Origin of the sequence: Castellaniella sp. (genome assembly GCF_034675905.1) — a bacterium.
Classification (GTDB): domain Bacteria; phylum Pseudomonadota; class Gammaproteobacteria; order Burkholderiales; family Burkholderiaceae_B; genus Castellaniella.
Genome location: NZ_JAUCCV010000002.1, coordinates 50,404 through 503,833 on the forward strand (window position 1 = coordinate 50,404; position 453,430 = coordinate 503,833).

The following is a 453,430-nucleotide window of genomic DNA, read 5'->3' on the forward strand; positions in this document are numbered from 1 at the left end:
AGTGGCGCAACGAACTCGCCCGCATTGCAGGATACGAAGACGCGGGCGAAAAACGATACGACCGCGGTTGCTGGGCCAAAGGCATTGGGCCGTTCCACGAGCTGATTGATTTCAGCGACTGCGAAGGCGTCATTGGCGCCGATGTCGCGAAGCGTCTTGCTGTGGACTTTTGCGACTTCGCGGGCAGCGCTATGCAGCAGAACAACGACTTCACCAGGACATACCTGGACTTCATGCATGTGTTTCGAATGGCTGAGCATGGTGGTGTCGTCATTTTCCACTGATCGTTCCTGGGTCTGAAACCCACAATAAATCATCACACAACGGGAGAAAACCATGGGTCTGGATATGTATGCGTTTGCGGTCGATCAAGCGGTTGTCGGCGACAAAAAAGTTGATACACAAGTCATCATCAGTGACGACGACGAAAATGGTGAGGAAATTCACTACTGGCGCAAGCATCACGACTTGCATGGCTGGATGCAGCGTCTCTACCAATCCAAGGGCGGACAAAGCGAGAGCTTCAACTGCGATCAGGTCGTTCTGACCAGCGAAGACCTTGATCGCCTCGAAACCGACATCAAAGAGGGGAAGCTGCCCCGCACCGAAGGATTGTTCTTTGGCAACAACCCGCCCGACGTTGAATCCCACGCGGACGACTTCGAGTTCATTCGCAAGGCACGCGAAGCCATCGCTGATGGCAAGGCGGTCATTTACGACAGTTGGTGGTGAGCCATGAGCCAATACCCTGAACATGACAAGCTGAAAGCGCTGAACGGCAAGAACCAGATTGTCGGTAATTTCCTTGGATGGCTGTTCGAAAGTAACCGGCTTATCGCTCAATGGGGCGAAGACGATCAACTCTTGCCAGACATGCGATGCATCGAGGAAATCATCGCCGACTACTTCGGTATCGACCGCAACGAGCTGGAAGCGGAAAAATATCAGATGATCGAAGCCATGCGTGCCGCCCAGCAACCGTAACAATCAAGCATCGCAACTACAAAACGAGAAACGCCATGACGAACAACCAACAAACGATTGAACCTGACGACCGAGACAGTTTGGCGGCAATGGCAACCAAACAAATGATCGAAGACCACGGCGAAGTCACCACCGAGGCGGCACTGTTGCTGCTTCAGTCACGCACCGTGGTCGACGCAATCATGTCGCTGGACGCATCCCTGGAACAGCGTCGGGAAATTGCGCTCTGGGCTGCGCAGTTGTTCTCTGAAATTTTTGCCCTCATGCACAACAACATCGACGCGCTGGGTCACCCGAAGGATGTGTGCGCCATCGCCAGCGCCATTGGCGCGCTGATGGAGCCCAACGAAGACGCGCAGGAAGCTGCTTAAACCGCGCCATGCTCCATTTTTCTTTTTTTCTAACCCTCCCAGCAGTGTTTCTAACCATCCCAGCGCCCGTCAGCGCGGATGAAGATGGTAAGACGCAGCGGGAAATCGCCCAGGGCCACGATGCCGCACCAAGACGCTGGCGATCATGAATCGGGGCGGCCGCCATGACGGTGGTCGCTGTCCCGCCCAAAACACCCGCAACCTGGAACTTGAGAATCGTGTGCGCCTCCCCCTGGGGCGCACACTTATTACATCAACAAACAAAAGGTAAGCGCCATGTTCTACGTCAAATTCTCCCGCAACACCGGCAAGATCGGGCCCGACAGCCAGCGATTCGGACCCTACAAAACAGTAGAAATGCTGGTGGACAGCGACGAAGGGTTTTCGCCGATTCTGACTTGCACAACGCTCGACGGAGCTGTGATCGAGCTTGCCTGGTATGACTACGGTGGCTGGTATTGCGATTACGACGGCGACGTCTACCGCGCATTCGAAATTACCCACAAGGACTGAATCATGAAACCGTCAGAACGCTACGCCTGGATCGAGGAATACCTTCACGGCAAACTTGTGGGCGAATCGGTCGATGTATTGGATAAACATTTCTTTGATGCCTACATCGAGGCCACCGGCGCCAAGTGCAGCATAATGATTTATGGCGCAGACAAATGCCAGCAGCTTGGGCGTGATCTGAGTGGGATGCACAAAATGGGTCGCCTTACTCGACACGCCACCGGGCTCGAAGGCATGGCGGGCATGGGTTTTCCCCGATGGGTCTATGTGTATCGCCTGCCCCGCTGACGCACCATAACCCTACACTAACAAACAAGAGGTAAACGCTGTGGACCACCTGACACTGCTACGCGACACAAAACGAATCGCGCTCCTTGCGGACACCATATACCGAGACGTGGGTAAATGGAACCCGCCATCCGCGTTCACCATCAAATGGGTGGCAAACGAAGCAATGGCGCTGGCCGAACTCGCTCGAAAGCTCAGCGCTGACGCAGAGAGTGAGCTGGCCCGACGCGCCGGTCAATGGACACCAGAATAACCCTACACCAACAAACAAGGGGTAAACACCATGCACGCACGAACCGCCAAGGCACTGATCGAACTGCTGACCACCCAGGCGATCAACCTGGATTGCATCCACCCCGATGACGCGGACACACTGTTTGCGATCAGCATGACCGACCCCGAGGAAGATGGGTGGCGCAAGCGTCGCCTGTGGCTGCTGGAACGCGCCATTGTGCGCAAGATCGTCACCGACGCCGCGTCGATGGGCTACACCATGAACCATTTCGACGGCGAATACGAGTCGGAAGACAACACCAACAATCCGTTCGAGATCATGAAGGCGATCATGGCGTCAGACGAAGAAAGCATCACGTTCTTCAATGGCGACAGAGCGGTCGGAACCGTCCAGCTCGTCTACGGCAACGATGGCTACGACGTCATTGCGGACAACACCGAAAACGACGAAATGAATCGCATCCTTGCGGGCGCGACAGCGATGTCCGAAGCCATCTGCGAAATCATGGAGTGAACGACGTGCCGAGACACGACGCATTCTCTGTCGAACGGACAATGCCCGATGGCAGCACCAGGCGCACCCCGGTTCCTGACGCGCAACTGTTCTACGCCACTATCGCGGGCGAACGCACGTTACTGGCGGTTCACCCCGACCAGGAAGACCCGGAATCGCTTGCGGTTTCGCACGTTTCGACGGGCAAGCGCGTGACTATTGTCACCGCGTTTGAACGACTCCGGGCGCTGGATATTTGGCCCGAGGCAGCGCGCTTAGCCCTGGCCCGACTGGCCCGCGAAGTGGGCGCAGGCAAGCTGGCGTATCGCCTCGTGTGCGCGGACCTCGAAGTCGCGGAAAGTGGGCGAAGCACCGCCGCCACAAAGATTCGCGCCAGCGAAGCGCTGCGATATTGACGCCGCACCATGACGCGCACCATGTAGCTATCGAAACAACAATGGCAAACGTCATGGAAAACAGAGCGTTAAACGCGCTGCGCCGTCACGTCACGGGCGCAATCGAGCGGGGCGAAAAACAGCCCATTCTGGAACAACGCGCCGACTGGCAAACGCAAGCCAGGGGCACGAACGCGCAGGAATACGAAATCTACGTCGCTGCGGCAAAGTCGCTCGGCTGGCGCGTCAAAACCTACGACGAATGGGTGAACTCATGAACTCGGAAAACGACTGGGATACCCCGCTGCGTGAAGGCGGACAGACATATCGGGAATACCTCGACACCATTGAGGCATACCACTTCTGCCCAGCTTCCTACAAGGTCTGGGCCGCGTGGCAGCGCCACTACGCGAAGGTCGCCCAAGAGGGCGCCGCCAACTGACGCGCACCATGTAGTTATCAACAAACACGGGTAAACATCATGATCAAAGAAATTGTCGCTTTCGCGGGCAGCTATCGCCTGAAAAACCTGAAGTCTTGCAACGGGAGCGATGGCCTCGCGTGGTCCGCAACGCTCTACAAAGACGGACGCAAGCTGGGCGAAGTGCGCGACGGCGGTCATGGCGGGCCGGTAGAGTTTAATCTGAGCGCGAGCGACCTTAATGCGTTGACCGCCTACTCAGTAACCAAAGTTGACCCCAGCTTTGAGCCAGAAGGAAGCTTCGTGGCGGCGCTGGCTGACTACACCGAATCCATCAAGCGCATCAAGCGCATGGGCAGTAAGTCCGTGGTCGCGATCATCGAAGGGGACACCGATGACTACGGTGTGCCGCAAAGAGTGTCGCAGTTTCGATGCGCGCCGACACCTGCCAACCTTGCGGCAATCAAAGCAAAGTATCCAGGATACCGCCTGCTTGCTGACGAAATCGCGCTTTGGTAAGTGTGCGCCGCACCGTGACGCGCACCATGTAGTTATCGACAACAAACAGGGGCAAACATCATGGGGTGGATGTATTCGCCGTCGTGGCGCACCAAGCAAGAACTGGTAGCGCACTTGGCGGAAAACAGGGGCGGGAAATGCACCGTCATCAAGCACTCGACTGTCGGAAACCACTGGTGGGCGGTATTCGAGTGGAAGGAGACAGGCCGTCGCTTCATCGTGCTGTGTCTGCTATCGAGTGGGCGCGAAGATGGCTGGGGCTACAAGGACATGGACGAGTCGATGGGGCCGTTCTACTACGACTGCCCGCTGGGGTTCCTGAAGATCGCCGGCGAACCCGCCAATAACAACGCGAAGTTATGGCGCGAAAAGGTCATCGAGTATCACGCGAACAAAGCTCGGATTCGCGCGGCAAAGCCCTCTGTTGGCGATGTGCTGGAAGTCTACGGGGTTGAATACCGTCTGACGACCAATGTGGGGCGCCGGGGGTGGAACGCCCGTCGCGTGTCCGATGGCGTTGGGCCGTATCGCTTGACGTGCGCACAGGTCAACCAGGCGGTCGCAACAAAGCTGGCTCTGGCATAGGCGTCGCGTGGGTCACTGGGGCTGCAATCGCAGCCCTTTTTGTTATCACCCCCTCCTGCCCGCTACCGTCACTATAAAGACTCAACGACCTCACTGGTAACCGACATGAAAAGCCAAGAAATTTTCAACCGCGTTTTGACGCACCTGCGCAAACAGGGCCGCGTATCAATGAAATTTACTCCCGGTCATGGCATTACCTGCGCATATCGCGGCTATGCCGGCAGCATGTGCGCTGTCGGGTGCCTGATTTCAGACGAGGCGTATGACCCCGACTTTGAAGGCGAGAGCGTCAACGGCGAGCGCGTGGAAGCGGCGCTCAAGGCGTCGATTGGGCGCGTCACAGAGCGCCAATTTGATTTGCTGCTCCGGCTTCAAACTGCCCACGACGACTATATCGCCAAAGGCATGGGCGAGTGGGAAAAGCAAATGCAGCAAATCGCCAATCAGTTCAACCTGAAATACGCGCCGCCCGCTTGAACCCAGAATAACAACATCAACAAAACAAATAGGTAAGCGCTATGACGCAAGCGAAAGAACTGGTGCGGGTGAAGGAAATCACCTTCACCTTCAAAGAAGGTTTAACCTACACCTGCAACGCGTTGCCCCTGACGGTGCGCTCCTGGGCGCAGGCGAACGCACTACTGCACACTTGGTCTGATACCGCGCCCAAAAACGGCGGTTACGATAAGGTTGATTTCAGCGTTACGTGGAGCGACGCGAGCGAGCCTGCATACAAGGGTCGCTACGACCTGAAGCATTGGGAGTGCCCAGGCGAACAGTGCGACCTCGCCGCTCACGTCCGCGAATACCTGGAATTCTACGCGGGCATCGCGCACCCCGCTCACCTGACCGAAGAGCAATACCGCAAACACGTCGGCGATGGCGACCCTGCTGCCAAAGACATGCTCGATACACTTTCTTTTGAGGATTAACCATGCCCCAGTTCGACGAATACTCGCAGGCGCAAGTTGACCAAATGCGCGACATCGGCAACGCCCTGCTCAATGGCGCCGACGCGATTGAGCAATGTTTTTTCCTGCAAAAACAGGTCGATGAATGGCGGGCCAAATACGTGCAGCTGCTTGACGACGACCTCAAGCACAGCCAAGAAATGGTCGGCCAGACCCTGAAGGGCTTGCTGGCTAAAACGAACGAGGACTAGACCATCATGACGCAAAACATCGAAACCATCGTTGCGGCGCACCGCATCGCCGCCAACCTGCGCGCCCAAGGCAAAGACCCCTGGACATACCGCGTCCGAATCAAAGACCTGTTCGTTGAGAACCCCAAAAACGAAGACATGAGCGAAATCGCCCAGGGTGCCGCCAAGCGTTTGCGGGCTGCGTTGCCTGCGTCCATGTTCGATGTCACCCACCAAGACTACGACCCCGAAATCGACTGCATTGTTGAGGCGTTCGAGTGCATCTGTATGGGCGACGATCTGGACGATGGCGAACTGGTTGAAGAGTTCAATACGATCCTTGACGATCTCTACAACTGGGCGGACATCAACCGCCTGTGGGTTAAGTAAGCGCGCGGTCTCAGCCTTATAATGGCGCGACATCGAACGCCATTCCACAGCCATGCCGCTTCCCAGCACCCTTGTCGCCACGCTTGACCGTGGCGTTGTCCTTGATGTCACCCTTGAAGGACTGCCCTTTCGCTTCTACGTCGCCCAGCGCCCCGCTGATGTCGAAGAGGTCGCAAGCCTCGTCCCGGAAGCGCAATTCCGGGGCGCAGGCGACGTCCATGTGCTTGCCATCCACGACGGTGACGACGCATCAGAGCAAATCCAGGACGCCCTCTTCAACCTGAGTCCTGGCGACGCGGTGGCGCTGCTCTGCACCGGCGCACAGGCATACGACGACGCATTGGCTGAACTCAGACAACCCGCCATGACAAATGAATCCCACACCCCAGGCCACATCTTCATGGTGGTCGCGCCCAGCGGCGCAGGCAAATCAACCCTGGTTAACGCCCTACTCGCTCAAGACACCACGCTGACGCTATCGGTATCATGCACCACGCGAGAGCCGCGCCCGGGCGAAGTCGACGGCAAGCACTACCGCTTCGTCTCGGTCGATACCTTCAACGCGCTGCGCGACCGTGGCGATATGCTCGAATGGGCAGAAGTTCACGGAAACCTCTACGGCACTCCCCGCGACCGCATCGCCCAAGCAATCACTGCTGGCACCGATGTCCTGCTGGAAATCGACTGGCAGGGCGCACGACAAGTCAGAGCGCACTACCCTCAAGCAATCGGCATCTTCATCCTGCCACCTTCCATCGAGGCGCTGGAAACGCGACTGAACAAGCGCGGGCAAGACGCGCCCCGGGTCATCGCTCGACGCCTACTCGCTGCGGGCGGTGAAATGGCACACGCTTCTGATTGCGAATATATCGTTATAAATCAAGACTTTAGCGTTGCATCACAACAATTGCAGGCAATTGTCACTGCTGCCCGCCTGCGCTACACAACACAATCCGTCCGCCACGCTGACCTCTTTATGCAGTTGGGCATACGCAAGCCCATCAATCCCTAACCACCCTCAGGAACCACACTATGGCCCGCATCACCGTTGAGGACTGCCTCGAACAAATCCCCAATCGCTTCGATTTGACGCTTGCCGCGACCTATCGCGCCCGAGAGCTTGCCCAGGGCCATGAGGCACGCGTCCAAAGCCACAACAAGCCCACCGTGACCGCACTGCGCGAAATCGCCCAAGCAGCGACTGGCGTCGAAATGCTGCGCAAGGTTCCGAGCTAAGACGCGCACAATCACCATATCGAAAGAGACAGAGAATCCATCATGGGCACCGTCACCACCTATACGATCAATGAGCTTGGCAAGGAAGCGATCAAGGCATTCATCGCTGAGCATCACGAGTTGGGCGATGACGGCATCGCTGACGCCTTGATTGCTACAGTGGTGACACGCGCTGAAGATTTATTGAGCATCGGGTATGCCTACCCGATCATACTCGAAAGCGGCGAAACCAAGACAGGGCGCGGGGTTGATATGCCGCTTAGCCGCGAACATTACGACATCAAGACCGAAGAAGTCCCAAAAGTGGACATCATGGGGTTTCCGATCACTGACGCGCATCATCCAAGTATCGAAACAGAACCGAGAGCGACCATGAACATCACGCAAGCATTTGTCAATCCCGCAGACCTTTTGTCTGCGTTGCGACGCATGGACCAAGAAGGCGAACCCTACCAATTCGTTGGGTCAGCACCCCCGCACGGCAGCAGCAAACCGAGCGTTGCGTTGAGCGTGACGAAGCCCGCCTATCTGACGCTGTGGATTGACGGCGCTGAAACCCAGCACACAGTCACCCTGAACGATGATGGCACCTACCAGGTGTATACAGCAGTGGAGCTGTAGGCGCTCGCGTCTGAAGTTAGCTCGACGACGCAGTCCCGACAGAACGGTTTCTATACTTCGGGCCCAATCACCCTTCTACAGGAAATCGAAATGAACAAAGACATCACCATCACGATCAGCGGCCCCTTCTGCAGCGGCAAATCAACCCTCGCGGTCGCCATCGCTGACCTTCTGAACAACGCAGGCGTCGCGACTGAAATCAAGGACGACGAAGAAACCGACGCTTATGCGCGGGCGGTCATCCGCAGTGAAATGCAAGCGCGACTGGGTGGGTTTGCCGCAGACGAGCGAGTTGTCACCATCAAGACCGCGCACACACCGCTGACGCGGTCGATCCTGCGCTAAGCGCGCACACTGTCTGTTCTCTGTTATTCTCTGACCCACACCATCATGGTGTTTACCTAGGTGCTTCGCACCCTTCGACCCCGCCCTGTGCGGGGTTCTTTTTGTCCCGGCGATTTGCAAAGGCTAAACCAGTCTCGTAAGTAATTGATTTTAAAGTCTTTTCTTTGAAGGCAAGTCAGTTGAAGAAGCCCCGGCAAACCCTCCCCGAGTCGCTAAATCACATAGGTGATTGATTTTAAAAGACTTTCTCGACCCACAAAAGCGAAACGCCCCAAGAACGAATCAAGGGGCGCTTCAGGTGGTCAACGCTTGCGCGACTGACAATGTCTTTTAAGGGACAAAGCAATATACCGCAATGCGAAGAACCACGCTAACAAAGAGGCGGGAAAAGACAGCGAATCGTCAAGGGCAACCACGGTCAAGACGAATGCAAACCATAAATAGTCTACAAGCACGAAAAAGACTGCGGATAAGAGAACCCGTCAGACAGACAGCAAGAGACAATCAGTCGCGGATGATCTATAGAAAACAACGAGAGGTAAGACAAACAACCAGGTAAGCACTTAGACAAGGGAAGCCATACGTAAGCGTAAGACATTAGGCGCGGTAAGAAGCATGCCATGCGTAAGGTATAGGTAAAGGCAATGTAAGGTAGAACCCTTAAGTAAACGTAAGGTAAGGGGCGACGTAAGGTAAGACCCTTAAGTAAGCGCAAGGTATAGGTAAGCGTAAGGTATAGGTAAAAGACCCTTAAGTAAGGAAAATTTTGGCTTCCCTCCGCTTTAACGTCCGCCCTGCCTGACTCCGCGTAGCCTGATTCCCCCGCCGTTACTGGCCTTTTTCGCCTTTTGCCCGCCCACGCTTTGTTCGGCCCATGTTCGGCTACACCCCGGCCCCCGTATTCGGCTGCATCGCCATCAGGCACATTCGGCCCCGCTCCTGTCTGGGTGTAGAGGCGCGTCAACCAGGCTCCCGCAGCACCCACCTCTTCCCGCCTCTTTCTCATTGCTGCGGGCCTTCTTGTGCCTAAATCGGGGGTTGGGGGCGCCTGAAATCGTCGTTTTTGGTCGAATTCAAACGCTGCCCTTTTCTAGCGTCATGCCACCCCTTAGGCGTTGGGTTCACAAACCCCTGCAAACATTGAAGATCACGTTTTGGTCGGAATTCAAACACCGCCCTGGTTTTCCTCTTTTTCAGCGCCTTTTTGCCCCGTTTTGACCCACATTTTGAGCGGAACCGCTGCTTCAGAATAGGCGGAACAGGAAAGAGGACTCATTTTTCTGTTTTTCTGACATTTCTTAGCAGGAAATATCACTGCCCACGGGAACGAATAGAATTTTCTATCGTCTCCTTCGAGGGTGAACAGAAGAAAATTCCAAATTGACGCCTTTTCAGTGGTTATCACTGCTGTGATTTCCTCTAACCGGGGCAAACAATACTGGCATACCAACAAACCACAGGTAAACGCCATGAACTACCTCAAAGCCCACGACATTTCCAGCATCGTATGGGGTGCGTTCAACCAGCGGGCTGGTGCCCTGACGTATCTCGGGGCTGATGGCGCCCGCCGCTTTCATATCATCAACGCCCGCCCCCGCAGTAGCACGAACATGCTCGCAGTGGACGTGATCGACGACGCCACTAGCGCGGTCGTAATGGTTGTGATCGCCAGCGACATGAATGAAAACGAGGGGCGGTATCAAGAAGAAAGCGAAAGTGGGAATCTGTGGTTCTGCAATCTAGAAATTGCAGTATCGAAGCTGGATGACAGCGCCCTTGAAGAATTTTTGATGATTGCGACCGCTGAACTGGTTGCAGACGTAATGGACGCAGTGATTGCGGTCTAAGCAAACGCGCATCCTCAGTGCGTGGCTCACCATATCGACATTCCAACCACAAACCACGGTAAATACAGCATGGAAAACCAGACGATCGTTCTGAATGGCTTGACCCTCGACCCCCGCGTGCAAGCGATCATGCCCGCACTGGAACAGCCCGACGAAGACGCGCACGACGGGATTGTGCTGGATCAGCTATACCTTTCGCAGTTCAGACAGCAAGCCAGCGACGAAAGCCCCGTGGCGCGTCATACGTTCGTCTATGACCTGCGACGCGGGGATGAAGATATGCAGGTGCGCATCACCTATCAGCCCGTCGATGAAGACGAAGGTGGGGTCTATTACGATGTCGAAATCCAGACATTCAGCGACACCAACAACGCGATGGACAGCGCCCTTGCGGTGCTTGACGCGGTTCGTCATCACAAAGCAATGGGGCATGACGTCTTGGACGTCAAAGCGTAATTCACCCCAGAAACGACCAAAGCCCCGAAAGGGGCTTTTTGTTTACCTGAAAATTCAGGAAAGTTACTTGCTTGTTGCGACGTAAACTTCGAGGAAGTTTAAATTTAAAATCAGCCCCTGTCAAGTCGACGAATCAGGACAGACGAATACCGGCGAAGTTATCTCGTTTTTGGCATATAGGGTCCGACTTTCCTCCACTCAATGCAAATAAGCCCCGTCAGGGGCTTTTTCTTTGTCCACCCATACCAACCCACCACCCTCCCCTGTCGGACCCCCAGCTGGGCGTTTAGGGGTTTCCTGACCCCATGAGTGATAGTTACTACTCACCATCATTCATTCCAGGGGCAAACCATGAAGCAATCGACCAAAGAACTGATTCAAGCCGCGATTACAGGGGTCATTGTGGGCTGCGTGTTCTATGTCGGACTGGTGATCGGAGTCAGTTAAGCGCTTGTCATGTTAGTTAGCGGTAACTACAATGTCCCCAGGTCAGCGAGATAAGTTTGTGCTTGTTGATCTATTCTTGATTCTTCCGGGCAGTGGTTCAACGGTTCGGGTCAAGTCTTATTGATGCTAGAACGGAAATCCAAAGCATCAGCGTCGGAGCGGGCGGTGCCAGAAAAACAGTAAAGTATGGCGTTCGTAACCCCCAACAGCGCGGATTAGGTCTTCTCACCAGGGTATGCGGACTCAACCGTCCTGGTGATACACAGGCTAAATGTTGGGATGGGTTGAGAGTAGTGGCAAAGACACAGGCCATTGATTAGCAAAGTCTGGGTGGTTGCAGTTTATACCTGCAACCCCTAGGCGAAACTTTGCTTCTCCTCCACAGGGCCACCGCCTTCGGCGAAAACAAATTACACGGTTTTTCCTTTTATACACGCGCACGCGCGAGGCAAAACAACCGGTCCTTTTCTTCCCAGCAAAGTCGTGATAACCCAGGCAAAGCAAGTCGTTCGTTTTCAGGCAAGCCAACCAGGCGCGGGACAGAAAAAGTTATCTCGCTTCTGGCACCTGATGTCCGCCCCTCCCCGCCCATACTGTGATTATTCCAAAACAACATCACGGTAAACATCATGCAAGAAATCACGAACTTCAAGCACATTGAAGAACTGCACGAAGACGGGCAATGCAACCATCGGTTTTTCGTTATCGCTGGCAAGCTCTATGAAGTCCACAACCTGCCCTACCACACCGGGATGCACAATGTCGTCGAAGTGTATGACCTGGGCGAAGACGCTTTTAACTTCGGGATGCACTGCTGATGTGCGCGGGCTTCAAATACGGGGAAAGCTTCATCATCGCGTATGACTTCGGGAAGACTACAAATCGCGGGATGAATTCGTTATCGAACTGCTGTCGAAAGAACTTCGGGAATTTGACTCAGGTCTGAATTAACCCACCCAGAAACGAAAAATAAGCCCCTTCTTGGGCTTTTTTCATGCTTCCCTATACCGACCTAGCCACCTACCTCCCGGAACGCTTAAAACGCCCCTAATCGAGGCGTGATAACTCAGGGGCCTTCTTCCCGCCGCTTTCCTTTGTTCGTTTCGGTCCTGGTTCAGACCCACCGAATCGACGGCGCGTATTCGGCCAGAAGGCTGTTCGGCTATACGGCTGGAAAATGGTTCAAGGCGCGCCTGCCCGCTTCCCCTGCGCGGGACGGGCGAAACGCGGGTTTTCCCTGATGATTATTCGGGTTTTCCCTTACCGCTACGGGTTTTCCCTGACCCGATCTGGGCTAATAGGGTTCGTTTATCGTCTTCTGACAACGATAGCAGCACTTTATCGGCGCTTGAAAGCTTGCTGGGTCCCGGTTTGCCCAGCGGGTAACGATCATCAGCGACCGGGATTAGCTTGCTGATGATCGCGTCAGCGCGATCGCTGTCGATTAAAGACAGCGCGGTAATGATGCGCCCGACCGAAACCCCATGTCGGGCGCTGATCGCGCCAAGCGTTTCAATTACCGGGACTGGTAAGCGCAGATTGATTGATTTGTATTGCGTCATAGTTGTATGCCATATGTTGTTGTATGCGCTCATTATAGTGATGCGCGAACAATGATCGGTGGCATACGTATTTATCTGCGCCCATACCATTGTATGCGCTTACAACATTTTACAAACGATACAGGTTGAAATGCGCCCAGGTAGATAAATACGCGTATGATGTTAAACATGCACTCAACGATATAGGTGCATACAACATAACTTCCATAGGTGAACATCATGACTAAGCAAGCCAAAACCCAAGCCCCGAAGACCAGCGCCAAAGCGACCCCGAAAAAGCCCGCGCACATCAGCATTGAAACGATCAAATCGCAGCTGTCGCAAGCCATCACGCAAGCAAACGCGAATTACCTTGCTCGCAGCAAGAAACCGAACTTGGGCGAAGACGGTCTGAACCCGAACATACGCGAAGCGCTGGCGCTGATCCAGTCGATTACCGATGCGCAATACAAGGTTTTGCGCGACGATTTTGAAATGAATTTCGACCTGATTGCAAAAAATTTCAGCACTACGGGCGACATTAAAAACCCGCTTCGTGCCCCGCTTTTCATGGCTTTTATGGCGTCAGGTGATGCGGGATACCTTCGCGCTAGTGCCAAAACCGCCCTGCTGGCTTTCGCTAGTGCAATTTGTGGGGCAAAGACCCGCGCGGGCATCATGTTTTCCCTGACCGGGAAAGCGCATGGTAAAGCGTCTGATCCAGCGATTGATAATCCCGGTTACGAGCAAGCAAGTAAGCTTGTTGACCTGTTGAATGACGGTCGCATGAATAAGCTTCAGCCATCTACTGCGCTTCGTCAGATTGAAGTCGCCATGGGTGATACGGGCATTTTCCCGACGCTGGGCATGGCAAAACCCATGGCACGTAACGGGATTGCGGGGGAATTCATCCCATGCCCCGCGACGCTGGCGTTGCAAGCCATGATTGCCAGCGCATCAAACGGTCTGATTGAACAATGGGCTAAATAATTAACGATAACCGGGCGGGGCAAACCCGCCCGCATCCAAAAGGTAAACACTATGAAAATGCAATTCGATGTTCAAACCGCGCTGAAATCTTCTCGCGCTGCAACAATTCCCGCAAAGCTCATTACCCGCACGGTAACGCTGGGCGGGGTAACGAGCATCACGACGCGTAAAGGGCATGACATCACGCGCATCATTGATGATATGAGCGCATGGTCTGATGATGTATGCGACATGCCCGATATGGCTGATGGCATGATTCAGATAGCACAATGACGCGGGACGATACCCGATAGGGATAACTTATCGGGTATCAGATTTGATAGGGACTGTCAGGGTAAGGGACCTTAGACAGGAGACGCTGGGGGTGGGATGGCCTTCCCGCCGTTTTTCCGAAAATTCGACCCATCCTTACGTTTCAGACCCCCAAGCATAAGGCAGAACCGTTTTTCCGGTTCCCAAGTCATCCTTACGTTTCAGAACTGCATCCTTACCTTTTCTAGGTTCGATCCTTACGTATTGACTACCACAACCCCCACAGAGGGTTCAGCGCAGATACTGCGTCGTTTTTGAGTGGCAGGGGATCAACCCCCAAGTGAACTTCGCACACTCCCTGCACTATATCGACGCTGCCTGTGACGCGCTGCAGTGCAGTGTATGGCGAACAGCCATCAAACGGGGCTTCGCTATCCAGATAGCAGATTTTCTCTCTGTCAAAATGCAGACTGCCCTGGTAAATCATCATGACGTGTCCGTCGCGAACAATCGTCACTGACCCGTCGCCATACACGAGCGCGCGAACAGGTTCTTCGCTTGGAATCTCGAACGTCTTCTGTTTGTCGCCCTCAAAGACCTTCAGTTGCTTAATTGGAAATGCGCCCACCAGATCGTCAGAATCCATTTTGGGGTTCACCACGACCCCCACTGCGCGCTTTGCGCTGACTCGGGCGTGAATGTGACCTTTTGCGTGGGCGCAGCGACACTTACCAAGTTGATCTGAAGCATCGTGCGGTTGGTGTCGAGAAATTTGCCTTTGACGCCATCAAGACGAAATTGCAGGTTTGCGTCGTTTACGTATTCAGTCATGTCGTGGCAAACAAACGCGCGCTCTTTTCTGTTCTTGGGAACCACGATTCTGACGAAGCACCCAAGCTTTTCGATTGAGTATCTCTTGAAGCCATGCTCTACGACGGTGTATTTCGATGGCGAAGCGAGCGTCATAAGGGGTTGGCCATCCAGTAGAACGGTGATTTGTTCGACGCTCACCACGACCCCCACCGCATGTCATGCGCTGACTCGGGCGCATACTGCGCCGTCACTTTCGTGGGCGCTTGCTGCGGGTTGTCGACGAACACATATAGCGTGGTGCCATTCAGGGTCGCTCGAACGTGGTGAAGCAACAGGGATTCGAATTTCACGGGCGAAGCGTCTTCTTTGGGGTCCCAAGACCAAGACGACGCTTCGCCCAAAAGCGCCATTCGCATCGGCGCACCCCGTCGATCAACGACCGACCATCTGGCGTCTTGGTGTCTTTTTGCGACCGCGTCTGGGACTTTTAATTCTTGCTTTTGCGCGAAAGCGCCATCAACTTCGTTGACGACGACGATCTTGGCTATTGGGTATGCCCGATCCATCGCGTTCACCACGTCCCCCACAAGGGGTCTTTGGACGATTCTGGCGCATCGCCTGCACGCTCCTGTTCAACACCCGCAGCGGGCAAGCTGAATGATATGGGGTCTCCCCAGTCGTCAGTCGACTTTGCGCCAGATTTCAGAAACGCGCTCAGCCCCGCAGCAAGCTTTTTGCTGGTTGCAGACGATACGGGGGCTCCATCCCAGGGGGTGGGCGTGATGATTGATTTCATGGTTGCGGGCGTTGTGCTTGTTGACGCTGTTGTGGTGAATGTTGACGCTTTTTTATAGGAATACGTCATCATTTCATCCCTGAATTTTTCGAAGTCGTCGCTGCTTATGGTTAGGTTCTTGCCGAGCGCGTCCCAGTCGATGTTTTCGATTTTCTTGGTCGCCATTACCACGTTCCAAAAAGTGGGTTACTAGAGGACTCAATAACGAAAGGTTTTGACTTCGCGTTCACCACATTGTCAAGAAACCTTTCTTCGTCGCACAACAGCACCAGTGGCTTGACCGCGTCAGGGTGCGTCATATACGCAATGACGGGGGTGCGAATTCCAAATGTCAGTTGGTCCCAATCGAGTTCGCGTTCGAGCGCGCGAATGTTCGTATCTTTTGGCGATACCACAGATACGCACCAGTCATCCCTTTGCGGGATGGTGCCTATTACCGACCCCCTCTTTATGAAGAGGGGACGCGTCTGCTCTCTGTGCGTAAGCCCCCAAGCTGGCGGGACATCAAATAACTGAAGGGTGAGGGCGCGGGCGTAGAAGTCGCACGGCACAAACCCAGCAGCAACGAGTATGGCGATTGACTTTCCCGGTCTGCGCGCCCGCGACATCGTGGCGTTATTCGCCACACATTCCATGCGCCTGGGGTCTAGAAGGCGAAGTTCAACGCGGTCTGCGATTTCGTTAATGATGGCACTGTTCAGACAGTGCTTCAGCGTGTAGCTCAAGTCTCCTGGGCACCCAATGCGTGTCAGGAATTTTTCTATTTCGAACCGGGAATCGGTCGCGAATAAAAATTCTTCGACGACGCTTCGCCACGGCAGTCCAACCCAGCGCTTGGTCGACTTGGAAGCTTCGGCGTTGATGTTGTGTGCGCAACGTCGCCCCAACCGTTCGATATATTCGTCTTCTTTCATCATGGCTCAATTCTCAACACACCGCGTCGGCGCGCGTGAACCCCATGCCTGCGTAGTCGAAGTCGTCGACGATGTTTTCGCCAAATCCCGGCGTCGACTCAACCAACGCTTTGCGCGTCTTGTAGTGTTTGTTCAGGTGCGTGTTGCCGGTGTCAGCGAAGTCAGCGACAAATGCAACGTTGGGGCCAAACTTCTTTGCCCGCAGTCCACGACCGATGCGCTGACGCAGTGCAACTTCCGCTTTTCCCCCACCAGCGAGAACGATGACCCCCACCGACGGGACGTCGACCCCCACGTCCAGAATATTTGTGCCAATTAGCACATCAATGTCGCCCCGCCCTAGACGCGCCAGCGCTGCTTCACGCTCGTCTTGGTCGTCTGAACCCTGAATGAATTCCACACGCATCCCCGCGCGCGTCAGCACGTCTTCCAGCAGCGCACCATGCTCCTTGCGCCCCACAAGAATCATCGTCGTCAGCTTGTATCTGGCGGCGCGCATGGCTTCGACCGCAATGCACTTGTTGCGGTAGTCGTAGTGGACAATGCCCAGTTCAACCGCGCGCTGCCAGGGTGTTGAGCGATAGAGCTTCGCTGCAGGCATGCGCAACTCGATGTATTTGAAGTAGGGTTTGGCCAAGATGCCCCGGTCAATCAGCAGCTTTTCGCTGACTTGGATGCCGACATGACCCGACGACGCCATGAGACGCATGTTCGCCTCTTCGTCGTCTTTCATGAAGGGCGTCGCGGTCAGAGCCAGACGGTAATGCGCGTTGACGCAGTTGCGCATGATGTCGAAAAAGCTCTCGCCACTGACCTCATGGGCTTCTTCCAAGATGACCAGCTCGAAGCGCGACAGAATTTCAATCATCTTTTTCTGCTTGGCGCGCTGTTTTTCGTATTTTTCGCTTCCCGGTGACGTCTTCTCGGGATCAGGGTCTTTCAGCCACGCAGCGACGCTTTGCGTCATCGCGCAGGTGACCTCCTTTGACACCTGCAAGCTGCCGTCGCCCAGAATCGCGACCTTTTTGCCCATTTTCTTGAACTTCTTCGCCATCTGATACATCAGAACGCTGCGGGTTGTCAGAAAAAGCGTTGGGCGGTTGATTCTGGCGACCGCCATTTGGGCGATTCGACTCTTGCCACCCCCGGTTGCGATTTGGGCGATCATTTGGCCGTGTCGCAGCAATAGGCGCACGGTTTCTGGTTGATAGTCGTAGCGGGGGTCGCCATTCCCGAACTCGTCGACAACGGGGTCTTCGGGACCGAGCGGTTCGGGCAACAGCTTCTTGACCATGCGAACCTGGAACCCAGCTTTGGATAGCGCGACATGCACATATTGCACAAAGCCACGCGGGAAGGTTTGTGTCGCGTTATCAAAGAATGTTGAGCGACCATCCCAGCGGTGCGCCTTGAACGCAGCGGTGTGTTCAGCGCCTGCTTGCATATAGCTCAGTGCAGCCCGCACTTTTGATTGAGCTTCGTCTGAAGCCCCTACCAGTTTTGCAGTGACTGCGTTATATGCGACCGTGACTGTTTCTGACATGTGACATTGCCTTAAGTATTTGAATCGGCTAACATTGTTAGTAACCGCTAACTAACATTCTATCAATGACCGGAAACCAAACGAGTTTAGTAATTCGCGACGTCACAATTGACGCGCTTCGTGCTAACCCATGGAATACAAACCGCGTCAGCCCAGAAAATGAAGCCAAGATCGAGGCAAGCATCAACCGCTTCGGCTTTATTCGCCCGTTGTTGGTGCGCACCACCGCTGACGGCCTGGAAATCCTCGGGGGGCAACACCGCTGGGAGATTGCTGCTCGACTGGGACTTGCCACGGTTCCGGTCATCGACATGGGCGCTCTGCCCGACAAGACCGCGAAAGAAATTGGCCTCGTTGACAACGGTCGCTATGGCGAAGACGACACCTTGGAGCTTGCTGAGCTGTTGAAGGAACTTGGCAACCCCGACGATCTTGCTCAGTTCTTGCCATACACCGGGGCTGATATTGAGCAGATTTTCTCGGCGACCGACATTGACCTAGAGTCCCTGGACATCCCAGAGCAGAAATTAAGCACCGAAGACCTGAGCGCAGCGATGGCTGCGCCAACAAGTCAGGTCATGCGCTTCAAGGTTCCGATTGGTGATGTGCCAATGGTCGAACGACTGATCGAAACCGCAATGAAAACGCAGGGCTTTACGAAGGGCGATTCGCTATCGAACGCCGGCGACGCCCTGGTCTACATCCTTCAGGGCCGCGCGCATGGCTAAGAAGCAAGACGCCCCGGTCACGCTCAATCTGAACGCGCCCACGCTGCGCGACATTGACACGATTCACCCCTACCCTGGCAACGCCAAAAAGCACGACGAGCGAAGCACCAAAAAGCTCGCTGAGTCGATCAGACGCTTTGGTTGGCGGGGCAACCCCATCTTGGTTGACAAGGACGGGGTCATCATCGCGGGCCACGGACGCAGACTCGCTGCATTGCACTTGGGGCTGAAGAAAGTCCCAGTGTCGGTGGAGCAAGACCTGAGCGCTGCGCAAGCGCGCGCCTTCCGTCTGGCTGACAACCGCGCGGCAATGACTGACCTTGACGGCGATCTGCTGGAAAAGGAACTCACCGAGTTCCCCGACCTCGCGGTTGACCTGACCGGCATCTTCGACAAGAAGGAGTTGGACTTCGCGGTCACTGACCTGATGACAACCGACGAATCCGTCTTCGAGACAGACCTTGCTGACGCGGTGCGCGAACAAGCGGGCCAGCTCGACGAACGTATTGATGGTGCTGACGGCAAACGCATCACCATCGCGAAGCTGCTTGGCTTCAAGGGCGTGGTGGGTAAAGACGCTATTTTTGTCACGCGTCTGATGGCCAAGATCGAGGCGGACACCGGGTTGGTGGGTGAAGATGCGTTTGTTCAATATGCCCGCGAACATGTGGAGTTGTGATGGGAAAAGCTGACGACCGCGAACATTACGTGCCGCTACCAGACAAGCGCATTCCTGTCGTGTTGGATGTCGACGACCACTACGTCGTTGATGTGCGCTTCGATACGCGGGTTGAGCGAACCCCAAGGGTGCTGGAAATTGCTGAAGCGTTCGGTATCGGCCTGGACGACAAGGAATTCGTGGTCTTCGACAAGCTCGACATCCAGGTCAAACAGGGCGACATCGTCTACATCACGGGCCAATCTGGCTCGGGCAAGTCGCAGATGTTGTATTCGCTGGAACGTCAGATGCGCGAGCGCGGTCTGGCGGTATCGAACATCAGCGCGACCAAGCTGGAAGACCTGCCGATCATCGACACGTTGGGCGTCGACACGAATGAAGCGATCAAGCTGCTGTCGTCGGTCGGCATCAACGACGCCTACCTCTACGCCCGTCGTCCGTCCGAACTGTCTGACGGGCAGCGCTACCGCTACCGCTTGGCCCTGGCAATCGAACAGAAAGCAAAGGTCTGGGTTGCCGACGAATTCATGGCGGTGCTTGACCGGGTCGCAGCGAAGGTTATCTCGTATTCGCTGCAGAAGCTGGCGCGTCGTCTGGGCGTGACACTGTTGGTAGCGACCACCCATACCGACCTTGTGCCTGACCTTTCCCCTGACCTCGTTGTGGTCAAGCGCTTCAGGGAAAAGCTGCGCATTGACGCCATCGAGAATGCCGCGAAGCTCGCGGGTGAACGCGTCATGACCACAGCAGAAGTCAACGAATTACTTTTGAAGGTGATGTGAATGTCTGGAATTTCTGGCTACAAAGTGCTGGTGTTTAGCTCGCCCAAGTGCGGGCCGTGCATGCAGCTCAAGCCAAACATGCAGCGACTGCAAGAAAAATATGGGTTCGACATGGAAGTGATCGAACTGTCTGACGAGACCCGCCCGCAATTCGATCAGAAGGGTGTCAGAACGACGCCTACGTGCATCGGACTGGACACCGAGGGTAATGAGGTGGGCAAGTTCGTCGGCGCCCAGGCGCTGCCCATCCTGGAACATCACCTGATCAAGTGGCGGGTCATTTGAGTCGCGTCGTGCGCTGCGCATACAGCCACTGCCAGGAACCCCCGGTGGTGTTCTACGGTCAGCAGCGTCTGGTCGCCCTGTGTGCCGATCACTTTCACCTGTTCGACGTGACGTTGGAACAGATGGCGCTGTGGGACATGGAGCCCCGCAAAGAAACGTCGGTGATGCGCGCGCATGTGCTGGATTGGGCGCGACACGCGGGCGACGCCACCCCCAAGGGTGCGCAATCAGCATACCAGCGAGAGGGTTGGGATGACTGACGTCCTGGTCGACAACGATGATGTGTTGATCGCTCGCAATCCTGGCGCGGGCCGGCACACGCTGTCGATTCTGAAAGACGTCTACGTGGAGTTCGGGGACAAGCACGACTGGGATGTGCTTGCAGAACTGCACTACAAGGGCCACACGCTTGCCGCAGCACCGCGCTTTGTTCGGTGTATCCATGCGCCAAAAAATGGCCCAGAAGAGCTTATTGGGATTCTGGTGTTCGGGAACCCGATGACTCTGAATAAAGGTCGTAGTCGCGTCTTCCCGCACCTGAAGCAAAACCAGAGCGGGGGCAAAGACACGCGCTTGATGAACAAGCGTCGCATGCAGATCGTCAACCGCTTTCTGACGTGGAACAACCGCACCGTCGTTGACACCATGTATCGGTCAGCAGGCATCGCGTATCGGTTCAAAAACATTGCCTACCGCATGTTCTGCGCCAAGTCTGGCTGCACCCACGTTGAGTCGAATTCCAGCATGGGGCGCTTCAACCCGTTTTCGATCAAAGCAGGCATGAAGTTCATCCGACCGCAGGCACCCGGCGCCCAAGAGGTGGGCGTGGATTTCTTCAAGCACCACTTCACAAGCCACCCGTGCGACACGACCGCCATGCTCCACGAGCTGGAAGCCATGCCAGAAGCCCAGCGCGCGCGCATCGAAGAGCGTCTGCGAAAGTTCTACCGCACCATCAGTGCGATGGAAAAGACGGGCGACAAGATGCACAACGGCATGACCCGCGTGAACGCGCTGTCGACCGAATACGTGTTGAAGCAAGCAGTGCAGCTGGTGTTTGGCGCGACGATCTACTGGATTTGGGGGCCGAACCCAGACCACGGCAGAAAGCTGCCACCCCGAATCCCACTGCTGGCGTTTGATCGCCAGGGGTTTGATGACCCACTGCAACTAACCGACGAGGAACTTGCGCTATGAGCCACAGCTACCGTCGCGTCGCCCCGCACCGAAGACCCGCTGACACGCACCGTCTGACAGAAAAGCAATACCAAATCATGTCCACCATCGTTGATGGGACGCACGACGCTGCTGGGAACCCGTGCGCGCTGGACATGGAACAGCTGCTGGACCGCCTGCCCTACCGCACGACCCGCGAATCCATGCAATTTTCACTGCGCAAGCTAGAGGGTCGCGGGCTCATTACCCGCGACTATGAAAAACGAAGAGGTCGCTGTCGTGCGCTGGTCTACCCAACAAAGCTGGGTCTGACCGCGCTGACGAATCAGTTTTCACCGCGCCCCAGCACAGCGGTTGCAGAAATCAAGTTGGAGCTGGACTTGGGATAACTTTGCCGCCAGCCCTTAACTTAGTTGTTTAAGGTTTTGAAAGTTGTAGATATAGAGGGGAAGCCAAAATCGTGATAACTCCCATTTCTAAGTTCCGAAATCAAAGTGGCGGGAAAGCTGCGGGGATTTTTTTTTCTTAAAATCGTTAGTTACCACTTACGAACATTTGTTTTTTGTGGGATACTGTCTTTGTCACCCGCTCGTGACATAAACCTCCAGAAGGGTTGGGTCGGCTCCGCCCGTAGTCGACCCATTTTTTTTTGCTCGAATGAGCGCTGGCGGCGCGAATGACTAAGTCGCCCAGCAAACGCAAAACCCCCGGTCGTAAACCCCGTGTAAAGGGTCGTCACATGACGACCACTGAGCGGGCTGAAGCGGTTGCGCTTTGGGCTGCCGGTGAAGCAACGCTTCTTGAACTTGCCAAGAAATACGGCAAAGATATTTCCACCATCAAGAGCCTGATGTCCAGAGAGGGCGTCAAAAAAGGCCAAGCGGTCGAAGAGCGCAAGGAAGTTGTCCAAGAAGCCATCCAACAGCGCATCGCGTCAGAAGCTGAAGAAATCGCCAAGCGCGTCGTCGAGACCAAAGAAGACCACTACAAAATGGCTTCCGGTCTGGCAAAGCTGATCTGGAACGAAATCGCGGAAGCCCGCAAGAACGAAAAGCCAATCGCGACCGCGTATCACAACGTCAAGACCCTGAAGACCGCAGCAGACGCACTTAAAACACTGCGGGACGAACGCTACACACTGCTGGGCATTCGCGCTGACGAAGACGACGGCGACAAGACGCCGCCAGAGTTGGTCGTGAAGGAACTGACGGTCAAAGACATTCAAGAAATGCAGCGCAAAGCCGCGCTCGAAGCTGCAGATGGGCTGGGCGTCCCTGACATCAAGCTGGGCGACGAAGACCTGCTCGACGACAAAGACCCGGAAGATTTCGATGACAGGGTCGAAGAAGGCGGCGATGGCAGCGATTAACGAGCTTTTTCTGCATGAAAAGCAGATGGAGGTCTACAAGGCGAAGTCGCGCTTCAAAGTCGTCGTCGCTGGGCGCCGTTTCGGAAAAAGCGCCCTCGCCGCTGTGATGATGATTCGCTACTCGCGGGTCAAAAACCGCTTGATCTGGTATGTCGCGCCATCCTATCGCATGGCCAAGCAAATCATGTGGCCCATGATTTTAGCCGCGTTGCCGCGCAAATGGATTGTGAAGATCAACGAGACGTCTTTGACGATCAAGTTGATCAATGGCACGCGAATCGAACTGAAGGGCGCCGACAACCCAGACACGTTGCGCGGCGTGGGCGTCCACTACCTGGTTATGGACGAGGTCCAGGACATTGATCCAGACGCGTGGACCAAGGTGTTGCGCCCTACTCTGGCCAGCACGGGTGGGCACGCCCTGTTTATCGGCTGCGTCAAGGGCAATACAAGGGTTTTGAAGAAGAACGGTCTGGCGACTATCGAAAGCCTATCGAAAACAAAAGACCCGAAAACGCTTGAGCCAATCGACTTAGACCTATACGGAATTAACAGATCGTTCCACAAAGCAGACGGCTTTTGGAATAACGGCGTCGTCGATACCAAGCGAATCAAGACCGGCAAGGGATTCGAGCTTGAAGCGTCGCACCCGCACCCAATTCTTGTCCAGTCAGAAAGCGGCAACCCCATGTGGAAGCGAAGCGACCAAATCTGCGTCGGCGACAGGGTCGCAATCGCGCGCGGCATGGACGTGTGGGGTGACGAAGATCCTTTGGCGAACTACGACGAACACGCCGCGTTGTGGGCGCACCAATACGAAGGCAAGCGCGGAAAGCAGATTGTGAGGTTGCAGAACAATGCGAATGACTAACGACATCGCGTATTTCATGGGTCTGTGGATCGCGGAAGGTTCGTTCGAGGAAAAAATCGGGCGAATCTCAATCACATGCGGCGACAACGTTGGCGAAATACTCAATAGTGGAAAAATTCTTGGCCTAACGTTCAAAGAATCGAAAAAACCAAACTGTGATGCGTCCACATGGCGCGTTTGCTCGTATGAGCTGATGGAGCTATTCCGGTATCTGAAGATGCCACTCGTGAAGGCGCCAGCAAAGTGGATTCCAGAGTGGGTGTGGCGCGGCAAGAAAGAGTGGGCGTGTGAGCTTCTTGCTGGGATGCTAGATGGTGACGGCTATGTTCTGACGAACGGACGCAATAAGGTTGGCTTCACCACCGCGTCTGAGCGACTGGCGAAAGACATTCAGCTCCTTTTGACGAATCTTGGCATTGTCGCCAGTCTTACTTCGGTTGAGTCGCGGCCCACAAAGAAGGTTCGCGTGTCGTCTGTTCAGTATCGCGTTGAACTGTTAGGGAAGAACGTCGCCATCCTTCGAGCGCTGGTTCGTCCGCGCATCACCAGAAAAAGAATCGCTCTCGACGCGATGGACCTAGGCGGGATTTTTTCTCGTCGCGACGGCATTCCACACGCGCTGTCGCACCTGGAAAGTATCAAGAGCGTCTACAAGGGTGTCAAGTTGCGCCACCTTGACTCCGCAATTCAAACCGCTAGGAATGGCAGCGTCATCACCTATGAAAAGGTTGACGCCATTCTCGAAGAGTGTTCGTTTGCCGAACCGACAATGGGCTATCAAGCCCTGAAACGTCTGCGAAACGAGTGGTATTTCTGGGACAAAGTCGAATCAGTCGAAGACTCAAGGGCAGAGACGTTCGACTTCACGATTCCAGACACCCACAGCTTTTGGAGCAACGGCTTCATCAGTCACAACACCCCAAAAGCCTTCAATTTTCTTTACGAGCTATACGTTCTCGGGCAAAAAGAGGAAAACATCAGTCGCGGGCGCTGGATCAGTTGGCAGTTCCCGACGTCGTGTTCTCCATTTATCCCGCGCCAAGAAATCGAAGAAGCCAAACGCGATATGGACGAAAAGTCCTATCGCCAAGAGTTTGAAGCGAGCTTTGAAGCAATGTCTGGTCGCGTCTACCATGCGTTCGACAGAAACTTGCACGTTGCACCAATGGCTTTCGATCCCACTAAGCCAATCTGGATCGGTCAGGACTTCAACATCGACCCCATGTCCAGCGTCATCATGCAGCCCCAGGAAGACGGCTCCGTTCACGTCATCGACGAAGTGGTTCTGCAAGGATCAAACACAGAAGAAACTACCGAAGAGTTGGAAAAACGCTACTGGCGGTATGTGAAGCAGTGTGTTCTTTTCCCCGATCCTGCAGGCCAATACCGACAGCACGCGCGGGGCGAAACTGACTTGGACATTTTCAAAGAGAAGGGGTTCAAGCGTCAGAAGTATCACCGCAAGCACCCCGCTATCGCTGACCGCGTGAACTCAGTCAACAGAATGCTGAAGTCAGCGGACGGCAGAATTCGTCTACGCGTCGACCCCAAGTGCAAGCACCTGATCGAATCGTTGGAGCAAACGATCTATAAGCGCGGATCGCGCGATGTCGATAAAGACGCAGGTGTCGAACACAGCGCTGACGCCCTGGGCTACTGCATTCAATACCAGTTCCCGATCAAGAAAATTGAACTCGCTGGGGTTTCAATTTGAGCTTGATTGTTAGTTACCACTTACTTACAATTACGATATGGCAAAAAACCGCCTGAAGACCAAAGCGGTGGACAAACCCACCGCGCAGCAGACCTACACACAGAACCAACTTTCTGTGCTGATCGGTCGCCGCCATCCAGACTATGTGCGTCTCGCTGACCACTGGGATTTTCTGGAACAGACCTACAGCGGCGGTCGCGACTGGTTCAACTCGAACAATATCTTCCAGTATTACAAGGAAGGCAACAAAGAGTTCCAAGCACGCATCAAGCGCGCCTATCGCTTCAACCATACCCGTGAAGTCGTCGACCTAGTCGACAAGTATCTGTTCAAGATGCCTATCGAGCGCGCGACAGACGCCCCCGAGCATATTTTGCGGTTCTGGGAAAACGCAACGCTGGATGGCAAAAACATTCGCGACCTGATGAAACAAATATCCAACAAGACGTCACGTAAGGGACGTCATTGGATTGTCGTGGACACGAACAAGGGTGCGTCCATCACCACGATTGCTGACGAAAAGGCGTCGAACACGCGCGTCTACGCGTATGTCGTCGACCCCGAAAACGCAATCGACATGAGCTATGACGACAGCGGTGAACTGATCTGGATTCTGATCCATGAACAGGTGCGTGACGACGCTGACCCGATGAACTCCACGGGCGCGATGATTGACCGCTTTCGCTTGTGGGAGCGCAACCAGTCAACGGTCTTTACCGTTATGTCTGGGCAGCAAGCTGCTGCGGGGGTGCGTGCCGCAACGAACGCCATTGCTGCGGGCAAGATTGGCGACGTTGGAACGATTGACCCTGGCGCGGTCTCTGCAGGCGAGATTCGCGTGCATGTTGGCGATCCCATCGCGCACGGATTCGGTGCGGTCCCGGTGTTTGCTGCAGACCATGTGATTTCTGACGAACTCTACTGGTCGCCGTCCATGATCGACGACGTGGCATACCTTGACCGCGCAGTCGCCAACTACCTGTCGAACCTGGACGCCATCATCCAGGATCAGACGTTCAGCCAGCTTGTGATCCCCGCTGGCGGCATCCCCGACAGTGATGGCGTCGAAGAAGACGAGCCGCTAGAAAAGAAGATGATCGCGCTGGGAACCAGTCGCATCTTCACCTTCAATGCGGATGCGGGTGGAAAACCCGAATTCATCAGCCCCGACGTTAAGCAGGCAGAGCTGATTCTTGCCGCAGTCAACAAGATCGTCGCTGAGATTTATCACACCACCGGGTTGTCTGGCGAACGCACCAAGGACGACAACAGCCAGGGCATTGACAACAGCTCCGGCGTCGCCAAGGCGTATGACTTCGAGCGCGTGAACTCCATGCTTGCCGCCAAAGCGGACTCCCTGGAATTGGTCGAGGCCAAGCTGGTGAAGTTTGTCGCCCGCTGGTCTGGCGTCGACCTCGTCGAGGGTAAGCGCTATGTCTCTTATCCAGACAACTTCGATGTGCGCGGGCTGCGCGACGAATTCAATATCGCCAGCAACCTGAGCTTGATCGGCGCCCCCGACACCGTGCGTCGCCAGCAAATGATCACCCTGATCGACAAACTGTTCCCGCAGCTATCTGACAAGTTGCTCGCGGCAATGAAGACCGAACTGAAGGCATGGCCCCCCGAGCCAGTGGAGACACCCTCTGGAAGTTCACAGCCACAAAACGACTTCAAGAAAGCTGCAGCAAACAGCGCGGCAAACAAAGCAGTCAAGCAGTCCACTTAACTAACCACCCAAGAGAAAGGGAAAACGCATGAACCTTCTGCAACTTAAGCGCCATCTGAGACTGCATCGTCTCTGCGAAGGCACTGACGGCGGCGACGCCACCACGCACACAGGCGCCGATGACCCGGCGTCGAAAGCCGACCCTGACGACGGACAAAAGCCAGACGACGACCCAAGCGACAAGAAGCAGATCGACCCCGACGCAGGCAAGCACAAGCCCACCGACGAAGAAGCGAAGCTGCTGAAAGACGTCATGGCGAAGAAGCGTGAAAACGAACGTCTTACCACCGAGCTGGCTACGCTGAAAAAGGAATTCGACGGCATTGACGCCAACGCGGTGCGCAAGATTCTGCAGGAGCGCCAAGACGCTGAAACCCGCAAGCTCGAAGAAAAGGGCGAGTGGGAGCGCCTGAAGGGTCAAATGGTCGACGGATTCAACAAAGAGCGTGAAACGCTGTCTGCTGATCTGGCGAGCAAAAAGACGCAGAACGAAGCGCTGCAAAAACAGATCGCCGACCTGACTGTTGGCTCCGCGTTCTCACAGTCGAAGTTCGTCAGTGACGAAATCCCGATGCCGGTATCGAAAGCCCGCGTGGTGTTCGGTTCGCATTTTGAATTCGTTGACGGCAAGGTTGTGGGCTACGACAAGCCCGCTGGTGCAGCTGAGCGCACGATGCTGGTCGATAGTTCTGGGAACCCCCTGGACTTTGACGCCGCGCTGGAAGCCATCGTCGACGCTGACCCCGACCGCGATTCGCTGCGCTATTCCAAAATGAAGGATGGCGCTGGATCACGCACCGCTCCAAAAACGAAGAAGCCGGTCGCGCCCGCTAAAGAACTTTCCGCTATCGAGAAGGTTCAGCAGGGGCTTGATGCTTTTCTGAAGCAGTAAAACATTTCGGCGAATTTTGTTGGTTACCGCTTACTAACAAAATTCGCCGAATTATGTTATATTTCAAGCGTGCATCTTGCTCTAAGGGAATTGAGTGAGTTGATCGAAACCGATTAACGAGCAAATTCCAAGGAGCTAATATGCCATTGCTCAAAGTCGAAGCCGACAAGCTGTCTAACAACACGCTGCTGTCGGGTCTGATCGAAGAAGTTTTCTACAGCGACGACCTGTTTCGCATTCTGCCGTTCGTCAAGGTCAATTCCAAAGCCTACGTCTACAACCGCGAAGTCGAAGCCACCGAAGGCCAAGACCCGCAGTTCGTCGACCCCAACGACACCATCGTTGAAGGTGCTGCGAAGTTCAAAGAAGTCACGACTCGTCTGCGCATTCTGGCTGGCGACGTTGACGTCGACAAGTTCCTGGACGAAACCGAGTCCGACACGAACAACCAACTGGCGACCCAGGTGTCCCAGAAGGCGAAGCGTGTGGCCAAGATTTTCCGCGATGCGGTGATCAACGGCGACTCCGCAACCAACGCCAAGGAATTCGACGGCCTGACTCGTCTGACCGAAAATGCCGACGCCAATCTGGATCAAACGATCAGTGCTGGCGTCAACGGCGCTCCGATGACGCTGTCCATTCTGGACGAACTGCTGGATACCGTCCCGCAAGGCGCCAATGTGCTGATGATGCGTAAAGGCACGATGCGGGCTTTCCGCACTCTGATGCGTGCCGCTGGCGGCAACACCGCCGCTGACCTGATGGTCGAAGCATTCGGTCGCCCGATGCTGACTCACAATGGCGTCCCCATCATCGCCAACGACTTTCTGCCGAAGGACGAAGTCCAAGGCTCCGCCACTAACACCTGCTCCATCTACGCCCTGCGCGTGAATGAAGCTGATGGCCTCCACGGTCTGTATGGCGGCTCTGCCGCTGGCATGCGTGTGGAAAACATCGGCACCGTGCAGAACAAGGACGCCACCCGCATTCGTGTGAAGTGGTATGCCGGTATGGCGCTGAAGTCCACGCGCTCCATCGCCCGTCTGAAGGGCATCGTTAACGTCTAATTTGTAAGTTACCACTTACTAATGTGGCGTCGGGGTATGGTTTGCGCCATACCCCGCTTTCATTTCAAAGGCACGACATGAAACTGAAAATTATTGAGCGCGGCTACGAAAACTTCTCTGGCTTGCTGGGGATTACGTTTTTCACCGACGCCGTAAGTGATGACGACGTGAACCACAAGGAAGCTGTGTTGCTGGCGTCCCTGGTCAGAGTGGCTGACGCTGAAACTGGGCAGCCGGTTAGCGCATTTGATCAAGAACGCGCGGTCTGGAACACAGCGGTCTCGCAGCCCGCGCCGCTGCAACCCGCAAGAACGCAGCCAAAAGCTGCACCTGTCGCGAATACGCCTGTCGCGACCGTCAAGCAATACACCCGCGAAAACCTGGAAGAACTGGCTGACAAGGGCGGGATCAATGCGCTGCGCAAGGTCGGCAACGAGTTCAACGTCAAGAACGCCTCTATCGCTGGGTTGATTGACGAAATCCTGCAAGCTCAAGACGCCAAGGTGAACTAAGATGGACGCCTATCCAGCGGGTCAGGACATTTTCTTTGCGGTCGATTTCGCCCAATTGATGATCTATGACTCGGTGGATAGCGCGTCTTACCGGGTGCTGGACCAGTCTGGCGCAGAGCTGCTTGCCGAGACCCTGGTCGACCCAGCAGACCTAACCGCTGACGGCTTTTCTGTCACTACCACTGCAAGCATCAATGCCCTGCCCGCAGATGCCAAGCGCGCCTTGCGCATGGTTGAAATCAAGATGCGCAGCACGATTGGCAACATCGTGCGAACCATCGAATACGTCATCGAGGCAGAACACGTCCTGGTCGCGGGCGAGAACAGCTTCGTTGGGTATGGCGACGCAGTCATGATCGCGTATGACATTCCCGCCCTGGAAGGCTGGAACAACGTCGACCGCAGCGTGCGTATCAGCGCCCTGCTCTTTGCCAAGCGCATGATCGCCCGCGTTGTGTTTCGTGACCCCGTGGCGCGTCAACCGATCCCCGACCTGCAGGGCATCAGCCAGACCGACTGGAACGCCCTTCCTGGCGATTTCAAGCAGACCCTGGCCCGCGCCCAGGTGCTGGAAGCGAACGAAGTCTGTGGGGGCGATCCGGTGGTCGATTACCGACGTCGCGGCATCCAGTCGATCACAGTGGGCGAAGCGAAAAACTTTCTTCAGTCATGGAAGCCATCTGACGAGCGCACCATGCAGTCACTTGGCATTTCGCCTGCTGCTGCACGCGAGCTGAAGCCCTACCTTGCCTCCACCACTGTTCGTATTCGGAGGGGCTGATGGCTGGCATTCGCACCGCTGTCCCAATGCCTCACAAGCTGCTGGTCTCCAAAAACATCGGATTCGACTTATACGCGAACCCCATGTATGGAAAACCAGCGCACAGTCGCTGCGCAATTCTGAAGTTGGAAAAGACCAGCAAAGACACCACCGTCAGGGCTGACAGCTCTGCCACGCGCGGTCACGCCCAAGAGGTGCTTTCTGACGCATGGTTGCTGGTCCCGCACAACATGCAGGTGGGTCTGGGCGACAAGCTCGAACTGAAGGGTTTCACCCTGAAGGTCACGGGATTTCGCGCCCGCTTCGGTGCGTTTGGCGACCACGATCACAACGAAGTCATGGCGGACATCAATAATGGCTAAATCCCGCATCATTGGCGACCCCGCAGGGCTTGGCATTCGACTGAGCCAGCTGGGCGACCGCGTGGTCAAACACGTCGCTGATGTGCTGCGCGACGAATCTGAAAACATCCAGCAGCTCGCTCGTGATAATGCGCCGGTCGACAAGGGTAACCTGGAAGAAGCGATTAAGCTCGAAGAGGATCGGGGCGGTATCAACCGTCGCTTGCGCGTCACCGTCTACGTCGACCCCGACTTTCCCGCCCCCGAGGGTTCAGACATCGGGCGCACCGTAGGGCGCTACATGCTGATGATGCACGAGGGCTTAGCGCCCTATGGCTCAGGCGCGTTTAAGCTCGGGGATAAGTCGCAAGCCAAGGCCAATGCGGGCTTCAACGTGGGCGGGAAGTTCTTCGAGCGCGCATACCTCGAACGCAAGCCCCACATCCAAAAGCGGGTCGCGGCAATGGTCAAACGCGCGCGTAAAGCGGGAAAACTATGATGGATCGGGAAGAATCAATCGCTTGGGTGCTGACCACCCGCATCCCCGCCCTGAAGGGCAAGCTCTTCATCAACGACCTGCCCGCCTCAGCAACTGCAGGCGTGCTGATCAAAGAGGGCTACTCTGGCGCGCAGATCGACCCCGAAATCAAGGGTAGGCGCCAAGCACGCTTCCAGATCGCCATTCGAGATGTGCGCGCAAAAACCGCAGCGTCAAAAGCGCTTGCACACCAGATCATGGACGCGCTAGACATCCCAGGCGATGTGCCAATCACCAACGGCATCTTCATCAAAAGCTGTCGCCCTCTGACCGAGCCCATTTCATACCCAATCACTGACGGCGACAACATCGAAGTCACTTTGAATTTTTTGATCCACTACTTTGTTTGACCCGCTCAAGCACAGTCATCAGTGGTCGAAAGTCCCAGTCTTTTTTCTTACAGTCATGCGTAAACTTGACGGTTAGCGCCGGGCTTGTGTATGACCCATACGTTTCGTATACAAGGTGCGCGAGAAGAATAGCGTTATCGGCGGACAGAACAAAATTTTCTTGTTCGTCGTAAATGTTCTTCTGCAAACTAATCGCATACCCCCTTTCGTCGACCCCCTTCTCTAGATAGTCTTGAACTCCGTCCGCCGTTTCTAGCGATGCCAGTTCACAGGCCCTTTCTCGCGTCATTTCTGTCGCCGAAGCACTGGCGCCAACTGCCAATCCCAACACCACTCCTGCAATCCACTTCATCCGTTGTCTCCCCAGTTAGGCTTCATTAAAAATGATTTTTGATTGTAGGCGACGCAACGCTTGAAACGTAAGTCTTCTTTTTGATAGTATTTTTTGTAAGTTACCACTTACCAACATATTGCAAGGAGCCGACATGGCTGTGAATGCCAAAAACGTGAGATTGGGGGTTTGCGCCATCAGCTTTGGCGGAACCGATTTGGGCGCGACCAAAGGTGGCGTCGAACTGACCGTCGAGACCAGCACCCACGAAGTTCTGGTCGACCAGACAGGCGAAACCCCGATCAATGAATACATCATGGGTCGCAAGGTCAATGTGAAAGTGCCGCTGGCTGAAACGACGCTGGAAAACCTTGTGAAGATCATGCCGGGTGCCACTCTGGTTGGCGGCGCATTGCCCACCGACCCCAAGCGCGTCGACGTCGCCACCGGCGTCGGTATCAGTCTGCTGGATGGTGCGCAGGAATTGATTCTGCACCCCATTGGGTTGCCAGTGACCGACAAGTCACAGGACATTGTGCTGCACAAGGCTGCAACCCCGGGGCAGATCAACTTTGCCTACAAGGTTGACGAAGAGCGCATCTTCAACGTCGAGTTCAAGGCATACCCAGACCCCGAAAACGACGATCACTTGCTGGGGTTTGGCGACCCCGCAGCGGTTTAATTTTGCCCGCAAATGTTAGTTACCGATAACTAATATTTGCGGACCGACATCCCACGACAGAAGACCAACCGGGGCTCGCATCGTTGAGCCCCCGCTACACCCAAGGAATTCCATGAAAGTTCTGAACATTGACGCAATCGTATCGACCACGGAACGCACGATCAAGTTTCGCGGGGTCGTCCACCCCGTCGTCGAAATGAGCGTCGAAAACTTCGTCGTCACCACGACAGACGCAGAGCGCCTGGAGAAGGAAGGTGTCGGGATTCGCTCCCAGGTGATCGGGACTGCTGACGCGATTCTGCGCTCGGTGCCATCGCTGGACAAGGAAACCCTCTACGGCATGTCGCTGAACCAGTTGACCGTCATCTATCGCTTCATTAGCGGCGAAGACGAGTTTGAAGACTACGAAAACGTGGTCTCTGACGAGGAAGGTGGCGAAAAAAAGTAATGCCAAGCGCCCTGGACTTTGGTTTTTATTTTGATCGAGTCCTGCACTTCTACGGGGGACTGAGCTATCGCGAATTGCTGAGTCTCCCGATCAGAACCTTTTGGCGCTTGAGCAACAACATCAACCGAATTCGCGCAGAAACAGACATTCGGTCATTCCACATTGCCCTTGCTTCGCAAAGCAGGCAGGCACACGAGTTCAAAGACAGCCTGGTCATCGAAATGGGTGAGCCCACGACGGTTGACCCGATTGCGTCTGCCATCCCGGACAAAGACGCCATTGCCCAGCTGAAGCAGTTGATGGGTCAGGGGTAAGCGGCATGAAAGAGACGATTGGCATTGAGTTGTTGCTTGAAGACGGCGGGTTTAGCGCCAACATCAGGCGCGCTGACGACTCGCTGCAGAAGATCACCCGCTCTTTCTCCAACACCGTCACTGCTGCACAGCGGGCCGAGACAGGCATTGCTCGTGCCGCACGATCGTTTCGTCAGGTCAGTGTCACCATTGCAGCCCTGCGCTACACGGTCGGGGACATCGCGGATGTCTTCGTAAGACTCCCCAGCTCGATCATGAACGTCGCCAACAAGTTTGAGCGACTTCAGGTCATGTTGGAGGGGCTGAGCAAGAAATCCAGTGCCGCTGATCGCACTCGCGAAGCCGCAGACAACATCAAGTATCTCGTTGACATGGCGAAGAACGCGCCGTTCAACATTGAGTCGTTGTCTGATGCATTCGTGAAGCTGCGGGTCGGCGGCGTCGACCCCTTGAACGGTTCGCTGCAAGCCCTGGTTGATGCAAACGCCCGCTTCGGTGGTTCGTCAGACACGCTCAAGCGCGCCGCCGTGGCAATCCAACAGATGGGCGGCAAAGGCGTCATTTCGATGGAAGAGCTTCGCCAGCAGTTGGGCGAAGCCATCCCAGACGCTATCCACAACATGGCAGTCGGCGTCGGCGCATCCATCCCTAAGCTGACGAAAGCGATTTCGCAGGGTTCTGTTCGGTCGCAAGAAGCGCTTTCTCGCATGTTCACCGTCATGCGCTTTGAGAACGAAGGCGCTGCAGAACGCATGATGAAAACCTGGGGCGGCATGACGTCCCGGATGAAGACAAACTGGGATTTGCTCGTCAACGATTTGGCCAAGTCCAAGTTTGGCGACGAAGTCAAAAAGCAGGTCGGAGACATCACTGATTTTCTCGGCAGCAATGAAGGGAAACGCTTCGCTAAGGACTTGGGCGAAGCAATGGCATCCCTGACCACGATCTTGTCTACGACCGCGAAGCTGCTGGTCGACAACATTGGTTTGGTCAAAGCGCTGGGCGCTGCGTTCGCGGCAACCAAAACCATGACCTTCCTGGGGTCCGGGCTGAAATCGCTTCGTTCTGGCGCGATGCTGGCAGGAACCATCGTTGGGGGCGCGCGGTCTGCGGTTCTGGGTGATGTAGAAAATTCCCGTCAGCGCCAGAAGCGCATTGCTGACATCCAAAACAAGTCAATTCGCGACTACGTTGCATTCAAGACGTCGGAAGAGCGCCAGCGCAGAGCGTTTGCGCTAAAGGCTGCACGCGATAGACAGATCGAGACGGCAAAAGAGCTTTCTGACAACAAGACCAAGCTGAACGCCCTGCTGGCTCAATATACCGAGAACAACCGACAGATTGCTGTAGCCAAAGCAGCGCTGAACGCGTCAGCGTCCACGACCGCAATCATCCCATTGGCGAGTCGAGCAGAAATGCGTCGCCAAGCGCGCCAAGCGACAGAATCGCAGTTCAGAATGAACCCGGTGTCTGCAGCGGTCTCAGGCGTGTTTGCTGGCGCGGGCATGAGCGCGGCACAAATCGCTGGGACAGAGAAGGCAAGCGCAGCCCTGGGTCGCCAAATCGACGCAACTAAGCGTCTGAACGTCGCCCTCATGGACAACCAGGGCAAAGCCCTTCTAAACGTCCGAACACAAGAAAAACTGGCTAAGGCTTCTGGTTGGGCAACAACGAAGTTTGCAGCCCAAGCGACCGCAATGAAAGCGGGCGGCGCGGTTCTGTCCCTCATGGGTGGTTGGGTCGGCGTTATCAGCGCAGCCCTGATCGCGGGCGTGTGGGCGTGGGATAAGTGGGGTAACGCAGCCAAGAAGGCACGCGAAGAAGCTCTTCAGACGCTGGAATCTGGACTGGCGACATCGCAGACGGTGGCGCAGTTCGTTGCTGAAGCGACGGAAGCGCAAAAAGAGCTTGACGAAGCGTTGGCGCTTGTTGCGAAAAATAAGGCGGAAAAACCCAGACAGTTAGGCGGTGGGTATAGTCTGTCGCAGGATGACATAGATAAGTCCGTGTCTGGGGCGGAGAAACGCGTCGTCGAAGCGCAAAAAAAATTAAAGCAAGCCCGCGACAACATCGCGAAGGGACGAAAGCAGGCGGTCGACAACGACGCCACGAATGTTCTCGCAGAACAGAGTCGCAGCATTTCCCAAAACCTGTCTGACGTCTCTGAAAAATACCGCGTCAAGATCATCAAGAACGCCGCAGACCAAGAAGAAAAGATTAAGCAGATCAAGCTGAAGGGCGCGAAGGACGCCAGCGCCCAGATCGAAAAAATCTCAGCCGAACGCACAAAATTCGACCGGCAGCAAATTCTCGCGGCTGACCAAGAGCATCTTGGCTACCTGCAGGCACAAAGCGTAGAAATTGACGAACAACTGCGACTGGCAAGACAGAAGAATGCGAGCCAGGAAGACCTCAATAAGCTGATCGCCCAAAGCAGAAGTCTGCACGAGAAAGTCGTTGATCAGCAAGGCAAGGTCGACGGCTCCACGATGCTGCAGTCAGACATGGACCTGACTGGCGGAAAGCCCAAGAAGAAGGCATCCAAGACAGACGCTCAGCGACTGGAAGACAAGATTCAGGGGATTCTGGATCGTGCGCGCAATCTGCGCGAACAGTTCGACGAGTCGGGCGACAACCTTTTTGGTGCCCTGCTTGATCCCGCCAAGGCAAATCTGGCAGGCACAAACCTTGCCAGCATCACGCAACAAGTTCTTCGCCTTAACCAGGCGATGGAGAACAAAGGCGGGGGCGAAGGTGGGCTTGCTCGTCTGGCGAACGAAGTCAAGGGGCTGAAGTCAGACGCTGCGCTGCGCGACCTGACCGACATGGCGCTGAAGATGCGCGATTCGACCCGCGAAATCAGGATCGGGCTGATTGGCAACTCCCGCGCGCAAGCCCAGGCTGAATACAACTACGAAATGGAAGTCGTGAGCGCGAAGTATGCCGCGCTCATGGACGAGGTGCGTGGTCGGGATGACGCGTCAGAGAAGATCAAGCAAATCGAAGCTGACAAGGCGCAATACATTCTGGCGCGCACTGCCCAGCTGCAAAAAGACATGCGCGCCCCGATCCAGCAGATGGCTGATGACTGGCGCGACAACTTCGTTGAGACCACCAGCAACACGATGGTCAGTTGGGCAAACCAGAGCATTGACGCAATTGCAGAAGTGACCGAGACAGGGACGTTCGCTTGGCGCGAAATGACCGTGTCGTGGCTGAAAGACCTAAACCGCATGGTGCTGCAGAAGACGCTTGCCACGCCATTTGAAGGCATGTTTTCGAGCATGGGCGACGGCATCAAATCTCTGCTGTCTTCGATAGGCATCGGCGGTTCTGGTGCGGCAGCTGGCGCAGGCGCGGTGACCGAGGGTTTGGTATCGACCGCGAACGCGTCAAATCTGGCGTCTCAAGCAATGGAAACCCTGGCCCAGAGTGGCGCAGACGAAGCGACCAAAGCATTCGCCAAGAACGCCATCCAGACCGCACTGAATACCGCGACCCAGGGTTCTGCGTCGTCCACTACCGTGACATCCATGCTCACCGTAGCTGGCGCAGCCCAACTGGCAGCCCAAGCACTCTTGCAACTCGCTGCGTCCCAAGGTGGGTCAGAGACTGGCGGGATCATCGCGTCAGCCCTCAAGATGGCAGGCGGTGCGCTACTGGGTGGTGGCGGTGCAGCGTCAGGCTCTGACGTTAGCGGCGACTACCTGAATGGCACGATTGACGTGCCGACCGACTACATGGCGACCAGCGACTTTGCCAATGGCGGAATCATGACCCGGTTCGGTGCAGTCCCGCTGCGCAAGTATGCCAACGGCGGGATTGCCAACGCCCCGCAACTGGCCCTCTACGGCGAAGGCAAAAAGCCAGAAGCCTACGTTCCCCTGCCCGATGGGCGAACCATCCCCGTCACGATGGACGGCGCTGGTGGCGACGTCACCCCCGTCAACATCACGATCAACGTCACCCAGAACAGCAACGGGTCTGAATCCAAGACCACGACCGGCGACGTCGAAAGCATGTGGAGAGGCGCTGCAGACAAGATGCGCGCCATCGCCCTCGACGAAATCGTTAAACAGAAGCGCGCCGGTGGCGTGCTGGGGCGATAAGCATGGCTACTCAAGTCTTCCCCGGTCGCCCGAACCTTGGCGCGCCCCAAAAGAAGAAGCCGCGTATCAACAGCGTTCGCTTTGGCGACGGGTATGAGCTGCGTAGCCAAGACGGCATCAACGCCAGCCCTGCTACCTGGGCAGTCACGTTCACTGGAAATTGGGCCGAGCATCAGCCCCGCATTGCAGTGCTGGAAGCGTGCGGTGGTGTGCAGTATTTCCGCTGGACTGACCCGCGCGGCAGAACCGCGAACTTTATCTGTCGCGAATGGGAAGACCGACAGGTTGAGTTCGGGGTCTACGAAATCACCGCTGAGTTTGAAGAGGTGTTTGACCTATGAGTTCGGTCATCCCAAGAGAAGTCGCGATTGAAATCCAGTCGCTATCCCCTAGCGCGATCATCCAGCTTTTTGTGCTTGATTCGACTGCGCTGGGCGGCGACATCCTGTATTTCCACGCCGGCACAAACTTCGTGCAGGCGCCGCTGGTGTGGCAGGGCCAAACATACGCGCACTTGCCCATTGATGTCGACGGGTTCGACATTGCCACCCAAGGCAGCGCCCCGCGCCCCAAGATTCGCATCGCCAACGCTGACGGCATGTTCTCCAAAGACGTGCGCGACATGGACGACCTAGTCGGCGCCAAAGTCATTCGTAAGCGCACCTTCGCCCGATTCCTTGACGCTGTGAACTTCCCAGACGGCGTCAACCCAACCGCGAATCCAGCGCACTGCTTTGAAGACGATATGTTCTTCGTCAATCGCAAGATCAGTGAAAACCAGCTGGTGATCGAGTGGGAATTGGCCTCTGCGTTCGACGTTGAGGGTGTTCAGCTGCCATTTCGCCAAATTATCCAGAACTCGTGTCCGTGGATTTATCGAGGCGCTGAGTGCGGCTACACCGGCACCACATACTTCAACGCTGAAGATCAACGCGTCTACAACGCGTCAGAAGACGTCTGTGGCAAGCGTCTCACGTCTTGCAGCAGACGCTTCGGTCAAAACTCTGTGCTGCCCTTTGGTGGCTTCCCTGGGGCTACGCGCTATGAATGACCAATCAACGCTTCGCGACTTGGCAGCCGCACTGCGAACGCATGGCGTCTGTGCCTACCCCAACGAAGCGTGCGGGCTGGTGCTGGGTCTGCCCACAGGGAAAACCGAAATCGTCCAGTGCGAGAACACCCACGACACGCCAAGCCAGTTCTTTCGCATCAGCAGAATCGAATACACCAAGCAGGCAGATCGCGGAAAGATTGTCGGCATCTGGCATACCCATCCCAATGGGCGACACGACTTCAGCGAAGCTGACAAAGTGGGCTGTGAGGTCTCTGGCGTGCCTTGGTATGTCATGAGCTTGCTGAAACGCAGCGACGACGACACGTTCGACTATGGCCCCATCAAGCATATGGAGCCATCGGGTTTCAAGATGCCCTACACGGGTCGCCCCTACGTTCCTGGCGTGTTCGATTGTTGGACGCTGGTGATCGACTGGTTCGCCCGCGAACACGGGATCAAGATTCGCAACTACCCCTACACCCTGGCGGATGGCAGTCCGGGGGCGACCCTGTTTGCTGCGCACTATCGAGACGAGGGATTCGTTCGGGTCATCAACGAAACGCCCCGACCGGGCGATGTGTTTTTCATTCAAGACCCATCGTCACTTGTCCCGAACCACGCAGCGATCTTCGTTGGCGACGACCGCATTCTGCACCACACGCTGAACCGACTGAGCAAACACGACGTCTATGGCGGCTACTACCTGAAGCACACCGTCATTCACGCGCGTCACAAGGAGCTGATGTGAAGACAAGGGGTGGAATCGTTGACGCATACGGGAACCCATCGCCGACCCCCACAAAGGTCATTCTGGAAGGCGCGATGGGGGAAAAGTTCGGTCGCGAATGGAATCTGTGCATTCACAGTCCCGCGCACGCGCTGAAGCTGATCAACGCGAACAAGCCAGGGGTAGACGCTTGGGTGCGTGAAAACGCCGATGTCTATTCGCACTATCACATCGTCATCGAACACGAAACCGGTGCCATGGAAGAAATCAGCGAAGAGACGCTGTCCATGAACGCAAATATCAAGTCGATTCGGTTCGTGCCTTTGATTGAAGGTGCCGGGAACGTTGGGCGCATCTTGGTGGGCGCAGCGCTCGTGGTTGCTGCCGTCGTGTTGCAGCAATACGAGCTGTTGCCGACTTTGGCCAGCGTCATGCTCGGCATGGGCGTCAGCATGGTTGTCGGTGGGGTGATCGGCATGTTGACCAACACCCCAACAACGAAAGCCCTTGGCGAACAGGGCGAGTCGCGAGTCTCGTATTTCTACGACGGCCCAATGAACACCGTGGGCCAAGGCGACCCGCTTGCGTTGATTTATGGACGCGTGCTTGCGGGGTCAAACACGATCCACGCGTCCCAGTCTGTAGAACAGTTGATGTAGGCGCACATGAGCGAACAGTTGATCCCCAACGACGTCGTAGGCTCCGGTGGCGGATGCTTCCCCGCTGGCGCGCAGGTTCTGATTGAGAACGGGAAGACCGTCGCCATCGAATCGCTCAGGGTGGGCGACACGGTTCTGTCGTTTGACGAGCGCGGTGACGTCCATCGCGCCAAGGTCACGAAGACTCATTACCACGCAGACCCGCAGCCAGTCATCCATGTGCGCCACTGGAACGGCCACATTTCCCTAACGCCCAATCACTGGGTTTTAAACCAATACGGTGCGTTTGTGGAGGTCGGGACGCTGGGTGTTGAAGACGCCCTTGTTGACCAGCTCGGACACCTACGCCCCATCATCGAGAAGAACTTCGAGGGCAGACACCCCGTCTACAACCTGACCGTTGAACCACACCACACATTCATCTGTGACGGCGTGCGTGTCCACAATGGCGGGCATCGTCAACGACACCCATTGATTGTTGAGGACATTCAGGGCGCAGGTGGCGGTGGCGGTGGCGGAAAAGGTGGCGGTGGCGGCAGAACCCCAATACTCTCTGCCGACAACGCTGCGTCCAAGCAGATGGTCTCGATTTTGGACGCCCTGGGCGAAGGTGCCATCGGCGGCCTGGTTGATGGCGCGAAGAGCATCTTCTTCGCAGACGTCCCGCTGCAGAACCAAGACGGAACCTACAACTACCAGGGCGTGCAGTGGGAACAACGTCTTGGAACCCAAGACCAGGAAATCATCCCTGGGTTCGCCAGCGTAGAGACCCCGCGTCGAATCGGGGTGCGAGTCAAGCAAAACCAGCCCGCCACGATAACAGTCACGAACCCGAACGCTGACCGGGTTCGCGTGATTGTGCTGTTCCCGTCGCTGCGCGCCCAAGACGCCACAAATGGCGACGTCTACGGGACCACCGTAAATTTCCACTTCGACATTGCTGAAGGCAATGGCCCGTATGAAACCGTGACGTATGGTGTCGCGAGTCGTAAGAGCAGTTCGCGCTGGCAGCAAGAGTATGTGCTGACGCTGCCAAAGCCGTTCTTTGACAATGACGGACCAGAATCCCAAAACCTGTCGTGGCGCATCAGAATGGTGCGCGACACTTCAGACTCGAACTCTGACACCCTCAACAACGAGACCTACCTGGACTCTATCGTTGAAATTGTCGACACCAAGCTGCGCTACCCCAACACAGCGTTGATCGGTCTGAAGGTCGACTCTTCATACTTCGCGCCCAACACCACGCGTGGGTATCTTGTCGACGGGCTATTCATCAAGATTCCATCGAACTATGACCCCGTCAAGCGTGCCTACGACGGGATTTGGGATGGCACATACAAACTCGCTGTCAGCTCGAATCCTGCGTGGATTCTGTTCGACGTTCTGACAAACAAGCGCTACGGTCTGGGCCAATACATTGCGCCCGCGATGGTCGACACGACAGAGCTATACCAGATCGGGCGATATTGCGACGAGCTTGTTCCTGACGGGCGTGGAGGCATGGAGCCACGCTTTGAAATCAACACCCAGATTCGCTCCCGCGTTGACGCGATGCGCTTGGTGTCAGACATTTCGTCTGCTATGCGCGGGATGATTTACTGGGCTGGCAGTATGGCACGGTTCACCCAGGACCGCCCGCGCGAACCGTCTATGCGCTTCACGCCGGCCAACGTGGTCGGGGGGCAGTTCACACGCTCTGGCTCGTCCCGCGCTGATCGCCACAGCGTTGTTTGCGTCACATGGAATGACCCAGCGCAAAGCTACAAGCAAGTCATTGAATACGTTGAAGACCGGGAGCTGATTGAAAAGTTCGGGATTCGACAACTGGGGGTCGTCGCGTTTGGATGCACCAGTCGTGGACAGGCATACCGCGTCGGCAAGTGGATTCTTTACACCGAGCGCTACGAACCGAATCTGACATCGTTTAAGGTTGGTCTGGATTCAGCGAATGTGCTTCCTGGCGATGTCGCCGAAATCCACGAACCTGTGCTGGCAGGCAGGTCCATGGGTGGTCGACTGCGCGACTGCACCCTGAACGTCGCTGACCTGGATCGGGAAATAGAAATTACGTCGTTCGGCAGCGCAAAAATTGCCATTCGCATGCCAGATGGTGAGTTCGCAACGCGCTTCATTGACAACAAGCCGGGAAAGACGACGCGCATCACCTGGGCGTCTGACCTGCCAGACGTGCCGCTGCGTGGGGCGATCTACGTTGTCAGCGAAGAAACCCTGCAGGCTCAACTTGTAAAGATTGTGGGGATCAAGCAGGGTGAATCAGCGTCTGAGTTCGAGATCGCAGTTCTTGATCACAACGAATCAAAGTTCGACGCCATCGAAAAAGGGCTAACGCTTTCAGACCCAATTGTGTCCACGCTGGACACTAGACGCGTCAATACGCCATCTGACTTTCGGGTGGAGGAACTAACCATCGAGACCGCCCCAGGCGTGGTTGGCATGTCGCTCGACTTATCGTGGTTTTCTGCGAGCGCGCAGAGCTACGAAATTCGCTGGCGTCGCATGGGCGAATATGCAACCAACTGGAAGACAGAATTCTCAGGCTACCCAGGCATTCGCTTGGACAACGTGCGGGCGGGTCAGCATGAGTTCCACATCGTCGCAATCAACGGCTTTGGCGTCCGCTCCAAGCCCTTGCTGACGAACTACACCACACAGGGCAAGACCGCAGCGCCCGGTGACGTCCCGAACTTTAAAGTCAAGAAACGCACGAACGACTTGGTGATCACCTGGGATGAAGTAACCGACATTCGCGTGTCCGGCTACGAAGTGCGGGTTGGCCCAGACTGGGAAGGCGCACAGATCGTCACCGAGAATTTCCAAGGCACGATGATCACCCACGATCAGAGCGAAGCTGGGACGTATCACTACCACATCAGATCGGTCAACGCGCAGGGAACCTACTCAGACAACGTCAGCACCTTTGAGCTGGTGTTGAAGGCACCCCAGACGGTCAAGAACCTGAACATCATCCAGAGCGGGACGCGCCTGGAAATCCACTGGGACTCGAACCCTGAAACCGACGTCGTCTATTACGAGGTTCGGGAAGGCGATGCGTGGCCGACCGGGACGCTGCTGTCGCAAGTGAAAGCGACGACGCTTACTAGCCCCGCTGGGTCTATTGGTTTGCGCAAGTTCTGGGTGAAGGCGGTTTCAAGCCCGGGCATTTATTCTGACGAAGCAGCATTCATCACAAATCAGGTCGCGATGCTGCCCGACCGCAACATTGTGTTCACCGCTGACGAAGCGGCAATGGGCTGGCTGGGTCACATGGTCGGCATGCACCGCGTTGGCAACGACATCATGATGGATAACGGCGTTTCGCGCGGGGAGTATTTTTTCGACGTTGACCTGCTGTCCCGATACCGCTGCGCGAACTCGCTCTACCCACAGCTTTCGTCGATTGTCCAAGACTCTGACAGCATGACCTGGGACACGTCCCTGTTCACCTGGGATGACAACGAAGCGCTGCGTCACTGGGCTCCCAGCGGCGACATTGACTCCGTCATCGGGCGCTACCAGATCGCGACAGAAACGGGGCTGCGCCAGGGCGACATTGAGGGCTGGCGTCTGAACGGCAACCTAGTCGCGGTATCGGGTCAGAACGGCGCCACTGAACAGGGCGCGGCGCTAACTTTCGGGACGGGGCGCTATGGCGATGGGCTGGTTCTTAAGTCGGGCCAGGGCGCGGTGACATGGGATGGCATCCAATTCCCCGCTACGTTCAGCTATTCGTTCTGGATGACTCCCCAGACTGTCTCGAAAGGCGAATTTGAACGCCCCGTCATTGAAATTTCAGGGACAGACGGGAAATTCCTGCAGGTGATCTACAACGACGCGTCTGAGTCGCTGGTGATGACGAGCGACGTCGGTGAGCGTCTGGATGTCCGCGCGCCCTGGAAACAGGGTGGTCCAATTCTGGTCACGATTTCGCAGTCCGGCACAGAACGAAAGTTCTTTGCGGCGCAGCTTGGAGCCGAAAGCATCTACGAAGCATCGGGCGCATACGCCCCGCGCGGGAGCTTCGACACAGTGGCGCTGAACTGGATCGGCTGAGCTTGATTGTTAGTTACCACTTACGATAAAATGAAAACATAAATCTATGTAATTGGCGAATTTGCGCCTTGAAGTGTAAGTTACCACTTACCATCATTAACCGGAGAACGCCTTGCGCGGCACTGAAAAACTCAAACTGCATGGTTCGATGACGGCAACTTTGATCAAGCCAAGCGGCGAAGTGATGGTTACGCACAAAAACAACATGGTTGTCGACGTGGGCTTTGACTTCATTGCTGACGCCATGTGCAAGTCGCCTTCGCGCCCTGACATCATGGGGTATATCGGCGTCGGCAAAGGCACCACCGCTGTAAGCGGCACCCAAGCCGCGTTGGTTGATGAAATCGGGGTCAGACAGTCTGCGGTCTACGCGCACACTGCAGGCACCAAGTCGTTCACCCTCAGCACGTTTCTGGACGCTGGCACAGCGACCGGCCCCATCACGGAAGCTGCGGTATTCAACGCGGCTGTTGCAGGCGCCATGCTCGACCGCGTTGTGTTCGACGTGATCAACAAGGGCGCAGCTGACACGCTGACTGTCGCCTTCACGTTCAACATGCAATAACGGGCAGGCAGACTCGTGGGGTCGTCCACTACAGTCGCTCGTCAAACAGGGGTCAATTACACCTGGGAGACTGCTGATGTGACGTGGAGCGACCCAGCATATTCTGACCTGCAAATTGGGGAGTTCGGTGCTGGCGAGTGGTCACTCGCCCACGTCGCTGACATCATCGTCGACAGCGTCGGGACAGCAAAGAGACACCTATTCGCCGAAATTGCAGAACTGTTCTCTGTCAGCGCTGCATCGCGCAAGCAGGTCACCTCGAATCACCCCGGGTCGTTAACGGTTGCTGACAGCATGACGCGCTCATGGGCGTCCATCTTTGGCATCGAGGAGTCGATTCAATTCGACGACACTGCGGCACGTCACATCGAAAAAAATCGTCAGGAATACTTGGCTGTCCGCTCCTTGAACAACAAGAAGGTTGCAAAGAACAGTGCGGACAGCATTTCCATCGCAACAGAGCTTTCCCGTCGCGCAAAATTTACTGCGCACATTGCAGAAATTATTGCGGTCGCAGACAGCAGCCAAAAGCATTCATTCAGGGAGTTCATTGACTCGTTCAGTGTTTGGGGCGCCATCGTTCGATCTGACGGTTTGGCGATCAGCGACATGTTGCTCTCAGCAAAGAGCGTGGGGCTGGAAGAGTTCAAACAGATGCTGGCGTTCGGGAACATCCCCGGATACTCAGACTGGCGCGACTTCATCGCTGGCGACTATGACTACAAAAAGGCAGTGTTCCGCGCGTCGCTGACGTCGAACAACAGTGACCGTGGCTTGCTAACTAACATACAGGCGGTCGTGGACGTGCCTGACATTGACGACAGAGGTAGTGCCACCGTCCAGCTGGCATCCATCGGTGTGCGAGTAAATTTTTCTCGCGAATATCACGTCATCCCAGAGGTTTACCTGACAACCAAGGGCGGGATGGGCGAAGAAATCATCATCCCATTCGTCCAAGACGTGGACTTGCTTGGGTTCACTGCGTTCATGAAAAGACAGACCGGCGAACTCGTTGAGGGTGTTTTCTCGTGGTCGGCAAAAGGTATTTAAATGCAAAAATTCTCCGTCGTCGAGCCAACAACAAAAGTCTCTGATTCGCTGACCGCGTTGATGGACAACGACAAGACTGCGCTCTCGAATAATTCGGGGTCAGCGTTTCCGACCACGAATCTTGTTGTCGGTATGCAGTGCTGGCGCGATGACGAAGGGGTTATGTATGTGCTTAAAAGTGTATCGCCGGTAATTTGGGAGCCGACAACGTCGGCACCAAAGGCAGACGAAGGTGGGACACCCACGGGGTTGGCCATCAAAGCGAACAGCTACGGTGACGTAGAGTTTTCTTGGAGCGCGACCGGCGATATTAGCGGTCGGGTTTTTCGTGTCGATGTTTTGACGACTGGCCCACAACCAAGTGTGATTCGCACAATCCGGGTTACCGGGCAATCATTCGTTGACTATCCAGTAGAGTTGTCGGTGGTCGATTTTGGCTTTCCTCCAGGCTACCTGAAGTTTCGCGTAAGAGAAGAATCCCCGACCGCGTATTGGGCGGGCGCATACGCAATCACAGACGGCAATACGGTTGTCTCTGATTCTGAGTTGGTAAAACTCTGCGTGGTGTTTGCGGGACAAAGCAACGTAGGCGCTCACTTCAACACGTTAAGCGGTGCCACGAAGGCGACACAGTCCGCAACGACGTTTAGGGCAATGCTTGCCAAACAGCGTGGCTTACGAGCCATTGAAGTGCTGCCAATCAATCTCTCGGTCGGCGCCTCTACCGCAGACAAGGCGGCGCAAATCGACATGGCCACCTACCCAGACTACTGGTATGACCTTGAAAGTGATGTCGCGGGGCCATCACTGAATGCTTGGTTGAGCGGCGTGTTGACACTTGGAATACCCGTCGACGTTATCGTTTGGGGACAGGGCGAGAGCGACATCAACGGCATAGCATTTCCTGGCTCTGCAAACCCAGTGCCGTCAATCGGGCGCACTCGCGCGGCATGGCTCAAGATATTCGCAAAGATGCGCTCGGTCACAAAGGCGAACATAAGAATCGTTATTCAGGGACTGCACCACGGCTTCTATGGCGATCCCCCGCAAGCGATAGGCAAGCAGGTTGGGGACGCGTTATTTGAGGTGCAGCGAGAGATTGCAAGCGACCAAAACACGACGCTTATCAAGCCCCCCGCGACACTTGCGGCGGATTGGCTGGCTGAAGGACTTAATTATTCGCACTACAAACCGGATGCCTACCACCGCGCTGCGCGAAGCCTTGTGTCGAACATCGTCCGAGACCTTGACACTGCCGGGGTTGCAACCGGCGTTACCGCAATAGATACAGAAAGAGTATCTGATTTCACCGCTGAGACAGGAGGCACTTACTGGCTTCGCAGCAGCATCGTAGTGATACTACCTGCAGTGGCAGGGCTTGAAATCGGCGCGTCAGTGACCCTCTCGAAATCGCTTTCCGCAACGCCGACGATTCAGGTCGGGGTCGGAGCGGCGACCATCAGAACCGCCAAGGGTAGCGACACATCGGTCATCTTCGACGTTGACGCGGAACTGACGTTCGTGTTCAACGGCACCGACTGGGAGGTGTGACATGCCAATCAGTCTGAAGAGCGTTGTGGGCGGTGGCACCGCCGTCGAGTTGGGTGAAGTTGTCTGGATGCAAGATCAGCCGCAACCCCTGATCGAAGTCGACGGAATGTCATTCTTGAAATCTGGCAACGTGCTGACCGATGAAGAAGCGAATTATCCCGAGGCGTTCGAGAAATTTGGGGAGGCGAAAGCTAACCCAATGGTGTGGACTCTCGCGCCCACACCATTGGGCGCATTCCAGTCCGTAGCTTATGGAAGCAACGTCTTTGTTGCGGTCGGGGCACAAAAGATTCTTCGCAGCACAGATGACGGGCTCACTTGGGTTCAAACAACCGTTCCTTTTAGTAATGGCTGGAAGTCGATCACGCGTGGTCCTAACACATTTGCGACAGTTGGGGGCACGAAAGTAAATTACTCAAATGACGATGGACTAACGTGGAATCAAGTTGTCCTACCCACAACGGTCGACTGCAGATCAATCGCCTATGGCGACGGGGTGTTTGTCGTTGTCGGGGAAATCGCCACTAACGAAGCTAGTTATTCTACTGATGGCTGCAAAACATGGAACATGGCGACGCTTAAATCTGTCTCCAGTTGGCAGTCCGTGGCTTATGGGGGTGGAGTATTTGTCGCGGTTGCATGGAGTCTTCTGAAAGCGAATTACTCTGTAGATGGCGGCAAGACATGGAATGAAGCCACACTTCCTGCTGTCTCTAGTTGGTATTCGATTGCATATGGCAACGGAGTGTTTGTTGCTGTCGCCCAAAATTCAGACCAAGCGGCGTATTCAACCGATGGCGGCAAAACGTGGGCCGCATCAACGATGCCTTCGAGTGCCAAGTGGGTGTCTGTTGTATACGGCAACGGAGTATTTGTTGTGGTCGCGCAAAGTTCTGATCAAGTAGCTTACTCCATTGACGATGGAAAAACCTGGGCCACAGCGACCTTACCCATTAATTCATATTGGTTTTCCGCCGCCTACGGTAACAATGTTTTTGTCGCCGCAACCTCCTACGGCGATCAATTCGTTCGCACCCTCCCCGCCGCACTCCTTGGCCTGCCAACCGAAACCCATGATGGTCTGTCAGTTCAATACATGAGAGTGAAATAATGCCCACCAGCCTGAAAAAACTACTGGGCGGTTCTGCAGCCCGTCCAATCGGTTCACATGTTTGGTTCCCTGACGTTGACAATAGCGCGGTGAACCCGCTTTATGACACAGGTAGTGCGGTGTATTTGCGGTCAGGCAACGTGTTGACCGATGAAGAGACGACATACCCAGAAGCGTTTGAGAAGTTTGGGTCACTGGAAAGCAATATTGAGGTATGGGTGCCTTTAGTTATTTACCTTAGCGTCATCGGGTTCGGCAACGAGAGATTTGTCGGGCTAAGTCCCAGCGTGGCAGTTTACTCAGACGACAGCGGTGAGACCTGGGGTGTGTCGAACACGCCAGTTAATGGCGTTTGGCAGTCAATAGCGTTTGGCAACGACGCCTTCGTCGTCACGCCATACAATTCTGATATCTCCTTTTACTCCCTTGATAACGGTGAAACGTGGACTGCATCCACACTGCCATTTAAGGGAAATTGGCGTGGGATCGCTTTCGGAAATGGTGTTTTCGTTACGTTGGCAGAATCAACCGACAAGACGGCGTATTCCGTCGATAACGGCAAAACGTGGACCCAAGCAAATTTGCCAAGTAGCAGTAACTGGAGTGGAATCGCTTTCGGAAATGGCGTTTTTGTTGCCGTCTCATATACCAGTTACCAAGCTGCCTATTCATACGACAACGGGCAAACATGGACGCTTTCAAGCCCTCTTGCCGCAGCACCATCCAGCGTTGCATTTGGGGGAGGGATTTTTCTAGCGCTTAAGCAAGGCAGACCATTTTATTTTTACTCTGTCGACAACGGACAAACGTGGACGCAAGAATACTTTCCGTCAGGCACCAACAATCAATGGTATAAGGCCGTTTATGCTGACGGGAAGTTTGTTGTTGTTTTAATAAACGACGAAAGGGTGCTTTATTCCGCAGACGCCTTAACCTGGGGAACAGCGGTTACGCCGTCCATTTATGGCTATAAAGATATCGTCTACGGAAACAATACCTTCATTGCAGCGCAGGGGAATACCTCATTCAGAACCCTCCCATCATCGCTACTGGGCCTGCCAGCGGAAGAAATCAAAGACAGCGCCGTCAAATACATGAGAATCAAATGACAATCATCAAAGTCCTACAACCAACACGGCGCGCCCCATATTGGGAATTCGCGCCAGCAAATTATTTTTGGCTCGAAGTCGGCGCGTTCTACGACCGTTTCGGCCCCGCCAAGGTGCCTGTGCTGGCGAATCCAGACGCAACCGTCCAGGCGCTGGTGCGAGATTCACAGGTTCGCAAATACATCGACCTGAAGCGCCCCGACATTGCTCAGTTCGTTGCATACCTAGCGACCAAGGTTCCCGAGTTGACGCCTGAAATCAAAGCGACGGTGCTGGCGATGCAAACAATCAACGAAGAGCGAGTTGTCAAAGACCTTCCACAGCCAATCCCTGCGCCGCCAGAAGTGCTGGCAATGCTGGAAGAAATGCCGTGACGCGACGCAGCTATTTCTTGCAGACAGCTATAGCGGCAGACCAACTTGCCAACGCCCTGCTTGCCGGTTATGCCGACGAGACGCTGTCGTCAAGAGCATGGCGCTGTCGAAACGATAAGCGACGCTGGGCAATCGCGCGGGCAGTCATCGACGTCATATTTTTCTGGCAAGAAGACCACTGCATGAACGCATATCTAAGCGAGCTGTTCAGAAAGCAGCTACCAGCGGACTATCAAGAAACGGCGACATCGCGTAATTTTTCAACTAGAATGTAAGTTACCACTCACGAACAAAGAGCCATGCAAAGTTATACTCAGATTCAGTCGTCAAAGTCCATTCAAAGCTCGCTGGCGTTGCTGCTGAACAATGACCGCACTGCGCTCTCGAACAGTTCCGGCACCGCGTTCCCTACTGTCGGCATCGAAGTGGGTATGCAGTGCTACAGAGTTGACCAGAAAAAAATCTACCTGCTGACACGCACGTCCCCGCAGCCAGAGTGGATGCTGACGATGGATTTGTCAGCAGTGACCAACTTGGGCGACGAACCGCAAGCGCAAGCGCCACAGATCGCCTACATGGGCTTGGCGCGCAGAACCTCTGGCGACGACGGGGGCGCAATCTCGCTTGAGCGTCCCGAGTCTGGCTCCACACTGGCGGGCAACGTCGCGCTGCGCCTGAAGAAAGATCGACTGGAAATCTACGACCGCGGCACCAACACACGCGGCTTTTTCCTGGACTTCGACCAGGCGACGGCAGAAATCGCGGCAAAGATTTGGCACTCTGGCAATATGGGCGCAGCCAGCGGCCTGGACGCAGACTTGCTGGATGGCAAACAATCAGGCAACGCCGATGGCAACATCCCAGTAAACAATGGCGCGGTGAACAAAAACCTGAACGCCGAAATGCTTGACGGGCGCAAGTCGAACTTGTATGCCCTGCTGGCGAACCCGTCATTCACAGGCGCCCCCACAGCCCCCACAGCAGCAGCAAGCAGCAACACCGATCAGCTCGCCACAACGAAGTTCGTTCAGCGCGCGATGGCGTCTGTTGACTTGGGCTCAAAGGTCGCAAAGTCTGGCGACTCCATGCAGGGGCCACTTGACATTGAAGCTGGTTCGCTGGGTGTGTTTGGGTTCAACGGGAACTCAAACACCGGCGTTATCTACCTGAACGCCACGAAGAACAAATACCTCTACTTCGATGGCACGAAATACAACCTGCCAGACGCAGACCTGTGGGTGAAGGGGTCGCCAGTGCTGACGCAAGTCATCCTTGGCTTAGGCCCTGACAGAACGCAAGGCAGCGGCAACACCGGCTCAATAACCTACGAAACCTACAGAACCGGAAATGCCGTTCAGTTGCGCCGCGTCATCAGCTACAGCAATTGCAATTGCGCGTGTGCGTGCGATTGCAATTGCGGGAACAACTGACGATGAAAATTGCCTTCACAATTTGCGGTGATCGCACCCCCCGCATCGAGTCGATTCGCGTCGGAAAAGACGAGTTGCAGTTTACCGTCGACGGCGTGGTCCGCACCTTGACAAACGCACTGCTGTCTGAGTTCATTGGGCACAACGAGCGCTCAGAAATCAACAGTGTGTATGTGTTTTTGGGAGAGCATGGCGAGCTGATCCTGCGCAACAAGATGATGGAAAGCGAAGCGTCGCGCAGACCAGGTATGGTTTACCTGAAAAATCTGCAAACCAAGCTGCCAAACATTGGGCAGGTCTACCTCCCATTCACGAATGGCACGCTGAAAGACGCAGCAGTTCGCCTGAATGTCCCAACCCAAGCAGACATCGACGCACTAGGCGTCAAGGACTATACGCTTGTTGAGAACGACCACCACGCATATGTTGCCTTCAGCAACAGTGTCTACCCAAGCGTCACGACACGCGCTGTCAAGAGCAAGAACTACACGACCATTTTTGCCAAGGTCGTGCGTGGTGGAAAGCCGCTGAAGCGCTCGGGCATGAAGGTTTACGCTAAGACAGACGCGGGATACTTGAACCGCAGGTATGCAGTCACCGACAAAAATGGTGTTGCAGAGTTTAGGTTCGCCCCGATGCTGCTTGACCCAGGCGACAAAGCCACCGTGAAGATTGGCTTTCGCTACTACTCGAACCTGGACTCTGTCGAAATCACCGCATGATCAAATACAAAGACATTCCTGGCCAATACACGGTCGACAAGTTCCTTGCCATGCACTTTGGCGAAGACGAAGCGCGCCGCAAACTGGGCGGGCTGGATCGCAAGATCGACTACACAAAAAAGATTGCCTACGATCACGAAGCAATTCACCGCGAAATTTTCCAATTCTACGAGCGCGTCGGCGCACAGTTGTGGCGCTCCCGCGCAGATGCGCTTGCTCTTTACGGCGCGTCGCTCTACTACAACCCAGACAGCCCACAGTCAGAGTGGCATCGCGAAACGTTTGGCGCACCCAGATACCGGGAAATGACAAACGAGCAGTATTTCGGCGCGCCCTGCGCTGAGCGTGCTGCGGGCAAGCCGAAAAGCGACTACGTCGACCAGTTCGCGTTCAGACGTCGTCACCCCTATATCGAGAGCCACCTGCCGACGCTTAACGCCCTCTTCGACTCATTCAACTTCCCCATCGCGCGGGTCGCATCGCGAACCCTGAATGGGCTGTGCCAGATTGGCAATGGCTGGCACGTTGACTCTGCAGATTCGTATGTGCTGCAGCTCAACCTGTGCATCAACAACAACGGCATGTTTGGTCTGGAATACAAGACGGGCGAACTGTTCATCCCCGAGTCGGGCGAACTGTGTATCGTCAACACGTCGTTCTTGCACTCCACATACTGTCAGCAACGCTGCAACTACCAGCGCACCGCCCTGGTCATCAACATTTTGCCTTGGTATCACTACGACCCCACCGAGGACGGCTGGGAGCCCAATGAATACTTCGGGAAAATTCATCCATTCGACATGGTGACGCAAGGCATCATTCGCTTCGGGGACTAACATGCGCTTCACGCTACAGACCAAACACGCCAAGACAGGGCGTGAGAAAACATTCGTCTACGACAACATGGCGGGAACGCTGCACTACGAAAACGGGGCGCGAGTCCCCGTCGCGTCGATTGAAGACAGGCGCTTCAACAGAGATAGCAAAGCCACCGTGTTTGACCACGATAGCCCTGTAGGCAAAACCGCCAACGTGCAGGTGCTGAAAATCCAACTTGGACTATCGTGCAATTACTCGTGTGACTACTGCAGTCAGCGGTTTGTGCCGCGTGCAGACGAAACGTCGCGCAAGCAGGTTCAGCCATTTTTGGACAGTTTGTCGAAGTGGATGGTGGGCACGCCGCAGCGAATCGAGTTCTGGGGTGGCGAGCCACTGGTCTACATTAAGACGCTCGTTCCACTCGCCGAAGCACTGCGCGAGCAGTTCCCGAATACCACGTTTTTAATGATCACCAACGGATCGTTGTTGACCCCAGAAATCAACGAGTGGCTGGACCGCACAGGGTTCAACGTAGGTGTGTCGCACGACGGGCCTGGGCAGTTTGTGCGCGGGCCAGACCCGTTTGATGACCCCAAGAAGAAAGAAGCGATTCTTGACCTTTACAAGCGCTTGCGCCCGCAGGGTCGCATGAGTTTCAACTCGATGGTTAGTCGCAGCAACCTAGACCGCGCGGCGATCCAGCAGTTCTTCGTCGATCTGACCGGCGATCCAGAAGTCCCCATTGGGGAAGGCTCATTCATCGACGTCTACGACGAGGGTGGCGCACAAACAAGCATGAAGCAGACCGAGGAAAAGGCGCAGTTTCGCAAAATGACCCTCGATCAGCTTCAGGCGGACGCAATCGACAACTTTAGCATCACCAGAACCCGCCTAGATGAATGGGCTGACAGCATGGCATACGCCAGACCTGCGGAGGTTCTGGGCCAGAAGTGCGGGATGGATCGCCCAGGCCACATCGCGGTTGACCTGAATGGGAACATTCTGACTTGCCAAAACGTGTCCATCGTATCGTTCGCGCCCAATGGTGAGGGCCACAAGATCGGTCACGTCGACGACATCGAACACGCAGCGCTTGATACCGCCCGCCACTGGGCGACACGCCAGGAATGCTTGGAATGCCCTGTGCTACAGCTTTGCAAGGGCGCGTGCATGTTTCTTGAGGGTGACTACTTCTACCTGAGCTGCGAAAACGCGTATTCAGACCACGTCCCGTTCTTTGCCCGCGCGGTTGAATTGGCAACTGGCGGGTATGTCCCATATCGCATTGAATCCCCCACTCTGCCAGAGCATAGAAAGAATCTGTTCGAGGTCACCGAAGCAAAACCGGGCGCACCAAGGGTTGTCCCTAGAGTTTTGGGTTGAAATGTAAGTTACCACTTACTTACAATGGCCGTATTATTGATATGGATTAAACATGGCCAAGATCGTAATCACCGCAGGACATGCGACCGTCGACAGACCAGACTCAGGCGCGGTCTACAACGGTCGCAAAGAAAGCGAGGTGATGACCGCGTTTCGCAACATCGTCGCGCTCAAGCTGCGCCAAGCGGGCCACGAAGTCATCACTGACGGCGAAGGCAAAGAGAACCAGACGCTGAACACAGCGATCAGACTGATCAAAGCGCACAAGCCCGACTACGCCCTGGAATTCCACACGAACGCATCGACGAGTCCTGCAGCATCTGGCGTCGAGACGATTTCCCTCCCGAAAGACAAAGACATTTCGCGCCAGATCAGCCACGCAATCAGTCGCGTGCTGTCTCTGCGCGTGCGTGGCGACCGTGGCTGGATCGACCAGTCTCAGTCCGCGCGCGGCAAGCTCGGCTACGTCAACGCTGGCGGCATCATCGTCGAGACGTTCTTCATTTCGAGCCGACAAGACCTAGCGGTTTGGGAAGAAAAGCAGTGGTTGGTGGCAACCGAAATTGCCAAGCTCTTTGACGACAAACTCTAAGGTGACGCACATGAGCGGCTTATTTGACGTTTGCGACAGTCTTTTCGATGCAGGGTTTGACTGGTTATTCGCCACGAAGACTCGCGTGTTTGAAGTCTTCAACTTCACCCTCTTCTTTGCGTGGGCTGTCGCCGCGATGGTTGACCCCCGCATGTTTGCGTCTGCTGCATACGCGGGGTTCGGGGTTGCGGGATCGTCAGTTCTGGCAACGGGATTCCTAGCGATGTCGCTCATGTCATTGCTGGGCATCTTTAGCGCAAAGACTGATTCGCGCTTTCTTGGCGGCTACTCCCTATTTCTGTCTTCATTCGTCTGGGCGCTGGTCAGCGCTGGTTTCATCGTTGCATACCCCCCCCTTACGACTGCAATGGTTTTGTATCCACAGCTTTCGTTGCTGTGCTTCCTGGTCGGCAGAAAAGTAATCGCTGACAGCGCAAGGTATCGGGAAAAATGAACGAATCTCTGACGCCACAGGTCATTGCAGCATTACTGGGCGGCGCGGTGGGTTCGGTGCGCAACTTCACTCGCAAAGGCGAAAAACCGCGTCTCACCGAGGGCCTGATGAACCTGCTGGTGGGCGAAATTTTCGCTGCCGCTGCGGGGGTTTACTTCACCGGCAACGCGCATGTCGCGATGGCTGCGGTTGTGGGCTTGGGCGCCGGTGCTGTTGGTAGCTACGCCCTAGATGCACTGCAGGCAAGCATCCCAGAGGGCGTCAAGCTCGTTGTGACGGGGTGGGCTGAACGCATGGGCGGCAAGCAAAAGGATGAAGAGACGTGATCCCAAGTCTGTTATCTATCAAGACAGTCGCGCTGGTGGGCCTCACAGCCCTCGTGGTGGGTTTTTCTGCGGGGTATGTCACGAAGGGTCGCTTCGAGAGTGCGGAGCGCACCAGCGCCCTTTCTGACGCCCGCCAGGGCGATGTGAAGATTGTCGCCAGCGCAATTCAACGCGAACAGAGAATCGCTGATGCCATGCGCGGCAACGACACATTCTTTGCGCTACAGGACGAAGCCCTGGCGTCGCTTCCATCGTTTGTTGAGGTTCCCCATGAAAGTGCAAAAGTGGTTTGCCCTCGTGATCCTGTGCTTGACGACAGTCTTGTCGGGGTGCTCAACACCCGTCCCGACTGAACCCCTGCTAATTCCCCCGTCGCGGTCTATGGAGCGCAGCGTAGACGCGCCCAAGCTGCAACCAGGCGCAGATGGCAAAGTCAGGGTCTCTACCTTGGCGAAGGCATACAAGCAGCTGCAAAAAATGTATGCAGACCTGCAAATTCGAGATAACGACAAAATCGACTGGATCAGTGAGCGCGTCGCAGAACAACGCAAGCGCTTTGGCGTATCAACCAACTCCATAGGCAGCACGCATGGCTCGAAAGCAGCAGCAGAAAGTCCCGGCACTAAACAGAAATCGTCGTCAGCAAGTCCAAGCTGAAAACGACCCACGGTTTCGCCAAGACGAGCCAAGACCGATCCACCCAAAACGCAACACCGCGCCACTGATCGCCCAAACCGCGAAGCAGAAGCAATACATCGCGGCAATCCAAAACTTCGACGTCACCTTTGGGCTTGGCCCTGCAGGCACCGGGAAAAGCTATGTGGCAACGATGATCGCTGCAGACATGCTTGATCGGGGCGAAGTGGATCGAATCATCATCACCCGCCCAGCGGTTGAAAGCCAAGAAGAGTTTGGTTTTCTGCCGGGTGAGTTGGCCGACAAGTATGAGCCATACCTGGCTCCAATCAAGGAAATCCTTTACGAGCGTCTTGGTAAGGGGGCGACCGACTACTTCGTTAAATCCGGGCGTATTGAAGCTATCCCGCTGGCGTTCATGCGTGGCAGAACGTTCCGTGATGCCTTCGTGATCTTCGACGAAGCCCAAAACGCCACGCCAGGACAAATGAAGCTGTTCCTGACCCGCATCGGTGATAACTGCAAAGTTGTGATCGACGGGGACGCAGCACAGTCAGACATTCCCAACTCGGGACTCGTCGACGCGGCGAACCGCGTCTCCCACATCCCTTGCGTTCGGGTGATAACTTTTGACCGCAGTGATGTGGTTCGTTCCGGGTTCGTTTCAGAAGTGCTTGCAGCTTACGCAAGTGATTGATTTAAATAAACAAAAGAGGGACGCTTCGCTGTATCCGCACCCTCTTCCATTAGCTGGGCGGCAAGAGGAAAGCCAGAGTTATCACGATTTTGGCTTCCCCTCTATATCTAACCCTTCTTAAAACCTTAAACAACTAAGTTAAGGGCTGGCGGCAAAGTTATCACCGCCCTGTCAGCCTACTTGGCGTCTATACATTCCCTGCAATCACTTTGGGGGTGAAATGGAAATTCAAAAAGCGGTGCTTGGTGCGCTGCGCCACATACCGCCAGAAATCAGAGCGCTGGAACCAGAGCTTTACCTGTCGCGCTGGTGGGACTATCGAATGGAGCTGCCAGCGCGGGCAACAGAGCTGTTTATGCTGGCGTATGAGCGTGCATACAGGGATCAGTATGCCAAGGTCCAAGACGCGGTTACGGCGCCCACCGTGCCAGTTTTTGGCGTCACAGAGCTATTCGCGTCGGGTGGACTGATGCACTTTTGGCGCGCACGCCAGGAGGCTGACCGTCTCTGTTGTCGCTACGACTATTACCTGCGGTTCGCATTCAATCGAGCGTTTGAGCGCGGTTCGCGCTACCTGTTGCGCCCGAATCAGATTCTGTCAGAAGAGCTATCACTAGACTTGGAGGTGGCGTGGCTGGAAACCAAACGGCTGACGCTTCAGCTTGCCACGCACCCAATATATCTCCCGGGAAATTATTGCGGCATGCCAGAGCAAGATGACTACTTCCTATACTTGGTTGGTCAGATTCAGAGACGGTCGGTTCAAGACAGACTTCTGGCCCGCCTAGTCTTCAAAGACAGACTGATTCCCGCTGAAATCGCTGCCCAACACTTCGATGCAGAAGTTCTTGAGCGGGCTAGTTTTATCCAAAATTGTTAGTTACCACTCACTTACAAGAGGTCCAAATGTCCACACCTAACCCTACGTCAGTCGACAGCGTCCGCAAAGACCAACAAGCGGAACACCGTCGTCGCCTTACCTTGCCGAAAGACCCGTCCAGAAATACCGGTCACAAGCAGCCCTTCGTCGCCAAGGGCCACGACGCGATCTTGGAGCGCATTCAGAAGTCGGGCAAGACCGTCTTTATCCGTCTGATTTCAGGCGATCAATTGGCGGGAACGATCAAAGCGCGCGACCGCTACACCGTGACCGTTTTCAACGCAGCTAAAGGGACGGCAACAACCGTTTTCAAGCATGCTATTGAGACCTTCGAGGAAAGCAAAACCGTCGAGCAGGAGTAAGGGCGGATGTCGGCAGTTCCGGTTGCGACGTCGTCGCCAGCAGCGTTACCAACGATTTACGAATTCGACGAGGACTTTCAATCAAAGATTACCGCCCTGGTGCTGCGCGACACATCGTTCATGCAGCAGGTCGAGGGACTGATTCTCCCCCAGTATTTCGAGTCTGAAACCAACGCCGCCCTGGTCAACATGGGACTGCGGTATTTCGACAAATACCGCAAGTGCCCAGGCGACAAGACCATCATCGGCGACCTGATCAAGCACGACATCATATCTAAGGTCGTGTCCAAAGAGGTCGCGGCTGCGTCCATCATGTATGTCGCGGGCAAGGGTCGCACAGGCCTGTTCGACATCGACATTTCTGACCGCGACTACGTCATTGAGCAGGTTGCCCAGTTCGCCAAGCATCAGGCCATTAGTGCGGCGATTCTGGACTCTGTGGGCTTTCTGGACGCCCGCGACTTCGACCGTATCGAGGCGGCGATCACCAAGGCGGCGAACGTCGGGCGCAACGACGACGGTGGGTCATACGACTACACCGAAATGATCGAATCGCGCACCGAAGAGCGTCTGCTTCGCGCTGCCGGAAAATTGCCGCCAACCGGGGTCACTACAGGCTACCCAGAGATTGACAGGCTGCTGCACCAGCGCGGATGGGGTCGCAAAGAACTGTCTGTGCTGATGGGGCCAGCAAAGGGCGGGAAATCGACTGCCTTGCTGAACTTCGGGATCGCAGCGACAGCGGCAGTCCAACGCTACAACGTGCTGTATGTGACCCTGGAAGTGTCAGCAAAGATCACCGCTGAACGGGCTGACGCGCGGATCGCAGAAGTGGCGATGAACCAGCTTGGCGCGAACACCCACGCGATCAAAGCGGCGGTAGAGAAATTCAAGCTGAACTCAGGCAAGTTCATCATCCACGAATACCCAACCGGCGTCATGCGGGTATCTGACTTGCGTCGCTTACTTGAGCGCTACAAGGCAAAGGGGATCAAGTTCGACCTAGTGATCGTCGACTACGCGGACCTGATGCAGCCCGAGCGCGTCACTGACAACACCATCGAGAATTCAAAGAGCGTCTACGTCAACCTACGCGGCTTGGCCATGATGGAGGACGTTGCGGTGCTGACCGCCACACAGACGAACAGGGACGGCGCGAAGAAAGCTGTAGCGACGATGACCGACGTCGCCGAAGACTTCAACAAAATTCGCATTGCAGACGTCGTCATTTCCATCAACAGAACAGAGGAAGAAAAAGCGCTCAAGCAGGCCAGACTGTTTTTTGCCGCGTGTCGCAACCAAGCAGATGGGTTCAGTGTGCGTATCGCCCAGGAACTGGACAAGATGATCTTCATCAGCGAAGTGATCGGGGAAGAGTAATGGCGCTCAAACCCGAAATTCTCGAAGCCATCGAAGCACTACCAATCGAGGCATACCTTGACCGTGAAGGCATTGAGTATCGGGTTACGCACGGGTCGAGCGGAGAGCAGCTAAACCTAAAGGAATGTCCAGCGTGTGGGACAGCCAAGTGGAAAGTCTTTTTGAACCGCGACACGGGATTGGGCAATTGTTTTAGCGGAAGCTGCGAGGCGCGCTTCAACAAATTTTCGTTCATTCGCTTCAGTTCAGGGCTGGGCGGCAAGCGGCTTGACGACCATATCCTGCAGGTGGGGCGCGAGATAGGCTGGCGCCCCGCCCGAAAGTCCCTGGCTGTCGTCGCTAACGACCCGAAGACTTTGGTTCTGCCTGCGTCAGTCCCGCTGCCCGTCAACGGGCGCAATCTTGCGTATCTGACCAAGCGCGGGATCACCAAGGAAGCGACTGAATACTTTCACCTTCGCTACTGCCACGATGCGTTTTGGGATGCAGGCGACTACCTGATCGACTTTTCCAAGCGCGTCATCATCCCGGTCTTCGACCTGGACGGGAACATGGTGTCGTTTCAGGGGCGTGACATCACCGGGACTGCAGAGAAGAAGTATCGGTTTCCGAACGGGTTTTCGTCTACCGGCGAACACCTCTACAACGGTCACAACGTCGTCAGGGCGTCGCGGGCATGCGTGGGCGAAGGTGTGTTCGATGTGATCGCGACGAAGATCGCCTTGGATGCAGAGCCAGAATTACGTGATGTTGTCCCGGTCGGGACGTTTGGCAAACATATCGCTTTTGGCCAGATCAGCAAGTTCAGACAGCTGATGAAGCGTGGCCTCAAGCAAGTGACCATCATGTGGGACGGTGAGCCACAAGCGCTGATTGACGCAGTCAACGCAGGGTTAGAACTGCGCAAGATTGGTCTTGCAGTGCGTGTTGCTCAGCTACCGCTTGGTAAAGACCCAAATGAGGTATCGGAGGGCGAGATAATTCGCGCTTTCTATACTGCAATCAACCTAACACAACAAAGCGCAGTTTCCCTGCTCTTACGTTTCCAAAAATTGTTAGTTACCGCTAACTTACAATGACCTACAACCAATAGGATTTCACATGACAGATACCGCCCAGATTGACCAGATTGACGATGAAGTCGTGCAGGCAGCAGCGCATGGACTGATGGCGTTCCAAGACGATTTTCGCCGCAGTGTGTCGGGGTTGCTGGTTGAACATCACGTCCACCCGTTGATCGCGGCGCACATGCTGACCAGAGAAGCGTTGGTGCTGATCTGTTGCGCAATGTTCGAGGCGGAGGATTCGCCGTCGAACGATGACGTTCGCACGTTCTGGTCGACGATGATTGAACGGGTGCGATCCATCGAGTTGACCGACGAGGCGCTGAATGAATCGCGGGACAACATCGAAAAGATCATCGCCGACCAACCGACCGCATAATTTTCACACTGGCTGTAGCGCAGCTTGGTAGCGCATCTGTTTTGGGAACAGAGGGTCGCAGGTTCAAATCCTGCCAGCCAGACCAAGTTCATGGGGGCGTGTGCATCATCTAACTGCCGATGGCAGGTCCGTATGGCACCATCGGAACGGGTAACTATGTAGTCCCGTCGCCTCCACCAATTTCGAGAGAACAACGACATGGAAAAACTGCAATCCACGGGACAACCCAAGCTCACGGGCTACCGAGAGCTGTCTGAAGCCGAAGTTGACTTGATGAACGACATCAAGCTGACCGGCGAAGACATCGGTGCCCTTGTGGCAACCGTCGCTGCCCATCCCGACGCAGACCAGCGCTGGGTCGCAATTGCCCGCACTGAACTCCAACAGGGGCTGATGGCCCTGACGCGGGCGGTTGCACGCCCCACCAGCTTTTGACGTTCGATTTTGTGGCCACCAGCCAGTCTATCTGACCCGAGACTGCGGCCATGCAAGCACCCGAGCTGGAAGGTGATCTTGCCCTCTACCATGCAGCGAAAATCATCGGCGACTCGCGCCAGGGACATGGAAACTCGGAGAGACGCTTCGGAGAGACGAAGACTTGTTTGGTAGTCGCTTTCGTTGATGTCGGGTTAGCGCCGACACAGTCCTACGAGTTCACCTGATGTTAATACGCTGCTTTATGCGAACGACGAGGGCGACTACCAAACAGGGTTACAGAAATCCGCCCTTAGCTCAGTTGGATAGAGCAGTTGCCTTCTAAGCGACAGGTCGCAGGTTCGAGCCCTGCAGGGCGGGCCAAATGGAGAAAGCAATGAAGCCCCTCTACATTTTCGATCTTGACGGCACGTTGGCTGATCTGAGCCACCGCAAGCACTTCATCGGGTGTTCGCGCGGCGAACAGAAGTGGGATTCGTTCTACGCGCACTGTCACGCAGACGAGCCGATCTGGCCCGTGATCGACACGCTGAACGCGCTGAAAAGCAGTGGCGCAGACGTTTGGATTTTCAGCGGGCGCAGCGATTGGGTGCGTGAAGAAACGCGCTACTGGCTTGAGCTGAACACTGCGCTTACGGGGCGCGAGCTTGAAACCTGTCTCATGATGCGTCGTGACGGCGACTACACGCCCGACGATAAGCTGAAGGAATCGTGGCTGAACAACATGCTTGAAGTCGACCGCCAGCGTCTGGTCGCGGTATTCGATGACCGTGACCGCGTTGTCGCCATGTGGCGCGCCAACGGGGTTCGGTGCTTCCAGGTTGCGCCTGGATCGTTTTGACAAAATTTGAAGTAATCGCTCACTACAAGACGACTATGAACTCAATCGAAATTTTCGACGCCATCGAAGCAATCGCTGCGGTGTCTGGCAAGAAAGACAAAGAAGCGCTGATTGCCAAGTATGGCCAGGACCACGAATTCATGTGGGTCGTCAGGGCTGCGCTGGACCCGTTCGTGACCTATGGCATGCAGAAGGTTCCCGTTCGGACGCTCTTTGACAGCGAGAACGACGCTGCATGGCCGCGCGCCAAGGTGCTGCTGGGCGCGTTGGCATCGCGTCAACTGACCGGCAACGGCGCACAGGAGCAGACCAGACAGACTCTGGATGCGCTGGACGCGAAGAGTGCCGAGCTTCTGACACGCATCATCAAGAAAGACCTGCGCGCGGGCTTTGGTGCGTCTACGGTCAACAAGTGCTTCAAAGGTGCCATCGCGACATTCCCCTACATGCGCTGTTCGCTGCCCAAGGACACCGACTTTTCTAAGTGGGACTGGGAACGCGGTGTGATCAGCCAAGAAAAGGCTGACGGCATGTTCGTCAACATCAATGTCGAATCGACCGGAGTCACGCTAACTTCGCGCCAAGGCACGCCAATCCCGCAGGACTGCATCCAAGAGCTTGCCAAGGAAATGTTCGACCTGCTGCCGATGAACTGGCAGGCTCATGGCGAACTGCTGGTGCTGGACCCTGGCGGCAAAGTCTGTCCACGCGAAATCGGCAATGGCATTCTGAATAGTGTTGCCCAAGGCGGCGCAGTCCCAGAGGGCCACACGGTCATTTGCCATGTCTGGGACGGAATCCCGTTGTCAGAGGTCAAGTCGAAGAACAAGTTCAAGACTCCCTACATCAAGCGCTTCATGGGGTTGGCCAAGTCTGCTGACCACTGGCGCGGCACGCTGGTGTCCCCCATTGAAACCCGCGTGGTCAATTCGTTGGAAGAAGGGCTCGCCCACTACCGCGAACTTCTGGCCAAGGGCAAGGAAGGCACGATCCTGAAGAAGAAGGATGCAATCTGGAAAGATGGCACCAGCAAAGAGCAAATCAAGCTGAAGCTGGAAGTCGACGTCGAACTCAAGGTGGTGGGCTTCGAGGACGGCAAGGGCAAGAACGAAGCGACGTTTGGCTCCATCATCTGCCAAAGCAGCGACGACGCCCTGGTCGTGTCGGTGTCTGGCTTCACCGATGCTGAGCGCCAGCGCATTCACGATAATCGCGAATCGACGCTGGGCAACATCATGACGGTGCGGGCGAACTCGATCATGTTCTCCAGCACCGAGGGTAAGCCACACTCCCTGTTTCTGCCCCGCTTTGTAGAGTGGCGCGGAGACAAGACCGAGGCTGATTCCCTGCAGCGCATCAAGGATCAATTCGAGAGCGCCATCGCCGCATGACAATCAAGGAAATCAGGCAGCAACACCCGTTCCCCTGGACTGAGCTAATCGTCGGGGGAACAATTGTTGTAAAAGACGCGAACGGCATGCAGGTGGGCCTGTTGACCATCATCGAGTTCGTGAAACAGGTAACGGCAGGCATGGCAAAGGTGGCAAAGAGTGATGAACAGAGCGCAGCGTAGGGCGTCGGGAAAGCAGCACAAGCGCCCCATTCGCACGGGCGGGCGCATCCCCGCAGTGGTGAGGTTTGAAGCCATGTTGGGGCCGATTGAGCGTCTGCTGGACGAAATTGAATCTGATGGGACGGTCGCGATGGTAGGGTCGACGCCCGTTTTCCAGCCAGCGGGGCAATCCGAAGTCTGGTCGATCCCGTCAACCCTGCGCGGCATTGGCGAGAGCTTCGCGCACTGGGCCAAAGAGCGAAACCAAGACGCCCCGCTTGGTGGGCTTCGCCAATTGGCGAACAAGCTGGACGCCCAGATGCCGCTGACAGAGGGTGACATCACCAGGGCGCGGGCAGACTTAGGGATTGTCAGGCGCGCGGCGCTCTTCATCAAGCCGTCAGAAATCGAGTCGATGGTTCGCGCCGCACAGATCAAATCAGAGTTGAGTCTGGGGGCGACAAGAGGGTCGCAAAACACAGGGAGAGAGTCATGAGCCAGAAACCTTTTGCTTGGATGTATGCCGATGCGTTTGACGAACACTTCACGCGGGATCGCGCAGAATTTGAAACCCAGCCCGGTATCGAATCCTTTACGCCACTCTACGACCACCCACAAGAAGCTCCTTTCTGTGTCGAATGTGGCGATCAGATCACTGCGCACGATCCCGGTCTGTGTGGGGTGTGCAGCTCAACTAAGCGTGGTTACCGATGAAAGACTACGTTGCTGGGCAGGCTTATTGGCGCTACGAGGTTCCGCCGGAAAGGGGCGCGAAGTGTCTGCTACTGACCGTGGGCGGCGTCTGCATCGTGGGGCGTTGGTATGGTGAACTAGGCGAGAATTTTGTCGCTTGGAGCCCCATGCCGAAGAAGTAGTGGGCGGCAAAGAATCTTGGGACAAATTTGGGACACTTGGACTTCAAGGTCGTGGTAATTCGGGGTAGATTTTGGGATGGCATTTTTCAAAATTTCCCTATAAAATCAACGCAAGCCTAGTGTTTATACGGGTGGGTCGCGCCTTTACACGGCGTAGGTCGGGGGTTCGAGCCCCTCAGCACCCACCATCCCGGATGGCCGATTTACAATCTCCCCCATGAATCGCCCCGCCCATCCCCCTGGCTCGCTGCGTTGCGGCCTGGATACCCTCGATCAGTTCGACGAAATCATCGACGTGCGCACGCCGGCAGAATACGCCGACGACCACATCCCCGGTGCCATCAACGCCCCGGTGCTCAGCAACGAGGAACGCGTCCTGATCGGCACCATGTACGCCCAGGAATCACCGTTCAAGGCCACCCGCCTGGGGGCGGCCCTGGTCGCCCGGCATATCGGCGACTATCTGGAAACCCTGTTCGCCGACCGCCCGCGCAGCTGGCGGCCGCTGATCTACTGCTGGCGCGGCGGCAAACGGTCCGGCGCCATGACCACCTGGTTCAATCTGATCGGCTGGCGGGCGCGGCAGCTCGACGGCGGCTACAAGACCTGGCGGCGCCACGTGATCGACCACCTGGCCGATCAACCCGCCCGGCTGAACTGCATCGTGCTGACCGGCCCCACCGGGTCAGGCAAGACCCGTCTGTTGCAGGCGCTGGGACAGGCCGGCGCCCAGATACTGGATCTGGAAAGCCTGGCCTGCCATCGCGGGTCGCTGCTGGGCGATCTGCCCGCGCAACCACAACCCAGCCAGCGCGGCTTTGAATCCGTGCTGCTGCAGACCCTGGAAAACCTGGACCCTGACCGCCCGGTCTTCGTCGAGGCGGAAAGCCGCCGCATCGGCCAGTTGAGCCTGCCTGACAGCCTGCTGCAGGCTATGCACGGCGGGCGCTGCGTGCGCATCCAGGCGGCCCTGCCGCAACGCATTGCCTTTCTGCTGCAGGACTACGAACACCTGTTCCACGCCCCGGATGCCTTCAAGGACGTCCTGAGCCGCCTGATCGGCCTGCACAGCCGACAGACCATTCACGCATGGCAAGCCCTGATCGATACCGACCGGCGCGCCGAACTGTTCCAGGCGCTGGTGCAGGACCACTACGACCCAGCCTATCAGCGCAGCAGCCACGGCCACTATGCGGGGCTGACTATGGCGCCGACCTTCGACTACGACCCGACCGACCCCGACGGCCGCCGCCAGGCTGTCCAGCTGATGCATCAGCTGGATCTGGGCCACGCCGTCCTGGCCGATTGATTCCCGACATACCCGACCGCCCGCCTCCGCGAGGCGGCCGCCCTGGAGATTTCCTGATGACTGACCCCTCCATTCCCCGGCTGACATCCCTCTCGCACGGGGGCGGTTGCGGCTGCAAGATCGCGCCCGACGTCCTGGCGGATCTGATGCGCCATGCGCTGCCTGTCGGGCCGTTCCCCGATCTGCTGGTGGGCACGCAATCCTCGGATGACGCCGCCGTCTATCGCTTGAACGACGAACAGGCGCTGATCGCCACCACCGATTTCTTCATGCCCATCGTCGATGACCCGCATGATTTCGGACGCATCGCTGCCGCCAATGCGCTCTCCGATGTCTACGCCATGGGCGGACGCCCCATCATGGCTCTGGCCCTGGTTGGCATGCCGCTGAAATCCCTGCCGCACGAGACCATCGCCGCTGTGCTGGCGGGCGGCGCCGCCGTCTGCCAGCAGGCCGGTATCCCGATCGCCGGGGGACACTCCATTGACTCGGTCGAACCGATCTACGGCCTGGCAGTCATGGGCCTGGCGCACCCCGACCACATCAAACGCAACGATCAGGCGCAAGACGGCGACGTCCTGATCCTGAGCAAAGCGCTGGGCGTGGGCATTCTGTCGGCTGCCCTGAAAAAAGACTGCCTGGACGAGGCCGGCTACCAGGCCATGATCAGCAGCACCACCCGCCTGAATACCCCGGGCGCGCAGCTGGCTCTGATGCCGTCGGTCCATGCCCTGACCGACGTGACCGGCTTCAGCCTGCTGGGCCATACCCTGGAAATGTGCCGGGGGTCGGGACTGCGCGCCGAGCTGGACTACGCCGCCCTGCCCTGGCTGGAACCGGCCCCCGCCCTGGCGCGCCAGGGTATCCAGACCGGGGCGTCCGGACGCAACTGGACCGCCTGCGGGGCCAATGTCACGCTGGATGCCGCCCTGCCCCCTGAAGCCCAGGCCCTGCTGACCGATCCGCAGACCTCCGGCGGATTGCTGGTCGCCTGCGCCGCCGATGCCGCTGACGACATCCTGGCCCTGCTGCGCGCCGATGGCTTCAGCCAGGCCGCCCGCATCGGGCGCTTGACTGCCGGCGCACCGCATATTCAGGTATCCTGAAACCCGTTCCCCGTACCAGGAGCCCTCATGGCCGAGCCTTTGATCATTGCCCGCAACACGGATTTCCAAGCCGGATTGTTGCCTCAGATGGCCAATCGGCACGGTTGCATCACCGGCGCCACCGGCACCGGCAAGACCGTTACCCTGCAGGTGCTGGCGGAATCCTTTTCCCGCATCGGCACGCCGGTCTTTCTGGCCGACGTCAAGGGTGATCTCAGCGGGATTTCCCAGGCCGGGGCGCCCTCTGACAAGCTGACAAAACGCCTGCAGACGCTTGGGCTGCCGGAACCGATCTGGGGCGCCAGCCCGGCAACGCTGTGGGATATCTTTGGCGAACAGGGCCATCCAATCCGGGCCACGGTCTCGGATCTGGGCCCCCTGCTGCTGGCGCGCATGCTGGACCTGAACGACACCCAGGAAGGCGTGCTGAACCTGACCTTCCGTGTGGCCGACGACGAAGGCCTGCTGGTGCTGGATCTGAAAGACCTGCGCACCATGCTGCAATACGTGGCCGATCATGCCAGCGAACTACGCACGCGTTACGGGCAGGTATCGTCCGCCTCGGTCGGCGCTATCCAGCGCAGCCTGCTGCGTCTGGAATCCGAAGGCGCCGAACAGTTTTTCGGCGAACCCATGCTGGACGTCTTCGACTGGATGCGCACAGACGCCCAGGGGCGCGGCATGATCAACATCCTGGCGGCCAACCGGCTGATGCAATCCCCGCGCCTGTACGGCGTCTTTCTGCTGTGGATGCTGGCCGACCTGTACGAACGCCTGCCCGAAGTCGGTGATCTGGACAAACCCAAGCTGGTGTTCTTCTTCGACGAAGCCCATCTGCTGTTCAAGGACGCCCCCAAGGCCCTGCTGGAAAAGATCGAGCAGGTCGTGCGCCTGATCCGCTCCAAAGGCGTGGGCGTGTATTTCGTCACGCAAAACCCCGGCGATATTCCCGATACGGTGCTGGGCCAGCTGGGCCATCGGGTGCAACACGCCTTGCGCGCCTTCACGCCCCGCGACCAAAAAGCCGTGCGCACTGCCGCACAGACCATGCGCCCCCGCTCCGGCCTGGACATCGAAGCCGCCATCACCGAATTGGCGGTGGGCGAAGCCCTGGTATCCATGCTGGACCCCAAGGGCCAGCCCACGCCGACAGAACGCGTCTGGATGGCCGCGCCCGGCAGCCGCATCGGCCCCGCCTCGGATGCTGAACGGCAAGCGCTGCGGGCGGCTTCCCTGCTGGGCGGAAAATACGATCAAGCCCTGGACCGTGAGTCCGCATATGAAGTCCTGCTGGCCCGCGCTCAAGGCGCCACGCCTGCCGCCGGACAGGATGAACAGCAAACACCGAATGCTGGTGGCGGCGGTGGAGGCATGGGCGGGATGCTGAGCGACTTCCTGTTCGGCTCCACCGGCCCCCGAGGCGGCCGTCGCGACGGCGTCGTGCAGTCCGTCGCCAAAAGCATGGTACGCAACGCCGCCAACCAGATGGTGCGCGGTCTGCTGGGTTCCCTGGTGGGCCGGCGTCGCTAAGACGCGCAGCCGCACCGTCCCAACCGCACAAGGCCGACTGTCATGTCCATCCATTCCCTGTCTGTGGCCGCGCCCGACAGCCTGTCTCGCTGCCGCTGGTGCACCGGCGACCCGCTGTACGTGAGCTATCACGACCAGGAATGGGGCGTGCCGTCCCGCGACCCCCTGCACCTGTTTGAAATGCTGATCCTGGAAGGCTTCCAAGCCGGCCTGTCATGGCTGACCATCCTGCGCAAACGAGAAGCCTTCCGTGCAGCCTTCTACAATTTCGACCCCCAAGCCCTGGCGCAGACCGATGCCCCCTGGGTCATGGGTCAGATGCAGAACGCCGCCATCATCCGCAACCGCCTGAAACTGCAGGCTGTCGGTATCAATGCCCACGCCTGGCTGGCCCTGGCCGACCCCGTAGCCCTGGTCTGGTCGGTGGTGGACCAGGCCCCGCGCATCCATCGCTATACACCGGAAGACGCTATCCCCACGGCAGGCCCCGAGGCCCAGGCGCTCAGCCGCTTGCTGAAAAGCCACGGCTTCACCTTTGTCGGCCCGACGATCTGTCAATCCTATCTACAGGCCATCGGCTGCCTGATGGACCATACAACCGACTGCCATCGGCATGCGGCGCTATCTGGTGACTGAGCCCCAACCGACCGATCCCGTACCCGCCGTCCTGGCACAGGCTTATCGGAATGCGCTTTACCGCATCGATACGGTGCCCGCAATCACCCTGCGCATCAACCAGGCGCACCCGGATCTGGCCCGCCTGCACCAGCAGTACCACTGCGGCCACAGCCTGATTCTGACCGCCTGCAACCCGCGCAGCCGCCGCCTGCGGCCCGCCGCCAATACCCGACGGGTGCAGGCGCTGCGACAGGCCGTCGATACGCTGGGCTTTCCCTGTCTGCCCGCTACAGGACTGGATCCGCAAGGCATCTGGCCGGACGAGGCCAGCCTGTGGATTCCCGGCATGCCCCTGGCGGCGGGGCTGATCCTGGCCCGCCGATTCGGCCAAAGCGCCCTGGTGGAATGCCCGGAAAACACGGTCGCATGCCTGATCTGGACCGCAGTCTGCTAAGGTAAGCGCTGGACACCCACCAGACGGAGCTTCCATGCGCCAACTGTTTACCCGCTACACCACCTTTTACGTCGTCATTGCCCTGACCCTTCTGTGCGCCGGGCTGGCGCTCAGTCTGAATGCCGCCTGGTGGCTGCCCTGTCTGGCGTTCCTGGCCTTGTCCACCCTGGGGGTCTACGATCTGAACCAGACCCGGCACGCCATCCGCCGCAACTACCCGGTGATCGGCAACCTGCGCTTCCTGTTCGAATACATCCGTCCCGAAGTCCGCCAGTATTTCTTCGAAGACGATACGCTGAAGATGCCGTTTTCACGCGTGGACCGGTCCCTGGTCTACCAGCGGGCCAAAAAACAGATGGATCAGCGCCCCTTTGGCACCCAGGGCGATGTCTACGGCAGCCAGTATGAATGGATGAACCACGCCATGGTGCCGCTGCATGTCCCGGACACCGATTTCCGCATCACCGTGGGCGGACCGGACTGCAAAAAACCCGTTGACCTGTCGGTCTTCAATATTTCGGCCATGAGCTTCGGCGCCCTGTCGGCCAATGCCGTGCGCGCCTTGAACAAGGGTGCGGCATTGGGCAATTTCGCCCACGACACCGGCGAAGGCGGCGTCAGCCGCTATCACCTGGAACACGGCGGCGGCCTGATCTGGAATGTCGGCTCGGGCTATTTCGGCTGCCGCAACGCGGATGGCAGTTTCTCTGCGGAACGTTTCGCCGAGATGGCCTGCCGCGACAATATCCGCATGATTGAAATCAAGCTGTCCCAAGGCGCCAAGCCCGGCCACGGCGGCGTGTTGCCCGCGCCCAAGGTCACGCAGGAAATCGCCGCCGCCCGCGGCGTGCCTGCAGGCCAGGACTGCATCTCGCCGTCCAGTCACAGCGCCTTCTCAACCCCTATCGAATTGATGCACTTCATCGTGCGCCTGCGTGAGCTGTCCGGCGGCAAACCGGTGGGCTTCAAGCTGTGCATCGGCCACCCCTGGGAATGGTTCGCCATCGCCAAGGCCATGCTGGCCACCGGCATCACACCGGACTTCATCGTGGTCGACGGCGCCGAGGGCGGCACCGGCGCAGCCCCCATCGAATTCGTGGACCACGTGGGCACGCCCCTGCGCGAAGGGCTGCGACTGGTGCATAACACCCTGGTGGGCGTCGGATTGCGGGAAAAAATCCGTCTGGGGGCCTCGGGCAAGGTCATCAGCGCCTTTGACATGGCCCGCATCATGGCGTTGGGCGCCGACTGGTGCAACAGCGCCCGCGCCTATATGTTCGCCATCGGCTGCATCCAGGCCCAGACCTGTCATACCGGGCGATGCCCGACCGGCGTCACCACCCAGGACCCGGAACGCCAGAAAGCACTGGTCGTGGCGGATAAATCCGTGCGCGTCGCCAACTATCATGCCAACACCCTGAAGGCCCTGGGCGAACTGCTGGGCGCCGCTGGCCTGCAGCACCCCAGCGACCTGCGCCCGCATCACATCGCCCGACGCATCGCCAACGGCGAAGTCCGCGTCTTGTCAGCCCTGTTTCCCGACCTGCAAAAAGGCGAACTGCTGGAAGGAAAATTCCGCAATACGATCTTTCGCACGGCTTGGCCCATGGCCCAGGCGGAATCCTTCGAGCCTCTGTATAGCCTGAGCGCTGCTCTGTCGGGACACACGGACCAGAGCATCCCCGACATGCCTGCCCCAGCCGCTGGCTGACGGCCGGACACAGGCAACGCACACGCAAAAACGCCACCCCGAAGGGTGGCGTTTTTTATCCTGTTAGTACAGGAGTACTGCTGTCTGAGCTACTTAGAGCACGACGATTTGCGTCGCGCAGGGACCTTTTTGGCCCTGGCCGACCACGAAAGAGACGCGTTGGTTCTCTTCCAGGGTCTTATGACCAGTGCCTTGAATTTCGCTGAAGTGCGCGAAGAGGTCTTTCCCGCCATTTTCCGGCATGATGAAGCCGAAGCCCTTGTCGTTGTTGAACCACTTCACGACACCTGTTTCTGTTTTCAAAGTAAATCCTAAATGTTGTATAGGGGCAAATTTCCCCGGTGGATAGTTTGGCTGATATATCCCTACAAAGATAGCACTGTTTCAAAATAATACATCTTGCTCGAACAGCGCACTGGCATTGGATATCAGCTGCCTGACCGATATTATTCCACCAACAGCAGCGCGTCCAGATCCAGGATCTCGATCTTGCGCTGGCCGGTCTGCCGGATCCAGCCGCTGTCTTCGAATTCCCCCAGCCTGCGGCTGACGGTTTCCGGGGTAGTCCCCAGGAACGAAGCAAGGTGCCTGCGGCTCATGGGCAGACTGAAGCGGCTGGCGTTTTCCTGTTCTGCCTGATCCGCCAGATACTGCGCCAAACGGGCATTGATGGATTCGATGGCGATCGCGGCGGTCTGCTTTTCGCTGGCGCCCAGACGACGGGATAGTTCGATCAGCATATGCAGGCTGATGTCCGGGTATGTGAGCAGCAGCCCATGCACATCTGCCTGATAGATCGTACAGACCTCGGATGCTTGCATCGCCTGGGCGTAGGAATCGTGATCGGTGGCTGAAAACAAGGCCAGCTCGCCGGCGAAGTCTCCAGCATGCAAAATACGCACCAACTGTTCTTTGCCGGTATCGGAAAGGCGATAGATCTTGATCTTGCCTCGGTGGACGATGAAGAGCTTGTCGGACGGGTCGCCGGCGCGGTGGATGAACTGCCCACGCTCATAGACCCGCATGGACGCTTTGTCGGCAATGACTGCAAGCTCTTCAGCAGGCAGGTGATTGAAGATCGGCACGTGCGAGACACAGACGACCGGTATGTGCTCGTTCATTTCCGTCGATGGTCGGGGTTGGGAAGGAAAGGTCATGCCGATCACCCTCGTTCAAGCTGCGTGACAAGCCGTGTCGCGGGTGCTGGGGCCAGAGGCCTTCCGGCCAGCGTTACCCCGCACACGATAGCGTATGAGTCTAACCGCATTCAACGTCACCAACAGTACGCTCAGCTCGTGGACCAACATGCCGGAGGCCAGGAAAATCTTGCCCAGCAGCACGCCGGCCAACAGCAACACCACCGTTCCCACCGCCAGCACCGTATTCTGCTTCATGTTGCGCACGGTAGCCTTGGCCAGAGAATAGGCATGCGCAAACTGATCCAGCCGGTCGGACATCAGGACGATATCCGCCGTCTCCATCGAGATATCCGTGCCGCCGATGCCCATGGCCAGCCCGACGTCGGCCGTGGCCAGCGCCGGGGCGTCATTGATCCCGTCGCCCACCATCGCCACGCGATAACCCTGGCTCTTGAATTCATTGACCCAACGCACCTTGTCCCGCGGCAGCAATTCGGCATGCACTGCATCCAGGCCCAGCTCGTTGCCGACCAGCTGCGCCGTATGGCGGTTGTCGCCAGTCAGCATGATCGTCTTGTGCACACCGGCGCGGCGCAGCTGGCGGATGGCCTCCTTGGCTTCCGGCTTGATCTGATCGGCGATTGAAATGACGCCAGCCAGACGCTGATCGACAGCGATCAGCACAGCGGTATTGCCGGCCTTTTCGCGCATCGTCGCATAGGCTTCGGCCTGATCGTCGATGGAGACACCGTAATCCGCCATCAGCTGACGATTGCCGATCACCAAATGCTGGCCCGCCACCCTGGCGACCATGCCCCCGCCCTTGATGATCTGTACGTCCTGCGGGTCTTCGGTCAGGGACAATTCGCGCTGGTTCGCCTCGGCCACGATGGTCTGCCCCAGGTGATGTTCCGAGACCTTTTCCGCCTGGGCAACCAGCCGCAGTAGCGTATTTTCATCCATACCCCAGCTTTTGACCTCGGTGACCGCGGGCTTGCCCTTGGTCAAGGTGCCAGTCTTGTCGAAAATGACCAGGTCGATCCTGGACAGTTTTTCCATGATCTCGCCGCCCTTGACCAGCACGCCATGACGCGCGCCGTTGCCGATGCCCGCCACCATGGAAACCGGCGCCGAAATCACCAGCGCGCCCGGACAGGCAATGACCAGAAACGTCAGCGCCAATTCCACATTACGTGAGAAGGCATACACCAGAACAGACAGAACCACGATGGTCGGCGTATAGATATTGGCAAACCGATCCAGGAATTTCTGCGTCGTGGTCTTGGATTCCTGGGCGTCTTCCACCATCTCGATGATCTTGGCGAAGGTGGTGTCATCGCCCACACGGTCCGCGCTGACCTCGATAAATCCATGATCGACAATCGTGCCGCTAAAGACCCGATCACCCGGTGTTTTGCTGGCTGGGACGGATTCGCCCGTAATGGCGGCCTCGACGATCAAGGCCTGCCCCGACACGATGGCGCCGTCCACGGCGATTTTTTCACCGGACCGGATCAGCACGCGATCGCCTTTCAGCAGTTCCTCGACCGGCACCCGCACATGGCCTTCCGGACGCACGACCGTGGCTTCCGTCGGCGTCATGTCGATCAGATTGCGTAAGGAAGAGCGGGTCTTTTCCAAAGTGCGCGCTTCCAGGTACGCACCGAAAATAAACAGGAACGTCACCACCGCTGATTCGACATATTCGCCGATAATCAGGGCGCCCACGACAGCGATCGTCACCAACAGCTCGATGCTGAAGGCCCTCATGCGTAGCGCTTTGAATGCCTTGATGGCGATGAAATAGCCCGCCACCAGGGTAGAGGCAATCAGGGAATATTCTTTTGGCTGTGTCAGCCCTACCCAATGCAGCGCCAAGGCAATCAACAGCATCAGGCCGGTGACACCGGCAATATGGGAATTCTTGATAGCATGCATATCGTGCTCCGTGTATCCGCTTATTCATTTCCGCCTATCGGCTGCGGATGACAGCCGATAGGCGAATATCGATCAGGACATTTTTCTGGATAACACCGGATACCCAAGCCGCACGATGACATCCTGCAAGGCATCGACATTCGTTTTCAATTTATCGAATTCAGCCCGGATGCGCCCCGAATTGAACAGCACCTTGATGTCGCGCACGCCGTCGATTCTCCCGACCGTCTGCTCGATTTTCTTGACACAGGAAGGACAGGTGAAAGGTTCCATGTTGAAAACGACTTTTTGCATTTTCTTGCTCCTAGCTGATGAAAGGACGATTTCATGGTAAGAGAGCAAGCCGCTTTCATACATTGACGGCCGACAAGTTTCAAAAATCATGGCAGGCGATCAAACACGGACGATCGGTGTCATTTTCGTGACGATCTGATGATTTGATAATCTTGCGCCATTCATACACGGCACATTTTCACCGGAGCGCACTATGGAATACACGGCCGGCAGGCCCGCGTGGCAGGATATTCTTGAGTTCTGGTTTCCCGAAGGCCGGTCACTTCAGATCGATGCGACCACACATCAAGAAAACTGGCGCTGGCGGATGCAGGGCGGTGCAGACAGCGCCATCACCTCTCGCTTCCTGGCCATCACCGACCAGGCCGCCGCTGGCGAACTCGACCACTGGGCAGCCGCCCCCGAAGGCCGGCTGGCGCTGATCATCGTGCTGGATCAATTCTCGCGATCCGCCTGGCGCAACAGCGCGCGCGCATTTGCGCAGGACACCGCCGCACTGGCCTGGGTCATGGAAGGCCTATCAAACGACCACTACGCCGCCCTGCCCGCCCCCTGGTTCAAAGCCGTCTATGGCCTGCCATTGGGTCACTGCGAAGGACCAGACCATCTGGACCGCCTGGACTTGCTGATCAAGCTGCGCACCGCCATCGCAGCGGAAGCGCCGCCGCCACTGCAAGCAACATATCAATCGCTGGTGCGGCAGGCCCGCGACGTGCGGCAGGTCATCGCCGCATTTGGTCGGCATCCCCACCGCAATGCAGTGCTGGGGCGCACGTCCACGCCTGATGAGCAGGCGTACATAACGAAGGGCCGGTTTCCCCATTTACGGGCGTTTCGAGGATAGCGCCCACTGCCTTGGCGCGACAATTGGGTGTCGGCACCCAAGCCGCAGACAACAAAAAAACCACCGCAGCGGGTGGCTTCAATGTCCTGATTGAACAGGGGAAAATCTGGTGGCGCATCAGGGACTCGAACCCCGGACCTGCGGATTATGATTCAGTCTGAAAGTATAGCATTAGCGTAGCTTTGCCTTTGCAATCAAGCGTTTGGACATCAGCCCGCTATAAAGCGCTTTGTTCGCTAGCCGTTGACGTTTTGTGACACGGACGAGGCGATGACTTAGACCCGCACCCCCGAGGGCTTGGGAGCCCGGCTGCACCCCGCGTCCGACCTTGCCGGACGGTGGGGGGAGGGCGTCGGCGTTGCCCCTCCGCTCCCTGAAGGCTAGGCGCGGAGAAAGGGTAAAGCCCCGCCTGGCCGTGTCCTGCGGGGGCGCGCAGCAGCGGGGCCGCCGCGCCCGACGAGCCCACGCTCAAAGCACCGAGAAGCGTTTACCGTAAAACAAAAACCTCGAAAAAAGGTAAAAGGTAATAACCAGCAAGGGGCGCTCACGTAGGTAAGCTTGCTGGCAGCGCGGCAAATAAAGGCGGCAGGAGAAGTCTTGAAGCGACAGCCGCTGCGCTTTGAGCAGGCCCGATAAGGGCAGATAGCGCGGGCGCTACGAACTGGGCGTGAGTTAACAGTTTTTAAGCGTTGGCCCAAAACCCCCTAAGCGCAGTCATTATAAAAGGCGCACAGACCGTTTTCTTGAGCCGCCCCGCCTAAAACAACCTAAGCTCTAAAAGGAGACAAATAACCGCGAGAAACGCAAAACATGAGGAAGGCCCAGCGAAGACAAGGAAAGAAAGATGATAAAAAGTAACTTTGTGGAAATATAACATGTTAAAGATGACGAGAGGAGCGACGGGGGGAGAAGAAAAAGGAAAGGAAAAGAAGGGAAGAAGGCAGAGATAAAAGGACGGACGAAGAACACGGTAGAAACAGTAAATAGAACACGATGAAACGCACAACATGCGCCGAAGGGGGTGGTCGGCGGGCCGCACGGCAGCGCGGGAATGAGGTCGGGAAGAAGAGGAAAAATGGCGTCGACCAACCGCCTGGTGGGGCGACGAGACGCACGAACACCGACGGAAACCCGGAGGGGGCGGGACACCGGCGGACGAGGCGGCAAAAAGGATGCAGAGGGGCGGCGAAACACCGAAGCCGGCCACGACGACCGGCGAACCTCCGGGATAGGAGGAGGGAGGCCGCCCCACGGACGGCCCCACGAACGAAGAGGGGGGCACGACACGGGGCCTCAAGATGTTGCAATGAATGATGGATATTGAAGTAAGGAAATGCGGGCGAGCCGACACGCTACTTTAAACTCCATGAAAGGATGGGGGAACGCCGAGCTAGCCCCAACAAGGCCGCCCACCGACGGAGAAGAGAGACGGACCACCGACCGACAGGGAGCGCCGCCGCGCGCGGGCGGCCCCCCCGCCCCCCCGGGGCCCGGAGCCGAGAGGGAAAGGGAAGTGAGGGCGGGGGGGGGCCGCGCCCCGAAGCACAAAAAGGCGACCGCGGGCGAAAGGCGGGGGACCGAGAGGCGGGGGGGGGGGGGGGGCCCGGCAGTACCGGGGGTTGGCGCGCGGAAGGGGCGGGAAGGGGGGGGCGGCGGCCCCCCGCGGGGGGGGGGAAGAAAGGGGGGGGGGGGGCGGGGGGGGGGGGGGGCCGGGGGGGGGGGGGGGGGGGGGCGCGGAGGGGGTGGGTGGGGGGGGGTGGTGGGGGGGGTGGGGGGGGGGGTCGGGGGGGGGGCAGGTGGGTTGCCGGGGGGGGGAGGGAGGGTTGTGGGTTAAGCCCGTGGGTGGGGGGGGGGGGGGGGCCGGGAGTGGGCGCTCGTGTGGGGTAAGGGCTGGGTTGGTTGTTGCTGGGGTCGTGCTGTCCGGTTGTGGCGGTCGGGGATGGCGGCGAAACGATGGGTGGCCCGCGGGGGGCTCGGGGGGGGGGAAGGGTTGAAGTGTTTTAATTAGGGTGCGGGAAAAAAAGGGTGATTTGGGTTGGAAGAGGTCGGTCGTCCGAAAGGTATGTGGAGATAAGGGAATGGTTAAGAGGAGTGGGGGTTGAAAATAGTGGGGGTGATGGATTGGTGTGCGACAGGCCCAAGGCTGGGTCTGAGATGGTGGTTAAGGCGCACGAAAAAGAAGGGCGAAGTCTCGTCGGGGCGGTCAGTAGATTGAAAAAGGTCGGTGTTTTTGGGATAACATGGCCCAGCTCGGCTGGGTTTTTTTGCGTCTGTTTAGAGGAAGCTGTGCCAGAGCTTTCTCATCCATATGGCCGCACAATCCCGCGTTGACACTTGGTTGACACTCAAGTGGCAGACAACAAAAAAGCCACCGCATCGGGTGGCTTCAATGTCCTGATTTAACAGGGATAATTCTGGTGGCGCATCCCTGATTCGAACAGGGGACCTGCGGATTATGATTCCGTCGCTCTAACCAACTGAGCTAATGCGCCAAAGCACGAGATTATAACAAGAAAATTTTCGACTGCAATCGGCCCCCTGCAAGCAGTGGTTCAGGCATCCTGGATGGTGTAGGCTTGGACCATCAGCAGGACCTGCAACAATATGAATTCAATACACAAAGGAGCCTCTCGGCATGCGGATCCGCCAGCCTTCCCGCATCACTTTACGCCAACTGGTGCTGGTGCTGTCGATCGGCAGCGTGTTGGCCATGCTGGTGGCGGGGATGGCAGGGGCCTACCGCATACAGCGCGATCAGCTGATGGAAGACACGCTGGCGGCCAACCAGGCATTTGCTGAAAAACTGGCAGCCTCGACTGCCGATCTGCTGGAACAGGCGCAGCAGGATCTGGCCTATTCCGCCGAACGGATCATCCAATCCAGCATGGATCCCGCCGTGCTGCAGTCTGAAGCCGACCGCTTGCGGGCGCAAGGAGCAGGCTTCAACAGCGTGTCGGTCACTAGCAGCCAGGGCCTGATCATCACAACATCGCCCCACACCCTGGGCATTCTGGGCCGCCGGGTGGAACCATCACTTCCGCTGCCCGCCCTAAGACACCGGGCGCCCGAGATCAGCAGCCCTTTCACGACCATCCTGGGCAATCTGGCGATCCGCATCATCCAGCCATTGCGCACCGCAAAAAATCAATACCTGGGCTATCTGGCAGGCACCGTCTACCTGAAATCCGAGGGCAGCCTGGCGCGCCTGATCGGGCAGCATTATTTCCGCAACGACACCTATGTCTATGTGGTGGATAGCACCCGCCACCTGCTGTACCACCCCAAAGCCGACCGGATCGGCACCAAGGTCACCTACCAGAATTCCGCCATCGACACGGTCCTGCAGGGACAATCGGGCGCGCTACGCGTCACCAACAGCCAGGGTATCGACATGCTGGCGGGATTCGCCTATGTCCCCCAGGCAAAGTGGGGCATCGTCGTCCAGCGCCCCACCCAGGCGACGCTGGCGCGAGTGGAGGACCTGATGCACCGGGCGCTGTGGCTGTCACTGGTCCCTGTGGGGCTGCTGCTGGCCCTGCTGTGGTTTCTATCGGGCTGGGTATCCCGCCCGCTGGGCGAGCTGGCGCTGATCGTGCAAGACGGCTACGAAGACAGCATGGTGCGCCGCCTTCAATCGGTGCGTTGCTGGTATTTCGAGTCGCAACGCCTGCAGCGGGCCTTGCTATCGGGGCTAAACACGGTCGGGGCGCAACTGGGACAGCTGCATGACGAAGCCTATCAGGACCCCCTGACCGGCTTGGGCAACCGGCGCGGGTTGGGATTGGCCCTGCAGACCTGTCAGGCGCTGGGGCAGGCCTTTGCCGTGATCACGCTGGATATCGATTTTTTCAAACGTATCAACGACACTTACGGCCACGACACAGGGGATGAGGTGATCCGCCAGATAGGCGACTGGATGCGAACCCAGGCCCGAGAAGGCGACACCTTGTTCCGCATGGGCGGTGAGGAATTCCTGGCACTGCTGCCCGGCGCGCATCAGGACACGGCATCAGGGATCGCCGAACGGCTGCGGGCCGGCATCGAGCAGGCAGCCATTTTGCCGGGGGAAACCGTGACAGTATCGATCGGGGTGGCCGCCTGGACGCCAGAAGACGCAGCCGACATGGCATCCGTTCTGAAAGCCGCCGATCAGGCCCTGTACCGCGCCAAGCAGACAGGCCGCAACCGCGTCGTGCTAAGCGACGACGGCGACAATTCACACGCATAGCAGCACATGGCACAGCAGAAATGCAAAGGCCCCACCTCTTGGTGGGGCCCTACTGCCACTGGAGCAGTAAACACTGCATGGGCGCAGTGCAAAGTCAACGCCGTTAAGGCGAAGAAACACTACCACTTGGTAGTGAGTCCAGTATAGGTATCCGCCGACCCAAATACAAGCCCCGGAATTACCCTGAGATCAATGCGCCCGTGCGTAATCCAGGGCGGCCCGCACCGCTGCTGCTTGCGCAGCGTTGCATTGTTCCGCCGTCGCTTGCGGGCTGTCGGGGTAGACCTCGGTGGTCGTCCGGTAGGGGGCGTCCGTGATCCCGGCGCACAGCCCCAAAGGCCGCAAGTCGTAGCGGATCACACCGGGGGAGACGACCGGCGAGCCGATGATCAGTCCGTGTTCGTCAGCGGGAGCGATATGCGTGATCCGGGCGACAGCATCGATGATGGCCTGCTGAAAGGCCGGCTGCGGGGTGTGTTCGTCATCCACCAGATAGAAGCCATCGGGAATGCCGCCCGGCATGAAAGGCTTGCCATCACGCGCCGCCAAGGCCGGACGGAATTCGGACTCATCCGTATCGGTCGTCTCGTGCAGATCGATATGTACCCGTACTCGCGCCGCAAAGGGTTCCACCAGACGCATCAGCGCAGCGGATTCAGGCGCCGGACTGCTCGCGCGGAAAGACCGGTTGGGATCCAGCGCCAGCGGATTCCATCGATGGATGCGTTCGAACCCCCAGGGGCTGACGCAAGGCGCAATCAGCAGGTCGAAATGGTCTTCGTAATCGGCGGCATACTGTGCGGCAAACTGCAAAGCCCCCATCACCCCGCTGGTTTCATAGCCATGCACCCCGCCCGTGACCAATGCCACCGGACGATCACCCTGCCAGCGGCGGCTGCGCAAAGCCATCAGAGGATAGGCGTCGGGGGCGTAGTCCAGTTCACCGTACTGCACGACATCAAAACGATCACGCAGGGTATCCACCTGGTTCAGCACCAGGTCCGCATAGCTGCGCTGTCGTTTCTGATGCCCCAGCCAGGCGGCGACTTCCGCCGCCCCCCAAGGGACGCCGGGTGTGCCGATAGGATAAAAAGAGGACGACATGCGGAGACTCCAGGGAAAATCTGGCCGTCACTGTAGCATAGGCCCCATAGGGCGGCGAAGGGCTCAGACCCCCAGCCCGCGCCGTTGGCGGGCTTTGCTGAACGCCAGGTACCACGGCAGGCTGTCGGGGTTGGCCATGGCACCCGGACTGATCACCTTGTCCAGAGGTTCACCCAATAACAGCCGCTTGATGGGCAATTCCATTTTCTTGCCGCTCAGGGTGCGCGGCACGGCCGGGACGACCCGAATGTCATCGGGCACATGGCGGGCCGACAGGCTTTCCCGGATGGCTGCCTTGATCCGCGCGCGCAGTTCGTCTGTCAGCACCTGTCCACGGCTTAGCACGACGAACAGCGGCATATAGGATTCGCGTTCCAGGTATTCCAGATCAACCATCATGCAGTCCAGGATCTCGGGAAAGGATTCCAGGATCCGGTACATTTCGGCCGTCCCCATCCGGATGCCATGGCGGTTGATGACCGTATCCGAACGACCATAGATAATGGCCCCGCCGCGCGGTGTGATGCGGATCCAGTCGCCGTGACGCCAGACGCCGGGGAACACGCCGAAATAGCTGTCGTGATAGCGGCTGTCTTCCGGGTCGTTCCAGAAATACAGCGGCATGCTGGGTATGGGCTCGGTAATGACCAGCTCACCCACCCCTTCGTCCAGCGGGCTGCCGGCATCGTCATAGACCTGCACCGCCGTTCCCAGATAGCGGCACTGCATCTCGCCCGCATAGACAGGCAATACGGGGCATGGCCCGACATATCCGGCAGCCACATCGGTGCCGCCGCTCAGGGGGGCGATCAGCACACCCGGAAGCTGCTGCGCCAGCCAGTGATAGCCTTGATCGGAAAGCGGCGAGCCCGTCGAGCCTACTGTCTTCAGACGGCCCGGGCGCACTCGTTGTCCGGCCTGAACGCCCGCCTGCCGACAGGCCTGGAAATACGCCGCACCAGCCCCGAAAAACGTCAGATCCGCCTCGCCGGCGAAATCCCACAGCACCTGCAGATCCGGATACGCAGGATCGCCGTCATACAGGCAGATCGTGGCGCCCGCCAGCAAACCCATCATCTGGACGTTCCACATGATCCAGCCGGTGGTGGTGAACCACATGAAACGATCCTGCGGCCCGATATCCATCTGCAAGGCCATGTCTTGCAGGCCCTTCACCAGGACGCCGCCATGACCATGCACAATGGGCTTGGGCAGACCCGTCGTGCCCGAGGAATACACGATCCACAAAGGATGGTCGAACGGCAGCTGCTCGAACTGCAGGGGGGCGGCAGTATCGGCGGACAGTTCTTGCCATGATAGCGCCCGGTCCAGCTGCGCATCAGGATTCAAATAGGGCAGCAGGACCACCTTGTTCAGGGTCGGCAGCGCGGCACGCAATTCCGCGACCGCCGCCAGGCGATCAAAATCCTGACCGCCATACCGATAGCCGTCGACCGCCAGCAGGACCTTGGGCGCAATCTGGCGGAACCGATCCAGCACGCTGGGGGCGCCCATGTCCGGCGAACAGCTGGACCAGACGGCCCCCAGGCTGGCGACCGCCAGGAAAGCAACCATGGTTTCAGGCAGATTAGGCAGACAGGCGGCCACCCGGTCTCCCGGCCCTACGCCCAAGGCCCGCAGCCCCTGGGCCACGGCGGCGACCTGCGTACGCAAGTCTCCCCAGGACAGGACCTGCAGGGGGCGGATTTCCGAACGCGACACAATGGCCGGGCGGTCCGGCTCATCCAGATGAAAGCGGAATACCTGTTCGGCCAGGTTCAGACGGGCGCCTTCGAACCAGCGCGCCCCCGGCATCGTGCGGCGATCCAGGACGCACTGATAAGGAGCAGAACTGCGCAGATCGAAGTATTCCCAGATCGACTGATAGAAGTCTTCCAGGTGATCAACAGACCACTGCCACAGGGCCGAGTAATCCTGAAAGGCCTTGCCCTTTTGCTGATGCAGCCAGCGCTGATAATCCGTGATGCGAGCCTGGGCGATACGTGCGGCGTCTGGCACCCACACGGGGCCGGAATCAGTGCTGCTCACCGGAAGCCTCCTCGCATTGCGCACGACGGACAAGTTACCAGCTTATACCGAATAGCCGCCTCTCGTCTTCACCTTGCATTCGCTGCCGCGCCCGCCGCATACTGAGCTTCTCATCAATCGGCTCGGAATCCGGCATGACACACGCAGACATCACTCTGGAACAGCGCGCCAGGGGTGCGCTGATGGGCGCCTACATCGGCGACGCGCTGGCCCTGGGGCCGCACTGGTACTACGACCTGGATGCCCTGCACCGCGACTATGGCAGCTGGATCACGGACTACACCGACCCCCGGCCCGAGCGCTACCATGGCGGCCTTCGGGCCGGGCAGTCTTCGCAGGCCGGCTGCATCCTGGATCTACTGGCGCAATCCCTGGTCGAACGTGGCCGCTATGACGAGCCCGATTTCTGCCGACGCCTGGACCAGGATCTGTTCCCGCAACTGGACGGCACACCGATGAACGGGCCGGGCGGCTACACCAGCCAGTCGATCCGCGAAACCTGGCGGCTGCGGGTCGGTGCGCGACGCCCCTGGGGGCAGGTATCAGGCCTGGCCGACACCACCGAAGCCGCCGAACGCATCCTGGCGCTGGCCATCCGCTACGCACTGCAGCCATCAGCGCTGGCCCGGCAGGTATCGGCCAATACGGTGCTCACCCAGCATGACACCACGGTCATGGCCATGACCGTGGCTTATGGCTGCGTATTGGGCAGTCTGGTGCGCGGCGAGCCGCTGGACACGCAGACGTCCGGACGCCTGATGGCCTTGGTGCATGACGGCGCCCTGCCCTTTCACGCAGTCACATCAAGCGGCGAACAGACCCCGCCGCCCGGCCCTGAAGCTCCCCGGCACGCGGGCCAGTTCCCGTCCCCAGACGCTTTGCTGACGGCATCTTGCGTATTGCAGGCGGCAAGCGACCCCGACATCCGCATCGAACCCGCCTGGAAAGCATCCCTGGTCTACGGCATGCCCTGCGCCGTCTACCATCAGTTTCCCGCCGCCTATTACCTGGCGGGCCGTTTTCAGGGGGATTTTGAATCTGCCGTGCTGCACGCCGTCAACGGCGGCGGCCAGAATCAGGCCCGTGCCATCCTGACCGGGGCGCTGGCCGGCGCCATCGGCGGCATCCAGTCCATCCCGGATCGCTTTCTGAGCGGACTGGAGCACAGCGATCGACGCCAGGCCTGGGCGGAACTGCTGGCGCGGCAAGCAGCTAGCGCACCGGCAGAAAATTGAAGAACAGCAACCCCTGCAGATAGTTGATGCCGATGCGCCGGACGCTCTCGTCCTGCAACTCGGCCACCAGATCCAGACGGGCGATCATGCGGCCGAATTCCCGCTCGAAGCTCAGATTGGCGACACCGTCGCCCAGCTCATTGGACAGCAGCAAGGGCCGGCCCTGGGCATCGCGGCGGCTGGCCAGCATCCAGGCGGCGATCTCCAGGTTGCGGGCGGCATTGAACACGTGCTGTGCATCTACCGAGTCAGTGACATGGAAACGGACGCGCCCGCCATGGGCCGTGATGATCATATCGGACAGCCCCAGCACAAAGGCTGCCACCCGGTCGCCGGGATAGCGAGGGTCCATGGCCACGGACAGGACCTCGATATCCTGCAGGCCGTCCAGTTCTTTGGGGACTTCGCCGGTGCGTATCCGCGCATCCCCCTGAGCCAAAGCGGATTTCAGATCAGTGAAGCCCGATTTGCGCCATTCTCCAGGATTACGCCGGTAGAGCTTTTCCAGCAGCCGGACCAGGCTGTCCATATTGTCCCGCATCGCCAGGGTCTGGACGCGGTTGATGTCATGCTGCATCAATTGGTCGGCGGAAAATGACTCGCCTTGGGGGCCATCACCCGGCGGCGCCGCGCAAGCCCCCAGCACCAGCGCCAGCATCACGACCAGAGCCCCTTGCGCAAGCTGGCGCCAGATGCCCGCGATGATCATCAGTACTGCCGCATCCGGTCCACGATGCCGGTAATGGGTTCGCCCCGCACCACGGCCCGGACCTTGCCGGCGATCTGCTGCACCGTCAAAGACATCAGGCTGGCGCCGGCGATGTGCGGCGTCACCCGGATGCGCCGGTCCGACCAGAAGCGATGTCCGGGCGGCAGCGGTTCACAGGAAAACACGTCCAGCGCCGCCCCGCGCAAACGGCCACTGTCCAGGCAGGCCAGCAGGTCGGACTCGACCAGATGGTCTCCCCGGGCGATATTGATCAGATAGGCATCGGGGCGCAATTGATCGAATACGGCGCGAGACAGAATGCCCTGCGTGTCCGCCGTCAATGGCAAAGCATTGACCAGCACCCGGGTTCGCGCCAGAAAATCAGCCAGCTCGTCCTGTCCATAGGATTGCGCGCCCGCCACCGGACGGCCGCTGCGCGACCAGACAGCCACGGGGTAATCCAATGCCGCGCACACCTGGGCGATCCGGGCGCCCATCACGCCGCCGCCCATGACACCGACCGTCCAGGCATCCCGATCGATGTCCTCCAGAGGCTGCCAGCGGGCCTGCGCCTGCAAGTCGGCGTACTGCCCCAGATCCCGGGATTCGCGGATCAGGTAATGCAGCACGTATTCCGCCATCTGCACCGCCATGCCACCGTCTTCCATGCGCACCAGCGTGATATCGGCAGGCAGATCCGGAATCTGCAGCAGGGCATCGACCCCCGCCCCCAGATTGAAGAGATGTTTCAGCTGCGGTTCGTGCGCGAACAAATCAGCAGGCGGCGCCCACACGACGGCGGCATCGGCCTGCCCCCGGGGCTGGCATGCGTCCCACAAGCGCACCTGATGTTCAGGCAAGGCCTGTTGCAAGGCGGCCACCCATTCCCGGGGGTTCGATTCGTGGCGAGAAGCGAAGACGATTTCCATAGGCAGATGAGCAGGCGCACCGCCCGGCCGGTCTATGACCACCGGTCCGCCGCGCCGAACCAAGCAAGCAAGCAGTGATGAACGACCCTAGGGAATGTAGCATAGGGGTATGCCGCATCCGCTAGACTGTGCCTGGATTGCAAACGATAGGTCAGGAGACCGGATTGACAGACAAAACCATCAACATCGCCTACACATCCGACGACTGGCGCGGCATCGCCCTATCGAATTTCAGCCTGTCGCCTTTCCTGTTGGACGACATGCTGCTGGCGTCGGTGGAGGGCTTCATTCAAGGCATCAAGTTCCCGGAAGGCCACCCTGCGCGCGCGCAGGCGTTTGCATCGACCGCCTGGCAGGCAAAGGACTGCGGACACGGCGCGCACAAAGACTTCGTCCACTGGCGTGATCGGCAGATTCCCTTTGGATCGGCGGATCATCACCGACTGGTGGAACGCGCCCTGAGGGCGAAATTCGCCCAGAACCAGGGGCTGCGCCATGTGTTGAAAACCACTCAAGGGCTGGAGATCCTGCACCAGACCGGTGAAGGCGCCGAACCTGCACTGACGTCCATCCCGGCAGCAGAATTCTGCCGGATCCTGACGGACATCCGCACAGCGCTGGATTGATCCGGCACCCCGCACGACCGGTGTATCGCAACGTCGTTCAGGGGGCGAATGACCGCCCTATCGGCCTCGCGCCGAGCCGCGGCCCGTCAGCATGCGGCCATGCACCGATTTGGCATTCTTGATCCCTGAATTGCCGCCCAGGCCGGGCCAGCGCGGCTGCTTCAGCGCAGGCTTGGAATTATTGGCAGGCTTCGCTGCTTCTTGGCCCGGCTTCTGATCTTTGTCTTTCGTGTCCATCTCATCCCCGCTGTCAGACGGCCGCCACAGAACTGTGACGACCAACCCAGCAGCATAGGCCACATCCCGAAATATTGCTCGGTGCGCCTTTGGCGCAGTCAGCGCCCGCAGACAAAAAAAGGACGGCTCTACATCATTAACGGGGGACACCCGCATTCATTAGACTTGTTTTTGCGAAGAACACGTTTAATGGAGCAATGCCGATGTCCCCAATCGATTCTATCCTAGGCATCCAGGGTCTGGTGGTACAAGCGGTCCAGCGTCACGAAGACATCCATGTCTGGGCCAAACCCAACAAACGGGCAAGCTGCCCTCGCTGCGCGGGCGACCAGGTACGCATCAAGGCCACCCACCACCGCACGCTCAAGCACACCCGCCAGGGCAATCAGCTCATGGTCCTGCACCTGACGGTGCCCAAGTACCATTGCACCGACTGCAATCGCTACTTTCGCCAGCAGTTCCCCGGCATCCGTCCCCGGCGACGGGCCACCGAGGCCTACCGCCTGGAGGTCTTCGAGGCTCATGACGGGGGCGTCAGTCAGCGCAAGCTCACCCTCACCCACCAGATCGCCAGCGCCACCGTCGAGCGCTGGTATCAGTCGTTTGTGAAGCAGCGCGTCTCCGAACTCTCGGGCAGGTCCTGCCCCCAGGTGCTAGGCATCGATGAGCACTTCTTCACCCGCAAGAAGGGCTACGCCACCACGCTCGTCGATCTGAAGAACCACAAGGTGTTCGATGTCGTGCTGGGACGCTCGGAAGCCAGCCTGCGCAGCTACCTCAAGCGCCTGCCGGGCAAGGAGCACGTGCGAGTCATCGTCATGGATCTGTCCGAGACCTACCGGCGGATCGCCCAGCAATACTTCCCCAATGCCCTGATCGTGGCCGACCGCTTCCATGTCGTGCGCCTGGTCAATCAGCATTTCCTCAAGCTCTGGCAGCAGCACGATCCCGAAGGTCGCAAGAACCGGGGCCTGCTCAGCCTGATGCGCCGCCATCACTGGAAGTTGTCCGCCGTGCAGAAGGAGCGGCTACACCGGTATTTGGCCCAAACACCCGTGCTGCAGGCGCTGTACTTCGCCAAGCAGCAGCTCAACGGTTTTCTAGTGCTTAAAGCTCTGAAAGCCAAGCGGGCCAGGAAGATGCTGCCCAAGTTCCTGGCGCTGATCCGTCAGTTCGAGCAAAGCCCCGCCAGGGCGCTGGCTACTACGCTAACATCGTGGCTGGAGCCCATCGTACGCATGTGGCGCTTCTCCAAGTCCAATGGAATCACCGAAGGATTCCATACGAAAATGGAGATGCTCTCGCGCAGAGCCTATGGCTTCAGAAATTTTGAGAATTACCGCATGAGAGTCTTGGCTCAATGCGGTTGGAACGGTGTCATCAACCGGGTCTGATGAATGCCCATCCCCCGTTAATGGGGTAGAGCCAAAAGGACCTGGATTTTCATCCAAGTCCTTGATAATCCTGGTGGGCTGTGACAGACTCGAACTGTCGACCGACGGATTAAGAGTCCGCTGCTCTACCAACTGAGCTAACAGCCCTTCGCAAATTTCGCGAAGAACGAAACTATACACCCATTCACGATACGGCGCAAAAACGTCGTGTGCCGTATCGGATCAGTGCTGTCCGCGCAGAATCAAATGGCCCGGGCCAACTGGGCAGCCAGGCCGATATAGCTGCGCGGCGTCATCGCCAACAAACGGGCCTTGGGTTCCGCCGGCAGATCCAGGCCCGTAATGAATTCACGCAAAGCATCCTGGGTGATGCCCTTGCCGCGTGTCAGCGCCTTGAGCTGTTCATAGGGGTGCGGCAAACCATGGCGGCGCATGACGGTCTGAACGGGTTCGGCCAGGATTTCCCAGCAGGCGTCGATGTCGGCATCGATGGCCGCAGCATTCAGTTCCAGCTTGCCCAGGCCGCGCAGGCAGGCATCGTAGGCGACCAGGCTGTAGCCCAGGGCCACACCCAGATTGCGCAACACGGTGGAATCGGTCAGGTCGCGCTGCCAACGCGAGATCGGCAGTTTTTCCGACAGATGCCGCAGCATGGCGTTGGCCAGCCCCAGATTGCCTTCGGAATTCTCGAAATCGATGGGGTTGACCTTGTGCGGCATGGTGGATGAACCGACCTCGCCGTCTTTCAGGCGCTGCTTGAAATACCCCAAGGACACATAGCCCCAGATATCCCGATTCAGGTCCAGCAGGATGGTATTGGCGCGAGCGATGGCGTCGAACAGCGCCGCCATCCAGTCGTGCGGCTCGATCTGGATCGAATACGGATTCTGGGTCAGGTCCAGGCCGCCCAGCACGCCGCCGGCAAAGGCGGGCCAGTCGATATCCGGGTAGGCGGCCAGGTGAGCGTTGTAATTGCCGGTGGCGCCGTTCATCTTCGCCAGCGGCTGCACGGCGCGAATGGCGTCCAGCGCGCGGTCCAGGCGGGCGACCACATTGGCGAATTCCTTGCCGATGGTGCTGGGCGTGGCCGGCTGGCCGTGCGTGCGCGACAACAGGGGCTGATCCGCATGCTGGCGGGCCAATTCACGCAGCCGTTCCACGACCGATTCCAGCGCCGGCACGACCGACTGCGAACGCGCCCGGCCCAGCATCAGGGCGTGCGACGTATTGTTGATGTCTTCCGACGTGCAGGCGAAGTGGATGAATTCAGCAGCCTGCGACAGTTCCGCATCATCGGCCACCTGCTCTTTCAGCCAATACTCCACGGCCTTGACGTCATGGTTCGTGGTGCGTTCGATGGCCTTGATCCGGGCCGCATCGCTTTCCGAAAAACTCTGCACCAAAGCCTGCAGCCGCGCGCGCGCCGCCGGCGAAAAAGCGGACAGCTCCGGCAGGCCGGCATCCGACAGGCCGATCAGCCAGGCGATTTCCACCTCGACGCGATGCGCCATGAAACCGGCTTCCGACAGAAAAGGCCGCAAGGAATCGGCTTTCGCCGCATAGCGCCCATCCAAGGGCGACAGCGCATTCAGAGCGCTCAGGGAGGAATCGATCTGCATCTTGAACCAGTGGATGATGGGCGCCGGCAAGCAGCCCCCATAGGAACGGCAATCTTGCCGCAGAGGGGTCAAGCAGCGATTCTAACATTTGACTCTGGTGTCAAGACTTTGGGCGGATATACCACACCCATCGGCCGAATCAGCCCAAAAGAGGACTGGACCGACCTGACTTCCCGGACCGCCGGTCCAGCCCTGATATACTTTTTGAGCCTTAGACTTTCCCCGGTTTGCCATGAGATTGATTGCTTCCCTGTCCAGTCCCTACGTCCGCAAAGTCCGGATTGTGCTGGCAGAGAAAAAACTCGACTACGAACTGGTTCTGGACGACCCATGGGCGGCCGGCGGGCAGACTGCCGTCCATAACCCTCTGGGCAAGATCCCCTGCCTGATCCTGGACGAAAACGAAGCCTTGTTCGATTCACGAGTGATCGTGGAATATCTGGACACGCTCTCGCCGGTCGGGCGCCTGATCCCGCCGCCAGGGCGTGAACGAATCGTCACCAAACACTGGGAAGCCACGGCCGACGGCATCATGGATGCCGCCACCAGCATCGTCCAAGAAACCCGTCGCCGTCCCGCAGAGCAACAAAGCACTGCCTGGATCGAGCGCCAGACCGGCAAGATTCATGCGGCTCTGGACTATATGGACAGTCTGCTGGGCGAACAGCCCTACTGCGTCGGGGTCAATCTGTGCCTGGCCGACATCGCCGTCGGCGCCGCCTTGGGCTACCTGGATTTTCGCAATCCCAATCTGGACTGGCGGGCGCAGCACGCCAATCTGGCCCGTCTGGCTGAAAAGCTGGATGACCGGCCATCCTTCCTATCCACCCGCCCCCCTGCCAACTGATATGCATCAGGCCCCGATGGGGCCTGATGGTTTGACGCCGACTGAACGCTCCATTGCAAGACTAGGCGATCACGCCGCCCCCCAGGCAGACGTCCCCGGCATACAGCACAGCCGACTGCCCTGGCGTCACCGCCCATTGCGGCGTCTCAAACGACAGATCGAAAGCGGCCGCATCGCGCACTGCCAGCGTGCAGGCGGTGTCGGTCTGCCGATAGCGGGTCTTGGCCCCATAGGCGCCGGGCGCAGGGGGCTCTCCGGCCACCCAGCTGGCATCCTGCGCCGCCAGGGTCGGCGTCAACAGCCAGGGATGGTCATGACCTTGCACGACGTACAGGGTATTGCCGGCCATATCCTTACGGGCTACATACCAGGCATCCGCCGTTCCGTCAGCACGCTGGGCGCCCTGTATTCCGCCGATCCCCAGGCCTTTACGCTGGCCCAGCGTATAAAAGGCCAGCCCCTGATGCGATCCCAGCACCAGGCCTTCCGGTGTGCGCATGGGGCCGGGCTTGGTCGGCAAATAGCGGTTCAGGAATTCCCGGAAAGGCCTCTCGCCGATGAAGCAGATCCCGGTGGAATCCTTTTTGGCGGCATTGGGCAAACCGATCTCAAGAGCGATCCGCCGCACCTCGGTCTTGTGGATTTCCCCCAAGGGGAACACCGTGCGGGATAGCTGCGCCTGATTCAGACGGTGCAGAAAATAGCTTTGATCCTTGCTGGCATCGACCGCTTTCAGCAACTGGGTGCGCAGGCCGGCTGCCGTGTGCACACGCCGCACCCGGGCGTAATGGCCTGTAGCGATATAGTCCGCCCCCAAGCCCATCGCATGATCCAGAAAGGCCTTGAATTTGATTTCCGCGTTGCACAGCACGTCAGGATTGGGGGTCCGGCCCGCTGAATATTCCCGCAGGAATTCCGCAAAGACGCGGTCCTTGTATTCCGCGGCGAAGTTCACGGCCTCGATATCGACTCCAACCACGTCGGCCACGCTGGCCGCATCCAGCCAATCCTGGCGTGACGAGCAATATTCGCTGTCGTCATCGTCTTCCCAGTTCTTCATGAACAGGCCGATGACCTGATAGCCCTGCTGTTTCAGCAACCAGGCCGTCACGGAAGAATCCACGCCTCCGGACATTCCCACCACGATGCGCGCACCGGGGGCGGGCATGCCGGAGGCCGTCATATCCACATCAGCCATGCATGGCCTCGTCCACGGTTTCGATCCAATGCCGCACCGGCGTGTCTGTGCCGCTTTGCAGGTGGCAGATGCAACCGATGTTCGACGACACGATGGTGTCGGGCAAGGCCGTCTGGATCGCCTGTAATTTGCGATCCCTCAGAGTCTTGGACAGCACCGGCTGCGTAATGGAGTAGGTACCAGCCGAACCGCAGCATAGATGGGCTTCGCCGAAGGCCTGCAGATCAAAGCCCAGATCCGTCAGCAGGCGCTCGGTCAGCGGGCGCAGGCCTTGCCAATGCTGCAGGGTACAGGGCGGGTGAAAAGCGCTGCGCCCAGGCGACTGGCGCATCTTGGCGCGCACATCCGCCGCCAGGGGCGCCAGGAATTCGGCGATGTCCTTGACGTAGTCCATCAAGCGCGCAGCGCGCTCGGCATAGGCGGGGTCATGCTGCAAATGATGGGCGTAGTCCTTGATCATGCCGCCGCACCCGGAGGCATTGACCACCACGGCCTCGACCTGACCTGATTCCAGCAGCGGCAGCCAGGCATCCACATTGGCCCGCATCTGCGCACGGGCGGCTTCCTGGGCATCCAGGTGAAAATTGATGGCCCCGCAGCAGCCCGACCCGGCGGCAAAGCGTGTACCGACGCCAACGGCATCCAGCACGCGCTGCGTCGCGGCGTCGATGGACGGCATCATGGCGGGCTGCACGCAATTGCTGAGCATCAACACCTGGCGGGCATGACGCTGCGGCTGAACGGGCAAGGCCCCTGCAGGCCGCGCCACGGCGATCTTGCCCTGCAGAACCGCCGGCAAGACCGGCCGCACCCAGCGGCCTACGCGATACAGGGGGCCGAAGGCCGGCGACAGCATCAGATGCCGCAAGACGCTGCGCAACAGGCGCTGGTGCCAGGGCCGCTCGACCCGTTCACTGATCAGCTGCCGGCCGATATCCACCAGCTTGCCGTATTCCACCCCCGAAGGGCAGGTGGTCTCGCAATTGCGGCAGGTCAGACAGCGATCCAGGTGCTGCTGCGTGACATAGGTGGGCTGGACGCCTTCCAGAATCTGCTTGATCTGATAGATCCGGCCGCGCGGGCTGTCGAGCTCGTCCCCCAGGATCTGGTAGGTGGGGCAGGTGGCCAGACAGAAGCCGCAATGCACGCAACGCCGCAGGATGGCATCGGCCTCCTGGCCGATGTCCGTGCCTTGCGCCCATTGGGCAAGTTGGGTTTGCATGATGAGTCCTTAGAATTCCGGCACCAGGCGGCGCGGATTGAAAACGCTGCTGGAATCGAATTCCTGTTTGAGCCGCCGGTGGATCTGCATCACGCCGGCTGCCAGAGGATGAAAAGTCGCCACATCGCGGGAGACGCCGCCGCGATGGTACAAGCAGGCGGAGCCGCCCAGGGCTTGGACCCTGGCCCGCAAGGCGGCGGCATCCTGATCGCCAGCCAGCCAGCGCAGGCCGCCGCCCCATTCATGCAGGGTCGGCCCCAGGCCCAAGACCGACACGCGCGGCGGCAGACTCAGGCGCCACAAAGGCCGCTGATGGAAAAACACATGGCTCTGATCCCGCAGACTCAGCCAAAAGGCCTGCGCCTGATCGTCCGGCAGGGCTTCGCCGCCGATCGTGGCCTGTCCCTGCCGCACCGCCGACTCGTTGCCCGACAGCCGGATCAGCAGGCGCCCTGCCCCCCCCGTCTCGTCCGGCGTCCAGGCCGTGGCCGATACCGGAATGGGCCGGGATCGCCACAGCAGACATTGGCGCAAAGCGCCTGCCTCGTCCAACTCCAGCACACGGGTCGCTTCGCACCGCGGCCGAGGCACGACCTTGATGGAAATCTCCACCAAAGCGCCCAGCACGCCCAGGGATCCGGCCAGCAGACGGGATACGTCATAGCCGGCCACGTTTTTCATGACCTCGCCGCCAAAGCGCAGGATATTGCCATCGGCATTGAGCAGTCGCGTGCCCAGGACAAAATCCGCCAGCCCTCCCGCCGCCAGTCGGCGCGGACCGGACAGACCGGTCGCCACGCAGCCGCCCAGCGTGCCGGCAGCCCCAAAACGAGGCGGTTCGAAAGCCAGCATCTGGCCTTGCGAGGCCAACAGATCTTCGATCTCGGCCAGCGGGGTGCCCGCCCGTGCGGTCAATACCAGTTCGGACGGTTCGTAACCCACGACGCCGTGATAGACCGACAGATCCAGCCAGCCGGCAGAGCCATCGTCGGCCAGCGGCTCGCCATAAAACAGCCGGGTGCCGCCGCCTCGGATCATCAGGGGTTTTTTGGCGGCACGCGCCGTCACCACCTGCTCACTCAGTTCAGACAGGACGAATTCCATAGGATCGCTTCAGAAACGGGGGATGTCGGGAAAGCGCAGCTCACCCTGATGCACATGCATTTTCCCGTACTCGGCGCAACGCACCAAGGTAGGAATGAGCTTCAGGGGATTGAGCAGGCCATAGGGATCGAAGGCGCGCTTGAAGGCCGAAAAGGCGTCCAGTTCCTCGCGAGAGAACTGTGTGCACATCTGATTGATCTTTTCGAGACCCACGCCGTGTTCGCCCGTGATGGTGCCGCCGACCTCGACGCACAATTCCAGGATGGCGGCGCCGAAGGCTTCGGCGCGCTCGACCTCGTCGGGCTGATTGGCATCGAACAAAATCAGCGGATGCAGATTGCCGTCCCCGGCATGAAAGACGTTCGAACACCGCAAGCCGTATTCCGTTTCCATCTGGGCGATGGCGCCCAGCACCCGCCCCAGATGGCGGCGCGGAATGGTGCCGTCCATGCAGTAGTAATCGGGCGAAATGCGGCCGGCAGCCGGAAAAGCGTTCTTGCGCCCGGCCCAGAATTTCAAGCGTTCCGCTTCGGATGCGGATATCTGCAGGCGGGTGGCGCCGACCTCGCGCAGCAAGGTCTCGACCCGGGCGATTTCTTCCGCCACTTCGTCGGGCGTGCCGTCGGATTCACAGAGCAAGATGGCCTCGGCATCCAGGTCGTAGCCGGCCTGCACAAAGGGCTCGACCATGTGCACGGAACGCTTGTCCATCAATTCCAGGCCCGCCGGGATGATGCCGTCGGCGATGATGCGCGTCACCCCCTGCCCCGCCAGTTCCACGCTGGGGAAACTGGCCATCACGACTCGCGCCAGCTGCGGACGCGGAATCAGGCGCACCGTGACTTCCGTTACCAGACCCAGCATGCCCTCGGAACCGACAAAGGACTGCAGCAGGTTCAGCCCCGGCGCATCGGGGGCTTCACCGCCCAGCTCGATGACTTCGCCCTCGATGGTGACCATGCGCACCCGCAGCACGTTGTGCACGGTCAAGCCGTATTTCAGGCAATGCACCCCGCCAGAATTTTCGGCGACGTTGCCGCCGATCGAGCAGGCGATCTGGCTGGACGGGTCCGGCGCATAGTACAGACCATATGGGGCGGCGGCCTCGGAGATCGCCAGATTGCGCACGCCGGGCCCGACCACGGCGGTGCAGGCCTGCGGGTCCAGGCGCACGATATGGTTCAGCTTGGCCAGGCCGATGACCACACCCTGCGGGTGCGGTGTGGCGCCGCCCGACAGACCGGTGCCCGACCCCCTGGGCACCACCGGAATATTGTGTTCGCGGCAGGCCTTCAGCAAGGCGATGACCTGGGCCTCGTTTTCGGGCAACACCACCACCGGCGGCAATTCGCGGTACAGGGACAGGCCATCGCACTCGTACACACGGGTCTGATCCACGCGGGTCAGAATGCAGTGGGCCGGCAGATCGGCGCCGACCTGGGCCAGGAATCCAGGAAAATCCGGCACAAGCGCCTGCGCTTCGACTGCCGGGATAGCGATGTCCATGAAAGATCCTTGGGGTTCAGGCTGCCGGAGCCGGGGGCAGCATTTTGCCCGGATTGAGGATATTGCGCGGATCGAGCGAGGCTTTCAACGACCGCATGATGTCCAGCGCATCGGCGCCGTGTTCGGATTGCATGAAGACCTGCTTGTGCAGGCCCACGCCATGTTCACCAGTGCAGGTGCCGTCCATGGCAATGGCGCGTTCCACCAGACGATGGTTCAGGCGTTCGGACTCGGCCCACTCATCCGGGCGATCAGGATCGAGCAGCATCAGGACATGGAAATTGCCGTCTCCGACGTGCCCGACGATGGTGTAGGGAAACGGCGCCTGATCCAGTTCGCGTGCGGTTTCCCCGACGCATTCGGCCAGACGCGAAATGGGCACGCAGACGTCGGTGGTGCTGGCCCGGCAGCCGGGCCGCAAGCCCAGGCCGGCGAAATAGGCGTTATGGCGGGCAGTCCACAGGCGGCTGCGGTCTTCGGGGCGTTCCGCCCAGTCGAAATCCTGGCCGCCGTGTTCATGCGTGATCTGCTGGACGGATTCCGCCTGCTCGCGCACGGCCGCAGGGCTGCCGTGAAATTCGAACAGCAGCAGCGGGGATTCGCGCAGCGTCAGGTGGCTATAACGGTTGGTCGCCCGCACTGCGCCGGCATCCATGAACTCCACCCGCGCGACAGGAATGCCCATCTGGATGACGTCGATGACGCTGCGCACGGCGGCATCCAGATCCGGAAAATTGCAGATGGCTGCTGAAACCGCCTCTGGCTGGGGATACAGGCGCACCGTGACCTCCACGATGATGCCCAGCGTGCCTTCACTGCCTACGAACAGGCGCGTCAGGTCGTAACCCGAGGAGGATTTGCGCGCCCGGTTGGCAGTCTCGATCACCCGGCCATCGGCCGTGACGACCTTCAGCGACATGACGTTCTCACGCATCGTGCCGTAGCGCACGGCATTGGTGCCCGAGGCCCGGGTCGCCGACATGCCGCCCAGGCTGGCATCAGCCCCCGGGTCGATGGGAAAGAACAGACCGGTGTCCCGCAAGGACTCGTTCAGCTGCTTGCGGGTGACGCCCGCCTGCACGGTAGCGGTGAAGTCTTCCGCATGCACCGTCAGGATCCGGTTCATGCGCGACATATCCAGGCAGACCCCGCCCTGCACGGCCAACAGGTGGCCTTCCAGGGACGAACCCGCCCCATACGGAATCAGCGCAATGCGGTGCGCATGGCAGTGCCGCGCCACCCAGGCGACATCATCCACCGACTCGGCGTAGACGACGGCATCGGGCGGCATGGCCGGATAGGGCGATTCGTCGCGTCCGTGGTGATCCCGCACGGCCTGCGCCGTCGAACAGCGGTCCGCGAAGCGGGACTGCAAGGCATCCAGAAAACCTGCCGGCAAGGGACGCGGCTGCGGCGCAAACTGCAAGATATCCATCATCGATCCTGAAAACAGCGGATTTTCCCCGGCGGCCGGCAGGCCGGCCAGGCACGAATCAGGCGGCGCTGCCCACGGATTCCGACCGCACCGAAGTCAGGCGCTGGCGGCGAGTCTGGACAGCGGCGGACAGGCGTTCCAGCAACGACACGGAAACATCCCAATCCACACAACCGTCGGTAATGCTCTGACCATACACCAGCGAACGGCCAGCGACCAAATCCTGGCGCCCCCCGACCAGATGGCTTTCGATCATGACGCCGAACAGCCGGGCATCGCCGCCCTCGACTTGCTGGCAGATGTCTTCGATGACTTCAGGCTGACGGCTGTAGTCCTTATGGCTATTGGCATGGCTGGCGTCGACCATGACGCGCTGGCGCATACCCGCTTTCTCCAGGGATTCGGCAGCCGCCTGTACGAATTCGGCCTGGTAGTTGGGCGCTTTGCCGCCGCGCAGGATCACATGGCAGTCGTCGTTGCCGCGCGTGGCCACGATAGCGGAATGACCGCCCTTGGTCACCGACAGGAAATAGTGGGAATTGGCCGCCGCTTTCAGGGCGTCGATGGCGATGCGCGTGTCGCCGGTCGTGCCGTTCTTGAACCCCACCGGGCAGGATAAGCCCGACGCCAGTTCGCGGTGCACCTGGCTTTCGGTGGTGCGCGCGCCGATCGCCCCCCAGGACACCAGATCGGCGATGTACTGCGGCGTGATCATGTCCAGGAACTCGCAACCGGCGGGCAAGCCCAGGGCGTTGACGTCGATCAGCAATTCGCGCGCCGTGCGCAAGCCCTGATTGATATCGAAACTGCCGTCCAGACCGGGATCATTGATCAAGCCTTTCCAGCCTACCGTGGTGCGCGGCTTTTCGAAATACACCCGCATGATGATTTCCAGATCGGCGGCAAAGCGCTGGCGCTGCTCGGCCAGACGGCCGGCATATTCCAAAGCGGCCTTGGTATCGTGGATGGAACACGGGCCGATCACCACCACCAGGCGGTCGTCCTGACCGACCAGCACATCGTGCACGGCATGCCGGGCGTCATGCACGGTGCGTGAAATCGCCGGCGTGCACGGAAATTCGCGCATCACGTGGGCAGGCGGGGCGAGTTCGCGGATTTCTCGGATGCGGATATCGTCGGTATTGTGTGACACGGTCTTGCTCCAATCATGAACCGGATGTGCGAGGCGACAACAAAAAAGCCGCCTGGCAGGGCCGGCGGCTTTTGGGGAATTTGTTGACTACCTGAATGTACAGCGATTCCCTTCCTCCACCAGCGGCGTTGGAAACGTAAAAAAATAAAAGAAATAGGGAATCGAGCGCATTCGTGAATCCTAGCACAGCAGGAATGGAGTGGCAAGAATCTGCTCCCGAGAAATTCATTCCTCATGAATTGATTAGCACACCAATCATTCTATAATGCATCGTTCGTATATCAATCATTTGATATGAATACATAATGTTGCATACACAGAGCCGTACAGGATCAGGCTTCTATGCGCATTCCTTACACATCAGGAGACTCGCATGAAAAAGACACTGCACACTTGCCTGCTGGCCGCGGCCGCCGGCGCCCTGGGGCTGACCGCCGCCGCCCAGGCCGCCGATCTGGCCGCCATCCAGAAATCCGGCACGATCCGCATCGCCGTCGCCAACGAAATCCCCTACGGCTACATGGATCTGAACGGCGAGGCCAAGGGCGTCGGCCCCGACGTCGCCAAGCACATCGCCAAAGCCCTGGGCATCCAGAACATCCAATGGACCACCACCAGCTTCGGCTCGCTGATTCCGGGCCTGCAGGCCGACCGCTACGACATGGTGGCCGCCGAAATGGCGATCCTGCCGCAACGCTGCCAGCAGGTCGCTTTTTCCGAACCGGACAGCTCCTACGGCGAAGGTCTGCTGGTCGCCAAGGACAATCCGAAAAACCTGCACGACTACGCAAGCTTTGCCAAGCCGGGACACAAGATCGCCATCATGGCCGGAGCCGATCAGCTGGAGATGCTGCAGGCGCTGAAGGTACCAGCGGATCAGATCGTGACGATCGCCAGCAACGCAGACGCTATTTCCACCGTCTCGACCGGACGGGCGGACGGCTATGCCGCCACCAGCCTGACCGTCAGCCAGCTGGCCGCCAAAAGCAAAGGCAAGGTTGAAGCCGCCCACGACTTCAAGGACCCTGTTGTTGATGGCCAGCCGGTGCGCAGCTGGGGGGGATTCACCTTTTCCCAGAATTCCGAAGCATTGCGCGATGCCGTGAACCAGGAACTGGCTGCCTTCAAGAAAACCGACGACTGGAAACAGATCATGAGCCACTACGGGTTCTCGGCGGAAGACGCATCCCAATCCTTCGAGCGCAGTACGGCGCAACTGTGCAAGGGCTGAGTCCGGCTGCCCATGGACTGGTTCGCCTATCTGAACCCCTTGATGGCGGGGGCCAGGGTCACGATCGAACTGACCCTGTATTCCACCGCCCTGGGGGGTTTGTTTTCCTTTCTGTTCGGCATCGGACGCCTGTCGCGCAGCCGGTTCTGGCGCTGGCTGTCGATCACCCTGATCGAGGTCTTTCGCGGCACGTCCCTGCTGGTGCAATTGTTCTGGCTGTTCTTCGCCCTGCCCGTACTGGGACAGGCGCTGGGCATCGACCTGCGCCTGCCTGCGGTGGTGGCCGGCGCCCTGGCCCTGAGCCTGAACATCGGCGCCTACGGGGCTGAAATCGTGCGCGGCGCCATTCAGGCGGTTCCGCACAATCAGTATGAAGCCGCCAAGGCGCTGGATTTCACGCCCCGGCAGACGCTGTGGCGGATCGCCCTGCCCCAGGCCATTCCGGAAATGCTGCCCAGCTTCAGCAATCTGGCGGTGCAGAACCTGAAGGACACGGCGCTGGTCTCGCTGATCGGCCTGGGCGACATGGCTTTTCAAGCCGAGCGCATCCGCAATTTCACCCAGGACAGCGTCCCGATCTACACCCTGTTGCTGCTGATGTACTTCGGCATGGCCCTGGTGCTGGCCGGCATGATGCGGATCCTGGAAATCCGCGTCGGCCGCTGGCGCAGCCGGAGGACCTGAGCATGCTGTTCGGTATTGAATGGAACACCGCCAACGACTGGATATTCGCCTGGTCGATTCTGCCCATCCTGCTGCGCGGCATGGTCGTCACCATCCAGGCGACTTTGCTGGGGTTTCTGGTGGGCGCGGTGCTGGGGCTGGTCCTGGCCGCGCTGAAAAGCGCCCGCCTGCGCCTGATCGCCTGGCCGGCGCGCATCTTCACGGAATTCCTGCGGGACACCCCGCTGCTGGTGCAGCTGTTTTTCCTGTACTACGTGCTGCCCGAATACGGCCTGGTGCTGCCGGCGTTTCTGACCGGGGCGCTGGCCCTGGGCGTGCAGTACAGCGCCTACATGTCGGAAGTCTACCGCGCAGGACTGGAATCCATCACTCACGGCCAGACCGAAGCCGCCCGCGCCCTGGATATTTCCCCGCAGCGTACCTTTATCGACATCATCCTGCCCCAGGCCATTCCACGCATCATCCCCGCCCTGGGCAACTATCTGGTGTCCATCATGAAGGACGTCCCCGTGCTGTCCGTGGTGTCGATTCTGGAAATGCTGAACGTGGCCCGCATCATCGGCGACCGCAGCTTCAACTACATGGTGCCGCTGACCCTGGTGGGCGTCCTGTACCTGATGCTGACCCTGATCGCCTCTGCCGGCGTGCGCTACCTGGATGAACACCTGCCCAAGCGCGGCATCCCTCTGCGTGGATAAAGGCATGCTCCAGCACCTATTTTTACCTGCCCCAGGAGCCCCCTGCTCATGACTGTCCCTGATTCCCCTGCGGCGCCGACCATCGGCGCCGAACCCATCATCGTCATGGACAAAGTCGTCAAGCGCTTTGGTGACGCCATCGTGCTGAACGAACTGGATTTCCAGGTCGCCAAAGGCGAAAAAGTCACCATCATCGGCCCCTCCGGATCGGGCAAATCGACGGTGCTGCGCATCCTGATGACACTGGAAAAGATCGATGGCGGCCTGATCCACGTGGCGGGCAAACCGCTATGGCACGAATACCGCGACCAGCAAGCCGTGCCGGCCAGCGAAGCCCATCTACGCACCATGCGCAAGGAAATGGGCATGGTGTTCCAGCAGTTCAACCTGTTCCCGCACATGACGGTGCTGCGCAACATCACCGAATCGCCTATCCACGTGCTGGGCCTGTCGCGCGCAGAAGCCCGCCAGCGGGCCTATGAATATCTGGATCTGGTCGGCATGACGGAGCACGCCGAAAAATTCCCCAGCCAGCTATCCGGCGGACAGCAGCAGCGCGTCGCCATCGCCCGCGCGCTGGCGACCCGCCCCAACATCATGCTGTTCGACGAACCGACATCCGCCCTGGACCCCGAACTGGTGGGCGAGGTGCTCAACGTCATCCAGCGCCTGTCGGAAGAACATGATCTGACCATGCTGCTGGTGACGCACGAAATGGAATTCGCCCGACAGATTTCCGACCGGGTGTGCTTCTTCGACAAGGGCGTCGTGGTGGAACAGGCAGCGCCCGAGGCAATGTTCACGGCGCCCAAAGAAGACCGCACCCGGGATTTCCTGAAGAATTTCATGCAGGCCCGGCAAGGAAGCCTCTGAGCACCGGGCGGCACCCCGCAACAAGCGCCGAACCGCCCTGGTCACGCAAAAATGGCTACGCCGCTGCAGACAACGGCGTCAGCGTTTCGGTCCTGTCCCGCGCGGCAATATGTTCCGGTCGCGGCGGCATGCCATGAAACGGCGCGACCAAGCGGTTGTCCACACTGTTATAGACCATGAACACATTGCAGCGCGGCCACGGCGACAGATTGCCGCTTGAGCCGTGCAGTGTGTTGCAATCGAAGAACACCGCCGACCCGGCAGGCGCTGTCGCCGCCTTCAGACCGCCCTGCTCGGCCAGCAAACGCAGGCTGAGGGCATCCGGCACTCCCACTTCCTGGCGGCGCAGGGAGCGCTTGTAATTTTCCTCGGGGGTTTCCCCCACGCAGGCGACGAACTGCCGATGCGAACCGGGAATCAGCATCAACGGCCCGTTGAACGGCGTATTGTCCGTCAGCAGCACGGAGCAGCTCAGCGCCCGCATGGCCGGCATGCCGTCTTCCACATGCCAGGTTTCGAAATCCGAATGCCAGTAGAATTCCTTGCCGTCCAGCGCCGGTTTCATATTGACCCGGGATTGATGGATATAAACCTCGGATCCCAGGATCTGCCGGGCAACCGCCAGCAGGCGCGGATCTCTGGGCAGATCCGCCAGGCGCGCACCCAATTCATGAACCCGGAAGACCGACCGCAAAGCTGTACCTCCCGGTTCGCGGATGACCTCTTCGCCTTCGCGCACGGCCGGATCACGCGCCAACTCCATGGCTTCTTGGCGCAGCGCTTCCACCTCAGCCGCATCAAACACGCCGGGCACAATCAGAAAACCATCCCGTTCGTAGGTCTGCAACCGGGCCTCATCCAAGGCCTGGTCATAGCGACCGCCGTCGTAGACGACGGGATCGCACCGCGCAATCAAAGCCGCCGAACGGCCCGTACGGGATACATAACAATCCTTCATCACAACACTCCTGCCCGATATCGGGCCTGTCCGCCGGGATCGGCTGACAGGCCCGGCATATCGCCTCTTTCAGTGCGCGGCCTCCAGCGGATACACGCCCGACGCATCATGCACCTCGCGCCCTGTCAGGGGCGGGTTGAAGACGCAGATCACGCGCAAGGGCTGACGCCCGCCGCGCAGCCAATGCTCGTCATGCTGATCCAAGGCATAGACCACCCCCGGTCCCAGCGCATATTTCTTGCCATCGGCGATGGTCTCGATCTCGCCATCGCCCTCGACGCACCAGACCGCTTCCAGATGGTTCTGGTAATGGATATGGGTTTCAGTCCCCGGCTTGATGATGGTCTCGTGAAACGAAAACCCCATCCCATCATCCGCCAGCAATACCCGACGGCTGGTCCAGTTATCCGTCACGACTTCCTGGTCCGTGCCGATCACTTCGTTGACATGGCGCACGATCATGAAGCGCCTCCGGCGACCTTCAACACCCGCGGCTGACGGCTCCGTGAAGCCATGACTTCATTGGCGCTGCGCTCGACGATTTCCAGCCCCTGTTCCAGCTGCTCGTACGGGATCGTCAGCGCCGGCAAAACTTTCAGGACCTCATCGTGCGCCCCGGAGGTCTCGATCACGACACCCTGCTCGAAAGCCCTGCGGGCGATACGGTTGGCCAGATCATCGCCCACCGGCGTCACCAGCCCCTGGATCAGCCCGCGGCCTCGCACGCCCAGTCCGGCATGACGGCAGCTATGCGCCAGGTTTTCCAGCCAATCGCGCACCAGCCGTTCTTTGGCAGCCACCGCATCCGACAGCGCCGGGCCAGACCAATAGGTCTCCATGGCCTGTGCCGCCGTGACAAAGGCCAGGTTATTGCCCCGGAAAGTGCCGCTATGCGCGCCGGGTTCCCAGACATCGAGCTCAGGCTTGAACAGCACCAGGGACATGGGCAACCCAAACCCCGAGAGCGACTTCGACAAGGTCACGATGTCGGGCGAAATGCCGGATGTCTCGAAACTGAAAAAATGCCCCGTGCGCCCGCAACCGACCTGGATATCATCGACGATCAGCAGCATGTCGTGCCGCCGGCACAGGCGTTCCAATTCGCGCAGCCAGCACTGGGAAGCGACATTGACCCCGCCTTCCCCCTGGACGGTTTCCACGATGACGGCGGCGGGATGATCCAGCCCGCTGCTGGGATCGTCGAGCATGCGCTCGAGATAGGCCATGGTATTCACATCCGGCCCGAAATAGCCGTCAAAGGGCATGAAGCTGGTATTGCCCAGCGCGACGCCGGCCGCTTTGCGGAATTTCTGGTTGGCCGTGGCCGCCAGCGACCCGCCCGATACGCCATGAAATCCGTGGGTGAATGAAATGATGTTCTGCCGGCCCTTGACCTGACGCGCCAGCTTCAGCGCCGCCTCTACTGCGTTCGTTCCGGTCGGCCCCGTGAACTGCAGGGTATAGTCCAGACCGCGCGGCTTCAGGATCAGCCGGTCCATGGTCTGCAGAAAATACTTCTTGGCGCTGGTCGCCATATCCAGGCCATGCACCACACCATCCGACGCCAGGTAATCCACCATGCGCTCGCGCAGGACCGGATTGTTGTGGCCGTAGTTCAGGGTACCCGCGCCGCTGAAAAAGTCGATGTAGCGGCGTCCGCTTTCATCAAACAGTTCCGAGCCGCGGGCTTTGGCGAAAATCACCGGGAACGACCGGATGTAGCCCCTGACCTCCGACTCCATCCGGTCAAAAATTTTCAAATCCATGTTTCCTCCTTGTTGACGTTGGAATAGACGACAGCAACTCAGCTCACTGCCGACAAGGAAAACGGGCCGATGCGCAACAGCGGTTCCGCCTCATGCGCATCCGCACCGAAAAGCGCTGCGTCAAACAGCGCCGACTCCCGCAAAGGGGCCTGTAAATGGCCCGCCAGACGGGTGAACAAGCACCGGGACGCCTGATTGCCAGGCCCCACTGTGGTTTCCACCCAGCGGACCGGACGCAAGCCACGACGCCGCAACAATTGCCGCAACATTCGCAGCCCCAGACCCAGGCCCCGGGCACGGGGATGAACCGCCACCTGCCAGACAAACAGCACCTCGCTGCGCCCCGGAGGCAGATACGCCGACACCATGCCCAGGACGCCATGGTGGTCCTCGGCGACGATGCAGGTGTGGGGAAAGTGTTCCGTCAACAGCAGATAGAGATAGACGGAATTGAGATCCAGCGGCGGGCAGTGCGCCACCAGAGTATGCAAGGCGGGTCCATCCGCCCTATGGGGCGGGCGCAGCCGGATCGGCGGCGCCCCAGGTAAGTCTGACCCCTGGGTCAAACCACCAACCCGGATTCGGGCGCCACCCCGGTAACAGGCATATCCAGCATGGGAGACTGCGCATCAGCGGCCGGCGCCAGGCCGGTGCCGGATTCCATCAGATCGACGACGCGTTCCAAGGACAAGGTGATCGTCGCCTGCTCCAGTTCCGGCAGCGCCTGCAGGGATTCCGCCAGCTTTTGCTGCAAGGGTGAAGGCGTGTCCTGCGCCAACTGGCGGCCGGCGTCGGTTGCACTGACGAACACGATGCGGCGATCGGCCCGCCCGCGTTCGCGGACAATCAGGCCTTTGTCTTCCAGACGATCCAAAATGCCGACCACGGTACTGGCGCTGACATGAACTTCCCGGCTGATGGCCGTCGCGGTCATCGGCCCTTTTTCGATGACCGTGCGCAGGCAGATGAGCTGAGGGCCTGTGATGTGACTACAGGCCGACAGCTGCCGGGAATGCAGGGCGACGGCACGGGTGATCCGGCGCAACGCCCGCAAGATACGCAGGTCGTAAGCCTGCTGCGCATCCATTTTGGTGTCCATGGTGATTCAGGGTCCTTGAAGAATTCATTTCAATTGAAATGATAAGGCCATGAATCATATCGGTCAAGAACAAAACTGCGGGCAGACCGTTAACTGCCTCCATGGAACGCCACACCGCTGAACATGCCGGATCAGTGCCCCGAATTCGGGTCGATCGCCTCGTCGCTATGGAAGATCGTGTGATCGGCCTTGCCCTTCACGGTCAGGAAACCGGCTACACCTTTTTCCACTCGGGACAAGGCATGGTCCACCAGCAGATAGCGGCCCGGATAATCGGTCTTGAATTCCACCATGGTCGCGCCGCCCGGCGGCACCATCGTAGTCTGCACGTCGGTCAGCGGCTTGCTGGTCAGGGATGCCTGATCATAGACCTTGTCGAATACCTCGCCGATGATGTGGAAGCTGGAGATCAGGTTCGGGCCGCCGACGCCGAAAAAGATGCGCACCGTATCGCCCACGTTGGAGGTCATGTCATAGACCTTGGTCAGCGCATCCATAGAGCCATTGAACATCACATGCTCCGGATTTTCAGCCAGCAGTTTTTCCAGAGAAAATTCCTGCAGCCCGCTGGCGCCATGCGCCTGCGCTGTATAGAGTTCCCCCTGCATGACGTAGAACTCGTGATCGACCTTGGACAGGCCGCCTTCCGGCTCGACCAGAATCATGCCGTACATGCCGTTGGTCACGTGCTGGGCCACCATGGGGGTGGCGCAGTGGTAGACGAACAGCCCTGCATGATTGGCCTTGAAGGTGAACGCTTTCGTCTGCCCCGGCGCCACCTGGGTGACAGCCGCGCCGCCGCCAGGCCCCGTGACGGCATGCAGATCGATCGAGTGGATGTGCGTGCTGTCCTTGGCATTGGTGATGTTCATCGTCACCGTGTCGCCCACCCGGACCCGAACGAACGGGCCAGGCACCTTGTTGTTGAATGTCCAGAAACGGTAGGTGCTGTTGTCGCCCAGACGCCCTTCGACTTCCGTGGTCAGCAGATCGACCGTGACTTTCTGCGGACCGCGCTTGCCCACCGGCGTGCCGACCTGGCTGGGGTCATGCGCAATCTGCGGCGCCTTGGTGACGACCTCGTCGGACGGCTCGCCCACGATGATCTTGCCCACCATCCCGGCCGCCTTATGACCCGGCAACGTGCACAGGTATTCAAAGGTGCCGTTCTTGGTCGCCCGGAACACAATAGCAGTCGCGGCATTCTTGCCCGAGATCTGATCCGATTGCGACTTGAATTCCGGCACAGCAATGTCGTGCGTGGCGCCATCGCCATTGATCAGGTTGATCTGCACCACGGCGCCTTCAGGCACTTTCAAGTCGGGGTTGACCTGGCCTTCCATGTCGCCCCGCTCGCCGATAAAGACCAGCTTGCCTTCAGCAATCGACGTGCGCAGCGTAAAGGTGACATCCGGCTTGTACGTGACGTCCTGGCTGCCGGGCGCCGCAGCGCCATGTTCGGCCCAGGCTGGACTGAACCCCACGCCAAGCCCAAGCAACAGCAAACCAGTCAACAGGTATCGGATCAATGCCATGGTTCCCCCAAAGACGTTCGAAATCGAGACAATTACCATTTCAATGGTACAAATATAAACGTTACGATTCTATACTTTACTGCCACTTCAGAGGCAGTAAAGCGGACAAGGCAGCAGAAAGCCGACAAACCGCAAGATTCCGCCAAGGAATCCAGTGAAATAATGGTGCAAACCCCAAATATCCCGACAGAGAACTTATAATCCTTGTCAAAGTGTAGGGTTTTCCCTCTCATGCTGATTTTTCACGGGTTTTATTTTGCTGGCTGATCCTCCCTCATCCGGGCCGACCCCCAGGACTTCTGTGCTCAGGCGTGTCCCTGTGGCTCCAGAGTCCACCCGGTGTTCCACCTGTATGCTGAATGCCATCTGCCTGCCCCTGGGCATGGCGCGGCAGGATGTCGTCAAAATGGACGAGCTGATCAAGGAACGCATCCGCTTGCCTAAAAGCGGCACCTTGTACCGCCAAGGCGATGCCGCCGAGGCCATCTACGGCCTGCGCTCGGGCTCGATCAAAACCCAGATAGAAGACGCCAGCGGCCAGGTTCAGATCACGGGGTTTCTACTGCCCGGCGAGATCCTGGGCATGGACGGCCTGATGAATTCCCAGCAGGTATCGCATGCTATCGCCCTGGAAGACACCGAAGTCTGCGTCATCCGCCTGGACGAAATGGATACTCTCGCGCCGCAGCTGCCATCTTTGGGCCTGCAGTTGCGACGCCTCATGAGCAAGGAAATCAGCCGGTCCCACCAGCAATTGCTGTCGCTGGGCAGCCTGCGATCCGAACAGCGTCTGGCAGCCTTTCTGCTGAATCTGTCCCAACGCCTGCAGGTCCTGGGCTATTCACCCTATGAATTCATCCTGCGCATGAGCCGCGAAGAAATCGGCAACTTCCTGGGGTTGACGCTGGAAACCGTCAGCCGCCTGTTTTCGCGCTTTGCCCGCGAAGGCCTGATCCGCGTCCAACAGCGCGAAGTCCATATCCTGGACATCGCCAGCCTGCAGGCCCTATCCGGCGCCGATTGCGGCTAACCGTCAACCGCCTGGACATTCAGTCTACCGGGTCGCCGAACTCATCCAATATTTCGCCCCGAGGGGCGATGCGCAGGGTCAAGGCGCTGGACAGCGCCGCCACACCCCAGAACAAAAAGAAACCCAGGGTGTAGACCGTCGGACGGCTGGCGCGAAACTGCCCCAGAAATACCAGATCCAAAGGATCCAGCAGCGCAAACACGACGCCGCTCGCTACCCCGCCCATCAAAAAGGATGGCCATAAAATCCACATCAGATTGCGTGCCTTCAAAGCCGTTCTCCCGGGTTGAAACCTGAATTTACCGCCCTGGCGCCTGCGCCTGCGCGGGCGGCGGCGCTACCACCAGCCCCTGCTTCGCCCCGCCATCCTGGATTTCCTGATTGCCATAAGCCTGAAACGCCAAGGCGATGGTGATGATGCAGCCCACGATGGCCACTGCAGGTCCCAGCAACAGCAGCCAGGGCCAGCGGTGCCGCCACCAGGGGCGGCCTTCGGACAGGTGTTCTTGCGTCATGGATGGCATGATAGCTTCCTGATTACTGAGGGACATAGAAACTGGACTGCTCGACGACCTGGGTGACATCACCGCCAGGCCGCGTGCCCTTCGTTTCAAACCGGATATCGTAGAGTCCCGGCTTCAGTTCACTGGCAGGCGCCTGCAGGACGACCGGCACCAGACGATTGGACGAACCCTCGACCCGCACCTTGTCTGTCCCCTGATCGGCGGTCTGCAAGCGCAGGCCGGGTACGCCGCTGGCGCTCAGATCCAGTTCCACGGGCTCTTCCGCCGAATTGATGATCTGCAGACGATAGACGTTTTCGATCTGGCCGCCCGGCACTTCCCGGCCCAGCGCCCCCCGGTCGCGGATCACGTCCACCCGCAGCGTCGTGCGGTTTGCCAGCGAAAAGACAAAACCGATGGCGATCGCCCCCAACAAGGCCGAATAGGCCAACACCCGCGGGCGCAGCATGCGGTTGCGCACCTGCGGCTGCGTCAGCCGTTCCGTAATGGCGTTGCCGGACGTATAGCGGATCAGGCCCCGTTCGTAGCCCATCTTGTCCATCACCGAATCGCAGGCATCCACACAAGCGCCGCAACCGATGCACATATACTGCAAGCCGTCGCGGATATCGATGCCGGTCGGACATACCTGCACGCACAGGCTGCAATCCACGCAGTCGCCCATGCCGGCTTCCTTGTGGTCGATCTTGCGCGACCGTCCGCCCCGGGGTTCGCCGCGCACGTGATCGTAAGTGACGACGAACGTATCATCATCGACCATGACGCTCTGGAACCGCGCATAGGGACACATGTATTTGCAGACGGCCTCGCGCATGAAGCCCGCATTGCCCCAGGTCGCAAAGGCGTAGAACAGCATCCAGAACCACTGCCAGGGCCCCAGATCAAAGGCCAGCAAATGCGCCCCCAGATCCCGGATCGGAGCGAAATAGCCGATGAAGGTATAACCCGTCCATAGCGCCAGCAGGATCCACAAGGCATGCTTGCTGGCCTTCAGGCGTAATTTCCGGGCATTCCAGGGTTGTTCATCCAGGCGGATACGCGCCAGCCGGTCGCCCTCGACCTTGGTCTCGATCCACATGAACAGTTCGGTATAGACGGTCTGCGGACAGGCGTAGCCGCAGAACAGCCGCCCGGCCATGGCCGTGAACAGAAACAGGGCGAACGCCGACAGCACCAGCAGCACCGCCAGATAGATCACGTCCTGGGGCCACAGCACCATGCCGAACAGATAGAATTTCCGCGCCCCCAGATCGAACAGCACGGCCTGGCGGTCGTTCCACTGGATCCAGGGCAGACCGTAGAACACTGCCTGCGTCAGAAAGACCATCAGCACCCGGATACGGGCGAAATGCCCTTGAACCGAGCGCGGATAGATCTTGGAACGGACCTCGGCCAGGGCTTTTTCAACCTGAGGAGACGTGCCGCCCCCCGAGCCCTTGCGAATTCTTCGTACGGGCTGCCAGGCCGGGTCGTCACGCGGCGGTTGCGTGGCGGCCTGTTGGGAGGGTTCCTTCTGCATGGTGTCCTCTGTGTCGCTGACTGGTCTGTGTGACAGGCCCTTCTGGCTGAAGTAACGATAGTTGCCGGACCCGCCGCCCGGATGAGGGCGGCCGGCACGGGGTTAACGGTTGGAATGCCCCCAGACCCAGGCCGTCAGCAGACGGATCTGCTCGGGCGTCAGGTAGGTTTCCTGGGCAGGCATCTGATTGTCGCGACCGTTCAGGATGGTCTCGACGATGGTGGCTTCGGAACTGCCATACAGCCAGGCGCCATCGGTCAGGTTGGGCGCCCCCAACAGCGGGTTGCCTTTACCCTCGGCGCCGTGGCAAGCCACACAGTACGTATCAAAGCCGCGCTTGCCCGCGTTGACGCGCAAGGGATCATGCGCCAGTCCGGAAAAGGAACGCACGTACTGGGCGATGGCCGATGCGTCTTCGGGCTTGATCACGGCGCCCCAGGGCGGCATCATGCCGTGGCGGCCCTTGGTGATGGTCTCCATGATCTGCTCGGGCGAACCACCCCACAGCCAATCGCCGTCCGTCAGGTTGGGAAAGCCGCGGCTGCCCTTGGCATCCGATCCGTGACACTGCGCACAGTTGTTCAAAAACAGCCGCTGGCCGATGTCGAGCGCCTGAGTGTCGCGAGCGATGTCCTGAATCGGCATCTCGCGAAAGCGTTCGTACACAGGCTGGATCTGCGCGTTCAAGGCGTCCTGCTCCTGCAGGACCTGCTTGCCGGCCGTAAAGCCCAAGGTGCCGGGATTGCTGCCCAGCCCCGGATACAGCACCAGATAGCCCAGCGCAAAGACGCACAGCAGCAGATACATCACCGTCCACCAGCGTGGCACGGGGTTGTTCAGCTCGGTCAGATCGCCGTCCCAGACATGGCCGGTGCTTTCGACCACCTTGACGTCGCGCTTGAGCCAGGCGCGCTGGGAAAACAGCAGGTATACGCACCAGGCGATACCGCCCAGCGCAATCACGGCGATGTAATAGCTCCAGAAACTGCTGATGAAATCACTCATGGGTATCCCCGGCTTTCTTGTCGTTCTGATATTCCTCGGGCAGGGCGAAAGGCAGCTGCGCCGCCTGCTGATTGGCCTCGGCACGATGCGCCGACCAGGCCCACCAGACAATACCGGCAAAGGTCAGCATCGCCAGCCCGGTCACCAGTCCATTGATCATGGCAAGCATTTCACTGCCCCCCGTTTTTCATGGCCTGTTCAGCGGCAGCGCGGCCGCCCACGCCCAGGCCTTGCAGGTACGCCACGATGGCGTCTTCCTCGGTCTTGCCCTTGAGCGCTTCGGGCGCAGCGGCGATTTCCTCGTCGGTATAAGGAACCCCCAAGGTGCGCAGGACCTTCATGCGTTCCTGCACATCGGCGCCTTCCACCGTGTTGTGCTGCAGCCAGGCGTAAGCCGGCATATTGGATTCCTTGACCACGTCGCGCGGATTACGCAGGTGGATGCGGTGCCATTCGTCGGAATACCGCTGCCCCACGCGGGCCAGGTCCGGTCCCGTACGCTTGGAGCCCCACAGAAAGGGATGGTCGTAGACCGATTCCGCCGCGATGGAATACGGGCCATAGCGCTGGACCTCGGACTGCAGCTTGCGGATCTGCTGCGAATGACAGCCGACGCAGCCTTCGCGGATGTAGACGTCGCGCCCGACCAGGCGCAGGGCCTCGTAGGGCCTGACGCCTTCGGCCGCCGTGGTCGTGGAGTGCTGGAAAAACAGCGGGATGATCTGCACCAGGCCGGAAAAGGACACCACCAGGATGCTGAAAATGATCAGCAGACCGACGTTGCGTTCCAGCAGTTCGTGCGAAAAGCGTTTCTTGGTCTTGGTACCAGACATGGTCAACACTCCTTAGGCCGATGCCGGCACGACAGTTGCGGGGGCGGCATGGACGGCATCCGGGCTGTCCAGCGGCACCAGGGGATTGACCCGCTGCTGGCCGCGCACGGTCAACCAGGTGTTCCAGGCCATCAGGCACATGCCCCCCAGGAAGAACAGACCGCCGATCATGCGGATCAGGTAGAAGGGATAAGTGGCCTTGACCGCCTCGACAAAGCTGTAGGTCAGCATGCCGTCGGCGCCCGTGGCGCGCCACATCAACCCCTGCATCACGCCGGCAATCCACATGGCGGCGATGTACAGCACCACCCCCAGCGTCGCCAGCCAGAAATGCAGATTGATCAGGTCCGGACGCGCCATGCTCTCGCGGCCATACAGACGCGGAATCAGGTAGTACAAGGACCCGAAGGTGATCATGGCTACCCAGCCCAGGGCGCCGGCATGCACGTGGCCGATGGTCCAGTCGGTGTAGTGCGACAGGGCATTGACGGTGCGGATCGACATCATGGAGCCCTCGAAGGTCGCCATGCCGTAGAAGGACAGCGCCACCACCAGGAACTTCAGGATCGGATCCGTGCGCAATTTGTGCCAGGCGCCCGACACGGTCATGATGCCGTTGATCATGCCGCCCCAGGACGGCGCCAGCAGGATCAGCGAAAAGGCCATGCCCAACGACTGCGTCCAGTCGGGCAACGAGGTATACAGCAGGTGATGCGGCCCTGCCCACATATAGGTAAAGGCCAGCGCCCAGAAGTGCACGATGGACAGACGATAGGAATAGATCGGGCGCCCGGCCTGCTTGGGCACGAAGTAATACATCATGCCCAGAAAGCTGGTGGTCAGGAAAAAGCCGACCGCATTATGCCCGTACCACCACTGCACCATGGCATCCTGCACCCCGGCGTAGGCGGAATATGACTTCCACATCGACACCGGCAGTTCCAGGTTATTGAAAATATGCAGGATGGCGATGGTCAGGATGTAGGATCCGAAGAACCAATTGGCCACATAGATGTGCTTGACGCGACGCTTGGCGATCGTACCGAAGAACACGACGGCATACGCCACCCAGACCAGCGTGATCAGGATGTCGATGGGCCATTCCAGTTCGGCGTATTCCTTGGTCGAGGTATACCCCAGCGGCAAGGTGATGACGGCGCCCACCAGCACGGCCTGCCAGCCCCAGAAGGTGAACGCGGCCAGCTTGTCGGAGAACAGCCGGACCTGACAGGTGCGCTGCACCACGTAATAGGACGTGGCAAACAAGGCGCTGCCGCCAAAGGCGAAGATCACCCCATTGGTGTGCAGCGGACGCAGCCGCCCGTAACTGAGCCATGGCGTATTGAAATTCAATTCCGGCCAGATCAGCTGCGAGGCGATCAGCACGCCGACCGCCATTCCCACCACGCCCCAAAAAATCGTGGCGATCGTGAACTGTCGAACGACATCGTAATTGAAGGTTTCGGCCGGTGTCCCGGTATGCCCGGTCGTGCCCATAAACGTTCCCCTCAGAACAAGGTTAAAACATGAATTTTTGAAAACCTGAATAATCCATGAAGCACCCGGAATCAGCCTTGATTTAGATCAATCTGACCCGGAACACCCCCGATCATCGTCTTTCAAGATAGCGACTGCCGCATCCCGGGTGTCGTCGAACTGACCGGCGAAGATCGCCCACCAGAACGCCACGCCGATCCCCAGCACAAACAGCAGAGAAATCGGCAACAGTAAAAAAAGAGCATCCATGGCCGCGCCTCAGGCAGGGTCTGCCGCCAGCGGCGCCGCATCCGCGCGGCCGACCTGCGCCAGACGCCAGGCGTTGGCCGCCACCGCCAGCGAAGACACCAGCATGGTGATGGCCGCCAACCAGGGCTGCACCCAGCCGAACGCCGCCAACGGCGTCATCAGCACATGCCAGGCCAGAGATCCCGCCAGGTTTTGTCGGGCGATGCGCCGCATGGCCCGGTCCGCCGGGGACAGGCCATCGCCGTGTTCGATGCCATCGCGCAGGATCGCCGCGCGCCGGGCCGCCAGCGCCGCCGGCACCGACATGGACAACGCGCAGGGACAGCTCATGACCAGCAATGCCACGGTGACCGCCAGCGCCTGATCGGGCTGCACCTGCCACCAATAGGCGCCCACCAGCCCGGCCAGCAGAATCTGGATGCACACGAACCAGAACGCCAGGCGGTCAGCCTGGCGCAGCAGCGCCGCGTCTGCTGCATGGCGTTCTGCCACCGCTTGGCGGGCGCACAGCTCCAGGAAACGAGCGCTTAATAGAAAGGCCACGAACATGGAAACGGAATCGAAATAGACCTCGCCGTGATCGCGCCAAGTGGCGATCACGCTGGGAATGAAGGCGGCCAGAATACCCAACGCGACAGGCACATCCATGCCAACCCGGCCCTGGCGCAGGCTGCACCAGGCGCCTCGCCAGACCGGCCAGGCGCAGTACAACACCAGCGGCACGCACAGAATCAGGCTGAGCCAGTTCATCAATACGATGGCTTGTTCCAGCGCCAGCTGGGAATCCGCCGCCCGCGCCCCATGGCGCAGATAGCCCGGAAAAGCCAGCATCATGACCTGCATCATGATCAGCCACGCCAGCCCGGTGCGCGCCAGCATATGCCGGCGCGTGCTGCGCATGGCATCGGTCATATTAGGCGGCGGCGTCAGCAGGGAATGAGCGTGCATGGCACAGACTATAGCCAGCCCGTTTCCGACGGACTTTGACCCAGATCAAGAAGTGCCATAAAACCATTACTTTTCAATGGTTTTTGAACAAAAAAAGGAAGGCTGACGCCTTCCGAAAGTACATCTCAGGGGAGCCCCTCGTCTCCCCTGTCCTCTCAACTGCGATACTTAAGCAACCTTGGCCGCCGGCGACTGGTCGAACTGGGCTTCCTCGGTCGAACCGCTGAGCGCCGTGGTTGAAGACTGGCCGCCTTCGATGGCCTGCGTCACCGCGTCGAAATAGCCGACACCGACTTCGCGCTGATGCTTGACGGCGGTAAAGCCCTTGTCGGCAGCGGCGAATTCCTTTTGCTGCAGTTCGACGAAAGCGCTCATCTGCGTACGGGCATAGCCGTGAGCCAATTCGAACATGCCGTAGTTCAGGGAATGGAAGCCCGCCAGCGTGATGAACTGGAACTTGTAGCCCATGGCGCCCAACTCACGCTGGAACTTCGCCACCGTGGCGTCGTCCAGGTTCTTCTTCCAGTTGAAGGAAGGCGAGCAGTTGTAGGCCAGCATCTTGCCGGGGAACTGGCGGTGCACGGCCTCGGCGAATTTGCGGGCGTATTCCAGATTGGGGGTGGACGTCTCGCACCAGATCAGATCCGCATACGGCGCATAGGCCAGGCCGCGTGAAATCGCCTGATCCAGACCTGCACGCGTGCGGTAAAAGCCTTCCAACGTGCGTTCACCCGTCACGAAAGGCGCATCGTTTTCGTCGACGTTGCTGGTCAGCAGATCGGCGGCTTCGGCGTCCGTGCGGGCCACCAGCAGCGTCGGCACATTCAGCACGTCGGCCGCCAGACGGGCAGACACCAGTTTGGCAACGGCTTCACGAGTCGGCACCAGCACCTTGCCGCCCATGTGGCCGCATTTCTTCACCGAAGCCAGCTGGTCTTCGAAGTGCACCCCCGACGCGCCGGCTTCGATCATGGACTTCATCAATTCAAAGGCGTTCAGCACGCCGCCGAAACCAGCCTCGGCATCCGCCACGATCGGCGCGTAGTAATCGATATAGTCCGCATCGCCGGGATTCTTGCCTTCCATCCACTGGATCTGGTCGCAACGGGTCAGGGAATTATTGATCCGCTTGACCACGCTGGGCACGGAATTGGCCGGATACAGCGATTGGTCGGGATACATTTCACCGGCGATGTTGGCATCACCGGCCACCTGCCAACCCGACAGGTAGACGGCCTTCAGGCCGGCCTTGACCTGCTGCATGGCCTGGTTCCCCGTCAGGGCGCCCAGCGCATTGACGAAGTCTTCTGTGTGCAACAGATCCCACAGTTTTTCCGCACCCCGGCGCGCCAGCGTGTGTTCCACCACCACCGAGCCGCGCAGACGCACGACCTCGTCGGCGCTGTAGCCCCGTTTGATGCCTTGCCAGCGGGCGTCCTCGGCCCAGCTACGTTGCAGATTGCGCACTTCCGTTTCGCGAGAGGTCATGGTGTTGCTCCTGAGTAGGTGAAAACAAGAAACCGTTGAAAACAGTCTACGCTTATGCTGCAGTGCACACATGACTTATATCTTATATAAGACAGAAAATTTTATCGTTTTAATTCATGCTGTTATTAAGTTTATTTCATGTTATGAAATAAATTTCCTGATCATGAAAACCCATTCAATGCGATGCAACACGGATTTTTCACATCCTAAAACCATGTTTTCATCATATGAAATACAGGGATCTCAGACAGTACAATGCCCCTGCCGCTCATCGATTCAAGACGCCAAGAGAAAAGTCATGGAAATTTCCGCACTCACACACAGCCCCCTAGGGCGCAGCACGGCAGGGTCTGATCACTACGATCCGGCGCTCCTGTGCCCTATCGCTCGCGCTGAGACGCGCGCCGGGCTGGATCTGCCCCAGGCGCCCTACGGCGCCGACATCTGGAATGCCTATGAATTGTCGTGGTTGAATGCCAAAGGCCGCCCGGTCGTGGCCATGGGGCGGTTCACCTTTCCGGCTGACAGCCTGAACCTGATCGAGTCGAAATCTTTCAAGCTCTATCTGAACAGCTTCAATGATGAGCGCTTTGAATATCCGGACATCGTGCGCCAGCGCCTGTACACGGACCTCAGCCGCGCCTGCGACAAACCTGTCCACATTGAAATCCTGTCCGTGCGCCCGGCATTCGAGCTCAGCTGCGCACCGCTGCGCGGCACCTGCATCGACGAACAGGATATCGACTTCGACCCCGTCGCCGCGCCCACCCCGGACACGCTGACCCTGTCGCAGCCGGCGCCTTTCGTGCGCGAGACCCTGGTGACGGAACTGATGAAATCCAACTGCCCCGTCACCGGCCAGCCCGACTGGGCCAGCTTGCAGATCCAGTACGCCGGCTCACGCATCGACCATGCCGGCCTGCTGCGCTACATCGTGTCCTTGCGTCACCATGGCGAATTTCACGAGCTGTGCGTGGAAAAAATCTACGGGGAAATCATGGCGCGCTGCGCGCCGGAAGAGCTGCTGGTCTATGCGCGCTATACCCGCCGGGGCGGACTGGACATCAACCCCTGGCGGGCCAATATACAAGTCCAGAATATCGGGCAGACCCGCACGCTGCGGCAGTAGACCGCTGGTCAGCTACCGGCGGCCCCGATTGGCCGCCGCCATGAACGCATCGGCCGTCGCGACAGGCGCCTGGGTCAACAGGCTGACACCGATGAACAATGCTGCCGACACCGGCAGCACCCACACGCCGGCCGACAAACCCAGCGGCTGGATGCCGGTGGCAAACAGGACCAGCACGATGGCGCTGCCGCCCAGGATGCTGGCCAGCGCACCCGCCGCCGTGCCGCGCCGCCAGTAAAACGCGCCGATGATGGCCGGCACCACGACCGCCAGCCCGGTGGATGCCGCCACCGACAGCACCGCAATCAAGTTCAGGCGCAGTTCCGCAAACAGCAAAGCCAGCACAGCGACGACAGCCAGCGCCCATTTCCCGAAGCGCACCTGGCGCGCCTCGTCGCGATGCCCGGCCGCATGGGCGTAGACGTCGCGCGACAGCATCGAGGACAAGGTCAGCATGATGGAATCGATGGTCGAGATCGCCGCTGCCAGAATGCCGATCATCACGATCTCCGCCAAGACGGGCGGCACCATGTCCGAACCCAACAGCTGCGGGGTGGCCAAATCCGGCGTGGACAATCCAGGCAGCGCGATCATCGCGCTGAAGCCCCAGGTAACGGAGACCAGGGTATAGATCAAGCCGAAGCAAAGGAATCCGATCAGCATGCGGCGCAGCGCCGGCAGATTCCTGGGCATGAACAAGCGCTGGCTGACTTGCGGATTCGACAGACTGAAGAAAAACCAGGGCAGCGTCAGGCCCAGAAAGGTGGCAAATGAAAAGAAGCCTGGACCGGGCACCGTGAGCACGTCGTCCGGCATCTGGCTGAGCCGATCGAACATGACGCCCAGCCCGCCCAGTTCGTGCACCACCAACCAGGCGACAGCGGTGGCCGACACCAGCATGAACAGCGCCTGCAAGGCGTCGGTCCACATGATGGAGCGCATGCCGGCGATATACGAAAAGACCAAGGCCACGACGGTGGCGAATACGGTGCCGGTGGTGAAACTGATGGCGCCATGACTCATGCCGGCCAGCAGGTAGCCGACGCCGGCCAGTTGCACTGCGGCATAGGGAATGAGAAACAGGCAGTTGCTGAGCGCCATGGAGACGGCCACCGGTTTGCTCTGATAGCGATGACCCAACATCTCGCTGGGGGTGATGAAATCGTAGGCCTTGCCCACATGCCAGAATTTCGGCCCGAACACCGCGACCAGCGAAACGCCGACGAAATACACGATCTCAAAGCCGAAAGCTCCCACCCCTGCCTTGTACGTCAGGCCCGCCAGCCCCACCAGCATGAAGGCGCTGTACGTGGTCGCGCTGTAGCTGAGCGCCGAGACGAAACCGCCGAAGCGCCGCGCCCCCAGAAAATAGCCCGACATGCTGACGGAACGGCCATTGGTGGATTCGTCCCGGGACAGCCAGGCGACGTAAAGCGCGATCACCAGGTAAATAGCAACGCCGATCCAGAGCGATACGGCGCTCATTGCTCATGCTCCTGCAAATCGCGGGTAGCCGCCAGATTGAGGACGATCACCAGCACGCCTGTCACGGCCCAGAACAAGAAGCTGCCGTACCAGGCATTGACGCGATCCAGGAACAGATAGGGGACTCCATAGCACAGCAGCGCCAGGACCCAGATGCAGGCAAGACTCAACTTTCTTATCATGACAATAGGGATGGGCGGCGGATCAGCTGCGCCGCTGGATTTCAGGCCAGGCCTTTTTCAGGTAGTAGCACATCGACCAGACGGTCAGGATGGCGGCGACCACAATCAGGACGGAGCCCAGCAGGCGGGTGGAAATGCCTTCGATGGGCTGCCAGTACAACAGACAGGGAATGGCGATCATCTGGGCGGCGGTCTTGAACTTGCCCAGACGATGCACGGCCACGCTGCTGCTGGCGCCGATTTTCGCCATCCATTCGCGCAGCGCCGAAATAGTCAGTTCGCGGCCGATGATGACCAGGGCGATCAGCAGATCGACGCGCCCTATATCCAACAGAATCAGCAACGCCGCTACGACCATGAGCTTGTCGGCCACGGGATCCAGAAAGGCGCCGAAGGCCGAGGTCTGGTTCCAGCGCCGGGCCAGATACCCATCGAACCAATCCGTGATGGCGGCCACGATGAAGGCGATCGCGGCGGCGCTGTCGCGCCAACCGGATGCAGCCCAGGCATCCGGCAAATAGAACAATCCCACGAGCAGCGGGATCATGGCGATGCGCAACCAGGTCAGGGCGATGGGGATATTGAACGGCATAATAAATGTAATACTACCTTAAGGCGTGGTAGATGCGTTCGGCCAATTGCCGGGAAATCCCATCCACGCCCGCCAATTCGTCAATACTGGCGTCCACCACCCCGGAAAAGCCGCCGAATCGGGCCAGCAGATTCTTGCGCCGGTGCTGGCCGACACCTTCGATGTCTTCCAGACGCGACACATTGCGGGCCTTGGCACGGCGCGCCCGCATGCCGGTGATGGCAAAGCGGTGCGCCTCGTCGCGCACTTCCGCCACCAGCATCAGGGCGGCGGATTCCACCCCCAGGGCCACAGAAGGCCGGCCATCGACGAACACCAGGGTTTCCAGACCGACCTTGCGATGATCGCCCTTTTTCACCCCCACGATGCAGCGGGTATCCAGGCCCAGTTCCTCGAAGACCTGGCGCGCCACCCCCACCTGCCCTTCCCCGCCATCGATCAAGACTATGTCGGGCAGCAACACCTCGCCGTCCACGACCCGCCCGTAGCGCCGGGTCAAGGCCTGGCGCATGGCGGCATAATCGTCGCCCGGCTCGATCCCCGCGATATTGAATCGGCGATACAAGGAATGCTGCATGGCGTGGTTCTTGTACACCACACAGGACGCCTGGGTGGCCTCGCCCGCAGTGTGGCTGATATCGAAGCATTCGATGTGCAGCGCCGCCAACGCCGCTTCGTCCGTATCCAGGTCCAATTCCACGGCCAGCGCCAAGGTGCGGGCCTCGCGGGCGCTGGATTCCGACAGGCGCTGCGCCAACGCCATCCGGGCATTGCGCTGCGCCTGTTCCAGCCAGGTCCGGCGGGCGCCTTGCGGACGCGACAGGGCGCGCACCTTATGGCCGTGCTGCTCCGCCAGCATGGGGATCAAGTCGGGATCGGACAAGGCATGCGAACAGACCAGCACCGGAGGCACCGGATTATCGGCATAGTGCTGCGCGACGAATGCCGCGAGCACTTCTTCGGCGGATTCGTCCTGGGCCTGCGTCGGAAACAAGGGCTTGTCCCCCAGGTGACGGCCGGCCCGCACCATGGCCAGATTGACGCAGACCCGCCCGCCGGAGATTTCCACCGCGATGATGTCGGCGCTGTCTTCGCCGACCTGCTCCATGGTCTGCTGCTGCAGGACTTTCGCCAATGCCCGCATCTGATCGCGCAGCACCGCCGCCTGCTCGAAGTCCTGCCGCTCGGCCGCCGCCGTCATCCGCTGTTCGATATCCTGCAGGACTTCGGTAGTGCGGCCTTCCAGAAAGCGGATGGCACGATCCACGTCGGCGCGGTAGTCCTCCAGAGAGATCTTGCCCACACAGGGCGCCGAACAGCGCCCGATCTGGTACAGCAGGCAGGGGCGGGTGCGATGCGCGTAGACGCTGTCTTCGCAGGTACGCAGCTTGAAGACCTTCTGCAGGATCTGGATGGTCTCGCGCACGGCCCAGGAATTCGGGTAAGGGCCGAAGAAATGTCCTTTCCCCTGGGTGCTGCCCCGGTAATAGACGATACGCGGCGCTTCGTGATCCGTGATGTGCAGATAGGGATAGGACTTGTCATCCCGAAACAGGATGTTGTAGCGTGGCTTCAGGCGCTTGATCAGGTTGTTTTCCAGGATCAGCGCCTCAGCCTCGGTACGCGTCACCGTGACCTCGGTACGCACTACGCGGGCCAGCATGTGCGCAATGCGCGGGCCATGCCCGGTCTTCTGGAAATACGAGCTGACGCGGCGCTTCAGATCGCGCGCCTTGCCCACATACAACACGTCCCCGCCGGCATCGATATGCCGGTAAACCCCCGGCAGATGCGGCAGATCAGATAGAAAGGTTTTCAGATCGAAGGCTTCGGGCACGGAGATACCTTGGATCGGACAACAGTCCCGTCCAGTCGGGAGATGGACGGGCCGGCATCAGGCGTCGGATGCGGTGCACCGCCTGCGGATCCAGCGGACGGCCATCCAAAGCAACCAACAGCTCATCGGCCAGATCGGGACGGTTGCAGACCAGCACCATATCGCAGCCGGCGTCCAAGGCGGCGCGGGCGCGGGCATGGATGTCGCCCGCTACGCTGGCGCCCTCCATGGTCAGATCATCGGAAAACACCACCCCATCGTAGGCGAATTGCTCGCGCAGAATGCCCGTCACCCAGCGGCGTGAAAATCCGGCGGGTTCCGGCGCCACCTGCGGGTAGATCACATGCGCGGGCATGACGGCAGGCAGGACCAGATCGCCCAGCCAGCGGTAAGGCGCCGCATCGGCGTCAAGGATCTCGTCCAGAGATCGATCATCCACCGGAATTTCATGATGGGAATCCGCGGCGACGGCCCCATGCCCAGGAAAATGTTTGCCGCAGGCCGCCATGCCGGCCTGGGCCAGCCCCTGGATCAAGGCGCGCGCCAGCAGGGACACCACGGCGGGGTCTTCGTGGAAGGCGCGGTTGCCGATCACCTGGCTGACGCCGGCGTCCAGATCCAGCACCGGCGTAAAGCTGAAATCCACCCCGCAAGCGCGCAATTCGCTGGCCAGCACAAAGCCGGTTTCAGTCGCTCCATGCAAGGCTGCCTGGGGATCCTGGTCATACCAACGACCCAACGCCTGCATCGCAGGCAGCGGCGTGAAGCCATCCGTCCGGAAGCGCTGCACACGACCGCCTTCATGGTCGACAGCAATCAGCAGAGGTTCCTGGCGCGCGGCATGAATCGCGGCACACAAGGCCGTCAACTGCGCACGGTCAGCGAAATTACGAGCAAACAGGATGACGCCGCCTACCTGGGGATGGCGCAGGCGCAATTGTTCGGCGGCCGTCAGTTCCAGGCCGGCGACATCGACCATGACAGGGCCGGGAGGCAAAGGATTCTGCATGAAATCAGTGCTTGGATAAGGGTTGGGCATCGGACGCCGCGGCAGGCGGACGGCCTTCTATGACGACAAAGGCCGCCACCATATCGGACTCATCCGTCATCGACACATGGGCCTGCCCGAAACGGGCATCGTACCAGTCCTTCAGAGGGCCGGACAGATGGACTTCGGGCGCGCCGCCCCGGCGGTTCAGGATCTGCACCCGCGACCACGTCATGGGCATGTGGATGCCCAGGCCGATAGCCTTGGAAAAGGCTTCTTTGGCAGCGAAACGGGTCGCCAGGTACAGGATGCCCCGCCGGGGATCCCGCGCTGTGCGGCGGGCATGGACCAGCTGTTCGTCAGCGCCCAACACGCGCTGCACGAAACGCTCGCCATGCCGCGCATAGATGCGTTCGATGCGATTCACCCGCAATAGATCCGTGCCGATGCCGGCAATGCCTGCGCCTGTCATCAGATTTCCTCCTCGAAGGAATAAAGGACCCCCACGCTGCGCAGGCTTACAGGCGCAGGAAGTGTTCGCGGTAGTGCTTCAGTTCGTTGATGGATTCCTGGATGTCGGCCAGGGCTTCGTGCTTGCTGGCCTTGGTGAAACTGCGATAGACCTCGGGTTTCCAGCGCAGGGACAGTTCCTTCAGCGTGCTGACGTCCAGGTTGCGGTAGTGGAAGTAGGCTTCCAGGCGCGGCATGTACTTCACCATGAAGCGCCGGTCCTGGCCGATGGTATTGCCGCACATGGGCGATTTGCCGGACGGCACCAAGGGCGCGAGGAACTCCAGCAGGATGTCTTCGACCTGGGATTCCGTCACAGTCGAGGCCTTGACCCGCTCGATCAGGCCGCTCTTGCCATGTGTGGACTGATTCCACTTATCCATGCCATCAAGCACCGCATTGTCCTGATGCACCACCAGCACCGGCGCCTGGGCGACTTCGGTCAGGTCGGGTTCAGTGACAATCAGGGCAATTTCCAGAATGCGTTCTTTTTCAGGATCCAAGCCGGACATTTCCATATCCAGCCAGATCAGGCGCTGATCATTCGCAGCCATCACCTATAATCCTTTCAACTGTAAAACCTGATTTTCGCATATTGGCCGGACAGACATGCTGACCACCCTGTTTCTCGCCTGCCTGATCGGCGACCTGCTGATCCGCTATTGGCTGGCACGTCGGCAGATCCGCCACGTGCTGGCCCACCGCGACACCGTCCCGGAGGCCTTCGTCGGCCACATCAGCCTGCACAGCCACCAGCGCGCAGCCGACTACACCGTGGCGCGCTGCCAGCTATCGATGGTCGAACGCATCACAGAAGCCGCCATCCTGCTGGCCCTCACACTGCTGGGCGGATTGCAGGCCCTGGACCTGATGCTGGGTCACCTCATCGAACACGAACTGTGGCGCCAACTGGCGCTGGTCGGCTGCGTGCTGGCGCTGCTGGGTTCTATCGGCCTGGCTTTTTCCGCTTGGCGCACCTTCCGGCTGGAAGCCCGCTACGGATTCAACCGCATGACGCCGCGCCTGTTCATCACCGACGCGCTCAAGATGCTGCTCCTCACCCTGGCGCTGGGCACGCCGCTGCTGGCTGCCATTCTATGGGTCATGGGTGCGACCGGCACGGATTGGGCCTGGTGGGCCTGGGGGCTGTGGGTGGCCTTCAATCTGCTGGTGCTCTGGCTCTACCCCAGCTTTATTGCGCCTATTTTCAACCGTTTCACTCCGCTGGATGATCCGGCGCTCAGCGCCCGCATCCACGCCTTGGCGCAACGCTGCCATTTCGGCCTGTCGGGTCTGTTCGTGATGGACGGCTCCCGCCGCTCGGCGCACGGCAATGCGTATTTCACCGGCTTCGGGCGCCACCGCCGCATCGTCTTCTTCGATACGCTGCTCTCGCGCCTGAATGTCGACGAAGTCGAAGCCGTGCTGGCGCATGAACTGGGTCACTTCGCCCACCATCACATCCTGCGACGCATCGTGGTCAGTTTCATCACCGCAGGTATCTTTCTGCAGCTGCTGGCCTGGTTATCGACCCAGCTCTGGTTCTACACCGGGCTGGGCGTCCTGCCCCAGCTGGGCAGACCCAATGACGGGCTGGCGCTGATGCTGTTCATGCTGACGCTGCCGGTCTTCACCTTCTGGGCGACCCCGATCGCCAGCCTGCTGTCGCGCCGGGACGAGTTCCAGGCAGATCGCTACGCCGTCAGCCAGTGCGGGCCGGCGCCGCTCAGCAGCGCCCTGGTCAAGCTGTACGACGACAACGCCGCCACCCTGACACCGGACCCGATCCATTCCGCCTGGTACGACAGCCACCCCTCGGCCGCCGTGCGCATCGCCCATCTGCACGATGGCTAAAAACTTGCTGCAAGGCCGCGTCACTGCGGCCCACGGACGCCATTATCGGGTGGCCATCGACCACTCCGACCAGTCGCGCCACTGCTACCCTCGGGGGAAAAAAGCCGGCATCGCCGTGGGCGACCACGTGCAGATCCTGCCAGAGGGCGAACACGAAGGCCTCATCACCGAAGTCCTGCCGCGCCGCAATCTGTTCTACCGATCAGACATCCAGCGCAGCAAACTGTTCGCCGCCAACATCGACCAGTTGCTGCTGGTGCTGGCAGCGGAGCCGGAATTTTCCGACGATCTGCTGGGCCGGGCGCTGGTTGCTGCCAGCAGCGCCGGCGTCGCAGCCCATATCGTGCTGAACAAATCCGATCTGCCCGGAACCGCCGCCGCCCGCCAACGCCTGCATGCCACCGAGGCGCTGGGGGTGCCAGTCCATATGCTGAGCGCCCTGGACGCCGCCCAAGTGCACGAACAGCTGATGCCGCTGCTGCAAGACCGCTGCACCCTGTTGCTGGGTCAAAGCGGCATGGGCAAATCCACGCTGCTCAATGCGCTGGTGCCCGATGCCCTGGCAGCCACTCAGACGCATTCCGAAGCCCTGGGCACCGGTCGCCATACGACCACCCTCACCCGCCTGTATACCCTGCCCGGCGGGGGCGACCTGATCGATTCACCGGGTTTCCAGGCCTTTGGCCTGCAGCACCTGGGTCCTCAGGAAATCGAACACGGGTTCCCGGAATTTGCGCCGGCGATCGAGCAATGCCGCTTCTACAACTGCACGCATCGGCATGAGCCGGGATGCGGCGTGCTGGCGGCGGTCGCCAGCGGCGGGATTTCCGCCCAGCGACACGCCTTGTACCTGCGCATCCTGGCGGAAAACGAAGCGGCCAAGCGCTACTGAGCGCGGATCGGCACGCCGGCCGAGGCGGCCAGAAAATAATAGAAATTACGGATCAGGATGGCGGTCGCTCCCCAGATGAAATACGACTGCCAGCTGACGGAAAAATAACAGCGCCCATGCCCCCAGGACGTCTGCAACTGATGCAGATGATGTTGGGTGGGGTCCATCAGCACGCCCAGAGGGACTTCAAAGACCTCGGCGACCTCGGATTGATCCGCAGCGATCTGAAACCCCGGCAGCAATTCCCCCACGACTGGCGTCATCACGAAACGCGTGGTCGTCAGCAAGGCGGGCTGCACTCCCATGATCTGCACAAACCGCTGGTCGACGCCGATTTCCTCGCGGGTCTCACGAATCGCGGCAGCGACCGCATCCGCATCGCTGGATTCGATCCGCCCCCCCGGAAAGCTGATCTGTCCGGCATGATCATGTAAATGGGCCGCCCGCCGGGTAAACAAGACGTGCAGCCCGGTATCGCGCTGCACCAACGGCATCAGCACAGCAGCCTGGCGCGCCTGCGCAAGCGCGGGATTATCCGGCAGGAAGGCCTGTGCAAACAAAGGTTCGACCCGCCAATCGATGGACCGGGCAAACGCCTGGCGGATGTAGTCGAGCTGCAGGCATTCCGGAGGCAAGGGCGGCAGGGGCGCCCCCGGCAAGATCGGCTGGGCAGTGGGATCAAACCCCGCAGGTCGTATCAGACCCGGAGAAGGAATCGGGTGCGTCATGACATCCAGAAAAAATAAGCCGGCCCGTCTTTGTTGCGCCTGCGCGATCCGCACCACCGGCAAGACAGCCAGCGGCCTTGGGATGGATCATGGCATCAAAGACAAAGGCACCCTGACGGGTGCCTTTGAGGTCATGCGATCCAGCCTGATCAGGCGGACTTGCGAACCAGCTTTTCTTTGATGCGAGCAGCCTTGCCCGTACGGCCACGCAGATAGTACAGCTTAGCACGGCGGACATCGCCCCGGCGCTTGACTTCGATGGCGGCGATCTGCGGGGAATACAGTTGGAAGGTGCGTTCCACGGCTTCGCCGGAGGAGATCTTGCGCACGGTGAAGGCGGAATTCAGACCCCGGTTGCGGCGGGCAATGACCACGCCTTCGTAGGCCTGGGCGCGTTTGCGCGTGCCTTCGACGACGTTCACGCTGACGACAACGGTGTCGCCCGGACCGAAGTCGGGGATGACACGGCCTTCGGTCAGGCGTGCGATTTCTTCTTGTTCAATGGTTTCGATCAGATTCACGGTAGCTCCGAAGCATCTTGGATACGGCTATGAAATAGGATTGGTGCCGTCGCAGAGGATGCGGTAAACACGCAATTATATCAGAAGCCTGCGGCCACACCCAGCCACATCATGCCGGGAATCATGGCAGCCCACACCAGCACCATGAGCACGTCTCCTGCGAGCGCCGCCAGACGGCGCCAAGCGATACGCGCGCCGATACGGGGCCGGAGCACCCGGCCGACCGGCGCCGCCAAAGCGGCCTGCCCACGCCCTGTTGTCCGGCCGACGGATCGGCCGGCGCGACGGCCTCCCCATGAACCGCCCGGCACCCAAGGCCCCTGCAAAACGCCCGATACCTGCCAGCAAGATGCCCCTGCGCACCGCCCGGCCCATGTTCCCCACCCTATCGATCCAGCCATGTTGGTCTCCTGTGTGTCCGGCCTGAACAGGCCGTAACTGTGTTTTCATACAGTAATGAATGATACTGTACAAATAAACAGCATTGCGCGCAAGAGGCAAAATAAAACGCCGATCCCCGCTTCGGAGACCGGCGTTTTGCAGCAAGCCGGAAATCAGAGATTCGGCTGCGGAGTCGTCCGCAGATACGAACGCACTTCTTTGTAGCCCTTGGGGAATTTTTCCTTCAGCACGGCCGGATCCTTGATCGACGGCGCGATGATGACGTCTTCGCCCGGCTTCCAGTTCACCGGCGTGGCGACGCTATAGTTGTCCGTCAATTGAATGGAATCCAATGCACGCAGGATTTCATCGAAGTTACGGCCGGTGCTGGCCGGATAGGTCAGGATCAGGCGGATCTTCTTGTTCGGGTCGATGACAAATACGGAACGCACCGTCGCCGTCGTGCTGGCGTTCGGGTGGATCATGTCGTACAGCGTGGCGACCTTGCGGTCTTCGTCCGCCAGGATCGGATACTGGACATTGGTCTTTTGCGTATCGTTGATGTCCTTGATCCAGTCGATGTGGGACTGCTTGCCATCCACGGACACGGCGATCACTTTCGCGCCGCGCTTGGCAAAATCCCCCGACACAATGGCGGTGTAGCCCAGTTCGGTGGTGCAGACCGGGGTGAAGTCGGCCGGGTGGGAAAACAGCACCCCCCAACCATTGCCCAGCCATTCATGGAATTTGATTTTCCCCAGAGAGGATTCTTGTTCGAAATCGGGGGCGACATCGCCCAGGCGCAGCGTAGCCATCAATAACTCCTGTTTCAAGTGACTGCCACCTGGACGATCCAGGCGGCGAATTAGTTTAGACACTTAAGATTCTTGCAGAATATAGGATGCTATTGAAATACAACTAAGTTATAACTATATCTGCGTCTGCTGCACATAGCGATCTGCCAAACCGCCTGCCTGGACCGCCGCATTCAGCGCAGCGGCACGCGGCAGAACATGCACGGCATACTGCACGGCAGTGGCGATTTTGTTCAGATAAAACGCATCGGAAGATCCCCCCTGGATCGCCGCTGCCGCCGCCAACGCCGCGCGTCCCAGCTGCCAGCCGGCATGGGCCGTCCCCGCCAGCATCAGGCAAGGCACGCTGCCGGCGAACACGCCCCGGATATCCTCGCGGATATGGCCCAGCACGCACCCCACGGCAGACTCATACGCCTGGGCCGCATCTTCCAGACGCTGTGCAATCAAGCCCAGCGCCTCTGCATGCGATCCTGCCGCCGCCCTCAAGGACGCGACGGTATCCCGCATGCCGGTGATCTGTTCCTGTGCGATCTTGCCGCCGTCACGCACGATCTTGCGACCGATGAAGTCATTGGCCTGAATGGCGGTCGTGCCCTCGTAGATCGGCAGAATGCGGGCATCCCGGTAGTACTGGGCGGCCCCGGTTTCCTCGATGAAGCCCATGCCGCCATGCACCTGCACGCCCAGAGACGCCACTTCGACGGACGCTTCGGTGGAAAACGCCTTGACGATAGGCACACAGTATTCGTACGTGGCCTTGAAATGCGCCCGAACTGTTTCATCCGACGCATGCGCCGCCTGATCCCGGTAGCCGGCCGCCACATAGGCCACCGCACGGGCGCCTTCGGTCAGGCCGCGCATCGTTCCCAGCATGCGGGCCACGTCCGGGTGGCGGGCAATCGGTACCGGGCCGGCCGAGCCTTCCAGGGCATTGCCCTGCACGCGTTCTGCCGCATAAGCAGCGGCATGCTGCAAAGCGCGCTCGGACACCGCCACCCCCTGCAGACCCACTGCGTAGCGGGCCGCATTCATCATGATGAACATGTACTCCAAACCGCGATTTTCCTCGCCGATCAGGTAGCCGATGGCTCCCTCGCCGACCTCGCCCTTGTCGGACCCGTACAGCAGCACGGCCGTCGGGCTGCCGTGAATGCCCAGCTTGTGTTCCAGCGATGCGCAATAGACATCATTGCGTTTGCCCAGACTGCCGTCCTCGTTGACCAAGCGCTTGGGCACGATGAACAGGGAAATCCCCTTGATGCCCTTGGGCGCATCCGGGGTGCGGGCCAGCACCAGGTGGATGATGTTCTCGGCCAGGTCATGATCCCCATAGGTGATGAAGATTTTCTGGCCGCTGATGCGGTAGCTGCCATCATCCTGATGTACCGCGCGGGTCTTCAGCAAGGCCAGATCGGACCCCGCCTGCGGTTCGGTCAGATTCATGGTCCCGGTCCAGCGGCCTTCCAGCAAGGGCGGGATGAAGCGGGATTTCTGTTCTGCCGTCCCGACCATGGACAACGCTTCGATCACGCCATCGGTCAGCAGCGGACACAAGGAAAACGACAAGTTCCCCGCATTGAGGCTTTCCGTCACAGGCGCAGACACCAGTTTCGGCAGCCCCTGGCCGCCGAATTCGACCTCGTGCGGCAAGCCCTGCCAGCCACCTTGCGCAAAGGCATGGAAAGCCGCCTGGAAACCGGGGCTGGTCTTCACGGCGCCATTCTGCCACTGCGCCGGCTGGGTGTCGCCAATCCGGTTCAGCGGGGCGATTTCCTGTTCGACGAAGCGGGCATTTTCTTCCAGCACGGCGTCCACGAGATCATCCGAGACCTCTTCGAAGCCGGGCAGCGCCAGCACGCCGGGCAGGTCGGCCAATTCGCGCAGAATGAAGCGGATATCCTGGGTGGGAACCTGATATGTCATGACAATTCCTGTGATGCGCAGAACCCGGCCGCCAGCCGATCATTCCGCAATAAGCAGAACGGGCCTCGCAGAGGCCCGTCCATCCGGTTGACGATCAGAGCGCCTTGACCAGTTCAGGCACGGCCTCGAACAGATCCGCCACCAGGCCGTAATCCGCCACCCCGAAAATGGGGGCTTCGGCGTCCTTGTTGATGGCGACGATGACCTTGGAATCCTTCATCCCGGCCAGATGCTGGATGGCCCCGGAAATCCCGATCGCCACGTACAGCTGCGGCGCCACGATCTTGCCGGTCTGACCGACCTGCCAGTCGTTGGGGGCATAGCCCGCATCCACGGCGGCACGCGAAGCGCCCAAGGCGGCGCCCAGTTTGTCGGCCAGGGGGTCCAGAATCTTGAAATTCTCGGCGCTGCCCAGGCCACGGCCGCCCGAGATCACGACGGACGCGGCGGTCAAATCGGGACGATCGCTCTTGGCGAGTTCGCGGCTGACAAACGACGACTTGCCCGAATCCGCTGCCGGGCTGACGGATTCGACAGCCGCGCTGCCGCCGCTGGCCGCCACGGGATCGAACGCCGTGGTACGCACGGTAATGACTTTTTTCGCATCAGCCGACTGCACGGTCGCCAGCGCATTGCCGGCATAGATCGGGTGGACGAACGTATCGGCGGATTCCACGGCGACGATGTCGGAAATCTGCGCGACGTCCAGCTTGGCCGCGACCCGCGGGGCGACGTTCTTGCCTGATGCCGTCGCAGCAAACAGGATGTGGCTGTAGCCGCCTGCGACGGCCAGCACCTGAGCCGCGAGATTTTCCGCCAGCGCATCGGCCAGGGCCGGACCATCGGCCAGCAGGACCTTGGTCACGGAAGCCGTCTGTGCGGCTTCCTGGGCCACCGCCTGGGCGCCGGAGCCCGCCACCAGCACGTGCACATCACCGCCCAGAGCCGCAGCCGCCGCCACGACGTTGCGGGTCGCGGCGCCCAGTTGGGCGTTGTCGTGTTCAGCAATAACCAGAATGCTCATTCAGACCACCTTCGCTTCGTTTTTCAGTTTATCCACCAGAGCCGCCACATCGGGCACGATCACGCCAGCTGAACGGCTGGGCGGTTCCGTGACCTTCAGGGTCTTCAGGCGCGGGGCGGGATCGACGTTCAGATCCGCCGGCGACACAGTATCCAGCGGCTTTTTCTTGGCTTTCATGATGTTGGGCAGCGTCACATAGCGCGGCTCATTCAGGCGCAGGTCGGTCGTGATGACCGCTGGCAGCGCCAGACTGAGGGTTTCCAGCCCGCCGTCGACTTCACGCGTCACCTGGACGCGATCGCCCTGCACCTCGACCTGGCTGGCATTGGTGGCCTGGGGCCAGTCCAGCAGCGCCGCCAACATCTGGCCGGTCTGATTGGCATCGTCGTCGATGGCCTGCTTACCCAGCACGATCAGCTGGGGCTGTTCCTTTTGCGCCAGCGCGGCCAGGATCTTCGCCACCGCCAAGGGCTGCAATTCGACATCCGTTTGCACCAGGATGCCGCGATCAGCACCGATGGCCATGGCGGTGCGCAGGGTTTCCTGGCATTGCGCCACCCCGCACGAGACCGCCACGACTTCTGTGACCACACCCTTTTCCTTCAGACGGGTGGCCTCTTCGACGGCGATTTCGTCGAACGGATTCATGGACATTTTGACGTTGGCAATGTCCACGCCAGTGTGATCGGATTTGACGCGGACCTTGACGTTGAAGTCAACGACGCGCTTGACCGGTACCAGGACCTTCATCGAGCTACTCCAGAATGAAAAGAAAAGAGAATGCAGGCGCCGCGAAACGGCAGGAAATCAGATGCAATACACACCATTTAATACCCCCCCAGCGCCCGCACATGCGCTACCGCGCTGCGCCCCAGCGCGGACAGGTCGTAACCGCCTTCCAGGAAGCTGACGATCCGCCCCTGAGCGGATTCGGCAGCGACTTCGACCAGACGTTCAGTGATCCAGGCGTAATCCGCCTCGACCAGTTTCAAGCTGCCCATATCGTCTTCGCGATGGGCATCGAACCCCGCCGATACCAGAATCAGTTCCGGCTGGAAGCGGCGCAAGGCCGGCAACCAGTGTTGCGTCGCCAAATCGCGCACCACCTGACCATCGGAATAGGCATCCACGGGGATGTTGATCATATTGGGCCCCGGATCATCCTGACGGGTATCAGGAAACAAGGGGTACTGGTAAAAACTGCACATCATCACACGCTTCTCGTGCAGGAAGGCTTCCTCGGTGCCATTGCCATGATGCACGTCAAAATCGACGATCGCAACGCGCTGCATCCCGTAGCGTTCCAGCGCGTAGCGGGCAGCCACGGCGATATTGTTGAAAAAACAGAATCCCAGCGCCTGGCCTGGCCTGGCATGATGCCCCGGCGGCCGGATGGCGCAAAACGCCGTCTGTGCACGACCCGCCATGATTTCATCCAAGGCAGTCAGCCCCGCGCCCGCGGCGGCCCACGCCGCCTGCAGAGTGTCCGGATTCATGATTGTGTCGGAATCCACCGGGAAATATCCATGAGCCGGGGCGTGCTGCCGTAAAAAGGCCAGGTATTCCGGAGTGTGCACCCGCAACACGTCGTCCGGAGACGCGGGACGGGCCTGCTGTTGGGATAGGAAATCCATCAGCCCGCTGGCCGCCAGTTGATCGGCCACCGCATCCAGGCGCTGGGGGGATTCAGGGTGCCACGCACCCATTTCATGCAGGCGGCAGGCGGGATGAGTAATATAGAGCGTCTCCATAAGGGCGATTATGTTCAGACCAACCCGTATTTTGCAAGTTGCCGTAGCGTCGCTGTTCTTATCCGGCTGTGCCAGCAGCAGCAACAATCACACTGTTTCAGATACCGGCAGCACCACAAATCAAACGATCGTTTCAAACGATCGTATTAATTCTAGCAGAAGCAGGAATCCGGGCCAAGCCCTCTTGGCGCAGGGCGATTTCATCGGCGCTGACGGGCAACTGATCCCCGAGGTCCTGGCCTTCGCCCGCCAGACCGCCCAGGCCCACAACATCCCGCCCAGCCAGGTGGAAGCGCTGCTGCGCACGGCGCGCTACAACGCCACGGCCGTACGCTTGATGACGCCGCCTGCCCGCCGCGCGCGCATCCGGCGCGCCTGGCTCAGTTACCGGCAACGCCATGTGGACCCGATCCGCATCCGCCGGGGTGCAGCATTCTGGCAAGCCCACCGCAGCACTCTGGATCAGGTCAGCGCCCGCACGGGCGTGCCGGCCTCGATCATCGTCGCCATCATCGGCATCGAAACCGTATACGGCCAATTCACCGGAGACCACCGGGTACTGGACACGCTGACCACGCTGGGCTTTCGCTACCCCGACGCATCCCGCCCGGAACGGCAGGCCATGTTCCGCACACAACTGGCTGATCTGATCGTACTGGACCACCAGGGGGCGCTGGACGCCCGCACGGTCGAAGGCTCGTTTGCAGGCGCCATGGGGCTGCCGCAATTCATGCCCGGCAGCCTGATGCGCTACGCGGTCGATGGCAATGGGGATGGCCGGGTGGACCTGGCCGGCAATGTGGACGACGCGATCGCTTCAGTCGGCAATTTTCTGAAGGAACATGGTTGGGTGCGCGACGTGCCGGCCTTTGCCCCGGTCACGCTGCCTGCCAGCGCCGACCGGCTGGTGCAGGATGGTCTGGCGCCCACGAGCGACTGGCCGCGCCTGAAAGCTGCCGGCGCCCAGGCCCTGCCGGGCCGCGACACCCGCTGGCAAACCCAGCCGCTGGGGGTGATCGATCTGCAGGATGAAATCCGGGGGACGCACGACTATCGCTGCGCCACGCCGAATTTCTTTGCCATCACCCACTACAATCGCAGCTACTTCTATGCGGCGTCCGTAGTTGAACTGGCCGGCGAAATCACCAACCGGATGGGCTTGTGACGCAACACGCCGCGGGCCACTGAGCTTTAGCCGAACACGCCGGTGGATAGATAGCGGTCGCCTCGGTCGCAGACGATGAAGACGATCGTGGCGTCGCGCACGGTGGCAGCCACCCGCAAAGCGGCGACCGCAGCCCCGGCCGACGATATCCCGCCAAAGATGCCTTCTTCGGCCGCCAGGCGCCGGGCCATGGATTCCGCCTGGTCCTGGGTGATGGGCTCGAAGGCGTCGATCTCTGCGGGATGGTAGATGCTGGGCTGATAGGCTTCCGGCCATTTGCGGATACCCGGGATATGAGCGCCGTCGGCAGGCTGCGCCCCGACGACCTGAACCGCCGGGTTGCGGGAACGCAGGTAGCCGCCTACTCCCATGATGGTGCCAGTGGTGCCCATGGCGCTGACGAAGTGCGTGACCTGACCATCGGTCTGATCCCAGATTTCCGGGCCCGTGGTCTCACGGTGCGCGCGCGGATTGTCTTCATTGGAAAATTGATCCAGCACGAAACCCCGGCCTTCGGCCTGCATGCGCAGCGCCTCGTCGCGAGCATATTCCATGCCGCCCTGATCCGCCGGGGTCAGGATCAGGTCAGCGCCGTACGCCGTCATGGCCGCGCAACGTTCCCGAGAGGAATTGTCCGGCATCAGCAGGATCATGTGATAGCCGCGCACGGCGGCCGCCATGGCCAGGGCGATGCCGGTATTGCCGCTGGTCGCCTCGATCAGCGTATCGCCCGGACGGATATCGCCGCGCAACTCTGCCTGGCGGATCATGCTCAACGCCGCGCGGTCCTTGACCGAGCCGGCGGGATTGTTGCCCTCGAGCTTGGCCAGGATGACATTGCCGCGAGGCGCGCCGGCATCCCCCGGCAGGCGCTGCAAACGCACCAAGGGAGTGGAACCGACGATGTCTTCGATGGTGGGGTAGGTTTTCATGCTCGAAATGATACACCCGCCCCGAACGGCCGACGGCGCATGCTTCAGCTGGAAATAAGCTTATGCCGCCGGCAGGATATAGACCGGCGAAACAGCCCGGACAGTCACGCCGCGGCAGCAGGCGCCACCCGCAGAACGGATCAGCGTTTCGTCGCAGGCGTTCGGCCTGCAGCAGGCCCGGCAAGCGGTGGGGCCGGTTCTCCTTGTCCCGATACGCGCATCCCCCCGCCATCGATGGTCAGGCCCGCCGACTGCAGCGCCTGGGCGCGGCGCGGACCGATACCGCGCACGCGATCTGACAAGTCGGCAAAGGACTGATACCGTCCGCCTCGCGTCCGCTCATCCAGAATGATCTGCGCCGTCTTGGGGCCGATGCCGCGAATCCCCCGCAATTGATCCAGAGTAGCGGTATTCAGATCCACTGCGCCGGCAGCGCCGGCCCAGGTCAATGCCGCCAGGCTGGCTGCCCGAAGTACACGTGAGACACGCGGCGCGGATGGCAGCCGCATCCGCCGCCGGCGCCGGTCCACGGGCAGGGCGACCGGGCTTGTCGCGAACGAGGGCTGAGCAACGGTGCTATGCAGAAAAGGATTCATGACCGGACTCCTGGAAAGAGGAAGGAAGTCCGGTCATGATGCCGCAGGCATGGGCGCCGCAGCGGCAGGCTTGATGGGATTTGTCATACCCCAAATCCGGGGCGCCGCCCAGGCGGTCAGGCGCGCAACTGTCCGCCGTCCAGCAGCCGCCGCACGTAGTCACTGACCCCTGTCTGCACATCGCTGAAGGGATGCGCATAGCCTGCCGCCCGCAACTGAGTGAGGTCCGCCTGGGTATGGCTCTGGTAACGGCCTTTCAGATCGTCCGGAAACGCGATGTACCGCAGCTGCCCGCCGCCTGCCAGTTCTTCCAAGGGCAAGGCCAGTTGGCCCTGATGCACCCTCAGACTGTTGACGACGGTCTGCGCCACATCATTGAACGGCTGGGCGCGCCCCGTCCCGCAATTGAAGATGCCGGAAACATGCGGGTGATCCAGGAAATGCAGATTGACCCTGACGACATCGTCGATATAGACGAAGTCCCGCTGCTGCCCGCCATCCGGATAGCCATCCCAGCCGCCGAACAAGCGCACATGCCCCTGCTCGACGTATTGGTTCATATTGTGGAAAGCCACCGAGGCCATGCGGCCCTTGTGCTGCTCACGCGGGCCGTAGACATTGAAATACCGCAACCCTACGACCTGGGCCGTCAGCCTATCCATACGGCGGCGCAGCACCTGATCGAAGAGCAGCTTGGAATAGCCATAGACGTTCAGCGGGGATTCGTGCGCGGGATCTTCGACATACTGCGGACCGGCGCCATACACAGCGGCCGAAGAGGCATACAGAAACGGGACCTCACGCGCCTGGCAGTACTCGAATAGTTCCAGCGTCACGCGGAAATTATTATCCATCATGAACTGGCCGTCGCGTTCGGTCGTATCCGAGCAGGCCCCCTGATGAAACACGGCTTCCGGGCGAGGCAATTCGCCTGCCAGCACCCGACGGCGGAATTCATCCTTGTGCAGGTAGTCGGCAATCTTCAGATCGACCAGATTGCGGAATTTGTCGCCATCCGTCAGATCATCCACGGCCAGGATGTCATCCACCCCGCGGGCGTTCAGGCCACGCACCAGATTGCTGCCGATGAAGCCGGCGGCGCCAGTTACCACGATCATGATGACAACTCCTCTGCGGTCACGATGGACGTGCCCAATTTACCCACGACGATGCCCCCTGCCCGATTGGACCAGGCCATGGCATCGAACCAATCCAGCCCGGCGGCGCGCATGACGGCCAGTGTGGCCAGCACGGTATCGCCCGCCCCGGACACATCGAACACCTCATGCGCCTGGGCATCCACGTGCTGACGCCCGGCCTCGGTATAGAGCGTCATGCCCTGTTCGGAACGCGTGATCAGCAAGGCTTCCAGGGCCAATTCCCGGCGCAGGGCCTGCGCCCGCCGGGTCAGGTCGTCTTCGGAATCCCAACGTCCGACGGCATCCTGCATCTCGCTGCGGTTGGGCGTGACCAGCGTCGCCCCCTGATAGCGCTGGTAGCGATGGCCCTTGGGGTCGACCAGCACCGGCACGCCGGCATCCAGGGCCACGCGGATCAGGGTCTCGACCCGGCTCAGGGCGCCCTTGGCGTAATCAGACAGCACCAGCAGGTCGTAATCCGCCAAGCTGGCTCGCAAGCCGGCTTCCAGGGCCTGCAGCGCCTGTGCGCCGGGCCCTTGTTCAAAATCCACCCGCAGCAGCTGCTGCTGGCGCCCCAGGACACGCATTTTCAAGGTGGTGTCCATGCCTTCGGCGTCTTCGACCAGGCAATCCCGGATACCGGCTTCCCGGATCAGTGTCTTGACCCGGGCGCCGGCCTCGTCGGGGCCAATAATGCCCAGCAGGCCCACCTGGGAACCCAAGGCGGCGATATTGCGGGCGACGTTGGCGGCGCCACCTAGACGGTCTTCACGCCGGGCCACACGTACGACCGGCACCGGGGCCTCGGGCGAAATACGGTCGACCTCGCCGAACCAGTAGCGGTCCAGCATGATGTCGCCAGCCACCAGTATCCGGGCCGCGCGCGCGGCCGACAAGGGGAATGAGTTCAACGAATTTCCTCCAGGCGGCGGGGCCGGTAGGTCTCCCAGGCATTGCAGCCTGGGCACTGCCAGTAATAGCGACGCGCTTCGAAGCCGCACTGACTGCAGGCATAGCGATCCAGCCGCTGGGTATGTTTATGAATCAGACTGCGCAACAGGCCCAGGTCCGCGCCCGGCACCAGGTGATTATCCGCCGGGGTTTCGCCTTCCTGGGAGAGCTCGACCTCCAGCAGGCGGTCCAGGCCCAGCAGGGACGGGTGCGCCCGCAAGGCCTCGCGGGCGAAGGCCCAGGCCGGGTCGGCGCCGGCCTGGGTGCGCAAGGCGCGAAAAATCACATTGAACAGATCCAGCGTGGGCACACGGGCATACTGCGCCTGCAGCAGCGCCAGGCCCTCGTCGCCTCGGCCCAGGGTGACATAGCAGGCCAGCAAAGGCCCGGCCACCAACCCGGCATAGTCGGGGGCTGCGCCCAGCACATCCTGCAGATAGACGCGCTGGGATTCCAGATCGCCGCGCCGCGCCGACCACTGCGCCCGCAGCAAGCGCACCCGGGTTTCGGATGCAGGCGTCGTGCCGTTCTGCTTCACGGCGTGGTCAGCCGCATCCAGGGCCTGAGCGACCGCATCAAAATTGATGGGATCGGCTTCCAGCAAAGCCTGCGCCTGCTCACAATGGTAATGGGCCAATTGCGGCACAGGCTCGTCCACGCGGCTGCGCAGCTGCTGCACGGCATCGATGGCCCGGGGCCAATCATGCTCGGATTCATAGATGCGGACCAGGGCGCGGATGGCCTCCTGGGCATGCCGGGTATGGATGATGGCCTGAAAGCCTTGTTCGGCACGATCCAGCAGACCGGCCTTGAGGAAATCCTGGGCCAGTTCCAACTGGGCGTTTTCTCGATCCGGCAACGGCAGATCTTCCCGCGACAACAGGCTTTGGTGCACCCGAATGGCACGCTCGATTTCGCCACGGCGGCGAAACAGGCTGCCCAGGGCGAAGTGCAGTTCGGTGGTTTCAGGGTCGAGCTTGGCGACCTCGATGAAGGCATCGATGGCGCGATCAGGCTCCTCGTTGAGCAGAAAATTCAAGCCCTTGAAATAAGAGTCAGGCAAAGCGCGGGTTTCCGACAGCATCTGCCGGAAATCAAAGCGCGCCGCCAGCCACCCCAGTCCGAACAGGACCGGAACGATGATCAGCCACCAGGGTTCAAAATCCACGATGTCCCCATCAGAGCGGCGCCAGCGGCGCCACGGTTTCCGGGATCAGCGGTCCTGATCCGGCGGCCTGCGGATGCGCCAAGGCATCCTGCGCCCGCGACAGTTCGCGCCGCAGGCGATTGATTTCGCGGCGCCGGCGCAAGACGGCGGAAAAAGCCACCAGCAGGCCAAAGGCGACCCCCAGGACAAAAGCGACCAGCATCACGACAATCAGGGGCACCTGGTGCAGCACCTGATCAGAGAAAAACCCGACATCCACCGGCGCGGTGTTCTTCAAGGCAAATAGCAGCACGATGATGAAAATGATCAAGCGCAGCAACCAGACCAGATAGCGCATATGCCAAGCTCCTTGAAAGGGAATGCCGCCATTATAGATAACAGCAACAAAAAAGCGGCCCGAAGGCCGCTTTGAATTCATCCGGTGACGGAATCATTCATTGATGTAATGCATCTGATACAAGTCGGCCGCAGTGGCGGGCTCTTCAGGACTGCCGGTATCGGGGCCCTGATCCACGCGTTCGCGCAATTCCTTGCCGGGCTTGAAGTGCGGCACCAGCTTTGCTGGCACCAGCACTTTTTCGCCCGATTTCGGGTTGCGCCCGACACGCGGCTGGCGCTGCGACAGCGAAAAGCTGCCGAAGCCGCGAATTTCGATGCGCTGACCCTGGGCCAGCGCATCGGCCATCGCGTCCAGAACCGTCTTGACCGCCAAGTCCATGTCGCGGACCGCTAACTGAGGATAGCGACCCGCCAACACGGCAATGAGCTCGGACTTGGTCAGGCCAGGCATCAGTTATCGCGCTGTTGGTCGAGCTTTGCCTTCAGCAGGGCGCCCAGGTTGGTGGTGCCCGACGAAGCGCTGGCTTCGGTCATGCGCTGGATGGTGTCGGCGGTTTCCGCATTGTCACGGGCCTTGATCGACAACTGGATCGAACGCGCCTTGCGGTCGACGTTGATGATCATGGTTTCGATCTGATCACCCGCATTCAACACCGTGGTGGCGTCTTCGACGCGGCCCGCGGAGATTTCAGAAGCGCGCAGGTAGCCATCGACGTCCACGGACAAGGTCACGACAGCACCCTTGGGTTCGACGGACTTGATCGTGCCGGTCAGCACGGCGCCCTTGTCGTAGGTGGCCACGAAGTTGTTGAACGGATCGCCTTCGAGCTGCTTGACGCCCAGAGAGATGCGTTCCTTGTCGGTATCGATGCCCAGCACCACGGCGTCGAGCTCGTCGCCCTTCTTGAAGTTGCGCACGGCTTCTTCGCCGGTTTCCGTCCAGGAGATGTCGGACAGATGCACCAGACCATCGATACCGCCCGGCAGACCAACGAACACGCCGAAGTCGGTGATGGACTTGATGGCGCCGTGAACCTTGTCGCCACGCTTGAAGTTGGACGCGAAGTCTTCCCAAGGATTCGGGCGGCACTGTTTCATGCCCAGCGAGATGCGGCGACGGTCTTCGTCGATTTCCAGAACCATGACTTCGACTTCTTCGCCCAGGGTCACGACCTTGCGCGGATCGACGTTCTTGTTGGTCCAGTCCATTTCGGAGACGTGCACCAGGCCTTCGATACCGGCTTCGACTTCAACAAACGAACCGTAGTCGGTCAGGTTGGTGACCTTGCCGAACAGGCGGGTGCCTTGCGGGTAGCGGCGGCCCAGGCCGATCCAGGGATCTTCGCCCAGTTGCTTGACGCCCAGCGAGACGCGCTGTTTTTCCTGGTCGAACTTGAGGACCTTGGCTTCGATTTCCTGGCCGACGGACAGGACTTCGGAGGGGTGGCGGACACGGCGCCAGGCCATGTCGGTGATGTGCAACAGGCCGTCGATACCGCCCAGATCCACGAACGCGCCGTAGTCGGTGATGTTCTTGACGATACCCTTGATGATGGCGCCTTCGTGCAGATTTTCGAGCAGCTTTTCGCGCTCTTCGCCCATGCTGGCTTCGAGCACGGCGCGGCGCGACAGCACCACGTTGTTGCGCTTGCGATCGAGCTTGATGACCTTGAATTCCAGGGTCTTGCCTTCATAAGGCGTGGTGTCCTTGACGGGACGCAGGTCGACCAGCGAGCCCGGCAGGAAGGCGCGGATGCCGTTGGTCATGACCGTCAGGCCGCCCTTGACCTTGCCGGTGATGGTGCCGTTGACCAGTTCGCCGGATTCCAGAGCCTGTTCGAGCTGCAGCCAGGCCGACAGGCGCTTGGCGCGGTCACGCGACAGGATGGTGTCGCCGTAGCCGTTTTCCAGGGAATCGATGGCCACGGAGACGAAATCGCCGTCCTGGACTTCGAGTTCGCCCTGATCATTCAGGAATTCTTCCAGGGGAATGTAGGCTTCGGATTTCAGGCCTGCATTGACCACGACGAAATTGTGGTCGACGCGCACGACTTCGGCCGAGATGACCTCGCCGGAGCGCATGTTCTGATCCTTGATGCTTGCGGCAAACAGATCGGCAAAGCTTTCACCGCCCAATGCGGCTTCAGTGGTAAGGGTGGACATGAACGATTAATCCATACGCCCCGAGGGGCAATCATGACACGCCAGGGCGAACCCGGCGGAGTGAACAAAAATCCTGCATGACAGCTGCCGGAAATCCCGGCCATGCCCGTCAGGCAGGCCCATGCGCCGATCTGCGGTCAAGCCACAGATCCAGCACCTGATCGACAACCTGATCCACCCCGATATGGGACGAATCGATTGTCATGGCATCAGCAGCCGCGACAAGCGGTGCGTGCGCCCGATCCCGATCACGTGCATCACGTAAGCGAAGATCATTTAAAAGGTCGTCTAGGTTAGCAGAAATTCCCTTGTCCCTCAACTGCTTATGTCGTCTTTCCGCCCGGACCACCACGTCCGCATCGAGAAAGATTTTCAAGGGTGCATCGGGGAACACGACCGTCCCCATATCGCGGCCATCGGCCACCAGGCCGGGCATCTGGCGGAAATCCTGCTGCCGGGCCAGCAATGCCGTGCGCACCGCCGGCCAGGCGGCGACCCGCGACGCCAGATTGCCGATAGCCTCCTGGCGGATGAGATGCGTCACATCCTGCCCGTCCAGACGGATCAGGCCGGCGCCGAACTGCACGTCCAGCTGACGGGCCAGGTGCGCCGCCTGCGATTCATCGCTGCCGTCGCCCCCGGCCTGCCGCACGGCCAGCGCGGTCAGGCGGTACAAGGCCCCGCTGTCCAGCGCGTGCCAGCCCAGATGATCGGCCACACGTTGGGCGATGGTGCCCTTGCCCGAGGCGGTCGGTCCATCGATCGTAATGACGGGAACAGCGGATGCATCCCGCTCGAAAGAAGCAGCATTCATGGCAAGCCTTACGCCTGTAGCAGACGTTGAAAATCCTGAAAATACGCTGGATACGTCTTGGCCACGCAATCCGGATCCAGAATCGTCACCGGCACAGGACCGAAGGCCGCCAGCGAAAAACACATCGCCATCCGGTGATCGTCGTAGGTGCCGATCTGCGCCGAGCGCCATTGATCCGCCGCCAGCGGGTAGACCGTCAGGCTATCGGCATCGGATTCGACGCGCGCGCCCAAGCGAGCCAGTTCAGCATGCATGGCGTCGATCCGGTCGGTTTCCTTGACCCGCCAGCTGGCGATATTACGCAGGTGGCATGGCCCATCGGCATACAGGGCCAGCACCGCCGCCGTCATGGCGGCATCGGGAATCAGATTGAAATCGCGGTCGAAGGCCCGCAACCGCCCGCCTTGCGCCACGACAGGCCCCTGGACGACGAGGGCGTCCGCTTCGCGATGCACCGTTGCACCCATGTCCTGAACGACATCGGCAAAGGCCAGGTCGCCCTGAATGCTGTCCGCGCCCACCCCCTGCAGGCGGATCGGGCCGCCTGCAATGGCGCCCAACCCCAGAAAATAGGAGGCGGACGAGGCATCGCCTTCGACCGCATAGCGGCCGGGGCTGCGGTATCGCGCCTGCGCCGGAATGGTGAACCGTTCCCAGCCGTCGCGTTGCACCGCCACGCCGAAACGGGCCATCAGATTCAAGGTAATCAGGATATAGGGCTTGGAAATCAGCGGCCCATCCAGTTCGATGATGACCGGCTGGCCGGTACGGCCTGCCGCAATCGGCGCCGCCATCAGCAAAGCGGTCAGAAACTGGCTGGAGACCGAGCCGCGCACCCGCACAGGCTGGTCGACGCGCAAGCGGCCCTGCGAGATCTTCAGCGGCGGATAGTTCTCCTGGGCTTCGTACGCCAGTGCGCAGCCCAGCCCCCGCAGCGCATCCACCAGATCGCCGATGGGCCGTTCATGCATGCGTGGCACGCCGGACAGGCGATAGTCGCCCCCCATGACGGCCAAGGCGGCAGTCAGCGGCCGGAACGCCGTACCGGCATTGCCCAGGAACAGATCCGCCTGACGCTGTGGCCATGTCGAAGCCCCAACGACACGCGCCCCGCCCTGTCCATCGGTCTGCACATCAACCCCCAGCGCTTCCAGGGCTGACAGCATCACCCGCGTGTCGTCGGAATCCAGCAGACCGGTCAGCGTCGTCGCGCCTTCGGCCAGCGCCGCCAGCAGCAGCGCCCGATTGGAAATACTTTTGGACCCCGGCAGGGTCACCGTCCCTGCCGCCCGGACGGACGGTTGCAGAGACAGGAAGGGAGTGCGATCAGTCATGGCGTCGGATTGCGCCCGCCCCAGAACCGACGGGCCAGGGCCGATTGTTCGAGCAGGGTTTCAAGGGTTTCAGGATGGGCATCGTCCTGCAAGGCCGCCCGCCAGAGGTCCAGCATCTGGACGAACGCATCAAGTTCTTGCAGGACGGCGGAACGATTGGAAAAAAAGATGTCGCGCCAGACCTCGGGAGACCCGGCGGCGATCCGGGTGAAATCCCGGAATCCGGTGCCGGCCAGACCCAGCCGGGTATCCGCATCATCCGCGCGGATCACCTGGGCCATGAAGGCCGCTGCCAGCAGATGCGGCAGATGGCTGACGCAACCCAGCGCCCGGTCGTGCGCCGCCGGATCCATCAGCTGAACCCGGGCGCCGGTGGCTTCCCAGATGCGGATCAGGCGGTGCTGAACCGCGCCAGGGGTATCCTCGAATGGCGTCAAGACGACTTTGCGGCCGTGATACAGCAAGGGATCGGCGGCTTCGGGGCCGGTCATCTCGGACCCGGCGATCGGATGCCCTGGAATGAACTGCAGGCAGCGATCACCCAGCACATCCCGGGCCAAGCCGGCCACATCGGATTTGGTGCTGCCGGCATCCGTCACCAGGGTCTGCGCCCGCAAGTGCGGCGCCAGCGCCTGCAGGATGCCGGACATCGCGCCGACCGGCGTCGCCAGAAAAATCAGATCAGCCTGGGCGGCCGCCTGTGGCAGCGTGACGATCTCGTCGATCAGGCCGAGTTCGCGGGCCCGTTGCAAAGACGCAGCTTGGCGCCCTACGCCCAGCACACGCCCCACCTGCCCCACCCGGCGCAAAGCCGCCGCAAACGAGCCGCCGATCAGACCGGCGCCGACCACCGCCAGCACTGGCACCAGAGGGTCGGGAACGCTGCTCATGGCTGCAGAATATCGCTCAGCGCTTGAATGAAACGGGTGTTTTCCTGAGACAGGCCGATGCTGACGCGCAGATGCTGCGGCAAGCCATCGCCCGCCACCGGGCGCACGATGATGCCCCGGCGCAGCAATTCGCCATGCACCCGGACGGCATCGCCGACCCGGACCAGGACAAAATTGGTATGGCTGGGCACGTAATCCAGCCCCAACGCCGTAAATGCATCCTGCAATTGCACGCGCCCGTCGCGGTTCAGGGCATACGTCCCGGCCAGGAAATCCGTGTCCGCCAACGCCACCCGGGCGGCTACCTGAGCCAGCGTGTTGACGTTGAAAGGCTGGCGCACGCGGTTCAATAGATCCGTCAAACCCGGCTGCGCCAAGGCATAGCCCACCCGCAATCCTGCCAGACCATAGGCCTTGGAAAAGGTGCGCGTCACGATCAGATTGGAGTATTCCTGCACCCAGCGGGCGCTATCGACCCGTTCGTCAGGATCCAGATAGTCGTCATAGGCCTCGTCCAGCAACACCGTGACCCGATCACCATGGCGCGCGCGAACCGCGTCCAGAAACGCCTGGACCTGGGACGGCGGGACGTGCGTGCCGGTAGGATTATTGGGGTTGGCGATGAACACCAGCCGGGTATCGTCGGCGATCGCGTCCAGCATGGCCGGCAGGTCATGCCCGTAATCACGGGCAGGCACCCGCACGTGCCGAGCGCCGCGCGCCTGCGTGCTCAGGCGATACACCGTAAAGGCATGCTCGGCATAGACGGCGGATGTCCCTTCATCCAGCAAGGCCAAAGAGGCCAGTTCCAGGAGATCATTGGAACCATTGCCCAGCGTGATCCAGGCCGTCGGCACTGCATGATGCGCTGCCAGATCAGTCTTCAGGTCGAAGCCGTTGGGATCGGGATAGCGGCCCTGCAGGCTGCCGGCCGCCTGGCTGAGCGCTTCGCGCACTCGATCCGAGCACCCGCGCGGGTTTTCATTGGAGGCCAGCTTGATGATACCGGCCGGGTCCAGATCGAATTCGCGGGCCAGTTCTTCGATGGGCTTGCCGGGCTGATACGGCGCAATCGCCCGGACGTGTTCCGGAGCCAGGGGCTGAGTCATGACGGAATTACCTCACTGCCGGGGATAGGAACCCAGAATTTTGAAGAAAGCCACCTGCTGACGAAGTTCGGCCAGCGCCTGCCGCACCGGCTCATCCTGATGATGGCCCAGCAGGTCGACATAAAAATAGTATTCCCACTGGCCGGTGCGAGCGGGACGGGACTCGAAACGCGTCATGGACACATCGTGGCGCGACAAGGGCGCCAGCATGTCATAGACCGCACCGGCCCGGTTGGGCACCGCCAGGATCAGGCTGGTCTTGTCGCGGCCAGTCGGCCCTGCGTCCTGCGCCCCGACCGCCAGAAAGCGGGTCTGGTTCTGGGGATCATCCTGGATGCCGCTGGTGACGGAGCTCAGACCCCAGACAGCTGCGGCGGCATCCCCGGCGATAGCCGCACAGGAGGGGTCTTCGGCGGCCATACGGGCCGCCTGCGCATTGCTGGCCACCGGCAGACGTTCCAGGCCGGGATGGTTGCGGCTGAGCCAGGCCTGGCATTGAGCCAGCGCCTGCGGGTGACCCAGCACCCGGCGCACGCCTTCCAGACCGCCGGTCAGCGTCAGCAGATTGTGATGGATCCGGATCGTGCGTTCGCCCAGCACCTTCAGCGAGGAGTTCAGCAACAGATCCAGGCTGCGATTGACCGCGCCCTCGGTGGAATTTTCGACCGGCACCATGCCGACATCGGCCTGTCCTGCCTCGACGGCGCGAAAGACTTCGTCAAAGGATTCGCAGCGCAGCCCGGTGATGGCCCGGCCGAAATGCTCGTAGGCCGCTTGTTCGGAAAACGAACCCTGCGGCCCCAGGAAGGCGACCGTCAGGACGCTTTCCAGCCCACGGCAAGCGGAAATCACCTGCCCCCAGATGGCGGCCACTGCGGTTTCCGGAATGGGACCGCCATTGATGGTCTGCAAACGACGGATGATCAAGGCCTCGCGCTCGGGCTTGAGTACCGGCCCATTGGCGTCGAAGCGCTTTTTGACGTCGCCCACCTGCAAGGCTGCCTGGGCGCGCTGATTCAGCAGAATCAGAATCTGCTCGTCCAGCGCATCGATGCGCGCCCGCAGAGGTTCCAGACTGGCCTGCAGATCCGGTTCAGCCATGGCGCGCCTCGAAATCCTGCATGAAGCCGATCAAGGCCTGTACGCCTTCGAGGGGCATGGCGTTGTACAGGGATGCCCGCATGCCGCCGACTGCCTTGTGGCCCTTGAGCGCCAGCAGGCCCGCTGCATCCGATTCCGCCAGAAAAGCGGCATTCAGTGTTTCGTCACGCAGGAAGAAAGGCACGTTCATGCGCGAGCGCACAGCCGGATGGATACGGCTTTCGTAAAAAGACGAGCCATCCAGGTAATCATAGAGTGCACAGGATTTACGCGTGCTGGCGGCATCCATCGCGGCCACGCCGCCGTTTTTCAACAGCCATTTGAAGACCAGTCCGGCCATATAGATGGCGAAGGTCGGCGGCGTGTTGAACATGGACTGGGCGCCGGCCACCGGTGCGTAATCGAACACCGACGGGCAATGCGCCAGCGCATGACCGATCAGGTCTTTGCGCACAAAGACCAGGGTAACCCCTGCAGGCCCGGCGTTTTTCTGCGCCCCTGCATAGACCACGCCCAGGCGGGAAAAATCAATCGCCCGCGACAGGATGTTGGACGACATATCGGCAACCAGCGGCACATCCGGCGCGCCCAAAGCGGCCATGTCCGGCATCACGGCCTGCTCGACGCCGCCGATGGTCTCGTTGGCGCACAGATGCAGATAGGCGGCATCAGCTCGTACCTGCCACTGGTCCTGCGTCGGCAGCCAACACCAGGGGGCATAGGCATGGCCGTCGAGTTCAGTGGAGGATTCTGCCGTCGCCGCCACGGCGATGTCGCCATAGCGCTGGGCCTCGTTGAAGGATTTCCGCGCCCAATGACCGCTGAGGACGTAATCGGCGCGTCCGCGCCCGTCTCTGCCGATCAGGTTCAGCGGAATCAGGGCATTCTGCGCCGAAGCGCCGCCCTGCATGAACAGCACCTCGAAATCATCCGGCACGCTCAGCAAGGCGCGCAGATCGGCCTCGGCCTCGTCGCGAATGCGGCTGTAGTGCTTGCCCCGGTGACTCATTTCCATGACCGAGGTGCCGCTGCCCTGCCAATCGCACAGGTCCGCAGCGGCCTGCTGCAGCACTTCCAAAGGCAAGGTCGAGGGGCCTGCGGCAAAATTCCAGGGGCGGCTCATGAAGGGTCCTTAGGGGAAGCAATGTCCTCGGGCGCAGACTCGCCGGCCGGCGCATCGCCTGCCGGACCGTCGCCGCCGTCCACATCATCGGCATCGTTTTCGTCGTCATCCACATCGCTTTCAGCGACACGGCGCACACCGATGAGCCGGCTGTCTTCGTCCACATTGATCAGCGTGACCCCCTGTGTGGCCCGGCCCATTTCGCGGATTTCCGCCACCCGGGTACGGACCAGCACGCCGCTGGTAGTGATCAGCATGATCTCGTCTTCGGGCTGTACCAGCACTGCGCTGACGACCTTGCCGTTACGCGCCGAGGTCTGGATGGCGATCATGCCCTTGGTGCCGCGTCCGTGACGGGTGTACTCGACGATGGAGGTGCGCTTGCCGTAGCCGTTTTCGGTAGCGGTCAGCACGCTCTGGGATTCGTCTTCGGCCACCAGCAAGGCAATGACGGATTGGCCTTCTTCCAGGAACATGCCCCGCACGCCACGCGCCGTGCGGCCCATCGGGCGCACATCGTTTTCATCGAAGCGCACGGCCTTGCCGGCATCGGAGAACAGCATGACATCATGCTTGCCATCAGTCAGATCGGCGCCGATCAGATAATCGCCCTCGTCCAGGCCAACGGCAATGATGCCGGCCTTGCGGGGATTGGAGAAATCCGACAGCGGCGTTTTCTTGACCGTGCCGCGCGAGGTCGCCATGAATACGTAATGGTCTTCGCTGAAAGCCTTGACCGTCAGCACAGCGGTGATGTTTTCACCATCGACCAGCGGGAACATATTGACGATGGGGCGGCCGCGCGAATTGCGCGATCCTTGCGGGACTTCCCAGACCTTCAGCCAGTAGACCCGGCCGCGATCCGAGAAGCACAGCAGGAAGTCGTGCGTATTGGCGATGAAGAGCTGATCGACCCAGTCGTCTTCCTTCATGGTGGTGGCCTGCTTGCCGCGCCCGCCGCGTTTCTGCGCCCGGTATTCGGACAAAGGCTGGCTCTTGATATAGCCGCTGCGCGACAGCGTCACCACCATATCCATGGGAGTGATCAGATCTTCGGTTTCCAGTTCGGTGGCATTGAACTCGATCTCGGAGCGCCGGAGATCGCTGCCAGGCGCGGAAAATTCCAGACGGATGGCCGACAGCTCGTCGCTGATGATGGTCGTGACACGATCCGGTCGCGCCAGGATGTCCAGCAGGTCGGCGATGGTATCCATGATCTCGCGATATTCGCCGACGATCTTGTCTTGTTCCAGCCCGGTCAGGCGCTGCAGGCGCATGTTCAGGATTTCCTGGGCCTGGACCTCGGACAGGCGATACTGCCCATCGGCCTGCAAACCGAATTGCGGCTCCAGCCCGTCCGGGCGATACGCCGCCCGCCCGCCGGACGCCACATTGGTATCGGCACGCGACAACATGTCCCGGACCAAAGAGGAATCCCAGCTGCGTTCCATCAGGGCCTGACGCGCCACCGGCGGCGTGGGGGCGGCCTTGATGATGGTGATGAAATCATCGATATTGGCCAGCGCCACCGCCAGACCTTCCAGCACGTGGCCGCGCTCGCGCGCCTTGCGTAATTGGAAAATCGTGCGGCGGGTGACGACTTCCCGGCGGTGCCGCAGGAAGTACTGCACCATCTGTTTCAGGTTCAGCAAGCGAGGCTGGCCATCGACCAGCGCCACCATGTTCATGCCGAAGGTTTCCTGCAGCTGGGTGTTCTTGTATAGATTGTTCAGGACGACTTCGGGGACCTCGCCGCGCTTGAGCTCGATCACCAGGCGCATGCCGTCCTTGTCCGATTCGTCGCGGATGTCGGAAATGCCGTCGATCTTCTTTTCATTGACCAGTTCGGCGATGCGTTCCTGCAGGGATTTTTTGTTGACCTGATAAGGAATCGCATCGATGACGATGGCCTGGCGATTGCCGTGCGGCAGGTCTTCGAAGTGAGCCTTGGCCCGCATGATCACCCGGCCGCGACCGGTGCGGTAGCCCTCGCGCACGCCGGCCATGCCATAGATGATGCCGCCCGTGGGGAAGTCAGGCGCCGGAATGCGTTCGATCAGCTCGTCAATCGTGCAGTCGGGGTTGCGCAGGCAGTACAAACAGCCTTCGACGACTTCGGACAGATTGTGCGGCGGGATATTCGTGGCCATGCCCACGGCGATCCCGGCGCTGCCGTTGACCAGCAGGTTGGGCAGGCGCGAAGGCAGCAGCAGAGGTTCCTGTTCGCTGCCATCGTAGTTGGGGCCGAAATCGACCGTATCCTGGTCGATATCGGCCAACAGTTCATGGGCGATTTTCGCCAGGCGGATTTCGGTGTAACGCATGGCGGCGGCGTTGTCGCCATCCACGGACCCGAAGTTGCCCTGCCCGTCCACCAACATATAGCGCAGGGAAAAGTCCTGCGCCATGCGCACGATGGTGTCATAGACGGCAGAATCCCCGTGCGGGTGATATTTACCGATGACATCCCCGACGATACGGGCCGATTTCTTATAGGCCCGGTTCCAGTCGTTGTTCAGCTCATGCATGGCGAACAGGACGCGCCGGTGCACGGGCTTGAGCCCGTCGCGTACGTCTGGCAGAGCACGTCCTACGATCACGCTCATGGCGTAATCCAGATAGCTGCGCCGCATTTCATCTTCAAGCGAAATGGGCAAAGTCTCTTTAGCGAAGGATTCCATGTATATGTCCGAAACCGATAGGCGTCAAACCGCCAGGGGGGCAATCGGTGATTCTATCATCCGCATCGACAGACCATCCGCGTCCGGACAATGGACCCGGCAAGCCGCCCGATCCCGGCGCGATTCGGCCCCGCGTTGCAAAAATCCCACAACCAGGGGGCTGGTCCCGGATAAATTGCCCTCAGAGTGCTGGGCAAGGCGCTCAATACTTAACCCGAGCGGGGAAAATGCCTTAAGATTTCGGCTAACACGCACCAAGCCCAGCGCAATTGATAGTTTTCCAACTAGACATTGCTATACTGGAAACGTTCTTTCGAGATGCGGCGGGGGTTCGCTGCGGTCACTTTCAAGCATCATGCTCAAACGAGGAGAAACATGAATAAACCCTCCAAAATCGCTATTGGACTCGCCATTGCTGCCATGGCCGCCATGGGTACCGCGTCGGCTTCCGACAACTGGACCAACGTTGATGGCCACGTCTGGAAGAATGCCAGCGGTGAACAGTGCTGGCGCGATGCGTTCTGGACGCCGGCTACCGCTGCTGAAACCTGCGGCAAGCCCGTTGCAGAAGCGCCTGTCGTCGCCCCGACCGCCAGCAAGGTGGTCCTGAACGCCGATACGTTCTTCGACTTCGACAAGTCCACCATCAAACCCGAAGGCAAGCAAGTTCTGGATCAGGTCGCCCAACAAGCCGGCACCATCAATCTGGAAACCATCATTGCCGTCGGCCACACCGACTCCATCGGTTCCGAAGCCTACAACCAGAAACTGTCCGAGCGCCGTGCCAATTCGGTCAAGCAGTACCTGGTCAGCAAGGGCGTTGCCGCTGATCGCATCTACGCCGAAGGCAAGGGCGAACTGCAACCGGTCGCGTCCAACAAGACTCGCGACGGTCGCGCCCAGAACCGCCGCGTGGAAATCGAAATCGTCGGTACCCGCAAGTAATTCTGCAGGCCGTACGAGTCGCTGCGCCTAGGCGCAGCGACAACTCAAGGCTCCGCGCGCGCGGAGCCTTGTTCATTTCTGGAATCCGATATTCATGCAAACCGCCAACGCCGATCCCGCCGAACTCGACAAATTCAGTGCCCTGGCTTCCAGCTGGTGGGACCCCCAGGGGGACCTGAAGACACTGCACGACATCAACCCTCTGCGGCTGGACTGGATTCGCAGCCAGGCGGGCGAATTGGCCGGACAGCGGGTGCTGGACATCGGCTGCGGCGGCGGTCTGCTGACCGAAGCCATGGCTGCCGAGGGCGCGCAGGTCACCGGCATCGATCTGGCCAAGGCATCCTTGCAGGTTGCACGCCTGCACGGCCATGAATCCGGCGTGCAGGTCCACTATGAATGCGTCAGCGCCGAAGACTACGCAGACCAGCAAGCCGGGCGGTTCGACCTGGTGACCTGCATGGAGCTGCTGGAACACGTGCCGGACCCTGCCGCCATTGTGCGCGCGGCGGCCCAGCTGGTGCGCCCCGGCGGGCTGGTCTGCTTTTCGACGCTGAACCGCAATCCGAAATCCTTCATGCTGGCGATCGTGGCGGCGGAATACCTGCTGCGCATGGTGCCCAAAGGCACTCACAGCTACCAGCAATTCATCACTCCCAGCGAGCTGGCCGGCGCTGCCCGCGCAGCAGGCCTTGAGGTCACGGCACTGAGCGGTCTGGAATATCTGCCGCTGACCCGGCAGTACCGCCTGACGGCAGATACCGGGGTGAACTATTTCATGGCGGCCCGCCGCCCGGAATGAACGCTATGCAGCCTTACCTTGTTCTCTTCGATTTTGACGGCACGCTGGCCGACACGGCGCCCGACCTGGCCGCCGCTGCCAATCGTCAGCGCGGCTATCGGGGACTGGATCCCCTGCCCTATGAAGCCCTGCGTCCATATGCCTCGCACGGGGCGCGCGGCCTGCTGAAGGCCGCACTGGACCTGGACCCCGGCACCGAGGAATACGAACGCAGCCGTCGGCAGTTCCTGCAGGATTATGCGCAGGCCATGCTGGTGGATACCCGCCTGTTTCCCGGTATCGAGACGCTGCTGGACCAACTGGCCAAGGCTTCGATGGGCTGGGGCATCGTCACCAACAAGGTCGAATCCCTGGCGCTGCCCATCGTGCGCCACCTGGGCCTGGAGCCTCGCTGCCGCGTCACGGTCGGCGGCGACACGACACCGCATACCAAACCGCACCCTGAACCCCTGCTGCATGCCGCCCGGCAAGCAGGCTTCACCCCGGACCAATGCCTGTATGTGGGCGATGATGAACGCGACATCCTGGCCGGCAAAGCAGCCGGCATGGCGACCGTGGCGGCTGGCTATGGTTATTGTTCTTTAGACGACCCGGACCGCTGGCAAGCGGACGCCATCGCCCGCCAGCCGGCAGATCTGTGGCCGATCATCCAGCGCTGGGCGCGGTGCGAGCCGATCCGGCAGCCGTAAACAACACGTCGGTCGACGAATTCAGGGCGGTTTCTGCTGAATCCTGCAAAACGCCGATAATGAAGCCCACGCCAACGACCTGCATTGCCAGGTCGTTGGAAATTCCGAACAGGCTGCACGCGACCGGAATCAACAGCAAAGACCCGCCCGCCACGCCGGACGCACCGCAGGCGCACACAGCCGCTACGATGCTGAGCAACAGCGCGGTAAACAGATCCACCGAAATCCCCAGCGTATTGGCAGCGGCCAGCGTCAACACCGTGATGGTGATGGCGGCGCCGGCCATATTGATGGTGGCGCCCAGCGGAATCGATACCGAATAGGTGTCCTCTTCCAGACCCAGTTTCTCACACAGCGCCATATTGACCGGAATATTGGCCGCCGAGCTGCGGGTGAAAAATGCCGTCACGCCGGATTCTCGCAGGCAGGTGAAGACCAGAGGGTAGGGATTGGTGCGGATCCGCCAGAAAACGATCAGGGGATTGACCACCAGGGCCACGAAGACCATGCACCCCAGCAACACAAGCAGCAGACGCGCATAGTCCAGCAAAGCGCCAAAGCCGGTATCGGCGATGGTCGCCGCCACCAGCCCGAAAATCCCGATGGGCGCCAGGCGGATGACGATGCGCACGATAAAGGACAGCCCCAAAGACAAGTCGGACATGACATGCTTGGTGGACTCACGGGCGCGGCGCAACGCGATCCCCAGGCCGACGGCCCAGGCCAAAATGCCGATGTAATTGGCTTCCAGCAAGGCATGCACCGGATTATCGACCACGCTGAACAGCAGGTTGCGCAACACCTCGACCACGCCGCTGGGCGGGCTCAGGGTGGCATCCCCCACCTGCAGCTGGATCGTCAGGGGGAACAGAAAGCTGGCTGCCACCGCCACCACGGCAGCGGCGAACGTCCCGACCAGATACAGCACCAGAATCGGCCCCAGCGGAACCTGGGCGCCTTTGCGATGGTTGGCAATCGATGCCGCTACCAGCACGAATACCAGCAAGGGCGCAATCGACTTCAAGGCGGTGACAAACAAGCTGCCCAGCAGGCTGACGGATTGAGCGGCTGCGGGCGAGACATACGCCAGCAGCACGCCGGCCGCCAGGCCGATGAGGATCTGCGTCACCAGACTGCCGCTGCTGACGAACTGCAGCAGGGGATTGGGCTTGAGGGCGGTAGACGCCATAAGGAAACTCCATGATGAACTCCTGGCCACGGACCAGGAAGATCACCATGTACCTACCTCATACCGCCCTGCCCGGAGAAACCCGGCAAAGCGCCGCGCCAGCTTGAAATGGCCGCCATTCTAGCACTAGGGATACAGGGCCCGCGCCGCACAGGCGGCAAGCCGATACAATAAAACCACCACCGCCTCGGGCGGCCCTCAACTGAAAGGAACTTCATGGCTTCATCCCCCATCCGCATCGGCATCGCCGGCTACGGCAATCTGGGCCGTGGTGCGCAGGCGGCAATCGCCCGCCACACCGATATGCAGCTGGTCGGCGTCTTCACACGCCGCGATCCCGCATCCCTGGTGCTGGATGATCCGACGGTGCCGGTCTGGTCCCTGGATGATGCCGCCGCCCGGCGCGACGATATCGATGTGCTGATCCTGTGCGGGGGTTCCAAGGACGATCTGCCGGTGCAGGGGCCGGCGCTGGCCCAATGGTTCACGACCGTGGACAGCTACGACACCCACGCCCGCATTCCCCAGTATTTCGAGGCGGTTGACACCGTAGCGCGCGCGCATGGCAATCTGTCGATTCTGGCCGTCGGCTGGGATCCTGGCCTGTTTTCCATCAACCGCCTGATGGGCGAGGCCATCCTGCCCGACGGCGCCACCTACACGTTCTGGGGCAAGGGCCTGAGCCAAGGCCATTCTGACGCCATCCGCCGCGTGCCGGGCGTTGCTGGCGGGGTGCAGTACACCATCCCGGTACCGGATGCGGTCGAGCGCGTGCGATCCGGCGCACAGCCGCAGCTGAGCACGCGGGAAAAGCACACCCGCGAATGCTATGTCGTGCTGCAGTCCGGCGCGGATGCCCGCCAGGTGGAACAGACCATCGTGACCATGCCGGACTATTTCGCCGACTACGACACCCACGTGCATTTCATCGATGCCGATACGCTGCAACGCGACCATGCCGGCATGCCGCATGGGGGATTCGTCATCCGCAGCGGCCAATCGGGCGCCAATGATCATCAGGTCGTCGAATATTCCCTGAAACTGGCCAGCAACCCCGGCTTCACCTCCAGCGTCCTGGTCGCCTACGCACGCGCGGCCTGGCGCATGAAATCCGCCGGGGAAACCGGCGCCCGCACGGTCTTTGACGTGCCTCCCGGCCTGCTGTCGCCCAAATCGGCGGCGGATCTGCGCCGCGAACTGCTCTAAGCGATCCTGATCATGCATCCTGCCGAATCCGACCACTCCGCCATGCCCCATGCCGCCCAGGCGATGCTGGATTTCTGGCGGGATGCAGGCCCCGAAAAATGGTTTGCGAAAAACGCGGCATTCGACGCGGCTTTTCGCAGCCGCTTTTACGACGCCCATTACGCCGCAGCCCGCCAGGAACTGGAAAGCTGGCTGCAACAGCCTGAATCCGCACTGGCCCTGATCCTGCTGCTGGATCAATATCCGCGCAATGCTTTCCGGGGCACCGGCCATATGTTCGCTACCGACGGCCTGGCGCTGTCCTACGCGCGCCGCAGCCTGGACTTCCTGGGCCTGATCGAACCCGCCCTGCGCAATTTCATCTGCCTGCCCTTCATGCACGCCGAGGACCTTGCCGTCCAGCAGGAAGCCTTGACCATCTATCAGCAGCATGCCCCCGACTCCCTGTACTGGGCGCAGGAGCATCACGACATCATCGCCCGTTTCGGGCGCTTTCCCCATCGCAATGCCGCACTGGGCCGCACCACAAGCGCCGCAGAGCAAGCCTTCCTGGATTCAGGGGGATTCTCGGGATAGGCTCGTAAAGGCCGCCAGACGCCGCTTATGCGCGCCGGCCCGCTTGCCATTGCGCATACCACCCGTAGCCGCTGAGCAGCACGACGCCAGCCACCACCAGCAGGGACCCCAGCAAGAAGCCCGGCCCGATGGGCTCGTCCAGCAGCCAGGCGCCCAATATCACGCCGAACAACGGCGTCAGAAACGAAAATACGCCCAGGCGCGACGCCAGGTATTTCGTCAGCAACCAGAACCAGGTCAGATAACTGAGAAACGCCACGAAAATGACCTGAAAAGCCAGTCCGGCCCAAACCAGCGGCGTGGAATGGAAGGTCGTCTGCCCCATCAGCACGGCCGCCAGCAGCAGCAGCGTCGAGCCCCCGAACAGTTGATACATCAAGGTCTGGCTGGCGGGCAACGACGCCAGCGGCGTCACCCGGACCACGACTGTCGTCGCTCCCCACGCCGCACCGCCCAGCAAAGCCAGCAGGTCGCCCCACAGCATGGCGCTGGCCTGCGCCGGCGCATCGCTTTCGCGTAGCAGAAATGCGATCCCCACCCCGCCGAAAGCCAGGATGACGCCTGCCCACTGGACTGCAGCCAGGCGCTCTTCGGCCAGTTTCCAGTGCAACCCCATGGCGGCGAAAATCGGCGCCGTATACAGCAGCACGACCACATGGCCTGCGGTGGTGAAGCGCAGGCTTTCCCCGATCAGGACGAATTCCAGCGCATACAGAGCGCCCGCGCACAGACCGGGTTTCCAGAGGGCCAGCGCACCACCGATCCGTTCGCGCCGCCAGATCATCACCAAACCGACCAGCACCCCCCCTAGGGCCGTGCGCACGCCAATCTGGAAGACGGGCGCAAAATCATCCGCCGTGGCTTTGAGCGCAATCTGCTGCATCGCCCAGATCAGGCACAACAGCAGCATGAGCCCGGAGGCCCGACCATCCATGGGTTGGCGGTGTTCCACGCAAGAACCTCTTGATCAAAGCCTGTATTGTAGGCGTCCGGCACGATCAGCCGGCTCTGCCGGCTGCTTTGAGCGGCGTTCCCCGCCCCTGCCCGCGACAGGGATTCGCTGGCTCCGGCAAGACGTCGGGTCTATGATGAACAAAGCATCAATCACCGCACCAGGAGCCGCCCATGGATTCGCCCATGTATCCCCACGCCACCGCCGATCTGGCTAAACGCCGCGCCGAGCTGGCCCCCGAACCGCTGGCTGCCTTCAAGGCGTTCAGCAAGGCGGTCTTTGCGCCGGGGGCCCTGGATGCCAAGACCAAACAATTGATCGCCGTCGCGGTGGCCCACGTAACCCAATGTCCATACTGCATCAAGGGCCACACAGAAGGCGCATCACGCGCCGGGGCCACGGATGCCGAAATCATGGAAGCCATCTGGGTGGCTGCCGAAATGCGTGCCGGCGGCGCCTACGCGCATTCCAATCTGGCGCTGCAAACCCTGGACGGCCTGCACGGCAAGGATCACGCCTGATCGCCAGGCCGTGAAACGTTTCCCTGGCCAGCAGCATCCAATGCAGTCCGGGCTTATTGGGGGGAGTAAAGTGGATACTCAAATTCCGCAGGATTTGACGAAAGAAAGCGATCTGTCGCTGATCGCCTGGTGCCGAGCCGGCAAGCTGCAGGCTTTCGACCTGCTGATGCGCCGGCACAACCAGCAGCTGTACCGGGCGGCCCGCAGCATCCTGCATGACGAAGCCGAAGCCGAAGACGCCGTCCAGGATGCCTGGTGGAAAGCCTACCAGCACCTGCAAGACTTTCGCGCCGACGCCCAGCCCGCCACCTGGCTGACCCGCATCGCCGTCAACGAGGCCTTGATGCGCCGCCGGCGAAACAAAACCCGCGAAGCCCACATCCAATCGGCATACCAGGTTTCTACTGACCCAGACAATATGCTTGCGCCCGGCTCCGACCTCCCCGCTTCCGACATCACACGCCCCGACCAATCCGCGTGGCGGGCGGAATTGCGTCACCAGATCGAGCGGCACATCGACGCGCTGCCCGATATCTACCGCACGGTCTTCATGTTACGCGGGGTCGAGGAAATGCCCGCCGCCGAGGTCGCTCAGATCCTGGGCATGCCGGAAGCCACTGTCCGGGTACGTTTCATGCGGGCCCGACGCTTGCTGCAAGACGCCTTGAAGCAGGATTTCGATCCCCACATCGGCCAAGCGTTCTCGTTTGCCGGAGAGCGCTGCAACCGCATCGTGGCGGGCGTGCATGCCAGAATGCGGGCGGCCGGCATCCGGCAGGATTGACCGATAAACGGCTGGCGAGCCAGCCGGTTTTCAAGGCACCTTGGCCAGCCAGTCTTGTGTGCCGAACTTTTCCTGGATCAGGCGTTCGGCTTGGGCCAGTTCATCGGCGGTCAAGACGTCATCCCGCAAGCCGTTGCGCTGCCGGAAAGCATCCAGCATGCGGGCAATGACGGCCTCTCGGGCCAAGCCCGTCTGGCTGCGCAGCGGATCCACCCGTTTGGCGGCAGAGGTCGTCCCTTTGTCCGACAGCTTTTCCCGACCAATGCGCAAGACCTGCAGCATCTTGGCGGCATCGATATCGTAGGCCATGGTCACATGGTGCAGCACCGCGCCGCCCCGGCGCGCCTGGGCGGCGCCGCCGATCTTGCCGCCTTCGGATGTGATGTCGTTCAGCGGTTGATACCAGGCTTTGATGCCCAGATCCCCCAGCGCCTGCAGCACGAAAGCATCCATATAAGCATAGGCGTCACGAAAACTCATGCCGTCCACCAGAGACAACGGCGCATAGATGGAATAAGTGATGGTATTGCCGGGCTCTACAAACATGGCGCCACCGCCGCTGATGCGACGCACCACCTGAATACCGTGCGCCTGGGCCGCATCCGCGTCTACTTCGTTTTTCAAAGACTGGAAGATGCCGATGATGACGGCAGGAGCCGCCCATTCCCAGATACGCAAGGTCGGCGCCCGACGCCCGGCGGCGACTTCGTCCAGCAGCACCTGGTCCAAAGCCATATGCTGCAGCGGCATCAAAGGTGCAGGATGCAGCAGCCGCCAATCGAAATCGGTCCAGTGACTGCGCGCAGAGGTGGTGTCGCTCATGCCAGCGCCCTCTGGATCACGACCGCAATGCCTTCCGCCGTCAGGCCGAACATCTGCACATCGGGGTTCAGGGCCTGGTTCACCGCCTGCGCCAGACCCGCCGCATCGGTGTGCGCCAGCAGTCCTTCCAATGCGGCATTGATGGCGTCCAGCGCCTCGGGGGGTTCCAGGAAGAAATCCCCCGACAAACGAACATTTTGAAGGCGGCCAGCCGCCACCTGCAGATCGACCACGACCAGTTTGCCGCCCGGAATCTTGTATTCACCGTGCCCAGGCTCAGGCCTCAGATTTGCGTCATTCATCTGTTTTCCCGTCTCTTGCGTGGGCTAAGATTGAAGCCTCACTGCACTGCCGCCATTATGACCGCGATCACCCCCGAAAAACAGGATTCCCCCCACGCGCAACCGGCAGAACCCCAGGCAGTCCCGCACCGGGGCTGGATCCTGACGGCGCTGATGCTGACCATGTCGCTGGCGGCCATGGACATCACCATCGTCGCCACTGTCATCCCGCAGATCGTCGGCGACCTGGGGGGATTCGACCGCTTCACCTGGCTGTTCTCCATCTATCTGCTGGCCCAGACCGTCACCATCCCCATCTATGGCAAGCTGGCGGACCTGTATGGCCGCAAGCCCGTGCTGATCGGCGGGTCCGCCCTGTTTCTGCTGGGGTCGGCCGCCTGCGCCCTGGCCTGGGGCATGATCCCGTTGATCGTCTTTCGCGCCATCCAGGGCCTGGGGGCCGGGTCCATCATGGCCACGGTCAATACCTTGGCAGGCGATCTGTATTCGACTCGCGAACGCGCCCGGGTGCAGGGCTGGCTGTCCAGCGTCTGGGGCATTGCCGCCATCGTCGGCCCCACCCTGGGTGGCGCTTTCGCCGAATACGCCACTTGGCGCTGGGTCTTCCTGATCAATCTGCCCATCGGCCTGGCCGCCATTGTCCTGATCGCCCGCTATCTGCACGAACAGGCGCCCGCCCGCCAGCACGCCATCGACTATGCCGGCGCCATCCTGATGATGCTGACAGGCGCCTTCGGTGTCTTCGGCCTGCTGCAAGGCGGCAATGCCTGGGGCTGGCTCTCCGCCCCCAGCCTGGCGACCTTTGCCTTGGTGGCCGTGCTGATGATCGCCACCGTGATGCGGGAACGGCGCGCTGCCGAGCCCATCATGCCCGGCTGGGTCTGGCGCCATCGGCTGATGCTGGGGTCGAACTTGGGGGTGCTGGGCATGGGCTTGGTCATGATGGCGCCGGGCACCTACTTGCCGGTATTCGCTCAATCCGTCATGGGTCTGGGGCCGATCAGCGCCGGTCTGGTGCTGGCCAGCATGAGTCTGGGCTGGGTGGCGGCATCGGCCTGGTCGGGACGCCTGTACCTGAGATTCGGCTTCCGGGACACAGCGCTGTTTGGCGGCGTGCTGATCCTGCTGGCGGTCCTGGGGTTCGTCTGGCTGCCGCCGCAACCCGCAAGCTGGCTGGTCACGGCGGATCAGATCCTGCTGGGGGCGGGCTTTGGAATGCTGTCCACACCCTTGCTGGTCGGCGTGCAGTCTGTCGTCCCCTGGCATCAGCGGGGCGTGGCGACCAGCGCCAATATGTGGTCACGCTACCTGGGCCAAAGCCTGGGGGCCGCCGTGGTCGGGACACTGTTCAACAATGCCATGCGCGACGCGCTGGACGCCGCCCCGGCTGCGCTGGACGGCGCCCTGCCCGGCGTGAATGGCGCGATCACGGCGCTGCAGACAGGACCGGCCGCATCCGCCAGCCGTCACTATCTGCTGGCGGCCTTTGATACGGCGACGCATCAGGTCTATGTGGGGATGATCGGCATTGCGCTGCTGACGCTGCTGGCTGTGCTGCTCATGCCGCGACACATCGACTAGGCGACCTGCTGATCAGGCTGCCTGGCTCACGCACAACAGATCCGGCAGATCCCGCAGCACTGTCTTGGCATCCAGTGAGCGCAGCGGCACGCTTGCGTCAGCCGGAATGCGGCCATCGACCTGCAGCATCTGGTAGCGCAGACAACAGACCCGCAGAAATGAGGTGAAGTTGCCGGTTTCGCCCCGATATTCCAGCAATTCGTCGTACAGGCGCTCGATCAGCTGCGTCACCCGCATGCCGTCGCGCTGCGCGATGTCTTCCAGCACTTGCCAGAACAGATGCTCCAGACGCACGCTGGTCGCCACGCCGTGCAGACGCAGCGAACGGCTTTCACTATCGTAGGACCGGGGATTGGCCCGGATGAAAATTTCACACATAGCACAGGCTCCTGAACAGGCGCTTCATCTCCTGATTGTAGAGACTGGCGCCGGTTCCAGGAATCAGTGCTGGATACGTGTGCCCAACACCGTCAGGAACTGAGCGATCCAGGCGGGGTGCGCAGGCCAGGCCGGCGCCGTCACCAGATTGCCATCCGTATGCGCCTGATCCACCGCGATATCGGCATATTGGCCGCCCGCCAGGCGGACTTCCGCTGCGCAGGCCGGATAGGCAGAACACGTGCGGCCCTGCAGCACGCCAGCCGCTGCCAACAGTTGGGCACCATGACAGATCGCTGCGATGGGCTTATTGGCCTTCTGGAAGTGCCGCACGATATCCAGCACACGCTCATCCATACGCAGGTATTCCGGCGCACGCCCCCCGGGAACGACCAGGCCGTCGTAGCTTGTCGCATCCACGGCATCGAAATCCTGATTCAGCGTGAAGCGGTGTCCGGGCTTTTCGCTATAGGTCTGGGCGCCGTCGAAATCGTGCACCGCCGTCGCAACCCATTCGCCCGCTTTTTTGCCGGGGCAGACTGCATCGACATGGTGACCTACCGCCAGCAAGGCCTGGAACGGCACCATGACTTCATAGTCCTCGACATAGTCGCCTACCAGCATCAACAATTTCTTGGCCATCATCTGTCTCCTGTTTCGAGTTATGGATAACAGGGTCATTGTGATGCTTTCGTTGGGGAGCCGGGTGGTATGCCTGTACCGCCTGCTGCAAAAGAGAAAAGCCATGTAAACATTATTTACATGGCTTCATTTCAATTGGCGGACAGGGTGGGATTCGAACCCACGGTACGGGGTTACCGTACGCCTGATTTCGAGTCAGGTACATTCGACCACTCTGCCACCTGTCCGGGTCACTGCGGTCAAGTCGGGCATTCTAGCACGGAATGCGTGCAGCCAAAATGCGCCGGCCACAACGCTGCCAGCGTCAGCGTCTGATACCAGGATTGTCCAAAGCTGACAAACCGCCTATAGTGAAAGCAGGCATGACAAGCTGCTGGAGGACATCATGAACATCCAAGCATTGCGCTTTGTGCTCGACATCGACGGCAACGGCGCCATCGCCGGTTGGGAAATCATCGATGCCCTGAAATGGGGATTCTCCCTGCCCGGCCGCTTGCTGGTCGAAGGCCTGGGCAACATCCCCATCATCGCCGACACCTTCAACATCCAGGCATCCGCCGCCACGGGCTACGCCAGCTTTCACAGCCTATTGGCCGCCGGCTCCAATCTGCTGTTCTGGGTGCTGCTTCTGTACGGCTTGACCCGCATCGGGGCGCGGCGCAGCACAGAATCCGCCGCCGAACCGCCTGCCACCCCAGGCCGGTCCCGTTACCGGGGTCCGCAGCCTAAAAAACACCATAGCTGACGACAGCGGATCGGCGTACCAGCGTCTGCTTATGCGCCGATCACTTCCAGCCCCCCCATATAGGGGCGCAACACGGGCGGGATGAGCACACTGCCGTCAGCCTGCTGATAGTTTTCCAGCACGGCGACCAAGGCACGCCCTACCGCCAGCCCCGAACCATTCAGGGTATGCAGGTATTCCGGTTTGGCCTTGGGGCCCTCGGGGCGGAAACGTCCCTGCAGGCGGCGGGCCTGGAAGTCCAGGCAGTTGGACACAGAGGAAATTTCGCGCCAGGTGTTCTGCGCCGGCAGCCAGACTTCCAGGTCATAGGTCTTGGCCGACCCGAATCCCATATCGCCTGCGCACAGCAGCACAACCCGATAGGGAAGCCCCAGCGCCTGCAGCACATGCTCGGCATGACCGACCATGTCATCCAGCGCCTGCCAGGACTGTTCGGGATGCACGATCTGCACCATTTCCACCTTGTCGAACTGGTGCTGGCGAATCAGGCCGCGCAGATCACGGCCGCCGCTGCCGGCTTCCGAACGGAAGCACGGCGTATGCGCCGTCAGCTTCAGCGGCAGATCCTGCGCATCCAGGATGCGGTCGCGCACCGTGCCGGTGAGCGGAATTTCCGCCGTCGAAATCAGGTACAGGTCTTCGGCTTGGCCCTCGTCGTCGGGCGTGCTGCCCTGCCCGCCCCGGGTCACCGAGAACATATCGTCCTTGAACTTCGGCAACTGGCCGGTGCCAAACAGCGTGGAACTGTTGACGATGTAAGGCGTATAGCATTCCTGGTAGCCATGCTCGCCCGTCTGCAGATCCAGCATGAATTGCGCCAGCGCGCGATGCAAGCGGGCGACAGGACCACGCAACATCATGAAGCGCGCGCCCACCAAAGACCGGGCCGCCTCGAAATCCAGGCCCAGGGGTTCTGCCAAGGCCACATGGTCCCGCGGCTCAAAGCCCAGACTGGCAGGGTTGCCGGCGGCATCGGCTGCGCCCGGCAGCCAACGCCGCACTTCGACGTTGTCGGCCTCGGAGACCCCATCGGGCACGCTGTCATCCGGCAAATTGGGAATGGTCATCAGCCACTGGGACAATTCCTGCTGCACGTCGCCCAGGTCCTGCTCCAGGGCCTTCAGGCGATCAGGAATTGCCTGGGACTCCGCCAGCACGGCGGACGCATCCTGGCCCTGGGATTTCAATTGGCCGATCTGCTTGGCCAGCGCGTTGCGGCGGGCCTGCAATTCTTCCGTCTGCACCTGGACGGCCTTGCGGCGGGCTTCCAGTGCATGATAGCGGTCCGTATCGAAGCTCAGGCCGCGACGGCCCAAGGCGTGCACGACGCGGTCCAGGTCCTTGCGCAGCAGATTGGTATCTAACATAGTGGTGGGCAGGTAATGGAAATCCCGAGTATTGTATTAAATTAAGCCATCGGCATTCCGATATCCGGTCTGATCACCGCGCAGCAAGCGCCTGACGGGCCAGCCAGCCCGCTATTTGACGGCTCAGAACACACCCCATGCAGGACACCATCCGCTATATCCCCGCTGCAGAATTGACGGCATCCCCCTGGAAAAACGGCGGCGGCACCACACGCCAGATCGCCATTTTCCCGGCGAACGCCACGATGGATGATTTCATCTGGCGCATCAGCGCTGCCGACGTCGCCGCCGACGGGCCTTTTTCCTATTGGGAAGATATCGATCGCATTCTGGTCCTGACCCAGGGCGGCCCGATGCATCTGCACCGGCCGGACACTGGCCAGGACACCGTGCTGGAGACCGGCGCACGGCTGTATTTCGCGGGCGAAACCCCTTATATGGCCACCCTGCGGACAGGCCCAGCCAGAGACTTCAACCTGATGTTGCGCCGCAAGCAGGCGCACGGCTGCGTCGACATGCGCAGCGGCCCCCAGAAGCTGCCCTTGCGGCCGGGCGACACGATCCTGCACTGCGTGCAGGGGCGATTCCAGACCGGACTGCCAGCCCATCTGGGGGGCGATCGCATCCTGGAGCCGGGAGATACCCTGCACATCACGCTGGATTACGTGCCGTTCTTTCCCCTGATCCTGACCCCGCTGACGCCGGATGCGCGTCTGGCCGACGCGCGGGTGAATCTGTATCCTCAGCGATAGACCGGCAAGACATCCAGCACGTCGGGCGACAACAGATGAAAGCCCGCTGCCAGCACGCCATAGATCAGCACGATCCAGACCAAGCCCGCACGGCTGCTGCCCGCCTTGAATTCCATCAAGGCCGGGATGATCACCGACCAGATGGCCGCCGCAAAACCGGCAAAGCCGATCGCCATGATGAAACCATCCGGAAAAACCGCGCCGGCCAGCACCGGCGGAGCAAAAGCCACCAGCGCCGTCTTGACCCTGCCGGACAAAGTATCGTCGAAGGAACAGGCGTCGGCGATATAGTCGAACAAGCCCAACCCGGCGCCCAGGAATGACGTCACCACAGCCAGAAAGGCAAAGACCGACACCGTCCGCCCCAGCCACGCATCGGCGCGCACCTGTTCCACCGCCGCCAGGTAATGGCTGATATTGCCCCCCTGCGCGTACACCTGCCGCATGTCGTCGCGTCCCAGCACCCCGAATCCCATCAGGATCCAGGCGGCATAGAACAGCGCCGCAATCAGCAGGCCATAGGCGATGCAGCGACCGATGCGACGTTCATCGGGGCCGTAGTATTTCACCAGACTGGGCACGCTGGCATGAAAGCAGAAGGACGTCAGGAAATACGGCAGGGTCGCCAACAGATACCAGGCCTTGGGCAGTGCATCGGGCGCTGCGAACGCGGCATCCTGCAAATGGCTGGTCTGAAAGGCGGGCAGCATGCCCGCCAAGGCCGCGACGAAAGCGATCACCATCCCCGCCATCAGCACGACCGAGAGGCGATCCACGACGCGAGTGCTCCAGAAGATGCAGCCCGCCAGCAGCAGACCGAAGCACAGGCTGACCAGCCCCTGCGGCCAGGACAGGCCCAGGCTGTGTTCCAGCGTGGCGCCGCCCCCGCTGGTATAGGCATACATCAGCATGTACAGCACGAAGCCGACGGACAGCCCGTTCAGCAGATTCCAGCCCCGCCCCAGCGTGCCGCGCACGACAGTATCGAAGCTGGCGCCAGGGGCGTAGCGCAGATTCGCCCGCAGGATCATCAAGGCGCTGGCCCGCATCATGCAAAACGACAGGGCCAGCACGATCAAGGTCCATCCGGTCCACATGCCCGCCGCGATGATTGGCAGCGTCAGCATGCCAGCGCCGATCACGGTACCGGCAACGATCATGGTGCCGCCCAGGATGGATGGCGAGGAATGCCCCGGATGCGGGGCGGTCTTGCGATTCAACAGTGTTCTCCAGGGCCTGCTTCCGTCAGGCGAAGGCGGGATTGTAGAGTACCTGGCCGTCGCGCCGCGCTACCCATCCAGCGCCTTATCCGCCGCCGCCTGCGCATGAATCGCCGTCGTATCGAACAGCGGCACGCGGGCGTCCTGCGGGCCGACCAGCAAAGAAATTTCCGTGCAGCCCAGGATGATGCCCTGTGCGCCTTGATCAGCCAGTTTGTGCATCACGGCGCGGTAGGCTTGGCGTGACGTGTCTTCAATGCGGCCCAGGCACAGTTCTTCATAAATGACGCGATGCACCAAGGCCCGGTCTGCGGAGTCCGGCACCAGGACCTGAATGCCGTGCTGATCCTGCAGGCGATCACGGTAAAAGGGCTGCTCCATGGTGAATGCAGTACCCAGCAAACCGATGCGGTCCAGACCCGCCTGGCGGATGGCGGCCGCCGTCGGATCGGCGATGTGCAACAACGGAATTCGGACGGCGGATTCGATGGCGGGCGCAACCTTGTGCATGGTGTTGGTGCACAGTACCAGGAAGTCGGCGCCGGCCCGTTCCAGCATTCGGGCGGCATCCGCCAAAATGGCGCCCGCGGCATCCCAGTCGCCGGCATGCTGCAGCCGTTCAATCTCGGCGAAATCCACGCTATACAACACGATTTTGGCGGAATGCAGGCCGCCCAGCCGCGTTTTGACGGCCTCGTTGATCTGACGGTAGTACGGCACGGTGGATTCCCAGCTCATGCCGCCGATCAGGCCGATAGTTTTCACAGGCTTCGTCACATTTCACCCTGTACTGATTTTTTATTGGAAAGAGCAGCTGCCCGGATCAATCCCGTGTGTCTTCATCCCACTGGCGCAGTTGCGCCAATTTTTCACCGATTTTCAGCTCCAGGCCACGGGGCGCAGGTTGATACCAGCCAGGCTCCGGGATGCCGTCGGGCAGATAGGTTTCCCCCGCCGCATACGCATTGGGTTCATCATGGGCATAGCGGTACGCATGACCATAACCCAGTTCCTTCATGAGCTTCGTCGGCGCATTGCGCAGATGCACCGGAACCTCGCGGCTCTTGTCCTGCTTCACGAAAGCCCTTGCCTGGTTGTAGGCCATATAGCCCGCATTGCTCTTGGCGGCGACCGCCAGGTAGATGACGGCCTGTCCCAAGGCCAATTCGCCTTCGGGACTGCCCAGCCGCTCATAGGTCAGCGCAGCATCGTTGGCAATCTGCAGGGCGCGGGGGTCAGCCAGGCCGATGTCTTCCCAGGCCATGCGCACGATGCGGCGCGCCAGATATCGCGGATCGGCGCCACCATCCAACATGCGGGTCAGCCAGTACAGCGCGGCATCGGGGTGGGATCCGCGCACGGATTTGTGCAAAGCGGAAATCTGATCATAGAAATTGTCGCCGCCCTTGTCGAAGCGACGGGCGTTCAAAGTCAGGGCGTTCTGGATGAAATCGGCATCGATCCGGCTGACGCCGCTGGCGCCTGCCGCCGTCTGGCACTGCTCCAGCAGGTTCAAGAGCCGCCGGGCATCGCCATCGGCATAGCCCACCAGCGTATCGACCGCCAGATCATCAAACACCAGATCGCCCATGGCCTGGGACTGCGCCCGCTGCACCAGATGGCGCAATTCCTCTTCCGACAAAGGCTTCAGCACGTAGACCTGGGCGCGCGACAGCAAGGCGGAATTGACCTCGAAGGACGGGTTTTCCGTCGTCGCGCCGATAAAGGTCACCAGACCGCTTTCCACAAAAGGCAGCAAGGCATCCTGCTGGGACTTGTTGAAACGGTGGATTTCATCGACGAACAGGATGGTGGGCTGGCCCTGCATCTGATGCTGCTCGGCCTGCGCCATGGCGGCACGGATGTCCTTGACGCCGGAAAACACCGCCGACAAGGCGATGAAGGCGCAATCGAAGGCTGTGGCCATCAGCCGCGCCAGCGTGGTCTTGCCCACCCCCGGCGGCCCCCAGAAGATCATGGAATGGGGTTTGCCGGACTGAAAGGCCAGACGCAGCGGTTTGCCCTCGCCCAACAGGTGGGACTGGCCGATGACCTCGTCCAAGGTGCGGGGGCGCAGGGCCTCGGCCAAGGGCGCATGCGCTGAACCGACAGGCGCGCCCCTGCTGCCGCTGCCGGACGGCAGAGGCGCCCCCCCCAGCAGATCCCCCTGGGTCGCCATCAGTTCATCTTGACCAGATCCGCGCCCTGAGGCACCGTGAACTGGAACTGGGAGGCAGGGATGCCGGGATTCGCTTTCAAATCGGTAAAGGTGATGCGCGAAGTCTGACCAAAGGCATCCAGCAATTCCAGGCGTCTGGGCAGGCCATCGGCAAAGCCGATATCCACGTGGGTAAAGCCCGCGTCCGGGGTCTTGGGCGCTGCGCGCAGCCACTGCAAGCCATCGCGGTCAGGCTGGGCCTGCACTGTAAAAGCATCGTCCAGCGACCCGGAACCGAACAACAGCGCCGCCGGCGATGCGCCGATCGCCTGCCCGGCCTTGCGTTCCGTGACCTGCTCCAGGTCCGGATCGTACTGATAGACACGCTGTCCATCGGACACGATCAGCTGGGCATAGGGTTTGACGACCTGCCAGCGGAATTTGCCCGGGCGCTGAAAGGCGAAAGTCCCTGTCTGAACGCGCTCGACGCCATTCTGGGCGGCTTGCGCCTGCTGGAACTGGCCCGTGGCGGACTTGACCTTGTCGACGAAGGTCTGCAGCTGCACCTGAGCCGTATCCACAGCCCAGGACACGCTTGGCAGCCCGGTCAGGCCAGCCACCAAGACAGCCGCCGCCAACATGCGGCGGTGACGCGGAAAATCAATATTCATATTGGTCACTCGTTCTCGGCGGCTTGGGCCGGCACCAGAATATCGCGATTGCCGTTGGGCTGCTGCGGGCTGACGAGCCCGCTGCGTTCCATCTGTTCCAGAATCCGCGCCGAACGGTTGTAACCGATGCGCAGATTGCGCTGCACGAAGGAAATCGAAGCCCGGCGGCTGCGCAGCACGACTTCGACGGCCTGATCGTACAGCGGGTCGTTTTCCTGATCCGCGAAGCCGGTGACGGAGCTGAGGCCATCGCCGGTTTCACCCTCCAGAGCGCCCTCCAGCAGACCTTCGATGTAATCGGGCTCGCCTGCTTCCTTCAGGGAGTCGACCACGCGGTGGACCTCGTCGTCATGAACGAAAGCGCCATGAACGCGGGTGGGTACGCTGGTGCCGGGCGGCTGATACAGCATGTCGCCCTGACCCAGCAGGGTTTCCGCGCCCATCTGATCCAGGATGGTGCGGGAATCGATCTTGGACGACACCTGAAAGGCGATGCGAGTAGGAATATTGGCCTTGATCAGACCCGTGATGACGTCCACGCTGGGGCGCTGCGTCGCCAGGATCAGGTGGATGCCGGAGGCCCGCGCTTTTTGCGCCAGGCGGGCGATCAGTTCCTCGACTTTTTTGCCCACCACCATCATCAGATCCGCCAATTCGTCGATGACCACGACGATCATGGGCAGGGTGCTCAGCGGTTCGGGCGCATCCGGCGTCAAGGAAAAAGGATTGGGGATCGGCTGTTCCTGTTTCTGCGCTTCGCGGATCTTGGTATTGAAGCCGGACAGGTTGCGCACCCCCAGCTTGCTCATGAGCTTGTAGCGCTTTTCCATTTCGGCCACGCACCAGTTCAGCGCGTTGGCCGCATGGCGCATATCGGTGACCACGGGCGCCAGCAGATGAGGAATGCCTTCATAGACGGACATTTCCAGCATCTTAGGGTCGATCAGGATCAGGCGCACCTGACTGGCATCGGCCTTGTACAGCAAGGACAGGATCATGGCATTGATGCCCACGGATTTGCCCGACCCCGTCGTGCCGGCCACCAGCAGGTGGGGCATTTTCGCCAGATCAGCCACGACCGGGTTGCCCGCGATGTCCTTGCCCAGCGCCATGGTCAGCAGCGAGGCGCTGCTGTGGTAGACCTGGGACCCCAGAATTTCGGACAGGCGCACCATCTGGCGACGCGGATTGGGCAGTTCCAGGCCCATCAGGTTTTTACCCGGAATGGTTTCCACCACCCGGATGCGCACCAGACTGAGCGCTCGCGCCAGGTCTTTGGCCAGATTGACGATCTGGCTGCCCTTGACCCCGGTGGCCGGTTCGATTTCATAGCGGGTGATGACCGGGCCGGACTGGGCCGACACCACAGTGACGCTGACACCGAAATCCGACAATTTCTTTTCGATCAGGCGCGAGGTGTATTCGATGGTTTCCGGCGAGACGGTTTCCTGGGCCTGTTCGACGGGATCCAGCAGGGACAGGGCCGGCAGGCCACCCTGGGCCGGGTCCTCTTTGACGGTGAACAGCGCCTGCTGCTTTTCCTGCTGTACGCGCGGGGATTTGGGTACCGTCGTCACGGTGGGCTCGATGCGCACCGGCTGCTCGTGCACCAGCTGCGTCTGGCGGGTCTCGACCAGTTCCTGGCGTTCCGCCTGCGCGGTCATACCGGCCCGGCGGTCCTGCCAGGCGTTTTTTAAATCCAGCAGGCGGCGCGCGCCCGATTCCAGATAGAACCCGACCCGTTCGGACACATTCAGCCAGGAAAACCCGAAGAACAGGCTGGACCCCATGACGATGAAGGCCAGCAGCAACAAGGCGCCCCCTGCCTGGCCCGCTGTTTGGGCCAACAACCCCGCCAGCAGATGACCCAGCTGTCCGCCCGCGCCGGCGGGCAGCGCAGCCCCCCAGCTTTGCAGGCGCAAGGCCTCGATACCCATGCAGCCCAGAAACAGCAAGGTGAACCCGATGCCGACTTCCCAGCGCACCCGCGGCAGCAGTTCGGGGACTTTGGATGGCAGCACCACACGGGTCAGGCGATAGAACCCGGCCGCGACGTGGCGCAACATCAGCAGCACCCACAACCAGGCCGATGCGCCAAACAGATACAGCATCAGATCGGCCACATAGGCGCCGAACGTCCCGCCCCAGTTCTGGGTGGCGCCGATGGTCAGGGAATGCGACCAGCCCGGATCGGACCGGTGCCAAGTCGCCAGGACCAGGATCAGCCAGCCGGCCACTGCCGCCAGCAGGATCCAGCGGGCCTCGCGCAGCAAACCGCTGAGGCGCACCTGCAAGGGTGAAGGGCCGTTGCGCACATTGCGCGAGGAACGGGAGGAGGTCACCGGAATTCTAGCCATCTCGCCATTATAATTGGCAGGTCGATGATGAATGGATTTTCTGTGATGTCTACTGCAAAACACGCGAAAGTGATGATTCTGGGCTCGGGTCCGGCCGGTTATTCCGCGGCGGTCTACGCCGCGCGCGCCAACCTGTCCCCGGTGCTGATCACCGGCCTGGAACAGGGTGGGCAGCTGATGACCACCACCGAGGTCGATAACTGGCCCGCTGACGTAGCCGGCGTCCAGGGGCCTGACCTGATGCAGCGCTTCATGGAACACGCCCAGCGCTTCAACACCGAAATGGTATTCGACCATATCGCCAGCGTCGATCTGTCCAAGCGGCCTTTTGTCCTGAACGGCGACACGGGCGCCAGCTATACCTGCGACGCCCTGATCATCGCCACCGGCGCCTCGGCGCAATACCTGGGCCTGGAATCCGAACAGTCCTTCATGGGGCGCGGGGTCTCCGCCTGCGCCACCTGCGACGGATTTTTCTACAAGAACCAGGACGTGGTGGTGGTCGGCGGCGGCAATACTGCGGTCGAAGAAGCCCTGTATCTGTCCAACATCTGCCGCACCGTCACCCTGGTGCACCGGCGCGACAAATTCCGCGCCGAACCCATCCTGGTCGACAAATTGATGGACAAGGTCGACAACGGCAATATGCGCCTGAAGCTCTTTCATGAGCTGCAGGAAGTCCTGGGCGACGAGTCCGGCGTCACCGGCGCCCGCCTGGTCAGCACGCAGACCGGCCAGACCGAAGACCTGGCCGTCACCGGGACCTTCATCGCCATCGGCCACAAGCCCAACACGGCCATCTTCGAAGGCCAGCTGGCCATGGAAAACGGCTACATCACGACGCGCAGCGGCCTGCAAGGGCTGGCGACCATGACCTCAGTATCAGGGGTGTTCGCTGCCGGCGACGTACAGGATCATGTCTACCGCCAGGCCATCACCAGCGCCGGCACCGGCTGCATGGCCGCCCTGGACGCACAGCGTTGGCTGGAGAATGAAGGACATTAAGCCGACGCTGGCGGATTTGCGCCGCCTGCGGGCGGCGGCACAAGAAGCGGCGTCATCCCGTGCGACCATCCCGCCTGCTGCCTCCAGCAGCGGGACGGCGGCGGCGCATCACCCCGAGAGCCCGCCGCTGGCTGCCAGCGACCGGGCCCTGTTTCGCCAGGCCATGCGCTTCGTGCAGCCCTTGCCGGACCAGGGACCTCGGGCGCGAGTCCTGCTGAGCCATCTTCCCGACGCCCAGCTGCGGACCCGGCGTGAACACGCACAAGGCGGGCCAGAGGTCCCCCAGTTGCCCCTGCCCCCCCGACAGCGGCATCATCGTCAAGCCGCCTTCGATCCGGAGGCCGGAGAATTCCTGCAGGCGGGCTGCGGGCCGGATCTGCTGCGCGGCCTACGACGCGGAAAATGGATCGCCCAGGCGACGCTGGACCTGCACGGCAGTACTGCCGACGAAGCCCGCGAACGCCTGGACCGGTTCCTGCTGTCCTGCCTGGAACACGGCATCCGCTGTGTGCGTATCATCCACGGCAAAGGCATCGGATCGCGCCAGGGAGAACCCATCCTGAAAGCCGCCGTTCGCCAGCACCTCAGCCGCCTGGAAGCCATCCAGGCCTGGGTCCAGGGCGGCGAGCGCGACGGCGGCGCAGGCGCCGTCACCGCCCTGCTGCGCCTACCAGCCCCCTAACCGCAGGCCCGCTGCCCGCCGTTTTCCGCATGCAGCCCTTTCACATCGGACGCTTGATATTCTTATGAACCCCAGCTGGACATACCTGATCATTGCCATCGTGGCCGAAGTCATCGCCACATCCGCCCTGAAGGCATCCGCCGGTTTTACCCGCCTGATGCCGTCCGCCATCACGATCATCGGCTATGGACTGGCGTTTTATCTGCTGGCGCTGGCCCTGAAAACCATCCCCGTGGGCATCGCCTACGCGGTCTGGTCCGGCGTCGGCATTGTCGCCATCGCCGCCATCGGCTATTTCGTGTTTGATCAGACCCTGGATGCCGCTGCCCTGATCGGCATCGGCCTGATTCTGGCCGGCGTGCTGGTGTTGAATGTGTTTTCGGCAGCTGGCGGGCACTGAATAATGAACAGGGCCGGTGATCAGATCACCGGCCCCGCCAGATTTTCTTTTTTATGGATACTGCCTACAAATGAAAGCGCTATCTGCGCAGCGCCATTGCCCCAAAGGGCTGTCTCCTCACCTGCATGAGCAGCATTATGCAGGTTGCAACACCCGCTGACACCTAGGGAAGTCCCTAGGGAATCCCCTGACGGATTATCGTAGCCTGTGAACAGCGCCTTTTCATCCCACTAGGAACACTCATGGACGCCACCTTGCTGATCGACCGCCGCACACATGATCTGGGAGGCGGACTGATCGTCGGCCGCGTGCTGCCCTACCGCAAACGCCGCATGGTCGGCCCCTTCATCTTCCTGGATCACCTGGGGCCGCTGGATCTGGCGCCCGGCATTCCCAAAGCGCTGGACGTCAGGCCCCATCCGCACATCGGCCTATCGACCGTGACTTATCTGTACAGCGGCGCCATCACCCATCGCGACAGCTTGGGGTTTGAACAGGAAATCCGCCCCGGAGAAGTCAATTGGATGACCGCCGGCAGCGGCATCACCCACAGCGAGCGTCTGGAATACGCCCGCAGCCATGGCGCTCACATGCACGGCATCCAGGCCTGGGTCGCCCTGCCCCAGGAAGCCGAGGAAACCGCCCCCTGTTTTCATCATCACCACGGCCCCGAGCAATTACCGGAAGTCCACGAAAACGGCGTCGCCAGCCGCCTGATCGCCGGGTCCATCGATGGCGACACGGCGCGGGTCCAGACCCATTCCCCCCTGTTCTACCTGCATTGGGAGATGGATGCCGGCGCCCGTCGCAGCCTGAGCGCCCAATACCCGGAACGCGCCGTCTACGTCGCCCGAGGCGAAGTCGAACTGGATGGCTATATCCTGCCCGAAGGCCGGATGCTGGTGCTGGCTGCCGGCAGCAGCGCCCAGATTACCGCACGGCAGCCATCCACCCTGATGCTGCTGGGGGGCGACCCCATCGGCGAACGCTTCATTTACTGGAACTTTGTCTCTTCATCCAAAGACCGCCTGGAACAGGCCCGCGAGGACTGGCGGGCGCAGCGGATGACACTGCCGGTCGGCGACGATCAGGAATTCATCCCGCTGCCGGAAGACCCTCCAGGCAGCAGATAAGCCATCAGGACGGCGGCCATTCGTGCGCCGGACCGGGTCTGCCGAACAGGAACCCCTGGGCCTGCACGCAGCCCATGGCCAGCAAAGTGTCGCGCTGGACAGCGGTTTCCACCCCTTCGGCAACCACATCCAGATCCAACGATTTGGCCAGGCTCAGCACGGCGGATACGATCGCCGTGCTGCGCGGCTGTTGCCCCCGCCCCAAGGGATCGATGAAGGACCGGTCGATTTTCAAGGTCCTGAGCGGGAAACGATGCACGTGGCTGAGCGAGGAATACCCGGTGCCGAAATCATCCAGGGCGATGCGAATACCGGCTTCATGCAGATTGCCCAGAATCTTGCCGGCTGCATCCGGGTCCGACAGCAGGGTGCCTTCGGTGACTTCGATGCAGAGCTGATGCGTTGCAATGCCGGTCTGCGCCATCATGTCCAGCAGACGCTGGGGGAAATTCCGGCTGTGAAAATGATGCGGGGAAATGTTGATGTTCAGCACCTGCTGATCCCCCAGAAAGCCCCGCACCGCCTGGCAAGCCAGACGATACATATGCCAGTCGATGGCTTCGATCAGGCCGGTTTCCTCTGCCGCAGGCAGGAAATCCCCCGGCCCCAGCAGGCCCCGTTCGGGATGCTGCCAACGGATCAAGGCTTCATACCCTGTCACGCTGGCATCGGCCAGACGCACGATAGGCTGAAAATAAGGGACGAACTGGCCGTCGTCCAGCGCCGTACGCATCTGCTGTTCCAGATCCAGCACGTTCATGGCGGACGCATGCAGTTTTTCATCAAACAGGACAAAGCGCTGCCGGCCCGCGGCCTTGGCGCGATACAAAGCCGTATCGGCATCATGCAAGAGTTGATCGACCGTCTGATAGCCCGGATGGCTCATGGCAATGCCGATGCTGACCGACACGTGCAGGGTCCGGTCGTCAATCAGAATTGCCTGGGCCATTTTGGCCTGAATGCGCTGCGCCACCTGGCAGGCTGTAGATGGCTGGGGACAATTTTCCAGCAGAATGGCGAATTCATCCCCCGACAGCCGGCCCACGACGTCGGGCGGTCGCACGCAATCGGCTATGCGCGCTGCGACTTCGCGCAGGACTGCATCGCCTACCAGGTGACCCAGCCCGTCGTTGAACAGTTTGAAGCGGTCCACGTCCAGGTACAGCAGCGCAAAGCGCCCGCCGCGCTGCCGGGCGCTCAAGGCGCGTTCCAGCCGGTCGCGCAGGTATAGCCGGTTGGGCAGGCCCGTCAAAGGATCATGCATGACCTGATGCCGCAGCTGCTGCTGCGCCTGTTCCCGCACCGTGATCTCTTGGCGCAGTTCCAGCGTCCGGTCCAGCACCCGCTGTTCCAGCTGGGCATTCAAGGCCTGCAAAGCCTCGTCCTGCTGACGCCTTTGCAAGGTATTGGCGATCTGATAGGACACGAAGGTCAGCAGATCGGCATCCTGCGGCGTGTAATACAGGTTCTCGCGGTAGCTTTGCACCACGACGACGCCCATGACGCCCTTTGAGCTCAACAAAGGCGCACCCAGCCAGCAGACGGATTCCTGGCCGTAGGTGGCGGCATCTACTTCGCTTCGGGCCATCAAGGCGCTGATTTCCGCCCTGTTCATCAGCACGGTCTGCCCGCCCCGGATGGCGTATTCGCTCATGCCGTCCCCCAAGGGCCGGGTCTCCAATTTTGCGCCGGTGTCGTCCACGTAGTAGGGGAAATCCAGCTGCCGGTGATCCTCCGACACCAAAGCGATATAAAAATTTTCAGCATTGAGCAGCTCACCGACCGCCAGATGGATGCTGCGATAGAAAGTCTCGTTGCCTTCCTGACTATGGCTGAGCGCTGCAATGCGATAGAGCGTCGTCTGCAGATGCGCCGCCCGCTCGCGTTCGAACACCTGTTCCTGCAAGCGGGCATTGACGCTGGCCAATTCCCGGGTACGGTCCGCGACCCGGCGTTCCAGAGCTTCCTGACTTAGTTTTCGCTCGACTGCATTGAGCACGTGCTCGGCGACGAACGCCAGCACGTTCTGATCGGACTGTGTATACCCCCGGCCTGCTTCATAGCTCTGCACCGTCAGAACGCCGAACACCTGGCCATCACGGCGCATCGGCACCCCCATGAAATCCACCGAAGGCGTCCCCACCGCACGGCTGCGATCCAGCCCCAGATCCCGGGCGATTTCATCAGATGCGCCCCGCCGGGGCAGCCCATGGCGGATCAGGGCCAGGGTGATGGTGTTGTGCAGCTGTTCCGCCGTGAATTCCTGGTCAGGCCGGTACAGTTGACCATCCATGACATCGGCAAAATAGATGAAACGGATGGTCTGGCCCTGAGGATCGTACAGGGCGATATAAAAATTTTCGGCGTACATCAACTGAGCGATGATGCCGTGCAGAGCCTTCAGCAGGCTTTGCACGTCCAGCTCCGACGCCGCCATGTTGGCGATAGCGAACAGCGCCCGCTGTAAACGTTCGGATTGCTCCAGCCGCAGCACTGAAGCCTGCAAGCGTTCAACGGCCTGTGTATCTGTCAATTCCCGCTGGTCGTCATGCGCCGCCTGGCGCGGGCGGCTCATGGATTTCCCGGTAGCACTGCGGCTGCTTGGCACGACATGTAAATTTCCCTCCCGGAATCAAGTTTTCAGGGATTCTACAAGGCTGGCCGGAAAATGCGAAGAATCGACCACCCCTGCGCAGCCGTCGCCGCGCGTCGATCCCCTGCTACTGAATCACACGACCAGCCGCTCCAAGGCGCCATTGGCCAGAGCCTGCCGGGGAAGGCCGCCACGCCGCTGCTCAAGCACCAGCTTCAGCCCACCCAACCACGCGCCATGGCCAAAGACCAGCACCGGCCCCGGCGCGGATCTTGCACGATCCCGCACCCGTGTGATGCGGGCGATGAAATCATCCATCGTTTCGCCAAGCGGCAGGCTGTGCAACGCGTTCTCCCAGCCCCCTGGGTGAGCGGCCTCCATCTCGCCCCAGGTTTTACCCTCCCATTCGCCGAAAGCGATTTCGGCCAGATCGGGATCCGCCTCGGCATCGGGAAAACCATGCAGGACCGCCGTCTGGCGCGCCCTGCGCAGGGGCGAGGTCAGAACCAGGGCAAACTTCCGGCCCGCCAGCGCCTGCCGGTTAGCAAGCAGCATGGCAAGATCTTGAGAGCCCATCGGGTCATCCAGCGCAATATCGCGCTGACCCTGTAAACGCCCCTGGCTATTCCACGGAGTCCGGAAATGCCGGATGAACCAAAATTCCGCCATTGCTGCTTAATCCGTCAACAGCGGAGCGCTGTGGCTGTCAATCGTCAGAGAAACCGGAGCGCCCTGATCATGAGGCGGCACACCGGTGGCATGCAGCGTATCCACGATGATCTGACCGTCTGAAGTAGCCACCAAGTAGCGGATCTGACTACCCAGGAACTCGCGGTGAACAACCGTCCCCTGAATGGCGCCGCCCGATGTCACCAAACGGATATTCTGCGGACGCAGCACGATAAGGTTGGCCTTGGCAACAGGATTGTCAATCGTCAAACGCTGGCCGCCTGCAGTCAGGAAGTCTTCGCTCTGCATGGCGCCTTTCAGGATATTGGCAGTACCCAGAAAGCCTGCCACAAAGGCATTTGCAGGGTGATCATAAAGCGCTTGGGGCGTTCCGATCTGCTGGATCACGCCCTTGTCCAGCACCGCCATCCGGTCCGAGGTGGTGTTTGCTTCTTCCTGATCATGCGTCACGAAGATCGTGGTCAGCCCCAGCTTACGTTGCAGCGCCAGCAGCTCGCGCCGCATCTGGACGCGCAGCGCGGCATCCAGGTTCGATAAAGGTTCATCCAGCAGCAGCACTTGCGGTTCGATCGCGATGGTGCGGGCCAGCGCCACACGCTGTTGTTGACCTCCCGACAATTGCGCCGGCATACGATCAGCCAAGTGCAGCAAATCCACGGTATCCAGAGCCGCCTCGACCTTGGGACCGATTTCTTGCGCGGACATCTTGCGCTCCTCGAGGCCGAAGGCAACGTTCCTGCGTACCGACATATGAGGCCAGAGCGCATAAGACTGGAAGACCATGCCCACGTTGCGTTTCCATGGCGGCAGCGCAGCGACATCGCGGTCCCCGATCAGGATGCGACCGCGCGGCGTCGGACCAAAGCCCGCGATGGCGCGCAGCAGCGTCGACTTTCCGGACCCAGAGGGCCCTAGGAAGGCAAAAAACTCACCCGGTTCGATCACCATATTGATGCCTTCCAGCACTTTGGTGTCTCCGAAGGACAGGTGCAAATCCTCGATACGGATGCCTGCTTTAGTATGTGTCATTTTTGTCTCCTTCGCCTAATCCTGCCCGCCGCTGGCCATAGCCTGCCGCGCGCGTTCGCGTTCGATGATGCGCTGTGAAAGAAATGTGCCCAGCGCCACAATCACGACGGCCACAATGCCAAGAGCAGCTCCAGGCCCGCGCCCGGCGGGCGATTGCATGTAAAGATAAATACCGTAAGCCAGAGGCGCATCAGAGGATTGGGCAACCAGCATGATCGTCGCTGACAATTCCACCGCCGCCGTGGCGAAGCTGGTGACGAAACCGGCCAGAATGCCCCCTGCCATCAGCGGCACCACGATGCGCCGGATAGTGCTGGTGCGAGATGCACCCAAGCTTTCAGCTGCTTCTTCGAGCGACAGCGCAATCTGTTGCAGCGCTGCCATGCATGCCCGCAGCGCGTAAGGCAAGCGGCGCACCGCCAGCGCCACGATGATGATGCCCCAGAAACTGGACATCTGACCCAAACCGAAGGGGAGTTCGATGCCATGGAACATCCGCAGATAACCGATGCCCAGCACCACGCCCGGCACCGCGAGTGCGGCCGTCGCCATGTAGTCCAGCCATTTGCGCCCGGCCAGTTTGGTACGGATCACAATATAAGCAATGGCCGTACCCAGCACCACATCGATCACTGCGGCCGAACCCGCATACACCAGCGTGTTCCAGACGTACTCTGACGACTGGGTGAAAATCGTGCCGAAATGCTGGAGGGTAAATCCGTCAGGCAGCGGTGAAAAAGACCAGATCGTCCCGAAGGCAAGCAGCAGCAAGCCGATATGCGGCGACAGCACCAGGGCCAGGATCAGCCCGATCACGCCCCACGCCAACCACGTCTCGCGCGGCTGCAAGTCGCGGCGCGACAGCCCCCCGCCGCCCTTTTGCACGGTCGCATAATCCTTGCCGCGCATGAACAGGAACGAAGCCCACAGCGAGAAGATCGAGAACGCCACAAGGATGAACGAGATGACATAACCCATCGGGTCATTGATCCCCACGCCGGTGATGCGCAAGTAGGCCTGCGGCGCCAGCATATTGTTGACGTTCAGCAACAAGGGCGTACCCAGATCGTCGAAAACCTTGATAAAGACCAGCGCTGCACCCGCCAGATAGCCCGGCATCGCCAGCGGAAAGACAATACGGCGAAACATCCTCATCCCATGAGAACCCAGGTTCTGCGCCGCTTCCTCCATCGAGCGATCGATATTGCGCAAACTCGCCGACAAGTTGATCAGGATGAAAGGAAAGTAATGGATGGACTCGACCAGGATGACGCCATTCAGGCCATCCATGAACGGAATACGAAAACCGAAATACTCGTTCAACAGCAAGTTGATCGAGCCGTTGCGGCCAAACAGCAGCGACATCGCCACCGCCCCAACGAAGGGCGGCATGATCAAGGGGATGATCCCCAGTGATTGGATCACGGCGGTGCCGGCGAAATTGAAACGCGTAGTGATATAAGCCAGCGGCAGAGCAATCGCGGTTGCCATCACCACCGACACTGCCGAGACATAGAAGGAGTTCACGAAACTTTCGCGAAACAGCGTCGTATTGAAGAAGTCCTGAAAATGCTGCAGCGTAAAATTGCCGGTACCCGCGTCCAGAAAAGCCACATAGATCACCTGCGCCACCGGCAGGATCAGAAAAGCCATCAGAAAAATGGCGATCAGAATGCCGGCCATCGCGGCGCCCGATAGTTGCGGAAACAACGTGAACCGGCGCAGGACGGCGCCCTGGGAAGTAAAATCCATCGTACTTGTCCTAAAAAGGATTGGCGTACACGCAGGGCCCACCCTGCTCAGAAAGCGGACCCTGGCTAGCCTTCGACCAGCAGACTGTTACAGCGCTGCTGCCTGCTCGGCCAGTTCGCGAGCCTTGCGATAGTTTTCAACCGCAAAGCTATCCCAACCCTGCTCGACTTCAGCCTGGCGGCCAACGACCTTGGTGTCGGGTTTGGCGCGCGAAGTCGTGAACACCTGCGTGAACGACGGATCTTTGGACTGCGCTTCAGTGATCGGCATGGCTTCGACCAGCTTGCGGGCCTGGGCAATCAGCTCAGCAGCTTTGGCATTGCCGCTTTTCGCATGAGCGACCTCGGCCTTCTGAATAGCAGAAACGGCAGCGCGCAGATCATTCAGGCGATAGGTCACCAGCACATCAAACAGCGAATTCACGAGGGTATAGCGTTCCCCTGACAGATCGACGTCAAACGCGATTGCTCCCGGGGCGAAATCCTTGGAGAAGGGATTGGGGAAGCCTGCCGGCGCGTTCTTATAGGCGGCGGGATTGACCGGCAAGCGCATGATCGCCGGATTCAGCAAGATTTCCTGACCCTTGGGCGACAGCAGGAATTCGACGAATTTCACCGCGCCAGCCTGATTGGGGGCGTTTTTGATGACGCCGATATTTGCGGGCACGATGGCGGTCACGCTGGGATAGACCAGATCAACCGGAAAACCAGATGCTTTCGATGCCAGGCCAAAGAAATCAATCACGATGCCGAACCCCGTCGCGCCCGAATTCACGGCATCCGGAACACCGAAGCTGCGTTCCGTCACGGTGTTCATATTGCCCGAGATCCATTTCCAGGTAGCCCAGCCCTTATCCCAGCCTTCGCCCTGCAACACAGTTTCCACCGTCAGGTGGGTGGTACCGGAACGCGAAGGCGCGGACATGGCGACATGGCCGTAGTATTCGGCGCGCTTCAGATCCTCCCACTCTTTGGCGATGGGCAGGTCGTTGGCCTTGATGTAGCGGGTGTTGTACATGATCCCGTAGCCCGAGGCGGCAAAGCCGAAATAGGTGCCATCAGAATCGTTGATCGGGTAGCCGCCGATGGCATCGGGAATGCCGTCGGCCTTCACGGAGACCTTGGCCAGCAGCCCATCGGCCTTCAGCACTTCAAAGGCGTCGGGGGCGGAAGCCCACATCAGATCTACGGCATTGGCGCTACGGGTTTCCTGCAGATACGACACTGCAGCATTGGTATTGCGGCTGACCACCTCCAGAGTGGTGCCGGGATGAGCGGCTTCAAAGGCGGTCTTGAACGGATCCGTCATGTCGCGCGGAAACGAAGTCACCACCGTCACGGTATCTGCAAAGGCCATGGCGGATGTCACCATCAGCGCGGCGGCAGTGATGCCTAGGGTCAAAGCTTTCTTCATGTCTTCCTCCTGTGTTGTGCACTTATTGTTCCCACATTCACCAGATGGATCGCGGTTTTCAATGCACCGGATTCCAACAGGGAAGGGAAACTATGCATGAGCAATTAAAATCATGCAAGTGTTTGTTTTTTAAGGAGAAATTGAGTCAATAACGACACACGGAATGGGTCATTATTGACTCGGATCAGCCCTGTCCAGCAGCTTGTGATGACGCAGCCGCAGATACAGCCGTTTACGCGGAATGCCCAGCAAGCTGGCAGCCTCCGTCTTGCGGCCTCCGGTTTCGATCAGTGCGGCGCGCAGCAAACGGGACTCAAAATCATCCATGGCAGCGTCATAGCCGGGGCGGGCGGTTTCGCGGCTGTGTCCGTCCTGATCCGGCAGCCCAGGATCCATTCCAATAGACAGGCGTTCGGCCAGATTACGGACTTCACGAACGTTTCCGGGCCAGTCGTGCCAGGCAATTCGCCGCCGCAGCGCATCGTCAATATGGACCTTGGGCAGATCGTGACGTGCCGTGGCTTGGGCAAGAAAATGAGCGAGCAGCAACGCAGCATCATCGCTACGATCGCGCAAAGGGGGCAGATGCAATGCGGCGTTGAAGCGATGAAACAGATCAGGCCGCAGCACTCCGTCAGCCAGCAACGCATCCGGCGACCGCTTCACACTACCGAAGATGCGTATATCTACCGGGCGCGGCGCAGCGCCAAGGGGTGTAATCTCGCGCGCGTCCAACACACGCAGCAAGCGCACTTGAAGCGCATCCGGCATGGACTCCAACTCGTCCAGATACAGTACTCCCCCCTCGGCCCGAGCAATCAGGCCGGGATTGTCACCGGTACCGAATAATTCACGATCCACCTCGGCTTCATTCAATGCCCCGCAATTGATGGCGATCAAAGGGCCATTGGCGCGCGAAGACAGATCGTGCAACACACGAGCCACCAGTTCCTTACCAGCGCCGGTTTCGCCCACGATCAGCAAATCCAGCGACAAGCCGGCCAAGGTCCGCACTTTCCGACGCAGTTCCTGCATGGCAGGGGAGCGTCCGATCAACAGTTCCTCAGGTGTTGCATTGCGTTCCAAGCGATCGCGCAAGCGCACGTTTTCCAGATGCAGACCGCGCATAGCCTGTGCGCGCCGCAATACATCCAACATCAGTTCGGGCGGACAGGGTTTTTCCAGAAAATCATGCGCACCGCCGCGCATGGCGCGCATCGCGGCAGGCACATCGCCATGCGCGGTGATCAGGATAAAGGGCACATCTGGCGCAAGCGCGCGCGCCCTATCCAGGAAATCCAGGCCCGACAGACCCGGCATCCGCAGATCCGATAGGATCACACCGGGAAAATCGGCGGTCAGCACTGCCAGCGCGGCAGTCGCGTCCGCAAAACCCAGCACCTGAAACCCAACCAGCTCCAGCGTCTCGATCGTGGCCAGCCGCAGGTCCGCGTCATCTTCGACCAACATCACGTGTTGCACATCACTCATCTTCGTCTCCTTGCCAGCGCTTCAGGCGCAGCCGCACGACAGCCCCGCCCTGCGCCTGCTGCTCGATCTCCAAGTGCCCGCCCATATCCTGCATGACGTTAAATGAGATCGACAACCCAAGCCCCAGCCCCTTGCCCGGCTCTTTTGTCGTCACAAAGGGATCCGTCAGGATTTGCCCGCTCTGCCCGCCCAGGCCCACGCCATTGTCGCGGATCAACAAATTGACCGGATCGCCGCCATCCCGCTCGATCCGGATGAGGCCTTGCGCGGATGCCTCCTCGCGCGCGAGGATGGCGTCCAGCGCATTGCCCAGAATATTCAACAAGACCTGTTCCAGCAGAATCTCATCGGCAGCGACCGCCAGCCCGTCCAGATCATCGCATTGCACTGCCACCCCTTCGGTGCGGAAACGGTGATCCAGCAGCTCCAGCGCGGCGTTCATCGGCTCGGCCACCAGCACACGGCTGTTGCGATGAGCGGATCGACGGGCAATACGGCGCAGATGGCCGATCGTGCGGGTGATCCGCTCGAGCAGCGCGTCGATTCGCGACAGCGCCGGACGGATCTCAGGATGAGCCACGCCGAGATTGTGCAGCCGATAGCCGATGGCAGCCAGCGGCTGGTTGATTTCGTGGCTGATGGCAGCGGACATCTGGCCCAGCGCGGCCATCTTGCCTGCCTGCACCAGATCGCGCTGTGTCAGCTCCAAGCGCTCGATCGCCTGTTGGCGCTCACGCACCGAAGCGCGAAACACATCCACCGCCCGCGTCATGTCGGCGATTTCGTCGTCAACATCCGGTCGGGCATGCGCCAGATCGAGACTGGCCTTTCCCGCCGTCAGATCGCCTCGAGCAATGCGCCGCAAATCCTCTGACAAGGCCTCGATCCGCAATAGAATGCGGCGATGGACGCCAAGCACCAAGATAAGGGTTGTCGCAACCACTCCCAGCAATGTCACCACCGCCAGCCAGATTGAACCGCTGCGAATGGCAGAGGCAGCCGCATCGGCACTGTGCTGCGCTCCGATGCGTTCGGACCGCCCCAGCTCGGTCAGCGCCGCCTGCATCCGCGCCAGAGCCGCCTGCGCGGCATGCAGCTGGGTCACGGCGGACCGGTGCAGATCCAGCCGCTGCGCTTGCTGCGCGAAGACGTTCCCCTCCCCCGTCGCCAGGGCTTTCAAGCGATCCAGGGCCTGGACCAGCAATCTGATTCCCACTCGCGGCGCCAGATTCAGCTGCGCCAACGCCAGCCTGTCCAGCGTGTCGCGGCCCAGCCCACGTGTCTGTTCCAGCACATCCAGGCTGCTGGCCGAGCGCGCCTGCAATAGCAGCGCCGTCAGGGTGGCAGCCTCGGACCCGATCTGCTGTACCCGGTCGCGCAGCAGCCAGTCGCGCGACAGAGCCTGTTCCGCCGCGCGCCGCACCCCCAGATCGGTTTCGACGACCAGCGCGGCAAGCTGCGTATCCATATTGAAGGACAGGTCGCTGAGAATCCCCTGCACCTGATCCTGCACATCGGCATGGATCCAGCGCAAGTCGACACCCGCCTGGGCTTCCTCGCGTGCATGACGAGCCAGATCCGCGCCGATCCGGCTGAAATGATTCAAGGCCTCGCGCAGATCGCGTTCCGCCGCCCCCGTCGCCACGCGGGTCGCGGCGCGTTCCGGCACGGCCTGCAGCACAGGCGAAGCCAGCACCGCCTGGACTCCCCGTGTGGCCTTGTCGATGGCCTGAGACACCTGCGTAGCGGGCATGGCAGGATCCGCAACCACCTGCATGGCAAGCGCAGCCAATTCACCCGTAGCCTCGGCCAATTCGCCCGCCAAGGCAACCGCCGGAATCCGATCCTGGGCCAGCATGTGGAAATCGCGCTCGGCTCGCAGCATCACGGCCATCCCCACCGCCAGCACGCCAGCCGCAATCACCACGACCAGCAGCAGTACGGCCAGCACACGGCCTCTGATCGAGCCTCGCCATCGTCTCATGGCAATTCCAGCAAACGGATGTACGCCTCGGCCTCGAGCAGCATCGTGTGAGACCGCTCGGCCCACGCCACCAGGGTCTCGCGTGTCTGAGGGGCTGAGCGCGCCTGGTGTTCGGTCATCGGCATCCAGGTCAGCAAGCGCCGGATGCGAGCGCGCTCAGCCGCCGGAGCCCGATCCAGCGCCCGCAGACGGCGCCACAGATCACGGCGCAACAACAAGTCGCGCGCGACAAAGGCTTCGAAAACCTGATTGACCTGCCAGTACCGCCGCGCAGCCAATTTGGCATCGTACCGGGACCAGCTGAAATTCAAGGCCGCCCGGATCTCAGGCTGCAAGGATTCCGCCAATTCCGCCCGCACGACAGGATCCACAGGAATGCGGCGGATGTCGGGACGCAACAAAGTACGCTGACCTTCTTCGGACAGCAGGAACTTCATGAATGCGAGCGCCGCATCCGTGTGTCGGCCTCCTCGCAACGCGGCGATTCTTGCCGGAATCATCAGCACCGGGCGACCATAGCGAAACGCCAAGCCGTCCACCCCGCGCGTCAGCGCCAGAAAGTCGATGCTCAGCCCGATCTCGGCCTCACCCCTCTGGACGCCTTCCAGCACGCCAAAGCTGCGGGCGGAGATCGTATTCAACTGCCCGGCCAGTTCCAGGATCCATGCCCATCCTGCCCGCCATCCGCGATCCTGCAAAATGGTTTCCAGCAACGAATGCGTCGTGCCCGAGCGCATCGGATGAGACATCACGATACTCTGGGAAAAAGCAGGATCCAGCAGATCGTTCCAGTCCTGCGGCACCTGGAAATCCTGCGCGGCGCCCTGAGCGCTGCGCCACGTCCAACCCACCGCCGACCACGCGAAATCCGCATGCGCCCCCAAGCCCAGATCCAGCAGCTGGCCGGCATCTTCCAGCACGACAAAGGCCTCGGGCGCAGAGGCCCAGAACAGGTCAAAGCGCCGGTCGTTGCCGGCCAGCACTTCATCCACGGCGGCAGGCGTGTTCTTGTTCAGCACCCGGACCTGGATATCCGGGTGACGCTGCGCAAACACCTCGAGGAGCGGGTCGACCATATCGGCCTGGTACGAGGTGATGATCCGCAGTTCCGTCGTCGCGAAGACGACAGGCGGCGCCAGGATCGCCAGCAAAAAGAGCAGCCTGGACATCCAGCCCCGAATCCACATCGGACGGCTCCGGGCTGAGGGCCGCGCTTTACTTGTACGCCGCAATGTTTGCATCCTCCACACTCACGTTTCTGAAGCGCCTTTTTTGATCGTGACAATATACGGCACTCTCTTCGCTGATGACCTTCTTGACAAGCCACGCGGGACAGACAAGACTTGGCAAACATTGAACCAGCAAGGAATCAGGACCGCACCGCGGATCCTCGTCAACATACAGTCGTCTTACACGGAGGCACAGTGCATCACGCGACGCATCGTGAAGAAGCAGTTCCACAAGGTCGTGACACAAGGAACCTGATATTTTCAAGATACCGCCTGAAGATCGCACTGAGCGAGCCGACGGCGCTGATCGGCATCCTGACTGCACTGCTGTTCTCTTACCTGATCGCCGCGCCTATTGTGTCACTGCTAAGCGACGCCTTCCGGGTCCAGTATGCTGATGCAATGCGCACAGGCCAAAAAATCGGGGCCTTCACGTACTACCACCTGGAACGGGTATTCCAGTCCATCGTCGCACCCGATATTTTATGGAACCCGCTGATCAATACACTCAGCATCGCGTTCGGGGCAATGGCCATCGCCCTGGTCGGCGGCGGCATTCTGGCATGGCTGATCAGCAGAACCGACATTCTGGGACGCAAGTGGTTCGCGACCGCGCTCATTGTTCCGTACATGCTGCCGTCGTGGACCATCGCACTGGCATGGAGCTCGATCTTTCTGAACCGCACCGTCGGCGGCCAACCGGGACTGCTGGAATCCCTAGGATTCGAGCCGCCCGACTGGCTTGCCTATGGTCAATTTCCCATCACCATCGTCCTGGCATTGCATTACACGCCGTTCATCATTCTGCTGTTCGGCAACGCCCTGCGCTCTCTTGATTCTCAGCTCGAGGATTCCGCGCGCATGCTGGGCGCGCGCCCCTGGATCGTCGCCCGAAAAATCATTATTCCGCTGATGCGTCCCTCTCTACTCTCAGCCGTCACACTGATTTTCGCAAAGTGCCTGGGAGATTTCGGTGTGGCCTACATACTGGGGGCCCCAGTCAAATACGATGTGCTTGCCACATCCCTGTTTCGCAGCGTCACCGCCAGACAAGGCGGCGAAGCCGCCGTGCTGGCCGGTGTGATCATCCTGATCGGTTCTCTCTCCGTCCTGATCGATGCCCGTCTGGTACGCGAGGCGCGCCGCTTCATCACGATCGGTTCGAAAGGTTCGATGAACCGCACCCAAAGGCTTGGATCCTGGCGATTGCCCATGACCGTTTTCGCCAGCGCCATGTTTACTGTCAGCGTCCTGATCCCCTTGACGGTCCTGTTCCTGAGCACCGTGATGCGCACACCGGGCAACTTTGCGCTCGACAACTTTACCTGGGCTTATTGGACAGGCCACGATCTCCCCACCACGGCGCTACGCACCGGCATCCTGGTCACCCCTGAATTCTGGCAAGCCGCCTGGAACTCTCTCTGGATTGTCGGCATCGCAGCCGTTGGCGCAGGGGTGCTCGGCATGCTGGTCGGATACGTCGTGGTGCGCACGTCGCTCAAATCCATCGGCGCCTATCTGCGATATATCACTTTCCTGCCCTATCTGGTGCCTGGCATCGCATTTGCGGCAGCATGCCTATCGATTTTCGCGGTACCCCACGGGCCGATTCCTGCCCTTTACGGAACGGCGCTCATTTTGATTCTGGCCCTGCTGGCCGACCAGATGCCCTTTGCGTCGCGCGCCGGCATCTCCGCCATGATGCAGCTTGGCAAGGACCCGGAAGAAGCGGCCCAGGTTGCAGGCGCAGGCTGGTGGAAACGCCTGCTGAGCGTGGTGATCCCTATCCAGAAAGGGCCACTGGCCGCCGGCATCCTGCTGCCTTTCATATCGGGGCTTAAAGGATTGAGCCTGGTCATCATGCTGGCAACACCCGGAACCGACTTACTGACCACCTACGCGATACGGCTGGTTGACTTCGGTTATGGCCAAGCTGCCAATGCCGTGGTGTTGATGCTGTCGGCAATCGCATTCTTTGGAACACTGTTTTTGCAAAAAACGACGAAGACAAGTCTGGCGTCGGGACTGGGAGGTTGATCGTGCCGAGAATCATGCTACGGGGAATTGAAAAGCGCTATGGCAGCAGCACTGCTGCATCCGTCAGAAACCTGGACCTCGACATCAACGACGGCGAATTCCTCTGCGTACTCGGCCCTTCAGGCTGCGGAAAAACCACCACGCTACGTATGATCGCCGGATTGGAACACCCCACAGCCGGTGAAATTCAAGTCGGCGAGCAAGTATTCGATTCCACCAAAGCGGGCATCTTCGTGCCGCCCGAAAAGCGCGGCATGGGTTTCGTCTTCCAGAGCTACGCGCTGTGGCCGCATCTCACCGTGCAGGACAATATAGATTTCGGCTTGGCCTTGCGCCGCATGGACCGCAAAGCCAGACAAGCGGCAGCGGGCGAGGTCATGGAAAAGCTGGGGATCGCCCAATATCGCGATCGTTATCCATCGGATCTATCCGGCGGTCAGCAACAACGCGTCGCGCTGGCACGCATGCTGGTCATGCAGCCAAACGTCATCCTGATGGACGAACCGCTGTCCAACCTGGATGCCAAACTGCGGCTTGAGATGCGTGCCGAACTCAAGAAAATCCATCTTGAGTCCGGATCCACCATCATCTTCGTGACCCATGATCAGTGGGAAGCCATGACTCTGGCCACCACGATCGCCGTCATGCGCGAAGGAACACTGCAGCAGCTGGACAGCCCCGAAAACATCTACAACCGCCCTTGCAACCGATTTGTCGCCGAATTCGTCGGCAGTCCGCCCATGAACATCATCGAACTGGGGTCAGGCGCGGACTCTGCGCTATCGGTATCGCTGCGCACCTATCTGGATGGCGCCGGCCTTGGTCCCTGCCAGGGTTCGGCGGGCATACGACCCGAAAGCATGCGCCTTGGGAATTTTTCCGAAGCCGTCTCCGCCACGAGCTATTCCGGGCAGGCCACCGCAACCGGCATCATGCCGACTGGCGGCAATTGGATCATCGAACTCACTGTGGCGGGTGAAAAGCTGTTTGCCACCACCAATATCCCCCCCCCGCCTCCAGGTGGGGGAACAGACCGGCTTCCTGGTTGATCAGGCCGATCTGCATCTTTTCCACGCAGATGGAAACCGATTGCCCTCGTAACGGCCGGACTCTCTGACAGACCGAAGACAGGTAACATCAGCAGTAAACCAGTCGCCACTGGCGCATAACACGATTAAAACAAAGGAGATGACTGTGAGACACTCGACATCGGCTCAGATACACAAAACCTTGTTCCCGGCATCGGCCCTTGCGGCGGCATTGCTGCTGGCCGGATACGGCGCTACCGCCCAGGCCGCATCCGATGGCAGTACTGATCTGGGTATCCCCGATGCTCAGTACAGCCTGGACAAACTGATTGAAGCCGCCAAAAAGGAAGACCCCATCACGGTCGTGGACGCGACCGGCAAGATCAAGGTCATGGCCCAGAAATTCTCCGAAAAATATGGGATCAAAGCGACAGGCGTGAAAATGTCGGCCTCGAACCAGGAAGAAATCCTGGTGCGCGAAGCGCAGGCCCGCAATGTGCGGCATGACGCATTCAACATGAGCAATCTGCCCGACGTCACGGCGCAGTTTCTGCCACAGGGCATTGCCGTCAGCTGGATGCCGCCCGACCTGAAAGACGAAACCCCGACCGAATATCAGCACCCGGCCATCACCAGCCTGAATGCATGGGTATGGGCCTACAACCCCGCCGTCTTTGGTGACAAGTGTCCGGTGGATAATCTGTGGGCGCTGACCGATCGGAAATGGCAGGGCAAGATCAGCATTCCTGATCCCTTACTGCGTAACGAAACGATGTTCTGGTTCAACCAGATTGCGGACAACGCCGATACCAAGATGAAAGCAGCCTACGAGGCGTACTTCGGCAAGCCCATCGAAACCAAAGAACCTACCGCCACGGCGGAATGGGTGAAACGTTTCGCGAACAACAAGGTCAAAGTGCAAAAGAGCGATACGGACGTCGGTCCTATCGTCGGCGCCAGCACAAGCGAGCACCCCGTCATCGGCTTCGTCAGCGCAGCGATCTTCAGCCATGCCAAGAACGAAAACTTCCCGCTGGCCATCTGCAAAGAGATGACGCCCTGGATCGGCCAGCTGACACCCCGCGTGGCCGTCATCGCGGCAGGCACAAAAAGCCCCAATGCCGCCAAACTGTTCGTGCACTACATGATGTCAGCCGAAGGCATGCAACCGCAGATGGAAGACGGTAAAATTTCCACGAACCGTAACGCAAAAATGCCCGACGACGAACCATCCGGTGTAGGCCAGCTCACCGCTCAGATGTTCGTCAACAACTCGGACACCACACCTGAAGATTTCAAGAAACTCCAGTACTGGCGTGATCTCTGGACCGTCAGCAGTCGATAGTCCGACCCCTGCCCTTGTCCGCAGGATATGAAAAAAGCCCTGCCTTCTTTCGAAGGCTGAACTGCACCCCAAAAGTTGGACGCCAATCCCAGCTTTGGGGTGTTTTTCATGATGAAGTACGACGAAGCAATGCACCCCCGAAAGCCTTTGAACTTGTCGTCCTATGACGCTCTGTTTCGAGTCCGCTGGACAGCGCTGACAGCGTCAAGCCGCCCCCATCGGTGCGCTGCAGGACTTGTCCTCCGGCTTCGCGTGGTTGATCCGGGTCGCTGTGAGCGTGTAGTTCACATGTCGCATAGCGGCCTCGTGCAGTGGTACCTCGAAATCCAGGTATTTGAGACATTACGGCATCTTGAATACCTCGTAAATTGCCTCAAAAAATGAGGCATGAATGGATACCACCCTATACGACGTTCTATGAGCAACCAAAAGAAAAAACCCGCAAACCTATGAAGGATGCGGGTTTCGTGTACTACCCGATACGACGGTAGACAGGCTTACATATTGTCGATCATCACCTGACCGAAGCCGGAGCACGACACTTGCGTGGCGCCTTCCAGCAGACGAGCGAAGTCGTAGGTGACTTTTTTCGACAGAATGGATTTTTCCATGCTGCTGATGATCAGGTCGGCTGCTTCGGTCCAGCCCATGTGGCGCAGCATCATTTCCGCGGACAGGATCAATGAACCGGGGTTCACGTAGTCCTTGCCGGCATATTTCGGCGCCGTGCCGTGGGTGGCCTCGAACATGGCGACGGAATCCGACAGGTTCGCGCCCGGAGCAATGCCGATGCCGCCGACCTGGGCTGCCAGGGCGTCGGACACATAGTCGCCGTTCAGGTTCAGCGTGGCGATCACGTCGTATTCGTTCGGACGCAGCAGGATCTGCTGCAGGAACGCGTCGGCGATGACGTCCTTGACCGTGATGTCGCGCCCGGTCTTGGGGTTCTTGAATTTGCACCACGGGCCGCCGTCGATCAGCTGGGCGCCGAATTCCTTCTGGGCCAGGGCGTAGCCCCAGTCACGGAAGCCGCCTTCAGTGAACTTCATGATGTTGCCCTTGTGCACCAGGGTCACGGTGGGGCGATCATTGTCGATGGCGTACTGGATGGCCTTGCGCACCAGGCGCTCGGTACCTTCGCGCGACACGGGTTTCACACCGATGCCCGACGTGCCCGGGAAGCGGATCTTGTTGACGCCCAGGGTGTTCTGCAGAAAGTCGATCAGCTGACGGGCCTTGTCGGATTCGGCCTCGAATTCGATGCCGGCGTAGATGTCCTCGGAGTTTTCACGGAAGATGACCATATCGGTCTTTTCCGGCTCACGCACAGGCGAAGGAACGCCCTTGAAATAGCGCACCGGGCGCAGGCAGACATACAGATCCAACTGCTGGCGCAGGGCCACGTTCAAGGAACGGATGCCGCCGCCGACCGGCGTGGTCAACGGGCCTTTGATGGACACCACGTAGTCGCGGACTGCTTCCAGGGTTTCTTCGGGCAGCCAGACGTCCGGACCGTAGACCTTGGTGGATTTCTCGCCAGCGTAGACTTCCATCCAGTGGATCTTGCGCTTGCCCGCATATGCCTTGGCTACCGCTGCATCCACGACCTTCAGCATCACCGGAGTGATGTCCTGGCCCGTACCATCACCCTCGATGTAGGGAACGACGGGTTCGTCAGGGATATTGAGGGAAAAATCGGCATTGACCGTGATTTTCTGACCACCGGCCGGGACCTTGATGTGCTGATAAGACATGTGTGCTCCAGTGTTGCTGGGGTTGTTGTTCAAAAAGGGGATCTGATAGCGTGGATAGCAGTCTTATATAAGAGTTTAACGTAAACTGTCCTGCAGGGCGTCAGTTGCCCATCGCAGTCCGCATTCGTCGGACGCCAAACCGCTAGAATGAAGATTACGCCCGATCAATCTTTCTGCCCACCCCATGTTCAACCCCTCCAAAGAACAGGTTCGCGATTTCTTTACCGCTGCCTGGCGCAAACGCCGGGAAGGCGGTGTCCTGACGCCGCTGGAAACCATGGCAGCCGATCTGGTCGAACGCCATCCTGAATACCACGACGACCTGCAGGACCCCGATGCCGCTGAGCGCGACTACCCTGTCGAAGCCGGCCGCACGAACCCGTTTCTGCACCTGTCCATGCATCTGGCGATTCAGGAACAGCTGTCTATCGACCATCCGCCCGGCATCCGGGCGGCCTGGACCGGCCTGCTGCAGACGCACGACGAACACGACGCGGCCCACATCATCATGGAAGCCCTGGGCGAGGTTGTCTGGGAAGCCCAACGCCTGGGCAAGCCGCTAGACAATGATCACTATCTGGACCTGATCCGCCGCCACGCCAGCCGCACGGCGTAACCTCAAACAATCCGCATCAATAACAGAGCGGCCCGTGGGCCGCTCTGGACTGCATTGAACCGGCAATCGCCTATTTGCGTACTGCCAGCGGGGTCGGCAGTGTTGCCAGCCAGGATGAGATATTGACGATATCCGTCGCCGACAACTGCATGGCCATGGCCCCCATCACCGCGTTCTTACGTACATTGGCCGAGGCCGGCTCGCCTTTCTGGCCGCGCTGGTAAGCCACCAGGGCGTGCGCCAGATAGTCCTGATGCTGTCCGGCCAGGATCGGATAGTCCGGCATGATGGGCGACTTGGCATCTGCGCCATGGCAGGACGCGCAAGTGAATTTTTCAAAGGCGGCTTTGCCGGCGTTCAGGTCGGCGGCCTGAGCGCCCGCCGTCATCAGACCGCACCCCAACAGGGCAATCCAGAATGCTCGCATGGTGTTCCCCTATTTGAGATTGGAGTAATAGGCTGCAACGTCGGCCATATCCTGTTCGGACAGGGACTTGGCGATGGCATCCATGGTCGGGAAGGCCCGCGCGCCGCTGGCGTATTCTTTCAGCGCAGCGACGATGTAGGGCGCGTTCTGACCCGCAATCATAGGGACATGGTACAACTCGGGATAGGCCGCCTTGTATTCCGGAATTCCATGGCATCCTATGCACATGGAGACCTTCTGGGCGCCTGCTTGCGCATCACCCTGAATCGCCGGGGGGTCCGCTGCCAGGACAGAGCCTGCAAACAGACAGGACACCAGCAAGCCGGCAGCCCCCACACCATGCTTTGTCATTCCTTGTGACTTCATATGGCCTCTTGTCTCGTGTTTCGAATTTTAATGTCGGCATCGACCACCCTCTTACCGGGCCGATGAGGCACATCGATTGTACGATAGTTGACTCGATACAGACAGTCATCGAATATTGAACCCTATAACAACCTGCCAACTCCACGCCTAATCCATGCCTGACGCCGCTGCTTCTCCCGACCCTCAACGCTTCCAAGGCACCGATCGCTACGTGGCCACCGACGCCCTGAAAATGGCCGTCAATGCGGCGCTCGTCCTGCAGCGCCCACTGTTGATCAAGGGTGAACCGGGTACCGGCAAAACCCTGCTGGCCGAAGAAGTCGCCCGCGCGCTGGGCCGCCCCCTGCTGCAATGGCACATCAAATCCACCACCAAGGCGCAGCAGGGCTTGTACGAATACGACGCGGTCTCTCGGCTGCGCGATTCCCAGCTGGGCGATGATCGTGTCCACGACATCCGCAACTACATTGTGCAGGGAGTGCTGTGGCAGGCCTTCGAATCCGAATCCCCCTGCGTGGTGCTGATCGACGAAATCGACAAAGCCGACATCGAATTCCCCAATGACCTGCTGCGCGAACTCGACCGCATGGAATTCCATGTCTACGAGACCCGGCAGACCATCCAGGCGCGGCACAAACCGTTGATCGTCATCACCTCGAACAACGAAAAAGACCTACCCGATGCGTTCCTGCGGCGCTGTTTTTTCCACTACATCGAATTTCCTGATCGCGAGACGCTTGGCGACATCGTCGGCGTGCATTTCCCGCACTTGCGCGAAGACATTCTGGGGGCGGCCCTGGACGTCTTTTTCCGCCTGCGCGACGTCCCCGGCCTGAAAAAGCGCCCATCGACCTCGGAATTCCTGGATTGGCTGCACCTGCTGCTGGCCGAATCGGTAGCGCCGCAAACACTGGCCCAAAGCGACATCCCGCCGCTGGCCGGCGCGCTGCTGAAAAACGAACAGGACCTGAACCTGCTGCAGCGGCTCACCGCCCTGGCGCAGCGCGGACGCTAAGCAACAGACGACCGGCCATCCGCTTGCCCCCGCTGCCGCACCTTTTCCCAACTCCCATTGGACCCCGTCCATGAGCACACACGCCTTCGCCTTGCTACCCGCCCCCGTCACACTGGAAGACCACGGCATCCGCCTGATTCCGCTGACTCCGGAACATGCAGCAGGCTTGCGAGCCGCCGCCGCCGACGGGGCACTGTGGAATCTGCGCGTCACCTCCGTGCCGGAACCGGACCAGACCGATGCCTACATCAGCACGGCGCTGCAAGGGCAATCAGCCGGCCATATGCTGCCTTTCGCCGTGACGGACGCCGCCAGCGGCGCCATCCTGGGCACGACCCGCTACCACGACATCGTGCCCGCGGTGGCGCGTCTGGAAATCGGCTACACCTGGTATGGCCTGTCCCGGCAACGTTCGCACGTCAACACCACCTGCAAGCTGCTCTTGCTGGAACACGCTTTTCAGACGCTGGGGGCAGCGGTGGTGGGCTGGCGCACCGACAACTACAACATCGCCTCGCAACGCGCCATTGAACGTCTGGGCGCCCGCCGCGACGGCGTGATCCGCCACCACGCGCTGCGCCGAGACGGCACGGTGCGCGATACCGTCATGTACAGCCTGACGGCAGGTGAATGGCCCGAGGTCCGCGCCCACCTGCAGTATCAACTGCAGCGGCCACGCGGCTGAACCCGCCAGCCGCTTTGATGTCGATGTCTTCCACCCGGCCATGCTGATCGATTTTTTCACCCGCCTGCGCAGCGCCGGCATTCCCGTCTCCATCCAGGAATACCTCAGCCTGCTGGAACTGCTGCGCAGCCCGGCCGCTCCGACCAGCACCGAAGATTTCTACCATCTGGCCCGCATGGCGCTGGTCAAGGACGAAACCCGCTACGATCGCTTCGACCAGGTATTCGCCGTCTTCATCGGTCAGCTGCAGAAGCAAGCCGGCGGCACATCCATCCCCGCAGAGTGGCTGCAGCAGACATTTCGCAAACACCTCAGCGACGAGGAAAAAGCCGCGCTGGAAAAGCACGGCTGGGACCGCCTGATGGAGATGTTCCGCGAACGGCTGGCCGAGCAAAAAGAGCGCCACGCGGGCGGCAGCAAATGGATAGGCACGGGCGGCTCATCCCCTTTCGGGCATGGCGGCTACCACCCGGAAGGCATTCGCGTCGGCGGCCCGTCCGCTGGCAACCGCACCGCCGTCAAGGTCTGGGAACAGCGCCACTATCGGGACTACGACGATCAGCAAACACTGGGCACGCGCAATTTCAAGATGGCCTTGCGTCGCCTGCGGCGCTTTGCCCGCCAGGGCGCCGACCTGGAACTGGACATGCCCGGCACCATTCGGGGAACCGCCGAACAGGCCGGTCTGCTGGACCTGCGTTGGGTGCCTGAACGCCACAACGCCATCAAGGTCCTGATGCTGCTGGACGTAGGCGGCAGCATGGACGATCACATCGCCCGCATCGAATCCCTGTTTTCAGCGGCCCGCAGCGAATTCAAGCATCTGGAAGTCTTTTACTTCCACAACTGCCCCTACGAATCCGTCTGGCGCCACAACGAACGGCGTCACGGAGCGCGCATCGACACCCAGGACCTGCTGCGCAGCTACGGTGAAGACTGGCGCCTGATCCTGGTGGGCGACGCATCCATGAGCCCCTATGAGCTGCTATACCCCGGCGGCTCGATCGAACACAACAACGCCGAAACTGGCGCCGCCTGGCTGCAGCGCATCCTGAACCACTGGCCGCATGCCGCCTGGTTGAACCCCGAACCCTCCGGTTCGTGGCAGTACCGCCAGTCGATCGCCATCGTCCGCGAACTGATGCACGATCGCATGTATGGCATGACGATGGACGGTCTGGAACAAGCCATGCGATTGCTGTCAAAATGACACCCTTCCCTGCCCGCTGTTGCCGGCGATTCTTTCGTCACTTTCTCTTTCCCGACCATGCGCTTCCCCCTGATCTCCACCCTGCTCACACTGGGCCTCGCCCTGCTGCCGGGGCTGTCTGCCGCCGCATCAAACGGCAAAGCCGCCAAGCACGCCCTGACCGCCAGTGTCCAGCAGGTCGTCATGATCGAAGGCGTGACCGAATACCGCCTGAAAAACGGCCTGACCGTGCTGCTGGCGCCGGACGACTCCCGCGCCCAGACCACGGTGAACATGAGCTACCGCGTCGGTTCGCGCAACGAAGGGTCAGGCGAAACCGGCATGGCGCACCTGCTGGAACATCTGCTGTTTCGCGGCAGTCCCTCACACCCGGACGCGCTGGCTGAATTTTCGCGGCGCGGGTTGGCAGCCAACGGGTCCACCACCACGGACCTGACCAACTATTACGCAACCTTCGCCAGCAATCCGGATACTTTGCAGTGGTACCTGTCCTGGCAGGCAGACGCCATGCTGAACGCTCGCATCAGCCGCGCCGACCTGGACGCAGAAATGCCGGTGGTGCGCAATGAAATGGAACGCGGCGAAAACAGTCCCTTTGGCATGCTGCTGCAACAGACCAATGCCGCCGCCTATGTCTGGCATCCCTACGGCCGCAGTGTGATCGGCGCCCGATCCGATGTCGAAAACGTCGATATTGCTCAGCTGCGGGCCTTTTATCACCGCTACTACCAGCCGGACAATGCCGTGCTGATCGTCACCGGGCGTTTCGATCCCGCGCAGGCGCTGCGCTGGATCGTCCGCGACTTCAGCCCCATTGCGCGACCGGCACGCGCGCTGCCGCCGGAATACACGGTGGAACCCATCCAGCAGGGCGCGCGCGCCGTCACGCTGCGCCGCATCGGCGGCAGCCCTATCGTCATCGCCCAATATCATTTCCCCGAGGCAGGCAGCGATGCCTACACGGCCCTGTCCCTGGGGACGGACATGCTGGCGGACAGCCCGTCTGGCCCGCTCTACCGAGCCCTGGTCCAGACCGGCAAAGCCAGCAGTATCTTTGGCTTCGCCAGTGCCATGAAGCAGCCCGGCCATGTGGTGTTTGGCGCGCAACCGCAATCAGAAGCCGATCCGCAGACGGTGCTGGACCTGCTGACCGATACCCTGGAATCCGGCGGTATCGATCAGCTGGACCAAGCCGCACTGGATCGCAGCCGCACCGCCTGGCTGAACCGATGGAAACAGATCTACAACCAACCCGCCAGCCTGGCCGATGCCCTGTCCGATGCGGTCTCGAACGGCGATTGGCGTCTGTTCTTCATCGAGCCGATGCGCATCCGCGCGCTGACGCTGGATGACATCCGCAGCCAGCTGCATCACTGGCTGCTGCCCAGCAACCGCACCAGCGGCCTGTATCTGCCGACGCCCGATCCGCGCTACGCCCCTGCCGCGCCAGCAGCCGATCTGAAGCCCTGGGTGTCCAAGTTGCAGACCGGTACGCCTCGTCCGGCGGTCGCCAGCTTTGATACCGATCCGCAGGCCATCGATACGGATACTCAGCGCAGCACCCTGATGCTGCCCAACGGCCGGGTTTCACTGGCCCTGCTGCCCAAGGCAACCCCCGGCGAGCAGGTTCACGCCTACCTGCGCCTGCGTTCTGGAACCGCTGAGCAGATGCGCAAACTGGGCCTGACGCCATCGGTCACGGCGGCCATGCTGCTGCGCGGGTCCGAAGGGCTGTCCCGCCAACAGATCGAAGATCAGCTCAATGCCCTGGACTCCGATCTGTCCTTCAGCAGCGCCGGCAATACGCTGACGGTGGCCCTGCGCAGTTCCCGCACCCATTTGCCTGATCTGCTGGCCTTGACCTTCCGCCTGCTGCGCCAACCGACATTCCCGGCCTCTGAGCTGACGGAAATCCAGCACGGCCTGATGACGAATCTCGAAGACTCGGCTTCCAGCCCCGCCTATCTGGTGCGCAACACCTTGCAGCGTCAGGACCAGCCCTGGGAACCGGATGACATCCGCTACACCCCAACGACGCAGGAACTGCTGAAAGCGACCTCGGCCTTGACCCCGGCTGCCCTGAAACAATTCCACGACCGCTTCTACGGTGCGGGCGACATCCTGTTGTCCATCGTCGGCGATTTCGATCCTCAGACCGTCGAATACAGCCTGCGCGAAGGCCTGGCCGGCTGGCAACAGGCGCCTGCCTACGAACGGATTGCAGAACCCTGGTACGCCGTCACCCCTGAAACCTTCAATATCCCAGCCCCTGGCAAGGCCAACGCCAACTACCTGGCCTCTCTGCCCCTGAAGCTGCAGGACACCGATCCGCGCTGGCCGGCGCTGACGCTGGCCAACTACCTGTTGGGCGGATCCGAAGATTCCCGCCTGTGGCAGGCGATCCGCGTCAAGGGCGGCCTGTCCTATACCGTGGGCAGCCATCTGCAGGCGTCATCCTGGGAGCCAGCCGGCAACTGGATGCTGTTCGCCACCATGGCCTCGCAAAACGCCGGCGTGCTGCAAGACGCCATGCGCAAGACGCTGGACAGCACGCTCAAGACCGGTTTCACCCAGGCCGAAGTGGACCAGGGCGTCAAATCCCAGATCAACTACCTGAAACTGGGCCGATCCGACGACAGCTGGCTGGCCGGCCATTGGCTGGACTATCTGGACACTGACCGCAGCTTCGCCTGGCAGCAGCGTCTGATCGAACAGTGGCAGGCCCTGACGGCCGAACAGGTGAATACCGCCATGCGCGAGCTGCTGAAACCCGAGGACTTCAGCATCGCCGTGGCGGCCGATCCCGCTGCCCTGCCCTAAGGGCAAACGAAAAACCCCGCGCTCCCGGAACAGGAGGCGCGGGGCCCGGGCAAGATCTGAAACGGATCAGGAAAAGAAGTTCTTGACCTTGTCTGTCCAGGATTCGCTCTTGGGCGAATGGCGGTCGCCGCCGGTGCTGAGCGAGGTTTCGAACTGGCGCAGCAAGGCCTTTTGTTCGTCGTTCAGGCGCACGGGAGTTTCTACCGCCACATGGCAATACAGATCGCCCGGATAGCTGGAGCGGATGCCCTTGATGCCCTTGCCGCGCAGGCGGAACGTCTTGCCGGTCTGCGTGCCTTCGGGGATGGTGATTTCCCCGCGCCCGGCCAAAGTCGGGACCTCTAGTGAGCCGCCCAGCGCCGCTCTGGTGAAGGGGATGGTCAATTCACAATGCAGATCCTCGCCATCGCGCTGGAAGATGCCATGCGGCTTGATACGGATTTCCACGAACAGATCACCCGACGGCCCGCCATTGACGCCCGGTTCGCCATTGCCTGACGAACGGATGCGCATGCCGTCGTCGATCCCGGCCGGGATCTTGACCTGCAGGGTCTTGTTCTTGCGGATTCGCCCCACGCCTTCGCAATCCGCGCAGGGGTTGGCGATTTCCTTGCCACTGCCATGGCAGGCCGGACACGTCTGCTGCACGCTGAAAAAGCCCTGCTGCATGCGTACGGCGCCGCTGCCCCCGCATGTGCTGCAGGTATGCGGCACCGTTCCAGGTTTGGCGCCCGAACCGTGGCAGGTGTCGCAGGTTTCCCAGCTGGGGATGCGGATTTCGGTATCAAAGCCGTTGGCCGCCTGCTCCAGGCTGATTTCCAGGTTGTATTTCAGATCCGCGCCGCGATAGACCTGCGGCCCGGCGCCACCCCGGCGACCGGCCGCACCGCCGAAAATCTCGCCGAAGATATCCCCGAAGGCATCGGCGAACCCGCCGGCGCCGCCCATGCCGGCGCCACCGGCGGCATTGGGATCCACTCCCGCATGGCCGAAGCGGTCGTAGGCCCCCCGCTTTTCTGCATCGGACAACATCTCGTAGGCCTCTTTGGCCTCTTTGAATTTATCCTCGGCTTCCTTGCTGTCCGGATTGCGGTCCGGATGATATTTCATCGCCAGCTTGCGGTAGGCCTTGCGGATATCGTCATCCGAGGCATTCTTGGCCACCCCGAGGACTTCGTAGAAATCGCGTTTTGCCATTGGTATCGATTACGTTTGCACTGCTGATTGAAGGACATGCGCCCGGACCGGCAAAAAACCGGAACCGGGCAGCGGCAGGCGGATCACCGAGCCGGCTGCCGGCCATCCCGAGGGACAGGCCGGCAGCCGGTGATCGGCGATCAGTCGCGCTTCACTTCCTTGAAGTCGGCGTCGACGACATTGTCGTCCGCCGGCTGGGCGCCGTCAGCGGCGGCGGCGCCCTCGGCAGCGGCCTTGGCCTGCATGTCGGCGTACATCTTTTCGCCCAGCTTCTGGGAAGCCGTGGACAGGGCCTCGACCTTGGCGTCGATGGCGGCCTTGTCGTCACCCTTGGCGGCTTCTTCCAGTTCCTTGATGGCGGCTTCGATGGCGTCCTTTTCGGATGCGTCGAGCTTATCACCGTATTCGGTCAAGGACTTGCGCGTGGCATGCACCAGGCCATCGGCCTGGTTGCGGGCCAGGGCCAGCTCGGCGACACGGTGGTCTTCCTCCGCGTTCGCCTCGGCATCCTTGACCATGCGCTCGATCTCGTCCTCGGTCAGCCCGGAGCTGGCCTTGATCGTGATCTTGTTCTCCTTGCCGGTGCCCTTGTCCTTGGCCGACACGTGCAGGATGCCGTTGGCGTCGATGTCGAACGTGACCTCGATCTGCGGCAAGCCGCGTGCGGCGGGCGGAATGCCTTCCAGGTTGAATTCGCCCAGCGCCTTGTTGCCGGCGGCGACTTCGCGTTCGCCCTGGAACACCTTGATGGTCACGGCTGGCTGATTGTCGTCGGCCGTCGAGAACACCTGCGAGAACCGCGTCGGGATGGTGGTGTTCTTCTTGATCATCTTGGTCATGACGCCGCCCAGGGTTTCGATCCCCAGGGACAGGGGGGTCACGTCCAGCAGCAGCACGTCTTTACGGTCGCCCGACAGCACGGAACCCTGAATCGCGGCGCCAGCAGCCACGGCTTCGTCGGGGTTCACGTCCTTGCGCGGATCGCGGCCGAAGAATTCCTTGACCTTGTCCTGGACCTTGGGCATGCGGGTCATCCCGCCCACCAGAATCACGTCGTCGATCTCGGACACTTTGATGCCGGCGTCCTTGATGGCGATGCGGCAGGGTTCGATCGTGCGCTCGATCAGTTCCTCGACCAGGGCTTCCAGCTTGGAGCGCGTGATCTTCAGGTTCAGGTGCTTGGGACCGGAAGCATCCGCCGTGATGTACGGCAGGTTGATTTCGGTCTGCTGCGTGGAGGACAGTTCGATCTTGGCCTTTTCAGCGGCTTCTTTCAGGCGCTGCATGGCCAACACGTCCTTGGACAGGTCGGCGCCGGATTCCTTTTTGAACTCATCGATGATGTAGTTGATGATGCGCAGATCGAAGTCTTCGCCGCCCAGGAAGGTATCCCCGTTGGTGGACAGGACTTCAAATTGCTTTTCACCGTCGACATCGGCGATTTCGATGATGGACACGTCGAACGTGCCGCCGCCCAGGTCATAGACCACGATCTTGCGGTCGCCGCGTTCGGCCTTGTCCAGACCAAAGGCCAGGGCAGCCGCGGTCGGCTCGTTGATGATACGCTTGACTTCCAGGCCGGCGATGCGCCCGGCGTCCTTGGTCGCCTGACGCTGGCTGTCGTTGAAATACGCCGGCACCGTGATCACGGCTTCGGTGACTTCCTCGCCCAGATAGTCTTCGGCGGTCTTTTTCATCTTGCGCAGAATGTCGGCCGACACTTGCGGCGGGGCCATTTTCTTGTCCTGCGCTTCGACCCAGGCGTCGCCGTTGTCGGCCTTGAGGATCTTGTAGGGCATCAGGTCGATGTCCTTTTGCACGGCCTTTTCGTCGAATTTGCGGCCGATCAGACGTTTGACCGCGAAGACGGTATTCGTCGGATTGGTGACGGCTTGGCGCTTGGCCGGCGCGCCGACCAGGACTTCGCCATCCTGCATGTAGGCGACGATGGACGGTGTGGTGCGGGTGCCTTCCGAGTTTTCAATGATCTGGACCTTTGATCCGTCCAGCACAGCGACACAGCTGTTGGTCGTACCCAGGTCGATCCCGATGATCTTGCTCATGTTTGATCCTGTCGATATTTGAATGAGGGGCGGGCCTTGTCCGCCGATGTTTCTGATGTGGGGCTATCCCCGCCGATTTCAAGACTGGCCGGCTGACACCATGACCAACGCCGGACGCAGCACCCGGTCGGCGATCAGGTAGCCCTTTTGCAACATCTGGGCCACCGAACCTTGCGGATGTTCCGAAGGCACATTGGAAATCGCCTGATGCCGGTGCGGATCGAAGGCCTCGCCCGGCTGCGGCGCGATTTCACGCATTTGATTGCGCTCAAAGGCATTATTGATCTGGCGCAGAGTGGATTCCACGCCCTTTTGCCAGTCTTCCGCCGTCTGGTCTTCCAGGGCCAGAGCGGCTTCCAGGCTGTCGCGCACGGGAATCAGGCTTTCGGCAAAGGATTCCGTGCCGAATTTCCGCGCCTTGGCCACATCATCCTGGGCGCGACGGCGCACGTTTTCGACTTCGGCATGCGCCCGCAGCAACTGATCGTGATATTCGGCGACTTTCGCCTGGGCTTCGGCCAGCAAGGCAGCCAGATCCTCGCCGGGCTGCTCAGGAACATCGGCCGATGGGGTCGCGGGGGCATCAGGGGCTTCGGCCGAACCCTGGGGCGCAGCAGCAGCCTTGGGGTCCAAGTCTTCCTGGGGTGCCGGCATGGTGAATTCTCCAAAAACAGAAATAGACGAATAAAACGATAGATGAGGGAAAAACCGGGAATATCAAGAGGGCGGTTTCAATCGAACCGGGTCGACCCGAACCCGCCACCCAGCAGATCGCAGCAGCGTCACGTCCACCCGGCCAGATTGCGGGCCAACAGGCCGGCAAACCCTTGCACCCAGTCCGGCTGCGCATTCAGACAGGGGATATAGCGAAATTCCCGTCCCCCAGCGGCCAGAAAGGCATGGCGGCAACCCAGATTGATCTCTTCCAGGGTTTCCAGACAGTCAGCGGTGAATCCCGGACACGCGACATCCACCGACGCCACGCCTTCGCGCGCCCAGGACTCCAGCGTCGCCTGGGTATAAGGCTGCAGCCAGGGAGCGGCCCCGAAACGGCTCTGGAAGCTGACGTGCAAGCGGGCGCCGTCCGCCCCCAGGCGCTCGCGCAAGGCGGCGGCTGTCTGCATGCAGTCACGAAAATACGGATCGCCCTGGCGCACACAGGACTGCGGCAGGCCATGAAAACTGAGCAGCAGACGCTCGGCCTGCCCGGCCTGCGCCCAATGCGCTTGAATCGACCCGGCCAGCGTGTCGATATAGACAGGATCGCGGTGAAAGCGATCCAGGAAGCGCACCGTAGGCTGATGCCGCAAGCGCGCCAGATGCGCATTGACCGCATCCACGGCCGTCGCCGTGGTGCTGGCGGCATATTGCGGGTACAGGGGCGCCGCCAGAATGCGTCCACAGCCGGCGGCCCGCAGGCGGTCGATGGCGTCGCTCAGGGACGGCTGGCCATAGCGCATGGCCAATTCCACCCGGACATCCAGCCCCTGCCCATCCAGGGCATCTTGTACGCCGTGCGCCAGATCCTGGCTGTACACCAGCAGGGGCGAGCCGCGGTCCAGCCAGATGTCGGCATATTTGGGCGCAATCGCCGCCGGGCGCCGGGTCAGGACGAACAGGCGCAGGATCACCTGCCATAGCCACCCCGGCAGTTCCACCACGCGCGGATCCGACAGGAATTCCCGCAGGTAGCGGCGCACGGCAGCGGGAGTCGGAGCGTCCGGCGTTCCCAGATTGATCAGCAAAACGCCCAGAGGGCCGCGACCCACGCCGGGCGCATCCGCATCCAGCGCCTGGGGGTCCGGTGCAGCAGAGAGAAAACGGGTCATGGTCGACAGGACATGAGACAAAGGAATGCAAAAAAACGCCGGCTGGCGCAACCGCGACGCGTCATGACGCCGCCTGGCCCAGCGCATTGGACAACATGCGGGCCGTGATGTCCACAATCGGAATGACCCGTTCGTAGGCCATCCGCGTGGGGCCGATGACCCCCAGCGTGCCGATGACCTCGCCATCCACCCCGTACGGCGCAGTAATGACGGAAACATCTTCCAGGGGCATCAGGCGGGAATCCCCGCCGATGTAGATCTGCACCCCCTGGGCATGGCTGGAGACATCCAGCAGATGCAGCAGATCAGTTTTCTGCTCGAACAGCGCAAACAGGCGGCGTAGCCTGTCCATATCGGCGGTCATTTCGGAGATTTCCAGCAGTTTGCCTTCGCCGGAGATCACGACCGCCTCGTCGACCGTGTCGGGTCCGCCGATGCCGGCGTCCACGGCCTGCTGCATCAAGCGGGAAATGTCCGTGCGCAAAGTCGCCAGATCGGCGGTCAACGCAATGCGGACTTCGTGAAAGGAGCGGCCCGAAAACTGCCGATTGAAGAAATTGGAGGCTTCCAGCAGTTCGATTTCCGTATATTCGCGCGGCACGAACAGGATGCGATTCTGTACGTCGCCGTTCGGGGTGACGATGATCAGCAGGACGCGCTTGTCCGACAGGCGGATGAATTCAATGTGGCGAAAGACCTGGGTGCGCTTGGGGGTCAGCACCACCCCCGCAAACTGGGACAGATTGGACAGCAGCGTGGCCGCCGCCATCACGGCGCGACCGGGCTCGGCCGCCGGCAGATAGTCGGCGATCTGCACATCGGGTCGGAAGTCGTAGGGCCGCACGGTCAACAAGGTATCGACGAACATGCGGTAACCCTGCGGGGTCGGGATGCGACCGGCCGAGGTATGCGGGCTGTGGATCAAACCCAGGTCTTCCAGGTCGGCCATGACATTGCGGATCGTCGCCGGCGACAAGTCGAATACTTTCGACAAGGTGCGCGACCCCACAGGCTGGCCGTCCGCGATATAGCGTTCCACCAGCGCCTTGAGCAATGCCTTGGCTCGATCATCCATGTCCTGTTTCACCCATTGTGCGAGACAAGTGCGGCACGCCGATAGCGGCACAGCGCACGCATCCCCCTATAATCGGATACTCCTTATTATTCCATTAAACGCGCGAAGGACCGGCTTCCATGCACTTCAAGACCGTAGCCCTCATTGGCCGCTACCAGGACAGCGGACTGGATGCGCCCTTGCTGCGGCTGGGCGCCGTGCTGCGGGCCGCCGGCTGCACCGTGCTGATCGAGGCCCAGACCGGCCGCAATACGGGCGTGCAGGACTTCCCCCTGGCTTCGTACGAAGACATCGGCAAGCAGGCCGATCTGGCCATCATCATGGGCGGTGACGGCACCATGCTGGCGGCGGCGCGTGAGCTGGCCACTTCCGACGTGGCCCTGATCGGCATCAACCATGGCCGCCTGGGTTTCATCACGGATATCCCCCTGGGCAGCGCCGACGAAGCCATCACCCGCATCCTGAACGGCGCCTACGTGCAAGACGAACGGATCCTGCTGGAAGGCCGCGTCATGCGCGGCGACCAGCTGATGGCATCGGGCCTGGCCTTGAACGACGTCATCATCAACCGCGCCGGGCGCGGCGGCATGATCGAACTGCGCGTGGAATGCAATGGCGTGTTCATGCACAGCCAGCGGGCCGACGGCCTGATCATCGCCACGCCCACCGGGTCCACCGCCTATTCCCTGTCGGCGGGCGGCCCTATCCTGCACCCGCAGGTCCAGGCCCTGGTGCTGGTCCCGGTGGCGCCTCAGACCTTGTCGAACCGCCCCATCACCTTGCCGGAAGACTCCCTGCTGGACATCACGATCCGCGCCCTGGGCCGCGTGGAATCCGGCGCCAGCGTGCACTTCGATATGCAGGCCTTGTCCAATTGCCAGGAAGGCGACCGCATCGACGTGCGCCGCAGTCCGCACCGGGTGCGCTTTCTGCACCCCCAGGGCTATAGCTACTTTTCCACCTTGCGCAGCAAACTGAACTGGAACCGCATGCTGCATCCCTGGGACGATCCCGACGAAAATTCTCTCTGAAGCCTATGCTGCGCACCCTGCACATCCTTGACTTCGTCATCGTCGACCGCGCCGACATCAGCTTCGAGTCCGGCTTCACGGTGTTTTCCGGCGAGACCGGCGCTGGCAAATCGATCCTGATCGATGCGCTGTCGCTGGCGCTGGGCGGGCGCGGCGACGCCGCGCTGGTGCGCGAAGGCGCCCCTCGGGCAGACATCAGCGCGGTCTTCGAAGCCCCCCCATTCGCCGCAGCCTGGCTGGACGAACAGACCATCGAAGGCCCGGAACTAATCTTGCGCCGGGTCATCGACAGCCAGGGCCGCAGCAAGGCCTATATCAACGGCCTGCCCGCCACGCTGACGCAACTGCGCGATCTTGGCGCGCTGCTGGTGGACATCCACGGCCAGCATGCCCACCAAAGCCTGTTGCAGCCGGCCAGCCAACGAGACATCCTGGACACCCAGGGTGGTCATGCAGATCAGGCCCAGGCGCTGTCAGAAGCCTGGTCTGAATGGCGCCATGCCCAAGCGGCGCTGGATGCCGCCCGCGACGACGCGGCCGGTCGGGCACAGGTGATCGACCGCCTGCAACAGGACCTGGCCCTGCTGGACGAACTGGCCCCGGTTGCTGATGAATGGCCGGAGCTCTGCACCCGGCAATCCCGCCTGGCCCATGCCCAGGCCCTGCTGGCAGGCGCCGGGCAGGCCATCGAGGCCCTGGACGGCGAATCCGGATCGGTAGCCGCCGCCCTGCACGCCGCCTTGCAGACCTTGCAGTCCCTGACCCGTCACGACCCTCGCCTGGAAGCACACTGCCAGACGCTGGAATCCGCCCGCATCCTGTGCGCGGAAACCGTGTCAGAGTTGAATGCCTATGCCGACCGCCTGGAACTGGATCCGGACGCCCTGAACCAGGCCGACGCCCGCATGAGCCAGATGTTCACGACCGCCCGGCGCTTTCACGTCGAACCCGACGCCTTGTGTGAACTGCATGAATCCCTGCGCGCTCAGTTGCAGCAGGCCGCCGCCGGCCAGGACCTGCAGGCGCTGACCCAGACCTGCGACCAGGCCCAGGCACGCTATCAGACCATCGCCCAGACGCTCAGCGCGGCGCGCAGCGTGACCGCGCAGCGACTGGCCGAGCAGGTCACGACCGCCATGCAAAGCCTGTCCATGGAAGGCGGTTCCCTGCAGGTATCCCTGGCCGCCTGCAAACCATCGGCGCACGGCCTGGAAACCGTGGAATTCCTGGTCGCCGGCCATGCCGGAGTGGCGCCGCGGCCTTTGTCCCGCGTCGCCTCGGGCGGTGAACTGGCGCGCATTTCCCTGGCCCTGTCGGTCATCGCCAGCCAGGCGGCGCGGGTGCCGACCCTGATTTTCGACGAGGTGGACACCGGCATCGGGGGCGCCGTGGCAGAAGTCGTGGGACGCTTGCTACGTGAACTGGGGCAACGCCACCAGGTGCTGTGCGTCACCCACCTGCCCCAGGTTGCCGCCTGCGCCCGCAACCATTTCCAGGTCAGCAAAACAACCCGCGACCAGCGCACGCTATCCACCATCCAGACGCTGGACGCGCCCGCACGGATCGAGGAAATCGCCCGCATGCTGGGCGGGCTGAAGATGACAGCGGCCACCCGCGAACATGCCCAGGAAATGCTAAGGATGTCGTCAGGCCAACACGCGGCCTGATGACAAACAGGCCGGGCGAAGATCGCACCGGCCTGCCGTGTCCTTGTGTTATACGCCCTGTTTTATTTTTTGCCTGCCGAACATTTGGGGCAGATGCCGTAGAGCATCATGTTGTGGCTTTCCAGCGTGAAGCCGTTTTCCTTGGCGATGCGATGCTGACGTCTTTCGATTTCAGGATCGGAAAATTCGACCACGCGACCACAATTGGTACAGATCAGGTGATCGTGATGATCGCCGTCGTTCAGTTCGAAGACGGCCTTGCCGCCATCGAACTGGCTGCGCAACAAGATGCCGGCCTGCTCGAACTGGGTCAACACCCGGTAGACAGTCGCCAGGCCGATGTCCACGTCTTCGGCGATCAGGGCGCGGTAGACGTCCTCGGCGCTATGGTGGCGGGTCTCCGCTTTGCGGAAGACGTCAAGGATCTTCAGGCGCGGAAAAGTCGCCTTCAGTCCCATATTTTTGAGCTCAATCTGGTCATTCATGATTCAAGTATCCTGAGTCCGGCCAAAGAAAGCAAGTCGGCCCGCTGGCCGGGAAGCCCGCCCTTGCGCATGCATCAATCCGAATTCCCTTTATGATAGCGGTTTTAGCGGCCGCGATCTGCAGGCCGGCCATCGATCACGGGGGCATTTGTGCGTATCCGAGCTAGTCATTTTTCCCGCAGACTGAACGTCTGCCTGGCAACAGGCCTGCTGACCATCGGCCTGGCCGGCTGCGGCTCGACCAACTGGGGCTTTCCCTATCGGGCTACGATCCAGCAAGGCAACTGGATCACCACCGAACAGGTCTCACAGCTGGAAGTCGGCATGACCCGCGATCAGGTCCGCTTTGTGCTGGGCACCCCCACCCTGCAGGATGCGTTCCACGCCGACCGCTGGGACTACCCCTATTACAACCAACCGGGATACGGCAAGGACGAACTGCGCAAATTTACGGTGTGGTTCAAAAACGACCAGCTGGAACGCTGGGCCGGTGACGATCAGCCCGACCGCCAGCCCTTCCAGAAAACCGACAGCGGCAAAGAAGCCGTACCATCCGCCGACAAGGCAGAATGACCATGCGGATCGCCATTGCCGGATCTTCAGGCCGCATGGGCCGCATGCTCATCCAGGCCGTCGTCGAATCTGCAGACCTGACGCTCGCCGTCGCCCTGGACCGTCCAGGCAGCGATAGCCTGGGTCAAGACGCAGGCGGTTTTCTAGGCGTCTCCACCGGAGTGCTGATCACCGACGATCTGCAGGCCCTGGCTCAGGCGGACTGCCTGATCGACTTCACCCGCCCGGAAGGCACACTAGCCCACCTGGACATCTGCGCCGCCCATGGCGTGAAATGCGTCATCGGCACTACCGGCTTTGACGTGCCGGGCAAGCAGGCCATCCGCGCGGCAGCCCAGAAAACCGCCATCGTCTTCGCTCCCAACATGAGCGTCGGCGTCAACGCCACCCTGAAACTGCTGGATATGGCCGCCCGGCTGCTGAACAGCGGCTATGACGCGGAAGTCTTCGAAGCCCACCACCGCAACAAGGTCGACGCGCCGTCGGGCACCGCCCTGGCCATGGGCGAAGCCGTCGCCCACGCCTGGGGTGTGCAACTGGACGATGTCGCCGACTGGGCGCGCCACGGCCATACCGGCGCCCGCGAGACCGGCCGCATCGGCTTTTCCGTCGTGCGCGGGGGCGATATCGTCGGCGACCATACCGTGTACTTCTGCGGTACGGGCGAACGCATCGAAATCACCCACCGATCCAGCAGCCGGGTCACCTACGCCCAAGGCAGCCTGAGGGCGGCCCGCTATCTGGCGCGCAAGGAATTCGGTCTGTTCGACATGCAGGATGTGCTGGCCAGCTGATTGCGCTCGGCTTCAGTCGAGGACGACGGGCTCCTGCTCCAGAGCCACGCCAAACCGGTCCTGCACCGCCTGCTGAACCGCCCGCGCCAAGGCGTGGACGTCTGCCGCCTGCGCACCGCCATGATTGACCAGCACCAGGGCCTGGCGCTCATGCATGCCCACCGGCCCCAAGCGGCGGCCCTTCCAGCCGGCCTGTTCGATCAGCCAGCCTGCCGCCAGCTTGACCCGGCCATCGGGCTGGGGATAGACGCGCAGACCGGGAAAACGCTGCTTCAGGCCGTCCGCCTGAGCAGCATCGAGCACCGGGTTTTTGAAAAAACTGCCGGCGTTGCCCAGCACTGCCGGGTCAGGCAGCTTGCGGCGGCGAATATCGCATACCGCCTCGTAGACCTGATGGGGCGTCAGCGCACCGTCTTGCAGCACAGGATGATCCCGCACATCCGGATAATCCAGGCGCGGCGTCCAGACCTTGGGCAGCGCAAAGCGCACCCGCACGATCAGCCAACGCCCGGCCCCAGCACGCTTGAAGACGCTGTCGCGGTAGGCAAAGCCGCAAGCGGATGGCGGCAAGGTCTGCTCGCGCCCCTCTCGTAGATCCCAGGCCACGACCGAATGCAGACGCTGGTCGAGTTCCAGCCCGTAGGCGCCGATGTTCTGCACTGGCGCAGCCCCGACCGTCCCGGGAATCAGCGCCAGGTTTTCCAGCCCCGGCCACCCTTGATCCAGGCAGTGGGTCACAAAACCATGCCAGGACTCGCCTGCCGCCGCTTCGACAATCCAGTGGTCCGCGGTTTCCTGCCACAAGCGGATGCCTCGCAGAGCGACCCGCAGCACGCAATGCTGCGGCTGCGCCTGCATCACCACGTTGCTGCCGCCCCCCAGGATGAAGATCGGCGCGCCTTGTTCCCGGCATAGCCCTGGGATGGCGGCCTCATCGTCCAGCACAGCCGCCTGGGCCCGCGCAGGCAAACCCAGCGTATTGCACTGCTGCAGAGATTGATCGGTGAAGACAAGCGGCATGATGACAGCGGCACCGGCGTGGCCAGTGCAAAGAGAGACAAAGGCGTAAGCATACAGCGTATGCCAGCCGATTTGACACACTCGCAATCCATGCCGTATAGTTCGGCTCCTGCTTGATTTCGCATCGGCGCGGCGCTTGAAAACAGTGGCCTGCCAGCCTGACAGGAACCGCCAGCGGTTTGACAGACAAAAAAATGCGACATACAATGCATGGCTTAGCTGATTAGATCAGTAACGCGGGAATAGCTCAGTTGGTAGAGCGCAACCTTGCCAAGGTTGAGGTCGCGAGTTCGAGACTCGTTTCCCGCTCCAAGATTTGTCTTGCACAAGGATTGAAAAAAGGCCGAACTTCAGGTTTGGGCCTTTTTGTGGGGGGGGGGGGGGGGGGGGGGGGGGGGGGGGGGGGGGGGAGGGGGGGCGGGGGGGGGGGGGGGGGGGGGGGGGGGGGGGGGGGGGCGGGGGGGGGGGGGGGGGGGGGGGGGGGGGGCGGGGGGGGGGGGGGGGGGGGGGGGGGGGGGGGGGGGGGGGGGGGGGGGGGGGGGGGGGGGGGGGGGGGGGGGGGGGGGGGGGGGGGGGGGGGGGCGGGGGGGGGGGGGGGGGGGGGGGGGGGGGGGGGGGGGGGGGGGGGGGGGGGGGGGGGGGGGGGGGGGGGGGGGGGGGGGGGGGGGGGGGCGTTTGATCGTTGTATTGCCGCCGCCCGACGACGGCATCCGGCTACGGACCCAAGGGGAGAACGCAACGGCCTGTGGGGCGGCGGGGCCGCCCTGCGGGGGGGTGGGGCCGGCCCGCGGGGCGCGGGGGGGCGTGTGGGGGGGGGGGGGGGGGGGGGGGGGGGGGGGGCGGGGGTGGGGGGGGGGGGGGCGGGGGGGGGCGGGCGCGTGGGCTGGGCAGAGGGGGAAAGGGCGCGGGGGGGGGGGTGGGCGGGGGGGCGGGGCGAGGGGGGGGGGGCGTGGGCGTACCGGGGGGGGGGGTGGGGCCGGGCGCGGGGGGGCCGGTGCGTGCGGCGGCGCGGGTGCGGGGCGGGGGGGTGGGGGGCGGGTGGGGGGTGGTCGGCGGAGGGCGAGGGCGAAAGGGTGGGCGGCGAAGTCGCCGCCGGGGGGCCGGCCGCGGCTGGCGGCGCCGCGGCGCGGCGGGCGGCGCCGCGGGGCGCCGTCGGCTCGGGCTGTCCCCAAACGCGCGGCAACATGGCCACGGCGGGGTGGGTCGGCTGGGGTGGCGGTATGTGCCCGGGGTCGGGTGTGAGGTTCCGGGCCGATTCAGTCATTACAGCTGTACAGGCCTCACGAAACGTTCCAAAATTACGCAGGAACCTCCCGCCTCTGCGGGGAACGAACGCTGACTCTGCGCGTCAAACCCCGGCGCAGCACCCGGCCATTCACCATGGAACCAGCATGCCCTCTCTTCAAAAACTGCGCATTGTGATCGCAGACGATCATCCACTGATTCTCATGGGTATCCGCGAACTCCTGTCGCAGGACCTCAATCTGCTCGTCGAAGCGACGGCAAATACACCTTCCGAGCTGGTCCAGCTGCTGGAAAAATCGCCGCCCGACGTCGTCATCACGGACTACTCGATGCCCGGCGACGATCAATACAACGACGGCATCCGCTTGATCACCTACCTGAGGCGGCATTTCCCCGACGTCAAGCTCGTCGTCCTGACCATGATCTCGAATCCCATGATCATTTCATCCCTGTACGATGCGGGCGTTCAGGCCGTCGTGCTCAAGCAGGACGATTTATCCGAAGTGCTTATCGCGCTGAAACAACTCCGCCAGCGCGTGAACTATTATCCCCAAGGCTTCAGGCAAGACGCCCTGAAAACCCGGCTTGAAAGCTCTATTCAGGAACGCCTGGCCTCTCTGAGCCCACGGGAATTCGAGGTCGTGCGGCTGTTTGTGTGCGGGGCTTCCATCAGCGATATCGCGGTGCAGCTGAACCGCAGCATCAAGACCATCAGCACACAGAAAACGGCCGCCATGCGCAAGCTCGATGTTCACAGCAGCCAAGATCTCATCGCCTTCAGCATGAAACACAATCTATTCAGCTAGTGACCGCCGCCTGCGTCATCATCCCGGCGCACTCACACCAAGGCACTGATCACCTGCCTAGGCCTGAACATCATCACCCAGCACCACCTTCAGAGTCTCGATGAAGGCAATGGTTCTCTGCGGCAAAAGACGCCTGCCCGGCGTGACGCACCAGACCGTCATGGGCGGCAAACTCCATTCCGGCAATACACGCGCCAGGAGGCCTAGCTTCACCAGGTTCTCTGTAAAACTGTCCGACAGGCCGACAATACCCAGGCCCTGCATGGACAAGGCCTGCTGCAAGCCAACAGAATTTGCGCGCAGATCGCGCAGCGGCAACCCTTCCCAGATTTCGGCGCCGCGCGACAAGCGCCATGGCCGTTGCTCGCCTCCGCTGCTAAGCAGCGCCAATCCGACGTGATCGAACAGATCATCGGGCGCCTGGGGCGTGCCGTGACGCGTCAGGTATGCCGGGCTTGCGTACAGGCCGCTGTATAGCGTGGTAAGGCGGCGTGCAACCAACGAACTATCATCCGGCAGATGGGTGGCAATCCGCACGGCTACATCGAAGCGCTCGGCAATCAGATCCACGCGCCGCGCCGACAGATCCAGTTCCAGTCGCACATCAGGATACTGCTGCGAAAATTCCGTCAAGACACGAATGATGAACAACTCGTGGAATTCCGGCGGCAGCGACACGCGCAGCGTGCCGTGCGGGGTCATCTGCCGGTGCTGCGCCAGCGCAGCAGCTGCCTCGGTCTCTTCCATCAGCCGGCGGGCGTATTCCAGCATCCTTTCGCCGAATTCCGTCAGCACCAGCCGACGCGTACTGCGCTGCAAAAGCCGCTCGCCAAATGCGTTTTCCAGGCTGCTGAGCCGACGCGACAGCGTCGATTTGGGCAAGCCGGTTTGATTGGATGCACGCGTAAAACTGCCTGCCTCCACGATATGGGCGAACAGGATCAAGTCATTCGCGTGCAGGGTGATCATCGTCATGCTGACCTCTTATTGTTCCATATATGGAAATATCATAGATCAAAAAGCGTATTTTTCTGCACGTTTATTTTCAATAGAATGAACCGCTGATTGAATGGTCAGCCCTTTTCAAGCGCCGTTCGTTCCCATCCTTTCCGGAACCCCAGATGAATCAACGCTATACCGGTACCGCGATATTCCTGCACTGGCTGATCGCCGTGGGCCTGATCGGCGTTTTTGCGCTCGGTTTCTATATGCAGGACCTGCCTTTATCACCCGACAAGCTGAAGCTGTATTCCTGGCACAAATGGGCAGGCGTGACGTTGCTGGTCTTGATCGTGGCGCGCCTGGCGTGGCGTCTCAGCCACCGCGCACCCGAACTGCCTCTGACCATGGGGCCGATCACCAGAATGGCCGCCCATGCGGGGCACTGGCTGCTGTACGGCCTGATGCTGGCGATACCGCTCAGCGGCTGGCTGATGAGCTCGGCACAAGGCTTCCAGGTGGTGTGGTTCGGCGTGCTGCCGCTGCCCGATCTGGTGGCCAAGGATGCCGCTCTGGGCGCGCTGCTGAAAACCACGCACGTGACGCTCAATTACACCCTGCTCGTCGCCGTCATCGGACATGTGGGCGCAGCGCTGCAGCACCACTTCATCCAGAAAGACGCCGTGCTGTCGCACATGCTGCCCTTTGCCGGCAAAGCGTAAGCACACACTCCCCCCGCCCTATCACTCAGACGTCCAGGAAACCTCATGAAGACTTCTTTACTGCGCTCCTTTGCTCTCGCCGCCATCCTGGGCCTGGGCACGCTGGGCAGCGCCGGCGCAGCGGACTATACGTCGCTGAATGCCGACGCAAGCCGCGTCTCGTTTGGCTACAGCCAGATGAGCGTCAATATGGACGGCCGTTTCGGCAACATCAAAGCGACCGAGCTCACCTTTGACCCCGAGCGCCCCGCCAAGGCCAAGGTCACCATCGAAATCGCCTTGGCCGGCATCGACGCCGGCTATGCAGAAGCCAATGCGGAATTGGCAAAGGACGAATGGCTGAACCTGGCGGCGCACCCGCTGGCGACCTTCCAGTCCAGCAAGGTCGAAGCCATCGACGGATCGCACTACCAAGTCACCGGCACGCTGTCGATCAAAGGCAATAGCCAGGAAATCACGGCGCCCTTCACCTTCCGGCAGGACGGCGACGCCGGCATCTTTGAAGGCGCCTTCACCTTTCAGCGCGCCGACTTTGCCATCGGCGAAGGCCAATGGAAAGACTTCGGCATCGTGGCCAATGACATCCAGATCCAATTTCACCTTGTCGCCAATCCATAAACAGCGACCCGATCCCATCCCCTTACTGATTACACATACAGGACTATCATGAAAAAAATCCTTATCGCAGCAGCATTCGCTTCCCTGTTCGCGGGCCAGGCCCTGGCCGCCCCCCAAACCTACGTACTGGACCAGACCCATTCTTTCCCGCGGTTCTCCTATAACCACATGGGCTTGTCCAAGCAAATTCTGCGTTTCAACAAAACCACGGGCGCCGTCGTACTGGACAAGGCGGCCAAGCAGGCCCACGTCGACGTGACCATCGACATGACCTCGATCGATACGGGTTTCCAGGTCTTCGACGGCCACATCCAAGGCGCCGACTTCCTGGATACCGCCACCTATCCCACGGCTACCTTCAAGTCCACCCAGGTCAAGTTTGACGGCGACACACCGGTCAGCATCGAGGGCGATCTGACGATCAAGGGCATCACCAAGCCCATCACGCTGACGGTGACCTCGTTTTTCAACGGCGCACATCCCATGCTGAAAAAGGACGCCATCGGCGCCAATGCCACCGCCGTCATCAAGCGCAGTGAATTCAACGCCGGCAAGTTCGCGCCCGGCGTGGGCGACGACGTCACGCTGGATATCGCGCTCGAAGCCATCGCCGAATAAGCCACCCCATGCTGTTGACGGCGCATCCCCCTGTGGGGATGCGCCGGACCGCACGCTCGCAAATTCGTTATGATCGTCGCCAGCGGCAGGCGCCCGACAGGCCTGTGCAAGATACCGGCCTGATGCGGCGCCAGCGCCTGTCGTCTGATCCAAACGATAAGAGAATGCAAACCATGGATTTTGTCCTGATCCTGCTGGCAATCGTCGTCACATGGCGCTTGCTGTGCCTGCGTTACCAGCGCACCCATATTGCTTTATTGGGACGCCACCTGGCCAGCTTGCAGCTGGAGCGCCACATGGAAACCCTGACACAGGGCTACACCCGCGCCATCCACGAAAAAGACGAGGCCCGCCAGCTGCAGGTGCTGGATACCTTTGCCCCCACCGAACGCGCCGTCGCGACGCAAATCCAGTCGCTGGCCGACGCCATGCAGCAGGAAAACACCCAGGCTACCCGTATGGGCGTGCTGCCGTTTTGCGTACCCCACATCGAACAGTTTCTACCGGCATCGACGCGGGACTTCCGCACCCTGCTGCATATCCATGCCGCCGGCCTGCGCCGCGTCGTGGACAACAAAGACTGCTGGACCCCCAAAGACCGCGCCTATCACCTGTCGGCGGAGCTGTACCTGTTTCAGCACAGCTGCCATTGGTTCTGCAAGTCCCGCGCGGTAGCTGACGCACGGCTGATGCTACGGCATCAGGTCCAGCACCAGAAAGCACTGGAAGCCGTGTCCGCCGAAACTCGCGCAGCCTATCTGCGATGGCTGCAAAACGGCGACGCACAATAGGCCGCGGCGCCACGCTGCCAGATCGCCGCACCCGCTACAACGTCACCCGCCCCTCGATACAGCTCACGACCTCGCCCCCGATCCAGATATCCGCACCCGACTGCCGGACATGCACGCGCCCTGCCCGCCCCAGCGCCGTGCCTTGAGACGCCACATAGACGGCAGGCGCCTGCCCGCTGCCGATCAGCCACTGAGCCAGACCGGCATTCAGGCTGCCCGTCACCGGGTCTTCGGGAATGCCCAGGCCCGGCACAAAGGCGCGGACCTCGAATTGCGCCTCGGCGCCGTCCGCCACGGGATCCCAAGGGGCGACCACGCCCAGCTTGAGATCGCCGAGCGCCGCCGGATCAGGCCTCAGTGCCAGCACCTGTCGGCGCGTTCCCAACAAGACGGCCAACCAGCCAGGACCGTTGTCCACCCATTGCGCCGCCAGGATGTCACTGACATCCACCCCCAACCCTGCGGCAAGGCGCGGCGCCAATGCCGATTCGACCGGGCCGGACCGCACCAGGGGCGGCGCGGCAAACGCCACTTGCGCCCCATCGCGGCGCAGCGTGATCAGACCCGCCTGGCATTCCTGGGTGATCGTGTCGCTGCGCGCCACGCCCCCGCTGGCCAGCCAAACGGCGCAGGCGCCCAGCGTGGGATGCCCCGCAAAGGGCAGCTCGCCGTGCGGAGTGAAGATGCGCACGCGGTAATCCGCCTGCGGCGTCGTAGGATGCAGCAGAAAAATCGTTTCGCTCAGATTGGTCCAATTGGCGAATGCGGCCATTTGCGCATCGGCCAGCCCATCGGCGGCAATGACCACGGCCAGCGGGTTGCCTTTCAGGGGCTCACTGGAAAAAACATCCACTTGCTTGAAATCGAAGACCGGCATGATCAGGCGCTCATCCACACGAGAGGAGGTATTCTCGCACCAATACGGCAGCCGCTGGATGGCCGCGCGGCAAAACGCATGCGACGCCCCAGGTATAATCCCGCCTGCTATTCATTCATGGGTTCCCTCACCCCATTCACTAAAAAGGTCCGTCATGACACCCTTGCTCGTCCCGCCCTCGCGGGTTCCCGCCTGCCTGGCCCTGTTGGTCGGCTTTCACGTCGCCATCATCATCGCCAGCAACTATCTGGTGCAGTTACCCATCACCCTGCTGGGTTTTCACAGCACCTGGGGCGCCTTCAGCTTTCCCTTTATCTTTCTGGCCACGGACCTGACCGTCCGCTTGATCGGCAAGACCCAGGCGCGCCAGGTGATCGCCCGCGTCATGGCGCCGGCCCTGATCGCCTCGTACGTCGTATCGGTTTTGTTCCACGAAGGCCGCTTCAACGGGCTGGATACCCTGGGTGCGTTCGATACCTTTGTGTTCCGCATCGCTTTCGCCAGCTTTGCCGCCTACGTCCTGGGTCAGCTGCTGGACGTGCAGGTATTCGACCGCATCCGCCGCAGCAATATGCCGTGGTGGGTGGCGCCGTCGGCATCCGCCGTGCTTGGGCAGGCGCTGGACACCATCGCCTTCTTTGGCATTGCCTTCTGGCATAGCAGCAACCCTTTCATGGCGGAGCACTGGATCGAAATCGCGCTGGTGGACTATGCCATCAAACTGATCGTCAGCCTGCTGCTGTTCGTGCCGCTCTACGGCGTCGCCCTGAACGCCATCATCCGCGCCATGCAACGGCGCACCGCTGCCCAGGCATCCCCGGCATGACCGCGACAGGACAGTCCCGGCGCCGGGCCCTGGTCCTGTTTTCAGGAGGACAGGATTCCACTACCTGCCTGGCTTGGGCGCTGACGCATTTCGCTCACGTCGAGACCCTGGGATTCGATTATGGTCAGCGCCACAGCGCGGAACTGAGCTGCCGGGCCACGCTGCGTGATCGCTTCCAGACGCTGCATCCCGACTGGTCGACCCGCCTGGGCGAAGACCATCTGCTGGACATGACTGTGCTGAAACAGCTAGGCGCTTCAGCCATGACCGACGATGTGGCTATCGCCACACAAGCCGATGGCCTGCCCAATACATTCGTGCCGGGCCGCAATCTGCTGTTCTTTACCCTGGCCGCCGCACTGGCGTACCGGCGCGGGCTGGATGTACTGGTGGGCGGCATGTCGCAGACTGATTATTCCGGCTACCCGGACTGTCGCGACAATACTCTCAAGGCGCTGCAAGTGGCGCTCAGCCTGGGGATAGACCGCCCGCTGACCCTGGAAACCCCGCTGATGTGGCTGGACAAGGCGGATACCTGGGAACTGGCGCAGCAACTGGGCGGCGCAGCGCTGGTGGAACTGGTGCGCACGGACACCCATACCTGCTACCTGAACCAGCGCGACACCTTGCACGCCTGGGGCTACGGCTGCGGCCAATGCCCCGCCTGCCTGCTGCGGGCGCAGGGCTACCAACAATGGCTGACGCGCCGCTCCGTCAACCGTACGCCCGGATAAAGAACGTCACGGTAATGAAGACGGTCAGGGCCAGCGTGCCGCCGCGGATGATCGGCGCCGGAATCCGCTTGCCCAGCAAGGCCCCCAGATAGCCGCCCAGACTGGCGGTCACCAGCATCACGGCTGTCTCCCGCCATTGCACGGCGCCGGCGCTGATGAAGATGATGACCGCCATGGTGTTGGCCACCGTCACCATCAACACCCGCGGTCCGCTCATGCGTTTCAGATCATGCGCGCCCAGCAGTCCCCAGACCGCCACCATCATGATGCCGACTGCGCCGCCGAAATAGCCGCCATAGATCCCCAGGCCGAACTGCAGCACCATCACGATAGCCGGATGCACTTGGCAATGCGCCCGCACCCACTCGCCGACCCTGCGGCCGAACCCCAGGGCCAGCGTCGCCACCAACAGCAACCAGGGCAAGACGAAATCAAACGCCCGCGACGACGTCAGCAACAGCAGCAGCGCTCCAGCGCTGCCCCCCATCAGCGTGACGAAAAACAGCTTGCGCAAGGGCACGTCGCCTACGCCGCCCAGGCTGTCGCGATACGCCCAGGCGCTGGCCGCGCTGCCGGGGTACAGCGCTACCGTGCTGGAGGTATTGGCCAAGACCGGCGGCACGCCCGCCGCAATCAGCGCCGGCAGGCTGACGAACGAACCGCCGCCCGCCAGCGCATTCATCGCACCGGCCAGCGCGCCCGCGCCAGCCACCAGCATCAAGCTATCCATACCCGCCGAACCCCCTCATCAAGACGCCTGCGCCTCTGGCTACGGGATGGCCTCTGCGCCTGCCCGCTGCATACATTATTTCGCCCGCAGCACGATCTGCGTGATTTCCGATGACCGCCCCAGACGGATCGCCAGGCCATTCCACAAGCCCGTGCCGTTGCTGACGTACAGCGCCATATCTCCCACCCTGTACAGCCCAGACACAAACCCGTTATTGGCCCACTGCGTCAGGAAATGCAGTCCCAGGATCTGCCCGCCATGCGTGTGTCCGGACAGCTGCAGCGCCACCCCGGCCTGTGCATTGGCCGGCGCACCGCCTGGGCGGTGGTCCAGCAGCACGACCCGCACGCCATCGGGAATCCCCTGCAAGGCAGCCTGTAGATCAGGGCGCGGCAGACCAAAGGCGCCGGCCTGCCGATCCGTCACCCCTGCCACCGCCAATTCGGCGCCATCCCGATGCAGCAGGACATGGCTGTTTTCCAGCATGGTCAAACCCAGCGCCCGGTATGCGGCCATCCAGCGGACATAATCGGCGTAATACTCGTGATTGCCCGGAATCGCCAGTACGCCATCACGCGCCCGCAGATCCTGCAGGGGCCGGACATCTGCCGCCCGAGCTTCAGGCATGCCGTCGGCCAGGTCTCCTGTGATGACGATCAGATCCGGGGCCAGTTGATGAGTCCGGGCCACCACGGCTTCTTGCCAGGATTGCGGCAGCAGCCGGCTGGCATGCAGATCTGTCAGCTGCGCAATGCGATACCCATCAAATGCGGCGGGCAGACCGGGAATCGTCACCGCCACGGTACGGATGTGGGGCGTCTTGACGGCCTGCCAGACCCCGATAGCCGATAGGACCAGCGCCAGCCCGCCTATCGTCAAGCCCACCGCCTGGCCCTGCAGGATCACGCGCCCTGCTCCGTGCGCCGGCAGCCACACCAGCACGCCGATGATGTCGCGTACCAGCAGCAAGACCGCCAACAGCAAGACCACGCCAAAGGCCCAGCCCAGACCGATCAGTATCCACTGCGGCAACTCCGGAGACCCCAAGGAACCGAAAAATCGCCCCGTGAACTGATGATACTGAGCGGCCAGCAACAAGACGACCGCCAGTGCCGCCTTGCTGGCAAGCCCCCAGGGCAAGGGCCAGACAAAGCGCCATAGAACATACAGCCAGATGGCGCCAGTGATGAGGGGCAAGAGGGTTCCCATGAAACAGTCCAGTCGCAGGATGAATTGCAGAATACGCAGATAAAGCATCTTAACAAGGCGCCCACCATCACCGCTGCAGCCACCTCTGTCCGACGGACCGGATGCTCCACCGGCATGAACCCTTCCTGAACAGCCGCTTCAGACTCGATTCAGATGCCGGCTTTCATACTGCCTGCATTGCCGATGCCATCGGCGCGCCTAGAGAATGTCCGTATGAACACACGCACCGCGCTGTCCGTTTTTTTGTTTCACGATGACTCCAGTACCGCAATTCGCTGGACTACGCCAAGGCTCGATACAGCAGGTTTATCAATCACTTAGGCGAGTTCAACATATGTCGGTGCTTTCCGAAACTTGACCCGGCTTTCCCTCGCGTGGCTCCCATGCGGCTCTTGGAAACCGGGCTTTCCGAGGAGTCATCATGGCGAAGATCAAGCTCACCAAGTCCGCAGTCGATGCGGCACAACCCCAAGACAAGGCCGTCGAACTGCGGGATACCGTGGTGCCCGGCTTCCTGTGCAAGATCACCCCGGCGGGCCGCAAGGTGTTCATGCTCCAGTACCGCACGAACGCCGGCGAGCGCCGCAAACCCGCCCTGGGCCAGTACGGGGAACTGACGGTCGATCAGGCGCGCACGATGGCGCAGGAATGGCTGGCCGAGGTGCGCAAGGGTGGCGACCCCAGCGCGGCCAAGAACGCCGCCCGCAAGGCACCGACCATGAAGGAGTTTTGCCACACCTTCATGGAGGACTACTCCAAGCAGCGCAACAAGCCCAGCACGCAACGTGGCTATCAGGGCGTGATTGACCGCTGCATCATCCCGATCATGGGCCGGATGAAGGTGCAGGACGTGACGCGCCCCGATGTGGCAGCGCTGATGAAGAAGCTGGCCTACAAGCAGGCCGAGGCCAACCGCACCTTCGGCGTGCTGCGCAAGATGTTCAACCTGGCCGAAGTATGGGGGCTGCGCCCGGACGGCACCAATCCGTGCCGCCACGTCCCGATGTACCCACCCGGCAAGGAAACCCGGCTCATCGTCGATGACGAGCTGGTGCGGATCTTCCGTCACCTGGAGCATCTGGAAGCCGAGGGACTGGAGAACTACGTCATCCCGCTGGCGATTCGCCTGCAATTCGAGTTCGCCGCTCGGCGCTCCGAAATCTGCCCGCTCGAATGGGCATGGGTGGATCTGGAAAAGCGCCGCGTCGTCTGGCCTGACAGCAAGACCGGCGGTATCTCCAAGCCCATGAGCGAGGAAGCCTATCGGCTGCTGTCCACAGCACCGCGCCGGGACGGCTGCCCCTACGTCTTGCCGTCGCCCAATGATCCGACCCGGCACATGACCCACGGTGAGCACTATGGTGGCTGGACACGCGTGCTCAAGGCTGCTGGCGTGCCACACGTTGGAACGCATGGCATCCGCCACCGAGCGACCACCGATATTGCCAACTCGGGCGTGCCGACCAAGGTGGGCATGAAGCTCACAGGTCACAAGACCGTGGCGATGTTTATGCACTATGTTCATACCGAGGACAAGCCGGTGCGGGATGCGGCCGAACTGGTGGCGAGTCGGCGGCTGGCGATTACCGGGGCATCCCGTTCTATGGAGGTGACAGCATGACAAGGAAGACGCCCGTGGCAAAGCGGAAACCTGCGGCCTTACCGGCCGGCTATGCCGGCATCCACGGCGGCATCGTTGAGCTGCTGGATGCCGCGCGTCAGGCAGCGGCGCGCAGCGTCAATGCGCTGATGACGGCCAGCTATTGGGAGATTGGCCGCCGAATCGTCGAAGCTGAGCAGAAAGGCAGGCGACGGGCTGGCTACGGCGAGCAGTTGATGGCAAGGCTGTCCGCCGATCTGACGGCACGATTCGGGCGCGGTTTCAGCCCGGACAACCTGGAGAACATGCGGCGCTTCTTCGCCGCTTACCCCCTTGAAGCAATTTCCGAGACACTGTCTCGGAAATCTGGAGACGGACTGCCCATCGAGAATTCCGAGACGGTGTCTCGGAAATTCGACCTCTCCGAACTGGCCCAGGTCTTCACGCTGCCGTGGTCGGCCTATGTCCGGCTGCTGTCGGTCAAGGATGACCATGCCCGCCAGTTCTACGAGGCCGAGGCGCTGCGCGGTGGCTGGAGCGTGCGCCAACTCGACCGGCAGATTGGCAGCCAGTTCTACGAACGCACGGCCTTGTCCAAGGACAAGGCGGCGATGCTGGTCAAGGGCTCCGTGGCCAAGCCCGAGGATTCTGTCACGCCCAACGACGCCATCAAAGACCCGTATGTGCTGGAGTTCCTCGACCTCAAGGACGAGTATTCAGAATCTGATCTGGAAGCGGCCTTGATCCAGCGACTGGAAGACTTCTTACTGGAACTGGGTGAAGGCTTTACCTTCGTCGGGCGGCAACGTCGGTTGCGCATCGACCAGACTTGGTATCGGGTGGATCTGCTGTTTTTCCATCGCAAGCTGCGCTGCCTGGTCATCATCGACCTGAAGCTGGGCAGTTTGACCCATGCCGACGTGGGGCAGATGCATATGTACTGCAACTATGCCAAGGAGCATTGGGCCTACCCGGACGAGAACCCGCCAGTGGGCCTGATCCTGTGCGCCGACAAAGGCCATGCCCTGGCGCGGTATGCGCTGGATGGTCTGCCGACCAAGGTGATGGCGGCGAACTATCGGACGGTGTTGCCGGATGCCGAATTGCTGCAAAGGGAACTGGAGAACACGCGGCGGCTGCTCGAATCTCGCGGAACGCTGTCACTCAAGGATGACAAACCATAGTCGTGCGTCCCGGCGTACCGCCGTCGGGCTCGCGGGCTATGCCCTGTGCTTCATGTCGAATCACAGCCATCGGGCGCTGATCCCTGACGCCTCCGGCCTGGATCGTTGATCCGGGCCTGCGCGTGCTGCGCACTTGCCAACGGCGGGGGTGTGGCTGAGTGGGGTGTAGGCGGTCTTGCTGTTCCCTTCACCGTATCACGGCGTTCTCGCCGTCAATGACTGCGCGTGCTCGCACGCTTGCGGCCTGTCGGCCGTCTTCGATCTCTGACTGCTTGCGCTGCGCCGTGCTGGCCACGGTTCCGGGCAATTCCGCCCGAGCAACCGGAGCACGATCATGTCGCAATTGTCCTTTTCCTCGTTCGAAGACGCTTTGCTGGTGCGTGACGCCCAAGGGCGCTACCTGCCGGCATCGGTGGATCAAATTCTTGAAGCGGCGCGCCAGGCCATTGAGCTGAAGATGCAGCGTGGTGCTGAGTTCACTTCGCCGACGCTGGTCAAAGAGTACCTGCGCAACAAGCTGGCAGGCTTTGAGCATGAAGTCTTTGCGGTGCTGTTTCTGGACACGCGCCATCGGCTGATCGAGTACCGGGAGATGTTCCACGGCACCATCGACAGCGCATCGGTGTATCCGCGCGAAGTGGTCAAGGAAGCGCTGCGACTCAATGCAGCGGCGGTGATCCTCTCGCACAACCATCCGAGCGGGAATCCTGAGCCGTCTCAGGCCGGCAAGGCGCTTACGCAGAGACTCAATGAAGCGCTGGGGCTGGTAGAAGTGCGCACGCTGGATCATGTGGTTGTGGCCGGTGCCGGCACGGTATCGTTTGCCGAGCGTGGCTTATTTTGAGCTTGGGGCTTCGGCCCCTTCTTTTTTGACTACATTGAGCGAAGGCCGCTTTCGTCTGCGGATTCAACCAGTCGATGCAACAGCTTGATAAAACTGCTGTGCGGGCGTTTCGTAGTTTAGGGTTTTCCTGGGACGCTCGTTCAATCGTCTTGCAATCGCATTGAGCTTGGCCTGCGAGTAGGGGGCTAGATCAAGTCCCTTGGGCAAATACTGCCTGACCAACCCGTTGGTGTTCTCGTTCGATCCGCGTTGCCAAGGGCTCTGCGGATCGCAGAAGAACACCTGGATGTCGGTGGCCAGCGTGAATCGCTTGTGAGCAGCCAGCTCCTTGCCCCTGTCCCACGTGAGCGATTTGTACAGATCCTGCGGCAACTTTCTGGCGTGCTTGATCAACGCTTCGACCACCGTCTCGGTGTCTTTGGCCGGAATCGGCGGCTGTCAAGCTAGTTGTCGCGCGTAGGTGTATTCAGGCCGCCCGCCGGAGGTTGTTTTCGGTATGGATCCTGTCGGCCACACCTTTGTCAGGGTTCAGATGCACGACATCGATACGCGACCAGTTCCGTGTGGGACCGGACCAGCGATGTGGGGCATCTCGGCGGGCTGTCTCGTAGACGGCATGCCGCTGTGCGAGCATGGCGGCGTCCAGGCCGCAGTGGCGCTGCTCGGGCGTCACGAACCGGATCGCGCTATGGCGATGCTCCATGTTGTACCAGCGCACGAACTGAGCCACCCACGCCCGAGCGTGTTGCAGGCTGGAGAAGGGCTTGCGCGGATACTGTGGACGGTACTTCAAGGTGCGGAACAGCGCCTCGGAGTACGGATTGTCATCACTGACCGCTGGTCGGCTAAACGAGGGCGTGACGCCCAGTTCCCGCAGTGTGGCCAGCATGGTGGCGCCCCTCATGGGGCCACCGTTATCGCTGTGCAGCACCACCTGCCCAGGCTCGATACCCTCGCGCAGGCAGACATCACGCATGATCTCGCTGGCATGTGCGCCATCCTCGGTGCCGTAGACCTGCCAGCCGACTATCTTGCGACTGAACAGGTCCAGGAACAGATAGAGATAGTAAAAGCAGCCTTTGACAGCAGCGGGCAGGTAGGTGATGTCCCAGCTGTAGAGCTCGTTTGGGGCATACGCCGTGACGGCCCGAGGCTTGGGCTGGGGGGCTGGCGGTCGCTGCCGTCCCCGAGGGGCCAGTTGCCCGGCTTGGCGCAGCAACCGATACATCGTCGATTCGCTGGCCAGATACCGGCCCTGGTCGGCCAGGCGCGGCACGATCTGCGAAGGCGGCAGGTGGCCATACTCTTCGCTGTTGATCACGGACAGAATCCGCTGACGTTCCAGAGCACTGTAGCGGTTGGTGGGTTGCTGGATCCGCTCGGGACGCTGATCTCCACGGCAAGGCGTACATCTCCAGCGCTGTACGGTGCGCAAGCTCAGGCCCATGATGTGGCAGGCGCGGGCTGCGCGCGCCCCGGCCGCCACCGCTTCGTCGATCAAGGTCAGCAATGTCTGGCGCTGTGCGAGTGAGGTCATTTGTCCCCGTCCTCCCACAGCGCCTGGTACTTTTTTTGCAGCACCAGCAGCGCGGCGGCTTCAGACAGGGCTTTGTCCTTGCGGGAGAGCTCACGTTGCAGGCTGGCCAGTTCGCCCTTGAGCTTACGGACCTCGCCGATGTCCGTCGACGGCTTGGCAGACAGACAGAATTCCGCCTTCCAGGCCTGGAGCTGATGGGCAAAGATCCCTCGTTCACGACACCAGGCATTGAGATCCTCGGGCGCCAGATTGTTGGTGTCCAGCAGCGCTTGCAGCCGCTGTTCAGCAGTCCAGTCCAGGGGGCGCTTTGCGCCCCCGTCAGCTCTATGTAGATGGGCCATTCTGGGATTCCGTAACCAATTTCGCACGCTATGGTACGGGACGTTCAGCTCGGCGGCCATGTCCGCAATCGTGCGGTTGCCTCGGGTCAGCATCTTGCGGACCACTTCTTCCTTGAAGGCCTGGGTGTAATTCGTCAAGTTCATCGCTTCATTCAAAAACTGAGGCGACAACTAGTCTGACACGGGGGGGAATCTTCACCAGCATGAGATAGCGCGTCTGACGCTCGACCAGTGTGGCGATCTGGCTGTTGCCACTGCCGAAGAGCAGATCGCCTTCCCAATGGCCGGGGACCGCCCGGTCTTCCGCGGTGGCCGGGCGTTCGCTGATCGAGACGGCCCCGACAATCCGGCCATGATTATCGGTCTTCTGCGTATGGTGGCGGGAACGTCGCATGGCTCGGGTGCGCCGCAGGTGTGCCAGCAACTCCTTCTTCAGGGCGCCACGCGCCTGAATGAAAAGCGTGCGATAGATGGTCTCATGTGACACCTGGTAGCCCTCGTTGCCGGGATAGGCACACTTCAGCCAGCCGGCGATTTGCTCCGGCGACCACTGTCGCCTGAGCTTGTCCGCGACAAGGTGTGCCAAGCTTCGATTCTCTGCCAGTTTGCAGAGTTTGGGGCGAAGCGCTCGGTCCCAGGCCGCCTGTTCGGCCAGACTGGCGCGATACCCGGACGCTCCGCCGTTGCGATCGATTTCCCGGCTGATGGTGGATGGCGCTCGCCTGAGCAATCTTGCGATCGAACGGATGGAGTGGCCGGCGACCAGCCCTCTCGAAATCTCCTCCCGCTCGGCTAACGACAGTGCCCGTCGAGATCGACATCTGGGCCGTGGCTGCGTAAGCTCCCCCTCAGAGTAGACATCAGCCAGTAGAATTTCGGAGCCTCCTTTCAATCGGAGACTCCCTTGAAGAAAAGCAGATTTACCGAAAGCCAGATCGTTGCGGTGCTCAAAGAAGGCGAAGCCGGAATCCCGGTCGCCGAGTTGTGCCGCAAGCACAGCATCAGCAACGCCACGTACTACCAGTGGAAGAGCAAGTACTCGGGCGTGCAGGTGTCTGAGCTGCAGCGCCTGCGTGAGCTTGAGGCGGAAAACGCCAAGCTCAAACGCATGTATGCGGATCTGGCGCTGGAGAACTCAGCCATCAAGGATGTGTTGAACCGAAAATCCTGACGCCGTCAGCCAGGCGCGAGGTCGTCGAGCAGTTGGTGGAATCGAAGCTCTCGATCACACGTGCCTGTCAGATTGCTGGCCTATCGCGGGCGGCGTACTACAAGAGGCCAACTCCGGCGGAACAACGCGATGCCGAGGTCATTGATGCGCTCAATGCGATCGTGGCCCGGCATGGGCGCTGGGGATTCTGGAAGTGCTTCACGCGGCTGCGGCTCGATGGTCGTTGCTGGAACAAAAAGCGGGTTCACCGGGTGTACTGCGAGATGGGATTGAATTTACCTCGACGCTGCAAGAAACGGCTGACTGACCGGCCCCGTCAGGCGCTGGATCATTCCTTGGAGCCAAACCGCTGCTGGGCATTGGACTTCATGCACGACGCCTTGTATTGCGGCCGACGCTTCCGGACGTTGAACGTGATCGACGAGGCCAACCGGGAATGCCTGGCCATCGAGGTCGGTACATCCATCCCTTCGGCGCGCCTGATCCGTGTGCTCAACCGTCTGATCAATTGCTATGGGGCTCCTGAGGCCATACGGCTGGACAATGGGCCGGAGATGGTCTCGCAGGCGTTCACCGAATGGGCTGCTGCCCGGGGCATTGCCGTGCGTTATATCCAGCCAGGCAAACCAAATCAGAATGCGTTCATCGAGCGCTTCAACAAGACGTATCGCACTGAGGTGCTCGATGCGCACCTGTTCGCCAATCTGCAGCAGGTGCAGACGATCACCGAGCAATGGCTGATCGATTACAACGAATACCGCCCACATGACTCGTTGGGCGGCGTCCCGCCGGTGCAGTTTATGCCCCGGCTAACCCTTGCTCCGAAACTCTATCAGCCGCTGTCTACTTGACGGGGGAGCTTACGCCTGTATGCCGCCTGTCTCAGCCAGAATGCGCTGGATCGAGGAGTGGTTGCGATCGAACAACTGGGCGATCTGCTGGAGTGATTCGCCCTTTCGCCAGCGCTCCCACATCAGGAATTTCTGGCTTTCCGTGTAGTAAATCCGGGGCCGGTATTTCATCTGCAACACTCCTTCTGCTTGCGCAGGCTTTAGTGTGTTGCATCGACCGGTTGAATCCGCATCCCAAAGCAGAAACAGCGCCCAGGTGATCAAGGCAGCGTAATCTGTTTCGCTGGAGCGGGACTTTGCTCCTCAGTCATCCGATTCCTCGCTGTCTTGAGGGAGCGTCTTTCTCATATCTCCGGCTAAGGACAAGGTTGCTTTCGCAAAATTTTCCAGCCGATCGATTCGATCGCGTATAGCTTGCTGTTTGGCCTTTTCTTGGCTCTTCAGTAGACCTTCTGCAACGAATCTTGAAATCCGCAGTTCTACGGTGGCGTCCAAGCTACCCTTGACGGTTTCCTCCAACCACGGTTTGACCACATCGACTGACCGTTCGGCAGCAACGCAGAGTGCATGACGTAGCAGTTCCCTTGCTGCGTAATCAATCCCGATCGCGAACTCGAAGAGCTTCTTCTCGTCCTCCGTTGCACCTTCAAGCTCTTCGCTGCTAGGTGGGCGCGCGAAAAATCTGAGTTCATCTGCCTCATTCACACCTAAGGAATTGAGCGTGCGCAGCAGCGGGTCTAACTCCCGCAGCGGCCGCATGTACGGAGGCAATGTATACCGGTGTGCCCAAAGTTTCTGGATGAGATCTACGCACTCGGCCACCGCAGCATCTCGCACGGTTTCGGGCGCATCCTCAGCAGCGGAGATTTTCTCAGCGACTAGGTGCGCCATCCATTGGGCAGTAACATCGTCGCCGAGCTTCAAACCGGCAACGATCCGCTTGCCGAGCTCGATGACGGCTTTAGAGCGATCGAGTGATTCCATCGTGTCCAATCAGGTAGTAGCGGTTATAGGGATAGTTGTAGAAGGAGTAGTCATCGTTGCCAGTCTCGTCTTTTGGTGGCTTGCGGCGGACCTTAACGCAGACGATCAGAGATCTGTTTGGGTGCCCATCCAACAGTGCGCGAATGAACTTGTCGTCGGCGCTGAGCCGAGAGCCGGTCTGGACGTTGCGCTCCTCAGCGTAGCCCGTGCTGCGCGACCACGACTCGCTTCTCAGCCTGCCGCCGTCTGGTAGCGTCCACGATCTCGCGTCTGGATCCGTCATCGGGTTCAGGACATCGAGTATTCCCTGACAAGGGTGCGGGCCAGGGCTACTTACCTTGCCAGCCCATGGGTCATATTCGTCAAGGCTCAACGAGTCGCTTCCCGTCTTTACCCAGCCGAGCAGGCTGAGCTCTGGATCATCAACCTCCTCCCGATGGTCGATGTGATCCGCGTCTGGAAGGTAAATCTCTCCTGGGCAAGGGCTGGTCTGCATCGCGGTCAGAAAGGCCGCTGCGTGACGAGAAGGAACGAGCACAGACCCGACTGACACCGTTTCGCCGTTGACCGCATCGGTGGTCGTCCAATGGCCCCAGAGGGCCGTCATACCGTCGTCCGTTGTCAGCTGGTCATCGAGGTACTGTCTATCGACCTGCCAACACCATGCGGCATCAGATCGAGCGCTGCCCGGCGGGTTGGCCTTCAGGATCTCGGGATCGCGTCGATCCGCAAGCCACCGGTCATCACCGCGAGTGAGCAACTGTCCTTTCAACCAGTCGTCGAACGGATTCTCTTCCTCATCAGCGCGACGGCGTACCGGCTTGGTCTCCAAGAGCAGGCCAGCGACGAACATCATCGCGTGATAGGACTGATAGACGACGCTGTCCTCCACTTCGGGCATGCTGCCGTGCGAGTGAGTTGTCTCTCGTCCTCGAAAGAGTCCGCGCTTATAGCGCTGATCATCGACGCAACGACGAAGACCTAGAGACATGCGGCCACGCAAGACTGCCCGTGCTCGCCGTTCGATCGACTGCTGATTCAGCCCAAAGGCACGGCCCAACGGAGCGAACCAATACGGACCGATGTCGATGCCGAAAAAGTACCTCTCGTCGTCGTCCGCGGCCTCGTCCTCCGAGGCATCGTCATCAACTATCTCGTGCTCGCCACGGTCGTAGACCTCGGTGGCCAGCGCAGGGCGGTTTGCGCCGTTCGCGATGGCGAGCAACTCCGTGGGCAACGGACAGACTTCGTTCAAGCGCCTCAGTGCATCCGAGGCGAAGTGTCGGATGACGACATGCCGCTCCCTTGCGGCGGAGTCAAGAAACGCGAGAAAAGGAGCAACGGCACAAGGCTCATCCATCGCGCCCCGTGCCAATGCAAGGCAGAGCCATTGCCGGGCATGCCACTCATAGAAAACCAGGCCACGGTCAACGAATGGCTGCGGGTCGGCGCTCAATGCGCGAGTGGCCAGCGCGGACAACAGGGTTTGCCAGTCGAGCTCAAGACAGTTGCGGACGCAGTGGGCGTGTTCCCAGCGTTCCGCAGTGGACGGGCGCGCCAGACCCGCCCACAAGTAGCCGGCCAAGGCTTCCTCGCAAGAGGATGACGGTGCGAGCGAGTCGTTCCACGGGCCATCGCCATCTTCACCCTCAAGAATTTCTTCGAGCAAGTCGAAGCCGAAGTTCAACACTTCATCGGCCTCGTCGCTGGTCAAGCGTCGCGCGAGCGGGTCCACCAGATGGAATAAGTCTTCTGCATCAAGCGTGTCGAGCTGCGACAGGTACCCCTTGATCCGGACTGACGCGACGTCCTTCTCCAAGACGATGCCCTCTGCATAGATTCCATCAAAGGGGCCCTCATGGCCCCAGCCGCGGCGCCCCACACGGTTGGGTTCGCTCGCAGCCAACGAAAGGGCGGCCTTCTTGAGTTCGCTGCGGACGGACAGGAGCCTCTTGCTCGGTTGCGGGAGGTGCCTGATGACGTCCATGAAGCTGAACACACTGAACCCGTCGTCCGATCGGATTGCGCGGAGGTATCCGTCGATCTCCGATAGCGTCGCGCGCCGACAGCCTTCCTCGTAGAACTCGCGAACGTACGAACGATGGTCAACCTTCTTGAGCGATCGCCGTGCCGCGAGAACCGCAGCCGCGTCGCGGAGATCGACTCCGCTGAAAATGGCATCCCAATCGGGCTCTTGGATCTCTTTGCGAGGCCCCGTCCACGGCGCGGGAGCGGCGGTCGCCGACTCACTGGCTCCTTTGGCTTCAGATGCCTGAAGCAGCCTCTCTAAATCTGGAAGCGACATCGCCAGTGAGTCGGCTAGAGCCTTGAGTTCGCGCCAGGTGGGCACCTCGTAGGGCTGGATCCGGAGGAGTCGGTAGGCGATCCTCAGGATCGATCTCTTTCGATTGTTGTCGGACTCTGCGTCGATGGCTGCTTTGATGTCGTTAACGCGTTTCCATCCACTCACGGTGCCACCCAGGGCGACCGCGGCCTTCTTTGGAAGGAGCCCGTGGTCGATCAGGCTGTAGATTGCGACGGGGAATAGCTCGCCTGCAAAGCCGAACTCTCGATCCCGCCAGCGGCTCAGAATGGCGAGACTGGATGAAGGGCAAAGGCCGACCAGACCCTCAACCAACCGGTCCCAGTCCATGTACTTGTCCCGGGCCATGTGCTCGTAGCTGAGCTCGGCAATGCACGCCAGCCGATAGGCGGTCCGAGGTCTTGCGTGGCCCGGGCGATGCGCAGCGTCCGTGAGATCGAGGAACGTCGTCCATCGAGAGAGGTGTTCTTCTCCGATCTTGCTGGCGATGTCGATCGCCTTGTCGAAATAGGCAGCCGCTTCTGACTTGCTCACGCAAAAGATGGCGCGCGCCAGCTCCTGAAGATCGTCAACCCGCGTCTCCGCATCGCTGTGCGACGCGACGATCTGATCGAACGCTCTGGAGCTGAGTCGTAGTGAGAGGTCGCTCAGCCCTCCTGTTCGCGCGGTCACGCGGCACATCCTCGTGAGAGTACTCGAGTAGATGCGGTCGTTTTTCTCGACCCACTTCAAAAGTGCGTCGATCTGAACTGACTGAATGGGACCTGCATCGCGCAGGATCTGCACCCACTCGACGGCAGCCACCTTCTCCAAATTGAAGTTCCGCTGATAGTCGCGTGACGAAGCAGATTTCGTCTGTCTCAGCGCAAGCTCGATTTCGTGATCAAGGTTGGGAAGCTGGCGGCCACAAGCAATCTCAGCGGCCAAGATGAACCAGGGGAGGACTCCCCCTGTCACTTGCTGCAGCTGGGACGCTTGTTGGCTTCTAACGGGAGATCCCTTCGTCTCAAACTCAGGGCGAACATCCTTCGGCGCCAGATCAATCAACTCAATCCGTTTTCCGCGCAGCGCGGCTTCCAAAGCGTAGGCTCGAATGAACGTCGCGTGCTCGGCGTCGAAATCGTGAAACTGGCGGGGCGGATCTGACGGAAGATATCGGCGCAACGTCTCCGCCCAAGTCGCCTCGTCGCGCGGGAGGCACCGGAGCGCCAGCGTGATTGCAGACCGGACTCCGTCCAGTACGCTGCTCCCAGACTTCCATGAGAGATCTTCTTCGGGCAACTTGATCTTAGGGTCGACCAAGATGCCCATCAGATGGCGCAGCGGCTCCGCCGGCAACAGATGTGCGGCCCGGGCTGCTTCGGTAGCCAGGCCCAGCATCATCCAGGCATCCCCGTCGGCGTGCTCGGCGAGCTCATCGATTCGCTTGAAGTTGCCGGCGTCCGCAAGTCGGGCGGCAACGAGCTTCGTGGTTCTCAGTACGGTGGATTTGGGACTCCATCCTTTCAGGAACCGCGCGGCCTCGGCAGGGCCTCGCAATCTCAGCACACCGATAGCAAGCTCGGCGACGTCGGCGTCGTCGATCTTGTCCTCCTTGCGGCGCTTGGGTGGCAGCTTGCTCCAAGTGATCAACGACTCCCAGGCCATGCGCAACCTGCTTCTCGCCTCAGGGATGAGGTCATCGTTTCCGGCAAGCAGCACCGCCTCGTAGGCGTGATGCGAGCCAAGGAATCCGCCGCCGAACGTGCGCCTGGAGACCATTTCTTCGATGCGATCTGGCGCAAGCAGAACGCTGGCAATGTCAGTGTTCTGCTGGATAAGCGTGTTCTGGCGAGCCTCGCCAGCCACCTCGCCGCCGGCCTTCAGCGCGAGCTTAGCGGCGGCAACATGCCGATCCTGCTGCAAGCATGCTCTGAGCGCGAACATCAGTCGTTGCAGCTCGACGTCTCGTCGCTCCAGAGGGTTGAGCTCTGGCAAGCTCTCATTCGAGAGCGCCAGCGCAATCAGCTCGTCCATCCGGCCGGCAGACAGTAGCAACTGCGGCAGCGCCGCCGCCACATATGAACTGGTCGCCGCGAGCGGCTTTAGTTTTGCAAGAAACGCATCAAGCGAAGCCGCATCGGGCTTGAACGTCTCGTTGAACCAGGTCTCTGCCGGTTCGTCCATGAAATGCAGACCTGAGTCCTTGACAAAGAGCGGCCGGCCGAACTCTGTGGCAAACGTACGGACGGCGCTCTCGGGAACTCCGGCGATTTGGGCCAAGATCGAAATCGGCACCATCGGCCGGAGCACCGCGAGGCCCTTGCAGATGAGGTCAATCTGATTCGCCTCGGTCGGGCCCCACTCGGCTTTCAGCCTGTCGATAGCTTTGGTCAGCAGGCCTCCGATCGCGTGCTGGACCGTTGTGGGTGTTGGCCCCAGGGCCCTCAGCATGTCGCCGATGGGTGGGGTTCCCTCCATCGCCAGTGCTTGAACGCGCGGGTTATCGCTACTTAGAAAAGCGAATTCCGCAGCCTCCACGTCCGTTGCCTCGGGATAGCTCAGCCGTAGGTGCGTGGCAGTCTCAGCCTTGGAGAACGGTTCCAGCTTGATCACTATGGCGTCCAGCGGAGCTCCCAGGTGGCCCTGCCGGTGTGATCGGCATGTGAATGCCAACCGCAACCCGTCGGGCATATCCGTGTTGATCAAGTCATGGACAAAGGCACGCTCACCGATCTCTTGTGCAGCCATGTATGCGTTGTCGGCCGCGTCGATGATGATGCAAAGGCTCGCCTGAGGCGTGCGGGCTCTAAGAAGATCAATGGCTTGCTTGAGCCGAGATACGAAGGCCCGCATGAACTGCTTGGGATCCGTGCCGCCGGATGGAATCAATGGCAGGCAAAGCTGCTGTCCTGCGAGCTCGTTCGCGATCTGGACGAGAGCATCGCGGTACCGATGGCGATACTTCAAGGCTTGGCGATAAGTCCCGTCACCGAAGCAGTCGTACAGGACCGCCACCGACCCAGCAGGTATGGCACGAGCCAGGTGAGCAGAAAGAGTCGACTTGCCTACACCACCGTCTGCGTGGATGACCACCGGGCGTTGTGCGGTGAGAAGCGTGGACAGGATGTTTGCCTGTTGCGCTCGAGGAAGCACCTGCTTCGGCTCCGAGATCAACGAGGGCGCCGGCAGGAGATCGATTTCGGTCACGTGCAGTGCGCGAAGTACGTTGTAGAGCCGGACTGAGCGGTCCTTCGTCCCCTCGTCGGTTGCCCGACGGGTGACCAGTTCCTTCAATTGGAGCGCAGCCTCGGTATCCGGTTCGGACAGGTATGCGCTCAGGTCCTGACTTAGGAGGTTGCGCTGTTCCCATAGATCCGGCTCACCAGCTTCAACCAAGAAGGCGGCGAAGAAGCTCTGTACGTTGCTGCCAGCTGACGCCGCGTACCGTTTCAGCAACTCGTCTATTTCACGGTGCCGCGGCGCTGTCGACCCCGCAGCGATATCGGCCAACGCTTCAAGAACAGTTCCATCCATGGGCCTGTTCGTCAGAAAAATGAACCGAACCTTGTTCGCCAGGACGTCCAGGCCAAGCGACGCCTCCAACTCCTTGAAACGCCCTGCGAAGCCCTCGATGGTTCCTTTGAGGCCGCTTGCCGTCCAGGGTTCGTGCGAGCGCCTGGATGAGTGTTTGAGTTGCACATAGCGGATGGACTTTGCCGCTGTGACGTCCTCGCTCCCGTAGTACAGGCCGACGTCAATGACCTCGTCGCCGACGCTCGTAGATGCGTCCCCCTCGTCCAGTGACGCTCCTTCGATCGCCACCGCCACCAGACCATTTTCACCGGTAAGCAGCCCGAGGCACTGCCGAGCAGCCCATTGATAGTGGAACTGATCGCCGCTTCTGGAAGGACCTACAGAACCTTGCTTCGCCATCTTATCTGCACTTCCTGCACCCGCTTTTAATGTAGGTTACTAGCCCGAGATGCTCTCGGCGGATCTGCCTATGTTCAGTTTCTAACCTCAAACGTTGTGGAACCGCTTTAGGGCATCGAATTTGGCAGAATGCAGGCCCCCCCACGCTGCAAAGCAGAAATTGAACTGCGCTAAGCGAACTTCTACATTTGGTGGAGAGAAGCCTCATATCATTACCTCAAGTGCTTCTACATTACCGGCACCGAATAGATGTTTGACTGCTTCGAGTGCGGGGTCAGGAAGGGTTTGGGTCGCGAGCACAGCGAGACGGTTCATCGGGCGAGATATGGACACGTAAAAGAGATTGCGGGCCCGGTAGAAGCCTTTAGTGTTCTTGGCATTCAACGCCTTGGTGTGAATCAATTCAAGAAGCTGCGGCCAGTTATAGTGATTCCAGCCGCCGCCCAATACGACCAGGACGTTTTCGAACTCGGCGCCCTTGACGCTGTGCTGTGTTGCAAAGGAGGTTTGCTTCTCAATGAACTTGACTACCTCAATGACTTCCCGATAGGGAACGTCCCGAAGCTTGCTGTAACGTTGCAGCGCGGATGACTCCTCGGGGATTGGGGTGCCATCCAGCGCCTTAAGTTCTTCCTCACGCCTCAGGACGCGGTCGGGGGGCGACGGTCGTTTGGTTGAGCGCAAAAAATCGACAATTTGGCCGATCGTGCCCTCTGCCCGTAGCTTCTGGAGGGCATCCATATCCCGACGCCAATTCGCCTTGTCCTCGTGTTTGGCAATCGCGGGACCAGAACCAAGTATTTTGAACATTTCTCCATAGCGCGAAGAGGCGTAAGCCGCGCACATCGGCTCGACAATTTCGGCGAAGAACTTGATCGTAGGATCTTCTTTTTTCGCGAAAAGGTCGGTGCGCCCGCTAAAGATCTCTGCGATATTTGGATAGCCTTGCTCCGCAGCCAAGACGTTGTGAGTGAGCATAAGTACCTTCGTTTTGCTCATGTCCCATCCTTCGGCCTGAAGGCGCTGCGTCAACGCCTCTCGGTTTTTTCGCGCCAAGTCTGGTGGTAGGTCCCCTTTGGAATGCCTGTCACTTGTACGATCGCCACAGTAGGAATTGGTGTGAAAGAATCTTGCTTCTCCCTTTGCTTCCGGGTCATGAACAGCCTGCTGTAATTCAGGGCGCAGGTTGTTTAGTACGTCTACGATGGCTGGCACAGACCGGAAGTTTGAGCCTTTGGCGATCTCTTCAATGGGATACTGCGCCAGCTCATACTCACTTCGATAAATGGTTTGCCAGTGATCTCCAAAGAGTCCCACAAGAGGACCGGTTGCGGGCCTCAGAAAGTTGTCCGTGATCGACTCCATGAATTGGCGATGCGTGTCCTGATACTCATCAATGAAAATCACTGGAAACTGCTGACTTAAGATGCGCTTGAATTTTTCTTGGTATAGGAGCTTCGCCATCAGCTCTGGGATATCGTCGTGGCTAAGCGTTATCTTGTCTGCATCGACCCCGAAAAAGCCGAAGTCGTAGACCACTGGTTTTGTATCGACTCCGCCACCTTGCTCGATCTTCTCCTTTCGCTCCTCCATCTCAGCCAGGCTGTCTCTCAGTGCTTTCTGAAACTGGCGTAAAAAAGTCCAGGAGAACCCATGGATGGTGTCGACCAGGATTGCGGGATGTTCCTCAATTTCCTGCGCGATCTCGTTCCGAGCCACCTCAGTGAAGGTAATGCAGGCTACTTTTTGCCCGGATTGAACAAGCGCAGGCCCGCGCTCTGCGATCAGCCGTTTTAGCGCCGCGACCAGAGAATAGGTCTTCCCTGCACCTGCGCCGGCTTCGAGCCTAAAGCTGCGGCCTGCATCAAGGGCTTCGTTGATTTTCTTCTGCGCCTGTTGCGCTGCCTCAAGTGCGGGATTTTTAACTTGGCCCGTCATGCGACCACCGGGGCGTTCTGCACTTCTAGGGCTTGTTCTGGTGGTGGTGGCTCGGATAGCCACACGAGACCTTCCTCAATATATCGCGGCACCTTCCACTCCTTTTCGCGAATAGCGAACCGCAAAGCGGTATCTGCTTTCGCGAGCCCCTTTGCGATGTCCCATGCTTCGGTGGCCTCGTCTTGCTCCTTAGGCCATTCGAATCGATCCGGGTTGGCGAGGACGAGCGCGTCTTCATAACTTCGCGCGCAGGTGGCTGCTGTGGGGACCTCTGGAATCTGATACGCGATGCGGCGGCACCCAATGATCTTTTCTTTTGCAGATTTTGCAAGCAACTCACCCGGCGAGATCTGCCAGCCGTTTGCATCCTTTGTGTTGGGTGGGCGGAACCAATCCTTGATTGCGGCATTTGATGTGCGCTGACCTTCAGCTACAGGGCATTTCTCCCACGTAGTAATAACTTTTCCCTTCTTGTTCTCTTTCTCAACTGGTTTGGTGGAATCCAAATCCGTAACAACTAGAGTCTTGAGTTCAAGGAAGTCCAGCAAGGGGTAAAAAATATGAGAATACGCACCACCGACCTCAACGCAGGTTACGTACTGCCTGGCCAGCTTGTGTTTGTCGTCCAGTGACTTGTCCACGAGACCGCACAGCCGCGGCATCAGAAGTCGCTCAGTGGTCCCCTCTACCATAATTGCCTTGTCGGCAAAGTAGAGGTCGCACTTGGTCAGGGTCATGTATTGATGGAGGAAGTCCTGGTCATCAGCCGATATACTTGCCATCCCCTTCTTGAAGTCCTTGACCTTAGTTTGCCGCGTATTCGGCGTTTTGGGTGCCTCGTTCAAGAAATAACGTACGGCCTCGAATGAGGCGGCATTCGCCACGTGCGGTGAATGTGTCGTGATCACAAACTGTACTTTCCACGTAGGCTCGTCAGGATACGTGGCAGAGAGTTTTTTGATTGCGATGTTCAGTTGATTGATGAACACTTCTTGCATCTGAGGATGCAGGTGAGCTTCTGGTTCTTCGATGAAAATCAGGTGCGTGACGGGGCGGGTTGGCTTTGCGCGATAGATCTTGTGGTAGCTCTCCAGCTGCAAGAGCATATAAATGAGATTTCGCGTCCCTAGACCGTTGTAGCCTTCGGGAAGGTGAACTCCGTCTGCGCCCGCGTATACCACCCTTGTGTGGTCCGAAAGAAGCGCCTCGACGTTGAGCGATGTTTCTGGCCTTAGCTCGGTGTCATTGAGACTCGGAAAGCCCAGAACCTCCATCGTCGGAAGGAGCTTCTTAAGCATTGCGTCAAAGTCCCCTTGAACGCCGCGTTCGATCTCTTCCACGGAAGTCTTCAGCTTCGCTGCCAGTTCTTGATCGGCGGCGGCTGCTGTTGGGGCCGAGGCTGTCTTGAAAAGCGTACTCAGCAATTTTCCGATCACGTCAGCATCGCCTTGGCTAGCGTGGTCGAGGGTGCGCTGTGCTCGGACGAAATTACATTGGACGAGAGTCAAAAGAGCAGAGACTCCTTCAAAATCACGTCGATTGGTTTGATCCGTCGGATCAATGGCGCTGACGTTTATGGAATATGCCTTGGGAATCGTGTCGCGCAATGATCTGAGGAAATGAGCGTTTTGCTCTACGCCTTCCGCGGGCGCAGCGATGTCGAACAGGATGTGGAGCGTTTCTAAGGTCGGCTTATACTCCACACGCACCAATGCCTGTGTGCATGCGACATCCAAGTCGATGACAAATGGAGCCAGGGGGCCCAGATTGGGTGCGGCTGCGTCGTACGCGAACGTCAGTGTGAGGGCGATCGTTGGAAACGCTGTCAGCACATCTTCAGGTTTTGCTCCACGTTCCCTTAGTGTTTTCGCTTCGAAGAATTTTGTCCGTGAAGCTGCGGAGAAGTCCTCCAGCCGGAAGCGAGCTCCGCTTTGGCCAATGAAGCGATCAAAGACATCGGTGAGAGAGGTCTTTCCGCTGTTGTTTCGACCGACTACCACAGTCGAGCTATCTTCCAGCATGATCTCAACATCCTGGAGGAGTCGGAAACCTTCGACCTTTACTTTCTCAATTCTCATATTTCCCCCATCTTCGCATCAATTATTAAATAGATGACATTTGCCGATTCTGAGCATTTGGATCGCATGGAAATACTTTTTGAGATTTATCGCCAACTGCGTCATCACCAATATATCTGTTCAAAACAGTCATTTACTGACGGATGTGAGGCTGGCACAGCTGAGTCCGTTGTCAGGCATCGAATTAGTCGAACGAGCTTCCGTACCTGCCGAAAAATACAATCATACAAATAGATAATAAGCCAAGAAGAGCCTTGCGTCTCCGCTTCGCAGACCGCGCTGCTCCAGGTTCGCTCTTCGCTCATCCCTGACGGGACTGGCATTCGCCAGCCTTCCACATCCCTGACGCCTACGGCCCGGCTTCCAGCTTCGGGCCTGCGCGCTTCGCTTGCGTGCGGTTTGCACATCGCGGCGGCCGTTGCCATGTCCAGCCGTCTCTCCTGACTCCATCACCTTGCTCGCGACTGTAGCCCGTGGCCGCGTGCCATCAAGGCGCGCCAGGCCGTGTCCTCGGCTGCGCCTGCGGGCCGCACCTACCTGTCGCTTTTCTCCTTGACGGCCCACGTCCGTGGGCTCCTGACCGTCGCGGGCGATGAACTCAGGAAAGACGGTGGCAACAGGGCCAACCGGGTTCCTCGTGCCAACCGCACCGAACAGCCGAAAGGCTGGGCTCCGAATCTTGGAATCCGGTGTGCGGTTTGAACAGCAAACCCTTTTCGTCAGGAGAAAAACCATGTACGCATCCCCCCTTGCTTCGCGCTTTGCTTCCCGTTCCCCGGTACTGCGCAGCGACTCCCCGCTGTCCGATGACCAGATTCACCGCGTGGCCCCGTCCATCTTTGCGGAAGCGCCCCACGAAAGCCGCTCCCAGCGGTACGCCTATATCCCCACCGCCACGGTGCTGACCGAACTGCGCAAGGAAGGGTTTCAGCCTTTCATGGTGACGCAGACCCGCACCCGCCACGAAGACCGCCGCGACTTCACCAAGCACATGATCCGGTTGCGCCATGCCAGCCAGATCAACGCCCGAGGCGAAGCCAACGAAATTATCCTGCTGAACTCGCACGATGGCACCAGCAGCTACCAGATGCTGGCCGGCATGTTCCGTTTCGTGTGCAGCAATGGCCTTGTTTGCGGCGACACCGTGGCCGATGTGCGCGTGCCGCATAAGGGCGACGTGGCCGGACAAGTGATCGAAGGTGCCTATCAGGTATTGCACGGTTTTGACCGTGCGCTGGAATCCCGCGAATCCATGCAGGCCATCACGCTGGACGAAGGCGAGGCCGAAGTATTCGCCCGCGCCGCGCTGTCGCTCAAGTACGACGACCCGGACAAGCCCGCACCCATCACCGAATCGCAAATCCTGATGCCGCGCAGGTTCGACGACCGCCGCCCGGACTTGTGGAGCGTGTTCAACCGCACCCAAGAGAACCTGACCAAAGGCGGTTTGCACGGGCGCAGCGCCAACGGACGCCGTCAGCAGACCCGCCCGGTGCAGGGCATTGATTCCGATGTGCGTCTGAATCGCGCCCTGTGGCTGCTGGCCGATGGTCTGCGCCAGTTGAAAGCCTGATTCCCCTGCGCGGCAGGGGCAGGCAGCAACCCTTGCCGCGTCATTCGCTGCTGCATTCCATCATCGCAAGGAGTTTTCACCATGAACGCCATCAACCACACCGAAGCCCAAGCCATCCACGCCACGGCCAGCGCCGCGCCTGCCGTGCTGCTGGAAGCCGCCGACCCGAGCAAGAATCTGATTCTGGTGCCGCTGTCGCGGCTGGTATCGCGCCCCACGGGCCGCAACGTGCGCAAGACCCCGCGCATGTCGATTCCTGAACTCGCCGCCAGCATCCAGCGTGTCGGCCTGCTGCAAAACTTGATCGTGACCGCGACCGCTGACGGCGAGCGTTACGAAGTCGTGGCCGGAGGCCGTCGCCTTGCCGCCCTCAAGCTGCTGGCGAAAAAGCACCGTATCAGCAGGGAATGGGAGGTGCCTTGCCTGTTGGTGGCCGATGGCACCGCCCGCACCGCCAGCCTGACCGAGAACGTGCAGCGTGAAGCCATGCACCCCGCCGACCAGTTCGAGGCATTCGCCGCGCTGGTGGCCGAAGGCCGCCCCATCGAGGACATTGCCGCAGATTTCAGCGTTACGCCGCTGGTGGTGCAGCGCCGCCTGAAACTCGCCAACGTGTCGCCGCGCCTGCTGGCCGACTACCGGGCCGAGGCTGTGAGCCTTGACCAGTTGATGGCCCTTGCCATCACCGACGACCACACCGCACAAGAAGCCGCGTTCTACGATGCGCCGACATGGCAGCGCAGCCCGCACAACCTGCGCGACCGCCTGACCGAGCGCGAGATTGACGCCCACCGGCACCCGCTGGTGCGCTTCGTCGGACTGGACACCTACGAGGCCGCAGGCGGTGGCACACGCCGCGATCTGTTTGCAGAAGCCGATAGTGGCGTGTATCTGACCGATGCCACGCTGCTGGAGCGGATGGCGCAGGACAAGCTGGCAGGCATCGCCGCCGAGGTGCAAGCCGAAGGCTGGGCGTGGGTGGATGCCACGCCGGGCATGACCCATGCCGACCTGCAAGCCTTCCAGCGCGCCCCGAGGCAGCGCCGCAGCCCGAACAAGCGCGAAGCCCAACGCATCGAGAAGCTGCAAACCAAGATGCAGGCGCTGGCCGAGGCCGTGGATGCCGCACTGGACGCCGACGATGAAGAAAAGGCCGACGCCTTGCAGGAGGAAGGCGAACACCTGGGCGAACAGTTGCAGGCGCTGGAAGATGGCTTGCAGGACTACGGGGAAGCCGTCAAAGCTGCCGCCGGTGCCATCGTCACCATCGACCGCAACGGCGAGGCCGTGATTCATCGTGGCCTGCTGCGCGAAGCCGAGGCCAAGGCACTGCGCACGCTTGAACGGCTGCGGCAGGGTTTCGGCAGCGAGGGCGAAGCCAGGAACGACGACGCAGGCGAGGAAGCCGACGACGCCCCCAAGCCCGCCGCCATGTCCGACCGACTGGCGCAGCGGTTGAGCGCACACCGTACCGCCGCGCTGCAAATCGAAGTGGCCCGGCATCCGCAGGTGGCGCTGGCCGCACTGGTGTATGGCATGGTGCAGAGGTAATCCCCCCATTTTTAGCGATTGCCAGAAGTAGGCAGGCTATGCGGCCATGGCCAGCCGCTGTTTTGGGGTGATGCCGCCCAAGGCCATATTTGGGCGTTCGTGATTGTAGGACCACATCCACTCTGTCGCTACGCGCTGGACCTGATCCAGATCTTCCCAGTGATATTGGGACAACCATTCGTAGCGCACAGTTCGATTGAACCGCTCGACGTAGGCATTTTGTTGCGGCTTGCCCGGCTGGATGTATTCCAGCTTGATGCCCCACCGGCGTGCCCACTCTGTGATCGCTGAACTCAGGTATTCAGGGCCGTTGTCACAACGAATCGCCAAGGGTTTGCCGCGCCAGGCAATGATCTGTTTTAACGCACGGATGACCCGCTCCGAGGGCAAGGAGAAGTCAATCTCGATGCCCAGCGCTTCGCGGTTGAAGTCATCGATCACGTTGAACAGCCGGATACTGCGTCCATCGGACAGTTGATCGTGCATGAAGTCCATCGACCAGACCTGATTCGTGGCGGCGGGTACCGTCAGCGGCTCGGGCGCCTGGCGCACCAGGCGTTTGCGCGGCTTGATTCTCAGGTTCAGCTCCAACTCCCGATAGATGCGGTAGATCCGTTTGTGGTTCCAACCGAAGCCCTTCACGTTGCGCAGATACAGGTAGCACAGCCCAAATCCCCAGTTGCGGTGGTTGTCCGTCAGGCGCAGCAGCCAGTCGGCGATTTCGTCGTTTTCAGCCTTGTGCTTGCCCTCATAGCGATAGCACGTCTGGCTGATGCCAAACGTCTCGCAGGCCAACCGGACCGATACCCCGCACTCCTGCACCACACGTTGAGCCATCTCGCGGCGGCGAGATGGCTTCACCACTTTTTTTCGAGAGCCTCCGCGCGCAGCTCGGCCTTGAGCTTCTCTTCGACGTACATCTTGCGTAGCCGGGCGTTCTCCGCTTCCAGCTCCTTCATCCGCGACATCATCGGCACATCCATGCCGCCGTACTTGGCGCGCCACTTATAGAACGTCGCGGAGCTGATGCCCAGTTCACGGCACATCTCAGGCACCGTCATGCCGGCCTCTACCCGTTTGATCGCGTCCAGGATCTGGCTGTCTGTGAATCGTGACTTCTTCATGCTGTAGAACTCCTCAATGAGAAAATTCTACTTCTGATCTCACCGCCTTTATGGGGGGATTACCCAGACTGTCTTGCAAGGCAGCCGCTACGGCCACGATCTGCCGCTGGGCGTGAAACTGACCCAGCAAGACCGGCTGGAAGGCATGGCCCCGGACTGGCCGGAATCGCCCGCCGCCGTGGCACTGCGCGAACTGCAACAGGTAGCGGGTGAAGCCTTGCCGGAGGACAGCGCCGAACTGTTCGCCGCACTGCTGGCGAAGCCGCAGGATGAACTGGTGCGCCTGCTGGCCGTATGCGTGGCATCCACGGTCGATGTGGTGACGCCCCGCGCCACGCAGCACCAGCCGGGTGCCGAACTGGCGCAGGCGGTGGGGCTGGACATGGCGGCATGGTGGCAACCCACCGCAGCCGGCTATTTCCAACATGTGCCGAAGGCCGCGATTCTGGAAGTCGTGGGCGAATTCGCACCGGAACACGTCACCCGGCTGGCGAAGCTGAAGAAGGGCGACATTGCCAGTGAAGCCGAACGGCTGGCCGATGGCACCGGCTGGATGCCTGCCATCTTCAAGGCCGCAGGCCCGCAGCAGGCAGTACAGGAAAGCGCGCAGGACGCAGGCCCGGAGCAGGACGCCCCGGAGGATGCTGAGACAATGGCGGATGAACCAGCCGAGGCGCTGGCAGCTTGACCCGAGCCTAAGCAAAGCGCCCCGGTCTTGACCGGGGCGCTTTGCTTGAAAGGAGAGCTGCCCGAACAATCCGACCGACTAATGTCGTGTCACACATCAAATGCCGGTCTGTCCTTGTCGCACTCGTTTCTTTGGCCCGGCATATGAGCTATGCAAGTGGTGTAGCTAAATATCTCTTTTTCTTTAGATATAAGTCCACTTGAGCAACCAAGTCATCGAGTGTACTGAACGTTGCTGACTTAAGAGAGTTAAGATCATTTTCGCTTAAATCTCGACATGCTTGCTTAAACATTTTCTCTCCATGAGATAGCGTATTTCTTCTGTTTTTTATTGTTACTAGCTTGCCCTTGTCGATGGCTCTAATCGCCCCTATCCCATACTTGGACAGGAGTCCATCTATTTTTCTCGCGTCGAGATTTCCTGAGAATAGTTTTATTCTGCCCATAAACTCCCCAAGCAAAGGAAGTCGCAGGGTCTGCTCAAGCGTCCTTTCCAGATTGCCATAGTGAGAACTTGGCGCGTGATTAGAAAAATAATAATCAACCCATATCTTGCGCACCTGGTGGTTTAATGCCAAGTAACTCTCGCCTGATAACTCCTCATGAATTCTGTCAAACGCAGAAAAGACCGTTGACTCGATTGCGTTATACAACAGTAAAACAAATGATGATTTTAGAATTGCCGTTTTCACGATAGCTCCATTCATACTGGAAATACATGAAATTATTTCCATCATTTGTTCTGCCTCTGCTTTTTTTTCCTGGATATCCGCATGAAGCTGATTCATGCAGATTGCTTCCCAAGAAGCTGATCTCGCACATATTCAATTCTTCCTGCTATTCTTCTACTACTGTGAGTCTGCCTCTCTCCCGCAACAAGAGAATAGAACGTTTTGTCCTGCATCCACTTTGATGTATCAACCTCTTTAGTCGGCAAATCTGGATTTTCCTTAAGTGCAAGATGCACTCCGACTGAAATCGCCTCAAATAGGGTGCGTGAGACATACTTATCTTTCCCGCGCGAGAATCCATATTTAAATGATTTATTTACATAATTGAGCATAGCCTCAAAGCTTGCCAATTTTTCTGCCCCTTTGGCGGCGTCAAAGATTTGATTGGTTTCATCCATATATTGATCCAGCGCTGTGCCAACGCCGCGATGATGAAGCGAGAAGTCCGGATATTTATCGGAAAACGAAAAGAATCTAAGAACGAGCTCTTCATGCTCTTGTCGATTTCGCACTGATTTGGCTAGTGGCGTTAATTTGGGGAGCAATGGGTTTTTTGCGCAGACTTTATAAATAAAGTCATTGAATGGCCCGTGATATATCCCTTTTCTCTTTTCCATGTTTCTGAGAAGATCGCTTCCCCTGTTTATTCGATCAAATAAATCGTTGCGTACCTCCTCGGTTGCTGCATCCGATAGGACAATCATTCGAATTGGGGTGTTATTAATTTTTCTTTGCCGCGACACAGGTAAATCGCTAAATTTGATGCCATTCATTTCCGTGAGCTTCTCCAATCCCTCAAGCCTTAGTTCGCAATTAATGAATGCGGCGAGAGTGCGAATGCGCTGGGAGCCATCAACAATCTCCAGTCTCCCATTTTTATCCTCGGCAAGAAATATAATTGGGATCGGCAGCCCAAGAGTGACGGATTCAATTAACCGCGATTGCCGCTCATCATCCCAGACAAACTCTCTCTGATACTCTGGAACAAAGATATCGTTCTCGTCGGATTCTCTTTTTTCTGTGTATTTTTTCACTAAAAATTCAATGGTGAATTCTCTTGTATCGAAGTCAACTGTTTTCTTCTCTTCGGTAATCTGTTCTTCGATTTTTGACAATCTATCTTCAGTCAACATGGCATTCCCTCTTGATTGATTTAAGTGAGTTTTGCAAATAACTAGAAGTCATTTCATAAATACCTTCCAGGTTAGGCGGCTTCACGCAGTCAATGGGCTGCGGACAGGTTTCGGGTAGAAAACCAACTTATGAAATGACTTCTATCGTGCTGCGCTGCATAACTATAGCGTCAAGTCTGGTAAGGCCGAGCCCATTTTGGCCCTATTCTTACGCGTGTCGACGCGATGCGCCGCCGGGCTTTCTTGCTGTGGTCCGTGCCGCCTTTGCCGTCACGGCCATTCGGCTTCAATCCCTCACGCCTTCGCGCCTGAGGCGCTGCGCGCTCCGCTTGCCTCCAGGGGAAAGCCCTGCGGCTATCCCCGCCGCGTGCAGCTTGGCGCCCCTCGATGCGGTCTAACCGGCTGCGCCGTATCGGCCCGGCTTGCTGCCGCAGGTTGCACGAAAGCGTGCCGTCCTCGACGCTGGCAGTTCGTCGCCTGTACGTCACGAAGGACGGTTCACCGACACGCCGCCCGGCCTTGCAATGGCGCTTCCACGTCACGCCTCAAGCAAGAGGCCGCCTGCTACGTCAGGGGCGCTTTCACCTTGTCGCTGGGCGTTGTCCTTGCCCGTGTCAGGGCGCAAGCCGGTGAAGCCGTCACGCGGGGAGCCGAGTCGGCCATGTTTCCTTTCGGAGCGGGTCGGCCCAGGGCGTCCTGTCTGTTTGTGAATCCTGGCGGTGGCCGGGCTTCTATGGCTGCAACCTTCCAGCGAAAACAATTTCCCCTGCACTGCGCGCATTCCTCGCGGGGCAAATTCTTTTCGCTTCCAGGCGCTCCACTGTGTTGCGCCCGCAAGCGGTGCAGCCAGCCCGCCCCCCGCCGGTCGGATCACAACAGGACGCGATGGGCGCGAAACCTGTTCAACCGAAAGGAAATTCATCATGGCCAACATCGGCACTTTCACCGCAGAGAAAGACGGCTTCACCGGCACGCTTCGCACCCTGACCCTCAACGTCAAGGTCAAGGTCAAGCTGGTTGCCAACGACAAGGGTGACAACGAAAGCGCACCCGACTACCGCCTGCAAGCAGCTGGCCACGACATCGGCGCAGCATGGAAAAAGACCAGCGAGGCCGGACGCCCTTATGTGTCCGTGACCCTGGACGATCCTTCGTTCCCTGCAACGGTTTATGCCCGCCTGATCGAGAGCGAGGACGGCACGCATGACCTGATCTGGTCGCGCAGCAAGCCCAAAGCGGCGTAACCGCCGCGGCGCCCCGTCCATCGCGGCGGGGTGTTACGTCTCGGAAGCCGAAAGTCGGTTTTCCGCTTCGGCCATCAGCGCTGCTGTGCTGCACTCCAGCGCACCGGCGATCTTGAAGATGATCGCCAGGGTCGGTGCATGCTCACCACGCTCGATCTTGCCCATGTGCGAGCGCTCAATACCGGCCAGGTTGGCCAGCGTTTCCTGGGCGATGTCGCGCTCCGTGCGCAGCGCACGCACCGCCACACCGAAAGCCAGGGCCAATTCGGCGTCGAAGGTGGTGGAGCCGGCCGGTCGGCCGCGCTGGACGGTTCGCTTCTGCATAGACAGAAGCGTCGATTCACAGCACAATTAAAACCACGTTATATTTAACTCATTCATCCAATCTCACCTGTTTTTGTGCTTTTACTGAAATCCGCATCGGCGGCTTTCTTCAAAAGTGGAGAGCCTGATCTGTGTGTTTCCTGACTTCCGTGCATGTGTCTTCGTGCTTCTACGCTTCTGCGGATGTGTGGGCTTGCACATCCGCGCTTTCGAGGGAAAGCGGTAAAGCGTCTCTGATGCTTTGTGTATCCGTGGAAGTGCAACCATGACCCCGCTCATCACCGCCGACGAGCGCTCGCGCCTGCTGTCCAACGGCCAGGCCCGCGCTGCCGGGCAGGACACCGACCCGCAGCCCGTGGTACGCCTGTTCACGCCAGATGCTCACGCTACCTGGCTGCTGGCTTCGCTCGACCCAGCCGATGGCGATACTGCCCACGGCCTGATCGACTTGGGAATTGGCATGCCTGCACTGGGTACTGTGAAGGTTTCCGACCTGGCCGGTATCGTTGGGCCGCGCCAGCAGCCCGTGATGCGGGATCGCTATTTTCAGCCCGTGCGGCGGCTGTCGGAATACCTGCGACTGGCCGAAGACAACGGCTCCATCACCGATTGAGCGCCACCGCCAAGCGGGGCGCACCGTGTCTATTTCAGTCTGGTCTGTGACCCGTTCGGTCTGAATCGGCAGTGTTGCACCGAAGCGGTGCGTGCCTGATCGAAACGGTCATGATGCCTGGCGCGGGCTGCGGCAAGCTGACCGACGCGGCATGCCATTGGAGTGCGTTGCCGCCGTCGCACTCGGACGATTTCAGCAACGCATCGGAGTTCATCGGTCTTGACACTGCCAGTTTACGCTTCACCCATGACGTTTTGACGATGGCCTCGTAGCACGCCGTTTCGCCGTGGCGACGCACCCCCAGCACAGGGAGGTTGCCTCATGGCTGATCGCAGTGCCGAGCCACGCCACCGGCCAGGGCGATGACGTGATCGCCAAGCTGCTGCGCAAGGTGCTGTACGTCGGTGCCTTCGCCTACATCATCAATAATTTCAACTGGCTGGCCAGCATCGTCTTCCGTTCGTTCGCGGGCCTGGGCCTGACGGCCAGCGGCTCGACGATGAGCATGGGCGAATTTCTGCAACCGGGACGCCTGGCCAAGACCGGCATCGACGCGGCAGCGCCGATCCTTGAGCAGATCAGCGACATGGCTGGCTTTCCCGAGGTGTTCGTGAACCTGACGCCCATCGTGGTCATGTTCCTGGCCTGGGCGGTGGTGATCCTGTGCTTCTTCGTGCTGGCGATCCAGCTTTTCATCACGCTGATCGAGTTCAAGCTGACCACACTCGCAGGCTTCGTGCTGGTGCCGTTCGCGTTGTGGAACAAGACCAGCTTTCTCGCCGAGAAGGTGCTGGGCAACGTGGTGTCCTCAGGCATCAAGGTGTTGGTGCTGGCCGTCATCGTCGGCATCGGCTCGGGTCTGTTCGCCGAGTTCCAAGTACATCCAGCCGAGCCGTCCATTGACCATGCGGTGGTCATCATGCTGGCCTCGCTCACGCTGCTGGCGTTGGGGATCTTCGGCCCTGGCATCGCCACTGGCTTGGTATCCGGCGCACCGCAATTGGGTGCAGGCGCGATGGCCGGTGCTGCGATTGGTGCCGCAGGCGCGGCGGTGGCCGTAGGTGCTGCGGCCACCGGCGTGGGCGGTGCGGTGATGGCCGGGACGCGCATGGCACCGGCTGCCGCCAAGCTGGCCGGGGCTGGCGCGCGGGCCACGACCTCGGCGGCTGGCAGCGCGAAGTCGGCCTTCCAGGCCGGTTCTGCCGCTGCGGGTGGCGGTGCCAAAGGCGCGATGGCAGGGCTGGGCAGTGTCGCCAAGGGCGGCGCACAGGCCGCTGGCCAACGCGCCGGTGCAGGCATCAAAGCGGCGGCAGCCAAGGCGGCTGTGCCATTCAAAGCAGGCTGGCAAGGCTCCGGCACCGATGGTGGTTCCGGCGGTGGCGCTGCCAGCTCCGGGCAGGCCACCACAAGCGATGCCGCTGGCGACACGGCCAATGCGCAGAAGCAGGAACAACCCGGCTGGGCCAAGCGCCTGCAACGTCACCAACAGCTCACCCAGGCCACCACCACGGCCGCACACACATTGCGCGGTGGCGACGGCGGCGGTTCGGGCCAAGGCCCGAGCCTGCGGGATTCCGATAGCTGACTTTCAAGGAGAACTCCATGCGATTCAAACGACCGCAGGTGCGCTATGCCGATACGCCGCAGCCTGCTACTCCCTATCAATCCGCAGCCCAGGTCTGGGACGAGCGCATCGGCTCGGCCCGCGTTCAGGCCAAGAACTGGCGGCTGATGGCCTTCGGCTGCCTGGTGCTCGCGCTGCTGATGGCCGGTGGCCTGGTGTGGCGCTCGGCCCAATCCATCGTCACGCCCTATGTCATCGAGGTCGATCAGTCCGGCCAGGTACGCACCGTGGGCGAAGCGGCCACGCCGTACCGGCCCACCGATGCCCAGACGGCGCACCACATCGCGCGCTTCGTGACGCTGGTGCGCTCGCTGTCCATCGACCCCATCGTCGTGCGCCAGAACTGGCTCGATGCCTACGACTACACCACCGATCGGGGCGCGGCGGTGCTCAACGACTACGCGCGGGTGAATGACCCGTTCGCCCGCATCGGCAAGGAGTCGGTGACGGTGCAGATCACCAGTGTGGTTCGCGCCAGCGATGCGTCGTTCAACGTGCGCTGGACGGAACGCCGTTACGTCAATGGTGCGGCTGCCGGGCTGGAGCGATGGACGGCGGTGGTGTCCATCGTGCAGCAGACCCCGCGCACCGAAGAACGCTTGCGCCGCAACCCGCTGGGCATCTACGTCAATGCCCTGTCGTGGAGCCGTGAACTGGATTCTTCTGAAGGAGCCAAACCATGAATGCACGTTTCCGTAAAACCGCATTGCCGGTGATCCTGCTGGCATCGACTGTTTTGTTTGCAGGCTGCGCCACGCAGGGCAAACCGCCGCCGGTGATCTCGCTCGATGAGCCGGTGCAGGCGCAGCCATTGCCCGAGCTGCCCAAGCCCATCGAAGTCGTGGCTGTGCCCGAGCCGTTGGCATTGCCAGCGCAGTTGAAACCGCTGCCGGACGTCGATGCGGCCCCGGCGGCACCAGAGCCTGCCGACGAGAAGGTGCGCGTCTCCCGCGCCAATGCCGAAGCACGCATCGCACCGACCCGCGAGGGCTACGTCAATGCGATCCAGGTCTGGCCCTTCACCGACGGCGCGCTGTACCAGGTCTATGCGTCGGTGGGTCGCGTGACGGTGATCGCGCTGCAGCCCGGCGAGGAACTGGTGACGGTCGCTGCGGGCGATACCGTGCGCTGGATCGTGGGTGACACCTCCAGCGGCAGCGGGGCCGATCTGCGCGTCAATGTGCTGGTCAAACCAATCCGTTCCAGCTTGAAGACCAATCTGGTCATCACCACCAGTCGCAGGACGTACCTGCTGGAACTGACTTCGACCGACAAAGCATGGATGGCGTCGGTGTCCTGGGACTATCCCAAGGATCGGATGCTGGCCTTGCAGCGCCAGGCGCAAGCCGCCAACGCTGCCGCGCCGGTCGATGCGGGGCTTTCGCTGGAGAAGATCCGCTTTCGCTATGCAATCAGTGGCAGCAACCCGCCGTGGAAGCCGTTGCGCGCCTTCGATGATGGCGAGAAGGTCTATATCCAGTTCCCGGCGGGCATCGCCCAGGGCGAGCTGCCGCCGCTGTTCGTCATCGGCGCACAGGGAGATGGGCAACTGGTGAACTACCGCTTCCGCTCGCCGTACTACATCGTGGATCGGCTGTTCGGCGCGGCAGAACTGCGCCTGGGTGGTGACAAGGGCGACGTGGTGCGCATCAAGCGCACGGATGGCATTGCCGGGAGGAACTGAGCATGCCCCAGGACGACACTCCCGATCTTGCCACGCCGCAGGCGGACAAGGTGGCACCCGAGGCGGTGGCGCTGCGCGCCCAACCGCGCCCGGTCACGCGCCTGAACCGGCGCACGCTGGCGATCCTCGCCGGCGGCCTGTCGGTTGGCGTGATGGGCGCACTGACCTGGTCGCTGCAACCGCAACAACGTGGCGCAGGCGAATCCACCGAACTGTACAACGTGGATCGCGTGTCCAAGTCGGAAGGGCTGGATGCGCTGCCAACGGACTATTCCAAGCTGCCAGCGCTGCCGCCCGACGTGCCGGAGCTGGGGCCACCTTTGCCGGGTGATCTGGGGCCGGCCATCGTCAATTCGCAGCAGCCGGTCGCCGCCACCTATGCCGCGCCGGGCTACGACCCCAACGATGCACTGCGCAAGGAAGAAGAAGCAGCGGCAGCTTCATCGGTGTTCTTCCGCACTGGTTCCCCGCAAGCAGCGCCCGTGGCGCAGTCGCAGGTCGCTGCCGCACCAGGCTTCGCCGCCAATGCCGCTTTCGATCCACTGGCCGCTGGCCCGGCCTCAACGGCGGCCCAGCCTGTTGATCCGACTGCCGTGCAGAACCGGCAAGACCAGAAAGAGGCGTTCCTGACAGGCGGCTCTACGGAAACCCGGAATTCCGGCAACCTGCAAATGCCCACCTCACCGTATCAGGTGATGGCCGGAACGGTCATTGCCGGGGCACTGGTCACGGGCATCAAGTCCGACCTGCCGGGCGACGTGATCGCCACGGTGACGGAACCGGTCTACGACACGAACACCGGCAAGTTCCTGCTGATCCCGCAGGGGGCGCGTATTCTGGGCAAGTACAACAGCCAGGTCAGCTACGGGCAGAGCCGCGTGCAGGTGGTGTGGAACCGCATCATCCTGCCCGATACGTCATCGCTCACGCTCGACAACCTGGTCGGCACCGATCCGGCCGGGTATGCCGGTCTGGAAGACGACGTGGATTGGCATTGGGATCGCATCTTTGCTGGTGCGGCGCTGACCACGCTACTCGGCATCGGCGCCGAGCTGGCCGCGCCGGAGAACCGCCAGGACGGCGATCGCGTCATCATCGCCGGACGCGACAGCTTGCAGGACACGGTGAACCAGGTCGGCCAGGAAGTGACGCGGCGCAACCTCAATATCCAACCTACATTGACCAGCCGACCCGGCTTGCCGGTGCGCATCATCGTCAACCGCGATCTGGTGCTGCGGCCTTATCAGCCGTTGTTCTTCAACAAGGGGACTTCTCGATGAGCACGACCAGGAAACTGCGGCTGGGGCCGCTACCCAAGACCGAAAGCGTCAAGCTGACCTTCGCTTGCCCGGCCAACTTGAAAGCCGATCTCGACCGCTACGCCGCGCTGCATGGGCAGGCGTATGGCGAGGCGGTCGATGCCTCGACGCTGATCCCGCACATGCTGGAGGCGTTCATGTTGGGCGATCGAAACTTCAAGCGGCTCTCAAAGTGAGGGATTGACACGAGAGCAGCTTAGGCAATCAGCGATCAGGATGGTTGCCCATCAATAGGCGCGTTGCTCGGTTGCAGTCTAATACTTTGGAGCACCTGGATTTCCTGGTTTCCGCTGTAGTCCTGTTGACTCCACGAGGGCACCGATGCGTAGTGCCGAAAAGTTTGCTTGAATTCCTCTTCCTCGAAGAATCCCAAAAGGTTTCCATCATCTCTCTCGGAGAAAGGCAGGGCATAGACGTACATGTAGCACCCCAGTCGGAATTCGCACAAGACATGGGGCATCTTCGAATGAGGCTCCTTGCGGATGTATAAAGTGATCTGGGCCGATGGGTCGGGAGGGAGCATTACCACTGCAGCGGCTATCTTCGGCAAAGGAGTTTCGGAAAATTCGCCATAGCGTACCCAACGGATCGTTTTCGCCAGTGCAGGAAGTTCTTGTTCTGGAATAACAGATAGGGCGATCTTGCTCAGAGCGCGGTAGAAACTCTGTGGGACTATGGGTTTTCCCGTTCCTAGTTGCGCAGTCAGTACACCGGAAGCATCCTCAGAGATTTTCTCGGATACAACGACCATCATCTTGTCGTTGTTGCCATCACGGAACAGCCTGCCCCCTGGGAATTTAACAGTAGGCAATGACCCGCGAGCCTCAATGCCGAGAAACACCCGCTGGATATTGAGAAGCTCGACAAGGGTGGGCTCGATCTTGTCTCCGAAGTACTGATTGCAATCGTCACATTCGTCAGCGAGCTTGAGGTACTTGTTGCCCAGTGCGGCCAGAATGGCATGGGCCTCCTTATTGAATTGTGCTCCAGTCTTCCTTGAGTTGCCACAAAATCGACAAGTTCTGTCTGCCTTCTTGGCATTGCCGATGTTGAAATGTTTGTCGGTTCGAGGCATGCACAAGTCATATTTCTCAAGCAAGCGCCCGAAGACCTGCAAGTGTTCATCTAGAGGTTGCTCTTGCGGATGATTGAGCTGGTGCAGTACCTGCTCATAGCGAAATTGCTCAGCCGTTGAGGACGGCGGCGTTGGCAGGAGCAGGAAGAACTCCCCGTCAGGCATGTCGTCGAGCATCTTGCGCAAGCGGAACAGATGTGGCGTTTTAGCCGCATGCCGATCGACGTAATCGTGGACCTTGTTCCTGAGTTCTGGCGTTGCGCACTGGATTGTGTCGATCGAAACCTTTGGAGGCTCGACTTTGCCAAAGATTGACGCAAAGTCGATCACTGGCCCGGCCGCTTCGGGGGTAAAAGTGACGATCAAGCCACTCGTCCCGCGCTCAGTCATGAACGTCCAATGAAAGCCATGACTAACGCCTGTTTCGGTAAACAGCACACCCGCCGCTTCCAACGCTTGACGGATGGCAAGCGCATTGTTTGGTATAGGACTGCGCTGCCCGCGTTCGAAGTCAGCGATCGTGGAGATTGCAACCCCTGCCTTGGCGGCGAGATCTTGCTGCGACCAGCCGAGCAAGCTGCGCGCGGCACGAACTTGCTCCGGTCTTGGAATGGTTTCTGGTGCCATAAAACACGATGTCAGTTAAAAAATATGACATCAATTATTCTATGGAAGAGTTTGGGAGTCAAGCCATGGGTCAAGCTGGGATGTGAAGAACTGGGCTATGCTGACAACCTGCTGTTCGCAATGTCCATCGGTTTTCGATACCGATGCAACGCGACATGGCTTGCCACTGCGACGCTCCTATGTGGCTCCTAGACCATGAAGTCGCACCTCTGCAAAGCAGCCTAAGAACGAGCTAACCTGCTGTCTCATATACAGTTTCAAGTTTTGCGTGAGCTGCATGAAAGACTTGACACAGGCCATTTTTTGGGGGCCTTGACCCTGGCCTGGGCCTGGGATGCCTTGATCCTGCATCCCATGGCCGGCGATGCGATCTGGGTCGCCCGTAAGCAGGGCATCTACCTGACTGGCATCTGGGCCATGGGCCTGATGTCGCTGGTGATGATGCTGGCAACCCGGCCTGCCTGGCTGGAATCCACGCTGGGCGGCATGGACCGTATCTACCGCCTGCACAAATGGGCCGGCATCCTGGCCATCAGCCTGGGCATCGCCCACTGGCTGCTGGAACTCGGCGGAGGCGTCCTGCGCAGCCTGGTCGGCGCCGCCGTCAACAAACCGCCCAAAATCGCCGTGCCGGACTTTCTGCAATCCAGCCACGGGCTGGCCAAAGACATAGGGGAATGGATCATCTACGCCCTGATCGTCTCGCTGCTGGTCACGCTGTGGAAAGCCTTCCCCTACAAGTCCTGGCGCATCTTGCACCGGGTCATGCCCTTGTTCTACCTGGCGCTGGTGTTTCACACCGTCGCCCTGACACCGGCGGCCTGGTGGCTGCAGCCCCTAGGATTCATCCTGGGCGCCCTGATGCTGGGCGGCAGTCTGGCGGCTATTCCGGCCCTGCGCCAGCGCATCGGCCAGCGCCGCCGCCATGCCGGACGCATTGAATCCGTACGCCAGCTGGAAAGCGGCATCACCGAAGTCGTGTGTGCCATGGAGGCCAGTTGGCCCGGTCATCAGGCGGGGCAATTCGCCTTTGTGACCTTTGACGCAAAAGAAGGCGCCCATCCTTACACCATCGCCAGCGCGGCGCAGGCGGGACGTCTGCGCTTTCAGATCAAGGCGCTGGGCGACTACACCCGCACCCTGGCGCAAAGCCTGCAGGCAGGCCAGCCCGTTCACGTCGAAGGCCCCTATGGCCGCTTCGACCACCGGCACGGCCAAGACCGGCAGGCCTGGGTGGCCGGCGGCATCGGCATCACGCCTTTTCTGGCCTGGCTGGAATCGCTGCAGACCCGCCCCGAGGCCAGCCCGCACGTGCAATTGCACTACTGCGTGCGCGACGCAGCGCGCGATCCTTTTGTCGCCCGCCTGCACGAACTGTGCTCCCCGCTGCCGCACATCACCTTGCACGTGCATGATGCCAGCGCCGGTCAGCGCCTGGATGCCGGCACACTGCACCAGGCCAGCCAAGCGCAAGCCGGCGAAGCCATGGACGTCTGGTTCTGCGGCCCCGCCGGGCTGGCCCGACAACTGGAATCCGGTCTGCAATCCAGGGGCCTGAAGGGTGTCTCTGTACACCGGGAGGCGTTCGACATGCGCTAAAAGAATTTATCGTATAATGATCGACTTGGCTGGATTATTCCAGCCCGTCACCGGCGCAATGGCAGAGTGGTGATGCAGCGGACTGCAAATCCGTATACGTCGGTTCGATTCCGGCTTGCGCCTCCAGATTTCATGCGGCTTTCCAGTCAGCGAAAGCCCTGCGGCACACCCGCAATCAGCCCCCCCCCCCTGAACACTAAGGTAAAGACCCCCGGATTCCTGCCGTAGATCTGTCATAGCCCCCACCGAGGCCGACTGATCTACTGGGATTTTCCGCTGGACTTTGCCATGATGCCGCTCGAAGCGCTCTCCTCCGTCTTGCCCGCTGCGACCGATCACTCGCCCGCAGAGAGGAAGACTGTCGCCGGCGTCACGCACCTGGCGCCGCCACTCTCGCCGCTCTCCGCCCAAAGCTCGATTTCAAATCTGGGCCGGACGCTGTCCAAGACCGGCGCGGTCCAGAGCCGCTACCAGGATATCGAAGACAGCGATCTGCCCGACGGGGCCAAGAGCCTGTTGCGGATGATCCGGGATCTGCGCGAGATGTTGAACCGGCTGGCGCGTGAATTGCAGCAAGTCCAGGCCGACAAGCAGATGCCTGCCGAAACGAAGCGGGTCCGTCTCTTGCAGCTGCAGGCGCAGATATCGGCGGTGAACAGCGCCTTGGTACAGGCCACCCAAAAGCTGGCCAGCCTGATCCGGAATGCAAGTCTGGATCAGGCCCAGCAAATGACGGCGGGGCAACTGGCGCTGTAAGGACAGGACGCGCGCCGCCGCTATCCCACTCAGCAAAGGGCCTGTGCCGCTAACGGCACAGGCCCTTGTATGACACGTTGATCAACGACGCGGCAATAGCGCCACTGGACGGCGCGGCGTATCGGACAAGACCACACCGCCGGCACCGCATCCTGATCATCCACGCGGAAGGTGCCAACCAGCGCTGCCAGCGTGTTGGCCTGGTCCTGCAGGCTGGCAGCGGCAGCAGCGGATTCCTCGACCAGGCTGGCATTCTGATGGGTCACGTCATCCATCTGCGTCACTGCCGTATTGATTTGCTCGATCCCGGTGGTCTGCTCATGATTGGCGGCATTGATTTCGCCATGATGTCGGTCACGCGGTTGATGCCCTCCAGGATTTCCTGCGTCGCCTTGCTGGCGCTGGCAGCCTGTTGATTGCCCTTGGTGGTGGCCTGAACCGAGGTCTCGATCAGGCCGCGAATTTCCTTGGCCGATGAGGCGCTACGCTGCGCCAGGGCGCGGACTTCCGCCGCCACCACAGCAAAACCCCGCCCTTGCTCGCCCGCCCGGGCGGCTTCTACCGCGGCATTCAAGGCCAGGATATTCGTCTGAAACGCAATGGAGTCGATCACGCCGATGATCTCAGCCACTTGCTGGGACTTGGTATTGATTTCACTCATGGTCGTGACCAGCTCGTTCACCGCGGCATTCCCGACTGCGGTGGTCTTGGCGGCCGTCGACGCCAATGTGTTGGCCTGTTGGACATGATCGGAGTTCTGCCGCACCGTCGCGGTGATTTCTTCCATAGTGGCGGCGGTTTCCGCCAAAGAACTGGCCTGTTCCTCGGTGCGCGAGGACAGGTCCTGGCTGCCGCTGGCGATTTCCGTCGCAGCCGTCTGCACGGAATTGGAAGTCGCACGGATACGCACGAAGACGGTGGAAATCTTGTTGGCGAACAGGTTGAAGGCGCTGGCGATCTGAGTCAGTTCGTCCTTGCCGGATTCCCCGAGACGCCGGGTCAGGTCGCCATCGCCCGAAGCGATATCCTGCAAGGCATCACGCACCTGGATCAGACGGCCCAGCTGCTGGCGCACGAATCCGCCCATCAACAAGCCTGCCACCAGCACGCAGGCCAGAGTGATCATGACTGCCAGCCAGAGCAGCCGATTCAATGCTGCGGTGGCCTCGGCCTGATCCACGCTGATCCCCAGCACCCAGTGCGTTCCAGCGACACTCATCGCATACAACATCTGCGGCACACCACCGATCAGCACCACTTGATGTCCGCCCTGCTTCGCCAGATCGGACACCAGTTCAATACTGAGGTCCGAGGACAAATCCGTGATCGGCTTGAGCGTCAGATCCGCATCCGGATGCGCCAGAATCTTGCCGGTGCTGGCATCCACCAAAAAGGCGAAGCTTTTTTCATAGGGCCGGATGTCGGCGATTTTTTTGATGACCGACTGCATCGTCATGTCCGAGGCGACAACGGCGACCGTCTTGCCGCCCTCTACGACAGGCTCTGCAAAGCTGAGGGTCAAATCTCCCGTCGCCGCATCGGCGTAGATCGGGGTGACCACAGGCCCGCCTGCGGCGGCAGCCTGTTTGTACCAATCGCGCTGCGTACCGTCGTAGCCATCCGGTTGTTTGCGGGTAAAGCCGTACGATTTATCAGCCCGCACAAAGTAGGCCAGATCCAAGCCCGCTTGTTCGGCAGCTTTCAACAGGGGGACAGGGTCCTCTTGTGGCAGCGCCAGCCTGATAGAGTGAGTGATCTGCTGTTTGTCCTGCACCCATTGGGTCAGTTCCCCCGCATAGGTCCTGGCCAACCGATCCGTACCGGCATCCAGAGAATCCAGCACGATGGATCGCACCACCAGAAACACTGCTGCCGTCAGGATGATCAGGGATAGCGAGACGATCAGGACACTGACACCGGTCAGGCGGGCACGCAAACTATTGAACATGAGAAGGGCTGCCTCGAAAGATTTGGTATAAGGTTCCAAATCATTCTAATCAGCCCTCGAAAGCGAGATCGGGTAAACAGATACCCCATTCACCAGTAATACGCGTCTTTTGCCGCCATCAAGCCGGCAACGCCGCCATGGCCTGCGCAATTGCCGCCGTCAGCCGCTTGGCATAGGGCACGTGCAGGAATTCATTGGGGCCATGCGCATTGGATTTGGGCCCCAGAACCCCGCACACCATGAATTGCGAGGTCGGGAAGCCTTGCAGCAGCAGGTTCATCAAGGGAATCGTGCCGCCCTGGCCAATATAAGCGCAAGGCGCCTGGAAATACTGCTGAGACGCGGCATCCAGCGCCTCCACCAGCCACGGCGAAGAGACGGGGGCATTCCAGCCGCTGGCCACGCCGGGGTCGGGGTGAAACAGCACCCGCGCCTGATAGGGCGCATCCTGTTCCAGCAAGGATTTCAGCGTCTGCGCCGCCGCCACGGCATCCACCAGCGGCGGCAAGCGCAAAGACAGCTTGAACGCGGTGCGCGGGCGCAGCACGTTACCCGCACTGGATAAGGGCGGCAGGCCTTCGGCCCCTGTGACCGACAAGGCCGGCCGCCACGTGCGGTTCAGCATCGCCTGCTGGGGATCGCGGGTCATGGGCAGCACAAAGCCCTGATCGGCCCCGCAGGCCCAGGGGAAACGTTTCCAGACCTCGTCACCCAAAATCCGGGCGGCTTCGCGGGCCTGATCCTGGCGCTCGGCCGGGATTTCGCAATGAAAACTGCCGGGCAACACACGTCCCGTGCCGCTGTCTTCCAATCGTTCGAGCAGATGGCGCAAGATCCGGAAACTGGAGGCCACTACGCCACTGGCGTCGCCGGAATGCACCCCCTCGTCCAATACCTGGACTTCCAGCACCCCCGTCACCAGCCCGCGCAAAGAGGTGGTCATCCAGAGTTGGTCATAGTTGCCGGCCCCGGAATCCAGGCAGACGACCAGCGCGACACGCCCCAGCCGGTCGCGCAAGGCGTCGACATAGGGCAGCAGATCGTAGCTGCCGGATTCCTCGCAGGTTTCGATCAAGCCGACGCAACGCGGACGGGGAACACCCTGGCGGTCCAGCGCCTCGATGGCGGTCAGGGAGGCATAGACGGCATAACCGTCATCGGCGCCGCCGCGACCATAGAGCTTGCCGTCCTGCATGACCGGCTGCCAAGGCCCCAGCCCCACGCGCCAGCCGGAAAATTCGGGCTGCTTGTCCAGGTGGCCGTACATCAGGACGGCATCCCCCTGATCCTGGCGGGTGGCCGGAGCCTCGAAAAACAGCACAGGCGTACGGCCCGGCAGGCGCAGGATCTCGACCGTCAGACCGGCAATCGGCCGGGACTCCAGCCACTGCGCGGCATCGCGCACGACTTGATCGATATATCCATGCTGCACCCAGTCCGGATCAAAGGCCGGGCTCTTGGCGGGAATGGCGATGTAATGCTTCAAGGCGGGGACGATTTCCCGGTCCCACTGCGCATCGACGAATTCTTGTAACGCGATAGGGTCCAGACCCGCGCGAAAAGGAGCATCCATGACGGCTTCCTGGTGTTTTCTGTCAACGTTCATTCTACGCCCGCTACCCGCTGCCAACCCCCTGACGTCAAAGCGGCCCTGAAGATGCGGACGAGCGACTTTCATGCCATCCTTGAGGAACCAGCGATACAAAAGGATTTCGACATGGACGAACAGGTACTGGCTGCCATGGCCCGTTGGCCCAGTGTGCCGGCGGCCTACGGCTGGCTGTCCCTATCCCTGCGGGGGCAGTGGCTGCTGCATCCGCACGGCCAGGGGTGGGGCGCTGCCGCGGAAGAACCCGGCGAGCTCATCAGCAATCCGCAGATCGCAGCCTTCATGAACCGTAACTATCAGTCCGATGAGCAAGGCCGCTGGTTCTTTCAAAATGGCCCGCAACGCGTCTACGTCCGCCTGGACGGAGCCCCCTGGATTCTGCATACCGCGCCGGATCCTCAGGGACAGCTGCTGTTGTTGACCCACACCGGCCAGCCTTACGGACCGATTTCCCACTGGTGGCTGGATGATCATGGCCGCCTGTACACCCAGTCCGGCCGGGGGGCGGGGCTGATTGCCGATCGAGACCTGGCCCAGGTGATCGACACGCTGCGCACGACGGACGATCAACCGCTCAGCGCCTGGCTGGAAGGTCACGCCCCGGATCGGATCCCGGCCGACACGAGGGTCGCCATCCGCTGGAACACCCCCCGCTGCCCGGCGGCGCCGCTGGGCGGCATACAGGCGGCCGCCACGGAAACCACCCTGGGCTTCGTGCGCAGGCCGTCCGACGCGTCTCCTGGGGCTGCACGCTGATCACGCCGGCGCCCATACGCACCATCAGCCGGCACGCTAAAATCGGCACATGAACCCGTCCGCTCCTGCCTTCTACCATCCCGCACCCCGCACGCAGCAATACTGTTCACAATGCGGGCATGTGCTGGCCCACGAAATCCCGCCGGACGACAACCGGATCCGGGATCTGTGCACCCATTGCGGGGCGGTGCATTACCAGAACCCGCGCAATGTGGTCGGCGTCATACCGATCCTGGGTGATCAGGTGCTGCTGTGCCGCCGCGCCATCGAACCGCGCCATGGCAAATGGACGCTGCCCGCCGGCTTCATGGAACTAGGCGAAACCACCGAACAGGGCGCGGCACGCGAAAACCAGGAAGAATCCGGCTCCCGCATCCGGATCCAATCCCTGTATACGGTGATCGACGTGCCCTCGGTCAACCAGGTGCATCTGTTCTATCTGGCCGAGGCCCTGGACGCGCATCTGGCGCCCGGGCCGGAAACTCTGGAAGCCGCGTTCTTCGATCTGGACAGGATCCCCTGGCACGAGCTGGCCTTCCGCACGGTCAGCACGACACTGGAACACTACCTGCAGGACCACGGGACAGACAGCTTCCCGACCCGTCATTACGCGATCGACCTGCGGTTTCCCGACTAGCCTGCCGACCCGAACCGCCTGACCGATACCTCTGCGCCATGTCGATTGCCTGGGTTGAACCGGATGCGCCCCTGCCCGATATCAGCCGCGCCTCGCCCCAGGGCCTGGTGGCTGCCGGGCTGGACCTGTCGCCCGCACGGCTGCAGGAAGCCTACCGCAAAGGCCTGTTTCCCTGGTACAGCCCTGGCGACCCGGTATTGTGGTGGAGCCCCGACCCGCGCATGGTCTTGCGCTGCCAGGATCTGCACATCAGTCATTCCCTGGCAAAACGCATCCGCCAATTCGGGCGCGCACCGGACAACCGCGCGCCCTCACACAGCGCCGCCGGATCGCTATGCGTCACCCTGAACCAGGCGTTTCCCGACATCATCGCGCACTGCGCACGACGGGGCGCCCCCCGGATCAGCCTGGGCGCGGCGCGCCTGGGGCAGCGCGTGGCCGCCTCCGATCACACCACAGAACAGAACGCCACCTGGATCACGCCGGACATCATCCAGGTGTACGCCGCCTGGCATCGGATGGGGCGCGTACACAGCGTCGAAACCTGGATCGACGGTCAGCTGGCCGGCGGCCTGTACGGCGTCAGCCTGGGCCGCTGCTTTTTCGGGGAATCCATGTTCAGCCTGGCGGCGGACGCCAGCAAGATCGCCCTGGCCTATCTGGTGCGCTACCTGCAGACCCAGGGGGTTCCCTGGATCGACTGTCAGCAGGAAACCCCGCACCTGAGCCGTCTGGGCGCGCGCCCTATCACGCGGGCGCAATTCCTGAGCCTGCTGGCCGATGGCCGCGACGCACCGCCGCCCGGCTGGGGGCGTGGCCGCCTGCTGGCCGATGGCCGTCTGCTGGCCGACGACACGCCGCCACCCGCCTGACACCGCCGGTCCGCAGCCCTGGGATGCCTCAGGCCACTGGCGTCAACAGTTGCTGCCGATCTTGCCAGGCGATCAGATTATCGACCACCAGCTGCGACATCTTGCCTGCCGTTTCACGTGTGCCGCTGGCGGCATGCGGCATCAGCACCACCCGGTCGATCACCGCCAGATCGGCGGGCACGCCGGGTTCGCGTTCAAACACGTCCAACCCCGCCCCGCCCAAGGCCCCCGTCTGCAGCAAAGGAATCAGGGCGGATTCATCCACGACGGAGCCTCGGGCGATATTGATCAGCAGCCCCTTGGGACCCAGCGCCTGCAGGACCGGCGCATCCACCAGATGCCGTGTCTGCTCACCTCCCGGGCAGGCCACCACCAGAAAATCCGCCCAGCGCGCCAGTTCGATCAGGGAAGGCTCGTAGTCGCCAACGGCCAGATCCGTGCGCGGCCGACGATTGTGATAGCGCAACGCCATGCCGAACCCCTGGCCGCGACGGGCGATGGCCTGGCCGATCCGCCCCATCCCCAGGATGCCCAGCCGCTTGCCCCAGACCTGGGTCGTCAGCGGGAATTTTCCTTGCGAGACCCAGCCTCCCGAGCGTGCATAGCGGTCGCCTGCAGGAATCTGCCGAGCGCTGGCCAGCAGCAGACCCCAGGCCATATCCGCCACGCATTCGCTGAGCACATCAGGCGTGTTGCTGACCGCAACCCGCCGATCCCGCGCCGCTTGCAGAGGCAGCGCATCACAGCCGACCCCCCAGCTGCAGATCGCCTGCAGCTGGGGCAAGACCTGCAAGGTGTCAGGCGTCACGCCCACCCGGGCGGACGTGACCAGCAGCCGCACATCCGGCGCCAGGGCCTTGAGCCGCGCTTCGGGCGCATCTTCCTGAAACAAGGGCAGCACCCGCCAGCGCGCCGCCAATTGCGCATCGTAATCCGCCCCCAGGGATACCAATTGTGCAAGTTCTGCACCCGCCTGCGTCATACCGTTCTCCGACATCCGATTTTCCAGACCTATGTTGTACGACAACCAGGCCAGACAGTTCAAGCGGCAGGCACTGGTCATCGCCTGTGCCCGGTGTCACAATGAACCGACAGGAATTCCAGCCCCGGCCATGAGCAAACCCAGTGAATCGATTTTCCGCCGCTTGCAGTTCTACACCACGGCAGCCTACCCCTGCAGCTACCTGCCCGGACGCATGGCGCGATCCGAAGTCGCCGCCCCCGCTCACCTGGTGGACGACGCCGCCTATTCACGCCTGATCGAGCAGGGCTTTCGCCGCAGCGGCCTGTTCACCTACCGCCCCGCCTGCGGCGGCTGCCAGGCCTGCATTCCGCTGCGGGTCGAGGTGCGGCGCTTTCAGCGCGACCGCACCCAGCGCAAGCTCTGGCATCGCATGCAGACAGCCCTGACGGTACAGCTGGCGCCGCTGCACTGGGACGCCCGACATTTCGATCTCTACCTGCGCTACCAGCAACAACGCCATCCGGGCGCCGGCATGGACCAGGACGATCAGGCGCAATACACGCAATTCCTGCTGACCAGCCGTGTGCAGACCGAAATGGCTGAATTCCACGATGCGCAAGGCGTCCTGCGCATGGTATCGATCATGGACCGCATCGACCACGGCATTTCGGCGGTCTATACCTTCTACGACCCTGACTGGCATGGCAGCCTGGGCACCTACGGCATTCTGTGGCAGCTGGACTATTGCCAGCGCCTGGGGCTGCCCTGGCTGTACCTGGGTTACTGGATTGCCGAAAGCCGTAAAATGGCCTACAAGTCGCGGTTTCGTCCGCACCAGATTCTTCGGGGCGGCGTCTGGATCGAACCCGCCGCACACTGATTTCCTCACCTTTCAAAGCGCCCATGTCTCTTCTGTTCAACGCCTATCCGCTGGCCCGCGCCGCCCTGTTTTCCATGGACCCGGAACAGGCGCACGAACAGACGCTGCGCATGTTGCAGCGCAGCCACGATTGCACGGCGACACGGTTGCTGACGGCCTCTCACCAACCCACGCTGCCCCGCACCGTCATGGGCCTGCCCCTGCGCAATCCCGTGGGCCTGGCTGCCGGCTTGGACAAGAACGGCGCCCACGTCGATGCCCTGGCTGCTCTGGGCTTCGGTTTCATCGAAGTCGGCACCGTCACGCCCCGCGCACAGCCCGGCAACCCAAAACCGCGCATGTTCCGCCTGCCGCGCGCCCGCTGCCTGATCAACCGCATGGGGTTCAACAATGACGGCCTGGATACGTTCATCGCCAATGTGCAACGCAGCCAGTGGCGCCGCCAGGGCGGCATTCTGGGGCTGAATATCGGCAAGAACGCCGCCACCCCGATCGAACATGCCGTGGACGACTATCTGCGCTGCCTGGATGGCGTCTATCCTCATGCCGACTACGTCACGGTGAATATTTCTTCGCCCAACACCCAGAACCTGCGCAGCCTGCAAAGCCACGACGCGCTAGACGCCCTGCTGGCCGCCTTGCAGGCCCGCCGCCTGGCGCTGGCCGACCAATACGGGCGCCGCACCCCGCTGGTGGTGAAAATCGCCCCCGACCTGCAAGCCGGGGAAATCGACGCCATCGCCGACCTGGTCCCGCGCCACGGCATCGACGGCATCATCGCCACCAACACCACTTTATCCCGGGATGCCGTCCACGGCCTGCCTCACGAAGACGAGGCCGGCGGCCTGTCCGGCCCGCCCGTACACGCCCTGTCGCTGGCCGTGATCCGCCGCCTGCGCGAACGCCTGGGCGCGGACACCGCCATCATCGGTGTCGGCGGCATCGAATCCGGCCGGCAGGCCCTGGAAAAAATCCAGGCAGGCGCCGATGCCGTTCAGCTTTACACCGGCCTGATCTATCGCGGCCCCGCCCTGATCCGGGAATGCGTCCAGGCGCTGGACAGTCTGTAAACCCAGGGGTTTACCCGCATCGATCCCGTTTTCTGAAATCAAACGGCGTTACACTGAATCACGATTCCATCGTGCGTGACGCGCCAGGTACCCCGCGACCGCTACGCTGCTGCATATCCATCTGTTCAGGGTGGCGCCGCCAGTGTATGTGGTCTGACGACCTGCCCTTCCTAGGAGGCAGGTCATGTCGTACACACGCTCCACCCTTACCTCGGAACATCCTCTCCCCCGCCGTTCCGATTCTCCCGATTCCCCCACCCGACGTCACATCCTGCAGGCCGGCAGCCTGGCGGGACTGGCGGTGCTGGGCGTGCCGTTCTTGTCCGGCCGCGCGCTGGCGGCCGACAAAACCCTGAAAATCCTGCAATGGAGCCACTTCGTCCCCAGCTACGACAAGTGGTTCGACGCCTTCGCCAAGGCCTGGGGCGATGCCCACGGCGTGCAGGTGACGGTCGATCACATCAATATCGGTGACCTGGTCACCGCCACCACGTCCGAACTGTCGGCCGGTTCGGGTCACGACATCATCGAGCTGGGGCCGGAAGCCGCCCAATTCACCCCCAACGTGCTGGACATGGCCGACATCAACCAGCAGGCGGCCAAGCAGTTCGGCAGCATCTTCCCCATCATCGAACGGGTGTCCTACAACCCGGTGGTCAAGACCTGGTATGCGTTCTGCCACGGCTGGACCATCGACTGCGGCGACTACCGCAAGTCGCTATGGGACAAGGCCGGCATGGCCAATGGGCCGGATACCTGGCAGCAACTGCTGGACGTCGGCGAGAAAATCCGCAAGGATCAGGGCGTCCAGGTCGGGATCGGCATGTCGCAGGAACTGGACTCGAACATGGTGGCGCGGTCCATCCTGTGGTCCTGGGGAGCCTCCGTCCAGGACGCGGAGGACAATGTGATCCTGGGCCAAGGCGACAACCGCACCCGCGCCGTCGAAGCCGTGAAGTACATGGTGGATCTGTATCACCGCACCATGACGCCCGCCGTCTTTGCCTGGAATGCCGCGTCCAACAATCAGGATCTGCTGGCCGGCAAGGCGTCGTACATCGTCAATTCGATCTCGGCCTACCGCTCGGCCCAGGCAGCCAAGCCGGACATCGCCAAGGACGTGTTTTTCACCGGACCGCTGGCCGGCCCCAAGGGCGACCGCTGGGCCAATGTGCACGTGCTCTACAACACCATCATCCCGAAATTCGCCAAAGCCCGCGAAGATCTGGCCAAGCAGTTCATCCTGCACCTGGCGGAAAACTACGACCAGGCCATGTACCAGAGCAAGCTCTACAACTCGCCCAGCTTCTTCGGCACTGCCGTGCCCGGCGGGGATCGGGGATATGCGGCGGTCCAGGGCGCCAAGACCCTGAAAAACCTGAACGACGCCTGGTTCGCGCACGATCCCTTCAAGCTGGACGGCGAAGCCGACGGCAAGCTGGCCCCCCTGGTGCCGGCCCCCGAATGGACCACCAACCTGGGGCATCCCGGCTATTCCAACCCTGCCGTGGGCGAGGTCTTCAATACCTTCATCCTGCCCAATATGATGGCCAAGGCCGCCCGTGGGGACCTGACGCCGGAACAGGCCGTGGACGAAGCTGCCAAGCAATGCGCGGGCATCTATGAGCAATGGCGCGGCCGGGGCCTGATCGGCGGCAAGAAGGCTTGAATCTGACGATCAAGGAGCGCCCTCATGGCCAGCCTGAACATCGAGCACCTGAGCACCACCTACGACCACGGACGCGTCAAGGCCGTGGATGATGTCAGCCTGGATGTGCCGGATGGCGAATTCCTGGTGCTGCTGGGCGCCTCGGGGTCAGGCAAATCGACCCTGATGCGCACCATCGCCGGACTGGAACACCCCAGCAGCGGCGCCATCCGCATCGATGGACGGCTGGCCAATGAAGAACCGCCGCGCCTGCGCAATATCGCCATGGTGTTCCAAAGCTATGCGCTCTATCCGCACAAGACCGTAGCCCGCAATATCTCCTTTCCACTCGAAGCCCTGAAAATGCCGGCCGCCCAGATTCAGGACAAAGTCCAATGGGCGGCCAATCTGTTCAGCATCGGCCCATTGCTGGGGCGCAAGCCCCGCGAGCTGTCCGGCGGCGAGCGCCAGCGGGTGGCGCTCGCCCGCGCCCTGGTCAGGACGCCCAAGCTGTTCCTGATGGATGAACCCCTGTCCAATCTGGACGCCAAGCTGCGCCATTCGGCGCGCCGGGAATTCAAGCGCCTGCATCAACAAACCGGCATCACGACGCTGTACGTCACGCACGACCAGATCGAGGCCATGGGCCTGGGACAGCGCATCGCCGTGATGAATCACGGCAAGATTCAGCAGATCGGCACACCCTACGAGATCTACCACGAGCCGGCCAATACCTTTGTCGCCCAGTTCATGGGCTCGCCCCCCATGAACCTGATCCCAGCCGGCGACTGGCTGCTGGGCTTTCATCCGGAAGACGCCCGCCTGACCGAGCAGACGGACCTGCCGCAGCATCACATGCTGCCCATCGACATCCAGCAGGTGGAGAACCTGGGGGCCAATGCACTGGTCTACGGAATGTTCACCCCCAACCGCACTGAAATCATCCTGAAACTGCCCGAGCGGCTGGCTGAAGGGCTTGCCGCCGGGCAATCCTGCCTCTTTTGCGTGCCGGATGCCCTGATGCGCCGCTTCGACCCGCGATCCGGCCTACGGGTCCAGGACTGACGCCATGAGCCGATCCCGCGTCACTCTGAGCCTGAGCCAGCGCGACACCTTGCTGGCCATGGGCATGGTGCTGCCCGCCATCCTGTACATCACACTGCTGCTGGGCATTCCCATCGTGCTGGCCGTGATCTACAGCCTGAACGACGTCACCACCGGCAGCCCGGTAATGCGCTACATCGGCCTGGACAACTTCCGGGCGTTGCTGGACATGCCTGATTTTCTGCGCGCCATCAGCAATACCTTCGTCATCACGACCAGCACGCTGGTCGGCGTGCTGGTGCTGGGCACTCTCCAGGCGGAACTGCTGATGCGCCCGACGCGGGGCAAATGGCTGATCCGCTTCCTGATCTTGCTGCCTTGGACGGCGCCGGCATCGCTGAGCGCCATCGCCTGGCTGTGGATGCTGGATTCGACCTTCAGCCCGCTGGATTGGATCTTGCGCGGGCTGGGGCTGCTGGGCCACCCTGGCGCCCTGTTCGGAGATTTCGACAATACGTTCTGGCTGGGGCGCAGCGGCCTGGCGCTGTTTTCCATCATACTGGTCAATGTCTGGCGCTTGCTGCCGCTGGCCACCGTCATCATCCTGGCCGGCCTGAACGGCGTGCCGCGCGACATCCTGGAACAATCCGAAATTGACGGAGCCGGCTATTTCAGGCGTCTGTTCCACATCATCCTGCCCATGCTGATTCCGGTGTTCGGGGTCACGATCCTGTTCACCTTCGTGTTCGTCTTCACCGACATCGTCACCGTCTTCATCCTGACGCGTGGCGGGCCGGCCAATGCCACTCAGGTCCTGCCCACGCTGGCTTTCTTTACCGGCGTGCAAGGCGGATCGCTGGGCCGAGGGGCCGCCACCGCGCTCTTTCTGCTGCCGGTGCTGGCAGCGGTATCCATCGCGGTCCTGTCCATCATCCGCCGCCGGGAGATCTGACAATCATGCGCACCGCCACCCGATCCCCCGCCCGCGCCACTGGCCTGACCATCGCCACCCTGTTGTTCGTAGTATTTTCGGCGCTGCCCTTCTATGTGATGCTGATCACCAGCTTCAAGACCCAGGGCGATATTTTTTCCCCGGCGATCAATCCTTTCTGGTTTTCCGAGCCGCCCACCTTGGATAACCTCAGGCTGCTGTTCTTCCAGACCCAATTCGTGCAGTGGTTGCTCAACACCGTCTGGGTCGGTCTGGCCGTCGTCCTCATCACATTGATTCTGTCCGTACCGGCCGCCTACGGGCTGGCCCGTATCGCAGGCAGCTGGGGCGAAACCCTGGGTATCGGCATCTTTCTCAGCTACCTGGTGCCTCCTACCCTGCTGTTCATCCCTTTTTCCAAGGTCATCGCCTTTCTGGGCCTGCAGAATTCCCTCTGGGCGCTGATCGTCGCCTACCCGACCTTTACCGTACCCTTTTGCACCTGGCTGCTGATGGGTTTTTTCAAGGGTATCCCGCGCGACCTGGAAGAACAGGCCATGATCGACGGCCATAACCGTTTCAGCGCCTTTATCCATGTGGTGTTGCCCCTGGCCCTGCCCGGTCTGATGACCGTGGTGGTGTTCGCCTTTACGCTGTCTACCAGCGAGTTCATCTACGCCCTGGCCTTCGTCACACACAGCGCCGACAAGACCATCAGCATCGCCGTGCCCACGGAACTGATCCGCGGCGACGTCTATCACTGGGGGCCGCTGCTGGCAGGCGCCCTGATCGCCAGCATCCCGATTGCCGTGCTGTATACCTTTTTTATCGACCAGCTGGTGGCCGGGCTGACATCCGTCGCCAGAAACTAAGATCGGTTTTCTTCCAACATCATCGGCCAAACCGGCAAATTTGACTCTATTACCACAATATACAGATCGAACCGTAACTGTATTTGGCGGTGTTTACACATTGCAACTTATAATCATGAATGTTTGATATCGCAAGATTTTTCTATAAAGGCTCCCATGTTCAAGACAACACAGGCCCGCTTTACCGCCCTGATCATCGGCTTTTTCATCCTGCTGGTTGCCATCACCGTGAGCGTCATCCAAGGATTCATCACGCCGCAACTGATCCACAATGAGAGCCAATTAATCCAGAATCGCCTGACCGTGATGGCGGAGCCCATTCAAGAGCAGATGAACCGCGTTCAGGCTCAACAGAAAACGATCACCGAACTCGTCCCCGCGCTGGATAACGAGCAAATCGATCAGCTGCAGCCTTACCTGGTCAATCAATACGGCGACACCAACGTATTTGGCGGCGGTATCTGGCCGCTGCCAAAGCAACGAGACCCTGCCCGGGACAAATACAGCACATTCTATGCACGTGACGCCAGCGGGACGCTACAGGTCAATACCATCTGGAACCAGGCAAAATCGGATAATTACTGGGAAGCGCCTTGGTATAAAGACGGCATGGCAATGCCCAAGGGCCAATGCGCATGGGCAAAGGCCTATCAAGACTCCGCCAGCCCCGAACCCCGCACCAATTGCGCGATGGCGATCTACCGCCAAGACAAAATCTGGGGGGTGGCGACCATCGACGTGACGCTCGGTTTTTTCAACCGCCTGGCTCAGCAAATGGGCGAAGCCATCCACGGGACTGTCCTGATTGTGGAAAGCGACGGCAAAGTCGTGGGCAATGCTGCTCTGATCGCCGGAGACGCCAAGCTGCAGCAGCTGGATGATACCGGTCTGCCCATGGCAGCCCCCTTGCAGGCGCTGCTCAAGAGCAACGGCGGGACAGTCGAAACCCAATATGACGGCGCAGATGGATCACACACGGTTTTCCTGCAGACGATTGCCGGCAGCCCCTGGTCGGTCGCCAGCGATGTGCCGACCGCCTTGCTCACGCAACAATCCAATACCATCCTCAGCCGTCTGGGGATGGTGCAGATTCCCTTGGCGATCATTCTGCTGCTGCTGATCCTGGGCCTCATCCGCAAGCTCATGCTCAGCTTGAAAGTGCTGGAAAACAACATCGAATCTCTGGCCTCGGGCGGCGCTGATCTGACACAGCGGCTTCCTGCCAGCAGCAGCCCGGAATTCAACGCCGTTGCCGAACGCTTCAACCAATTCATCGCCTTCCTGCAAGGCCTGATGCGCCAGGTTGGCGACAGCGCCCAATCCATCACCACGGCTTCACGCGAAATCGCCAGAGGCAATCTGGATCTTGCATCGCGCACCGAGGAACAAGCCGCGTCCATCGTTGAAACCGCGGCATCCATGGAAGAACTGACCAGCACTGTCCGCCAGAATGCCGACAATGCGCAACATGCCAATCAGCTATCCAGCAATGCCTCGGCAACGGCGCAACGCGGTACAGAGGTCGTCGATCAGGTCGTGACGACCATGAATGACATCAGCGCATCCTCGGACAAAATGGCGGAAATCATCGGTGTGATCGACAGCATCGCCTTTCAGACCAATATCCTGGCCCTGAATGCTGCCGTCGAAGCGGCCCGCGCCGGCGAACAAGGACGCGGCTTTGCCGTCGTAGCCGCAGAAGTCCGCGCCCTGGCGCAGCGATCCGCGAATTCGGCGCACGAAATCCGCACCCTGATCGAGACATCCACATCCAAGGTTCAAACCGGCAGCGCACTCGTGCAGCAAGCCGGCGCCACCATGGGCGATCTGGTGAAAGAGGTCAATAACGTCACGACGTTGATGGCCGAGATCATGTCGGCCAGCCGCGAACAGACCGCCGGCATCGAACAAACCAATACGGCGATCGGTCAAATCGATCTGACGACCCAGCAAAATGCCGCCTTGGTCGAAGAGGTCTCTGCGGCCGCGCAATCCATGGAAGGCCAGGTGACGCAGCTGGAGCAGGTCGTCAACAGCTTCAAGCTGTAGACGATAGGATCGGCCCCCGGCTGGCAGGCATGGCCTGCCAGCCATGCGGGCTAGCCGGCTGACCGCGCTGCCGTGCGCCGCGCCCGCAGGCGCCGCGCCTGTTTCAGCGCCCGGCCGCGCACATAATGATGATGCACGCGATCCAGATACAGGTAGACGACCGGCGTTGTATACAGGGTCAGCACCTGCGACAGGATCAAGCCGCCCACCATGGTGTACCCCAAAGGCTGACGCAATTCCGACCCTGCCCCTGTCCCCAGCATCAACGGCAAGCCGGCGAACAAGGCGCACAGCGTCGTCATCAGAATGGGGCGGAACCGCAGCAGACAGGCCTGATAGATGGCCTCACGCGATGACAAGCCCTGTTCGCGTTCGGCGACGATGGCGAAATCGATCAGCAGAATTCCGTTTTTCTTGACGATGCCGATCAGCAGCAGGATGCCGATCAGGGCGATCACGCTGAAATCCATGCCGCTGACCATCAGGATCAACAGGGCGCCCACCCCCGCTGCCGGCAGCGTGGACAGAATAGTCAGCGGATGGATGTAGCTTTCATACAGCAGGCCCAGCACGATATACACCGCAACCAAGGCGGCGGCGATCAGATAGGGCTGTGTCGCCAGCGATTCCTGAAAGGCCTGTGCTGTTCCCTGAAACGAACCCTGCACCGAGATCGGCACGGCCATCTCGGCCTGAGCCTGGGCGATGGCGTCGACCGCCTGCCCCAGAGAATAGCCGTGCGCCAGATTGAAGGAAATCGTCACCGCCGGGAATTGTCCCTGGTGGCTGATGGACAGATAACCGGTTTTCGACGTATCCACCTGCACCAGGCTGGACAAAGGCACTTGCTGCCCCGTCAGCGGCGATGTGATGTACAGATGCGAAAACACGTCCGGATCACGCTGCCATTCTGGCGTGATTTCCAGCACGACGTTGTAGCTGTTGATCTGGGTGAAAAACTGAGCCACCTGACGCTGACCCAAGGCATCGTAAATCGTGTGGTCGATCAGGGCCGGCGTAATGCCGAACATAGCGGCCCGCGCCCGGTCGATGGTCACCACGACGGTATTGGCGCTGTTTTGCTGATCGGTCGCCAGATCGGTCAGGGGCGCCAGCGTGCGAAAACGATCCAGCAGACGGGGCGCCCAGTCATTGAGCTCAGTCAGGTCGGCGCTGGTCAGCGCGTACTGATATTGGGTGCGCGACATCCGCCCGCCCACATTGATATCCTGACCCGCCTGCATGAACAGGCGCACGCCAGGTACTTTCGCCAGTTGCGGGTTCAGGCGCCGGATGACCGCATCGGCGGAATCGGTGCGCCCGGCGCTGCGCGGCTTCAGGCTGATGAAAAAGCGGCCGGTATTGAAGGTCGGCGCATTGCTGGTCATGCCGAAGGCGGTGATGTCCGGGTCCTGGCGCAGCACATCGGCCAAGGCCATCATGTGGCCGTTCATGGCCTCGAAAGAACTATCCTGAGAGGATTCCGCCAAGCCGAAAATGGCCCCGGTGTCCTGCTGCGGGAAAAATCCTTTAGGCACTGCTACCAGCAGCGCCACCGACGCGGCCAGGGTGGCCAGAAACGCGCACAGCGTCAGGAAAGGATGGTCCAGCACCACATCCAGGCTGCGGCGGTAAGCGCCCAACAGAGCATCGAAACCCCGTTCGAACGCGTGATAGACGCGCCCATGCCGTGCATGCTGCAGATCGCGCAAAAATCGCGAACAGAGCATGGGCGTGAGCGTCAGCGTCACCAGCACCGAAATTCCGATGGTCATGACCACCGTCACGGCAAATTCCCGGAACAGCCGCCCCACAATGCCGCCCATCAGCAGCAAGGGGATGAACACGGCGATCAGCGAGACGGAAATCGAGACGATGGTAAAACCGATTTCCCGCGCCCCGCGAATCGCGGCATCCATCGGGCGCATGCCTTCTTCGACGTGGCGCCAGATGTTTTCCAGCATCACGACGGCATCATCGACGATGAAACCGACCGAAATCGTCAAGGCCATGAGCGACAGATTGTCCAGGCTGTAGCCCGCCAGATACATCAGGGCGAAGGTGCCCATCAACACCAGCGGCACGGTCACGCTGGCGATCAGGGTGCCGGCCAGATTGCGCAGGAACATGAAAATCACCAGCACCACCAGCACGATGGACAGAATCAGCGTGAATTCGACCTCGTGCACCGACGCCTGGATATTCTGCGTGCGATCGATCAGGGTGCTGACATGCACGCTGGCCGGCATGGCCGCCATCAGCTTGGGTAATTCGGCGCGGATGCGCGCCACCGTATCGATGACGTTGGCCCCTGGCTGTTTGGTCACCCCCACCACCAGCGAGCGGCCATCCATCGACACGTCGCCCGGTCCGGCGCCGCGTCCGGCAAAGGCCCAGGCCGCCTGCTTGGTGTCTTCCGGACCATGAACAGCCTGACCGATATCGCGCACCCGCACGGGCGCACCCTGGCGCCAGGCGACGATCGCGTCGTTCCACTGAGCCACGTCCACCAACTGGTCATTGGTGTAGATGGTATAGCTCTGCCGCGCGCCATCGACCGTGCCGGTCGGCTGACTGACCGTCGTGGTGGCGATCACCCCCCGGATCGATTCCAGATCCAGCCCCAACGAGGCGATCTTGCGCGGATCGACCTGCACGCGGATCGCCGGTTTTTGCTGGCCGAAGATATTGACCTGCCCCACCCCTTCCACCCGCGACAACTGCTGCGCCAGGATATTGTCGGCATAGTCGTTCACCACCGTGATCGGCAGCACATCGGACTGCACCGACAGCAGCAGAATGGAAAAATCCGCCGGATTGACCTTGCGAAAGGTCGGCGGATTGGGCATGTTCGAGGGCAACTGGCGAGCCGCCGCCGCAATGGCGGTCTGCACATCCAGGGCGGCGCCATCGATGTTGCGGTCCAGATCGAACTGCAGTGTGATACGCGAGGCGCCCAGCGTATTGTCCGAGCTCATCTGTGTCAGGCCCGGAATGGTGGAAAACTGCCGTTCCAGGGGTTGGGCCACACTGGTCGCCATGGTTTCCGGGCTGCCCCCAGGCAGCTTGGCCGTCACCTGGATGGTCGGAAAATCCACCTGCGGCAACGGCGCCACCGGCAGCAAAGAAAACACGGCCAGCCCCACCAGGAACAGGGCCAGCGCCAGCAGCGACGTCCCGATGGGCCGCTGGATGAAAGGCGTGGAGATATTCACCATGGGAGCGCTCAGGAAGCAGCGCCAGCAGCGGCCTTGGCCGCACCGGGCTTGGCTGCTGGCAAGGCGCCGGCCTTGCTGTCCTGGATCTCGGCTACCCGCATTCCAGGCCGCAAGCGGTACTGTCCATCCACCACCACCCGGTCTCCGGCCTTCAGACCCTGGGTGATCACACTAAGGCCATCCTGGGACACCAGCACCTGCACCGGCTGCACCCGAACCGTGTCGCCCTGATCCACCACGTAGACAAACAAGCCCTGCGCGCCGCGTTGCACGGCGGGATCAGGCGCCACCAGCGCATCGGGCCGCGTCCCCAGAATCAGGCGCACATCGACCGTCTGGCCCGGCCATAAGCGCCGGGCGGGATTATCCAAGCGGGCCTTCAGCCGCAAGGTGCCGCTGGCAGCATCGATCTGGTTATCCACCAGCACCAGGCTGCCCTCGCCCAATTCCTGGGTCTGCCCCTGGGACAGCACCTGGACGCGGATGGCCTGCAATGGGTCGGCGGCGCCAGCCTGGCGCGCCGCTGGGTCCGGACTTGCCGCATCCAGCGCCGCCCGGATCTGCGCATAGGCGATATCCGGCACCGTAAAGCTGACAGCAATCGGATCGATCTGATTGATGACCACCAAGCCTTGCGCATCCGCCGCCCGCACCAGATTGCCCGGATCGACCAGCCGCGCGCCCGTGCGGCCGGCAAAGGGCGCCTCGATGCGGGTATATGCCAACTGCACGCGTGCCGCCTGGATCTGGGCCTCGTCGGCCTGCACCGTGGCCTGCAACGCCGCGACCTGGGCGCGCTGCGTATCCAGTGTCTGACGGTCAATGGCCGCGTGGCGGACCAATTCGGTATAACGCTTCAAGTCCTGGCGGGCATTGTCCAGCTGCGCCCGGTCGCGATCGAGCTGCGCCGTGGCCTGCGCCAGCTGGGCCTTTTGCATCCGGTCGTCCAGTTGCGCGATCAGCTGTCCCTGTCGCACCGTATCGCCTTCCTGAAACCCCACGGATTCCAGTTGCCCGTCGATGCGGGACCGCACCGTGACGGTTTCCCAGGCCTGCACCGCGCCCAGGCCGGGCAGACGGATCGGCATGTCCTGAGTCCGCACCAACGCTGTGCGCACCAAGGCCGGCCCGCCGGACGCCGATGGCGCTGGCGCTGGCGCCGCTGCGGGACGGCTCAGCCACCAGACGGCAGCCCCCAATACGATCAGGATCGGCAAGCCAATCAGCAACAAGGAACGGCGCACAGCGGACATGCTTGGAGATCCCCGACAGATTGTGACGAAATAGAACAGGCGCCGACAGACGCCCTGTGCGAGTATACGAGCAAGCCTGCGCGAAAAGATGAAGGAATCTTGAAAATGAAAAAAGCCAGGCAAATGCCTGGCTTTCAAGACGGAGCCGGCCGGCTACGGAACCGGCCGATACCGCTGCTGCAATCAGTTGGCCGAGCGGCGGGCGCGGGCCGGCTTGGAGGCCTTGGTCACGTCGGAGGCAGCCTTCAGGGTCGCGTTGGTCGCGGCGGCGAAGTTGGATTCAGCGGCGCTGGCAGCCTGGCGGGCAGCCTTGGCAGCGGATTCGTAGGCATTCGTCGCGGTGGCCAGCGAGGACTTCAGCAGCGCCACGGCGCCTTCGGAGCCGGTGGGGGCGTTGCGGGCGAATTGTTCCACGGCGTCGGCCACGCGTTCCTGGTTCTGGCTCAGTTGAGCTTCGGCCAGCTTGCTCAGTTCGCCTTGCACGTCAGCCAGGATTTCGTAGACGTCCTTGCCATAGGCCACGGCCTGTTCGGGGCGCACCAGCGCCGAGGTGAAGGCCAGCAGTTCCTGGGCGTCTTTCAGTTCAGCGACTTCCTGGGATTTCTGGGCGGCGTCGTCCAGAGCGGCCTTGGTGGCCTTCAGGTTCAGATCGACCAGCTTTTCGAAGCCGCTGAAAAACGTGCCCTGGACAGCCAGGAAATTTTCGATGACGGCCTTTTGCGAGGCTAGCAAGGCTTGGGGGTTTGCGCTCATGATGACTCCTTGTCAGTAGATAGAAGGCTTCCTCAGAGGCACAATGCCCGGCACCTTCTCGACTGCAACTGAAATGTTGCAGCGCACAAATGAAAGTTTAAAGGAACCAACAGGGAAGTCAAGATATTTTTGTTGCGACGCAACAAAAAGAATTCCCCTGTCGGATACAGGTCCTGTCAGTGCTGGGCTTCGTAGCCCAAAGCCTCGGAAATACTGGCGGTGGCCGACAGCAGCAGCGGAATCCAGTCGTCACGCATGCGCTCGGCCGGGGCGGACAGAGACAAGCCTGCCAGCAAGGTGCCGGTGTCGTCATACACCCCGGCGGCAATGCAGCGCACCCCCAATTCCAGTTCTTCGTTATCGCGGGAATAGCCGTGCCGGCGGACCAAGGCCAATTCACGATCCAGCTGATCCAGCTGGGTGATGCTGTTGCGCGTATTGCCGGCCAGACCGGTGCGCATGGCGTAGCTGCGGATGCTGCGGGCATCCCAGGTGGCCAGAAAGAGCTTGCCGGTGGACGTCAGGTGCAGGGGCGCCCGGCCCCCGATGGCCCTCACGACCTGCATGCCGGAGCGTTCGCTCCAGGCGCGTTCGATGTAGACGATTTCGTCTCCCTGGGCCAGGGACAGGTTGACGGTCTGCCCTGTCTGGCGATGCAGTTCGCGCATCGGCCCGATCGAGGCGGTACGCACGTCCAGCCGCCCCTTGACCAGAGACCCCAATTCCAGCAGCCGCATGCCCAGGCGATACAGGCCGCTGTCCACGCGCTCGACGTAACGCCCGACCGCCAGATCAGCCAAAATGCGGTGCGTCGTCGAGGCATGCAAGCCGGTCTTGGCAGACAGGTCTTTCAGCGCCATGGGATCACGCTGCCCGGCCAGCACGTCCAGAATACGCATGGCGCGATCCAGCACCTGGATCGTGACCGTGCTTTGCTCGGTCGCGACGGCATCCCGCAGCGGCGGCTGAGTGGAAGACAGGAAGGGAGCAGAACTGGAGGTACGGGCCATAAAAGGGATTTGTTGCAACGCCACAAATTCCATACTATGAAAAATCATCCCATCTGGCAAGCCCTATCCGACTTTCCGCCCGCATCAACCATGGGGTCGCACCGGCGCCGATCACAGGGATCAAGCTGGCGGATTCAGGTTTCCGCCCAGGGACTGGACTTCGGCTCTCAGCCAGGCCAATGCCTGAGCGGCAGCATCCGGTTCGCCCTTGACGCCCAGTTCGATATGCGGATGCCCGCCCGAATCCCCGACATTGGGCAGACTGAACGCCCGGATGCCCGGCCAGCGCCGCTCCAGGAATTCCAGGGCGGGAGTGATGCGCGATTCCGGCAAGCCGAACACGAGGAAGGAATGCTCCACCCGCGATTCCCGGTGATGCCACTGGGCATAACGGGTATCCAGCGACCAGGCCATCATGGGGTGCGCCATGACAGGGAAGCCTGGCATGAAGCTGTGATCCCGGATATAAAACCCCGGAATGCGATTGTAGCTATTGGGGATGATGCCGGCCCCGACAGGAAACACCCCCATCTGCAGGCGCTGCTGGTTTTCGGGCGTGGACATATCGGCGCTGCCCTGCCCCTTGGCCGCCATCTCCGCGCATCGCTCGCCGATCAGACGGGCGGCTTCCGGATGCAAGGCCAGCCCCACGCCCAAGGCGCGGGCGGCGGCCTGACGCGTGCGATCATCGGGCGTCGCGCCGATTCCGCCGCAGCAGAACACGATATCGCCGGTCGCAAAACTGCGCTGCAGGCAGGTCGTGATGTCGTCCTCGTCGTCGGAAATGAATTCCGCCGCCTGCAGGCGCATGCCGCGCGCCTGCAGCAGATCGATCAGGGTGGAGAAATGCTTATCCTGACGGCGACCGGACAGGATTTCATCGCCAATCGCGATCAGACGCACTCGCGGCGTCTGCGATCCGACGGCAGGCAAAGGTTCTGGAGAGGCGTTCTGGGGGGAGGTCATCGAAGTATTTTCGCGTAGAACTCAAGGAATCGGCGCGCCGGCCGGCGCGCCCGGACATCAGGGCATATCGATCACGGTCTCGGCCCGCAAGCGCCCGATGGCATCCAGGCAGAAATGGGCGTAGACCAGCGCCGAAAACACCGGCATCACCAACCAGAACAAAGGGATCAGATTGAACAGCGCCAGCACGGCAGCGATCAGCCACAGCTGACGGCTGTGACGGCGCCACAACAGGCGGCGTTCGGCAGGGCTGGCATGTTCGATCATCGCATCCACCCGCAGCATGCGGTTCAAGGCGAACGCCCACCAGAAGATCGGCAGAATCAGCGCCATCGGCGGGATCAGCCACAAGGGCATGGTCAGCAGCCACCCCAGGCAAAACAGGAAACCCACCCAGACGGCATTCCAGACGCCCAGCGCCGTCGCGTGCTGGCCCTGGCGGCCGAGGCCGGGATAATCGCGTTTTTCCAGATGCTGCAGCACCAGGGGCATGACAAATATGGCGGCAATACCCAAGCCCAGTATCCCCGCCATCGGCAGCAGCAAGCCGGCCGCCATCAGCGGCACCAGCCACAGTTTCAGGGAAAACAAGCCCACCGCTACCAGCCAGCCATCCACGGTATTGAACATGCCCCAGGACGAGGCCTCCTGGTCCAGCCAGCCGGTCAAAGGCGTCCAGAAGAACCACAGCAAGACGATGGCCCCCAGCACGGCGATCACAAAGGGCAGAAACAGCGCCGCCAGCATGCGCGGATGCATCTGGCTGAACAAGGCGCGGCGAAACGCCTGTCCGACCAGAGACAGGCCGTGAGAGGAATGCGACCCGCGCAGGGCAAGATCCTGATGCGTCATACGATCCATATGGGATGAAAAAAGGATGATGTTTTCATACTATATTGCCCTGATGAAAGTATTCAACCCCCACACCGACCTGGCCGCCCTGCGCGACCATCTGACCCAGGACGCCGGACGCCGCGTCGTCTGCTATTGCGCCGCCTGGTGCCGCACCTGCGACGCCTATCAGCCCGCCCTGGAAGCCCTGGCTGAGCAACGGCCCGACTGGACCTTCATCTGGGTGGACATCGAAGACAGCCCGAACTGGCTGGGCGCGGAAGACGTCGAGAATTTTCCGTCCGTTCTGGTGCAGGATCGCGCCGGCACGCGATTCTGGGGTGTCCAGCTGCCCTATATCGAGCACTTGCAGCGTCTGCTGGACGGCGCCGACAGCCTGCCGGTGCAGCACGACGGTCCGGGGCGCGTAGACCAGCTGGCGAACTGAGACCGTCAGGAAGATTTGTGGGCGCCGCCCAGCAAGACACCCACCGAACGGCGCGCCGGCGACACGGCGGGCCGTGGATCGAGCACGGCGGCCTGATCACTGGCGGCAGCAGGCACATAGGGCTTACTGAAAAAGTCGTCCTGAGGCGCTTCGGACGCGTGCCATCCCGACCCTGATCCCGCGCTGCGATGGCCCGCCCCGACCGGACGGCGGCGGGACGACGACAGACGCGGCAATTCCAGTTCGCCACGTGGAATCTTGACCTTGATGAGTTTTTCGATATCCAGCAGATAGCGTTCTTCGTCCGGCGCAAACAAGGCAATGGCCTCGCCTTCTGCGCCCGCGCGGCCGGTGCGGCCGATGCGGTGCACGTAGTCTTCGGGATTGCGCGGCAGGTCGTAGTTGATGACGCAGGGTATCCCCGCAACGTCCAGCCCCCGGGCGGCGACGTCCGTGGCGACCAGGACTTCCAGAGTGCCGGCCTTGAAGGCGTCCAGCGCCTTCATGCGTTCGATCTGGGACTTGTTGCCATGGATGGATTCCGCCCGGATGCCGTCCTGTTCCAGTTGCCGCGCCAGACGGCTGCAGCCGATTTTCGTGTTGGAAAACACGATGACCTGACTGAGCTGGCGGGATTTCACCAGATGCACCACGGCGCGGCGCTTGGCGTCGCCTTCCAGGGGGTAGGCGATCTGCGTGACGGTATCGGCCGTGGCATTGGGCCGGGCGACTTCGATTTCCACGGGAGTGCGCAGGAAACTGCGGCCCAGCTTACGGATTTCAGGACTGAAGGTGGCGGAGAACAACAGCCCCTGACGCCCTGGGGGCAGCAGGCGCATGATGCGATCCAGATCGGGCAGGAAGCCCATGTCCAGCATGCGGTCGGCCTCGTCCAGTACCAGGATGCCGACCTGACTGAGATTCACATTGCGCTGTTCCACGTGATCCAGCAAACGGCCAGGGGTGGCGATCAGGATTTCGCAGCCCCGGCGCAGTTGTTCTTTTTGCGGGCGGATGTCCACGCCGCCAAAGACCACCGCCGCCCGCAAGGGCACGAACTGGCTGTAGCGCTGCACGTTTTCGTGAATCTGGTCGGCCAGTTCGCGGGTGGGCGTCAGGATCAGCGCCCGCACCGGATGACGGGCGGGCGACGCGCTGGTGCTGGCAAACGGCATCAGGCGATGCAGGATGGGCAGGGAAAATGCCGCGGTCTTGCCGGTGCCTGTCTGGGCGGCCCCCATGACATCGCGCCCCGTCAGGGCAATCGGGATGGCCTTGGCCTGAATCGGCGTGGCGGACGTGTAGCCCGTGGCCTCGATGGCCTGCATAATGCCAGGGTGCAGGCCAAACTGGCCAAACGCGACGGGTTGTTCGGCAATGGGATCAGTGGGGGTGGATTCGGTCATTCGCAGCTAAAAGAACACAGACGCCAGAATTGGCCCTGTGTGTTCATGAACAGCGTATTTTAACGTGCATCGCCTCGGGGCGGGCAATTGGTACAATAAAGCCCTATTATTCTGGGAGACGGCGATGTCCATGGCTGACCGCGATGGGGTGATCTGGTATGACGGCAAGCTCGTGCCCTGGCGCGACGCCACCACCCATGTCCTGACGCATTCACTGCACTACGGCCTGTCCGTCTTCGAAGGCGTGCGCGCCTACAAGACCGACCATGGCACCGCGATCTTCCGCCTGGAAGACCACACCCGGCGCCTGTTCAATTCGGCGCATATCTACCAGATCAAGATTCCCTACACACGCGAAGCGATCTCCGAAGCCCAGATCGAAGTCGTGCGCCGCAATGAACTGGAATCCTGCTACATCCGCCCCATTGTGTTCTACGGGTCGGAAAAAATGGGGGTGTCGCCCAAAGGCGCGCAGGTGCACGTCGCCATCGCGGCCTGGTCCTGGGGCGCCTATCTTGGCGAAGAAGCCCTGAAACAGGGCATCCGCGTCAAAATTTCGTCGTACGCCCGCCAGCATGTGAACGTCACCATGCCGCGGGCCAAGATCGCCAGCACCTACGCCAATTCGATCCTGGCCAACACCGAAGCCCTGGAACACGGCTACGACGAAGCCATCCTGCTCGACACCGACGGCTTCGTGGCCGAAGGCTCGGGTGAAAATCTGTTCATCGTGCGCGACGGCGTGATCTACGAACCGGATATCGCCTGCGCCCTGACCGGCATCACCCGCGCCTCGATCCACCAGATCGCCGCCGATCAGGGGCTGCAGGTCGCCTCCCGCCGCCTGACGCGCGACGACCTGTACATCGCCGACGAGGCCTTCTTCACCGGCACGGCCGCCGAAGTCACCCCCATCCGTGAAATCGACGGCCGCCAGATCGGCGCCGGCGAACGCGGCCCCATTACCGCCCAACTGCAAAAAGCCTTCTTTGACGCGGTATCGGGCAAAACCCCGAAATACCATCACTGGCTCTCGAAGGTCTGACAGGAAACACCATGAGCAGCACACCCGCCACCCCCCAGAAACCGGATCCCGTCATCGTCGGCGCCGCAGACTTGCCCGTCTACTGCCCCGGCCCGAAATCCCCGCTCTGGTCCATGCATCCCCGCACCTACATCGAGGTCGTCAAAAACGGCGTCGCCAAATGCCAGTATTGCGGCACCGAATACATTCTGCGCGACGGCGATCACCCGCATGGCCACGAACAGGCCGGCATCCGTCTCTGATCCGTCAGCCCGCCTCGACACCAGCCGCTGCCCCGTGCCGGCCTGGCTGCCGGGCGGGCACGGTCAAACGCTGTACGGCGCATTCTGCGCGCAACACCCCAGCATCCACTTCATTCGCGAACGGGTCGACACGCCTGACGGCGATTTCGTGGATCTGGACTGGTGCGGCCCGGGCCTGGACCCGCACACCCGGCCAGACGGTCAAGCCACGCCGCACGAATCCGGTCTGGTCGGCACGGCGGCCAGCCGCTGGATCGACCCCGCCGACTGGCCGCAGCTGCCGGCAGACGCCCGCGCTCTGATCCTGTTCCACGGGCTGGAAGGCAGCAGCCTGAGCCCCTACATGCAAGCTATCGCGCACACGTTCCGCCGCCTGGGCTGGGTCGTGGTAGCAGCACATTTTCGCAGCTGTTCCGGCGTGCCCAACCGCATGGCGCGGGCCTATTACAGCGGCGACTCGACCGAAATCGCCTTCATGCTGGACCACGTCCGGTCCCGCCTGCCGCAGGCCTCCTGGCATGCAGCAGGCATCTCGCTGGGAGGCAATGCACTGCTCAAGCACCTGGGTGAAACCGGCCACGGCATACAGGGCCTGCGGGCAGCGGCAGCCGTTTCCGTTCCCATGAATCTGGCCGCCTGCGGGCGCCGGCTGTCGGATACCGTCTGGGGACGGCAGCTGTATTCACGCTATTTCCTGCACAGCATCCGCCGCAAAATCTACGGCAAGGCGCACGAATTCCCCGGATCCGTCGACGTGCTGCGCACCCAGCGCATGCGCAGCTTGCGCGAATTCGACGATCTGTACACCGCCCCCATGCATGGCTACCAGAACGCGCTGGACTACTGGACACGGGCAGCCAGCCTGCCCTTGCTGCCGGACATCCGCATCCCCACGCTGATCCTGAACGCCCGCAACGACCCCTTTGTGCCCGAGGCATCCCTGCCGGGCAGCCGGGACGCCTCCGCCGACGTGCTGCTGCACCAGCCCGGCCAGGGGGGCCACGCCAGTTTCGTCACCGGCATCTTTCCGGGCCACCTGGGCTGGCTGCCCAATCGACTGCGGCAATTCTTCGAGACCGGCCAGTAGCGCTGCAATGACGGCGCATCGCCCAGCCCCGCCGGCCTGTTATTTTTTGTAGGGTTCCAGCAACGCCCGCTGATTTTCCAGGCGATCACGCAAGGCGCGGATACGCATGTCCAGGCGCGACTGTTCGTAGAAATCCTGAGACAGGCGACGCGCCTGCTGCAGATGTTCCATGGCGGTCGGCAAGGCGCCCGTCTGCTCGAAATAGGAGGCCATCGCCTCGTGCGCCTCGACCTTGGCGCCCAGCCGCTCCAGACTGCCGGCCAGCAGCTGCTGGAATTCCGGCGTATCCGGCCACTGCCGGATGACCGCCCGCAGGAAATCCACCGCCGCCTTGTCCTGACCGTCAGCCTGCAAGGCGCGCGCCCGCTCGTCGGCCACCCCCTGGCTATGCGGCCAGCGCTTCGAGGCAGTGGCGGCGGCATCCACTGCCACGGCCAGGCTTTGCGTGCGCGCCAGACGAATATCCAGCATGTCCGCCTGCGGGGCCGACTGCAGGGCCCGAACCGCATCCAGCTGCTGCCGGGCCGCGGCGATCTGGCCGGCCTTCCAGTCCAGCCAGGCCAGACCGTACAAAGCCGCCGCTTTGCGGCTGCCCTGCTGTTTGCCCGCCTCGCTCTTGAAGGTCTGGCGCAAGCGGTCTTCGTTGCCGCGCCCCTGGATCAGCGCCAATCGCGCCCGGACGAACCAGAATTCCGGGTCGGCCGGCGCAGCCACAGGCGAGAGTTCGGAAATCCGGTTTTCAATGTCGGACAGCCGCTGGATAGACAAAGGATGCGTCGACGCATACCCGCCGCCCGCCCCTTCGTTCAGGCGCGAAGCATTCATCAGCCGCCGGAACATATCCAACATGCCGCGAGGGTCGAAACCGGCCTGCCGCATCATCTGGAACCCGGCGCGATCAGCTTCCTGTTCGGCGCTGCGGGAAAAACCCAATTGGCGGTCAATCGTGGCCGCCTGGCCGAAGGTCGCCACTCCCATAGCCAGATCCCCCTGGCCCGCCAAGGCGGCCAACAGGGCGCCGATCAAACTGGCGACCATCAAGCCGGTCCCTTGGGACTGCTGGGCAATCCCCCGGGCGATGTGGCGCTGCATGACGTGACCGATTTCGTGCGCCAGCACGCCGGCCAGTTCCGACTCGCTCTGGGCGCCGACCACCAGACCGCTATTGATGCCGATGTACCCCCCCGGCAAGGCGAATGCGTTGATGGCAGGATCGCGCACGGCGAAGACGGTGATGGTCTGGGCCAGCGGCTGGGGCGCATGCGATGCGAGCTTGCGCCCCAGATCCGTCAGGTACTGATTGACATCCAGGTCTGCGATATACGTCGGATCATGGCGGCCTTGTTCCATGATGGCCTGACCCAATGTGCGCTCGACCAGCGGGGACAATTCCGCCGATGACACCGCCCCCATGGACGGCAGCCCCATCGGCTGCCCCCAGACGGGCAAAGCGCAGGCCAGCGCACCTGCCAGGCAACCGATTCTTCCGATCCGGAGCAAACGGCGGTTCATGAGATCCCTAAGAGGCCGCGCGGGCCGATGGCCTCGGCACCCGGCGCTTGGGCGGCGGCAGGCGCCCGCGCGACGACAGGCGCATCAGCGTACCCAAGGCATACAGCAGCCCGAATGTTTCGATCAGGCCCGCCGGCACCCACATGATCAGGCCGCCGATGACCTGATCGTCCAGGGCGCTGAATCCGGGCAAAGCCCGGCCGCACAGGTCAAAGATCGGATAAAGATCGTAGCCCGTGAAGGCGATGACCGCCCCGGCCACCATCTGCGGCACCATGGTGAATACCGGAGAGAAAATCCGCCCGCCCGCCGTCAGGGCAGCCGGCGGATGCGGCCGCCGATCCAGAATCAGATTCCAGTAGAGCAGACCGCTGATCACCACCGACCAGTTCATGAAACGGTAGATGCGCCAGTCCAGCATGGAATAGAACTGCACAGTGGGTTCCAGCCAGATCAGCACCAGCAGGACGAACAGAAAGGGAATCAGGATGCGATGAGTGGCCAGGGCTTCCAGCTGGCGCACCGGACTGCGTAGCCGGGCCGCCGCCAGCCGCGTCCGCCAGCGCAGGGGCAGGCCGGCCCGCATGACCTGGCCGGGATAGGCGCCCATGATCAACAAAGGCCCCAGATGATGCAGGACCAGATGCTGCAGGCGGTGGATGAAGAACATGCGCTCGGCGTAGTAATCCACCCGGGTATGCAGGGAAAGATACAGCAACGCCAGACCGATCCAGAACAGTGTCTGGCGCACCCGTCCGACCCGGTGGACACGCAATCCGCGCAGGAACAGCCATGCCGAGGCCAGAAAGACCAATACCAGGGTGGGGGAAAATTCCCAGGGCTGCAGCCAGGCAAGCAGATCCATGAGACGGGCAGATGGCTCGGAAAACGCAATCCATCTAGTTTAAAGCATTCTAAAATGGGTGTTTTCCCCGACCCTCCGGCCCATCCATGTCTGACCCCAACTACGACGTCGTGATTCTCGGTTCCGGCCCGGTGGGCTGTGTGCTGGCCCTGAGCCTGGCCCGCAGCGCCCCGCGCCCGGATCGCATCGCCCTGATGGGCCCCGACCCGGCGCCCCGCGCCCCGGACCAAGCCATCGACCCACGCGCCCTGGCCCTGAACCACGGCAGCCGCCAATTTCTGCAGCACCTGGGGGCCTGGCCCGCCCGCGCGGCCGACATCCTGACCGTACATGTTTCCCAGGCCGGCCATCTGGGCCGCACCCTGATCGACCAGTCGGAACTGGGCGTCCCCCGGCTGGGCTGCGTCGTCTCCTACGATGAACTGCTGGAATCACTGCATGCCGCAGTGCAGCGCAGCGGCGTGCAGCGCATCACTGAACGCCCTGCCCGCCCGGCCCCTGGCCAGCCTGTCACGCTGCACCTGGGAGACGGCGCCGTCACCAGCCGCCTGGTGCTGATGTCCGATGGCGCCCGGCCTCAGGGACTGCACCGCGAATACGACCAGACCGCTGTCCTGGCCACCATCCGGGCCAGCCAGACGGCGCCGGGACGGGCGTTCGAGCGCTTCACCCGTACCGGCCCGCTGGCCCTGCTGCCCCATCCGGCCGGTCAGGATCTGTACAGCCTGGTCTGGTGCGTCCGGCCACAGCAGGCGCACGCACTGGCCGCCTTGCCGCACACCGCTTTCGACCAGGCGCTGCAAAGCGCCTTCGGCCAACGACTGGGCGCATTGCAGCGCCTGGGAGACGCACACACCTTCCCCCTGTCCCTGCATGCCGGCCCCAGCCTGCAAGGACAGGGCATCATCGCCGTGGGCAACGCCGCCCAGACACTGCATCCGGTGGCCGGCCAGGGGCTGAACCTGGGATTGCGCGATGCCGCCCAGCTGGCGCACACCCTGCAACCCTGGCTGGCAGCGCCCGAACAAGCGCTGCAGCCCCTGCTGGAACACTACGCCCGCCAGCGGCGGCTGGATCGCGGGCTGACGCTGGGCATCACGGACATGCTGCCGCGCCTGTTTGCGACCGACAACCCGCTGCTGCGCCATGCCGGCGGCCTGGGCCTGGCCGCCCTGGACCTGCTGCCCGCCCTGCGTATCCCGCTGGCCCGCCACCTGCTGCAAGGCCAGCGCTTGTAGTCCCGCCCCTGCCCCTACAATATCGCCCATGCGTATCGGAACCTGGACCCTGCCCCACCCGGTCTGCGCGGCCCCCATGGCGGGGGTCACGGACCGCCCTTATCGACGCTTGTGCAAAGCGTTGGGGGCGGCCTATGCCGTCTCGGAAATGGCGGCCAGCAATCCGCGCCTGTGGGATAGCGTCAAGACGGCCCGCCGCCTGAATCACGAAGGCGAACCCGATCCCATCGCCGTCCAGATCGCCGGCGCCGACCCCGACATGCTGGCCGAGGCCGCCCTGTTCAATATCCGCAAGGGCGCCTGCATCATCGACATCAACATGGGCTGTCCAGTGAAAAAGGTCTGCAACGTGGCGTCGGGTTCGGCCCTGTTGCGCGACGAAGCGCTGGTGGCCCGCATTCTGCAACGCGTGGTGGCGGCCTGCGCCCCGCACGGCATCCCTGTCACCCTGAAAACCCGTACCGGATGGGACCGCGACAGCCGCAATGCCGTGCGCATCGCCCGTCTGGCGGAAGACTGCGGCATCGCCGCGCTGACCCTGCATGGCCGCACCCGCTGCGACCTGTACACCGGCCAGGCCGAATACGACACCATCCGCGCGGTGCGGCAAGCGATCCGCATCCCTTTGATCGCCAACGGCGACATCGACAGCCCGGAAAAAGCCCGCGCGGTTCTGGACTACACTGGTGCCGATGCGATCATGGTCGGGCGTGCCGCCCAAGGTCGCCCCTGGATATTTCGCGAAATCGCCCACTACCTGGCCCATGGCGCCCATCTGCCGCCACCCACGTACGGCGAACTGCGCGAACACCTGCTCAGCCACCTCGAAGACCACTACACCTTTTACGGCGAGACCACCGGGGTGCGCACGGCCCGTAAACACATCGGCTGGTATCTGACAGGCCTGCCGGGGGCCGACGCACTGCTGCCCGCCATCATGACGCTCGACAGCACGGCGCAACAGTCCCTGGCGCTGCAGCGCTGGCTGGACGAGCAAGCCGCCGATGCACCCGCCGTTCCGGCTCTGGCCGTATTGCACTGACCTTTTCATTCAAGACCTTTTCCTGACCTTTTGCCTCATGCCTACCACGACGCCCCTGGAACAAGCCGTACGCGATCAGCTGGATCGCTATTTCGAAGACCTCGGGGATTCTGCGCCCAATGACATGCTGTCCATGGTCAATCTGTGCGTCGAACGCGCCGTGCTGCAGGTCGCGCTGGAACGCACCGAAGGCAACCAGACCCGCGCCGCCGACATGCTGGGCATCACTCGCGGCACCCTGCGCAAGAAACTCCAGACCCACCAGCTGACCGCCTGATTCTTTTTTCTTTCTCCCCCCCTGTTGCCATGACCATACAGACTGCATTGATCTCCGTGTCCGATAAATCGGGCGTCGTCGAATTCGCCCAGGCCTTGGCCCAACGCGGCGTCGCCCTGCTGTCCACCGGCGGCACGGCCCGCCTGCTGCGCGAGGCCGGCCTGACGGTCACCGAAGTCGCCACCCACACAGGATCCCCCGAGATCCTGGACGGCCGGGTCAAGACCCTGCACCCGCGCATCCACGGCGGCCTGCTGGCCCGACGCGACGATCCGCAACACATGCAGACCCTGAAAGAACAAAACATCCCGACCATCGATCTGCTGGTGGTCAATCTGTACCCCTTCCAGCAAACGATCGACAAGCCCGACTGCATCCTGGCCGACGCCATCGAGAACATCGACATCGGCGGGCCGGCCATGCTGCGGTCCGCCGCGAAAAACCACGGCTCGGACCAGGGCGGCGTCACCGTGGTCATCGACCCCGCCGACTATCCGCGCGTGCTGGCCGACATGGACGGCCCGGCGCACCAGCCATCCTATGGTCTGCGCCTGGAACTGGCCGCCAAGGTCTATGCCCACACGGCCGCCTACGACGGCGCCATCGCGGCGTACCTCAGCAGCCTGGCCGACCGCGAGCCGGCCCCGGCCCAGGTGCCGGCCCGCGAGACCTGGCCCCGCGTCCTGACCGTGCAGATGGAACGTCAGCAAGCCCTGCGCTACGGCGAAAATCCGCACCAAGGCGCGGCCTTCTATCACGACAAACCTATCGGCCAAGGCCTGCTGGCCGGCTATCGCCAGATCCAGGGCAAGGAACTGTCCTACAACAACATCGCCGACGCCGACGCCGCCTGGGAATGCGTGCGCAGCTTTGCCGCCGGCGCCTGCGTCATCGTCAAGCACGCCAATCCCTGCGGCGTGGCGCTGGGCGAGAACGCCCTGGCCGCCTACCAGCAAGCCTTCAAGACCGATCCCACTTCCGCCTTCGGCGGCATCATCGCGTTCAATACGCCGGTAGACGAGGCCGCCGCCCATGCGGTCAGCGCGCAATTCCTGGAAGTCCTGATCGCACCGTCCTATACCGGCGCGGCGCTGGCTGTCCTGGCAAGCAAAAAAAACGTGCGCGTGCTGGAAGTCCCAGCAGGGGCCGCGCGCAACGCCTTTGACGTCAAGCGCGTGGGCGGCGGCTGGCTGGCCCAGGATCCGGACGGTCACCCGGCCGGCGAATCCGACGTCAAGGTCGTCACCCGTCTGGCGCCGACCGCCACTCAGATGCAGGACCTGCTGTTCGCCTGGAATGTCGCCCAATATGTGAAGTCCAACGCCATCGTCTTCTGCGGCCAGGGCATGACCCTGGGCGTGGGCGCCGGCCAGATGAGCCGCATCGACTCGGCCCGCATCGCCTCGATCAAAGCGGAAAAAGCCGGTTTGTCACTGCAGGGTTCGGCCGTCGCATCGGACGCCTTCTTCCCGTTCCGCGATGGCCTGGACGTCGTGGCTGAAGCCGGCGCGACCTGCGTGATCCAGCCCGGCGGCAGCATCCGCGACGACGAGGTCATCGCGGCCGCCGACGAGCGCGGCATCGCCATGGTGTTCACCGGCACCCGCCACTTCCGCCACTGATGCGCATTCTGGGGGTCGATCCGGGCCTGCGGCGCACGGGCTTCGGCGTCATCGAGGTCCACGGCGCCCGGCTGCGCTATGTCGCCAGCGGCACCATCGTCGTGCCGCCCGCTCTACCGCTGTCCGACCGGCTGAAGGTCATTCTGGACAACCTGCGGGAGGTCGCCCGGGACACCCGGCCGGATCAGGCCGCCCTGGAAAAAGTCTTTCTGAACGCCAATCCGGCGTCGACCCTGCTGCTGGGCCAGGCGCGCGGAGCGGCCTTGTGCGCGCTGGCCGACAGCGGCCTGACCGTGCAGGAATATACCGCCCTGCAGATCAAGAAAGCCGTGGTCGGCACGGGTCGCGCCAGCAAGGAACAGATCCAGGCCATGGTGCGCCGCCTGTTGGCGCTGGACGGCGAACCCGCACCGGACGCCGCCGACGCGCTGGCCTGCGCCATCTGCCATGCGCATTGCGCTCCCTTGGCGGGCCGTCTGCAGGCCCTGGCGCCCGAGACTTTATCGCCGCGCACGCGGCGCCTGCGCACCGGCCGTCTGGTATCCTGAACACGCCGGGCGGCCCGCCGCCCCTTCTCCGAACCGCCATGTCCGCCCCGCACCACCAGACGTCCAGGAATCCATCATGATCGGCCGCATCACCGGCACCCTGCTCGAACTCAGCCCACCCACCGTCTGCATCCAGACAGGCGGCCTGGGCTATGAACTGGACGTGCCCATGAGCACGCTCTACAAGCTGCCCCCCGTCGGTCAGACCGTCAGCCTGCACACGCATCTGGCCATCCGCGACGACGCGCATGTCCTCTACGGCTTTGCGACCGCTGCCGAACGCAGCGCCTTCCGGGCGCTGATCAAGGTCACGGGCATCGGCGCGCGCACGGCTTTGTCGGTGCTGTCCGGCCTCAGCGTCGAAGACCTGGCCGACGCCGTGGATCAACAGGAATCCGGGCGGCTGATCAAGGTGCCGGGCATCGGCAAAAAGACTGCCGAGCGCCTGTTGCTGGAACTGCGCGACAAGCTCACCCCCCTGGCCGGCGCGCCCCGCGCGGACGGCGCCCCGGTCGGCACGAACGGCAGCGACGTCCTGAACGCGCTGCTGGCGCTGGGCTATTCCAGCGCCGAGGCGCGACGCGCCATCGGCGCCCTGCCGGAAGGCCTGGACGTGTCAGACGGCATCCGCCAGGCCCTGAAGGCGCTTTCCCGCGCCTGACGCCAGCATGGACGAATACGACATCCCCCTCTGGGACATGGACGGCGAACCGGTACAGGCGGCGCATCGGGTGGCCGAGCCGCCCCCGGTCCAATACGAGTCAGCCCTGGACGCCTTGAACGCCGTCTTCGGCTACGAGGCATTCCGGGGGGAACAGCAGGCCATCATCGACCATGTCATCGCCGGCGGCGATGCGCTGGTGCTGATGCCCACCGGCGGCGGCAAATCGCTGTGCTATCAGATCCCGTCCCTGGTGCGTCCGGGCACCGGCATCGTGATTTCCCCCCTGATCGCGCTGATGCAGGATCAGGTCGACGCGCTGCAGGAACTGGGGGTGCGGGCTGCTTTTCTGAATTCCACCCAGACGCCGGGCCAGGCCCGCGAAGTCGAACGCGCCTTTCTGCGCGGTGCGCTGGATCTGTTGTACGTCGCGCCGGAACGGCTGCTGACCCCGCGTTGTCTGGATTTTCTGGATCAGGGCCGCATCGCCCTGTTCGCCATCGACGAGGCCCACTGCGTCTCGCAATGGGGGCATGATTTCCGCCCCGAATACCAGGGCCTGAATCTGCTGGCGGAACGCTGGCCCGGCGTGCCCAGGGTGGCGCTGACCGCCACGGCCACCGCCGCCACCCGCAGCGACATCGTCACCTGTCTGGCGCTGCAGGACGCCCCGCAGTTCGTCGCCAGCTTCGACCGCCCCAACCTGTGCTACCGCATCATCGAAAAACAGGAGGTCCGCCGCCAGCTGCTGGATTTCATCCGCGCGGAACACGCGGGGGAATGCGGCATCGTCTATGCCTTGTCACGCAACCGCGTGGAACAGACCGCGGAATTCCTGGCGCGCAACGGCATCCCTGCCCTGCCCTATCACGCCGGACTGGACGCCCGCACCCGCGCCGAGCACCAATCCCGCTTCCTGCGTGAAGACGGCATCGTCATGGTCGCCACCATCGCCTTCGGCATGGGAGTGAACAAGCCGGACGTGCGTTTCGTCGCCCACATCGACCTGCCCAAATCCATCGAAGGCTATTACCAGGAAACCGGTCGTGCCGGGCGCGACGGCCTGCCGGCGGACGCCTGGCTGGCCTATGGCCTGCAGGATGTGGTGCAGCAGCGGCGCATGATCGATGATTCCGACGGTGATTCCCTACATCAGCGCCGTCAGGTGCGCCAGCTGGACGCCATGCTCGCCCTGTGCGAAACCGTCACCTGCCGGCGCCAGGATCTGCTGGCCTATTTCGGCCAAACGATCCAACCCTGCGGCAATTGCGACACCTGCCTGGAACCTCCCGCCGCCTGGGACGGGACCGTGGCCGTGCAAAAACTGCTGTCGGCCATCTACCGCCTGTGGCGCGAACGCGGCCAGCGCTTTGGCGGCGGCCACCTGATCGACATCCTGCGCGGTCAGATGACGGATCGCGTCAAGCAGCACGGGCACGACACGCTCAGCGTGTTTGGCGTAGGGGAAAACCTGTCGGTGGATACCTGGCGCAGCATCTTGCGCCAGGCCCTGGCCCTGGGACTGCTGACGGTGGATCTGGAAGGCTACGGCACCCTGACCCTGACAGAAGCCAGCCGCGCCGTGTTGAAGGGTGAACGCACCCTGATGCTGCGCCCCGTGGCCGTCAAACGCGCCAAGGCCAGCCGCCAGCGCACCACCACGGCCGCCCAGCTGGACGCCCTGCCGCCGGATGCCCTGGCCCGCTTCGAGCACCTGCGAGCGTGGCGCGCGCGCGTCGCCAAAGAACACAGCCTGCCCGCCTACGTGATCTTTCACGACGCCACCCTGCGTGAAATCGCCCTGCAATGCCCCGACAGCCTGGATGCCCTGGCCGGCATCAGCGGCGTCGGCGCCCGCAAGCTGGAAACCTATGGCGCCGACGTGGTGGCCTGCGTGCAGGAAGTCAGCGACTAGCCTGCCGGACGCCTGTCAGAACAGTTCTGTGCCGCCCCCGGCGGCGGGCGCTTTCAGGCCCAGGTGTTCCCAGCAGCGGCGGGTGGCGACGCGCCCCCTGGGGGTGCGCTGCAGATAGCCATGCTGGATCAGATAGGGTTCGATGACGTCCTCGATGGTGTCGCGTTCCTCGCCGATCGCGGCCGCCAGACTGTCCACCCCCACCGGCCCGCCATCGAATTTATGCACGATGGCTTCCAGCAGTTTGCGATCCATCAGATCCAGTCCCTGGGGATCGACTTCCAGCATGGACAAGGCGGCCTGCGCCGTCGCCATGTCGATACGCCCCTGCGCCCGGACCTCGGCATAGTCGCGCACGCGCCGCAACAGGCGGTTGGCGATACGCGGCGTACCCCGCGAACGGCAGGCGATTTCCGCCGCGCCTTCGGGCGTCATGTCGGCCCCCAGCAACCCAGCGCTGCGCCGTACGATATGGGTCAGGTCGTCGGCGGAATAGAATTCCAGCCGCGACACGATGCCGAAGCGATCACGCAGCGGATTGGTCAGCATGCCGGCGCGGGTCGTCGCCCCCACCAGGGTAAAGGGCTGCAGATCGAGTTTCACGCTGCGGGCCGCAGGGCCTTCACCGATCAGAATATCGATCTGGAAGTCTTCCAGCGCCGGGTAGAGGATTTCTTCCACCACCGGCGACAAACGGTGAATTTCGTCGATGAACAGAACGTCGTTGCGTTCCAGGTTGGTCAGCATGGCGGCCAGGTCGCCGGGACGTTCCAGCACGGGGCCGGAGGTCTGGCGCAATTGCACCCCCATTTCATGGGCCACGATATGCGCCAGCGTGGTCTTGCCCAGGCCCGGCGGGCCGAACAACAGCACATGGTCCAGGGATTCCCCGCGCTGGCGAGCCGCCGAGATGAAAATATCCAGCTGTTCGCAGACCCGCTGCTGGCCGACGTAATCGCCCAGTGATTTAGGCCGTAAGGCGCGTTCGATGGAGTCTTCGGTGTGTGATGCGACATCGGGGGCCACCAGCCGGGGTTCTGGTGTCCCGGAAGACAAGGAATCGGGTTGTATCGCCATAACACGCCGCGTCGCAAAAAGGCCTGACACAGCCGGACATCCGACTGTGCAAAATCACAGTATATCGTAAGGGTCCGACGAGGCCCCGTCCCTTACCGCCGCCGCGGCGACAGCACAAAGGCGTCTTCGCTGTCCACGGCCCGCTTCAACTGGGAATAGCGCTCCAGCAGATCCGATTTGTAGACCACCCCCAGCAGCTGCGCCGGCCGGTCGCGGCTGACGACGGGCAGGCGTTCGCCCTGGAATGCGCTGAATTGCGCCTGGGCCTCGTCCAGGCTCAGATCCAGATACAGGGGCTTGACGAAGTCCAGGCGCAGCACATCGCCGCAGGTCTTGGCCGCCACATCGATTTCCCCCAACATCATGCGGGTCAGATCCTGCTGGGCGATGACGCCCTGCCAGGCGTTCTCCTCGTCCACCACATATAGATACTTGACGGGATAATCCAGAAACATTTCCTGGGCCTGACGCACCGGCGTCGTCGTGCGCACCACGGTTTCCGCCGGTCGCAACAGGCTGTCCAACCGAGCCTGCCGCAGGCGCTGGCGCAGCGCCTGATTGTCCTCGTGATGCAGCGTGACTTCGTACATGACGGCTTGCGCCAAGCCGCGCGACACAAAATAAGCGATGACGCAGGCCAGCACCAACGGCAGCACGATCTGGTAGCTGAGCGTCATCTCGAACACCATCAGGATCGCCATGAACGGCGCGCTGGTGGCCGCCGCCAGAAAAGCGCCCATGCCCACCAGGGCGAACACGGCGCCATGCCCGGCCAGCACCGGCCAGGCATCACCCAGCACCTGACCGAACAACACGCCCAGGGCGCCGCCGACGAACAAGGTAGGGGTGAACACCCCGCCCACGGCGCCCGAACCCGCCGTCAGCGCCGTGGCCAGGACTTTGCACAGCAACATCAGCAGGACGGTCTGCCAAGCCCAATCGTTGTGCAGCAGAGACAGCACTACCCGATTGCCATTGCCGGCCATATCGGGCAATTGGGTCAGCAAGGCTCCCAGCAGCAGCCCCCCGAGCGCCAGGCGCAGCGGCAGCCCCAGCCCGGTGCGGGCAAACAGCGTCTTGACGCCATGGATGCAGCGCAGGAACTGGGCCGCTCCCACGCCGGCCAGTACACCCAGGGCCAGACAGGGCAGCAGCAGTTCGAACGGGATCGCCTGCAAGTCCGGCATGGGGTAGCGCGGTTCGTAGTTGCCGGTCAGGTACATGACCAGGCTGGACACGGCGGCCGCCACCAGCAACGGCCCGAAATTCTGGAAGGACATCGACCCCAGGATGATTTCGCCCACGAATACGGCGCCGGCCAACGGCGCCCCATAGGCAGCCGACACCCCGGCGGCGGCGCCGCAGGCTGCCAGCAGGCGCAGATGGGCGCTCTCGACCCGCAGCAAGCGCCCCAGACCCGACGACCAGAGCGCCGCCAGATGCACCATGGCGCCCTCGCGCCCGATCGAACCGCCCGACGCCACCGTACACAAGGAGGACAGGGAACGCAGCACCCCCTGCCCCAGGGACATGCGGCCATCGCCGATGGCGACGGCCTCCATATAGCTGGAATGCTTGTCACGCGAGACCCGGCGGGCCGCCACCAGCAAGAGACCGGCGCACAAGCCACCCACGGCGGGCACCAGCAGCCGCAAAGGCCAGGACAGACTGCCCATGACCTGCGTGATCAGGCCGGGTTGTTCGGCGAACAAACGCTGGATGGCATGGATGCCGGCATGAAAGGCGATCGTGACGACCGCCCCGCCCACCCCGGCCAAGGCGGCCCAGAACAACATGGCCGCCACGCCATCGGCCTGCGCTCGCAGATCAGGTCTTTGCATGAATCAGCCGTGAAAATCCGGAGGACTGGGGGGGCGCGAACGCCCCAGCATGCGCCAGTACACCCAGAGATTGAACATCAGCGCCACCGGAAAGGCGACGACGGTGGCCGACAGCGCCAGACGCAGGGTCACCACCGGAGCGGCCGCATCCCAGAGGGTGACCTCGTCCAGCACGACATAGGGAAAGAAACTGTATGCCAGACCGCCCAGCAGCAGCAGCAGGATCACCAGCACCAGCGCATAGGGCAGGGCCGTCGAGCGATAGCTATGCGCGATCATGCGCTGCAGGGTCATCTCCGTCAGCACAAAGCACAGCAGCAACACGCCCCAGATCAGCGCAACCGCATACCAATGATCGCCATCTCCCCATTTCAGGAAGACGCCGGCATTGGAAAAATCCAGCACAACCGACACCCCGATGGCCCCCACCGCGCTCCAGCGCAGGGTGCGCCGCGCCCAGCCGACGGCCCGGACCCGCAGTTCGCCCGCCTCGCGCATCATCAGCCAGGCGGCCCCCAGCAGGCTGTAAACCGCCACCGAGCAGATCCCCATCAAGACGGCAAAACCGGTATAACCCGCCCCGGTTTCGTAGGCGACGACGACCCGAGCCAGCAGATAGCCGTGGGAAAACGCCACCAGCACCGCCCCTACCCCAAAGCCGAAGCGCCATACCCCTTGCTGTTCCACCGGCGCGCGCAGACGCCATTCAAAACAGACCGAGCGCAATAAGGTGCCCAGCCCCAGCAGGGACAGCGGCAGATACAGGCGGCCCAGCGTCTGGGACCAGGCATAGGGAAACGCGGCCGCCAGCACGCCGATGCCCAGAAACAGCCAGAATTCATTGGCATCCCGCCAAGGCCCCAGCAGAGACAACATGCGCGGCCGCAAGGCTGCCGGCGCTACCAGGGACACGCAGCCCACGCCGATATCGAAGCCATCCAGCAGCACGCCAGCCACCAGCGTTGCGAAAAACACCCCCATCAATGCCAAAGGCATCCAGAATGCAGGGTCCTGCGCACCCAAGCCCACCAGGGCGGCGAGTGAATCGATCATGCGCGCCCCCGATGACGAGCCACCGGCACCACGCCGTAGCGCATCGTGTGACCCAATAACTGACGAAACCCCAGCGCCAGGGCGCCATACACCAGCACCTGCACCCCCAGGACCAGCCACAAGCTGTCCAGCGCCTGCACCGTGCCGATTTCACGCAGCGTCACCGTGCCGTAGATCGCATAGGGCAAGCTGCCCACCAGCAAATGCCCCCACCCGACAGCCTGCAGGACCAAGGCCGTCCAGGCCATGCCTTGCAGCCAGACGCGCCCGGAGTCCGTCAGGCTATCCGGCTCGAAACCCAGGCGACGCCCCCGCCACCAGGCCACCAACGCCATCAGCGCCAGCAAGCCCGTCAGGAAAACGGCCAGACGCGAACTGGCATAGGTCAGCCAGACGGGGGGACGCATGCCCATCAGATCATTCAGCCCCGGCAGCGTCGCGACCGCGCCGGCATCCGTTGCAGCCGCCCCGGACAACCAGCCCGACGGCACAGGCGGACCGGCCAGCACCCAGGCATTGCGGCCCGCAGGCACATCCAGCCAGGCCAACAGAGACAAGGGCTGAACCGGACCGCTCTGCCATTGCGGCACGACGGCAGCCACCCGCGCTGGCTGGACGGGCAACAACTGGCTGCCCAGCCAGGCCGCCAGACCGATCTGCAGCACCAGCGCCAGCAGCAGCAGCCGGGCGCCGCCGGCAAAGATGGCCCGATCGCCCTCGTCACTGGGCCGCGACCGCGTGCGCTGCGCGGTAATAGACAGCATCAGCGTTGCCGCCAGCATCAGCCCGCCTGATACCAATACGCCGAACAGCGCCGGCGCTGCGCCGCCCAGCAGCGCTGCCCAACTGCTGATTTGATAATGATTTTCCGTCAAGGTCGCGCCCACCGGCCATTGCAGCCAGGCCAGCAGGACCACGATCCACCAGGCGGTCAGCGATGTCCCCAACGCCACCATGCCCACGACCGTCGTGTGCGCCCGGTCGGACAGGGGCCGCTGGCCATACAGCATGGCGCCCAGAAAGCAGGACTTGAAAACAAAGGTGGTCAGGATGGCCATGGCCAGCAGCGGCCCGGCGACCTCGCCTGCCCGATCCATGAAGTCCGGCCAGAGCGTGCCCAGTTGCAGCAGCAGCGGCAGACTGGCCGCAAAGCCGATGATCAAGGCCAAGGCGTAAATGCGCACCCAGAAGCGATAAGCCAGCAACGCCGCTGCCTCGCGGCCCGCCCGCAGGCGCAGGACGAACAGCACCCACGCCAGGCCGAGCTCCAGCGCCAGGAAGAACAACATGAAGCCCAGTCCCAGATAGAACTGGGTCAGCGACAGTACCCACGCGGTTTGAGTCATAATGTGCGCTAGTTTATTATGCACCGGACAGTATGACCACCGACGCCGCGCCTGTTTCCAATTTTCTGCGCACCATCATCGACAACGACCTGAAATCAGGCCGCTACCAGGATCGACAATGGGCGCCTCCGCCCAGCGCCGCCAGCGCGCGCCTTGCCGGCGCGATCGACCCCGCCCGCATCCGCACCCGCTTTCCGCCTGAACCCAATGGCTACCTGCACATCGGCCACGCCAAAAGCATTTGCCTGAATTTCGGGCTGGCGCGCGATTACCAGGGCATCTGCCATCTGCGCTTCGACGACACCAACCCCGAAAAAGAAGAAGACGAATACGTGCAGGCCATCATCGACATGGTCCGTTGGCTGGGCTTCGACTGGACGGCCGACGGCACGCCACACCAGTACTTCGCCAGCGACTATTTCGAAACCTTCTATCAATTCGCCGAGGCGCTGGTCCAGGCCGGACACGCCTATGTCGACGAACAATCCGCCGACCAGATGCGGGCCACCCGCGGCACCTTGACCGAACCGGGCACGGACTCCCCCTGGCGCGACCGTCCTGCGGCCGAATCCCTGAACCTGCTGCGCGACATGCGGGCCGGCAAGCACCCGGACGGCGCCATGGCCTTGCGGGCACGCATCGACATGGCCTCGCCCAATATCAATCTGCGCGACCCGGTGCTCTACCGCATCCGCCACGTCAGCCATCACCGCACGGGCGACGCCTGGTGCATCTATCCCATGTACGCCTGGGCGCATCCGGTCGAAGACGCCCTGGAAGGCATCACGCACAGCATCTGCACCCTGGAATTCGAGGATCAGCGCCCGTTCTACGACTGGATCCTGGAACGCCTGAGCGAACTGGGCCAGTTGGCTGCGCCGCTGCCGCACCAGTACGAATTCGCCCGCCTGAACCTCAGCTACGTCGTCACCAGCAAGCGCAAGCTGCGTCAGCTGGTCGTCGAAGGCCACGTCCAGGGCTGGGACGATCCGCGCCTGCCGACCCTGGCGGGCCTGCGCCGCCGCGGCTATTCACCCGGCGCCATCCGCCTGTTCTGCGACCGCATCGGCGTCTCGAAGGCCGACTCCCGCATCGACTACAGCGTGCTGGAACAGGCCTTGCGCGACGATCTGGACCCGATTGCGGCGCGTGCCGTGGCGGTACTGGACCCGGTCAAGCTCGTCATCACGAACTTCCCGGCTGACCATACCGAGCCCTGTTCCGCGCCGGTGAACCCCCACGAACCCGACGGCGCGCGGCGCGAATTCCCGCTGACTCGCGAACTGTGGATCGAACGCGACGACTTCCGCGAAGATCCGCCCAAAAAATATTTCCGCCTGTTCCCCGGCAATCTGGTGCGTTTGAAATACGGTTATGTGGTGCGCTGCACCGGCTGCGTCAAAAACGATCAGGGCGACGTCGTCGAAGTCCATTGCGAATATCTGCCCGACACGCGCAGCGGCACCCCGGGCGCCGATGCGATCAAGGTCAAGGGCGCCATCACCTGGGTCAGCGCCAAGCACGCCATCGCGGCGGAAATCCGCTTGTACGACCGGCTGTTCCGCGAGGCCCACCCCGACCGTGGCGACCAGGATTTCCTGCAGGCCATCAATCCGGATTCCTGCCGCGTCGTGCAGGCCTGGCTGGAACCCGGCACCCGCGCCGAACCCGGCGCCGGCTGGCAATTCGAACGACTGGGCTATTTCATCGCAGACCGCGAAGCATCCACTGTCGACCGTCCGGTGATCAACCGCACCGTGACCCTGCGCGACACCTGGGTCTGACGCGTCATGGGCTCCCGATCCGACATCCTGGACTTCAAAAGCGCAACGCTCTATACGCTGCGCACCGTCCTGTATACGTCCGACACGCCTGCGCTGCTGCAGGCGCTGGACGAGCGCATGCGCGACGCGGGCGCATTCTACGAAAACGAACCCGTCATTCTCGACGCCCAGGGCCTGGATCAGGCCCCCGACTGGAAGGCCCTGGCAGCCGCCATGCGCAAATACCATCTGCATCCCATCGGGGTGCAGGCCGACCCGGCGCTGCAGGCCTCCGCCCTGAAGGCCGGGCTGGCGCCGCTGGACGCATCCGCCAACCGGCCCGCCGGCGGGACAGGCCCGCAGGATGCGCCACACGACATGCCCGCCGCGCCAGCGGCAGCCGCCGATGCCGCGCCAATCCCCCAGGACCCCGCACCTGCAGCACCTGCCAGCCAGACCCTGGTCATCCGCCATCCCTTGCGCTCGGGCCAGCGGATCTACGCCAAGGGCGGCGATCTGATCGTCATGGCCCAAGTCAGCCCAGGGGCCGAAGTCATCGCTGATGGCCATATCCATGTCTATGGACCCTTGCGTGGCAAGGCCATGGCCGGGGCTCAGGGGCGCACCGACGCCATGATCCTGACCACCCAGCTGGACCCGGAATTGCTGGCCATCGCCGGGGTCTACCGGGTCGTCGAAACCCAATTGCCCAAAACCCTGCATAATCAAGCCGCCCGGATCACACTGGACGGCGACACGCTGCGGATCCAGGCCTTATAGAAATCGTCAGATGCGGATACGTTCGGCGACGACCATCCCGATATCCATCCGCGTTTTGCTTTACGATGTCATGAATTTTGAAAACAGGGGAATACCGACACCATGGCGCGCATCGTTGTAGTCACTTCCGGCAAGGGTGGCGTGGGCAAGACCACCACCAGCGCTAGCTTTTCGGCCGGGCTGGCCATGCGCGGCCACAAGACCGTGGTCATCGACTTCGACGTCGGCCTGCGCAACCTGGACCTGATCATGGGCTGCGAACGCCGGGTCGTGTATGACTTCGTCAACGTCATCCAGGGTGAAGCCTCGCTCAACCAGGCGCTGATCCGCGACAAGCAGCTGGACAATCTGTACATCCTGCCCGCGTCCCAGACCCGCGACAAAGACGCCCTGACCCGCGAAGGCGTGGAAAAGGTCCTGAACGACCTGCATGCCATGGACTTTGAATACATCGTCTGCGATTCGCCCGCCGGCATCGAAACCGGCGCCATCATGGCCTCGTATTTCGCCGACGACGCCCTGATCGTCACCAACCCGGAAGTCTCTTCGGTCCGCGACTCGGACCGCATCCTGGGGATTTTGTCGGCCAAGTCCCGCCGCGCAGAAAAAGGCGAAGACCCGGTCAAGGAACACCTGCTGCTCACCCGTTACAACGCCAAGCGCGTGGCCGACGGTGAAATGCTGTCGCTGGGCGACATCGAAGACATCCTGCGCATCCGCCTGATCGGCGTGATCCCCGAATCCGAAATCGTCCTGCAAGCCTCCAACGAAGGCATCCCCGCCATCCACAAGGGCGAATCCGACGTGGCCCTGGCTTACCAGGATGTGGTCGCCCGCTATCTGGGCGAAGAAAAGCCGCTGCGTTTTGTAGACTACGAAAAACCGGGCCTGCTCAAACGGCTTTTCGGGAGTAAATAAGCATGGCGTTCCTGGACTTTCTACGCGGACAAAAGAAGAATTCGGCCAACATCGCCAAAGACCGCCTGCAGCTGATTCTGATCAACGAACGCAGCAGCGGCCGCAGCCCGGACTTCCTGCAGCAGATGCAGCAGGAACTGATCGCGGTGATCTCGAAATACGTCAAAATCAATCCGGACGACATCAAGGTCAATCTGGACCGCCAGGATTCCCTGGAAGTCCTGGAAGTCAAAATCGAGATGCCGCAGGCGCAAAAACGCAGGGGACTGAACGAACCTAAGCATCAATTCCGGGACGGGGCGCAAAGGCCGCTAAACCATTCCCGGCCCGCTCCTGCCCCGGCGCAAGCGCCGGCTCACAACCAGGTCAGCGTCGCCCAGACCACCAGCGGAATGATCCCCACGGACAGCACATTGCCCAGCAACACCACGCTGGCGACCGTCCGCGGCTCGATCCGATACTGTTCGCACAGCAGATAATTCAGGACGGCCGGGGGCAGCATCACCGACAAGGCCACCAGACGCGACCATTCCGGCGTCAAGGGCAGCACCCACAGCACAATCGGCAGCGTCAACAGGCCAGCCAGCAGATACAGGCCATTGATGCGCAGAGCCAGGCCCAGCTGCTCGATGCGATCCTGGGACAGACGCACGCCCAACCCGAACAGCATCAAGGGAATGGCGATTTGCCCTGTCAGGTCGATCGACGTCGTGACAAAGCCGGGGATCCAGTCCCGGTGCGGAGCCAGCAGCACCCCCAGGACCGCCGCCCAGACATTCGGATTGCGCAGCCACAGCCAGCGGTCGCCGCCGCGCGACAGCATGAACAAGCCCAGAGAAAAATGCAGCAGGTTCGACAAGACGAACAGCACGACAATGTCGCCCAGCAGATCCTTGCCATAGGCCAGCATCATCAGGGGAATGCCGATATTGCCGGTATTGCGGAACATGCCCGGCACCAGGAAAGCGGGACGCGACACACCGGGACAACGCACGCAGGCCAGCAGCAACCCCGGCACGACAATGATCAATATGCCTGCCGCCACCAGAGGCCAACCCTGCGCCAGGTCGACGGGATTGGCCAGCAAGGCCGAAAACACCAGCGCCGGACAAAACACCATGACGTTGGCATGATTGATGAAGCCCATGTCCGGCGCACGCCCCTGACGCCGCCCGAAGGCATAGCCCAGGGCCGCGACGGCGAAAACCGGCAGGACGATGTTCAGCAAGGTCAACAGCATGTCGGGATCACGGACAAGACAAAGCGGCCAGTGTACTGCGGCAGGCGATCTGCTCTGCGCAGAAACGGCAGGGGCCGCACAGCGTGCGGCCCCTGCCTAGCGATGGCGGCTAAGCCGCATCGATCGCTGACGATCAATAGCCCAGCGCGAAATCCTCGGCCGGCATATCCAGCAACACCGCGGGTCCTGCCTTCATGGCTTCTGCATGCGCCAGGGTGCGCGGCAGGATGCGGGTGAAGTAGAAGCGCGCCGTATGCAGCTTGGCTTGGTAGAAGGCTTTGTCGCCTTCGCCGGATTTCAGCTTTTCAGCGGCGACCCGCGCCATGTCGGCCCAGAAATACGCCAGGGTCACGTAGCCGGAATACATCAGATAATCGACCGATGCCGCGCCCACCGCTTCGCGGTTGGTCATGGCCGACATGCCGATCTTCATAGTCAGGCTGCCCCATTCCTTGTTCAGCTCGGCCAGCGGCTTCACGAATTCGGAAATCGCCCGGTTGCCGCTTTGCGCCTTGCAGAACTTATGCACGACCTTGGTGAAGGCGCGCAGGGTCTCGCCCTGGGTCATCAGCACCTTGCGGCCCAGCAGGTCCAGCGCCTGCACGCCGGTGGTGCCCTCGTACAGCATGGAAATGCGGCTGTCGCGCACATTCTGTTCCATACCGTGTTCGGAGATATAGCCGTGGCCGCCGAACACCTGCACGCCCAGATTGGCGGCCTCAAAGCCGGTTTCCGTCATGAAGGCCTTGGCGATCGGCGTCAGGAAACTGAGCAGCTTGTCCGCCAGTTCGCGCTGTTCGGCATCCTGGCTGTAATGGGCGATATCCACCTGCTGCGCAGCGTAATACAGCAGCGCGCGGTTGCCTTCGGCAAACGCCTTGATGGTCAGCAGCATACGGCGCACGTCAGGGTGCACGATGATGGGGTCCGCCGGCTGATCGGGGAACTTCGGGCCGCTCAGCGCGCGCATCTGCAGACGGTCGTGCGCATATCGGTTGGCGCCCTGAAAAGCGATTTCAGCGTGCGCCAGACCCTGGATGGCCGTCCCCAGACGCGCCGTGTTCATAAAGGTGAACATGCAGTTCAGGCCCTTGTTGGCCGCACCGATCAGATAGCCGGTGGCCTCGTCGAAATTCATGACGCAAGTGGCGTTGCCGTGGATACCCATCTTGTGCTCGATGGACCCGCAGCTGACGGCGTTACGCGCACCCAGACCGCCCTGCCCATCCGGCAGGAACTTGGGCACGATGAACAGGGAAATGCCCTTGGTGCCCGCAGGCGCGTCCGGCAGGCGGGCCAGCACGATGTGCACGATGTTCTCCGCCATGTCGTGTTCACCGGCGGAAATGAAGATCTTGGTCCCGCTGATCCGGTAGCTGCCATCGGCCTGGGGTTCGGCTTTGGTACGCAGCATGCCCAGATCGGTCCCACAGTGGGGTTCGGTCAGGCACATGGTGCCGGTCCATTGCCCGGACACCAGGGGCTCCAGATAGGTCTTTTGCTGTTCCTGGGTGCCATGCGCCTGCAAAGTGTTCATGGCGCCATGCGACAAGCCCGGGTACATGCCCCAGGCCCAATTGGCTTCGCCCATCAGTTCACTGATGGCCATGCCCAGCGATTCCGGCAGCCCCTGGCCGCCATGAGCAGGGTCATGCGACAGGGCCGGCCAGCCGCCTTCCACGTACTGCGTATAGGCTTCCTTGAAGCCCTTGGGCGTGGCGACGCCTTCGGGCGACCATGTGCAGCCTTCGCGGTCGCCGACCTGATTCAGCGGCGCCAGGACTTCCTGACAGAATTTCGCGCCCTCTTCCAGGATGGCGTTCACCATGTCCGGCGTCGCATCTTCGCAACCCGGCAGGGACTGATAGTGGTCAGGATAATTCAGGACCTCATCGCGCACGAAACGGATTTCGCGCAGGGGGGCTTTATAGTCAGGCATCTCCAGGTCTCCGGGTGGATGGCTGTCCGGCCGGCGAAACGCCGAGGCCTTGGGCAACCAAGTCAATTATTAATTCAAACGATCGTTTGAATTTAAGTCGAGATTGAGGGGAAAGTCAAGGTCTATCCTACCGGACCATCACAACAAAAAGGCCCCTGACGGGGCCTTTTGAGCAAGCTGAGGGAATTTCCCCCAGATGGGATCTTGCCATCCGGAAGATCAGCGGTTCTTACCCACCTGATCCCCGATCACGCCGCCGATGGCTGCGCCACCGACAGTTCCCAGAATACCGCCCCCTGTGATCACGGCCCCCGCCACACCGCCCAGGCCGGCGCCGGTCACGGCGGATTTCTGACGATGGCTCATGTTGTCCCAGGATGAGCAGCCTGCCATGGCAGTCGCCAACACCAGCACTGCACTGAATTTCCCAAGGGCGCTAATAGACATAGGAGGTTCTCCTTCTGTGAATACCTTGATTGCTTTATAACCCGCTCCCAGGCCGGAAACTGTGAGCCGAGGCTACAGTTGTTTCGGCCCAGGCCGCCTGGAAGGGCCGGGAACGCCTTATTTCACCAAGGCCAGCACATCGCGAAAGGCCGGATGATCCGGCGTTTCCAGCCATTCGTAGATAGCCATTTCTGCTGTGATGGTTTCCAGGCCGTACCGACGCCAGCGCTCGCAGGCCGCTGCCTGGTCGGCCGGGCGCCGGGACCCGATGCCATCCGTCACCAAGACCGGCTCATAGCCTGCCTGCGCCAAGCCGAGCCCGGTTTGTAACACGCAGATGTGCGCTTCCGTGCCTGTCAACAACACTCTGCGGCGGCCCCCCGGCCAATCCTGCAGAAATGCCGCCTCGCGGCAGGCATTGAAATGCGTCTTGGCGATGGTCCGATCGACATGCAGCGTCAGATCGGCATGGGTCGGGCCGATCTTCTGCGGCCAGTGTTCCGTAGCCCAGACCGGCACCGACAACAGGCGGGCCGCCTGAGCCAAGCGGGCGACCCGGCTGCGCAGCGCCTCGACGTCCTGAATGGCGGGCAGCAGTTTTTCCTGCATGTCCACGATCAGCAGCAAGCTGGTGTCGGCGGTCATCAAGGCCCGATTCACATCGATGTATTTCATGATGCGCTCCTGTGCACCAGAGCTGCCCGGCTGCTTGCAGCCGGGCAGCTCTTTTATTTCAAAGCCTTATAGCGGATTCTATGCGGCCGGGCCGCTTCCTCGCCCAGGCGCTGGCGCTTGTCGGCCTCGTATTCCTGATAGTTGCCGTCAAAGAACACGGCCTTGGAATCGCCCTCGAAGGCCAGAATGTGCGTGGCGATCCGATCCAGGAACCAGCGGTCATGGCTAATGACCAGCACGCAACCGGCGAATTCCAGCAAGGCGTCTTCCAGGGCCCGCAGGGTTTCCACGTCCAGATCGTTGGACGGCTCGTCCAGCAGCAGCACATTGCCCCCGGCGATCAAGGTCTTGGCCAGATGCAAGCGGCCGCGTTCACCGCCCGACAGCTTGCCGACCTGCTTGCCCTGATCCGCACCCTTGAAGTTGAAACGGCCCAGATAGGCGCGCGACGGCATTTCAAAGCGCCCCACGGTCAGCAGATCGGCGCCGTCCGCGATCGTATCGAACACGGTTTTATCGTCGGGCAGAGAGTCCCGCGACTGATCCACATAGGCCAGCTTGACCGTCTGGCCCAGGATGACCTGGCCGGAGTCCGGGGTCTCCTGGCCTGCAATCATGCGAAACAGCGTGGATTTCCCGGCGCCGTTGGGGCCGATGATGCCCACGATGGCGCCCGCCGGGACCTTGAAGCTGAGGTCGTCGATCAGCACCCGTTCGCCAAAGGACTTGGACACATTGCTGAACTCGATGACCTCGTTGCCCAGACGTTCCGCTACAGGGATGAAAATTTCCTGCGTCTCGTTGCGCTTCTGGTATTCGTGCGAAGACAGTTCCTCGAAGCGTGCCAGACGGGCCTTGGCCTTGGCCTGGCGGCCCTTGGGATTCTGCCGCACCCATTCCAGTTCTTTCTTGATCGTGCGCTGGCGGGCGGATTCGGCGGATTCCTCGTGCTTCAGCCGGTCTTCTTTCTGTTCCAACCAGGAACTGTAATTGCCCTTCCAGGGAATGCCATGCCCGCGGTCCAATTCCAGGATCCATTCGGCGGCATTGTCCAGGAAATAGCGGTCGTGAGTCACGGCCACGACCGTGCCCGGGAACTGGCGCAGAAAGACTTCCAGCCATTCCACCGATTCGGCATCCAGGTGGTTGGTGGGCTCGTCCAGCAGCAGCATGTCGGGCTTGGAGAGCAGCAGGCGGCACAGGGCCACCCGACGCTTTTCCCCCCCGGACAGCTTGCCGACCACGGCATCCCAGGGCGGCAGGCGCAGGGCATCGGCTGCGATTTCCATCTGGGTTTCGATATCGTCGCTGCCGCTGGTGGCGGCTGCCGCGATCACGGACTCCAGTTCAGCCTGTTCGGCGGCCAGCGCGTCGAAATCGGCATCCGGTTCGGCGTAGGCGGCATAGACCTCGTCCAGCCGCTTGCGGGCTTCGAACACCTGCCCCAGGCCGGCTTCGACGGACTGGCGCACCGTGTGGTCAGGATCCAACTGCGGTTCCTGGGGCAGATAGCCGATGTGCAAGCCCGCCATGGGGACGGCTTCGCCCTCGATGTCCTTGTCCACCCCGGCCATGATCTTCAGCAAAGTGGATTTGCCGGAGCCGTTCAGGCCCAGCACGCCGATCTTGGCGCCGGGAAAGAAGGATAGGGAAATATCGCGCAGGATCTGGCGCTTGGGGGGCACGATCTTGCCCACCCGGTTCATGGAATACACATACTGTGCCATGGCGTCACCGTCAAAGCTCGGGCCGAGGAATTCAGCCGCACAAAGGATCGATTGTAGGCCGGGGAACGTACAATGCGAAAAGACCGACTTCCTGGATTCCCGGACCACCACCATGCTGACCTTCACCACCGCCGAGGCCGACTTGCTGGGCCGCACGGCCGACGCTTTGTGCGCCTATATGGGCAAACCCGTGATTGCCGAAATCATCACCGAACCCGACGAAGGCTTTGAATGGGCGCTGTTCGCCCTGCCGCTGGGCCCCAACGACGAGGCCGAAGATCTCCCGCATGTCCAGGCCGGCGGCCCTGGCGCGCGATTCCTGGGCAATGGCGGCGGGCTGGACCTGAGCGACGGCCAACCCGTTGACTGCGAACTCTTGTGGGCAATCCAGCTGTCCGATCTGGACGGCTGCCGCTTCATCAAGGTCGACGCCCAAGGCGAAGAAGCCGGCTGGTCGGATGAGCTGTCCGAGTTGCTGCCCTTTGAACTGTCGGAAGACCACCTGCCGGATGACGAGGACGACACCGCCGATATCGATGAACCCGATGCCGACGACGATATCGATCCCCCGGAGGCAGGGCGCACCCTGCACTGATCGCAGGATGTGATCAGATCGCCACGGAATGTTTGCTGCGGGCGGCGGATTCGCGCATCCGGTCGCGCACATACAGCACCGCCCCCGCCGGCCACATGGCGACCACCAGCAGCCGGGACAGCGGATGGGTCAGACGCCGCCCCTGCGGCCGGGCCACGCGGCGGGCGCGCAGATGCAGCGCGAAGCGCGTGTACCGTACCGCCGCCGCCAAAAAGGACGACGGCTGGTAGCGCAGCCAAGGCAGACAGCATTCCACCGTATCGTAGGACAGCAGCCACAAGCCCAGGGCATGACGGCTGCTGTCGGCGGACCGGCTACGGCGCGACAGGCCATCCTCGCTATCGTGATAGACCCGGAACACCTGATTGACGAAGCGCGTCAGGTAGCCTGCCCGGGCGATGGCCCGCCATACCAGGCTTTCGGGCACAAAGCCCGGAATGTCTTCCGGAAAAGGGAACTGGCGCAAGACATCGGTGCGCAGACAGCCGAATTTTTCGCCGCGCACATGGTAGCGGAACGTCATGTCCAGCGATGTGATGTCCATGACGTCCTGGGGATACATATCCCCCACGACCCGGCCATCGGGCCGGGCGCATAGCCCGGTGATGGCCACATACCGACCGCGCTGCGCCGGCGGCACCTGATCCCAGACCAGCGCCATCTGATACAGCGCATTGGGGTCCAACTCATCATCGCTGTCGATCGCCACCAGCCATTCACCCCGCGCCTGGCGCACGCCATGATTGAAGGCTGTTTTCTTATGTTGATTGGTTTGCCAGATGTAACGGATGGGGAAACTGGCTTCCTGTTGCCACCCTCGCACCAGCGCGCGGGTATCGTCGGTAGACCCGTCATCCACCACCACCCATTCAAAATCCTGGAACGACTGTTCCTGCAGCGAACGATAGACGCGTTCCAGCGTATGCGCCCGATTGAATGTGGGGGTAACAACGGAAAACAAATGACGCCAGCAAGCCATGCCGGTGGACTCCTCTTGTTTTCTCGGCCCCATGATAGCGGCAAAAAAAAACCACGGACGATGGTGTCCGTGGTTTCCCCGATGCCGAATTGTATGTAAACAATACGGCGGGTCTGGCGCAAGTTAGACGCGCTTGACCTTTTCCAGCATCTTGAAGACGCCTTTGGGGGCGCGCACGAAAAGACGCTTGAACGCTTTGCCAAGGCAACGGCGTTCGAGCGTGTTGCGGCGCGTGCGTTTGATTTCAGCCATGAGAATCTCCTGGGTGTAAGGCGGGCTTGGTATGCAAAACACGCCATTTTAGCAAAGATCCCTATTGACCACCCCAATCCCGTCTGGCGGACGGCTCAGTCTGGTAACACATGCATCTGCGGCGGTTGCCAAGACCCGGCGAAAGACGCCCGCCATCACGGGGTCGCCGATACCCCGGCAGCGCACCCGGCCACCGCCACCATCCGGCTGACGCGCGGATTATGATGGCGCCATGAACGCACCCATCCGCATTTTCGGCGCCCGCCAGAACAATCTGAAGAACCTGGACGTCACGATCCGCACCGGCGAACTGCTGGTGGTGACCGGCGTGTCCGGCTCGGGCAAGTCATCACTGGCCTTCGACACGCTGTACGCCGAAGGCCAGCGCCGCTACGTCGAGACCTTCTCGCCCTATGCGCGCCAGTTCTTGGACCGCATGGACAAGCCCCAGGTGGACCGCATCGAAGGCATCCTGCCCGCCATCGCGATCGATCAGGTGAACCCGGTGCGCAATTCGCGCAGCACCGTGGGCACGATGACGGAACTGAACGACCACCTGAAGCTGCTCTACGCACGCGCCGGCCACCTGCATTGCGCCGGCTGCGCGCGACCGGTGGTGCGCGACAACCCGTCCAGCATCCGCCGGCAGCTGGACGCTCTGTGCGCCGCCGCCGACCCCCGGCTGGTCGTCACCTTTCCCATTACGGTGCCGGGCAATTTCACCGAGGACGAAGTCCGCGGCTTTCTGGAGCAACAAGGTTACACGCGCGTCCACGAACCTGCTGCCGGCACGCCCGGATCAACTGCCGACCGCCTGGCGGACAACCCGGTTTCCGCCAGCGGCAAGCCCCCCAAAGCATCCCGCCCGGCCAAGCGCAAAGCCGATAGCCCATCCCGCCGTCTGCACGTCATCCAGGACCGCTTCCGCCTGGGCAACGCCGAAGCCGCCCGGATCGACGAGGCCCTGGAAACCGCACTGCATCAGGGCAACGGCCGGCTGACGGTATACGCCCTGTTCGATGATCACGAAGAGGCCTGGCGCTTCAGCGCCGGCCTGCACTGCGCACAGTGCGACATCGAATACAGCACGCCCCTGCCCAGCACCTTCTCGTTCAATTCGCCGCTGGGCGCCTGCGAGGCCTGCAAGGGCTTTGGCCGCGTGATGGGCATCGACTACGGCCTGGTGGTTCCCGACGAGACCCGTAGCCTGCGCGACGGCGCGGTCAAGCCCTGGCAAACCGCCAGCTACAAGGAATGCCAGCAGGAAATGGAGCACTACGCCGCCAAGATCGGCATCCGCCTGGATACCCCTTGGCGCGACCTGACGGCAGCGGAAAAAACCTGGGTGATCCACGGCGCCCCGGATTGGAAGGGCGGCCCCTCGGCCTGGAAGCACCAGTGGTACGGCGCCCAACGGTTTTTCGACTGGCTGGAAACCAAGGCTTACCGCATGCACGTGCGCGTGCTGCTGTCTAAATACCGCAGCTACACGCCCTGCCCGGTCTGCCTGGGCGCCCGGCTGAAGGCCGATGCCACTTTGTGGCGGCTGGGCCGCAGCACGGAAGAGATTCCGGGCTACCCGCGATTCCAACCTGCCCATGCCCGCTGGACCGCCACACAGCTGGCGGGTCTGCCCGGCCTGGGCCTGCATGACCTGATGCGTCTGCCCATCGAACGCGTGCGCGACTGGTTCGAGCATATCGAACTGGGCCAGGCGCTGGACGAAGCCCTGAACGAACTGCTGGACGAGGTCCGCACCCGCCTGCGCTTTCTGTGCGACGTGGGCCTGGGCTATCTGTCGCTGGATCGCCAGAGCCGCACCCTGTCGGGCGGCGAAGTCCAGCGCATCAATCTGACCACCGCCCTGGGCACATCCCTGGTCAATACCTTGTTCGTGCTGGACGAACCCTCCATCGGCCTGCATCCGCGCGACATCCATCGCATCGTTCAGGTCATGCAGCGACTGCGCAACCACGGCAACACGCTGGTCGTGGTGGAACACGACCCGCAGGTCATGGTGGCGGCCGACCGCATCCTGGACATCGGCCCCGGCCCCGGCGAACGCGGCGGGCATATCGTCTTCGACGGCACCCCTGCCGAACTGGCGGCGGCCGATACGCTGACAGGCCGTTATTTCGGCGGTCGCGAGCGTATTGAATCCCCTCGCCCCATGCCGGTGGCGGACAAGACGCCGCGCCTGCTGTTGCAGGGCGTGCGAGCCAACAATCTGAAAAACATCGATTTTTCCCTGCCGCTGGGGCGGCTGACCTGCCTGACCGGCGTCTCGGGGTCCGGCAAATCCACCCTGGTGCAGGACGTCTTGCACCCCGCCCTGCTCAAACGTCTGGGCCGACCGACCGAAGCCCCCGGCGAATACGACGCCCTGCTGGGGGCCGAGCAGATCGCCGACGTGGTGCTGGTCGATCAGACCCCCATCGGCAAAACGGCCCGCTCCAATCCGGCCAGCTACGTCGGCGCTTTTGACGCCATCCGCAAGCTGTTCGCGGCGACCGAACTGGCCCAGGAACGCGGCTATACCGCCGGCACCTTCAGCTTCAACACCGGCGATGGCCGCTGCCCCGGCTGCGGGGGTACCGGATTCGAACACGTCGAAATGCAGTTTCTGTCGGACGTGTACCTGCGCTGCCCGGACTGCAACGGCAAGCGTTTTCGCCCGCAGATCCTGGAAGCGCGCATCGAACACCTGGGCCGCACGGCATCCATCGACGAAGTCCTGGACATGACGGTCAGCGAAGCCCTGACGTTCTTCAAAGGCCTGCGCGACGTGCAATGGGGCCTGGCGCCGTTGGCCGACGTGGGACTGGAATACGTGCGCCTGGGCCAACCGGTGCCCACCTTGTCGGGCGGCGAGGCCCAGCGCCTGAAGCTGGCCGGCCATCTGGCGGCAGCGGCCAAATCCCGCGCGCCGCAGGGCATGCTGAAAGGCAGCCTGCTGCTGTTCGACGAACCCACCACCGGCCTGCACTACGACGACATCGCCCGGCTGATGCGGGCTTTTCGCAAATTGCTGGCCGCCGGGCATTCGCTGCTGATCATCGAACACAATCTGGACGTGATCCGCGCCGCCGACTGGATCGTCGACCTGGGGCCGGAAGGCGGCGACCAGGGCGGCTGCATCATCGCGCAGGGCACGCCCGACCAGCTGATGCGGCACCCCTCGTCCCATACCGGCCAGGCGCTGGCCGACTACGCCCGCCAGCTCGACAATCCCGCCCTGATGCTGCGAGAGCCCGCACGACAGCCTTCTGCGGCATCCGCCAGCGCCGATATCCATATCGTCAACGCCCGCGAACACAATCTGAAAGGCATCGACGTCCATATCCCGCGCAATGCCTTCACCGTCGTGACCGGCGTATCAGGGTCCGGTAAATCCACTTTGGCCTTCGATATCCTGTTCAACGAAGGCCAGCGCCGCTACCTGGAATCCCTGAACGCCTACGCCCGCGCCATCGTGCAGCCAGCCGGCAAGCCCGATGTGGACGCCATCTACGGCATTCCCCCGACCGTGGCGATCGAACAGCGCACCAGCCGGGGCGGGCGCAAATCCACCGTCGCCACCATGACGGAAATCCACCATTTCCTGCGCCTGCTGTACGTGCGTCTGGGCACGCAGATGTGCCCGGACTGCCAGGTGCCGGTAGCGCCCCAGACGCCGGAACAGATCGTCGCCCAACTGCTGCGCGATCATACGGGTGACCATATCGGCCTGTTGGCCCCGCTGGTCGTGGCCCGCAAGGGCTATTACACGGATCTGGCCAAATGGGCTGCCTCGCACGGGCACACCCATCTGCGCGTGGACGGGGAATTCATCCCGGTCGCCCCCTGGCCGCGCCTGGACCGCTACCAGGAACACACCATCGAACTGCCGGTGCGCGACCTGATCGTGGATGCCCGCGACGAAGCCGGCCTGCGCGATGCCGTACGCGCGGCGCTGGCGCTGGGCCACGGCAGTTTCCGCGTCCTGACGGGATTGACGGCGGCCGGCCCCGCGACGATCGAGGCTCGCCGCGCCGCCGGGCTGGCCCCTCATCCGCAGCGGCTCACCTTTTCCATCAAGCGGGCCTGCCCGAACTGCGGCACCAGCTTTCCCGAACCCGACCCGCGCCTGTTCTCCTACAACTCGCGCCATGGCTGGTGTCCCGGTTGCTTCGGCACGGGCCAATCCCTGGCGGGCTTCACGGAAGAACAGACGGGTGAAGAATCCGTCTGGCTGGACAGCGGCCCGGACGACGCCCTGCAGACCTGCCCGCAGTGCCACGGTCAGCGGCTCAACCGCGTGGCCCTGGCCTTTCGCTGGCATGAACGATCCATCGCCGAACTGGCTGCCCTGCCCGTCAGCGATGCGCAACGCTTCTTCCTGGGGCTGGGCACCCAGGGGCGCGAGGCCGAGATCGCCCGCGACATCCTGACGGAAATCCGCGGTCGTCTGAACTTCATGATGGACGTGGGACTGGGCTACCTGGCCCTGGACCGGGCGGCGCCCACGCTGTCGGGCGGCGAGGCCCAACGCATCCGGCTGGCGGCCCAACTGGGTTCGAACCTGCAAGGCGTGTGCTATGTGCTGGATGAACCCACGATCGGCCTGCACCCGCGCGACAACCGCATCCTGCTGGACGCCCTGGGCCGGCTGGAAGGCAACGGCAACACCCTGGTCGTCGTCGAGCACGACGAAGACACCATTCGCCGCGCCGAACACGTGATCGACATCGGACCGGGCGCCGGCACGCGCGGCGGCATGGTGGTCGCCCAAGGCACGGTGGCCGACATCGCCAAGAATCCTGCATCCCTGACTGGCCGCTATCTGCGCGAACCGCTGATTCACCCCATGCACGGACGCCGCGCTGTTGACGGGCAGACACCGTCCATCGACATCATCGACGCCAGCCTGCACAACCTGCGCCAGGCACGCGCACGCGTGCCGCTGGGCCGGTTGACGGTTGTCACCGGCGTGTCGGGTTCGGGCAAATCCACCCTGGCCCGCGAAGTGCTGCTGGACAATCTTGGCCGTCGGGTCAACAGCCGCCTGTCCGTTCCCTGGCAAGGCTGCCGCGACATTCGCGGCTGGGAAGCCATCGACCGGGTGCTGGAAGTCGACCAGACACCGATCGGCAAGACGCCCCGCTCTTGCCCGGCCACCTATGTCGGCTTCTGGGATGACATCCGCAAACTGTATGCCAGCACGCGCGAATCGCGCCTGCGCGGCTGGACGGGTTCACGCTTTTCCTTCAATACCGGCGATGGCCGCTGCCCCGAATGCGAAGGCCAAGGCATGCGCACCATCGAAATGAGCTTTCTGCCGGATGTGAAAGTGCCCTGCGACGCCTGCCACGGAGCCCGCTTCAACCAGGAAACCCTGGGCGTGCAATGGAACGGCCGCAGCGCCGGCAACGTGCTGCGCATGGAAGTCGATGACGCCATCGGCCATTTCTCCGCCCACCGCAAGATTGCCCGCGCCCTGCAGCTGATGCAGGACGTCGGCCTGGGCTACCTGACCCTGGGCCAGCCGTCCCCCACGCTGTCGGGCGGCGAGGCCCAGCGCATCAAGCTGGTCACGGAACTGACCAAGGCCCATCTGGATGAAGGCGTGCTGCGCACCGGCAGGGCGTCCCGCGCCCCCCACACACTGTATGTGCTGGACGAGCCGACCGTGGGTCTGTCGACGGCGGATGTGGAAAAACTGCTGGGCGTGCTGCATCGCCTGGTCGAAGCCGGTCATACGGTGGTGGTCATCGAACACAATCTGGACGTGATGGCCGAAGCCGACTGGATCATCGACCTGGGTCCCGAAGGCGGCGACCAGGGCGGTCAGGTCGTGGCCCAAGGCAGCCCCGAACAGCTGTGCGCGACCGCCACCCATACCGGACGCATCCTGGCGGAATTTCTGCAGCGGTCCCCGGCATCGGCATGAACGCCACATCCGACTGCCTGTTTGAAAACCGCCTGACCGGCTGGTCCCTGCGGCTGGATGATCCCGTCGGGCGGATTGCCGTGCACCGACGGTCGGACCTGCCCGCCGCCTGGGACGCCATCGAGACCGCCCGCCAAGCCGGTCACTGGGTAGCCTTGCTGCTGGATTACGAGCTGGGCGCCTGGCTGGACGATAGTCTTGCCCCACACGATCCGCCCCCCGACGCGCTGCCCCGCTTGACCGCGCTGGTGTACGCCCGGGCGCGGGAGCACGGCTGCCAAGATCCGGCGCAAGATCCGCCGACCGCCGCCCCAGACGCCTGCACGCGGCCCGCCGCGCCTTCGGATGCCGCCATGCCAGGCCTGTCCATGCACAGCAGCCGATCCAAAGCCGATCATGCCCAGGCGATCGCCGCCATCCGCGAAGGCATCGGACGCGGCGACTACTATCAGGTGAACTACACCATCCCGCTGCAGCTGGAGTGGCCGGCCGACCTGTCACCCGCGCAGGTCTACCAGGATCTGATCGCCCGCCACCCCGTTTCCCAGGCAGCCTGCCTGCGCGACGGCGATCGCTGGGTGCTGTCGCTGTCCCCCGAACTCTTTGTCGCCCGCCGGGGCAGCCGCCTGCTGACCCGCCCGATGAAAGGCACGGCTCCCCGCGACCCGGACCCCGTTCGTGATCGGCAGGCCGCCGAAGCGCTCTTGACCAGCAGCAAAAACCGCGCGGAAAACCTGATGATCGTCGACCTGCTGCGCAACGATCTGGGCCGCATCGCCACGCCGGGCAGCGTGCGCGTGCCGTCGCTGTTTCACCTGGAGGGCTACCCTTCCGTCTGGACGCTGACTTCCTCGGTGCAGGCCGAAGCCCCTGATGTTCCCCTGCCCCAGGTCCTGCAGGCCCTGTTTCCCTGCGGTTCGATCACGGGCGCCCCCAAGATCGCCGCCATGCAGGCCATCCAGGCGCTGGAACACAGGCGTCGAGGCATCTACTGCGGCAGCGTCGGCTGGCTGGCGCCCAACGGCGATTTTTCCCTGAACGTCGCCATCCGGACCATTGAGATGCGCGACGGCCAGGCTCAGTTCGGCGTCGGCGGTGGTATCGTCTTTGACTCCCAGGCCGATGAGGAATGGCAGGAATGCCTCTGGAAGGCCAGAATCCTGAACCGCTGGACCCTGCATGACGCCCACGCCCCCTGCCCTGATTGAGACCATGCGGCTGGCACACGGCCGGATCGCCCTATGGCCCGGCCATCAGGCCCGGCTGCAAGCCTCTGCCGCCGCGCTGGGCTACCCGCTGGACCCGGTTGCGTTGAACGCACAGGTATCCGCCGCCATCCGCGCAAGCGCCACGGCGGCGCTGGCCCAGGATGGACGCCCCAGCGAACCCAGTCCCGTCTGGCGCATCCGGCTGCTGCTGGCTGCCGATGGCGCGCTATCCCTGGAAACGACGCCGCTGCCCGACACGCCGACGCCGGTCCGGCTGGCGCTGGCCCAAGAGCGACTGGATGAAGCGCCGTCAGCCACCGACGCCAGCATCTGGCGCCGGCACAAGACGACCCGCCGCCCCTGGTTCAGCGCCGCCCAGGACTGGCTGCTGGCCCATCCGGACTACTTCGATCTGGTGTTTGGCGATGCAGCCGGCGCGCTCTGCGAAGGCAGCCGATGCAATCTCTATGTCCGCGACGCCCAAGGCTGCTGGCTGACGCCGCCGGCTGACGGCACGATCCTGCCCGGCGTCCAGCGCCAATGGCTGCTGGACCAAAGCCTGGTCCGCGAAGCGGCGCTCAGCCTGGTCGATCTGCGCCACGCGCCGGCCCTGCGGGTCTCGAACGCCTTGCGCGGCTGGCTGGATGCGCAACTGGATGCCGCATGACACTGGGCAGAAACACAGGCTGGTTGCATGCACAGCTTTACCCGCCCCCCCATGATCCTTTAGAATCGGACGGTTGCCCCGCAAGGGTGGGCAGCGTTTGTCAATCCCCAGGCGTTCACTGGTCTTAGCCGGGCCGCACGCCGAAGAACGAATCCAGATACCCATGCCGCCGCCCCATTCCGCCTGCGCACAATCCCATTCGTCTCCTTCCCCGGTGACACGCATCTTGAAACTGGCCTTGTGCGCTGGCGCGGTGGCTCTGGCCGGGTGCGCCACCCAGCCCCGCCAAACGGCGGACGCTACGTCCAACCACCTGCTGCGCGACAACTATCTGCTCAGCACCCAATCCGACCCGCTGGGCGCTTGGTTGGATACCAAAGACAATCTGGCCATCGACTATCCGCAGTCCGGCGCGTCTTCCAGTCCACGTCCCAAGACCATGGCGACGACGGCCCTGAAGTTTCTGGGGGTCAAATACCGATACGGCGGGGATGCGCCTGGCGAAGGCTTCGATTGCAGCGGCTTGGTCGCCTATGCGGCTGAAAAATCCCTGGGGCTGAAACTGCCGCGCACCGCCAGCAGCCAAGCCCAGGAAGGCATCTCGATCGACCGCGGCGAACTACGCCGGGGCGATCTGGTGTTCTTCAATACCCTGGGCCGCCGGTTTTCACACGTCGGCATCTACCTGGGCAACCATCAATTCGTGCATGCTCCGCGCACCGGCGCCGCCATCCGCGTCGAAAGCATGGACATCGCCTACTGGCGCAAACGCTACAACGGTGCGCGCCGCCTGCAAACCCAGCCCGAAACCGCTCGGCGCTAACTAACCTCAGTTCAAACGCATCCGGGCCGCAGAAACGGCCTCGGGGTTTGCTCGCAAAGGGCACGCCTTACAGTACCCGCACTGATCCAATGCCTGCTGCATGCTGCACACCGACCGACGGCAGGTCATCACCCGCACGCCCGCACGCTGGGCGGCCGCCCGAAACGTCTTCATGACGTTATGCCCCAGAAAATCCGTCAACAAGATCACCAGATCCGTGCCTGAAGGCAAGGTCGGCGCCTTTTTCTGATGAGACGGATCCCGGCCGCTGATATGGTGCCGGATCGCGATATTGTGGTCTCGCAGCAGATCGGGAATATTGCCCAGCCGATCTGCGCCGACAACCAAGGCACTGACTTGAGATTGCACCATGAGAACGGCTCCTGAAAGGAAACAGGAAAGCCTCTGCTTTCCATCAATGAATACAAATAATAATCATTCCTATTTATCAACGCAATCCCCAAGTGTAATTAAATTTTGGGGACGCCATCAGGCTTGCCGTGATGTTCAGCCTTTGGTCAGAGAGTGTTCAGATGAACGTTATGTGTCAGGGCGCACAATTCCACACAGAACAAACATCAGGAGACTTTTCCATGCATATGCTATTTCGGCATGGCCTGCCCTGCACCGCCATCGCACTGGCCCTGGGCCTGGCCAGCGGCGTCAGCCAGGCGGCGGACAATCAGATTCTGCTGGGCGCATCCGTCCAGCTGACCGGCCCGGTCGCCAATACCGGGCGGTATTACAACGACGCCTACCAGCTGGCCGTCGATCAGATCAACCGCAAGGGCGGCGTGACCCTCAATGGGAAAAAATATACCCTGGCCCTGAAAATCTACGACAACCAGTCCGACGTCAATCTGAGCGTGCGCCAATACACGCAGCTGGTGTCCCAAGACAAGGTCAATTTCCTGCTGGGGCCCTTCGCCAGCAACTTCGCCCTGGCGGATTCGGCGGTCTCGGAAAAATACCAGATCCCCATGGTTCAAGGCGGCGGAGCATCCGACCAGATTTTTTCCAGAGGCTTCAAATACGTCTTCGGCACGCTGGCGCCCGCCAGCGACTATTTCGGCAGCACGATCAAGATGTTCAAGCAGCTGAAGCCAGAGCCTGCCAAGGTCGCCCTGCTGTACGCGGACGATTCCTTTGATGTGTCGGTCGCCAAAGGCACCCGGCCGCTGCTGCAAGAGGCTGGGGTCCAGACCATATTGGATGAACGCTACAGTTCCAACGCCAGCGACTTCAACACACTGCTCTCGCAGATCAAGTCCAAACAGGCCGATGCCGTCCTGGTCGCCGGGCATGAAACCGAAATCCTGAACTTCATCCGCCAGGCGAAAAGCCTGGATGTGTCACCGAAGTTCTATTCCTTCACCGTCGGCGTGCCCAGCGAAGACTTCCGCAAGGCTCTGGGCAAGGATGCCGAATACGCCTTTGGCATGACGGCCTGGCTGCCCAGCGAAACCCTGAAGGACGACTGGTTCGGCGATGCAGCCCAGTTCGCCAAAGCCTGGGGCGCCCAGTACCGCTACGAACCCGACTACCATGCAGCATCGGGCGTGGCCGACGTCGAAGCGCTGGTCAAGGCCATCGAAAAAGCCGGCACCCTGGAACCCAAAGCCGTGCGCAATGCCCTGGCCGCCAGCGACTTCAACAGCCTGTACGGACATATCAAATTCGCCGACAACGGTCAGATTCATCTGGACCAGACGGTGATCCAGGTGCAGAACGGCAAGCCGGCGGCCGTCTTTGACGGCGACAAATTCCTGGCCCAACCCCAGTACCCCATGCCCGACTGGTCGAAGCGCTAATCCCCGGCAATCTTCGGAGCACCCGCCTTGGATCTTCTGCTGCAAGTCCTTGTCAACGGCATCCTGCAGGGCGGGCTATACGCCATCGTGGCGCTCGGCCTGGCTCTGGTCTGGGGGGTGCTCAATATCGTCAATCTGTCCCACGGCGCCTTCATCATGCTGGGCGCCTACCTGTCCTGGTACAGCTTTCACTGGCTGCACCTGGACCCCTTTCTGGGCTTGCCGCTGACGGCGGCGGTCATGTTCGTCCTGGGTTACGCCATCCAACGCGGCATCCTGAACCTGATCGTGCGCTCGCCCATGTTCAACACGCTGCTGATCACCTTCGGGATGGAAGTCGTCCTGACCTACCTGGCCCAGCTGGTGTTTTCCGCTGATTTCCGGGCCATCAACCCCGCCTATTCCGGCCAGAACATCACTTTGTTCAACGTCACCATCCCGCTGGTGCGCCTGGCAGCCTGCATCATGGCCATCGCCCTGACGCTGATCATGTGGTATTTTTTGCTGCGCACCCGCCTGGGGCGGGCAATCCGCGCCACGGCCCAGAACCTATCGGCCGCCCGGCTCTATGGCGTGGAACCGCGCCACCTGTATGCCGTGACCTTCGGCCTGGGCCTGGCCCTGGCGGGCGCGGCGGGCGGGCTCTACGGCACCGTCTCGCAGATCAATCCCTACATCGGCGCCACCCTGACGGCCAAATCCTTCGCCATCGCCATCATCGGCGGGCTGGACACGCCTCTGGGCGTCATCGCCGGCGGCCTGATCCTGGGCCTGATCGAATCCCTGACCACGCTGTACATCGGCCCCACCTATGCGGACGTCGCCAGCTTTGGCGTGCTGGTCCTGGTCTTGATCGTACGGCCCACCGGCCTGCTCGGGAGAACGGCATGAAATCCCTGCGTCTCCTGCTGATTCCGGCGGCGCTGATCGCGCTGGCCCTGCTGCCCTGGTATGGCTCCGACACCATGATCCAGTTCGGCATCAGCACGCTGCTGCTGGCCGTGCTGGCCCAAGGCTGGAACATCATCGGCGGCTATACCGGCTACCCCTCCTTCGGCAATTCCGTGTTCTACGGCCTGGGGGCCTACGGCGTGGGCATCGCCATGGTGCAATGGCAGCTGCCCTTTGCCGTCGGCATGGTCTTCGGCGTCGTGCTCGCAGCTGCATTCGCCCTGCTGCTGGGCATCCCGGTCTTGCGGCTCAAGGGCCACTATTTCGCCATCGCCACACTGGCGCTGGCGCAGATCATGGCCGCCATCGTGTCCAACGTGCCACTGGCCGGACAGAACATCGGCCTGGTGCTGCCGCCCTTGAACAACGACCGCATGTTCTACGAGCTGGCGCTGATCCTGCTGGTGGCTGCCACATTGACGGTCTGGTGGCTGACACGCAGCCGCTTCGGCTTCGGCCTGATCGCCATCCGTGAAAACGAAGAAGGCGCCGTGGTCATGGGCGTGGACACGACCCGCTACAAGGTGCTGGCCTTTACCCTGGCGGGCGTCTTCAGCGCCCTTGCCGGCGGCATCCAGGCCTACTGGATCACCTTCCTGGACCCCGGCAGCGCTTTCGACATCACCTTGAACGTCAAGATGATCATCATGGCGGTCTTCGGCGGCCCGGGCACGATCCTGGGGCCGATCGTCGGATCCTTCATCCTGTCGGCGATTTCCGAACTGCTGTCCAGCGAGGTCACCAGCATCGCAGGGCTGTTCTTCGGCATCGTCATCGTCGTCGCCGTGGTGCTGATGCCGCGCGGGCTAGCCGATGTGGTGCAACGCTTCCACCGCCTGGGTTGGCGCTATTTCATCGACAACATCCGGACCAACCGCATATGAGCCCGATTCTGGAAGCCCGACAGCTGACGCGCCGCTTCTCGGGGCTGGTAGCGGTCCATGACGTCAGTTTTTCTCTGTCGCCCGGCGAAATCCTGGGCTTCATCGGCCCCAACGGCGCGGGCAAGACCACCTTGATCAGCCTGCTGAGCGGCACCCTGAACCCCACGGAAGGCGAAGTCTGGTTCGACGGGCGGCGCATCGACCGCATGGCGGCCTTTCGCCGCGCGCGCCTGGGCATCGGGCGCACCTTTCAGATCATGCAGCCCTTCCCCGGCCTGTCGGTGCTGGACAATGTCGCCGTGGGCGCTCTGTTCGGTCGCGGCCAGGGGCAGGCGAAACTGGCCCGCGCCCGCGACAGCGCCCGCGAATGCCTGCAGTTCGTCGGCCTGGGCAAACACGTGGACCACCGCGCCGAAGACCTGGGCGGCCCTGACCGCAAGCGCCTGGAACTGGCCAAAGCCCTGGCCATGCAGCCGCGCGTGCTGCTCTGCGACGAGGTCATGGCCGGCCTGAATCTGGTGGAAATCGACGAAGTCATCGACATCATCCGCAAAGTCCGTGAAACCGGCATCAGCATCATCGTCATCGAACACGTGATCAAGGCCATCCGCAACCTGTCGGATCGCATCATGGTGCTGCATCACGGCGAAAAAATCGCCGACGGCGCACCGGACAGCGTCCTGAGCGACCCGCGCGTGGTGGAAGCCTACCTGGGGAAAAAACGTCTATGAATTCTGCTGCGCCGACAGAGACACCCCTGCTGCAGATCCGGAATCTGTCGGCAGGCTACGGACTGGTACAGGTTCTGCACGATGTCACCCTGGACGTGCGTGAGGCTGAATTTCTGGCGCTGGTCGGCAGCAACGGCGCAGGCAAGACGACCCTGCTGAGAGTGCTGTCGGGCCTGCTGCCCAGCCAGTCGGGCAGTATCACCTGGTCCGGCGCCGAGATCCAGGGCAACACCCCGGACCAGATCTTCCGGCAGGGTATCGTCCAGGTCCCCGAAGGCCGTCAATTGTTCCCCCGCATGTCGGTGCAGGACAATCTATTGATGGGCGCCTACCGGCGCACGGACACGAAAGCGGTCCGCCACGATCTGGATCAGGTCTACGCTCAATTTCCCCGCCTGGCGGAACGGCGCCGCCAACTGGCGGGCAGCATGTCGGGCGGCGAACAGCAGATGTGCGCCATGGCCCGCGCCCTGATGGCGCGCCCGCGCCTGCTGATGGTGGACGAAATGAGCCTGGGACTGGCGCCCATCGTCGTCGATCAACTGATGGACAATCTGGCGGCCATCCGCCAGCAAGGCGTCACCGTGCTGCTGGTGGAACAGGACATCCACCTGGCGCTGGCTGCAGCAGATCGCGCCTACGTGCTGGAAACCGGCCACATCGTGCAGGAAGGCCCGGCCCAGGCCCTGATCGAGGACCCCGAGCTGAAACGCGCCTACCTGGGCGTCTGATCAGGCGGCTTCACGCACTGCCGGCGCCGGCTGCGCCACGGCTTCGGATACCCGGTCCCGGGTCAATTCCGGCGCCAGCATCTCCATCAGCACGTACACGTAATCACGCAGGAAAACGCCGCGCTTGATGGCGACACTGGTGGTATGTTTGCCAAACAGATGCCCTGCCGGCAAGCCCACCAGACCCTTGTCGCGGCGGGGATCAAAGGCCACGCCGGCGATGATGCCGATGCCCAGGCCGATATCGGCATAGGTCTTGACGACATCCGCATCGATGGCTTCCAGCACGATGTCGGGGGTGATGCCCGCCTGCTCGAAGGCGGTATCAATGGCGCGGCGCCCGGAAAAGGCCCGGTCGTAGGTGACGATGGGGTATTGCGCCAGATGCTCCAGCGACAGATTGCGCGCCGCGCTGGATGTCAGGCTGGTCAGAGGGTGATCGGGCGGCACCACCAGCGTGTGTTCCCAGGAATACACCGGCAGCGCCACCAGGCCCGGCGTATCGGCCAGGGTTTCGGTGGCGATAGCCAGATCGGCCTGCTCATGCAGCACCAGGCGCGCCAGGTGTTCGGGATTGCCTTCGGCCAAGGACACGTGCACTTTCGGGAATCGCGCCCGGAACGCCGGAATCACGCGCGGCAGCAGATAGCGGGCCTGCGTATGGGTGCAGGCGATGACCAGTGCGCCTTCGTCACGCTGCGCGAATTCGTCACTGACCTTTTTCAGATTGTCGACTTCGCGCATGATGCGGTCGATGACGGCAGATACGGCCTGCCCCGGCTTGGTGAGGCCTTTCAGGCGCTTGCCGTGGCGCTCGAAAATCTTCACGCCCAACTCATCCTCGAACTCGATGATGGCCTTGGACACCCCCGGTTGCGAGGTATACAGCGCCTTGGCGGCCTCAGTCAGATTGAAGCCGCGCCGAATGGTTTCGCGGACAAAACGGAATTGCTGGAGGTTCATACGCCATGGCCCTATAAGAAAAGCCATTATATGGAATATGAAACGCTGTCTATATTATTTTTTGTTATTTGTTTAGCTGGCGGAACGTATTCTACAGCCCGCCGCTGACGCGTCTTCGACGCAAAAGCGACAGGGCGCCGGGCTGTCTTGTCACAGCCCCGGCGCCCTGTCTTCGGGCCGGATCAAGCCGCCATTACTTCATGGCGATGGTCGTATTCACATCCGTGGGATGCGCCTGCCAACGCGCCGTGATAGTCTTGGTCTGCGTCCAGAAATAGATGGACTGACGCCCATTGGGGCCGAGATCGCCCAATTTGGACGCCCGTGATCCCGTGAAGCTGAACCAGGCCACCGGCACCGGAATGGGAATATTGATGCCCACCTGGCCGACATCCACGTGATTCTGGAAATAACGGGCATGCCCGCCATCCTGGGTGAAAATGGACGTGCCGTTGCCATTGGGATTGGCATTGATGAATTCGACGGCTTCTTCCAAAGTGTCGACCAGCACCACCGACAGCACCGGCCCGAAGATTTCTTCTTCGTAGATGCTCATGCCGGCCTTGACCTTGCTGAACACGGTGGGGCCGACGAAATTGCCCTGCTCGTAGCCCTGCACGGTCAGCCCGCGCCCGTCCAGCAGCAGTTCAGCGCCTTCGTCCACACCTTTCTGGATGAAACCTTCGACGCGCTTTTTCGCCGCCGGTGAAATCAGCGGGCCCAGATCAGCTTTGCGATCGGTACCGATATTGACCTTCAGTTTGCGGGCGCGCTCGACGAAATCCGGCAGCCATTTCTGCGCCGCGCCGACCAGCACCAGCACGGAAATCGCCATGCAACGTTCACCGGCTGCGCCAAAGGCGGCGCCCAGCATCGAATTCAGGGCGGCTTCGCGGTCGGCATCCGGCATGATGACGCTATGGTTTTTTGCGCCCATCATGGCCTGGCAGCGCTTGCCGGCATTGGACGAACGACGGTAGATTTCCGTCCCCACCCGCGTCGAACCGATAAAAGACACCGCCTTGATATCCGGATGATCGCACAGGGTATTGGCCACATCGGGGCCGCCATGCACGACGTTCAGCACGCCGGGAGGCAGGCCGGCTTCCAGGGCCAGCTGGGCCACCATCAGCGAGGCCGTGGGATCCTGTTCGGACGGCTTGTAGACAAAGGTATTGCCCATGGTGACGGCGATCGGGAACATCCAGCAGGGCAGCATCACCGGGAAATTGAAGGCCGTGATGCCGGCGCATACCCCCAGCGGCTGCAGGACGTTGTAGACATCGATGCCGGTCGCGGCGTTTTCGGCATAATCGCCCAGCTGCAGCACATTGGCCGAGACCGCATGTTCCACGCCTTCCAGGCCGCGCGCCACTTCGCCTTCGGCATCCGGCAGCGTCTTGCCGTGTTCGCGCGACAGGACCTCGGCGATCTTGGTCGTGTTGTCACGCAGCAGGCGGGCCAGATCTGTCATGATCTGACGACGTTTGGCCTGGCTGACCAGACGCCAGGTCTTGAAGGCGGCTTTCGAATTCGCGATCGCCCGTTCGACTTCGGCGGGGGTCGCAAACGGCACCCTGGCCACCACTTCCTGGGTAGCTGGATTGATGACGTCTCGCCATTCCGTCGTCTCGGACTGGACCAGTTTCCCGTCGATCAGTAGCGGGACGCGTGGAATATCGCTCATGCAAGTCTCCTGGGTGAAATCGGATGAATTCCGTGGGGTGGGCGGTCGGCTGCCTGCGAGGCGCGCCGCTCTATGTCTGATCCCAGTGTAGTTGTGTAAAAAACTTATTACTAGCAAAATATTTGCACATTGGTTGACGATATTTGCACAAGGAAGATCATGACCGACTGGGATGCGATCCGCTATTTTCTGGAAGTCGCCCGCACGCAGCGCGCCAGCGCCGCCGCGCAGCGCCTGGGGGTGCGGCACAGCACTGTCACACGGCGCATCCGCAGCCTGGAACTGGATATGGGGATCACTCTGTTTGAAAAATCCCGTGCCAGCGGATTTTCCCTGACGGAAGAAGGCCTGCGCTTCTTCACCTATGCGGAACAGGTCGAAAGCGCCCTGCTGGCTGCCCGCGAAGCCCTGTCCGGATCATCCCAGGGGCCGACCGGACACCTGAGGATCGGATCGACCGAGGGCTTCGGCAGCACCATCCTGACGCCGCTGATGGTGGACTTCCAGCGCCGCCATCCCGGCATGACGCTGGACATCATGCCCGTGCCGCGCTACATCAGCCTGTCCAAACGCGAAGCCGACATCGCCATCGCCCTGGAACGCCCGCAACGCGGTCCCTACGTATGCACCAAGCTGGCGGACTATTCCCTGAAGCTCTATGGCACACAACCCTATCTGGACCGCCAGCCGCCCATCCGCCAGTCGCACGATCTGGCGCAGCATCGCTTCGTCGGCTATGTGGACGAACTGCTGTTCACTGACCGGCTGCGCTACCTGGACGATCTGGCGCCAGCGGCCAACGTCGTGTTTCGCAGCACCAGCGTGCAGGCTCAATACCAGGCGGCCCTGCAGGGGCAGGCGCTGGCGATCCTGCCGTGTTTCCTGGCGGCCCAGGATCCCCGCCTGATACCGATCCTGGAACAGGACATTCACGTGACCCGCAGCTTCTGGATGTACTGTCACGAAGACCTGCGCCGGACGCGGCGCGTCATGGCGCTCTGGAACTACCTGAAACAGGCGATCGAACTGAATCGCGATCTGCTGCAGGGCGACAGCCGCACCCTGCGCACCCCGCCCGAAGGCTGGATGCCGTCATACTCTGCCGGAACCGCAGCCACCTGACGCCCCGAGAGTCAGCCGACCGCCGGAGTCGCGCCCCGATGACGCGGCCTGGGCATGCGGATGCGCCGCCACAAGAGCCCCAGCCCGAGGGCCAGGAACAGGGCATGCACCAGCCAGACGCCCACCCCGAAGGACAACACCCCGTTGCCGATCCAGCCGCGCGACAGATTGATCAGATTCATATACAGCAGGGCCAGCAGCCCCGCCAGCAACAGATCGCCCGAGCGCCCCAGACGCGGATTCACCGCTCCCATCGGCAAGGCGATCAGCGCCAGATTCAGAACCGCAATCGGCAGGGCCAGGCGCCACATCAACTGGGACAGTGATTCGTTATCCCCGCGCAGCAGCAGATCCAGCGTCGGGCGCGCCTTGATTTCCTGCAGCGCCTTTTGACGGGCGGCATCCAAGGCCCCGGGGTCCGTGCGGCTTTCGATCCGGACGCCATAGCGCTGGAAATCCAGCAGGCGCAGCTCCGGCGTCCCGGGTTTCAGGTCATAGCGATGACCCGGCCCCAGCACCAGGAAACGGTCGCCATTGGCTTCGGTACGGATCGCTGCGCTGTCGGCGGTGACGATGCTCAGCCAGTCCGGCTCGATGATGCGGGCGACGACCTTGCCTAATTCATCATCCGGACGCGAAGGCGATTCGGCGAAAAACACCCGTTGCCCGCCATCGGTTTCGATGAATTGGCCGGCCGTGACCTTGGACAGATCCGAGCGCTGTTGAAACCGCTGGCGATATTCCGAAATCTGGCCATAGGCCCAGGGAGAAGCCGACAAGGTCAGCGCCGCCACGACAAGCGCCACGGGCAGGGCGAACAGCATCACCGGGCGCAACCAATCGGCCAGCGACAGTCCGCTGGCAAACCAGACCGGCATTTCCGATTCACGATAACTGCGCGTGACCGTCGTCAGCACGGCGACGAACAAGGCCACCGACAAAATGACCGGCAGCGCCGTGATGCTGGAAAAGGCGGCCAGTCCCAGGACGACGTTGGCGCCGATGTCGCCATTGGCGGCTTCGCCCAGCAGCCGCACGAGCAGCACGCTGAGCCAGACCACCAATAAAGTGGAAAACACGATGCCTGCGTGGCTGGTGATCTCTGAAAAGACGGCGCGCTTGAACAATGACATGGGAAAATGCGGAATAATGAGCCGTCAATCTCGAGCAAAGGTGAGCGCTGGCCGATTGGCCGGATGCTTCACGAGCGCTGCTGGATCAAAGGAAAACGAATGGAATTTAGCACAAGCACCACGACGACCCTGCCTACCTTGAAAACCCAGGCCCTGGCCGTGGGCATCTTTCAGGACGGCATCCTGAGCCCTGCCGCCGATGCCCTGGATCAGGCATCCGGCGGCGCGATCCGAGCCCTGACACAGTCGGAATTCGACGCGGCCCCTGGCGCGATCCTGACCCTGCATGCACCTGCCGGCATCACAGCCGACCGGGTTATTTTACTCGGCCTGGGCCGCCAGGACAGTTTGACGGCCGCCACCCTGGCGCAAGCGCATACAGCCCTTGCCGCCTACTGCGTCCGCGCCAACATCAGCACGGCGACATCAACCCTGTGCGCGCTGACCGTCCGCGATGCCGATCTGACAGACTGCGCCCGCACGACAGCCCGCCTGGTCAGCGCAGCCACCTACCGCTATGACCAGACCTTCAGCAAGGCCAAGCCTGCCGTCAAGCTGCGCAGCTTTACCCTGCATCTGTCCCGCACCCAGGCCGCCCGGGCCAAAATCGGCCTGACACAAGGCGCGGCCATCGGCGCCGGCGTCAATCTGGCGCGGCTGCTGGGCGACCTGCCGCCCAATGTCTGCACCCCCACCTATCTGGGCCAGACAGCACGCAGCCTGGCCAAGCAGTTCAAAACCTTGAAGGCCGAAGTGCTGGACCGGAAAAAAATCGAAGCCCTGAAAATGGGGTCCTTCCTGTCGGTAGCGCAGGGGTCGGTCGAGCCCCCCGCCTTTATCGTGCTGCGCCATACGCCCAGCACCGCTGCCGCCCGCAAGGCCGCCCCTATCGTGCTGGTCGGCAAGGGCATCACATTCGACGCCGGCGGCATTTCCTTGAAACCCGGCCCCGGCATGGACGAAATGAAATACGATATGTGCGGCGCCGCCAGCGTGCTGGGCGCCATGCGCACCGTCGCCGAACTCGACCTGACGCGTGAAATCATCGCCATCGTGCCCAGCTGCGAAAACCTGCCCAGCGGCGCCGCCATCAAGCCCGGCGACATCGTCACCAGCATGTCCGGCCAGACCATCGAAATCCTGAACACCGATGCCGAAGGCCGCCTGATCCTGTGCGACGCCCTGACCTACGCCGAACGCTTCAAGCCAGCCGCCGTCATCGACGTCGCCACCCTGACAGGCGCCTGCGTCATTGCCCTGGGCCACGTCAACAGCGGCCTGTTCACCCAGGACGACACCCTGGCCGCCGAATTGCTGGCCGCCAGCCACCAGGCGCAGGACCCGGCCTGGCGCATGCCACTGGAAGCCGCCTACCAGGATCTGCTGAAATCGAACTTCGCCGACATGGCCAACATCGGCGGCCGACCCGCCGGGTCAACCACGGCAGCCTGCTTCCTGTCCCGTTTCACCGGTAAATACCGCTGGGCGCACCTGGACATCGCCGGCACCGCCTGGCTGGAAGGCAAGCAAAAAGGCGCAACTGGCCGACCGGTGCCGCTGCTGGTCCAATATCTGCTGGGGCAATGCGGGGCATGAGCCGGGTGGATTTCGCCTATGGGGCCGCCCACCGATTGCGGGCGGCCTGCCGTACCACGGCCCGCCATGTGCAGGCCGGCCACCGCTTGCTGGTGTATTGCACCGACCCCCGGCGTCTGAAGCGTTTTGACAGCCTGCTCTGGGATTTCGATCCCGCCAGCTTCATTCCCCACGCGCGTCTGGACGACCCGCTGGCCGATCAGGCGGACGTTCTGCTGGTCTCTGATGCAGCGGCCCTGGCCGATGCGCCCGCCACCGGCTGGCTGCTGAACCTGGACCTGGCCTGCCCGCCCGGCGCGGAACAGTTCGCCCGCATTCTGGAAATCGTGTCCGGGCACGAGGCCGACCTGCAAGCGGCGCGCAGCCGCTGGGCGCACTACCGAGACGCGGGCCATGACGTCCGGGGCCATCAGCTGTCACAGGGAACTTGGGAGCCATAACCGTGTCCAAGGGATAGAGACCTGGACGATCTCGTTCAGCTCAATGTAAGATTGCTATATCCACTATGCTATAACAGTCAGATCCATCTGACGTACGACAGGAAAAACACCATGTCCGACCTTCGCCACACCCTACCTCGCGCCGGCGCTTACGACGCGTCGGCCACGGCGCGCAACCGCGTGCTGCGCAACACCTACTGGCTATTGGCGCTGTCCCTGATCCCCACCGTCCTGGGCGCGGCCGTCGGCCTGCAGTTCGGCATGGGCCAGATCATGGCCGCCAACCCGGGTACCAGCACCATCGCCTTTCTGGTCGGCGCCTTCGGCCTGATGTTCCTGATCGAACGCAATAAAAACTCCTCGCTGGGCGTCGTCCTGCTGCTGGGCTTCACGTTCTTCATGGGGCTGATGCTGTCCAATCTGCTCAGCTTCGTCCTGGGCATGGGCAACGGCGCCCAGCTGATCATGCTGGCCTTCGGCGGTACGGCGGCAGTCTTTGGCGTCATGGCCACGGTCGCCACCACCACGAAGCGCGACTTCACCCATCTGCAGAAATTCCTGTTCGTGGGCGTGGTCCTGCTGATCGTCGCCTCTGTGGCGAACATCTTCTTCCAGATCCCGGCCCTGATGCTGACCCTGTCGGTCCTGGCGATCGGCATCTTTTCCGCCTTTCTTCTGGTCGACCTGCAGCGGATCATCCAGGGCGGCGAAACCAATTACATCTCGGCCACTCTGGCGGTCTATCTGGACCTGTACAACATCTTCGCCAACCTGCTGATGCTGCTGGGCGTCCTGGGCGGCAACCGAGACTGACCGCCGCTTTACTGCGATCGTCAAAATGGCGGGCTTCGGCCCGCCATTTTTTTGCTTTCAGCCTGCGCGCGTGGGGGCAATTTTGCCGCCGGGCCGCCCCAAGGCAAAAGAGCCCCCTCGGGGGGCAGCAAGCAGGCGTCAGCCTGCGCGGCGTGGGGGCAACTTCTTCGCCCCCTCGATGGCAATCAGCCCCACCGCCAGCCAGATCGGCCCGTAGGTCAGCCACTGCGACGGGGCTACCGGTTCGCCCATCAGCAGGAACGCCACCCAGAACAGCAGCACCGGTTCCACATAGCTGAGCAGACCGAACAGACTCATGGGCAGCAGGCGGCTGGCCGCCAGGTACATGGACAGCGACACCACGCTGAGCAGCCCCAGAAACGGCACCTGCAGCAGCAGGCGCGGATGGTCCGCAAAAATCCGGGCGGCCTCGGCGGCCTGGGACTGCAGGATCATGGGGGGGGGGGGATGGGGGTGGGGAGGGATGAGGGGGTGGGGGCGGGGGGGGAAGGTTGGGGGGGGGGGTGGGGGGGGAGGGGGGATGGTGGGGGGGGGGGGGGGGGGGAGGGGCCGGGGGGGGGGGGGGGGCGCGGGAGGGGAGGGGGAAGGGGTGGAATAGGGGGGGGGGGGGGGTGAGGGGAGGGGGAGGGATGAGAGAAAAAAAGGAAGGGCGGGATCGCAGCAGGCAGCAGGAACAGCATATCGAACCACAGGCTGCTCAAGGCATCAACCTGCAAGCGCCGGCGCAGCATGAAATACGGCGGATAGCCCAGCGCCACCAAGGCCGTGGCCCAGGACACCGTGCCCAACCGCCACCATTCGTGACCCACGCCCAGCAAGGCGAAGCCCACCGCCCAGGCCTGCCAACTGCTGAGCTGTTCGCGATATACCAGCCGGCCGGCCAGCACCATCACCAGCGGCAGCAGGAAATACCCCATGGAGACGTCCAAAGCATAGCCATGCAGGGGCGCCCAGACGAACAGCCACAGCTGCACCCCCAGCAGTGCCGAACACAACACCATCGCCGCCAGAAAACGGCCCCGCGTGAACCGCTGCGCTGTCGTGCGCAGCGCGGTCCAGCCCCGCGCGCGATGCACGACCAGCGCCATCATCGGCAAGCCCATCAGCACGCGCCAGGCAAACACGATGTCGCCATCGAACGGCTGCATCAGCGTGGCATAGAAATACATGCCGGCAAACAAGGCTGAGGACGCGACGGACAGAATAATGCCACGCTTCATAGGAGACACGCTCGGAAAGGGACTCAGTAACGCTGCAGATCCATCAGGACCTGACGGGTGCGCAGGGGGGTATCCAGGAGTTCATCCAGACGTTCCCGCAGCGCCTGCCGCAGGGCGGGTTCGGCGGCGGCATCCTCAAAATCCGGGGCGGGCGTATCCAGTCCATAGCCCGCCTGTTCCAGCAACAGCCACTCGAAACGCCGCAGGATGGCGGCATGCGAGCGACCGCCGGTCAATGCATTCAAGGCGGTTTCATAGGCATCATAGACGCCAGGGTGCGGATCTTCCCGGGCCAGCAGGCGCAGGATCAATTCATTCAGGTACCAGGCGGACATCATCGCCCGGCCATTGAGCAGGCGCACCGGGCCGGTTTCCGCCCGCACCAGGGTGTGGATTTCCGCCGCCCCCGACCACGACAGCCAAAGCGGCTGAAAGGCCGTCAACACCGGCCGCAACGCCGAATAGGGACGCTTGGCGCCTTTGGCCACTACCGCTACGCAACCATGGTCGCGTGTAAAACATTGGACGATCAGAGAGGTTTCACGCCAGGGACTGGCGTGCAGCACATAGCCTTGCGCATCCTGGATGCGCAAGCCCCGTCTAGTCATAGCCCAGTTCCCGCAGCGTCGCCTCGCGTCCGGACCAGCCCTTGCGGACCTTGACGTAGACATCCAGAAAGACGGGCTTGTCGAGCAGCTTGAGCATATCCTGGCGCGCCTCGGTGGCGATGCGCTTCATGTGCTGGCCGCCCGCCCCCAGCAGGATGGGCCGGTGGCTATCGCGTTCGATGACCACACAGGCGGCAATTCGCACGCCGGTGTCGTCTTCTTCCCATTGTTCGATCACAACCGTGCAGCCATAGGGCAATTCGTCGCCCACCAGGCGGAAGATCTTTTCACGGATCAGCTCGGCCGCCAGGAAGCGCACCGGCCGGTCGGTAAAGGTATCGGCTTCGAACAGGTGCTCGCCTTCGGGCAGGTATTGGGCGATTTCCCGGACCAGGATATCCAGCTGCACGGTCCGCGCCGCGCTGACGGGCACCACCGCTGCATAGGGAAATTCCTGAGCCAGGCGCGTCACATAGGCGAACAGCGCATTCTTGTCCTTCAGGGTGTCGATCTTGTTGACGGCCAGGATCACCGGCCGCTGCTGGGGCAGCAGAGGCACCACGGCTGCATCGCCGGCCGACCATTTGCCGGCCTCGACGACATGCACCACGACATCGACTTCCGCCAGCGCCTGCGTGACGACCCGATTCATCATGCGGTTCATGGTCCCGCCATGACGAGTCTGGAAGCCCGGCGTATCGACGAACACGAATTGGTCCGCCTCCTGGGTCAGCACGCCGTGGATGCGATGCCGCGTGGTCTGGGCCTTGCGCGACACGATGGACAGCTTGGCGCCGATCAGGGCATTGCCCAGCGTCGACTTGCCGACATTGGGCCGTCCCACCAGGGCCACGAAGCCGCAACGGCTGGCCGATCCGGCCGACGGCGCGGGCGTCTGGGAATCCGTATTCATGTTTTCTCCTGGGAAACAGCCACGGGCAGGGACAGCTGCGCCGATTTGCGGTGCCGCCGCCCAGGCCGGCGCACCGGCCCCAGGGCTTCTATGGCAGCGATGACCTGAGCGGCGGCGGACTGCTCGGCGGCCCGCCGGCTGCTGCCCGATGCCTGAACCCGGACATCCAGCTGCGTCACCGCGCAGACCACATCAAAGGTCTGGTTATGGGCTGCGCCCCGCGTGGATACGACTTCATAGTGCGGCAGATCCAAGCCGCGCCCCTGCATGATTTCCTGCAGCAGCGTCTTGGGGTCCTTGCCGAAAGTGCGCACATCGATATGCGACAGCACCGGCCGGTACAGGCGCTCGATGACCCGGCTGACCTGATCATATCCCCCATCCAGGTACAAGGCGCCAAAAATGGCTTCCAGCGCATCGGCCAGAATGGACGGGCGACGGAATCCGCCGCTTTTCAGCTCGCCTTCGCCCAGGCGCAGATAATCGGACAGAGACAGTTTCTGGGCGATATCGGCCAGCGCCGACTGCTTGACCAGATTGGCCCGCACGCGCGACAGATCGCCCTCGTCCATTTCGGCATGTTCGGTGAACAGCAGCGCAGAGACGATGAAGTTCAGCACCGAATCCCCGAGAAATTCCAGGCGCTCGTTGTGCGGCATCCCGTGACTGCGATGCGTCAACGCTTGTTCCAGCAAGGCCTGGTCCCGATAACGGTAATCCAGAGCCGTCTGCAGAGTATCCAGGCTGGCCATCAATGAAATCCGCCGATCCGGCTGGGTGAGCTGAAGTTCATCCAGACGAAGAACGCCCGCCCGACGATGTTGCGGTCCGGGACGAAGCCCCAGTAGCGGCTGTCCAGACTATTGTCGCGATTGTCGCCCATCATGAAATAGTGGCCGGCCGGCACCGTGCAGCGCACCCCGCCATCCAGATAGCGGCAATCCTGGAAGTCGGGAAAGCGCGTGATCGGCATGAAATCCTGGGGGGCGTCGACATTGAGCAAAATGCGGTGCGACACCTGGCCCAGCTGTTCGCGGTATTGGCCCACGTAGGCGGAACGGTCAGGTTCGAAATAATCGCCATCGCGTTCGCGCGGCACCGGTTTGCCATTGACGGACAGCGTCTTGTCACGGTATTCGATCACATCGCCCGGCACACCGACCACCCGCTTGATGTAATCCACGGACGGATCCACCGGGTAGCGGAACACCACCACATCGCCCCGATCCGGGGCGCCGATATCCAGGATCTTGCGGTCGATGACCGGCAGGCGGATGCCGTACTGGAATTTGTTCACCAGGATCAGATCGCCGTTTTCCAAGGTCGGCAGCATAGAACCGGAAGGAATGCGGAAGGGCTCGACCACAAAAGACCGCAGCACAAAGACAAACAGAATCACCGGAAAGAAGCTGACGCAGTATTCCACCCACCAGGGGGCCTGGAAGGCGCGTTCATAAATCTGCTCGCATTCCGCCTGCAAGGCGGCCGGGTCCAGCCCGGCGGCGTTGTGACGGCAGGCCTGGGCGGCAGCCTCGGCCCGCGCCCGGCGCCGTCCGCGCAGACGGACCCGGTCCAGCAACCAGACCAGCCCCGTCACGACCAGGGCAATGAACAACAACAATGCAAAATCCCAACTCATCGGCAATCCTTACTTGTCCTCGACTTGCAGGACGGCGAGGAAGGCTTCCTGAGGAATTTCCACATTGCCAACCTGCTTCATGCGTTTTTTGCCGGCCTTCTGTTTTTCCAGCAACTTCTTTTTGCGCGAGATATCGCCGCCATAGCATTTGGCCAGCACGTTCTTGCGCAAAGCCTTGACGTTTTCACGGGCTACGACTTCCGCCCCGATGGCCGCCTGGATGGCGATATCGAACATCTGGCGCGGGATCAGGCTGCGCATGCGGGTCACGACGTCCCGGCCCCGATGCCGCGCGTTGGCGCGGTGCACGATCATGGACAGGGCATCGACCCGGTCGCCATTGATCAGCAGATCCACGCGCACCACGTCGGCCACCCGGTATTCCTTGAATTCATAATCCATGGAGGCATAGCCGCGCGACACGGATTTCAGGCGGTCGAAGAAATCCAGCACGATTTCCGCCAATGGAATTTCGTAGCTGAGATGCACCTGCCGGCCGTGGTAGCTCATGTTCAGCTGCACGCCGCGTTTGGCCGTGCACAGAGACATCACCGGCCCGACGTATTCCTGCGGCATGAACAGTGTCACTGTCATGATGGGTTCGCGGATTTCCTGGATGTGGCCGACTTCGGGCATGCGCGCCGGACTGTCGACCATCAGCAGTTCGCCATCGCGGTTCAGGACCTCGTAGACCACCGACGGCGCGGTGGTAATGATGTCCATGTCGAATTCGCGTTCCAGGCGCTCTTGCACGATATCCATGTGCAGCAAACCCAGGAACCCGCAGCGGAACCCGAACCCCAGCGCCTGGGAGACTTCCGGCTCGAACATCAGGGACGAGTCGTTGAGCTTCAGTTTTTCCAGGGAATCGCGCAGCTGATCGTATTCGCTGGATTCCACCGGATAGACCCCGGCGAAGACCTGGGGTTTGACTTCTTTGAAGCCGGGCAAGGGGCCGGCGGCGGGCTTGCCCGCCAGCGTGATGGTGTCGCCGACCTTGGCGTCTTCGAGTTCCTTGATGCCGGCGATGATGAAGCCGACCTGCCCCGCCGACAGCACATCGCGAGCCTGGGATTTGGGCGTGAACACCCCCAGCTGTTCGCACAGGTGGGTGGCGCCGGTAGCCATCAGCAGAATCTTGTCTTTTGGACGCAGCGCGCCATTGACGATGCGCACCAGCATCACCACGCCCACATAATTGTCGAACCAGGAATCAATGATCAAGGCCTGCAGCGCGGCGCCCGGATCGCCCTGAGGGGGCGGCACACGGGCGACGACGGCTTCCAGGATTTCATCGATGCCCAGGCCGGTTTTGGCGCTGGCCTGAATGGCGTCGGTCGCATCGATGCCGATGACGTCTTCGATTTCAGCGGCAGCCGCATCCGGATCGGCCGAGGGCAGATCCATTTTGTTCAGGACGGGCAGGACCTCGACGCCCAGTTCGATGGCGGTATAGCAGTTGGCCACAGTCTGCGCCTCGACCCCCTGGGTGGAATCGACCACCAGCAAGGCGCCCTCGCAGGCGGACAGGGAACGGCTGACCTCGTAGGAAAAGTCCACGTGGCCCGGCGTGTCGATCAGGTTCAAGGCATAGACCGTGCCGTCGGCAGCGGTGTAGCTCAAGGCCGCCGTCTGCGCTTTGATGGTGATCCCGCGCTCGCGCTCGATATCCATGGAGTCCAGCACCTGCGCCGCCATCTCGCGGTCTTGCAGGCCGCCGCAGCGCTGGATCAGGCGGTCGGCCAAGGTCGATTTGCCATGATCGATGTGCGCGATGATGGAGAAGTTGCGAATGTGGTCCATAGACTGCGTGCAAAAACCGGAGAAGTCGGAAAAGTGGGGGGAGAGTCGGTATGCCGTAAAAAAGAGGGGCGCCGCAAGGCGCCCCCTTCGGTACAGACCGTATTTTAGCTTTTTCCCGCTAGAGGGATCACTGAAGCTTGATGATCACCCACTGGGACTGCTGATCCCGGCTGACCAGCAATACGACCGGGCTGGATTTATCCAGGCCCTTGACGACTTTTTCGTACTGCGCCGGGCTGGTGATATCGGTATTGTTCACCCGCAAAATGATGTCACCGGCCTCGATCCCCGAATCCGCCGCCGGGCTGTCCGACTGGCTGACCACCACGCCCTGATCCAGTCCGGAATCCGCCGGCAGCGCCTTGACGCTCAGCCCCAGGCGGTCGGCGCCGGATTCAGCGGGAGCCTGCGAACCGGAGTCGCCAGCAGCCTTTTGATCCAGTTCAGCGATCTTGGTCTTCAGTTCCAGCGACTTGCCCTTGCGCCAGACCTGGACGGTGGCGTTGGTGCCGGGTTGCGTCGCCCCGACCAGGCGCGGCAGATCCGTCATGTGCTTGATGGCCTGACCGTCAAACGCCGTGATCACGTCACCCGCATGCACGCCAGCCTTGTCGGCCGGGCCGCCGGGCTCGACGCTGCTGACCAACGCACCCTGCGCAGTCCCCAGCCCCAGGGCCTTGGCGACATCATCCTGGACTTCGGTGATCTGCACCCCGATACGCCCACGCGTGACCTTGCCATGCGCCTTCAACTGATCCACCACCCGCATGACTTCGTCGATCGGGATGGCCAGGGAAATCCCCATGAAGCCGCCGCTGCGCGAAATGATCTGGGAATTGATCCCGACCACCTGACCTTGCAGATTGATCAGCGGACCGCCGGAATTGCCGGGGTTCACCGCCACATCGGTCTGGATAAAGGGCAGATAATCCCCCGTGTCCCGGTTGATGGCGCTGACGATACCGGCCGTCACGGTCGAATCCAGACCAAAGGGCGAGCCAATCGCCAGCACCCACTGGCCCTTTTTCAGCTTGTCGGAATCACCGATGGGCAAAGGCTTCAGGTCCTTGGCATCGATCTTCAACAGCGCGATATCCGTGCGGGCGTCGGTGCCGATGACTTTGGCCTTGTATTCCTTGCCGTTGGTCATGGTGACAAAAATCCCGTTGGCATTATCCACCACGTGATTATTGGTCAGCACATAGCCGTCGTCGGACAGAATGAAACCGGAGCCGATCCCGCGCGGCACGGTGCGTTCCTTGGGAGCCGGCTGTTCAGGCTGGGCATGCGGCCGTTTCTGCTGCGGCGCCTGCTGCTGCGGCCCGAATCCCGGCGGCGCGAAGTCCGGACCGAAGAACCAGCGGAACAGATCGGAAGGATCACCGCCCGGCCCCATCGCGGAACGCCGCACCGGCACAGCTTCGGTAGTGCGGATATTGACGACGGACCCTTCGGTTTCGGACACGACTTGCGTGAAATCCGGCAAGCCCGCCACCGATACGGCGGATTCAGCCTGGGCTGCACCCATGGGGGCTGCCGATATCAGCAACAGACTGGCGGCAGCACCGGCAAACGCCCGTTTGGCGGCCGGTGCGCTGGGCAAATTGAAAACCATGGAGTTCTCCTTGGAGGAATATATTAGCGAGCGGCCTGCGGCACATATTGCACGGCACGGGCCAGATCGCGGATCGTCTGGGCCGGCGCCTCGCCCACGGCGGTCAACCAATAGGATGCGAGACGCATCCGGTGGATATTGGCTGCCCCCTGTCGCAGATCGCCCTGTCTGATGTTTTGATCGCGTTTCGGGTCAAAGGTTTCAATAAAAATCGAAATAGCCGCCAGCCCATCGGAAACGACCAATTGGTCCACCGCATGAGCCGGTCCGATCTGCCGCGATAGTTCAGCGACCGGTTGAAAACCGGGTGGCAGCGTAAAACGCCAGCCCTGCGCCTGCAGGTCCGTCGGGGCGCTGGATTCCGTCACCAGCTGCCAGTTGCGCGTATCCCAATGCGTTGTCAGGGCGGCCGGCTGCACGTCAGCCCCCACCCGGATGCTGCTGAAGGCGACCTGGTCCACCAGGTGTCCGGCAGGATCCAGCGTCTGGGATTTGAGCAGCAGATGGGTTTCTACGTCGGTGCAGATGCGATAGCTGTAGCGCAGGCGGTCGCGAGCCTTGAGTTCGGAGACCGAGCATTCGCGCCCCGCCACCCGATACGTATGGGAAGACGTGCGCCAGTCGTAATGGGCGGTGATAGCCTGGGCGTTGCCCAGCAGCAGGCCAGGAAAATGATCACTGCGCGCCGGCTGGATGACGACCAGCTTGCGTTCCGGCAACAGGCACTGCTCGACACTGTTCTGACGCAGGCATTCGCGCGGCATGCCGTCCAGGATTTCCAGGCGCTCGCGTTCGCCGGTGCCGTCCACCAGATGCACCAGCCGCGAGGACTGCAACGTATGGCCCTGCTGATAGACGTAAACGCCGGCATAGTCCAGCGACCGGGCGGCTTTCTGTACCTGCTGTAAAAAAGCCTGAACATCGCCGCTGGGGGCAAGCGGCTGGGCAGCCTGCGCGGCCATTCCCAGCATCACGCCCGCCAGCAGGCCACAGGCCAGCCAGGTCGACCGCACGCCAGCCTGCCGCGCGATCATCAGCGCAGCCCCATGCCATCGTAAGAGGCCTGACGCACCGGACCGGCGCCGGCCATATCCTGATGAGCCGCCATATAGTCGGCCAAACTGGGATCGTTGGCATCCGCCTCGGCGGCTTGCGCCAGCACTGGCGTACCGGCAGGCGCTGCACCAGGGTCGGCCAGGAAGGGCCGCGCCATCCAGACCACCGAAGCCACCGCCGCCGCTACCGCCAGGCCGGACAAACCCAGACGCCAGGCATGATGCCGGACCAACGGCGCCGGCGCCACGATGGCGGGTTCGGCATCCAGCGCAGCCGACACGCGGGCGTAAAACCGCTCGGACGGCTGAATGGCCAGGTCCTGGCTGCGCATCACATCACCGATCAAGTGGTACGTATCCCAGACCTGTCGTCCATAGGGGCTGTCGAGTTCTTCGACCCGCAGATCCGCTTCGCCATCCACCCAGGATGAAACGGAAGCTTCCCAGTCATGACCCGCCGCAGCGGGTTCACGCGTGATATTCATAAGGGCTCCTTACCAGCGGCGTCCCGAATCCTGTTCCATGACCGGCCGCAAGCGGCTGGCAATGGCTTCCCGCGCCCGAAAGATCCGGGACCGAACCGTACCGATCGGGCACTGCATGGTACTGGCGATATCTTCATAACTCATCCCTTCGATCTCTCGCAACACGATGGCAGTCCGCAGGTCTTCGGGCAAGGCATCAATCGCCTCGTTGACAGTCTGGGCGATCTGACGGCTGGCCATCAACGATTCAGGCGTGCTCTGATCGCTTAGGCCATCAATTTGGTCAAAAGTTTCACCATCATCGCTTTCCACGGCGGAGACCGTCACCGGCCGGCGGAAACTGGCCGACTGCCAGTTGCGGGCGGTATTGATGGCGATGCGATACAACCAGGTATAAAAGGCGCTGTCGCCTCTGAATTGAGGCAACGCCCGGTAGGCCTTGATAAAGGCCTCCTGAGCCACGTCCTCGACCTCGGAAGGGTCGCGGATCATGCGCGACAGCAGGCGCATGATCTTGCGCTGATATTTGATGACCAGCAGATCAAAAGCATGCCGGTCGCCGCGCCGGACGCGTTCGACCAGCGCGAGGTCTACCTCGCGCTCGCTCATGCCTGATCCCCGATCAGAACCGTCTCACGATCATGGAGCCATTGGTGCCGCCAAAGCCGAAGGAATTGGACAGAGCCACATCGATCTTCAGATCGCGGGCCTGATTGGCACAGTAGTCCAGGTCGCATTCCGGGTCCTGGTTGAACATATTGATGGTCGGCGGCGAAATCTGGCGATACACCGCCAAGGTCGTGAAGACCGCCTCGATTCCGCCCGCCGCGCCCAGCAGATGGCCGGTCATGGACTTGGTGGAATTGACCACGAGCTTGTAGGCATGGTCCCCGAAGGCCAGCTTCAGCGCCTCGGTTTCATTTTTATCGCCCAGCGGCGTGGACGTGCCATGCGCATTGACGTAGCTGATCTCATCCGCATTCACGCCGCTGTTGCGCAAGGCATGCAGAATGCCGCGGCGCGGACCATCCTGGTCAGGGCTGGTGATGTGATGCGCGTCGGAACTCATGCCAAAGCCCAGGAATTCACCGTAAATGCGAGCGCCCCGACGCTTGGCATGTTCGTATTCTTCGAGCACCAGCACCCCGGCGCCTTCGCCCAGGACGAAACCGTCACGGTCGCGTTCCCAGGGGCGCGAGGCCGTGGCGGGATCATCGTTGCGCGTGGACAGAGCACGCATGGCGGCAAATCCGCCCATGCCCAAGGGTGAGACAGAGCTTTCAGCGCCGCCGGCCACCATGACGTCGGCATCGCCGTATTCAATCAGACGGGCCGCATCACCGATGGAATGCAGGCCTGTGGTGCAGGCCGAGACCACCGCATAGCTGGGGCCTTTCAGGCCCAGCATGATGGACAACTGGCCAGAAATCAGGTTGATCAGCGAGGCAGGCACAAAAAACGGCGAGATTCGCCGGGCGCCGCGCTGCAGGTATTCGATCTGGGTTTCTTCGATGCGCGGCAAGCCGCCGATGCCCGAGCCGATAATGGTGCCGATGCGATCGGCGTCTTCGGTTTCGATGTCCAGGCCGGAATCACGCCAGGCCTGAATGCCCGCCGCCACGCCATAATGGATGAAGGCATCCATCTGCTTGGCTTCTTTGACGCCCATGTAGTCCGTGACCTGGAAGTCTTTGACTTCGCCCGCAATCTGGCTATTGAGCACCGAGGCGTCGAATCGCGTCACCCGCCCGATCCCGGAGCGGCCATGGATGAGGTTGTCCCAGGCGGTCTCGACATCATTTCCTACAGGCGACACGATGCCTAATCCGGTTATGACGACTCGTCGTTTCACATACGGCTCCTGAAAAAGAAAAAGGCAGTTCATGGCAGATCATCAGGTCGGACATGCAGACCTGCCTGCCCGATGATCACCCGTCACGAACTGCCATGGCCCGGACGCGGCGGCTTGCGCCGGCGTCGGGTCGACATGAGATTACTGTTTGCTATGCGAGGTGATGTAATCGACCGCCTGCTGCACCGTCGTGATTTTCTCGGCTTCCTCGTCGGGGATTTCCGTTTCGAATTCGTCTTCGAGCGCCATCACGAGCTCGACCATATCGAGCGAATCGGCACCGAGGTCGTCAAGGAAGGAAGATTCGTTTTTGATCTCGGCTTCGTTGACGCCGAGCTGTTCAGCGACGATCTTCTTGACGCGCTGTTCGATGCTTTCCATGCATATCTCCAGTTAGGAAAAATCCCGCGAATTATAGCCAAATGAGGACAGCTGGGCTGCGGGTCTTAGTCAAAAAAAAGCAGCTCGGGACCAGTCGAACACGCGCTGGACGGTTGAAGCACCGAGACTTGCCTACTGAGTTTGAACGGATTTTACCTTAGACGGGTGCCATCCGTTCTCCTTACCCTACATGTACATACCACCATTGACGTGCAAGGTCGTGCCTGTTACGTAACCGGCCTGGGGGCTGGTCAGGTACGCGACGGCATGCGCGATCTCGGCCGCCGAGCCCAGACGGCCCAGGGGAATCTGCTGCAAAATCGCCGCGGTCTGGGTCTCGTTGAGCGCCCGTGTCATATCCGTATCGATGAAGCCCGGCGCCACGCAATTGACGGTGATGCCGCGACTGCCGAGTTCCTGGGCCAGCGCGCGCGACATGCCTGCCACGCCAGCCTTGGCGGCCGCATAGTTCACCTGTCCGGGATTGCCGCTGTAGCCCACCACCGACGTGATATTGACGATGCGGCCCCAGCGGGCTTTCATCATGGTCTTGGCCACGCCGCGCGACAGCCGGAACACAGCCGACAGATTGGTATTCAGCACGGCGGCCCAGTCCTCGTCCTTCATGCGCAGAACCAGCCCGTCACGGGTGATGCCGGCATTGTTGACCAGGATATGCGGTCCCCCGCCCTGCCCTGCCAGTTCCGCCAGCAGCGCGTCGCACGCAGCGGCATCGTCGACGTTCAGGACCGCACCCCGGCCGCCCTGGGGAGCCAGGGCTTCGGTAATGCCGTCGGCCCCGGCCTGCGAGGTGGCGGTACCCACCACGGTGGCGCCGGCGGCGGCCAATTCCAGTGCGACGGCGCGGCCGATGCCGCGCGAAGCGCCCGTCACCAGCGCGATTTTGCCTGTTAGCGTAAGTTCTGCCATATCAGCCTCTCAAGGCGTCCAGCGTCTGTTGCAACGACGTCGGATCGGTAATATTGAAGGTTGTCAGATCGCGGTCGATACGCTTGACCAAGCCGGTCAAGACCTTGCCCGGCCCGCATTCCACCAGATGCGTGACGCCGTTTTGCTTCATCGCCTGGATGGTCTCCACCCAGCGCACCGGATGCCAGGCCTGACGCACCAGCGCATCACGGACCGCCGCCGGATCAGTCGCTTGAGCGACATCCACATTATTGATCAGAGGCATGGCGGGTGCACGCACATCGATCTTTGCCAGCGCCTGTTCCAGCACGCTTGCGGCGGGCTTCAGCAGGCGGGAATGGAAAGGCGCGGACACCGGCAAGGTGACGGCGCGCTTGGCGCCGGCCGCCTTGGCCAGTTCGCAGGCGCGTTCCACGGCCGCTGCGTGGCCGGCGATCACCACCTGAGCCGGCGCATTGTAATTGACGGCCTCGACAATCTGATCGCCGGCGGCCTGAGCGCAAGCCTGGCGCACGGCATCGTCATCCAGCCCCAGGATGGCGGCCATGCCACCCTCGCCGACCGGCACCGCCGACTGCATGGCCTGGGCCCGCACCCGCACGGTGCGCACGGCATCGGCCAGATCCAGAGACCCGGCCGCCACCAGCGCGGAATATTCCCCCAGACTATGGCCTGCCACGACGGCCGGCGCAGCGCCGCCCGCCTGCTGCCAGGCGCGGTACATGGCCACCGAACACAGCAGCATGACCGGTTGGGTATTGGCGGTCAGATTCAGGGATTCTGCCGGCCCTTGGGCGATCAGGCCCGTCAGGTCTTCGCCCAGGGCTTCATTGCCCTGCTGCAAGACAGCCTGGACGCCGGCATGGTCCGCCCAGGCGTCCATCATGCCCACGGCCTGGGAACCCTGACCTGGAAATACGAATGCGATTTTCATGTGCTTAGTAAGAAGCCTTACAGTCTGACGAGGACGGAGCCCCAGGTAAAGCCGCCGCCGACGCCCTGCAGCAGGGCCAGCTGACCCGGGCGCAGCCGCCCGTCTCGCCAGGCCACATCGAACGCCAAGGGTACGCTGGCCGCCGAGGTATTGGCGTGCTTGTCCAGCGTCACGATCACCTTGTCTTCGGGCAGATCGAGCTTGCGACTGATGAAATTCAGGATCCGGACATTGGCCTGGTGCGGCACCATCCAGTCCAGGGAAGACAGCGCGATACCGGCTTCGTCACAGACCTCGTGGGCCGAGCGCACCAGGGAATTGACGGCCAGCTTGAAGACGGCCTGGCCATCCATGCGCAGGAAGGGGTCACCCGTTACCTGGCCGCCGCTGACGTTGCCGGCTGCGCACAGGATATGCTGCTGACGTCCATCGGCATTCAGGCGAACCGCCAGGATGCCGGGTTCGTCCGAAGCGCTGAGCACCATGGCCCCTGCCCCATCGCCGAACAGGACGCAGGTACGCCGGTCGTTCCAGTCCAGGATGCCGGAAAAGACCTCGGCGCCGATCACCAGGGCGTGACGCACACGGCCCGCACGGATCATGGCGTCAGCCGTGGCCAAGGCATAGACGAAACCGCTGCATACCGCCTGTACGTCGAAGGCCGCCGCGCCGCCAACCCCCAGATTGGCCTGTACCAGACAGGCGGTGCTGGGGAAGATGAAATCGGGTGTGGAGGTTGCAACGATGATCAGGTCCAGATCATCCGCCTGCAGACCCGCGTTTTCCAGCGCGGCGCGCGCTGCTGCTGTCGCCAGGTCGCTGGTCTTGGCGCCGGGATCGGCGATATGGCGCTGGCGGATGCCAGTGCGTTCCGTGATCCAGGCGTCGGATGTTTCCACGCCGCGCGTGGCCAGATCGGCAGCCAGATCATCGTTGGTGACGATACGAGGGGGCAGATAGCCGCCCGTTCCGGTAATCCTGGCGTAAGGCATATCGATTCCGAAAAAAGAGACTAGGCAGTCTGGGCGGTATCGCCCGGCGGGGACGAGGGCGACCGACTGCGCAACGCATCCAGACGCTGGATGGTGCCTTGCAGCAGGCCGTTGAGCACGGCTTCACGGGCACGCTGCAGCGCCTGTCCGTAGGCATAGGTATCGGCCGAGCCGTGGCTCTTGATGACGATGCCGCGCAAGCCCAGCAATGCTGCGCCATTGTAGCGACGATTGTCGACCCGGGAGCGGAAGCGCCGCAACACGGGGGTGGCCACCAGGCCAGCCGCCATGGTGAAGGGTGTGCGACGGAATTCCTCGCGCATCATGGTGCCGATCATCCGCGCCAGGCCTTCGACCGATTTCAACACGACGTTGCCGACGAAGCCGTCGCAGACGACCACATCCACCGTGCCTTTGAAAATATCGTCGCCTTCGACGTTGCCATAGAAATTCAATCCGCTGGCACGCAACAGATCCGCCGCCTGTTTGACGACCTCGTTGCCCTTGATGAGTTCTTCGCCGATATTGAGCAGGCCCACCGAAGGCTGGGTTTGCCGGTCGACCGCCGACACCAGGGCCGCTCCCATCAGGCCGAACTGCAGCAGATGGTCGGCGGAACAGTCGACATTGGCCCCCAGATCCAGCACGGTGGTCGCCCCGCCCTTTTGATTGGGCAATGCGGTCGCGATGGCGGGACGGTCAATGCCATCCAGCGTTTTCAGGACATAACGGGAAATCGCCATCCAGGCGCCGGTATTGCCGGCAGACACAGCCGCATCGGCCCGACCGTCCTTGACGGCCTGAGCCGCCACGCGCATGGACGAATCCTTCTTGCGACGCAAGGCGATCTCGACCGAGTCGTGCATGGTGACGACTTCGGAGGCATGCAGGATGTCGAACTGGCCTGCCGACACCACATGCTGCGCCAGCATCGGACGAATCAGGGATTCATCCCCCACCAGCAGGCAGCGGGTATCCGGGTATGCCTGGGCGAACGCCACCGCTGCCGGTACAGTAACGGGCAGGCCGTGGTCGCCGCCCATGCAATCGATGGCGACGGTAAGAGCGTAATCTGGCATTGAGCGCGATGAAAACCGAAGCGCCGGATTACTCGTCGTTCTTGGTCTTCAGGACCTTGCGGCCGCGATACACGCCATTGGGGCTGATGTGGTGACGCAGATGCAGTTCACCGGTGGTCGGTTCGATCGCCGTCGCCGGCGTCGTCAGAAAATCGTGTGAACGATGCATGCCGCGCTTGGACGGACTCTTTTTGTTTTGCTGGACAGCCATGGTGACTCCTGTGATCGGGGCCGCTTATTTTAGAATAAGCACGAGCCCGCGTGTTAAATGGTGATTCAGTGTTTCCTGAGCTGTTCAAGAACAGCAAAGGGCGAAGGTTTGGCCTCGTCCCGGGGTTCCGGCTCATCAGCCGCCTCGGGGCAAACGTCATGCCGGGGTGCATAAGGCAGAGCCAGAATCAGTTCGTCTTCGATCAGCGCCAGAACGTCCAGTTGCCGATCAGCGACCAGGTATTCGACATCCGAGCCTTCTCCTGCGGTTTCCAGCGCATCCAAGGCGTCGAGCTGAGCCTGATTCCTGACGAGCCCGACCGTATTGGCTACCTGCAACGGCAGCACGAACGACCCCAGACACCGCTGACAAATCAATCGCACGGATCCTTGCGCCTGCACATTCAACCACAGCCGCCCGGTACCTGCATCCCGACGCCCGGCGACACGCCAGGCGATTTCAGTATCCTGAGGCGCCGGCAGGCCCTGACACAAACGGGTGAACTCAAAAGCCGCCCGACTGCCTTCCAGCACCCGCCCAGCCCCCGAGAACTCCAAGGCATCGACGACCATGAATTCTGACTTCCGGGAAAACTCTAGATTTTACTTGGCATCTGCAAACGAAGTCAATTTCGGCTTGAATGCAGCGGCGCAGTACACTGCCGGCTCTTACTGACCGACTCCATCATGACACTCATCCTGGCTTCCAGCTCTGTGTATCGGCGCGAATTATTGCAACGCCTGCAGCTGCCCTTTCAGTGCCACTCACCGGATATCGACGAGCGCCCGCTGCCAGGCGAGCTTCCCCAAGACATGGCATGCCGGCTGGCGCAGGAAAAGGCGGAGCGCGTGCTGCGGGACCATCCCGGCGCCCTGGTGATCGGATCCGACCAGGTCGCCGTCTGCGACGGCCAGGCCATCGGCAAGCCCGGCGCCCACGAAGCCGCCCGCGCCCAATTGCAACGCTTCAGCGGGCGCGAGGTGCATTTCCATACCGCGGTATGCATCACCGACGGGCGGCGGACGCAACAGGATGAAGTCACGACGCTCTGCGAATTCCTGCCCCTGAGCGCCGCCCAGATCGAGCACTATCTGCGCACGGAACAGCCGTATGATACGGCAGGCAGCGCCAAGGCCGAGGCCCTGGGCATCGCCTTGATGGCGCGCATGCGCAGCGATGATCCGACCGCCCTGATCGGCCTGCCTCTGATCGCCGTATGCCGCATGCTGCGCGCCTTCGGCCTGGACCCCCTGCAACCCGCCCCATCGATCTGATACCCATGACCATTCTGCACCTTATCCCCGTCGGCCTGGGCGAATCCGCCCCCGATGGCTGGCTGCCCCGAGCCGCCCAGGAAATCACATCGCAACTGCGCTATTTCATCGCTGAAAACGCAAAATCGGCACGCGCATTCCTGAAGCTGATCGGGACGCAGCTTCCGCTGCAGGACATCACCATCCACACCCTGAAGGCCGACAGCACGCCGCAGGACATCGACAGCTGGCTGAACGCAGTGCCCGCTGATCAGGATCTGGGGCTGGTGTCCGAAGCCGGTTGCCCGGCGGTGGCGGACCCAGGGGCTCTGGTGGTCGCGCAGGCGCATGCACGCGGCCTGCGCGTACAGCCGTGGACAGGGCCGTCTTCGATCATGCTGGGCCTGATGGGCAGCGGCCTGCAGGGCCAGCGTTTTGCCTTCCACGGATATGCGCCGGTGAAGGCGCACGAACGCGACGCACACCTGCGCGCTTGGGAATCTGCATCGCACAAGCAGCAGCAGACGCAGATTCTGATCGAGACGCCTTACCGCAACGGGGCGATGTTCGATGCCTTGCTGCACACGCTGCGCGACACCACGCGGCTGTGCATCGCCAGCGCGCTGACGTGCACGGACGAATCGGTCCAGACACGCACGGTAGCCCAATGGCGCAAGGCGGGGGCGCCGGACTTCGACAAGAAGCCGACGCTGTTCCTGTTTCTGGCCAGCTGATCAGACGACCCGGGCGCGGATCCAGGACTGCATATCGGCGACGGTATTGACCAGCGCCGTAGGCTGCGCGGATTCCAGCAAAGAGGCGCGATGCGCGCCGTAGGACACGGCTAGGCTGTCGATATCGGCGGCCTTGGCCATCAACACGTCGTGCGTGGTGTCACCCACCATCAACACCGCATCTGCAGCCAGATCCAGCTCAAGCAGCAATTGTTCCAGCATGTCGGGATCCGGCTTGCCGCGGGCTTCATCCACTGTGCGGGTCGCCTGGAACAGACCCTGCAGGCCCAGGCGATCAATCGAGGTATCCAGACCCCGGCGGCTTTTGCCGGTGGCGACGGCCAGCACGACGCCCCGCGCATGCAGGTCGCGCAACAGCTGCGCCTGCCCTTCGAACAGATGCATATCGGCCAGCAGATGCATGAAATGAGCCTTGTAGCGTTCTGCAAACGCGTCGGCCTGGTCGGCCCGCAACTCGGGCACCAGCTGATGCAAGGCTGCTTGCAGGGACAGACCGATCACCCACCCTGCTTGTTCGCGGGTGGGCTCACGCAAGCCCAAGTCGCGGCAGGCGCCCAGCAGCGCGCCAACGATGTGATGAGTGGAATCCAGCAGGGTGCCGTCCCAGTCGAAGACCACCGCCCGGTATGGGGCGCGGCCGGCTTCTGGTGCAAAAGGCGAGGCTGCGGAAGCCGGGACCGGCATTTCCAGGGGCGAGTTCTGTGTCATATCGTCCATTGAAGTCATGTCTGGCTGTCCAGGCGGTCCAGCAGCGCCTGACAAGCAGGCGGCAAGGGCGCTTCCAGCGTCAGCAGTTCGCCTGTGATCGGATGGGGAATCTCCAGCCGGCAAGCGTGCAGGAACATGCGCCGAAAGCCTTGGGCGAACAAGGCGGCGCGAACGTCGTCCGGGCCGTATTTTTCATCCCCGGCAATGGGATGCCCCTGGGATGCCAGATGCACCCGGATCTGATGCGTCCGGCCGGTCCGCAACTCGGCATCCAGCAGGGAATAGGCGCCGCCATAGCGGCGTTTCAGCGTGATGATGGTGTGGGCAGGCTTGCCCAGCGCATCGACCCGCACGCGGCGTTCGCCGCCCGGGGTCAGGTATTTCAATAACGGCAGCCGGATGTGCTGGCGGTCATTGACCCAATCCCCCACCACCAGCGCCAGGTAATGCTTGCGGCCCAGACTGTTGCGCATCATGTCATGCAGGGCCAGCAGGGCCTTGCGGCTGCGGGCGATCATCAGTGCGCCGGACGTTTCCCGATCCAGCCGGTGAGCCAATTCCAGCAGCCGCTCGTCCGGGCGCGCCGAGCGCAATTGTTCGATCACGCCGAAGGACACACCGCTGCCGCCATGCACGGCGACGCCCGCCGGCTTATCGATGACCAGCAGATGGTCGTCCTCGTATAAGAGGGGGAAAGTTGCCGCCGGCGCAACCGGCCGAGCGGCGGGGTCGGGCAGCCGCAAGGGCGGAATACGCACCACGTCGCCGATCTGCAGCCGGGTATCCGCACGGCAGCGCCCTTTGTTGATGCGCACCTGTCCGTCGCGGATCGCTTTATACAGGTGGCTCTTCGGCACGCCCTTGGCCTGGCGCAACAGAAAGTTATCCAGCCGCTGCCCTGCCGATTCGCTGTCTACGACCACCTGACGCACGGCCGGTTGACGGTCGGGTGAAACATCTATTTTGCGCATAGGGAAAAGCGGCATATAATCACAACAGCCTATAGAGGCCGAAAACCGCCAGACGTAGAGACGCAAAGGATGCGCTCCGCCCGGCTGCAGGGACACCATTGTACTGCCTGGGTTTCGGTTTCTGGGTCCTTGGTCGCCGGTTCTGTCCAGGTTGTACTGTCTGCTGTTTCATACCAAACAGGAAAATCGACAAACCGCGTGCGACGCTGCAGGTTTCTGCTCGCTCTTCCGCACCGATCGCCGCCCAGCGTGCGTTCGCCGTTCCCAGCAACTCTTTGTCAACCACAACCGTGCCCTTGACCTCCCTGCTGCCAGAACCTCGCGCCTACCAGCGCGCCGTGCCACTCTTACCGGAGACTGGCGCGGTCTAATCACGCCCGCAGCCACCTCCCCCCGCAGACTGCCGCATTGCATACCGAGTGACCCGTGGTCGTGCGCCGAATCCGGCGCACCCTGACAACGGAGAAACCCACTCATGAAACGCATGCTGTTCAATGCGACGCACCAAGAAGAACTACGCGTCGCCATTGTCGATGGACAGAAACTCATCGACCTGGACATTGAAACCGCCGGGCGCGAACAGCGCAAAGGCAATATCTATAAAGGGGTCATCACCCGTATCGAACCGGGCCTCGAAGCCTGCTTCGTCAGCTACGGCGAAGAACGTCACGGCTTCCTGCCCTTCAAGGAAGTCGCACGCACCTACTTCAAGGAAGGCGTGGACGTGCGCACCGCGCGCATCCAGGATGCACTGGCCGAAGGCCAGGAACTCATCATCCAGGTCGAAAAGGAAGAACGCGGCAATAAAGGCGCGGCCCTGACAACCTTCATTTCCCTGGCAGGCCGCTATCTGGTCCTGATGCCCAACAACCCGCGGGGCGGCGGCGTCTCGCGCCGGGTCGAAGGCGAAGACCGCCAGGAACTGCGCGACACCATGGACCAGCTGGATATCCCGGCCGGCATGAGCATGATCGCGCGCACGGCCGGCATCGGTCGCAGCGTCGAAGAACTGCAATGGGACCTGAATTACCTGATGCAGCTCTGGACCGCCATCGACGGCGCGGCTCGTGAAAACAAGGCTCCGATCCTGATCTATCTGGAGTCCAGCCTGGTCATCCGCGCCATCCGCGACTATTTCTCGCCGGAAATCGGCGAGATCCTGATCGACACGGACGATATCCACGACCAGGCCTTGGCCTTCATGAGCGTGGTCATGCCCGACAACGTCAATCGCGTGAAACGTTACCGCGACGACGTGCCGCTGTTTTCCCGCTTCCAGATCGAGCACCAGATCGAAACGGCTTACTCCCGCACGGTCACGCTGCCGTCGGGCGGCGCCATCGTCATCGATCACACCGAAGCCCTGGTGGCGGTGGACGTCAACTCGGCCCGCTCCACCCGAGGCGCCGACATCGAGGAAACCGCGCTGCGCACCAACGTGGAAGCCGCCGACGAAGTCGCCCGCCAGCTACGCCTGCGCGACCTGGGCGGCCTGATCGTGATCGACTTCATCGACATGGAAGAAGGCAAGAACCAGCGCGCTGTCGAACAACGCCTGCGCGACGCCCTGCACTTCGACCGCGCCCGCGTCCAGATGGGCAAGATCTCGCGCTTCGGCCTGATGGAACTGTCCCGCCAGCGCCTGCGTCCGGCCCTGAACGAGGGTTCTCACGTCACCTGCCCGCGCTGCACCGGCACCGGCGTGATCCGCGACGCCGAATCCAGCGCCCTGCATGTGCTGCGCCTGCTGCAAGAAGAAGCCATGAAAGAAGGCACGGCTGCTCTGCACGCCCAGGTGCCGGTCGACGTGGCCACGTTCCTGCTGAACGAGAAACGCCGCGACATCGGCCAGATCGAATCCCGCCTGAAGGTCAATCTGGTCCTGATCCCGAACAAATCGCTGGAAACGCCGCATCACCACATCGAGCGGCTGCGACACGACGATCCGCGTCTGGACGACAATAAAACCAGCTTCGAACTGGCCCAGGAACCGGAAGACAAGGTCGTCTGGCAACCCAACAAGGCCCAGGAAACCAAAGCCCGTCCGGAAGCCCTGGTCAAGAGCATCCAACCGGCTCAGCCGGCGCCGCATCACGTCGAGCGTCCCGCCAAGACCGCTGCGCCTGCACCCGCCGCCGCCGCATCGGGCGGGGGGCTGTTCAAGCGCATCCTGTCCTGGCTCACTGGCACGAGCGCCACGCCGGCTGCCGCGACGGAATCCACAGCCGCCAGCCCGGCACGCCGCGAAGACGAGAGCCGCCGCCGTGGCGGCGCATCCAACCGCCATGGCCGCCGCTCCGAATCGCGCGGCAATGGCCGCAATGATCGCCATGGCCGCGCAGACAAGGCCGAATCCTCGGATCGCACCGAACGCGGCGAAAAGTCCGCTGACAACCGGACGTCTCAACGACGTGAACGCAACGCCGACGACCGTGCCGCCCAGGCTGCCAAGCCGGTGGCGCCAGCCGCCGATGCGCCCCAGGACGCCGCCGAGCCGCGCCGTGGCCGCAGCCGCCGTGGTCGTGGCCGCAGCCGCACCGAAGACGCACAGGATCAAACCGCGCTGGATACGGTGGAACTGACCGCTGCCGCCGCCACGCTTGTGTCGGCTCAAGAACCTGCAAACATCCCCGCCGCGGCGCCTGCCGATCACGACTTCCCCGTCCACTCGGCGTCTGCCGATGCGGAAGCGGATGCCGTGGCCGGCCCGGCCGTCGATATCGATGGCGATGCCGGTCTGGATAGCCCGGATCCGGAACGCAAGCGCCGTCGTCGTCGCGGCCGTCGCGGTCGCCGCACCGGCGAGGGCTCGGAAACCGCAGTCAGCGCCGATACGCTGGATGCCGCCGAATCCGACACCAGCGATATCGAAACGCACGAAACGCCCCGCTTCGATCCCGAAGCCCTGGACGCAGAACAGTCCGGACAACAGGACTCCCCTGCCGTTCCGGCGCCCCTCGTCGCTGAAGCGCAGCCCGAAACCGACGCCACCTTGACGCAGCCTGCCGTCTCCCGCAGCACGGCGCCCGTCGTCATTCCCGTGCCGGCGCCGGTGGTGGATGCCGAGGTGGTGGAAACCGAGGACGCCCCTGCGTTGGAGGCGGCTCCCGAACCCGTCGCCGCAGTACCGGTGATTCCGGCAGAAATCGCAGCAACGCCGGCGCTTGCCGCCGAGCCGCTGCCGACTCCCCAGGTTCCTGCTGACGATCAAACGCCCAGCAGCCACCCCATCGTCCTGCCGTCGATCGATGACTCTCTGCGCGCCGCCGGCATGCAGTTGATCGAAACACAGGCCGCTACGGCATCAGCGGCCCCTCTGGCGCCACCCAAGCCCCTGGGCCGCGCACGCAAGTCCGCAGCCAAACTGCAGGATGAACCCCTGCAACAGGTGGAAACCTCGCACTGATGCCAGTGTGATCGGCCGCCCCTGACGGGGCGGGCCGAATACAAAAAACCCGACGTCTGAACAGACGCCGGGTTTTTTGTTGTCTTGTCAGTGCGAGAGTTTCAACAGCACCACGCCGGACACGATGCTGGCGATGCCCAGCCAACCCAGGCGGCCAAGCCGCTGCCTGAACAGCACCAGGCCGGAAATGGCGGTCAATACGATACCCATGCCGCCCCACAAGGCATAGGCAATGGACAGATCTATGCCTTTGACCGCTTGCGACAAGGCGGTGAACGAGACCAGGATGCTGGCGATGCCCAGCATGCCCAGGGCACGCCGACGAAAGCCGTCTGAATATTTGATGAAGACATTGGCTGCGACCTCCAGCACGATGGCGGCCGCCATAAAGACATAATGAATGAATTCGGCATGTTGCATGGCTTACTCCGGCATGGCGGTTGACCCGTTGCGACGTCTGCAGGGTGCATCGGACGCACCCAGATTGACCAGTACCACGCCTGCCAGCAGAGCGCCCATGCCCAGCAGCTTGAAGAGATCCAGCGTTTCGCCAAAATAGCGCAAACCGATCACCGTGATACAGATCAGGCCGATGCTTTCCCAGGCTGCGTAGGCCAAGGCCAAAGGCAGATATTTGACAGCCGTCGCCAGGAATACGAATGACAGGCCGATCAGGGCATACATGAGCAGCAAGGCGGACAGAGAACCGGACAGCGACACGCGTTTCATGACGGTGACACTGATGACTTCCACTGCTACCGCCGCCAGCAGGAACAACCAGGGACGCAGGAACACGATGAACCTTTTTCATCAGCAATGATGTGATGTGTGCCATTTTCATTCTAATTAATGGATTCAAAAAGTTGATATCAATCTTTTTTATAGATAGAGTGGCGGCATGCAATGGAATCTCGATCAACTGCGTCAATTCGTCGCTACGGCGGAACTGGGCTCCATCAGCGCGGCCGCACGACAGCTGGGCAAGGTGCAGTCGGCTGTCAGCACGGCCATCGCTTTGCTCGAAGCGGACCTGGGCGTCGTTCTGTTCGACCGCAGCGGGCACCGCGCAGTCCTGTCCGATGCCGGACAGCTGCTGTTGCGGGAAGCGCGGGAATTGCTGCGTCAGGCGCACGAACTGGATCAGCGGGCGCGATCCCTGGCCGACGGCAGCGAGCCCCGGCTGGCTCTGGCATTCGACGAGGCCCTGCCCTATACCGCGCTCAACGCGCTATTAGGCGAGATCTCTGAACGCTTCCCCGAGCTGGAACTGACCCTGCTCAACGGCACTGCCACGGAAGTCGCCGAATACGTCGAACAAGGCCGCGCCGATATCGCCTTTCATTTCGAGCGCGGTTCGCTGCACGACGGCTTTGATCAACGCCACCTTGGCGCGCTGCCCCAGGGAGTCTTTGTGGCCAGCGGCCACCCGCTGCTGCGCCCGGACGCCGTCCAGCGCCGCGACCTGGCGCGCTACCGGCAATTGCTGATGTGCGCCGAAGACATCGACGCCATCGCCTACAGTCCGAAAATTTGGCGCTCTGACAGCTTTTATACGATTGCAGGCATGGTGGCGGCCAATCTGGGCTGGGCCGTCTTGCCGGTGCACATTGCTGCCTACGACGACTACCCCCGTCCGCTACGGCAGGTCTCCTGCCCGGCGCTGGCCCTGCCGCCGCTGCCCGTACGCATGTTCTGGCCGCTGGGGCGCCCGTTGGGGGCCACGGCGCAATGGATTCATATCCGCTTTGCGGAACTGATGCGGGAACTGCCCTGAAGGGCGATGGGCGCAGGCCTTTGCCGCAGGCGTCGCTACATAGGGCGGCTACGCAAGCAGCCGCCCCGGCAAGGGATCAAGCCGCCTTGCACACGACTTCGATGGGCTGGCGGGTGAACAGCGCCAACAGGTGGGCGAGTTCTTCCTGCATCTCGCGGCGGTCCACGACGCAATCAATGGCGCCCTTGCTGACCAGGAACTCGGCCCGCTGGAAGCCTTCCGGCAGTTTTTCACGAACGGTCTGCTCGATCACGCGCGGCCCCGCAAAACCGATCAGGGCATTGGGTTCGGCCATGACAACGTCGCCCATGAAGGCAAACGACGCAGACACGCCACCCATGGTGGGATCAGTCAGAATACTGATGAACGGCAGACCGGCTTCGGACAGCTGGTGCAGCATGGCGGTCGTTTTAGCCATCTGCAGCAGGGAAAACAGGGACTCCTGCATGCGGGCGCCCCCCGAGGACGACACGCAGACAAAAGGCATGCGGCGATCGATGGCTTCCTGGACGCCGCGCGTGAAGCGTTCGCCCACGACCGAACCCATCGATCCCCCCATGAAGGCGAATTCAAAGCAGGCCAGTACCGCCGGCACCGACAGAATCGTGCCGCTCATGACGACCATGGCTTCGGATTCCCCGGTCTGCTTGACTGCTTCCGACACCCGTTCCGGGTAGCGGCGAGAATCCTTGAATTTCAGGGGGTCCATGGGACGCGTCTGGCTGCCGATCTCGGTCCGGCCTTCGGGGTCCAGCAGGGCATCGATGCGCGCCCGTGCCCCGATGCGCATATGGTGACTGCATTTAGGGCAGACATTCAGCGTCGCCAGCAGGTCTTCTTTGTACAGCACGGACTCGCAGGACGGGCATTTCACCCATAGCCCCTCGGGGACCCGTTTGGAGGCCGAGTCGCTCTGACGATTGATGCGCGGAGGCAGGATTTTTTCGAACCAGCTCATGGTCAACCTTTTTGGATGTGATCGAGGGCCTGCCGGACGTCGGCCAGCCACGCGGCAGCAGCGCCGATCGCTGCCTGAGGGCCGTCGCTGCGCGAGGTTTCCTCGATGATTTGAATCAGTTTGCTGCCGATGACGACCGCATCGGCATGCGGCGCCAGCCGGGCGGCGCTGGCGGCGTCCCGGATACCGAAGCCGACGCCCACAGGAATGCTGATGTGGCGGCGAATGGTCGCCAAATGCCGCGCCACGTCGTCGGTATCCAGAGTGCCCGCGCCGGTGACGCCCTTCAGGGAGACATAGTACACATAACCGCGGGCCAGGCGGGCGACCTCGGCCATCCGGGGTTCAGTCGATGTCGGCGCCAGCAGATAGATCGGATCGATGCCGGCCGTCGACAGACTGGCGGCGAAATCCGCAGATTCTTCCGGGGTGTAATCCACCACCAGCACCCCGTCGACGCCCGCCTGGGCGGCCCGTTGCACGAATGCCGCCCGCCCCATGCATTCGATGGGGTTGGCGTACCCCATCAGCACCACGGGCGTCCGGTCATCCTGGCGGCGGAAGTCGGCCACCAGGTCCAGCACCACGGCCAGGCTGACGTCGGCGGCAATCGCGCGTTCGCCCGCCTGCTGAATGACCGGGCCATCCGCCATGGGATCGGAAAACGGCACGCCCAGCTCGATGACATTGGCGCCCGCCGCCACCAGCGCCTGCATCAGGGCCGGTGTGGAGGCGACCAGCGGATCGCCGGCCGTGATATAGGGGATCAGTGCCGTGCGCCCTGACAAGGCGCCGAACGTGGCAGCCAGACGATGATTGGATGCAGTCAAGGAAATACTCCTAAAGCACGATGCCGCTGGTTTCGGCCACGGTGTGCATGTCCTTGTCGCCGCGCCCCGACAGATTGACCAGAATGATCTGATCGTTGGCCAGGGTGGGGGCGAGTTTCGCCGCGTAGGCGATGGCATGGGCGGATTCCAGCGCCGGCATGATGCCTTCGATGCGGCAGCAATTGTGAAAGGCGGCCAGGGCTTCCTGATCGGTGATGCCCACATATTGGGCCCGTCCCGAATCCTTCAGCCAGGCGTGTTCAGGGCCGACGCCCGGATAGTCCAGACCGGCGGAAATGGAATGGGTTTCAGTGATCTGGCCATTGACGTCCTGCAGCAGATAGGTGCGGTTGCCGTGCAGCACCCCCACCACGCCCCGGCTCAGGGATGCCGCATGATGGCCGCTGTCCAGCCCCTCGCCGGCGGCTTCCACCCCGATCAGGCGCACGGATTCGTGTTCGATATAGGGATGGAAGATGCCGATGGCATTGGACCCCCCGCCCACGGCGGCGACCACGTAATCGGGCTGGCGCCCTGCATCGCGCGGCATCTGTTCCAGGCATTCCCGGCCGATGATGGTCTGGAAATCACGCACCATCTGCGGATAGGGGTGCGGGCCGGCCACGGTGCCGATGATGTAAAAGGTGTCCTCGACGTTGGTGACCCAGTCGCGCATGGCTTCGTTCAGCGCGTCTTTCAGGGTGCGCGAGCCGGATTCCACCGGCACCACCTTCGCCCCCAGCAGCTTCATGCGATAGACATTGGACGCCTGACGACGCACGTCTTCGCTGCCCATGTAGACCACGCATTCCAGGCCGTAGCGGGCAGCCACCGTGGCGGTCGCCACGCCATGCTGACCGGCGCCGGTTTCGGCGATGACGCGCGGCTTGCCCATGCGGCGGGCCAGCAGCGCCTGGCCGATGCAATTGTTGACCTTGTGGGCGCCCGTGTGATTCAGGTCTTCGCGCTTGAACCAGATCTGCGCGCCGCCCAGCTGCTGCGACCAGCGCCGCGCATGGTAGACCGGGCTGGGCCGCCCGACGAAGTGTTCCAGTTCGTCGGCGAATTCGCTGAGGAATTCGGGGTCGTCCCGGTAGTGTTGGTAGGCTTTTTGCAAAGCATCCAGGGCGTGCACCAGGGTTTCGGCCACGAACGAACCGCCAAACTGGCCAAAATGCCCCTGGGCATCCGGCAAATGATAGGGCTTCAAATCCAGACTCGCTTCAAAGGTGCCCGAACCGGGCAAAGCGGACCACAGCGGCCAGCCAAATGAGCATTTTAACAGCGCGGCCAAGGCCGGGCGCTGACGGAGCATCGCACGCCATTTCCTGCACGGCTACTGGCGGCTGGCCTGGACGCCCGGCAACTCATTGACTGCATCCAGCGCCTGGCGAATCTGCGCGCCGTCACGTACTTCGATGGTGAACACCATGTGCGCCAGGGACCGCCGGCTATGGGTCGTGACCCGCACCACCCGCAGCCGCAGGCGGGCAAAGATTTCCGACAGATCCCGCAAAAGATTGGGGCGGTCCTGGGCATGGATGCTGAGATCCACCGGATACAGGGCCTGCCCGGTTTCCCCCCAGGCCACCTGGATGCAGCGTTCTGGGTGCCGCTGCGCCAGCGCACCCCAAGAAGCGCAATCCTGCCGATGGATGGACACCCCCCGACCGCGCGTGACAAAGCCTTCGATCGCGTCCGGCGGCGCCGGCCGGCAGCAGCGGGCCAGTTGTGTCAGCAGGGAATCGACCCCTACCACCAGTACGCCGCTTTTTCCGGTACGCGCCACGCTGCCCGCATCGCTGGCATAGACACGGGCGGCATCCGGTGGTTCGGATTCAACGTCGGGCTCGCGGAAGATCTGATCGATCTGCCGCAGGCTGAATTCTTCTTTGGCCGCCGCCACATACAGATCATCGGCGCGCGCGAACCCCAACTGCTGGGCCAGATGTTCCTGATTGACGGCTGTCTTGCCCAGCCGCTGCAGTTCCTTTTCGACCAGCGTCTGCCCCTGGGCGATGCGCTGCTGCAATTCCACTGCATTGAACCAGGCCCGCACCTTGGAGCGCGCACGGGGGCTGGCCAGATAGTTCAGCTGCGGATTGAGCCAGTCCCGCGAAGGCCCGCCGGATTTGGCGGCGGTGATCTCTACCGTCTGCCCCGTGCGCAAGGGCGTGGACAAGGGCACCATCTGGCCGTCGACCCGGGCGCCCCGGCAACGGTGTCCCAGATCGGTATGCAGCAGATAGGCGAAATCAACGGGGGTGGCGCCTTCCGGCAATTCCAGGACACGGGCCTGAGGCGTCATCACATAAATGTGCCGCTCGCTGCGCGGCGCCTCCGGTGCGGGGGCGGGCCCGCCGTCTTCCTTCCAGGCCAGCAGCTGGCGCATCCAGGAGATCTTCTGGTCATAATCCCCTGTCGCCGATACCTGACCACCCCGGGCGCCGGCTTCTTTGTAGCGCCAGTGGGCTGCCATCCCGAATTCGGCGAACTGGTGCATGTCCTGCGTGCGGATCTGCACTTCGAAAGCCCGCCCCTGATCGTCGGCCACCACCGTATGCAGAGAGCGATAGCCATTGGGCTTGGGCCGGGCGATGTAATCATCGAATTCTTCCGGCACAGGCGTCCACATGGCATGCACCAGCGCCAGGACGGCATAGCAGGTGCGCTCGTCAGCCACGATCACGCGCAGGGCCCGCAGATCGAACAATTGATGGAATTCCAGATGCTTGATGCGCATCTTGTTCCAGATACTGTAGATGTGCTTGGGACGACCACTGATGTCCGCCTGGATGTGCGCATCATCCAGCGCCGTCTGCAGACGGCTGACCACCTCATCGATAAAACCTTCGCGTTCGGCGCGTTTTTCTTCCAGCTGGCGGGCGATGGCCTTGTACACATCCGGCTGCAGAAACCGGAAGGACAGGTCTTCCATTTCCCATTTCAACTGCCAGATACCCAGACGATTGGCCAGCGGGGTATACAAGGCCATGGTTTCCTGCGCGAATTCCGCCGGGCAAGGCGTGCGCGTCGCGGCAAACCAGCGCAGCGACTGCAGCCGCGAGGCCAGTCGCATCAGCACAATACGTAAGTCAGCCGCCATCGCCAGCAGCATTTTGCGCTGCATTTCCTTTTGATCCGAGCCGGATTCCCCCCCGGCACGGCCGGCGACGGCCCCCAGATGCAGCAAGGCGCGGGCGCCCTGTACCAGCGTGGCGACTTCCGGGCCGAATGCCTTGCGCAGGGGGTCCGTGCGCGACAGCCCGCCGGCAGGCACCGGCTGCACGGCCAGCAAGGCGCCTGCCCGCGTGGCGGCATCGGTGCCCAGATCACGCAGGATCAGGACGACCGCTGCGCAATGCGCATCCAGCGGTTCGCCCGTGCTGGCCCGCGCCTGGCGCAAAGGCTCGCTGACCCAATCCACCGCCTGCCGCAGCAAGGCGGCCCCCTCCGCGTCCAGCCCCTGAGTGGCGGCCTGGAACCAGTCCGGATCAAAAGGGTCGGTTGGTACGGTGTGCGAAGAAGCGCTCATGACAAGGGCAGACGAGGAAAACGGCCTGAAAGGGCCACCCCTCTATACTACTTGAGTCCCCCGCCCTGCGGAGGCCGCCGACCGCCAGACAGGCGCCATATCGCCATTCTGTATAGCCCGCCCCTATGCCCATATCAGGCTCTGCGGGTTCTCCCTGATAAATTCGGTAAAATCCCCTGAGGCCTTTGTTAGCCTCTGTTTTGCCTGCCGGAGCTCTTCATGACCCACGTCGTCACCGAAAACTGTATCAAATGCAAATATACCGACTGCGTCGATGTCTGTCCGGTGGACTGTTTCCGCGAGGGGCCCAACTTCCTGGTCATCGACCCTGAAGAATGCATCGACTGTGCCGTCTGTGTGCCCGAATGCCCCGCCAATGCGATCTTCGCCGAAGAAGACGTGCCCCAGGACCAGGTCGATTACATCCCCTTGAATGCCGAACTGTCCCCCACGTTCGGCCCTATCAACCGATCCGTCCAGGCGCTGGATGGCGCAGACGACTGGAACGGCGTGGCCGACAAGCTCAAATACCTGGAACGCCCCTGATCGGCGGCAGAACGAGGGCGCCGTCCGCGTCAGTCTTGTTTGTAAAACCCCACACCCAAGACAGGGAATGGCTTACCTCGGGTAATTCCTGTAGCGCACCGTAACGATTACCGGTACTTTAAGTCTGTATCACCGATATTGCAGCGCACGATCTGCGCTGCAGCCGACCACCGGAACGCACCATCCATGCTGTACGATCTTCACGAGCTGCAACGCTCCATTCTGGCTCCCTTCACTGCCTTTACAGAGACAGGGTCCCAGCTGTTTTCCAATCCCTACAGTCCTTTGGCCTATACGCCGCTGTCCCGGCAGTTCGCCGCCACCTACGAGCTGGCGCATCGCATGGGCAAGGACTACGAAAAACCCGTCTGGAACCTGTCTTCCACCACCATCGACAAGCGGGAAGTCGCTGTCACCGAAGACATCGCCCTGGCGCAGCCTTTTTGCCGCCTGGTGCACTTTCGCCGCGACACGAACCGGCAGGACCCCTGTATCCTGCTGGCGGCGCCGTTGTCGGGCCACCATGCCACCCTGCTGCGCGACACGGTCCGGGCGCTGCTGCCCAACCACGACGTCTACGTCACCGACTGGATCGACGCCCGCATGGTGCCGGCCGCCGACGGCACGTTCGGGCTGGACGATTATGTGCATTACATCCAGACCTTCCTGCGCCACCTGGGGCCGGATACGCATGTGATCTCGGTCTGCCAGCCTACCGTGCCCGTGCTGGCTGCGGTCTCGCTGCTGGCCAGCGCCGACGACCCCTGTCAGCCGCGCAGCATGATCATGATGGGCGGCCCGATCGACACGCGCAAGTCCCCCACCCAAGTCAACCGTCTGGCTACCACCAAACCTTACGCCTGGTTTGAAGACAATCTGATCCATCGCGTCCCCGCCCGCTATCCTGGCGCAGGCCGATTGGTGTATCCCGGCTTCCTGCAGCACGCGGGCTTTGTCGCCATGAACCCCGACCGCCATCTGAAATCCCACTACGATTTCTATCTGCACCTGCTGCGCGGCGACGACAACGACGCCGAGGCCCACCGCCGCTTCTACGACGAATACAACGCCGTGCTGGACATGCCGGCCCGCTTCTACCTGGACACCATCCGCACCGTCTTCCAGGAATTCCGCTTGCCTACAGGCGCCTGGACCATCGACGGCACGCTGGTCGAACCCTCCGCCATCCGCAAGACCGCCCTGATGACCATCGAAGGTGAACTTGACGACATTTCGGGTTCCGGCCAGACCCATGCGGCCCATCACCTGTGCGCCAACCTGTCACCTTCGTTGCGGGAAATCCATACCGCCAAGGACTGCGGCCATTACGGGATTTTCTCCGGACGCCGCTGGCGGTCTCAGATCTGTCCTAAAATCGCTTCTTTTATCCGCGCTCACGCCTGAGTCCGTCCGGCCGCATGACTGGACCCGCATCAGGGCGCCGTTTCGGCGCCCTGGCCACGCAGCGTGACTTTACCTGCCCATGTCCTCCCTGATCGACGCGCTCGACGCCCTGCTGCCCCAGACACAGTGCGGACAGTGCGGCTTTGACGGCTGCCGCCCCTATGCGCAGGCCATGGCCGAAGGCCGGGCCGATACCAACCGCTGCCCGCCCGGCGGGCCGCAGACCATCGCTGCCCTGTCCCTGCAGTTGCATACCCCCGCGCAGCCGCTGGACCCCAATTGCGGCGTCCACCAGCCGTTCCGGGTGGCGCTGATCGACGAAGAGCACTGCATCGGCTGCACGCTATGCATCCAGGCCTGTCCCGTGGATGCCATTCTGGGGTCCAACCAGTCCATGCACACCATCATCGAGGCCGACTGCACCGGCTGCGAACTATGCGTCACCCCTTGCCCGGTAGACTGCATCACCATGGTGCCTGCTGGCCGCGACTGGACGCACGCCGACGCGCAGACCGCGCGCCACCGCTATCTGGCGCGCAATGCGCGGCTGGCGGCCCGCCATGATGAATCAGCCGGACCCGCCGCCCGCACCCTGGCCAACAAACCGGCGCTGACACCCCCTTCCACCGACCACGACAAACAAGACCGCATCGCCCAGGCCCTGGCCCGGGCGCGCGCCAGACGCTCATGAAACGTGCCGCCATCGAGGAATGCTTCCGCCGCTTCAGCGAAGCCAACCCTCACCCCAAGACCGAGCTGGAATACGGCGATACCTTTCAGCTGCTGATCGCCGTGATCCTGTCGGCCCAAGCCACTGATCGCTCCGTCAATCTGGCGACCCGCCGGTTTTTCCCCGAACATGGCACTCCAGAAAGCCTGCTGGCCCTGGGCGAGGCCGGTCTGATGGATGCCATCCGCACCATCGGCCTGTACAAGACCAAAGCCCGCAATGTGATCCGCACCTGCGAGCTGCTGCTGGAACGCCACGACGGCCAGGTGCCCGACCGCCGCGAAGACCTGGAAGCCCTGCCGGGCGTCGGACGAAAAACTGCCAACGTCGTGCTGAACACCGCCTTTCGTCAGATCGCCATGGCGGTGGACACCCACATTTTCCGCGTCGCCAACCGCACGGGAATCGCCCCCGGCAAGACTGTGCTGGCAGTCGAGCAGGCGCTGCTGAAACGGGTACCCGAAAACTATCTGCTGGACGCCCACCACTGGCTGATCCTGCACGGACGCTACGTCTGCGTGGCCCGTAAACCCAAATGCCCCCAGTGTCCGATCAGCGATCTGTGCGACTACCCGGATAAAACCCGGCCCGATTAGCACGCTCCCGGCATTGGAAAATACTGCGCTGCAACATCGCTTCTTGACATAAGCGAGACGCAAAAACACCCTGAAAAACCCTTATGGAGACCCGCGCGGATTCGTCTCATACTTCAAGCATTCCGCCAAACGGCGCTGCACTGCGACAGGACTCATTGGGCACTATGGGCACGGACCAATCCATCATCCTCGAAACCCGAAATCTCAGCAAAGCTTTCCGGGGATTCATCGCCGTCGATAGCGTCAACCTGAAAATACAACGCGGTCACATCCACGCCCTGATCGGCCCCAACGGGGCCGGCAAGACCACCTGTTTCAACCTGCTGACCAAATTTCTCACGCCCACCCAAGGCCAGATCTTCTTCGACGGCCAGGCCATCACCCGCGACAAGCCTGCGGATATCGCCCGCAAAGGCATCATCCGTTCCTTCCAGATCTCTGCCGTCTTTCCGCAATTGTCCGTGCGCGACAACGTGCGCATCGCCCTGCAGCGCAACACCGGCCTGTCCTTCCATTTCTGGCGCGGCGAAAGCAGCCTGAGCCACCTGGATGGACGCGCCCTGGAACTGCTGGATGAAGTCGGCCTGGCCGACTTCGCCGACGAACTGACCGTCAACCTGCCCTACGGCCGCAAACGCGCCCTGGAAATCGCCACGACCCTGGCCATGGAACCCAGCCTGATGCTGCTGGACGAGCCCACCCAGGGCATGGGCCACGAAGACGTCGACCGCGTCACGCAGCTGATCAAGCAGGTCAGCGCCGGCCGCACCATTCTGATGGTCGAACACAATATGAAGGTCGTGTCATCCATCGCCGATCAGATCACGGTCCTGGCCCGGGGCGCCGTCCTCGCCGAAGGCGACTACACCGCCGTCTCGAACAATCCCGCCGTCATGGAAGCCTATATGGGCACCACCCAAGGCGCACTCGAAGGAGCACATGTATGAGCACGCCGGGCCGCCCCAAGTGCGAATTCCCCCTGGGGGGGATGAGACCGGACGCAGGGCAGTCCCTGCGGACTGACTTGCGCCTGACAAATCGGAGCGGCATGCAGGCCGCGACGTGGGAAGTGCACAGCACCCAGGGGGCATCATGAGCTCCCCCGCCCTCGACATCACGGACTTGCACGCGTGGTACGGCGAATCCCATGTGCTGCACGGGGTCAATATGCGGGTCGAGCCCGGCCAGGTCGTCACCCTGCTGGGGCGCAACGGCGCTGGGCGCACCACCACATTACGGGCCTTGCTGGGGCTGACGGGCCGGCGTACCGGCTCCATCCGCATCCAGGGTACCGAGTCCATCCATCTGCCCACCTACCGCATCGCCCACCTGGGCATTGGCTACTGCCCCGAAGAACGCGGCATCTTCGCATCCCTGTCCTGCGAGGAAAATCTGCTGCTGCCGCCGACCGTCGGCAACACGCTGGGCGGAGGCATGTCGCTGGCTGAAATCTACGATATGTTCCCCAACCTGCTCGAACGCCGCCATTCGCCAGGCACGCGCTTGTCAGGCGGCGAGCAGCAGATGCTGGCGGTCGCCCGCATCCTGCGCACCGGCGCCAACCTGCTGCTGCTCGACGAAATCTCCGAAGGCCTGGCCCCGGTCATCGTCCAGGCGCTGGCCCGCATGATCACGACCCTGAAATCCAAGGGCTATACCATCGTCATGGTTGAACAGAACTTCCACTTCGCCGCACCGCTGGCCGATCACTTCTACATCATGGAACACGGCCAGATCGTCGAGGAATTCCCCGCTACCCAGCTGCAGGAAAAGCAAGCCACGCTCGACAACCTATTGGGCGTCTAACGCTGCACCCTCATTACATCTGCCGGCACAACCGGCTTCCACAGGAGACTTCCCATGAAATTGCGTACTCTATCCGCCGCACTCGCCGTGGCCGGCCTGGGCTTTGGCCTTTCCGCCCACGCCGCCGGGATATCCGACGACGTCATCCGTATCGGCTTCATCACTGATATGTCCGGGGTCTACGCCGACATCGACGGTAATGGGGGCGCTGATGCCATCCGCATGGCCATCGCCGACATGGGAGGAGAAATCAACGGCAAGAAAATCGAACTGCTGACCGCTGACCACCAGAACAAGGCCGACATCGCCTCGGCGCGCGCCCGTGACTGGTTCGATACCCAACACCTGGACTTGCTGATCGGCGGCACCAATTCCGCCACCGCACTGGCGATGGCCGGCGTCGCCGCTGAGAAGAAAAAACCCTTCATCGCCATCGGCGCCGGCTCATCCCAGCTGACCAACGAAAAGTGCACGCCTTATACCGTGCACTACGCCTACAACACCACGGCGTTGGCCAACGGCACAGGATCCGCCGTGATTCGCGAAGGCGGCAAGAGCTGGTTCTTCCTGACGGCCGACTACGCCTTTGGCCATTCCCTGGAACAGGACACCGCCAAAGTCGTGAAAAAAGACGGCGGCAAGGTGCTGGGCGAAGTCCGCGCCCCGCTGTCGACCACCGATTTCTCGTCCTTCCTGCTGCAGGCCCAAAGTTCCGGCGCTCAAGTGCTGGGCCTGGCCAATGCCGGCGGAGACTTCATCAACTCCGTCAAGGCCGCCAAGGAATTCGGCATCACCAAGACCATGAAACTGGCGGGCCTGCTGGTGTTCATCAACGATATCCATGCCCTGGGCCTGGATAACACGGCGGGCCTGTATCTGACGACCCCCTGGTACTGGGATCAATCCGATGCCTCCCGCACCTGGGCCAAGCGATTCTTTGACAAGCTGAATCGGGCGCCGTCCTTTGTGCAGGCTGCCGATTATTCGGCCGCGTTGAACTACCTGCAGGCCGTCAAGGCGACCGGCACGGACGATGGCGACACTGTCATGAAGCAGCTGAAATCCGGCAAGATCAACGACATGTTCGCCAAGGACGCCTATATCCGCAAGGACGGCCTGTTCATGCACGACATGTACCTGGCGCAGGTGAAACGTCCGGATCAATCCAAGGCCCCCTGGGATTACTACAACATCATCCGTGAACTGCCGGCTGAATCCGTGTATGGCGCGGAATCCACCTCTACCTGCCCTCTGCTCAAGGGCTAATCTCGACGCGTGACCCGCATGGCCTCGCCCCCGCCGGCGAGGCCATGCGCCCATCAGCGATCCAGTCACCCGCCTTTGCTGCAGCCCTATGACAGAACTTTTCGGTATCCCCATCCAGGCCTTGCTCGGGCAGTTGCTGCTCGGCTTGGTCAACGGCTCTTTCTATGCCGTGTTGTCGCTCGGGCTGGCCATCATCTTCGGCCTGCTCAACATCATCAACTTCACCCACGGCGCGCTCTACATGCTGGGAGCCTTCGTGGCCTGGCTGGGCCTGCAGTACCTGGGGCTGAACTACTGGGTGATGCTGATTCTCTCGCCCATCGTGGTCGGACTGTTCGGCATCCTGCTGGAACGCCTGCTGTTGCGGCGACTGTATAAACTGGATCCCCTGTACGGCCTGCTGCTGACCTTCGGTCTGGCGCTCATCATCGAAGGCCTGTTTCGCAGCATCTACGGCGTCTCGGGCCAACCCTATTCCACTCCGGCGCTACTGCAAGGCGGCGTCAATCTGGGCTTCATGTACCTGCCGATCTACCGCGCCTGGGTCGTGGTGGCATCCATTCTGGCCTGCATGCTGACCTGGTTCCTGATCGAAAAGACCCATCTGGGCGCCTTGCTGCGAGCCGGCACTGAAAATGCCAAGCTCGTCGAGGCCTTCGGCGTCAACGTCCCGCTCATGATTTCCCTGACATTCGGCCTGGGCGTGAGCCTGGCGGCCTTTGCCGGAGTGCTGGCTGCTCCCATCCTGCAGGTCTCGCCGCTGATGGGATCCAATCTGATCATCGTCGTCTTTGCCGTGGTGGTCATCGGCGGAATGGGCTCGATCCTGGGCTCCATCCTGACGGGCCTGGGGCTGGGCATCGTCGAAGGCTTCACAAAAGTCTTCTGGCCGGAAGCCTCCAGCACCGTGGTGTTCATCATCATGGTGATCGTGCTGTTGCTGCGCCCGGCTGGGCTGTTCGGAAAAGAACCATGAAACGACAACTGCTTGCCTACCTGGTCGCCATCGTGGTGATCGCTGCGCTTCCCGATCTGGGCGCCTACCCGATCTTCATCATGAAGGTCATGTGCTATGCCTTGTTCGCCTGCGCCTTCAACCTGTTGCTGGGCTATACGGGCTTGTTGTCCTTCGGCCATGCCGCCTTTCTGGGGCTGGCGGGCTACGCTTGCGGCCAGGCCCTCAGCATCTGGGGCTGGTCGACCTTCAGCGGCCTGCTGTTCGGCACCGCCAGCGCTGCCTTGCTGGGCCTGATCTTCGGACTCCTGTCCATCCGGCGCAGCGGCATCTATTTCGCCATGATCACGCTGGCCCTGGCGCAGATGTTGTTCTTCTATTTTCTGCAGGCCCCCTTTACCGGCGGCGAAGACGGCCTGCAAGGCATCCCGCGCGGCAGCATCCTGGGGCTGGATCTCAGCCAGGACATCAATCTGTACTACGTCGTGATGGCGGTGTTCGTGTTCGGCTACGCGCTGATCTGGCGCACAGTGCATTCGCCCTTCGGCCAGGCGCTGAAGGCCATCCGCGAAAACGAAGCCCGCATGGTGTCCCTGGGCTATCACGTCGACCGCTTCAAGCTGCTGGCTTTCGTGCTGTCAGCCGCCTTGTCAGGGCTGGCAGGCGCCACCAAGTCCGTGATCTTTGTCTCCGCCACCCTGTCCGACGCCACCTGGCAGATGTCGGGCATGGTGATCCTGATGACCCTGATCGGCGGCATGGGCACGCTGACAGGCCCGGTGCTGGGCGCCGTCATCGTCGTAGCGCTGGAAAACAAGGTCGGCGACATCGGGCGCTTTTTGATGCAGGAAACCGGCATGGTCTGGTTCCGCATACTGGGCGAATCCGTCACGATCGTGATCGGCCTGATCTTCGTCATCTGCGTGCTGACCTTCCGCCGAGGCATCGTCGGCGAATGGCTGCACCGGCGACAATTGCTCAAGGCCAAGGGTTGATCACCGAAGAAAGCGCCGGCTGGGGCTATTGCAGACCGGCGCTTTTTCATACTCGGCCAAGCGGATCAAAGGCCGCCGCCCGATCCGTTCAGGCGACGGGCTGCGCGAATCAGCCTTTGACCAGGGGGCAGGCGCTTTCAGACAAGGGTACCGACACCAGATCCGCCGGCAGCGTCCTCAGGATCTTGTAGTAATCCCAGGGGCCTTTTGATTCCGCCGGTGTCTTGACCTGCACCAGATACATGTCGTGAGCCATCCAGCCGTCCTTGCGGACTTCGCCATTGTGCGCAAAGAAGTCTTCGACCGGCAATTCACGCATTTTTTCCGCTACCGCCTTGCCGTCCGTCGTCCCAGCCGCCTTGACCGCCTTCAGATAATGCAGCGTGGAGGAATACACGCTGGCCTGGACCATGCCAGGTTCACGTTGGGTCAGCTTTTCAAAGCGCGCGGAAAACTGGCGGCTGGCGTCGTCCCGGTCCCAATAGAACGGCGTGGTCGCCACCAGACCCTGGGCTTTTTCCAGCCCCAGGGCGTGGACATCGCTGATCACGATGCCCAAGGCCACCAGCTTCTGTCCGCCCTTGGTCAGGCCGAATTCGGCCGCCTGCTTGATGCTGTTGCTGGTATCGGACCCCGCATTGGCCAGGGCCACGGCCTGAGCATCTGATGACTGGGCCTGCAGCAGGAAAGAGGCGAAATCAGATGCACCCACCGGGTGGAAGACTTCGCCGACCACCTTGCCGCCGTTCTTGTCCACGACCTTGGTCAGGTCCGCGGCCAGTTGTTTGCCATAAGCGTAGTCAGCGCCCAGGATGAACCAGCGCTTGGCGCCTTCCTTGACCAGGCCGGTGGCAGTCCCCACCGATGAAGCATAGGTGTCGAAAGCCCAGTGAAAGCCCGTCGGCGAGCAGGCCTTGCCGGTCAGGGCGGCTGAAAACGGCCCGGACGCGATAGTGATCTTGCCTTTTTCCTGGGCCAGTCCCTGCACGGCAAGCGCCACGGCGGAATTAGTCAGATCGCCGATCATCTCGACATGATCCAGATCGAACCATTTACGGGCAACGGAGGTTGCAATGTCGGTCTTGTTCTGGTGATCGGCGGACAACACTTCGATCTTGCGGCCCAGCACCTCGCCGCCGAAGTCCTTGACCGCCATCTGGGCGGCTGTCACCGACGTCGCCCCTCCGAAATCCGAATACAGGCCGGACTGATCGTTCAGGATGCCAATGCGCAAGGGTTCGGCCGCACCGGCAAACTGGGGGATCGCCGCAGAAATCGCCAGGCACAGCAACAACTTCTTCATCTTCATGGAATGTCTCCGTTGATTATGCTTGTGTTGCAAAGCCCTGGCACGGAACGCAGACTACCGATGTTCCGGTGCGGGCTGCCTGTTGAGGTTATCGTCGCGCCCGCAGGCCTGTCAATGCGATTGAACCCTCAAGCGCCCCACCTCGCGGCTTGCAAGCCGCTCCGATTCGCCTGGCGTAGGACAGTCCGCAGGGACACTTGCTGCACCGCCCCACCTCGCGGCTTGCAAGCCGCTCCGATTCGCCTGGCGTAGGACAGTCCGCAGGGACACTTGCTGCACCGCCCCACCTCGCGGCTTGCAAGCCGCTCCGATTCGCCTGGCGTAGGACAGTCCGCAGGGACACTTGCTGCACCGCCCCACCTCGCGGCTTGCAAGCCGCTCCGATTCGCCTGGCGTAGGACAGTCCGCAGGGACTGTCCTACGTCCCGGCGAATCCCAGGTAGCTTTCGATGATTCGGGGGTGGCTGGCCAGCATGGCGGCCTCGCCGTGAAGCACGACGGACCCGGTTTCCAGCACATAGCCGGTATCGGCCACATGCAAGGCTGCCCGCGCATTCTGCTCGACCAGCAAAATGGAGACGCCGGTGCTGCGCAACTGGGCGATGGTCTGGAAGATTTCCCGCACGACACGAGGCGCCAGGCCCAGGCTGGGTTCGTCCAGCATCAGCAGAGCAGGTCGGGCCATCAGGGCGCGCCCGACCGCCAGCATCTGGCGCTCTCCCCCCGACAAGGTGCCTGCCGCCTGGGCGGCCCGCTCGCGCAGCCGCGGAAACAGCGCATAGACCTCGTCCAGCGTATCCTGCCAGCCACGCACGCCGGCCCGATACAGGCGGAATCCGCCCAGCAGCAGATTGTCGTGCACCGACATGCTGGCAAACAATTCACGCCGTTCGGGCACCAAGGTCAGGCCCAGCCCTACCCGCCGCTCGATTTCCCAATCCTGTATGGCCTGCCCCTGAAACAGGACCTGCCCCTGACTGTGGCCGCGTTGCGGCAGCGCCCCCATCAGGGCATTGAGCAGCGTGGATTTTCCGGCCCCATTGGCGCCGATCACCGTCACGATCTGGCCGCGCCCGACGGTCAGATCCAGGGGGTCCAGCGCAGCGACCTTGCCGTACTGCGCCGACAAGCCCTGAACCGAGAGGATGGTCTCTGGCGCCGACATCACGACGCCGCCTGCGGGTGCGCGGCAAGCGGGCTGCTGGCTGCTGTCGGGACCATGGCATCCCAGTCATCATCCAGGCCGCCCAGATAGGCCTCCAGCACGGCGGGATTGGTCTGGATATCAGCCGGCACGCCTTCCGCCAGCTGGGTGCCGAAATCCATGACCAGCAGATGGTCGGTCAAGCGCATGACGAAATCCATATCGTGTTCCACCAGCAACAGGCTCATGCCTTCGCGCCGCAACTGATCCAGCACCGCCGCCAGCGCCTGCTTTTCCTGATAACGCAGGCCAGCGGCCGGTTCGTCGAGCAGGAGCAAGACGGGATCGCCGCACAAGGCGCGGGCGATTTCCACGATGCGCTGGCGGCCCAGCGGCAAGCTGCCGGCAGCTTGATCCATGACGTCGCCCAGGCCGACCCGTTCCAATTGGCGGGCGGCTTCTTGCAGCAGCGAGGCCTCACTGGCCCGATCCAGCCGCAACGCAGCGGCAATCACTCCGGCCCGGCTGCGCAAATGCGCACCCAAGGCGACGTTGTCCAGTACCGTCATATCCGGCAACAGCTGCACATGCTGAAAGCTGCGCGCCAAACCCCGGCGGGCAATGTCATGCGCGGGCCGTCCATCGATGCGGTCACCCATGAAACGCACCTGACCGCTGCTGAGCGGCATCACGCCGCTGATCAGATTGAAAGTCGTGCTCTTGCCTGCGCCGTTGGGACCGATGAGCCCCATGATTTCCCCGGCCCGCAGTTGAAAACTGATGTCGTTCACCGCCACCAGCCCGCCGAACGTCTTGCGCACCCGATCGACGTCCAGGACGACCTCTCCGACCGGCGGCAAAGGCCGATGCGGCAGATCCGCCGCTGCGATCAGCCGTCGCCGATCCGGCGTCTCGACAGCAAACCGCCCGCCCAGCCATCGACCGATCCGGGCCAGTACCGGCCACAGGCCGTCGCGGGCATATTGCAGCACCAGAATCATCAGCACGCCGAATGCCAGCAGTTCCAGATTGACGCCGGCGCCGACCAGTTTGGGCAGCACGTTCTGCAGCTGATCCTTGAGGATCAGCACCGCCGCCGTGCCGGCGACCGCCCCCCAGACGCTGCCGGCGCCGCCTACCACCGCCATGAACAGATATTCGATGCCATAGCCCAGACCGAAGGGGCTGGGGCTGACGGCCCGCTGCATGTGCGCATACAGCCAGCCCGACACGCTGCCCAGCAAGGCGGCATAGACGAAGATCACCACCTTGTAGTGCGCCAGATCGACGCCGAAGGATTCCGCCATGGAACCGCTGCGCAAGGCCCGGATGGCGCGTCCAGCCCGGGAATCCAGCAGATTATGGGTGGCCCACAGGGCCAGCAGCAGGACCAGCCAGATCAATAGATACATGGACTCGCCGGCGGCCAGCGACCAGTCGCCCAGTGTCAGCGGCGGGATGCCCGCGATGCCGTCATAGCGCCCCAGAAAATCCAGATTGCCATACAGGTAATACAAAGCCAGACACCAGGCCAGGGTACACAAAGGCAGATAATGCCCGGACAGACGCAAGGTGATGACGCCCAGGCCATACGCCACCAGACAGGTCAACAGCAGGCCAGCCAGCAGCCCCAGCCAGGGCGACACCCCCATGGCAGTCGTCAACCAGGCGGTGGAATACGCCCCCAGCCCGACAAAGGCGGACTGCCCGAAAGACGTCAGCCCCCCCACCCCGGTCAGCAGCACCAGACCCAGGACCACCAGGCTGTACAACCCGATGTAATTCATCTGTGTGATCCAGAAGGCCGACACCCCCGGTATCCAGGGCAGCAGCGCCAGGACCAGCAGCGCCAGACCCCGTATCCAGAAACGATGCATGGGATCAGTCCTCCTCGTCCAGCTGTACGTTGCCGAACGAGCGCCACAACAATACCGGGATGATCAGCGTGAACACGATCGCTTCCTTGAAGGGACTGGCCCAGAAGGAAGAAAAGGCCTCCAGCACGCCGACGAACAGAGCGCCCGCAGCCGCGATGGGATAGCTGACCAGACCGCCGAAAATGGCGGCCACGAATCCTTTGAGGCCGATCAGAAAGCCGGTGTCGTAGTAAATGGTCGTGATGGCGGCGATCAACATGCCCGACAGCGCGCCAATGGCGGCAGCCAGGGTAAACGTCAGGCTGCCCGCCACTCGCGTGCTGATGCCGACCAGCCGGGCGCCCCGCCGATTGACGGCCGTCGCCCGCAGGGCGCGGCCATACAGAGTGCGGCCAAAAAACAGCCACAAGGCGGCGATCAGGACAGCGCACAGCCCCAGCACGGCAAAGGTTTGTGCCGTCCATTCCACCGGGCCGATCTGCACGCTGCCTTCGACCAGCGCCGGCGTGCGCCAGCCCTCGGCGCCGAAGAACAGCAGCCCCAGACCGGTCAGCGCAAAATGCACCGCCACGGAAATGATCAGCAGCACCAGCACGCTGGCCTGCTCCACCGGCTGGTACACCAGGCGATAGATCATGGGCCCCATGGGGATGACCAGGGCCAGAGCGAACAGCACCTGCACCAATAGAGGCGTCCCTTGTCCGGCTACCTGCGGCGCCACCGCCAACAGGATCAGCGGCAAAACCAAGGCCCAGACCAGGGTGCGGCCATAGCCGCGCCACTGATGGGTGCGCCAGGCCGAGAGGGCCTCGGCCACACAGACGAGACCGCCCAGCAGCACCAGCAGATAGGCGGTGCCGGGCACCCGGCCATTGGCCAGAAAGGCCAGCGACAGCGCACCGAACGTGACGAACTCACCTTGCGGAATCAGGATTACCCGGGTCACCAGGAACACCAGCACCAGCGCCAGGCCCAGCAAGGCGTAGATGGCGCCGTTCAGGATACCGTCCTGCAGCAGAATCAGGGCAATCGTCAGATCCACGAACGCCCCGCCTGAACTGCCCGATCACCGCGGTGTACCGACACGCTCACAGATCCGGTTGATAAGTCCATTTGCCGTCGACCACTTTGACCATCACCCGGCCGCGCACATCCAGGCCGGCATGCTCGGTCGGACTCATGGTGAAAATCCCTTGGGACGCCGGCAGTTCCTTGACCTGTTCCAGCGCATCGCGCAGCGCCGAACGGAATGCCGCCGTACCCGGCTTGGCTCCGGTCTTCAGCGCGCGCGGAATCGCATCGTTGATCAGCTGACCGGCATCCCACATATGGCCGCCAAAGGTATTGGTGGTCCCGGCCCCATACTTGGCCTCGTAGGCATGCACATACACCAGGGCGCTCTGTTTGACCGGATTGCTGTCGGGCAACTGTGCTGCGACCAGCAGAGGGCCGGCCGGCAGGATCATGCCTTCGCAGGCCTTGCCGCAGACCCGCAGCACATCATTGTTGGCGGCGCCATGGGTTTGATAGATCTGCCCCTTGTAGCCACGCTCGACCAGTTCGCGCTGCGGCAAGGCCACTGGCGTACCCGATGCGGCGATCAGGATGCCGTCCGGCTTGGACGCCAGCAATTTCAGCACCTGCCCCGTCACGCTGGTGTCGGGACGGGCAAAGCGTTCCGCCGCCACGACCTTGATGCCTTTGGCCTCGGCGGCAGCCTTCATTTCCTGCAGCCAACCATCGCCATACGCATCGCTGAAACCGATGAACCCCAGCGTCTTGACTTGCTGCTTGACCATGGCGTCAGCCAGGGCGCCGGCCATCAGCGCATCATTTTGCGGGGTCTTGAACACCCATTTGCGCGGACCGTCCACCGGCTCGACCAGCTTGGCATTAGCGGCCACGCTGATCATGGGCGTGCCGGTTTCAGCCGCCACATCGGACATGGCCAGCGACGCCGGTGTCACCGAGGTCCCCAGCACCACGTCCACATGATCGTCCGCCGTGAACTTGCGGATATTCTTCACCGCCTGCGTGGTGTCCGTGGCATCGTCCAGGATGATGTACTGGACCTGTTCGCCGCCGATCTGCGTCGGCAGCAGCGCGACGGTATCGCGCTCCGGAATCCCCAGGGAAGCCGCCGGCCCGGTGGCCGACACGGTCACGCCGACCTTGATCTGGGCGTTGGCCGCCAGCGGCAAGACAGCCAGCAGGGCGGCTGCCCCTAAAGTCAGCCGAAAGGAACGGGCGAATGTCATGGTTGTCTCCGTGTAATGTAAGTGCTGTACCTGGGCCTTCAGGCAGGTCGTTTGTGCAATTCCTGGTGATAAACCAGCCCGTTTTCAGCATGAATCATAACTGGGCGTCATATTATCGCAGGCGAACGCAATTTGCTGCTGATCACCAGCGGAAATAATGAGTCACCGCCAAAATGAAACCCGGCATGACAAGCCAGGGACAGAGGCGGAAAAGTCGTTTAAGATAGGCAAGTTACTGATTTAGAGACTGAATGCTGGTTTTCTGTGGACAAGGTCATACGCACCGACGCCCAATGGCGTGAACAGCTGACGCCGGACGAATTCGCCGTCACACGCCTGAAACATACCGAACGTCCGTTCACCGGCCGCTATTGGGATCACAACCAGGCCGGCACCTACGTTTGCGTATGCTGCGGCACACCGCTGTTCGTTTCCGACACCAAATTCGATGCCGGCTGCGGCTGGCCCAGCTACTTTGCGCCGATCAGCCCGGACTGCATCCGCGAAGAACGCGACACCAGCCACGGCATGGTTCGCATCGAAACCCTGTGCGCCGCCTGCGGCGCACATCTGGGGCACGTTTTCCCCGACGGCCCCGCGCCGACCGGCATGCGCTACTGCATCAACTCCCTTTCACTGACATTCACTCCGGCCGAATGAAAAAATTTCTTTTCGACCTTTTCCCACTGATCCTGTTTTTTGTGGCCTTCCGCTTTGCCGACATCTATGTCGCCACAGGCGTAGCCATGGCAGCGGCCATCGCCCAGATCGTCTGGCTGCGGCTGGCACACCGCGCCATCGAAGGCACGCACTGGATCAATCTGACCGTCATCGTGGTGTTCGGCGGCGCGACGCTGCTGCTGCATGACGACACCTTCATCAAATGGAAGCCTACGGTGCTGTACTGGCTGTTCGCCGTGATTCTGCTGGGCGCGCGCCTGTTCACCGGCCGCAACCTGATGCGTCGCCTGATGGGCGAAAAAATCGCCCTGCCCGACCGCGCCTGGAGTCGCTTGAATGACAGCTGGGCCGGATTTTTTGTCGCCTCCGGGGCGCTGAATCTGTATGTTGCGTTTTCCGGCCGTTTTACCGAATCGCAATGGGTCAACTTCAAAGTCTTCGGCCTGATGATCCTGCTGCTGCTGTTTGTCGTCGTGCAGTCCGTATGGCTGGGGCGGCATATCCAGGCGGATGCTCCGTCCGACGCTGCGCCTGCCAAACCCACAGACCCTTCATGACGCCCGCATCGAATTCCGTCTCGGCGCACGATCTGCGCCAGCTGCTGCTGGAACGGCTGCAGCAACTGGCGCCGGATGCGCTGGATTTGATCGACGAATCCCACCTGCACGCCGGACACGCAGGCGCTCAAGGTGGCGCACGGCACTTTCGGCTCCGAATCGTGTCCAAACGGTTCGAGGGGCTGGGAACCCTGGCACGCCATCGCCTTGTGTATGATTGCGTGCGAGATCTGATGCCCCACCCGATTCACGCATTGGCCATCGAGGCCAGCATTTCCCCCAACCAAGGACTTTCATGAAACGTATTGCTGTTGTGGCCCTGGCCTGCTCTCTGGCTCTGCCGGTCTATGCCAAGGACCTCGTCACGGTCAACGGCCAGGGGATCTCCCAAGCCAAATTCGACCAGTTCGTCAGCCTGCTCGTCAGCCAGGGCGCCCAGGATTCGCCGCAGCTGCGCGATCAGGTCAAACAGGAAATGATCAACCGCCTGGTCGCCGTCCAGGCTGCCGAAAAGGCCGGCCTGCAAAAAGATCCCGCCGTTCAGCAGGAAACCGAACTGGCCTCGCAAAGCATCCTGGTGCGTGCGCTGATGGCCAAATACCTGAAGGACAACCCCGTCACCGAAGCGGATCTGAAAAAAGAATACGACACGATCAAGACCGAGCAGGGTGATCGCAAGGAATACAAGCTGCGCCACATCCTGGTCAAGGAAGAAGACCAGGCCAAAGCACTGATCAAGTCGATCAAGGCCAAAAAGACCAGCTTCGAAGCCGCCGCGAAAAAAGACTCCATCGACACCGGCAGCGGCAAGAATGGCGGCGAACTGGGCTGGGGCCCGACCAGCAACTACGTGCCTGAATTCGCCAAGGCCGTGGAAAGCATGAAGAAAGGCCAGATCAGCAGCGAACCCGTCCAGACCCAATTCGGCTGGCACGTCATCCAGGTCGAAGACGAGCGCCCTGTCGCCTTCCCTTCCTTTGACGAAGCCAAGCCCCAACTGGAAGAAATGATGCGCCAGCAGGCCCTGTCCACCTATCAGAAAGGCCTGATGAAAGACGCCAAGGTCGTGGACAACAGCGCAGCGAAATAAGCGCCACTGCCATCGGCTTGCAAGACAAAGCGGCTTTCCTTTCCGGAAAGCCGCTTTTTTATGTCCGAATTCAGACCGGCACAGGCGGCGGCCGCCCCGGCAAGGGGATCAATCCCCCAGCAACGCCAGCAGACCGGCCTCATCCAGAACCGCGACACCCAGTTCTTCCGCCTTGGCCAGTTTGCTGCCGGCTTCCGCACCGGCGACCACCCAAGCGGTCTTGCGCGATACCGAAGCGCTGACCTTGCCGCCTGCCGCCAGGACGCGGCGCGTAGCCTCGTCGCGCGTCAGGGTGGGCAGCGTGCCGGTCAGCACCAGCGTCTTTCCCGCCAGCGGTTTTTCACCTGCCGGAGCTGCTTCAGGCTGTGGCTCGACCCCGGCAGCCTGCAGCGCGGCGACGACTTCCCGATTATGCGATTCGGCAAAGAAGCGCCGGATGGAGGCGGCCACGACGGGACCGACGTCCGGCACCTGCAACAACGCGTCCTCGGAGGCGTCCATGATGGCCTGCATGGACCCGAAATGACGTGCCACGTCCCGCGCCGTCGTGTCGCCCACATGGCGGATGCCCAGGGCGTACAGCAGCCGCGACAGCGGCGGACGACGGCTCTGGGCAATGGCCTGGACCAGATTCTGCGCAGACTTCTGCCCCATGCGCGGATATGTGGACAATTCCAGTTCACTGAGACCGTACAGATCCGCCAAAGTCTGGACGCGGCCGCCATCGACCAGTTGTTCGATCAACTTATCGCCCAGGCCATCGATATCCAGGGCCTTGCGGCTGGCTGCATGCCACAGCGTCTGTTTGCGCTGCGCAGGGCAGAACAGCCCGCCTGTGCAGCGGGTGATGGCCTCGCCTTCCAGCCGCTCAATGGCCGAGCCGCAAACCGGACAGACTGGGCAGACAGCCAGCAAATCAAAGGGCAGTGCGTCGGCGGGCCGCAGGTCCAGCACGGGGCCAACGACTTCGGGGATGACGTCGCCGGCGCGGCGCACGATCACGGTATCGCCGATGCGCACGTCCTTGCGATGGATTTCGTCCTCGTTGTGCAAGGTCGCATTCGTCACCGTCACGCCGCCCACGAACACCGGCTGCAGGCGCGCCACGGGGGTCAATGCCCCGGTACGCCCCACCTGGACGTCGATGCCGACCAGCCGGGTGGTTTCTTCTTGGGCCGGAAATTTATGCGCAATGGCAAAGCGCGGCGCCCGCGCCACAAACCCCAGGACCTCCTGCGCCCGCAGGTCATTGACCTTGTAGACCACGCCGTCGATGTCGTAGGGCAGGTCCGGTCGCGCCGCGCCGACCGCCGCATAGAAACGCAGCAGCGCCGCCGCTCCCCGGCAGCGCTGTCGCCCGGGACTGACGGCAAAACCGAACCCCGCCAGCCAGTCCAGCATGGCGGCATGGGTCGCCTGCGGCTGCAGATCATGCCCGGCGGCATCCTGTATCTGGCCCCAGCCGTATGCGTAAAAACGCAGCGGCCGCAGCGCCGTTACCTGCGGATCCAGCTGGCGCAGACTGCCGGCCGCCGCATTGCGCGGATTGACGAAAGGCTTTTCCCGCCGGGACAACTGCTGTTCATTCAGGCGGGCGAAATCCGCCCGCGCCATCAGGACTTCGCCGCGCACTTCCAGCACAGCGGGCGCGTCATCCCCGCGCAGGCGCAGCGGAACGGAACGCAAGGTGCGGATGTTGGCGGTGATGTCCTCGCCTTCGGCGCCATCGCCCCGGGTCGCCGCCTGCACCAGGCGGCCCTGCTCGTAGCGCAGGCTGACCGCCAGGCCGTCGAATTTGTATTCCGCCACATAGTCCACACCCGGCGCAGGCGGAGCAGCCGCAAACAGTTCGCTCTGTCCGCCCTCGGCCTGATCCGGCTGCCCGACCGAGGCCATCAACCCGGACTCCACCAGAATCGCCGTCACCCGTTCATCAAAAGCCTGGATGTCCTGGTCTTCAAAGGCATTGCCCAGGGACAGCATGCGTACCGCATGACGCACCGGCGCGAAATGCCCCGCAGGCGCAGCGCCGACCCGCTGGGTCGGCGAATCCGGCGTCACCCAATCCGGGTGTTCTTGTTCGATGGCCTGCAGATCCGCCATCATCCGGTCGTACTGCGCATCCGACACGGAGGGATCATCCAGGACGTAATAACGGTGATTATGGGCCTCGATATCCGCCCGCAAGGCCAGCAAGCGCTGGCGCAAGGGGATGTCGGTCACGAAAACACCCGGGCCGTGCGTTCGGTGCCTGCCAGAAAACCCGCCTGATCCAGCTGGTCATACAAAGCGCTGATCTGCTTGTCGATCGCGGGCGCCGAGGCATCCTGAAACGTGCGCCCCTGATCGTCGAGCACATGGGCTTCGAGACGCTGGGCCAGATCGCGCCCCACGGCGACCATGCGGCTGAAGGCCTGGTCGTCCGGAATGCTGTTGGGCACATCCAGGATCAGATCAGCCCGATGCGCCTGATCGCCCGCAGCCTGATCAACCTGCAGCACGAAACGCGGCAGGCCGTTTTCAGCCATCCAGGCCCACTGCCCGCGCGCCTGCACAAAACCGGCTTCGGCAGCGGCTTCGGTGATGGCCGCCGCCGCACGCGGGGCGGCCAGCTGCAGAATCAGGCCGACCTGGGCATCCATGGCGGCGCAGCGGGCATCCAGTTCAGCCGCCTGCGCCAGGACGACGTCCTGTTCCGGCGCTTCGATCTGGCCATCAAAACGTTCCGCCAGATTCTGGGCCAGCGTCCAGAGGTTCGACCATTCGATGGCCGTCAGAGCGCCGCCCCGATTGGCCATCACCACGGCCAGCTGCAGCGACACATAGGACTCGTCCGCCCGCAACCGGGTACGATGGCCGCCGCCCTCGCGCTCGGCAAAGACGCGCACCGGCTTTTTCCCCACCCGCGCGATGGATTGCACCGCCTCGGCCAGGGCTTCGCCCGCAGCCGGATGCACCAGGGCGATATCGATGACGGCCTCACAGGTCGGATCGATCTCGGCGGATTCGTCTGCGCCGGCGGCACGATCAGATTCCCAGAGACCCGGTTCACGCCGGGGCAGGACCCCCTGCATGAGCACATCCTGCTCGGATTCCGGCAGCGTCGCCCGCATGCTGCGCCGCGCCCGCCATTCCTGCCAACCGTTGTACAGCAGGACGACGACGATCAAGGCCGCCCCGATTGAAATCAGCAAAATCTGCAAATCGCTCATAAAGACCTCGTTACCCTGTTCAGACCGCCTCGGCGACCCATTGCAAGGCTGAATCCATATCCACCGCCACGATCCGCGACACGCCTTGTTCCTGCATCGTCACCCCGACCAGCTGCCGCGCCATCTGCATGGCGATTTTATTATGTGAAATGAAAAGGAACTGTGTCTGATCGCTCATGCCGCGCACCAGATTGGCATAGCGTTCCGTATTGGCGTCATCCAGCGGCGCATCAACCTCGTCGAGCAGGCAGAACGGCGCCGGATTGAGCTTGAACAGCGCGAACACCAGCGCCGTCGCCGTCAGGGCTTTTTCTCCCCCGGACAGCAGGTGGATCGTACTGTTGCGCTTACCGGGCGGCTGCGCCATGACCTGCACGCCCGCATCCAGGATTTCATCGCCCGTCATGGTCAGCCGAGCCTCGCCGCCCCCGAACAGCTGCGGAAACAGCTGGCCGAAATGCTGATTCACCAGTTGGAAAGTCTGGGACAACAATTCGCGGGTTTCCCGATCGATCTTGCGAATCGCATTTTCCAGGGTCTCAATGGCCAGCATCAGATCCGCCCGCTGGGTATCCAGAAACCCCTTGCGGTCGCTGGCGGCAGATAATTCATCCAGCGCCGCCAGATTGACGGCGCCCAGAGATTCTATCCGCCGCGAAATCCGCTGGACCTCGGATTGCAGCCAGTCCAGCCGCTGCCATTGCGGCGACTGTTCAGCCAGGTGGCGCTGCAGCGCCGCGCGATCAACCTGCCGGGCATCGAGTTGTTCGGCGTACTGTTCCACCGACAGGCGCGACGCCTGTTCTTTCAATTGCAATTCGGTGATGCGCGCCCGCAAAGGGTCCAGCGCGCGTTCCCGCGTCAGGCGGCCCTCGTCGGCATCCCGCAAGGCGGCCGCCGCCTGATCCTGCAGCTGGCGCGCCTGGCGCAAGGCCTCTTCGCATCCCGCCTGCGATTCCAACGCGGCCTGCAGGCCCGTCTGGGCAACGGACTCATCCAATTCGAACAACTCGCCCTGCAAGGACTCGAGTTCGGCGCCGGATCGGCGAGCCTGATCTGAGGCCAGTTGCAAGGTGCGATGCAGCTCATCCAGGCGATGGCGCAAAGAGCGCACGGCATAATCGGCTTCCTGGGCGGCGCGTTCCTGATCACGCCCTTGCTGGCGGCCCTGCTCGGCCTGATCGGCTAACGCCTCGATCCGCAGATCCAGATCCGCCTGATGTTCCTGCTGTTCGGCCAGTACGGCGTCCAGCGACTCAAAGCGCGCTTCGGCTTCGTCGCGCCGACCGGCCAGTTCCGCCTGTTGCGCGGCGATTTCCTGCAGATCGCGGTCCAGGCGGCTGGTCTGCTCTTCCGAGCGGGCCATCTGCTGGCTGATCTGGTGATGCTGCAGCCTGGCCTCGTGCTGCGCCTGCATGCGTTCTGCAATCTGCACGCGCGCCGGCTGCAGCGCCTGTTCCAATGCGCGGCGTTCGGCATCGGCCTGTGCATGCGCATCCAGCGCCTGATCGGCGATCAACTGGGCAGCCCGGATTTCGCGGGCTAGATTGTCAATCTGCTGCTGGCGGGCCAGCAGCCCGGCTTGTTCGGAATCTGCAGCGTAAAAACGGATGCTGCAGGCATCGACCCGATGTCCGGCCCGCACCACCCACAGGCCTGCGGGCGGTAATTCATCGCGGCGCGACAGGGCCTGGCCCAGGTCTTCCGACACATAGACCCCCTGCAGCCAGCTGGCCAGCAAAGGCTTCAAGGCCGCATCCCGCGCCTGCACCCGATCCAGCAAAGGGGCGGCGCCTGCTGGCGCCGCGACCGCCGCCGGCGCCTGGGCGGGCGCCTGGTAGAAGGCCAATCGGGCGGGCGGGGCATCCTGCACAAACGCCTGTACGTGATCCAGCGTGCGTAAGCCCAGCGCATTCATCCGCTCGTGCAAGACGGCTTCCAGCGCAGTTTCCCAACCGGCATCCACGTGCAGCTGCTGCCACAGACGACCCAGGCGCTGTAGTTCCTGGCGCTGCAGCCAGGGTTCCAAGGCGTCCTCGGATTGAATTTTTTCCTGCAGAGCGACCAAGGCCTGGCGACGGGCATCCAGGCGTTCCAGATCCAGCCGCGCCGATTGGCTGGCCTGCTGCGTCTGCGCCAACGCGTCTTCCAGCTCTGGCTGTCGGGATTCCAGTTCCAGCAAGCGGGCCTGGGCTTCTTCGAGGCGCGATTCCGCCACCTTGCATTCCCCCGCCCAACGCTGCAGCTCGGCCGGATCGGGCGCCCCCAGCGCCTGGCGTTCATCCTGCAGACGCTGACGGCGCTCGTCCAGGCTGCGCCACTGCTGATCGGCTTCACGCTGCGACTGGGCCGCCAGCGCCAGGTCCTGTTCCGTGCGCGACAGGCCGCGCCGCCATTCGTCACGCTGCAGATTCAAGGTCCGCAGCTGCGCATCCAGTTCAGGCAGGCCGTCCTGGGCCGACTGCGCCTGCACGGCCAGTATTTCGGCCCGCGCCAAGGCTTCGTCGATCTGTTCCTGGATGTCTTCGATGGCGCCCTGGCTATGGGTTTGCTGATCGCCCCATTCCTGCATCTGGGACTGCAGCTGCGTGCGCCGCGCCTGTAAACGATGGCGGGAATCCACCACATGCCGGATCTCGGCTTCCAGGCGGCTGACCTGAGCGCCGGCCTCGAACAGCCGCCCCTGCGCCTGATGCACCGCCTCGCCCGCGGAAAAATGCCCCTCGCGGCGGGACTCCAGATCGGTTTCCAGTGCCCGCAGACCCGCCACGGCCGATTCCAGTTCTGCCTGGGCGCGCTCGGTATCCACCGCCAAGGTCTGACGGCTTTCACGCGCGGCCTGCTCTCGCAGCAACCACAAAGCATGCTGTTTGAGTTCGCCATCGTCTTGCAGCGCCCGGTAATCCGCCGCCACCCGAGCCTGGGATTCCAGTTTTTCCAGCTGCGCAGCCAATTCGCGCAGGATATCGTCCAGGCGCGTCAGATTTTCGCGCGTGTCCTGCAGCCGGTTTTCGGTTTCCCGGCGGCGTTCCTTGTAGCGGGACACCCCGGCGGCTTCTTCCAGATAGACGCGCAGTTCTTCAGGGCGGGCTTCGATCAGGCGGTTGATCATGCCCTGGCCGATGATGGCGTACCCGCGCGTACCCAGGCCGGTCCCCAGGAAGATATCGTGGATATCACGCCTGCGCACCGCCTGATTATTGATGAAATAGCTGCTGGCGCCGTCGCGCGTCAACACGCGGCGCACCGCGATTTCCGCAAAGGCGGACCATTGACCGGCCGCCCTGCCCTGGCTGTTGTCGAAAACCAGTTCAACCGATGCGCGGGCGGCGGGCTTGCGCTGGCCGGATCCATTGAAGATCACGTCCTGCATCGACGCGCCGCGCAATTCCGAGGCCTTGGTTTCCCCCAGCACCCAGCGCACGGCATCGATGATGTTGGACTTGCCACAGCCGTTGGGACCCACCACGCCGACCAGTTCACTGGGCGTGGGAATCACGGTCGGATCCACGAAGGACTTGAATCCGGCAAGTTTTATCTGCGTGAGGCGCACGGAAGTCTGGTGGGCAAAATTCAAGCGAATCGCAACAGCGTATGATAACGCACCGGGATAAGACCTTATCCGCCCTGCCAGGGCAAACCTGGCCCGACCTCGCCCCAGTAACCCGCTATACTGCAACTCCATTTTACAGTCGCGCACTGCGGTGCCGGCCCGTCATCAACCACTTCGGGGTCTGCGATTGAACAAGGGCTTTTTCATGGTCATGGCCGCGCAGGCGCTGTCGTCTATCGCGGACAACGCCTTGCTGATTGCAGCCATCGGCCTGATCGCCGATCTCAGCGGCCCGGATTGGATGGCCCCCATGATGAAATGGTGGTTCGCCCTGGCCTACGTCGTGCTGGCTGCCTTCGTCGGCGCCTTTGCCGATTCCTTCCCCAAGGGCCGGGTCATGTTCGCCACCAATGCGCTCAAGACCTGTGGCTGTCTGCTGATGTTCAGCTATGGGGCCTTCGGGCTCAGCCACGGCCATCAACTGATGCTGATCTTCGTGGCCTACACCATTGTCGGCGTCGGGGCAGCCGCGTATTCCCCCGCCAAATACGGCATCGTCACGGAAATGCTGGCCCCTGAAATGCTGGTCAAGGGCAATAGCTGGATCGAGGGTCTGACCGTGCTATCGGTCATCGTCGGCACTGTCCTGGGCGGCGCGCTGATCAGCCCGGCCATATCGGCCTGGCTGATGTCCTTTCAGTGGGTGGACAGCCTGGCCGACAATACCGCGCAATGCGCCATCCTGATGATCGGGCTGGTCTATATCGCGGCCGCCATCTGCAATCTGCTGATCCCGGACACCCACGCCTACTACCCGCGCCAGCAGACCCGCCCGGCCGCCCTGATCCGCAATTTCTCCGCCTATGTGCGCATTCTCTGGTCGGATAAGCTCGGCCAGATCTCCCTGGCGGTCACCACGCTGTTCTGGGGGGCCGGCGCCACGCTGCAGTTCATCGTCATTGAATGGGGCGCCCAGCACCTGGGCTACCGCCTGGACCAGGCATCCGTCCTGATGGGCGTGGCGGCCTTCGGCACGGTCATCGGCGCCATGCTGGCCGGGCGTGTGCCGCTGCGCCGCGCCCTGTCGGTGCTGCCTGTCGGGGTGGTGATGGGCCTGATCGTGCTGCTGATGCCCCTGGTCTACAAGCCCTTTGCCGTCTACTGCCTGCTGCTGCTGATCGGCGGCCTGTCGGGCTACTTCGTGGTTCCCATGAACGCGCTGTTGCAGCATCGGGGCCATGTCCTGTTATCGGCAGGCCATTCGATCGCCGTCCAGAATTTCAATGAGCAACTGAACATCCTGCTGATGCTGGCGATCTACAGCCTGATGCTGTGGATGGGCCTGCCCATCAACATCGTCATCGCCCTCTTCGGCATCCTGGTCGCCAGCCTGATGCTGGTCTTCATCCAGTGGAACCGCCTGAATCACCGGGCCCACCCTGAACTGGAAAGTCAGATCGGGCAGACGGGGCATGGCACGGCGCTTCATTGAACGCCTGCGACAGCGCATGCAGGTGTTCCCGTAGCGCCGGATAGAGCGCGCGATACACGGTAAAACCCTTCTGCATGCCCGATCGCATGTCGGGATCGACACCATCCTGCGTCAGAGGCCGGCAGATGCGCACGATGTCGGCAACCGATGCATACATGCCCGTACCGAGCCCAGCCACCAGGGCGGCGCCAAATGCAGCGCCCTCGGCAGCCCCTTGGGTCGTCACCACATCGCAATCAAACAGGCTGGCCTGCATCTGCCGCCACAGCGGCGAACGGGCGCCGCCGCCAGAGGCCTTCAAGGCATGGGTCTTCTGACCCGCCTGCGGCATGAGCGTGAAAATATCGTACAAGGCGTAGGTGATGCCTTCCATGACGGCGCGCACGATATCGGCCGGCCGATGCAAGGATGTCAGGCCGATGAAACCGCCACGCAGTTCAGGGTCCGCATAAGGCGCTCGCTCGCCATTCAGATAAGGCAGGAAAATCAAGCCGCGGCTGCCCGCCGTGCTGTGCGCCGCGATGCCGGCCATTTCATCGTAGGTCCAGTGATCATCATCGGAAAAACCACGCAGCAAGCGCTGCGCCCAGCTCATGGCAAAACCGGCATTCAACGTCACGCCCATGGCATGCCACTTTCCAGGCAACACATGGCAGAATACCTGCAGCCGGTGGGCAGGGTCGTCCAGCGGCTGGTCCAGAGAACATGCCACAATGCCGCCCGTCCCGATGATGGTCTGAATCTCGCCCGGGTCCAGCACCCCCGACCCCAATGTCTGGATGATGCTGTCGCCGCCACCGCCCACCACGGGAATACCCGCCGTCAGGCCGAATAGTTTCGCCCCTCGCGCACTGACGCGTCCGGTGACCTCCGGGGACTCATGGCAGGATGGAAACAAGGCTGGATCAATATCCAGTTTTTCCATGAGCACCGTGCTCCAGACCCGCCGGCGAACATCGAACAACCCCGTGCCAGAGGCATCCGACACCTCGGTCGCAATTTCTCCGGTCAGGACCAGGCGCAAATAGTCCTTGGGGTTGAGCGCATGACGCAAACGGCTGAACAGGGCAGGCTCATGGCGCCGCATCCAGGCGATCTTGCCACCGGTATAGCCAGGCAGCATGCCATTGCCTGTATGACCGTGCAGCGCCTGCGCGCCACCCGCCTGCGCCACCAATTGCGCACATTCTTCACCATTGCGCTGATCGTTCCATAACAAGGCGGGCCGCAGCACCTGCCCTGCAGCATCCACCGGCGTCAGGCCATGCATCTGCCCCGTCAGACCAATCGCCGTCACCTGAACCGAGCGATGGGCCGCCAGCAGCCGCTGCACGGCTGTCTGCGCGCCGTTGACCCACAAAGCCGGGTCCTGCTCCACCCAGCCGGGACGCAACTGGACCAGACCGTAGGCGACCGTCTCGCTACCGATCAGCACCCCATCCGCAGACAGCAGCAAGGCTTTACAGGCCGATGTGCCGATATCAATCCCCAGTACGGCCTGTTGCATAGGACGCTTCCTTCAGCGAAGAATCAGGAAAATTACCGATCAGACCCCATAAGGGATCCAGATGTTTTTGACCTGCACGGCATGACGCAGATAGTCACGGCCCTGGCCCTGACGGGGATCGAGCCAATCCCGTGTGCGCCCGCCGTTCACCCAGCTGGCCTTCAGGTTTCCGGCAGAGGCTCGTTCCACCATCGCGCTGCCTTCGGCCGACCCGACATACCAGATCGCTGCCACTTCGGCATGGTCCGCCAGGGTTCTGGCGAGCGTATCGCCGTCGCCCGTCACCAGATTCACGACCCCGGCCGGCACATCCGAAGTATCCAGCACTTGGTAAAAATCGCCGGCAATCAAGGGATGACGCGCCGAAGGCACAACGACCACCCGATTGCCCATGGCAACGGCGGGCAGTACCAAAGACACCAGTGACAACAAGGGCGATTCCTGCGGGCAGATCATGCCCATCACGCCAAACGCTTCATTCATCGCCAGGGTGACATGGCGTGACTGCGTCGCATGGACGGCTCCGTCGAACTTATCCGTCTGGGCGGCATAGTAGAAAATACGGCGCACGGCGGCCTGGACTTCTGCCGCTGCCTGGTCTGGCGATCCGCCCGCGCTTTTCACCAGCGCCTGGGCGAAATCATCCGCCCGCGCCGCCAGATTTTCGCCCAGGTAATACAGAATCTGCGCCCGCAGCGGCGCTGCCATCGCGGACCAGCCGCCCGCCCGCGCCGCGGCTTCGACCGCATTACGAATATCCTTGCGATTGCCGATGCCAGCTTGGCCGATCACCTGGCCCTGGGGACCCAGCACGGAATAGCTGTGGCCGCCATCCGGTCGCGCCTGTTTGCCATTGATATAGTGCTTCATCGTGCGGTCAACGCCCGCCTGCGGCGGCGAAGCCTGGCCGGCGGGGCCGGTCGCCAGCACTAGAGCGTGCTCCGCCCCTGCGGCCGCGCTCGCCTTCATCCAATCCGCACACAGGTATTCGTACAAACCTTCGCGCGCGCCTTCCCGGCCGAAACCGCTCTCGCGATAGCCCCCGAATCCCGCCCCGGCATCCAGCAAATTGGTGCAATTGACCCAGACGACACCCGCCTTGACACGCGCGGCGGCATCCAGCGCCACATTGATGTTTTCCGACCAGACCGACGCCGCCAGTCCGTAGCGCGTGTTATTGGCCAGCAGCACCGCTTCATCCGGCGTACGGAACGTTGCCGCCGCCGCAATCGGCCCGAAGATTTCTTCCTGGCAGACCGTGGAAGACTGATCGACTTCCGTAAAAAACCCGGGCGCCATGAAGTTGCCCTTTTCCGGCAGTGGTCCGGCCTTCTGCCACAGCTCGCCGCCTTCGGCGACCCCCTTGCTGACCAGATCCGCGATCCGCCGCAGCTGGGCGGCAGACACGATGGCGCCCACATCCGTGGATTTGTCCAACGGGTCACCCACATGCAGCGATTCCAGCCGCTGACGCAAGCGCTGATAAAAGTGGCCGGCGATTCCTTCCTGGATCAACAGGCGAGACCCCGCGCAGCAGACCTCTCCCTGATTGAACCAGATGGCATCCACAACCCCCTCGACAGCCGCATCGAGATCGGCATCCTCAAACACGATGAAGGGCGACTTGCCCCCCAGTTCCAGGGACAATTTCTTACCGGAGCCGGCAATCTGTTCCCGGATCATCCGCCCGACGCGCGTGGACCCCGTAAAGGCGACCTTATCCACGCCCTCATGACCGCACAGGGCAGCGCCTGTCCCGCCGTCGCCCTGGACAATGTTGACCACCCCTGCCGGCAGGCCGACTTCGTGGCAGATTTCGGCAAAGGCCACGGCGGTCAGCGGAGTCAGATCGGCTGGCTTCAGAACCACCGTATTGCCGGCGGCCAGCGCCGGCGCGATCTTCCAGGCCAGCATCAGCAGCGGGAAATTCCAGGGAATCACCTGCCCGCAGACGCCCACGGGCGAGTAACCTGGGAATTCATCGTCCATCACCGCCGCCCAGCCGGCATGATGGTAGAAATGCCGGGCAGCCAGCGGGATATCCAGATCCCGCGTTTCCCGAATCGGCTTGCCATTGTCCATGGTTTCCAGCACGGCCAGAAAGCGGCTGCGTTTCTGGATATGCCGTGCAATGGCGTACAGATACAAGGAACGCTCGTGTCCGGACAGACGCGACCAGGCGCCGAACGCCGTGCGTGCCGCCTGCACTGCCTGATCGACATCCTCGGCAGAGCCGCTGGTGATCGTGGCGAGTTCTTCTTCGGTTGCGGGATTAAGAACGGGAATCAGCGTCCGGTCTTCCGGCGCCACGAAACGACCGCCGATAAAATGGCCGAACCGGCGGCCATGCTGTTCCAGCCACTGCACGACCTCTGCGTTGCTCTCGGGGGAAGGTCCGTATTCCATGGTGCGCAAGATTTCCTTGATGGGGTGCATGTCATGACTCCTTATGCAACAGCGTGCCGGTGGACCGCCGAATAGCAGCCGGTGACGAAATGCTCCAGCTGCCGCTCGATATCGCCCAGCATGGAACTCGCGCCGATCCGAAACAGGCTGGGGTCCAACCAGCTATTGCCCAATTCTTCTTTCATCAGCGTCAGCCAGTTCAAAGCATCCTTGGCCGAGCGCAGACCGCCGGCAGGCTTGAAACCTACCTGCATGCCGGTCCGCCCGCCATAATCGCGGATGGCCCGCAACATGGTCAGGCTGACCGGCAGGGTGGCGTTGACCGGCTCCTTGCCCGTCGAGGTCTTGATGAAATCGCTGCCGGCCTGCATGGCGACCATCGATGCCCGGTAGACGTTGCTCAGGGTGCCCAGTTCGCCGGTCGCCAGGATAGTCTTCATGTGCGCCGTGCCGCATGCCTCGCGCATACTGGCGACTTCCTCATAGAGCGCCTGCCAATTCTGCGTCAGCACATATTCCCGCGTGATGACAATATCGATTTCAGCAGCGCCTTCATCCAGGGCATAGCGGATTTCAGCCAGGCGCTGCGCGCGCGGCGTCAGGCCGGCCGGAAAACCCGTGGCGACAGAAGCCACCGGGATTCCGCTGCCATCCAACGCCTTGACGGCCTGCGCCACCATCGTCGGATACACGCACACCGCCCCCGTCGTCAGCGGCAGATCCGCCAGCCCCATGGCCTCGAGCAGATCCGCCCGCACAGGACGACGCGCCTTGGCGCACAAGCGCCGCACCCGCCCAGCCGTGTCGTCACCCGACAAAGTCGTCAGGTCGATGCACTGGATCGCCCGCAGCAGCCAGGCCGCCTGATATTCCTTTTTGATGGAACGGCGGGCCGGCAGCGTCGCGGCCCGCCGCTCTGCTGCGGAACGGTTGACCGATATGTGTTCGAACCAGTCGGGCTGCAGGCGCACGCCGCGATTAGGAGAAGAAAGTTCGTTCATGTCTATGTTCTCTGTCATGTCAGATCACCGGCAGATCCGGTGCATGCGTCTGACGGAAATCCGCAAATTCCTGAGCGCTGGCATACGCCTTCTGGGTGCCGAGCCGCGTAATCGAATGGGCGGCATACACGGCTGCCTGCTGCAGGGACGCCAGCACATCCTGGGTTTTGACGTAGAAATGGGCGAAGGATCCGATGAACGCGTCGCCCGCCCCCGTCGTATCCCGAGGCGCTACAGACACGGCTTGAATTTCGACCACCGTGTCCGCCGTCACCAGCCGGGCGCCACGCCTGCCCAAGGTCACGATGACCACCCGGATGCCTTGGGCGATCAAGAATCGGGCTGCGGCAACGATCTGGGCATCGGTATCCGTCGGCAGGCCAGACAGGGTGGCCAATTCACTTTCGTTCGGTACCAGGAAAGTGACATGGCGGATGCGTTCCAGCGCCAGATCCGCCGCTGCCGGCGCCGGATTCAACAAGGTCTCGATACCGTGCCGGGCCGCCCATTCGATCGTGTGATAGACCGTCTCGGTCGGGACTTCCATCTGCATCAGGATCAAATTGCAGGACTGCAGATCAGCAGCCGCCTCGTCCACTGCCGCCGGCAGCAGATCGGCATTGGCCCCTTTGACGATCAGGATGGAGTTTTCACCGGACGGTTCGACAAAGATAGGCGCCACGCCGCTGGAGCGGCCGGGCACCTTGCGGACATGGCGGGTATCGACACCAAAGCGCACCAGATTAGCCAGCGTGTTATCGGCAAAGACATCATCACCCACCCGGGTCACCATCATCACCTGCGCGCCCAGTCTGGCGGCAGCCACCGCCTGATTGGCGCCCTTGCCGCCGCACCCGATCTCGAAAGAGGGGGCTTCCAGGGTTTCTCCCGGGCCAGGCATCCGGTCCACATAAGTGATCAAATCCACCATATTGGAACCGACCACGCCAATTTTTCTTGTCATCGCATTACTCTCTTGGTATTCAAGGGGCCAGCCAGGGTGAGGCGGGCCGTCTCAGCAAGCTCACAGGGTCTGGATCATGCGGGCGAAATCAGCCGCTTCCGCCGCTGCCAGATAACCCACCCGCACAGCGAAAGCGGCCCGCTCACCGGCTTGCAGCACGCGTACATTGCCTTTCGCCTTCTCTGCCAGATAGCCCTCCGGCTCGCAGGTCGAAGGCAAGGCGAAAGCAGCCACCTGCGCATCACCACTGACGAGGACCCACCGGACCGTCTTGGGAAAATCCCCCACCGGATACGACATGGCAAAACCGTCGCCCTCGGCCAGCTGCAGCATCAGGTGTGTGTGGCCCTGAGCATCCGCCGCCAGGTCGCGCACATAAAACACCTGTTCCGGGTCGTATCGTTCAGGTTCGTCCAGGACTTCCATGCGGGAAGGGTCCGCCGCCAAGGCATCAATCAGCGCCAGATAATCCGGCGTGGGCCGGACATGGCCCGGGACAGTCTGACGGACCTGCACATGGTCGGCCGTAAACGGCGCGGGCTGCACGACGCGAGCGCCCGGGCGGTAGGCGAAATTGACATGGCACATGTACATCAGGTCCATGGGCGCCGCCGACAGGTTCTGCACATCCATCTTGATCTGGAAGCGCGTATCGGCAGCATGCAAGCGCACAGAAGGCCGCGCCAGGTAATGCGCGCCAAACCCCATGATGTATTCGTATTCTCCCTGGACCTCGATGAACGCTCCCTCTGCGTCTTCGCCCAGAACCAGGCTGACGCGATCCATCGGCGCGCACGGCATCTCACCGTGCAGCGGATGGGTATCCTGCGGCGACGGGCAGCCATTGCTGAGCAGGCCACTGTGAAAAGCCAGGCAGCCATAGGTCTGGACAATGGACGTGGCGGGGCGCGGCATATCGAAACGATTGCCCATGGTCAGCTTGACCCCATCGAATTCGGCCCGCCAGATCATCTGACCCATATAAGGCAGAACCTCCAAGTAGCCGCGTGCATTTTGAAGGCGCAGGCCCTCTACGCCGCTGGGATAGCGAAAGGCAGTGGCGCAGATCGATCCTGACGCCAGCAGCTCATGGGGCAGCGGCGTGAAATCCTGAGGACGCAGGGAAAAAGTGGCTTGTGACATGAGATCAGCGGTCCTGGTTGCGGGAAGCGTTGATGGCGATGACGATGATCAGAAACGCCCCCCAGATGAAATCGATCAGATGGTTGGATGCCCGCATCATCTGAAAGCCGGACGACAGCATCATCAGCGCCAGCAAGGCGATGGCGATGCCAAAGACCCTGCCCTTGCCGCCTGCCGGGTTGGTGCCGCCCAGCACGGCAATCAACACTGCTTGCAGCAGATAGGACGCGCCATAATCCGACTTGGCAGCATTGATGCGCCCGGACAGAATGACGCCCGCCAGGGCGGCCAACACGCCCGTGATCATGTAGGAATAGAGGATCATGCGGTCTTTACGGATCCCGGCGAACACGGCGGCCTTGGGGTTCGTGCCGATCAGCATCAGATTGATGCCCAATGTCGTGCGCGTCAGCAAAACAGCGATGATCAGGCAGGTCAGGATGAACAGGACGAATGGCGTGGCGATGCCCAGGATCTTGCCGTTGCCGATGAAGCTCCAGGCCTCCGGGAAGCCGACGATGGCCGGCCCGCCTGTCAGGACCAGAGACAAGCCGATCAGCGCCTGGCCCGTCCCTAGCGTGGCCAGGATCGGCGTGATGCGCAGCTTGGCAATCAGCAGGCCATTGAGCAAGCCACAGATCAAGCCCACGAACAGCGCCAGGATCAGACCGGCAAGCGTATAGAACAGCGCCTCCGGGCCGTTCATCTGGGATGCCTGCACCAGAGATGAATGGAAATAGACGCCGGCCGTGACACCCGCCAGATTGGCGATGCCGACCACCGACAGATCAATGCCCCCGGTCAGCATCGAAATCATCATGGCGATGGCCAGGATACCCAGCTCCGGCATGATGTAGCTGATTGACTCGAAGTTGTAGTAGCTGAGAAATTTACTGGGATTCATCCAGCTCATCAGCGCAAACACGACCAGCGTGATGACCACCAACTGCGCCATATTGCGATCATTGCCCAGCACGCGGCGCATATCGAACGATAGCTTCATGCGGTTTTCTCCTTCAGACCAGGCTTTTACGGTCACGCCAGGCCGTGATTGCCGTTGCCGCCACGATGATGACGCCCACCACCACACGCTGCCAAGTCGTGTCGATGTGCATCAAAATCAGCGAGTTCTTGATCATGACCAGGATGAACACGCCCATCAGCGTGCCCAACACAGTCCCGCGGCCACCGAAAATCGATGCGCCGCCCAGCACGACGGCTGCGATGACATCCAATTCCAGGCCGGTGAAATCACGCGGGTTCGCCAGCCAGGACATGGATGCATGCAGCAGGCCTGCAAAGCCGGACAAGGCGCCCGCCGCACAGTAGACAAAAAAGACCGTGCGCCGAGTGTTGAAACCAACCCGTTTGGCGGCCTCGGGCGATCCCCCGTACGCGTAGATGCTGCGCCCCATCATCGTGTGTTTCAGGATCAGATGCACCAGAACAGCCAGCCCAAGATAGATCAGGAACATGGCCGTCAACCCGTAGGTCATCCCGCCGGCTGAGGTGAGCGACACCACATTGGTCTTGCCGAACTCGATCAGGGATGGCGGCATCTTGTTGATGTTCACCACGCTGGTCCCCACCAGACCCAGCACCAGGCCGCGCACGATGGAACCGGTCCCCAGCGTGACGATCAGCGGAATCATCCTGAAGCGATGGATGACAAAGCCATTGAAGGCGCCCAACGACAAGCCGATCAACGTCGCCGCCACGAACGGGATGAACACGCCGTCATAGCCCAGATAGACCATTCCCCGAACGGTCAGGTACATGGCGGCAATGGCAAATGCCGTAAAGGACACATCGATCCCGCCCGTGATCATCGCCAGCAGCACGCCCAGCGCCATGATGCCGATCACCACATTGGAACGGAGCAGACCGAACAGATTGTCCAACGACCAGAAAGCCGGATTGATCCAGCCAATGCCGATCATCGCCGCCAGCAACACGCACGCGATGATGAATTCCGTACTACGCAAGCATTTCATGGAGATCCTTCGAGTGCACAAAGATTTAGACCAGCGCCTTGAGACGGTCATTGACGATTTGTTCGCTCATGTCTGCATCCGCTAATTCATCCACAAAACGGCCGCGATGCATCACCAGGATCCGGTTGCAGTTCTGGACCAGTTCCGGCACATCATCGGAAATCATCAGCACAGCCAGCCCCGTATCCCGAGCCAGATCGCGGATGATGGCGTGGATCTGCGCCTTGGATCCCACATCCACTCCCACGGTCGGGCCATTCAGGATCAGAACCCGGGCCTGGGTCAGCAGCCACCGCGCCAGCACGACGCGCTGCGCGTTGCCGCCGGACAAATGGTTGACCGGCGTATGCGGGCCAGGCGCGGCAATCTGCATGCTGGCGAACATTTCGCACGTCGTCGCATCCGCCTGACGCCGATCCACGAAGCCGCCGCGCACGAAACGATCCAGCGAGGTGACGATCATGTTGCGTTCGATGGATTGCGTCGCGAACAGACCTTCTGTCAGACGATCTTCCGGTACATAGGCAACCCCGCTATCGATCGCCTGCTGGACGCTGCGCGGATGCACCGACTGGTCATCGATGCGGATCTCGCCCGAAAAACCGGGCTTCATGCCAAACAGGGCCAATGCCAGTTCGGTACGACCGGAACCGATCAGGCCGGAAATTCCGACGATTTCCCCAGCCCGCAGCGACAGATCCGCATCCTGCACGGCCCCCGGCACGCACAGCCCGCGCACCTTCAGAACAAGATCGTCCGACGCGCCGACAGGCTGCTGCCACTGATAGCGATCCGCCGACAGATGCTGACCGGTCATGGCATGCGTGATGGCTGGCTCATCAAAATCGCTGATCGGCCCCTCGGCCACTTTGCTGCCATTGCGAAAGACGGTCAGCCGTTCGCTGATTTCCAGCATTTCGCGCATCTTGTGGCTGACAAAAAGCACCGCCACACCCTGCGCCTGGATGTCACGCACCATCTGGAACAAGGCATCCACCTCGTGGCGCGTCAACGCCGTGGTCGGCTCATCCATGATCAGCAGCCGCGCATCGGCCATCATGGCGCGTGCGATGGCCACCGTCTGCTTGCCGGAGGTCGGCAGATCATCAACCAGCGCGTCGAGATCCATCTGCACGCCCAGGCGGTTCAGCGCTTCGTCGGCCAATACACGCACGCGCCGCCAATCGATGGTCTTGCGCCTTTCCTGCAGAAAGGTGTTCATGGCCAGGTTTTCAGCCACGCTCAGATTGCCAAATAAGGAAAAATCCTGATAGATGACCTGAATGCCATGGCGCACGGACTTGACGGGGTCCAGGCGGCTGACAGGCTGACCATCGATCAGGATGTCACCCTGATCTGGCAGATAAACCCCCGAAATGACCTTGATGACGGTAGATTTGCCGCTACCGTTTTCACCTGCCAGGCAATGGATTTCACCAGGCCTGATGGCCAAGGACACATCTTTCAGGGCATGCACGCCACCAAAATGCTTGCTGATGTGGCGCAGTTCGATCAAATTTTCGCTCATGATGCGCTCAGGAGTCACCGTCAGCCGGATGCCCGGCAAACGACTGGCGGGGTCGCCCCCGCCAGCCCGGGATCAGAAGTTGTACTGATCCATATTGGCCTTGGTCACACCGACCCAGCCCGCGCCATAGAGCAGATTCGGCTTGGACGTGTCCGGCGCAATCAGGCTTTCATAGCCGGGCAAGCCCAGATTCAGGCCCGCCTTGATCTGATCATGCTTTTTTTCCAGTGCAGCGACCGCCAGCATGTTCATGGCATAGCCCGCCACCGCCGGATCCCAGAACTGGATGTACTGGATATCGCCATTGCTCAGATACTGGCCCGCGACGGACACCAGCCCGGTTCCGGCAAAAAAGACCTTGCCCTTCAGGCTGCGTTCGGCAATCAAGCGCCCCGCGCCGGCAGACGTCGGCATGGGTGCGCCCAGGATGCCGGTGACATCCGGATAAGCCGCCATCGCTTCCTTGAGCTTGTTGTAGTCGGTGGTGGCATCATCATAGGTTTCCAGACGATCAGCGACCTGGCTCATCTCCGGGAAGTGGGCTTTTTGATATTCCACCGCCCCGTCGATCCACTCCATCTGGGACTTGGACGTCAAGCTGCCGACTGTCGCCACATACTTGCCCTTGCCGCCCATGTACTTGCCCAGCTCCTTCATCAGGTTTGCGCCATAAGCCTTGTTGTCGAAGGCTTCGATGTCGTAATCCACATTCTGGATGTTGGAAGCCTCGTGGCTGATGACCACAATGCCGCGATCCCGGGCTTTTTTCAGCACCGGCTCGACCGCTTCGACGGAAAACGGCACGATGGCAATGGCATCGACGCCCTGGGCGATCAGGTTCTCAACCAGCTGCACTTGGGCGGCCGCATCGGCCTGACTGGGGCCCACCATCCAGACATCATTGCCGGTGTCTTTCTTGAATTGCTCGACACCATCACGCATCCGGTCAAACCAGGCGATGCCATCGACCTTGACGACGGTGGCGATGGTGTATTTCTTGTTCTGAGCGCTAGAAATCAGATCTTTGTTCAGTGCTGACGTATCGACCACGCCAGCTGCAAACGCCTGGGAAACCGCGACAGACATGGCAAGAGCGGTAGAGATGAGAATTTTTTTCATCGGTCTTTCCTCTGTGGAAATCAAGAACCCAAGGGGTTGATCCCCTGAGCACGTGAAAATCTAGATGGCCTGGGTGCGGATGCGCCGCTGGCCGGTCAGGCCATCAGGCCAGCAACTGCCTGAGCAGCCGAGCGATAAAGTGCGGTGATTGTCGTCTCCTTGTGACCAGTGATTTATAATTAATGTGACTATCGAAACATATTTTTGTTTTGATCGTTTCATATTTTGATGCGGGCTGTCAAGGCCGCCAGACCACTTCCATCGGCTTGTGGATCGAACCCACCGGAGCATGCGATGAGCAAAACCAGCCGAAAAGACCAAAGACTTGCCAGGCTCGCCGCCTTGGTCGGCGCACACGAAGTGCTGCGGCTGCGCGACGCAGCTCAATTGCTGGGTGTATCGGAAATGACGGTCCGCCGCGATATGACAGAGGGCGAAACCGCGCTGCAGTGCCTGGGGGGCTATATCATTTCCAGCCAACCCCAGTCATCGGGCAGCGATTATGTGCTGGATCGGGAAAAGGACTCGCACGCAGCCGCCAAGGACCTGACCTGCCTGGCAGCCAGCCAGCTGATCGAAGCGCACGATACGGTCTTCATCGACTGCGGCACCACGACCCCCTACCTGGCCCAGCGTATCCCGCAAAACAGCCACATCACGGTTGTCTGCTATTCGCTCAACATCGCGGAGATCCTGGCCTCACGCACGGATGTGCGCTTGATTGTCCTGGGCGGGCTGTACCACCCCGAAGCCGCTTCTTTTTCGGGCGCAGAGGGCATCGCAACCCTAAAGCAGATCAATCTCAACAAAGCCTTCTTGTCCGCAGGCGGATTCGACGAACAGCACGGCGTCACCTGTTCGCACTTCCACGAAGTCCCCATCAAGCAGATGGTCCTGCAGCAGGCCATGAAAAAATATCTGGTGATCGATGGCAGCAAACACGGCAAGGTACGGGCAGCCTGCTTTGCCAGCGGCGAGGAGTTCGATGCGATTATTTCGCGCTGAACCAGCGCTGATGCTATTCAGCGCGCACCGTCTGCGCCAAACCCGCCAGATCGCGCCAGGCCTCGGCCTTCAAGGAAGACCGGACCAATAGCGACGCGGGCTGATGCGTGACCCAGACCGGGATGGCCGGGCCGCTGTCCGGCTGATAGCGGTGCGCCATGCCACGCAAGGCGTCCAGGTCGGCCGAACCGCCCAGCACGGCCTGGGCCGCCACGCGCCCCAAGGCCAAGATCCAGTGCGGCTGCACCAGGGCGATCTCGCGACGCAGATAAGGGATGCACGCGGCGACTTCCGCCGGATCGGGCTCGTGTCCGCCCGGCGCCCGGCATTTCACCACATAGGTGCCATAGCGGGCATCCGCATGCGGCAGACGCACGGCGGCCAGCATCGCGGTCAGCAAACGGCCTGAATCCCCCTGGAAAGGCTGGCCGGCGACTTCGTCGTCAATGCCCGGCTGCTCCGCCACGATCAGATAATAGGGGCGCTCCGCCTGGCCGGAACCCGGCACGGCACGCAAGCGTTGCTGATGCCGGGCGCATTGCTGACAGCCACGGATGACCTCGGCCAAGGCGGCCATATCTGCGTCATCCACCACGGGCGCCACCAGGGGAACCGTGTCGGGCGCCGGTGTCGAGCGCGGGCGCACGGCAGGCTGGTCCGGCGCGGGTGCACGGACGGCGGGCGCAGCAGGCGGCGCAGCCTTGGCGTGCGCCGGCGGTGCAATCGGCTCTTGGACGACGTCGGGGGCGGCGATAGGCTGAATCCGGACCCAATGCAGATCGAGCCCGATTTCCGCCAGCCAGGCAGCCTGGACGGGGCGCAGCTGGGGCTTCATGCCGGCGTCTCCTGGAAGGTCAAGGTCATGATCCAGGCGTCCTCGCGCACGCCATGGGCCGCCGGATAATAACCGCGCCTCAGGCCCAGCTGGCGAAAGCCATGCTGCTGATAAAACGTGATCGCCCGGGTATTGCTGGGGCGCACCTCCAGGGTCAGCGCCGGCAAACCTGCCTGATGGCAATGCGCCGCACAGCAGCGCAGCAGATCCGCGCCCACGCCCCGGCGCTGGCTATCGGGACGCACGCCGATGACCAGCAGATGCGCCATATCCGGCGTATCCATGACCAGGGCAAACCCCAGCATGGACCCCAGGCGGCGCACCACCCACCCCCGGTAGCCGGCGGCCAGCCCATCGACGAAATTCTGCCGCGTCCAGGGAAAGGACTGGACCTGCCGTTCGATGGCGGCGACCTCGTCCAGATCCGTCATGCCCATATCATGCACGGACCAGTGCGCCGCATCGGCCTGCGGGTTGCCGCCCAGCCCCTGGGCCCGTTCAACTGTGGTGTAGGCGACCTTGTCGCGCACATAGGCCGGCGCTGCCAGCGCCGCATCCAGCCTCTGCCCCTGCTGCCAGGCAAGAGCCGCCAGGCGGGCCACGGTCGCCGCATGCGCGCGAGCCGGCTCATCGCCTGCCGTCTCGACCGTCGCCCCCAAGGCCTGCAATTCATCCGCCAGGCCCTCGAACGCCGCCAAGGCATCGCCATGCACCGACCAACGGCTGCCGGCCTGCATGATCCAGGCGGCTGATTCGTCGGCAATCCAGGCCGTCACGTCGGCCCGGGCGATCAGGGCCGGGGCCTGCAGCGTCGTCCACTGGCCATCGGCACATCGATAGGCGGCGGCATAGATTTCGTTCATCCGGGCATCCTGCAGGACGACATGCACGCCCGGCGGATCTTCCCCCGCCTGCTGAAACGCCACGGCATGCAGAGAATCCACCGGCAGCACCGGGATATCCAGCGCCACGGCCAAGCCCTGCGAGACCCCGCAAGCCACCCGCAGGCCGGTAAAGCCCCCTGGCCCCTGGCCAAAAGCCACTGCCGACAGGTCGGTGCGGCTCAGGCCGGCTTCGGACAGCAATTGCCAAGCCAGCGGCAGGATGCGCTCGGCATGCTCCTGCCGCCCCTCGTGCTGCGCCGTGCGCAGGCGCACACGCCCCGCCGTCTGCGACAACAGCGCGACACTGCAAAGAGTGCTTGATGTTTCAAACGCTAGAATGTGAAAATTGTCCATGGCGCTGCTATTTTAATGGAGGAGCGTTTCTTGCTGAATCCGGCTATGCGCCTCTGTCTTCAGCCGGTCGCGCACCCTACATGACAACCAAACGCTTATTGTGTAATTTGTTGTGATAAGCGCTGGCACTGCTTTCTTGACCCTGTTACATTTTCCTCATGAACACACATAACCAGACCCTCACACGCAAGATCCTGATCGTCGATGACGATCCCCGTCTGCGCGACCTGCTGCGGCGTTATCTGTCCGAACAGGGGTTCAATGTCTACGTCGCCGAAGACGCAAAAGAGATGGCCAAGCTCTGGCAGCGGGAACACTTCGACTTGCTGGTGCTCGACCTGATGCTTCCCGGAGAAGACGGCCTGTCGATCTGCCGCCGCCTGCGGGGAAACCACGACAATACACCCATTATCATGCTGACCGCCAAGGCCGAGGAAATCGACCGCATCGTCGGCCTGGAAATGGGCGCCGACGACTATCTGACCAAACCCTTCAATCCTCGTGAACTGCTGGCTCGCGTCAATGCAATCCTGCGCCGCCGAGGCACCGAAGAACACCCTGGCGCTCCCAGTCAGGAAAACGAGTCCGTCGAATTCGGCCCCTACGTGCTGAATCTGTCCACCCGCACACTGATGAAACACGGCGAATCCGTCCCCATCACCACCGGCGAATTCTCCGTGCTGAAAGTCTTTGCGCGCCACCCCAAAGTCCCCCTGTCCCGCGACAAGCTGATGGAACTGGCCCGAGGCCGCGAATACGAGGCCTTTGACCGCAGCCTGGATGTCCAGATCTCACGTCTGCGCAAACTCATCGAACCCAACCCCTCCAAACCGGTTTTCATCCAGACGGTCTGGGGGCTGGGTTATGTCTTCGTCCCTGACGGCGGCCAATAATCGTCCCGTCGCCTGCGAGGCCAGTCCTCGCAGGCTCCCTCTCTTGTCATGACGCTCATCAAACGGCTTTGGCGCAGCATCCTGCCCCGGTTGCGCCTGGGGTTGTTCACCCGATCCTTCCTGCTGATCGCCCTGCTGATGATGATCAGCCTGGGCGCTTGGCTGCAGATCGTCTTCAACATCGAAGAAGGCCCCCGCGCCATGCAGCTGGCCCAGCGCATCGCCACCACGGTCAGCATCACGCGCTCCGCCCTGGTCTATGCGCCGCAAAAGGTACGCCCGGCCTTGCTGCTGGACCTGGCCACCAAAGAAAGCCTGCGGGTGCAGCCCCGTGAGGCCACGGACGTGCTGGAACCCCTGCCGCATACCACCTACTGGGACAACGTCTCGACGGAACTCCGCAACCGCCTGGGTTCGCAAACCGCCATGATGTGGGCGGTCAATCAGGTGCCAGGCATCTGGATCAGTTTCCACATCGACAACACGCTCTACTGGCTGGTGTTCGACCGCGACCAGCTGCGGCTGACCACAGGCCGCGAATGGCTGGGCTGGATTGCCGCATCCCTGATGCTGGCGCTGCTGGGGGCTGCCATCAGCGTGCGCTTCATCAATCATCCCCTGGCACAATTGGCCAAGGTCGCCCAGCAACTGGCGCGGGGGGAAACCCCCACCCCGCTGCTGGAAAAAGGGCCGCTGGAAATCCGCGACATGAACATCGCGTTCAATCGCATGGCCCGCGACCTGCGCCAAAATGAAGCGGATCGGGAAATCATGCTGGCAGGGATCTCGCACGATCTGCGCACCCCGCTGGCCCGTATCCGCCTGGAAATCGAAATGAGCCACATGAGCGACGAGGCCAGGCAGGCCATCGACGATGATCTGGCGCAGATCAATCACAGTATCGGCCAGCTGATGGAATACGCCCGCCCGGCCGGCCAGGTCCCCGAGACCGGCATCGACGTCTCCCGGGTGCTCCAGGATCTGCTGGAACGCGAACGCAGCCACACCGAATCCCTGGGCGGCGAACTGCAGGCCGGCATCGAACCTGGGCTGCAGGCGCGGATCAGCGCCAACGACCTGAAACGCATCGTCAGCAATCTGATTGAAAATGCCCGCCGTTACGGCCGCAGCGCCAGCGATGGCCGCGCCCGCATCACGCTGCGGGCCTACCAGATCGGCAATCTCCTGCGCATCGAGGTGCAAGATCAAGGCGTCGGCATTCCCCATGCCGACGTGCAGCGGCTGCTGCGCCCCTTTGCGCGGGGTGAATCGGCGCGCACCGGCGTCAGCGGCGCCGGGCTGGGCCTGTCCATCGTCGAACGCCTGCTGGGTCAGGTAGGCGGTAAATTCGAGCTGATTTCCCAGCCTGCGCAAGGCCTGTTGGCACGTATCGAAATCCCCAAGACCAAGGTGCGGCCCGCCGACAAGGCCATGGCGTAGAATGACAGGGCGGCCCGATTGGCCGTCCTTTCACTCAGGAGCCCCGATGAAAACCATAGGCGACAAGCTCGAGGCCTTCCGCGTCACCGGCGTCAAACCCGGATTCAATCAGCACGAGGAAAACGGCGTTTCAGCCTTCGAGGACATCACCGAATCATCCTTCCCCGGCAAATGGAAGGTCATCTACTTCTACCCCAAGGACTTCACCCAGGTCTGCCCGACCGAGATCATCGGCTTCAACGCCCTGGCGGATGCGTTCGAAGAACGCGAGGCCGTGCTGATGGGGGGGTCCACCGACAACGAATACGTCAAACTGGCCTGGCGGCGCGAGAACCCCGAGCTCAGCAAGCTGAACCACTACCAGTTCGGCGACACGGCAGGGGCGCTGATCGACCAACTGGGCATCCGCGAAAAATCCGAAGGCGTATCCCTGCGGGCGACCTTCATCGTCGATCCGGACAACCTGATCCAGCACGTCTCGGTGAATAATTTCAAAGTCGGCCGCAGCCCCGAAGAAACCCTGCGTATCCTGGATGCGCTGCTGACGGATGGCCTGTGCGCCTGCAATCGCACACTAGGCGGCGCCACGCTCTAGCAGGCCGCTACCGCGCATCTCCGGCCGCGATCTTCCGGCCGGGGATGCGCACGCATCAAGCCGCTGCCAGCAACACCACTGCGCTCGCGGCGATGCCTTCCCCGCGTCCCAGATAGCCCAGACCTTCGTTGGTCTTGGCCTTGATATTGACATCATCTGGTCCAATGCCCAGATCCTGGGCGATGCAGGCCGCCATCGCCATGGCATGCGGACCGATTTTAGGCGCCTGGGCATGGACGGTGGCATCCACATTGACCACGCCCCACCCTGCCTCGCGCGCCATGCGCGCGGCTTCGCGCAAAAACAAGCGGCTGTCGGCGCCGGCCCAACGAGGGTCCCGGTCGGAAAAATGGCGTCCGATATCCCCCAGGCCGGCAGCGCCCAACACGGCGTCCGTCACGGCGTGCAGCAGCACGTCGGCATCCGAATGGCCGGCCAGTCCGCGATCGTAGGGAATCGTCACTCCGCCGATGATCAGGGGGCGGCCTGCGACCAGCGCATGCAGATCATGGCCCTGCCCCACCCGAAAAGGAAAGCGATGTGTCATTGTCGTCTCTGCTGAATGTCAGCAGATGATTTTAGCCGGGATGTGGCGCCGGCTTCGGCCGGCGTGCCGCCATGTCCACCCCTACTGCCATCACGTCCAGCATCAGCAGCTGCAGAATACGCGGCACCATGGATAACTGCGCCGTGTCATTTGCGACGGAATCCACTGCCAGGCAGACATCGGCGCTTTGCGCCAGCGGCGAATCCGCCCGCGTGATGGCGATGACCGGCGCCGCACAGTCACGGGCGATGCTCACGGCTGCCAACAGATCCGTCTGATCCCCCATTTCCGAAATCGCCACGACGACAGCCTGTGCAGTCAATGCTCGGGCCGCCGCCTGTTCCAGCCGGGCGCTGGGATACGTGGCGGCTGGAATGCCCAGTCGCAAGAACTTGTCCTGCCCATCCAAGCCCACGATCCCCGCGCCATCGGCGCCGAAAATCTCGATCCGGTCCGCCGCCCGCAACAGACGGATGGCCTGGCCGACCGCCTGAGCATCCACCGTATCGCGCAAGCGCAAAATCGCCGATGCCGTATTGTCCAGCACCTTGGCCGAGAGATCGGGCATCCGGTCGCTGGCTTTGACCTGACTATGCTGCAGGGGAATGGAACTGCTGAGACCGGACGCCAGTTTGCGCTTGAAATCCAGCAGGCCGGGAAAGCCCAGCGCGCGGCAGAACCGGATGACCGTCGGCTGGCTGACGCCCGCATTGCGCGCAATCGTGGCAATCGGGTCCTGCACGAAACCATGCGGTTGCGCCAACAACAATTGAGCGACCCGCTTGCCTGCGGGGCTCATGCCCGGCAGCGCCCCTCGGATCCGATCCAGCAATACGGCATCGCCGCGCAGCAAGCGCAATTGCTGATCCAGGATCGCCGACACCCCCTTCAAGCTGAGATCCTGGCTAAGGACGAGATAGGTCGGAATCTGCCGCACGTAGGCGCTAAAGCGCCCCTTGTCCTCGAAGCGCTCTCGAAACGGCGACTGCGCCAGACGCTTGCCCAGTTGCGGGACCAGCCCCCCGCCGATGTAGATGCCCCCCGAAGCCCCCAAGGTCAATGCCAGATCGGCCGCCGCCGAACCCAGCATGCCGCAGAACGTATCCACGACATCGACGGCCAGCGCCTGCCCTGCCAAGGCCTGAGCAACGATGTCGGCAGCCTTGGGAGCGGCGGCGGGCGCCGCCTGTCCGGCCAACACCTGCCAGATCAGCTCCAAACCAGGCCCTGACAGCAGGCGTTCCGTCGAGACGTGACCAAACAGCGTCCAGGCATGCTGCAGAATCGTCAGTTCACGCGGATTGCCCGGCGCAAAACTGACGTGCCCACCCTCGCTGCCCAGCGTCACCCAATGGTCCGCGGCCGGAATCAGACCGGATACGCCCAGCCCGGACCCCGGCCCGATCAGCCCGATGACGCCCGGCTGCGGATCGCTGCCCGTGCCGATCCGCAAGCGGTCAGCCCGCCCCAAACGGGGCAGGGACATGGCCATGGCCGTGAAGTCATTGACGACCAGCAGCATGTCCAGGCCAAGCGCCCGACGGGTGGCTTCAATGGAAAAATGCCAGTCGCGGTTGGTCATGCGGACATCGTCGCCCTGCACCGGATTGGCGATGGCGATCACGGCATGACGCGGCCGCGCCCCTTGGATACCATCCAGATAGGCCGTCACCACCGCCAGCAGACTGTCGTAGTCCCGGCAATTCAGGGTGGCGCTTTGTTCCAGCTGCAAGGGGGCGGATTCCAGGGCAAAACGCGCATGCGTCACTCCGATGTCGGCCAGCAGCCGAACCCCGCCGGGATGCGGCGCGGCGGATTCCGGCGATGCGGCAGGCCCCGGATCAGCGGCGCTCATGCCACGCGCAAGCCGCTGGCCTGATCGAAATACACCGCCTTGGACAGATCGAATTGCAAAGCCATGGACGCGCCCGGTGCGACGGCATGATCCGGATGCACCCGGCAAGTCACGTCCTGGCCATTGATCGACACCAGCACCATCGTATCGGGGCCGGTGGGTTCGGTCAGCACAACCTGCAGACGCGCCACCGAATGGGGGTCATCATGACGGGCATGGGTGATCTGTTCCGGCCGGATACCCAGCAAGACAGACTGCCCAGCCTTGGACGCCAGCTGGTCCTGGGCCTGCGGCGCCACCGGCATCCAGTAATTGCCGCCGTCGGCATCCAGCCGCACGCCCAGCTTTCCGTCCTGCGCCTCGATCCGGGTATCGATCAGATTCATGGTAGGAGAACCCATGAATTCCGCCACGAAACGATTGGCGGGATTGTCGTAGATATCCTGCGGCGTGCCGAACTGCTGGACCTCGCCGCCCTTCATGACGGCGATTTTATCGCCCAGCGTCATGGCCTCGATCTGATCATGCGTCACATACACGATCGTGGTGCCCATGCGCTGATGCAGGCGCTTGATTTCAAGCCGCATCTCGATGCGCAAACGGGCGTCCAGATTGGACAGAGGCTCGTCGAACAGAAACAGGCTGGGGGCGCGGGCGATGGCGCGGCCCATGGCGACGCGCTGACGCTGCCCGCCCGACAGCTGCGAGGGGCGGCGGTCCAGCAGATGATCGATCTGCAGGATACGCGCCACGTCCTGAACGATGCGTTCGCGCTCGGCGCGCGGCACCTTGCGGATTTCCAGGCCAAAGGAAATATTGCGGGCCACCGACATATTGGGGTACAGGGCGTAGGACTGGAACATCATGGCGATGTCCCGGTCCTTGGGACCCAGATCATTGACGCGCTGCCCGCCGATCAGGATATCGCCCTCGTCCACGGGGTCCAGGCCGGCGATCATGGACAACAATGTCGATTTGCCGCAACCCGACGGCCCCACCAGGATCAGAAACTCCCCATCCTGGACATCCAGATCGATCCCTTTCAGGATCTCGTTGCCGTGATAAATCTTGCGCACATTGCGGATGGATAAGGAACCCACACCAGCTCTCCCTTGTAAGGCTTAGCCTTTGACTGCGCCGGCGGTCAGGCCGCGCACGAAATACTTCCCCGCCACGACATACACCAGCAAGGTCGGCAGCGCGGCAAAGATCGCGCCCGCCATATCGACGTTGTATTCCTTGACCCCGGTGGACGTATTGACCAGATTGTTCAGCGCCACCATCAGCGGCTGGCGTTCACCGGACGAAAAAACCACCCCGAACAGAAAATCATTCCAGACCTGGGTGAACTGCCAGATGATGCTGACCACGATGATCGGCCCGGACAAAGGCAGGATGATCGAGAAGAAAATCCGCCAGAAACCGGCTCCGTCGATACGGGCGACCTTGACCAGGTCATCGGGAACGGCCACATAGTAATTACGAAAAAACAGCGTCGTGAATGCAATGCCATACACCACGTGCACGAACACCAGCCCCGTCAGGCTGCTGGCGATGCCCAGCGTGCCCAGCGTGCGGGCCATGGGCAGCAGAATGACCTGAAAAGGAATGAAGCAGCCGATCAGCAGCATGCCGAAAAACAGATTGCTGCCACGAAAGCGCCATTTCGTCAGCACATAGCCATTCAGCGCGCCGATGGCGGTCGAAATCAGCACAGCAGGCACTGCAAACCGCACGGAATTCCAGAAATAGCCCTGCAGGCCCTGGCAACGCACGCCTGTACAGGCCGAGGACCAGGCCTTGGACCAGGGCTCCAGCGTCGGGTCGGATGGCAGGGCCAGCAGATTGCCGGTCCGGATTTCCGCCAGGCTTTTGAAAGATGTGACGATCATCACGTACAGCGGCGCCAGGTAATACAGACAGACCAGCCCCAGCAGACCGTAGATCAGCCAGCGCCCCCAACGGGCGGACCAGGGCGAACGAACAGCCCCGACATGCGCGACATCAGCCATGGACGGGCCTCCGCAATTCGGAATAGATCAAGGGCACCAGAATCGCCGCTACCGTCGCCAGCATCATGACCGCGCTGGCGGCGCCCAGTCCGATCTGGTTGCGGGTAAAGGCAAAGGTATACATGAAGACGGCCGGTAGATCGGTTGCCAGCCCCGGCCCGCCATTGGTCAGTGCGACCACCAGGTCGAAGCTTTTGATGGCGATGTGCATCAGAATCATGAGCGAGGAAAAGAATACGGGCCGCAGACTGGGCAGCACGATCCTGCGGTAGATGGTGGGCATGGACGCGCCATCCACCCGGGCGGCCCGGATGATGGATTCGTCCATCCCGCGCAGACCGGCCAGAAACAGCGCCATCACGAACCCTGATGACTGCCAGACGGCAGCGATCACCACGGTGTAGATCGCCCGATCCGGGTCCACCAGCCAATCAAAGCGAAAGGACGTCCAGCCCAGATCCCGCACCACGTGCTGCAGCCCCAGATCCGGATTCAGCATCCAGCGCCAGGCCGTGCCTGTCACAATGAACGACAAGGCCATCGGATACATATAGATGGCGCGGATGGCGCCTTCGGCACGGATGCGCTGATCCAGGAAAATGGCCAGCAGCAGCCCCACCGCCAGGCACAGACCGACGAACAAGCCGCCGAAAATTGCCAGGTTTTTCAGGGCCAGCCACCAGCGATCATTGCTGAACAGCGCCACGTACTGCGCCAGCCCTGCGAAGTCATAGCGTGGCAACAGCCGCGAGGGCGTCAAGGACAGCACCACGGTCCACAGCATGTAGCCGTAGATGAACAGCAGCATGATGACGATGCTGGGCGACAGCACCAGCCGGGGCATCCAGGTTTCCAGGCCTTGCCCCAGGCGGGCCAGCACCCGCCTGCCGCCCAGCGAATGCCGGGCGTCTGCTGCCATGTCCAAACTTCGTTCCATGCCCTTGACCTTATTGAACCTGAGCCGCACGGGCCAGTTGTTCCACTGCCGTGTCTACCGAGGCATCCGCTGCATTGAAGAACTGGGTCACGACATCCTGCATGGCGCCCGTTGTGGCGGCCGGTACGGCCATCTGGTGAGCGATGCTGGGCACCAGCGTGCCGGCCTTGGCGGCTTCTTGGAAGTCTTGGGCTGATTTCAGGGCGCAGGCGTCAAATCCGGTCAGATCCATGTCCGTACGCACGGGGATCGATCCTTTGGCCAGATTGAAGACCTTTTGGAACGCCGGACTGAGCACGGCGGACGCCAGCACCTGTTGCCCCTTTGTGACGTCAGGGACATCCTGCTTGAACATCACCAGGCTGTCGACGTTGAAGGTAAATGAGCCCTGGGACCCCGGCGCCGCCACGCATTCATAATCCTTGCCCGGCGCCTTGCCCGCCTGGGTGAACTCACCCTTGGCCCAGTCGCCCATCAGCTGCATGGCCGCCTTGCCGTTGATCACCATATTGGTCGCCTGATTCCAGTCGCGATTGGGGGAATCCGGATCGATATCCGCCCGCAAGGACCCGAACACCTGAAAAGCGCGCTTCATGGTGTCGCTGCGCAAAGCCTGCTGATCGAGCTTGACCATGGACTGACGGTAGAAGTCTGCACCACCCACCCCCAGCACGACCGATTCAAAGACGGTGAAGTCCTGCCATGGCTGACCGCCGTGGGCCAGGGGAATATAGCCGGCCGCGCGAATTTTCTTTGCGGCTGCGGGAAATTCATCCCAGGTGCGCGGGACTTCTACGCCTGCGGCTTTGAAGACGGCCGGGTTGACCCACATCCAATTGACCCGATGCACATTGACCGGCACAGCCACATAGTGGCCGTCATATTTCATGATGTCGGCCACCGCCTTGGGCAGCATATGGTCCCATTTTTCGATCTTGGCCACCGGATCCAGATTCAGCAGTACGCCTTCCGCACCCCATTCCTGGATGCTGGGCCCTTTGATCTGGGCGGCAGCCGGGGGATCCCCCGACACGACACGGGTTTTCAGCACCGTCATGGCGTTTTCGCCCCCGCCACCGGCAACGGCGAAATCCTTCCAGGTATAGCCCTTGGATTCCATGATGGATTTCAGTTGGGCGGCGGCCTTGGCCTCGCCGCCGGAAGTCCACCAGTGCAGCACTTCGATATTGGTGGCGCTGGCCGCCGTGCCGCCGAGCAGCAGGCATCCCAGGATGCTGATACGCAGGGCTTGCATCTTGAATTTCATAGGACTCCTCCGTTTAAGGAATTTAGTTTGACTACATATTAATGATTTTTTGAACCGCCAGTACCTATGGATATCCCTAATAATCCTTACTATCTTCATAAAACCCTGGGAAATTGCCACTCGATATAAATGTATTTTTACTACATAATAAAGACCTGACGACTTTATCCACTGATCTTCGCTCCAGGGAGCGGCTCCTATCATGAACGGTTCTCCTGACACTGATTTCATCCTCTTCGGCGGCACGGGCGATCTGGCCCGGCGCAAGCTGCTGCCAGCCTTGCTGAGCCTGCACAGCCAGGGATTGCTGGGGCCGCACACGCGGATTTTTTCCGTCGCGCACAGCCCCGGCGACGACGACGCCTACCGCCGCAGCCTGTCCCAGACACTGCCGCATCCAGACAGTCCGCCAGACGTATGGACCGCTTTTGAAAAACGGCTGCACTACGTCTCGCTGGACGCCCGCCAACCGGCGGCCTTCGCCGCCCTGGCATCCCGGCTGACGACCGGCAGGCCGCGCGTGTTCTATCTCTCTACGGCTCCATCCCTGTTTGCGGCAATCTGCAAAGGCTTGCACACGCATGACCTGATCCGCCCGGACAGCCGGATCGCCGTCGAAAAGCCGCTGGGCCACGACCTGGGCTCGTCCCAAGCCATCAATAATGAAATCGGCGGATACTTCCAGGAACAGCAGATCTACCGTGTCGATCACTACCTGGGCAAGGAATCCGTGCAGAATCTGCTGGCGCTGCGCTTTGGCAATGTGCTGCTCGAACCGCTGTGGCGCCGCGAATGGGTGCGCGACGTCCAGATCACGGTGGCCGAGCAGGAAGGCATCGGCACCCGCGGCAATTTCTATGACAATACGGGCGCCCTGCGCGATATGGTGCAAAGCCACCTGCTGCAGTTGCTGGCCATTCTTGCCATGGAACCGCCCCCCAGCACCCAAGCCGACGCCGTGCGTGACGAAAAGCTCAAAGTGCTGGCCGCCCTGGAACCCCTGCAGGATTCCGCAGTGCTGACCCACACCGTGCGCGGCCAATATCTGGGCGACACCACCCAGACCGCGTATCGGGATGAAGCCGGCGTCAGGCCGGCCAGTCCCGTCGAGACCTACGTCGCGCTGACCGCTCGCATCAACAACTGGCGCTGGGCTGGAGTGCCGTTTTTTCTGCGCACCGGCAAACGCCTGAGCCGACGCCTAGCGGAAATCGTCGTGACCTTCCGCGACGTGCCCACGTCGATTTTCGACACCCCCGTGGCCGGACTGCAGGCCAACCGCCTGGTGATCCGCATGCAGCCACAGGAAACCATGACGCTGCACCTGATGGCCAAATCCGCCGGCGACGGCATGCGCCTGCAGCCCGTGGCGCTGAACCTGGACTACGCCAAATCCTTTCAGCACCGCCAGCAGGACGCCTACGAACGGCTGATCAGCGACATCCTGAAAGGCAAGCTGACGCTATTCGTGCGCCGCGACGAGCAGGAAGCCGCCTGGCGCTGGGTCGAGCCCATTCTGCACGCCTGGAACCACATCGACCAGCCCGTCCAACCCTACGCCAGCGGTTCCTGGGGGCCAGCAGCCGCCGAAGCCATGCTGGCCCGCCACGGCCTGTATTGGCACACCGGCCTGGACCCTGAAACCCTGACCACACCATGATGCATACTGTTTTATCCACCTCTCCCGACACCTCCTATCCGCGTCTCGTCGGAGACATCGGCGGCACCAATGCCCGATTCGCCATGATCCTGGGAGCGGGCCAGCCGATGGTGGCCGCCCAGACGCTGGCCTGTGCAGACTATCCGGGGCCCGCCGAAGCCATTGCCGCTTACCTGGCGGACACGCGCCTGCCGGCGCCCCGCTGGTGCGCCTTCGGCATCGCCAATCCGGTGTCGGGCGATCTGGTGCGCATGACCAATCATCACTGGCAATTCTCGATTGCGGCCCTGCGTGACGCCCTGGGGCTGGATGTGCTGCAAGTGGTCAACGACTTCACCGCCCTGGCCATGGCCATCCCCGCCCTGCTCCCCGGCGATGTACGCCAGGTGGGCGACGGCGCGGCGCGCAGCGGCGCCGCCATCGGCCTGGTCGGCCCCGGTACGGGTCTGGGTATTTCCGGCCTGATTCCCTGTCAAGGCGACTACACGCCGCTGGCAGGCGAAGGCGGACACATCACGCTGGCGGCCAGCAACCGCGAAGAAGCCGCCCTGATCGATTGGGTGGGCAACGCCTACGGACACGTCTCCGCCGAACGGCTGATCTCCGGCCAGGGCCTGGAAAACCTGTACCTGGCCCACGCATCCCTGGCCGGTCGTACCGTCGCCCCCCTGAGCGCTGCCCGGATCAGCGAGCAGGCGCTGCAAGGCAGCGACGCACTCTGCGTCCAGTCACTGAACAGCCTGTGCGCCTTCCTGGGCACGGTGGCCGCCAACCTGGCCCTGATCCTGGGCGCCCAAGGCGGCTTGTATATCGGCGGCGGCATCGTCCCCAAGCTGGGGCGGTTTTTCGACCAATCCCCCTTCCGCACCCGGTTCGAGGACAAAGGCCGCTTTCAAGGCTACCTGAGCCAGATCCCGACCCTGGTCATCCAGGCTCGACACCCCGCCTTGCTGGGCGCCGCCCGCGCCCTGACCCGCCAAGCACAGGAATCCGGTCTATGACCCTGCCCATCTGGCACCTGACGGCATCCCCGCAGGAACAGGCCCACGCATTGGCGCAGCTCATCACCCGCGATCTGCGGGTTGCGCTGCATCAGCGCGGCACCGCCCGCCTGGCGGTCTCGGGCGGACGCTCGCCTGTGCCGCTGCTGGAGGCCCTGTCCCGCAGCCCGCTGCCCTGGTCCGACATCACGGTCATGCTGGTGGATGAACGCTGCGTCCCGCCCACATCGCCGGACAGCAACGAGGCCCTGATCCGGCAGCATCTGCTGCATCGGGCCGCCGCCCTGGCGCGCTTTTCACCCCCCAAGCCGGGTCCGATCGACCCGCCGGCCGCTCTGGACGTGCTGGTGCTGGGCATGGGCGCGGACGGGCATACCGCATCCCTGTTCCCCGACGACCCGGCACTGGATCAGGCGCTGGACCTGAAACAGCCGCCAGCCTATCTGGCCGTCCAGCCGGTTTCATCCCCCTGGCGCCGCCTGACCTTGAACCTGAGCGCCATTGTCCAGGCAGAACGCATCTATGTCGCCATCGCAGGCGCCGCCAAACGCCGGGTGCTGGAGCAGGCCCTGTTGGCGGGGCCGTCCAGGCCGCCGATCGGCGTGGTGCTGGCGGCCAGCGCCGCCCGCGCCGGACTGCACTGGTGCCCCGAGCCGGACCAGGCTGCCCCTTAGTTGCAAGCGGCAGATCCCGGCCTGGCTGCCTATCAGGACCACTGAAAGAAGCAGGCCCCCTGTTCAGCGCCCACGGCATGGGCGCGTGCAACGCTAAACAGTTCCCGACCTACCCCCCAGGACGATGCGTGGCGATCAGGCGCTGCAGCTTCCCGATCCTGCCAGGCGGGATCGCCCAGGACATCCAGCGTGCCGGTTCGCGCATCGACCCGGATCAGATCGCCATCCCGCACCCGCGCCAGCGGGCCGCCGGCGCCCGCCTCGGGCGACACATGAATCGCGGCGGGAATCTTGCCCGACGCGCCGGACATGCGGCCATCCGTCACGAGTGCGACATGATGCCCCATGGACTGCAAGACGGACAGCGCCGGGGTCAGCTTGTGCAATTCCGGCATGCCGTTGGCTTGCGGCCCTTGAAAGCGCACCACGGCAACAAAATCCTGTTCCAGTTCTCCGCGCTGAAACGCGTCCAACAACGCCGTCTGGCTGTCGAAGACACGGGCGGGCGCTTCGACCACCTGATGCTCGGGCGCCACGGCGGATGACTTGATCACCGCACGGCCCAGATTGCCACGCAGCAGCTTCAGACCGCCATCCGGGCTGAAAGGATCGTCCGGGCCGCGCAGCACCGACACATCTGCCGATGTCTGCGGCCCGTCCTCCCAGGCCAACTGCCGATCACGCAGCACAGGGACTTTCACATAGGCATCCAGGCCGCGGCCCATGATGGTGACGACGTCCTCGTGCAGCAGCCCCCCCTGACGCAGGCCGCGGATCAGGAAGGCCATCCCCCCGGCCGCATGAAACTGGTTCACATCCGCCGCCCCATTGGGATAGACGCGGGCCAGCAGCGGCACCACCGCCGACAGTTCGGAAAAATCATTCCAGTCGATCAAAATCCCGGCGGCCCTGGCCACCGCCACCAGATGCATGGTGTGGTTGGTGGAACCTCCCGTCGCCAGCAGGCCGACGATGCCGTTGACCAGCGTGCGTTCGCTGATGATGTCGGCGATCGGCGTGAAATGATCCCCTCCGGCGGCCAGCCCCAGGGCGTGCCGGGCGGCCTCGCGGGTCAGGGCTTCCCGCAGCGCCGTGCCGGGCGGCACGAACGACGCCCCCGGCAGGTGCAGGCCCATGATCTCCATCAGCATCTGATTGGAATTGGCCGTGCCATAAAACGTGCAGGTGCCGGGCGCATGATAGGCGCGCAGTTCGGATTCCAGCAGCGCCGCGCGATCCACCTCGCCTTTGGCGTACCGTTGGCGGACCTTGGCCTTTTCATCGTTGGAAATCCCCGAGGGCATGGGGCCGGCGGGAACGAACACAACCGGCAGATGGCCGAACGTCAGCGCGCCGATCAGCAGCCCCGGCACAATCTTGTCGCACACACCCAGACAGACAGCCGCATCGAACATCTGATGGCTGAGCGCAATCGCAGTGGACATGGCGATGACGTCCCGCGAAAACAGACTCAATTCCATGCCCGCCTGGCCTTGGGTAATGCCGTCGCACATCGCCGGAACGCCGCCTGCGAACTGGGCGCTGCCCCCTGCCCCGAAGGCGGCCTGCTTGATCCAGTCTGGATAACGCCCCAGCGGCTGGTGCGCCGACAGCATGTCGTTGTAGGCCGACACGATCGCCAGATTAGGACGCTCGGTCGCCGCCAGGCGGGATTTGCTGTCTACCGGTTCAGCCGCCACGGCATGGGCCAGATTCGTACAGCCCAGGATGCTGCGCTGAGTGCGATGCCCATAAGCCTCTCGGGTGCGCTCGAGATAGCGTTCCCGTGTGGCGCGGCTGCGCTCGATGATGCGGTCGGTAACGAACTGGACGGTAGGATGCGGGATCACGACGGTCTCCTGAAAAGGCGTGGGAGACCAGTATAGGCGTATTTCTAGCTAAACTACATTTTTCTTAAGAAGAATGAATTCTATTAATCAAAAGTAGTTGAATTACTTTTTGAAGAGGAGGTTCAACCTTATTCCGCTTGCCCTCGCAAGCAGGACTCGAACCACTCGAAATCCTCGGGCCAGGTCAGTTTGTCGTTTCTGCGACTGCCCGGCACCAGCAAGGGCGGAAGACCGCCCGACAGTTCCACCGCAGATGCCTCGTCAGTTACCCGGTCATCGGTCGCGCAAGCATCCAGCGCGGCGATCAGCGCCCCGGCGCGAAACATCTGCGGCGTCTGCGCCAGCCACAGGCGGTCTCGCGGCAAGGTTCGCTCGACGGCATCCAGCGGCGGCGGGGATGATGCTGTGTCCTGCCTGGCCGACGACGCCACGGGCATCGCACATTTGACAGTATCGGCCACAGGCAGGGCCAGCAAACCGCCCCGATCCTGCCACAGGCAGGTATCGATCAGCTGCGCCAGCACCGACGCCGGCAAGCCGGGGCGCGCCGCATCATGAACCAGCACCCAGACGCCCGGCGCCAAGCCGGCATCCTGCAGCGCCGCCCGCACGGTCGCGGCCCGCGTCGGCCCGCCGCAAGGCCGCCACACGGTGCGCGGCAAACCCGCTAAAGCCTGCGCCACCCAAGGGTCATCCGCCGCCACAGCGACCCGGACTTCCGCCACCCGCGGATCGGCCAGCAAGGCCAGAACGGCCCGGCGCAGCATGGGTTCGCCTTGCAGCAGGCGGTATTGCTTGGGCACGCCGTCGGCGCAGCCCGCACGGGCGCCGATGCCGGCAGCCGGCACGATGGCAATCAGGGAAGGCTTCATAGAGGCGAATTTTAGCCGAGCCGCCCTGCGACTGGAAAAGTAGTAAATAGATCAAAAACCATGTAATAACGTCTTATTTCCCTCACATTATGTAGAATAGCTACATTCAATGGCTGCGGGTCCGGCATCCGACTGACCTGCCTTTTCTGATCCGCCACTCACAGGGCCCCGAATGAACGCACTGGAACTTCTCACACACAGCCCGGTCATGCCGGTGATCGTCATTCAGGACACGGAATCAGCGGTGGCGCTGGCCCAGGCACTGGTGGCCGGCGGTATCCGGTCCCTGGAAATCACGCTGCGCTCGCCCGCGGCCCTGGACGCCATCCGCGCCATTCGGGATCAGGTTCCCGATGCGCTGGTGGGTGTGGGGACCGTCCGTACGCCCCGGCAGCTGGACGATGCCTTACAAGCAGGTGCGAGCTTCGGCGTCAGCCCCGGGCTGACCAGCACATTGGCCCAAGCAGCCCGGTCAGCCGGCATTCCCTTTCTGCCCGGCGTAGCCACCGCATCCGAGGCCATGCAGGCCGCCGAATGGGGCTTTACCGTGCAGAAACTGTTTCCCGCAGAAGCCGTTGGCGGCGCCGCCCTGCTGAAATCCTGGCACGGCCCCCTGCCCGAGCTGATGTTCTGCCCCACGGGCGGCATCCATGCGGGCAACGCCGCCAGCTACCTGACCCTGCCCAATGTGGGCTGCGTAGGCGGTTCCTGGCTGACGCCCGCGCAGGCGGTAGCGAATCAGGAATGGGACGCCATCACGCAGCTGGCCCGGCAGGCGTGCGCCTTGGTCAGCTGAGCACAAGCCGGCGGCAATCGGTCCTCGGCAGATGCACCAGACATTCCGCCTTACACACCCGCCGCGACGAGTTCCGCCCGCATCGGCAAACCTTCGGTATCCCCGCTGACCTGCACGGCCCGCGCGCCGATCCAGGCGCCGCGAGCCACGGCGCGGTCCAGCGGCAGGCCTTCCAACAGGCCGCTGATGACCCCTACGGCAAAGCCGTCGCCCGCCCCCACCGTATCCACGATCCGGGCTACCGGGCTGGCAGGCACACGCCCCCGATTCCGCCCATCATCGAAATATGCGCCTTCGGCGCCCAGTTTGACGACGACTACCTGGGCGCCCTGGCCGAGGTAAAAACGGGCAATGTCTTCCGGGCTCTGACAACCGGTCAACAAACGGCCCTCCTCGATCCCCGGCAGCACCCAATCCGCCAGAGCCGCCAGCGCATTGATACCGGCCCGCATGGCTTCGGTGGAGGCCCACAGCGTAGGTCGCAGATTCGGATCGAAGGACACGGTACGACCAGCGCCGCGCATCCAGGTCATGGCCTGCCGGGACAAGGCGAAACTGGCAGCGGACACCCCGGCGAATACACCCGTGGCATGCAGATGGCGCGCCGACACCAGCCAGGGCTGATCAATGTCTTCCGGCCCCATGGCGCTGGCGGCCGAACCCGCCCGGTGATATTCGATCGGCGGATCGCTGCCGTCCGTCACCTGGCCTTTGAACATCATGCCAGTGCGTGCGCCGGGTACCAATGCCGCCTGGGAACAGTCCACGCCTTCGCGGCGGATGCTGTCGAGCAGATAGCGCCCCATGGAATCCTGTCCCAACCGGCTAGCCCAGGCCACTTGCAAGCCCAGGCGGGCCAAGCCGATGGCCACATTGGTCTCGGCCCCCGCCGTGCGCTTGTGAAAGCTCTCGACGGTTTCCAAGGGCCCAGGCTGAGCCGCCACCAACAACAGCATCGCCTCACCAAAGGTGACGACGTCAAACGGACCGCTCATCCCATGTCTCCCTGTCATGTCATAGGATCGAATTATAGTGAAACCGCGGCGCCTCTGATCGTCATCCATCGACCCCACGCGGCCTTTATACTAAGCCACTCATGAGCACCCCCATTCTGCCCGAACTGCGCAACCGCCTGCCTCATCTCAGCAAGGCCGCCGCCCGCGTCGCCCGCCTGATCATCGCCCGGCCGGGCGATGCCGCACGCATGTCCATCGGCGATATCGCCCAGACGGCCGAGGTCAGCGAACCCACCGTGATCCGCTTGTGCCGGACCCTGGGCTACGCCGGCTGGCCGGCCTTCAAGGTTCAGCTGGCGGCCAGCCAGATCCACGGAGTGCCTTATGTGCATTCCGCCCTGACGCCCGGCGACGGCATCCCGGCCCTGACAGGCAAGGTGTTCGATAACGCCGTATCGGCCCTGCTGCGCATCCGCGACGGCCTGGACCCGGGACAGGTGGAATCCGCCATCAAACGGCTGGCGACGGCTCGCCGCATCGAGTTCTACGGCATCGGTAATTCAGGCATCGTCGCCACCGACGCGCAACATAAATTCTTTCGCTTCGACCTGGCGGTCGTAGCCTACGCCGATAGTCATACCCAAAGCATGGCGGCCTCGCTGCTGGGGCCGCGCGACGCCCTGGTAGCGATCTCGCATTCCGGCCGTTCGCGCGAATTGCTGGACGCCGTCACCCTGGCGCATGACAACGGCTGCCCGATCATCGCCATCACGGCATCGGGTTCGCCGCTGGCGGACCTGGCCACCATCCTGCTGCGGGCCGACACCCAGGAAGACACCGAACTCTACAGCCCGATGATCTCGCGCCTGGCGCACCTGACCATCATCGATGTGCTGGCGCTGGGGGTCGCCCTGCACCGCGGCGATCAGGCCAGCCAGGTGCTGGCCAAGACCAAGCAAAGCCTGAAGAACAAACGACAGTCCTGATGCAAGACCTCTCCACCCGATCCGTTTCTCCGGCCCTGCCCACGCTGGCCGCCACCCTGGCCGCGCTGAAGCCCGGCCAGCGCTACGCGCAACCCCGCCCGCCCGGATCCGGCGATGCCCTGTGGCTGGCCGCGCTGGCCCGGCAGGCTCGGCATCCGCTGACCGCATTCTGCGCCGACCCTCTGGCCGCCCAGCGTCTGGCCGAGGAGATCTCCCTGTTCGATCCGGACCTGCGGGTGCGGTTCATGCCGGACTGGGAAACCCTGCCCTACGACAGTTTTTCACCCCACCAGGATCTGATTTCCGAGCGCTTGCGCACCCTGCATGCCCTGGGACAGGGCGTCGTGGACGTGCTGGTCGTTCCGGTCACGACCGCCCTGGTACGCCTGGCGCCGCCGGAATTCCTGGCGGCCTATACCTTTCAGTTTCGCCAGGATGATGCGCTGGACGAAGAACGGCTGCGGGCGCAGCTGACCTTGGCCAACTACAGCCATGTCACACAGGTCAGCGCCCCCGGCGAATTCTGCATCCGGGGCGGCCTGATCGACCTGTTCCCCATGGGTTCGGCCCTGCCTTACCGGATCGATCTGTTCGACCACGAGATCGAATCAATCCGCAGCTTTGACATCGACACCCAGCGCAGCCTGTACCCGGTACGCGAAATCGAGTTGCTGCCTGGCCGCGAATTTCCGATGGACGAGGCCGCCCGCAATCATTTCCGGGCGCGTTTTCGCGAACTATTCGAAGGCGATCCGTCCCGCGCACTGCCCTACAAGGATATCGGCAACGGCATCGCCTTTGCCGGGATCGAATACTACCTGCCGCTGTTCTTCGAGCACACCGCCACCCTGTTCGATTACCTGCCGGCCGACACCCTGGCCGTCACGCTGGGCGACGCCTCCGCCGCCATCGGCCGCTTCACCCAGGATGCGCACAACCGCTGGCAATTCCTGAAATCCGACCCTGAACGGCCCGTCCTGCCGCTGGATGCCCTGTTCCTGGATGACGAGGGCTTTCATGCCCGGTTACGTGATCTGGCCCGCCTGGCCCTGGTGCATGATCAAGCCCATCCGGATTTCGCCGCCTGCCCGGACGTCGCCATCAACCGCCGGGCCGACGATCCCTCTGGCCAGCCTGCGTCGTCATCTGGACACCAGCCCGCTGCGCACCGCAATCTGCGTGGATTCCGCCGGCCGCCGCGAAACCATCACCGAACTGCTGGGCGACTACCGGATCAAGCCCGATGCCGCCTTCGACACCTGGCAGGACTACCTGGACAGCGACGCCCGCTTCGCGCTGATCGTGGCGCCGCTGACCGGCGGCTTCCTAGCGCCCCCGGCCGGCCTGGCCATCCTGACCGAAAACGATCTGTATCCGGCCCAGGCCGCGCGCCCCGCCCGCAGCCGCCGGCGGCGGTTCGAGCAGCACAGCGACATCGATGCCATGGTGCGCGATCTGGCTGAACTGCACGTGGGCGACCCGGTGGTGCATGTGCAGCACGGCATCGGCCGCTACCGGGGCCTGGTCAGCATGGACCTGGGCGACGGCCCGATCGAACTGCTGCACCTGGAATACGCCCGCGAGGCCACTTTATATGTGCCGGTATCGCAACTGCACCTGATCGCCCGCTACAGCGGCGCGGACCCGGACCAGGCCCCGCTGCATCCTCTGGGATCAGGGCAATGGGAAAAAGCCCGCCGCAAAGCTGCCCGCCTGGCCCGCGACACGGCCGCCGAACTGTTGGCCCTGTATGCCAAGCGCGCTGCCCGCGACGGCCTGCACTTCCAATTTCCCGCCCGCGATTACCAGGCCTTCGCGGAAGGCTTCGGCTTCGAGGAGACCCCCGACCAGGCCGCCGCCATCACGGCGGTGATCCAGGACATGACGTCCGGACGCCCCATGGACCGGCTGGTCTGCGGCGATGTGGGTTTCGGCAAGACCGAAGTCGCCCTGCGGGCGGCCTTCCTGGCCGCCATGAACGGGCGCCAGGTCGCGCTGCTGTGCCCCACGACGCTGCTGGCCGAGCAGCACGCGCAGAATTTCGCCACCCGCTTCGCCGACTGGCCGATCCGCATCGCTGAACTCTCACGCTTTCGCACCGGCAAGGAAACCGCCAAGGCCATCGAAGGACTGGCCGACGGGTCGGTGGACATCGTCATCGGCACCCACAAGATCCTGTCCAAGGACATCCGCTACAAACAGCTGGGCCTGGTCATCATCGACGAGGAACACCGTTTCGGCGTACGCCAGAAAGAAGCCCTGAAAGCCTTGCGCGCCGAAGTCGACGTGCTGACCCTGACCGCCACGCCGATCCCCCGCACGCTGGGCATGTCGCTGGAAGGCATCCGCGATTTTTCCGTCATCGCCACTGCGCCGCAGAAACGCCTGGCCATCAAGACTTTCGTGCGCCGCGAAGACGGCAGCACCATCCGCGAAGCCATCCTGCGCGAACTGAAGCGCGGCGGGCAGGTGTACTTCCTGCACAACGAAGTGGAAACCATCGGCAATCGCCGGGCGCGCCTGGAAGAACTGGTGCCCGAAGCCCGCATCGCCGTCGCGCACGGCCAGATGGGCGAGCGCGAACTGGAAGAAGTCATGAAAGGCTTCTACCAGCAGCGCAGCAACGTCCTGCTGTGCACCACCATCATCGAAACCGGCATCGATATTCCTTCGGCCAATACCATCATCATCCATCGCGCCGATAAACTGGGCCTGGCCCAATTGCACCAGCTGCGTGGCCGGGTGGGCCGGTCCCACCATCAGGCCTATGCCTATCTGCTGACCCCCGGCGAAGACGCCATCACCAGCAACGCCAAAAAACGCCTGGAAGCCATCCAGTCCATGGAGGAACTGGGCGCCGGGTTCTTCCTGGCCATGCACGATCTGGAAATCCGCGGCAGCGGCGAAGTGCTGGGCGAATCGCAGTCCGGCAACATCCAGGAAATCGGCTACACCCTGTACAACGACATGCTGGCCGAAGCCGTGCGCGCGTTGAAATCCGGCGAAGAGCCGGATCTGGACAGCCCCTTTGGCATGCAGTGCGAAATCAATCTGCACGCCCCCGCCCTGCTGCCCTCGGACTACTGCGCCGATGTGCAGGCCCGTCTGGGGCTCTACAAGCGACTGGCGCACGCCGCCGATGCCGATGCCCTGACGCTGATCCAGGAAGAGCTGATCGACCGCTACGGCAAGCTGCCCGAAGCGGGCCAGACACTGCTGTCCCTGCACCGCCTGCGCCTGCTGGCCCAATCCCTGGGCGTCATCAAGGTCGATGCCGGGGAATCCCAGGCCTCCATCCAGTTTTCCGCCCAACCCAAGGTCGAGCCGCTGCGTGTGATCGAACTGGTCCAGCAAGACCGGCAGGTACGCCTGAACGGCCCGGACCGGCTGAAGATCAGCTTCGGCGGCGCAGTGGATGTGCCCGGCCGGGTGCAGAAACTGCGCGGCCTGCTGCAACGTCTGGGCGGCGCGGCGGCGTAAACGGCTGAACAACAGCCAACGACAAGGTCACCTCCCATGCCGGGTCTCAACGTTAAGGCGCCAGTTCAATTAAACCTGTCTTACGAAGTATATATACTTCGTAAGACGCGTACGTATTTCTGCAAAATACCACTCTGTCGGCTTCCAACCATCATCTAGCTTGACGGCCTTCCTCTATGCAGAGCAAGCAATCCTCGACCAAAGGCCCTGCTTTTCTAGCTAGTGCGCTTACTAAAAACAAAATATACTGTGAAGTATATATACTTCACAGTACGATCAATACAATGGCCAACCAATCACGGATCCAGATTGCCAAACCGGACATCGTCCGCTGCCTAGACGGACAGCCTGCGCCCGTCTTCAAATTAAGTGATCTCAAGCGAATTCTGTCTGAGCAACGACAGGGGTGGCGCCTGGCTCAACGCACCACGACACAGGACTTCATAGACTTCCTGGAACAGCACGGAAAACTCACAACGTTCCACTTTCCTTTCCCCCATCGCGAAGAAACACGGTTTGTCTGGGGTTCCGTCCCCTTGCTCGAAGTCCTGTCGACACTCAAACCCCGCTGCTATTACAGCCATTACACAGCGATGCGCATGCATGGCCTAACCGAGCAGATTCCCAAGACGATCTATCTGAACCACGAACAACACCTCAAGAGCCAGTCCACAGGCGGCCTGGCCCAGGAACGAATCGACGCCGCCTTCAGACGCAAGGCACGTGAATCCAATAACGTCATCGACTTCAGAGGGGCCAGGATTTACCTGATCAATGGAAAGAACACGGCTGAACTTGGCGTGACCTCCGAATCCGTGACATATGACAGCGATACATCGGTTACGGTCCGCCTGACCAGCCTGGAACGCACACTGATCGACATCGCCGTACGCCCAGCCTACGCAGGCGGAATTTTCGAGGTGATGAAGGCTTTTCGACTTGCCAAAGAACACGCATCGGTCAATGCCCTGGCCGCTATGCTGCAAACAATAGACCACACCTATCCCTACCACCAGGTGATCGGGTTCTATCTAGAACGCGCCGGCTACCGGTCCAGCCAGCTAGACCTGATCAAGCGGTTTCCAATGCGCTACGACTTCTACCTGGCACACGGAATGAAAGACATGCACTACATCGACAGCTGGCGCCTATATATCCCAAAGGGGCTTTAGCCGCCCAACCAGGTCGAGCGTGAAGTCGAAATAGGTATCGAACGCCTCAAGGACGATATCTGGACTCATGGTCGCCTGCACGGCGGCGAAATCTGCACGATGGAACTCACGGTAGTGCTGAATACGACCAATCAACGACAGCGGAACCCGTTTGCGGTCAAACATTTCCGCGATCATTTCTTGATGCCTGTCAGTGATGAGATCCAGGCCCAATATCGTGACCAGATAGTAGATATCTACAAAATCACGAGCACGAGCACCCCCTGGGCGCGCCCTACGGATGATGGGGCTGTATTCCGGCATCTGCTGACAGATTGCCCTCAGCTTCTCACAGACAATCATATCGGGGGAATACACATAGATGATGTACCCCTCGAATTCCACGCTCTGCTTATGATCGACATATTCATGCCGACTGACATCAATCAGGAACTTCTTGCCCCTACCAAGATTGAGTGCATACTTGCGCAACGCGTCAACGTTCGGGCTATGCTCCTGATAGAGCGCCTCGCTGATCAGCTTGAACTCAATGCCATAGCCTCCCCAGAAACCGGCCATATCCTCGCTTAGATGCCCCGGCTTTTCGAGCATTCTCAGATCGAAGACTCGATACCCGTCCATACGGAAAGTCCGGACCAAGGCTCGATCCATGAGCCGACACAGCGCATCGGCGCCTCCGGGAAAATCGCCCGGCATTGAGAAATCAATATCGACCGACGCCCGCGCGGTGATCTGATGGATGAGATCAACGGCATTACCGCCCTTGAGGACCAAATTCTCGAACAGCAAGTCGTCAGACAGAACGGCCTTGACGACGGTCCGTTTGATCCGATCGATGGACAGCACAGGGGGTGAGCCTCTATTGCTCATGGGCTACGCACTCTTCCGAAAGCATCCACGCCTCAACCGCCGGATCCCTCGGCTCTCGCAATGCGCAATGGCCCGCAGAGAGCTGGGAACCAGTCCAGAAGGTTGTAGGACTAGGATAACAGAGGATAGATTGTCAGGACTATGCCGGACGATCCGGCGGCACACTATGTGCAACTCAATCCGTCTGCACCATTTCTCCACCACTTGTATTGAGAACAATTCTTGTTTAGAATTCATACCCTAATTGAGAATGATTTTCATGACATTTATCATTTGAAGGAGAATTTGCGTGGAAGATACCCTAGAGCCCAGAGCCGGAAAGCTGGCAGGCGGCCTGGTTGCGGCGCTGGCCACTCCCGGCCTGTTCCTGCTGCCGCAGGCTGCACAGGCCCAGAACACGGATCCGGCTCAGCTCAGCCCCATCAAGGTCCAGGGCGAAAATCCTGCGCCGTTCTTGGTGAAGGCCTCCGCTTCCGACAAATTCACGGCGCCGGTGCTCGACACCGCCAAATCCCTGCAGATCATCCCCAAAGAACTGATCCAGAGCCAGGCCGCCACCACATTGACCGATGTGCTGCGCAATTCGCCGGGCATCACCTTCGGTGCAGGCGAAGGCGGCAACCCGCTGGGCGACCGCCCCTTCATCCGCGGCTATGACGCCCAATCCAGCACCTTCGTCGACGGCATGCGCGATATCGGTGCGGCATCCCGTGAAGTCTTCAACCTGGAACAGGTCGAGGTCATCAAAGGCGCCGACGGCGCCTACGCGGGCCGGGGCGGCGCGGGCGGCAGCATCGACCTGATCAGCAAGACCGCGAAACTGCGCGACTTCACCGATGTATCCGTGGGCGCAGGCACCGCCAAATATTTCCGCCAGACCGTGGACAGCAACTGGCAGCTGGGCGAGACCACCGCCTTTCGCCTGAATGCGATGAACCACAGCCAGGACGTCGATGGCCGCGATGCCGTGGACTACCAGCGCTGGGGTGTGGCGCCGACGATCTCCTTCGGCTTGGGTACGCCCACACGCGTGACGCTGAGCTACTTCCACATGGAGTCAGACGATACGCCGGACAGCGGGATTCCGTATACCTATTCGAAGGACTCAAGATTCCACCGGACGCCCGTCGACGTAGATCGTGACAATTTCTACGGGCTGGACAGCGACTATCGCCGCACGCGCAACGATATGGGCACACTGCGCATCGAGCACGATTTCAGGGACACCCTGACGCTGCGTAACCAGACCCGCTACACACGGGGCACGCAACGCTATGTGGTGACCCAGCCGGACGATAGCAAAGGCAACGTCAACAACGGCATGGTCTGGCGCCGCATGAACAGCCGCGACAGCCGGGTCAGCACCTGGGCCAATCAGACGGAGCTGCTGGGCGAATTCCGCACCGGGCAACTGAAGCACCGCTTCCTGACGGGGATTGAGCTATCGATGGAAGATGGGCGCAAGGATAGTCTGGATATAAATCGAACCAGCAATTTCGCAGACCCCAAAAAACCTATCTGCACGACAACGGGCGCAGGCTCCAACTACAACTGCACCAGCCTCTACAACCCCAACCCCAATGACCCCTGGGTCAATAGCGGCAGCGGCGGCCCCGTCGGCAAGCCCACCTACACCCGCACCCAGACCAAATCGATCTACGGCTTTGACACCATCGAATTCAATGAACAGTGGCAGGCGACGCTGGGCCTGCGGGTGGACGACTACGCGACCCGGTTGAGCCAGTTCGAGAAAGACCGTATCGACCGCCACGACACCCTATTCAACTATCAGTTGGGTCTGGTGTACAAGCCTGCTGCCAACGGCAGCATCTACGCGTCTTTCGGCACCTCGTCCACGCCTGCGGGTGCAACCCTTGGCGAAGGCAGCGAAAGCCAGAGCCTGACGCCGGGGCGCAACAACAGCGGTCTCAATGCCGAAGATTTGGCCCCGGAAAAGAACCGCACGATGCAGAACTGGGCACCAAGTGGGATTTCCTGGACGGACGCCTGGGCCTGACCGCCGCCGTGTTCCGCGTGGAAACCACCAATGCCCGTATCACCCAGGCCAACGGGGACTATACGATGGCTGGCAAGAAGCATGTAGATGGTTTTGAGCTTGGGCTTTCCGGCAGCATCACCCCCCAATGGCAGATGTACGGCGGCTACACCTACCTGAAGAGCCGCATCGCCGAAAACGGAAACGGCAAAGACAGAAGCGGTCGATTCCGCGTCGAGGACGAAGGCAACGCCTTCCCCAACACACCGGAAAGCACAGCTTCAGCCTGTGGAACACCTACGCCTTTACGCCGCAATTGGCAGCCGGCGTCGGCGCCTACTTCGTGGGCAAGCAGTACGGCAACACCGCCAACACCATCACCATCCCATCCTACTGGCGCTTCGACGCCATGGCCGGCTACAAGTTCAGCAAGACCGTGGACCTGCAGATCAACGTGAACAATCTGTTCAACAAGACCTACTACGACAAGGCCTACGCCTCGCACTATGCCTCGATCGCTCCGGGGCGCTCTGCGGTCGCCACACTGAACCTGCACTTCTGATCATGAGCTGCCCTGCCTTCGCCCCGCAGACCGAAGGCGCGCCGCCTTCCACCGGCGCGCTGGACAGCCACGCCATCAATCGGGCGGACCCGTCCGCCTTGGCAGCCGACCTGCAGCGCATCCTGGCCGGCCCGCCCGCACAGGCGGCTATCACCCTGAAAGCCGCCGCCGAAGGCGGTGTCGCCCAGGCGCAACTGGTCTATGGGCAATGGCTGCTGGACGGTCGGGGCGTTGCCTGCGACCCAGGGCAGGCGGTGCAATGGTTCGAGCATGCCAGCCGCCACGGCAACCCCATGGCCCTGAATATGCTGGGCCAATGTCACGCCCACGGCTGGGGTCTGCCGCAAAATGTCTTCATGGCAACCTACTGGTTTCGCCTGGCGGCCATCGGCGGCCTGGACTGGGGCATGTACAACTACGCTACCGCACTATCTCTTGGCCAAGGCATCGCCAGCGACCGCACGGCCGCGCTGGACTGGTTCCGCAAAGCGGCCGCGCTGGGCCATGCCAAATCCATGAATATGATCGGCAGTTTCTACGAAGACGGCTGGGTAGTCCGGCAGGATGCGGGCCGGGCGCTGGACTGGTATCAGCAGGCGGCTGCCGGCGGTGATTTTCGCGGGCAGTTCAACAGCGCCCGCCTGCTGCTGGCGCAAGGCCGGATCCAGGCTGCCCTATCCTGGCTGGAAAGGGTCCCCGACACGGCCACTCCGGCCTTTCTGCAGCAGGCCTCAACCTGGCTGCATACATATCTGGCGGCTCTGCCGGCGGCACCGGATCCAGACCACAGCCCTGACTGCGCTGCCCGGCTGATGCAATTGGCCAAGCGCTACGCACACCATCCGGGAACGCCCGCGCCCGGCTCTACTCTGACGACCCGATGCTGATCACGATTCCCGACCTGCTGAGCGCAGAACACGTACAGCGTTGCCGCCAGGCCCTGGCGTCCGCCGACTGGACGAACGGCAACCGCACGGCAGGCCATGTCGCCGCCCACGTCAAGGCCAACCGCCAGCTGACGCTGGACGACCCGATTGGCCGACAGATCGGCGATCTGATCGTCCAGGCGCTGCGGCAACACCCGGTATTCCAGTCAGCCGCCCTGCCCGCCCACATCCTGCCACCGCGCTTCAATCGCTACGAAGGCGGCGAGCACTACGGTTTTCATATCGACAACGCTGTGTTCAGGCTGCCGGCCCGTCCACGAACCGGCCCGGCACATGCTGATGATGCAAGCCGATCCCAAAGCGGTCTGCAGGCCGAAGGGCCGTCATCGGGCCTGCTGCGCACAGACATCTCCACCACCGTGTTCTTCAGCGACCCCAGCGAATACGAGGGCGGCGAGCTGATCATCCAGGACACCTACGGCGAACAGCGCGTGAAACTGCCCGCCGGCCAGGCCGTGGTCTACCCCGGCACCAGCCTGCATCGGGTCACCCCCGTCACGCAAGGCGTGCGCTACGGCTCGTTTTTCTGGACGCAAAGTCTGGTGCGCGATGACACGCAACGCAGCATCCTGCTGCAACAGGACATCGCCATCCAGCGCCTGATCCAATCCGGCGGCGATCCCGACACCATCAGCCAGCTGACCGGCGTGTATCACAACCTGCTGCGCCTGTGGGCCGAGCCATAACGTCTAATGCTGCCGCCGAAACCAGTTCAGCACGGCATCCAGAGGGCTGACATCCAAGGCAAAGCGCGCCTGTTCACGCACGACGGGCTTGGCGCGGTAGGCGACGGAATAATAGGCCTGGGCCATCATCGGCAGGTCGTTGGACCCATCCCCCAGCACAATGATCTGTTCGGGCGCCGCCCCGACGGACTGCGCCAGCGCCTGCACATGGCGGGCCTTCGCAGCGCCGTCCACGATGTCGCCCAGCACCTGCCCCGTCAACACGCCGTCTACGACCTCCAAGGTATTGGCATGGGTCTGGTCCAACATCAGCCCTCGACGCAGGCGCTCGGTAAAGAAGGTGAACCCGCCCGACACCAGCAGCGTCTTCAGGCCATGCGCACGGGCGGCTTCGATCAGGTTTTCAGCGCCTGGATTCAGGCGCAAGCGCTGCGTGAAGACGGCTTCCAGCGCCGATTCCGGCACGCCTTTCAACAAGGCCACCCGACGGCGCAGGCTCTCGGAAAAATCCTTGATCTCGCCGCGCATGCTGGCCTCGGTGATCGCGGCGACTTCCGCCTTGCGGCCCACGGCGTCGGCGATTTCATCGATGCACTCGATATTGATCAGCGTGGAATCCATATCCATCGCCAGCACCTTGCAGTCAGCCAGCCGATGGATGGCAGCCAGCCAGGCCGCATCCATATGCGCCGCCTGCGCCATGGGTATGAATTCCTCGCGGGTGGACGGGTCCACATTCAGCAGACGGATCGCCGTGGGGCTCAGTTCCTGCACGCCTTCCGCACAGGCGACTGCCGCCAGCCGTTCGACGTCCGCCGCCAGCAGGCGCGGCGCCTGCAAGATAATATGTGCCATGAATCCGGTCTCCACAATGGTGCGCGGCCATTTTACCCGCCTGACGGAACACTCTCCGCGATCCTGAGCAGAGCAGACCGATCCGGCCACCGATAAGCTTTCCGATGCACGCTCCGACACCTCCGCTTCCCCGCTGCGCCCAGGATTACGCCAACCTTGCCCGCGCACGGCTGGAACCCTCGACCTGGGCCTGGCTGGAGTCCGGCGGCGCGGATGAAATCACGGCCCAGGCCAATCGGGCCGCCTACGCCGCCGTGCGCCTGCGCAGCCGTGCGCTGCGACCCATGGCGGGGGCGCACACGGGCCTGACGCTGCTGGGCCAGGCACTGAAGCATCCCATCCTGATCGCGCCCACCGCCTGGCACGGCCTGCTGCATCCCGAGGCGGAATGCGCCACAGCGTTGGCGGCGGCGGCCACCGGCACGCCCTATATTGTCAGCGCCCAATCCGGCACGCCCATCGAAACCCTGGCCGCCCTGCCGGGCCCGCCGACACTTTGGTTTCAGCTCTATGCCCAGACGCGCCGCGCGGACACACTGACGCTGGCCCGCCGCGCCGTCCAAGCCGGCGCTCAAGCCCTGGTCCTGACAGTGGACGCCCCGGTCAATGGCGTGCGCAATGCCGAACAGCGCAGCGGCTTTCAGCGACCAGACCATATCCGTTCCGTGCACCTGGACGGCTTGTCGCCCGCCGCCGCACGGCCCGTCCCCCCCGGCGGCAGCCCCTTATTCGACAGCGGCCTGTTGGACGCTGCGCCGACCTGGGATGACGTCGCCTGGCTGCGGGCGCAACTGCCCGACACGGCCTTGTGGCTGAAAGGCATCCTGGACCCGGAGGATGCCCGTACTGCCGTCGCACACGGCATCGATGGCCTGATCGTCTCCAACCACGGCGGCCGCTGCCTGGATACCCTGCCCTCCACGCTGGACGCGCTGCCAGGCATCACACAGGCGGTCGGCGGCCATGTCCCTATCCTGATGGACGGAGGCATATGCAGAGGGACGGACATCCTGAAAGCGCTGGCGCTGGGCGCCCAGGCCGTCTTGATCGGACGTCCCGTACTGCACGCCCTGGCCGTGGATGGCGCAAGCGCTGTCGCGCACCTGATTCAGATTTTGCGGGGGGAACTGGAAGTCGCCATGGCGTTGACAGGCTGCCGCACCCTGGCTGACATCGGCCCGGACACGCTCTGGGACCGATAAAAACAAACCCGCCGCAGCGGGTCTATTCACACAAGGCGCCCTAACGCCGCCGCCGCTGCATCATGTAGCGCCAGACAAAACCCGGATAGCCCAGCACCACAAACAGGGCCAGGGTCACGGCATAGAATTCCCAGCCCTGGGGAAAGGCGTTGCCCATATCCAGTTCCATCGTGAAGCCCAGCGTGCCGATCATCAGGTAGCCGACCATGGCTTCCAGCAGGCGGTCGATAAAGGGCTTGCCGGACGGCGCGTCTTTACCCGCCAGGACGCCGGGCAGATACAGCAACAGCGCCGCCAGCGCGATGCTGATCAACAGCTTCACCACGAACAGCGCGCTGCCGACCCCGATAAAGGCGCCGCCAGCCAGTTGGACGGTACCCCAGGACCAGAGCGCCAAGAAGCCCACAAACCCCAGGCCGGCGATCCAGCGCAAGGAACCGTTCAAGGACTGGAAAGCCCGCCCCCAGGGCCAGGGGGCCAGAGGGCGTTCCAGCAAGAAAGGCAGGTTGGCCGTCGCCAAAGCGCCCAGAATCACCAACCAGACCGCGAGCGTCAGGGTCATGAAGCGTCAGATCCTTAGAAGCGCAGCGACTGCTGAATCACACTGATGCACAGCGTCATCAATCCGCCGGGCAGAATCCCCAGACCGATCACCAGCAGGCCATTCAAGGACATGACACCGCGCGTGGCGACCGTGCCGGAACTGAGCGTGACACCGTCGTCAGGTTCGTCGAAGTAGGCCATCTTGACCACCCGCAGGTAGTAGAACGCGCCGATCACCGACATCAGCACGGCAAACACCGCCAGCGCCACATGACCGGCGCCCACCAAGGCCTGCAACACGACGAGCTTGGCATAGAAGCCCGACAGCGGCGGAATCCCCGCCAGCGAGAACATGGACAGCATCAGCACGCCGGCCAGCAGCGGATTGCGGCGATTCAGGCCCTTCAGGTCAGCGATTTGCTCGCACTCGAAGCCCTGGCGCGACATCAGCATGATCAGGCCGAAGGTGGACAGCGTCGTCAGCACATAGATGACGATGTAGAACAGCGACGCGCCATAGGCGGCAGAACTGGCGCCCGCCTGGCCTTCGTACACGCCCGACAGCAGGCCCAGGAACACGAAGCCCATGTGCGAGATGGTCGAATACGCCAGCATGCGCTTGAAGTTGGTCTGGGCGATCGCCACGATATTGCCGATGGCCAGCGACAGAGCCGCCATGATCAGCAGCATGGGCTGCCAGTCGACGGCGATGCCGTGCAGGGCCTCGATCAGCAGGCGCAGGGTAATGGCAAAGGCGGCGAATTTCGGCGCAGACCCCACCAGCAGCGTCACCGTGGTCGGCGCCCCCTGATAGACGTCGGGCGTCCACATATGGAACGGCGCTGCCGTCAGCTTGAAGGCCAGGCCGGACACGATGAACACCACGCCGAACACCAGCGGCAGGCGCTGGGCGCCGCCGTCGCGGATGACCTGGGCGATTTCCGCCAGGCCCAGCTGGCCGGTGGCGCCATAGATCATGGACATGCCGTACAACAGGATGCCGGACGCCAGGCAACCCAACACGTAGTATTTCATGGCGGCTTCGGTGGCCGGCAGGTGATCCCGGCGCAGAGCGACCAGCGCATACAGCGCGAAGGACATCAGTTCCACGCCCAGATACACGGTCAGCATGCTGCCGGCCGAGATCATGACGAATTCACCCAGCAGCATCAGCAAGGTCAGGGAATAGAGTTCCCCGCCCCGCGTCATCATGTCGCGTTTTTCCGCATAGGCGCGGCCATAGATCAAGGTGACCGCCACTGCGATGGCCGACAGGATCTTCAGGAAATGGCCCAGGGAATCCGCCACATACAAGCCGCTGAACGTGCGCCCCTGCACCCCCTCGCCCCACTGTCCCCAGGACACCAGGACCGTCACCAACAAGGCGCCCATGGTCAGCATAAAGGTCATGCGCCGCTGGGGTTCGTTGCCGAAGGCATCGATCAGCAGCACTGCCCCGGTCAGCACCAGCAGAACAATCTCGGGGGTCGCCAGTGCGAAGTCGAAAAGATTTTGCATCGTGATTCCGGTCTACAGTTTGGATTGAGCGACGTGATCCAGCAGCGCTTGCACTGAAGGGTGCATCAGATCCGTGAAGAAGCTGGGATAAATCCCCATGAACAGCGTAAAGATCGCCAACAGGCCCAGGATCAGGAATTCCCGGCGGTTGATGTCCTGCATGCCGTCCACCTGTTCGTTGGCCACCGGGCCGAAGGCCACGCGCTTGACCATCCACAGGGAATAGCCCGCGCCCCAGATCAGGGCTGACGCCGCCAGCAGGCCGATCCAGAAGTTGTACTGCACGGCGCCCAGGATGACGGTGAACTCACCGACGAATCCGCTGGTGCCCGGCAAGCCGGCATTGGCCATGGAAAACAGCACGAAGAACGTCACGAAGCGCGGCATGCGGTTGACGATGCCGCCGTAGGCATCGATGCGGCGCGTGTGCAGGCGGTCGTACATGACGCCGATACACATGAACATGGCGCCCGACACAAAGCCGTGCGAGATCATCTGGATGATGGCGCCTTCCAGGCCGGTCACGTTGAAGACGAAAAAGCCCAGGGTGACAAAGCCCATGTGCGCCACGGACGAATAGGCCACCAGCTTTTTCATGTCGTCCTGGACGATGGCGACCAGCCCGATGTAGATCACCGCCACCAGCGACAGGGCGATCATCATGCCTGCCAGGCTGTGGGCAGCATCCGGCGTGATCGGCAGCGAGAAGCGCAGGAATGCGTAGGCGCCGAGTTTCAGCATGATGGCCGCCAGCACGATGGACCCGCCCGTCGGGGCTTCCACGTGGGCATCCGGCAGCCAGGTATGGATCGGCCACATCGGGATCTTGACGGCAAAGGCGGCGAACAGCGCGATGAAGACGAACATCTGTTCTGTGTAGCTGAGCGGCAGCTGATGCCAGGTGGCGATGTCAAACGACCCGCCCGATGCATGCCACAGATAGATGAAGGCGATCAGCGTCAGCAGCGAACCCAGCAGCGTGTACAGAAAGAACTTGAACGCGGCATAGACCCGGTTCGGCCCGCCCCAGGCGCCGATGATGATGTACATCGGGATCAGGGTGGCTTCGAAGAACACGTAGAACAGCATGCCGTCCAGCGCGCTGAACACGCCGATCATCAGTCCTGACAGGATCAGGAAGGCCGCCATGTACTGGGCCACGCGGGATTTGATGATTTCCCAGCCGGCCAGGATCACGATGATGGTGATGAAGGCCGTCAGCAGCACGAACCAGACCGAGATCCCGTCGATGCCCAGGTGGTAGTTCAGGTTGAAGGCCTCGATCCACGGCGTGTTTTCGACGAACTGCATGTCCGCCGTCTTGGCATTGAAGCCCGTGTACAGAGGAATCGTCACCAGCAGGCCCACGATGGACCCGACCAGCGACAGCACCCGGGCAGGACCCGGATTGTCATCCCTGCCGACCAGCAGCACCAGCAGCCCGAACATGATCGGGACGAAGATCGACAGAGTCAGCCAGGGGAGTGTTGAAGACGCCATTTCGCTAGCCATCAATGAACCATCAGGACGAAGAATGTGAGAAACACCATGATGCCGATGATCATGGCGAAGGCGTAGTGGTAGATGTAGCCGGACTGCAGCAGACGCGTCGTGGCGGCGGCAGCCCCCACCAGACGCGCACTGCCATTGACGAGCAGACCGTCGATGATGCCGCGATCACCGCCCTGCCACAGGCCGCGACCCAGACTGCGGGCAAAGCGGGCCAGGACTTGTTCGTTGAACCAGTCGAAGTAGTACTTGTTGTCCAGCAGACGGTACACCGGGGCGAAAGCACGGGCGATCGCCGCCGGCACGGCCGGATTGATCAGCCAGCAATACCAGGACACCACGAAACCGGCCAGCAGCAACAGGAAGGGCACGGACGTCAGGCCATGCAGCCCGAAGCCCACCCAGCCGTGCCATTCCTCGGCCAGCGCCGCCATGGCCGGATGCTGCGCCAGCACCGTGATGGACTTGCCGAAATAGCCATTGAACAGCAGCGGATCGACGAACCAGACGCCCGCCACGATCGACATGACCGCCAGGAGGGACAGCGGCAGCGTGACCACCCAGGGCGATTCCTTGGGCTTGGCGCCATGCAGAGCATGAATGCCGGGGCCGTCGCCATGATTGGTCCAATGGCCCTCGCCATGGTCATGGCCGTGATCCTCGTGATCCGGATAGCGTTCCTTGCCGTGAAAGACCAGGAAATACAGGCGGAAGGAATACAGCGAGGTCACGAACACGCCCGTCAGCGTCAGGGCGTAGGCAAAGCCCGCGCCCGGGATATTCGCCGCACCGGCGGCCGCGATGATGCTTTCCTTGGAATAAAAACCCGAGAAAAACGGCGTACCCACCAGCGCCAGCGTGCCGATCAGCATGGTGATCCAGGTGATCGGCATGCGCTTCCACAGGCCGCCCATATGGCGCATGTCCTGATCGTGCAGCATGCCCATGATGACCGAGCCGGCCCCCAGGAACAACAGGGCCTTGAAGAAGGCGTGCGTCATCAGGTGGAAGATCGCCACCGAATAGGCGGATGCGCCCAGCGCCACCACCATGTAACCCAGCTGCGACAGCGTGGAATAGGCCACGACACGCTTGATGTCGTTTTGCACCACGCCCAGGATGCCCAGGAACAGCGCGCCGAAGGCGCCGATCACCATGATGACCGACAGCGCGGTTTCGCTCAGTTCATAGACCGGCGAGAAACGGGCCACCATGAAGATCCCGGCCGTCACCATGGTGGCGGCGTGGATCAGGGCGGAAATCGGGGTCGGGCCTTCCATGGAGTCGGGCAGCCAGACGTGCAACGGCGCCTGGGCGGATTTGCCCATGGCGCCCACGAACAGGCACAGGCAGGCGACCGTCAGCATCTGCCAGTCGGTGCCCGGGAAGACGATGGCGCCCAGTTTGTCGGCTTGGGCGAAGACTTCGCCATAGTGCAGGCTGCCGGCATAGGCGTACAACAGGCCGATGCCCAGCACGAAACCGAAATCCCCCACCCGGTTGACCATGAAGGCCTTCATGTTGGCGAACACGGCCGACGGCTTGGAATAATAGAAACCGATCAGCAAATAGGACACCAGGCCCACGGCTTCCCAGCCGAAGAACAGCTGCAGCATGTTGTTCGCCATCACCAGCATCAGCATGGAGAACGTGAACAGCGAGATATAGGAGAAGAAACGGTTGTAGCCGGGGTCTTCGGCCATGTAGCCGACCGTGTAGATGTGCACCATCAGCGACACGCCGGTGACCACCACCATCATCAGCGCCGACAGCGGATCGATCAGGAAACCGACCTCGTATTTGATGGAGCCGATCATGGTCCAGGTGTAGATCGTGCCGTCGAAGGTCTGCCCGTCCAGCACCTGCTGCAAGACGATGAGCGAACCCACGAAGGACACCGCCACCCCCAGGATGGCCAGGGTGTGCGTTCCCCGGCGGCCCAGCCACGAACCCATGAAACCAGTGGCGAAAAACCCGATCAGCAGGGCCGTTGCCAGCGGCGCCAGGGCAATCAATAGATAGAGACTTTGCGCAGTCATGACGCCCTTACCCCTTCAGCTGGTCAAGCTTGTCGACATTGAGGGTGCTGAGATTGCGGAACAGCAGCACCAGAATGGCCAGCCCGATGGCAGCCTCGGCAGCCGCCACCGTCAGCACGAAAAACACGAAGACCTGCCCGGCGGGATTGCCCGACCAGACGGAAAAGGCCACGAAGTTCATGTTGGCCGACAGCAGGATCAATTCGATCGACATCAGCAGCACGATCAGGTTGCGCCGATTCAGAAAAAACCCGAACACGCCGATGGCGAACAGAATCGCCCCCACGATCAGGTAATGGCTCAGTCCGATCTGCATCATTTTTCGGCTCCTTCGGATTCAGCAGCAGGCGTGTCGACCACGGAGGACATCTTCACGATGCGGATGCGGTCAGCCGCGGTGACGCGCACCTGCTTGCCGGGATTGGTGCGTTTGTAGTCGCTGCGCGTGCGCATGGTCAACGCGATGGCAGCGATCATGCCCACCAACAGGATCACGCCGCCGATCTGCACGGCATAGGCGAAATCCGTATACATGGCCGTGCCCAACACCAGCGTGTTGTCGATGTTGTCGGCCGGCTGGGGCATCGCCGCAGCATCGCCCCAGGAACGCAGCACCACAAAGGCCATTTCCAGCACCATGACGCCACCGATGGTCAGGCCCAGCGGCAGATAGACCTTCAGGCCGCTTTTCAGGCCTTCCAGACGCATGTCCAGCATCATGACGACAAACAGGAACAGCACCATGACGGCGCCGACGTAGACGATGACCAGCGCCAGGGCCAGAAATTCGGCCTGGATCAGCATCCACATCATGGATGCCGTAAAGAAGGTCAGGATCAGGTGCAGCACCCCGGTGACGGGGCTGGTGGCCGTGATGACGCGAAACGCGGCCACGACCAGCACAATGGCCAGCAGATAGAACAGGATTGAATCAAAACTCATGGTCGGTCTTCCGGCATCAACGATAAGGCGCGTCGGCAGCGCGACGGGCGGCAATTTCCGATTCGTAGCGATCGCCCACGGCCAGCAGCATGTCCTTGGTGAAATACAGATCGCCGCGTTTTTCGCCGTGGTATTCGTGCAGATGGGTTTCCACGATGGCGTCGGTCGGACAGGCTTCCTCGCAGAAGCCGCAGAAAATGCACTTGGTCAGATCGATATCGTAGCGTGTGGTGCGGCGGCTGCCGTCCTCGCGCTGTTCGGACTCGATGGTGATGGCCAGGGCCGGACACACGGCTTCGCACAGCTTGCAGGCGATGCAGCGTTCCTCGCCGTTTTCGTAGCGGCGTTGCGCATGCAGCCCGCGAAACCGGGGCGAAGTCGGCGTCTTTTCCACCGGGTAGCGCAGCGTGATCTTGCGCTTGAAGAAATATTTGCCCGTCAGGCGCATGCCTTCGAACATTTCCTTCAGCATCAGACTGCCGAAGAAGTCCTTGATTGCTTCCATGATGTACCCCTTACTGCCAGATGTTCCAGGGCGTCTGCATCCAGATCGCCACGATCACCAGCCACACCCCCGTCAGGGGGATGAAGACCTTCCAGCCCAAACGCATGATCTGGTCATAGCGGTAGCGCGGGAAGGTGGCGCGGAACCAGATGAACAGAGAAACCACGAAGAAAGTCTTCAGGCCCAGCCAGATCCAACCCGGAACCCAGGTGAACGGCGCAAAATCCAGCGGCGGCAGCCAGCCGCCCAGGAACATGACCGCCGCCATGGCTGACAGCAGAATCATGTTGGCGTATTCGCCCAGGAAGAACAGGGCGAAACCCATCCCCGAATATTCGACCATGTGACCCGCGACGATTTCCGATTCGCACTCGGCCATGTCGAAGGGGTGGCGGTTGGTTTCCGCCACCGAAGCGATGATGTAGATGATGAACAGCGGCAACAGCGGCAACCAGTTCCAGGACAGAATCCCGACGCCGTGATCGGCGAACCAGCCCGCGCCCTGCCCCTGGACGATGCCCGACAGATTCAGCGTGCCTGACACCAGCAGCACCGTGACCATGACGAAGCCGACGGCCAGTTCGTAGGACACCATCTGCGCCGACGCCCGCAGCGCCGACAGCAGCGCATATTTGGAGTTCGACGCCCAGCCGGCCACGATCACGCCATAGACACCCACCGAGGTGATCGCCATGATGAACAGCAGTCCGGCATTGATATTGGCCAGCACGACATCAGGCTGAAACGGAATCACGGCCCAGGCCGCCAGCGCCGGCGTCAGCGTGACCACCGGAGCCAGGATGTACAGCACCGGATTGGCCTTGGACGGCACGATCAGTTCTTTGGTCAGCAGCTTGAACACGTCGGCGAAAGGCTGCAGCAAACCGCGATAACCCACGCGATTGGGCCCCAGGCGTACGTGCATGAAGCCGATCATCTTGCGTTCCCAGTACGTCAGGTAGGCCACGCACAAAATGATGGGGACGGCAATGATCACGATCTTGACCAGGGTCCAGACCACAAGCCAGGGCGTTTCACCGATCAGGCTCGTGCCGTAGGCGTTCAGGATATTCAACCAGTCCATTTAGCGTCGCTCCAGCTGGATGGCGCCCGAGCCCATGCCCAGGGCGGCGGTCTGTTCAAAGGCGCCGGCGACCCGCACGGCGCCATCGGCCACGGTATCGTCCAGCGCCACGGTCAGGTCTGCCGCGCCATGGGCGGTGGACACGCGCACGGCGTCTCCTGCCGACACGCCCAGGGACTGCAACGTAGCGGCATTGGCCGCTGCCTGCGGCGGCGCGGAACTGACGTGTTCCTGCAACGGCTGCGAGCGGCGCACCAAAGCGTCCGTGCGATAGATGGGCAGTTCGGCGACGCGTTCCAGATCGCCCGTCGGCGCTGCCGTGCCGGGCGCCAGACGGATCTCGTTGGACAGACGGCCATCAACGCCGCCCACCATCACCGTATCGCGCACGGATTCGGAGGTCTCGTCGTCAAAGCCCGGCAGGTTCAGCAGATTGCCCAGCACGCGCAGGACCTTCCAGGCCGGGCGGGTATCCCCCACTGGCGCGGCCACGCCCTTGAAGCTTTGCACCCGGCCTTCGGCATTGACGAAGGAACCGGAGGTTTCGGTAAACGGCGCGATGGGCAACATCACATCGGCCCAGTCCTCGGCAGCGGAACGGAAAGCCGTGAAGGCCACCGCCATCCCCGAACCCTGCAGGGCGCGCACGGCGCGTTCGCCCAGATCGCTGTCCAGGCGCGGTTCGGCTTGCAACACCAGATAGGCTTTCAGGGGATCGCCGCCCAGCATGCCGCGGGCATCCAGACCGCCATCCGCCGGCACGGCGCCGGCCAGATAACCGCCCACCGTATTACCGCCGGGGGTCAGGAAGCCGAAACGGCCGCCAGCCAGCTGCGCAATCGCCTGAGCGTTGGCCGCCAGCAGCGCGACCTGATCGTCGGACACGGCCAGATTACCCAGGAACACCGCCACCCGTTCGCCCGACGCCAAGCTGTCGGCAATCGCCTGGGCAGCCTCGCCCGGCTGCACGCCGGTCAGACCGGCAGGCGTCGGCTGCGATTTCAATCCGGCCAGCGCCACGGCGATTTCGCCCAGAGCCTGGACCATGGCGGACGGCTTGACCGTCAGACGGCCCGTGACCGGCGCCAGCGGATCGGCCGCCACGCTGTCCACCAGGGACAGCTGCATGCCGTGCTTGGCCGCCTGGCGCAGACGCTGCGCCATCAGGGGATGGTCCTTGCGCAGGAAGGAGCCGATCACCAGCGTGCGATCCAGCGTATTCAGATCGGCAATCGGCATGCCCAGCCAAGGCGCGCCGCTGCGCACCGCATCCAGGGCTGCGCCATCGCCGCGCAGGCGGAAGTCGATATTGTCGGAACCCAGCGCACGCGTCAGCCGCGCCAACAGGGTCAGCTCTTCGAGCGTCGCAGTATCGGTCGCCAGCGCGCCGATCTGCGTCGCACCGCCGTCTTCGCGCACCTGATTCAGGCCGGTGACGACCGATTGCAGCGCATCCGTCCAGGAGGCTTCGTGCCACTGGCCGTCGCAGCCGCGCACCATGGGGTGCTGCAGGCGGTCTTCGACGTACAGGCCGGCATAGGAAAAGCGGTCGCGGTCGCTGATCCAGCATTCGTTGACGGGTTCGTTTTCAAACGGCACCACGCGCAGCACACGATCCATCTTGGTCTGCACGACCAGATTGGCGCCCACGCTGTCATGCGGGCTGACCGAACGGCGACGGGCCAGTTCCCAAGTGCGCGCGCCCATCATGAAAGGTTTGGACAACAAGGCCCCGACCGGACAGACGTCGATCATGTTGCCGGACAGTTCGGATTCGACGGCCTCGCCCACGAAGGTGGTGATTTCAGAGAATTCACCCCGGTTGAGCATGCCGATTTCCATGATGCCGCCGATTTCCTGGCCGACACGCACGCAACGGGTGCAGTGGATGCAGCGCTGCATCTGTTCAGCCGAAATCAGCGGACCCATGGGCTTATGAAAGACCACGCGCTTGGTTTCCTTGTAGCGCGAGGCGGATTCACCGTACCCCATGGCCAGATCCTGCAGCTGGCATTCGCCGCCCTGATCGCACACGGGGCAATCCAGGGGGTGATTGATCAGCAGGAATTCCATGACAGCGCGCTGGGCCTCGACGGCCTTGGGCGAGCGGGTGTGCACCACCATGCCGTCGGTCACGGGCGTCGCGCAGGCCGGCAGTTGTTTCGGGGCCTTTTCGACCTCGACCAGACACATGCGGCAGTTGGCGGCAATGCTGAGTTTCTTGTGATAGCAGAAATGCGGGATATACAGCCCCGCCGAATGGGCAGCCTGGATGACCATGCTGCCTGCTTCGGCTTGAACCTTCAGCCCGTCGATGGTGAGTTCTACCATGGCGTGTCCTGACCCTACAGATACTTGGCGACCACACAATCCTTGTGGTCGACGTGGTGGACGAATTCGTCGCGGAAATGCTTGATGAAGCTGCGTACCGGCATGGCGGCGGCGTCGGCCAGGGCGCAAATCGTGCGGCCCATCATGTTGTGCGCCACCGAATCCAGGGTATCGATGTCATCCATCGTGCCCTGGCCGTTTTCCATGCGCTGCATCATGCGGTACAACCAGCCCGTGCCTTCGCGGCACGGCGTGCACTGGCCGCAGGATTCTTCCATGTAGAAGTACGACAGGCGCATCAGCGATTTGACCATGCAGCGGGTCTCGTCCATGACAATGACCGCGCCCGACCCCAGCATGGACCCGGCCTTGGCGATCGAGTCGTAATCCATATTGGTGTTCATCATGATGTCGGCCGGCAGCACCGGCGACGAGGAACCCCCGGGGATGACGGCTTTCAGCTTGCGCCCGCCCTTCATGCCGCCGGCCAGCTCCAGCAGTTTGGCAAACGGCGTGCCCAGCGGAATTTCGTAGTTGCCGGGCAATTCGACGTCGCCGGACACCGAAAAAATCTTGGTCCCGCCGGCCTTTTCGATGCCCAGTTCCAGGTAGGCCTGAGCGCCCATCTGAAACACAAAGGGCACTGCCGCAAAGGTTTCCGTGTTGTTGACGGTGGTGGGCTTGCCGTACAAGCCGAAGCTGGCGGGGAACGGCGGCTTGAAGCGCGGCTGACCTTTTTTGCCTTCCAGCGATTCCAGCAGCGCGGTTTCTTCGCCGCAGATGTAGGCGCCAAAACCGTGGTGCGCATGCAACTGGAAGGAAAACCCCGAACCCAGGATGTTGTCGCCCAGGAACCCCGCCTGGCGGGCCTGTTCCAGGGCTTCTTCAAAGCGGTTGTAGACCTGGAAGATTTCGCCGTGGATATAGTTGTAGCCCACGGACGAGCCCATGGCGAAACCGCCGATGATCATGCCTTCGATCACCGCATGCGGGTTGTAGCGCAGCAGATCGCGGTCTTTGAAGGTACCCGGTTCGCCTTCGTCGGAATTGCAGACCACGTATTTCTGGCCCGGCAGATTGCGCGGCATGAAGGACCATTTCAGGCCCGTGGGGAATCCTGCGCCGCCGCGGCCGCGCAGGCTGGAGGCCTTCAGTTCGGCAATCACGTCGTCCGGCGTCATGCCGGTGGTCAGGATCTTTTTCAGGGATTCATAGCCGCCCCGGGCGATGTAATCCTGGATGCCCCAATTATTGCCGTCCAGGCCCGCCAGCAGGTGCGGCTGGATGTGACGGCCATGAAAAATCATGCTGCGGGCGGCATCGTCGCCCAGCATCGGATTCAGCGCATCCGTGCCATATTTCTGCAACACATCCAGGGCGCTCATGCCGACTCCTTCAGTTCACGGATCAGGGCGTCGATCTTTTCGGGCTGCATGCGGCAGCACATGTGCTTGTCGTTGGCGATCACCACCGGCGCATCGCCGCAAGCGCCCATGCATTCGCCTTCCAGCAGGGTGAACATGCCGTCGGGCGTGGTCTCGTGAAAATTGACGCCCAGCTTTTCTTTCAGGTATTCAGCCGCCTGCGCACTGCCCTGCAAGGCACAGGGCAGATTGGTGCAGATGGTCAGGGTGTAGCGCCCCGGCTGCTGAGTGTTGTACATGGCATAGAAGGTCGCGATTTCCTGGACCGCAATCGGCGGCATATCCAGGTAGGCGGCCACGTCGCGGATGACCTCGGGCGAGGTCCAGCCCTTTTCGGTCTGGGCGATGGTCAAGGCGGCCATCACGGCGGATCGTTTCTGATCCGCCGGATATTTGGAGATTTCCCGGTCAATGTCCCGGTAGGCTTGTTCGGAAAGCAGCATCGTCATAGTCCTATGGTGTCCCGGGCGGCTAGCGGTCGATTTCGCCAAACACGATGTCCTGGGTGCCGATGATGGTCACCACGTCGGAAATCATGTGGCCCTTGGACATTTCTTCCAGAGCGTGCAGGTGGGCAAAGCCCGGTGCGCGGATCTTCATGCGGTAAGGCTTGTTGGCCCCGTCCGACACCAGATAGATCCCGAATTCACCCTTGGGGTGTTCCACCGCAGCGTAGGCTTCGCCTTCGGGCACGTGCATGCCTTCGGTAAAGAGCTTGAAGTGGTGGATCATGTCTTCCATGCCGGTCTTCATGTGTTCGCGCGTGGGCGGGGCAACCTTGTGGTTGCCGGTGATCACAGGACCGGGATTGTTGCGCAGCCATTCGATGCACTGGCGGATAATGCGGTTGGACTGGCGCATTTCCTCGATGCGGCACAGATAGCGGTCGTAGCAATCGCCATTTTTGCCCACGGGGATATCGAAATCCATCTTGTCGTAGACCTCGTAGGGCTGCTTTTTGCGCAGGTCCCATTCGATGCCGGAGCCGCGCAGCATGGGGCCGGTAAAGCCCAGCGCCAGGGCGCGTTCGGGCGATACGACGCCGATGTCCACCAGGCGCTGCTTCCAGATGCGGTTTTCGGTCAGCAGGACTTCGTATTCGTCCACGCAGGCGGGGAAGCGATTGGTGAAGTCCTCGATGAAATCCAGCATCGAGCCCGAACGCGCATCGTTCATGGCCCGCAGTTCCTTGTCGGAACGGTATTTGGAACCCTTGTACTGCGGCATGGTGTCGGGCAGATCGCGGTACACGCCGCCGGGCCGGTAATAGGCCGCATGCATGCGCGCGCCGGATACTGCTTCGTAGCAGTCCATCAGGTCTTCGCGTTCGCGGAAGGCATACAGGAACACCGCCATGGCGCCCACGTCCAGCGCATGCGAACCCAGCGACATCAAGTGGTTCAGGATGCGGGTGATTTCGTCGAACATCACGCGGATGTACTGCCCGCGTTCCGGCACCTGGATGCCCAGCAGCTTTTCGACCGCCAGACAGTAGGCGTGTTCGTTGCACATCATGGACACGTAGTCCAGACGGTCCATGTATGGCAGCGCCTGCAGGTAAGTGCGGTGTTCCGCCAACTTTTCGGTGGCCCGGTGCAACAGGCCGATGTGCGGGTCGGCGCGCTGGACGACTTCGCCGTCCAGTTCCAGCACCAGGCGCAGCACCCCGTGCGCGGCCGGGTGCTGCGGGCCGAAGTTCAGGTTGTAGTTCTGGATTTCTGCCATGTCAGTACCGTTCAATGCCGTAGTGGTCTTCCCGCACCACGCGGGGGGTGATTTCGCGGGGCTCGATCGTGACGGGCTGGTAGACGACGCGTTTCTGTTCGGCGTCGTAACGCATTTCCACGTGCCCGGAAATCGGGAAGTCCTTGCGGAAGGGGTGGCCGATAAAACCGTAGTCCGTCAGGATGCGGCGCAAGTCGGGGTGGCCTTCGAAGACGATGCCGTACAGGTCGAAGGCTTCGCGCTCGAACCAGTTGACGGCGGGCCAGACGTCCACCAAAGACGCCACGACCGGGAATTCGTCGTGTTCGGCGTACAGGCGCACCCGCAGACGCCAGTTGTGCGTCACCGACAGCAGATGGATGACCACTGCAAAACGGTGCGGATGGGTGTGGCTGTGATCCGCGGAATACGTGGGGGCCTTCCAGGCGGAATAATCCACCCCGCACAGGTCCATACAGGATTCAAAACGCAGGCTGGCGTGATCGCGCAGCGTGCGGCAGGCATCCGCCCAGGCGGCCTGAGGCAGCTGCAGCGTCAGTTCGCCCAGCGATTCGGTCAGATTGACGGAATCGCCCAGCACATTGCGCAAATTGGTTTCTAAGGTCTGTAGCCGTGTCATATGCAGATCGTCGGATTCGAAGCAGATTGGAAGTACGCCAGAAGGGCCCGCGCCGGCGCACCGGCAAGCCCTGCCTGACGCCCCACGCTATCGCGCAATGGTGTTGGTCAGGCGGATCTTGTTTTGCATCTGCAGCAGACCGTAGACCAGGGCTTCCGCCGTGGGCGGACAGCCCGGCACGTACACATCCACCGGCACGATACGGTCGCAGCCGCGCACCACCGAATAAGAATAGTGGTAGTAACCACCGCCATTGGCACAGGACCCCATGGACACGACCCAGCGCGGTTCCGGCATCTGGTCGTAGACCTTGCGCAGCGCCGGCGCCATCTTGTTGCACAGCGTGCCGGCCACGATCATCAGATCGGACTGGCGCGGGCTGGGCCGGAAGATGATGCCGAATTGGTCCAGGTCATAGCGCGCCGCGCCTGCATGCATCATTTCGACCGCACAGCAGGCCAGACCGAAGGTCATCGGCCACAGCGAACCCGTCTTTGCCCAGTTCAGGAATTTATCCGCACTGGTGGTCATGAAGCCTTTTTCCATGACGCCTTCAACAGCCATTTTGCTCACCCCCAATTATTCCCAGTCCAGGGCGCCGCGGCGCCATTCGTAGATGAAGCCCACCGTCAGGATGCCCAGGAAGATCGCCACCGCCCAGAACCCCACCATGCCGACCGTGCCATTAGCCATGGCCCAGGGGAACAGAAAGGCGATTTCCAGGTCGAACATGATGAACAGGATCGCCACCAGGTAGTAGCGCACGTCGAATTTCATGCGCGAATCGCCAAAGGATTCAAAGCCGCATTCGTAGACGGACAGCTTTTCAGCGTCGGGCACGTTGCGGCCCAGCAAACGCCCCGCGGCCAGCAGGGCCGCGCCGATCAAGGTGGCGACGATGATGAAAAGCAGCACAGGAAAGTACTGTTCCAGATTCATGAAGGGCCCCTGCTCCAGAAGATCAAACTACGGGATTGTAGCATTTCGACAAGCACTGTCGCCGGGAAAACCCGAAGCTGAAACACAATTGACCGGAGTCAATTCAGCTAAGCACGGAAAGGCTTTCAGAAGCCTGAAACGGGGCAAAAGAAGGGAAGGACAGGCCAGCCAAGGCCTACGGATGCTTGTGGCGCATGACATCGGAATCCGGCAGCATGGCGTCGGGGGGGTGCCCCTGGTGGGCGGCTGACGCATAGCCATGTCGCCGGCAGGCGCAGATTAGGGATGCGGCTCTGGGTTGTTGGTGATGGGTGAATGGAAAATGAGACGAGTCACCCACGGCTCTCGGCCTGATCGCCATGGGCTTTATTCATACCATCTGCTGATGTCCGCACATCGAGCGCCTTCGTCCTTCCGATTTGTTTTTGTTTTTTGGGGGGCTGCCACTGCGTCGGGGGGGGGGTGGTCGTGTGTTGGGGTGGGGTGTGAGGGCTTTGAGGCAGACGCAAGAAAGCCACCCGAAGGTGGCTTTCTTGTTGCCGGGGACCGAAGCCCCCCGGCAAAGTTCCGAACAACCCGGCAAGCCGGGCTGCATCGCAGCGTGGACAAGCCACGCGTGGCGATTAGAACTTGTGACGCATACCGATACCAGCTTCCTTGGCCTTCATACCGTCCAGGTAGGCCACGCCGGTGCCGTAGGCGCCGTAGGCATACACGTCAGTGCGCTTGGACAGCGGGTATAGGTGTACTTTTAGCAGAATAGATGTTCTGCGTCTTGAAGGTGCTGTTGTTTTTATCGTCGAACACGTTCATCCAGATTGGAAGAAGAGCGCGTCCAGGTCACCACAGCCGTACCGCCGCCCAGAGGAGCGGACAGACCGACGTAGTAATTGTGCGACTTGAAGTTCATCCGTCAATGTGCCGACACCTCGAGCCGAGCCATTGCCAGCGGTACCCGCCCCACTCACCCAGCCATGCCGTTCAACTTGCCGTTGCGATCCTGACCATAGCCCAGACCCAGCTTGACGACTTCGAAGTCGTAGCCGCCGCTGATCATCCAGTTGGTGACGTTATAATGGGAACCGACGAGACCGAGGGCATTAGCGTTCACGTTCGTGGGATCGTAGGCGAACTGGTCCTGGCCGCTGGAACCTTGGCGATCATAAGTCGCACCGGCAAAAATCGGACCATTGGCGTACTTCAGGCCGACGGTCAGATAGTTGGCACGATCATCCCCAGCAACCGCAGTGTTGGCCACGCCATTGAAGCTGGCACGCTTCACCGCCGACTGGCCGTTGGTGCCATAGCCGATACCGGCCTGGAAGCCCGCGAAGTTCGGGGTTTCATATTTGAACATCTGGTCGACGCGGACGGACTTGGCACCGAAGGCCTTGTCCGTATCGCCGAAGCTGCTGCCGAAGCTGGCGTCGTGGTAGCCATCACCGAAGTTGTACTGGCGACCCATCGTGAAGGTACCCCAGCTGTCGCTGGCCAGACCGACAAAGGCCTGACGGTTGAATTGACGATCCTTGTCAGCAGGCTTAGCGGTACCAATGTTGAAGCCTTGCTCCAGCACGAAGATGGCGCGCAGGCCATCGCCCAGGTCTTCGGAACCCTTCAGGCCGAAGCGGTTGCCGCTGAGGAAGCCATCACGGATGCCAGACGAAGTCGCCTTGGCGTTGTAGCTGTTACCAGCCGCATCAGTGTGGCTGTATTTGTATTGGCTGTAGCCGTAGCCGGTGTCCAGGATACCGTACAGCGTCACGGACGTTTCTGCTTGAGCAACGCCAGCGGTAGCGAAACCGGCCAGCAGAGCAGCAGCGAGCAGAGTCTTTTTCATGTAAGAAATCTCCGTAGATTTGTGTGAATCAGAGCAGGCCAACAACATCCTTTTGCTGCTGCTCTTTCTAACTCCGCGAAGGGAAGTTGTTGGTATTGCATCAAAATTTCCGGATGAATGCCATGCCCAGCAGGGGAAAGGCCTCAGTTTCCTGGGAAAGGCGTTGCAGATCCACAACAAGCCGTCCGGAAGGGATCTTTCGAATCACCTCTAAACAAGCACATCCAAGCCATGTTTCTGAACAACTTGCAACAAGCGAGCGGCAGTTCCGCTAGGCTGCTTGGCTCCGCTTTCCCACTTCTGCACGGTCGACGTGCTTGTGTTCAGATACTCGAGCAAAAACAGGCTGGCTGACCTTTTACGGAATGCCGCAGCTTCGTGATGGCCTTGGCATCAAAGCGTGGCGCCTTGCAGCAAGGCACATCTCGTCGAATTCCCGCATGGTCTGCTGGCTGACCACACCAGATCGTTGTAGGCCTGTGGCCGCGCTATGAATTGCTTCAAACGCGTCACTTTTGAATTGGGGTTTGGTCGTCATCGCCAACGATCTCCAGAATTTCCTTTGCATCGTGAGCAGCTCACGGAGCTGCTCCTCGCTCATCGCTGCATACTGGGCAGCCAACAGCTTGAAGCCTGTCACCTCGGCCTGATCAATAATTTGTCACGGGCATTCTTTGCATACAAGTAAAAGAAAAACCACCAACCCACCGCTTTCCGAATAACAACACTGCGGTGCATGTTCTTGTTAAGCCGCTTCTTCCACACATTTCCACCCAAGTTGTCCCCCTTCCCCAGAGCCAGATCGAGCGCCTGCCCGGAATAATTCCACATCCGGAATCCGGGCCTTGGCGGCGAGTTTGGTGAATGTTTTGGTCTTGAAGAATCGAGTGAGACCGCCGACTCATTGCTCATACCACCTGCCTTTTTAAATTATAGCACTCAGTGCTATATTTTTCGGAGCTTATATCTCACCTCACACTCAGAAAGTATCTACGACAAGGACAACCCTGGCTCGCTAATTCAGCCCGCCGGTTTGGCTCCAGTTTTGCCACCTGAGGGAAAACTCTCACCGCCCCGTTCGCACCGCGACGTTTAGCGTTGTTCATCACAGCAGAGCAAGCTGCACCCTACAATGCGCCCCACCCCCGCTGACGTCTCGCCAATGACCTGCGCCATACCCCGCCCTCAGGTGTCCCCAGCCATGTCCGTGATTCTGCTGATCCTGCCCGATTTCCTGCTGATTGCCCTGGGATGGCTGCTGCTGCACCGTTTTGGATTCGACCGGCACTTTTTCGCACAGGCGGAAAAGCTGGTGTATTTCGTGCTGTTTCCGGCGCTGCTGTTTCATTCGATCACCCAGGCGCCGATGGCGCTGGGCAGCACGACGGTGCTGCTGGCGGCCACCATGGGCGTCATGCTGGGCGGCATCGCACTGGCCTGGCTGGGGCGCCTGGCGGTGCGCCCGGATGCCGGAGCGCATGCGGCGACGGCGCAATGCGCGTTTCGCTTCAATAGTTATCTGGCGCTGTCGTTGGCGGCCAGCCTGGGTTGGGACCAAGCCCAGGCGACGATGGCCGTGATTCTGGGTTTTGCGGTGCCCATCAGTAATGTGGGGGCGGTGCACGCCCTGGCCAGCCGCAACGGCGGGCGGGCGCTGAATGAAATGGCGCGCAATCCTTTTATCCTGGCGACGCTGGCGGCCCTGGCCTGCAATTTTCTGCAGATGCCGATTCCACACCTGGCGGACGTCGCCCTGGGGCGGCTGGGGTCCTGCGCCATCGCGCTGGGGCTGCTGTGCGTGGGGGCGACGTTGTCGCTGGAGGGGGGGACGCCAGCATGCGCCGCTGATGGCCTGGATGATCACGGCCAAGCTGATCCTGCTGCCGCTATGGACGCTGGCGCTGGCCTGGATGCTGGACCTGCCCGCCCAGGAACGCCTGGTGCTGCTGCTGTTTTCCGCCGTGCCGACCTCGTCCGCCGCGCACGTGCTGGCCGCCCGCATGGGCGGCGACGGGCGGCTGGTGGCGGTCACGATGTCGCTGGGGACGCTGCTGTCGGCGGTGACGCTGCCGGTATGGCTGGGGCTGGCGGGGTAAACAGAGATTCACGCCCAGCAGACACGTCGCCCCATGATGGCAGCGCTGCCGACATACAATGCCCCACGGATCGAAACGCCTGAACAACATGACATTTCCCCTGCCCCCCATCGAATGGCCCCTGCCGGACGAAGACGCGACTGTGGCCCTGGCGCAACGCCTGGCGGCCCTGGTCTGCGGACATGCCCCTGAATCGCTATCCGCCGGCGGGCGCATCCACCTGCGCGGGGAACTGGGCGCGGGCAAAACCAGCCTGGCACGGGCGTTCCTGCGAGCGGGCGGCGTGACGGGGCGCATCAAAAGCCCCAGCTACGCCTTGCTTGAAAGCTATAACGTTTCTAACTTATACTTCTATCACTTTGATTTCTATAGATTTAGCGATGCGCACGAATGGCGGGATGCGGGGTTTGACGAACTGTTGGCAGAGCAGGCAGTCGTCCTGATCGAATGGCCTGAACAGGCCGGCACTCGTTTACCCCCCTCCGGATCTGGACATTCTGCTGGAATACGCCGGGACCGGCCGACGCGCATGGTTAAGCGCCTGCAGCGATAAAG

Annotated in this window: 435 protein-coding genes, 7 tRNA genes and 11 pseudogenes (2 of these 453 running past the window's edge); 227 read left to right on the forward strand and 226 right to left on the reverse strand. The window is 61.6% G+C overall.

Going from position 1 to position 453,430, the window contains the following annotated elements; genetic code table 11:
- The 16 genes from VDP79_RS01255 to VDP79_RS01330 all read left to right on the forward strand — a co-directional run.
- A protein-coding gene (locus VDP79_RS01255; RefSeq protein ID WP_323016426.1) for a hypothetical protein crosses the window boundary here: on the forward strand, positions 1-284 show its 3' portion. 223 nt of this gene lie to the left of the window's left edge; 284 of the gene's 507 nt are visible here — the last part of the coding sequence; the start codon falls outside the window, past its left edge; the stop codon is at positions 282-284.
- A gap of 52 nt (positions 285-336) precedes the next feature.
- On the forward strand, positions 337-732 hold the full coding sequence (locus VDP79_RS01260; protein WP_323016427.1) for a hypothetical protein: 396 nt from the start codon (positions 337-339) through the stop codon (positions 730-732).
- Positions 733-735: 3 nt separating this feature from the next.
- The gene (locus VDP79_RS01265) at positions 736-984 is read left to right on the forward strand and encodes a hypothetical protein (RefSeq protein WP_323016428.1); all 249 of its coding nucleotides are present in this window, start codon (positions 736-738) and stop codon (positions 982-984) included.
- A gap of 35 nt (positions 985-1,019) precedes the next feature.
- Positions 1,020-1,355, forward strand: a complete 336-nt coding sequence (locus tag VDP79_RS01270) for a hypothetical protein (protein WP_323016429.1) — start codon at positions 1,020-1,022, stop codon at positions 1,353-1,355.
- 276 nt (positions 1,356-1,631) lie between these two features.
- On the forward strand, positions 1,632-1,868 hold the full coding sequence (locus VDP79_RS01275) for a hypothetical protein (protein ID WP_323016430.1): 237 nt from the start codon (positions 1,632-1,634) through the stop codon (positions 1,866-1,868).
- A 3-nt stretch (positions 1,869-1,871) separates the two neighbouring features.
- Complete coding sequence (locus VDP79_RS01280; protein ID WP_323016431.1) at positions 1,872-2,156, forward strand: hypothetical protein; 285 nt, start codon at positions 1,872-1,874, stop codon at positions 2,154-2,156.
- A 283-nt stretch (positions 2,157-2,439) separates the two neighbouring features.
- Positions 2,440-2,904, forward strand: coding sequence for a hypothetical protein (locus VDP79_RS01285; RefSeq protein WP_323016432.1), 465 nt, complete (start codon positions 2,440-2,442; stop codon positions 2,902-2,904).
- On the forward strand, positions 2,901-3,299 hold the full coding sequence (locus tag VDP79_RS01290; RefSeq protein ID WP_323016433.1) for a hypothetical protein: 399 nt from the start codon (positions 2,901-2,903) through the stop codon (positions 3,297-3,299). The genes VDP79_RS01285 and VDP79_RS01290 overlap by 4 nt, the downstream gene beginning before the upstream one ends.
- Positions 3,300-3,340: 41 nt before the next feature.
- The gene (locus tag VDP79_RS01295; RefSeq protein WP_323016434.1) at positions 3,341-3,556 is read left to right on the forward strand and encodes a hypothetical protein; all 216 of its coding nucleotides are present in this window, start codon (positions 3,341-3,343) and stop codon (positions 3,554-3,556) included.
- Complete coding sequence (locus VDP79_RS01300) at positions 3,553-3,720, forward strand: hypothetical protein (protein WP_323016435.1); 168 nt, start codon at positions 3,553-3,555, stop codon at positions 3,718-3,720. Before VDP79_RS01295 ends, VDP79_RS01300 begins: the two co-directional genes overlap by 4 nt.
- Positions 3,721-3,759: 39 nt before the next feature.
- Positions 3,760-4,218 (forward strand): hypothetical protein, encoded by a 459-nt coding sequence (locus VDP79_RS01305; RefSeq protein WP_323016436.1) that lies wholly within the window; start codon positions 3,760-3,762, stop codon positions 4,216-4,218.
- Between the two features lie 60 nt (positions 4,219-4,278).
- Positions 4,279-4,803 carry a hypothetical protein gene (locus VDP79_RS01310; RefSeq protein ID WP_323016437.1) on the forward strand — a complete coding sequence of 175 codons (525 nt, stop codon included), beginning with the start codon at positions 4,279-4,281 and terminating at the stop codon, positions 4,801-4,803.
- A gap of 105 nt (positions 4,804-4,908) precedes the next feature.
- Positions 4,909-5,280 carry a hypothetical protein gene (locus VDP79_RS01315; RefSeq protein WP_323016438.1) on the forward strand — a complete coding sequence of 124 codons (372 nt, stop codon included), beginning with the start codon at positions 4,909-4,911 and terminating at the stop codon, positions 5,278-5,280.
- A 41-nt stretch (positions 5,281-5,321) separates the two neighbouring features.
- Positions 5,322-5,735: a hypothetical protein gene (locus tag VDP79_RS01320; RefSeq protein WP_323016439.1), complete on the forward strand. Its 414-nt coding sequence runs from the start codon at positions 5,322-5,324 to the stop codon at positions 5,733-5,735.
- 2 nt (positions 5,736-5,737) lie between these two features.
- Complete coding sequence (locus VDP79_RS01325) at positions 5,738-5,965, forward strand: hypothetical protein (RefSeq protein ID WP_323016440.1); 228 nt, start codon at positions 5,738-5,740, stop codon at positions 5,963-5,965.
- Between the two features lie 6 nt (positions 5,966-5,971).
- A complete protein-coding gene (locus tag VDP79_RS01330) occupies positions 5,972-6,334 on the forward strand; it encodes a hypothetical protein (RefSeq protein ID WP_323016441.1) in 363 nt (120 codons plus the stop codon).
- A gap of 16 nt (positions 6,335-6,350) precedes the next feature.
- Here VDP79_RS01330 and VDP79_RS01335 read toward each other — a convergent pair whose 3' ends face one another.
- Positions 6,351-6,554, reverse strand: coding sequence for a hypothetical protein (locus tag VDP79_RS01335; RefSeq protein ID WP_323016442.1), 204 nt, complete (start codon positions 6,552-6,554; stop codon positions 6,351-6,353).
- A 144-nt stretch (positions 6,555-6,698) separates the two neighbouring features.
- Here VDP79_RS01335 and gmk point away from each other — a divergent pair, with 144 nt between their 5' ends.
- The 4 genes from gmk (at position 6,699) to VDP79_RS01355 (ending at position 8,536) form a co-directional block, all read left to right on the forward strand.
- The gene (gmk, locus tag VDP79_RS01340; RefSeq protein ID WP_323016992.1) at positions 6,699-7,346 is read left to right on the forward strand and encodes a guanylate kinase; all 648 of its coding nucleotides are present in this window, start codon (positions 6,699-6,701) and stop codon (positions 7,344-7,346) included.
- A 20-nt stretch (positions 7,347-7,366) separates the two neighbouring features.
- The gene (gene rpoZ / locus VDP79_RS01345; protein WP_323016443.1) at positions 7,367-7,570 is read left to right on the forward strand and encodes a DNA-directed RNA polymerase subunit omega; all 204 of its coding nucleotides are present in this window, start codon (positions 7,367-7,369) and stop codon (positions 7,568-7,570) included.
- A gap of 42 nt (positions 7,571-7,612) precedes the next feature.
- Positions 7,613-8,191, forward strand: coding sequence for a hypothetical protein (locus VDP79_RS01350; protein ID WP_323016444.1), 579 nt, complete (start codon positions 7,613-7,615; stop codon positions 8,189-8,191).
- Positions 8,192-8,281: 90 nt separating this feature from the next.
- Entirely contained in the window at positions 8,282-8,536 is a 255-nt protein-coding gene (locus VDP79_RS01355) for an adenylyl-sulfate kinase (RefSeq protein WP_323016445.1), read from the forward strand.
- A 1,165-nt stretch (positions 8,537-9,701) separates the two neighbouring features.
- On the opposite strand, the gene VDP79_RS01360 is transcribed toward VDP79_RS01355, so the two are convergent.
- Complete coding sequence (locus tag VDP79_RS01360) at positions 9,702-10,007, reverse strand: hypothetical protein (RefSeq protein ID WP_323016446.1); 306 nt, start codon at positions 10,005-10,007, stop codon at positions 9,702-9,704.
- On the opposite strand from VDP79_RS01360, the gene VDP79_RS01365 reads away from it, so the two are divergent.
- The 3 genes from VDP79_RS01365 to VDP79_RS01375 all read left to right on the forward strand — a co-directional run bounded on the left by VDP79_RS01365 (position 10,006) and on the right by VDP79_RS01375 (position 12,104).
- Positions 10,006-10,383, forward strand: coding sequence for a hypothetical protein (locus tag VDP79_RS01365; protein WP_323016447.1), 378 nt, complete (start codon positions 10,006-10,008; stop codon positions 10,381-10,383). The two genes, VDP79_RS01360 and VDP79_RS01365, sit on opposite strands and share 2 nt — an antisense overlap.
- Positions 10,384-10,452: 69 nt before the next feature.
- Positions 10,453-10,839, forward strand: a complete 387-nt coding sequence (locus VDP79_RS01370; RefSeq protein WP_323016448.1) for a hypothetical protein — start codon at positions 10,453-10,455, stop codon at positions 10,837-10,839.
- Between the two features lie 1,076 nt (positions 10,840-11,915).
- The gene (locus VDP79_RS01375) at positions 11,916-12,104 is read left to right on the forward strand and encodes a hypothetical protein (RefSeq protein ID WP_323016449.1); all 189 of its coding nucleotides are present in this window, start codon (positions 11,916-11,918) and stop codon (positions 12,102-12,104) included.
- A gap of 426 nt (positions 12,105-12,530) precedes the next feature.
- Here VDP79_RS01375 and VDP79_RS01380 read toward each other — a convergent pair whose 3' ends face one another.
- Positions 12,531-12,848: a hypothetical protein gene (locus VDP79_RS01380; protein ID WP_323016450.1), complete on the reverse strand. Its 318-nt coding sequence runs from the start codon at positions 12,846-12,848 to the stop codon at positions 12,531-12,533.
- Between the two features lie 219 nt (positions 12,849-13,067).
- On the opposite strand from VDP79_RS01380, the gene VDP79_RS01385 reads away from it, so the two are divergent.
- Positions 13,068-13,817, forward strand: coding sequence for a hypothetical protein (locus tag VDP79_RS01385; protein ID WP_323016451.1), 750 nt, complete (start codon positions 13,068-13,070; stop codon positions 13,815-13,817).
- Between the two features lie 51 nt (positions 13,818-13,868).
- The gene (locus VDP79_RS01390) at positions 13,869-14,090 is read left to right on the forward strand and encodes a hypothetical protein (protein WP_323016452.1); all 222 of its coding nucleotides are present in this window, start codon (positions 13,869-13,871) and stop codon (positions 14,088-14,090) included.
- A gap of 247 nt (positions 14,091-14,337) precedes the next feature.
- On the opposite strand, the gene VDP79_RS01395 is transcribed toward VDP79_RS01390, so the two are convergent.
- The 6 genes from VDP79_RS01395 to VDP79_RS01420 are packed head-to-tail and all read right to left on the reverse strand — an operon-like array spanning position 14,338 to position 18,135.
- Complete coding sequence (locus VDP79_RS01395) at positions 14,338-14,715, reverse strand: hypothetical protein (RefSeq protein WP_323016453.1); 378 nt, start codon at positions 14,713-14,715, stop codon at positions 14,338-14,340.
- Positions 14,716-14,723: 8 nt separating this feature from the next.
- The gene (locus tag VDP79_RS01400; protein ID WP_323016454.1) at positions 14,724-15,080 is read right to left on the reverse strand and encodes a hypothetical protein; all 357 of its coding nucleotides are present in this window, start codon (positions 15,078-15,080) and stop codon (positions 14,724-14,726) included.
- Entirely contained in the window at positions 15,077-15,457 is a 381-nt protein-coding gene (locus VDP79_RS01405; RefSeq protein WP_323016455.1) for a hypothetical protein, read from the reverse strand. The genes VDP79_RS01400 and VDP79_RS01405 overlap by 4 nt, the downstream gene beginning before the upstream one ends.
- Complete coding sequence (locus VDP79_RS01410; RefSeq protein ID WP_323016456.1) at positions 15,454-15,843, reverse strand: hypothetical protein; 390 nt, start codon at positions 15,841-15,843, stop codon at positions 15,454-15,456. The genes VDP79_RS01405 and VDP79_RS01410 overlap by 4 nt, the downstream gene beginning before the upstream one ends.
- On the reverse strand, positions 15,843-16,595 hold the full coding sequence (locus VDP79_RS01415; protein WP_323016457.1) for a hypothetical protein: 753 nt from the start codon (positions 16,593-16,595) through the stop codon (positions 15,843-15,845). Before VDP79_RS01415 ends, VDP79_RS01410 begins: the two co-directional genes overlap by 1 nt.
- A 10-nt stretch (positions 16,596-16,605) precedes the next feature.
- Positions 16,606-18,135 carry a DEAD/DEAH box helicase gene (locus VDP79_RS01420; RefSeq protein WP_323016458.1) on the reverse strand — a complete coding sequence of 510 codons (1,530 nt, stop codon included), beginning with the start codon at positions 18,133-18,135 and terminating at the stop codon, positions 16,606-16,608.
- A gap of 65 nt (positions 18,136-18,200) precedes the next feature.
- Here VDP79_RS01420 and VDP79_RS01425 point away from each other — a divergent pair, with 65 nt between their 5' ends.
- From VDP79_RS01425 to VDP79_RS01510, 18 genes are all read left to right on the forward strand, one after another.
- Complete coding sequence (locus VDP79_RS01425; protein WP_323016459.1) at positions 18,201-18,863, forward strand: ParB/RepB/Spo0J family partition protein; 663 nt, start codon at positions 18,201-18,203, stop codon at positions 18,861-18,863.
- Positions 18,856-19,542: a ParB/Srx family N-terminal domain-containing protein gene (locus VDP79_RS01430; protein ID WP_323016460.1), complete on the forward strand. Its 687-nt coding sequence runs from the start codon at positions 18,856-18,858 to the stop codon at positions 19,540-19,542. The genes VDP79_RS01425 and VDP79_RS01430 overlap by 8 nt, the downstream gene beginning before the upstream one ends.
- Positions 19,542-20,324 (forward strand): ABC transporter, encoded by a 783-nt coding sequence (locus tag VDP79_RS01435; RefSeq protein ID WP_323016461.1) that lies wholly within the window; start codon positions 19,542-19,544, stop codon positions 20,322-20,324. The genes VDP79_RS01430 and VDP79_RS01435 overlap by 1 nt, the downstream gene beginning before the upstream one ends.
- Positions 20,325-20,609 carry a thioredoxin family protein gene (locus tag VDP79_RS01440; protein ID WP_323016462.1) on the forward strand — a complete coding sequence of 95 codons (285 nt, stop codon included), beginning with the start codon at positions 20,325-20,327 and terminating at the stop codon, positions 20,607-20,609.
- Positions 20,606-20,869 (forward strand): hypothetical protein, encoded by a 264-nt coding sequence (locus tag VDP79_RS01445; protein WP_323016463.1) that lies wholly within the window; start codon positions 20,606-20,608, stop codon positions 20,867-20,869. Before VDP79_RS01440 ends, VDP79_RS01445 begins: the two co-directional genes overlap by 4 nt.
- The gene (locus VDP79_RS01450) at positions 20,862-21,806 is read left to right on the forward strand and encodes a hypothetical protein (RefSeq protein WP_323016464.1); all 945 of its coding nucleotides are present in this window, start codon (positions 20,862-20,864) and stop codon (positions 21,804-21,806) included. The genes VDP79_RS01445 and VDP79_RS01450 overlap by 8 nt, the downstream gene beginning before the upstream one ends.
- Positions 21,803-22,174, forward strand: a complete 372-nt coding sequence (locus VDP79_RS01455; protein ID WP_323016465.1) for a hypothetical protein — start codon at positions 21,803-21,805, stop codon at positions 22,172-22,174. Before VDP79_RS01450 ends, VDP79_RS01455 begins: the two co-directional genes overlap by 4 nt.
- A 350-nt stretch (positions 22,175-22,524) precedes the next feature.
- Positions 22,525-23,154: a hypothetical protein gene (locus tag VDP79_RS01460; RefSeq protein WP_323016466.1), complete on the forward strand. Its 630-nt coding sequence runs from the start codon at positions 22,525-22,527 to the stop codon at positions 23,152-23,154.
- Entirely contained in the window at positions 23,117-24,025 is a 909-nt protein-coding gene (locus VDP79_RS01465) for a hypothetical protein (RefSeq protein ID WP_323016467.1), read from the forward strand. The genes VDP79_RS01460 and VDP79_RS01465 overlap by 38 nt, the downstream gene beginning before the upstream one ends.
- Complete coding sequence (locus tag VDP79_RS01470; protein WP_323016468.1) at positions 24,018-25,739, forward strand: LAGLIDADG family homing endonuclease; 1,722 nt, start codon at positions 24,018-24,020, stop codon at positions 25,737-25,739. The genes VDP79_RS01465 and VDP79_RS01470 overlap by 8 nt, the downstream gene beginning before the upstream one ends.
- 37 nt (positions 25,740-25,776) lie before the next feature.
- Positions 25,777-27,468, forward strand: a complete 1,692-nt coding sequence (locus VDP79_RS01475; protein ID WP_323016469.1) for a hypothetical protein — start codon at positions 25,777-25,779, stop codon at positions 27,466-27,468.
- A gap of 28 nt (positions 27,469-27,496) precedes the next feature.
- The gene (locus VDP79_RS01480) at positions 27,497-28,360 is read left to right on the forward strand and encodes a DUF6651 domain-containing protein (protein ID WP_323016470.1); all 864 of its coding nucleotides are present in this window, start codon (positions 27,497-27,499) and stop codon (positions 28,358-28,360) included.
- Between the two features lie 140 nt (positions 28,361-28,500).
- Positions 28,501-29,427, forward strand: a complete 927-nt coding sequence (locus tag VDP79_RS01485) for a major capsid protein (protein ID WP_323016471.1) — start codon at positions 28,501-28,503, stop codon at positions 29,425-29,427.
- Between the two features lie 77 nt (positions 29,428-29,504).
- Complete coding sequence (locus VDP79_RS01490) at positions 29,505-29,939, forward strand: hypothetical protein (protein ID WP_323016472.1); 435 nt, start codon at positions 29,505-29,507, stop codon at positions 29,937-29,939.
- A gap of 1 nt (position 29,940) precedes the next feature.
- On the forward strand, positions 29,941-30,720 hold the full coding sequence (locus VDP79_RS01495) for a hypothetical protein (RefSeq protein ID WP_323016473.1): 780 nt from the start codon (positions 29,941-29,943) through the stop codon (positions 30,718-30,720).
- Positions 30,720-31,082: a hypothetical protein gene (locus VDP79_RS01500; protein WP_323016474.1), complete on the forward strand. Its 363-nt coding sequence runs from the start codon at positions 30,720-30,722 to the stop codon at positions 31,080-31,082. The genes VDP79_RS01495 and VDP79_RS01500 overlap by 1 nt, the downstream gene beginning before the upstream one ends.
- Positions 31,075-31,560: an HK97 gp10 family phage protein gene (locus tag VDP79_RS01505; protein ID WP_323016475.1), complete on the forward strand. Its 486-nt coding sequence runs from the start codon at positions 31,075-31,077 to the stop codon at positions 31,558-31,560. Before VDP79_RS01500 ends, VDP79_RS01505 begins: the two co-directional genes overlap by 8 nt.
- Complete coding sequence (locus VDP79_RS01510; protein ID WP_323016476.1) at positions 31,557-31,949, forward strand: phage tail terminator protein; 393 nt, start codon at positions 31,557-31,559, stop codon at positions 31,947-31,949. Before VDP79_RS01505 ends, VDP79_RS01510 begins: the two co-directional genes overlap by 4 nt.
- On the opposite strand, the gene VDP79_RS01515 is transcribed toward VDP79_RS01510, so the two are convergent.
- Entirely contained in the window at positions 31,915-32,301 is a 387-nt protein-coding gene (locus VDP79_RS01515; protein WP_323016477.1) for a hypothetical protein, read from the reverse strand. The two genes, VDP79_RS01510 and VDP79_RS01515, sit on opposite strands and share 35 nt — an antisense overlap.
- A 133-nt stretch (positions 32,302-32,434) precedes the next feature.
- On the opposite strand from VDP79_RS01515, the gene VDP79_RS01520 reads away from it, so the two are divergent.
- From VDP79_RS01520 to VDP79_RS01735, 44 genes are all read left to right on the forward strand, one after another.
- Positions 32,435-32,962, forward strand: coding sequence for a hypothetical protein (locus VDP79_RS01520; RefSeq protein ID WP_323016478.1), 528 nt, complete (start codon positions 32,435-32,437; stop codon positions 32,960-32,962).
- A gap of 112 nt (positions 32,963-33,074) precedes the next feature.
- Positions 33,075-33,410 (forward strand): hypothetical protein, encoded by a 336-nt coding sequence (locus tag VDP79_RS01525; protein ID WP_323016479.1) that lies wholly within the window; start codon positions 33,075-33,077, stop codon positions 33,408-33,410.
- Entirely contained in the window at positions 33,410-33,724 is a 315-nt protein-coding gene (locus tag VDP79_RS01530; protein ID WP_323016480.1) for a hypothetical protein, read from the forward strand. The genes VDP79_RS01525 and VDP79_RS01530 overlap by 1 nt, the downstream gene beginning before the upstream one ends.
- Positions 33,725-33,729: 5 nt before the next feature.
- Positions 33,730-37,833 (forward strand): tape measure protein, encoded by a 4,104-nt coding sequence (locus tag VDP79_RS01535; protein ID WP_323016481.1) that lies wholly within the window; start codon positions 33,730-33,732, stop codon positions 37,831-37,833.
- A 2-nt stretch (positions 37,834-37,835) separates the two neighbouring features.
- A complete protein-coding gene (locus VDP79_RS01540; protein WP_323016482.1) occupies positions 37,836-38,174 on the forward strand; it encodes a phage tail protein in 339 nt (112 codons plus the stop codon).
- Positions 38,171-38,884, forward strand: a complete 714-nt coding sequence (locus VDP79_RS01545; protein ID WP_323016483.1) for a phage minor tail protein L — start codon at positions 38,171-38,173, stop codon at positions 38,882-38,884. Before VDP79_RS01540 ends, VDP79_RS01545 begins: the two co-directional genes overlap by 4 nt.
- On the forward strand, positions 38,877-39,635 hold the full coding sequence (locus tag VDP79_RS01550; RefSeq protein ID WP_323016484.1) for a Mov34/MPN/PAD-1 family protein: 759 nt from the start codon (positions 38,877-38,879) through the stop codon (positions 39,633-39,635). Before VDP79_RS01545 ends, VDP79_RS01550 begins: the two co-directional genes overlap by 8 nt.
- A gap of 74 nt (positions 39,636-39,709) precedes the next feature.
- On the forward strand, positions 39,710-40,273 hold the full coding sequence (locus VDP79_RS01555; protein WP_323016485.1) for a hypothetical protein: 564 nt from the start codon (positions 39,710-39,712) through the stop codon (positions 40,271-40,273).
- 6 nt (positions 40,274-40,279) lie between these two features.
- Positions 40,280-44,347: a phage tail protein gene (locus VDP79_RS01560; RefSeq protein WP_323016486.1), complete on the forward strand. Its 4,068-nt coding sequence runs from the start codon at positions 40,280-40,282 to the stop codon at positions 44,345-44,347.
- Between the two features lie 112 nt (positions 44,348-44,459).
- Positions 44,460-44,912: a hypothetical protein gene (locus tag VDP79_RS01565; RefSeq protein WP_323016487.1), complete on the forward strand. Its 453-nt coding sequence runs from the start codon at positions 44,460-44,462 to the stop codon at positions 44,910-44,912.
- A gap of 78 nt (positions 44,913-44,990) precedes the next feature.
- Entirely contained in the window at positions 44,991-45,962 is a 972-nt protein-coding gene (locus tag VDP79_RS01570; protein WP_323016488.1) for a hypothetical protein, read from the forward strand.
- Entirely contained in the window at positions 45,963-47,513 is a 1,551-nt protein-coding gene (locus VDP79_RS01575) for a hypothetical protein (RefSeq protein ID WP_323016489.1), read from the forward strand.
- Position 47,514: 1 nt separating this feature from the next.
- Complete coding sequence (locus VDP79_RS01580; RefSeq protein WP_323016490.1) at positions 47,515-48,624, forward strand: sialidase family protein; 1,110 nt, start codon at positions 47,515-47,517, stop codon at positions 48,622-48,624.
- Positions 48,624-49,733 (forward strand): sialidase family protein, encoded by a 1,110-nt coding sequence (locus VDP79_RS01585; RefSeq protein WP_323016491.1) that lies wholly within the window; start codon positions 48,624-48,626, stop codon positions 49,731-49,733. Before VDP79_RS01580 ends, VDP79_RS01585 begins: the two co-directional genes overlap by 1 nt.
- Positions 49,730-50,107, forward strand: a complete 378-nt coding sequence (locus VDP79_RS01590) for a hypothetical protein (protein ID WP_323016492.1) — start codon at positions 49,730-49,732, stop codon at positions 50,105-50,107. Before VDP79_RS01585 ends, VDP79_RS01590 begins: the two co-directional genes overlap by 4 nt.
- Positions 50,104-50,382 carry a hypothetical protein gene (locus VDP79_RS01595; protein WP_323016493.1) on the forward strand — a complete coding sequence of 93 codons (279 nt, stop codon included), beginning with the start codon at positions 50,104-50,106 and terminating at the stop codon, positions 50,380-50,382. Before VDP79_RS01590 ends, VDP79_RS01595 begins: the two co-directional genes overlap by 4 nt.
- Positions 50,383-50,406: 24 nt before the next feature.
- Positions 50,407-51,537 carry a hypothetical protein gene (locus VDP79_RS01600; RefSeq protein ID WP_323016494.1) on the forward strand — a complete coding sequence of 377 codons (1,131 nt, stop codon included), beginning with the start codon at positions 50,407-50,409 and terminating at the stop codon, positions 51,535-51,537.
- A 2-nt stretch (positions 51,538-51,539) separates the two neighbouring features.
- Positions 51,540-52,259, forward strand: coding sequence for a hypothetical protein (locus VDP79_RS01605; protein WP_323016495.1), 720 nt, complete (start codon positions 51,540-51,542; stop codon positions 52,257-52,259).
- Positions 52,256-53,095 carry a hypothetical protein gene (locus VDP79_RS01610; protein ID WP_323016496.1) on the forward strand — a complete coding sequence of 280 codons (840 nt, stop codon included), beginning with the start codon at positions 52,256-52,258 and terminating at the stop codon, positions 53,093-53,095. Before VDP79_RS01605 ends, VDP79_RS01610 begins: the two co-directional genes overlap by 4 nt.
- A gap of 1 nt (position 53,096) precedes the next feature.
- The gene (locus VDP79_RS01615; RefSeq protein WP_323016497.1) at positions 53,097-54,461 is read left to right on the forward strand and encodes a radical SAM/SPASM domain-containing protein; all 1,365 of its coding nucleotides are present in this window, start codon (positions 53,097-53,099) and stop codon (positions 54,459-54,461) included.
- A gap of 52 nt (positions 54,462-54,513) precedes the next feature.
- Entirely contained in the window at positions 54,514-55,053 is a 540-nt protein-coding gene (locus VDP79_RS01620) for an N-acetylmuramoyl-L-alanine amidase (protein ID WP_323016498.1), read from the forward strand.
- 10 nt (positions 55,054-55,063) lie between these two features.
- Positions 55,064-55,507: a hypothetical protein gene (locus tag VDP79_RS01625; RefSeq protein WP_323016499.1), complete on the forward strand. Its 444-nt coding sequence runs from the start codon at positions 55,064-55,066 to the stop codon at positions 55,505-55,507.
- On the forward strand, positions 55,504-55,833 hold the full coding sequence (locus tag VDP79_RS01630) for a hypothetical protein (RefSeq protein WP_323016500.1): 330 nt from the start codon (positions 55,504-55,506) through the stop codon (positions 55,831-55,833). The genes VDP79_RS01625 and VDP79_RS01630 overlap by 4 nt, the downstream gene beginning before the upstream one ends.
- Positions 55,830-56,186 (forward strand): hypothetical protein, encoded by a 357-nt coding sequence (locus tag VDP79_RS01635; protein WP_323016501.1) that lies wholly within the window; start codon positions 55,830-55,832, stop codon positions 56,184-56,186. The genes VDP79_RS01630 and VDP79_RS01635 overlap by 4 nt, the downstream gene beginning before the upstream one ends.
- Positions 56,187-56,422: 236 nt before the next feature.
- Positions 56,423-57,166, forward strand: coding sequence for a PhoH family protein (locus VDP79_RS01640; protein ID WP_323016502.1), 744 nt, complete (start codon positions 56,423-56,425; stop codon positions 57,164-57,166).
- 220 nt (positions 57,167-57,386) lie between these two features.
- The gene (locus tag VDP79_RS01645) at positions 57,387-58,046 is read left to right on the forward strand and encodes a hypothetical protein (protein ID WP_323016503.1); all 660 of its coding nucleotides are present in this window, start codon (positions 57,387-57,389) and stop codon (positions 58,044-58,046) included.
- A 26-nt stretch (positions 58,047-58,072) separates the two neighbouring features.
- Positions 58,073-58,408: an RNA chaperone Hfq gene (locus VDP79_RS01650; RefSeq protein WP_323016504.1), complete on the forward strand. Its 336-nt coding sequence runs from the start codon at positions 58,073-58,075 to the stop codon at positions 58,406-58,408.
- A gap of 6 nt (positions 58,409-58,414) precedes the next feature.
- On the forward strand, positions 58,415-59,788 hold the full coding sequence (locus tag VDP79_RS01655; RefSeq protein ID WP_323016505.1) for a DnaB-like helicase C-terminal domain-containing protein: 1,374 nt from the start codon (positions 58,415-58,417) through the stop codon (positions 59,786-59,788).
- On the forward strand, positions 59,788-60,867 hold the full coding sequence (locus tag VDP79_RS01660) for a hypothetical protein (RefSeq protein WP_323016506.1): 1,080 nt from the start codon (positions 59,788-59,790) through the stop codon (positions 60,865-60,867). The genes VDP79_RS01655 and VDP79_RS01660 overlap by 1 nt, the downstream gene beginning before the upstream one ends.
- 22 nt (positions 60,868-60,889) lie before the next feature.
- On the forward strand, positions 60,890-61,231 hold the full coding sequence (locus VDP79_RS01665; protein ID WP_323016507.1) for a hypothetical protein: 342 nt from the start codon (positions 60,890-60,892) through the stop codon (positions 61,229-61,231).
- Between the two features lie 8 nt (positions 61,232-61,239).
- Positions 61,240-61,316 (forward strand) — tRNA-Pro (locus VDP79_RS01670).
- A gap of 113 nt (positions 61,317-61,429) precedes the next feature.
- Complete coding sequence (locus tag VDP79_RS01675) at positions 61,430-61,666, forward strand: hypothetical protein (RefSeq protein WP_323016508.1); 237 nt, start codon at positions 61,430-61,432, stop codon at positions 61,664-61,666.
- A gap of 286 nt (positions 61,667-61,952) precedes the next feature.
- A tRNA-Arg gene (locus tag VDP79_RS01680) sits at positions 61,953-62,029 on the forward strand.
- Positions 62,030-62,042: 13 nt separating this feature from the next.
- Positions 62,043-62,507, forward strand: coding sequence for a hypothetical protein (locus tag VDP79_RS01685; protein ID WP_323016509.1), 465 nt, complete (start codon positions 62,043-62,045; stop codon positions 62,505-62,507).
- A 35-nt stretch (positions 62,508-62,542) separates the two neighbouring features.
- Entirely contained in the window at positions 62,543-63,898 is a 1,356-nt protein-coding gene (locus tag VDP79_RS01690) for a hypothetical protein (RefSeq protein ID WP_323016510.1), read from the forward strand.
- Positions 63,895-64,080 (forward strand): hypothetical protein, encoded by a 186-nt coding sequence (locus VDP79_RS01695; protein WP_323016511.1) that lies wholly within the window; start codon positions 63,895-63,897, stop codon positions 64,078-64,080. Before VDP79_RS01690 ends, VDP79_RS01695 begins: the two co-directional genes overlap by 4 nt.
- Before the next feature lie 73 nt (positions 64,081-64,153).
- Complete coding sequence (locus tag VDP79_RS01700; RefSeq protein ID WP_323016512.1) at positions 64,154-64,555, forward strand: hypothetical protein; 402 nt, start codon at positions 64,154-64,156, stop codon at positions 64,553-64,555.
- On the forward strand, positions 64,552-64,773 hold the full coding sequence (locus VDP79_RS01705; RefSeq protein WP_323016513.1) for a hypothetical protein: 222 nt from the start codon (positions 64,552-64,554) through the stop codon (positions 64,771-64,773). Before VDP79_RS01700 ends, VDP79_RS01705 begins: the two co-directional genes overlap by 4 nt.
- A 378-nt stretch (positions 64,774-65,151) precedes the next feature.
- Positions 65,152-66,243: a tRNA 2-selenouridine(34) synthase MnmH gene (mnmH, locus tag VDP79_RS01710; protein ID WP_323016514.1), complete on the forward strand. Its 1,092-nt coding sequence runs from the start codon at positions 65,152-65,154 to the stop codon at positions 66,241-66,243.
- Between the two features lie 56 nt (positions 66,244-66,299).
- On the forward strand, positions 66,300-67,349 hold the full coding sequence (gene selD / locus VDP79_RS01715; protein ID WP_323016515.1) for a selenide, water dikinase SelD: 1,050 nt from the start codon (positions 66,300-66,302) through the stop codon (positions 67,347-67,349).
- Between the two features lie 27 nt (positions 67,350-67,376).
- Entirely contained in the window at positions 67,377-68,879 is a 1,503-nt protein-coding gene (locus VDP79_RS01720) for a DUF853 domain-containing protein (protein ID WP_323016516.1), read from the forward strand.
- Positions 68,880-68,921: 42 nt separating this feature from the next.
- Positions 68,922-69,515 carry a DNA-3-methyladenine glycosylase I gene (locus tag VDP79_RS01725; RefSeq protein ID WP_323016517.1) on the forward strand — a complete coding sequence of 198 codons (594 nt, stop codon included), beginning with the start codon at positions 68,922-68,924 and terminating at the stop codon, positions 69,513-69,515.
- A complete protein-coding gene (locus VDP79_RS01730; RefSeq protein WP_323016518.1) occupies positions 69,508-69,951 on the forward strand; it encodes a DUF3293 domain-containing protein in 444 nt (147 codons plus the stop codon). The genes VDP79_RS01725 and VDP79_RS01730 overlap by 8 nt, the downstream gene beginning before the upstream one ends.
- A 34-nt stretch (positions 69,952-69,985) precedes the next feature.
- Entirely contained in the window at positions 69,986-71,662 is a 1,677-nt protein-coding gene (locus tag VDP79_RS01735; RefSeq protein WP_323016519.1) for an FMN-binding glutamate synthase family protein, read from the forward strand.
- Between the two features lie 93 nt (positions 71,663-71,755).
- On the opposite strand, the gene VDP79_RS01740 is transcribed toward VDP79_RS01735, so the two are convergent.
- From VDP79_RS01740 to VDP79_RS01755, 4 genes are all read right to left on the reverse strand, one after another.
- Positions 71,756-71,965 carry a cold-shock protein gene (locus VDP79_RS01740; RefSeq protein ID WP_323016520.1) on the reverse strand — a complete coding sequence of 70 codons (210 nt, stop codon included), beginning with the start codon at positions 71,963-71,965 and terminating at the stop codon, positions 71,756-71,758.
- A gap of 143 nt (positions 71,966-72,108) precedes the next feature.
- Entirely contained in the window at positions 72,109-72,819 is a 711-nt protein-coding gene (locus VDP79_RS01745) for a Crp/Fnr family transcriptional regulator (protein ID WP_323016521.1), read from the reverse strand.
- 15 nt (positions 72,820-72,834) lie between these two features.
- Positions 72,835-74,739 (reverse strand): cation-translocating P-type ATPase, encoded by a 1,905-nt coding sequence (locus VDP79_RS01750; RefSeq protein ID WP_323016522.1) that lies wholly within the window; start codon positions 74,737-74,739, stop codon positions 72,835-72,837.
- A 72-nt stretch (positions 74,740-74,811) separates the two neighbouring features.
- The gene (locus VDP79_RS01755; RefSeq protein WP_323016523.1) at positions 74,812-75,033 is read right to left on the reverse strand and encodes a heavy-metal-associated domain-containing protein; all 222 of its coding nucleotides are present in this window, start codon (positions 75,031-75,033) and stop codon (positions 74,812-74,814) included.
- A 193-nt stretch (positions 75,034-75,226) separates the two neighbouring features.
- Between VDP79_RS01755 and VDP79_RS01760 the strand changes: the two genes are divergently transcribed.
- On the forward strand, positions 75,227-75,877 hold the full coding sequence (locus VDP79_RS01760; protein ID WP_323016524.1) for a DUF924 family protein: 651 nt from the start codon (positions 75,227-75,229) through the stop codon (positions 75,875-75,877).
- A 2,415-nt stretch (positions 75,878-78,292) separates the two neighbouring features.
- On the opposite strand, the gene VDP79_RS01765 is transcribed toward VDP79_RS01760, so the two are convergent.
- A tRNA-Met gene (locus VDP79_RS01765) sits at positions 78,293-78,369 on the reverse strand.
- Between the two features lie 143 nt (positions 78,370-78,512).
- Between VDP79_RS01765 and VDP79_RS01770 the strand changes: the two genes are divergently transcribed.
- On the forward strand, positions 78,513-80,105 hold the full coding sequence (locus VDP79_RS01770) for a sensor domain-containing diguanylate cyclase (protein ID WP_323016525.1): 1,593 nt from the start codon (positions 78,513-78,515) through the stop codon (positions 80,103-80,105).
- Positions 80,106-80,294: 189 nt separating this feature from the next.
- Here VDP79_RS01770 and VDP79_RS01775 read toward each other — a convergent pair whose 3' ends face one another.
- Both VDP79_RS01775 and VDP79_RS01780 read right to left on the reverse strand, forming a co-directional pair.
- Positions 80,295-81,209 (reverse strand): M14 family metallocarboxypeptidase, encoded by a 915-nt coding sequence (locus VDP79_RS01775; protein WP_323016526.1) that lies wholly within the window; start codon positions 81,207-81,209, stop codon positions 80,295-80,297.
- A gap of 63 nt (positions 81,210-81,272) precedes the next feature.
- Positions 81,273-83,258 carry an acetoacetate--CoA ligase gene (locus VDP79_RS01780; RefSeq protein WP_323016527.1) on the reverse strand — a complete coding sequence of 662 codons (1,986 nt, stop codon included), beginning with the start codon at positions 83,256-83,258 and terminating at the stop codon, positions 81,273-81,275.
- Between the two features lie 134 nt (positions 83,259-83,392).
- Here VDP79_RS01780 and VDP79_RS01785 point away from each other — a divergent pair, with 134 nt between their 5' ends.
- Positions 83,393-84,493, forward strand: coding sequence for an ADP-ribosylglycohydrolase family protein (locus VDP79_RS01785; protein WP_323016528.1), 1,101 nt, complete (start codon positions 83,393-83,395; stop codon positions 84,491-84,493).
- On the opposite strand, the gene VDP79_RS01790 is transcribed toward VDP79_RS01785, so the two are convergent.
- Positions 84,471-85,202 carry a hypothetical protein gene (locus tag VDP79_RS01790; protein ID WP_323016529.1) on the reverse strand — a complete coding sequence of 244 codons (732 nt, stop codon included), beginning with the start codon at positions 85,200-85,202 and terminating at the stop codon, positions 84,471-84,473. The genes VDP79_RS01785 and VDP79_RS01790 overlap by 23 nt on opposite strands.
- Positions 85,202-86,131: a glyoxylate/hydroxypyruvate reductase A gene (locus VDP79_RS01795; protein WP_323016530.1), complete on the reverse strand. Its 930-nt coding sequence runs from the start codon at positions 86,129-86,131 to the stop codon at positions 85,202-85,204. The genes VDP79_RS01790 and VDP79_RS01795 overlap by 1 nt, the downstream gene beginning before the upstream one ends.
- Positions 86,132-86,295: 164 nt before the next feature.
- Here VDP79_RS01795 and VDP79_RS01800 point away from each other — a divergent pair, with 164 nt between their 5' ends.
- Entirely contained in the window at positions 86,296-86,757 is a 462-nt protein-coding gene (locus VDP79_RS01800) for a hypothetical protein (RefSeq protein WP_323016531.1), read from the forward strand.
- Positions 86,758-86,814: 57 nt separating this feature from the next.
- Here the strand turns inward: VDP79_RS01800 and VDP79_RS01805 are convergent, their stop codons facing one another.
- Positions 86,815-86,994 carry a hypothetical protein gene (locus VDP79_RS01805; RefSeq protein ID WP_323016532.1) on the reverse strand — a complete coding sequence of 60 codons (180 nt, stop codon included), beginning with the start codon at positions 86,992-86,994 and terminating at the stop codon, positions 86,815-86,817.
- A 203-nt stretch (positions 86,995-87,197) separates the two neighbouring features.
- On the opposite strand from VDP79_RS01805, the gene VDP79_RS01810 reads away from it, so the two are divergent.
- Positions 87,198-88,388, forward strand: a complete 1,191-nt coding sequence (locus VDP79_RS01810; RefSeq protein WP_323016533.1) for an ISL3 family transposase — start codon at positions 87,198-87,200, stop codon at positions 88,386-88,388.
- A 71-nt stretch (positions 88,389-88,459) separates the two neighbouring features.
- Here the strand turns inward: VDP79_RS01810 and VDP79_RS01815 are convergent.
- Together VDP79_RS01815 and purB are read right to left on the reverse strand one after the other, a co-directional pair.
- Positions 88,460-88,535, reverse strand: a tRNA-Lys gene (locus VDP79_RS01815).
- Between the two features lie 95 nt (positions 88,536-88,630).
- Entirely contained in the window at positions 88,631-90,007 is a 1,377-nt protein-coding gene (purB, locus tag VDP79_RS01820) for an adenylosuccinate lyase (RefSeq protein ID WP_323016993.1), read from the reverse strand.
- 232 nt (positions 90,008-90,239) lie between these two features.
- Between purB and VDP79_RS01825 the strand changes: the two genes are divergently transcribed.
- A complete protein-coding gene (locus VDP79_RS01825) occupies positions 90,240-90,854 on the forward strand; it encodes a glutathione S-transferase N-terminal domain-containing protein (protein WP_323016534.1) in 615 nt (204 codons plus the stop codon).
- Positions 90,855-90,915: 61 nt separating this feature from the next.
- Here VDP79_RS01825 and mnmA read toward each other — a convergent pair whose 3' ends face one another.
- Genes mnmA through aroG form a run of 6 tightly spaced genes read right to left on the reverse strand, consistent with a single transcriptional unit; the run spans position 90,916 to position 98,472 of the window.
- Positions 90,916-92,052 (reverse strand): tRNA 2-thiouridine(34) synthase MnmA, encoded by a 1,137-nt coding sequence (gene mnmA, locus VDP79_RS01830; RefSeq protein WP_323016535.1) that lies wholly within the window; start codon positions 92,050-92,052, stop codon positions 90,916-90,918.
- Entirely contained in the window at positions 92,045-93,274 is a 1,230-nt protein-coding gene (gene glcF / locus VDP79_RS01835) for a glycolate oxidase subunit GlcF (protein WP_323016536.1), read from the reverse strand. Before glcF ends, mnmA begins: the two co-directional genes overlap by 8 nt.
- Before the next feature lie 9 nt (positions 93,275-93,283).
- A complete protein-coding gene (gene glcE / locus VDP79_RS01840; protein ID WP_323016537.1) occupies positions 93,284-94,378 on the reverse strand; it encodes a glycolate oxidase subunit GlcE in 1,095 nt (364 codons plus the stop codon).
- Positions 94,379-94,387: 9 nt separating this feature from the next.
- Positions 94,388-95,884, reverse strand: a complete 1,497-nt coding sequence (locus VDP79_RS01845; RefSeq protein ID WP_323016538.1) for an FAD-linked oxidase C-terminal domain-containing protein — start codon at positions 95,882-95,884, stop codon at positions 94,388-94,390.
- A gap of 16 nt (positions 95,885-95,900) precedes the next feature.
- A complete protein-coding gene (locus tag VDP79_RS01850; protein WP_323016539.1) occupies positions 95,901-97,322 on the reverse strand; it encodes an FAD-binding oxidoreductase in 1,422 nt (473 codons plus the stop codon).
- 55 nt (positions 97,323-97,377) lie between these two features.
- Entirely contained in the window at positions 97,378-98,472 is a 1,095-nt protein-coding gene (aroG, locus tag VDP79_RS01855; RefSeq protein WP_323016540.1) for a 3-deoxy-7-phosphoheptulonate synthase AroG, read from the reverse strand.
- Between the two features lie 373 nt (positions 98,473-98,845).
- On the opposite strand from aroG, the gene ehuB reads away from it, so the two are divergent.
- Genes ehuB through ehuA form a run of 4 tightly spaced genes read left to right on the forward strand, consistent with a single transcriptional unit; the run spans position 98,846 to position 101,958 of the window.
- Positions 98,846-99,703, forward strand: a complete 858-nt coding sequence (ehuB, locus tag VDP79_RS01860) for an ectoine/hydroxyectoine ABC transporter substrate-binding protein EhuB (RefSeq protein ID WP_323016541.1) — start codon at positions 98,846-98,848, stop codon at positions 99,701-99,703.
- Positions 99,704-99,715: 12 nt separating this feature from the next.
- Positions 99,716-100,387, forward strand: coding sequence for an ectoine/hydroxyectoine ABC transporter permease subunit EhuC (gene ehuC, locus VDP79_RS01865; protein WP_323016542.1), 672 nt, complete (start codon positions 99,716-99,718; stop codon positions 100,385-100,387).
- 2 nt (positions 100,388-100,389) lie between these two features.
- Positions 100,390-101,085: an ectoine/hydroxyectoine ABC transporter permease subunit EhuD gene (gene ehuD / locus VDP79_RS01870; protein WP_323016543.1), complete on the forward strand. Its 696-nt coding sequence runs from the start codon at positions 100,390-100,392 to the stop codon at positions 101,083-101,085.
- Between the two features lie 48 nt (positions 101,086-101,133).
- Positions 101,134-101,958 (forward strand): ectoine/hydroxyectoine ABC transporter ATP-binding protein EhuA, encoded by an 825-nt coding sequence (gene ehuA / locus VDP79_RS01875; protein WP_323016544.1) that lies wholly within the window; start codon positions 101,134-101,136, stop codon positions 101,956-101,958.
- A gap of 55 nt (positions 101,959-102,013) precedes the next feature.
- On the opposite strand, the gene thpD is transcribed toward ehuA, so the two are convergent.
- From thpD to nirK, 6 genes are all read right to left on the reverse strand, one after another.
- On the reverse strand, positions 102,014-102,916 hold the full coding sequence (gene thpD / locus VDP79_RS01880) for an ectoine hydroxylase (protein WP_323016545.1): 903 nt from the start codon (positions 102,914-102,916) through the stop codon (positions 102,014-102,016).
- 69 nt (positions 102,917-102,985) lie between these two features.
- Entirely contained in the window at positions 102,986-103,378 is a 393-nt protein-coding gene (locus VDP79_RS01885; RefSeq protein ID WP_323016546.1) for an ectoine synthase, read from the reverse strand.
- Entirely contained in the window at positions 103,375-104,682 is a 1,308-nt protein-coding gene (gene ectB / locus VDP79_RS01890) for a diaminobutyrate--2-oxoglutarate transaminase (RefSeq protein WP_323016547.1), read from the reverse strand. Before ectB ends, VDP79_RS01885 begins: the two co-directional genes overlap by 4 nt.
- Before the next feature lie 38 nt (positions 104,683-104,720).
- Positions 104,721-105,248, reverse strand: a complete 528-nt coding sequence (gene ectA / locus VDP79_RS01895; RefSeq protein ID WP_323016548.1) for a diaminobutyrate acetyltransferase — start codon at positions 105,246-105,248, stop codon at positions 104,721-104,723.
- Entirely contained in the window at positions 105,245-105,781 is a 537-nt protein-coding gene (locus tag VDP79_RS01900) for a MarR family transcriptional regulator (protein ID WP_323016549.1), read from the reverse strand. Before VDP79_RS01900 ends, ectA begins: the two co-directional genes overlap by 4 nt.
- A gap of 131 nt (positions 105,782-105,912) precedes the next feature.
- Positions 105,913-107,316: a copper-containing nitrite reductase gene (gene nirK / locus VDP79_RS01905; protein WP_323016550.1), complete on the reverse strand. Its 1,404-nt coding sequence runs from the start codon at positions 107,314-107,316 to the stop codon at positions 105,913-105,915.
- 352 nt (positions 107,317-107,668) lie between these two features.
- Here nirK and VDP79_RS01910 point away from each other — a divergent pair, with 352 nt between their 5' ends.
- Positions 107,669-108,346 carry a helix-turn-helix domain-containing protein gene (locus VDP79_RS01910; protein ID WP_416233025.1) on the forward strand — a complete coding sequence of 226 codons (678 nt, stop codon included), beginning with the start codon at positions 107,669-107,671 and terminating at the stop codon, positions 108,344-108,346.
- A 19-nt stretch (positions 108,347-108,365) separates the two neighbouring features.
- On the opposite strand, the gene VDP79_RS01915 is transcribed toward VDP79_RS01910, so the two are convergent.
- From VDP79_RS01915 to aceA, 10 genes are all read right to left on the reverse strand, one after another.
- Positions 108,366-108,617, reverse strand: coding sequence for a hypothetical protein (locus VDP79_RS01915; RefSeq protein ID WP_323016552.1), 252 nt, complete (start codon positions 108,615-108,617; stop codon positions 108,366-108,368).
- Between the two features lie 28 nt (positions 108,618-108,645).
- Positions 108,646-108,870 (reverse strand): hypothetical protein, encoded by a 225-nt coding sequence (locus VDP79_RS01920; protein ID WP_416233026.1) that lies wholly within the window; start codon positions 108,868-108,870, stop codon positions 108,646-108,648.
- Between the two features lie 13 nt (positions 108,871-108,883).
- On the reverse strand, positions 108,884-110,389 hold the full coding sequence (gene ccoG, locus VDP79_RS01925) for a cytochrome c oxidase accessory protein CcoG (protein WP_323016553.1): 1,506 nt from the start codon (positions 110,387-110,389) through the stop codon (positions 108,884-108,886).
- A 102-nt stretch (positions 110,390-110,491) separates the two neighbouring features.
- Positions 110,492-111,394 carry a cytochrome-c oxidase, cbb3-type subunit III gene (gene ccoP / locus VDP79_RS01930; protein WP_323016554.1) on the reverse strand — a complete coding sequence of 301 codons (903 nt, stop codon included), beginning with the start codon at positions 111,392-111,394 and terminating at the stop codon, positions 110,492-110,494.
- The gene (locus tag VDP79_RS01935) at positions 111,387-111,554 is read right to left on the reverse strand and encodes a cbb3-type cytochrome oxidase subunit 3 (RefSeq protein WP_416233027.1); all 168 of its coding nucleotides are present in this window, start codon (positions 111,552-111,554) and stop codon (positions 111,387-111,389) included. The genes ccoP and VDP79_RS01935 overlap by 8 nt, the downstream gene beginning before the upstream one ends.
- Before the next feature lie 10 nt (positions 111,555-111,564).
- Entirely contained in the window at positions 111,565-112,227 is a 663-nt protein-coding gene (ccoO, locus tag VDP79_RS01940; protein ID WP_323016556.1) for a cytochrome-c oxidase, cbb3-type subunit II, read from the reverse strand.
- Between the two features lie 12 nt (positions 112,228-112,239).
- The gene (gene ccoN / locus VDP79_RS01945; RefSeq protein ID WP_323016557.1) at positions 112,240-113,724 is read right to left on the reverse strand and encodes a cytochrome-c oxidase, cbb3-type subunit I; all 1,485 of its coding nucleotides are present in this window, start codon (positions 113,722-113,724) and stop codon (positions 112,240-112,242) included.
- Between the two features lie 87 nt (positions 113,725-113,811).
- On the reverse strand, positions 113,812-113,973 hold the full coding sequence (gene ccoS, locus VDP79_RS01950; protein ID WP_323016558.1) for a cbb3-type cytochrome oxidase assembly protein CcoS: 162 nt from the start codon (positions 113,971-113,973) through the stop codon (positions 113,812-113,814).
- Between the two features lie 9 nt (positions 113,974-113,982).
- A complete protein-coding gene (locus VDP79_RS01955) occupies positions 113,983-114,921 on the reverse strand; it encodes a hypothetical protein (RefSeq protein ID WP_323016559.1) in 939 nt (312 codons plus the stop codon).
- 168 nt (positions 114,922-115,089) lie between these two features.
- Positions 115,090-116,409, reverse strand: a complete 1,320-nt coding sequence (gene aceA, locus VDP79_RS01960) for an isocitrate lyase (RefSeq protein WP_323016560.1) — start codon at positions 116,407-116,409, stop codon at positions 115,090-115,092.
- A 298-nt stretch (positions 116,410-116,707) separates the two neighbouring features.
- On the opposite strand from aceA, the gene queF reads away from it, so the two are divergent.
- Positions 116,708-117,538, forward strand: coding sequence for an NADPH-dependent 7-cyano-7-deazaguanine reductase QueF (queF, locus tag VDP79_RS01965; protein ID WP_323016561.1), 831 nt, complete (start codon positions 116,708-116,710; stop codon positions 117,536-117,538).
- Positions 117,539-117,550: 12 nt separating this feature from the next.
- Here queF and VDP79_RS01970 read toward each other — a convergent pair whose 3' ends face one another.
- The 7 genes from VDP79_RS01970 to orn are packed head-to-tail and all read right to left on the reverse strand — an operon-like array spanning position 117,551 to position 123,686.
- On the reverse strand, positions 117,551-119,023 hold the full coding sequence (locus VDP79_RS01970; protein ID WP_323016562.1) for a sodium:solute symporter family protein: 1,473 nt from the start codon (positions 119,021-119,023) through the stop codon (positions 117,551-117,553).
- Positions 119,020-119,193, reverse strand: a complete 174-nt coding sequence (locus tag VDP79_RS01975; protein WP_323016563.1) for a hypothetical protein — start codon at positions 119,191-119,193, stop codon at positions 119,020-119,022. The genes VDP79_RS01970 and VDP79_RS01975 overlap by 4 nt, the downstream gene beginning before the upstream one ends.
- A 34-nt stretch (positions 119,194-119,227) precedes the next feature.
- Positions 119,228-119,797 carry a CDP-diacylglycerol--glycerol-3-phosphate 3-phosphatidyltransferase gene (gene pgsA / locus VDP79_RS01980; protein ID WP_323016564.1) on the reverse strand — a complete coding sequence of 190 codons (570 nt, stop codon included), beginning with the start codon at positions 119,795-119,797 and terminating at the stop codon, positions 119,228-119,230.
- Positions 119,798-119,810: 13 nt separating this feature from the next.
- Complete coding sequence (gene uvrC, locus VDP79_RS01985; protein WP_323016565.1) at positions 119,811-121,634, reverse strand: excinuclease ABC subunit UvrC; 1,824 nt, start codon at positions 121,632-121,634, stop codon at positions 119,811-119,813.
- Positions 121,597-122,643 carry a beta-N-acetylhexosaminidase gene (gene nagZ, locus VDP79_RS01990; protein ID WP_323016566.1) on the reverse strand — a complete coding sequence of 349 codons (1,047 nt, stop codon included), beginning with the start codon at positions 122,641-122,643 and terminating at the stop codon, positions 121,597-121,599. Before nagZ ends, uvrC begins: the two co-directional genes overlap by 38 nt.
- Positions 122,644-122,647: 4 nt before the next feature.
- Entirely contained in the window at positions 122,648-123,094 is a 447-nt protein-coding gene (gene acpS, locus VDP79_RS01995; protein ID WP_323016567.1) for a holo-ACP synthase, read from the reverse strand.
- 46 nt (positions 123,095-123,140) lie between these two features.
- A complete protein-coding gene (orn, locus tag VDP79_RS02000; protein ID WP_323016568.1) occupies positions 123,141-123,686 on the reverse strand; it encodes an oligoribonuclease in 546 nt (181 codons plus the stop codon).
- A 55-nt stretch (positions 123,687-123,741) separates the two neighbouring features.
- Between orn and VDP79_RS02005 the strand changes: the two genes are divergently transcribed.
- The gene (locus VDP79_RS02005; protein ID WP_323016569.1) at positions 123,742-124,986 is read left to right on the forward strand and encodes a M48 family metallopeptidase; all 1,245 of its coding nucleotides are present in this window, start codon (positions 123,742-123,744) and stop codon (positions 124,984-124,986) included.
- Positions 124,979-125,878 carry a ribosome small subunit-dependent GTPase A gene (gene rsgA / locus VDP79_RS02010; RefSeq protein ID WP_323016570.1) on the forward strand — a complete coding sequence of 300 codons (900 nt, stop codon included), beginning with the start codon at positions 124,979-124,981 and terminating at the stop codon, positions 125,876-125,878. Before VDP79_RS02005 ends, rsgA begins: the two co-directional genes overlap by 8 nt.
- Here the strand turns inward: rsgA and VDP79_RS02015 are convergent.
- From VDP79_RS02015 to VDP79_RS02050, 8 genes and pseudogenes are all read right to left on the reverse strand, one after another.
- On the reverse strand, positions 125,872-126,606 hold the full coding sequence (locus VDP79_RS02015; RefSeq protein WP_323016571.1) for a CoA pyrophosphatase: 735 nt from the start codon (positions 126,604-126,606) through the stop codon (positions 125,872-125,874). The genes rsgA and VDP79_RS02015 overlap by 7 nt on opposite strands.
- 149 nt (positions 126,607-126,755) lie before the next feature.
- Entirely contained in the window at positions 126,756-127,127 is a 372-nt protein-coding gene (gene rplS, locus VDP79_RS02020; RefSeq protein WP_323016572.1) for a 50S ribosomal protein L19, read from the reverse strand.
- An 80-nt stretch (positions 127,128-127,207) separates the two neighbouring features.
- Complete coding sequence (locus VDP79_RS02025) at positions 127,208-127,438, reverse strand: hypothetical protein (RefSeq protein WP_323016573.1); 231 nt, start codon at positions 127,436-127,438, stop codon at positions 127,208-127,210.
- Between the two features lie 243 nt (positions 127,439-127,681).
- Positions 127,682-128,323 carry a peroxiredoxin gene (locus VDP79_RS02030; RefSeq protein ID WP_323016574.1) on the reverse strand — a complete coding sequence of 214 codons (642 nt, stop codon included), beginning with the start codon at positions 128,321-128,323 and terminating at the stop codon, positions 127,682-127,684.
- A 103-nt stretch (positions 128,324-128,426) separates the two neighbouring features.
- A pseudogene (locus tag VDP79_RS02035) lies at positions 128,427-130,249 on the reverse strand (acyl-CoA dehydrogenase).
- 94 nt (positions 130,250-130,343) lie between these two features.
- Positions 130,344-131,273: an electron transfer flavoprotein subunit alpha/FixB family protein gene (locus tag VDP79_RS02040; protein WP_323016576.1), complete on the reverse strand. Its 930-nt coding sequence runs from the start codon at positions 131,271-131,273 to the stop codon at positions 130,344-130,346.
- Entirely contained in the window at positions 131,274-132,023 is a 750-nt protein-coding gene (locus tag VDP79_RS02045) for an electron transfer flavoprotein subunit beta/FixA family protein (RefSeq protein WP_323016577.1), read from the reverse strand.
- 77 nt (positions 132,024-132,100) lie between these two features.
- Positions 132,101-133,024: a histone deacetylase family protein gene (locus VDP79_RS02050; protein WP_323016578.1), complete on the reverse strand. Its 924-nt coding sequence runs from the start codon at positions 133,022-133,024 to the stop codon at positions 132,101-132,103.
- A gap of 184 nt (positions 133,025-133,208) precedes the next feature.
- On the opposite strand from VDP79_RS02050, the gene mltB reads away from it, so the two are divergent.
- Positions 133,209-134,189, forward strand: a complete 981-nt coding sequence (gene mltB / locus VDP79_RS02055) for a lytic murein transglycosylase B (RefSeq protein WP_323016579.1) — start codon at positions 133,209-133,211, stop codon at positions 134,187-134,189.
- A gap of 26 nt (positions 134,190-134,215) precedes the next feature.
- Here the strand turns inward: mltB and cysM are convergent, their stop codons facing one another.
- The 15 genes from cysM to gyrA form a co-directional block, all read right to left on the reverse strand.
- On the reverse strand, positions 134,216-135,121 hold the full coding sequence (gene cysM, locus VDP79_RS02060) for a cysteine synthase CysM (protein WP_323016580.1): 906 nt from the start codon (positions 135,119-135,121) through the stop codon (positions 134,216-134,218).
- 140 nt (positions 135,122-135,261) lie between these two features.
- Positions 135,262-135,717, reverse strand: a complete 456-nt coding sequence (locus VDP79_RS02065) for a ComEA family DNA-binding protein (protein WP_323016581.1) — start codon at positions 135,715-135,717, stop codon at positions 135,262-135,264.
- A gap of 116 nt (positions 135,718-135,833) precedes the next feature.
- Positions 135,834-136,835 (reverse strand): ADP-glyceromanno-heptose 6-epimerase, encoded by a 1,002-nt coding sequence (gene rfaD, locus VDP79_RS02070; RefSeq protein WP_323016582.1) that lies wholly within the window; start codon positions 136,833-136,835, stop codon positions 135,834-135,836.
- Positions 136,832-137,767 carry a D-glycero-beta-D-manno-heptose-7-phosphate kinase gene (gene rfaE1 / locus VDP79_RS02075; protein ID WP_323016583.1) on the reverse strand — a complete coding sequence of 312 codons (936 nt, stop codon included), beginning with the start codon at positions 137,765-137,767 and terminating at the stop codon, positions 136,832-136,834. The genes rfaD and rfaE1 overlap by 4 nt, the downstream gene beginning before the upstream one ends.
- Complete coding sequence (gene lapB, locus VDP79_RS02080; RefSeq protein WP_323016584.1) at positions 137,764-138,975, reverse strand: lipopolysaccharide assembly protein LapB; 1,212 nt, start codon at positions 138,973-138,975, stop codon at positions 137,764-137,766. Before lapB ends, rfaE1 begins: the two co-directional genes overlap by 4 nt.
- Positions 138,976-138,985: 10 nt before the next feature.
- The gene (locus tag VDP79_RS02085) at positions 138,986-139,312 is read right to left on the reverse strand and encodes a LapA family protein (protein WP_323016585.1); all 327 of its coding nucleotides are present in this window, start codon (positions 139,310-139,312) and stop codon (positions 138,986-138,988) included.
- Positions 139,313-139,405: 93 nt separating this feature from the next.
- Complete coding sequence (locus VDP79_RS02090; protein ID WP_323016995.1) at positions 139,406-139,756, reverse strand: integration host factor subunit beta; 351 nt, start codon at positions 139,754-139,756, stop codon at positions 139,406-139,408.
- 8 nt (positions 139,757-139,764) lie between these two features.
- Positions 139,765-141,477, reverse strand: coding sequence for a 30S ribosomal protein S1 (gene rpsA / locus VDP79_RS02095; RefSeq protein WP_323016586.1), 1,713 nt, complete (start codon positions 141,475-141,477; stop codon positions 139,765-139,767).
- Positions 141,478-141,586: 109 nt separating this feature from the next.
- Entirely contained in the window at positions 141,587-142,291 is a 705-nt protein-coding gene (gene cmk / locus VDP79_RS02100; protein WP_323016587.1) for a (d)CMP kinase, read from the reverse strand.
- An 8-nt stretch (positions 142,292-142,299) separates the two neighbouring features.
- Positions 142,300-143,625, reverse strand: coding sequence for a 3-phosphoshikimate 1-carboxyvinyltransferase (gene aroA / locus VDP79_RS02105; protein WP_323016588.1), 1,326 nt, complete (start codon positions 143,623-143,625; stop codon positions 142,300-142,302).
- Positions 143,622-144,515, reverse strand: coding sequence for a prephenate dehydrogenase (locus VDP79_RS02110; protein WP_323016589.1), 894 nt, complete (start codon positions 144,513-144,515; stop codon positions 143,622-143,624). Before VDP79_RS02110 ends, aroA begins: the two co-directional genes overlap by 4 nt.
- Positions 144,512-145,624 carry a histidinol-phosphate transaminase gene (gene hisC, locus VDP79_RS02115; RefSeq protein WP_323016590.1) on the reverse strand — a complete coding sequence of 371 codons (1,113 nt, stop codon included), beginning with the start codon at positions 145,622-145,624 and terminating at the stop codon, positions 144,512-144,514. Before hisC ends, VDP79_RS02110 begins: the two co-directional genes overlap by 4 nt.
- A 12-nt stretch (positions 145,625-145,636) precedes the next feature.
- The gene (gene pheA / locus VDP79_RS02120) at positions 145,637-146,725 is read right to left on the reverse strand and encodes a prephenate dehydratase (protein ID WP_323016591.1); all 1,089 of its coding nucleotides are present in this window, start codon (positions 146,723-146,725) and stop codon (positions 145,637-145,639) included.
- Positions 146,718-147,848, reverse strand: a complete 1,131-nt coding sequence (gene serC, locus VDP79_RS02125) for a 3-phosphoserine/phosphohydroxythreonine transaminase (protein WP_323016592.1) — start codon at positions 147,846-147,848, stop codon at positions 146,718-146,720. Before serC ends, pheA begins: the two co-directional genes overlap by 8 nt.
- Positions 147,845-150,529 (reverse strand): DNA gyrase subunit A, encoded by a 2,685-nt coding sequence (gyrA, locus tag VDP79_RS02130; protein ID WP_323016593.1) that lies wholly within the window; start codon positions 150,527-150,529, stop codon positions 147,845-147,847. Before gyrA ends, serC begins: the two co-directional genes overlap by 4 nt.
- Before the next feature lie 375 nt (positions 150,530-150,904).
- Between gyrA and ompA the strand changes: the two genes are divergently transcribed.
- The 3 genes from ompA (at position 150,905) to VDP79_RS02145 (ending at position 152,965) form a co-directional block, all read left to right on the forward strand.
- Entirely contained in the window at positions 150,905-151,474 is a 570-nt protein-coding gene (gene ompA, locus VDP79_RS02135; protein ID WP_323016594.1) for an outer membrane protein OmpA, read from the forward strand.
- A 94-nt stretch (positions 151,475-151,568) separates the two neighbouring features.
- Positions 151,569-152,276 (forward strand): bifunctional 2-polyprenyl-6-hydroxyphenol methylase/3-demethylubiquinol 3-O-methyltransferase UbiG, encoded by a 708-nt coding sequence (gene ubiG, locus VDP79_RS02140; protein WP_323016595.1) that lies wholly within the window; start codon positions 151,569-151,571, stop codon positions 152,274-152,276.
- A 5-nt stretch (positions 152,277-152,281) separates the two neighbouring features.
- Positions 152,282-152,965, forward strand: a complete 684-nt coding sequence (locus VDP79_RS02145) for an HAD-IA family hydrolase (RefSeq protein ID WP_323016596.1) — start codon at positions 152,282-152,284, stop codon at positions 152,963-152,965.
- On the opposite strand, the gene sstT is transcribed toward VDP79_RS02145, so the two are convergent.
- The gene (sstT, locus tag VDP79_RS02150; RefSeq protein ID WP_323016597.1) at positions 152,922-154,154 is read right to left on the reverse strand and encodes a serine/threonine transporter SstT; all 1,233 of its coding nucleotides are present in this window, start codon (positions 154,152-154,154) and stop codon (positions 152,922-152,924) included. The genes VDP79_RS02145 and sstT overlap by 44 nt on opposite strands.
- Before the next feature lie 216 nt (positions 154,155-154,370).
- Between sstT and VDP79_RS02155 the strand changes: the two genes are divergently transcribed.
- Positions 154,371-155,360 (forward strand): diaminopimelate dehydrogenase, encoded by a 990-nt coding sequence (locus VDP79_RS02155; protein WP_323016598.1) that lies wholly within the window; start codon positions 154,371-154,373, stop codon positions 155,358-155,360.
- A 12-nt stretch (positions 155,361-155,372) separates the two neighbouring features.
- Positions 155,373-155,936 (forward strand): DUF924 family protein, encoded by a 564-nt coding sequence (locus tag VDP79_RS02160; protein ID WP_323016599.1) that lies wholly within the window; start codon positions 155,373-155,375, stop codon positions 155,934-155,936.
- A 25-nt stretch (positions 155,937-155,961) separates the two neighbouring features.
- Here VDP79_RS02160 and VDP79_RS02165 read toward each other — a convergent pair whose 3' ends face one another.
- Positions 155,962-156,888, reverse strand: coding sequence for a DMT family transporter (locus tag VDP79_RS02165; RefSeq protein WP_323016600.1), 927 nt, complete (start codon positions 156,886-156,888; stop codon positions 155,962-155,964).
- A 173-nt stretch (positions 156,889-157,061) separates the two neighbouring features.
- Here VDP79_RS02165 and VDP79_RS02170 point away from each other — a divergent pair, with 173 nt between their 5' ends.
- Positions 157,062-157,409, forward strand: a complete 348-nt coding sequence (locus VDP79_RS02170) for a carboxymuconolactone decarboxylase family protein (protein ID WP_323016601.1) — start codon at positions 157,062-157,064, stop codon at positions 157,407-157,409.
- Positions 157,410-157,479: 70 nt separating this feature from the next.
- Positions 157,480-158,193: an RNA polymerase sigma factor gene (locus tag VDP79_RS02175; protein ID WP_323016602.1), complete on the forward strand. Its 714-nt coding sequence runs from the start codon at positions 157,480-157,482 to the stop codon at positions 158,191-158,193.
- A 30-nt stretch (positions 158,194-158,223) separates the two neighbouring features.
- Here VDP79_RS02175 and VDP79_RS02180 read toward each other — a convergent pair whose 3' ends face one another.
- A complete protein-coding gene (locus tag VDP79_RS02180) occupies positions 158,224-159,015 on the reverse strand; it encodes a biotin/lipoate A/B protein ligase family protein (protein WP_323016603.1) in 792 nt (263 codons plus the stop codon).
- Complete coding sequence (locus tag VDP79_RS02185) at positions 159,012-159,317, reverse strand: biotin--protein ligase (RefSeq protein ID WP_323016604.1); 306 nt, start codon at positions 159,315-159,317, stop codon at positions 159,012-159,014. The genes VDP79_RS02180 and VDP79_RS02185 overlap by 4 nt, the downstream gene beginning before the upstream one ends.
- Before the next feature lie 57 nt (positions 159,318-159,374).
- Here VDP79_RS02185 and VDP79_RS02190 point away from each other — a divergent pair, with 57 nt between their 5' ends.
- Positions 159,375-160,898 (forward strand): MDR family MFS transporter, encoded by a 1,524-nt coding sequence (locus tag VDP79_RS02190; protein ID WP_323016605.1) that lies wholly within the window; start codon positions 159,375-159,377, stop codon positions 160,896-160,898.
- 12 nt (positions 160,899-160,910) lie between these two features.
- On the opposite strand, the gene VDP79_RS02195 is transcribed toward VDP79_RS02190, so the two are convergent.
- From VDP79_RS02195 to VDP79_RS02205, 3 genes are all read right to left on the reverse strand, one after another.
- Entirely contained in the window at positions 160,911-161,276 is a 366-nt protein-coding gene (locus VDP79_RS02195; RefSeq protein ID WP_323016606.1) for a ribbon-helix-helix domain-containing protein, read from the reverse strand.
- A 63-nt stretch (positions 161,277-161,339) separates the two neighbouring features.
- Positions 161,340-161,918, reverse strand: a complete 579-nt coding sequence (locus VDP79_RS02200) for a DJ-1/PfpI family protein (RefSeq protein WP_323016996.1) — start codon at positions 161,916-161,918, stop codon at positions 161,340-161,342.
- 136 nt (positions 161,919-162,054) lie between these two features.
- Positions 162,055-162,145 (reverse strand) — tRNA-Ser (locus VDP79_RS02205).
- A gap of 158 nt (positions 162,146-162,303) precedes the next feature.
- On the opposite strand from VDP79_RS02205, the gene VDP79_RS02210 reads away from it, so the two are divergent.
- Positions 162,304-162,663 (forward strand): hypothetical protein, encoded by a 360-nt coding sequence (locus VDP79_RS02210; protein WP_323016607.1) that lies wholly within the window; start codon positions 162,304-162,306, stop codon positions 162,661-162,663.
- A gap of 29 nt (positions 162,664-162,692) precedes the next feature.
- Here VDP79_RS02210 and serS read toward each other — a convergent pair whose 3' ends face one another.
- Positions 162,693-164,030 carry a serine--tRNA ligase gene (gene serS, locus VDP79_RS02215; protein ID WP_323016608.1) on the reverse strand — a complete coding sequence of 446 codons (1,338 nt, stop codon included), beginning with the start codon at positions 164,028-164,030 and terminating at the stop codon, positions 162,693-162,695.
- A gap of 137 nt (positions 164,031-164,167) precedes the next feature.
- Between serS and VDP79_RS02220 the strand changes: the two genes are divergently transcribed.
- On the forward strand, positions 164,168-164,782 hold the full coding sequence (locus tag VDP79_RS02220) for a HutD family protein (RefSeq protein WP_323016609.1): 615 nt from the start codon (positions 164,168-164,170) through the stop codon (positions 164,780-164,782).
- Here VDP79_RS02220 and VDP79_RS02225 read toward each other — a convergent pair.
- The 5 genes from VDP79_RS02225 to VDP79_RS02245 form a co-directional block, all read right to left on the reverse strand.
- Entirely contained in the window at positions 164,773-166,002 is a 1,230-nt protein-coding gene (locus VDP79_RS02225) for an aromatic amino acid transporter (RefSeq protein ID WP_323016610.1), read from the reverse strand. The genes VDP79_RS02220 and VDP79_RS02225 overlap by 10 nt on opposite strands.
- A 69-nt stretch (positions 166,003-166,071) precedes the next feature.
- Positions 166,072-166,767: an aspartate/glutamate racemase family protein gene (locus tag VDP79_RS02230; protein WP_323016611.1), complete on the reverse strand. Its 696-nt coding sequence runs from the start codon at positions 166,765-166,767 to the stop codon at positions 166,072-166,074.
- Between the two features lie 58 nt (positions 166,768-166,825).
- On the reverse strand, positions 166,826-168,181 hold the full coding sequence (locus tag VDP79_RS02235) for a replication-associated recombination protein A (RefSeq protein ID WP_323016612.1): 1,356 nt from the start codon (positions 168,179-168,181) through the stop codon (positions 166,826-166,828).
- Positions 168,181-168,831 carry an outer membrane lipoprotein chaperone LolA gene (gene lolA / locus VDP79_RS02240; RefSeq protein ID WP_416233028.1) on the reverse strand — a complete coding sequence of 217 codons (651 nt, stop codon included), beginning with the start codon at positions 168,829-168,831 and terminating at the stop codon, positions 168,181-168,183. Before lolA ends, VDP79_RS02235 begins: the two co-directional genes overlap by 1 nt.
- Before the next feature lie 5 nt (positions 168,832-168,836).
- Positions 168,837-171,188 (reverse strand): DNA translocase FtsK, encoded by a 2,352-nt coding sequence (locus VDP79_RS02245; protein WP_323016613.1) that lies wholly within the window; start codon positions 171,186-171,188, stop codon positions 168,837-168,839.
- Positions 171,189-171,233: 45 nt separating this feature from the next.
- Between VDP79_RS02245 and trxB the strand changes: the two genes are divergently transcribed.
- The 4 genes from trxB (at position 171,234) to VDP79_RS02265 (ending at position 174,408) form a co-directional block, all read left to right on the forward strand.
- Positions 171,234-172,193, forward strand: coding sequence for a thioredoxin-disulfide reductase (trxB, locus tag VDP79_RS02250; RefSeq protein WP_323016614.1), 960 nt, complete (start codon positions 171,234-171,236; stop codon positions 172,191-172,193).
- The gene (locus VDP79_RS02255; protein ID WP_323016615.1) at positions 172,180-172,875 is read left to right on the forward strand and encodes a Smr/MutS family protein; all 696 of its coding nucleotides are present in this window, start codon (positions 172,180-172,182) and stop codon (positions 172,873-172,875) included. The genes trxB and VDP79_RS02255 overlap by 14 nt, the downstream gene beginning before the upstream one ends.
- A gap of 64 nt (positions 172,876-172,939) precedes the next feature.
- A complete protein-coding gene (locus VDP79_RS02260) occupies positions 172,940-173,275 on the forward strand; it encodes a multidrug efflux SMR transporter (protein WP_323016616.1) in 336 nt (111 codons plus the stop codon).
- A 242-nt stretch (positions 173,276-173,517) separates the two neighbouring features.
- A complete protein-coding gene (locus tag VDP79_RS02265) occupies positions 173,518-174,408 on the forward strand; it encodes a pirin family protein (RefSeq protein ID WP_323016617.1) in 891 nt (296 codons plus the stop codon).
- Positions 174,409-174,412: 4 nt separating this feature from the next.
- Here VDP79_RS02265 and VDP79_RS02270 read toward each other — a convergent pair whose 3' ends face one another.
- The 8 genes from VDP79_RS02270 to VDP79_RS02305 form a co-directional block, all read right to left on the reverse strand.
- Positions 174,413-176,983: an EAL domain-containing protein gene (locus tag VDP79_RS02270; protein ID WP_323016618.1), complete on the reverse strand. Its 2,571-nt coding sequence runs from the start codon at positions 176,981-176,983 to the stop codon at positions 174,413-174,415.
- 153 nt (positions 176,984-177,136) lie between these two features.
- The gene (locus VDP79_RS02275) at positions 177,137-177,670 is read right to left on the reverse strand and encodes a histidine phosphatase family protein (protein WP_323016619.1); all 534 of its coding nucleotides are present in this window, start codon (positions 177,668-177,670) and stop codon (positions 177,137-177,139) included.
- 6 nt (positions 177,671-177,676) lie between these two features.
- On the reverse strand, positions 177,677-178,720 hold the full coding sequence (locus VDP79_RS02280) for an ABC transporter ATP-binding protein (RefSeq protein WP_323016620.1): 1,044 nt from the start codon (positions 178,718-178,720) through the stop codon (positions 177,677-177,679).
- 15 nt (positions 178,721-178,735) lie between these two features.
- Positions 178,736-180,472: an ABC transporter permease gene (locus VDP79_RS02285; protein ID WP_416233029.1), complete on the reverse strand. Its 1,737-nt coding sequence runs from the start codon at positions 180,470-180,472 to the stop codon at positions 178,736-178,738.
- An 87-nt stretch (positions 180,473-180,559) separates the two neighbouring features.
- The gene (locus tag VDP79_RS02290) at positions 180,560-181,885 is read right to left on the reverse strand and encodes an ABC transporter substrate-binding protein (RefSeq protein ID WP_323016621.1); all 1,326 of its coding nucleotides are present in this window, start codon (positions 181,883-181,885) and stop codon (positions 180,560-180,562) included.
- Between the two features lie 171 nt (positions 181,886-182,056).
- On the reverse strand, positions 182,057-183,376 hold the full coding sequence (locus tag VDP79_RS02295) for a sigma-54 dependent transcriptional regulator (RefSeq protein ID WP_323016622.1): 1,320 nt from the start codon (positions 183,374-183,376) through the stop codon (positions 182,057-182,059).
- Positions 183,369-185,360 carry an ATP-binding protein gene (locus VDP79_RS02300; RefSeq protein ID WP_323016623.1) on the reverse strand — a complete coding sequence of 664 codons (1,992 nt, stop codon included), beginning with the start codon at positions 185,358-185,360 and terminating at the stop codon, positions 183,369-183,371. Before VDP79_RS02300 ends, VDP79_RS02295 begins: the two co-directional genes overlap by 8 nt.
- Entirely contained in the window at positions 185,357-186,529 is a 1,173-nt protein-coding gene (locus VDP79_RS02305; protein ID WP_323016624.1) for an ABC transporter substrate-binding protein, read from the reverse strand. The genes VDP79_RS02300 and VDP79_RS02305 overlap by 4 nt, the downstream gene beginning before the upstream one ends.
- Positions 186,530-186,784: 255 nt before the next feature.
- Here VDP79_RS02305 and VDP79_RS02310 point away from each other — a divergent pair, with 255 nt between their 5' ends.
- From VDP79_RS02310 to VDP79_RS02320, 3 genes are all read left to right on the forward strand, one after another.
- Entirely contained in the window at positions 186,785-188,626 is a 1,842-nt protein-coding gene (locus tag VDP79_RS02310) for an iron ABC transporter permease (protein WP_323016625.1), read from the forward strand.
- Positions 188,627-188,640: 14 nt separating this feature from the next.
- Entirely contained in the window at positions 188,641-189,675 is a 1,035-nt protein-coding gene (locus VDP79_RS02315) for an ABC transporter ATP-binding protein (protein ID WP_323016626.1), read from the forward strand.
- A gap of 145 nt (positions 189,676-189,820) precedes the next feature.
- Complete coding sequence (locus tag VDP79_RS02320; RefSeq protein WP_323016627.1) at positions 189,821-190,999, forward strand: ABC transporter substrate-binding protein; 1,179 nt, start codon at positions 189,821-189,823, stop codon at positions 190,997-190,999.
- Positions 191,000-191,496: 497 nt separating this feature from the next.
- Here VDP79_RS02320 and icd read toward each other — a convergent pair whose 3' ends face one another.
- Entirely contained in the window at positions 191,497-192,753 is a 1,257-nt protein-coding gene (gene icd, locus VDP79_RS02325) for an NADP-dependent isocitrate dehydrogenase (RefSeq protein ID WP_323016628.1), read from the reverse strand.
- A gap of 184 nt (positions 192,754-192,937) precedes the next feature.
- Between icd and VDP79_RS02330 the strand changes: the two genes are divergently transcribed.
- Positions 192,938-193,369 (forward strand): DUF1841 family protein, encoded by a 432-nt coding sequence (locus tag VDP79_RS02330; protein WP_323016629.1) that lies wholly within the window; start codon positions 192,938-192,940, stop codon positions 193,367-193,369.
- Positions 193,370-193,439: 70 nt separating this feature from the next.
- Here VDP79_RS02330 and VDP79_RS02335 read toward each other — a convergent pair whose 3' ends face one another.
- The gene (locus VDP79_RS02335; RefSeq protein WP_323016630.1) at positions 193,440-193,796 is read right to left on the reverse strand and encodes a cytochrome c; all 357 of its coding nucleotides are present in this window, start codon (positions 193,794-193,796) and stop codon (positions 193,440-193,442) included.
- A gap of 9 nt (positions 193,797-193,805) precedes the next feature.
- Positions 193,806-194,162: a c-type cytochrome gene (locus VDP79_RS02340; protein WP_416233030.1), complete on the reverse strand. Its 357-nt coding sequence runs from the start codon at positions 194,160-194,162 to the stop codon at positions 193,806-193,808.
- A 154-nt stretch (positions 194,163-194,316) separates the two neighbouring features.
- On the opposite strand from VDP79_RS02340, the gene VDP79_RS02345 reads away from it, so the two are divergent.
- From VDP79_RS02345 to VDP79_RS02360, 4 genes are all read left to right on the forward strand, one after another.
- Entirely contained in the window at positions 194,317-195,177 is an 861-nt protein-coding gene (locus tag VDP79_RS02345) for a MoxR family ATPase (protein WP_323016632.1), read from the forward strand.
- 70 nt (positions 195,178-195,247) lie between these two features.
- The gene (locus VDP79_RS02350) at positions 195,248-195,862 is read left to right on the forward strand and encodes a GNAT family protein (RefSeq protein ID WP_323016633.1); all 615 of its coding nucleotides are present in this window, start codon (positions 195,248-195,250) and stop codon (positions 195,860-195,862) included.
- Between the two features lie 40 nt (positions 195,863-195,902).
- Positions 195,903-197,072, forward strand: a complete 1,170-nt coding sequence (locus VDP79_RS02355; RefSeq protein ID WP_323016634.1) for a vWA domain-containing protein — start codon at positions 195,903-195,905, stop codon at positions 197,070-197,072.
- A gap of 57 nt (positions 197,073-197,129) precedes the next feature.
- On the forward strand, positions 197,130-199,892 hold the full coding sequence (locus tag VDP79_RS02360) for a pitrilysin family protein (RefSeq protein ID WP_323016635.1): 2,763 nt from the start codon (positions 197,130-197,132) through the stop codon (positions 199,890-199,892).
- A 66-nt stretch (positions 199,893-199,958) separates the two neighbouring features.
- On the opposite strand, the gene dnaJ is transcribed toward VDP79_RS02360, so the two are convergent.
- From dnaJ to hrcA, 5 genes are all read right to left on the reverse strand, one after another.
- On the reverse strand, positions 199,959-201,089 hold the full coding sequence (dnaJ, locus tag VDP79_RS02365) for a molecular chaperone DnaJ (protein ID WP_323016636.1): 1,131 nt from the start codon (positions 201,087-201,089) through the stop codon (positions 199,959-199,961).
- Positions 201,090-201,229: 140 nt separating this feature from the next.
- Positions 201,230-203,152, reverse strand: a complete 1,923-nt coding sequence (gene dnaK / locus VDP79_RS02370; protein ID WP_323016637.1) for a molecular chaperone DnaK — start codon at positions 203,150-203,152, stop codon at positions 201,230-201,232.
- 78 nt (positions 203,153-203,230) lie between these two features.
- A complete protein-coding gene (gene grpE, locus VDP79_RS02375; protein ID WP_323016638.1) occupies positions 203,231-203,806 on the reverse strand; it encodes a nucleotide exchange factor GrpE in 576 nt (191 codons plus the stop codon).
- 128 nt (positions 203,807-203,934) lie between these two features.
- Complete coding sequence (gene hemH, locus VDP79_RS02380; protein WP_323016639.1) at positions 203,935-204,981, reverse strand: ferrochelatase; 1,047 nt, start codon at positions 204,979-204,981, stop codon at positions 203,935-203,937.
- Positions 204,982-205,042: 61 nt separating this feature from the next.
- Entirely contained in the window at positions 205,043-206,056 is a 1,014-nt protein-coding gene (gene hrcA / locus VDP79_RS02385) for a heat-inducible transcriptional repressor HrcA (protein ID WP_323016640.1), read from the reverse strand.
- A gap of 119 nt (positions 206,057-206,175) precedes the next feature.
- On the opposite strand from hrcA, the gene VDP79_RS02390 reads away from it, so the two are divergent.
- Both VDP79_RS02390 and recN read left to right on the forward strand, forming a co-directional pair.
- Entirely contained in the window at positions 206,176-207,087 is a 912-nt protein-coding gene (locus VDP79_RS02390) for an NAD kinase (RefSeq protein ID WP_323016641.1), read from the forward strand.
- Between the two features lie 5 nt (positions 207,088-207,092).
- Positions 207,093-208,754, forward strand: a complete 1,662-nt coding sequence (gene recN / locus VDP79_RS02395) for a DNA repair protein RecN (protein WP_323016642.1) — start codon at positions 207,093-207,095, stop codon at positions 208,752-208,754.
- Between the two features lie 62 nt (positions 208,755-208,816).
- Here the strand turns inward: recN and fur are convergent, their stop codons facing one another.
- Positions 208,817-209,239, reverse strand: a complete 423-nt coding sequence (gene fur, locus VDP79_RS02400; RefSeq protein WP_323016643.1) for a ferric iron uptake transcriptional regulator — start codon at positions 209,237-209,239, stop codon at positions 208,817-208,819.
- 195 nt (positions 209,240-209,434) lie between these two features.
- Between fur and VDP79_RS02405 the strand changes: the two are divergent.
- Together VDP79_RS02405 and dapB are read left to right on the forward strand one after the other, a co-directional pair.
- Positions 209,435-209,761 (forward strand): annotated as a pseudogene (locus VDP79_RS02405) (outer membrane protein assembly factor BamE); the annotation flags it as partial.
- Positions 209,762-209,814: 53 nt separating this feature from the next.
- Entirely contained in the window at positions 209,815-210,606 is a 792-nt protein-coding gene (dapB, locus tag VDP79_RS02410) for a 4-hydroxy-tetrahydrodipicolinate reductase (RefSeq protein ID WP_323016644.1), read from the forward strand.
- Between the two features lie 12 nt (positions 210,607-210,618).
- Here dapB and murB read toward each other — a convergent pair whose 3' ends face one another.
- Positions 210,619-211,626, reverse strand: coding sequence for a UDP-N-acetylmuramate dehydrogenase (gene murB, locus VDP79_RS02415; protein ID WP_323017000.1), 1,008 nt, complete (start codon positions 211,624-211,626; stop codon positions 210,619-210,621).
- A 236-nt stretch (positions 211,627-211,862) separates the two neighbouring features.
- Here murB and VDP79_RS02420 point away from each other — a divergent pair.
- Together VDP79_RS02420 and VDP79_RS02425 are read left to right on the forward strand one after the other, a co-directional pair.
- A tRNA-Gly gene (locus VDP79_RS02420) sits at positions 211,863-211,938 on the forward strand.
- A gap of 761 nt (positions 211,939-212,699) precedes the next feature.
- On the forward strand, positions 212,700-213,677 hold the full coding sequence (locus VDP79_RS02425) for a response regulator transcription factor (protein ID WP_323016645.1): 978 nt from the start codon (positions 212,700-212,702) through the stop codon (positions 213,675-213,677).
- A 57-nt stretch (positions 213,678-213,734) separates the two neighbouring features.
- On the opposite strand, the gene VDP79_RS02430 is transcribed toward VDP79_RS02425, so the two are convergent.
- Positions 213,735-214,652, reverse strand: a complete 918-nt coding sequence (locus VDP79_RS02430; protein ID WP_323016646.1) for a LysR family transcriptional regulator — start codon at positions 214,650-214,652, stop codon at positions 213,735-213,737.
- 146 nt (positions 214,653-214,798) lie between these two features.
- Here VDP79_RS02430 and VDP79_RS02435 point away from each other — a divergent pair, with 146 nt between their 5' ends.
- From VDP79_RS02435 to VDP79_RS02450, 4 genes are all read left to right on the forward strand, one after another.
- Positions 214,799-215,338 (forward strand): cytochrome b, encoded by a 540-nt coding sequence (locus tag VDP79_RS02435; RefSeq protein WP_323016647.1) that lies wholly within the window; start codon positions 214,799-214,801, stop codon positions 215,336-215,338.
- Between the two features lie 45 nt (positions 215,339-215,383).
- The gene (locus VDP79_RS02440; RefSeq protein WP_323016648.1) at positions 215,384-215,956 is read left to right on the forward strand and encodes a YceI family protein; all 573 of its coding nucleotides are present in this window, start codon (positions 215,384-215,386) and stop codon (positions 215,954-215,956) included.
- 48 nt (positions 215,957-216,004) lie between these two features.
- Positions 216,005-216,574, forward strand: coding sequence for a YceI family protein (locus VDP79_RS02445; protein ID WP_323016649.1), 570 nt, complete (start codon positions 216,005-216,007; stop codon positions 216,572-216,574).
- A gap of 164 nt (positions 216,575-216,738) precedes the next feature.
- Positions 216,739-217,365, forward strand: a complete 627-nt coding sequence (locus VDP79_RS02450) for a hypothetical protein (protein ID WP_323016650.1) — start codon at positions 216,739-216,741, stop codon at positions 217,363-217,365.
- A 34-nt stretch (positions 217,366-217,399) separates the two neighbouring features.
- Here VDP79_RS02450 and VDP79_RS02455 read toward each other — a convergent pair whose 3' ends face one another.
- The gene (locus tag VDP79_RS02455) at positions 217,400-218,242 is read right to left on the reverse strand and encodes a PhzF family phenazine biosynthesis protein (protein WP_323016651.1); all 843 of its coding nucleotides are present in this window, start codon (positions 218,240-218,242) and stop codon (positions 217,400-217,402) included.
- A 154-nt stretch (positions 218,243-218,396) separates the two neighbouring features.
- Between VDP79_RS02455 and VDP79_RS02460 the strand changes: the two genes are divergently transcribed.
- Together VDP79_RS02460 and queC are read left to right on the forward strand one after the other, a co-directional pair.
- Positions 218,397-219,068, forward strand: coding sequence for a 7-cyano-7-deazaguanine/7-aminomethyl-7-deazaguanine transporter (locus VDP79_RS02460; RefSeq protein ID WP_323016652.1), 672 nt, complete (start codon positions 218,397-218,399; stop codon positions 219,066-219,068).
- On the forward strand, positions 219,065-219,802 hold the full coding sequence (queC, locus tag VDP79_RS02465; RefSeq protein WP_323016653.1) for a 7-cyano-7-deazaguanine synthase QueC: 738 nt from the start codon (positions 219,065-219,067) through the stop codon (positions 219,800-219,802). Before VDP79_RS02460 ends, queC begins: the two co-directional genes overlap by 4 nt.
- Here the strand turns inward: queC and VDP79_RS02470 are convergent.
- Complete coding sequence (locus tag VDP79_RS02470; protein WP_323016654.1) at positions 219,783-220,532, reverse strand: sulfite exporter TauE/SafE family protein; 750 nt, start codon at positions 220,530-220,532, stop codon at positions 219,783-219,785. The genes queC and VDP79_RS02470 overlap by 20 nt on opposite strands.
- A 75-nt stretch (positions 220,533-220,607) precedes the next feature.
- A complete protein-coding gene (locus VDP79_RS02475) occupies positions 220,608-221,741 on the reverse strand; it encodes a metallophosphoesterase (protein WP_323016655.1) in 1,134 nt (377 codons plus the stop codon).
- 421 nt (positions 221,742-222,162) lie between these two features.
- Here VDP79_RS02475 and VDP79_RS02480 point away from each other — a divergent pair, with 421 nt between their 5' ends.
- From VDP79_RS02480 to radC, 3 genes are all read left to right on the forward strand, one after another.
- Positions 222,163-223,362, forward strand: a complete 1,200-nt coding sequence (locus VDP79_RS02480; RefSeq protein WP_323016656.1) for a site-specific integrase — start codon at positions 222,163-222,165, stop codon at positions 223,360-223,362.
- Positions 223,359-224,525: a PDDEXK nuclease domain-containing protein gene (locus tag VDP79_RS02485; RefSeq protein ID WP_323016657.1), complete on the forward strand. Its 1,167-nt coding sequence runs from the start codon at positions 223,359-223,361 to the stop codon at positions 224,523-224,525. Before VDP79_RS02480 ends, VDP79_RS02485 begins: the two co-directional genes overlap by 4 nt.
- A gap of 334 nt (positions 224,526-224,859) precedes the next feature.
- On the forward strand, positions 224,860-225,369 hold the full coding sequence (gene radC, locus VDP79_RS02490; RefSeq protein ID WP_323016658.1) for a RadC family protein: 510 nt from the start codon (positions 224,860-224,862) through the stop codon (positions 225,367-225,369).
- A gap of 63 nt (positions 225,370-225,432) precedes the next feature.
- On the opposite strand, the pseudogene VDP79_RS02495 reads toward radC, so the two are convergent.
- From VDP79_RS02495 to VDP79_RS02505, 4 genes and pseudogenes are all read right to left on the reverse strand, one after another.
- Positions 225,433-225,798: pseudogene (locus VDP79_RS02495) on the reverse strand (IS30 family transposase); the annotation flags it as partial.
- A 37-nt stretch (positions 225,799-225,835) separates the two neighbouring features.
- Positions 225,836-226,906 (reverse strand): IS3 family transposase, encoded by a 1,071-nt coding sequence (locus VDP79_RS02500; protein ID WP_416233031.1) that lies wholly within the window; start codon positions 226,904-226,906, stop codon positions 225,836-225,838.
- On the reverse strand, positions 226,903-227,385 hold the full coding sequence (locus tag VDP79_RS14865) for a transposase (RefSeq protein ID WP_416233032.1): 483 nt from the start codon (positions 227,383-227,385) through the stop codon (positions 226,903-226,905). The genes VDP79_RS02500 and VDP79_RS14865 overlap by 4 nt, the downstream gene beginning before the upstream one ends.
- 52 nt (positions 227,386-227,437) lie before the next feature.
- Positions 227,438-228,181: pseudogene (locus VDP79_RS02505) on the reverse strand (IS30 family transposase); the annotation flags it as partial.
- Between VDP79_RS02505 and VDP79_RS02510 the strand changes: the two are divergent.
- Positions 228,152-229,269 (forward strand): IS3 family transposase gene (locus VDP79_RS02510; protein ID WP_416233033.1). Its coding sequence is split into 2 segments (ribosomal slippage): positions 228,152-228,416 and positions 228,416-229,269, totalling 1,119 coding nucleotides; the frame shifts between segments, so codons are not numbered across the junction. The pseudogene VDP79_RS02505 and the gene VDP79_RS02510 sit on opposite strands and share 30 nt — an antisense overlap.
- Before the next feature lie 15 nt (positions 229,270-229,284).
- On the opposite strand, the pseudogene VDP79_RS02515 reads toward VDP79_RS02510, so the two are convergent.
- The 5 genes and pseudogenes from VDP79_RS02515 to VDP79_RS02535 all read right to left on the reverse strand — a co-directional run.
- A pseudogene (locus VDP79_RS02515) lies at positions 229,285-229,440 on the reverse strand (IS30 family transposase); the annotation flags it as partial.
- A 132-nt stretch (positions 229,441-229,572) separates the two neighbouring features.
- Entirely contained in the window at positions 229,573-230,253 is a 681-nt protein-coding gene (avs3b, locus tag VDP79_RS02520) for an AVAST type 3 anti-phage proein Avs3b (RefSeq protein WP_087786569.1), read from the reverse strand.
- On the reverse strand, positions 230,231-236,491 hold the full coding sequence (gene avs3a / locus VDP79_RS02525) for an AVAST type 3 anti-phage nuclease/ATPase Avs3a (RefSeq protein WP_323016660.1): 6,261 nt from the start codon (positions 236,489-236,491) through the stop codon (positions 230,231-230,233). The genes avs3b and avs3a overlap by 23 nt, the downstream gene beginning before the upstream one ends.
- A 204-nt stretch (positions 236,492-236,695) precedes the next feature.
- Entirely contained in the window at positions 236,696-238,429 is a 1,734-nt protein-coding gene (locus VDP79_RS02530; protein WP_323016661.1) for a UvrD-helicase domain-containing protein, read from the reverse strand.
- Positions 238,426-240,507 carry an ATP-dependent endonuclease gene (locus tag VDP79_RS02535; RefSeq protein WP_323016662.1) on the reverse strand — a complete coding sequence of 694 codons (2,082 nt, stop codon included), beginning with the start codon at positions 240,505-240,507 and terminating at the stop codon, positions 238,426-238,428. The genes VDP79_RS02530 and VDP79_RS02535 overlap by 4 nt, the downstream gene beginning before the upstream one ends.
- Before the next feature lie 733 nt (positions 240,508-241,240).
- Here VDP79_RS02535 and VDP79_RS02540 point away from each other — a divergent pair.
- Both VDP79_RS02540 and VDP79_RS02545 read left to right on the forward strand, forming a co-directional pair.
- Positions 241,241-242,080: a DUF932 domain-containing protein gene (locus VDP79_RS02540; protein WP_323016663.1), complete on the forward strand. Its 840-nt coding sequence runs from the start codon at positions 241,241-241,243 to the stop codon at positions 242,078-242,080.
- An 81-nt stretch (positions 242,081-242,161) separates the two neighbouring features.
- Positions 242,162-243,625: pseudogene (locus VDP79_RS02545) on the forward strand (ParB/RepB/Spo0J family partition protein); the annotation flags it as partial.
- Positions 243,626-243,667: 42 nt separating this feature from the next.
- Here VDP79_RS02545 and VDP79_RS02550 read toward each other — a convergent pair.
- Positions 243,668-244,755, reverse strand: a protein-coding gene (locus VDP79_RS02550; protein WP_323016664.1) for an IS3 family transposase whose coding sequence is annotated in 2 segments (ribosomal slippage) — positions 243,668-244,503 and positions 244,503-244,755 — 1,089 coding nt in all. Because the reading frame shifts where the segments join, the coding sequence is not laid out codon by codon here.
- A gap of 55 nt (positions 244,756-244,810) precedes the next feature.
- On the opposite strand from VDP79_RS02550, the pseudogene VDP79_RS02555 reads away from it, so the two are divergent.
- A pseudogene (locus VDP79_RS02555) lies at positions 244,811-245,443 on the forward strand (chromosome partitioning protein ParB); the annotation flags it as partial.
- A 148-nt stretch (positions 245,444-245,591) separates the two neighbouring features.
- Here the strand turns inward: VDP79_RS02555 and VDP79_RS02560 are convergent.
- Positions 245,592-246,230, reverse strand: a complete 639-nt coding sequence (locus tag VDP79_RS02560) for an MAE_28990/MAE_18760 family HEPN-like nuclease (RefSeq protein ID WP_323016665.1) — start codon at positions 246,228-246,230, stop codon at positions 245,592-245,594.
- Complete coding sequence (locus VDP79_RS02565) at positions 246,227-247,306, reverse strand: DUF262 domain-containing protein (RefSeq protein WP_323016666.1); 1,080 nt, start codon at positions 247,304-247,306, stop codon at positions 246,227-246,229. Before VDP79_RS02565 ends, VDP79_RS02560 begins: the two co-directional genes overlap by 4 nt.
- A 923-nt stretch (positions 247,307-248,229) precedes the next feature.
- Here VDP79_RS02565 and VDP79_RS02570 point away from each other — a divergent pair.
- Positions 248,230-248,550 carry a DUF736 domain-containing protein gene (locus VDP79_RS02570; protein ID WP_323016667.1) on the forward strand — a complete coding sequence of 107 codons (321 nt, stop codon included), beginning with the start codon at positions 248,230-248,232 and terminating at the stop codon, positions 248,548-248,550.
- 33 nt (positions 248,551-248,583) lie between these two features.
- Here the strand turns inward: VDP79_RS02570 and VDP79_RS02575 are convergent, their stop codons facing one another.
- Positions 248,584-248,874: a helix-turn-helix transcriptional regulator gene (locus VDP79_RS02575; protein ID WP_323016668.1), complete on the reverse strand. Its 291-nt coding sequence runs from the start codon at positions 248,872-248,874 to the stop codon at positions 248,584-248,586.
- A 265-nt stretch (positions 248,875-249,139) separates the two neighbouring features.
- Here VDP79_RS02575 and VDP79_RS02580 point away from each other — a divergent pair, with 265 nt between their 5' ends.
- From VDP79_RS02580 to VDP79_RS02605, 6 genes are all read left to right on the forward strand, one after another.
- Positions 249,140-249,487, forward strand: coding sequence for a DUF2958 domain-containing protein (locus VDP79_RS02580; protein WP_323016669.1), 348 nt, complete (start codon positions 249,140-249,142; stop codon positions 249,485-249,487).
- A gap of 286 nt (positions 249,488-249,773) precedes the next feature.
- On the forward strand, positions 249,774-251,072 hold the full coding sequence (gene trbL / locus VDP79_RS02585) for a P-type conjugative transfer protein TrbL (RefSeq protein WP_323016670.1): 1,299 nt from the start codon (positions 249,774-249,776) through the stop codon (positions 251,070-251,072).
- 17 nt (positions 251,073-251,089) lie between these two features.
- On the forward strand, positions 251,090-251,794 hold the full coding sequence (gene trbF, locus VDP79_RS02590) for a conjugal transfer protein TrbF (RefSeq protein WP_323016671.1): 705 nt from the start codon (positions 251,090-251,092) through the stop codon (positions 251,792-251,794).
- Entirely contained in the window at positions 251,791-252,795 is a 1,005-nt protein-coding gene (gene trbG / locus VDP79_RS02595; protein ID WP_323016672.1) for a P-type conjugative transfer protein TrbG, read from the forward strand. The genes trbF and trbG overlap by 4 nt, the downstream gene beginning before the upstream one ends.
- A gap of 2 nt (positions 252,796-252,797) precedes the next feature.
- On the forward strand, positions 252,798-254,075 hold the full coding sequence (locus tag VDP79_RS02600; protein ID WP_323016673.1) for a TrbI/VirB10 family protein: 1,278 nt from the start codon (positions 252,798-252,800) through the stop codon (positions 254,073-254,075).
- Positions 254,072-254,290 carry a DUF2274 domain-containing protein gene (locus tag VDP79_RS02605; protein WP_323016674.1) on the forward strand — a complete coding sequence of 73 codons (219 nt, stop codon included), beginning with the start codon at positions 254,072-254,074 and terminating at the stop codon, positions 254,288-254,290. Before VDP79_RS02600 ends, VDP79_RS02605 begins: the two co-directional genes overlap by 4 nt.
- Before the next feature lie 35 nt (positions 254,291-254,325).
- Here the strand turns inward: VDP79_RS02605 and VDP79_RS02610 are convergent, their stop codons facing one another.
- Positions 254,326-255,816, reverse strand: a complete 1,491-nt coding sequence (locus VDP79_RS02610; RefSeq protein WP_323016675.1) for a helix-turn-helix domain-containing protein — start codon at positions 255,814-255,816, stop codon at positions 254,326-254,328.
- Positions 255,817-256,119: 303 nt separating this feature from the next.
- On the opposite strand from VDP79_RS02610, the gene VDP79_RS02615 reads away from it, so the two are divergent.
- From VDP79_RS02615 to VDP79_RS02625, 3 genes are all read left to right on the forward strand, one after another.
- Positions 256,120-257,415, forward strand: coding sequence for a ferric reductase-like transmembrane domain-containing protein (locus tag VDP79_RS02615; protein WP_323016676.1), 1,296 nt, complete (start codon positions 256,120-256,122; stop codon positions 257,413-257,415).
- Positions 257,416-257,467: 52 nt separating this feature from the next.
- Positions 257,468-257,541 (forward strand) — tRNA-Cys (locus VDP79_RS02620).
- Between the two features lie 162 nt (positions 257,542-257,703).
- Positions 257,704-258,171, forward strand: coding sequence for a hypothetical protein (locus tag VDP79_RS02625; protein ID WP_323016677.1), 468 nt, complete (start codon positions 257,704-257,706; stop codon positions 258,169-258,171).
- Positions 258,172-258,200: 29 nt separating this feature from the next.
- On the opposite strand, the gene VDP79_RS02630 is transcribed toward VDP79_RS02625, so the two are convergent.
- From VDP79_RS02630 to VDP79_RS02640, 3 genes are all read right to left on the reverse strand, one after another.
- Positions 258,201-258,446, reverse strand: coding sequence for a hypothetical protein (locus VDP79_RS02630; RefSeq protein WP_323016678.1), 246 nt, complete (start codon positions 258,444-258,446; stop codon positions 258,201-258,203).
- Positions 258,447-258,451: 5 nt separating this feature from the next.
- Positions 258,452-260,119 (reverse strand): methyl-accepting chemotaxis protein, encoded by a 1,668-nt coding sequence (locus VDP79_RS02635; RefSeq protein ID WP_323016679.1) that lies wholly within the window; start codon positions 260,117-260,119, stop codon positions 258,452-258,454.
- A 118-nt stretch (positions 260,120-260,237) separates the two neighbouring features.
- Positions 260,238-261,692 carry a M20 family metallopeptidase gene (locus VDP79_RS02640; RefSeq protein WP_323016680.1) on the reverse strand — a complete coding sequence of 485 codons (1,455 nt, stop codon included), beginning with the start codon at positions 261,690-261,692 and terminating at the stop codon, positions 260,238-260,240.
- 144 nt (positions 261,693-261,836) lie between these two features.
- Between VDP79_RS02640 and VDP79_RS02645 the strand changes: the two genes are divergently transcribed.
- From VDP79_RS02645 to aat, 3 genes are read left to right on the forward strand one after another with little or no spacing between them, the layout of a single operon-like run.
- Positions 261,837-262,484 (forward strand): DUF2946 family protein, encoded by a 648-nt coding sequence (locus VDP79_RS02645; RefSeq protein WP_323016681.1) that lies wholly within the window; start codon positions 261,837-261,839, stop codon positions 262,482-262,484.
- Between the two features lie 49 nt (positions 262,485-262,533).
- A complete protein-coding gene (locus VDP79_RS02650) occupies positions 262,534-263,121 on the forward strand; it encodes an NUDIX hydrolase (RefSeq protein WP_323016682.1) in 588 nt (195 codons plus the stop codon).
- Positions 263,122-263,159: 38 nt separating this feature from the next.
- Positions 263,160-263,993, forward strand: a complete 834-nt coding sequence (gene aat / locus VDP79_RS02655) for a leucyl/phenylalanyl-tRNA--protein transferase (RefSeq protein ID WP_323016683.1) — start codon at positions 263,160-263,162, stop codon at positions 263,991-263,993.
- A gap of 28 nt (positions 263,994-264,021) precedes the next feature.
- Here the strand turns inward: aat and VDP79_RS02660 are convergent, their stop codons facing one another.
- Positions 264,022-264,990: a 2-hydroxyacid dehydrogenase gene (locus VDP79_RS02660; RefSeq protein ID WP_323016684.1), complete on the reverse strand. Its 969-nt coding sequence runs from the start codon at positions 264,988-264,990 to the stop codon at positions 264,022-264,024.
- A 115-nt stretch (positions 264,991-265,105) separates the two neighbouring features.
- Between VDP79_RS02660 and VDP79_RS02665 the strand changes: the two genes are divergently transcribed.
- From VDP79_RS02665 to VDP79_RS02695, 7 genes are all read left to right on the forward strand, one after another.
- On the forward strand, positions 265,106-265,837 hold the full coding sequence (locus tag VDP79_RS02665) for an arginyltransferase (RefSeq protein WP_323016685.1): 732 nt from the start codon (positions 265,106-265,108) through the stop codon (positions 265,835-265,837).
- A 23-nt stretch (positions 265,838-265,860) separates the two neighbouring features.
- On the forward strand, positions 265,861-266,907 hold the full coding sequence (locus VDP79_RS02670) for a quinone-dependent dihydroorotate dehydrogenase (RefSeq protein ID WP_323016686.1): 1,047 nt from the start codon (positions 265,861-265,863) through the stop codon (positions 266,905-266,907).
- 184 nt (positions 266,908-267,091) lie between these two features.
- Entirely contained in the window at positions 267,092-268,576 is a 1,485-nt protein-coding gene (locus tag VDP79_RS02675) for an ABC transporter substrate-binding protein (protein WP_323016687.1), read from the forward strand.
- Positions 268,577-268,600: 24 nt separating this feature from the next.
- On the forward strand, positions 268,601-269,620 hold the full coding sequence (locus tag VDP79_RS02680; protein ID WP_323016688.1) for an ABC transporter ATP-binding protein: 1,020 nt from the start codon (positions 268,601-268,603) through the stop codon (positions 269,618-269,620).
- A 4-nt stretch (positions 269,621-269,624) separates the two neighbouring features.
- Complete coding sequence (locus tag VDP79_RS02685) at positions 269,625-270,551, forward strand: sugar ABC transporter permease (RefSeq protein WP_323016689.1); 927 nt, start codon at positions 269,625-269,627, stop codon at positions 270,549-270,551.
- 5 nt (positions 270,552-270,556) lie between these two features.
- Entirely contained in the window at positions 270,557-271,402 is an 846-nt protein-coding gene (locus tag VDP79_RS02690) for a carbohydrate ABC transporter permease (RefSeq protein ID WP_323016690.1), read from the forward strand.
- Positions 271,403-271,558: 156 nt separating this feature from the next.
- Positions 271,559-273,451, forward strand: coding sequence for a methyl-accepting chemotaxis protein (locus VDP79_RS02695; protein ID WP_323016691.1), 1,893 nt, complete (start codon positions 271,559-271,561; stop codon positions 273,449-273,451).
- 50 nt (positions 273,452-273,501) lie between these two features.
- On the opposite strand, the gene VDP79_RS02700 is transcribed toward VDP79_RS02695, so the two are convergent.
- The 6 genes from VDP79_RS02700 to VDP79_RS02725 all read right to left on the reverse strand — a co-directional run bounded on the left by VDP79_RS02700 (position 273,502) and on the right by VDP79_RS02725 (position 281,503).
- On the reverse strand, positions 273,502-276,666 hold the full coding sequence (locus VDP79_RS02700; protein WP_323017001.1) for an efflux RND transporter permease subunit: 3,165 nt from the start codon (positions 276,664-276,666) through the stop codon (positions 273,502-273,504).
- Between the two features lie 11 nt (positions 276,667-276,677).
- A complete protein-coding gene (locus tag VDP79_RS02705) occupies positions 276,678-277,922 on the reverse strand; it encodes an efflux RND transporter periplasmic adaptor subunit (RefSeq protein WP_323016692.1) in 1,245 nt (414 codons plus the stop codon).
- Positions 277,923-278,105: 183 nt separating this feature from the next.
- Positions 278,106-278,675 (reverse strand): phasin family protein, encoded by a 570-nt coding sequence (locus VDP79_RS02710; protein WP_323016693.1) that lies wholly within the window; start codon positions 278,673-278,675, stop codon positions 278,106-278,108.
- A 176-nt stretch (positions 278,676-278,851) separates the two neighbouring features.
- Positions 278,852-279,685 carry an IclR family transcriptional regulator gene (locus VDP79_RS02715; RefSeq protein ID WP_323016694.1) on the reverse strand — a complete coding sequence of 278 codons (834 nt, stop codon included), beginning with the start codon at positions 279,683-279,685 and terminating at the stop codon, positions 278,852-278,854.
- Positions 279,686-279,805: 120 nt separating this feature from the next.
- Positions 279,806-280,651 (reverse strand): competence/damage-inducible protein A, encoded by an 846-nt coding sequence (locus VDP79_RS02720; RefSeq protein ID WP_323016695.1) that lies wholly within the window; start codon positions 280,649-280,651, stop codon positions 279,806-279,808.
- A 57-nt stretch (positions 280,652-280,708) separates the two neighbouring features.
- On the reverse strand, positions 280,709-281,503 hold the full coding sequence (locus tag VDP79_RS02725; RefSeq protein ID WP_323016696.1) for an EI24 domain-containing protein: 795 nt from the start codon (positions 281,501-281,503) through the stop codon (positions 280,709-280,711).
- Between the two features lie 25 nt (positions 281,504-281,528).
- Here VDP79_RS02725 and VDP79_RS02730 point away from each other — a divergent pair, with 25 nt between their 5' ends.
- Positions 281,529-281,930 (forward strand): thioredoxin family protein, encoded by a 402-nt coding sequence (locus tag VDP79_RS02730; protein WP_323016697.1) that lies wholly within the window; start codon positions 281,529-281,531, stop codon positions 281,928-281,930.
- Positions 281,931-281,935: 5 nt separating this feature from the next.
- Here VDP79_RS02730 and VDP79_RS02735 read toward each other — a convergent pair whose 3' ends face one another.
- The gene (locus VDP79_RS02735; RefSeq protein WP_323016698.1) at positions 281,936-283,336 is read right to left on the reverse strand and encodes a DEAD/DEAH box helicase; all 1,401 of its coding nucleotides are present in this window, start codon (positions 283,334-283,336) and stop codon (positions 281,936-281,938) included.
- 124 nt (positions 283,337-283,460) lie between these two features.
- Here VDP79_RS02735 and VDP79_RS02740 point away from each other — a divergent pair, with 124 nt between their 5' ends.
- From VDP79_RS02740 to VDP79_RS02750, 3 genes are read left to right on the forward strand one after another with little or no spacing between them, the layout of a single operon-like run.
- Positions 283,461-284,381, forward strand: a complete 921-nt coding sequence (locus VDP79_RS02740) for a branched-chain amino acid transaminase (RefSeq protein ID WP_323016699.1) — start codon at positions 283,461-283,463, stop codon at positions 284,379-284,381.
- An 11-nt stretch (positions 284,382-284,392) separates the two neighbouring features.
- Complete coding sequence (locus VDP79_RS02745) at positions 284,393-284,623, forward strand: zinc-finger domain-containing protein (protein ID WP_323016700.1); 231 nt, start codon at positions 284,393-284,395, stop codon at positions 284,621-284,623.
- The gene (locus VDP79_RS02750) at positions 284,592-285,710 is read left to right on the forward strand and encodes a YheT family hydrolase (protein WP_323016701.1); all 1,119 of its coding nucleotides are present in this window, start codon (positions 284,592-284,594) and stop codon (positions 285,708-285,710) included. Before VDP79_RS02745 ends, VDP79_RS02750 begins: the two co-directional genes overlap by 32 nt.
- A gap of 39 nt (positions 285,711-285,749) precedes the next feature.
- On the opposite strand, the gene VDP79_RS02755 is transcribed toward VDP79_RS02750, so the two are convergent.
- Complete coding sequence (locus VDP79_RS02755) at positions 285,750-287,222, reverse strand: M48 family metalloprotease (protein WP_323016702.1); 1,473 nt, start codon at positions 287,220-287,222, stop codon at positions 285,750-285,752.
- 7 nt (positions 287,223-287,229) lie between these two features.
- Positions 287,230-288,087 carry a cytochrome c oxidase assembly protein gene (locus VDP79_RS02760; protein WP_323016703.1) on the reverse strand — a complete coding sequence of 286 codons (858 nt, stop codon included), beginning with the start codon at positions 288,085-288,087 and terminating at the stop codon, positions 287,230-287,232.
- Positions 288,088-288,173: 86 nt separating this feature from the next.
- Here VDP79_RS02760 and VDP79_RS02765 point away from each other — a divergent pair, with 86 nt between their 5' ends.
- The 7 genes from VDP79_RS02765 to recQ all read left to right on the forward strand — a co-directional run bounded on the left by VDP79_RS02765 (position 288,174) and on the right by recQ (position 295,390).
- Positions 288,174-289,325: an FAD-dependent monooxygenase gene (locus VDP79_RS02765; protein WP_323016704.1), complete on the forward strand. Its 1,152-nt coding sequence runs from the start codon at positions 288,174-288,176 to the stop codon at positions 289,323-289,325.
- A 28-nt stretch (positions 289,326-289,353) separates the two neighbouring features.
- Positions 289,354-290,367, forward strand: a complete 1,014-nt coding sequence (gene dusB, locus VDP79_RS02770; protein WP_323016705.1) for a tRNA dihydrouridine synthase DusB — start codon at positions 289,354-289,356, stop codon at positions 290,365-290,367.
- Between the two features lie 37 nt (positions 290,368-290,404).
- On the forward strand, positions 290,405-290,644 hold the full coding sequence (locus VDP79_RS02775) for a helix-turn-helix domain-containing protein (RefSeq protein ID WP_323016706.1): 240 nt from the start codon (positions 290,405-290,407) through the stop codon (positions 290,642-290,644).
- A gap of 29 nt (positions 290,645-290,673) precedes the next feature.
- On the forward strand, positions 290,674-292,266 hold the full coding sequence (gene purH, locus VDP79_RS02780; protein ID WP_323016707.1) for a bifunctional phosphoribosylaminoimidazolecarboxamide formyltransferase/IMP cyclohydrolase: 1,593 nt from the start codon (positions 290,674-290,676) through the stop codon (positions 292,264-292,266).
- Positions 292,266-292,814, forward strand: a complete 549-nt coding sequence (ruvC, locus tag VDP79_RS02785) for a crossover junction endodeoxyribonuclease RuvC (protein WP_323016708.1) — start codon at positions 292,266-292,268, stop codon at positions 292,812-292,814. Before purH ends, ruvC begins: the two co-directional genes overlap by 1 nt.
- A gap of 76 nt (positions 292,815-292,890) precedes the next feature.
- Positions 292,891-293,475, forward strand: coding sequence for a Holliday junction branch migration protein RuvA (gene ruvA, locus VDP79_RS02790; protein ID WP_323016709.1), 585 nt, complete (start codon positions 292,891-292,893; stop codon positions 293,473-293,475).
- Positions 293,476-293,482: 7 nt separating this feature from the next.
- Positions 293,483-295,390 carry a DNA helicase RecQ gene (gene recQ, locus VDP79_RS02795; protein WP_323016710.1) on the forward strand — a complete coding sequence of 636 codons (1,908 nt, stop codon included), beginning with the start codon at positions 293,483-293,485 and terminating at the stop codon, positions 295,388-295,390.
- A gap of 15 nt (positions 295,391-295,405) precedes the next feature.
- Here the strand turns inward: recQ and ruvB are convergent, their stop codons facing one another.
- From ruvB to VDP79_RS02815, 4 genes are all read right to left on the reverse strand, one after another.
- The gene (gene ruvB, locus VDP79_RS02800; RefSeq protein WP_323016711.1) at positions 295,406-296,467 is read right to left on the reverse strand and encodes a Holliday junction branch migration DNA helicase RuvB; all 1,062 of its coding nucleotides are present in this window, start codon (positions 296,465-296,467) and stop codon (positions 295,406-295,408) included.
- A 92-nt stretch (positions 296,468-296,559) separates the two neighbouring features.
- Positions 296,560-298,308 (reverse strand): ClcB-like voltage-gated chloride channel protein, encoded by a 1,749-nt coding sequence (locus tag VDP79_RS02805; RefSeq protein WP_323016712.1) that lies wholly within the window; start codon positions 298,306-298,308, stop codon positions 296,560-296,562.
- A 3-nt stretch (positions 298,309-298,311) separates the two neighbouring features.
- Positions 298,312-299,361 carry a cytochrome d ubiquinol oxidase subunit II gene (locus VDP79_RS02810; protein ID WP_323016713.1) on the reverse strand — a complete coding sequence of 350 codons (1,050 nt, stop codon included), beginning with the start codon at positions 299,359-299,361 and terminating at the stop codon, positions 298,312-298,314.
- Positions 299,358-300,707, reverse strand: coding sequence for a cytochrome ubiquinol oxidase subunit I (locus VDP79_RS02815; protein WP_323016714.1), 1,350 nt, complete (start codon positions 300,705-300,707; stop codon positions 299,358-299,360). Before VDP79_RS02815 ends, VDP79_RS02810 begins: the two co-directional genes overlap by 4 nt.
- A 32-nt stretch (positions 300,708-300,739) precedes the next feature.
- Between VDP79_RS02815 and VDP79_RS02820 the strand changes: the two genes are divergently transcribed.
- From VDP79_RS02820 to minE, 4 genes and pseudogenes are all read left to right on the forward strand, one after another.
- On the forward strand, positions 300,740-302,491 hold the full coding sequence (locus VDP79_RS02820; protein WP_323016715.1) for a glutamine--tRNA ligase/YqeY domain fusion protein: 1,752 nt from the start codon (positions 300,740-300,742) through the stop codon (positions 302,489-302,491).
- A 6-nt stretch (positions 302,492-302,497) separates the two neighbouring features.
- On the forward strand, positions 302,498-303,250 hold the full coding sequence (gene minC, locus VDP79_RS02825; protein WP_323016716.1) for a septum site-determining protein MinC: 753 nt from the start codon (positions 302,498-302,500) through the stop codon (positions 303,248-303,250).
- A gap of 102 nt (positions 303,251-303,352) precedes the next feature.
- Positions 303,353-304,168, forward strand: coding sequence for a septum site-determining protein MinD (gene minD / locus VDP79_RS02830; protein ID WP_323016717.1), 816 nt, complete (start codon positions 303,353-303,355; stop codon positions 304,166-304,168).
- 2 nt (positions 304,169-304,170) lie between these two features.
- Positions 304,171-304,416, forward strand: a pseudogene (minE, locus tag VDP79_RS02835) (cell division topological specificity factor MinE); the annotation flags it as partial.
- Positions 304,417-304,523: 107 nt separating this feature from the next.
- Here the strand turns inward: minE and VDP79_RS02840 are convergent.
- The 5 genes from VDP79_RS02840 to ettA all read right to left on the reverse strand — a co-directional run bounded on the left by VDP79_RS02840 (position 304,524) and on the right by ettA (position 310,196).
- Positions 304,524-305,408, reverse strand: coding sequence for an AEC family transporter (locus tag VDP79_RS02840; RefSeq protein ID WP_323016718.1), 885 nt, complete (start codon positions 305,406-305,408; stop codon positions 304,524-304,526).
- Between the two features lie 133 nt (positions 305,409-305,541).
- Entirely contained in the window at positions 305,542-307,347 is a 1,806-nt protein-coding gene (locus VDP79_RS02845; RefSeq protein WP_323016719.1) for an acyl-CoA dehydrogenase C-terminal domain-containing protein, read from the reverse strand.
- Positions 307,348-307,566: 219 nt separating this feature from the next.
- A complete protein-coding gene (locus VDP79_RS02850; protein WP_323016720.1) occupies positions 307,567-307,794 on the reverse strand; it encodes a glycine zipper 2TM domain-containing protein in 228 nt (75 codons plus the stop codon).
- Between the two features lie 117 nt (positions 307,795-307,911).
- On the reverse strand, positions 307,912-308,469 hold the full coding sequence (locus tag VDP79_RS02855) for an isochorismatase family protein (protein ID WP_323016721.1): 558 nt from the start codon (positions 308,467-308,469) through the stop codon (positions 307,912-307,914).
- A 53-nt stretch (positions 308,470-308,522) separates the two neighbouring features.
- On the reverse strand, positions 308,523-310,196 hold the full coding sequence (ettA, locus tag VDP79_RS02860; RefSeq protein ID WP_323016722.1) for an energy-dependent translational throttle protein EttA: 1,674 nt from the start codon (positions 310,194-310,196) through the stop codon (positions 308,523-308,525).
- A gap of 112 nt (positions 310,197-310,308) precedes the next feature.
- Between ettA and VDP79_RS02865 the strand changes: the two genes are divergently transcribed.
- Positions 310,309-310,791: a hypothetical protein gene (locus VDP79_RS02865; RefSeq protein ID WP_323016723.1), complete on the forward strand. Its 483-nt coding sequence runs from the start codon at positions 310,309-310,311 to the stop codon at positions 310,789-310,791.
- A 13-nt stretch (positions 310,792-310,804) separates the two neighbouring features.
- Here VDP79_RS02865 and VDP79_RS02870 read toward each other — a convergent pair whose 3' ends face one another.
- Both VDP79_RS02870 and VDP79_RS02875 read right to left on the reverse strand, forming a co-directional pair.
- The gene (locus tag VDP79_RS02870; RefSeq protein ID WP_323016724.1) at positions 310,805-311,770 is read right to left on the reverse strand and encodes a glycosyltransferase family 2 protein; all 966 of its coding nucleotides are present in this window, start codon (positions 311,768-311,770) and stop codon (positions 310,805-310,807) included.
- Positions 311,771-311,893: 123 nt separating this feature from the next.
- Positions 311,894-312,022 (reverse strand): hypothetical protein, encoded by a 129-nt coding sequence (locus VDP79_RS02875; RefSeq protein ID WP_003803595.1) that lies wholly within the window; start codon positions 312,020-312,022, stop codon positions 311,894-311,896.
- A gap of 232 nt (positions 312,023-312,254) precedes the next feature.
- Between VDP79_RS02875 and uvrA the strand changes: the two genes are divergently transcribed.
- The 4 genes from uvrA (at position 312,255) to VDP79_RS02895 (ending at position 320,649) form a co-directional block, all read left to right on the forward strand.
- Positions 312,255-317,951, forward strand: coding sequence for an excinuclease ABC subunit UvrA (uvrA, locus tag VDP79_RS02880; protein WP_323016725.1), 5,697 nt, complete (start codon positions 312,255-312,257; stop codon positions 317,949-317,951).
- Positions 317,948-319,159, forward strand: coding sequence for an aminodeoxychorismate synthase component I (locus VDP79_RS02885; RefSeq protein WP_323016726.1), 1,212 nt, complete (start codon positions 317,948-317,950; stop codon positions 319,157-319,159). Before uvrA ends, VDP79_RS02885 begins: the two co-directional genes overlap by 4 nt.
- Entirely contained in the window at positions 319,131-319,826 is a 696-nt protein-coding gene (locus VDP79_RS02890) for an aminotransferase class IV (RefSeq protein WP_323016727.1), read from the forward strand. Before VDP79_RS02885 ends, VDP79_RS02890 begins: the two co-directional genes overlap by 29 nt.
- A 163-nt stretch (positions 319,827-319,989) precedes the next feature.
- Complete coding sequence (locus VDP79_RS02895; protein WP_323016728.1) at positions 319,990-320,649, forward strand: C40 family peptidase; 660 nt, start codon at positions 319,990-319,992, stop codon at positions 320,647-320,649.
- A 6-nt stretch (positions 320,650-320,655) separates the two neighbouring features.
- Here the strand turns inward: VDP79_RS02895 and VDP79_RS02900 are convergent, their stop codons facing one another.
- The gene (locus VDP79_RS02900) at positions 320,656-321,021 is read right to left on the reverse strand and encodes a DUF2325 domain-containing protein (RefSeq protein ID WP_416233034.1); all 366 of its coding nucleotides are present in this window, start codon (positions 321,019-321,021) and stop codon (positions 320,656-320,658) included.
- Positions 321,022-321,242: 221 nt separating this feature from the next.
- Between VDP79_RS02900 and VDP79_RS02905 the strand changes: the two genes are divergently transcribed.
- The 5 genes from VDP79_RS02905 to VDP79_RS02925 are packed head-to-tail and all read left to right on the forward strand — an operon-like array spanning position 321,243 to position 325,757.
- The gene (locus VDP79_RS02905; RefSeq protein ID WP_323016729.1) at positions 321,243-322,460 is read left to right on the forward strand and encodes an amino acid ABC transporter substrate-binding protein; all 1,218 of its coding nucleotides are present in this window, start codon (positions 321,243-321,245) and stop codon (positions 322,458-322,460) included.
- Between the two features lie 27 nt (positions 322,461-322,487).
- On the forward strand, positions 322,488-323,351 hold the full coding sequence (locus tag VDP79_RS02910; RefSeq protein ID WP_323016730.1) for a branched-chain amino acid ABC transporter permease: 864 nt from the start codon (positions 322,488-322,490) through the stop codon (positions 323,349-323,351).
- On the forward strand, positions 323,348-324,295 hold the full coding sequence (locus tag VDP79_RS02915) for a branched-chain amino acid ABC transporter permease (RefSeq protein ID WP_323016731.1): 948 nt from the start codon (positions 323,348-323,350) through the stop codon (positions 324,293-324,295). Before VDP79_RS02910 ends, VDP79_RS02915 begins: the two co-directional genes overlap by 4 nt.
- Positions 324,292-325,026 carry an ABC transporter ATP-binding protein gene (locus VDP79_RS02920; protein WP_323016732.1) on the forward strand — a complete coding sequence of 245 codons (735 nt, stop codon included), beginning with the start codon at positions 324,292-324,294 and terminating at the stop codon, positions 325,024-325,026. Before VDP79_RS02915 ends, VDP79_RS02920 begins: the two co-directional genes overlap by 4 nt.
- On the forward strand, positions 325,023-325,757 hold the full coding sequence (locus VDP79_RS02925) for an ABC transporter ATP-binding protein (RefSeq protein WP_323016733.1): 735 nt from the start codon (positions 325,023-325,025) through the stop codon (positions 325,755-325,757). Before VDP79_RS02920 ends, VDP79_RS02925 begins: the two co-directional genes overlap by 4 nt.
- Here VDP79_RS02925 and VDP79_RS02930 read toward each other — a convergent pair whose 3' ends face one another.
- Both VDP79_RS02930 and VDP79_RS02935 read right to left on the reverse strand, forming a co-directional pair.
- The gene (locus VDP79_RS02930; RefSeq protein WP_323016734.1) at positions 325,758-326,720 is read right to left on the reverse strand and encodes a CysB family HTH-type transcriptional regulator; all 963 of its coding nucleotides are present in this window, start codon (positions 326,718-326,720) and stop codon (positions 325,758-325,760) included.
- A 193-nt stretch (positions 326,721-326,913) separates the two neighbouring features.
- Positions 326,914-328,407 (reverse strand): CoA-acylating methylmalonate-semialdehyde dehydrogenase, encoded by a 1,494-nt coding sequence (locus VDP79_RS02935; protein ID WP_323016735.1) that lies wholly within the window; start codon positions 328,405-328,407, stop codon positions 326,914-326,916.
- A 159-nt stretch (positions 328,408-328,566) separates the two neighbouring features.
- Here VDP79_RS02935 and VDP79_RS02940 point away from each other — a divergent pair, with 159 nt between their 5' ends.
- Positions 328,567-329,529, forward strand: coding sequence for a LysR family transcriptional regulator (locus VDP79_RS02940; RefSeq protein WP_323016736.1), 963 nt, complete (start codon positions 328,567-328,569; stop codon positions 329,527-329,529).
- Between the two features lie 11 nt (positions 329,530-329,540).
- Here VDP79_RS02940 and lptF read toward each other — a convergent pair whose 3' ends face one another.
- A complete protein-coding gene (gene lptF / locus VDP79_RS02945; protein ID WP_323016737.1) occupies positions 329,541-330,662 on the reverse strand; it encodes an LPS export ABC transporter permease LptF in 1,122 nt (373 codons plus the stop codon).
- Between the two features lie 99 nt (positions 330,663-330,761).
- On the opposite strand from lptF, the gene VDP79_RS02950 reads away from it, so the two are divergent.
- The 3 genes from VDP79_RS02950 (at position 330,762) to VDP79_RS02960 (ending at position 333,511) form a co-directional block, all read left to right on the forward strand.
- Positions 330,762-332,258: a leucyl aminopeptidase gene (locus VDP79_RS02950; RefSeq protein WP_323016738.1), complete on the forward strand. Its 1,497-nt coding sequence runs from the start codon at positions 330,762-330,764 to the stop codon at positions 332,256-332,258.
- Positions 332,255-332,698, forward strand: coding sequence for a DNA polymerase III subunit chi (locus VDP79_RS02955; protein ID WP_323016739.1), 444 nt, complete (start codon positions 332,255-332,257; stop codon positions 332,696-332,698). Before VDP79_RS02950 ends, VDP79_RS02955 begins: the two co-directional genes overlap by 4 nt.
- Positions 332,699-332,809: 111 nt before the next feature.
- Positions 332,810-333,511 carry a Bax inhibitor-1/YccA family protein gene (locus tag VDP79_RS02960; RefSeq protein WP_323016740.1) on the forward strand — a complete coding sequence of 234 codons (702 nt, stop codon included), beginning with the start codon at positions 332,810-332,812 and terminating at the stop codon, positions 333,509-333,511.
- A gap of 138 nt (positions 333,512-333,649) precedes the next feature.
- On the opposite strand, the gene VDP79_RS02965 is transcribed toward VDP79_RS02960, so the two are convergent.
- The 19 genes from VDP79_RS02965 to VDP79_RS03055 form a co-directional block, all read right to left on the reverse strand.
- On the reverse strand, positions 333,650-333,967 hold the full coding sequence (locus VDP79_RS02965; RefSeq protein WP_323016741.1) for a hypothetical protein: 318 nt from the start codon (positions 333,965-333,967) through the stop codon (positions 333,650-333,652).
- Positions 333,964-334,752 carry an EamA family transporter RarD gene (rarD, locus tag VDP79_RS02970; protein ID WP_323016742.1) on the reverse strand — a complete coding sequence of 263 codons (789 nt, stop codon included), beginning with the start codon at positions 334,750-334,752 and terminating at the stop codon, positions 333,964-333,966. Before rarD ends, VDP79_RS02965 begins: the two co-directional genes overlap by 4 nt.
- Before the next feature lie 23 nt (positions 334,753-334,775).
- A complete protein-coding gene (recO, locus tag VDP79_RS02975) occupies positions 334,776-335,360 on the reverse strand; it encodes a DNA repair protein RecO (protein WP_323016743.1) in 585 nt (194 codons plus the stop codon).
- Complete coding sequence (era, locus tag VDP79_RS02980; protein ID WP_323016744.1) at positions 335,353-336,273, reverse strand: GTPase Era; 921 nt, start codon at positions 336,271-336,273, stop codon at positions 335,353-335,355. Before era ends, recO begins: the two co-directional genes overlap by 8 nt.
- On the reverse strand, positions 336,270-337,025 hold the full coding sequence (gene rnc, locus VDP79_RS02985; protein WP_323016745.1) for a ribonuclease III: 756 nt from the start codon (positions 337,023-337,025) through the stop codon (positions 336,270-336,272). Before rnc ends, era begins: the two co-directional genes overlap by 4 nt.
- The gene (gene lepB / locus VDP79_RS02990) at positions 337,025-337,912 is read right to left on the reverse strand and encodes a signal peptidase I (RefSeq protein WP_323016746.1); all 888 of its coding nucleotides are present in this window, start codon (positions 337,910-337,912) and stop codon (positions 337,025-337,027) included. Before lepB ends, rnc begins: the two co-directional genes overlap by 1 nt.
- Before the next feature lie 9 nt (positions 337,913-337,921).
- The gene (lepA, locus tag VDP79_RS02995) at positions 337,922-339,715 is read right to left on the reverse strand and encodes a translation elongation factor 4 (RefSeq protein WP_323016747.1); all 1,794 of its coding nucleotides are present in this window, start codon (positions 339,713-339,715) and stop codon (positions 337,922-337,924) included.
- A 127-nt stretch (positions 339,716-339,842) separates the two neighbouring features.
- Positions 339,843-341,330 carry a DegQ family serine endoprotease gene (locus VDP79_RS03000; protein WP_323016748.1) on the reverse strand — a complete coding sequence of 496 codons (1,488 nt, stop codon included), beginning with the start codon at positions 341,328-341,330 and terminating at the stop codon, positions 339,843-339,845.
- Between the two features lie 23 nt (positions 341,331-341,353).
- On the reverse strand, positions 341,354-342,364 hold the full coding sequence (locus VDP79_RS03005; protein WP_323016749.1) for a MucB/RseB C-terminal domain-containing protein: 1,011 nt from the start codon (positions 342,362-342,364) through the stop codon (positions 341,354-341,356).
- The gene (locus VDP79_RS03010; protein ID WP_323016750.1) at positions 342,364-342,870 is read right to left on the reverse strand and encodes a sigma-E factor negative regulatory protein; all 507 of its coding nucleotides are present in this window, start codon (positions 342,868-342,870) and stop codon (positions 342,364-342,366) included. The genes VDP79_RS03005 and VDP79_RS03010 overlap by 1 nt, the downstream gene beginning before the upstream one ends.
- Before the next feature lie 9 nt (positions 342,871-342,879).
- Positions 342,880-343,479, reverse strand: coding sequence for an RNA polymerase sigma factor RpoE (gene rpoE / locus VDP79_RS03015; protein WP_323016751.1), 600 nt, complete (start codon positions 343,477-343,479; stop codon positions 342,880-342,882).
- Between the two features lie 13 nt (positions 343,480-343,492).
- Complete coding sequence (gene fabF, locus VDP79_RS03020; protein WP_323016752.1) at positions 343,493-344,722, reverse strand: beta-ketoacyl-ACP synthase II; 1,230 nt, start codon at positions 344,720-344,722, stop codon at positions 343,493-343,495.
- Positions 344,723-344,863: 141 nt separating this feature from the next.
- Entirely contained in the window at positions 344,864-345,103 is a 240-nt protein-coding gene (gene acpP / locus VDP79_RS03025; RefSeq protein WP_043680887.1) for an acyl carrier protein, read from the reverse strand.
- 186 nt (positions 345,104-345,289) lie between these two features.
- Positions 345,290-346,033, reverse strand: a complete 744-nt coding sequence (gene fabG, locus VDP79_RS03030) for a 3-oxoacyl-ACP reductase FabG (RefSeq protein WP_323016753.1) — start codon at positions 346,031-346,033, stop codon at positions 345,290-345,292.
- A 1-nt stretch (position 346,034) separates the two neighbouring features.
- Positions 346,035-346,967: an ACP S-malonyltransferase gene (gene fabD, locus VDP79_RS03035; protein ID WP_323016754.1), complete on the reverse strand. Its 933-nt coding sequence runs from the start codon at positions 346,965-346,967 to the stop codon at positions 346,035-346,037.
- Between the two features lie 17 nt (positions 346,968-346,984).
- Entirely contained in the window at positions 346,985-347,959 is a 975-nt protein-coding gene (locus VDP79_RS03040) for a beta-ketoacyl-ACP synthase III (protein ID WP_323016755.1), read from the reverse strand.
- Between the two features lie 20 nt (positions 347,960-347,979).
- Positions 347,980-349,038 (reverse strand): phosphate acyltransferase PlsX, encoded by a 1,059-nt coding sequence (plsX, locus tag VDP79_RS03045; RefSeq protein WP_323016756.1) that lies wholly within the window; start codon positions 349,036-349,038, stop codon positions 347,980-347,982.
- Between the two features lie 28 nt (positions 349,039-349,066).
- On the reverse strand, positions 349,067-349,249 hold the full coding sequence (rpmF, locus tag VDP79_RS03050; RefSeq protein ID WP_323016757.1) for a 50S ribosomal protein L32: 183 nt from the start codon (positions 349,247-349,249) through the stop codon (positions 349,067-349,069).
- A gap of 65 nt (positions 349,250-349,314) precedes the next feature.
- Positions 349,315-349,821, reverse strand: a complete 507-nt coding sequence (locus VDP79_RS03055; RefSeq protein WP_323016758.1) for a YceD family protein — start codon at positions 349,819-349,821, stop codon at positions 349,315-349,317.
- A 114-nt stretch (positions 349,822-349,935) separates the two neighbouring features.
- On the opposite strand from VDP79_RS03055, the gene VDP79_RS03060 reads away from it, so the two are divergent.
- Entirely contained in the window at positions 349,936-350,523 is a 588-nt protein-coding gene (locus tag VDP79_RS03060) for a Maf family nucleotide pyrophosphatase (protein ID WP_323016759.1), read from the forward strand.
- Between the two features lie 5 nt (positions 350,524-350,528).
- Positions 350,529-351,236 carry an SAM-dependent methyltransferase gene (locus tag VDP79_RS03065; RefSeq protein WP_323016760.1) on the forward strand — a complete coding sequence of 236 codons (708 nt, stop codon included), beginning with the start codon at positions 350,529-350,531 and terminating at the stop codon, positions 351,234-351,236.
- Here the strand turns inward: VDP79_RS03065 and VDP79_RS03070 are convergent, their stop codons facing one another.
- Positions 351,237-351,941, reverse strand: a complete 705-nt coding sequence (locus tag VDP79_RS03070) for an HAD family hydrolase (protein ID WP_416233041.1) — start codon at positions 351,939-351,941, stop codon at positions 351,237-351,239.
- Between the two features lie 38 nt (positions 351,942-351,979).
- Entirely contained in the window at positions 351,980-352,936 is a 957-nt protein-coding gene (locus tag VDP79_RS03075; RefSeq protein WP_323016762.1) for an RluA family pseudouridine synthase, read from the reverse strand.
- A gap of 475 nt (positions 352,937-353,411) precedes the next feature.
- Between VDP79_RS03075 and VDP79_RS03080 the strand changes: the two genes are divergently transcribed.
- On the forward strand, positions 353,412-356,342 hold the full coding sequence (locus tag VDP79_RS03080; protein WP_323016763.1) for an Rne/Rng family ribonuclease: 2,931 nt from the start codon (positions 353,412-353,414) through the stop codon (positions 356,340-356,342).
- Between the two features lie 87 nt (positions 356,343-356,429).
- Here the strand turns inward: VDP79_RS03080 and mdtI are convergent, their stop codons facing one another.
- Together mdtI and VDP79_RS03090 are read right to left on the reverse strand one after the other, a co-directional pair.
- Complete coding sequence (gene mdtI / locus VDP79_RS03085) at positions 356,430-356,762, reverse strand: multidrug/spermidine efflux SMR transporter subunit MdtI (RefSeq protein WP_323016764.1); 333 nt, start codon at positions 356,760-356,762, stop codon at positions 356,430-356,432.
- Between the two features lie 3 nt (positions 356,763-356,765).
- On the reverse strand, positions 356,766-357,137 hold the full coding sequence (locus VDP79_RS03090; RefSeq protein ID WP_323016765.1) for a multidrug efflux SMR transporter: 372 nt from the start codon (positions 357,135-357,137) through the stop codon (positions 356,766-356,768).
- A gap of 103 nt (positions 357,138-357,240) precedes the next feature.
- Here VDP79_RS03090 and VDP79_RS03095 point away from each other — a divergent pair, with 103 nt between their 5' ends.
- The gene (locus VDP79_RS03095) at positions 357,241-358,116 is read left to right on the forward strand and encodes a LysR family transcriptional regulator (protein WP_323016766.1); all 876 of its coding nucleotides are present in this window, start codon (positions 357,241-357,243) and stop codon (positions 358,114-358,116) included.
- A gap of 76 nt (positions 358,117-358,192) precedes the next feature.
- On the opposite strand, the gene accD is transcribed toward VDP79_RS03095, so the two are convergent.
- The 4 genes from accD to VDP79_RS03115 form a co-directional block, all read right to left on the reverse strand.
- Positions 358,193-359,074 (reverse strand): acetyl-CoA carboxylase, carboxyltransferase subunit beta, encoded by an 882-nt coding sequence (gene accD / locus VDP79_RS03100; protein ID WP_323016767.1) that lies wholly within the window; start codon positions 359,072-359,074, stop codon positions 358,193-358,195.
- A 2-nt stretch (positions 359,075-359,076) separates the two neighbouring features.
- Complete coding sequence (gene trpA, locus VDP79_RS03105) at positions 359,077-359,904, reverse strand: tryptophan synthase subunit alpha (RefSeq protein ID WP_323016768.1); 828 nt, start codon at positions 359,902-359,904, stop codon at positions 359,077-359,079.
- A 10-nt stretch (positions 359,905-359,914) separates the two neighbouring features.
- Complete coding sequence (gene trpB / locus VDP79_RS03110; protein WP_323017003.1) at positions 359,915-361,114, reverse strand: tryptophan synthase subunit beta; 1,200 nt, start codon at positions 361,112-361,114, stop codon at positions 359,915-359,917.
- A gap of 126 nt (positions 361,115-361,240) precedes the next feature.
- Positions 361,241-363,439 carry a bifunctional (p)ppGpp synthetase/guanosine-3',5'-bis(diphosphate) 3'-pyrophosphohydrolase gene (locus tag VDP79_RS03115; protein WP_323016769.1) on the reverse strand — a complete coding sequence of 733 codons (2,199 nt, stop codon included), beginning with the start codon at positions 363,437-363,439 and terminating at the stop codon, positions 361,241-361,243.
- Positions 363,440-363,658: 219 nt separating this feature from the next.
- Here VDP79_RS03115 and fdxA point away from each other — a divergent pair, with 219 nt between their 5' ends.
- The 9 genes from fdxA to VDP79_RS03160 all read left to right on the forward strand — a co-directional run bounded on the left by fdxA (position 363,659) and on the right by VDP79_RS03160 (position 371,737).
- Positions 363,659-363,985, forward strand: coding sequence for a ferredoxin FdxA (gene fdxA / locus VDP79_RS03120; protein ID WP_323016770.1), 327 nt, complete (start codon positions 363,659-363,661; stop codon positions 363,983-363,985).
- Between the two features lie 186 nt (positions 363,986-364,171).
- Positions 364,172-365,389 carry a polyhydroxyalkanoate depolymerase gene (locus VDP79_RS03125; RefSeq protein WP_323016771.1) on the forward strand — a complete coding sequence of 406 codons (1,218 nt, stop codon included), beginning with the start codon at positions 364,172-364,174 and terminating at the stop codon, positions 365,387-365,389.
- 79 nt (positions 365,390-365,468) lie between these two features.
- Positions 365,469-366,080: an RnfABCDGE type electron transport complex subunit B gene (locus tag VDP79_RS03130; protein WP_323016772.1), complete on the forward strand. Its 612-nt coding sequence runs from the start codon at positions 365,469-365,471 to the stop codon at positions 366,078-366,080.
- Positions 366,077-366,715, forward strand: a complete 639-nt coding sequence (gene nth / locus VDP79_RS03135; RefSeq protein WP_323016773.1) for an endonuclease III — start codon at positions 366,077-366,079, stop codon at positions 366,713-366,715. The genes VDP79_RS03130 and nth overlap by 4 nt, the downstream gene beginning before the upstream one ends.
- A 164-nt stretch (positions 366,716-366,879) precedes the next feature.
- The gene (locus VDP79_RS03140) at positions 366,880-367,662 is read left to right on the forward strand and encodes an ABC transporter ATP-binding protein (RefSeq protein ID WP_323016774.1); all 783 of its coding nucleotides are present in this window, start codon (positions 366,880-366,882) and stop codon (positions 367,660-367,662) included.
- 145 nt (positions 367,663-367,807) lie between these two features.
- On the forward strand, positions 367,808-368,521 hold the full coding sequence (locus VDP79_RS03145; protein ID WP_323016775.1) for an ABC transporter ATP-binding protein: 714 nt from the start codon (positions 367,808-367,810) through the stop codon (positions 368,519-368,521).
- 54 nt (positions 368,522-368,575) lie between these two features.
- Positions 368,576-369,787 (forward strand): ABC transporter substrate-binding protein, encoded by a 1,212-nt coding sequence (locus tag VDP79_RS03150; protein ID WP_323016776.1) that lies wholly within the window; start codon positions 368,576-368,578, stop codon positions 369,785-369,787.
- Positions 369,788-369,875: 88 nt separating this feature from the next.
- The gene (locus tag VDP79_RS03155; protein WP_323016777.1) at positions 369,876-370,763 is read left to right on the forward strand and encodes a branched-chain amino acid ABC transporter permease; all 888 of its coding nucleotides are present in this window, start codon (positions 369,876-369,878) and stop codon (positions 370,761-370,763) included.
- Positions 370,760-371,737, forward strand: a complete 978-nt coding sequence (locus VDP79_RS03160) for a branched-chain amino acid ABC transporter permease (protein ID WP_323016778.1) — start codon at positions 370,760-370,762, stop codon at positions 371,735-371,737. The genes VDP79_RS03155 and VDP79_RS03160 overlap by 4 nt, the downstream gene beginning before the upstream one ends.
- Positions 371,738-371,846: 109 nt before the next feature.
- Here the strand turns inward: VDP79_RS03160 and VDP79_RS03165 are convergent, their stop codons facing one another.
- The 5 genes from VDP79_RS03165 to VDP79_RS03185 form a co-directional block, all read right to left on the reverse strand.
- Positions 371,847-373,046 carry an ABC transporter substrate-binding protein gene (locus VDP79_RS03165; protein WP_323016779.1) on the reverse strand — a complete coding sequence of 400 codons (1,200 nt, stop codon included), beginning with the start codon at positions 373,044-373,046 and terminating at the stop codon, positions 371,847-371,849.
- A gap of 418 nt (positions 373,047-373,464) precedes the next feature.
- Positions 373,465-374,211: an ABC transporter ATP-binding protein gene (locus VDP79_RS03170; RefSeq protein WP_323016780.1), complete on the reverse strand. Its 747-nt coding sequence runs from the start codon at positions 374,209-374,211 to the stop codon at positions 373,465-373,467.
- On the reverse strand, positions 374,211-376,067 hold the full coding sequence (locus VDP79_RS03175) for a branched-chain amino acid ABC transporter ATP-binding protein/permease (RefSeq protein WP_323016781.1): 1,857 nt from the start codon (positions 376,065-376,067) through the stop codon (positions 374,211-374,213). Before VDP79_RS03175 ends, VDP79_RS03170 begins: the two co-directional genes overlap by 1 nt.
- Before the next feature lie 4 nt (positions 376,068-376,071).
- Positions 376,072-377,109 carry a branched-chain amino acid ABC transporter permease gene (locus VDP79_RS03180; protein WP_323016782.1) on the reverse strand — a complete coding sequence of 346 codons (1,038 nt, stop codon included), beginning with the start codon at positions 377,107-377,109 and terminating at the stop codon, positions 376,072-376,074.
- 46 nt (positions 377,110-377,155) lie between these two features.
- On the reverse strand, positions 377,156-378,325 hold the full coding sequence (locus VDP79_RS03185) for an ABC transporter substrate-binding protein (protein WP_323016783.1): 1,170 nt from the start codon (positions 378,323-378,325) through the stop codon (positions 377,156-377,158).
- A gap of 264 nt (positions 378,326-378,589) precedes the next feature.
- On the opposite strand from VDP79_RS03185, the gene msrB reads away from it, so the two are divergent.
- From msrB to VDP79_RS03205, 4 genes are read left to right on the forward strand one after another with little or no spacing between them, the layout of a single operon-like run.
- Positions 378,590-378,985, forward strand: a complete 396-nt coding sequence (msrB, locus tag VDP79_RS03190) for a peptide-methionine (R)-S-oxide reductase MsrB (RefSeq protein ID WP_323016784.1) — start codon at positions 378,590-378,592, stop codon at positions 378,983-378,985.
- Positions 378,982-379,563, forward strand: a complete 582-nt coding sequence (locus tag VDP79_RS03195; protein ID WP_323016785.1) for a septation protein A — start codon at positions 378,982-378,984, stop codon at positions 379,561-379,563. Before msrB ends, VDP79_RS03195 begins: the two co-directional genes overlap by 4 nt.
- Entirely contained in the window at positions 379,560-379,862 is a 303-nt protein-coding gene (locus VDP79_RS03200) for a BolA family protein (protein WP_323016786.1), read from the forward strand. The genes VDP79_RS03195 and VDP79_RS03200 overlap by 4 nt, the downstream gene beginning before the upstream one ends.
- Positions 379,859-380,653 (forward strand): peptidylprolyl isomerase, encoded by a 795-nt coding sequence (locus VDP79_RS03205; protein WP_323016787.1) that lies wholly within the window; start codon positions 379,859-379,861, stop codon positions 380,651-380,653. Before VDP79_RS03200 ends, VDP79_RS03205 begins: the two co-directional genes overlap by 4 nt.
- A gap of 108 nt (positions 380,654-380,761) precedes the next feature.
- On the opposite strand, the gene ligA is transcribed toward VDP79_RS03205, so the two are convergent.
- Genes ligA through smc form a run of 3 tightly spaced genes read right to left on the reverse strand, consistent with a single transcriptional unit; the run spans position 380,762 to position 387,418 of the window.
- Entirely contained in the window at positions 380,762-382,876 is a 2,115-nt protein-coding gene (gene ligA, locus VDP79_RS03210; protein ID WP_323016788.1) for an NAD-dependent DNA ligase LigA, read from the reverse strand.
- The gene (locus VDP79_RS03215) at positions 382,873-383,865 is read right to left on the reverse strand and encodes a cell division protein ZipA C-terminal FtsZ-binding domain-containing protein (RefSeq protein WP_323016789.1); all 993 of its coding nucleotides are present in this window, start codon (positions 383,863-383,865) and stop codon (positions 382,873-382,875) included. The genes ligA and VDP79_RS03215 overlap by 4 nt, the downstream gene beginning before the upstream one ends.
- Before the next feature lie 19 nt (positions 383,866-383,884).
- Complete coding sequence (gene smc, locus VDP79_RS03220) at positions 383,885-387,418, reverse strand: chromosome segregation protein SMC (protein WP_323017004.1); 3,534 nt, start codon at positions 387,416-387,418, stop codon at positions 383,885-383,887.
- Positions 387,419-387,629: 211 nt separating this feature from the next.
- On the opposite strand from smc, the gene lplT reads away from it, so the two are divergent.
- Positions 387,630-388,910, forward strand: coding sequence for a lysophospholipid transporter LplT (gene lplT, locus VDP79_RS03225; protein ID WP_416233042.1), 1,281 nt, complete (start codon positions 387,630-387,632; stop codon positions 388,908-388,910).
- On the opposite strand, the gene xylB is transcribed toward lplT, so the two are convergent.
- The 9 genes from xylB to VDP79_RS03270 all read right to left on the reverse strand — a co-directional run bounded on the left by xylB (position 388,822) and on the right by VDP79_RS03270 (position 400,572).
- Entirely contained in the window at positions 388,822-390,417 is a 1,596-nt protein-coding gene (gene xylB, locus VDP79_RS03230) for a xylulokinase (protein ID WP_323016791.1), read from the reverse strand. The two genes, lplT and xylB, sit on opposite strands and share 89 nt — an antisense overlap.
- A gap of 39 nt (positions 390,418-390,456) precedes the next feature.
- Positions 390,457-392,853 (reverse strand): aldehyde dehydrogenase family protein, encoded by a 2,397-nt coding sequence (locus VDP79_RS03235; protein WP_323016792.1) that lies wholly within the window; start codon positions 392,851-392,853, stop codon positions 390,457-390,459.
- An 11-nt stretch (positions 392,854-392,864) separates the two neighbouring features.
- The gene (deoC, locus tag VDP79_RS03240; protein WP_323016793.1) at positions 392,865-393,824 is read right to left on the reverse strand and encodes a deoxyribose-phosphate aldolase; all 960 of its coding nucleotides are present in this window, start codon (positions 393,822-393,824) and stop codon (positions 392,865-392,867) included.
- A gap of 19 nt (positions 393,825-393,843) precedes the next feature.
- On the reverse strand, positions 393,844-394,788 hold the full coding sequence (gene rbsK / locus VDP79_RS03245; protein ID WP_323016794.1) for a ribokinase: 945 nt from the start codon (positions 394,786-394,788) through the stop codon (positions 393,844-393,846).
- 60 nt (positions 394,789-394,848) lie between these two features.
- On the reverse strand, positions 394,849-395,931 hold the full coding sequence (locus VDP79_RS03250) for an aldose 1-epimerase family protein (protein ID WP_323016795.1): 1,083 nt from the start codon (positions 395,929-395,931) through the stop codon (positions 394,849-394,851).
- Positions 395,932-395,935: 4 nt separating this feature from the next.
- Complete coding sequence (locus VDP79_RS03255; RefSeq protein ID WP_323016796.1) at positions 395,936-396,934, reverse strand: ABC transporter permease; 999 nt, start codon at positions 396,932-396,934, stop codon at positions 395,936-395,938.
- Positions 396,935-396,947: 13 nt separating this feature from the next.
- A complete protein-coding gene (locus tag VDP79_RS03260) occupies positions 396,948-397,925 on the reverse strand; it encodes an ABC transporter permease (protein ID WP_323016797.1) in 978 nt (325 codons plus the stop codon).
- A 25-nt stretch (positions 397,926-397,950) separates the two neighbouring features.
- Positions 397,951-399,453: a sugar ABC transporter ATP-binding protein gene (locus VDP79_RS03265; RefSeq protein ID WP_323016798.1), complete on the reverse strand. Its 1,503-nt coding sequence runs from the start codon at positions 399,451-399,453 to the stop codon at positions 397,951-397,953.
- A gap of 72 nt (positions 399,454-399,525) precedes the next feature.
- The gene (locus tag VDP79_RS03270; protein ID WP_323016799.1) at positions 399,526-400,572 is read right to left on the reverse strand and encodes an autoinducer 2 ABC transporter substrate-binding protein; all 1,047 of its coding nucleotides are present in this window, start codon (positions 400,570-400,572) and stop codon (positions 399,526-399,528) included.
- Between the two features lie 294 nt (positions 400,573-400,866).
- Here VDP79_RS03270 and VDP79_RS03275 point away from each other — a divergent pair, with 294 nt between their 5' ends.
- Positions 400,867-401,577 (forward strand): DeoR/GlpR family DNA-binding transcription regulator, encoded by a 711-nt coding sequence (locus VDP79_RS03275; RefSeq protein WP_323016800.1) that lies wholly within the window; start codon positions 400,867-400,869, stop codon positions 401,575-401,577.
- A gap of 13 nt (positions 401,578-401,590) precedes the next feature.
- On the opposite strand, the gene VDP79_RS03280 is transcribed toward VDP79_RS03275, so the two are convergent.
- Positions 401,591-402,412 (reverse strand): uracil-DNA glycosylase, encoded by an 822-nt coding sequence (locus tag VDP79_RS03280; RefSeq protein ID WP_323016801.1) that lies wholly within the window; start codon positions 402,410-402,412, stop codon positions 401,591-401,593.
- Entirely contained in the window at positions 402,409-403,650 is a 1,242-nt protein-coding gene (tsaB, locus tag VDP79_RS03285) for a tRNA (adenosine(37)-N6)-threonylcarbamoyltransferase complex dimerization subunit type 1 TsaB (RefSeq protein ID WP_323016802.1), read from the reverse strand. The genes VDP79_RS03280 and tsaB overlap by 4 nt, the downstream gene beginning before the upstream one ends.
- A 158-nt stretch (positions 403,651-403,808) precedes the next feature.
- Between tsaB and ompR the strand changes: the two genes are divergently transcribed.
- The 3 genes from ompR to VDP79_RS03300 are packed head-to-tail and all read left to right on the forward strand — an operon-like array spanning position 403,809 to position 406,578.
- A complete protein-coding gene (gene ompR / locus VDP79_RS03290; RefSeq protein WP_323016803.1) occupies positions 403,809-404,543 on the forward strand; it encodes a two-component system response regulator OmpR in 735 nt (244 codons plus the stop codon).
- A 48-nt stretch (positions 404,544-404,591) separates the two neighbouring features.
- Positions 404,592-405,983: an ATP-binding protein gene (locus tag VDP79_RS03295; RefSeq protein ID WP_323016804.1), complete on the forward strand. Its 1,392-nt coding sequence runs from the start codon at positions 404,592-404,594 to the stop codon at positions 405,981-405,983.
- Positions 405,984-406,029: 46 nt separating this feature from the next.
- On the forward strand, positions 406,030-406,578 hold the full coding sequence (locus VDP79_RS03300; RefSeq protein ID WP_323016805.1) for a peroxiredoxin: 549 nt from the start codon (positions 406,030-406,032) through the stop codon (positions 406,576-406,578).
- A gap of 55 nt (positions 406,579-406,633) precedes the next feature.
- Here VDP79_RS03300 and ispF read toward each other — a convergent pair whose 3' ends face one another.
- The 6 genes from ispF to VDP79_RS03330 form a co-directional block, all read right to left on the reverse strand.
- The gene (gene ispF, locus VDP79_RS03305) at positions 406,634-407,125 is read right to left on the reverse strand and encodes a 2-C-methyl-D-erythritol 2,4-cyclodiphosphate synthase (protein WP_323016806.1); all 492 of its coding nucleotides are present in this window, start codon (positions 407,123-407,125) and stop codon (positions 406,634-406,636) included.
- A gap of 31 nt (positions 407,126-407,156) precedes the next feature.
- Positions 407,157-408,980 carry a glucokinase gene (glk, locus tag VDP79_RS03310; RefSeq protein WP_323016807.1) on the reverse strand — a complete coding sequence of 608 codons (1,824 nt, stop codon included), beginning with the start codon at positions 408,978-408,980 and terminating at the stop codon, positions 407,157-407,159.
- Complete coding sequence (locus tag VDP79_RS03315; RefSeq protein ID WP_323016808.1) at positions 408,977-410,080, reverse strand: sn-glycerol-3-phosphate ABC transporter ATP-binding protein UgpC; 1,104 nt, start codon at positions 410,078-410,080, stop codon at positions 408,977-408,979. The genes glk and VDP79_RS03315 overlap by 4 nt, the downstream gene beginning before the upstream one ends.
- Positions 410,081-410,101: 21 nt before the next feature.
- Positions 410,102-410,992, reverse strand: coding sequence for a carbohydrate ABC transporter permease (locus VDP79_RS03320; RefSeq protein WP_323016809.1), 891 nt, complete (start codon positions 410,990-410,992; stop codon positions 410,102-410,104).
- The gene (locus VDP79_RS03325; RefSeq protein WP_323017005.1) at positions 410,985-411,836 is read right to left on the reverse strand and encodes a sugar ABC transporter permease; all 852 of its coding nucleotides are present in this window, start codon (positions 411,834-411,836) and stop codon (positions 410,985-410,987) included. Before VDP79_RS03325 ends, VDP79_RS03320 begins: the two co-directional genes overlap by 8 nt.
- 103 nt (positions 411,837-411,939) lie before the next feature.
- Positions 411,940-413,196 (reverse strand): ABC transporter substrate-binding protein, encoded by a 1,257-nt coding sequence (locus tag VDP79_RS03330; RefSeq protein WP_323016810.1) that lies wholly within the window; start codon positions 413,194-413,196, stop codon positions 411,940-411,942.
- Between the two features lie 202 nt (positions 413,197-413,398).
- Here VDP79_RS03330 and zwf point away from each other — a divergent pair, with 202 nt between their 5' ends.
- Genes zwf through VDP79_RS03345 form a run of 3 tightly spaced genes read left to right on the forward strand, consistent with a single transcriptional unit; the run spans position 413,399 to position 416,531 of the window.
- Complete coding sequence (zwf, locus tag VDP79_RS03335; RefSeq protein ID WP_323016811.1) at positions 413,399-414,856, forward strand: glucose-6-phosphate dehydrogenase; 1,458 nt, start codon at positions 413,399-413,401, stop codon at positions 414,854-414,856.
- Positions 414,853-415,857, forward strand: coding sequence for a glucokinase (locus VDP79_RS03340; RefSeq protein WP_323016812.1), 1,005 nt, complete (start codon positions 414,853-414,855; stop codon positions 415,855-415,857). The genes zwf and VDP79_RS03340 overlap by 4 nt, the downstream gene beginning before the upstream one ends.
- Positions 415,854-416,531, forward strand: coding sequence for a 6-phosphogluconolactonase (locus VDP79_RS03345; protein ID WP_323016813.1), 678 nt, complete (start codon positions 415,854-415,856; stop codon positions 416,529-416,531). The genes VDP79_RS03340 and VDP79_RS03345 overlap by 4 nt, the downstream gene beginning before the upstream one ends.
- 32 nt (positions 416,532-416,563) lie before the next feature.
- On the opposite strand, the gene edd is transcribed toward VDP79_RS03345, so the two are convergent.
- Entirely contained in the window at positions 416,564-418,381 is a 1,818-nt protein-coding gene (gene edd, locus VDP79_RS03350) for a phosphogluconate dehydratase (RefSeq protein ID WP_416233035.1), read from the reverse strand.
- A 128-nt stretch (positions 418,382-418,509) separates the two neighbouring features.
- The gene (locus VDP79_RS03355; RefSeq protein ID WP_323016814.1) at positions 418,510-419,253 is read right to left on the reverse strand and encodes a 2-C-methyl-D-erythritol 4-phosphate cytidylyltransferase; all 744 of its coding nucleotides are present in this window, start codon (positions 419,251-419,253) and stop codon (positions 418,510-418,512) included.
- Positions 419,254-419,425: 172 nt separating this feature from the next.
- On the opposite strand from VDP79_RS03355, the gene eda reads away from it, so the two are divergent.
- Entirely contained in the window at positions 419,426-420,049 is a 624-nt protein-coding gene (gene eda, locus VDP79_RS03360) for a bifunctional 4-hydroxy-2-oxoglutarate aldolase/2-dehydro-3-deoxy-phosphogluconate aldolase (protein ID WP_323016815.1), read from the forward strand.
- Between the two features lie 50 nt (positions 420,050-420,099).
- On the opposite strand, the gene VDP79_RS03365 is transcribed toward eda, so the two are convergent.
- A complete protein-coding gene (locus VDP79_RS03365; RefSeq protein ID WP_323016816.1) occupies positions 420,100-421,044 on the reverse strand; it encodes a sugar kinase in 945 nt (314 codons plus the stop codon).
- Between the two features lie 101 nt (positions 421,045-421,145).
- On the opposite strand from VDP79_RS03365, the gene VDP79_RS03370 reads away from it, so the two are divergent.
- The 3 genes and pseudogenes from VDP79_RS03370 to VDP79_RS03380 all read left to right on the forward strand — a co-directional run bounded on the left by VDP79_RS03370 (position 421,146) and on the right by VDP79_RS03380 (position 426,643).
- On the forward strand, positions 421,146-421,991 hold the full coding sequence (locus VDP79_RS03370) for an SIS domain-containing protein (RefSeq protein WP_323016817.1): 846 nt from the start codon (positions 421,146-421,148) through the stop codon (positions 421,989-421,991).
- Positions 421,991-425,471: pseudogene (mfd, locus tag VDP79_RS03375) on the forward strand (transcription-repair coupling factor). The gene VDP79_RS03370 and the pseudogene mfd overlap by 1 nt, the downstream one beginning before the upstream one ends.
- A 284-nt stretch (positions 425,472-425,755) precedes the next feature.
- Positions 425,756-426,643: a type IV toxin-antitoxin system AbiEi family antitoxin gene (locus VDP79_RS03380; protein ID WP_323016818.1), complete on the forward strand. Its 888-nt coding sequence runs from the start codon at positions 425,756-425,758 to the stop codon at positions 426,641-426,643.
- Here the strand turns inward: VDP79_RS03380 and VDP79_RS03385 are convergent.
- Positions 426,620-427,489 carry a nucleotidyl transferase AbiEii/AbiGii toxin family protein gene (locus VDP79_RS03385; protein ID WP_323016819.1) on the reverse strand — a complete coding sequence of 290 codons (870 nt, stop codon included), beginning with the start codon at positions 427,487-427,489 and terminating at the stop codon, positions 426,620-426,622. The two genes, VDP79_RS03380 and VDP79_RS03385, sit on opposite strands and share 24 nt — an antisense overlap.
- 313 nt (positions 427,490-427,802) lie before the next feature.
- On the opposite strand from VDP79_RS03385, the pseudogene VDP79_RS03390 reads away from it, so the two are divergent.
- The 3 genes and pseudogenes from VDP79_RS03390 (at position 427,803) to VDP79_RS03405 (ending at position 431,704) form a co-directional block, all read left to right on the forward strand.
- A pseudogene (locus tag VDP79_RS03390) lies at positions 427,803-430,071 on the forward strand (TonB-dependent receptor).
- A gap of 2 nt (positions 430,072-430,073) precedes the next feature.
- On the forward strand, positions 430,074-430,958 hold the full coding sequence (locus VDP79_RS03400; RefSeq protein ID WP_323016821.1) for a tetratricopeptide repeat protein: 885 nt from the start codon (positions 430,074-430,076) through the stop codon (positions 430,956-430,958).
- Positions 430,952-431,704 (forward strand): Fe2+-dependent dioxygenase, encoded by a 753-nt coding sequence (locus tag VDP79_RS03405; protein WP_323016822.1) that lies wholly within the window; start codon positions 430,952-430,954, stop codon positions 431,702-431,704. The genes VDP79_RS03400 and VDP79_RS03405 overlap by 7 nt, the downstream gene beginning before the upstream one ends.
- A 3-nt stretch (positions 431,705-431,707) precedes the next feature.
- On the opposite strand, the gene serB is transcribed toward VDP79_RS03405, so the two are convergent.
- Entirely contained in the window at positions 431,708-432,559 is an 852-nt protein-coding gene (serB, locus tag VDP79_RS03410; RefSeq protein ID WP_323016823.1) for a phosphoserine phosphatase SerB, read from the reverse strand.
- A gap of 104 nt (positions 432,560-432,663) precedes the next feature.
- Between serB and VDP79_RS03415 the strand changes: the two genes are divergently transcribed.
- A complete protein-coding gene (locus VDP79_RS03415; protein ID WP_323016824.1) occupies positions 432,664-433,761 on the forward strand; it encodes an alpha-hydroxy acid oxidase in 1,098 nt (365 codons plus the stop codon).
- Between the two features lie 40 nt (positions 433,762-433,801).
- Here VDP79_RS03415 and VDP79_RS03420 read toward each other — a convergent pair whose 3' ends face one another.
- The 18 genes from VDP79_RS03420 to VDP79_RS03500 all read right to left on the reverse strand — a co-directional run bounded on the left by VDP79_RS03420 (position 433,802) and on the right by VDP79_RS03500 (position 452,291).
- The gene (locus VDP79_RS03420; RefSeq protein ID WP_323016825.1) at positions 433,802-434,323 is read right to left on the reverse strand and encodes a DUF2818 family protein; all 522 of its coding nucleotides are present in this window, start codon (positions 434,321-434,323) and stop codon (positions 433,802-433,804) included.
- A gap of 14 nt (positions 434,324-434,337) precedes the next feature.
- The gene (nuoN, locus tag VDP79_RS03425) at positions 434,338-435,822 is read right to left on the reverse strand and encodes an NADH-quinone oxidoreductase subunit NuoN (protein ID WP_323016826.1); all 1,485 of its coding nucleotides are present in this window, start codon (positions 435,820-435,822) and stop codon (positions 434,338-434,340) included.
- A 12-nt stretch (positions 435,823-435,834) separates the two neighbouring features.
- A complete protein-coding gene (locus tag VDP79_RS03430; protein WP_323016827.1) occupies positions 435,835-437,322 on the reverse strand; it encodes an NADH-quinone oxidoreductase subunit M in 1,488 nt (495 codons plus the stop codon).
- Positions 437,323-437,333: 11 nt separating this feature from the next.
- Positions 437,334-439,370: an NADH-quinone oxidoreductase subunit L gene (gene nuoL / locus VDP79_RS03435; RefSeq protein WP_323016828.1), complete on the reverse strand. Its 2,037-nt coding sequence runs from the start codon at positions 439,368-439,370 to the stop codon at positions 437,334-437,336.
- Between the two features lie 7 nt (positions 439,371-439,377).
- Positions 439,378-439,686, reverse strand: coding sequence for an NADH-quinone oxidoreductase subunit NuoK (gene nuoK / locus VDP79_RS03440; RefSeq protein ID WP_323017007.1), 309 nt, complete (start codon positions 439,684-439,686; stop codon positions 439,378-439,380).
- The gene (locus tag VDP79_RS03445; RefSeq protein WP_323016829.1) at positions 439,686-440,312 is read right to left on the reverse strand and encodes an NADH-quinone oxidoreductase subunit J; all 627 of its coding nucleotides are present in this window, start codon (positions 440,310-440,312) and stop codon (positions 439,686-439,688) included. The genes nuoK and VDP79_RS03445 overlap by 1 nt, the downstream gene beginning before the upstream one ends.
- A gap of 16 nt (positions 440,313-440,328) precedes the next feature.
- Positions 440,329-440,817, reverse strand: a complete 489-nt coding sequence (gene nuoI, locus VDP79_RS03450) for an NADH-quinone oxidoreductase subunit NuoI (protein WP_323016830.1) — start codon at positions 440,815-440,817, stop codon at positions 440,329-440,331.
- Between the two features lie 10 nt (positions 440,818-440,827).
- Positions 440,828-441,901, reverse strand: a complete 1,074-nt coding sequence (nuoH, locus tag VDP79_RS03455; RefSeq protein WP_323016831.1) for an NADH-quinone oxidoreductase subunit NuoH — start codon at positions 441,899-441,901, stop codon at positions 440,828-440,830.
- Positions 441,902-444,232, reverse strand: a complete 2,331-nt coding sequence (nuoG, locus tag VDP79_RS03460) for an NADH-quinone oxidoreductase subunit NuoG (protein ID WP_323016832.1) — start codon at positions 444,230-444,232, stop codon at positions 441,902-441,904.
- Positions 444,233-444,246: 14 nt separating this feature from the next.
- On the reverse strand, positions 444,247-445,566 hold the full coding sequence (gene nuoF, locus VDP79_RS03465; protein WP_416233043.1) for an NADH-quinone oxidoreductase subunit NuoF: 1,320 nt from the start codon (positions 445,564-445,566) through the stop codon (positions 444,247-444,249).
- 47 nt (positions 445,567-445,613) lie between these two features.
- On the reverse strand, positions 445,614-446,099 hold the full coding sequence (nuoE, locus tag VDP79_RS03470) for an NADH-quinone oxidoreductase subunit NuoE (RefSeq protein ID WP_323016834.1): 486 nt from the start codon (positions 446,097-446,099) through the stop codon (positions 445,614-445,616).
- Positions 446,100-446,127: 28 nt separating this feature from the next.
- On the reverse strand, positions 446,128-447,381 hold the full coding sequence (locus tag VDP79_RS03475; protein ID WP_323016835.1) for an NADH-quinone oxidoreductase subunit D: 1,254 nt from the start codon (positions 447,379-447,381) through the stop codon (positions 446,128-446,130).
- Position 447,382: 1 nt separating this feature from the next.
- Positions 447,383-448,000 carry an NADH-quinone oxidoreductase subunit C gene (locus tag VDP79_RS03480; protein WP_323016836.1) on the reverse strand — a complete coding sequence of 206 codons (618 nt, stop codon included), beginning with the start codon at positions 447,998-448,000 and terminating at the stop codon, positions 447,383-447,385.
- Between the two features lie 87 nt (positions 448,001-448,087).
- Positions 448,088-448,564: a NuoB/complex I 20 kDa subunit family protein gene (locus VDP79_RS03485; protein ID WP_066457841.1), complete on the reverse strand. Its 477-nt coding sequence runs from the start codon at positions 448,562-448,564 to the stop codon at positions 448,088-448,090.
- Between the two features lie 15 nt (positions 448,565-448,579).
- The gene (gene ndhC, locus VDP79_RS03490; RefSeq protein ID WP_323016837.1) at positions 448,580-448,939 is read right to left on the reverse strand and encodes an NADH-quinone oxidoreductase subunit A; all 360 of its coding nucleotides are present in this window, start codon (positions 448,937-448,939) and stop codon (positions 448,580-448,582) included.
- Between the two features lie 964 nt (positions 448,940-449,903).
- The gene (locus VDP79_RS03495; RefSeq protein WP_323016838.1) at positions 449,904-450,779 is read right to left on the reverse strand and encodes a porin; all 876 of its coding nucleotides are present in this window, start codon (positions 450,777-450,779) and stop codon (positions 449,904-449,906) included.
- A gap of 636 nt (positions 450,780-451,415) precedes the next feature.
- Entirely contained in the window at positions 451,416-451,691 is a 276-nt protein-coding gene (locus VDP79_RS14870; protein ID WP_416233036.1) for a type II toxin-antitoxin system RelE/ParE family toxin, read from the reverse strand.
- A 432-nt stretch (positions 451,692-452,123) separates the two neighbouring features.
- On the reverse strand, positions 452,124-452,291 hold the full coding sequence (locus tag VDP79_RS03500; protein WP_323016839.1) for a hypothetical protein: 168 nt from the start codon (positions 452,289-452,291) through the stop codon (positions 452,124-452,126).
- A 398-nt stretch (positions 452,292-452,689) separates the two neighbouring features.
- On the opposite strand from VDP79_RS03500, the gene VDP79_RS03505 reads away from it, so the two are divergent.
- Positions 452,690-452,875, forward strand: coding sequence for a hypothetical protein (locus VDP79_RS03505; protein ID WP_323017008.1), 186 nt, complete (start codon positions 452,690-452,692; stop codon positions 452,873-452,875).
- A gap of 88 nt (positions 452,876-452,963) precedes the next feature.
- Positions 452,964-453,430, forward strand: a pseudogene (tsaE, locus tag VDP79_RS03510) (tRNA (adenosine(37)-N6)-threonylcarbamoyltransferase complex ATPase subunit type 1 TsaE) (it continues 41 nt past the right edge of the window).

What these genes read in the sequence shown, in the direction of transcription:
- VDP79_RS01260 (WP_323016427.1), top strand. Translation starts at nt 337, where the DNA reads ATGGGTCTGGATATGTATGCGTTTGCGGTCGATCAAGCGGTTGTCGGC.
- VDP79_RS01265 (WP_323016428.1), top strand. Translation starts at nt 736, where the DNA reads ATGAGCCAATACCCTGAACATGACAAGCTGAAAGCGCTGAACGGCAAG.
- VDP79_RS01270 (WP_323016429.1), top strand. Translation starts at nt 1,020, where the DNA reads ATGACGAACAACCAACAAACGATTGAACCTGACGACCGAGACAGTTTG.
- VDP79_RS01275 (WP_323016430.1), top strand. Translation starts at nt 1,632, where the DNA reads ATGTTCTACGTCAAATTCTCCCGCAACACCGGCAAGATCGGGCCCGAC.
- VDP79_RS01280 (WP_323016431.1), top strand. Translation starts at nt 1,872, where the DNA reads ATGAAACCGTCAGAACGCTACGCCTGGATCGAGGAATACCTTCACGGC.
- VDP79_RS01285 (WP_323016432.1), top strand. Translation starts at nt 2,440, where the DNA reads ATGCACGCACGAACCGCCAAGGCACTGATCGAACTGCTGACCACCCAG.
- VDP79_RS01295 (WP_323016434.1), top strand. Translation starts at nt 3,341, where the DNA reads ATGGCAAACGTCATGGAAAACAGAGCGTTAAACGCGCTGCGCCGTCAC.
- VDP79_RS01300 (WP_323016435.1), top strand. Translation starts at nt 3,553, where the DNA reads ATGAACTCGGAAAACGACTGGGATACCCCGCTGCGTGAAGGCGGACAG.
- VDP79_RS01305 (WP_323016436.1), top strand. Translation starts at nt 3,760, where the DNA reads ATGATCAAAGAAATTGTCGCTTTCGCGGGCAGCTATCGCCTGAAAAAC.
- VDP79_RS01310 (WP_323016437.1), top strand. Translation starts at nt 4,279, where the DNA reads ATGGGGTGGATGTATTCGCCGTCGTGGCGCACCAAGCAAGAACTGGTA.
- VDP79_RS01315 (WP_323016438.1), top strand. Translation starts at nt 4,909, where the DNA reads ATGAAAAGCCAAGAAATTTTCAACCGCGTTTTGACGCACCTGCGCAAA.
- VDP79_RS01320 (WP_323016439.1), top strand. Translation starts at nt 5,322, where the DNA reads ATGACGCAAGCGAAAGAACTGGTGCGGGTGAAGGAAATCACCTTCACC.
- VDP79_RS01325 (WP_323016440.1), top strand. Translation starts at nt 5,738, where the DNA reads ATGCCCCAGTTCGACGAATACTCGCAGGCGCAAGTTGACCAAATGCGC.
- VDP79_RS01330 (WP_323016441.1), top strand. Translation starts at nt 5,972, where the DNA reads ATGACGCAAAACATCGAAACCATCGTTGCGGCGCACCGCATCGCCGCC.
- VDP79_RS01335 (WP_323016442.1), bottom strand. Translation starts at nt 6,554, where the DNA reads ATGGACGTCGCCTGCGCCCCGGAATTGCGCTTCCGGGACGAGGCTTGC.
- gmk (WP_323016992.1), top strand. Translation starts at nt 6,699, where the DNA reads ATGACAAATGAATCCCACACCCCAGGCCACATCTTCATGGTGGTCGCG.
- rpoZ (WP_323016443.1), top strand. Translation starts at nt 7,367, where the DNA reads ATGGCCCGCATCACCGTTGAGGACTGCCTCGAACAAATCCCCAATCGC.
- VDP79_RS01350 (WP_323016444.1), top strand. Translation starts at nt 7,613, where the DNA reads ATGGGCACCGTCACCACCTATACGATCAATGAGCTTGGCAAGGAAGCG.
- VDP79_RS01355 (WP_323016445.1), top strand. Translation starts at nt 8,282, where the DNA reads ATGAACAAAGACATCACCATCACGATCAGCGGCCCCTTCTGCAGCGGC.
- VDP79_RS01365 (WP_323016447.1), top strand. Translation starts at nt 10,006, where the DNA reads ATGAACTACCTCAAAGCCCACGACATTTCCAGCATCGTATGGGGTGCG.
- VDP79_RS01360 (WP_323016446.1), bottom strand. Translation starts at nt 10,007, where the DNA reads ATGGCGTTTACCTGTGGTTTGTTGGTATGCCAGTATTGTTTGCCCCGG.
- VDP79_RS01370 (WP_323016448.1), top strand. Translation starts at nt 10,453, where the DNA reads ATGGAAAACCAGACGATCGTTCTGAATGGCTTGACCCTCGACCCCCGC.
- VDP79_RS01375 (WP_323016449.1), top strand. Translation starts at nt 11,916, where the DNA reads ATGCAAGAAATCACGAACTTCAAGCACATTGAAGAACTGCACGAAGAC.
- VDP79_RS01380 (WP_323016450.1), bottom strand. Translation starts at nt 12,848, where the DNA reads ATGACGCAATACAAATCAATCAATCTGCGCTTACCAGTCCCGGTAATT.
- VDP79_RS01385 (WP_323016451.1), top strand. Translation starts at nt 13,068, where the DNA reads ATGACTAAGCAAGCCAAAACCCAAGCCCCGAAGACCAGCGCCAAAGCG.
- VDP79_RS01390 (WP_323016452.1), top strand. Translation starts at nt 13,869, where the DNA reads ATGAAAATGCAATTCGATGTTCAAACCGCGCTGAAATCTTCTCGCGCT.
- VDP79_RS01395 (WP_323016453.1), bottom strand. Translation starts at nt 14,715, where the DNA reads ATGGATTCTGACGATCTGGTGGGCGCATTTCCAATTAAGCAACTGAAG.
- VDP79_RS01410 (WP_323016456.1), bottom strand. Translation starts at nt 15,843, where the DNA reads ATGGCGACCAAGAAAATCGAAAACATCGACTGGGACGCGCTCGGCAAG.
- VDP79_RS01415 (WP_323016457.1), bottom strand. Translation starts at nt 16,595, where the DNA reads ATGATGAAAGAAGACGAATATATCGAACGGTTGGGGCGACGTTGCGCA.
- VDP79_RS01420 (WP_323016458.1), bottom strand. Translation starts at nt 18,135, where the DNA reads ATGTCAGAAACAGTCACGGTCGCATATAACGCAGTCACTGCAAAACTG.
- VDP79_RS01425 (WP_323016459.1), top strand. Translation starts at nt 18,201, where the DNA reads ATGACCGGAAACCAAACGAGTTTAGTAATTCGCGACGTCACAATTGAC.
- VDP79_RS01430 (WP_323016460.1), top strand. Translation starts at nt 18,856, where the DNA reads ATGGCTAAGAAGCAAGACGCCCCGGTCACGCTCAATCTGAACGCGCCC.
- VDP79_RS01435 (WP_323016461.1), top strand. Translation starts at nt 19,542, where the DNA reads ATGGGAAAAGCTGACGACCGCGAACATTACGTGCCGCTACCAGACAAG.
- VDP79_RS01440 (WP_323016462.1), top strand. Translation starts at nt 20,325, where the DNA reads ATGTCTGGAATTTCTGGCTACAAAGTGCTGGTGTTTAGCTCGCCCAAG.
- VDP79_RS01450 (WP_323016464.1), top strand. Translation starts at nt 20,862, where the DNA reads ATGACTGACGTCCTGGTCGACAACGATGATGTGTTGATCGCTCGCAAT.
- VDP79_RS01455 (WP_323016465.1), top strand. Translation starts at nt 21,803, where the DNA reads ATGAGCCACAGCTACCGTCGCGTCGCCCCGCACCGAAGACCCGCTGAC.
- VDP79_RS01460 (WP_323016466.1), top strand. Translation starts at nt 22,525, where the DNA reads ATGACGACCACTGAGCGGGCTGAAGCGGTTGCGCTTTGGGCTGCCGGT.
- VDP79_RS01465 (WP_323016467.1), top strand. Translation starts at nt 23,117, where the DNA reads ATGACAGGGTCGAAGAAGGCGGCGATGGCAGCGATTAACGAGCTTTTT.
- VDP79_RS01470 (WP_323016468.1), top strand. Translation starts at nt 24,018, where the DNA reads ATGACTAACGACATCGCGTATTTCATGGGTCTGTGGATCGCGGAAGGT.
- VDP79_RS01475 (WP_323016469.1), top strand. Translation starts at nt 25,777, where the DNA reads ATGGCAAAAAACCGCCTGAAGACCAAAGCGGTGGACAAACCCACCGCG.
- VDP79_RS01480 (WP_323016470.1), top strand. Translation starts at nt 27,497, where the DNA reads ATGAACCTTCTGCAACTTAAGCGCCATCTGAGACTGCATCGTCTCTGC.
- VDP79_RS01485 (WP_323016471.1), top strand. Translation starts at nt 28,501, where the DNA reads ATGCCATTGCTCAAAGTCGAAGCCGACAAGCTGTCTAACAACACGCTG.
- VDP79_RS01490 (WP_323016472.1), top strand. Translation starts at nt 29,505, where the DNA reads ATGAAACTGAAAATTATTGAGCGCGGCTACGAAAACTTCTCTGGCTTG.
- VDP79_RS01495 (WP_323016473.1), top strand. Translation starts at nt 29,941, where the DNA reads ATGGACGCCTATCCAGCGGGTCAGGACATTTTCTTTGCGGTCGATTTC.
- VDP79_RS01500 (WP_323016474.1), top strand. Translation starts at nt 30,720, where the DNA reads ATGGCTGGCATTCGCACCGCTGTCCCAATGCCTCACAAGCTGCTGGTC.
- VDP79_RS01505 (WP_323016475.1), top strand. Translation starts at nt 31,075, where the DNA reads ATGGCTAAATCCCGCATCATTGGCGACCCCGCAGGGCTTGGCATTCGA.
- VDP79_RS01510 (WP_323016476.1), top strand. Translation starts at nt 31,557, where the DNA reads ATGATGGATCGGGAAGAATCAATCGCTTGGGTGCTGACCACCCGCATC.
- VDP79_RS01515 (WP_323016477.1), bottom strand. Translation starts at nt 32,301, where the DNA reads ATGAAGTGGATTGCAGGAGTGGTGTTGGGATTGGCAGTTGGCGCCAGT.
- VDP79_RS01520 (WP_323016478.1), top strand. Translation starts at nt 32,435, where the DNA reads ATGGCTGTGAATGCCAAAAACGTGAGATTGGGGGTTTGCGCCATCAGC.
- VDP79_RS01525 (WP_323016479.1), top strand. Translation starts at nt 33,075, where the DNA reads ATGAAAGTTCTGAACATTGACGCAATCGTATCGACCACGGAACGCACG.
- VDP79_RS01530 (WP_323016480.1), top strand. Translation starts at nt 33,410, where the DNA reads ATGCCAAGCGCCCTGGACTTTGGTTTTTATTTTGATCGAGTCCTGCAC.
- VDP79_RS01535 (WP_323016481.1), top strand. Translation starts at nt 33,730, where the DNA reads ATGAAAGAGACGATTGGCATTGAGTTGTTGCTTGAAGACGGCGGGTTT.
- VDP79_RS01540 (WP_323016482.1), top strand. Translation starts at nt 37,836, where the DNA reads ATGGCTACTCAAGTCTTCCCCGGTCGCCCGAACCTTGGCGCGCCCCAA.
- VDP79_RS01545 (WP_323016483.1), top strand. Translation starts at nt 38,171, where the DNA reads ATGAGTTCGGTCATCCCAAGAGAAGTCGCGATTGAAATCCAGTCGCTA.
- VDP79_RS01550 (WP_323016484.1), top strand. Translation starts at nt 38,877, where the DNA reads ATGAATGACCAATCAACGCTTCGCGACTTGGCAGCCGCACTGCGAACG.
- VDP79_RS01555 (WP_323016485.1), top strand. Translation starts at nt 39,710, where the DNA reads ATGGGGGAAAAGTTCGGTCGCGAATGGAATCTGTGCATTCACAGTCCC.
- VDP79_RS01560 (WP_323016486.1), top strand. Translation starts at nt 40,280, where the DNA reads ATGAGCGAACAGTTGATCCCCAACGACGTCGTAGGCTCCGGTGGCGGA.
- VDP79_RS01575 (WP_323016489.1), top strand. Translation starts at nt 45,963, where the DNA reads ATGCAAAAATTCTCCGTCGTCGAGCCAACAACAAAAGTCTCTGATTCG.
- VDP79_RS01580 (WP_323016490.1), top strand. Translation starts at nt 47,515, where the DNA reads ATGCCAATCAGTCTGAAGAGCGTTGTGGGCGGTGGCACCGCCGTCGAG.
- VDP79_RS01585 (WP_323016491.1), top strand. Translation starts at nt 48,624, where the DNA reads ATGCCCACCAGCCTGAAAAAACTACTGGGCGGTTCTGCAGCCCGTCCA.
- VDP79_RS01590 (WP_323016492.1), top strand. Translation starts at nt 49,730, where the DNA reads ATGACAATCATCAAAGTCCTACAACCAACACGGCGCGCCCCATATTGG.
- VDP79_RS01600 (WP_323016494.1), top strand. Translation starts at nt 50,407, where the DNA reads ATGCAAAGTTATACTCAGATTCAGTCGTCAAAGTCCATTCAAAGCTCG.
- VDP79_RS01605 (WP_323016495.1), top strand. Translation starts at nt 51,540, where the DNA reads ATGAAAATTGCCTTCACAATTTGCGGTGATCGCACCCCCCGCATCGAG.
- VDP79_RS01610 (WP_323016496.1), top strand. Translation starts at nt 52,256, where the DNA reads ATGATCAAATACAAAGACATTCCTGGCCAATACACGGTCGACAAGTTC.
- VDP79_RS01615 (WP_323016497.1), top strand. Translation starts at nt 53,097, where the DNA reads ATGCGCTTCACGCTACAGACCAAACACGCCAAGACAGGGCGTGAGAAA.
- VDP79_RS01620 (WP_323016498.1), top strand. Translation starts at nt 54,514, where the DNA reads ATGGCCAAGATCGTAATCACCGCAGGACATGCGACCGTCGACAGACCA.
- VDP79_RS01625 (WP_323016499.1), top strand. Translation starts at nt 55,064, where the DNA reads ATGAGCGGCTTATTTGACGTTTGCGACAGTCTTTTCGATGCAGGGTTT.
- VDP79_RS01630 (WP_323016500.1), top strand. Translation starts at nt 55,504, where the DNA reads ATGAACGAATCTCTGACGCCACAGGTCATTGCAGCATTACTGGGCGGC.
- VDP79_RS01640 (WP_323016502.1), top strand. Translation starts at nt 56,423, where the DNA reads ATGGCTCGAAAGCAGCAGCAGAAAGTCCCGGCACTAAACAGAAATCGT.
- VDP79_RS01645 (WP_323016503.1), top strand. Translation starts at nt 57,387, where the DNA reads ATGGAAATTCAAAAAGCGGTGCTTGGTGCGCTGCGCCACATACCGCCA.
- VDP79_RS01650 (WP_323016504.1), top strand. Translation starts at nt 58,073, where the DNA reads ATGTCCACACCTAACCCTACGTCAGTCGACAGCGTCCGCAAAGACCAA.
- VDP79_RS01655 (WP_323016505.1), top strand. Translation starts at nt 58,415, where the DNA reads ATGTCGGCAGTTCCGGTTGCGACGTCGTCGCCAGCAGCGTTACCAACG.
- VDP79_RS01660 (WP_323016506.1), top strand. Translation starts at nt 59,788, where the DNA reads ATGGCGCTCAAACCCGAAATTCTCGAAGCCATCGAAGCACTACCAATC.
- VDP79_RS01665 (WP_323016507.1), top strand. Translation starts at nt 60,890, where the DNA reads ATGACAGATACCGCCCAGATTGACCAGATTGACGATGAAGTCGTGCAG.
- VDP79_RS01675 (WP_323016508.1), top strand. Translation starts at nt 61,430, where the DNA reads ATGGAAAAACTGCAATCCACGGGACAACCCAAGCTCACGGGCTACCGA.
- VDP79_RS01685 (WP_323016509.1), top strand. Translation starts at nt 62,043, where the DNA reads ATGAAGCCCCTCTACATTTTCGATCTTGACGGCACGTTGGCTGATCTG.
- VDP79_RS01690 (WP_323016510.1), top strand. Translation starts at nt 62,543, where the DNA reads ATGAACTCAATCGAAATTTTCGACGCCATCGAAGCAATCGCTGCGGTG.
- VDP79_RS01695 (WP_323016511.1), top strand. Translation starts at nt 63,895, where the DNA reads ATGACAATCAAGGAAATCAGGCAGCAACACCCGTTCCCCTGGACTGAG.
- VDP79_RS01700 (WP_323016512.1), top strand. Translation starts at nt 64,154, where the DNA reads ATGTTGGGGCCGATTGAGCGTCTGCTGGACGAAATTGAATCTGATGGG.
- VDP79_RS01705 (WP_323016513.1), top strand. Translation starts at nt 64,552, where the DNA reads ATGAGCCAGAAACCTTTTGCTTGGATGTATGCCGATGCGTTTGACGAA.
- mnmH (WP_323016514.1), top strand. Translation starts at nt 65,152, where the DNA reads ATGAATCGCCCCGCCCATCCCCCTGGCTCGCTGCGTTGCGGCCTGGAT.
- selD (WP_323016515.1), top strand. Translation starts at nt 66,300, where the DNA reads ATGACTGACCCCTCCATTCCCCGGCTGACATCCCTCTCGCACGGGGGC.
- VDP79_RS01720 (WP_323016516.1), top strand. Translation starts at nt 67,377, where the DNA reads ATGGCCGAGCCTTTGATCATTGCCCGCAACACGGATTTCCAAGCCGGA.
- VDP79_RS01725 (WP_323016517.1), top strand. Translation starts at nt 68,922, where the DNA reads ATGTCCATCCATTCCCTGTCTGTGGCCGCGCCCGACAGCCTGTCTCGC.
- VDP79_RS01735 (WP_323016519.1), top strand. Translation starts at nt 69,986, where the DNA reads ATGCGCCAACTGTTTACCCGCTACACCACCTTTTACGTCGTCATTGCC.
- VDP79_RS01745 (WP_323016521.1), bottom strand. Translation starts at nt 72,819, where the DNA reads ATGACCTTTCCTTCCCAACCCCGACCATCGACGGAAATGAACGAGCAC.
- VDP79_RS01750 (WP_323016522.1), bottom strand. Translation starts at nt 74,739, where the DNA reads ATGCATGCTATCAAGAATTCCCATATTGCCGGTGTCACCGGCCTGATG.
- VDP79_RS01755 (WP_323016523.1), bottom strand. Translation starts at nt 75,033, where the DNA reads ATGCAAAAAGTCGTTTTCAACATGGAACCTTTCACCTGTCCTTCCTGT.
- VDP79_RS01760 (WP_323016524.1), top strand. Translation starts at nt 75,227, where the DNA reads ATGGAATACACGGCCGGCAGGCCCGCGTGGCAGGATATTCTTGAGTTC.
- VDP79_RS01770 (WP_323016525.1), top strand. Translation starts at nt 78,513, where the DNA reads ATGCGGATCCGCCAGCCTTCCCGCATCACTTTACGCCAACTGGTGCTG.
- VDP79_RS01775 (WP_323016526.1), bottom strand. Translation starts at nt 81,209, where the DNA reads ATGTCGTCCTCTTTTTATCCTATCGGCACACCCGGCGTCCCTTGGGGG.
- VDP79_RS01785 (WP_323016528.1), top strand. Translation starts at nt 83,393, where the DNA reads ATGACACACGCAGACATCACTCTGGAACAGCGCGCCAGGGGTGCGCTG.
- VDP79_RS01790 (WP_323016529.1), bottom strand. Translation starts at nt 85,202, where the DNA reads ATGATCATCGCGGGCATCTGGCGCCAGCTTGCGCAAGGGGCTCTGGTC.
- VDP79_RS01795 (WP_323016530.1), bottom strand. Translation starts at nt 86,131, where the DNA reads ATGGAAATCGTCTTCGCTTCTCGCCACGAATCGAACCCCCGGGAATGG.
- VDP79_RS01805 (WP_323016532.1), bottom strand. Translation starts at nt 86,994, where the DNA reads ATGGACACGAAAGACAAAGATCAGAAGCCGGGCCAAGAAGCAGCGAAG.
- VDP79_RS01810 (WP_323016533.1), top strand. Translation starts at nt 87,198, where the DNA reads ATGTCCCCAATCGATTCTATCCTAGGCATCCAGGGTCTGGTGGTACAA.
- purB (WP_323016993.1), bottom strand. Translation starts at nt 90,007, where the DNA reads ATGCAGATCGATTCCTCCCTGAGCGCTCTGAATGCGCTGTCGCCCTTG.
- VDP79_RS01825 (WP_323016534.1), top strand. Translation starts at nt 90,240, where the DNA reads ATGAGATTGATTGCTTCCCTGTCCAGTCCCTACGTCCGCAAAGTCCGG.
- mnmA (WP_323016535.1), bottom strand. Translation starts at nt 92,052, where the DNA reads ATGGCTGATGTGGATATGACGGCCTCCGGCATGCCCGCCCCCGGTGCG.
- glcF (WP_323016536.1), bottom strand. Translation starts at nt 93,274, where the DNA reads ATGCAAACCCAACTTGCCCAATGGGCGCAAGGCACGGACATCGGCCAG.
- glcE (WP_323016537.1), bottom strand. Translation starts at nt 94,378, where the DNA reads ATGGAATTCGTCCTGTCTGAACTGAGTGAGCAGGTGGTGACGGCGCGT.
- VDP79_RS01845 (WP_323016538.1), bottom strand. Translation starts at nt 95,884, where the DNA reads ATGGACATCGCTATCCCGGCAGTCGAAGCGCAGGCGCTTGTGCCGGAT.
- VDP79_RS01850 (WP_323016539.1), bottom strand. Translation starts at nt 97,322, where the DNA reads ATGATGGATATCTTGCAGTTTGCGCCGCAGCCGCGTCCCTTGCCGGCA.
- ehuB (WP_323016541.1), top strand. Translation starts at nt 98,846, where the DNA reads ATGAAAAAGACACTGCACACTTGCCTGCTGGCCGCGGCCGCCGGCGCC.
- ehuC (WP_323016542.1), top strand. Translation starts at nt 99,716, where the DNA reads ATGGACTGGTTCGCCTATCTGAACCCCTTGATGGCGGGGGCCAGGGTC.
- ehuD (WP_323016543.1), top strand. Translation starts at nt 100,390, where the DNA reads ATGCTGTTCGGTATTGAATGGAACACCGCCAACGACTGGATATTCGCC.
- ehuA (WP_323016544.1), top strand. Translation starts at nt 101,134, where the DNA reads ATGACTGTCCCTGATTCCCCTGCGGCGCCGACCATCGGCGCCGAACCC.
- thpD (WP_323016545.1), bottom strand. Translation starts at nt 102,916, where the DNA reads ATGAAGGATTGTTATGTATCCCGTACGGGCCGTTCGGCGGCTTTGATT.
- VDP79_RS01885 (WP_323016546.1), bottom strand. Translation starts at nt 103,378, where the DNA reads ATGATCGTGCGCCATGTCAACGAAGTGATCGGCACGGACCAGGAAGTC.
- ectB (WP_323016547.1), bottom strand. Translation starts at nt 104,682, where the DNA reads ATGGATTTGAAAATTTTTGACCGGATGGAGTCGGAGGTCAGGGGCTAC.
- VDP79_RS01900 (WP_323016549.1), bottom strand. Translation starts at nt 105,781, where the DNA reads ATGGACACCAAAATGGATGCGCAGCAGGCTTACGACCTGCGTATCTTG.
- nirK (WP_323016550.1), bottom strand. Translation starts at nt 107,316, where the DNA reads ATGGCATTGATCCGATACCTGTTGACTGGTTTGCTGTTGCTTGGGCTT.
- VDP79_RS01910 (WP_416233025.1), top strand. Translation starts at nt 107,669, where the DNA reads ATGCTGAATGCCATCTGCCTGCCCCTGGGCATGGCGCGGCAGGATGTC.
- VDP79_RS01920 (WP_416233026.1), bottom strand. Translation starts at nt 108,870, where the DNA reads ATGCCATCCATGACGCAAGAACACCTGTCCGAAGGCCGCCCCTGGTGG.
- ccoG (WP_323016553.1), bottom strand. Translation starts at nt 110,389, where the DNA reads ATGCAGAAGGAACCCTCCCAACAGGCCGCCACGCAACCGCCGCGTGAC.
- ccoP (WP_323016554.1), bottom strand. Translation starts at nt 111,394, where the DNA reads ATGAGTGATTTCATCAGCAGTTTCTGGAGCTATTACATCGCCGTGATT.
- VDP79_RS01935 (WP_416233027.1), bottom strand. Translation starts at nt 111,554, where the DNA reads ATGATCAATGGACTGGTGACCGGGCTGGCGATGCTGACCTTTGCCGGT.
- ccoO (WP_323016556.1), bottom strand. Translation starts at nt 112,227, where the DNA reads ATGTCTGGTACCAAGACCAAGAAACGCTTTTCGCACGAACTGCTGGAA.
- ccoN (WP_323016557.1), bottom strand. Translation starts at nt 113,724, where the DNA reads ATGGGCACGACCGGGCATACCGGGACACCGGCCGAAACCTTCAATTAC.
- ccoS (WP_323016558.1), bottom strand. Translation starts at nt 113,973, where the DNA reads ATGGATGCTCTTTTTTTACTGTTGCCGATTTCTCTGCTGTTTGTGCTG.
- VDP79_RS01955 (WP_323016559.1), bottom strand. Translation starts at nt 114,921, where the DNA reads ATGCACGCTCATTCCCTGCTGACGCCGCCGCCTAATATGACCGATGCC.
- aceA (WP_323016560.1), bottom strand. Translation starts at nt 116,409, where the DNA reads ATGACCTCTCGCGAAACGGAAGTGCGCAATCTGCAACGTAGCTGGGCC.
- queF (WP_323016561.1), top strand. Translation starts at nt 116,708, where the DNA reads ATGGAAATTTCCGCACTCACACACAGCCCCCTAGGGCGCAGCACGGCA.
- VDP79_RS01970 (WP_323016562.1), bottom strand. Translation starts at nt 119,023, where the DNA reads ATGAGCGCCGTATCGCTCTGGATCGGCGTTGCTATTTACCTGGTGATC.
- pgsA (WP_323016564.1), bottom strand. Translation starts at nt 119,797, where the DNA reads ATGCCGTTCAATATCCCCATCGCCCTGACCTGGTTGCGCATCGCCATG.
- nagZ (WP_323016566.1), bottom strand. Translation starts at nt 122,643, where the DNA reads ATGCAGAATCCTTTGCCTCCCGGCCCTGTCATGGTCGATGTCGCCGGC.
- acpS (WP_323016567.1), bottom strand. Translation starts at nt 123,094, where the DNA reads ATGACAGGCGCAGGCATTGCCGGCATCGGCACGGATCTATTGCGGGTG.
- orn (WP_323016568.1), bottom strand. Translation starts at nt 123,686, where the DNA reads ATGGCTGCGAATGATCAGCGCCTGATCTGGCTGGATATGGAAATGTCC.
- VDP79_RS02005 (WP_323016569.1), top strand. Translation starts at nt 123,742, where the DNA reads ATGCTGACCACCCTGTTTCTCGCCTGCCTGATCGGCGACCTGCTGATC.
- rsgA (WP_323016570.1), top strand. Translation starts at nt 124,979, where the DNA reads ATGGCTAAAAACTTGCTGCAAGGCCGCGTCACTGCGGCCCACGGACGC.
- VDP79_RS02015 (WP_323016571.1), bottom strand. Translation starts at nt 126,606, where the DNA reads ATGACGCACCCGATTCCTTCTCCGGGTCTGATACGACCTGCGGGGTTT.
- VDP79_RS02030 (WP_323016574.1), bottom strand. Translation starts at nt 128,323, where the DNA reads ATGGCTACGCTGCGCCTGGGCGATGTCGCCCCCGATTTCGAACAAGAA.
- VDP79_RS02040 (WP_323016576.1), bottom strand. Translation starts at nt 131,273, where the DNA reads ATGAGCATTCTGGTTATTGCTGAACACGACAACGCCCAACTGGGCGCC.
- VDP79_RS02045 (WP_323016577.1), bottom strand. Translation starts at nt 132,023, where the DNA reads ATGAAGGTCCTGGTACCGGTCAAGCGCGTCGTTGACTTCAACGTCAAG.
- VDP79_RS02050 (WP_323016578.1), bottom strand. Translation starts at nt 133,024, where the DNA reads ATGGAGACGCTCTATATTACTCATCCCGCCTGCCGCCTGCATGAAATG.
- cysM (WP_323016580.1), bottom strand. Translation starts at nt 135,121, where the DNA reads ATGAAAACCTACCCCACCATCGAAGACATCGTCGGTTCCACTCCCTTG.
- VDP79_RS02065 (WP_323016581.1), bottom strand. Translation starts at nt 135,717, where the DNA reads ATGAATCCTTTTCTGCATAGCACCGTTGCTCAGCCCTCGTTCGCGACA.
- rfaD (WP_323016582.1), bottom strand. Translation starts at nt 136,835, where the DNA reads ATGATCGTGGTAACTGGCGCCGCCGGCTTCATCGGCAGCAATCTGGTG.
- VDP79_RS02085 (WP_323016585.1), bottom strand. Translation starts at nt 139,312, where the DNA reads ATGCGCTATCTGGTCTGGTTGCTGCGCTTGATCATTTTCATCATCGTG.
- rpsA (WP_323016586.1), bottom strand. Translation starts at nt 141,477, where the DNA reads ATGTCCACCCTTACCACTGAAGCCGCATTGGGCGGTGAAAGCTTTGCC.
- cmk (WP_323016587.1), bottom strand. Translation starts at nt 142,291, where the DNA reads ATGAATGCTGCTTCTTTCGAGCGGGATGCATCCGCTGTTCCCGTCATT.
- aroA (WP_323016588.1), bottom strand. Translation starts at nt 143,625, where the DNA reads ATGACTGATCGCACTCCCTTCCTGTCTCTGCAACCGTCCGTCCGGGCG.
- VDP79_RS02110 (WP_323016589.1), bottom strand. Translation starts at nt 144,515, where the DNA reads ATGAGCAGCGTTCCCGACCCTCTGGTGCCAGTGCTGGCGGTGGTCGGC.
- hisC (WP_323016590.1), bottom strand. Translation starts at nt 145,624, where the DNA reads ATGACTCAGCCCCTGGCTCCGGAACACGTCCGGGCGATTGCGCCGTAT.
- pheA (WP_323016591.1), bottom strand. Translation starts at nt 146,725, where the DNA reads ATGGCTGAACCGGATCTGCAGGCCAGTCTGGAACCTCTGCGGGCGCGC.
- serC (WP_323016592.1), bottom strand. Translation starts at nt 147,848, where the DNA reads ATGAGCCGCCCCTGGAATTTTGCCGCAGGCCCCTCGACCTTGCCTTTG.
- gyrA (WP_323016593.1), bottom strand. Translation starts at nt 150,529, where the DNA reads ATGGAATCCTTCGCTAAAGAGACTTTGCCCATTTCGCTTGAAGATGAA.
- ompA (WP_323016594.1), top strand. Translation starts at nt 150,905, where the DNA reads ATGAATAAACCCTCCAAAATCGCTATTGGACTCGCCATTGCTGCCATG.
- ubiG (WP_323016595.1), top strand. Translation starts at nt 151,569, where the DNA reads ATGCAAACCGCCAACGCCGATCCCGCCGAACTCGACAAATTCAGTGCC.
- VDP79_RS02145 (WP_323016596.1), top strand. Translation starts at nt 152,282, where the DNA reads ATGCAGCCTTACCTTGTTCTCTTCGATTTTGACGGCACGCTGGCCGAC.
- sstT (WP_323016597.1), bottom strand. Translation starts at nt 154,154, where the DNA reads ATGGCGTCTACCGCCCTCAAGCCCAATCCCCTGCTGCAGTTCGTCAGC.
- VDP79_RS02155 (WP_323016598.1), top strand. Translation starts at nt 154,371, where the DNA reads ATGGCTTCATCCCCCATCCGCATCGGCATCGCCGGCTACGGCAATCTG.
- VDP79_RS02160 (WP_323016599.1), top strand. Translation starts at nt 155,373, where the DNA reads ATGCATCCTGCCGAATCCGACCACTCCGCCATGCCCCATGCCGCCCAG.
- VDP79_RS02170 (WP_323016601.1), top strand. Translation starts at nt 157,062, where the DNA reads ATGGATTCGCCCATGTATCCCCACGCCACCGCCGATCTGGCTAAACGC.
- VDP79_RS02180 (WP_323016603.1), bottom strand. Translation starts at nt 159,015, where the DNA reads ATGAGCGACACCACCTCTGCGCGCAGTCACTGGACCGATTTCGATTGG.
- VDP79_RS02185 (WP_323016604.1), bottom strand. Translation starts at nt 159,317, where the DNA reads ATGAATGACGCAAATCTGAGGCCTGAGCCTGGGCACGGTGAATACAAG.
- VDP79_RS02190 (WP_323016605.1), top strand. Translation starts at nt 159,375, where the DNA reads ATGACCGCGATCACCCCCGAAAAACAGGATTCCCCCCACGCGCAACCG.
- VDP79_RS02195 (WP_323016606.1), bottom strand. Translation starts at nt 161,276, where the DNA reads ATGTGTGAAATTTTCATCCGGGCCAATCCCCGGTCCTACGATAGTGAA.
- VDP79_RS02200 (WP_323016996.1), bottom strand. Translation starts at nt 161,918, where the DNA reads ATGGCCAAGAAATTGTTGATGCTGGTAGGCGACTATGTCGAGGACTAT.
- VDP79_RS02210 (WP_323016607.1), top strand. Translation starts at nt 162,304, where the DNA reads ATGAACATCCAAGCATTGCGCTTTGTGCTCGACATCGACGGCAACGGC.
- serS (WP_323016608.1), bottom strand. Translation starts at nt 164,030, where the DNA reads ATGTTAGATACCAATCTGCTGCGCAAGGACCTGGACCGCGTCGTGCAC.
- VDP79_RS02220 (WP_323016609.1), top strand. Translation starts at nt 164,168, where the DNA reads ATGCAGGACACCATCCGCTATATCCCCGCTGCAGAATTGACGGCATCC.
- VDP79_RS02235 (WP_323016612.1), bottom strand. Translation starts at nt 168,181, where the DNA reads ATGGCGACCCAGGGGGATCTGCTGGGGGGGGCGCCTCTGCCGTCCGGC.
- lolA (WP_416233028.1), bottom strand. Translation starts at nt 168,831, where the DNA reads ATGAATATTGATTTTCCGCGTCACCGCCGCATGTTGGCGGCGGCTGTC.
- VDP79_RS02245 (WP_323016613.1), bottom strand. Translation starts at nt 171,188, where the DNA reads ATGGCTAGAATTCCGGTGACCTCCTCCCGTTCCTCGCGCAATGTGCGC.
- trxB (WP_323016614.1), top strand. Translation starts at nt 171,234, where the DNA reads ATGTCTACTGCAAAACACGCGAAAGTGATGATTCTGGGCTCGGGTCCG.
- VDP79_RS02255 (WP_323016615.1), top strand. Translation starts at nt 172,180, where the DNA reads ATGAAGGACATTAAGCCGACGCTGGCGGATTTGCGCCGCCTGCGGGCG.
- VDP79_RS02260 (WP_323016616.1), top strand. Translation starts at nt 172,940, where the DNA reads ATGAACCCCAGCTGGACATACCTGATCATTGCCATCGTGGCCGAAGTC.
- VDP79_RS02265 (WP_323016617.1), top strand. Translation starts at nt 173,518, where the DNA reads ATGGACGCCACCTTGCTGATCGACCGCCGCACACATGATCTGGGAGGC.
- VDP79_RS02270 (WP_323016618.1), bottom strand. Translation starts at nt 176,983, where the DNA reads ATGAGCCGCCCGCGCCAGGCGGCGCATGACGACCAGCGGGAATTGACA.
- VDP79_RS02275 (WP_323016619.1), bottom strand. Translation starts at nt 177,670, where the DNA reads ATGGCGGAATTTTGGTTCATCCGGCATTTCCGGACTCCGTGGAATAGC.
- VDP79_RS02280 (WP_323016620.1), bottom strand. Translation starts at nt 178,720, where the DNA reads ATGACACATACTAAAGCAGGCATCCGTATCGAGGATTTGCACCTGTCC.
- VDP79_RS02285 (WP_416233029.1), bottom strand. Translation starts at nt 180,472, where the DNA reads ATGGATTTTACTTCCCAGGGCGCCGTCCTGCGCCGGTTCACGTTGTTT.
- VDP79_RS02290 (WP_323016621.1), bottom strand. Translation starts at nt 181,885, where the DNA reads ATGAAGAAAGCTTTGACCCTAGGCATCACTGCCGCCGCGCTGATGGTG.
- VDP79_RS02295 (WP_323016622.1), bottom strand. Translation starts at nt 183,376, where the DNA reads ATGAGTGATGTGCAACACGTGATGTTGGTCGAAGATGACGCGGACCTG.
- VDP79_RS02300 (WP_323016623.1), bottom strand. Translation starts at nt 185,360, where the DNA reads ATGAGACGATGGCGAGGCTCGATCAGAGGCCGTGTGCTGGCCGTACTG.
- VDP79_RS02305 (WP_323016624.1), bottom strand. Translation starts at nt 186,529, where the DNA reads ATGTCCAGGCTGCTCTTTTTGCTGGCGATCCTGGCGCCGCCTGTCGTC.
- VDP79_RS02315 (WP_323016626.1), top strand. Translation starts at nt 188,641, where the DNA reads ATGCTACGGGGAATTGAAAAGCGCTATGGCAGCAGCACTGCTGCATCC.
- icd (WP_323016628.1), bottom strand. Translation starts at nt 192,753, where the DNA reads ATGTCTTATCAGCACATCAAGGTCCCGGCCGGTGGTCAGAAAATCACG.
- VDP79_RS02330 (WP_323016629.1), top strand. Translation starts at nt 192,938, where the DNA reads ATGTTCAACCCCTCCAAAGAACAGGTTCGCGATTTCTTTACCGCTGCC.
- VDP79_RS02335 (WP_323016630.1), bottom strand. Translation starts at nt 193,796, where the DNA reads ATGCGAGCATTCTGGATTGCCCTGTTGGGGTGCGGTCTGATGACGGCG.
- VDP79_RS02340 (WP_416233030.1), bottom strand. Translation starts at nt 194,162, where the DNA reads ATGAAGTCACAAGGAATGACAAAGCATGGTGTGGGGGCTGCCGGCTTG.
- VDP79_RS02345 (WP_323016632.1), top strand. Translation starts at nt 194,317, where the DNA reads ATGCCTGACGCCGCTGCTTCTCCCGACCCTCAACGCTTCCAAGGCACC.
- VDP79_RS02350 (WP_323016633.1), top strand. Translation starts at nt 195,248, where the DNA reads ATGAGCACACACGCCTTCGCCTTGCTACCCGCCCCCGTCACACTGGAA.
- VDP79_RS02355 (WP_323016634.1), top strand. Translation starts at nt 195,903, where the DNA reads ATGCTGATCGATTTTTTCACCCGCCTGCGCAGCGCCGGCATTCCCGTC.
- VDP79_RS02360 (WP_323016635.1), top strand. Translation starts at nt 197,130, where the DNA reads ATGCGCTTCCCCCTGATCTCCACCCTGCTCACACTGGGCCTCGCCCTG.
- dnaJ (WP_323016636.1), bottom strand. Translation starts at nt 201,089, where the DNA reads ATGGCAAAACGCGATTTCTACGAAGTCCTCGGGGTGGCCAAGAATGCC.
- dnaK (WP_323016637.1), bottom strand. Translation starts at nt 203,152, where the DNA reads ATGAGCAAGATCATCGGGATCGACCTGGGTACGACCAACAGCTGTGTC.
- grpE (WP_323016638.1), bottom strand. Translation starts at nt 203,806, where the DNA reads ATGCCGGCACCCCAGGAAGACTTGGACCCCAAGGCTGCTGCTGCGCCC.
- hemH (WP_323016639.1), bottom strand. Translation starts at nt 204,981, where the DNA reads ATGACCCGTTTTCTCTCTGCTGCACCGGACCCCCAGGCGCTGGATGCG.
- hrcA (WP_323016640.1), bottom strand. Translation starts at nt 206,056, where the DNA reads ATGGATGATCGAGCCAAGGCATTGCTCAAGGCGCTGGTGGAACGCTAT.
- VDP79_RS02390 (WP_323016641.1), top strand. Translation starts at nt 206,176, where the DNA reads ATGCACTTCAAGACCGTAGCCCTCATTGGCCGCTACCAGGACAGCGGA.
- recN (WP_323016642.1), top strand. Translation starts at nt 207,093, where the DNA reads ATGCTGCGCACCCTGCACATCCTTGACTTCGTCATCGTCGACCGCGCC.
- fur (WP_323016643.1), bottom strand. Translation starts at nt 209,239, where the DNA reads ATGAATGACCAGATTGAGCTCAAAAATATGGGACTGAAGGCGACTTTT.
- dapB (WP_323016644.1), top strand. Translation starts at nt 209,815, where the DNA reads ATGCGGATCGCCATTGCCGGATCTTCAGGCCGCATGGGCCGCATGCTC.
- murB (WP_323017000.1), bottom strand. Translation starts at nt 211,626, where the DNA reads ATGCCGCTTGTCTTCACCGATCAATCTCTGCAGCAGTGCAATACGCTG.
- VDP79_RS02430 (WP_323016646.1), bottom strand. Translation starts at nt 214,652, where the DNA reads ATGACGATGATCACCCTGCACGCGAATGACTTGATCCTGTTCGCCCAT.
- VDP79_RS02435 (WP_323016647.1), top strand. Translation starts at nt 214,799, where the DNA reads ATGAATCAACGCTATACCGGTACCGCGATATTCCTGCACTGGCTGATC.
- VDP79_RS02440 (WP_323016648.1), top strand. Translation starts at nt 215,384, where the DNA reads ATGAAGACTTCTTTACTGCGCTCCTTTGCTCTCGCCGCCATCCTGGGC.
- VDP79_RS02445 (WP_323016649.1), top strand. Translation starts at nt 216,005, where the DNA reads ATGAAAAAAATCCTTATCGCAGCAGCATTCGCTTCCCTGTTCGCGGGC.
- VDP79_RS02450 (WP_323016650.1), top strand. Translation starts at nt 216,739, where the DNA reads ATGCAAACCATGGATTTTGTCCTGATCCTGCTGGCAATCGTCGTCACA.
- VDP79_RS02455 (WP_323016651.1), bottom strand. Translation starts at nt 218,242, where the DNA reads ATGCCGGTCTTCGATTTCAAGCAAGTGGATGTTTTTTCCAGTGAGCCC.
- VDP79_RS02460 (WP_323016652.1), top strand. Translation starts at nt 218,397, where the DNA reads ATGACACCCTTGCTCGTCCCGCCCTCGCGGGTTCCCGCCTGCCTGGCC.
- queC (WP_323016653.1), top strand. Translation starts at nt 219,065, where the DNA reads ATGACCGCGACAGGACAGTCCCGGCGCCGGGCCCTGGTCCTGTTTTCA.
- VDP79_RS02470 (WP_323016654.1), bottom strand. Translation starts at nt 220,532, where the DNA reads ATGGATAGCTTGATGCTGGTGGCTGGCGCGGGCGCGCTGGCCGGTGCG.
- VDP79_RS02475 (WP_323016655.1), bottom strand. Translation starts at nt 221,741, where the DNA reads ATGGGAACCCTCTTGCCCCTCATCACTGGCGCCATCTGGCTGTATGTT.
- VDP79_RS02480 (WP_323016656.1), top strand. Translation starts at nt 222,163, where the DNA reads ATGGCGAAGATCAAGCTCACCAAGTCCGCAGTCGATGCGGCACAACCC.
- VDP79_RS02485 (WP_323016657.1), top strand. Translation starts at nt 223,359, where the DNA reads ATGACAAGGAAGACGCCCGTGGCAAAGCGGAAACCTGCGGCCTTACCG.
- radC (WP_323016658.1), top strand. Translation starts at nt 224,860, where the DNA reads ATGTCGCAATTGTCCTTTTCCTCGTTCGAAGACGCTTTGCTGGTGCGT.
- VDP79_RS02500 (WP_416233031.1), bottom strand. Translation starts at nt 226,906, where the DNA reads ATGACCTCACTCGCACAGCGCCAGACATTGCTGACCTTGATCGACGAA.
- avs3b (WP_087786569.1), bottom strand. Translation starts at nt 230,253, where the DNA reads ATGGAATCACTCGATCGCTCTAAAGCCGTCATCGAGCTCGGCAAGCGG.
- avs3a (WP_323016660.1), bottom strand. Translation starts at nt 236,491, where the DNA reads ATGGCGAAGCAAGGTTCTGTAGGTCCTTCCAGAAGCGGCGATCAGTTC.
- VDP79_RS02530 (WP_323016661.1), bottom strand. Translation starts at nt 238,429, where the DNA reads ATGACGGGCCAAGTTAAAAATCCCGCACTTGAGGCAGCGCAACAGGCG.
- VDP79_RS02535 (WP_323016662.1), bottom strand. Translation starts at nt 240,507, where the DNA reads ATGAGAATTGAGAAAGTAAAGGTCGAAGGTTTCCGACTCCTCCAGGAT.
- VDP79_RS02540 (WP_323016663.1), top strand. Translation starts at nt 241,241, where the DNA reads ATGTACGCATCCCCCCTTGCTTCGCGCTTTGCTTCCCGTTCCCCGGTA.
- VDP79_RS02560 (WP_323016665.1), bottom strand. Translation starts at nt 246,230, where the DNA reads ATGAATCAGCTTCATGCGGATATCCAGGAAAAAAAAGCAGAGGCAGAA.
- VDP79_RS02565 (WP_323016666.1), bottom strand. Translation starts at nt 247,306, where the DNA reads ATGTTGACTGAAGATAGATTGTCAAAAATCGAAGAACAGATTACCGAA.
- VDP79_RS02570 (WP_323016667.1), top strand. Translation starts at nt 248,230, where the DNA reads ATGGCCAACATCGGCACTTTCACCGCAGAGAAAGACGGCTTCACCGGC.
- VDP79_RS02575 (WP_323016668.1), bottom strand. Translation starts at nt 248,874, where the DNA reads ATGCAGAAGCGAACCGTCCAGCGCGGCCGACCGGCCGGCTCCACCACC.
- VDP79_RS02580 (WP_323016669.1), top strand. Translation starts at nt 249,140, where the DNA reads ATGACCCCGCTCATCACCGCCGACGAGCGCTCGCGCCTGCTGTCCAAC.
- trbF (WP_323016671.1), top strand. Translation starts at nt 251,090, where the DNA reads ATGCGATTCAAACGACCGCAGGTGCGCTATGCCGATACGCCGCAGCCT.
- trbG (WP_323016672.1), top strand. Translation starts at nt 251,791, where the DNA reads ATGAATGCACGTTTCCGTAAAACCGCATTGCCGGTGATCCTGCTGGCA.
- VDP79_RS02600 (WP_323016673.1), top strand. Translation starts at nt 252,798, where the DNA reads ATGCCCCAGGACGACACTCCCGATCTTGCCACGCCGCAGGCGGACAAG.
- VDP79_RS02605 (WP_323016674.1), top strand. Translation starts at nt 254,072, where the DNA reads ATGAGCACGACCAGGAAACTGCGGCTGGGGCCGCTACCCAAGACCGAA.
- VDP79_RS02610 (WP_323016675.1), bottom strand. Translation starts at nt 255,816, where the DNA reads ATGGCACCAGAAACCATTCCAAGACCGGAGCAAGTTCGTGCCGCGCGC.
- VDP79_RS02625 (WP_323016677.1), top strand. Translation starts at nt 257,704, where the DNA reads ATGATGCCGCTCGAAGCGCTCTCCTCCGTCTTGCCCGCTGCGACCGAT.
- VDP79_RS02630 (WP_323016678.1), bottom strand. Translation starts at nt 258,446, where the DNA reads ATGGATGACGTGACCCATCAGAATGCCAGCCTGGTCGAGGAATCCGCT.
- VDP79_RS02635 (WP_323016679.1), bottom strand. Translation starts at nt 260,119, where the DNA reads ATGTTCAATAGTTTGCGTGCCCGCCTGACCGGTGTCAGTGTCCTGATC.
- VDP79_RS02640 (WP_323016680.1), bottom strand. Translation starts at nt 261,692, where the DNA reads ATGGATGCTCCTTTTCGCGCGGGTCTGGACCCTATCGCGTTACAAGAA.
- VDP79_RS02645 (WP_323016681.1), top strand. Translation starts at nt 261,837, where the DNA reads ATGGACGAACAGGTACTGGCTGCCATGGCCCGTTGGCCCAGTGTGCCG.
- VDP79_RS02650 (WP_323016682.1), top strand. Translation starts at nt 262,534, where the DNA reads ATGAACCCGTCCGCTCCTGCCTTCTACCATCCCGCACCCCGCACGCAG.
- aat (WP_323016683.1), top strand. Translation starts at nt 263,160, where the DNA reads ATGTCGATTGCCTGGGTTGAACCGGATGCGCCCCTGCCCGATATCAGC.
- VDP79_RS02660 (WP_323016684.1), bottom strand. Translation starts at nt 264,990, where the DNA reads ATGTCGGAGAACGGTATGACGCAGGCGGGTGCAGAACTTGCACAATTG.
- VDP79_RS02665 (WP_323016685.1), top strand. Translation starts at nt 265,106, where the DNA reads ATGAGCAAACCCAGTGAATCGATTTTCCGCCGCTTGCAGTTCTACACC.
- VDP79_RS02670 (WP_323016686.1), top strand. Translation starts at nt 265,861, where the DNA reads ATGTCTCTTCTGTTCAACGCCTATCCGCTGGCCCGCGCCGCCCTGTTT.
- VDP79_RS02675 (WP_323016687.1), top strand. Translation starts at nt 267,092, where the DNA reads ATGTCGTACACACGCTCCACCCTTACCTCGGAACATCCTCTCCCCCGC.
- VDP79_RS02680 (WP_323016688.1), top strand. Translation starts at nt 268,601, where the DNA reads ATGGCCAGCCTGAACATCGAGCACCTGAGCACCACCTACGACCACGGA.
- VDP79_RS02685 (WP_323016689.1), top strand. Translation starts at nt 269,625, where the DNA reads ATGAGCCGATCCCGCGTCACTCTGAGCCTGAGCCAGCGCGACACCTTG.
- VDP79_RS02690 (WP_323016690.1), top strand. Translation starts at nt 270,557, where the DNA reads ATGCGCACCGCCACCCGATCCCCCGCCCGCGCCACTGGCCTGACCATC.
- VDP79_RS02695 (WP_323016691.1), top strand. Translation starts at nt 271,559, where the DNA reads ATGTTCAAGACAACACAGGCCCGCTTTACCGCCCTGATCATCGGCTTT.
- VDP79_RS02705 (WP_323016692.1), bottom strand. Translation starts at nt 277,922, where the DNA reads ATGTCCGCTGTGCGCCGTTCCTTGTTGCTGATTGGCTTGCCGATCCTG.
- VDP79_RS02710 (WP_323016693.1), bottom strand. Translation starts at nt 278,675, where the DNA reads ATGAGCGCAAACCCCCAAGCCTTGCTAGCCTCGCAAAAGGCCGTCATC.
- VDP79_RS02715 (WP_323016694.1), bottom strand. Translation starts at nt 279,685, where the DNA reads ATGGCCCGTACCTCCAGTTCTGCTCCCTTCCTGTCTTCCACTCAGCCG.
- VDP79_RS02720 (WP_323016695.1), bottom strand. Translation starts at nt 280,651, where the DNA reads ATGACCTCCCCCCAGAACGCCTCTCCAGAACCTTTGCCTGCCGTCGGA.
- VDP79_RS02725 (WP_323016696.1), bottom strand. Translation starts at nt 281,503, where the DNA reads ATGACGCATCAGGATCTTGCCCTGCGCGGGTCGCATTCCTCTCACGGC.
- VDP79_RS02730 (WP_323016697.1), top strand. Translation starts at nt 281,529, where the DNA reads ATGATGTTTTCATACTATATTGCCCTGATGAAAGTATTCAACCCCCAC.
- VDP79_RS02735 (WP_323016698.1), bottom strand. Translation starts at nt 283,336, where the DNA reads ATGACCGAATCCACCCCCACTGATCCCATTGCCGAACAACCCGTCGCG.
- VDP79_RS02740 (WP_323016699.1), top strand. Translation starts at nt 283,461, where the DNA reads ATGTCCATGGCTGACCGCGATGGGGTGATCTGGTATGACGGCAAGCTC.
- VDP79_RS02745 (WP_323016700.1), top strand. Translation starts at nt 284,393, where the DNA reads ATGAGCAGCACACCCGCCACCCCCCAGAAACCGGATCCCGTCATCGTC.
- VDP79_RS02750 (WP_323016701.1), top strand. Translation starts at nt 284,592, where the DNA reads ATGGCCACGAACAGGCCGGCATCCGTCTCTGATCCGTCAGCCCGCCTC.
- VDP79_RS02755 (WP_323016702.1), bottom strand. Translation starts at nt 287,222, where the DNA reads ATGAACCGCCGTTTGCTCCGGATCGGAAGAATCGGTTGCCTGGCAGGT.
- VDP79_RS02760 (WP_323016703.1), bottom strand. Translation starts at nt 288,087, where the DNA reads ATGGATCTGCTTGCCTGGCTGCAGCCCTGGGAATTTTCCCCCACCCTG.
- VDP79_RS02765 (WP_323016704.1), top strand. Translation starts at nt 288,174, where the DNA reads ATGTCTGACCCCAACTACGACGTCGTGATTCTCGGTTCCGGCCCGGTG.
- dusB (WP_323016705.1), top strand. Translation starts at nt 289,354, where the DNA reads ATGCGTATCGGAACCTGGACCCTGCCCCACCCGGTCTGCGCGGCCCCC.
- VDP79_RS02775 (WP_323016706.1), top strand. Translation starts at nt 290,405, where the DNA reads ATGCCTACCACGACGCCCCTGGAACAAGCCGTACGCGATCAGCTGGAT.
- purH (WP_323016707.1), top strand. Translation starts at nt 290,674, where the DNA reads ATGACCATACAGACTGCATTGATCTCCGTGTCCGATAAATCGGGCGTC.
- ruvC (WP_323016708.1), top strand. Translation starts at nt 292,266, where the DNA reads ATGCGCATTCTGGGGGTCGATCCGGGCCTGCGGCGCACGGGCTTCGGC.
- ruvA (WP_323016709.1), top strand. Translation starts at nt 292,891, where the DNA reads ATGATCGGCCGCATCACCGGCACCCTGCTCGAACTCAGCCCACCCACC.
- recQ (WP_323016710.1), top strand. Translation starts at nt 293,483, where the DNA reads ATGGACGAATACGACATCCCCCTCTGGGACATGGACGGCGAACCGGTA.
- ruvB (WP_323016711.1), bottom strand. Translation starts at nt 296,467, where the DNA reads ATGGCGATACAACCCGATTCCTTGTCTTCCGGGACACCAGAACCCCGG.
- VDP79_RS02805 (WP_323016712.1), bottom strand. Translation starts at nt 298,308, where the DNA reads ATGCAAAGACCTGATCTGCGAGCGCAGGCCGATGGCGTGGCGGCCATG.
- VDP79_RS02810 (WP_323016713.1), bottom strand. Translation starts at nt 299,361, where the DNA reads ATGATCGATTCACTCGCCGCCCTGGTGGGCTTGGGTGCGCAGGACCCT.
- VDP79_RS02815 (WP_323016714.1), bottom strand. Translation starts at nt 300,707, where the DNA reads ATGACTCAAACCGCGTGGGTACTGTCGCTGACCCAGTTCTATCTGGGA.
- VDP79_RS02820 (WP_323016715.1), top strand. Translation starts at nt 300,740, where the DNA reads ATGACCACCGACGCCGCGCCTGTTTCCAATTTTCTGCGCACCATCATC.
- minC (WP_323016716.1), top strand. Translation starts at nt 302,498, where the DNA reads ATGGGCTCCCGATCCGACATCCTGGACTTCAAAAGCGCAACGCTCTAT.
- minD (WP_323016717.1), top strand. Translation starts at nt 303,353, where the DNA reads ATGGCGCGCATCGTTGTAGTCACTTCCGGCAAGGGTGGCGTGGGCAAG.
- VDP79_RS02840 (WP_323016718.1), bottom strand. Translation starts at nt 305,408, where the DNA reads ATGCTGTTGACCTTGCTGAACATCGTCCTGCCGGTTTTCGCCGTCGCG.
- VDP79_RS02845 (WP_323016719.1), bottom strand. Translation starts at nt 307,347, where the DNA reads ATGCCTGACTATAAAGCCCCCCTGCGCGAAATCCGTTTCGTGCGCGAT.
- VDP79_RS02850 (WP_323016720.1), bottom strand. Translation starts at nt 307,794, where the DNA reads ATGTCTATTAGCGCCCTTGGGAAATTCAGTGCAGTGCTGGTGTTGGCG.
- VDP79_RS02855 (WP_323016721.1), bottom strand. Translation starts at nt 308,469, where the DNA reads ATGAAATACATCGATGTGAATCGGGCCTTGATGACCGCCGACACCAGC.
- ettA (WP_323016722.1), bottom strand. Translation starts at nt 310,196, where the DNA reads ATGGCACAGTATGTGTATTCCATGAACCGGGTGGGCAAGATCGTGCCC.
- VDP79_RS02865 (WP_323016723.1), top strand. Translation starts at nt 310,309, where the DNA reads ATGCTGACCTTCACCACCGCCGAGGCCGACTTGCTGGGCCGCACGGCC.
- VDP79_RS02870 (WP_323016724.1), bottom strand. Translation starts at nt 311,770, where the DNA reads ATGGCTTGCTGGCGTCATTTGTTTTCCGTTGTTACCCCCACATTCAAT.
- VDP79_RS02875 (WP_003803595.1), bottom strand. Translation starts at nt 312,022, where the DNA reads ATGGCTGAAATCAAACGCACGCGCCGCAACACGCTCGAACGCCGTTGC.
- uvrA (WP_323016725.1), top strand. Translation starts at nt 312,255, where the DNA reads ATGAACGCACCCATCCGCATTTTCGGCGCCCGCCAGAACAATCTGAAG.
- VDP79_RS02885 (WP_323016726.1), top strand. Translation starts at nt 317,948, where the DNA reads ATGAACGCCACATCCGACTGCCTGTTTGAAAACCGCCTGACCGGCTGG.
- VDP79_RS02890 (WP_323016727.1), top strand. Translation starts at nt 319,131, where the DNA reads ATGACGCCCACGCCCCCTGCCCTGATTGAGACCATGCGGCTGGCACAC.
- VDP79_RS02895 (WP_323016728.1), top strand. Translation starts at nt 319,990, where the DNA reads ATGCCGCCGCCCCATTCCGCCTGCGCACAATCCCATTCGTCTCCTTCC.
- VDP79_RS02900 (WP_416233034.1), bottom strand. Translation starts at nt 321,021, where the DNA reads ATGGTGCAATCTCAAGTCAGTGCCTTGGTTGTCGGCGCAGATCGGCTG.
- VDP79_RS02905 (WP_323016729.1), top strand. Translation starts at nt 321,243, where the DNA reads ATGCATATGCTATTTCGGCATGGCCTGCCCTGCACCGCCATCGCACTG.
- VDP79_RS02915 (WP_323016731.1), top strand. Translation starts at nt 323,348, where the DNA reads ATGAAATCCCTGCGTCTCCTGCTGATTCCGGCGGCGCTGATCGCGCTG.
- VDP79_RS02920 (WP_323016732.1), top strand. Translation starts at nt 324,292, where the DNA reads ATGAGCCCGATTCTGGAAGCCCGACAGCTGACGCGCCGCTTCTCGGGG.
- VDP79_RS02925 (WP_323016733.1), top strand. Translation starts at nt 325,023, where the DNA reads ATGAATTCTGCTGCGCCGACAGAGACACCCCTGCTGCAGATCCGGAAT.
- VDP79_RS02930 (WP_323016734.1), bottom strand. Translation starts at nt 326,720, where the DNA reads ATGAACCTCCAGCAATTCCGTTTTGTCCGCGAAACCATTCGGCGCGGC.
- VDP79_RS02935 (WP_323016735.1), bottom strand. Translation starts at nt 328,407, where the DNA reads ATGAGCGATATTCCACGCGTCCCGCTACTGATCGACGGGAAACTGGTC.
- VDP79_RS02940 (WP_323016736.1), top strand. Translation starts at nt 328,567, where the DNA reads ATGACCGACTGGGATGCGATCCGCTATTTTCTGGAAGTCGCCCGCACG.
- lptF (WP_323016737.1), bottom strand. Translation starts at nt 330,662, where the DNA reads ATGTCATTGTTCAAGCGCGCCGTCTTTTCAGAGATCACCAGCCACGCA.
- VDP79_RS02950 (WP_323016738.1), top strand. Translation starts at nt 330,762, where the DNA reads ATGGAATTTAGCACAAGCACCACGACGACCCTGCCTACCTTGAAAACC.
- VDP79_RS02955 (WP_323016739.1), top strand. Translation starts at nt 332,255, where the DNA reads ATGAGCCGGGTGGATTTCGCCTATGGGGCCGCCCACCGATTGCGGGCG.
- VDP79_RS02960 (WP_323016740.1), top strand. Translation starts at nt 332,810, where the DNA reads ATGTCCGACCTTCGCCACACCCTACCTCGCGCCGGCGCTTACGACGCG.
- VDP79_RS02965 (WP_323016741.1), bottom strand. Translation starts at nt 333,967, where the DNA reads ATGATCCTGCAGTCCCAGGCCGCCGAGGCCGCCCGGATTTTTGCGGAC.
- rarD (WP_323016742.1), bottom strand. Translation starts at nt 334,752, where the DNA reads ATGAAGCGTGGCATTATTCTGTCCGTCGCGTCCTCAGCCTTGTTTGCC.
- recO (WP_323016743.1), bottom strand. Translation starts at nt 335,360, where the DNA reads ATGACTAGACGGGGCTTGCGCATCCAGGATGCGCAAGGCTATGTGCTG.
- era (WP_323016744.1), bottom strand. Translation starts at nt 336,273, where the DNA reads ATGAATACGGATTCCCAGACGCCCGCGCCGTCGGCCGGATCGGCCAGC.
- rnc (WP_323016745.1), bottom strand. Translation starts at nt 337,025, where the DNA reads ATGGCCAGCCTGGATACTCTGCAGACGGCTCTGGATTACCGTTATCGG.
- lepB (WP_323016746.1), bottom strand. Translation starts at nt 337,912, where the DNA reads ATGAGTTGGGATTTTGCATTGTTGTTGTTCATTGCCCTGGTCGTGACG.
- lepA (WP_323016747.1), bottom strand. Translation starts at nt 339,715, where the DNA reads ATGGACCACATTCGCAACTTCTCCATCATCGCGCACATCGATCATGGC.
- VDP79_RS03000 (WP_323016748.1), bottom strand. Translation starts at nt 341,330, where the DNA reads ATGGTTTTCAATTTGCCCAGCGCACCGGCCGCCAAACGGGCGTTTGCC.
- VDP79_RS03005 (WP_323016749.1), bottom strand. Translation starts at nt 342,364, where the DNA reads ATGATCGCGCGGCAGGCTGGCGTGCGGTCGACCTGGCTGGCCTGTGGC.
- VDP79_RS03010 (WP_323016750.1), bottom strand. Translation starts at nt 342,870, where the DNA reads ATGAATATCACGCGTGAACCCGCTGCGGCGGGTCATGACTGGGAAGCT.
- rpoE (WP_323016751.1), bottom strand. Translation starts at nt 343,479, where the DNA reads ATGAGCGAGCGCGAGGTAGACCTCGCGCTGGTCGAACGCGTCCGGCGC.
- acpP (WP_043680887.1), bottom strand. Translation starts at nt 345,103, where the DNA reads ATGGAAAGCATCGAACAGCGCGTCAAGAAGATCGTCGCTGAACAGCTC.
- fabG (WP_323016753.1), bottom strand. Translation starts at nt 346,033, where the DNA reads ATGGCAGAACTTACGCTAACAGGCAAAATCGCGCTGGTGACGGGCGCT.
- fabD (WP_323016754.1), bottom strand. Translation starts at nt 346,967, where the DNA reads ATGAAAATCGCATTCGTATTTCCAGGTCAGGGTTCCCAGGCCGTGGGC.
- VDP79_RS03040 (WP_323016755.1), bottom strand. Translation starts at nt 347,959, where the DNA reads ATGCCTTACGCCAGGATTACCGGAACGGGCGGCTATCTGCCCCCTCGT.
- plsX (WP_323016756.1), bottom strand. Translation starts at nt 349,038, where the DNA reads ATGCCAGATTACGCTCTTACCGTCGCCATCGATTGCATGGGCGGCGAC.
- rpmF (WP_323016757.1), bottom strand. Translation starts at nt 349,249, where the DNA reads ATGGCTGTCCAGCAAAACAAAAAGAGTCCGTCCAAGCGCGGCATGCAT.
- VDP79_RS03055 (WP_323016758.1), bottom strand. Translation starts at nt 349,821, where the DNA reads ATGGTCGTCGATGCCTTGGAGTTCTCGGGGGCTGGGCGGGTGCTGGAA.
- VDP79_RS03060 (WP_323016759.1), top strand. Translation starts at nt 349,936, where the DNA reads ATGACACTCATCCTGGCTTCCAGCTCTGTGTATCGGCGCGAATTATTG.
- VDP79_RS03065 (WP_323016760.1), top strand. Translation starts at nt 350,529, where the DNA reads ATGACCATTCTGCACCTTATCCCCGTCGGCCTGGGCGAATCCGCCCCC.
- VDP79_RS03070 (WP_416233041.1), bottom strand. Translation starts at nt 351,941, where the DNA reads ATGCCGGTCCCGGCTTCCGCAGCCTCGCCTTTTGCACCAGAAGCCGGC.
- VDP79_RS03075 (WP_323016762.1), bottom strand. Translation starts at nt 352,936, where the DNA reads ATGCGCAAAATAGATGTTTCACCCGACCGTCAACCGGCCGTGCGTCAG.
- VDP79_RS03080 (WP_323016763.1), top strand. Translation starts at nt 353,412, where the DNA reads ATGAAACGCATGCTGTTCAATGCGACGCACCAAGAAGAACTACGCGTC.
- mdtI (WP_323016764.1), bottom strand. Translation starts at nt 356,762, where the DNA reads ATGCAACATGCCGAATTCATTCATTATGTCTTTATGGCGGCCGCCATC.
- VDP79_RS03095 (WP_323016766.1), top strand. Translation starts at nt 357,241, where the DNA reads ATGCAATGGAATCTCGATCAACTGCGTCAATTCGTCGCTACGGCGGAA.
- accD (WP_323016767.1), bottom strand. Translation starts at nt 359,074, where the DNA reads ATGAGCTGGTTCGAAAAAATCCTGCCTCCGCGCATCAATCGTCAGAGC.
- VDP79_RS03115 (WP_323016769.1), bottom strand. Translation starts at nt 363,439, where the DNA reads ATGAGCGCTTCTTCGCACACCGTACCAACCGACCCTTTTGATCCGGAC.
- fdxA (WP_323016770.1), top strand. Translation starts at nt 363,659, where the DNA reads ATGACCCACGTCGTCACCGAAAACTGTATCAAATGCAAATATACCGAC.
- VDP79_RS03125 (WP_323016771.1), top strand. Translation starts at nt 364,172, where the DNA reads ATGCTGTACGATCTTCACGAGCTGCAACGCTCCATTCTGGCTCCCTTC.
- VDP79_RS03130 (WP_323016772.1), top strand. Translation starts at nt 365,469, where the DNA reads ATGTCCTCCCTGATCGACGCGCTCGACGCCCTGCTGCCCCAGACACAG.
- nth (WP_323016773.1), top strand. Translation starts at nt 366,077, where the DNA reads ATGAAACGTGCCGCCATCGAGGAATGCTTCCGCCGCTTCAGCGAAGCC.
- VDP79_RS03140 (WP_323016774.1), top strand. Translation starts at nt 366,880, where the DNA reads ATGGGCACGGACCAATCCATCATCCTCGAAACCCGAAATCTCAGCAAA.
- VDP79_RS03145 (WP_323016775.1), top strand. Translation starts at nt 367,808, where the DNA reads ATGAGCTCCCCCGCCCTCGACATCACGGACTTGCACGCGTGGTACGGC.
- VDP79_RS03150 (WP_323016776.1), top strand. Translation starts at nt 368,576, where the DNA reads ATGAAATTGCGTACTCTATCCGCCGCACTCGCCGTGGCCGGCCTGGGC.
- VDP79_RS03155 (WP_323016777.1), top strand. Translation starts at nt 369,876, where the DNA reads ATGACAGAACTTTTCGGTATCCCCATCCAGGCCTTGCTCGGGCAGTTG.
- VDP79_RS03160 (WP_323016778.1), top strand. Translation starts at nt 370,760, where the DNA reads ATGAAACGACAACTGCTTGCCTACCTGGTCGCCATCGTGGTGATCGCT.
- VDP79_RS03165 (WP_323016779.1), bottom strand. Translation starts at nt 373,046, where the DNA reads ATGAAGATGAAGAAGTTGTTGCTGTGCCTGGCGATTTCTGCGGCGATC.
- VDP79_RS03170 (WP_323016780.1), bottom strand. Translation starts at nt 374,211, where the DNA reads ATGTCGGCGCCAGAGACCATCCTCTCGGTTCAGGGCTTGTCGGCGCAG.
- VDP79_RS03175 (WP_323016781.1), bottom strand. Translation starts at nt 376,067, where the DNA reads ATGCATCGTTTCTGGATACGGGGTCTGGCGCTGCTGGTCCTGGCGCTG.
- VDP79_RS03185 (WP_323016783.1), bottom strand. Translation starts at nt 378,325, where the DNA reads ATGACATTCGCCCGTTCCTTTCGGCTGACTTTAGGGGCAGCCGCCCTG.
- VDP79_RS03195 (WP_323016785.1), top strand. Translation starts at nt 378,982, where the DNA reads ATGAAAAAATTTCTTTTCGACCTTTTCCCACTGATCCTGTTTTTTGTG.
- VDP79_RS03200 (WP_323016786.1), top strand. Translation starts at nt 379,560, where the DNA reads ATGACGCCCGCATCGAATTCCGTCTCGGCGCACGATCTGCGCCAGCTG.
- VDP79_RS03205 (WP_323016787.1), top strand. Translation starts at nt 379,859, where the DNA reads ATGAAACGTATTGCTGTTGTGGCCCTGGCCTGCTCTCTGGCTCTGCCG.
- VDP79_RS03215 (WP_323016789.1), bottom strand. Translation starts at nt 383,865, where the DNA reads ATGAGCGATTTGCAGATTTTGCTGATTTCAATCGGGGCGGCCTTGATC.
- lplT (WP_416233042.1), top strand. Translation starts at nt 387,630, where the DNA reads ATGGCCGCGCAGGCGCTGTCGTCTATCGCGGACAACGCCTTGCTGATT.
- xylB (WP_323016791.1), bottom strand. Translation starts at nt 390,417, where the DNA reads ATGCAACAGGCCGTACTGGGGATTGATATCGGCACATCGGCCTGTAAA.
- VDP79_RS03235 (WP_323016792.1), bottom strand. Translation starts at nt 392,853, where the DNA reads ATGCACCCCATCAAGGAAATCTTGCGCACCATGGAATACGGACCTTCC.
- deoC (WP_323016793.1), bottom strand. Translation starts at nt 393,824, where the DNA reads ATGAACGAACTTTCTTCTCCTAATCGCGGCGTGCGCCTGCAGCCCGAC.
- rbsK (WP_323016794.1), bottom strand. Translation starts at nt 394,788, where the DNA reads ATGACAAGAAAAATTGGCGTGGTCGGTTCCAATATGGTGGATTTGATC.
- VDP79_RS03250 (WP_323016795.1), bottom strand. Translation starts at nt 395,931, where the DNA reads ATGTCACAAGCCACTTTTTCCCTGCGTCCTCAGGATTTCACGCCGCTG.
- VDP79_RS03255 (WP_323016796.1), bottom strand. Translation starts at nt 396,934, where the DNA reads ATGAAGCTATCGTTCGATATGCGCCGCGTGCTGGGCAATGATCGCAAT.
- VDP79_RS03260 (WP_323016797.1), bottom strand. Translation starts at nt 397,925, where the DNA reads ATGAAATGCTTGCGTAGTACGGAATTCATCATCGCGTGCGTGTTGCTG.
- VDP79_RS03265 (WP_323016798.1), bottom strand. Translation starts at nt 399,453, where the DNA reads ATGAGCGAAAATTTGATCGAACTGCGCCACATCAGCAAGCATTTTGGT.
- VDP79_RS03270 (WP_323016799.1), bottom strand. Translation starts at nt 400,572, where the DNA reads ATGAAAAAAATTCTCATCTCTACCGCTCTTGCCATGTCTGTCGCGGTT.
- VDP79_RS03275 (WP_323016800.1), top strand. Translation starts at nt 400,867, where the DNA reads ATGAGCAAAACCAGCCGAAAAGACCAAAGACTTGCCAGGCTCGCCGCC.
- VDP79_RS03280 (WP_323016801.1), bottom strand. Translation starts at nt 402,412, where the DNA reads ATGAAGCCCCAGCTGCGCCCCGTCCAGGCTGCCTGGCTGGCGGAAATC.
- tsaB (WP_323016802.1), bottom strand. Translation starts at nt 403,650, where the DNA reads ATGGACAATTTTCACATTCTAGCGTTTGAAACATCAAGCACTCTTTGC.
- ompR (WP_323016803.1), top strand. Translation starts at nt 403,809, where the DNA reads ATGAACACACATAACCAGACCCTCACACGCAAGATCCTGATCGTCGAT.
- VDP79_RS03295 (WP_323016804.1), top strand. Translation starts at nt 404,592, where the DNA reads ATGACGCTCATCAAACGGCTTTGGCGCAGCATCCTGCCCCGGTTGCGC.
- VDP79_RS03300 (WP_323016805.1), top strand. Translation starts at nt 406,030, where the DNA reads ATGAAAACCATAGGCGACAAGCTCGAGGCCTTCCGCGTCACCGGCGTC.
- ispF (WP_323016806.1), bottom strand. Translation starts at nt 407,125, where the DNA reads ATGACACATCGCTTTCCTTTTCGGGTGGGGCAGGGCCATGATCTGCAT.
- glk (WP_323016807.1), bottom strand. Translation starts at nt 408,980, where the DNA reads ATGAGCGCCGCTGATCCGGGGCCTGCCGCATCGCCGGAATCCGCCGCG.
- VDP79_RS03320 (WP_323016809.1), bottom strand. Translation starts at nt 410,992, where the DNA reads ATGGCTGATGTCGCGCATGTCGGGGCTGTTCGTTCGCCCTGGTCCGCC.
- VDP79_RS03325 (WP_323017005.1), bottom strand. Translation starts at nt 411,836, where the DNA reads ATGCCCCGGCTGGTGCTGTCGCCCAGCATCGTCATCATGCTGCTGTTC.
- VDP79_RS03330 (WP_323016810.1), bottom strand. Translation starts at nt 413,196, where the DNA reads ATGAAATTCAAGATGCAAGCCCTGCGTATCAGCATCCTGGGATGCCTG.
- zwf (WP_323016811.1), top strand. Translation starts at nt 413,399, where the DNA reads ATGAACGGTTCTCCTGACACTGATTTCATCCTCTTCGGCGGCACGGGC.
- VDP79_RS03340 (WP_323016812.1), top strand. Translation starts at nt 414,853, where the DNA reads ATGATGCATACTGTTTTATCCACCTCTCCCGACACCTCCTATCCGCGT.
- VDP79_RS03345 (WP_323016813.1), top strand. Translation starts at nt 415,854, where the DNA reads ATGACCCTGCCCATCTGGCACCTGACGGCATCCCCGCAGGAACAGGCC.
- VDP79_RS03355 (WP_323016814.1), bottom strand. Translation starts at nt 419,253, where the DNA reads ATGAAGCCTTCCCTGATTGCCATCGTGCCGGCTGCCGGCATCGGCGCC.
- eda (WP_323016815.1), top strand. Translation starts at nt 419,426, where the DNA reads ATGAACGCACTGGAACTTCTCACACACAGCCCGGTCATGCCGGTGATC.
- VDP79_RS03365 (WP_323016816.1), bottom strand. Translation starts at nt 421,044, where the DNA reads ATGAGCGGTCCGTTTGACGTCGTCACCTTTGGTGAGGCGATGCTGTTG.
- VDP79_RS03370 (WP_323016817.1), top strand. Translation starts at nt 421,146, where the DNA reads ATGAGCACCCCCATTCTGCCCGAACTGCGCAACCGCCTGCCTCATCTC.
- VDP79_RS03380 (WP_323016818.1), top strand. Translation starts at nt 425,756, where the DNA reads ATGGCCAACCAATCACGGATCCAGATTGCCAAACCGGACATCGTCCGC.
- VDP79_RS03400 (WP_323016821.1), top strand. Translation starts at nt 430,074, where the DNA reads ATGAGCTGCCCTGCCTTCGCCCCGCAGACCGAAGGCGCGCCGCCTTCC.
- VDP79_RS03405 (WP_323016822.1), top strand. Translation starts at nt 430,952, where the DNA reads ATGCTGATCACGATTCCCGACCTGCTGAGCGCAGAACACGTACAGCGT.
- serB (WP_323016823.1), bottom strand. Translation starts at nt 432,559, where the DNA reads ATGGCACATATTATCTTGCAGGCGCCGCGCCTGCTGGCGGCGGACGTC.
- VDP79_RS03415 (WP_323016824.1), top strand. Translation starts at nt 432,664, where the DNA reads ATGCACGCTCCGACACCTCCGCTTCCCCGCTGCGCCCAGGATTACGCC.
- VDP79_RS03420 (WP_323016825.1), bottom strand. Translation starts at nt 434,323, where the DNA reads ATGACCCTGACGCTCGCGGTCTGGTTGGTGATTCTGGGCGCTTTGGCG.
- nuoN (WP_323016826.1), bottom strand. Translation starts at nt 435,822, where the DNA reads ATGCAAAATCTTTTCGACTTCGCACTGGCGACCCCCGAGATTGTTCTG.
- VDP79_RS03430 (WP_323016827.1), bottom strand. Translation starts at nt 437,322, where the DNA reads ATGGCGTCTTCAACACTCCCCTGGCTGACTCTGTCGATCTTCGTCCCG.
- nuoL (WP_323016828.1), bottom strand. Translation starts at nt 439,370, where the DNA reads ATGACTGCGCAAAGTCTCTATCTATTGATTGCCCTGGCGCCGCTGGCA.
- nuoK (WP_323017007.1), bottom strand. Translation starts at nt 439,686, where the DNA reads ATGCAGATCGGACTGAGCCATTACCTGATCGTGGGGGCGATTCTGTTC.
- VDP79_RS03445 (WP_323016829.1), bottom strand. Translation starts at nt 440,312, where the DNA reads ATGAGTTTTGATTCAATCCTGTTCTATCTGCTGGCCATTGTGCTGGTC.
- nuoI (WP_323016830.1), bottom strand. Translation starts at nt 440,817, where the DNA reads ATGGAAGCAATCAAGGACTTCTTCGGCAGTCTGATGCTGAAGGAAATG.
- nuoH (WP_323016831.1), bottom strand. Translation starts at nt 441,901, where the DNA reads ATGGACTGGTTGAATATCCTGAACGCCTACGGCACGAGCCTGATCGGT.
- nuoG (WP_323016832.1), bottom strand. Translation starts at nt 444,232, where the DNA reads ATGGTAGAACTCACCATCGACGGGCTGAAGGTTCAAGCCGAAGCAGGC.
- nuoF (WP_416233043.1), bottom strand. Translation starts at nt 445,566, where the DNA reads ATGCTGGGCGACGATGCCGCCCGCAGCATGATTTTTCATGGCCGTCAC.
- nuoE (WP_323016834.1), bottom strand. Translation starts at nt 446,099, where the DNA reads ATGCTGCTTTCCGAACAAGCCTACCGGGACATTGACCGGGAAATCTCC.
- VDP79_RS03475 (WP_323016835.1), bottom strand. Translation starts at nt 447,381, where the DNA reads ATGGCAGAAATCCAGAACTACAACCTGAACTTCGGCCCGCAGCACCCG.
- VDP79_RS03480 (WP_323016836.1), bottom strand. Translation starts at nt 448,000, where the DNA reads ATGACACGGCTACAGACCTTAGAAACCAATTTGCGCAATGTGCTGGGC.
- VDP79_RS03485 (WP_066457841.1), bottom strand. Translation starts at nt 448,564, where the DNA reads ATGGCTGTTGAAGGCGTCATGGAAAAAGGCTTCATGACCACCAGTGCG.
- ndhC (WP_323016837.1), bottom strand. Translation starts at nt 448,939, where the DNA reads ATGAATCTGGAACAGTACTTTCCTGTGCTGCTTTTCATCATCGTCGCC.
- VDP79_RS03495 (WP_323016838.1), bottom strand. Translation starts at nt 450,779, where the DNA reads ATGAAAAAGACTCTGCTCGCTGCTGCTCTGCTGGCCGGTTTCGCTACC.
- VDP79_RS14870 (WP_416233036.1), bottom strand. Translation starts at nt 451,691, where the DNA reads ATGAGCAATGAGTCGGCGGTCTCACTCGATTCTTCAAGACCAAAACAT.
- VDP79_RS03505 (WP_323017008.1), top strand. Translation starts at nt 452,690, where the DNA reads ATGCTGGACCTGCCCGCCCAGGAACGCCTGGTGCTGCTGCTGTTTTCC.